This is a genomic window from Vibrio mediterranei, assembly GCF_013364395.1.
Classification (GTDB): domain Bacteria; phylum Pseudomonadota; class Gammaproteobacteria; order Enterobacterales; family Vibrionaceae; genus Vibrio; species Vibrio mediterranei.
Genome location: NZ_JABXGK010000008.1, coordinates 1,268,772 through 1,730,144, shown reverse-complemented (window position 1 = coordinate 1,730,144; position 461,373 = coordinate 1,268,772). Strand labels below are relative to the sequence as shown.

Sequence of the window (461,373 nt, the reverse complement as noted above, 5' to 3'; positions counted from 1 at the left end):
AAAAGGCCCTAGTCATCATTGACTAGGGCCTTTGCTTTTATACTTGATTAGGTGTTTAGCTTAAATAGAGAAACTTCCGACACTAACTCTTCCATTCTTTGTTTCACAATGTGCATTTCTTTGTTCATTTTCTGAATATTACTATCGGTTTCCTCCACCATAGAGAGCAGGTTATCGATATCTGATTCAACCGATTGTGTGGTTTGTGCTTGTTCTTCAGTCGCTGTCGCGATACTGCTGTTGTAGTCTGTGATCTTCTTGGTGGTGCCAATAAGTGTTTCGATCATGGCATTGGTTTCCGATACCATAGATTGTGCCGAATAACTGGCATCACGACTTTGCTGCATGTTCTCAAATGAGGTTTTCGCGTTACTAGAGATATCATCCAGAAGGTTGCGGATGACTTCAGTTGATTCTTTGCTGCGCTGAGCAAGTGAACGAACCTCGTCTGCTACCACGGCAAACCCACGCCCTTGCTCACCCGCTCGTGCTGCCTCAATAGCGGCATTCAGCGCCAGCAAATTGGTCTGCTCAGAGATGGCATTAATGTTGTCGAGAATCTCAGACACGTTCGCCATCTTCACTTCCAACTGTTCTAGACACGTGTAGGTGTCGTCAACACTCGAAATTAACTTGGTCGTGGTCGAGAGTGAATGTTCCCCATGGCTTTGACACTGCATTGCATCATTCTGAGCGCTATCAGCGCTTTGTTGGGCTTCTACGGTAATGCCCGCCATTTCTTGACTGGTTTGGGCCATTTCTGTCATAGCCGTTGCGATATTGTCACAACGCAGATGAGTTTGCTGACTCACGGTTTGAGTCGAGGCGACCAACCTACTCATTTCTGCCATTTCTTGCTCAGTTTTTTGTGCGACATCGAGAGAGGTTTGTAATGCCGATGCAAAGCTGTCCGTTAGCTGATTAAAGTGGTGAGCGATGTTGCCAAGTTCATCTTTTTGCTCACAAGGCAGTTTTAGGCTCAAATCCTTGCTGCGCGCAATGGTATCGATTTGTTCGACAAAACGACTAACACGGCGATGTAGGCGATTGGTTGACATGAATGCGATGATGGAGAGAGGTAGCACCACAAATAATGTTAAAGCGATATACGCATAGACTAGCTGCTGTGCTTGTTGCTGGTTTTGTAACGCCAGTGCTGTCATATCGTTGGCAATGGAATCAGCCATAGACTTAATTTGTCCGATACGCTTAGTAGCAAGTTCAAACCAAAGAGAAGCACTTGGTCCTTGCAAGTTGTCCAGCGTTGTTTTCTGTGACAGGTAATCTTGTTGAATGGCATTCACGTCACGCCAGTTTGAACTGTTAGTCATTGCGGATAGCTGATGAGCTTGCTCGGCGGAAAACAGAAGTGTTGCTTGACGAAGGGCATAGGCTTCGGTTGCGATATAACTGGTGATGTTGGCGTATGCATCCAGTGTTGAACGTTGTCCGGCAAATGCACCATTGAGAGCGCCACGAGCTTTACCGGCTTCCTCTTTCATAGCTAGTAAGGCATGTAGACCACGTAACTGCTGTTCAAGCTTTGGTGCGTCAACCTGAGTTAAAATTACCGATAGATTATCAAGCGCCATGCGGTTGATATTGGAGTAAAACGCAAAGGGTGAATCCTTGATATTCAGAGTATCAACTTGCTGGCGAATGCTATTGCGTTGTTCCAACTGTTGTCGAACATCCTGGCTTAAACGGTCTATCAGTTGTTTGTCCAACACTTGTGGTGCAAAGGCCAATAGACTTTGATACGCCTGATCGGCTTTCACCCTTTGCTGTTTAAGTGCTGTGACTTGCGGCCCTTGTCCTTTGGATGCTACCACACCTGCCGTTAATCCTCGTTCAACAGCAAATTGATGAGCAATGTTATCGAACAGATGGAACAGCTCGACCGCTTCTTGTGATGCTTGGGCATGGTCGGCACGTTCTTGGGCTTTGAAGATCTGGGTAGCGATGAGTCCCATCAAAAGTGTTGTTGGAATTAGAAAAACCAAGAGAATGGTGTTTTTAATATTAAGTAACTTAAGAAGGTTAGGCATTGTATAAACCGTGTATAAAAAACTGGATGCGTAACCTAAAGATTTTACAGAGTTCAATACACGTATTACACGTCAGGGTATTAGAACTTTGATACGATACGAGAAGCGTCAATGGTTTGATGAGTGTCAATTTTTTGGCTACCACTTTGTGGTTATAAAGCAAAGTGGTAGCCAATAAAATTGAGAGATTCTTCCGAGCTTCAACAAGGAGGAGATCATTTCTTGGCCATGTTAGGCTGCCTGGTGAGTACTAAAGTTACCTAACAATGCGTCATAAAATTCGCTGTCATCGAGAATGCCAACGACTCTACCAGACTCAACCAACAAAATCGGTAACCCACTACGCTGCTTAAGTTCTATTGCTTCTCTCATACCGATGTCTGGACTGGCGACCACGACGGTACTTTGATCAATATGGGTCAGATCACCTCGATTTGCATCCCAATGGACGAGCTTTAGTTCCTCGTCTTTAACAATGCTGAGTTTGCCATTCGCTTGATTGACCCAAACCGATTGATCGGAACAGATCTGCAAACGATCATGTTCTTGCTTTAACTCACTTGCTGGTTGCATTAATGAGCGGCCTTTAAGTACGTTAAGTGGGTTAGTGTGAGCAACAAAGTCACGGACGTAGTCGTTTTCTGGTGTGAGGATAATTTCTTCTGGCTTCGCATGTTGAATTAGTTTGCCAGATTCCATAATGGCAATATTGTTGCCTATTTTTAGAGCCTCATCCAAATCGTGACTGACGAATAGAATCGTCTTATTGAGTTTCTCTTGGAGAAGAATCAGCTCATCTTGAAGCTGGGTTCGAATCAATGGATCTAGGGCAGAAAAGGGTTCGTCCATCAATAAGATGTCAGTATCCATGGCAAATGCACGAGCGAGTCCAACACGCTGCTGCATACCACCTGATAGCTCATGCGGGTACTTATCTTCCCACTCAGAGAGACCAACAAGCTCTAGCTGCTCGCGTGCTTTGTTTCGCCTTGTCGACTTCGACATGCCTTGCAGTTCAAGTCCAAAAGCTACATTGTCCAACACGGTTAGCCAAGGCATCAAAGCAAATTTCTGAAAGACCATAGAAACACGATGAGTACGTAGGTGACGTAACGTTTCGTCATCACAAGTGGCTAAATCAACATAATCGTCACCATTTTTCAGCGCTAATGAGCCTCGGGAGATGGTGTTTAAGCCGTTGACTGCACGGAGTAAGCTGGACTTACCTGAGCCTGAAAGTCCCATCAGGACGCAAATCTCACCTTCTTTTACGCTCATCGACACATTGTCGACCCCGACGACTTGCGAGGTTTGGTCGATGATTTCTTGACGAGTTTTGCCTTGGTCAAGTTGCTCAAGCGCTAATTGCGGCTTATCACCGAAGACAACGTCTAGGTTTTTAATCGTAATGGCATCCATGACTAGGCTTCCTTTTGATTCGGCGATTTACAGAGTCGGTCTAAGATAATAGCAACTAGGACAATCGCTAATCCGGCTTCAAATCCTTGAGAAATATTGACCGTATTTAGGGCTCGAACGACGGGTTTACCCAGTCCATCCGCACCGACGAGAGCGGCGATGACCACCATGGATAAAGACAGCATGATGCATTGGGTCACGCCAGCCATGATGCTGGGCATGGCCGCTGGCAGTTCTACTTTAAACAACAGCTTCATTCGTGTGGCACCAAATGCCTTGCCTGCTTCCACCAACTCTTCCGGTACTTTGGTGATGCCAAGGTAAGTTAGTCTAATTGGCGCGGCGATGGCGAAAATAATGGTGGAGATCAATCCAGGAACAATACCCAGCCCAAACAGAACCAAAGTTGGAATCAGATAGACGAAAGTGGGGACGGTTTGCATTAAGTCGAGAATGGGGCGCAGCAACGTATACAGCCAAGGGCGGTGTGCTGCCATGATGCCAAGAGGTACGCCAATTAATACAGAAATCGTTGTCGCGGCAAACACCAAAACAAAGGTTTCTAGCATTTCTTGCCAGTAGCCAAGGTTCAAAATCGTCAGCAAAGCACCAATGACAAATAGTACCAAAGGGATACTACGGTGCAGATACCAAGCAATGGCTGCGGTCATAATGATCGGCATTGCAGGTGGCATCCATTTAAACACATCAACGACGAACAAAATGATGGTTTCAAGGAAGATAGAAATTGCGTCGAACAGGCCTGCGGCATTGAATGTCAGCCAGTCGACACCTGCTTCCATCCATTGACCCAGAGGGATTTTGTTGTCAGTAATAAAATTCACAATACAACCTTAGTGTTTTCGAGTGGACAGTTATGCCCACTCATTTTGAATTACGCTTTTGAGTCGATGTAGCTTTGTACTGCTGCGTTTGCGTCTTCACCCGATAGAGTTGTTACGCCAGATAGCCAAGCTTCTACTTGCTTTGGATTTGCCTTCATCCATTGCTGTGCCGCTTTTGACGGTTGTACATTTTGATTTAAGATGGCTTCCATCAATTGGTTTTCCATCTCAAGGCTGAACTCTAGATTTTTCAGCAGTTGACCCACGTTTTGGCATTCAGATAGATAGTTGGCACGCACGTTGGTGTAAACGTTGGCACCGCCGTAGTTAGGACCGAAGTAATCGTCGCCGCCAGAGAGATACTCCATTTCGATATTGCTGTTCATTGGGTGTGGTGCCCAACCCAAATACACAATCCATTGGTTGCGGCGTGCAGCGCGAGAAACCTGAGATACCATGCCAGCTTCACTAGATTCGACTAAGTTAAAGCCCTTGAGGCCGAAAGCATCACTGTCGATCATGGATTGAATAAGGCGGTTACCATCGTTGCCTGGTTCTATGCCGTAGATACGATCGCGGAATTTGTCGGCATGTTTGGCTAGATCAGCAAAGCTTTTTACGCCAGCGTCATAGACATATTTAGGCACGGCTAGGGTGTACTTAGCACCTTCTAGATTGGCACGAACGGTTTCTACGGTTTTGGCTTCACGATATTTAGCGATATCTCCCTCCATCGTAGGCATCCAGTTGCCAAGGAAGATATCGATATCACCGTTCGCCATTGAAGAGTAAGTGACAGGTACTGACAGAAGATCGGTTTTGGTTTTATAACCCATCCCTTTTAGTAGTTCCGTAGTGACCGCAGTGGTTGCAGTGATGTCTGTCCAACCAACATCGGCAAAACGTACCGTTTCACATTGGTTGGCATAGGCGTTCATCGCCAGACTACTAAGAGCGAGTGCTGAGAGTGTTTTTGTCATCGTTGACATGCTATTTCCTTTTTATTTTTGGCTGACTTTGGTGGACTTAGTCCAGCTCTCTCAATGGAGAGCCAATTCGTTGTGTTTGTTCCCAGTTCGGGGCGAGCCAAACGGGTTGCTTGTCTTGTTGAAGAGGTTTACCCAAGATGATGTCGGCAGCGCGCTCGGCAACCATGATGGTTGGACCGTTAAGATTGCCGTTTGGAATCGTTGGGAAAATGGAAGAATCGACCACGCGTAGTGCTTTGATACCGCGAACGCGGCACTGCTCGTCGAGTACGGCTAGTGGGTCATTATCGGCTCCCATTTTGCAGCTGCAAGAAGGGTGATATGCGCTTTCTACGTTCTGCTTTACCCACTCATCGATAGCGTCGTCGCTTTGAATATGGAGCCCAGGTTGAATCTCATCACCGCGGTAGGCATCCATTGCGGGTTGATTTAGAATCTCACGAGTCAGGCGAATGCAGTCTCGCCAATCTTGGCGATCTTGCTCGGTCGAGATGTAATTGAACTCAATTAATGGCTTGTCATGTGGATTTGCCGAACGAATCTCTACGGTGCCACGGCTCTCGGGTTTATTAGGCCCCACATGCACTTGGAAACCATGCCCATCAAAAGCCGCTTGCCCGTCATAGCGCATAGCAGCTGGAAGAAAGTGGTATTGAATGTTGGGCCACTTAAGCCCTTTACGAGAACGAATAAACGCGCAAGATTCAAAGTGGTTGGTCGCACCTAAGCCTTTACGAGTAAGAATCCATTCTGCGCCAATAAGCCCTTTGCTCACCAAACCGAGTTTGCTGTTTAGCGTGATTGGCTGAGAGCAGTGGTATTGGAAATACACTTCAAGGTGGTCTTGAAGATTAGCACCTACACCAGCGAGGTCATGTTCTACCGTCACGCCTGCGCGCTCCAACACCTTCTTAGGACCGATTCCGGAAAGCTGCAAGAGCTGCACTGAGCCGATAGAACCAGCGCTAGAAATGACTTCCTTGTTCACTTTGGCATCGACGACAATACCAGACTTTTCATACTGGACGCCGACAGCTTGCTTTGCTTCCAATAAGACTTTATGAACCACGACACCTTTAATCAGCGTGAGGTTAGGGCGCTTGAGGGCACGTTTTAGATAGGCATTGGATGTAGAAGCTCGGACCCCACCATCAACGGTCATATGCATCGGACCAAAGCCTTCTTGCTGATAACCGTTATAGTCTTGAGTTTCAGGGTAACCGGCTTCTTTGCCTGCATCGATAAAGGCTTGATAGAGTGGGTTACGAGTCATGTTATTGCCATTGCAAGTGCCAACTGGGCCGTCCCCACCACGATACTCATCGCTGCCACCATCCCAAGACTCTGCGCGGCGGAAATAGGGTAAACAAGACTGGTAGTTCCAACCTTTTGCACCTTGTTGTTCCCATTGGTCGAAATCACAAGCATGCCCGCGAGCATACACCATTCCGTTAATGGATGAGCTACCGCCAAGCACTTTACCGCGAGGACAATGTAGCTTGCGCCCATCTAGACCCGCCTCTTCAGTGGTTTCAAATTGCCAAGCGTATTTTTCGGTGTTCATTGGGTAAGAGAGGGCTGTTGGCATCTGAATAAAAATACTTTTATCGCTGCCACCTGCTTCTAACAGTAATACAGAGTGCTCACCGCTTTCCGTTAGTCGGTCTGCCAACACACAGCCAGCCGATCCCGCGCCGACGATAATATAATCGTAGCGTTGTTCCATAATCTGTCTCCGTAAACTCATCGTTAGGCGTAAGGGCTGACGTATTCGCCAAGCTCGATTAAAACACTCTTAGTTTGGGTGTAATGCCTTAAGGTCTCAGGTCCATTTTCACGGCCAATACCAGAATGCTTATATCCGCCTACGGGCATTTCTGCTGGAGAATCACCCCATGTGTTCACCCAGCAAATACCAGCTTGCATTTGATGAATAACGCGATGTGCTCGTGCTAAATCTTGAGTGAAAAGTCCAGCGGCCAATCCATAATCGGTGTCGTTAGCGCGTGCAATAACGTCTTGTTCGTCATTGAAAGTAAGTACTGACATTACAGGTCCGAAGATCTCCTGCTGTACATGCGGCATGTTGTCGTCACAATCGACGAAGACAGTTGGCACGACGAAGTTACCTTTGTCTAACCCATTTTCAGTCACCTGATAACCGCCAGTCAGTAGGGTTGCGCCACTTTTCTTAGCACTTTCAATGGCGTCTAAAACTTTAGATAAATGCGTTTTTGAAATGAGGGCACCAACTTGAGTTTTGCTGTCCATCGGGTTACCAACGATCAGTTTTTCAGTGCGGGATTTCAGCTGCTCAATAAAGGCTGAGTATATAGATTGATGTACAAAGACGCGGGTGCCGTTAGTGCAGACCTCGCCTTGGGTATAGAAATTAGCGACCATAGCGGCAGATACTGCGTCATCCAGTTTAGCGTCTTCAAAGATGATCATTGGAGACTTACCGCCAAGCTCCATGGTGACGTGTTTAAGGGTTCGAGCACTATCAGCCATGACTTTCTTCCCTGTACCTGATTCACCGGTAAAGGAAACTTTGGCAATATCAGGATGTGCTGTCAGCATCTGACCAACCCGATGATCACCTTGAATCACATTGAAAACACCATCTGGTACTCCCGCTTCACTATAGACTTCCGCAAGCTTTAGTGCGCTTAGAGGCGTTTCTTCCGAAGGCTTGAAAATCATGGCATTACCCGCAGCAAGTGCCGGTGCAGACTTCCACATAGCAATTTGAATCGGGTAGTTCCAGGCGCCAATTCCCGCGCAGATGCCTAAAGGTTCACGTCTGGTGTAGAAAAACTGATTCTCGCTAAGTGGTTGTTGCTCACCTTGTAATGCTGGAGCGAGACCAGCGTAGTATTCGATGACGTCGGCACCAGTGGCAATATCCACTTCAAGGGCTTCTTGTAGTGGTTTTCCGGTGTCAGTAACTTCGAGAGCAGCGAGTTCAGAATTGCGTTCGCGCAGCAATGCCACTGCCTTGAGAAGAATTCGACTGCGTTTAATGGGGCTCATCGCAGACCAAATGGCGAAGCCTTTTTTAGCAGATTCAATAGCAAACGCTAAGTCCTCAGAATTTGCTTGGACGATTTCAGCTAAGGGCTCACCGTTAGCAGGATTATAGGTAGTAAAGTATTCGTCGGATGAGCCTTGTTGAAGTTGTCCGTCGATGTAGAGTGTTTTCATATCCATTTGAAAGTCTGACTTATGATTATTTTAATGAGTAAAAAGTGAGTTGCTTATCTAGATAATCGTTGATGATGAAACGGGCTTTTTCAGCGTCAATACCTTCTGGGGTCAAGGTGCCTCTTAGCCAAATTCCATCGATAAGCGCAGCGATACCGTTAGCAACGACATCGGCTTGTTCCGGTGTGAGCAAAGTGTTGAGTTCAATCTTAAGGTGCGATAACAGGCGTTTTTCATTGACACGTTGTAGGCGCTTCAACTGGACGTCGTGCATTGAATAAGACCAAAACGCTAACCAAGTTTTCGCCACTTTATTTTCTGCCTGAAATCCTACGAAATTGGCGTCAATAATGGCATTGATACGTTTGACATGTTCTGTTTTGGGGATTCGACTCAGGTGAGATGTCACGGTTCTAGAAAGCTGCCTTAGGATCTCTCGCATGGTCTCTTCGAGAAGGCCGTGCTTACCACCAAAATAGTGATTGATGATACCTGTAGAGACGCCTGCTTCCTTGGCAATTAAAGAGATACTCGCGGCGTGCAAGCCCACACGATCTATAACAGACATGGCTGCTTGAACTAGCTGTGGTTTCCTGACTAATGGCATGCCAACTTTCGGCATTTGAACTCCCTTTTATTTTTAATTGAACGTTCAGTTAAATATAAAATGCCTGAAAAAAGATTTGAGTTCAAATTAAATCTCTCTTTTTTCGTAACCAGTAAGTAAACATTTTTTAACACAACCAAAGAGTGGGTCTATCATTCGACACCAAAGAAACAGGTCAATAAAAGTGCTAAACCAAGCTGTGTAGTTGATTTGTTGGCATCTAATTCATTGATTTAAAATGATTGCTTTGGCTTTTAATTTGTCTGGGAGTGAAAGGTTTGGAATTTCGGTTCAGCGGAAAAACCATATTGAGTAGGCTGACTTGGCTCAATAAATATTTAGAGTACGAACTATTAAGAAATAACAACGCAAGAGAGTCACTAAGAAGGGGCATTTGGAGAAGCGCAATGGGCAGTTAAGAGAGTCTCTACTGCCCATTGCGTTAGCGTTTAAATGAAGTCTTTACGCATTGGGGTAAAGTTATCAATTAAGATACCGGCTTTTAAGCACTTACAGCCGTGCATAATGTTTGGCACTTTATAAACAGTATCTCCCGCTTTGACGATTTTTGTCTCTTCACCTACTGTGAATTCAAATTCACCAGAGACAACATAGGTAATTTGCTCGTGAGGGTGGTTGTGCATTGGTGCAACCGTTCCATCTTCGAAGTGTACTTCGACGGTCATCATGTTTTCACAATGCGCCAACACTTTGCGGCGTAGGCCGCCACCTTGATCTTCTAATGCTACATCTTTGTTGTATACGAACATTGCTGTTTCCTCTAAATCAGGTTTAAACTGCCTCTAATAGGGCAAGTCTTTGGTTGTGATCATCTAATAATTGGCGTGATGCGACTTTTGCAGAGTCTGCATCGCCAGTCATAATTGCGTCGTAAATATCCCCATGCTCTTCAATACAGAATCGCCCGCCCACGGCAGCTTCATCGATAAAAGTCTTAAAAAGCGATTCAAGAATATTGGCAAAAGGGACGTAAAACGGATTAGCTGTCGCTAAGAATATCGTTTTGTGAAAGGCATGATCGTTATGTGTCCACGCTGTGTAGTCGTGATTAAACGCGGCCTGTTTCATGTTTTGAAAACAGACAGACAGTGCCTTGCGATGCTCGATAGAGGCATTTCTCGCTGCCATGGAGCAGGCTTCTGGTTCAATCGCTTTTCGAAGTCCCAAAAATTGGGTGAGGAAGCGTTGGACATTATCAGTGTCTTTTACCCAGTCAAGAAATTGAGGGTCGAGAAAGTGCCAATGGTGACGAGCTGTCACATTGGTCCCGACTTTAGGTTTTGACTCGATTAAGCCTTTGGCAGAAAGCAGTTTAGTGGACTCACGAAGTGCAGTACGGCTGATGCCAAACTTCTCGCAAAGTTCTAACTCGCTCGGCAACTTTTCACCTTCTTCTAATTCACCGGTAAGGATTTTGCTGGCGATTTCTTTTGCCACTTGAACGTGAATTCTTCTGCTAGAGTCTGCCACGGTATGGAACGTAGCCATAGTTCTGACCTTGTTGGTTGTTAGGTTCACACGTCAATTAAGTTCACGTGTGTTTGTGTAATAACTATATAATCATACAATATCACTTAATGGCGTCAATGGACAAAATAGTAAAAAAACAATTCTAGGTCGCAAACTGAGCATGAGACTCGGATTATGTGATGGGTAACACGTAAATTAGCCGGTTATTGGGTAATAGGGTGGTTAATTGGGGCAAAACGTAAGACATTTACACTGAATAAATGCGATGTATCACATCTATTATGGAAAGTTTAGTGATAGAATAGCTGCTAAAATAATACATAAACACTTTAAGTAAGCGATAAAGATATGTCAGGTAAGTTTAATTCTATTACGGGTTCAAAGCGCAGTATCCACGTCCAGGTCGCTCGTGAAATTGCTCGAGGTATTCTCTCTGGTGATTTGCCGGAAGGTTCAATTATTCCAGGCGAAATGGCGTTGTGTGAACAATTTGGTATAAGCCGTACTGCACTTCGTGAAGCAGTTAAGCTATTGACGTCGAAAGGCTTGCTTGAATCTAGACCTAAAATTGGTACACGTGTTGTCGATCGCGCGTACTGGAACTTTCTCGATCCACAGTTGATCGAGTGGATGGATGGTCTTAACGATGTAGAACAGTTCTGCGGTCAGTTCCTTGGACTGCGCCGTGCTATTGAACCAGAAGCATGTGCGTTAGCGGCCAAATTCGCGTCTGCAGAGCAACGAATTGAGTTGTCTGCGACCTTCCAAGAAATGGTCGAAGTGTCTAAAGAAGAAAACTTTGAACAGTCTAAATGGTTAGATGTTGATACTCGTTTCCACAGTTTGATTTTTAATGCGACGGGCAATGACTTTTATCTCCCGTTTGGCAATATTCTTACCACTATGTTCGTTAACTTTATCCAGTTCTCTTCAGACGGCGGCTCGACGTGTATCAACGAACACCGAGCTATTTACGAAGCGATCATGGCAGGGGATAGTGACAAAGCTCGTGAGGCGTCAGCAAACCATCTACGCGAAGAAAACCACAGGCTTCCTGTAGCAAGTTAACACCAAGAGATGAGCGCGCTTGTTAACAATTTGAAGAAAAAGGCAGCATATAAGCTGCCTTTTTTGTATCCAAAGTGCACCATTGTGAAATTTCTATTGATATAATAATACAAAATGTCAGTTGGAGACTTCACATGCCTCACGCGCTTCTACCCAATATCACGCAATTTCTATGTAGCGTTGATCCGTTCGATAAACTTCCCAAAGAGCTGGTTCGTAAGGTCGCTGCGGAAATAAAAATCACCTATTTGGGTAAGGGTGAGGTGATTGACCCTTGTAACGGGCAGTCTGGGCTTAGTGGAGAAGGGGATAATTTGCCGAAAAGCCAACAGAAGTTTCTATATGTCATTCGAACTGGTTCTATGGAGCAACGCAAACCCGATGGCGTTCTTCGCGCAAGACTGGGAAGTGAAGATTTGTTTGGCTTTACTTTTCTCGATGATCAAGTTTCTAAAGAGGCGGGTTATCAAGCGGTTGCCATCGAAAATACGCTTCTATATTTAATCCCTCATTCTACGCTTGAAACCATCTTTAAACGTAATCCAGAGTACGCGGAACACTTTGCTTCTCAAGCGCAAGTTCGCCTTAAATCTGCACTAGATGTTGTTTGGTCCAATAAAGAAAAAGGTCTGTTTATTAAAAAGGTGTCTGATGTGGCGAGTGGAGTCATTGCGATTGTTGATGCCTCTATGTCGATTAAAGATGTCGCACACGAAATGCGAGTTGTTAAACGATCTTCAACTGCGGTGGTGTGCGACAACGGCAAGTTAGTTGGCCTAATGACGGATCGTGATATGACCAAACGAGTCATCGCAGAAGGCCATGATAACAGCGCTCCGATTAGGGATGTGATGACGCCTAATCCACTAACAGTCAGCCCAAACGATCTGGTTTTGCATGCCGCATCATTGATGATGCAACATAATGTTCGGGGTTTACCCGTTGTTTCTGAGGGTAAAGTGGTGGGCCTGCTGACCACTTCGCACTTGGTGCAGAATCATCGCATGCAAGCGATATTTCTTATCGAAAAAATCAAATACGCTACCAGTGTTCGTAACATGGCGAGTTTCACCACGGAACGTCAGGCCATATTTGAAGCCCTAGTAGAAGGAAATGTCGCACCTGAGACCATAGGTCGGGTAATGTCGATGATTATGGATGCGTACAATCGTCGAATTATTCAGATTGCGATTGATAAACTGGGGGAGCCACCATGTCAGTTTTCGTGGATAGTTGCAGGCTCTCACGCTCGAAATGAAGTTCACATGCTTTCAGATCAAGACAATGCAATCATTCTTAGTGATGAGGCGACCGAGAATGACAAAGTCTACTTCCGGCACTTATCACAGTATGTCTCAAATGGGCTTGCTGCTTGCGGATATCCCTTGTGTCCGGGTAAATATATGGCAGCTACGCCCAAATGGTGTCAGCCATTGTCGACATGGAAACACTATTATAAAAAATGGGTATCGAACCCTGAGTACGAAAGACTCTTGAATATCAGCGTGTTCTTGGAAATTCGCTGTGTTTATGGTGAAGCGAGCTATGCCGATATATTACGCGATGAACTTCACTCCAACATTCGTAGCAACCGTGAGTTTTTAGGGATTTTGACTCGAGATGCTATTAATACGTCACCCCCTCTTGGTGTTTTTAACAGCCTAGTGCTGGAAAAAACAGGCGAGAACAAGAAAACTCTGAATATAAAAAAATACGCGATAAACCTCGTTATTGATTTAGCGCGTATTTACGGTCTTGCCGTAGAATGCGACTCGTCGAATACCGACGAACGATTCACTCAAGCCAATGAGCAAGGCATGTTAAGTGATGACTCATATAAAAACATTATCAATGCTTACCATTACATTCTTATGTTTAGACAGCATCATCAGCTACAAGCGCTAAAACGAGGTGAGCAGCCGGATAATCACATCAATCCCGATTCATTTGGCAGTTTTGAACGTGGCAACTTGAAAGATGCATTTAGAATCATTTCTACGTTGCAAGATGCGGTTAAACTCCGGTTTGGTGGGAGGTTGTAACTAGTGGCTGGTGTTTTGAAAAGCGTGATGAATCAATTTCACGTTTATAACCATTATCTCAAGCAAAGGCAGCGATATCTCGCCAATCAAAAGATACCCAATGAGTTGAGAAACTTGTTAAGTGAGCAACCGCCGAGAATGGAGGTATTAGCAACAGAAGTCGAGTACCTAGTGTTGGATTTTGAAACGACTGGGTTAGATGCCAATACCAACACCATTCTTAGTTTAGGTTGGGTAGAAATTGCCAACTTTACGGTCAATGTTGCTAGTGCAAAACAGCTGTTTATTGAGTCGCCAAATGAGGTTAAGGCGGAAACCGCGGTCATAAACCATATCATGCCTGAAATGTTGCAAGATGGAATTTCATTAGATTCTGCGATGACACAGTTATTTCAAGCAGCAAAAAACAAAATACTGATTGCACACGGTTCGATGATTGAAGCGGCATTTGTTGATGAATATTTAACTCAGAAGTATGGAGTGTCAGATCTGCCAGTGATGTGGCTGGATACACTAGCTATTGAAAAGTCGATGGCGTTAGCGGTGAATAAAGATGCTGAGATCGATGTTCGTCTGTCTGAGACTAGGAAGCGATACGGACTACCTGAGTATAATGGGCATGAGGCCTTAATTGATGCCATTGCAACTGCAGAGTTGTTTTTGGCTCAGTCGACTCGACTTTTTAACAAACAGCACCCTTGTATTGGAAAATTGTACCGACTGAGCCAATAAGGGGGTAAAAAAGGGGTGCCTATCCAGACACCTCTTTTTACTGATTCTTGAATTACGCCTTAGAAACTGTATGTGACACCCAGTCGGCTACGTAGTTCGCGGCGATCTGTAACAGAATCGACGTTCACATCACCAAACTCAACGTACGGTGCCCATTGGCCGAAGCTACGACGTGCTGTGGCGTTTAGCTCGTAGTTTGTGTCTTTGCCGTTGTACAAGATATAACCATCTGTTGCTGCTTTATAGTAGTTACCTTCAAGTCCAAAGCGCCACTCGTTTACTGAATAATTGATGTTAGCTGTTAGACGATGACGGCGTTCATTTTGTGCGTCTTCACCGTTGTTTTGACGAATGTCATAACGATAACGACCACTTAAGCTGAGTCCTTCAACACTATCCAGTGCGTAAGTCACGCGAAGCTGTGGTTTGTAAGTCATACCCGCCGAACGAGCTTCGATAGGCATACCTGGTTGGATAGTCCAGTTGTCGTTAATCTTAAAACGATAACCTAAATCCAGCTCCCAACCATTATTTTGCAAGTCTTTAAGAAACGCACCATCTTCTCCTTTGAACTTTAACTCACCGCTATAGTAGAAGTTACCGATGCTGTCTCCCATTTTGATGCGCGTCGCATGTTGCTCCGTTGTGTGCTTGTACTCAGTACGTATATCTAAAGAAGCTGCGCTTACCGCTGCTGTCGCGAACACAGAAACTAATGCCACTGTTACTTTGTTTAAAGTGCTCATCTTATTTAACCCTTAAGATTTTTAGTTTGTGGTAATGTATTACAAATATGATAAGGGGTTTTATATGTTTTTAATGTGATACGGATCGAGATTGGCCGTCCTTTGGCAATGCCTTTCATACGGCTTACTGCAGGAAATTGACTTATATTATTGATATATAAGTTTTTATATGTTGTTGTGTAGTTGTGCCTCTATCGAATTTAACAATAAGATACGTGATGTAGGTAAAGTAATTTTTATATATATTTATACTATAAAATCACAATAACGATGTGATGCGGTTGATTTTTATCCAATTAAAGCCTTCGAATTATCCTATTGAGGGAGGTTTCTACTTCCAACTCAAATACCATTAAAGTTGGAATGTTGTCGAATAGATTTGCTCTCAGACCACAGCAACAAACTGTTGGTGATTTAGTTTGTTGTTAATGATGGGATAGAGACAGAGTATGCACAAAAATACACTCATGACTTTTATAAATACTACAAATATGCAAATTTTGACGTGTTGAAAGAGAGGCGACAGTATTGAAAATACTTGGAAGGGAGTCTTATATCGAGACTTAGGTTGCGAGATTTGAGAATTAAATTGCTTTATTTCAGTATGTTAATGTGGTTTTAGTGGTGTGGTAGTCGCGAGAGAGTTCTACACCTTTCCAAAATATGATCTATGTCGCATTAATTTTATTTGTAATACATTAATATTAATTTGCTTTTGGTAGAGCACGACACGAAGTGTCAGAATTAGCTTGGATGTTGCAAAGCAGCCAAGCGTTCAGATTATTCCATACGACCCCAAGCGAATGGGATGATTCTCCAAAACCTACTTGATAAGTATAAGAGTGTTGTTTACCACCTCACTCAAACACCCCCGGAGTTAATGTCGACGTCACTCTACATTGACAATGGATCTCCTAATGTCGTTTTAACCCTCGCATTATTACAGGTGATGCGAGGGTGTTTTTTATGTCTTACAATAAATTGTCTCACTTACTTATGCTTTCCTTAATTTATAAATCATTAGTTTCGATTATGGTTTCATTTAACTGATTGTTTTTGCTTTTAAATTGTGGATTTGTCTCTCGGTTGTGATGTAGATCTCGATATTCTTTAAAACATGATACGGATCATATGTAATACAATAATGATGGTTAAATAAACGATCTTGTTCACGTAATAATTATATTGTACTACAAATTGTAAGGTATGGACGTATAGTTAACGTAACCGAATAACATATCAAAAGGTTTCAAGATGGATCTCAATACCCTAATTGTAGGCATCTATTTCCTATTTCTTATAGCAATAGGCTGGATGTTTCGAACATTTACTAGCACTACAAGTGACTACTTCCGTGGGGGCGGTAGCATGCTTTGGTGGATGGTTGGTGCAACGGCATTTATGACGCAGTTTAGCGCTTGGACATTTACCGGAGCTGCGGGCAAAGCGTTTACCGATGGTTTTGCCGTTGCCATCATTTTTATTGCCAACGCATTTGGCTATTTAATGAACTACCTATACTTTGCTCCTAAATTCCGTCAGTTGCGTGTCGTCACTGTCATCGAAGCGATACGTATGCGTTTTGGCAAAGTAAATGAACAGGTATTTACGTGGTCAGGGATGCCTAACAGTGTTATCTCGGCAGGTATTTGGCTGAATGGTCTCGCCATCATCGCTTCTGGTATTTTTGGATTCGATATGACCACAACCATTATTCTTACCGGCCTTGTGGTTCTTGTCATGTCTGTGACCGGTGGTTCCTGGGCCGTCATTGCCTCTGACTTCATGCAAATGGTCATTATCATGGCCGTAACGGTAACGTGTGCAATTGTTGCGGTTTATCATGGTGGTGGTGTTTCAAATATCGTTGAGAACTTCCCAACCGAGTCATTTGTTACCGGTGATAACCTCAACTATTTAAGTATCTTCAGTATCTGGGCTGTATTTATTTTCCTAAAGCAGTTTAGCATTACTAACAACATGTTGAATTCATATCGCTATTTGGCTGCAAAAGACTCAAATAACGCTCGTAAAGCTGCACTTTTGGCATGTGTGTTGATGACGCTTGGGCCAATCATTTGGTTTATGCCTTCATGGTTTATTGCAGGTCAAGGTGTGGACTTGGCGGCACAATACCCAGAAGCTGGTTCTAAAGCGAGCGACTTTGCGTACCTTTACTTCGTTCAAGAGTATATGCCAGTGGGCATGGTTGGTCTTTTGATTGCAGCGATGTTCGCAGCGACCATGTCTTCCATGGACTCTGGTCTGAACCGTAACTCAGGGATTTTTGTTAAGAACTTTTATGAGCCGATTCTGCGTCCAAATGCCAATGAAAAAGAGCTAGTCGTGGTTTCTAAGCTGACGTCTACTTTCTTCGGCATTGCTATTATTCTAGTCGCTCTGTTTATTAACTCCCTTAAAGGTTTAAGCCTTTTCGACACTATGATGTACGTGGGCGCTTTGATCGGCTTCCCAATGACTATTCCTGCATTCTGTGGTTTCTTCATTCGTAAAACGCCGGATTGGGCGGGTTGGGGAACGCTAGTCGTCGGTGGCTTTGTCTCTTATTTCGTCGGTTTTGTCATTACGGCAGACATGATTCAAAACTGGTTCGGTCTTAATGAGTTGACTGGTCGTGAATGGGCTGATTTAAAAGTCGCTATTGGCTTGATTGGTCACATGATTTTCACCGCAGGTTTCTTTGTACTCTCAACGTTGTTCTATAAGCCTTTACCTGAGCATCGTGAAAAAGACGTCGACAAGTTCTTCAACAATCTAGCGACACCTCTTGTGGCAGAAAGTACTGAACAGAAGAAGCTTGATAATAGACAACGTCGTATGTTGGGTTCATTGATCGCCGTTGCTGGTGTTGGTGTAATGGCGATGTTCGTCTTGCCAAATCCATTGTGGGGGCGTTTCGTGTTTGTTCTGTGCGGCAGCATCGTCTTTGCAGTCGGCTTACTGCTCGTCAAAGCAGTGGATGACAAAGTGGAAAGTGCGGCTGAAGCCAACGTAGCTACCGAAAACTAGAGTGCTTTATTCATAAATATTGAGCGGCTGATTCCAGCCGCTTTCAACCTTTCTAATGCTTGCAACGTTCAAGCAAGTCCATTGTTAAATCTAATCCAACAAGAGTTCATAAAGAGAATCACATGAAAAAAAATGTCCTCGCTTTATCTTTAACGGCAGTATTCGCCTCAGTTGCGCTGGTTGGTTGCGGTAACACGAATGCTGACACTACTCACGCTAATAAAACGATGCTTCAAGCGTCTGTGTCGATGGCGTTTAATGAAGTGACACGCGATTACCTTTTGTCGAGTGACAGATTGGTTGATGTTGATGGTGCGATGCTTGAGTCCAAGTCAGACCAACAGGTTAACGCACTTAAATCTCAACTTGAGAATGCAAAAGATGGTGAGGTGATTACGATTCCAGATGGAAAATATACCAATTTGGGGCATGTAACAATTGCGGCAAATGGTGTGACGATTAAGGCCGAAACTGCAGGAGCGGTTTGGTTTACTGGTCTGGTTCAATTTGAACTAACAGGTAACAACGTGACGCTAGATAGTTTGGTGTTCACTGAAGGCGGCCCGGCGGAACGTTTCGGCGGAGTTCGCATGATGGGTAACGGAAACACACTGCAAAATTCCACATTCTATTACTTCAATCATGATTATGCGTACGAACCTGATGAGCGTCGTTCTGAATATCCTAAATACCTGTGGGTGTCCTTATGGGGTAAAGATGGAAAAGTCATCAATAATCGATTTGAAGGAAAGCAAAAACGTGGCACTTTGATTGGTGTTCAGAAAGATGAGACGCCAGATAACCACCTTATTGCTCATAATATTTTTGTTGACCAAAAACAGAACCAGTTTAATGAGTTAGATATAAAAGAAGCCGTTCGTTACAACGGTAACAGCTGGGAAGCGATTCGAATTGGTGACTCGAAATCTTCGCAATGGGATTCTAGTTCTAAGTTTGTCGATAATTTGCTCGTAGATATGGATGGAGAACGTGAACTTATCTCGATCAAGTCGGGTGATAACGAGATTTCGGGTAACACAATATTCGAAAGTGCAGCGTTGATTTCATTGAGACATGGTAAAGGTAATAAGGTAGAGAACAACGTTATTCTTGGAAACAAGAAATTGCTAACAGGTGGTGTGCGCATCTACGATGAAGATCATGTGATTCGCAATAACTACTTTGCTAACACACGTGGGCGTGATGGACTAATTGAAGGTAACGCTGATCTTCGAGGTGGTATTGTCATTAATACAGGGATTATCGACGTAAAAAACGGCGAGCAGCTTGACCAGTCTGTAAAAGGAAAAGAGCTAAACAAGCAATGGACACCAAAGAACATCGACATAGAGAACAACACGTTTGTTGATACCGAGTGGGGCATTGTCTACGGTAATCAATCTCACCGTGTTAGCTTGTTCAATAATGCCGAAGTAGACAATATTTTTGCTGGTGTTGATATTCGATTTAACAACAATGTCGTCGACAATTCACAAAACCCAGAGTTTGTGAGTGTACGAGCTACAGAGCAGTTTCCTCTGGTTGATGCTAGTTACCATAATGAGTTTTACACCCCAACTATAGTAGGGCAAGAGCAGTTAGAAAATTACTCACTAACACTTCCAAACATGTCATTGGAAAACGGGTTTAATCAATACCAAGGAGCAGGGGCAAACACCTCTGAGTTGCAATTGATTACCGCTGATAGTGCGGGGCCGACTTACGTATTAGTGAATAGCAACAAGTAACCTGTCAGGAAATTTCGTAAGGTAAAGTCAAAGCGGTCAAGTGGCCGCTTTTTTAGTGGCCGAGTACTCTGTGCTGATCGGCTAACTTAATACCATACTTTGATTTCTACCTCGGCTCTTTGCAATGTACAACGCGTCATCCGCTCTTGAAAAAATATGATTATTTCGCTCTTGATAGCGAGCTTGGGTTATGCCAACGCTCAATGTTATCGAAAAGGTCTGCTGTTCATAGTGGAAAGGAGTATCGGCTATGGTACAGCGAATGCGTTCCGCAATCTCGTAAGCCGTGTGCTCTTCAATATCAGGTAGAAGCAGTGCGAACTCTTCGCCACCTACTCGGGCGAAAGTATCATCAGGCCGAATGATATCTTGTATTCGAGCAACCACTTCTTTTAGCGTGTTATCCCCTGCTAGGTGTCCATAGGTATCGTTGACCTTTTTGAAGTAATCAATATCCATCAACAATAAACAGTGTGGGGTCGTGCTTTTAGTTATGGTTGCTAATGTGGAGAAAAAATAGCGGCGATTAGCTATTTGTGTGAGTGGATCGGATTCACTCTGTTTACGGAGCTTTAGTTCAAGGCGATGGCGCTTCGATATGTTTCGAGTGAGCCAACAAACTACCCTTTGATTTTTACAGGTAAAAGAAAGCGGAAAGATCTTGCCCTCAAACCTTAATGTGCCTGCTGGACCCGATTTGGGGTCAATGCCGTTAAGATCTTCAACGCATAGATCATATTCGACAGTCATGACCTGATTATTATCGAGTGATGTGATGATTTGACTGATATACCAGTCGGCTTGCTCGGAAGGCATTACCGAGTGCAGAGTTTGCCCAATCAGTACACTGCCGTCATGATACGACTGAGTATCAGTCCCGCCAAGAAAATCAACATATTCTCCTTGTTCACTTATTATGAAGACAGGGTCAGGTAAACAAGAAAGCACCTCATATACTTCGTCTAATTCAGTAAGCATGCTCTTCCACGAATATTTTTATAATTTACTTTATTAACAATAGAGTATATAAGCAAAAAATAAATAACAAAGGTGATAGAAAAAGCTGAGGTTGAGATCGAGAAATAGGTTTAAAAGCTATATGTGACAGCTAGTTGTGTAAGCTATCACATATATTTACGACAAGCTGGAGAGCCTTGGTTTCCCTGTAAAACTAGTTGTCAGAATCTATATTCTCATCAGTTATGTCATCACTGAGCACATCTGAATCGTCATAGTCCACATCTTCATTGATTGTCTCTGGCTCAGATTTCTTACCATTTAATGCATGAAACCTTTTCCTATCGCGTGCAAGGTGTATGTATTTCAACCATGTTTTTTCTAGTTTGCTCTCTGCATGACTTTCGTCTTGGAGCACTTCTAGAAAGTGTTTTTCTGAATCCGATTCCGGAGATAGCTCGCCACTTTCTAGCAAACTCATCGTATCTCCAAAGCGAATCAAGATATCTTCTTCAGCTAAAGTAAAATCGCCAGATTTAGCAAATCCACGTCGAAACCGCTTGTTATCGTAAAAAGGTCTCTTTCCAAGACGAAAATCTACATTTGACATAGCCACCCTCATAAAATGACGTTAATCATCGAACTCAGCCTCAGTATAGACAGAGGATGTAAGGTTTTTGAAATTCTACCCATCGATTTTTTCAACGTTTTTTGGTTTGTTCATTAACTCATTGGTTAGACGCTACTTTTACTTGGGTTTTTTAATATTGTGTGATGGTTTGATGAAGATTTCATGTCGCCCTTGAGTTCCGAAAGTGGCTAGTAAGATGCAAAATGTGCGTTACACTGGCGATAGAGTAGGCAAGGTTAGAGGCAGGTATGGAGTCACTTAGTAGAGAGCAATGTTCTGTTGCCCGATTATCAAGGGATCCAAGGTTTGATGGCGTATTTTTTGTGGCAGTGAAGACAACGGGCATTTTTTGCCGCCCTATTTGTCCAGCAAACTTGCCACGAGAGGAGAATGTTGAGTATTTCTCTACGGCGCCTGTAGCGTTGCAGGCAGGATATCGACCTTGTTTGCGCTGTCGTCCGGATAGTGCGCCTAATTCGTGGGCCTGGCTTGGTAAAGAAACCAGTTTTCGACGAGCATTAAGTTTGATCGAGCAGGGGGCATTACAGCACTCCAATTTGGAAACGTTGTCAGATAGGCTCGGCGTTACCAGTCGATACTTAAGACAACTATTTCAAAACCACCTGGGTATGTCACCCAAGGTGTATGCTCAATATCATCAATTAATGTTTGCCAAACAACTGCTTCACAACAGTTCACTATCAATAACTGATGTTGGTTTTGCCAGCGGTTTTAATAGTACTCGACGATTCAATGATGCCTTTAAGAAGTATCTTAAATTGACGCCTTCAGAAATGAGGCGTCACCATGCAAGGCAAGATGACAGCGGTCGCAATGTGATTCATTTGGCTTACCGAGGTCAATATCACTGGGAGTCGTTACTCGATTTCTATCGTTTAAGAGCAATAGAAGGCGTAGAAGAAGTGACGCAATACAGCTACGCTCGTTATGTGGAGATTGATGGTAGTTTAGCTTGGTTCAAGTTACACGCTGATGTGGAGGGCAAGCAAACAATCAAAGTGGAATTTGAATTGGAAGATGTCACAAAACTGTCTTGGTTGATGAGCAATATAAAAAGAGTCTTCGATTTAAACACCGATGTGGCTTTGATTGAAGAGTTGCTATCGAAGTACGACGACCAATTAGTTATTAAATCAGGGCTGCGGCTTCCTGGTGTGTGGTCGACTTGGGAAGCGGGTGTTCGAGCTGTAGTTGGGCAGCAGGTTTCGGTAAAAGCAGCTATAGGGCAGCTTAACTTGCTGACTGACACTTTGGATCATACGGTATCTGGGCAGCGAGTTTTTCCTAGTGCGGATATCGTCGCCCGTTCCGACCTTAGTTTTCTTAAAATGCCAAACAGTCGAAAAGAGACATTAGCTCGGTTGGCCCATCATATTACCAATTCGCCCGAGGACACACCAAATAACTGGCTGGCTCTAAAAGGCATAGGTCCATGGACCATTAGTTATGCAAAGATGAGGGGAGCCTCCGAGCCCAACTTGTTTCTTGATACAGATTTGATCGTTAAAAAATACCTTGCTGAGCACCCACAATTGAACGCTGCGAATGTGTCACCCTGGGGAAGCTACGCTACATTACATTGTTGGAGTCATTTTTCATGAACTACTACCTAATAACACCAAGCCCACTTGGGGATGTCACTATTCAAGCGAACGATGATGGTCTGCTAGGGCTTTGGTTTGAAGAGCATACTACATTGCCCGATGTTCTGGGCTCACTAGCTCCCGAGCATCCAATTTTGGCTGAAGCTTCTAAACAGCTCTCTTGTTACTTTGAAGGCAAGGTACAGTCATTTGATCTCCCCTTAGCAGCTGAAGGAACTGATTTTCAAAAGCTTGTTTGGCGAGCATTGTGTGATATCCCTTTCGGAGAGTCGATAAGTTACCAAGAGTTAGCGAATCGAATAGGCAAACCTAAAGCCGTAAGAGCCGTTGGAGCTGCAAATGGAAAAAACCCCATCTCAGTTATCGTTCCTTGTCATCGCGTAATTGGGAAAAGTGGTACATTGACAGGCTATGCTGGCGGAGTTGAACGAAAAAGAAAGCTGCTGGAGCTTGAAGGAATTAAGCTCTAACACAACAGAGAACCTAAAATGTTGGAGCATTGTAGGGTATTTAGTCTGTTATCTATTGGTGCTGTTTTATAAATAGCAGGTTGCTTAGATACTGATTTCATATTGCTATGGTTTTTTTATTGCGTTTTTGCAAATATAGAGAAGGACTAATTGCAAAATGCATCTGTTTTTGCAAAATGAAAATACTATATGAGTATGGTTTACATGAAATCGATACTTATCTGACCAGAATTATCTGAAAACAACGATTTAAAAAGTTGGCACGCTTGATGCATTATTTAGAACGACCCTTTTTAAGCCGAGGGTCACCTAGCCAACTGACGTTGTTAGTGAACCTCTATTGTTCACACTTGTATATAGCCAGTCACACTATTTGGTGGCTGGCTTTTTTTATTTTTAGGCTAAGAGCTAAATCACTAAGGCTTACACAATATCGCCTAGTTCAACTCCCTTACTTTCAGCACAGCCTTCATAACAGCTTGGTTTTCTCGGACATGCTGCTCCTCTCGAACAAATTAACCGTGCATCGCCTTCAATACCTCGTTCAACCCAATTGATATTGAGGATTTTAGCCACTGTTTGCAGATCCTTTTTGATAGAACGAGGAATGCTGACACTGCCACCCCCTTCGACACATGATCGTTTTAGTTCACTGGCTATCTCCAATGCGTTGCCGCCTTGAGCATCTATCGCAGGATTTAGATCAATACCCGCACAGAGTACTCGATTATTTCCAGCCGGGTCGGTCATGTTGATGGATTCACAGCAATAAATACGAGGTTCATCACCCACATTAAGAATAGAGATTTGTGCAGAAGAGCCGTTTTGAGGTTCAGATAAGCGCCTAAATACCGCCCAGTGTTGACACGGGTCGTTCACCATCCGCATGTTTCCCCATGGCAGCGGAATACCGTTTCCTCGGTAGACGGCTTTGAGCTTTCCAGGCCCGTAGGCGTCGAAATAGTGCCAATGTGGATAGGGAGATACCACAGTCATACGACGCATGGCGACAGACGGAGATACGCCTGCACGTTTGTGAACGTCGATTTCATACCCACTTCTGTCTAGTAGTTGTCTAAATGGGACTTTAGGGCAAAGTAGGGCTCCCGCAAAAAAGCTGGATTCAAAATCTCTCCATGCTTGCAAAATATCTTGTGAGTTGAGAGCAGATGTGGACTGGTTGGCTGCAGAGTCTTCCCAGCTATTGTGATGACCAACACTGAGTACGCTTTTCAGCCCTTCTTCACTGTGCAAAATTCGGTGTCCGATATAAACCGCTAGATCATATTTGAGTCTTGTTGGGTATGCTTTGAGTATTTCGTTTAGGTAGATGGTACCTGGAGGCTCAAAAAACGAGGTAACGAGTTGCTTGGCATTAATTCCTAACTCATCCACCACATCTTTCGGTGTGCGATTGACCCATTGAACTCGCAAACCTAAATCGCCAGCAATATCGATCAGATCTTCTACAGATAGATTCAATCGCTTCAGTCCCACTTCTTCTGCAGCCCGTTCTAGATCGGGAAAGTGGTTTTGCAAACTTTCTTGGTGAGCGCGGATCAAAAGATGGGCGAATTGTCTTCCGGTGATTCCGGTTTGCGACAACATTTCCGGAATGGCAATTTGCAGTATGTCGTTTGAAAATAAAAAGCTTGGCTCTAAAGCCATGCCACTGATGCCTCCGCGATTGCCTTTAACCGGAGTAATTTCTTCTTGCTCAGGCTCATTATCTAAAAACCATGCTGGATCTTTTTGGAAAACTTCGGCGATAACTTCAAGCATATCGATGCTTGGGACGCGTTTTCCTCGTTCAATCATCGATAGATACGAAACAGAAGGAGCGTACTCTGGGTTGATGCGAATACAACGCGCAGAGAGGTCTTCCATTGTTAAATGGTTGCGTTTTCTAAGGTTTCTTACCTTAGTGCCCAAAAAATGGGACTGACGGATTAGACTTTTTGACAGAGGCATTTTGTAAAATTCACATTGTAAAATTTTTGTTGTGAAATTGTAGTCAAAAACAGGCTAGTCTACAAAGTATACAAATCACAAAACGAATATAAATTTAAACACTTGTTTAGGATATTTGCTCTAAATAGAACAAAAGGCCGTATGAGGGAAAGACTATGAACATGCTGACATTCGATAAAACAGAACTACATAAAAACCACTCAACGTTTATCGCAGAAGCTGTCTTTGCCGTGGAAATGGTGAAAGCCGACGAGCAAATAGAGAAACAAAAGATGGCGAAACAGCTGCTTGATACATTGTTTCCACTAGAAAATGGCTCACACGAAGACGTGGTAAGTTACGAAATAGATTATCGTCACGTGCAAGCTTATTTTAAGAATGGTGAGCATACGGGGTTGAAGCGCGCAAAACACTTTGTGGCTTACGCCGGTGATAAATGTGCTCCTGAAGCAATTCTATTCCGTGATGAGAGTGGGACACACGTAGAAGTGATGATGGGTAAGCGCAAAGGAACCGGTAATCTAGAGCTTGTGGAAATTGAAGATATCCAACTAGAAACGTGCACAACCTTCGGCCAAACAGAGCAATGCCATGCGTCTGGTATTCGCCACTGGGTTAGTCTAGTTCAAGGTGATGATCAAGGCCGCCCTAGAGCTTGTAGTGAAGACAAAGAATTTACGGCGAAAAACGGTGACGATTATAACCTCGGATTTAGTTTCGCCTTTTAATACCCGCTAGCACTTTTACTTAAACACCGTTTTCCTTTGGTAGTGAAGCCCCACTTACGAGCAGTGGGGTATTTTTTTATATTATTTTTCTATATTTAACTTCTCGTCAATAGCTAACTCGACTAGTCTTATATTGTGTCAATTCAAAGTGTTAGTCGATATGCCAACCAGCTCGCAATCCAGTAAAAAGTTCACTCTGCCTTTGCATATTCATATCTCCGCAATTTTCGTCATTTTGGTGTTGGTGATAAGTGGTGTTCAGATATGGATTACTCAAACGAGCATGAATAAAGTTCTATTGAATGCGAATGAAAACTTATTTGAACGTATCGCCGGTGAGACACGCAGTAATATGTCCTATCACTTCGGCCCAGCATTTAGCATTGTCGATGCCTACTCAGCTGGAGAACTGGTTCGGGAAGTAGACCCAGAGCAGCGTTTTGCATTTGTCCCGGAGTTAGTGTCGCTCTTAAGAGCAAATAGACATATCTTCTCGCTAAAAGCAGCGTTTCCTGATGGTGAGTGGTTAGCGGTTGTTCGTTTAGCGGATGATCGGATGCGGACTCATTTAGGGATTGACCACAGTGCAGAGTATGCGGCGTTAAACTTTAATACAGATACAAATAAGCTAGAGGTCAGAACTTACAGTGCTCACCTTGCCTTGCTGCAATCTCGTGAAATGAGTAGTCCGCTTCGCGACCCACGAAAATTAGATTGGTTTCGCACAGCATCGCTGGTACACGCTCACGTATCTAAACCATATTTTATGCCGGTACTGTCGCGAACCGGTATCACTATTCATCGAAAAGCAGCTAATGGAGCTGTGTTTGGAGCGGATATTTTATTGGATCAAGTATCTGAAGTATTAAGGGACAGTGATGAAAACCGCGATGCACTTAGAGTGTTGTATGACGACGACTTTAATGTATTTGCTTACAGCCGACCTGAATTATTTGAAGTAAGAGATGCTTTAAGACAGTCGGCACCTCTCAAGTTGGGAGAAATTAACCACCCCTTAATCTCAGGAACAACAAACATCGTTGAGTTCGGTCCGCAAGCCAAAGAAATCAACTATCAAGGAGAAAAGTGGGTCGTTAAAGTCGATAAGCTGCGCGGCACTCGTGACCAGCTATTTAACCTAGTGATGGCAGTAAAGTCAGAGCAGCTCTTGAAAGATGCCAATATTGTAGCGAAACGCTCGCTGATAGGTTCGTTCTTCGCATTATTAATCGCATTACCCTGCATTTACTATCTTTCGCAGTGGCTAGCACGGCCAATTCGTCAGGCTACTCAGAAAGCACGAGCCATACAACATTTCAACTTTGATGATGGTGGTCAGGAGCACTCTAGAGTCACTGAAATCAAAGCTATGTCGGATTCATTGACGGTGATGCAGGCGACAATAAAGCGTTTTCTTTCTCTGACCAATTCAATGGCAAAAGAGAATGACCTAGAGCGGATACTTGAATTGGTTTGTGTCGAAACCGCAGATGCAACGAGCGCAAACAGTACATATTTGTATTTATTGAGTAAAGATGAGAAATATCTCGAACCTAAGTTTATCAAGCTCAAAACCAAAGGCATTATTGATATCACTACACAGCCGCGATTACCTCTAGATGAACCTAGGCTTGCTCAAGATGTAGAGGTATTTTTTAATCAAAAGCAACCGGTTTATTCTAAGTATTACGAGGCTAGGCCTTTTGTTGTTAAGGAAAATGAAACCGACAACTTACTGTTTATTCCTTTGATAGACCGCAACAAAAAAGTAATTGGTGGGCTGGGTTTAGGCTTTGATGAAGAGCATGAATCTCAAGTATTAATGGATAACAAAGAGTATCTAGAGACGTTGGTCGCATATGCCTCTGTTACCATTGAAACTCAAACAATGTTGGCTGACCAGAGAGCGCTATTGGACTCATTCATTCAAGTGATGGCAGGAGCTATTGATACCAAATCACCCTATACCGGCAACCATTGCCAGCGTGTTCCAGTGTTGACTGAAATGCTGACTCAAGCAGCTCAGGACTCTACTAAAGGGTCTTTCGCCGATTTTTCAATGAGTAAAGAACAGTGGGAAGAGCTGCATATTGCCTCTTGGCTACATGACTGCGGGAAAGTGACCACACCTGAGCATATTATCGATAAGTCCACCAAACTGGAGACCATCTACAATCGAATTCATGAAGTCAGGACTCGCTTTGAGGTATTAAAGCGCGATGTAGAACTAACCACTTATCGAGCTAAATTTAGTGGTCAAATAGATAATCAGGACTTGGAAGCGATTCGCTTGGCTCAGGAAGAGTTAGATAAGGAATTTGCACTGATTGCTGAAATCAATTTGGGCTCTGAGTTTTTAGATGACGACAAAGTAAAACGTTTAGAAACTATTGCTCAAAGAACATGGCAGAGCACGATTGATCCTAGATTAGGTCTTTCATGGGAGGAGCTCGCACGTTATTCGGACAATCCTTTTGTTGAAGGTAAACATGTTCCCGTGTTGGCAGATAATGAATCGCACTTGGTTGCGTGGGAAAAAGCGCCTCTTCGGGAAGAACGTTTTGTTTTAAAGGCTGGTGAGCATCAAAATAACCAAGGTGAGATGTACAACTTATCCATTCGCAAAGGCACGTTGAACCCTGAAGAACGCTACATCATAAATAGCCATATGATAGAGACACTGCGAATGCTAGAGAGCTTGCCATTCCCAAGACATATGAAAAATGTGCCTCTTTTAGCTGGTAGTCATCATGAGAAAGTGGACGGAACCGGGTATCCATTAGGTTTGAAAGCCAGCGAACTTCCCCTCCCTGCTCGTGCCATGGCTATCGCTGATGTTTTTGAGGCACTAACAAGTTGTGACCGACCATACAAGAAGTCAAAGATGCTTTCTGAAGCCATCAAAATCATGAGTTTTATGGTAAAGGACGGACATTTGGACCCAGCTTTGTTCAAACTGTTTTTAACCTCTGGTGTCTATCGTGATTATGCGCAGGCGCACATTGATAGTAAGCAAATAGATGACGTGGATATTTCTCAGTATGTGGATGAGTTAAGCTACTAAAATTGGTGGCGTAACCTATTATTAATTATCAGTTAATTAGTTTTAGGTACGTGAAATGGATTTCAAAAGGGCGGGCAAAAGCTGGTTCCGTTACCCACTGCACATCCACATATCGAGTTTGTTTATCATCATTGTGATGTTGGTGTGCGGTGTGCAGTTATGGCTTACGTATTCAAGCTTAAATAAAGTATTGGTTGACGCTAATGACCATCTATTTGACCGAATCTCTGGTGAAGCGAGAGCCAATTTGCTTCACCATTATAGTCCTGCATTTTCAACCGTTACTGCATTTTCCAAAGGGCAGTTGAGTCGTTTTTCAACGCATGACGAACGTCTCGGTTACGTTCCCGAAATCAGCTATTTATTATCCGCTAGCCCTTCTATTTTTTCCTATACCTTAACGCTACCTAATGGTGACCATTTCAGTGTCTATCGAGTATTTGACCGTAAGATCCAAAAGGGGTTTGAGGTTTCTCCCGAGGCACATTATGTGGTGTTTAGTTACTATGCTGACCAGCAACAATTACATAGATACGAGTACGATGAAGAGCACGAATTGGTTAACTTTACCTCACAAGATGGATATCAGACCGACTTAAGAGAGCGAGAGTGGTTTGGTATTGCTAACTCCGACTCCGTATCTATGTCTGCACCCTACTATTTCCAAAAGTTAGGAAAGATTGGTGTCACAGTGTCAAGGCGTTCCGAGAGTGGCGCAGTGGTCGCCGCGGACATCACCTTGGATCAAATTTCTCAGGTGCTTGCTGAAACCATCAGTCGTAAATCTTCATTTCGGGTGCTCTATGATGAAAGTGGGCGCTTGTACGCCTACAGCAACCCAAAACAAGTAATTATTCAAGAAGGCGCCTTGGATAGTGCCACCATTCTTATTGAAGATATTGATAACCCTGTTGTTCACGAAGCCGTTCTATTATTTGGCAATACGGTAGATACCGTACATGAATTTTATGTCGACGGTGAAAAATGGATAGGTAAAGTAACCAAGTCGGTCAATAACTCCGGTCATGACTTGTATTTGATGATGGTGGTGAAATCCACAGAGTTGTTGGATAAGTCTCAAGTTATCGCCAAGCGATCAATCCTGACCTCACTCATCGTTTTATTGATTGCCCTTCCTTTTGTGTATATTGCAGCGCAGCGTGTTTCTGCGCCAATTCGAAGGGCAACGCTACGAGCACAGAAAATAGAGAGCTTTGACTTTTCTAGAAAGACACCGCAAAAGTCACATATCAAAGAGATTCATGATTTATCTCAAGCTCTGTTTGGGATGCAGCAGACACTATCTAGATTCTTGCTATTGACCAATGCGATTGCAAGGCAAGACGAGTTGAAACCTTTGTTGGATTTAGTGGCTAACGGAGCACTAGATGCGACCAGTGCGAAGCGTGCTTTGTTGTATCTAAGTGATGATGACAACGTGTTGATTCCGCACAGTGTGGTTTCAAAAACGGACGATAAGTTTGATCTCTCTGAACTGTCACCACTTGATGCAAAGAACCGCGATGTAGCGTATTTATTCGAATCTTTAAATGGCACCCGACCAAAAGCGTTAGCGGTCGAATATCAGGACATCAAGCATGCTATTCCGCAAATAGGAACCCATGACGTGTTCTTGTTTTTACCGTTGTTAGACAGAGGTGGTCAGGTGTTAGGTGGCTTCGGTTTGATTATTGAAAGTGAACAGCTTGATACGTTGTCGACCACACGTTTGCCATTTATTGAATCATTAAGCGAATACGCTTCTGTTGCCATTGAGTCTCAGCAAATTCTTGCTAATCAAAAAGCGTTGCTTAACTCGTTTATTGAGGTCATGGCGGGCGCGATTGATACGAAATCTCCATACACGGGGAATCACTGTCAACGTGTTCCAGTACTAACAGAAATGTTGACCAAAGCCGCCGAGCAGTCTGAAACTGAGCCATTTAAAGGCTTTAAGCTGTCATCTGAAGAGTGGCAAGAGTTGCAGTTGGCAGCTTGGCTACATGACTGTGGCAAGGTAACGACGCCAGAACATGTGGTTGATAAAGCAGTGAAGCTAGAGACAATCTATAACCGCATTCACGAAATAAGAACACGATTCGAGGTGCTTAAACGTGACGCACATATCTTGATATTACAGCAGGCCCTAGGTGAACCTTTATCGTTTGAATTACAACAACAGCTAGACGCTAAATGGCAGCGGATTGATGACGACTTTGCCTTTATTGCCGCCACGAATGTAGGCGGTGAGTTTATGACGGATGATGCGGTGACACGTCTTCATTCTATCGCTCAGCGGCAATGGACTAAAACTATTGATGAAGGCCAAGGGTTGTCTTGGGAAGAGCGTCGACGTTATGAGCAAGCTGAAACAAAACCTGGTGAAAGTGAGTCGGTGTTGGCCGATCAGCCATATCATGCCATTCCATGGGCAGTTGAAACAGAGCCTTCGACTCGATTTACGCTTAAAAAACCGATGTATCAGAATAATTTGGGAGAGCTGTATAACTTATCGATTCGCAAAGGCACGTTAAACGATGAGGAGCGTTATGTGATTAACAACCATATCGTTGAAACCATTAAGATGCTGGAGAGTCTGCCATTTCCAAAAGGAATGCGTAATGTTCCTGCTATAGCTGGCGGTCATCATGAAAAAGTGGATGGAACGGGATACCCTATGGGGCTCAAAGCCGATGAAATGCCGCTTACTGCCAGAGTGATGGCGTTAGCCGATGTCTTTGAAGCGTTGACCAGTGCAGATAGACCTTATAAAGAACCCAAGACGTTATCAGAGTCGATTAAGATCATGTCTTTTATGGTCAAAGACCAACACCTTGATGCAGAGTTATTTAAGCTATTCTTGACGTCTGGGGTTTACCAAACATTTGCCATGAAGTTCTTAAACCCTGAACAGATTGATGAAGTAGATATAGAGCAGTATTTATCGTGACGTAATAAAAGGGGCAGAGAGAGAATTATCTGCCCTTGTTATTCTAATTTATGACTAGGGTTTTTACTGAGCGATTAAAAAGGCATAACTCGGTTGCGGCCTGCTCGTTTGGCATCATAAAGCATCTTATCTGCGCGATCGACCAGTGAGGTGTAGGTATCACCTGCTGTAAATTCAGCGACACCAAAGGAAGCGGTAATATTGCCGACCTTTGAACCATTTTTTCGATCTTTAATCGTCATTTTTTCAATGGCCAGACGCAGTGCATCCGCCATTTGTCTTGCCACTCTCAAGGACTTATTAGGAATGATCAATGCGAATTCCTCTCCGCCAAAACGGTAGGCAGTTATCCCACCTCGACAAGCTTGTTTTAGACGTTGTGAAATACCTTTTAAGATCGTATCACCAAATAGGTGCCCGAATTCGTCATTGAATTTCTTAAAGTGGTCAATATCCAAAAAAATGAGGCTCATTGGCTGCTTAGCATCGCAGAACATGTTGAGGTCGGCGTCAAACGCTCCGCGATTATACAATGACGTCAAACTATCGAATAACGCATTGCATTGAACCTTAGCCAACTGTGATTTTAGGCGCGCTATCTCATCGCTGGCGTTTTTTAGTTGGTTATGAATAAAGTCGGTTGAATGGCGAATGTCGTTTGCTTCGTCAACCAACTGTTGAATCAAAGGCATTACTTCATCAAGTGTCGGATCGCGCTGCGATTCTATTTGCGTGCTTAATCCGTCAAAACTTTGCTCAAGTACTTTGGAGAACTGTGATGTATCGGCGATGGCATCCGTCATTGAACTTGAAACTTCAGTAACTAGGGCTTCCATATTGTGCTTGAGATCTTGCAAATTGACTTCGGCTTTGCCGGCAATATGGTCGCGATAAAGTAGATTGGTGTTTGCTGGCGGTAAAATGTCGAAATCTTTGAGAATAGCGTCAACTTCAGCGTTCAGTTCTGGAATGGTCTGATCGACATAAGTATACCAAAGTGCATAATTGGCAGGCGTCGCGGGAACGTGGTGTTTTACCATCAATGGTACTGCTTTTTTTAAATTAGCCGCCGATTTCTGAAAATCGTTCTTTTTCATGATCTAACTATTGTCCTTGGCTCATTCTGATTGGCGAGGCTTGCACTTAATTTGAACTCAGACTCTTCTGGTCCGATTATTTATAATTATCCAACGAGTTCAGTAGTTTGTCACTTTAGAAAGTTCAGTTTTTGAAAACGGACTCAAATATTAACGTGATTTTGGTTCAATAATGGCGCTATTTATAAAATGCATTAAAATTAACGCCATTATTTGTTGGCTGTGTAAATTTGTAGCGCCTAATTGCTAATGCGTCTCTCTCGCCGTCTAACTACGGCCTCTTTCACGAAGTGGTCGAATAGCGGTGCGAATAAATTAGCAAATAATATGGCGAGCATAATACCTTCCGGATAGGCTGGGTTGAGCACTCTGATACCAATAGTCATAACTCCTATCAGTAAACCATAAGCCCATTTCCCTGTATCAGTAAACGCAGCGGACACTGGGTCGGTTGCCATAAAAAAGGTACCAAAAGCGACACCACCAATGACGAAATGCCAATAAACGGGCATCGAAAACATAGGGTTGGAATCCGAACCAATGGCATTCAGTAAAGTGGCGGTTACGGTGAGGCCAATTAAGACTCCCGTCACAATTCGCCAAGAGGCGATTCCGATTGCTATCAAGAATATACCCGCCAACATAATCAGTAATGTTGATACTTCGCCCATAGACCCAGGCAGGTTGCCAAAGAAAGCATCCCACCACGTTAATGGCTGCCCGGTTAGGGGACTATAAAGGGCACTCTCCCCACCTTCATACCATTGGCTTAGCGGTGTAGCGCCCGAATAACCATCTGCGGCGACCCATACGGCCCCTCCAGACATTTGAGCGGGGTAGGCGAAGTAAAGAAATGCCCGTCCAGCGAGAGCCGGATTTAGAAAATTGCGCCCTGTACCGCCGAAAACCTCCTTAGCGACCACAATACCAAAGGTTATCCCCAATGCTGCTTGCCAAAGCGGGATAGTTGGCGGGAGGATGAGAGCAAACAAGATTGAGCTGACAAAGAAACCTTCGTTAACTTCGTGCTTGCGGACGATAGCAAACAGGACTTCCCAAAAACCGCCCACAATAAATACGGTGAGGTAGACAGGTAAGAAGTAGCTAGCGCCAAACAACATTTTACTTGCCCAGCCCGCCGCAATCAGATCATTGGCAGAGCCAAATGCCAATGATAGGCGCCAGCTTTCGGCGATCATTTGATTGATTTCTTCTGGGGAATAGGTGACCGATAGCGCTGCGACAGTCTGGTTGCCAATATTAAACATCCCCCAGAACATTGCGGGGAATACAGCGATCCAAACCATTATCATGATGCGTTTGAGGTCAATACTATCCCGCAGATGTGTCTGTCCTCGAGTGACGTGCCCAGGCGTGTAAAACAACGTGGCGACTGCCTCATAAAGTGGATAAAAAGTTTGGTATTTGCCTCCAGCTTCAAAATGAGGAGCGAGTTTATCGAGGTTTTTTTTCAATGACATCCCAAAGCCCTCCTTGAGGTGTTGTTTATAGCTTCAACAAAGTTTCTACGTGATGGAATCACAGAATGACCAACTCTCTTCTAAGCTATCAAGGGTGTTACTGCGTATCAGATGTCTGGGAAAAGATGACGTTGGGAAATGGTATGTCAAAAAGAAGAGGAATTTATTGGTTCAACCATGATCTCCGGTTGCACGACAATAAGTTATTGCAAAAGGCCAGTGAGCACGTCGACAGACTGCATTGCGTGTACTTTGATGAGCTGAAAACCATGTATGACAGACGCTTTCTGCCGGTAGAGATAGACGATTCAGCGAAGCGAGAGTTTAAGATGCAGGCGCTGGGTGAGCTGAACCAATCTCTGATGCAACTCGGGCAAGTACTACATCAAGTTTCAGTCACCAGCCTTGATGAGGCCGTGAGCCAGCTAGAACAGATGTTCGACTATTATTCGATTACTGACCTGTATGTAGCGAACAGTGCAAGTTGGTACATTGACTATGTGGTCACTAAAGCGCTCCTCAAGCGCACCGATATCGTTTTGCATCGTGATGATACCGAGTCCTTATTTCACCAAACGATACTGCCTTTTGACTTAGAAGACTTGCCACACTCTTTCACTCGTTTTAAGAATAAAATGGAAAGCATTGTAGTGCCGTCCCCATCTCAAACTACGACCCAGCTACCACGTCCAATGAATAATCGAGATGGCCTCCCTGCCAGCTATGGGTGCGAACCTTCTTCTTTGAAGCTTCATAGCAGCGTTCGTGGAGGTGAACTGGCGGGCTTAGGGCATGTGCGAGACTACTTTGCTACTCAGGCGGCGCTTAGTTACAAATCCACACGCAATGAACTCGATAACTGGAGCAGCTCGACCAAATTTTCTCTCTGGTTAGCCAACGGCAATGTGTCGCCCAGAGCAGTGGTGAATCAACTACACCGTTTCGAGCAAAAGCATGGTAGTAACGAGTCCACTTACTGGATTCTGTTTGAGCTACTCTGGCGCGAGTACTTTCATTGGTACAGCCACAAATATGGCGCCAAGCTGTTTGCATTTGGTGGGATACAAGACAAGCGTCCCCTGACCACTTTTTATGCCTCAAGATTACGTCAGTGGGTCGAAGGCAATACGCCGTTTCCCATTGTGAATGCTTGTATGAACCAACTCCGTGAGACAGGCTACATGTCTAACCGAGGGAGGCAACTGGTCGCGAGCTGTTTGGTGAACGAGTTGTCACTCGACTGGCGCTATGGTGCGTGCTATTTCCAGCACATGCTTATTGATTATGATGTCGGGTCGAACTGGGGGAATTGGCAATATTTGGCTGGGGTGGGTGCTGACCCTAGGGGGAACAGAAAGTTTGATTTAGATAAACAGAGCCAACTCTATGATCCTGAAAGTGTTTTCATCCGTAAGTGGAAGGGTGACCGGCCAAATTCCCGTTTGAACGCGGTAGATATGACGGATTGGCCAATTCAGGACTGATAGGAATGAAAATGGGATACAAAACGCTGAGACTCGTCTTGGGTGACCAATTGGATAGCCAACATTCATGGTTCTCTCAACTGGACAATGATGTCCTCTATCTAATCGCCGAACTAAAGCAAGAATCTGAATATGTGACGCATCATATTCAAAAGCAAGTGGCGTTCTTCCTATCCATGGAAAGTTTTGCGCAAAGCTTAATGCAGCAAGGGCATCACGTTCACTATCTCACTCTAGATGACACTTGCGACTTTGACTCTTTAACGGAGCTGATTGCCTCAGTCGGTGAGCAACACAACATCGTTAGATTTGAGTATCAAAGACCAGACGAATATCGTCTGCTTGACCAGTTGTCTCGCTTTTCTCACCCACAATTTTCAGCCACCTTGGTGGAGTCTGAACACTTTTTACTGACTTTTTCAGAATTAGAAACCTATTTCGTTAGAGGTAAAGCATTAGTCATGGACCACTTTTATCGCAAGATGCGCAAGAAACATGGCATGTTGATGGAAAGTGAAACCAAACCACTTGGCGGTAAATGGAGTTATGATGCTAATAATCGCAACAAACTAAAAAAATCCGACATAGAAGCTCTACCCACACCGTTATTGTTTGCGTCACCGACGAAGGAGACGGTGTCTCGGATAGAGCGTCACAACCTAACTTCGATAGGACGAATTGGTGAACAACTCATTTGGCCGATTAATCGTTCTCAATCTCTCACTCTACTGGCACACTTTTGCCAAGTTTGTTTGCCCAATTTTGGCCGTTTTCAAGATGCGATGACGGAACAGCATGAGAGTCAGTGGAGTCTGTACCATAGCCGCCTTTCATTCTCGCTTAACTGTAAGATGCTTTCCCCTTTAGAGGTGCTGTATGCAGCCATTGAACAGTATGCTCACTCTGATGGGCAGATCACACTTGCGCAGATTGAAGGCTTTGTCCGACAGATACTCGGTTGGCGTGAGTATATTCGAGGCATGTATTGGAGCAATATGCCAGACTACTCGACGACCAATGCGCTAAAAGCTTCTAGGGCGCTACCTCAATATTTTTGGAACGGCGAGACAAAGATGAGTTGTATGAAGCGAGCCATCACTCAGTCTCTTGATTTCGCTTACGCTCATCATATTCAGCGTTTAATGGTGACTGGTAATTTCGCGTTGCTCACAGAGTTGGACCCAGACCAAGTAGAACAATGGTACCTTGGCATTTATGTTGATGCGATTGAGTGGGTAGAAATGCCCAATACTCGAGGTATGGCTTTGTACGCAGATGGAGGACTTATTGCGACCAAACCTTATGGTTCCAGTGGTGGTTATATCAACAAAATGAGTGATTATTGTAGTGGGTGTTTTTATAACGTCAAAGAGCGTTCAGGTCGACAGGCCTGTCCTTTTAACGGATTCTACTGGCGGTTTATGCATAAGCATCGTGAGTGGTTGAGTAAGAACCCCCGCACAGCGATGATTTATCGGACTTGGGACAGATTGGCTCCCGAAGTACAGGATGAACATCTTACAACGGCCGAAGCAAATATAGCTCGAATAGAGCGCCTGTGAGGTATAGATGCAGCCATTGAATGTTTTGATCGTTGGTGCTTCTGGAGGGATAGGGAGTGCGTTAAGCCAACATATTCTGACTCATACCAATGCCAATGTTTTTGCTACTTATCGCCGTGCTCAGCCTAGAGTGCAGCACGCGCGATTGCGCTGGTATGCTTTAGATGTCACCGTAGAAGATGACTATAGCTCGTTAACGACGTCACTCGATGCTGAGGCTGACCATCTAGACTGGGTCATCAATTGTGTTGGTGTCTTGTCGATAAATGAGCTTACTCCTGAAAAGAGTTTAAAGGCAGTTACCTCAAACAACCTTATGACCAGCATTCAAGTCAATACTCTGCCTACTTTGCTGTTAGCAAAGCACATTTTACCTTTTATCAGAAGGTCGGATGCCCCCCGCTTCGCTACTATCTCCGCAAGAGTAGGTAGCATTGACGATAATGAATTAGGTGGCTGGTACAGCTATCGCTGCTCGAAAGCCGCGTTGAACATGGCAGTGAAGAACATAAGTATTGAATGGGGTCGCTTAATCAAACGTTCCTGCACGATAGCTTTACATCCTGGAACGACGGACACCGAACTTTCTCTGCCTTTTCAAGCCAATGTGCCAGAAAAACAGCTATTCGCGCCAGATAAAACTGCAGGATTACTGTTCCACGTTTTGGAAAAACTTAGACCAGAAGACAACGGTCGATTCATTGCTTACGATGGCAGTGATATTCGGTGGTGACAATGTTTAACACTCTGACGTTTTCTTAGCTCCGCGCGCTTTACTTGAGCATCGCTTTGAGCAATAGCGAACTTGCTCCCAGCAGCGTTGCCATTTTTTTCGCCAAGTGAAAGGCTTGTCACAATGACCACAGATTTTTCTCGGAAGATGTGATTTTCGATGCATATTGACCGCGTCTTGGTTCTTTTTGATATCTACGAGTTGATAACAGACGAGATCATCACCCATAACATTTAAACTCTTCTCGCGATTATTTTATCTATCCTTTAAAGTAGTAACGGTCCATAAGGAGTCGTCATGCAGTTAGATATTTATCAGGTAAATGCATTTTCCAGTGAGCCCTTCAAGGGCAACCCTGCTGGTGTGTGTATTACTCAAGAACCGTTACCCGCATCGTTAATGTTGTCTATCGCTAAGGAAATGGCGATCTCAGAAACCGCATTTCTATCATTATCCGATAACCGCTTGCGTTGGTTTACACCTCAACTGGAAGTGGCGCTTTGTGGCCATGGCACACTAGCTACTGTTAATGTACTAGATGAAATAGGGCTGTTAGAAAAAGATGGAAAATGCAGTTTTCATACGCTTTCTGGGGAGCTTCATGCGCAGAAAGTTGGTGAACGAATTTCCTTAGATTTTCCACTTTATCCTGCCAATGAGGCTAACATGTCGCTTGCGAAATTGGAGGCTCTGGGTCTGAAAGAAGAGGATATCGAGTTCTGGGGTGAGTTCGAAGGTGGTAAAGACTTACTGGTGATGAAAAGTGAAGAACGCCTGCATCATCTAACTCCAAATTTTCACGCTCTTAACCAATGTGAAGGTCGAGCATTGGCGGTAACGGCTAAATCTGAGCGTAGTGATGTGGATTTCATCGTTCGCTATTTTGCTCCTTGGGTTGGAGTCAATGAGGATCCTGTTACGGGGTCTGCCTATTGTGCATTGGCTCCTTATTGGGCCGATAAACTCAATAAGTGTTCATTAATTGGCTTCCAAGATTCTGAGCGCGGAGGCTACGTTGGTATGATGTTGAAACAAGACCGTATTGAGCTTAGTGGTCAAGCGATTACGCTTATCAAAGGTACTATCAGTGTTTAATGAGAAATGGGTTCCTCAGTTTCTGGACTTTATTCGAGCGGAAATGATCACTGATGCGGCGCATGATCTTAACCATGTATTACGGGTCGTTAATTGTGCTAAACGCTTATCAGTGACAGAAAATGCTAATTTGGATGTGGTTATTCCAGCGGCCTATTTGCATGATTGCTTTACTTATCCTAAAGATCATCCAGAACGTGCGAGCAGTTCAACTATCGCGGCACACAAGGCGTGTCAGTTTTTGAGATCAATAGGTTACCCAGAGTTGCATATTGATGCCATCCACCATGCGATTGTCGCGCACAGTTTTTCCGCTAATATCGCAACCGATTCTATTGAAGCTAAAGTAGTACAAGATGCTGACAGATTAGATGCATTGGGTGCTATAGGTGTTACACGTTGTATTCAGGTTGCGACCAGTCTAGGTCGAACTTTGTATAGTACTGATGACCCTTTTTGCATTGAGCGTTCTGCTGACGATGCCAAGTTCACCATTGACCATTTTTACATCAAGCTATTTTCCATTGCAGACACAATGAAAACCGAAGCGGGTAAACAGGAAGCAATCAGTAGAGTGGCGTTTATGAAACAATATCTAGCGCAATTAGGGCACGAAATATCATGATTGAACATCAACAAGATAGACAGAGATTTGTACTCTCTTCGAACGGGCAAGACTCGGTATTGGATTACAAGCTTTCGGGTAATACGGTTAATTTTACTCACACCTTTGTACCAGAATCACTGCGTGGAAAGGGCGCTGCAAAACAGTTAGTCGATCAGGGTCTTGCGTGGGCTAGAGAGCAAGGCTATCAGATTGAAGCCGACTGTTGGTATGTGGCTAGATTCTTGAGTAGATAACCGTACCTTGGGTTAGCTTAGCGACGGTTTTCACACCGTCGCTGCAAGAGTGACGAAGGCTAACGTTCTGTGTCAAATGGATACGGGTCTAAGCCATTACTTTTACCGTCATCGTCACTGTCATTATAGATACCATCCACGGGGGAGCGTCCCCAAGCATCCAACTCTCTATTAATGGCTTTAGAGACAGAAACGTTGTCGAAATAGATTGTCCTAGGACTGCGAATTTCTGTATACATTCCGATCTTGGTGTAGCCATTATTGCTAATCAGCATGTTTTTACCTTTCCGGTCGAGCTTCAGCTCACCATTGACCCAGACTTTTACTCGTCCATCGTCGGCCAAAGACTTTTTAAAGTAGATACGAATATCAGTCCATTGGTCTTGTGGTGCAACGCCTAAATCGATCACCGGATAGTTAGGTGCGTGGAAGCTGAGTCTGAAAAGCCCATCATTGCTTAGACGCACTGCGGCGTGAGGACCAGAACTGAATGACTTCCACTGTGCCAAGATAATGGAGTACTTTGTGATGGTCTGCCAAGATGCATCGGGGCGAATACTGGCACTAAAATAGAAGTCATCTCCCGGTGCGTACTGATAGCGGCCATCCATAAAGGCTGTCTCGCTTCGATAAGCTGGTGGCTCGCCGTAAAACTTCATCACATGATTACCTGTGCGAGCCCAGTCTACTTGAGCTACCTCGTAATAGTGATAGCTGGCGGGTATTTTGGTGAGTGAGTCGTAACTACTAGAAAAAGAGGGGGTGAGTTCCCCAGGTAAGCCGGAATCTGCTAGACCGTTTTCCCAACCAGCAGTGTATATGGTGGCTGGATTTTCGATTGTCGTGGTTCGGTCGATTTGAATGTCGACCCAAGCTGGTTGCGATCGGTTAAATCCGTCTTCTACATGGTAGAAGAAGCTATCTAAGCCGACAAAGTCAGCATTTGGCTGATATAGTATTTGTCCTTCGACAACGGTAACTGTTCCATAGTTTGGTTCAGATGCAATGACGATGGTTAGTTCATCACCTTCAGGGTCTAGGTCGTTTGTTAACACATTGCATAGTAGTGCTTGGTTCTCTAAACCATTGCAGCTATCTGGGGAGATAATGGTGACCTCATTTTTCCACCTTTCTGGGTCAAGTGGATAATCATCGTCTATATCGGCAACACCATCTCCATCATCATCAATGTCCTTGTTATTTCCAATGCCATCGCTGTCCGTATCGACAGATTCGTTAGGGTCATAGGGAAAGGCATCTTCGGCATCAACGACACCGTCGTTATCAGAGTCTTTGGAAAGGGGCGATAAGTCAAACTGCAAGCGATCAATACGGATTGAACCTTCTACTGCTGCGAGCGTAAACGTATGTTCCCCTTTAGTTAACCAAATGGTTTGAGGTGAGGTTTGCTCAAATTCGCGAGTAATCTGGGTAGAGGAAAGGAACGGAATCCGGAACAACACCTCTGTGCCCTTACGCAGTTCTACATGTTTGGTTTTGTCGGCAGAAGAACCCAACCAAGCAGAGAATTCATAGTAGGCATCCTCTTCGATTTGTACGGTGTAGTTGATCCATTCGTCGCGCGCAAACCAGCCAACGTGTACCTGCCCATCACTGTGAGTAGAGAAGTCCACACCATCGTTACGGTATTGCTTTCCCCCTCGGTTCTCTGGTTCTTTGTCGAAGTAGGCGATGCCTTGTCCACCAAGGTCATAATCTTCCGCTTCCACAATGGAAGGTAATCGGTGAATAGGTAAGGCAGACTTGGTGTCGTCCCAAGGATAAATATCTTCAAGGTCGGGAACTCCGTCGCCATCAGAATCGACATTGGCGAAGGTCAGTGAGGTATTCAGCAGCATCCCCAACATCAATGCGGGGAGAATCATTGTAGGGTAACTTAATCTTGTTCTCATAATATATTCCTTAGTTATTTACGCCTGTTACGAGCTCTGGTCGCAACATGTAATAGGCGGAGCAAATTGGAATTAAATGAGTGCACTCTTCAACACCTTAGAAAGTTTGGAATGCATATCAAACAGGTTTTATATTGATGGGGTGAATGTATGTTGGGAAAGAAAGGCTATTTCTACGCATTAGATAGAAAAATAGCGACTAAGGCTCAAAATTTACGAATAAGTCCTTTAGCCAATATATACGTGATACCAAGGGTTAATACGGCAGTAATTTTGTTAGTGATGGACACATAAAAACAGTGAATATAATAAGATTTCTTTGCGTTCGGCGAGTAATGAGCGCATAAGTTTTAAATTGTTAGCTTTCACACTGCAGCATATTGAATAGCCGATTAAAAACTCGGCGGTACAGTGGTTTTTGGTTTTTTGTAAATTTACTTAGAATTGGAATGAAAGTCTTACAGAGATGGTGTAGAAGTGGTTAAACCACTTTGATATTCTGGGGGTGGTATCGAGGTTAGGAGGCGTGGAATGAAGTGGAAAGTCAGTATGGCAATATTGACCGCTCTTGCTCTAGTGGGTTGCAGTAAGCCGGAGATAGAAACCGTCGATAATGAACTAAATGCACACCACTTAGATCAAGTTGTTGTAGTGCACGGCTTGGCGAGAAGCGCTTGGTCGATGCAGAATATGTCAAAAGGTATTGCCAAACAAGGCTATCAAGTCTGTGTCGTGGATTATCCAACGCTTCGCCAGCCTATTGAAAACACGCTTGCCGAGAGTGCCAAGGAGCTCTCTCGATGTATTGACGAATTTAATCACTCAAAAAACCTTGTCACTAATCAGTCGAAAATTCACTTTGTTGGGCATTCATTAGGTGGATTGGTGATCCGCTCGTACTTGGCACAGCACCCTGATTTTGTCGACTCATCGGAGATGGGAAAAGTGGTGTTTGTTGGTACTCCCAACCATGGTAGTGATGTTGCTGATTTCTTTTCGGACACTTGGATGCTATCTCTAGTGGGTGGTACCGCTGAATCGCTAACAACCAGTCCTAATTCATTCCCAAACAGTTTGCCAATTCCAAACTACGATTTCGGTGTCATAGCAGGTACGCAAAGCTACCCGGTTTTTAGTGGCATGTTTAGCAAGAGCAACGATGGGCTAGTCTCGGTGGAATCGACAAAACTTGATGGCATGCGAGACTTTATTGAAGTAGATATCAAACACGATAGGCTACGTCGTGATCCTTATGTAACCTCATTGGTACTGAACTTTATTGAGACCGATAAGTTCGAATCGAAATAACGTAGCATTATAGAACGATACGATAGTGTTAGTTCTTTAGTGCTGCGGCATTTTGTCTCGTGACTTCGTTAGCTAATAGCATTTTGAGTGACATTCTTCAAAAAATAGAAAATTCATTTCATTAGATATTTATAATTATATATCTGAATAAATATCCAAATTCAAAAGTAATTATCATTTATGATTGTTTTGTTTGCGAATATTCTTCAAAAATATCTAATTATTAATCCAGACAAATAATTCTATTTCAGCGGCCATTTAACTATTGCAAGAATAAGTGTGAACAAGGCACAAGAATAACAGTAAATAAAGGCGTATATTTTCTTTGAAATTATGATTAGTAATTCTTATGGCTTCAATGTGGTGATTGAATGTAAAACATACAGCTAAAGTAGCAGGATAGCCCTTCTACTAAGGAGAATACTATGACTACCCACGTCGTTCACGAGCCGAAAAAGTCGGGAGGCTTTTTTGCAAATTTCAAGTTTCCCTCAGCCTATACCATTTTATTTGTGTTGATTGCTATCGTTGCAGTCATGACCTGGATTATTCCTGCGGGTCAATATGAGAGAGTGATGAATGAAGATCTGGGCAGAGAAGTTCCAGTGGCTGGAACTTATTCTAGCGTAGAAAGTAATCCACAAACTCCAATCGACGTCTTAATGGCTCCTATTGATGGCTTCTATGATCACAATAGTTATGAAGCAGGTGCAATTGATGTCTCGTTATTTGTATTAGTCATTGGTGGCTTCTTGGGATTAGTGACTAAGACCGGAGCGATAGATGCTGGAATTGAGCGTGTAACTCACAAGTTAGAGGGTAGAGAAGAGTTGATGATTCCCATCCTTATGGCCTTGTTTGCCGCGGGTGGCACTGTCTATGGGATGGCAGAAGAATCTCTACCATTCTACACACTTCTCGTCCCAGTAATGATGGCAGCTCGATTTGACCCACTTGTAGCGGCCGCTACCATCTTATTGGGAGCTGGGATTGGAGTTCTGGGTTCCACAATTAATCCATTTGCTACAGTGATTGCTGCGAATGCATCCGGTATTCCTTTTACCGATGGTATTTTATTGCGTCTAGCCATGTTAGTGCTTGGGTGGATCATCTGTGTTGCTTATGTCATGAGATATGCTCGAATGGTCAAGGCCGACCCGTCTAAATCCATTGTTTATGATAAACACGAGGAGAACAAGGCTCATTTCCTCGGTAATAAAGGAGAGGAAAAACTCGATTTCACTACAACGAGAAAAGTGATTTTAGCGATCTTTGGTGGTTCATTTGCTGTAATGATATACGGTGTTTCGGTTGCTGGCTGGTGGATGGCAGAGATCTCTGCGATGTTCCTAGCCTCGTCGATCTTGGTTGGGCTTGTCGCTAGAATGAGTGAAGAATCTTTCATCAATAGCTTTATTGAAGGTGCGAGAGACTTACTCGGAGTAGCTTTGATTATTGGTATTGCTCGAGGCATCGTTGTTGTGATGGACCGAGGGATGATCACTGATACCATATTGAATTCTGCGGAACATATTGTCACTGGTCTTTCTTCGATCGTGTTTGTTAATGTTATGTTTTTCCTAGAAATATTATTGTCTTTCTTGGTGCCTTCGACTTCTGGTCTGGCTGTGTTGACGATGCCGATAATGGCTCCTTTAGGTGATTTTGCCGGTGTTGGTCGAGAGTTGGTTATTACAGCGTATCAATCCGCTTCAGGGCTGGTGAATTTGATAACTCCAACCTCTGCTGTTGTGATGGGAGGTCTTGCTATAGCTCGGGTTCCTTACGTGAGATGGCTGAAATGGGTGGCTCCACTAATGGCTATTCTGACCGTATTCTGCGTGGTAATGCTTAGTATTGGTACGCTTGTCGGTTAAATGTTCGTTTGCCTAGTCTTTATACTGGCCCATTGCTATTAGCAGTGGGCTTTTTTGTTGCAGTTTCTGAGTTAGCTGCGAAGAGAGTCGTCACTTCTATGCCTTTGTGACGAAATACCAATTTTTCTCCTTTTTGTTTGAATATGAGCTGCGTTCTATCGCTTATGTCCGACGGTCTCTTGAATGTGATGTTTGTCACGAAAATAGACTAAAAATTGTTAATGGATACAGAGGAGGTGAGCTAGGAATAGGTAACTAACAAAAGCCAATGCATATTTCTTCCAAGTAATCATATCCATTAGAATTAATAATGCGAATCAAGTTTCTTAAAAGAACGTAACTATGACTGCTTCACGAATAATCCATGCATACTATTTCATTTAATATGCCAGATTAATTCTCGGTAATTATATTTATCAAGGAATAAATATTGTTAACAGCCACTTTTATGGCGCCTTTGTTTACATATATATTTGTGTGATCGGTGTCCAATATTATTTTGAATGATTGGTACATATTAATTACACCACAACGAAGCTATTAATATATTCCATAAAGAACGATTTTGGTTCTTATAATATTAGAGAGACATGATTATGAATAAACTATATGTTGGTTCTGAAGTTGGTCAGTTACGCCGTGTCTTAATACATCGTCCACGACGTGCTCTCACTCACTTAACGCCTTCTAACTGCCATCAACTGTTGTTTGACGATGTACTAGCGGTAGAGAAGGCTGGCGAAGAGCATGATGTTTTTGCCAAAACACTAGAATCACAAGGTGTTGAGGTTTTACTTCTAACAAATTTACTTGCTGAAACTCTCGCTATTTCAGAAGCAAAAGATTGGCTGCTAAATATTCAGGTTTCAGATTTTCGTTATGGCAATACCTTTGCCAACGATGTGAGATGTTATTTGAGTGATATGCCAAACATCGAATTAGCTAAAGTACTTACTGGGGGCTTGTCATTTGGTGAAATGCCGCTTGAGTCTTCGTCAATGTTGCAATCTTTATATAAAGCTAACGATTTCATTATCGACCCGTTGCCAAATCACTTATTTACTCGTGATACATCATGCTGGGTTTATGGTGGTGTCTCTATCAACCCGATGGCGAAGGTCGCTCGTCAAAGGGAAACAAATCATTTACGTGCAATATATCGCTGGCATCCGACCTTTGCTGGACAAGACTTCATTAAATACTTTGGTGATGAGCAGCAATCGTATGATCACTCGACTATCGAAGGTGGAGATGTACTGGTCATAGGTAAAGGCTCTGTGTTGATCGGCATGTCTGAGCGTACCACGCCACAGGGCGTAGAGCATTTAGCATCGAGCTTATTTAAGAACAACCAAGCTAAGCAGGTTATTGCTTTAGAACTACCGAAAGATCGCTCATGCATGCACCTAGATACGGTTATGACACACATGCGTGAGGATACGTTCTCCATCTACCCTAATGTTATTCCTGATGACGTGAAATGTTGGAGTCTTACTGGTGATGAATCCGGTCGAGTAACGGCTACGCAGCAGAGTTCGTACATTACGACGATTGAAAAAGCGTTACAGGTCGACAAGTTAAATCTTATCACTACTGGAGGCGACAACTTCGAAGCTGAACGTGAACAATGGAATGATGCAAATAACGTCCTGACGGTCAAACCCGGTGTTGTTATTGGTTACGAACGCAATACCTATACCAACGAGAAGTACGATAAAGCCGGCATTACCGTACTACCAATCCCTGGTGATGAGCTTGGCCGCGGCCGCGGTGGTGCGCGTTGTATGAGCTGCCCAATTGAACGTGATGGTATTTAGTCACTTCGCTTTTCATTACCTGTATTGGATAAAAGATTATGAAGAAACAAACTATCGTTGTTGCTTTGGGTGGTAATGCCTTACTAAAGCGCGGAGAGCCACTCGAAGCAGAAGTACAACGCCACAATATTGAAATCGCGGTTAAAACCATTTCGGAAATTGCCCTGCAATATAACGTCGTATTGGTGCACGGAAATGGCCCTCAAGTCGGGCTATTGGCATTGCAAGGACTGGAATATAAGAAAGTGAGTCCTTACCCACTTGATGTATTGGGTAGCGAGACACAGGGCATGATTGGCTACATGTTGATGCAAGAGTTCAAGAATCAAATGCCCAGCAAGAATATCACCTGCATGTTGACACAAATGACTGTGGACCCAGCCGATCCGGCATTCAAAGATCCTACCAAGTTTATTGGCCCTGTCTATGACAAGCAGGAGGCATGTGAACTGGCTGAGAAATATAATTGGACTGTGAAACCTGATGGTGATTATTTCCGCCGTGTGGTCCCAAGTCCATTACCAACTGGCATTGTTGAGCACGAAGCTATCACCTCCCTTATTGATGAGGGGCACCTTGTTATTTGCACTGGTGGGGGTGGTATTCCGGTCACGCATAAAGATGGCAAGCTGGTTGGAGTTGAGGCGGTGATTGATAAAGACATGTCGGCAGCTTTCCTTGCCAAACAACTTCACGCAGACCGATTACTGATATTAACTGATGCCGACGCCGTTTACCTAGATTGGGGTAAACCAACTCAACATGCGTTGAGAGCCACGACACCATCAGAACTGTCACGTTACCAGTTCGATGAAGGTTCAATGGGGCCTAAAATTGATGCCTCGTGTGAGTTTATTAATCAAGGTGGGCAAATGGTGGGGATCGGCGCACTACAAGATGGTCTTCGCATTCTTGAAGGGACCGCAGGTACCACGATTTCAAAAAACTAATTTTGTCGTCGAATACGTATTTAAATTAAAGCACGAGCGTGTCAGTAGCAGAGTGATGTCGTGACTGACACGCATAGATAGAAAAGGAACACAATATGGCTTTCAATCTTCGCAATCGCAACTTCCTTAAACTTCTAGATTTGACTCCTCGTGAGATTCAGCACTTGCTTGAGCTGTCCATTGAACTTAAAAAAGCCAAGTACAACGGATACGAACAACCTCGTTTAAAAGGCAAAAATATTGCGCTCATCTTTGAAAAAACATCGACCCGCACTCGTTGCGCTTTTGAGGTGGCGGCATTCGATCAAGGAGCACAAGTTTCTTATCTTGGGCCTACGGGATCGCAGATCGGCCATAAAGAATCAATGAAAGATACCGCTCGGGTACTTGGGCGTATGTACGACGGGATTGAGTATCGCGGCTATGGTCAATCTATCGTTGAAGAGCTTGGTGCTTATGCAGGTGTACCGGTTTGGAACGGCTTAACAGACGAATTCCACCCAACTCAAATTCTTGCAGACTTTATGACCATGATGGAGCATGCTCCAGGTCGTCCATTGCAAGATATTCGCTTTGCCTACTTAGGGGATGCTCGTAATAACATGGGTAATTCGTTAATGGTAGGCGCGGCAAAAATGGGTATGGAAATCCATTTAGTTGCGCCAAAACAGTTCTGGCCTGAAGAAGCACTTGTTGCGGAATGTCAATCCATTGCTAAACACACCGGAGCGAAAATTATACTCACGGAAGACGTACGTGAAGGTGTTCAAGGGTGTGACTTCCTATATACAGACGTTTGGGTTTCTATGGGTGAAGCAAAAGAAGCCTGGGCTGAACGTATCAAGTTGATGCTGCCTTATCAGGTCAATATGGAAATGCTCAAAGCGACAGGCAATCCAAACGTGAAATTCATGCACTGCTTGCCTGCTTTTCATGGTGAAGATACGACGGTGGGTAAGTCTTTATCAGCAGAATATCCAATGTTAGCTGATGGCTGCGAAGTGACCGACGAAGTGATTGAATCCGAGCATTCTATTGTCTTTGATGAAGCGGAAAACCGTATGCACACGATTAAAGCGGTAATGGTCGCGACCTTAGGTAGCTAAAGGGCTAGCATATTGCATGAGAGGAACAGGAATGTCCTCTCATCTTAACTAAAGTAGCAATAAGTTGCTGTAACAATGCGATTGGATCGGGATTTTTCAGAACGATTAATTGTTACGTTATACCAGCGAAACAAATACAAGATCACGAACCCACTCATGGATGAGTTTCAATATTTTACAGGTGATAACATGTATGAAACTCCAACTTGTAACGACATGCTCGATGTTGATCAAAAACTGACAGATGTATGTAAGAAGCTTCTTCAGCAGCAGAGCTTTACTACACAGAATAAGCTCCGCGAAGCACTGGTAGACCTTGGTTATGATGGGATTAGTCAATCGACGGTCTCTCGCCTATTGACCAACCTGGGAGTAGTCAAAGTTCAAAATGCCTGCGGTAAAAAGGCGTATTGTCTAACGTCGGAGAACAGCCCTGTTCGTGTTGACTCTTCTATTTCGTCACAGATCGAGCTGATCACTAACAATCAGTCTCTCGTTGTCGTGAAAACTCACCCTGGAAGTGCCCAGCTTATTGCTCGCTTGATTGATATTGACCCGCACGCTGATATTTTGGCGACTATTGGTGGCAATGATACGATTCTAGTGATCCCGAAACAGGCTTCTGAAGTGAGTCGATGTGAGCGTGTCGTTAGAGCCAGGCTTGGTGCACTGTAGCCATATTGATACAACACGATAACTGTTGTACCCCAACAAAAAAGCAGCGATGTTGTTAATCGCTGCTTTTGCTAAATTTGCCTTAGTTATTCAATATCAATGATCATGGCTTGATAAGGCTTCAATACTAGCTCGTGTAGTGAGCTTGGTGCATCATCGTAGTTATTTAGTACGACTTGTTTCACACCGTATTGGTAGGTTCTCTCTAAGGTACTATCAGTAAAGTTAGCAATGATAAGCAAAGATTTTTCGCCGCTCGAGCGAATATATGCGTAGACTTCACTGTCTTGTGGGTCGAGTAACGTATGATTGCCATAAACCACAACATCCCCATATTCTTCACCTTGGCGCAGTTGGATAAGCTGGCGATAATGATGATAAATGGAATCCTCGTCGTTAACCGCTTGTTCTGCATTGATCTCCACATAGTTTTCATTCACTGGGAGCCAAGGCGTGCCTGTAGTGAAACCTGCATGAGCTTTTGTATCCCACTGCACTGGGACACGGGCATGGTCACGAGAGAAGTAGTTTAAAAACTCAATGGCATCATCATTGGAAACGCCACGTTCAATCATTTTCTGGTAATGGAACTTCGCCATGAGGTCATTAAACTCTTCGATGTTATTGAAGTGCTTATTGGTCATGCCGATTTCTTCACCTTGATAAATATACGGGGTGCCGCTCATCATATGTAAAACCGTGCCGAGCATTTTTGCACTGATGATGCGATATTCAGGAGAGTCAGAGCCATAACGCGATACCGTACGAGGTTGGTCGTGATTACTCCAATACACACTATTCCAACCTTTCTGGTATAAATCTTCCTGCCAGCGCGACATGATTTCTTTGTACTGAACTAAGTCAAAATCTTTTTTCACTGCATTGTGTTCTTCGCGGTCGATGCTGACATGTTCGAATTGGAAGATCATACTAATTTCATTGCGATCAGGGTGAGAGTAGTAACGGCCATCCAGTGTTGTGGTGAAGGGAGTTTCACCGACGGTGAGCACATCGTAATGCTTCAGAACTTTATCGTGCATTTCACGCAGATATTGGTGCACAAGTAGGTTATTTGACCAATGCTCCCAACCAGCGACTCCTGCGTCAAAAATGGTTGCATCTGGATAGTCTGACGGTTTGCCGATCATATTAATGACGTCCATTCGGAAACCACCTAAGCCCTTTTTCAGCCAAAAGTGCATCATGTCGTAGACCGCTTCACGTACCTCTGGATTTGCCCAGTTTAGGTCAGGTTGTTTATTGCTAAACAGGTGCAGATAGTATTGGCCGGTCGCTTCATCAAGTGTCCACGCTTTAGGCTTGAAGAAAGATTCCCAATTATTGGGTTCACTGCCATCTTCTTTGGGATCTTTCCAAATATACCAATCGCGTTTTGGATTATCCTTACTGCTTTTGGATTCGATAAACCAAGGGTGTTCATCTGAGGTGTGGTTTACCACGAGATCCATGACAATTTTGATACCGCGTTTATCCGCTTCGAATAGCAGCTTTTCCATATCGGACATGGTGCCAAATTCTGGTGCAATTTCACGATAGCCAGAAATATCATAGCCGTTGTCATCCATCGGAGATTTATACACAGGACTGAGCCAAATGACGTTCGCGCCAAGGGCTTTGATGTAATCCAATTTTTCTATAATACCTGGGATATCACCAATGCCATCTCCGTTAGAGTCGTTGAAACTTCTTGGATAGATTTGATAAACGACAGCGTCATGCCACCAACGCTTTTCCAGTTGTTCCGTACTCATGGATCAATTCTCCTTAGCAAGTGAGGTAATGTCTAACTGCTGGTACGAATAATAAGCTCCGTATCCAGTTGGATAGATTCGTAGGGTAGTTGGCCGAGCGCCATCTTTGCAGCGATTCGGCCTTTATTCTCAATAGGCTGCTGAATAGTCGTTAAGCCGGCTTCTGCAGCTTTGGGTATTCCGTCAAAGCCAACAATTCGAATATCGATGTTGATTTCTCTAGCCACTTCCAGAGCGGCCAAAGCGATTTTATCGCTCATACAAAGAAGCACATCCACGCGCTTAGGGGCCGTTAGTGTGCCACGCAACATGGTTTTTAACGTTGTTTCGTCAAGATCGTGAATTTGCCAGACATTTTCGAATGACAATGGTATGCCGTTTTCCTCGAGAGCTTTTTTGTAACCTTCAAAACGACAACGAGAAACGGATTCTTCGCTGGTATAAAGATTGTCGAGGTTGGCAAGCGATAACGATGTTGATGGCTCAAGACGCAGCCCCAAGATAAGCACATTGTCGTCGGATGAATGAATGGCATGCATGGCTATGTCGTAGCTTGCTTTGCGGTTGTCGACATTGATGGATGGAATGTCAGGCAAGGCGAAATCGACTGCCACGACAGGCTTATGCTGGCGTAGTATCAGGTTGATTATGCTTGAGTCCACAGGTTTGCCATAAACTATGAAACTATCGGGGATAGTTTCAACCTGGGTATTCTGATAGTTATCACTGCTTGATGGCAGCAACAGCATGTTGACATGAGACTCGTCTAAAGTCTTTGATATTCCAGCTAAAAATTGAGTAGCTACTGGGTCGGTAAAGTTATAGGCGAGGTTGTCTGCGAGCAAAACTCCGATTACGCCGGTCTTTCCGGTGCGTAAGCTTCGTGCAGTGATACTTGGGCCGGTGTAACCGAGTTTTTCACATTCAAGCAGAATGTTCTCTCTCAGCGCCTTCGAAAGTTGGTTTGGACGGTTGAAAGCGTTTGATACGGTAGCCGTTGATACACCTAGGTGAGCGGCGACGGTTTTCAATGTAGGTTTCTTCCGTTCCATATCAGTCATTGTCCATATTTATATTATCTGCGATCTAGAATAGCGAAATTTATCAGTTGAGTCTAAATCGATTAAGAAGGAATGCGAAATTAAAATTTCATAGCCATTATAATTTGTTTGATGCTTGTCACTTAATTGTAATCAAGGTATTTCAAAACATGATCAAAGGCACAAGATTTGGCAAGAAAGTGGTCGAATTGTCAATAAGGTTTTATGGTATTCATTAACGGCTTAACCGATTAAGTAATTAAGTAAGAAGTTAAGTCGAGGACATAAGAACTGACTATAAAAACGAAACAAAGTATCTGAATACATGGAGTCTTACTGATGAAAACCTCTCTACTTGCTAGCGCAGTAGCTCTTGCTGTTTCTGCATCCTCCGCATTCGCCGCTGATTTAAAATTCGCACCTGGCGAAGACGCACGCTTTAACTGGCAAAGCTACGAAGAGCTGAAAAATATGGATCTGAAAGGTGAAACGGTCACCATTTTTGGTCCTTGGTTAACAGAAGATAAAGAGCTTGTTGAAAGTGTCATTGCGTATTTTGAAGAGGCAACTGGTGCCGATGTGAAATATTCAGGCTCTGACTCATTTGAACAGCAAATTGCGATTGATGTGCAAGCAGGTAGTGCACCTAACATTGCGATTTTCCCGCAGCCTGGTTTAGCGGCAGACTTAGCCTCTAAAGGTTTCCTAACTCCACTTGATCCTGAAATGGGTGATTGGATCAATGACAACTACGCCGCTGGTTCTTCATGGGTTGACCTAGGTACATTTGCTGGTAAAGACGGTAAAGATCATCTGTATGGTTTCTTCTATAAAGTCGATTTGAAGTCACTAGTATGGTATGTGCCTGAAAACTTCGAAGATGCCGGTTATGAAGTACCTCAATCAATGGAAGAGCTAAAAGCACTGACTGAACAGATTGTTGAAGATGGCGAAACACCGTGGTGTGTTGGGCTAGGTTCTGGTGGTGCAACGGGCTGGCCTGCAACGGACTGGGTGGAAGATATGATGCTTCGTACTCAATCGCCAGCTGATTACGATAAGTGGACTACAAACGAACTCAAGTTCAATGATGAGAAAGTTGTTGGTGCTATTGAAGAGTTTGGATGGTTTGTACGTAACGATAAGTTCGTCGACGGCGGTGCACGTGCAGTAGCTGCAACGGACTTCCGTGATTCACCAAAAGGTTTGTTTACATCGCCAGCTAAGTGTTACATGCACCGTCAGGCATCATTCATTCCAAGCTTCTTCCCAGAAGGTACAGAGCTAGGTGCTGACGTTGATTTCTTCTACTTCCCAGCGTATGAATCAAAAGACTTAGGTAAGCCAGTACTTGGCGCAGGTACTATGTGGAGCATTACCAAAGATTCTAAAGCCGCACGCGCATTTATGGAGTTCTTACAGTCGCCAATCGCACATGAAATCTGGATGGCTCAATCGGGCTTCCTGACTCCGCATAAAGGTGCCAACGTTAATGCTTATGGCAACGACACTCTGAAGAAACAAGGTGAAATCTTGTTGGATGCGACGACGTTCCGTTTCGATGGTTCAGACTTGATGCCAGGTAAGATCGGTGCCGGCGCATTCTGGACAGGTATGGTCGACTACAGTGGCGGCAAACCTGCGAAAGAGGTCGCTGATGACATCCAAAAAACTTGGGATGCACTTAAGTAACCAAGGAAGTAAGTAACTTGGCGAAGTAACGCGATGCCGGTAGACGTAATTTCATTGGGTCGTCTATCGGCTTTCGCAATCTTGATATTCGTTAAGTCTCTCTATAAAGCGAGGTAATGATGGAACAGCTTTATTCCTCTTTATTTATCATGGCACTAGGCGTCGCTGGATGTGTGGTCTACTTCGTAGGCAGCAACTGGCTTCTCACTATCCTATTTCCTACCAGAAATGTCTCAAACCAAAAGATGGCACAAAACCTTAGACGAGCGGCAGCGATTCGTCCTTGGTTATTCCTTGGGCCTGCCTTGGCGTTTTTAGGCCTCTATCTTGTCTATCCAGTATTTGAGTCATTCTATCTGTCAATGCACGACAGAAATGCTGACAAATTTGTAGGATTAGGGAATTACATATGGCTCTTCAACGATCCTGAGTTTAGAGAGTCACTATTTAACAATCTATTGTGGTTATTGGTTGTGCCTGCCGCCTCCACATTTTTTGGCTTGGTTATCGCAGCACTGACTGACAAAGTGAGCTGGGGGAATATTGCTAAGAGTTTAATCTTTATGCCAATGGCTATTTCATTCATTGGTGCATCGATCATTTGGAAATTTGTCTACGACTATCGTGCGCCGGGGTCGGAGCAGATAGGTATTTTGAATGCCGTGGTTGAGTTCTTTGGAGGTACTGCACAGGCTTGGATAACCATCCCGTTTTGGAATAACTTCTTTTTGATGGTCATTCTTATTTGGATTCAAACCGGCTTTGCAATGGTTATTTTGTCTGCGGCTCTGCGCGGTATTCCAGAAGAAACGGTGGAAGCGGCGGTACTGGATGGAGCTAATGGAGTACAAATATTCTTTAAAATTCTCATTCCACAGATATGGGGAACGATTGCAGTAGTATGGACCACAATCACCATTCTGGTTCTGAAGGTCTTCGATATCGTGTTAGCGATGACGAACGGCCAGTGGAGTACTCAGGTTCTGGCAAATATGATGTTTGACTGGATGTTCCGTGGTGGCGGTGACTTTGGCCGTGGCGCAGCGATTGCGGTCGTGATCATGGTGGCGGTAATTCCTGTCATGGTATGGAACATGCGCCAAGCTAGCGCTCAAATGGAGGGGCGATAATGACTGAAAAAGCCCAAACAGCGCCAAATCTTGAAGAGAGTAACGCACGCTTTAGCTTAAGCAAATTACGACGTTCGCCACTGACTATTTTGGTTCACGCTTCGGTGTTGCTGATTGTGATTCTATGGACTCTACCAACAGCAGGTCTTTTTATCTCATCGTTTAGGGACAAAGATCAGCTTGCGTTATCAGGCTGGTGGACGTCATTAACCGCTTCCGAGCAGAACCTTGTAGACCGCACTGGAGCGCCCGATACCCAAGTTCAGGAAGGTGACGTTTATGTTCTCAAGGGGCAATTACTCGTCGATGGTAAGCCTGCTGAAGTCCATGCCTTTGGTTTCTCTTCTCGCGAACCGACAAAATTCGTCCCTGGTGATGTTGCTGAAATGAGAAAGGGTGGCACGCTAACGGTAACGGAAGATGGCCACTACAAAATGACAGCACTCGAACCGTTCAAAGGCAAACGAGGGAAACGAATTTTCTTTACCGCTGTGGTGCCACCGAAGTTTGGTTTAGACAACTATCGTGAAGTACTTACGGCAGAAGGTATTGGTCGTTCGTTTATTAATTCTTTGACCGTTACTATTCCCGCAACAATCATCCCAATTCTTATTGCGGCGTACGCGGCTTATGCGTTGTCTTGGATGAGAATGCCGGGTAGAAACCTACTTATTGCAGTTGTGGTTGGTTTGTTGGTTGTACCTCTGCAAATGTCTTTGATTCCTCTTTTAAGACTTTATAACGACATTGGGGCTTTCTTCGGTGTCGGGGCGAAAACCTATTTGGGAATATGGTTAGCGCATACTGGGTTTGGATTGCCATTGGCGATTTATTTGCTGCGAAACTACATCTCCAGTTTGCCTAGAGAGATTATCGAGTCGGCGAAAGTGGACGGTGCGACTGACTTCGAAATATTCATGAGAATCGTTCTGCCGCTGTCGTTCCCGGCACTAGCATCATTCGGGATATTCCAGTTCTTATGGGTATGGAATGACCTTCTTGTTGCAACGGTATTCTTGGGCACTGGCGAAGAGCACATGGTACTCACAGCACGATTACGTGAACTATTAGGCTCTCGTGGTGGTAACTGGGAGATTTTGACAGCATCTGCATTTGTTTCGATTGCTGTGCCTTTGGGCGTGTTCTTTACGCTGCAACGTTATCTAGTTCGTGGCCTACTTTCTGGTTCTGTTAAGTAAGCAGTTCCTGATTCAACGATGAGAAGAAAGAAATGACAGGATTATCTCTAACAAACGTTAAAAAATCATACGGTGAAACTCAGGTACTGCACGGCATCGATCTGGACATCGACCAAGGCGAATTCATCGTATTCGTTGGGCCTTCAGGTTGCGGTAAGTCTACTCTGCTTCGAATGATTGCGGGCCTTGAGGACATCACTTCAGGTGAGCTTTGTATTGAAGGGGCTCGAGTGAATGAGTTGCCAGCCGCGATGCGGGGCATTGCCATGGTGTTCCAGACTTATGCTCTCTATCCGCATATGACCGTATACGACAATATGGCTTTTGCGATGCGCATAGCGAAGGAGCCGAAAGACGCTATACATGAGCGCGTTATGGAAGCCGCTCGTATGTTGCAACTTGAACCGTATCTTGATCGTCTGCCTAAGGCGCTCTCCGGTGGTCAGCGACAAAGGGTAGCGATTGGTCGAGCGATTGTTCGCCAACCTAAGGTGTTCTTATTCGATGAACCGCTTTCCAATTTAGATGCAGCGTTACGTGTTCAAACGCGAATCGAAATTGCCAACTTGAAGGAAGAGTTAACGGAAACCACGATGATTTACGTGACTCACGATCAAGTAGAAGCAATGACGCTCGCTGACAGAATCGTTGTCTTATCAGCAGGTAAGATTGAGCAAGTAGGCACGCCACTTGAGCTTTATACCAATCCGGCGAATGTGTTTGTGGCTCAGTTTATTGGCTCTCCGGCGATGAACATTAGTAAAGCGCGTATGGAGAAGGCAGGTGAGCACTCCTTGGTTACTGCAGAGAGTGGCCACAACGTAGAAATACCAATTGCAGCAGCACAAGAGCTCAATGGCTGTACGTTACAATTGGGAATCAGACCGGAAGACTTTTTAGTCGCTGAAGAGTCCGATGCACTTATGTCTGGGAAAGTGTTATTTGTCGAATCCTTGGGTGAAGTGACTCTCCTACATATTAATGTTGAAGGACATGATGAAACGGTCGTGGCAAAGTTACCAGGTATCCTTGATTTCCACAAAGGTGAAACCATTCACTTAAAAGCGCAACCAGAGAAAATTCACTTATTTAATGAAGAGGGTATTTCCTTGAAATGTCTTTAAATAGAGGTTGTTAGCAATTATTCAAAGAGCTCCTTTCAGGGGCTCTTTAACTTTTAAGAGGTGAACCTAAACCGTTTCTTAACGCAAATTGAATGAGCTCCGCCTTGCTATCCAAACCAAGACCAATCTGCATACGGTACTTGTGTGATTCAATGGTCCTTGGGCTTAGATGAAGTAATTCTCCACATTCTTTAGCGGATTTACCTTGAGCAAGTAACGATAAGATGGTCGTTTGCTTTAGCGTCAGTTTAATGAGTCGTTCATTGTCGGACTCTTGAGCAATACTGCCAGCATTGCCATGTAAACTTAAACGTAAATCAGCATGCTGCCAATAACACAACCACATTTCGGCGACCATTTTTATCTGTCGAGCTAGAGTCTCTGTGAACTCATCATAACCTCGTTCAAAGTTGGTTAACGATATTGCTCCCCACGGTTTGGCAAAGAAACTTAGGGGAATAATGGCGTGCCAACGTCCGCCTTGACGAAAAATACGTTTTAAAACGTATTGACTGGATGTCGCTAATTCTACTTCATCAAATACTCGATAAAGTGATTTCGTTTTGAGCAAGCGCAAGTAGTGTAAATGACTATCATCATCCGACAGATAATCGAACTTATGCAGAGGGGGAATAGTTTCACGAGCACTGGAGAGAGTTTTTTGATCTCGGAGTAGTATTGGAGAGTTTGGATAAACCGTTAGTCTATCCAAACCATAAAACTCAAGTAGTTCTGAGGCGCAGGCATTCCATGTGCCAACAAATTGCTCGATTTCTCCAGCATGCAGTTTTTGGGACTGAGATAAAATCAAAGACTCAAAATTCATTTTCGACATAAAGACTTATTAGCTTTTCAACATACACTAAAAATAATTATAGGCACGTAGATGAAATTAGTGATCGTAACTTTGTTCTAAACAGAAAACTTCTTGAATCGTTTTTGTATTAGCTTGTACAGCGCGCTGAATAATCTCTTCATTTTCATAGCTTACTTGATTGAATGACCCATTCAGTAGACTGAATAGTGACTCAATATCAATCATCTGTTTATAGCTTCTGGTTTTCAGGTAATACAGACGGCGATATCGGGATAGTACACCAAGTATTGTCTTAAGCAGTTGGTGAGAAATAGTTTTTGATTTTTCTTCAGTGAGAGTCAGCAGAAATCGCTGATAAAGTTGCTCTATTCTATCGATATGGTTGAGTGTTAATGGTGATTCTAATAATGCGTGAGATAACTCAGTAACCAAGGTCTTCGCTTTTTTCAGCTGTGCAGGTGCTAGGGGGTATTCTCGTTGAGATAAAAGCTGTGACAAGATGAAGTTTGCAGTGGAAGTGGATTCGATGAACTCTTTCCATGTTAGGTTTGAAACAAAACCTCCCAAATGCGTTTTATATTCGACGAAACCTTCGCTACTTAATGCAATTATGGCTTCTCGCATTGGAGAAAGGCCTACATCATAAAGTTCTGCTAATTCGTTTACTCTGAGTTTTTGACCGGGTGGAAATTGATAATTAATGATATCGGATTTTAAGCGAAGTTTGGCTCGCTCTTTTGCTAGTGACATTCAGTACTCCTTAACCTGAACTACTTTGTAACTAATAATTGCCCGACTGAGTACCGTAAAACTACTGCATTATCGTTGAAAAACGATTAATTATATAAGTGAGATGTATGGTGGTCGATTAACCACTCCGTCAGTTGAATGTTCACTCGAAATTTAGACTACTAGTTAATCGCCATATTCGACGTGCTATTGAGGTTTTGAAATCTTCTTTACGCCGTAAGGGAGTTCAGAGAACAGCTTTGGAACTGTGACTGTGCTTGGTCCCTCTTTGGGCGGTTGCCAATCGAGCAGCATAATAGCAAGGACATTTCGATGTTCCCCATAAGCAAAATCAAAGTCGCCGGAAACTGATGGGATCATGCCTTTATCTTTGTCGATGGCTTTTTGTATCGCCACTCTTGTTTTCGCTACAACAGGATCTTCATCTAACCCAGCAAGCAAGAAACTTAACCCGACTTCTGCTACGACGTCTTCTTTAGTATGCAAAATGATGTCATCGATGTTTTTTCTAAAGTAGTCGAAGATCCACTGGTGCTCTTTTTCGTCGACCAATCGTTGGTAATAACCCGAGTCTGCGAGGATAATATGCGTCATGCCGTAAAGTTTATTACCGAATTGCTGATTGCTTAATCGGTAGTCCTCACCATCAGGGTAAGTTTTTCTAAATGCAGCGATAAATTCATCAACAAGATCTTGTTCACCGATTTGCTTCAGCCAATAGGCTTGATTTGCTAGTTGAGCAGCCCAAGCTGTAATCATTTCTGGGTCAGTTAATACAGTTTCAAAATCGTATTGCTGTAAAATCGACCTTAGTTTTTTATCGTCTTTATGAACTACACCGTATTCATTCAGTCGTGCCAAATAGCGCAACAAGTCCAGTCCCATATAGAAATATTCAGGTTGCTCTTTAGTTGCTTCGTAGCGACGTTGGCTGCGTTCATCTTTGCCTTTTTTATAGTCGTTAAGTCTTTGCAGAGAATACGCTCGAATGGCTTTAGGCGTGGTTACATCAGCCGCAATTTCATTCACTCTAGAAGTTACGTTGGCAAGATCACCTAAAACGACAGCATTGTATCTAGGGTCTTGTGTTTGCCTATACATACGCAGTCCGAAGTGACCTTGTTTGTAGGCAGACAGAGTAAATAATTGTGACTCGTAGGTGTCTTTAACCACGTTTGCTGACGCCTGAAAATGTTGCTTGGTTGGTGGGGTATCAAGAGTGATGATACTAGCACCGGTTAGCAAAAATACGCTAACAATTATTGCAACGATCGCCTTGTTCATTTTCATAACGTGCAGCCTAAATGGTAAGTGAAAGGTGGATTGTAAAAAGTTATTAATAAACGTGTGTGATTTTGAGGTTAATTTTTATTCAGAATATTTATGAACACTTGATTTTAGATCCCTCACTTTTTCATTTAGCTTGGTTGTAGAAGCGCATAATTTGAAATCGAATTGTTTTTTCCTAGTCTATGTTATGCAGAGGCAGGGAGGCGGCGCTTCTGTCTAATTCTAGTACAGAAGGAGTGACAAAATGAGAACATTATTAGTGACACTTAGTTTGATATTCGCATCATTCTCAAGCTTTGCTGAAAATGGTGGTGCGCCAGGTACCATCTGTCAGATGGAGTCAGGACAAGTGATTACGACTCATCTGGAGCGTTGTCCTAAAAACACAACCAAACTCTGATCATATGTATGATTGAGAAGCTAACACGAACCAGCGATATATTGCTGGTTCGTTTGGTTTTAAAGTGGAGAAACGGTTTATACGGTAAAACGGGATACCAGTTGCTCTAATTGCGTTGCGCGTTGATTTAGATTGTCACTCCCGCTCTTATTTAGACCTGCAAGTTGTGCGGATTCACCACTTTGGTCTGAAATCACCACGATACGTTGAGCTATATCTTTACCGACAATCGCTTGTTCCTCCGTTGCCGTTGCGATTAGCGCGTTCATATCGTGAATATTAGCGATTGCTCGTTGTATTTCTTCGATGGCGGTAGCGGCATCATTGGTTTGACGTACCGTTTCATCTCCTCTAGTTCGGCTGGAGTCCATCGCTCTGACGGCTTCATCGGAAGCGCTTTTGAGTTGCTCGATCATCTGATGGATTTCGCCTGTGCTGTCTTGTGTGCGGCTAGCTAACTGTCGAACTTCATCCGCTACGACGGCGAAACCTCGTCCTTGTTCACCCGCTCGAGCTGCTTCAATAGCTGCATTTAATGCCAGTAAATTAGTTTGCTCGGCAATATCTTGAATAACGGTCAAAGAGGTGGAGATGTTTTTGACATCTTCTTCTAACTTACTGATAACTGAACTTGCTTGGAGGACTTCATCAGCTAGCGCTTGTACAGACGTTGCAGCTGTATTCACCGTTTGTTGGGCATCTCGGGCATTCTCGTCTGCTTGCTGTGCTGATGTTGCAGCGCTAGTGGCGTTAGATGAAATTTCAGAGGATGTTGTCGTCATTTCAGTCATAGCTGTGGCTACTTGTTCGGTCTCTTCTCGCTGATTGGTAGCAAGGCTATCCACCTGCATTGCTCTTCCTTTCATCGCGCGAGTTTCTTCCACAACAATATGGCTGGTCTCCGAGACGTTGGTAATGATCTCCTGGAGACTGCTCACAAACGCATTGAAGTTCTCTCCAAGACGTTTAAATTCAGGTGCATCGAAGCTCTCCATTCTTGCAGTCAAGTCGGCATCGCCTGTCGCAAACGTTTTTAGCGAAGCATCGAATTTATCAAGTGGCTTCATAATGCTTCGGTTGATGAAGGTAGCCATACCAAATACCACAACCAGTGTCAGTCCAGATAATAAAATGATAGTGATAATTTTCGCATTAAGCGCTTCTGTTGCTTGCTGCTCCATAGCAGAAATAGTGGTGTCTATGTCGTCTATGTAAAAACCAGTACCGAGTATCAAATCCCACTCAGGTATATATATCGAGTAGCTTAATTTAGCTTCAGGATTGGTTTGTCCTGGTTTAGGGAAATAGTAGGTAGTAAATGCATTAGATTTGGCGTTATTAATAAGATCTTTAATAAACAAGTTGCCTTTACTGTCTTTAGCATCGATAAAGTTTTGGCCTAGACCTGAACCATTTTTACCTACAAGCAGACGATTTCCTTTCGAGTCATAGCCAAATAGATAGCCATTTTCTCCATATTCAAGATTTTTAAGTAGCTGAAGCACCTCTTCTCTCTGGCTTTTTTTCTCAATTAGAGGGAGAAGTGAGGACTTAGCAAGTTGTAAGTAGTTGCGCAGTTCTTGTTTCTTATTAACCAGCAAGCTTTCTCGGGTATCATCAAATTGTTGTTGGTTGAGTTCAGAAACCTTTGAGTAAGTGACTCCTAAAATTCCTAATGTAACGAGTAGTAAAGGAAGTATCGTTAAGACATACAACCGCTTTCGAATAGACAAATTCATAACATTCGTATCCTAATTATTATAATAAATACGCAATTATTGAGTTGCGTATCAATAACAAAGCAAGTGGTGTGCCTAAAATTTATTCAGGGAATGGTGTTTGGAAAATAGTTCTTCTACCTGAATGGTTTATAAAGGTTGTGCCCTCAAGTCAGCTAATTTGAAGAAGTGCTTGTCAAATTTTCTATAACGGCTTTTGTTCCGTAACCGGAGAACGATTGCCGCTGAAATTACCGATTATATGATTCAGCGGATAAATCTTGCCATTTAACATATTGATGTGGTTTATCTATTTGAAAAATAAAGATAAAAATCAGTTTGCGAGTTGATTTCTTCGACTAAGCTATAAATGACGAAGTAAAGGAAATCGTCATTTTTGAACGTAATGACATGGAGAATAATATGAAAGCAGTCTTTATTTTTATGCTAGGCGTTATGTGTTCGTTCGCTTCTATAGCTGAGGAAGGAGGCGCACCAGGTAATATTTGTCTAACGGAAGCGGGTTTAGTTGTCACTACCCACCTCGATACCTGTCCGAAAACGATGACGAAGCTTTAATAACTTGAGGCAAAGTGTTGAACCAGCATTTATGCTGGTTCGTGTTTTTTCATGCACAAGCGATATATCGTGGTGGTATTAGCTATCAGAAATGTACCTTCGACTAGTGAACCGCCGATAGAGCCAATCCATATATTATGGGTAAACCAACATGCGGAGTTGAATAAAATTAAACTCCGCATTTTGATACCAGATGCGGAGAATAATGCCCATGTACCCACTGCGGAACCAATAATTGGTAAGAGCTCTACAGGAGAGGAGACATTGGGGAGTGTCATGCCAAGTAGAATAACAATGAAGAACCACATAGCGCGCTTAGAGCGAGTTTTAATGGAGACGAAAGCACGAATACCATTGATAGCGACACCTATTGCACCAACCACGGCCCCCATCATGGCAAAATGTATCATCATGATGAAGCAAAATGCGACCATACAGTAACGGAACCGAAGGTCGTCTTTTTGTAAAAATGCCATGATCCCAAAGACAAAAGCAATACCACCAACAAGTTGGGCGAATAGCATTAACGTCATTCTAATTGCTTCTCCAGATAGTTCAGGCAACTTTGTGGGCTGGATAAAACGGTAATGTCAAACTGACACTCCGCTAATGCATATGCCATCGACGCTTGCGCTAACACGATAGCATCATAACGGTTTGTAGAATGTATACGATGCTCAGTGATAGTGTTTGCAATGCTTGAATTGAAAGCCAGCATTGAGCCCGCGACATAATGTTCCCACGCCGCTGGAATAAATAAAAACTCGAATTGAGAATGGTTGTTGGAGCTTTCTAGTAAAGATCGAGTGGGTTCTATCGTACTTTCAAGCGTAACAGCAACAAGTATCCGACTGTAGCCAATGGTTTGTTCTGCCATCGGTCGGTCGACTCGAAAAACACGGTTATCAGGGTAAGCATCCACAATTGGGCCCAGGGTTGAACAAGTGCAGACAATAAAGTCATAGCCTTGAGTAAGCTGATGGTTTAAATAACCTTGAATCTGCTTGACGATAGAGGGAGTTGGCCCTGTTTTGCGTATGTTGCTTAGAAATGATTCTTGGACATCGTGGAATATGTCATGTTTAGGGAGCGATGTTGCGGCTAGAGGTTTAAAGAGGGTGATGTTGCTCGCTAAAGTGTGCAGGAACAAAATCTTCATAAAAATCCTTTTCGTTATTGCTTGGGAGGCTCCTTCTGGAGCCTCAACAATACAGATTAATTATTCACTAATGCAACCGCTTCACGGGTAAGTCGAGCAAGTTCTTCCCATTCCCCAGCTTCGATTAGCTTTTTATCAACCATCCATGTCCCACCACAAGCGAGTACACGAGGGATCGCTAGGTAGTCTTTGATATTCTTAGGATTGATTCCGCCAGTTGGCATTAAGCAAACATCACCGTAGGGTGCCAACAGTGATTTCACCATACTAACGCCACCAGATGCTTCCGCTGGGAAGAATTTTAAAGTAGTGAGCCCCATTTCTAGCGCCGCCTCAACCGTACTTGGGTTGTTGACTCCGGGTACAATGTCGATCTCAAGCTCTTGACACGCTTTAACGGTATTTGGGTTGAAACCAGGTGAAACAATAAATGTCGCTCCTGCTTCTTTTGCTGCAATCACTTGCTCGCGATTTAAAACCGTACCAGCTCCAATCAACATGTCTGGTTGCGCTTCTCTTAGCAAACGAATCGCTTCGACTGCAGCCTCAGAACGGAAAGTGATCTCTGCAGCAGGTAGGCCGTTTTCAGCCAGCACTTTGCCTAAAGGGATGATATCTTCCGCTTTGTCGATAGCGATAACAGGGATGACTTTAAGCGCCTGTAGTTGTTCGTTGATAGTCGACATGTAAATTCCTTAATTTTTTTTGGTCACGACATCAGTCGCAGTCTTGGGGATTATTGCCCCTTTATGTTGAATTACGATTCCCGCGAGGCGATTGCCTCTCTGACAAGAGTGCTCCATTGAGCCGCCAGCGAGATAACAAGAGAGGAAGCCGCCGTTAAATGAGTCGCCCGCCGATGTTGTATCTACAACATTTTTCACGGGCTGCGTGGGAACGGTTAGGGATTGCTTGCCAAAGTTTTCTGAAACTAAGCAACCCTCTGAGCCCAGTTTTAGCACAACATTTTTGATGCCCTCACTATGAAGTCGTTCTATGGTTACTTGAGGGTTGAGGTCTCCCCAAATTAGCTTTTCATCATCAAAGGTGACTAATGCTATATCAGTAAGTTGATACATCTGGCGGTAGTTTTCTTTGACGGTAATAAGTTCATCTGAAGGCCACAAAGCTGGACGATAGTTGCTATCAAAGCTTATTTCGACATCATTTCGTTTTAGCTCGTTAAGTAAGCCGAAAAGTTTGACTCGATCCTCAGTGGGTAAAATAGCTAAGCTGATGCCGCTGAGAAAGACCATATTTGTCGACTTTAGAGCGTGAGCAATGGTGTCAAAATTAGGGTGTTGTAACAGGTATTTTGCGGCTGACTGGTTACGCCAATAGAGAAACGTCCGTTCCCCTTGTTCGTCTAGCTGAATAAGATAGAGACCGGGCGTTCGATCCCCGTCACGCAACACGAACTGCGTATCGATATTTTCATCTTGCCAACGCGCAATCATTCCTTCGCTGATCGCGTCGGTTCCCAAAGCGCTGACAAAGGAGGTTCTTATTAAGGTGTCCTCAGAGTTAAGCTGACAGCCACGGTTCAAATAAACCGCGGCATTAAGCGTATCTCCACCAAACGTCTGATGCATCTCACCAAATGGTTTCCCATTTAGTTCAATCATACATTCACCAATGATGGCGATATGTTTCATCGTAAGTCTCCCAATTACTTGATGGAAAAATAACGCTTGGCGTTGTTAAAACAGATATCTTCAACCATAGGACCTAACAGTGATAGGTCGTTTGGTACTTCGCCATTTTCCGCCCAGCGACCAATCATGTCACACAAGATACGACGGAAATACTCGTGGCGAGTGTAAGAAAGGAAGCTGCGAGAGTCTGTCAACATACCAACAAACTGGCTTAGTAAACCCAGTTGAGACAACTGTTCCATTTGTCGCTGCATTCCATCTTTTTGGTCGTTAAACCACCAACCAGAGCCAAATTGAACTTTGCCCGCAATGCCGCCACCTTGGAAGTTTCCAATCATTGTCGCCATCATTTCGTTATCACGAGGATTTAGGCAGTAAAGAATGGTTTTAGGTAGTTCATTACTTTGATCCATTTCATCAAGAAGATGAGCTAATTCGAATGCGAAGGTACGGTCACTGATGGAGTCGAAGCCGGCATCTGCACCAAGCATTTGGAACATGCGCGTATTGTTGTTTCGCTGTGCGCCAATGTGCAGTTGCATTACCCAACCTAGCTTGGCATAGCGTTTACCTAACCAGACTTGTACCGCAGTCGAAAACTGTGCGCACTCTTCTTCTGTGAGTTTTTCTCCGCTTAAGCGGCGTTTTATCAGGTGGTCTAATGCTTGCTCTGATGGAACTTGTGCGTAACGAACGATTTCAATGCCATGATCGGCTGCACGACAGCCGTGAGCATCGAAGTGAGAAAGACGTCGATCAAGTGCGTCAAGCAGGGTTGCGAAACTGTTAATCTCAACATCTGCTGCGCGGCCTAGTAACGTCATATAGTCTGCAAAACCATCCAACTCAATTTTGAAGGCTTTATCAGGACGCCAACTAGGCAGTACTTCAATATCGAAACTTTCATCATCAGCAATCGCTTTATGATGTTCAAGCGTATCGACTGGGTCATCAGTTGTCCCGGCCATGACAACATTCATTTGCTTCATAATACCGCGTGCTGAAAACTCAGGCGTTTGTAGCAGCTCGTTACAATGGTTCCAAATGGTGTCAGCCGTCTCGGGACTAAGTCGCTTCCCTGTAATACCAAATGGTCGACGCAACTCTAAATGCGTCCAGTGATAGAGCGGGTTACCTAACGTCATAGGCACTGTCTTTGCCCACGCTTGAAATTTGTCGTAATCAGAGGCAGAACCTGTGATCAATTGCTCTTGAATACCAGCTGAGCGCATACCGCGCCATTTGTAGTGGTCGCCTTCAAGCCAAATTTGACCGAGGTTATCGAACTTACGATTGCTTGCAACTTCGGCTGGATTTAAGTGGCAGTGATAATCGTAAATTGGCTGGTCCGCCGCATGCTCATGATAAAGGCGGCGAGCAGTTTCATTACTCAGTAAAAAATCTTCACATAGAAAGTCTTTCATCATTAATTCCTTAACTCACCCTTAAAGTGCCGCGACGGTCGCTTTTGCACCATTGTCGATTAGTGATTGATAAGCGCTCGAAACGGCGTCTATAACCTGAAGGTCACGGCCAATATCAGCTGGGAAAATTGCTTCGATGCCAAGTAATGCTGGGACGACAGTGACATTCAGACCGTGCTGTTCGCAGACACTACGAAGCATCGTCGCCATTGGGTCGCGGACGTCGATTTCGTTACCTTGCTCATCAACACCAGACACATAGCGCATCCAGCCAGCGATACCTGCGGCAAGCCATTTAAATTCAGAACCTTGGTCTAGATGGAATTTTAGGCTTCCCCCCATACGTTGAGGGATCTTTTGGCTACCGTCCATCGCGATCTGCCAAGTCTTATGTTTTAAGCTAGGGTTAGTGAAACGATCAATGAGCAGCTTGGCGTAAGCTTCTAAATCTGTCCCTTCGGGCATCTTAAGCGATGGGGCTTGCGCTAACATCATCATATCGAAAGCGGCTTTGCGATAACCGGCATCTGTCATCGTGTCTGAGATATGAGTGTAACCACCGAGGTAACCTAAGTAAGCTAAGAATGAGTGACTACCGTTGAGCATTCTTAGCTTCATCTCTTCATAAGGCACAACGTCTGCGACAAACTCTGCACCAGCAATGTTCCAATCTGGACGACCAGCTACGAAGTTGTCTTCAATTACCCATTGACGGAAAGGTTCACAAGCAATACCACATGGGTCTTCAACGCCGAGTAGTTCAGTAATCTCACGTAGCGTTTCTTCCGTTGCTGCCGGAACGATACGGTCTACCATAGTGCAAGGGAAAGTTACGTTTGCTTCAATCCAGGCACCTAGCTCAGCATCTAGTAACTTGGCGAATTCTAAAATAGCCGCTTTCGCCACGTGACCGTTTTCTTGTACATTGTCGCAAGACATAACGGTAAATGGCGATAGACCACGTTCGCGACGAACTTTCAAAGCTTGAACTATGTAGCCTAGTGCTGATTTTGGAGAAGATGGGTTTTCTAAGTCGGCAATGACTAAAGGATTGTTCTTATCTAATCGACCAGTAGCAGGGTCTGCGCAGTAGCCTTTTTCAGTGATAGTCATTGAAACAATGGCGACCTGTGGTTCGGCCATTTTCTCAATAACAGCATCGATGCCGTCTAAACTTGGGTGTAGAGATTCTGTTACTGAACCAATGACCTTGACGTCTGTCGATAGAGCGCCTTTTTCAGCGACACTATATAAATGATCTTGCGCACGTAGCGAAGTAATTAATTCTTCTCCACCGAAAAGGTTGATTTCACAAATACCCCAGTCGCTTTGTGATTTTCGCGCAACTTCATCAGTAAAGAGTCCTTGGTGTGCGCGGTGGAATGCACCGAAGCCTAGATGAACGATTCGTGATTTCAGCTCAGAACGCGGGTAGTTAGGTTGGCTTACAGATGCGTTCAGTGTGTGGTTACTGATATTTGTCATTGAATCGGTTCCTTATTTAGCCGCTGAAAGTGGAAACGCATCACCGTTTTGATATGTGTTTCCGTTAACGATGAGTTGACGTTTTTCGCTGTTTGGAAGGTTCAGCGTTAATGTGTCATATGCCGGTAGGAAGTCACCGGTACGAGTAATATTCAAAGTAATGGTGTTGTTGTCGCAAACCATTTCGATATTCAGAGTAATATGGTTGCCTGTTAGATAACCGTTAGACTCACCGTCATCATCAAAAATGCTACATTGACTCTGTCCTACCCCTTGAAGTGGGTAAATATTTAGGCCACGACTGTCATCTTTTTGGGCGTTGGCATTAGCGATTCTCGCACTTGTCGGGATCACTGCACCTGCACGAGCAAGCAGAGGGATGCGCTCTAGTGGTGCGGCGACGGAAATGGTGTTACCAGCGCTATACCATTGACCTGTGTAGAAGTCGTACCAACCATCCTTGTTATTTGGAAGATAGATGTCACGTTCACGTTGTCCTTCTTCTACAACGGAAGCGACGAGTAGATCTTTGCCTAGTAGGTAGTCGTCATTTTCGATAAACGTATTTTCATCATGCTCATGGTCCAGGAACGTAGGGCGAAGCATTGGTTCATCATGAGTATGAGCTTGATACAACGAATCATAGATGTACGGAAGAAGCTGGTAACGAATCTTCATTGCGTCACGAATAATAGGAGTGACAGTTGGATGCATCCAAGGTTCGTTAACGCTGCCATCGTCATTCCAAGAGTGGATGGTGAAACGTGGGTGCATAACACCGTTCTGTACCCAACGAGCGAAGAGTTCAGGATCAGGCTTGTCACCCGAGAAACCACCAACATCATGACCAAGGTTATACAAGCCAGACAAGCTCATACCTAAACCCATTTTGATATTGTATTTTAAGCTGGTCCAGTTGGTTCTGTTGTCACCACTCCAAGTTTGAACGTAGCGGTTCATCCCAGGGCACCCTGAGCGTGAAATCAAGTATGGGCGAAGTTCTGGAGCAAACTCGGTTTGCGCTTCGTAAGAAGCACGCATCATGAGTAATGGTTGCAGCGGGCGAATCAAGCCAACAGGAATCTCTTTGCCGAACCCGAAGCAACGTGCACTCTTGTCCCATATCTCGTATTCGTTGTTGTCATTCCAAGTAGAATCGATGCCTTTCTCTAATAACTGCTCTTTAACATTGTCCTGCCACCACTTGATAGTTTCTGGATTGGTAAAATCAAGGTGTGAGCCGTCCGCGTCCCAGAACACCGAGTTTTCTGGTACGTCATACTCGGAATCTTTAATGAACAAGCCTTTCTCTTTGACTTCATCGAAACGAGGGTGATCATGTAGCAAACAAGGCTTAATATTTGCGGCTAGCTTCAGCCCATGAGCATGGAAATGGTCTGACATTGCATTTGGATTAGGAACTTTTTCGTAGTTCCAGTTGAAGACATAGCGTTTGTCCCCGATAGACGTATAACCCGAAGAAAGTTGGAACGAGTCACAAGGAATACCGTGCTCTGCACATTGGTCTACAAAACCTTCTAGTAGCTCCTGAGAATTAGGTGCGTCTGTGTATTGCATGGTTGAGCCGCTGTAACCCAAGCTCCATTTTGGACCAAAGGCAGTGCCACCAGTTAAACGGACAAACTGTTGAGTCACATTTTTGATGCTTTCGCCGTACATGAAATACAGATCTAGGTCACCGTCTTCGGCACGATAGCTACGGTATTTGATGTGGTAGTTATCCAGCTCATTTCCTAAATCAAACCAGCAACTTGCTAAGTTGTCATAAAAGACACCAAACGATGCGCCACTTTCATCAGAGGTCGTTTTAGTTATATAGAAAGGAACATGTTTGTACAGAGGATCGGTCTTGCTTGCGTCATAACCCATTGCATCGAGGTTGCGCATCTCAAAACGACGACCTTCACGATTGAGGTTGCCAGTCTTCTCTCCAAGACCGTAGTATAGTTCGTTGTCACCACGATTCATAAAGTGGGCAATACCTGGTTCACTAACACCCAATTGGTATGCACCTGTTTTGCGATCTTTAGTTAATGGTTTCCACTCACCGTTTACTTTATGTTCCCACTCCATCCATAGAGGCTGGTGGACGGTTAAACGCAACTGCTCTGTCTCGATGTGTAGAGTATCTTGGTTTTCATAGAGTTCGAAAGTAGGTAAGGTGAACCCCTCTAGTGACATTCTGTCGCGACCTTCCCATGGTACATCGTTACCATCGGGTGCCACCATCCAAGTTCTGTCAAGGCGAAGAGTATTGTGACGTTGGAATAACACACGAATTAGATGGTTCTCTAGCACGAATAAATGAAGAGTGTGTTTGTCGTCGCAGCTTAGAATGATTTCGTTATTATTTTGCTGCTTAAATTGCCAGTTTCTAATGGTCTTCACTTTAGAATTCCTTTCAATAGAGAGAGCCCAAACGGGCTCTCAGAATGATATTTGGTGAGATTAGTAGCCTAGGAATAGTTGAGGTAGTATCAGGCTTACTTGAGGTACGAAAGTCACTAGCATTAGTGCTAGTACCAATACAGCGTAGAAAGGCAGTAATGGTTTGATAACTTTGTCGATCTTCACATCGCCTACAGAACAACCGATAAACAGTGCACTACCTACAGGTGGAGTACAGATACCGATACATAGGTTGAAGGTCATCATGATACCGAAGTGAACTGGATCCATACCTAGGTCCATCGCGATTGGAAGGAAAATAGGTGTAAAGATCAGTAGCGCTGGCGTCATATCCATGAAGATACCGACAATAAGCAGAATCAAGTTGATGATCAGTAGAATGATCAATGGGTTTTCCGATACGGCTAATAAGGCATCACTTATCATATAAGGGATATCAGCGTTCGCCATTGCCCACGACATGCCCATTGACGCACCGATAAGTAGTAAAACAATGGATGTCGTAACGACAGATTCAAGAATGATGCCCGGAAGCTGTTTGATCGATACTTCACGATAGAAAACTACAGCCAGCAATAGCGTATAAACAACAGCAATGGCAGATGCTTCAGTTGCTGTGAAAATACCGCCGATGATACCGCCCATGATGACGATGATTAAGCTCAGCGCTGGTAAAGCATCAAGTGTTTTCTTAATGACGACAGAGGTAGATGGCTTAGCGGCAACAGGATAGCCTCGTTTCTTCGCAATAATAGCGGCAACGATCATAAGGCCAAGGCCCATAATCATTCCTGGGATGTAACCCGCTAGGAAAAGTGCGCCGATTGATGTGCCACCGGAAATAAGAGAGTAAACAATGAATGTGTTACTTGGTGGAATCAATAGGCCTGTTGGACACGAAGTAATGTTAACAGCTGCAGAGTAGGCTGGGTCATAGCCTTCCTTCTTTTGTAGCGGTGCCATAGTGCCACCAACAGCTGCGCCAGAGGCCACGGCTGAACCTGAAATAGCACCAAACATCATGTTAGCAAGTACGTTTACGTGAGCTAATGACCCTGGGAGGCGGCCACCAAGTACTTTTGCGAATTCAATAAGGCGAAGTGCAATACCGCCTTGGTTCATGATATTACCCGCTAGGATAAAGAATGGTATTGCTAGTAGAGCAAAGCTATCAAGGCCGGATGCCATTTTCTGAGAAATAACGGCGATAGCGGCATCAAAAGGTAGTGTCATCATTACCGTTAATAATGACGCAATACCAATAGCGAACGAAATAGGAACCCCTAATCCTAGGAAAAGGAAAAAGCTACCAAATAAAACAATAATTATTTGCCATTCCACAGTAATATTCCTTATTAATTATTGGTTTGAAAGAGTGGAAGAGTTGGTATTTTTTGAGGTCATAAAAGCGATATTCTCAAGAATATCTTGGACCAAATAAATCACCATAAATAAGCCCGCAAGAGGAATTGCGGCATACACTAAACCCATCTCTATACCTAGAGCGGGAGATACTTGACCTGTCGCTAGAGTTTTTAACATTAATCTACCGCCACCATAGACCATAATGATGGAGGCGAAAGACATGCTGATCATATTAATCAGTAACTTCAACTTGTTATGTTTAGCTTCGTCGTGTTCGATTTTCATTGCCAATAAGTCAATAGCAAGGTGGCGTTTTTGTCCTAGCGTATAAGCTGCACCCATCAAACCGACCCAGATAAAGAGAAAACGGGCAACTTCATCAGTGAATGTACTTGGCGCGTTTAATACATAGCGAGAGAACACCTGCCAAGACACGCAAACAACTAAAACACTACTCAGCGAAATACAGAATAAGGATAAAACCTTATTCATTATCGTAATGAGCTTATTCATAACATCTCCTAGTTGACGAAATCCTTCGTCTTATAATTTGGAAAAAGAGCAAGAGGTAAGGTTGAGCAGATTTAAACACAGTAAATTGAAACCGCTTGTGACAAATCTCACAATAAAATTGGTCCAACCAATTTTAGCGATGAAAGTATGACATTGGTCAACCAATTCGATTTTTTACGTTGATTATTGGTTGGTGATGGTTCAGATTGATAGCGTAGTTAATAAGAAACGGAATTTAGCCATAATTGGTTAACCGAATTGTAATAATTAATCCTATAACTGAACATAAATTGAATGGAGACTCCCCTATGCGTTGGAACAAAACAGCACTAACAACTTTCGTTACTTGTGCTCTCGCTGCATCGACTTCTTTTACCGCTTCTGCAGTAACCACGCTAAAACTTAGCCACAACCAAGACCGTAATCACCCTGTGCATAAATCAATGCAGTACATGGCGGATGAAGTGAAAGAGCTGACAGATGGTGAAGTTCGTATCCGTATTTATCCGAATGGACAGCTTGGCACTCAACGTGAATCGATGGAATTGCTACAGAATGGTGCTTTAGACATTGCGAAATCAAATGCGAGTGAAATGGAAGCGTTTGAACCAGCTTATGGTGCGTTTAACATTCCTTATATCTTCCGTGACCGTGACCACTACTACCGTGTAATGCAAGGTGAAGTAGGTGAAAAAATCCTAGATTCCTCTCACGATAAAGGTTTTGTTGGTTTAACTTATTATGATGCTGGTGCTCGCAGCTTCTACGCCTCAAAAGCCATTAAAACACCTGCTGATCTTAGTGGTATGAAAATCCGCGTTCAGCCAAGTCCAACTGCTGTTGAAATGATTAAACTGATGGGTGGTTCGCCAACTCCACTATCTTACGGTGAGCTATACACAGCAATGCAACAAGGCGTTGTTGATGGTGCAGAAAACAACCCTACAGCGCTAACAACCGCTCGTCACGGTGAAGTTGCTAAAGTATTTAGCCAAGATGAGCATACGATGATTCCAGATGTTCTAGTAATCAGCTCTAAAGTTTGGGACAAGCTGCCGAAAGACCAGCAAGAAGCTCTTAAGAAAGCGGCTAAAGATTCCATGATGTATCACAAAGATCTATGGACCAAAATGACGAACGAAGCTATCGAGAAAGCAAAAGATAGCATGGGCGTAGAGTTTGTAACTGTAGAAAAACAACCATTTGTTGATGCAGTGAAACCAATGCACGATGCGGCGTTGAATAACCCTGCAATTGCAGACTACGTACGCGATATCGATGCGTTAGCAGTTCAATAATTAATGAGTTTTTGGGAGCACGATTTGTGCTCCCGCTTTCGGAGTTTAAGTAAGATGCTAGAACGTTCTGAACTTGCTGAGAATGCGATTAATTGTTTGCATGACGAACAATACGATGTGCCTTTCAATCTACAGAATTTAAACCATAGCAATATGTTGTTTATGGGGGGACGCAACACTGAGTCTCTTAATGGACATTGGAACTTTGCGGTTGATCTTTTAGATACAGGCCTTCGTCAACGTTGGTATGACATGAAGCCGATGCCAGCAGAGCAAAGAATTGAACCTTGGGACTATGACCCATACGTGGGCGAAACCATTCCAGTACCTTCGTGTTGGCAAATGCAAAAGGAGAAGTGGTATTTCTTCGAAGGCAGTGCTTGGTATACCAAATCTTGGGACTATGAAGAGTCTAATAAGGATGAGCGTGTATTCTTACGTGTTGGTGCTGCACAATATGATTGTAAGGTATTCTTAAATGGCGAGTTTCTAGGTAATCACTATGGTGGTTCCACGCCATTTTTCGCTGAGTTTACGGGTAAATTAAACCAGGGCCGTAACTGGATAATGTGTTGTGTAAACAATACTCGCACCCTAGACCGAGTACCAATGCGCAATACCGATTGGTTCAACTACGGTGGTATATACCGTGATATCGAGATTGTAAGAACCCCAAAAGAGATCATTCGAGATTTACATGTCTACTTAGTACCAAATGGTCAATATAACTTGGTGCATGTTGACGTAGAAGTTGAAGGTTCACAGTCTGAAATAACCTTTGCAATTGAAGAGCTGGGTATCAATGAGAGACTGTCAATTGTAGATGGAAAAGCAACAATAGAATTAAGCGTTGAGCCTGAGCTTTGGTCTCCAGAAAGTCCGAAGCTGTATGATGTTTCAGCAACCTACGGGAGTGATGTCGTCACAGATCGTATCGGTTTTAGACAGGTCGAAGTTAAAGGTACTGAAATCTTTGTTAATGGTGTGAATACTTTCTTACGTGGTATCAGTGTCCATGAAGATGACAAAGAGATAGGCAAGGTTGTTACACCGGAAGACCTAAAGCGTCGATTCCAGCATGCGAAAGAGCTGAACTGCAATTACATGCGATTTGCGCACTATACGCACCACGAAATGGCGACCAAAATGGCTGATGAGCTTGGTTTCCTTATCTGGGCTGAAATACCAGTATATTGGGCGATAGATTTCGAAAATCCAGCAACTTACCGAGACGCTGAAAACCAACTACTAGAGATGATTAAGCGTGACCGTAACCGCGCAAGTATCATTATGTGGTCAGTGGGCAATGAGAACGCTGATACGGATGCGCGCTTAGAGTTTATGTCTGGTCTAGTTCGTACCGCGCGTGACAATGATCCTTGTCGTCTAGTTTCTGCTGCTTGTTTGGTTAACCATGCGAAGAACAAGATTGAGGACCGTTTAGCTGAGCATCTAGATATTATTGGTATCAACGAGTACTACGGTTGGTATGAAGAAGTGTTTGATGACCTTATCGAAATCGGTGAAAACTCTAATCCAGGTAAACCGGTTGTTATTTCGGAGACTGGTGCTGATGGCTTCATTGGTGAGGGTGCGCCGAAAACCGGCTTCTTCAGCGAGTCATACATGACAGATGTATACAAAAAGCAAATCGAATATCTGGAAAAACTGGATTACATTAAAGGCATTTCGCCATGGATTCTTTATGAGTTCCGTGTGGAACGTCGCCAGAACATGTTCCAGAAAGGTTGGAACCGTAAAGGTCTCATCTCGAATGACAAATTTACGAAAAAAGAGTCATTTACGCTACTTGCTGACTTCTATGGCAAGTTGAAACAAGAAAGCTTGAAATGACATATAATTGGTCAACCAATTGGTTGACCAATTTAAACCAAGTGATATTATTAACCTAAGACCAATTTATAAGACGATGCTATGAATATCGCTATTACTGCACCTAAAAGACTGTATCAAGAAATCGGACTTGCGCTTCAAGAGCGTATTCAATCAGATGAATTCAAAATAGGGGACAGACTGCCTCCTGAACGTGATATCGCTGAAGGGATGGAAGTGAGCCGATCTGTGGTGCGTGAAGCGATTATCATGCTAGAGCTGCAAGGATTAGTTGAAGTTCGCAAAGGCTCAGGCGTTTACGTCAACGCAAAGCCCTCTGCTGATGCTCAGCAATCTCAATTGGCAACGCTTAGGGCAAATTCTGATATTGGTCCTTTTGAATTACTTCAAGCTCGACAAGTACTCGAAAGCCAAATCGCCAGTTTTGCAGCGATGCATGTGACGAAAAACGATATCAGTCGCCTCAGAGAGGCATTAGATACTGAGCGTCAACAGTTGGAAACAGGTCATGGGGATTACGATGGTGATGAACTATTCCATTTAACCATTGCAGAAGCGTCTCAAAACAGTGTTCTTAGTGATATTGTTAAAGATCTTTGGATGCGCCGCGATGAGAGTTCAATGTGGAGACAGTTGCACTCACGTATCACTAACATGAATTATCGTACCGCTTGGTTAGACGATCACGAAAAAGTGTTGCTTGCCCTTCAACGTAGAGATCCTGAAGGTGCAAGAGAAGCAATGTGGCAACACTTGGAAAACGTAAAACAAACGTTATTTGAATTATCTGACGTAGATGATCCGCAATTTGACGGCTTCCTTTTCCGTTAGTTAAAAATAACAATTTAGCTCTTCAATAATAATAACGACTAGTGAGTATGAAATTATTCGCTACGCACTAGTCTTGTCCAAAGATAGGTAATTAATATGGAACAAACATGGCGTTGGTATGGCCCTAATGACCCTGTATCACTAGATGATATTAAACAGGCGGGAGCAACTGGTATTGTAAATGCTCTGCACCATATTCCAAATGGTGAAATTTGGACAAAAGAAGAAATACTAAAGCGTAAAGAAATAATTGAAGCAAAAGGCTTTGTTTGGTCGGTTGTAGAAAGTGTACCAGTACATGAAGAAATTAAGACTCGCTCTGGTAATTATCAACAGTGGATTGATAACTACAAGCAATCGCTAATCAATCTTGCTGAATGCGGTATTGATACGGTGTGTTATAACTTCATGCCGGTATTAGATTGGACGCGTACAGATTTGGAATATGAATTAGCTGATGGCTCAAAAGCACTGCGTTTCGACCAAATCGAGTTTGCAGCGTTTGAACTATTTATTCTAAAACGTCCAGGCGCGAACGCTGAATATACCGAACAGGAGCAAGCGGATGCCAAGGCGTGTTTTGACGCTATGTCTCAAGCTCAGATCGATAAGCTAACGTCTAACATCATTGCTGGACTGCCTGGTGCCGAAGAAGGGTACACACTTGAAGAGTTTCAAGCGCGCCTAGATACCTATAAAGGCATCGATAAAGAGAAACTGCGCGAACACATGGTGCTGTTCTTACAAGACCTGATTCCAGTTTGTGAGCAGTATGGACTTAAGTTGGCGGTTCACCCTGATGATCCACCGCGTCCGATTCTTGGCCTACCACGCATTGTGTCGACGATTGAAGATATTGAAGCGTTAACAACGGCGGTGCCGAGTAAAATGAACGGTATCACGATGTGCACAGGTTCGTATGGTGTTCGTGGTGACAATGACTTGGTGAAAATGATCGAATCATACGGAGAGCGAATTTACTTTACGCACTTACGCTCTACTCAGCGTGAAGATAATCCGATGAGTTTCCATGAGGCAGCTCATCTGGAGGGCGATGTCGATATGTACAATGTGATCAATGCGTTGTTGAAAGAAGAGAACCGTCGACTAAGCACCGGCGAGACTCGCATGATTCCAATGAGACCAGACCATGGTCATCAAATGATCGACGATCTGAAGAAACAAACCAACCCAGGTTATTCTTGTATCGGTCGTTTGAAAGGGCTGGCTGAGATCCGTGGTGTGGAACTCGCTTTGAAGCGCGCATTTTATATGTAATGGCTCCACCATTCGTATACTAAAAAAGAAGGAGGCGTTTGCCTCCTTTTTTGTTTTGTTGTTAATGAATTAGACCTTGAACAATAGCGGTAACACCACTGAGTGAACATAATGCAAGTGCGCCAATACGGATTTTCTCTTTTGGTAGAGAATGAGTAGTCATTAAAGCCAACTTATAGCCTAACCATGCTGCTGGGATAAGCGGTACTGTGATATACAAATGATGTAGTGTTAGGAAGCCTATCGGCGCTTGCACGACTAATGACATGATCGAACTGAATACAAAGAAAGCGGACAAATTGCCTCTTAATTGGTTTGCCTCTTGGTGCTGGAGTAACAAAGCCATCGGTGGCCCTCCAATGGCACTGCTGGTACCAAAAAAGCCGGAGAAGAAGCCAGCGACCCCCATTCTGGTAGGTGTTGGTTCTATTCTGAATGGTAGCAGGCTAACTACAACTGCGAATACTACTAATACCCCTAACCACAGAGATAGAACCTGTGTGGAAACGTACAGAAGCAGCGCAGCTCCTGCAATCGAGCCCGGTACACGGCCAATCATGGCCATTTTTAATCCGCCGATTGCAATATTAGAGCGATGTTTCGCAGCATTAAGTAAAGAGATAAATAATGCAACCAAGCAGATAGGGGCCGGTACATAGTCAGGAGATACTTGGAACAGCAGTGGTGCAGCAACGATCGCTAACCCAAATCCAATGGCAGTTTGTACAAACGAACCCAAAAAGATCAGCAACATCGCGATAAGTGCCGTGTGACTAAACCAGTCAGCGAGCATGGGACTTCCTTTATAAAGAACAACAATACAACAGCGGTGCTGCTATTGTATACAATTGTCATCGCGCAGACACGCTAAAAGTAACAAAATATTTAAAATAGATGATGTTAAGAATTATTATATGAAGTGATATAGATAATAAAAAAGGGAGCAGTAATGCTCCCTGAAATATTAAGCAACTAAAAGAAGTTAAAAATGAATGCCGCTAATATTCCCTCATTCCTTGCGAAGTATTATTATGTCCTATTCAGAGCTTTCTAACCCAGTGCAGAGCAGTAATTCTGTCGCTAAAGCACCAGTACTGAAAGTAATACCAGCTACAAGTAGTACAATGGCATATTTGCTTGCTATGATGCAGAGGCCAATGGTATTAATTATCTTCTCCATATCGCTTCTCCTTTGAAACGTGAACAGTATTTATCTGCTATTTATTTTATGTCATTGGTAGAATATTAATTGCGACGTCAAGCTATATATTGAACTTTATCTTTGAACTAATTGTATAAAAAGCGAATAGGTCATAAATTTACAACTGCTTACAATGACAAGTCTGGGAATGTAATTTGATATATTGAAATGTTTGTACGTGTTTTGAAACAAATATCTTATAATTAAATCATCAATCAACAAGGGATACGTTGTATGTTGAATATGGATTTCTCCCAAAGAGTTGTTATCGATACATTGACTATGGAATGGATCGCCTCTCCCGCAAATGGTGTGAATCGGAAGCCTTTAGAACGAGAAGCCGCTGAGTCAGGTCATGTTACTAGCATCGTTGAATACCTCCCAGGAACTCGGTTTAGTCAACACTCGCATCCTCTGGGTGAAGAGATATTGGTATTAGAAGGTGTGTTTTCTGATGAAACGGGAGATTACCCAGCAGGCACATACCTTCGAAACCCTCCGGGTAGTTCACACGCGCCATTTAGTAAGCAAGGGTGTGTCATCTTGGTGAAACTCAATCAGTTTGATGAGAATGATCTCAAGTCTGTTAGAGTTGATACGACCCAAGCAGAATGGCTACCGGGGATAGGTCAAATGGAAATTCTGCCTTTGCACTCCTTCAATCAGGAGAATGTTGTGCTACTGCGTTGGAATGGTCCGGATAACTACCATCCACATGGTCATTTTGGTGGTGAAGAATTGTTCGTTATAGAAGGGACCTTGATAGACGAGCACGGAGAATACCCCAAAGGAACATGGACGCGAAGCCCTTACGAAAGCCAACATACACCTTATGTAAAACAACCGACAACTATTTGGTTTAAGACCGGTCATTTACCAATCAAAAAATAAGGCGACAATAGATTGTCGCCTTACGCTTTTCAACAGCAAGTCTTATTAAGGCTGTTGACGTGTTGGTGCTAATACGATTTCACGAATACAGACGTTTTGAGGTTGTGAGTAAGCAAACTCAACCGCACGAGCCACATCATCTGCAGCTAACACGCCACCCATCACTTCTTTCCACTCATCGTAACCGTCTTTAATTTCTTGAGAAGTAGTATGTGAAAGAAGCTCAGTTTCTACAGCGCCGGGTGCAATAGTAACAACACGTACGTCTGATTCTGCTACTTCTTCACGTACGTTTTCTGATATTGCGTGAACGGCAAATTTAGTACCACAATAAGCAGCGTGATTGCCGAACGTCTTGCGACCTGCAATGGAACTGATGTTGATAATAGTGCCAGAGTTACGAGCTTTCATTGGTGCTAGCACCGCTTGCATGCCGTTTAGTAGACCTAGTACATTAACATCAAACATGGTTTTCCATTCTGCAGAGTCTTGCGTATCGATCTGGCCAAGTAGCATCATGCCGGCATTGTTGATAAGAGCATCGGCAGGACCAAACTGCGCTTCAGCTTTAGCGATTGCAGCTTCAAACGTAGCTTTGTCAGTGATGTCGACTTTTTCACACAGTGTGTTAGGAAGTTGCAGTGCTTCAAGTTTTTCTACACGACGAGCCAAAAGCAATAGTGGGTGACCAGCGTCACTTAAACGACGAGCAATCGCTTCACCAATACCAGAACTCGCACCTGTAATTACAATCAGCTTTTTCATTTGTTCACCCTCTAAGTGTTATTTGTGATTAGACTTCTTTTTCGAAGATGTGTGTATTGTAGTAGATGAATTATTGTTGATATATGGGGATTTAATTGAAACTGTGTTGTCATATAGCAACAATGAAAACTAACCTTCTGTTCCTATACTAAAAAAGATATGCACCTAAACACCTCGTTGGATCGTGTGTCAGAAAGGGTTAAAATTCCTGTCAGTTGTTAGGGGACGAACTGATGTATAAGTGGTTATTAGTTGTATTGGTTATAGTGGGGCTGCCATTTCGATCTTTTGGTCTGGAGATCTCTCCAGATGTCAAAATTGATAGAGTAGAGGTAAAGAAATCAGCAAGGCGAATGTACTTGATGGATGGCGATACTGTTATCCGTGAATATAGGATCGCGCTTGGTAAGAATCCGAGAGGACATAAAATCCAAGAGGGTGATAATCGAACGCCGGAAGGAAAGTACTATCTCGATTTTGTTATGGACGATTCCGCTTTTTATCGCTCTATGCACATTAGTTATCCTAACCTAAGAGACAAAAATCGTGCAAAGAGTTTGGGTGTCGCGCCTGGCGGCAACATTAAAATTCATGGGTTGAAGAACAACAATACCAAGCCACCTCAATTCGTACAAAGTTTTGATTGGACTAATGGTTGTATTGCCATTACTAACGATGAGATGGATGAGCTTGTTTCTTTAGTGAAAATAGGCACGCCTATTTATATTCGATGGTAATGAAGTTAGTCGGAATAGCGACAGCAAGCTTATGGTTGCGGGGGTGGAGCATAAACATAATGGATCTTACCGTCGCTAAATTCTTGGTTACATGTAGTTGCAGGTTTGGGCCAGTCGAATCAACGTTTCTGATTTGAATTTGGATTTACTGCCGGCAAGTTGAGCCAAGTAGTAGTCTCGCAATGGACGTTTTGCATCTTGTTTTGCTTTAGGCTTAGTGTGTTTCATCATGTTCCTCCAGCCTGAGTTTGCTTCAGAATCTGAACTCATTGTCGGTTAAAATGCGGCAGTTAAAAACAGAGTTATTTTTGTCTCAAATGTTCCTTATAAGTAAAGCTTTGGCGATTAATCTATGAATGCGGGTTTAAATTGCTAAAATAAGGAACATTACTAAGACGAACTGGTACCTGTTTTTGGAAAGTATTAACCTTTACCGTTACTTTAAGCGCCTAGAGGCTTTTGAAGTCGGTCATCAGCATGCAGTGACACTTTCTGACGTCGCAGAGCGTTTCTTTTCTAGCCCAAGGCACACGCGTTCGATCCTAAAACACCTAAGCCAAGCGGAATGGATTACTTGGGTGCCCAGAGCGGGCCGAAACCAGCGCTCTACACTCATTCGATTATTGTCTGAAGGGGAGGTTAAACGTCGTATTGCTTCTCAATGGGTTAAAGAGGGTAAGTATGATCGGGCTCTGGAATTTTTAGATAATGATCAAGTGGCGTTTGGTCAACTGCTACAACAAACCTCAGGTGCAAAAATCACTGAAGGACGTGTCAATGTCCAACTGACCTATAACCGACCATTAACTCGATTGGTTCCTCATATTCCACATCGAAATAGCGAACGATTCTTGAATCGCCAGCTCTATAGTTGTCTGGTTTCAATGGATAAAGCTGGCGAGCTCAAACCAGATGTGGCGCATCATTGGGAAGTGGACCCGTCGTTTCAAGTTTGGACGTTCTACATTCGACCTTCCGTGTTTTTTGACAACGGTGACCGGGTTGATGCTAAGACGATTAAAAGCTTATTGTTGCAACTTCAGCAACATCGCTACTATGCGAATGAGCTCGACCATTTGGAATCCATAGACGTTAAGCCCCCCTATGTGATGACCATCAATCTTAGCCGCCCTGACAGAGGGTTTGCCGCGCTGCTCACCGATCTTAAGTATTCGATACAGCCACCAGAGCAATTGGCACAAAATGATCGAAACATAGTCGGTAGTGGTGTCTTTTCACTTAATAACCATTCAGAACAAGTACTCTCCCTCGTTGCTAATGAACAGTATTTTGGGCTAAGAGCCTTAACCGATAATGTTACAATTTGGTCTTTGGATGGCAGTATAGAGAAAGTGACTGAGCGTGATGCAGCATGTGCGCACCGTGTTTCACCCACCATTAAGCGTATCGAGCCCTCATCTAGGTCGACTATATCCCATCCCGCCATCGACTTTGATCAGAATGAATTGCTCAGTGCCACATCACGAGCAAGAATTGAAGATGGTTGCCTGTTTCTCCTCTTTAATCAGTATGGTAGAGCACTTACTTACCCTCAACGACGTTGGTTTAGTGAAACCTTATGCGGTGAAAATGTTTGGCACCAGTTAACGCTGGATCAGCGTACCTTCGGTGCGGAAATAGCGAGTAATTTCTTTCCTTTCTGGCACAACGTTAAGCGAATTCATACCGCTCAGCCCGTTGACCTACCTGAAACTATTCAGATAGCTTTCTATGCTCATCCCGGTGTTTTACGAAGCGCTGATGCCGCGAAGAAGATTCTTGAGCGACAAGGGGTGAAAGTAGAACTCAACTTGTACAAGTTTCATGAGTTTATTGAAAAAGCTATGGCAGAAGGGTTTGAAGAAGAGCTTATTATGAGCAGCTTAAACTTAGATGATAATAGGCAGGTATCGGCTTTATTGTTTTTCCTTAGTGACCCCGTACTTCATTCTGCAATTGGTAAACAAGCCAGTGATTGCCTTATTTCGGAGATTGACAAGATTAGGGCGAGCTCAAAGCCAAGTGATTATTTAAAACAGTTAGAACAGCTAGGTTCGCTTTTGATACATGAAGGGTTAGCCAGCCCAATGTTTCATCATCGTCAAACATTGAGCTTTCATGGCATCTTGAAAGGTGTGGAAATCACGACTTGGGGCTGGCCTCAATTACGTGATGTTTGGTCTGTAGATTGAACCTCGTGCGTTGCTAAGCGTTCGGTTAGCACCTTTTGATTGGCTGTGGTCGTTTCTAACGATTCTGCCGTTTGATGGATCGCACTGGCCATTTTGGACACGTTTCGTGTGGCGTGAATAATGGTGCCTTGCATTGGACGAAGAATTAACCAGTACGCTGCAATTAGAGCCAGAACAATGGCGAAGACAAGTAGAGCAAGCAATAACAACACATTAAATCGAACGTCGTAGGCAAATTTTTTGGTGCTGGTGGCGATGGAGTTTTGTGATTGTTCTAAAGCGCCCGGTAAGGCAATAAGTGATTGTTTGGACATCTCAGTGAGTTCGTTGATGTTATCCATGGTATCAACGAGCACTTGTCGTTGTTCCTCATTCAAGCTTTCATTTTTTGACAGTAAAGTTAACGATGTCGCCAAATTATCGATGGCAACTGCAGAGCGTTCAATGGACTGTTCGATTCCCTTAAGATCTAGCATCATTTTAATATTGACTAATGGCTCCTCTAGCTCGCTCGGCTCTGTAGTTTCTGAGGTCGCGGCAAAGACGCTTTGCAATGGTAATAGAAGGGTCAGGGCGATAGTTAATAACGTTTTCATGGGTATCCCAAGCAGAATAAGTGACTATTTTAATGCTACTAACTTAGTTCAACTTTAAGGTAGATACCAATTAACGTTTTGTATCCTATCTGTATTTTCTATTTACGTTGCAACTTAAACCAAGACACTAAACCTATTCCGCCCAATATAAGAAAGGTTGATAGGAGCGACATGGCAGACACGGTTTCACCGATAAATAGCCAACCAAGAACCATAGCAATAACAGGGACTGTTAGCTGCAGTAATGACGCATCAAGCACATCGATCTTCGGAAGCAGTGAGTACCATAAAAAGTAACCTACAGCAGAGGCGAGCGAACCCGATAACACGGCGTAAAGAGCACCGGATGCATTGAATAGAATCGACTCTGAGCTAACAAATAGGCTCAAAATAAAATAGAGAATCATGAATCCACTGGCCACGAGAAAACCTTGTTTAGTGGCTAAGATAGGAGATGGGACGCTTTTCCCTAATATTGTGAAGATACTCCAGCAAACCCCAGATAAGACCATCAGCACAGTGCCGACAACAGAAGGTTGAGATGCGGACGGTAATAGTAATGAAGCAAAACCGGTTAACGCGATGGCAATACCCACCATCTCTAACTTGGATATTTCATGGCCACTGATTCGGTGATAAGCGATCAGTGCCAATTGTACGGTGCCAAACAAGATTAAGGCGCCAGTCCCAGTATCAAGCGTGATGTAAGCAAAAGAAAATAGCAATGCATAGCCAAAAAGTGACAAGCCTAGGGAGAGTGATTGACATTGACTGAGCTTAAGTGAGCTTTGGTTTTGTCGTTGGTCGTCCAATAGATAGCTAAGGGCAACCAAGGTGACGGCTCCACTGACTAAGCGAATTAAAGTAAACCCTACTGGATCGATGACCTCGGTTCCCAAAGCGAATCGACAGAATAGAGAGTTAAGCGCAAATGCCGTCATGGCGGTGAGCGCCAAAGAGAAGTTTTTGTTCATCGGGCTTCAATCAGTTACAACCGAGTCATTATCCTAACGGTCAGAGTCCTTTCACGGAATAACCAATAACTTATATATTATGTTCTTCACTTCCATCTAATCAGAGTTACTCTGCATAATTGTATAGCTATCACTTTTTATCATGATTAACTAAACTAAATATCACTTTTATAGAGCTTTAAAGCGGAATACATTAAAAGGGCATTTAATAGAAGTAGAGAGCATTATGAAAGTCGAAATAGTAAATGCGATGCCAAAGTACGATGAGGCGTTGTGTACCGTGATTCAGTCCGTGGGAGCTGAGTTTGGCGCAGTGGGCGAAGGGTTTGGTCCTTCGGATCCAGAAGTGTTAGCAATGAGCGAAAACTACAGTGAAGTAAATCGCAGTTTGTATCTTGTTGCGTTAGTGGATGGCAAGGTAGTTGGAGGTTGCGGATTAGCACCATTTGGTGATCATCAAGACGTATGCGAGCTAAAGAAACTTTTCTTGCTACCTGAAACTCGCGGGCTTGGATTAGGTAAGGAGTTAGTGCAGCAATGTTTAGCGTTCGCGACTGAACAAGGCTACGCATCTTGCTACTTGGACACACTCACTTCCATGTCGGCAGCAGTGAGATTGTACGAGAACTTTGGTTTCACACATTTAAACGCACCCTATGAAGGTACGCTGCATAACGGTTGCGATGTTTGGATGCTTAAGTCTCTACCGTAAAAAAGGAAATCGCGTTACGGATGATAGGACACAACTACAAGTTATTGCGACCACTGCAAGCTCTACTTGAAACACGTAGCCTCACTGAAGCTGCAGAACGGTTGCGAGTAACTCAGTCGGCGATGAGTAGAAATCTCACTCAACTAAGAGCGGAGTTTTCTGACCCTCTGTTAATTCGAGAGGGAAAAACATTCGTGCTCACGGCGCGTGGGGAGTCGCTTAAACGAGCGCTACCTCATGTTCTTAGCGCCATTGAAGGCTTATATTCAGACAGTTCGATTGAGTCCAGTGAAATAAAGCGCACCTATCGAATAGCGTATTCAAGTTTTAGTTCATTATCGCTGGTAAAAGACTTGAGTTTGGCGTTGATGAGTCAAGCGCCGAATGCCTCCTTCAGAATGGAATTGTGGCAACATCGGGATATTGATGAGTTGTCCACGGAGGATGTCGATATACTGATCACCCCAGCACACCGGATCCCGAACAACATCTATGGGAAGCGCATTGCTGACAACGACTATGTTGTTGTTAAGTTTAAAGAGCACCACAAGTCTCAACAGACGCTTTGTCTTGAGCGATATCTTGAGTCTCGGCATGTCTTACTGCATTTGGTGGCGAATATTGATCTTGAGGTGAACGAGTTTTTTGCCAACTTATCGGTAAAAAGAAATGTAGCGTTAACGTTGTCGAGCGCTCGCGAAGCTCTGGACGTTGTACGAGAAAGTGATTTATTGGTAACGCTGCCTAAGTATCTTGTAGAAAGATTGCCAGACAAATCCGACTTTGACATTCACCCGCTGCCATTTTCATTGCCGTCACACAGTTACTATTTACTGTGGCATGCTAAATGGCAAAATGATGTGGCTCACCGTTGGTTACGCGACACAGTGTTTTCGCTGTTGTAGACGCTGCCTGTCTTCTGTGATTTGGTTATCCTTTTGCTTGCTCACATAGTAGATGCAACCATTGTTGGTGATGAGCCGCCACTTGTTTGGTCACGAATCTACCGGTTAGCCAACGGAGTCCACCTCGCTGAGTTGATTCAGTGACAATGCGGCAACCGTTGTCGCAAGGACTTAATAGCCAAGCGTGGTACATAACAACGTCTCCACATTTCCCTTTCCAGGCAATACGCTCGTGAGGGATATATTCCACTACCGTACATTCAAAGCTCATGGTCTTGGTGATCCAGTTAAACATCGTTCCTTTGTGAAGCTCACGCGTGTCACCTTTTGTTATCTGAACCGCAGTTTTTCTATGGTGCCAATTAGGCCAACAAGGCGCTTGAACGATACAAGCCCATATCCGTTCACATTCTGAAGGTACGACAATCTCTTCCTTAACGTGTACGGATGAGTTTTTAGGATGGTAATAGTCAGGCCAATGAATCTCTGTTAACTCGCTCATGCCTATCTGTTTTCCCGTGTTAATGAGCCTTTGTTAACTATAGTCACGATATACAGGCCGTCATAGAAATTGGCTAACGTTGAACGGAGTCTTCATAAAGATTCTGTTATCAGAACGTAATGAAAAACTGCTTTTGTATGATTATATGCTCAATTTTCGAGTGGTAGATCTCATTATCTAGCATTGATCACAAAATCTCACCGGAGATTGATTGCTTAACCCAAACAGAGCATATATGATTAACTCAAATAGTCATACAATAGTATTTTAGGAGTCACACATGACAAAACCAGTCATTGGTTTCATCGGCCTAGGCCTTATGGGCGGTAACATGGTTGAGAACCTTCAAAACCGTGGTTACGAGCTAAACGTAATGGACCTAAACAAAGACGCTGTTGCTGCTTGTGTAGCTCGTGGCGCTAAAGAAGCAACAACGGCAAAAGAGCTGGCTGAAAACAGCGACATTGTAATGCTGTGTCTAACCACTTCTGCAGTAGTAGAGAAAGTCGTTTATGGTGACGAAGGCATCCTAGCTGGTATTAAAGAAGGTTCAACACTTATCGACTTTGGTACCTCTATCCCTGCTTCCACTCGCAAGATTGGCGAAGAGCTTGCAGCTCGCGGCGCTGGTATGATCGATGCGCCACTGGGTCGTACTCCTGCTCACGCGAAAGATGGTTTACTAAACATCATGGCTGCCGGTGATATTGACACGTTTAATAAGGTAAAGCCTGTTCTTGATGAACAAGGCGAAAATGTATTCCACCTTGGTGCGTTAGGCTCAGGTCACGTGACTAAGCTAGTGAATAACTTTATGGGTATGACCACTGTAGCAACGATGTCGCAGGCATTCGCTGTTGCGAAACTAGCCGGTGTTGATGGCCAACAGCTATTCGACATTATGTCAGCAGGCCCATCTAATTCTCCATTTATGCAGTTCTGTAAGTTCTACGCCGTAGACGGCGAAGAGAAATTAGGTTTTTCCATTGCTAATGCAAACAAAGATCTAGGCTACTTCCTAGAAATGGTATCTGACCTAGGTACTGAGTCTTTGATTGCTGAAGGGACTTCTAAGAGCCTACAAGCAGCGGTTGACGCAGGTCTAGCTCAAAACGACGTGCCAGTAATCTTCGACTACTTTACTCAACTTAAGAAGTAACGGTTTGCTACTAAGTTAATTGAGCCCCGCTATCAAGCGGGGCTTTGTCATTTTTACTTGGGAAATAATACAGACTCCACCTCTAGCAATTGTTTCAGTTTGGTCAATTTAACGACATATAATGTTCGTCTATTTTGCATCTCGATGTCATTTTGGCAGGCAACACTGAATGAACATAATCAGCTACAAGAAAAGTCATGTATGCCAGTGTTGTTATCTCGCAGTGTAAAAGCGCTGCCATTTACCCGCAAAGCTAAGCTTCAACCATTCACCAATACCGAACTCATCTACAATCCCTCTTTCAAAGATACGCTAGCGACACTGCGTTCATATTTAAATGTGGATAAGCTAATCTACTCTCAGGTTCCTAGCATTCCGGTTGAAACGATTAGACGTGACAGTATTGAGTCAGATACAGGCGATTGTGTATTTCGCTTAGGACACTCTGCGGTGTTAATGAAAATAGACGGTAAAGTGTTGCTCACTGATCCTGTATTCAGCGACAGAGCATCGCCTTTGTCTTGGGTTGGTCCTAAGCGTTTTCACCCCTTACCTATCTCTTTAGAAGATCTTCCTCGCATTGATATCTGTTTAATCAGTCATGATCATTATGATCACCTTGATAAACAAACCATTAAACAACTTCATGAACGAGTTGATCAATTTCTTGTACCGAAGCGTGTCGGACACTATTTACTTGGCTGGGGGGTGGCGCGAAATAAAATCCAAGAATTGGATTGGTGGCAGTCGGAGAGAATTGGGACATTGACGTTTGTTTTCACTCCAACTCAACATTTCTCTGGTCGTTCCTACAAAGAGCGTGATTTGTCGTTGTGGGGAAGCTGGGTGATACAGGGTAGTGAATCAAATATTTACTTTAGTGGTGACTCTGGTTATTTCAGTGGTTTTCGCGATATTGGTGAACGTTATGGTCCCTTTGATTTAACGTTGATGGAAACGGGGGCTTATGATGATAGGTGGGCCGGTATTCACATGTTTCCAGAGCAAAGTGTTCAAGCGCATATCGATGTAAAAGGGAGTGTCATGTTGCCCATTCATAACAGCACGTTCGACCTCTCTTTCCATGCTTGGAATGAGCCGTTAAAACGCCTAGTTCGAGAAGCTAGTGAACACAATGTAAATGTCGTATGTCCGAAAATTGGAGAAAAGGTACTCATACGAGAGTTGAGTGCAACTGAGAATCAACAGGTTTGGTGGGATTAACCAATGGTATCTAGGTTGACACCATTGGTTTGCGTAATCACCGACGTTGTTTAAGAACTCGTTTGGCTACGAATGAGGTCGGTGACCTGTTCCAATGACTCGAATAAATAGTCAGCTATTTCAGCGATGTCTTTTTGGGGTGGTGTGATGTCTGGAATCATCGCTGCCTGGCATCCAGCATCTTTTCCTGCGCGCATGCCATTATTCGAATCTTCCAGTACCAAGCATTCACTTGGAATCAGGTTAAGGCGTTGGCATGCCATGATGTAGCAATCTGGCCTAGGTTTACCATTTTGTACATCTTCTGCGGTAATTATGGTATCGAATTGCTCAAGGTAGTCTGAGTTTTGAAAGTTATGTTTTACTTCAGGCAAATGAGAGGAGGTGACGAGTGCAGTGATAAGATTGAGTTCCTTAGCCGTTTTGAAAAGCTGGTGGAACCCATGTTTGTAGCCTATTCCTTGTTCTCTTGTTTCATGAAAATGTTGGTCGCGAATGACCTTGTATGCGGCTAAGTCAAATCCTTCACCAAAGTGCTCACACAACATTCGTTCACAGTCAGGGTCTTGCACGCCAATAAAACCTTGATAGTAGTCGTCGGTTAATTCATACCCCATCTGGGTAGCCGCGTATTGCCAACTCTTTTTGTAGACCGTTTCCGTATCGAATATCAATCCGTCCATATCAAATAAAAGTGCGGAGATCATTTAGGTAATCCTCTTAGGTTTCACGTTTTGTTTTTATAGCGCTACTTTGTCAGAGATTAAATGAAAGTCAAAAAACATATCTGTAATAAAATTACATTATGGCGGTTTTCGACTATTTATTGAGCTATATTGGTCGGCTTTAAGTAGGGTTAGATGAGCATTCTGAGTGGTAATTTAACCAAAGTGTGACTTGAGTCTCTAATTATTTTATGTGTCACGGGCTAATAAATGTGATGTAGATCAACAATAAATGAGATTTATTATCAATAAAGTTGCTGTGTAATTTATCAACGCTGCAATTACGTGATCTGTATCACTTATTATTGTTGTTTGTGGTTTTTGTGTGGTGATTCGGATCACAAAAATGCCGTCATGCTGACTTTTGGAAATCTTGTGTTACTTTTTAATGGACTTTTGAATAACAACTTTTGGTCCAAAGGGACTACTTTTTCTGATAACGAGGATGACCTTATGCTATCTCCTGAAGCGAAAATCAAAGTACAGAACTTTGGTCGTTTCCTCTCCAACATGGTGATGCCAAACATTGGCGCATTCATCGCTTGGGGTTTGATTACGGCACTATTTATTCCAACCGGATGGATTCCAAACGAAACTTTGGGTTCGATGGTCGGTCCGATGATTACTTACCTTTTACCGCTATTGATTGGTTATACCGGCGGTAAAATGGTTGCTGGCGACCGAGGTGCGGTTGTTGGTGCTATCACAACAATGGGTGTGATTGTTGGTACAGATATTCCAATGTTTATGGGTGCAATGATTGTAGGTCCACTTGGCGGTCTAGCGATTAAGAAGTTTGACCAAGCAGTTGAAGGTAAAGTTAAGAGTGGCTTTGAGATGTTGGTTAACAACTTCTCGGCTGGTATCGTTGGTATGCTTTGTGCCATCCTTGCTTTCCTAGTTATTGGCCCAGCAGTTAAGGTACTCTCTACTGCACTTGCTGCGGGTGTAGGCGTAATGGTTAACGCAGGTCTTCTGCCTCTAACCTCTATCTTTGTTGAACCTGCGAAGATCCTGTTCCTAAACAACGCGATCAACCACGGTATCTTCTCGCCACTTGGTATCCAACAAGCCGAAGAAATGGGTCAATCAATCTTCTTCCTGATTGAAGCGAACCCAGGTCCAGGTCTAGGTCTACTACTTGCTTACATGTTCTTTGGACGCGGTAATGCTAAAGAGTCAGCACCAGGTGCGGCGATCATCCACTTCTTTGGTGGTATCCACGAAATCTATTTCCCATACGTGCTAATGAACCCACGTCTGATCATCGCAGTGATTGCTGGTGGTATGACGGGTGTGTTCACACTAACGATGTTCGACGCAGGCCTAGTATCTCCAGCGTCTCCAGGTTCAATCTTTGCTGTACTTCTGATGACTCCTAAGTCTTCATTTGTTGGCGTGATTCTATCTGTAATTGCCTCAGCAACAGTGACATTCTTCATCGCATCGCTACTAATGAAAACATCTAAACAAGATGACGAAGAAGAATCTCTAGAAAAAGCTGCAAGCCAAATGGCAAGCATGAAAGCGTCTTCAAAAGGTCAAACTGGTGCAGCTCTAGACTTAGCAAAAGTTCGCAAAATCATCGTAGCGTGTGACGCGGGTATGGGTTCAAGTGCGATGGGCGCAAGCATGCTTCGTAAGAAGGTAGATGCTGCTAACTTAGACATTTCGGTAACTAACTTAGCGATCAACAGCCTACCGGATGACGCTGACATCGTCATTACTCATAAAGATCTGACTGACCGTGCACGTAAACATGCCGCAAACTCACATCACATTTCTCTAAGCAACTTCCTAGATGGTGCTTTGTATGATGGTCTGGTTTCTGACCTTGTGAATGCACAACAAGCGGGTGCTGAGCCAAAAAAGCCTGAAGCACCAGCAGACACTAGCTCAAGCGAAGAAGGAACGCTTAAGCTTTCGAATGAAAATATCTTCTTAGGTATGGAAGCAAAAACCAAAGAAGAAGTTATCAAGTTTGCTGGTGAGCAACTCGTAAAACTTGGTTATGTAGAACCGCAGTATGTTGAAGGCATGTTGGCTCGCGAAGAGTTGGTTTCTACGTACCTTGGTGAGTCGATTGCAGTACCTCACGGCACTATTGAAGCAAAACAGTTCGTCAACAAAACCGGTATCGTGTTCTGCCAATTCCCTGAAGGTGTTCAATGGGGTGAGGACGAAGATGATGTTGCGAAGATGGTCATTGGTATCGCAGCGCAAGGTGATGAACATATTCAAGTTATCACAGCGATTACGAATTCACTTGATGACGACGAAGCTGTTGAATGTTTGAAGTCTACCACTGACGTTGAGGATGTACTTCGCATCCTAAGTGGTAAGTAGCATAAATGGTGATGATCACCATGGCTTTAAGTCATAGCTCCTAAGTGAAACGAGACCAACGCTCCCCCTGTTGGTCTCATTTTTGATTTTGTTTTTTTCTTTTTTTAATGAGTTATTTAGGAAGACGTCTTATGAAAGCACTACATTTTGGCGCAGGTAATATCGGTCGTGGGTTTATTGGTAAACTATTGGCAGATGCGGGTATTCACGTAACATTTGCCGATGTAAACGAAACAGTGGTTAATGCCCTAATCGAACGTCAATCCTACCCAGTAAAAATCGTTGGCGAAGATTGTATTGTAGAGCAAGTTAACAATGTGACTGCCGTAAACTCTACGAGCACAGACATCATTGAGCTCATCGCGACTGTTGATATGGTAACAACCGCTGTTGGCCCTACGGTTTTAAAAATTATCTCTAAATCTGTTGCTCAAGGTATCGAAAAACGTCTAGAAAGTGGCAATACTGCACCTCTTAATATTATCGCATGTGAGAACATGGTTCGTGGCACTAGCCAGCTCAAAGAGATGGTGTTTGAGCATCTATCAGCAGATGCCAAAGCGTTTGCGCAAGAGCACATTGGCTTTGTAGATTCTGCGGTAGACCGTATCGTTCCTCCTGCTGAGGAAGGCGAAACCGATCCTTTGGCAGTAACTGTAGAAACGTTCAGCGAATGGATTGTTGATGAAACTCAGTTTGTTGGCGACATCCCTGCTATTAAAGGCATGGAATGCACGGACAACTTAATGGCGTTCGTAGAGCGTAAACTGTTTACATTGAATACTGGTCATCTAATTACGGCTTACTTGGGCGTGCTTGCAGGCCATGAGACAATTAAAGATTCTATTGAAGACCCTGCGATCTTTGCAGATGTTCAAGCAGCTATGCAGGAAAGTGGTGAAGTATTAATTCGTCGTTACGGCTTTGATGCAGAAGCGCACGCGGCGTACATTCAAAAAATACTTAACCGTTTTGCCAACCCATACCTACGTGATGAAGTAGATCGTGTTGGTCGTCAACCAATTCGTAAGCTAAGCCCACAAGATCGTTTGATCAAACCACTAAACGGTACGATTGAATACGGTTTACCTAACTCTCACTTAATCAAAGGTATTGCGGCAGCATTTCTTTATAAGAATGACGATGATCCACAAGCAGTAGAGCTTCAAGCTATGTTTGCTGAACAAGGCTTTGCTAAAACACTCGCTCATTATTCAGAGCTGAATGTTGATTCAGAAGTTGTTACACTAGCGCACGAAGCGTATCTAGCGCTCAAATGATTCAAGCTGTTGGTGCCACGCAAGTGGCACCCTTTGTATTAAGAGATGTTATGCCACTGCACCCACCTAATGAAACTGAACTTTTAGAGGCGCTGTCTGAAGCGAAAGACGCGAGTGAGTGCCTTATGGCGGCTTATGATGCGATTGATGATACGTTAGATACGCTGATCAATAGTATTTTTCATAAAGACGACTATGCAGTGAAGTACGTGGTGGATCCTCTTCTGACCAACGATGGTCCGCTGGGGGATATTCTCGTTCGGGCTAAGCTACTTTTAGGTCTAGGTGTTATCTCTAAGGAAGTATTCGATGATATCGATATCTTCGTAACACTGCGTGAATGGACCAAGCATCAAGAAAATGATGTGAGCTTTACCGAAAGAGACGTGTTGTTTGAGTTGAACAAAATCAGTGCTATCCAAAAAATGATGCCGATCGAATACGATGAAAGCATGACAGATGGCCTAGATGCGGTGATGCTGGAAATGTTTTTAGAACGCCACTATCAACGCGTTAAATCCACCATTATTCTGGCGATTACCGAGTTGGTTGAAACACTGTGTCGAGATAACCCGCTGGTTTAAATAGTGACGAACTTCGGCACTATCCTGTGCCGAAGTTATATTTCTATCTCTCCTTCTTTTCTTCTTAGTTTATTCTCAATTTTCCCTCGGCTGTTTTTCAAAATACTACCCATTCTTCGTGATATTATGTTTCGAAACGAAAGTTTTATGCGTGTTTTTTCATCAGATGAACCCTGTCTTAGATTTAATACAGCGGATTTCTTGCGTGATAACTTACGTTGTGAAATAATTTTGCTATCAGTTAAGTTTTGAATCGAAATTAAAATGCGAAAGCGAAATACTCAAGTCAGACGTCATTCCATTGCTCAACTTGTTAAAGAGCGTGGAGAGGTGAGCGTAGAAGAGCTATCCGCTCTATTCGACACCTCTGAAGTGACGATTCGTAAAGATCTTACTTCTTTAGAAAAGAACGGCCAGTTACTAAGACGCTATGGTGGTGCTGTAGCACTACCTCAAGAAGCCGTAGATGAGGTGCTGAATGAGTCGAGTTTGACGTCCGCCTCGAAAGAGAGCATCGCAGAGGCAGCAGTTGGTCTAATCAATGATCATTATCGAATTGTTATCGATTGTGGTAGCACAACAGGCGCTTTGGTCTCAAGGCTTGGCAGTAAGAAAGGACTAGTGGTAATGACAAACTCGTTGTCACTCGCGAATGCCATCAATGACTTGGAAAATGAACCAACGCTATTAATGACAGGCGGTACTTGGGATAGTCATTCAGAATCATTTCAAGGGCAGGTTGCTGAGTCGGTACTTCGTTCTTACGACTTTGACCAGTTATTTATCGGTGCCGATGGTGTCGATTTAGCGCGCGGCACCACCACATTTAATGAACTAATCGGTCTTAGTAATGTTATGGCAGAAGTCGCACGCGAAGTCGTGGTAATGATTGAATCCGAGAAAATAGGCCGAAAAATTCCTAATCTAGAATTAGCGTGGGATGCCATTGATGTCGTCGTTACAGACAAAGGTTTAACTAACGAGCAGAAAGCTCAAATTGAATCGAACGGCGTAAAGGTGATTTGCGCTTAACAAAATTACTCCCTCCATCATTGATTTGCTTGCACTCAGAGAGGGAGACAGAAATAAGAAACGGAGAATTGATATGTGTGGAATCGTAGGTGCGGTAGCACAACGAGACGTAGCGGAAATTTTGGTAGAGGGTTTACGCCGTCTGGAGTACCGTGGATATGATTCAGCGGGTGTAGCCGTTGTTGATGCAGATTCAGAACTGAAACGCGTTCGTCGTTTAGGTAAAGTTCAAGAGCTCGCGGATGCGGTTGACTCTCAGGATGTGACTGGTGGTACAGGTATTGCTCATACTCGCTGGGCAACACACGGCGAGCCTTCAGAGGCGAACGCTCATCCACACGTATCTGGTGATATTGCTGTGGTTCACAATGGCATCATTGAGAACCATGAAGAGCTACGTGCAACGCTTCAAGAGCGTGGCTATGTATTCCAATCTCAAACCGATACGGAAGTTATCGCACACTTAGTTGAATGGGAACTGCGTACTTCTGCAACCCTAGTGGAAGCACTGCAAAAAACGGCGGCTCAACTTGACGGTGCTTACGGTACGGTTGTGGTTGACCGTAAAGACCCAAGCCGCATTGTGGCAGCTCGCTCTGGTAGTCCAATCGTTATTGGTTTTGGTGTTGGTGAGAATTTCTTGGCTTCAGACCAATTGGCTCTATTGAGTGTGACACGCCGTTTTATGTATCTTGAAGAAGGCGATGTGGCAGAAATTACTCGTCGAGAGGTTACTGTTATCGATGTAGACGGCAACCCAGTTGAGCGTGAAATCACTGAGTCTAATGCGGAACATGATGCTGGCGACAAAGGTCAATACCGTCACTTTATGCAAAAAGAGATCTTCGAGCAGCCTCGTGCGTTGATCAACACCATGGAAGGTCGTATTACCGACAAAGCGGTAGTCACTGAAGCAATTGGTGTCAACGCGGTAGATATTCTTAAGAAGGTCGATCACGTTCAAATCATCGCTTGTGGTACGTCTTATAACTCAGGTATGGCAGCTCGCTATTGGTTTGAGTCGATTGCAGGCGTAAGCTGTGATGTGGAAATTGCTTCTGAGTTCCGCTACCGTGATTTTGTGGTTCGCCCTAATAGCTTGCTAGTGACGTTATCTCAGTCTGGTGAGACGGCTGATACTTTGGCTGCTCTTCGTTTAGCGAAAGAAAAAGGCTACATGTCGGCAATGACTATCTGTAACGTTGCTGGTTCATCGTTGGTTCGTGAGTCTGACTTTGCCTTTATGACTCGCGCAGGGACTGAGATTGGTGTGGCATCGACGAAAGCCTTTACGACTCAACTAGCAGCAATGTTAATGATGGTAGTGTCTATCGCTCGTCTGCAAGGTCGTATGACCGAAGAACGTGAAGCTGAAATCGTAAAATCTCTACATGAACTTCCTACAAATATTGAAAAAGCGCTAGCATTCGACAAAGAAATCGAGGCATTAGCAACTGACTTTGCAGATAAGCATCACACACTATTCCTTGGCCGCGGTGAGTACTACCCAATTGCTATGGAAGCGTCGCTGAAACTCAAAGAGATCTCATACATTCACGCAGAAGCTTATGCAGCAGGTGAACTGAAACACGGTCCTCTAGCACTTATTGATGCAGACATGCCAGTTGTCGTTGTTGCGCCAACTAACGACCTCCTAGAGAAGCTGAAATCGAACATTGAAGAAGTACGTGCGCGTGGCGGTCTACTGTATGTATTTGCTGATGAGAAAGCAGGCTTTGAAGGTGATGAAAACATGAAGATCATCCAAATGCCAAACGTTGATGACATCATTGCTCCAATCTACTACACTGTACCAATGCAGCTACTGTCTTACCATGTTGCATTAATCAAAGGTACCGATGTGGACCAGCCACGTAACTTAGCGAAAGCGGTAACGGTTGAGTAACTGTAATTTGTAAAAACAAAATATGAAGTAATTTAAGCGGCCAATAGGAATATTGGCCGCTTTTCTTTTCGTATGTAGACGACAGAGTATTTCTCTTTAGAGTTAGGGTTTCTATGTGGGCTGTTTAAAGAATCAACAGTTATGTCGCCAAATGGCAATTCACTAACCTTTGCTTTGTCTATGATGCCTCCATCAACTTAATTGTGTTCTAGAGGAAGCCATCATGAAAAAAGTGATTATCAATACAAATGTATTTAACGGTGTCGATGACAAGCTGATAGAGAATGTATCGATTCTCATTGAAGACAATTTGATAGTGGAGATTGGTGATATTGATCTCTCAGTTGCTGATGAAGTTATTGATGCGAAGGGTGGCACAGTTATGCCTGGTCTGATTGATGCCCATGTACATATTACTCTCTCTGCGCCGTTTAATGTTATTGATACCATGACACGTGAGGAAGTGGCGATTCGTTCGGCCAAGATTTCCGAAGAGATGCTAATGCGTGGGTTCACCACCATTCGTGACGTGGCTGGTAATACGCTTGGACTCAAAACCAGTATCGATAATGGTTACGCATTAGGACCTCGCATTTTGCCGTCTATGGCGGCTATTTCTCAAACGAGTGGTCATTCTGACTACCGCCAAAACCGAGCTCAAGAACGCAAAGGTGACCACGAAGATTCACCGATGATGAAGCTGGGAGCGATGAAAGTCGCGGATGGCCGTGCTGAAGTATTAAAAGCAGTACGCGAGCAGTTGTTTATGGGCGCCTCTCAAATCAAGATTATGGCCGGTGGTGGTGCTTCCTCAACATTCGATCCACTAGATACATTGCAGTACACGTTGGATGAAATGAAAGCGGCTGTTGAGGCGGCCTCTGATTATGGAACCTACGTAGCGGCGCACATTCATACCGCAGATGCGATGCGCCGAGCTGCTGAAGCGGGAGTCATGTCTTTTGAACATGCGACAATCATGGATGACGATATCGCACAAACTATCAAAGAAAAGGGGATTTGGGTTATCCCATCATACTTCACGTCGTCCTTAATTGCAGAGCGAAAAATACCGCTGCCAAATGAAGAAACTTATCGCAAAACTGAGCGAGTTGGCAAAGCGATGTTCCACTCCGCTGAGCTTATTAAGAAGTATGATATTCAAAACTTAGCATTCGGTACTGATTGTGTGGGCGAGAAAGACGTGCATGCGACTCAACTTAATGAGTTGGCGGCTATCGAGCAAACGTTCGATACGATAACAGCGCTGCGTATGGCAACTTCAAACTGTGGGCGCTTGTTTGAGATGTCAACGTACCAGCACCCATACCCGCAAGGGAAACTGGGTCAGATTGTTGAAGGGGCTTACGCGGATCTATTGATTATCGATGGTAACCCGCTCAATGGCGTAGATTGTGTAATGAATTGCGATAGACAAAAAATCATCATGAAGGATGGTGTCGTTTACAAAAACACTCTTTAGCCTCATGAAAGCGGCACTTAAGCGGCACTTTCTTCAATGTAAAAGAACGAGCAACAAAAAAGGGCAGTGAAGTCATCATTCATTGCCCTTTTTATTATTGATAACTTGCAGTCAGGCTTTCTTCTTCACTTTTCCTTGAACCGCTTTAAATCTTGGGTTGGATTTGCATATTACATAAATACGACCGCGGCGCTTAACGACTTGGCAATCATGGTGGCGCTGTTTAGCACTTTTGAGTGAGCTAAGTACCTTCATTTGTGTTCCTTACTTGTTGGTGGCGACATGGCCGAAGCGGCGATTGAAATTAGCTACTCGTCCTTCTTTATGAATAACTCTTTGTTTTCCTGTGTAATAAGGATGTGATTCCGATGACACTTCAATAGTCATATACGGATAGGTTTTACCATCCTTCCACTCGATAGTTCGGTCTGTTTCCAGCGTTGAGCCAACGATAAAGTACTTGTCTACGCTCGTATCGTGAAAAATAACCTGACGATAATTTGGATGAATATTCGGTTTCATAATACCTCTAATTGTTATGTTATAACATTGCAAATGATAATCGTTATCGAATGAAGAATGCAACAGAAATTTCAATGGTGGTCTGTGTGATGACTAATCCATAACAAAGTTACGGTTGATATTTAAATGATAATCAATATCATCTAATTTCTTGGTAAGGAGAGTTGAAGGTTAGACCGATGGATATGAAAAAATGGGAAAGACATACACTGTTAGCCGACGAAGCGGAGAAACAAGGGGAGTTGATGGCAGCGGTCGCCCATTACCAAATCGCGCTGTCTGAATCACAGCAGATGAAATTTGATACATCAGACCTTGAAGAGTTGGAAGATCTGCTGGCAGTTAAAGTGATGTCCTGCCATAACCTTGCTGACTTTTGGCGTGCACAAGGAGACAGTGAGTATGAACTGAAGTACTTACAACTAGCTTCAGAAGAAGTGATGACCTTGTTACCCCAATGCCCGCGCACTAGTTGTGATCGTTTTATCTCTTCGTTGGGGTGTTGTAAGTCTGCATTGGTCGAATTTCTTAAACGTCATCCGAATCCAAAGGTTGCAAATCATATAGCTAACATGCAAACGACAAATGATTGTGAGTTGATCGTGAAGTTTAAAATTCACTGAACGGTTTAAGTTGTCTCTCCTATATGCAATTCTCTTTTAATCTTTGACTACATATGAGATGTGATGATAGTTCGTTGTTCTCAATGCAAAGAAACAACGACTTATGAAAATGTATCAGTTTGCCTGATGGTACGTGTTTTTTATTGGTCAAAAAAACACCTTATAGTATTCGACATGAGCAGAGTAAAGGAGTATTCGGCTATTCGCTAACGATTAACGTCAAGGGGAATTACCATGAGCAAACTTACTCAAATCATATTGGCTTCGGTCCTTCTTTCACTTTCATCATTCTCATTTGCTAACGAGCAAACGCCGCGACATGGTGAGTATGTTGGTGAAGCGGAAGTATTGGTTAGGAATGTGGTCAGCACAAAAGTAAAAACCTGCCTTTATAAAGGCAGTACCGAAGAGCCCGTAGAGCTTAAATGGGGCAAAACGTTGACCTGTCCAGACTCGATAACCATCAATGGCAATGTGATTCATGAAGGTGATGGGCTTAATACATCAGGCCACAAGCGAATGTAAGGCGAAATCTATGTTCGTTAAATGAAAGAAACCGAGATTTGATATCTCGGTTTCGAAATCTTGGGGGAAAACTAGCAGACGTTATGTTTCAGAAACAACGCTAACACAAGCAAGGCTGACGTCTTGATCGATATAGGCCATGCCGAGCTTATTTAAGTAATCCATTCTATCCGCGGTTCGCAGGTCAATATCGGGACCTTCAATATTGTTGCTTTGATAAATCTGCGCTAAGTGAGCCATAAACCGCTCACCTACGCTCATCATTAGTAGGCTCATCGCCCCCACATCGGGCTTTATTTTGGCACGTTGTTTTTCTGATAAATTCACCGCAAGGACAATAGGTTCTTCTTCACCTTCAAAACGAACGCTGCGGTCTCGAACGGTTTGCTGCGCCCAATAATAAGCCAATTCTTTACTTTGAGTCAGAAAAACAGGCTCGACAGATTCGGTGTAATTGTTACCTATCGTTGCCATGGTCTTTTTCGCGGCTTGGTTAAGAGCTTTGTCGCCGGAGCGCTTAATCCCTTGTCCTTGGATTGAACTTAGTAGCGCCGATGAGGTGCCGTGGTACCAAACATCACTGGTTGCAAAGCCATCTTGGGATAGCAACTCTTTAGCATCTTGAAGATAGGAAGGAACTGTAGTCATAGGCATTCTCAACAAACATGAATGAATTTAGTCTAACAGAAGTGGAGAGTGAGACTGCGTCTTGGGGCGCAATTCTCACTCTCTAGGTGTGTTATCTATTTACTCTCATGAGTGTGTAGAGAGCAAATCGCCACCTTAATTAGTCGAACTGGTGAGAAGTATTCAGTTCACCGGCTGCTTTCAACGCATTTTCACCTGCAAAGTATTCTTTGTGGTCGTCACCGATGTCTGAACCAGACATGCTTTGGTGTTTCACACAGGCAATACCTTGACGGATTTCTTTACGTTGAACATTGGCTACGTAGCCCAACATGCCTTGCTCACCGAAGTACTCTTTCGCTAGGTTGTCAGTTGACAATGCAGCAGTGTGGTATGTTGGTAGCGTGATTAGGTGGTGGAAGATCCCCGCTTCACGAGAGGCATCCGCTTGGAAAGTGCGAATCTTTTCATCAGCACGCTTAGACAGTTCAGTTTCGTCGTACTCAGCGCTCATTAGGTTAGCGCGCTCGTATGCTGATACATCTTCACCTGCTTCAACCATTGCATCATAAGCTTGCTGACGGAAGTTAAGTGTCCAGTTGAATGATGGTGAGTTGTTATAAACTAGCTTAGCGTTCGGGTGAACTTCACGTACGCCGTCCATCATCTCTTTGATTTGACCAATATGTGGTTTCTCAGTTTCAATCCACAGTAGGTCGGCACCAGCATTAATCGCCTCGATACAGTCAAATACGCAACGGTCTTCACCAGTGCCTTGACGGAATTGATATAGACCTGAAGGTAGACGCTTAGGACGTACCAGCTTACCTTCACGGTTGAAACAAACGTCGCCTTGCTTCATATCTGCTACATCGATCTCTTCCACGTCTAGGTAAGAGTTGTAGATGTCGCCTTGGTCGCCTGGCTCTTTAACTACTGCGATTTCTTTTGTTAGGCCAGCACCTTGTGAGTCAGTACGTGCAACGATAACACCGTTATCGATACCTAGCTCAAGGAAAGCGTAACGTAGTGCACGAAGTTTGGCATGGAAATCAGCGTGAGGTACCGTTACTTTACCGTCTTGGTGACCACATTGTTTCTCATCCGCTACTTGGTTTTCGATTTGAAGACAACAAGCACCAGCTTCGATCATCTGTTTAGCCATTAGGTAAGTTGCTTCTGCGTTACCAAAGCCAGCATCGATATCCGCGATGATAGGTACAACGTGCGTTACGTGATTATCGATTTGGTCTTGAATAGAATCTTGTAGATCCACATCACCCGCTTCACGAGCAGCATCTAGAGCACGGAATAAACCACCCAGCTCACGAGCATCGGCTTGACGTAGGAATGTGTATAGCTCTTCTACTAAACCAGCAACCGACGTTTTCTCGTGCATTGATTGGTCAGGCAGTGGACCAAACTCTGAACGAAGTGCTGCAACCATCCAACCTGAAAGATAAAGGTAGCGACGGTCGGTTTTACCACCGAAGTGCTTTTTAATAGAAATCAGTTTTTGTTGGCCGATGAAACCATGCCAGCAACCCAATGATTGAGTGTACTTAGAGCTGTCTTCATCGTAGGCCGCCATATCAGCACGCATAATATCTGCTGTGTATTGCGCGATATCTAGACCCGTTTTGAATTTGTTTTGAGCACGCATGCGAGCAGCAGATTCTGGATTAATAGCATCCCATGGAGCACCGGCAGCGCGTTTTGCAACTTCTATCATTTCGATATCTTGAGTGATTTGCGACATAACTATTCCTTAGTTTCACGTTGGATATTATTGGCCAAATGGCTTAGTCATCTTTCTCCGAGGGCTTCATGTTTCAGATGGGACGACCCGTTTAATTTGTTGTTATGGACAAATCGTAGCCGCATGTGTGATAATTTTGTTAATTTATAGTTATTATATTCGGTATTTTTTATATGAATATTGCTCGTATAGACCTTAATTTGCTTGTGTATTTAGACATGTTGCTACGGGAAAGAAATGTCACCAGAGCAGCAAATCAGTTGGGCATTACCCAACCCGCCATGAGTAATGGTTTGCGCCGATTACGTGATCTGTTTGAAGATCCGTTGTTGGTTAGAACGAGCGAGGGAATGATACCGACAGAGCGTGCACAAAAGCTGCAACCAGTGATTCGCAATATCTTGGCAAACGTAGAAAAGACACTACAGCCGACCACTGAATTTCATGCCGATGACAGTGAGCGGGTGTTTCGCATAATGGCTAGTGACTATGCGGAATCCACCATTATTCAACCTTTGCTTAAACGGCTAAGTGAAATAGCGCCAAAAATCCGCTTAGACATCATGACCCCCAGTGATGTGAGCTACCAAGATGTAGAACAAGGAACGGTGGATATCATCATCAACCGCTTTGATGATATTCCTCAGTCTTTCCACCAAATGAGCTTATGGCATGACGGGTTCTCATGCTTATTCAGTTGCGATAACCCGATTGCAGATAATTTTGACTTGTTGTCGTATTTGAAAGCACAGCATATTTGGGTAAGTAAAACCGGGATGGGGACTGGGGTTGGGATTAATCCCAGTGAGGCACAAAAGCTTGGTTGGATTGACGAAGCGCTGATGCGTATTGGTAAGACCCGCAACATTACGGTGTTCACTCGACACTATTTGTCGGCCATCCTATTTGCCCAGCAGAAAAACTTGATCCTTACCATTCCAACCAAAGCGGCGCAGCTTCAGCGTCATAATCCTAAGCTTCTGATAAAGCCAGCACCATTTGCGATTGAGCCTTTTGAAGTGAAGATGGCATGGAGCCCACTTTTGCAAAGTAATCCGGATCACCAATGGATGAGACGCTTGATTAAGAGTGTGGCAAACGAGTTAGAAAGTGGTGTAACAGAGTAGTGAATTTGGATATTTATTATGTGAATGTTCACTATAAATGGCATAAATTAGCTAAATTTTCGTCTGTTACGTAAATTTATTGAATAGTCATCGATTAATTCGAGAGAGATTTTATGAGCAATCGTATTCAACAGGGAAGCTTGAACATTGATAGCACCCTCTACCAATTAGTTAATGAACAGGTGATGCCAGGCACTGGCATTAATGCTGACGACTTTTGGCAATCTTTTGAGTCCATTCTTAAAGACTTAGCGCCTAAAAACCGCGCGCTGTTAATTAAGCGTGATGATCTACAGCATCAGATTGACGCTTGGCACCAAGAGCGGACAGGGCATGCAATAGATGCAGCAGAATACAAACAGTTCCTACAAGAGATTGGTTACCTAGTACCAGAAGGCAATGACTTCCAAGTCACCACTGCCAGTGTTGAACCTGAGATTGCAACGCAAGCAGGTCCTCAGTTGGTTGTTCCTATTATGAATGCTCGCTTTGCCTTGAATGCTGCTAATGCTCGTTGGGGAAGTCTTTACGACGCGCTTTATGGAACAGACGTCATCAGTGAAAATGATGGTGCAGAGAAAGGTGGAAGCTTTAATCCGGTTCGTGGAGCAAAAGTGGTGGCTTATGCCCGAGAGTTTCTTGATGAAGCAGCACCGCTAAATGGTGTTTCTCATAAAGACGTGACTAAATACAGTATCAGCAACGTCAGTATCGGCAATACGTTAACCGCAACGTTGGAAAACGGTGAGGAAGTTACGTTGATCGACAGTGATCAGTTCATTGGATACCAAGGGGATGCAAGCGCACCATCTTGCATCTTGTTGAAGCATAATAATCTGCATATTGAGATTCAAATCGATCCGACAGCTCCTATTGGAAGTGTTGATGCTGCGGGTATTAAGGACGTGCTGGTAGAAGCGGCACTTACTACGATTATGGATTGTGAAGATTCAGTAGCTGCAGTGGATGGTGAAGACAAAGCGCTTGCCTATCGAAACTGGTTAGGGCTGATGAAAGGCGATCTACAAGAATCGCTTGAGAAAAATGGTAAAACCATTGTTCGTAGTCTTAATCCTGACCGCCATTATACTAGCGTGTCTGGCGGAGAAATTTCGCTCAAAGGCCGCAGTATGTTGTTTATACGAAATGTGGGTCATTTGATGACGAACCCGGCCATTATTGATGCGCAAGGTAATGAAGTGCCTGAAGGTATTATGGATGGCATGATTACATCGTTAATTGCAATGCATGACTTAAAAGGTAACAGCAAGTATCAAAACTCAACCGCTAACAGTATTAATATCGTTAAGCCTAAGATGCACGGCCCTGAAGAGGTAGCATTTACCAATGAGCTGTTTGGTCGTATTGAAGATGCCCTCGGTTTAGAGAGATACACCATCAAAGTTGGCATCATGGATGAAGAACGCCGTACATCGGTTAACTTGAAAGAGTGTATCCGCGCTGCGAAAGATCGTGTGGTGTTTATTAACACTGGGTTCTTAGACCGAACTGGTGATGAAATTCATACCAGTATGGAAGCTGGTCCCTTCGCTCCTAAAACACAGCTGAAGAGTATGACTTGGATTGGTGCATACGAAGATCAAAACGTCGACCTTGGTCTTGCCTGTGGGTTGCAAGGTAAAGCGCAAATTGGTAAAGGGATGTGGCCTGAGCCTGATAATATGGCCAAGATGATGGAAGCTAAAATTGGTCACCCGCTAGCTGGTGCTAATACCGCTTGGGTTCCGTCACCAACAGCAGCAACACTCCATGCGCTGCACTACCATAAAGTGAGTGTGCCTAGCCGCCAAAAAGAATTACGCGAGCGGGTTCGAGCGAATGTAGATGATATCTTGACGATTCCATTACTAGGCAATCAAAAGTTGACGGCGAAAGACATTCAAAGCGAGTTAGATAACAATACGCAAGGTATCTTAGGTTATGTTGTACGCTGGATTGACCAAGGTGTTGGTTGCTCTAAAGTACCTGATATCAATGATATTGGCCTGATGGAAGATAGAGCGACACTACGTATCTCTAGTCAACATATCGCCAACTGGCTACGTCACGGCATCTGTGATGAGGCGCAGGTTATGAAAACCATGAAGCGTATGGCGGCGGTTGTTGATGAGCAAAATGCAGGTGACCCTAACTACAAAAATATGGCGCCTGATTTTGAACGTAGCATTGCGTTTTCAGCCGCATGCCAGCTTGTATTTGAAGGCTGTGCACAACCTAATGGTTACACGGAACCTGTTCTTCATGCGATGCGTTTGAAGCTAAAAGCAACCCAACACTAAACAATCAACTATAAAAGATACACCCACAATTAAACCGAGCCCAAGGTGCCGCGCTTTATCGCGCGGTTTTTTTTATCTTGCGATAAAGGGTTTTGAACGTCGGGTGGAAAAATGACAGATAAAAAAACACCGAGAACATAGTCTCGGTGTGAAAGATAGTAATAGTAAACTCGGGAGGGCTGAGTCTCCCAATACAAAAATCTTAAGGATCGTTGGCTACATAGTGATGTAGAAACAGTTTGATCATATATTCACCACTCCTATTGGAACATTAGACTAAAGTGGTAAAGCGAATAGCAAACTTGAAAACTGATTTTTCATTTTTATTTCACAGAATTTTTTGCGTTTGATGAGATTTTTGCTACTACACACTTCAAAACCGCATAGTCGTAGTTCTGATCGAAGTGCTCATAGAGCGGCTTGAGTTTGAAATCTTGTAATGTATTTAAGCTAATTGCCGCTGTTGTGATGGTATCAAACTCTGCCTCACTAATATCGACGACCTGTTCGAGTTGGCAGGCATTGATTTCTATCGCTTTGGCTAAATGAGCCAATACCGTTGCTAGTTTTATATTCCGCTCAGTCGCAATCTGGTCAGGCGTTAATCCTTGTTGAAGTCGTGTCAGTGACTCAAGCTCAGTCTCATTTAAGATGATTTCTTGCTCTGTTTTGGGTTCGATAGCATCAATAAAGCGCTGACCATATTTACTGATTTTAGTCTCGCCAAAACCTGAGATTTGATGCAGCTCGTCAAGTTGTTGAGGTCTCTCAATCGATAGCGCTTCTAGTGTCGCGTCGCTACAAATGATATAGGCCGGAACTTGTTGCTCTGTCGCTAAGGATGAGCGCACCTGTTTTAATACATCAAACTGTTTGATGTCTCCTGTTGAAAGTCCAGTACGGCGACCTTTAGTACTAGAGCGAGCTTTTGAACTAGAACTACGAAGCTTTCGTAATTGGATGGGGGCTTCACCTTTCAAGTATGGTCGACAATGTTCGGTCAAGCGGAGACTGCCATGATCGCCGTGTACTTCCAGCAGGTTCATGGCAAGCAACTGACGAAACACGCCTTGCCACTGCTTCGCATTTAGTTCGGTGCCGATACCGAACGTAGAGACGTTATGGTGCTGGTTCTGTTCAATTCTTTGGTCTGACTTGCCAAGTAGAATATTAATTAAATAGCTAGCACCAAAGCGTTGATCGGTACGAAACACGGTAGAAAGTGCTTTTTGTGTAGCTTCTAGTCCATCCCAAGTCTCGGGTGGTGTAAGGCAGTTATCACAGTTACCGCATGGCTGTTCCAGTGATTCTCCAAAATAAGCCAAGAGTGCTTGGCGACGACAAGTGGCAAGGTCGCAGTAGCCTAGCAGTGCATTGAGTTTTTGAATGGAAGTAAATTTGAATTGCTCCGAAGCGTCGGAGTTTTGCACCATTTGGCGTTGTAATACCATGTCTTGCATTCCAAATGCCATCCAGGCATTGGCTGGCTGACCATCACGTCCGGCACGTCCTGTTTCTTGATAATAGGCTTCGATGCTCTTCGGCAGACTTAAGTGTCCAACAAAACGTACATTAGGCTTATCAATCCCCATACCAAACGCAATCGTGGCAACGATGATGATGCCATCTTCTCGTAAGAACCTTTGTTGATTCAACGCCCGCTGATCCGCAGACATACCCGCATGATAAGGGAGTGCAACCTTACCTAACTCGTTGAGCCATTGAGCTGTTTCTTCCACTTTTTTTCGAGACAGGCAATAGATAATACCTGCATCTTCTGGATGATGAGCTTGGATAAATGACCAGAGTTCTTGTTTGGCATTGCTAAGGTCTGAGACGTGATATTGAATGTTTGGTCTATCAAAACTGTGAACAAAGACCTCGGCGTTCTCCAAGGCCAGCTGCTCGATAATTTCTTGCTGTGTTCGACTATCCGCAGTCGCGGTAAGTGCTATTCGTGGAACAGAAGGAAAGCGCTGCTTTAGGACATCTAGCTTTTGGTATTCAGGACGAAAGTCGTGTCCCCATTGGCTAACGCAGTGTGCTTCATCAATGGCAAATAACGATAAATGGCACTGCTCTAGTAGACCAAGCGTTCGCTCCAGCATCAGTCGCTCTGGAGCTACATACAAAATATCGATATCGCCAGATATTAGTTGTTGTTCGACAACCTGTTGATCATAAGTCGTTAATGTTGAGTTTAAATAAGCGGCTTTCACACCTATCTGATGAAGGGCATCGACTTGGTCTTGCATCAAAGCAATGAGTGGTGACACAACAATCCCAACCCCTTGCCGCAAAATGGCCGGGATCTGATAACAGATCGATTTACCGCCCCCAGTAGGCATTAAGGTCAGTACATCGTTTCCTGATATAAGAGTGTTGATGATGGACTCTTGCTGATGACGAAACTCATCATAACCAAAAAGGGATTTGAGTAATTGTTGTGGAGTCATTGGTTTGGCTATATTCGGATAGGTCGAGACAGTTTCTCAATCGTGACGATCGTTTTCAAGCACAGTCTGTTGTCACTTGAGGTTACTCGGGTTAACTCAATGAAAGGATGCAATAAAAGTTGTAGTCGATAGTTTAGAAATCAAAAAACGGATTACGTAAGGAAGAAGGGTAAGGAGAGATAGTCGGGCTTAGCTTGGCATATAAGCCCGACTTATACGGAGCTTTGGAATACGTTAGCACTCCATTGCTAGTCACTTTTTGTTGCAAGTGACGTCTTTTTAGAACAAAGGGTAACAAAAAAGTTCCATTACCCTTGTTCAAAAAGTTGGTTTATAGACCTTTGATGTTCTCAACTTCAAGTTCGTTGAAGTAGCGAACAGTCTTCACTTTAAGCTCTTGCTGAGCTGCATCGTCAGCAACGATGATCGCTTTGCGGTGCATTTGAAGTGCTGTCACTGTCCACATGTGATTTACAGAACCTTCAACTGCCATTTGTAGAGCAAGTGCTTTGTTGTGACCTAGAGTTAGGATCATTACTTCTTCAGCATCTAGAAGAGTCGCCACACCGATAGTTAGTGCGTACTTAGGTACTTGATTGATATCGTTATCGAAGAAACGAGAGTTAGCGATACGAGTATCTTCTGTCAGAGTTTTGATACGAGTACGAGATGCTAGAGAAGAACCTGGCTCATTGAATGCGATATGACCATCAATACCCACACCACCCATGAATAGGTTGATCTTGCCGTATGAACGAATCTTTTCTTCGTACGCAGCACAGTGAGCATCGATGTCATCAGCAAGACCGTCAAGAAGGTTGATGTTCTCTTCTTGGATGTCTACATGATTGAAGAAGTTGTTGTACATGAACGAACGGTAAGATTCTGGGTGCTCAGGGTCGATACCAACGTACTCATCCATGTTGAAAGTAACAACGTTTTTGAAGCTTACTTCACCAGCGTTGTATAGTGCGATCAGCTCTTTGTATGTAGAAAGAGGTGTTCCACCAGTTGGCAAACCTAGAACAAATGGTTTTTCAGCAGTTGGTTGGAATGCATTGATACGCTCTGCGATATGGCGTGCTGCCCACTTACCTACTTGTTCTGCGTTTTGTAATGGAATAAGTCTCATGTTGATCCCCTAATAATAGAATTTAGTTTGTTCTGAAACATTAATTCGCATTATAAAATAAGTTTTTCGAGTCGGCTATTACTTTTCTGTGAATTTTGCGATTTTTCTTGATCGGGATCGCTTTTCATTAGCTTTATGTCGACAAAATCGACAAAGTGAAAGGGATGAAAGTTAAAAATTTCGATAGGTAAATAAAGTGGTTACAACACGTAAGCTAGGTCATTTTTGAGGGGAAAAGCGAAGAGGGCGCGATGCACCCTCTAGAATTTTTTAGATAGCTTGACCGTTTGCAGTAACAGCAATATCGACATTGCCTCGTAGAGCGTTTGAATATGGGCATACTTGGTGTGCAACACGAACCAGTTCAATAGCTGCAGCGTCTTCCATATCTAATGTCACATCAAGCGCAACATCTAAAACAAATCCGCCTTGTTCGTTTGCTTTTAATGCAACCGTTGCCTTTGTTGGCGCTGCTTTTAGGCCAAGCTTCTGCTGCTGAGCAACATGAAGGATTGCGTTCGAAAAACACGCTGAATAACCAGCAGCAAAAAGCTGTTCTGGGTTAGTCGCCGTTCCCGTGCCGCCGAGTGCTTTAGGATATGACAATGCAAGATCTAATAGACCGTCATCTGTAGTCACTTGACCGTTACGTCCAGCAAGAGCAGTAGCAGAAGTTGTATAAAGTGCAGACATGATTCATTCCTTATGTATTAATAATGATTGTGCATAATTAGATTGTGCACAAATCATATTGCCAAATAAGAGTGATTGCAAGTATATTGTGCGCAATATAAATAAATGGTTTGGAAAGATATGAAGTTCGACCAGCTAGAGTCATTAGATATCGATAAGCAAGTTTGCTTTGCACTTTACAGCGCTAGCAATGCGCTGACGCGTGCTTATCGACCAATTTTGGAACAGATTGACCTGACATATCTGCAATACATGACCATGCTTGTATTGTGGAAGAAAGCCCCGATGAACGTTAAAGACATTGGTGCAGACTTGAAGTTGGATTCTGGAACGCTCACTCCTTTACTCAAAAGACTTGAACAGAAAGGGCTTGTGGAGAGAAAACGCAGTGAAACCGACGAGCGTGCGAGAATGATTACTGTCACAGAACAGGGCTTTGCTCTGCGTGACAAAGCCATGTCAGTCCCAAACTCCATTGCATGTAAGGCTCAATTGGACCTGGAAGACGCGCTGACATTGAAACGAATCTGTGAGCAATTAACCAATAACCTAATGGATTAGTACTTGATGGATATCGAAGGATTATCAAAAGTAGGCTTTAAGCACCTTCTGGCGCTTCATGTCATGCTTGACACAAGCAGTGTCACCAAATCAGCAGAAGTACTGTCGGTTACGCCATCCAGTGTGAGCAAAACCATCACTCAGTTACGTGAAATATTAGACGATGAATTGTTCTACCGTGATGGTTCTCAACTCACGCCAACCCCTTATGCCGTAAAAATCGCGCCATTGATTCACTCTATGCTGGCAAGTATGAACGGTTTATTGAACCAAACACGATTTGAACCAAACTCATTTGAAGGCCGATTCAGCCTATCGATGAGAGAAAGCACTTTTGAGTTGTTCGCGCATTCCTTGGCGCGGCTGACCATAGAGTGCACGCCAAAGGCCAAACTCCAAATCATGACAAAGGCTCGATTTGGCTTCGACGCTTTGCACAGTGGCCAAGTAGATTTCATTATTCTCCCTCACGATGTGAGCCAAGCCCCAACCAATACCAAAGAGTTGATTTGGGAAGTGATTCTGGAAGATGAATTGGTTTGCCTAATGTCTTCTGACAACCCGTTAGCAGGACGTGAACTGACAATTGATGATTACCTAAATAGTCAGCATATCGGTATTTCAGATGCCGAACTTAATCGCCCTTATTTTGAGCAGACTCTACGCCAGAAATATCGCGCTAGAGATGTAAAAGTGAATGTTTCAGACTTTGGTGCGGCAGCTGTACTGTGTCATCAATCCAATTTGCTGTTTACTTGCTCTAAAAAATGGGCCGATATTGCGCTTCAAGCAAAAGGATTGGTAGCAAAACCCTTGCCTTTTGAATACGGTAAGGTGGCATACAGTTTGGTGTGGAACCGAGCTAGCATTAATGATCATGCCATCGCATGGCTATGTAATTATCTTCGAAATCTCGCTTAACCCTTAGCTGCTTGTTTATGAAAACCGTATTGGCAGTTGCATATTGATAGGTGGTGAAATAGTCTGTTATTTCATCACTAAGGAAATTCATATGTTTGCACAGTCTAACTACCTCTGGCTTCTACTCGATATACCAGTAGCTCGGTAGGTTTTTCTGTGCCTGGCTACGAGTAAAGCGTAGCCAGTCCACACCGCTTATTCTCGTAGCCTTTATTGAAAGGGAGTAAGAATGAGCAACGCGATAGAATCATCCCAAACGTCATCGAAGCCCCAATATGTTAAAGGGTTAATGTTCGCTTTATCTGGAGCGGCGCTTTTCTCACTCAAGCCGATATTGATTAAAATCGCTTTTCAATATGGTGGCGATGCTACAACCATCATGTCGTTGCGCGCATTTAGCTCGCTGCCTTTTTATTTATTGGTGCTTTGTATTCTTTGTCGCTCAGCGGAAAAGCGCCAGCACGTTAGACGTCATGGCTGGCAAGCTGCATTAGTAGGCGTTTTAGGTTACTACGTTGCCAGTTATCTAGATATAGCCGCATTGGAGTACATCAGTGCTCAACTCGAACGGTTACTTATATTCCTATTCCCCAGCTTCGTGGTGCTATTTTCTTGGGTATTTTTGGGACAAGCGCCGTCCAAGCTTGTGCTTAAAGCCGTTGGTATAGGGTATTTAGGTATTGGTTTTATTATCGCTCACGACTTACAGTCTTTTGGCGGAGAAGTATGGAAGGGGAGTGGCTTGGCTATAGCATCGGCCATCGTGTTTGCCGCTTACTTAATGTTAAGTAAAAACATCATAAGTAAGATAGGAAGCGAGCTGTTTACCAGTATTGGTATGGGTAGCGCCGGATTAGCGATCCTAGTGCATTTGTCCTTATCAGGGATTAGTCCGAGTGACTGGTCGTTTCCTCTAATTTTGCTGGGTATTATATTAGGAATCTTCTGCACAGTGCTTCCCTCTTACCTCATCGCAGCTGGAATGGCACGACTAACCGCGACCGAATTGAGTGTCACCTCAAATATAGGTCCCGGCATTACGGCATTAACGGCGGTGTTTGTTCTAGGTGAGGCATTTACTGTCTATCACGCCGTTGGGTTATGCTTAGTACTGTACTCGGTATACAGTATGAAACAGGCAAACTAAGATATCACTGTGGCTAGATTGGTTACCCAACTAGCCACATCTAGCCACATTAGACATAGCGGAGGAAAGGTTTATTTCCATGCGCTACCGAACTGAATATAGGTTGTCCACTCTTCAGGTCCTTTTGCGACGTCGATACCCATACGCAAACCAAGCTGACGGGCAAGCAAGTATCGAAAACCGGCACCTTGAGTATAATATACTTTGCTTCTAGAGATGCTTTCATCATGATTGAATGCAGTACCTGCACCAGCAAATCCAAGAATCGTCCAGCGATTATCAATGTCATAGCTCAGTTCGATTTCACCCAAGGCCGTATTGTCGCCACGATAACGCATGGCTGCTATGCCTCTCATTTCAATAAATGGTTTGGCGTACACTTCTGCTCGTGGGTCAACGTTGTCCGAAATAGATTTTACATCTGCGCGCAGGCCTAGCCCCCATTGTGATGAAAGTCTCGAGTAGTTGAGGAAATAAGCATTGTATTTTTGGTAGTCAAATTGACCCCCGAAGGCTTTTCTATGGTAATCCAGTTTGATACCCGCTTTAGTCCCTTCTCTTGGGGAAAACTGGTTGTTGCGACTATCGTACATCGCTCGAATGCCCACTCGTCCATCTCTAGAGTTTAATGCTAGCTCATTCAATTGGTCGAAGGTCGATGTCGAAGACATATAGCTGTAAGCGCCACCAAGGAAGAAGTTTGACTCTCCTAATCGAAAATCAATCTCCTGAAAGAAATACAATCCTTTTAAACTTAGATCGAGAGGGGTATCTTGTTCGTACATTTTCAAGTTGAACTGTGCGCCAAACAAACCGCCAAGATAACGGATTTTGTCGTTACGCCAGTTGCCAGAATGAAAACCACCATAAAGATGGGAGCCGTTGCTTGTTCCAAGCGCCATCAACCCGGAAGCACTGGCTGGAATATCTTCAACTTTTTCACCGGCCAAGCGTTTCGCTTTACGTTCGTCTGATTCGTGGAAGAAAAGCAACGCTGCACCACCACCGACGCCAACTGCTGGGTCAGTGACTGTAAGGGGAACTGGCAAAAAGCCAGCGGCGTTATCCAAGATAAATTGGCTGCCATCCAGTCTGCCGTCCGTAGGGTCGATAAAACTGTCCATCATTCCCGCACTGGTGTTTTTTGAAATGAAAACAAGTGGTAGTGACAGTAAAGCGAATAGGTAGGTTCTATTAGGTATTTGCATGCTTTGCTACTTAGTTAGGCCTATTAGGTGAAAGTTGACTCCCTATTTTTCCTTTATTCTATAAAGGATTCTGGTCTTCCTAAGTCAGATTTGTGTAGTTTAACGATGAATGAGTAAATACTCCAACTGCCATCTATTCGAATGCTTTATGAGTCTTAGTTGGACATTAGAAGGTTTACTCTAGTGGCCTTGAGACTGTGCTCTAATTGAATCAATAAATTCTGGTGGGCTGAGTAGAGCAAGAAAGGAAGCAAAAGATACAAAGTAGTGATAATTATCACAGCAAACAGTGCATAAAAAGTGAATCAGACATCGAAAAATCCTATATAAAATAGGCTCAAAATGCGGTAATGTCCGCGTGTTATTCCTAACAAATAAAAAGCGTCCAATGATTAATAAGTTCTTAAGCTTGTCCGACACAGCGAAGGGGATTAGCGCGTCGATTTTAGCCTCATGCTTGTTTGGCTTATTGCCTCTTTATGTTCAATTTCAGCCCGAGTTAGAAGCATTTAATGTTGCGGGAGGCGAAGGGCATTGGATCGCGGCACAGCGTATTATCTGGAGCGTGCTTGTTGTGCTCTTGTTTCTTACACTGAGCCGAAGAATTGGTATGCTTTTTAGCGCGCTAAAGCAAGTCAACCGCTGGCATCGGTATTTGTTCTCTGCGTTACTCGTTGGACCGCAATACTGGATTTTTGTTTGGGCACCTCTATATGGGGAGACCTTGTCAGTCGCCTTAGGCTACTTCTCTCTACCTTTAGTGCTGGTGGTGGTTGGGCGATTTGTTTATGGCGATAGACTGACACCGCTACAAACTCTGGCTTGCTGTGTGGCTGGTGCCGGGGTGATATACGCTTATATGATGGCTGAAGGGTTATCGTGGATAGTGCTTTTGATTGCGCTTGGCTATCCAGTTTATTTCGTTCATAGGAGGACTTTGGGTGTCAAAAGCGATGTTGGTTTTGCGCTCGATAATTTATTCCTGTTGCCATTTGCGTTAGGGGCCACACTCTATCTTCAACCGTGGAGTTATATCCAGCAATTGGATGCATCGGTTTGGATTTACTATGTTGGCTTGGCGGTAGCTGGCTCAGTTCCTATGTTGCTCTTTTTGTTTGCGTCACAGTCTTTATCTATGTCGCTCTTTGGCTTGTTAGGGTATGTTGAACCTGTTTTAGTATTCTGTGTAGGACTACTGTTAGGGGAGCGTGTGGCTGCGAGTGATATGCCGACGTATTTATTGGTGATGGTTGCTTTACTAATATTAGCCATAGATGGATTAAAACGCGCCCGTTCTCACGGCGCCGTGAAATAATCAGTTTACCAAGTATTAGCATAGAGAATTGATGATGTTAGAAAAGATTTGGTCAGAATATCAATCAGGCTTGCGAAACTTCTTGAGAAGTAAGATTTCCAACGAATCGGATGCGGAAGATGTGCTGCAGGAAATTTTGATAAAAACGTATCAGAATCTCGATAAGCTACAGAACCCAGACAGCATCAAATCTTGGCTATTCCAAATCGCTAATCGTTCCGTAATCGATTTCTATCGAGCAAATGGTAAAGCCTCTTTGGCAGAGGGAGAAACCTTGTGGCACGAAAGCTCAGAAGAAGATGCCAAGCAACAACTCGCGAGTTGTATTCAGCCATTGATGAGCTCATTGTCTGATTCTTCGGCCGAGCTTTTACAGTCGATAGATATTGAGGGTAAGTCGCAGAAAGAAGTCGCTGAGGAACTAGGTGTTAGTTACTCAACACTGAAGTCGCGAGTGCAAAAAAGTCGCACAGAATTGAAAACTGTGTATGAGCAATGCTGCCGTTTCTCCTTTGACTCGCAAGGCGCTGTCATGGATTACGAAGCGAAACAATCGAAATGTAATAAGTGTTAGGTATTCAGTCTCAATTGAATTCAGTGCAGTGCCGATTGCGTGGCACTGCACCCTACTTTATTCGCGAGATATTACATTACCGAGCTAAAACTTCCCAAGGGCACTTCTAAAGTGTTTTCACCCACTCTAATCGGGCTTCCAATCATTTCGTCATACGCATTATCTTGTCTTAGAACCACTTCTTTTGCCTCAATGTTGTGGCACAATCTGCGCATATCAACGATATTGTGGCTGCGTATCAGTCGCCCATTTTCTTCAGTAATGTAGTGTTCGTCACCATCAATAATCACCGATGCTTGATATAGCGACATTTCAAGTGAGTGTATGACCAACTTATCAAACTGAGCAAACTGTTCCAAAGCGCTTAATTTTGTGTTCATGCTAACTCCTCCTTGCTAGACAAATCTCATACGATGCTAGTTGGTAAATTGTTCAAATAATGGTCTAGTAGGCTTTGGGTACATCAGGTTGAGAAGGTGTTTGTTAGTGATTTTTAATTTGGTTTACAATGTAAATGCAAGGCGTAGCAGGGATGCTATGCCTTGTATCTATGGTTTGTGACTACTTCAATTCTCCTACCATGCCGCTTGGAATATTTCCGCGATTTCTTGTTTAGTCGCCTGACGAGGATTGGTTAAACAGCAAACATCATTCAGTGTACTTTCTGATAGTTTATCAATATCACCTTGGTTAACGCCTAGTTCTGCTAACGTCGCAGGAATGTTAACCTTTCTTGCAAGCTCATCCATCGCTTCAATTGCCAGCTCAGCTGCCTCCTCTGTCGTTAATCCATGAACCTCTTTGCCCATTGCTTGCGCAATATCGACGAATTTTTCAGGGTTAGCCGTGAGATTAAAACGTTGAACATGAGGAAGGAGTACGGCATTACAAATACCATGTGGAAGGTGATAAGTTGCCCCTAACTGATGAGCCATCGCATGTACGTAGCCAAGAAGCGCGTTGTTAAATGCGATACCTGCCATAAACTGAGCGTAAGCCATCAGCTCCCGAGCTTTGAGGTTACTTCCGTTGCTGACACACGTTGGCAAATGTTTGTTAATCAGCTCAATTGCTTTTAATGCAACCGTGTCTGTGATCGGGTTCGCGGCAACTGAGACGTAAGCTTCAATAGCGTGAGTAAGTGCATCCATGCCTGTTGCAGCGCTCAGTGAGCTCGGCATGGCAAGCATTAACTCAGGGTCGTTGACCGAAATCAATGGGGTTACCTTTTGATCAACGATCGCCATTTTGATTTGTCTGCTTTCATCCGTGATGACACTAAACATCGTCATCTCAGAAGCGGTACCAGCTGTGGTATTAATCGCAACTAAGGGGAAGGGTGATTTGCGTGCTTTGTTAATTCCCTCATAGTCGGTGATTTTGCCACCATTAGTTGCGACCAAGGCGATACCTTTCGCACAATCATGAGGTGAGCCACCACCAACAGAAATAATAAGATCACAATCATTGTCTACTAACGTAACTAGACCTTGTTCTACATTGTCGATGGTAGGGTTAGGCTGTGTTCCATCGTAAATGGTAAAAGATATGCCTTTGGCGGCGAGTTGATCAGTAATCGTTGCCACTAGGCCAATTTGAGTTAAAACGGTATCCGTCACTATCAGTGCTTTATTGAAGCCTTGCTGGTGAATGGTATCAACGGCTTGAGACAAACAACCGCTGCCTAACAAATTGGTAGAGGGAAGGATAATAGAACTGCTCATTTGGATGCTCCTTGCTATTCGACCTGATGTATATGATGGCGAGAAGCTAACATGGGTAAGAGTAAGTTCTTATGATGTAAATCAATGGGTTAGTATGAAGTAAAATTAGTGCGAATAATGTACTAAACCTTTTAAAACAATTGGTTAAGACTTTTTGGTGAAGTGATTTATCGCTATTTGTGGTAATGAGCACCTTGAGCTATTAACAATACAGATGGTTAGATGTGACCAAGTTCACCAAGTGTTACTTTAGATAAGGCTCTATCAGCTTCAAGAGTGTGAGCAACTAACTTTCGTGCATCATCAAGTTCAAAGCCCTGATCTAATGATCGGTCCGCTTCTTTAGTGACCATTTTTAGGAGCTCAATAGAGGAAGAAATATCGTCAATTGACCCTTTTAGCTCGCTCAGTATCTGAAGACTAAAAAGCTGCTCAGTGAGCTTTTTAATCGCAGATTCGAGATCATAGGCGTCCTCTCTCAAATACATCGTAGTTTTGTATTTTTCCAGTCGCCGAAGTGTGTCGATTAAGCACTCTTGAAGAGTTAACTGATCCATAGTCATTCCTCAATCAGGGTCGTATTCTCCTAGCTTGGGATATAATTACCTAATATCGAACTTTATAAGTACTTTTGTGACCAGTTTCCGATTTTCTAAGGTATCAAGCCTTTCATTTTGGTCAGTCCCCATGCGCCCGTGGTAACGATATCCTGGATCTTTCCTTCGATGATCATGGTTTCAAACTCTTTGATCGTGAAGGCTTGAGTGATGAGATCTTCTTCTTCACTATCAAGGCATTGTTGCTTTTGAGTCAGTTCAGTGGCGAAGTAAATGTGGCAAGTTTGATTGAGGAAACCGTACGCGATGAGTTGCTTGCCTACATATGTCATATTTTGAGCTTCAAGTCCGGTTTCTTCTAATAACTCACCCTTGGCGAGATCCAGATGATCGGCGTCGGGATTAGACTCCCAGGCCCCCTGAGGAAGCTCCCAAAAGCGATCGCCCACCGAATATCGGAACTGTTGAACTAAGTGAATGTTCTGACCGTCAAGAGCAATAATAACCGCGCAATCTGGTTTATCTACTACGCCATAGATTCCTTCTTTGCCACTGGGTCGCTCTATTCTATCTTCGCGAACGGTCATCCAATTGTTCTTATAAACGACTTTTGAATCTAGCGTTTTTATGGTCATGCAATTCCGGCCTTTAAATTGTTCTAGGAGAGATAAATCACATTACCTCTATCTCTTACAATTTCAATAAGAAAAAACGAGAATTCAAAGAATTAGATCCTATTCTTATAGAAAATCATACTGTTAATGGATGACCAAATGAAACAGTGGCTGATAGTATTTTTGAGTTATTGTGTCGTCATGACTTCTTGGGCAGAGAGTGCTTTTCCATTAGCCCCCCCGGATACCAGTACGCCAAAAGCAACTTATGAAAGCTATCTTAAGCGAGTGACTGAGGCGAATTTGGCTCTGGGAGAAGTATATGGCGATATTGCTAATGTAAGTGTGGAGCAAAAGCAGAATATCTTCGCGCTGTTCGATAAAGCCTCACAAACTTTCGATCTTTCTGCCATTTCCGATCTCAATCGTCATAGAGTTGCGATGGAATCGGTAATGTTAATGAAAGAGGTTCTGGATCGTATCCCAAGCTTTGACCCGGCAATGATACCCGATTCTAAAGACGTTCAAAGTTGGACGATTCCGAACACCAATATACAAATAGTAAAACAAGAGTCTGGTAATTATCTGTTCGCAAGACAGACGGTAGCGAATCTTCATTATTATTACTCGTTAGTGAAACACTTACCTTCGAAGTTGGAATCCACGCCTGATTATTATCAATATTATTCATTGAGTGCAGGACGATTGATTCCGCCAACGTGGTTTTCACTCATTGACTCGTTACCTCCCTCGATGATGTCTGAGATCGCCGATCAAGCTGTATGGCAATGGGTTGCGTTCCTATTATTAACCGCTCTTCTTACAGGTTACGCGTATTTGGTCTATCGACAGGTGCACCATGCGCTGTTGAAGCCCTCTTTGATGGCACTAGGATTGTTTGGCTATACATGGATTGCTGATTATCAGCTCAATCTAACTGGTGGTCTGATGAACCTTCTTAATGTGGCAGGGGAGTTATTGTTCTGGCCTTTGATTGCACAAGTCGCATACATCGTCGCATCTTCAAGTTGTAAAGTGTTATTCGCAGGCAATGGCCAGGTTAGCGGCTTGAAAAAGAGTTTGAGTCAAATCACGGGAACCATTGTTGGGACCTTATGTGGGGTGGCCATTCTTGGGTTCGGTTTACATCGCTTGGGTGTTCCAGTTTATGGGATTGTTACCGGGCTAAGTCTAGGTGGTATGGCAATTGCTCTGGCGATAAAACCTACAATGGAAAACCTGATAGGCGGGGTCATTCTATTTATGGACAAGTCTTTGTCTGTTGGCGACTTTTGTAAAGTAGGTAGTGTTTCTGGAGTAGTTGAGCAAATTGGTGTTCGTTCTACATTGATTCGCGCTAAAGACCGAACGCAAGTCACTATCGCTAACGGCGATCTAGTGAAAATGCAAATCATCAATTTCAGCCGCAGGGACCGTTATCCACTTTTGGTGACTCTCAATCTTCGCTATGAAACTCCAATGGAAACGATGGTGAGCTTGACCCGCGATATTCGTTCAATGTTGGAAGCGCATGAGTTGATTTTGGCATCACCACTCAGAGTACACTTTTCTTCGTTCAGCGATTACAGTCTGGATATTGATGTATTCGCCCACATTGATACCCAAGAGCGGGAAGCGTTTTTGACCATCCAGCAAGAGTTATTGATGAAGATAAATCAGATAGTCGCTGAGCATGAAGCCAAATTTGCCTTACCATCGAATACCACGTATCTAAAGTCCGACTTCCAGTTTAACAATCCCGATCAGCTCAAAGTCGCGGGCGATAGAGACTGAATTCTTCGCAGATTATTCAATAGGGGCGATTCTCCGTCCCTTGCTTACATAATTTGTCCTTCAAATTGTTAATCAGCGCTAGCACCCTAGCGCTGATTTTGTTACAACAGTGCCAGAAAATTACCAACCTTAATTGATACAAAAAGGACATGAACGTGGCACAACCTATTCAGTTTGAAAAGTTCGTCGATCTAGATTTTGATTTGGCGGAATGTCCACGCTGGGACTGGCGTAATGAGTCTTGGATGTGGGTCAACATCTGTGACGGAGAGCTCTGGCGTCAAAAAGATGGTGTGAACGAAAAACTTGAGTTTGGCGAACCTATTGGTTGTTTCGCTATGCATGGTGAGCAAGGGTTCATCGTAGCGCTTAAGTCAGGTATGTATCACATTAGCAATTGGGGTGCAGAAAAAACGTCTTTGGCACCGTTAGTCTCTGAGTTTCCTCGCATGCGTTACAACGATGGTCGCACTGCACCTGGCGGACGCTTTATAGCAGGTACGCGCAATGGCGCCAAGGTTGGTGACCAAGGGCAATTCCATCAGTTACATCTTGATGGCACGATTGAAGCGCTACCAATGTTCGCTTGGACATGTAATGGCCTAGCGTTTTCACCAGATGGTCAATGGTTGTACTGGGCAGATACAGGTTCAAGTAAAGTGTATAAACACAGCTACAACGCTGAAACAGGTCAATATGGTGAGCAACTAGTGCACTGTGACCTTACTGAACACAATGGTCGTCCTGATGGTGCAAGTGTAGATGCTGAAGGGAACTACTGGGTAGCTATGTATGCAGGTCAATCCGTGGTTAAAATCTCACCTGATGGCGACGTTATTGACGTGATTGCTGTGCCATCAGAAAACCCTACAATGGTTGGTTTTGGTGGTGAAGAGTTAACGGATCTTATTGTGACTTCAGCAGAAGGCAGTAATGAGAAAGGCAAGCTTCTGATTGCTAAAAACGTAGCACAAGGTTTAAAAGAAACACTAGCAGCCGTGGTGGTATAAGCTCGCTACGGCGCCTACCGAATGTAGTCATAGCGGTGCATCTGAGTGCACCGCTGTTAACAACTCATCGACATCTGCTGTTGGCGATACGCTGCTCGGTTCATGTCACTTAAGTCATCTTCTGTAATATACTTTTTGGCGACCACGTTGCCAGACACCACCAGGTGAGAAATGTAATCTCGGCAACTCGTTGTGGGCATATTGCTCCACATAAAGTCTGCTTTGGTGGTATCGCTAAAGCCGATATTGAGCACGATAAACCGCTGCTTATTCCTCATATCGTATACGTTGATCTCACACTGTTGCATACTGCACCCCCTTGTTTTGCCCACCGCTATTCAAGGCTAACCTACTATTCTCAGTAAGGAATGCTTTTGAACATCGTGTTATTCAAAATCTCATCATTGCAACATATTCTAAATTTTGTTTAACAGTTAAGTTACACGCTACGCGTACGGTAAACTTTGAAGCAGTTCAAAGAGTTAATTTTCGAAAGGTTGGGATTCGTATTTCTGGAAGGTTGATCAAAAAAATCTACCACTAATGTAATGATTTTGTTAATAAAAAAAGAGTGCAGAGTGCACCCTTGTCAATTTAGAGCTGAGTTACTTTAGAATGAGGCGGGCGTTATGTGGTTGTATAGGACGTGCATTATTCCCCATGGTATCAGATAAGTTATCCAGAGGTGCTTGTTCAATAAATTGTGGGTCAGTTAAGACAATCCAACGCACTCCTTCGCTACATGGTGGGGTGGTTAGTGAACCGTTGTAACGATAATAGCTATGAACTCTAGGAAGCAGGGATTTAAGTTTTACATCGGATTCCACTTTTATCGACTGGCTATTTGCTGGCAGTGTATTCAGAAGAGCCGATAGGGCGGAGTCTTCTCGTTTTCCTATGTCGTACATAACGGCAACAACCGCGAGTTCACCATTGTCATTGGCGTGGACGAAATGCGCTTCAAGTGGGGCGTGTTTACCGTTAATGGTATTCTCAGACGGCGTATGAAAGTGGAACTGTTTTAACGTGAACGTTTGTTCGTCCAGTTTCAAGGTGTTGCTACCAGTGACATTGATTTGAATGGTATGCCCATTATTAACAACGTTGCCAATGCTACCTGAATAGTCAAACTCAAGTGGCGTCATCTCTGCTGCGGTAAGCGATTGTGTTTCTATATCGATGGGGCTTTGATTTTTACCTTGGCTGCATGTGCTACTGAATGAGCCCCAGTGTGCGGGGCCGTTATCCGCGCTGTATCCCCAACTTTGCGCGACTACCGCTTGAGAGAATGGCAGTAGTGACGTGAGAGTTAGAGCGAGTGTTATCTTATTTTTCATCTGATGATTATCCTTGTCTGACGTAGAGAGTGTGAATACTCTGGCGCTAGAATAATGGATAATTTCAAAATGAAATTATTTGCATATTTAGTTTGCGATTCTGCTCCAATCTTAACCAAAAAGACTATGTCTTGAGCTGTCGAAATGTAAGTAAAATCATCAAACCAGCAAGCAAGATGCTAAACCCTATTGGAGCAACGTCTAAGTAGGCGCTCAATGACATGATAAGGCCTGCCAATCCAAACCCAATAGTGTGTCCTGTTGCAATAAGCCCACTGATCTGTCCCTGATTTTCACTATGATGTTGCATTGCTTTTGCTGTGTAGGCTGGAGCCATTACAGCATTACCTGAAGAAAGAACGATGATAGCAATTAGGTACGTGGTAATGCTAGGTACCAGAAACAGTCCGTAGCCAATGAGTGTGAGAGTGGCACCCAGAGTCAGCATCTGATTGACTGAGAACAGCTTTTTCTTTACTACAAATAGCTGCGTCAATAACGTTGCCACTGCACTGGTTGTCAGCAAATAGCCAACCCAATCTGACCATTGTTCGGGTGTTAATTCAGGTATGCTTTGCAGCAACGGCGTCAACGAGTAATGCAGTACGCCAACGGCTGCACAGAGACAAAGCCCAATGGTGATATAACTTTTAATACTACCGAGAAGCGCACGACTTTTTATCTTCTTGGGGCTTACTGTCGATGGTATGGAAGGTTGCAATAGACACAGTGTCACCAGAAATAACGCGGAGGAACCGACGAAAGCGAAAGGAAGTAGCGGATTTAACTTAACTAAGGCAACGGATAGCAATGGCCCACCAATTCGGCCAACGCTAAGTGCGGCGCTGACAGAGGTAATTGCGTTCAAGCGATTTTCTTTCCCAACAGTTTGTATTGCCCAGTGTTGACTGGCTGGCACTAATCCCGACACTGTCAAACCATAGATTATTCTCAATGTGCCCAATAACAAAATACTTGTCGCCGTTGAAATCCAACTCTGTTCTAGGGCATGGATGATCAGGGCAAAACCGATAAAGGTAACAGCAAGACCTAGCAATCCGATAGAGACCACTTTCCTAGGTCCGGATTTATCGCTCTGCTTTCCCCAGAATGGAGCGCTAGGTAGAAATAGAACACTTCCAATGGCAATTAGTATCGACCATGTGCCTAAGTCAATATCTGTAGTCATTACTAGTATCGGTAGGGAGACAAGTAGCGCATTTTGTCCGAAACCGATCAGTGAAGCGAATGTGCCAATTAGCCATAGAGTGCGGGTCGGACGTTGTTGCGCTTGAATGGTACGAGTATCGAGCATAGCAATGAGATTTTATAGAGTGGTGACAGAACACTCTAAAGTAATTACAATGCGCATACAAATCTTTCTCATTTGCAATTATATTAATTGCTTTAATAATAAGATGCTCAATTTATTATGTTTTCATTAAAGCAAGCAAGCTTCCAAATAGGCTCACTTGAAATCTTAGTCCCTTTTGATTTGGACTTTGTCGCAGGGGAAGTCACATCACTGTTAGGTCACAATGGTAGTGGCAAATCAAGCTTGATTAAAATGCTTAGCCGCCAGAATCAAACTGCATCAGGAAAGGTGACCTTAGAAGGCAAAATCATTGATGATTACTCACCAAAAGAGTTTGCTAAGAAAGTGGCTTACCTTCCTCAACATCCACCTATCACCGATGGTGTGACAGTTCGTGAACTAGTGATGTTTGGCCGTTATCCGTGGAAAGGAGTGTTAGGCCGATATACCGCTGAAGATTATCAGCTTGTCGAAGATGCAATTAAACGTGTTGGCTTGGAACCATTCGCTGAGCGTTTTGTGAGTACGTTATCCGGAGGTGAGAGGCAGCGTGCTTGGGTTGCTATGCTATTGGCTCAACAAAGCGAATGTATCTTGCTTGATGAACCAACTTCCGCACTCGATGTTACCCATCAATATGAGTTACTGAAACTGATTCGAGAATTAAACCAGAGCCTAGGTTTGACGGTGATTATGGTAATCCATGACGTCAATATGGCTGCGAGGTTTAGTGATCGTCTGGTGGCTCTTAAACGAGGACGAATTGTTGTTGATGGCTCGCCAGAAGCGGTGATGAATGAAACGTCACTATCAGAAATCTACGGGATGCCTCTCTCTACCTTTACTGATCCACAAACTCAGAACGTCATCAGCTACGTTCGTTAATCCAATCAAGGAAAGCTCACAGTGTTAAACCGAACTCAATCAAAATTCATCATTACTACGCTCATGGCATTTATGCTGAGTGTGGTGTCAACGTTGTCTATGGCAAAAACAGTTCAGCATGAATTGGGAACCGTGACATTCGAGCAAACTCCGAAGCGTGTCGTGGTGCTAGATTGGGCATTAGCTGAGTCGGTGCTAGCGCTTGGTGTGCAGCCGATTGCTGCGGCTGATGTCAAAGGCTATCAAGATTGGGTAGGGTCGCCGGCATTACCCTCAGACACGATCGATGTTGGTTCACGCCGTGAACCAAACTTAGAACTTATCGCTAGCTTAAAACCTGACCTTATTCTGATGAGCGGTCATTTAGCGCCTGCTTATGAAAAACTGAATGCTATTGCTCCAACCATTGCGATGAGTATATACAACGACAAGCAACAACCTTACGAGAATGCTAAATCATTAGTGACTATGTTGGGAGAGGTATTTAATAAACAAGAACAAGCCAAGTCGGTGATTGCACAGACAGAGAAAAAGCTGGCAGATAATGGCGCTAAGGTCGCGCAGTTGAACAACGGTAAACCATTCCTAATGGTGCGCTTTATTGGCGATAAACATGTTCGAGTCCACAGTACAGGTTCTCTGATGAATGACACTATCTCGGCTATGTCGCTTAAAAATAGCTGGAATGGTCCAACTAACAGTTGGGGGTTTTCTTCTGCAAGTGTTGAACAGCTTGCCAAGTATCAAGACAGTAACGTACTTATTTTTGGTCCGCTTACCCAGCAAGAGCAAACGCAACTTAACGCGTCTCCATTGTGGGGAGCCATGGCATTTTCACGAGAACATCGCGTGAAGATTATTCCTAAAGTTTGGACATTTGGCAGTTTGATAGCGATGCAGAGACTCAGTGATGAAGTCGTCAATCAAGTATCAACACTTGGTCATTAACAGGTTTGCAGATGCAGTTAACAGCAACACAGCGCACTTCCTATAACATTAAAGCTCTTGTTTTAGTGCTCCTTGGATTAGTGGCGTTGATCTGGCTAGTAGATAACGCGCTACCCTACCAATTATCGGTGACAGAGTGGCAGACCTACTTTTTTCATCGAGATGATAGTGACTACCGCCAACTGATCCTCCATTTTACCTTTTTCCCTCGCTTATCGATGGCGCTGCTATGTGGCGCCGCGTTGGCAGTTGCGGGATGCTTGATGCAGCATCTTTTGCAAAATCCGTTGGCCTCTCCAACAACACTTGGCGTGGCTGCTGGAGCAGAACTTGGCATGACGACCAGTCTGCTGTTTGGTATCGCTGGTGGCAGTATTGTTCAGTACTCCTTTGCTTTTGGTGGCGGTATGGTTGCCGCCGCGTTAGTGTTCTTGTTGACCGCTAAAAAAGGGTTCGCTCCTTTGCAAATGGTGCTGGCTGGTATGGTGGTGACTTTGTTTTTGGGGGCGACCAACATGATGTTGGTTATGCTTAATGAGCAGCAGCTAACTAGTCTGTTTGTATGGGGAGCTGGCGCGCTCGCCCAGCAAGGTTGGGACAATAGCATCACCATTTTAACTGTGTTGAGTGTGATTCTAGTGGTGGTCATGGCAATGCTACGGCCGCTTTCTGCCTTAGAACTAGGTAGTGAAGTTGCTGAGTCGGCTGGCGTGAATGTCGCTAGAGTTCGAGCCATCGGCCTGACGCTCGCGGTTATCGTGACATCGGTTGTTGTGGCGACAGTGGGAGTGATTGGCTTTGTCGGTCTTGTCGCTCCCACTATTGCAAAAATGCTTGGTGCTAGACGGTTCGTGCATCGAGTGTTTGTTAGCGGTGGTGTTGGCGCATTGCTGCTGTTAACCGCTGATCTGATCATTCAGCCATTCTCAGGTGTCTCAAGTGAACTATTGCCAACCGGTGCCATGACGGCGTTGTTTGGGGCGCCATGCCTTCTTTGGTTGCTGACTAAACACAAATTTGCTTCCAGTTTTAAGGCAGAAGAAGTTGCTAGCAAAGCTTACAATCCAAAACCTTTTGTTCTAGTTTCTTTGATTCTTGCTGCGATATTACTCACGATAGCAAGCTGTGCGCTGTTCTTGGGGCGAACTCATTTAGGTTGGAGTGTTACAGCGGACCTTAATATTCTCAACCTTCGTCTTCCTCGTGTTTTAGGCGCAATATTTGCGGGCTGTGGACTGGCTTTAGCGGGGACCATGGTACAACGAATCACAGTTAACCCAATGGCGAGTCCAGAGGTAATGGGTATTAGCTCTGGTGCGGCATTGGCTTTGGTGCTTTGCGCGTGGTTTGGCTTCACACCAACAAGAGGCGAACAAATCCTTTATGGGGGAGTGGGTGCGGCACTAGTAATGATGGTGATCTTGCAATTTAGTAAACGCTCGAACTATGCCCCATCGCAGTTACTTCTCACGGGTATTGCTGTGAGCGCGGCGCTAGATGCTATCCTTCGAGTGGCGTTATCATCTGGTCAAGATAATGTACAAGCACTATTAACCTGGTTGTCTGGCTCAACTTATTTGGCGAGTTATAGTGATGTGTCGGCATTGGCTATTGGTGTTGTGGTATTGGGAGGCGGGACGTTTATCGCGAGTCGTTGGTTGGATATTCTAAATCTAGGGCAGGTATCTGCTGTCTCGGTTGGAGTGAATACCAAGCGCACTCGATTGTTCTTGCTAGTGATGGCGTCTCTGCTGACGGCTCTGTCGACACTGGTTATTGGTCCACTCAGTTTTGTCGGACTGCTTGCCCCTCACATCGCTCGTGCATTAGGCCAGTATAAAGCGAAGAACCAACTTATCGTTGCTTGTTTTGTAGGGGCGATATTGATGGTATCTGCTGACTGGCTTGGTCGAACTCTTTGGTTTCCATGGCAATTTCCTGCGGGCTTAATGGCTTCTGTTGTTGGTGGTGGTTACTTCCTCCTTCTACTACGAAAGGCTTAAAAATACACAGTGAAATGTGACTGGTATCATAAAAATGGCACATTTTAGTGCCATTTTTCATTTCTGCTTTCTGATGATTCTATCATCCTGTTCCACGTCATTTCCCCGATCTTATCTGCACACTTATTCCTTTTCACGTTCGCCCTTTGTTAGGTGATGGCTATTTCTCTATTTGATGCCGTTTCAGTAAAAATTCAATATATTGATGTTGATTGTGATAATCATTAGCATTCTCATTTAATTGTCAGAGTTACGGAAGAGGTAAGAAAAATGACAACCCATCATGCCCATTTTACTGATGTGGCGGCGAACTGTTTTTGGAATGGACTGTATCGTGAGTCTGCTCTGGTTGAGATTGTGAGTAAGGAAGGTACCAAGTACCTTTGCACTCCAATTCGTGACAGCAAGTTAATTCTTGTTGAGGTGTTGAGTGAGTCTAATACCGGTATTAACCGTTATTCGCCATCAATTAAGCTGCGCAATTCACGTGGAGATTATGCAGAGACATTAAGCTTCCAGCAGGCCTGTGAACTCATCATTGCCAATGATGACATTGTAGGTAGCATCGACACTACGCAGCGCAAGCATTTCCTCGGAGCTGTATCGGAGAGTCACCGCAATACTTGGGTGGCACTTGAGCAGTATGGTCAAAGCCTAGGAGAGCAGCAAACGTCGTTTGAGGAATCTGAGCAGAGTTTGTATGTCGGGCATTCATTGCACCCAGCGCCAAAAAGTCGCTCCAATCTTAGCCTTGAAATCAGTAAACAATTATCTCCAGAGTTAAAAGCCAATTTTGCTTTGCATTGGTTTGCAGTGCGCAATGAGTGTGTATTTGGTGGCTCGGCAACAGGTAGTGATTGGCGAGAGTATGTTAAGCAACTTCAGGTGAGCGAAACGACATTACCCGACACCGCCAAACCGTATTTAAATAGTACCAGTTGGCAGGTTCTCCCGATGCATCCTTGGCAAGCGACACAGCTATTAACGCTTCCTCAAGTTCAGGAGCTGACAAACTCAGGAAAGCTAATTGATCTTGGACTAGGACACTCTACATGGTTTGCAACGTCATCCACTCGCGCTATTTATAATCCGGCTGCACCATTTATGCTCAAGTTCTCGCTGAGTGTGAAATTGACCAATTCGATTCGCTTGTTATCTGAGAAGGAATTGAAGAGAGGGACAGCACTTGCAGATATTTGCCAATCACTCTCTGATGATACGAAGAAATATTTTACCAATGGATTGTCTATCATCCATGAGCCAAGTTATTTTGGTTTAAAGGACTGCAAGGGAGAGATTATCGACGAGTCCTTGGCGACCGTACGCGACAACCCGTTTATGGTTTATGACCGACAGCCGATGAAATCTCATGGCGTGCTTGCAACCCTTTGCCAGCAGACTCCTTACAAGCAAAGCGGCTATGCATTATCCAACGAACTTCTCATGTTGGCACAGCAAAATCAAACAGATGCCGAAACATTGGCAACACAGTGGTTTGAAGCGTTCTGTGACAATGTTGTAGTACCGATTTTCGAGTTGCAAAGCCAGTTGGGTATTGTGTTACTTGCTCATCAACAGAATATCGTTGTAGAGCTAGAGCAAGGTATGCCAACCAAAGGTTACTTTAGAGACTGCCAAGGTGTCGGGTTTACTAAACTCGCATTTGAGCACTTCCCGCAATTGGGGAACCCAGAAACGACAGAGAACTATTGGGATAGAGCAAAAGTAAACCGCTATTTCCCTTACTATCTGATTTTGAATTCATGTTACGGCGTCATAGCAAGCTTATCGCCATTAGTTGAAGAAGCGATTCTATTTGACCTGTTGAAGCAGCGTCTAACTCAACTATACCAATCTGCCCCAGCCGATACAGACTGCCTGCATTATGTGCTCAACTCTGACACTTTGTGCTGCAAAGGCAACTTCTATTGTTACCTGCAAGGTTTCAACGAGAACTCCATTCCCGATCCTTCGGTTATCTATTTTGAACTTCCTAACTATTTATCACGTTGATTAAAGGATTACGTCGTGAATACAGAACAACTTGTGCGTGACGTTGAGACGCAGTTTACTCATCACCCCGACTTAGGGACAGTTTCGCTAACAGAACAAGAATGCCAGCTTTTAGGTTTTCCGATGCAGTGGTTAGATAAAACGGGAATTGATAGAGCTTGTTTCTTCCAAATTAACCTCACCGGCCTTTGCCATCAGCCCTCTGATCGTTTTCCTTATAGTAAGCAGCAAGACGACCCTACGAGAGGCTATTTGGCTACACGTCCACCTAAGCCCGAAGGTGAAGTTTACCGTCGATTTGATGTGGCGTTAGAGAAAGTTATATCGTTTCGAACGTTTGATTTCGACAAAGATCTAGCTCGCTTTACCCAATGGATGAACAACCCTCGAGTCGCTGAATTCTGGGAGCAAGCTTGGACGGAAGACAAGCTCAAAGAGTTTGTTGAAAACCGATTCTCTGATGGTTTTACGTTGCCCTTGATTGGCGAAATTGACGACCAACCATTTGGCTATTTTGAAGTGTATTGGGCTGCCCAAGATAGGTTAGCGCCTTATTATGATTATCAGGAGTTTGATCGAGGAATCCATCTGCTTGTTGGTGACGAAAATCATCGAGGCAAGCAGTACTTCGATGCATGGTTGCGTGCCTTGTGCCATTACGCTTTCTTAGACGATGTTCGAACGCAACGTATTGTCATGGAACCTAGGTTCGACAACGTGAAGCTATTCAAACGTCTTGCGAGTAGTGCGTTCGAAAAGCAGTTTGAGTTCAACTTTCCACACAAACGTTCGGCATTAATGATGATGAAACGAGAATTGTTTTTCGATCTCGCTTGGTCGATGGATAGTGAGAGGGCATAAGGTATGGATGCTAGTCAGGCTATTTCTCAGTATTGGTCGCGCGCCAATCGGAATTTGGTGGCAAAAATCATCAGTGAGTTTCACTACGAGGGTGCGTTTGAGATAGGCGAGACCTCAGATTCAAACCTCTGTGCCGCTCGTATCGGTAATGCGCAGTATCACTTCCAGGGACGTAAGCAGATATGGGGCAGCTATCGCATTGATACCGACTCATTAGTGCGTGTTTGTGAAGAGCAAAATAAGACCGCTATCGAGGCAAACTTATTATTGGCTGACCTCAAGCTTCATCTCTCAATGAGTGATCATCGAGTCGCTGAGCACGTCGAAGATATGAACGCTACGCTGTATTCCGATTGCTTGATGATGGCTGCGAATGCAAAGCGAACTGCGAGTGACATGTGTTCGATGAGCCTAATTGAACAGCAGGCGGCGATTGCAGGGCACCCTAAGTTCGCCTTCAACAAAGGAAGAAGAGGCTGGGGTGTGAGTGACTTAGAACATTACGCACCGGAATTTAGTGGTCACTTCCAGCTCGTTTGGTTGGCGATTCGTCGCACTAGTTTACAAGTTGGTATTGCCAACAATTTAAACTGGAATCACGATCTTGTAGCAAGCATGCTATCTCCATCTGAAATGGTTCTATTTGAGAACAAACTTGCTGCAGATTTTCTGGATCCAGAAGACTATCTGTTGATACCTGTTCACCCATGGCAATGGGAGAATAAGTTGGCGATGGCCTACATAAAAGAGATAAGTGATAAGACACTGGTTTATCTTGGCGGAGCAGGTAAGCAGGTCTCGCCGCAGCTATCCATTCGAACTTTGAGTGTCATTGATGATTCGAGCGGTATTCCAGCGTTTGATATCAAACTTCCTCTTACTATTATGAACACCTCGTGTTATCGAGGCATTCCAAGTCGATATATCCAAGCGGGACCTTATGCTTCGAGCTGGATAAAGCAGAAATGCGAAACAGATGCTGAGCTGCAACAGCTAGGCACTCAAGCGTTGGAAGAGCCAGCAAGTGCGTATTTAGCGTCCATTGCCTATTCACAGTTACAAGACGCTCCCTATCGATTTCACGAGTTACTCGGCGTTATTTGGCGAGAGTCGGCGGAGAGTAAACTAGAGCAAGGTGAACACGCCTATTTGATGGCATTGCTGTTTGAGATGGACAGTCATGGTCAACCTATGGTGTTAGAACTGATCAAGCAGTCTGGTCTGACGGCGACCCTATGGCTGGAAAAACTGTTTACCGCGGTTGTGATTCCTTACTATCACTTGTTGGTGAAGTATGGAATATCGCTAATCGCTCATGGGCAGAACGTCACTGTTGTATGTCGAGACGGCATTCCTGAGCGAATTCTATTAAAAGATTTTCAAGGTGATATGCGATTAGTTCAAACGGACATTCCTGAGCTAGATGCACTACCAGATATCGTCAAGCAAGTCACCACACGCCTACCGGAAGACCTGATTATTCATGATTTGCAAACCGGTCATTTCGTTACAGTACTCAGGTTTTTATCTCCGCTGCTTGAGAAAATTGAGGTGACAGAGCTGGAGTTTTACTCCGTATTAGCGAGAACCATCCGACAATATCAAGGCCGACATCCAGAGCTTGCTTCACGTTATGAAGCACTGAACCTATTCAAACCACAGATCCTAAAACTGGGCCTCAATCTGTCTAAATTCAGACACGATACCGACAACAGCAGCGACCGTATGCTTCCGGATATGGATCTTTATATGGACAACCCACTTTATTTTTCAGAGCGATAAGGACGACTACTATGGCAAATTCAAAGCAACACGAAATATACGATCTTGTAGGGATAGGCGCAGGTCCTTTCAATTTGAGCATTGCTGCGCTGTCTAATGAAGTTAATACACTAAAAACCTTATTCTTAGAGGCACGAAGTGAGTTTTCATGGCATCCGGGTTTATTACTGGATGGTGCTAATATGCAAACTCATTTCTTAAAAGATCTTGTTAGCGCTGTTTGTCCGAGGAGTGAATATTCATTCTTAAATTACCTCGTATCTAATAAAAAGTATTATCGTTTTTTGAGTACAGAACAGAGTTGTATTAGTCGACAAGAATTTTCTGATTACCTTTCTTGGGCAAGTAAAAATATGCCTAACGTTGTGTTTGATAGTGCGGTACAGAATATTGAGAAGCACGATGGCTTATATCATATTCACACTAAAGATTCGGTTTATCGTGCCCGACATATTTGTCTTGGAACAGGCAAAACCCCGTATTTTCCTGAATGTACTAAGCCTTCTCTGGGCGCCAATGTATTTCATGCGGCCGAAATTGGTTTGAGAGAGCGGAACTTAACAGGAAGAAGAGTCACCATTATTGGAGGAGGGCAGTCTGGTGCCGATATATTCCTAAATGTTTTAAGGGAGAAATGGGGTAAACCAAGTCATTTAAACTGGGTGACAAGAAGAGCGAACTATCAACCTTTAGATGAAGCTGCCTTTACCAATGAATACTTTACCCCAGAATACGTTGATACGTTTATTGGATTAAACGATAAGGTAAAACAACGTGAAATCGCCCATCAAAAACTGACATCTGACGGTGTTACTCAGAAATGCCTATTGGAGATTTATCAAGAGTTATATCAACGATTTGACGTTATGAAGGAAAAGCGTTGGATAGAGCTTCTCCCCCATCGCACTTTGACGGCACTGGAAGAAACATCACAAGGGCTGAAGCTCAAATACGCTAACGCAATCACCGAAACAGACGAGGAAGACAATGCCGACATAGTCATTCTGGCAACGGGGTATCAAGGGCAATTACCTTCCTGTGCTAAAGCACTTGAAAGTAGTTTTAAGCGTGACCAAAACAGACAGATTCGACTCAATGGAGCATTTTCTATTGAAATGAGTGACAGCGATGAAATAGGTAATGTATTTGTGGTGAATGCAGGTTTACATTCACACGGAATTGCTGAGCCACAATTAAGTTTGGCAGCATGGCGTGCGGCGAAAATAATAAATCAAGTTGCCGATCAAGCAGCATTTGATATCGAGGCTGTTAATGGCCTTATGAATTGGGGAAACATTAACATGGAACGTTATGAAGATAGAGCATTAAAAGAATTAGCCACCTCTTAAATAACAAAAATATCAATTATATAAATGGGTTATTAACGACTAATTATTGCAAAACGTGACAAATTAATAATAGAAATAGTAATAATTATCATTTATCATTCGTTTCGCTTGTGGCGCGGACGTGCTACATCAATAGCGCAGTCGATAATTAGAGTTAATAACCAAAAATGTAAAAGAGTCATAAAATGAAAATCAGCTCAAGGAAGTTCCCCCTTAACGCCATTTTGGCGACCATGATAGTGTCAGGTGTTTCAGCTTCAGCAGTGGCGGAAACTGAATCGTCAAATACCGCTACGAATACCGATGAAAAAATGGTGGTGGTAGCGAGCCGCACTCCAAAGAGTATCAGTGAAATTCCAGGTACGGTTTGGTATGTGGGTACAGAGGAAATTGAAGAACAATATCGCGCAGGCAAGAGCTTAGATGAAATCCTTGCGGCGACAGTGCCTTCTCTTGATGTAAATAGTGGTGGTCGAACGCATTCGGGACAGAACCTGCGTGGTCGAAGCATAATGGTAATGATTGACGGCGTGTCACTGCAGTCAGTACGTTCTATTAGTCGTCAGTTAGACTCCATTGACCCGTTTAATATCGAACGCATTGAAGTACTATCCGGTGCGACGTCGGTATATGGCGCTGGTTCGAGTGGTGGTGTCATCAATATTGTGACAAAAAAAGCACAAAGCAACGATCTTCAATTTGAATCATTTGTCGGTGGTACTTCAGGCTTTAACTCTAGTGAAGACGGTGATTATAAGCTCGCTCAGTCTGTTTCTGGTGGTAACGATAAAGTGCGAGGTCGTGCGTCGGTTGCCTACAATAAGACACAAGCTTACTACGATGCGAATGGTAAAATGGTGACGCCAGATATCACTCAAGGCTCGACTCAGTTCAACGAGACAGTCGACTTATTGGGTAATATGCAAATTAGCCTTACCGATACTCAAGACCTTAACCTGTTAGCTCAGTACTACAATAGTCAACAAGATTCGCCTTACGGTTTGTACTTTGAGAAGGACAACAGTGGTGTCTATAAGTTTGTTGATGTACGCAAAGGTTATGAAGCTGATCGTCAGCAAGGTACTGAGCGCTATATGCTAAGTGCACAGTACACCAATCAAAGCTTTCTGAATCATTTGCTCATCGCCGAGCTGTCGTATCGTAAGGAAGACCATACGTTCTCGCCATACACCCAAGATGGTGGAACATCACTTAAGTTAAGTTCATCTAACCAAAATACCGATATCTTCGCGCTAAAAACGGCGTTAAGTAAGTCGTTTGATAAACTGCAATTAACCTATGGTGTTGATGGATTTATTGACCGATTCTCTAGCGATCAGGCGCTTTACAATCAAACCATCACGGAAAATACTGGTGGCTTGGTTAACAAAATTGATTCTATTCAAGGACGTTATCCAGGAATTGATACCTATGCCTTAGCGGGTTTTGTTCAAGCTGAATACGCACTGACCACCGACTGGACGCTTCAGGGTGGCTATCGTTATCAGTACATGAACACCAAAGTAGATGACTTCAAGAAAAATGCGAGTACAGCGCTCGTTCCGGGTGGTGAAACGGACTACTCTGCAAACTTGTTCAACTTGGGCACTATTTACCATCTAGATCAAACCTCGCAAGTTTGGGCTAACTTCTCTCAGGGCTTTGACCTAGCAAACCCAGCGAAGTACTACGGCAAAGATCCGTCGGTCAATGTTAACGATACTAAACTAGATGGAATTCGTACCAATAGCTACGAAGTGGGGTATCGTAGCGATTGGGATAAAGTGTCACTGCAAACGGCTGCATACTACTCATACTCTGATGGTTCGGTTGAATACTCGGCTGATCAAAGTATTAAAGGTATATCCAACCCAATCCGTATCTACGGTGCGGAAGCTCAGTTAACATATTGGGCAACCAACAATCTTCAACTAGGTGCTACAGGCCATTATGTGGTTTCTGAAGAGAAAGCAGACTCTGGTTGGGAAGCGTATAAAGCGATGGAAGCTAGCGTTCCAAAAGCAAGTGCTTGGCTAGGCTGGTATGAAGACAACTACAACGTGAAGCTACAAAGTCTGTCAACGTTTGACTATAAAGATGCGGATGATCGTAAACTTGAAGGTTATACCGTTGTTGATCTAATGGGTAGCTACAAGCTGCCAGTAGGTAGCCTTGGGTTTGGTATCAAGAACCTGTTCAATGCTGACTACCAAACCACTTGGAGCCAGCGTGCAACATACTGGTATAGCGGTACTCCAGCACTGTATGACTACAAAGGTCGCGGACGTACGTTTACTTTGAACTATCAAGTTAAGTACTAATTGTTGTGATAAATAAAAGGTCTAGCACAGTCTAGACCTTTTTACTTTCTATCAGCCGGCGATATTAGTTACGTTTTGGGCCTGTTCTTACTAAGTCTTTGCCGTTTTCATACACATCTTGAGATACCCAACGACCTAGCAGGAGCTCGTGTTTGTCGCTTAATACAGCCACAAATGGACGACCATCAGAATTAGAGGTTGCTAACGCGATGCCAGCGACATCTTTTAGTCCCAATGCACCACTTTCTACTTGAATGAGAAAGTTCTCTAGCTGCTCAAGCGTTTCAATTACATCATTTTCAATATTCATCAGATTCTATCTCTTGCAGATAATGACTGGTGGCGTACTCTACCTAAGTTAAACCAAGAAACCAATAATAGGCTGGGTAGTAAATGAAAAAAGTGTTGATAGCGGGCTTTGATGTGTTTGGAGACAACACGATTAATCCTGCGTTGGAAGCGATCAAGCGATTATCCAATCAGCAGCTCCAGGGTGCAGAAATACAGGTATGCAAAGTACCCGTCACACGATATAAATCTATCGACACAGTGATTGCCGCTATTGAGACCCACCAACCAGACGTAGTTCTAACGGTTGGCTTAGGGGCTGGGCGAGCTGCGATTACACCTGAGCGAGTTGCAATTAATGTCGATGATTTCCGTATCGCTGATAATAACGGTAATCAACCGATTGATGTTCCTATTGTGCGCGATGGGCCTGATGCGTATTTCAGTACGCTGCCTATTAAGGCGATAACACTAAAACTCCAACAACAGGGTATTCCTTGTCAGGTATCTAATACGGCGGGGACGTTTGTGTGCAATCACCTATTTTACGGTGTGCAACATTACTTACGGGGTAGTGGTATTAAACATGGCTTCATTCACGTTCCATTGTTACCTGAGCAAGATATTGACGGCAGTCAGCCGACTATGTCGTTGGATAAGATTGTCGAGGGGCTGAGACTTGCCGCTCAGGTTGCGCTTAATTGTGATAAAGACAGTAAAGTGGGTGCAGGACAGATTTGCTGACAGAAGAGAAGCGAGTACCAAGAACACGGTGAACTCGTGTTCTTGGTAAAGTTGACACTACAATTGATCTTTCAGTCGAGCCATATAATACGTCGAGATAAATTCACCGTCTCGAAAGACTGAGCATAGCGCCTCACCTTCAATCTCAAAACCGAATTTAGAGTAGAGGGCGATAGCTGCTTTATTATCGGCGTTTACTTCGATCTGTACCCTTTGAACATTGAGCCAATTATCTGTTAGGTCTAACACGGTTTCCACCAATCGACTACCAATGCCTAAACCATGATATTCATCATGAACTCCAATCCCAAAGCTTGCACAGTGTGCCGTTCTTGGGCGCTGAGAGTGTTCCAGTCCAATATTACCGACAATTTTTCCGTCTAATTCGGCTACGTAGCTATACACCCCGACAGGCATATTACTTAGTCTTTCTTGCCACATTGCGACCGAAGGTAAAGGCAGTTGCAGGGTTTCTCGTTGTGCTTTTGGTTGCGAATAGAGCTGACTCAGACCCTCTGCGTCTCGTAGTTCTGTTGGTCGAATAATAACGTTCATGTCAGCCTCCTCGCTTGTGATGTTGTTAACCCCTATAACTAATTGAATTTTTTATCATAAGCAAGCGCTTTATCTTATTGGATTGAGATTAGGCACGCGTTTCAAACGAGACAGAAACCAAAGCATGGTCGGTACTGAGGTCATCAATGCCAAATATGGGGTCAATAATATGCTTGTTAGTAAGCTGATAGTCAGTCACTTCAAACATTGAGCGTTCATAGTTAGGGCAAAACTCACTTGATAGAAGAATATGGTCTAATCGACTGCCATATTCACCATAGTAATGAGTGATAGGTGGCTTAATCTCATCCACAGGGCGAACCGGCTTACCTTTTGGCACTAAATCCCAACTGTCGTGAAAATGATAAGCTTTGATGTCTGCGCGGGTATCTTTCCTTCGATGACGGTATTGGCTTCGAAACGGTTCGAACTCGTTGCTGCCAATACTGTTGTTGAAATCACCAAGCAGTAGAAAAGGTCGTTGGTAGCATCGTTTATTTTGCACTATTGCTTGGTGCAACGCGCCTGCCTCTTGAATTCGCATCAGCGATGAAAGTGTCTGACCTTGCGTTTCAACGAGCCAAGCATCGACAGTAGACTTGTTGTCTAGATTCTCGTCAGGCAGCGTTGGTCTTTTTGACTTGAGATGAACGTTGTACATGTCTAACTCCCCGATCCCCTCAATATTCAAGGAAATGTGTAATGCTGGACGGCTGAACTCGCCTTCAAAAGGCGTAAGGGAGGTGAGATTTGAATGTCGGACGATTGGGTAACGAGAGGCAAAAGCTAAAGCTGGGTGAGAATATATATATCCGGATTCTAACCGTGGCTCAGTATTGTAAGTAAAATAACCATAACCCAATGATTTAACTAAAGCCCGCAGCGCTTCAACCGAAAACACTTCCTGAAAAGCAACGACATCGGAGTTGAGTTCGCTCAGCGTTTGCTTTAGCCACAGTGTTTTTTGTTGCCATTGCTTTGCCGTGTAGATGTTCTCCATCTCATAATAGGCAAACGGTGGCTCAACAAAATTACATAAGTTGCAGGTGGTGACTTTTAATTTATTTATCTGTGTCAACGTATTAGACTCCACTAAAACTCATGTCTAATCGTGAGCATACATTTCCCAAATTAAAAATAACAGCTCCTTAGGAATTGATAATGTCTTCAACGCAAAGCGCTAGCGGATGGCGAACCCCAAAAAACTTTCTCATCATTATCTCGATTATAGTGCCAATTGCGTTTTCGAGTTGGATGGCATTGCTGAACAACTTCGTAATTGAGAAAGCTAATTTTGATGGTTCCGATATTGGTCTATTGCAAAGTGTTCGTGAGATCCCTGGATTTCTAGCCTTCACTACCGTCTTTGTTTTGCTGTTCATTCGAGAACAGAAGTTCATGATTGTTTCTTTGTTACTACTGACCTTTGGCACGGCGATTACGGGTATGTTTCCCTCTGTTGCCGGTTTGTTAATTACGACATTAATTATGTCGACGGGTTTTCACTACTTTGAAACACTAAAGCAATCCCTATCACTGCAATGGTTAAGCAAAGAAGAGGCGCCTGAAGTGCTGGGTAAACTCATCTCTGTAGGAGCATTAGCTTCGCTCTTAACCTATGGCGCGCTATGGGTGATGGTTGAGGTGTTCAAGCTAGACTACGTATGGGTTTATGGAATCAGTGGCGGTATCGGTTTTGTCTTAGTGCTGTTTATTGCCTTGGCTTTCCCACAGTTCAAAACGGAAACCCCTCAGACTAAAAAGCTGGTGCTGCGTAAGCGTTACTGGCTGTATTACGCCCTAACGTTTATGAGTGGAGCAAGAAGGCAGATCTTTACCGTCTTTGCCGGCTTCTTAATGGTGGAAAAGTTTGGTTATAGCGTCTCTGATATCACACTCCTTTTCTTGATTAACTACTTGTTTAACTTCCTATTTGCTAAAAAAATCGGTCGGTTTATTGGTGTTGTTGGTGAACGTAAGGCTCTTATGTTTGAGTATGTTGGACTGATCTTTGTTTTTGTGGGTTATGGACTGGTTCAAACGGCAGAATGGGCCGCGGCGCTTTACGTTATTGACCATCTTTTCTTTGCGCTAGCGTTAGCTATCAAAACCTATTTCCAAAAAATCGCAGACCCAGCGGATATGGCGTCTACGGCGGGAGTATCCTTTACCATTAACCATATTGCAGCTGTTGTCATTCCTGTTACCTTTGGATTCATTTGGCTGATTTCACCTTCAAGTGTGTTCTATATTGGCGCAGGAATGGCCGCGATTTCACTATTGTTGTCACTTAACATTCCTCGAAAGCCCGAAGAAGGCAATGAGGTAAGAGTACTTAACTGGAATTAGGTTAATGCCGAACCGATCCTAGAAACAAAAAAGCCACTTGGTAACAAGTGGCTTTTGCTTATGGGTTTATCGTAATTAGATGTCGAAACGGTCCGCGTTCATCACTTTGACCCAGGCGGAGACAAAGTCGCAAATAAAGGTCTCTTTGGCATCATCACAAGCATATACTTCTGCCAACGCACGCAGTTGCGAGTTTGAACCAAACACCAAGTCAGAGCGTGTGGCTTTCCACTTGGTTGCACCTGTTGCTCTCTCTAGACCGACAAACTCCGTAGCCTCTTCGTTACTCGGACGCCACTCGACATTCATATCGGTTAGGTTGATGAAGAAATCATTGCTAAGAACACCTTTACGCTCTGTAAGAACGCCATGCTCACTATTGCCGAAGTTTGCGCCTAGAACACGCAAACCACCAATCAAAACAGTCATTTCTGGCGCTGTTAGTGTTAGCAGTTGAGCTTTATCTAGCAGTAAATCTTCTTCAGACACTGAGTAGGCTTTTTGTGCGTAGTTGCGGAATCCATCGACTACGGGTTCGAGAACATTAAAGGATGCTTCATCGGTTTGAGAAGCCATTGCGTCCACGCGACCAGCAGTAAATGGAACCTCAACGTTAGTACCTGCTTCTAGGGCTGCTTTTTCAATCGCAGCGTTACCGCCAAGGACAATCAGGTCAGCAATGGAAACCACTTTGTTACCATGAGCTTGATTGAACTCCTCTTGAATTGCTTCAAGGGTTGCTAGAACACGTTCAAGTTGCGCTGGCTGGTTTACTTCCCAGCTGCGTTGAGGCGCAAGGCGAATACGTGCTCCGTTAGCGCCCCCGCGGAAATCAGAGCCTCTGAAGGTCGATGCGGATGACCACGCGGTGTAAACCAGTTCAGAAATGGTTAAGCCTGAAGTAAGGAGCTTGTGCTTCAATTCTTTAATGTCTGTGTCATCGATCATGTCACCAGAAACTGCAGGTAATGGGTCTTGCCAAATGAGATCTTCACTCGGAGCTTCTTCGCCTAGATAGCGAGATTTTGGTCCCATATCACGATGAGTCAATTTGAACCAAGCGCGTGCAAAAGCATCTGCGAATTGGTCAGGGTTATTATGGAAACGTTTAGAAATTTCCCCGTAGATAGGGTCCATACGCATTGCCATATCGGCAGTGGTCATGATAGTGGTGACTTTCTGTGATGCATCATGAGCTTTTGGGGCCATATGGTCTTCTGGAACCCCTACAGGTACCCATTGCCAAGCGCCAGCTGGACTTTTAACAAGATCCCAATCGTAGCCAAACAACATATCAAAGTAGCCGTTGTCCCATTGGATTGGGTTTGGAGTCCAAGCTCCTTCGATACCACTGGTTGTTGTGTCATCTCCCAAGCCGCTGCCAAAGTGGTTACGCCAACCGAAGCCCATTTCTTCCATTGGTGCCGCTTCCGGTTCTGGGCCCATCAGTTCAGGATCGCCTGCACCATGCGTTTTACCGAATGTATGGCCACCGGCAACAAGTGCAACGGTCTCTTCGTCATCCATGCCCATTCGAGCGAATGTGTCTCGGATATCACGGCCAGAAGCAAGGACGCTTGGCTCCCCGTTTGGTCCTTCAGGGTTAACGTAGATAAGTCCCATCTGTACCGCAGCGAGTGGATTCTCTAGTTGACGATCGCCGGAGTAACGCTCATCGCCTAACCAATCACTTTCCATGCCCCAATAAACGTCTTCCTCAGGTTCCCAAATATCTTCACGGCCACCCGCGAAACCAAAGGTTTTTAGCCCCATTGATTCTATGGAAACATTACCTGCAAGAATAAATAGATCTGCCCATGAAAGAGCTTTGCCATATTTTTGTTTTACTGGCCATAACAGGCGACGAGCTTTATCTAAATTACCATTATCTGGCCAGCTGTTTAGTGGTGCAAAACGTTGGTTGCCTGAGTTAGCACCGCCACGTCCATCCGCCGTACGGTAAGTTCCAGCCGAGTGCCAAGCCATACGAATCATAAAGGGACCATAGTGCCCATAGTCAGCGGGCCACCAGTCTTTTGAATCGGTAAGAACCGTTTCGATAGCTTGCTTAACTTCTTTTAGATCAAGTGTTAGAAATGCCTTCTTGTAATCGAAGGAAGGATCGTACGGGTTACCTTTTTTATCATTCTGATGAAGAATTCTGAGGTTGAGTTGATTAGGCCACCATTGTCGGTTTTGTGTACCTTTACCACCAACTCGAGTATGACTGCCATGCATCACTGGGCATTGCCCTTTTCCTGCGCCACTATGGTGTTTCATTTTCATCTCCATAATTTGAAATGTCCTTAAAAGCGAATGCGAATAAGGAAAATAACTAACACTGTGCACGTCCATTCCACTGTAATACATCCGATCTTTGTAGTTACAGTATGGTCGTTTGTATCACAATAAAACAACAAAAATGATTGAGTAAAATTGATTTAAATCAAGCAATTAAATAAGAATGATACTCTTTACAATAACTTACAAAATGTAAGGCTATTATGTTTAAATGCTTCAAGAGTGTAAGACACATATTTGTAGGAAAGTGAGAACAGGTGCTATTTTTTCGAAATCAAAAAGCTAGAGAACGGAACAAAAAAAGGGATACCCGCTGAGTAGGTATCCCTTTGGCATTCTTAGATCGCTGTTATGCAACGACTATGAAGAATAGGGTGGTCGCGACAATACCAATCAACGCATATGGGAACTGCGTTACGGCATGTTGCATTGATGTACATCCAGATCCTTGAGCCGATAGCACCGTGGAGTCACTGAAGAAACATGAATGACTACCTGCTGCTGATGCTGACAGCATAGCGGCGATGGTTAAGTGCAGTGGAACACCAATTTGCTCCGCGAGAGGAAGAATAATTGGCATTGCGACCGCAAAGGTCCCCCAGGATGATGCTGATGCAAAGACAAGGCCGCCTGTTACTAGGAAGATCAGGGCAGGGAAGTACTGTGCTGACAAGTATGGGCTTACAGTCTCAATTACGTACTGTGTTAGCCCCAATGAGTCGTTAACACTCTTAAGCATAAAGCCGCCAATCACTGTAGCTAGAGGCAGTAACATGACCTTAATGCCATCGTACACTGCATCGAACAGTTCATTCATGGTGACTAGTTTTTGAATGCCGTAGAAACAGATAGTAAAGATAATGGCAACAAACACACCTGCTAATAGGTCAATACCGAAGTACCAAGAGGCTCCGACCAGAACAACCATTGGCAATAGGAAGTTAATTAGTCCCATAGTCGGGTTTGAGTGTGCTTTGATGTCAGCACCAAAGTCGATATCTGTTGCGCCATCTGGTTTAACTTGACCGTTGCGAGCGCGCTCTTCTGCTTTTTTCATTGCGCCTAGGTCTGGCATTTTGCCAATAGCTACGAAGAAAACAATCGCCAACGTTACCCAGCCATAAGCCATATACGGAATGGCTTGAATGTACGCAGCAATACCTTGTCCCGGTTCAGCAACTTCATTGGCTTCCAATAGAGAACTGAAGAAGATAGCCCAAGTAGAAATTGGGACCAGAATACAGATAGGTGCTGCCGTTGAGTCAACAAGATAAGCGAGCTTCTCGCGTGAAACCTGATAGCCATCAGTAATTTTCTTCATTGATGACGAAATCGCAATGGCGTTCAAGTAGTCATCAATGAAAATCAGAATACCTAGAAAAAATGTCATCAATAGCGATTGATTGCGGCTCTTAACTTTGTTCACCAGCATGTCACTGAAGCTAAGGATACTGCCACCTTTTTCTAGAATCGCAATCAGGCCACCCATTAGACCGCAGACGAGAATGATCCATGCGATGGTTTCATTCATCATCACATCCATCGAAATGCCAACGATCTGTTCTACTGCTTGAGTAGGGTCAAGCAGTAGAACACCGGCAATGGTGCCACTGAATAGTGCTTCAACGGTGCGGTGTGTGGTTAATGCAAAGACAAGTACTAACGATGTCGGTAACAGTGCCAACCAGCCGTAGCTTTCGCCTTCGACATGATTGAGTCCAATCGAGGTAAAGGTTATAAACAGGAAGACTATTGTAAGGCTAACCGCCAAATGTTTACTGCTTATTTTGAGCGGCGCCTCCAGCGCCTTTGTCTGCGTAGTCATAAAACTCATTCCTTTCGTTATGCAGAGTGAAGCATCCAATCAATTTCTAACGGTGTAATAATGCGTTCGAATTCGGCCAGTTCACTTCGTTTGCAAGCGAGATACATATCAATAAAGTCTTGAGAGAAAAAGGCACCTAATTCACTGGCTTCAAGCTGTGTCAGTGCATCAGACATACGCGTTGGTAGGTCTACGGCGTTTTCACTAAGAGCTGGTGGACATTGTTCTTGGGTATAGTTATCACTCGCTAATACGGCTGAGAGTACTACTGCAGCGAGAATGTATGGATTGACATCCGCACCTGCGATGCGATGTTCAATACGACGGTTTTTACCATCGCTAATTGGAACGCGAAGGGCTACGCCTCGGTGGTTCTCACCCCAATCCGCTTTTGTTGGTACGTAAGCACCAGGCACAAAACGGCGGTAAGAGTTCACGTTAGGACATAGGAGGGCCATCGCATCCGAAATCTGCGATAACATTGCAGCCATAGTTTGGTAGAACAGTGGGCTTGCAGAGTCATCGTCTTTATTGGTAAACAGGTTATCGCCTTGCTCATCGATAAGGCTGATGTGCATGTGCTGTCCATTTCCTGCTTCTTCAAGGAAAGGTTTTGCCATGAATGTGGCATCAAAACCGTGTTTGTGGGCGATTTGTTTAATAAGACGCTTAGAGAAAATGATTTCGTCACATACGCGAAGTACGTCTTGCGAGTGATTAAAGTTAATTTCAAACTGACCCGGTGCAGATTCTGATAGCGCACCAGCCGTATTTAAACCTTGATCAGCAGCTGCAGCGTTAAGCTCAGCTAGGAAGTCAGCATAATCATCAAGCCCATCGACATCATAAACTTCGGTATCTCTTTCTCGTCGGTTCTTCGTCGGATTAATAGCGGTTTGCAGTTCACCATTTTCACCGCGTTCCTTATCAATGAGGTAAAACTCGAGCTCTAAAGCAACAACTGGAAACATGCCTTTTGAATGCAGAGTATTCAACATACGGTCGATGATGTTGCGGATGAACAAACGGTGAGGGGTTTTTCCGTCATCTTCCATCATGCTGAGTAGCAGTTGTCCGGTACCTTCCTTTGCAGTTGGTAGTAAAGTGCCAGCGACAGGAAAGCAAAGGTTATCAGGTTCGCCAAGATCTTCACCTAATCCTGCTGATTCAACAACAGCACCTTTGGTATCGAGCGTAATAGTAGAAAGAGGAAGAGCAACACCTTTCACTAACTTGTCTAAGGAATCTACTGGTATGCGTTTACCGCGTGGTGTTGCGTTGACATCCGTGAAAATGAGGTCAACGTACTTAATTTCTGGCCAACTTTGTCGAAAATTTTTAACTTCCTGTAAATAGGTATCCATCTTTACTACTCCTAGTGGCCCCACTCTTTGACGAAAAATTAGCTTGGTGTTTAACAAAAAGAACACAAAAGCCATGTCTTAAATGGGGTTTTTGGCTGTTTTATAAACTTATGTAATTGTTTTTATTGTGATTTGTTTAATTTGGTGATTATTTCGACCTTGTTAAACGTTAACTAATTTGTAACAGTTGATCGCCTTTTGCTCAATATATCGAGCGAAATTAGTGCTTTTTTTGAACAAAATAGAGATCGAAGTCACGATTTGGAACCTATTTTGAACACTTGTGTTGATAATTTTGTACATGGGTTGTACGGTTTTTGTTAAATAAATCGAACGTGAGTGTGACAATGTCTGAGATAAGAAAACCGATAATAGGACTCGTAAGCTGTAAGAAAGAGCTCGCTGGATATCAGATACAGGCATTGAATGAGTTCTACCTTCAAGCAGTGAAAGACTTCGGTGGCACACCAATCATTCTTCCATCTGTAATAGAAGACAGTGAGTTAGATAGAGTGTTGGCGGTTTGTGATGGACTGTTATTCCCTGGCAGTCATTCCAATGTGGCGCCTCATCGATACAACGGTTCACATGAAGAATTAAAGAAAGATGAAGCACGAGATGAATTAGCTATTCAGCTTATACGTCGTGCTATAGATATGAACATTCCGTGCCTTGGTATTTGTCGTGGTTTCCAAGAGATGAACGTGGCGTTAGGGGGAAGCCTAAACCCTGCAGTTCACGAAGCGGGGTTCGATGACCATCGTGAAAGCGAATCAAAAGATTTCAATGAGAAGTATGCGCCCGCTCATCCTGTTTATGTTGAAAATGACGGCGTCTTTCAGCAATGGTTAGTGAAAGCAGAGTGGAATCAAACGGAGAAGTTTGAAGTAAATACGCTTCATAATCAGGGGGTTGATAAGCTGGCTACAACCTTAAAAGTAGAAGCTAAAGCACCTGATGGACTTGTAGAAGCTTTTAGTCTGCCTGGTCAAAAATATTTTGTTGGCGTGCAGTGGCACCCAGAATGGCAAGCAAAACACAATCATTTCTCACAAATTTTATTTAAAGAATTTATTATGTCAGCTTCACAGTAATTTAGAGGCTGAATGCATGGATAACCACCAGATTGGTAAAAATATCGCTCAACTAAGAAAAGAGCGAGGACTTTCACAACGAGAACTGGCAGAAAAAGCGGGCATCACCCACAGCGCTATTTCTTCAATTGAGAATGCCAAAGTGAGTCCTTCGGTGAGTTCTCTGCAAAAAATAGTGAACGTTTTTTCGTTGTCTCTTTCAGAGTTTTTTACTCTTGAGCAACAAGAAAATAAAGAGATTAAGGTCGTGGTTAAACCAGAAGACCTCATTGAAATTGGCAGTGAAAATGTCTCAATGAAGTTGGTTAACAATGGCAGCAATAAACAAGAAATCGGCTTTCTTATTGAAGAATATGGGCCTAACAGTACAACGGGCGCATCCAATATCAAGCATGAAGGTGAAGAAGTCGGCACCGTATTAAGTGGTGAAGTTGAACTTGAATATAACGGGGAGACCTACCTAATAAAGGCAGGGGAGTCTTACGTTATTGATACAACGATTCCACATAAATTTACTAATCACTCCGATAAGGCTTGCAGAATGATAAGTGCACACACGCCAAAAGCATTCTAGCGCCTTGAGGTAACCAAGGAGAGCGTATGAAAACGCAGCAACAATGGATTGAACAACGAAATGCTCTAAATATCGAGCAAAGAGCGTTTCTAAATGGTGAGTATACCGCAGCAGCAGATGGCAAGACGCTAGAGGTCGTAAACCCAGCTACCGATGAAATCATTGCTAATATTGCACGTTGCCAAACTGCCGATGTTGATTGTGCTGTAGATTACGCAAGACAAGCATTTAAACAAGGTGAGTGGAGTCAAATTGCTCCAGCGGCGCGTAAAGACGTACTGTTGAAGTTTGCTGCTCTTATTGATGAAAATGTTGAAGAATTAGCGCTATTAGAAACACTTGATACTGGTAAGCCGATTGCACACAGTGTATCGACGGATATTCCCGGCGCAGCGAAATCTATTCGCTGGTATGCGGAAGCCATCGACAAAGTTTATGGTGAAGTTGCACCTACAGAAAAAGATGTTCACGCCTTTATCTCTCATCAAGCGATCGGTGTTGTCGCTGCTGTTGTTCCGTGGAACTTCCCGCTATGGATTGGTTGTTGGAAGTTAGGTCCAGCCTTGGCTGCGGGTAACAGTGTCATCCTAAAACCATCAGAAAAGTCTTCATTAACGGCAATCTTCTTAGGCAAACTGGCGAATCAAGCAGGTATTCCAGCGGGTGCATTTCAAGTTATTACTGGTTATGGCCATGAAGCGGGAGAAGCGTTGGCACGTCACGAAGATGTAGATTGTATCGCTTTTACAGGCTCAACTCGTGTGGCTGGTCATCTTATGATTGCTTCCGGTGAAACTAACCTAAAACGTGTCTGGGCTGAGGCTGGTGGTAAGAACGCAAATATAGTCTTTGATGATTATGCCGATCTTGACCGCGCAGCTGCAGAAACAGCCGCAGGTTGTTTCTATAACCAAGGTGAAGTATGCGTAGCAGCAACACGCCTTTTGGTTCACGAAAGCATTAAAGATGTATTTATCGATAAAGTGATTAGCGCAGCTCAGGGTTTCATGCCTAAAGATCCAATGGATCCCACGTCTTCTATGGGGGCGCTTATTGACCGTGAACACAAAGAAAAAGTGCTCGATTACGTTAAGTTAGGTCAAGATGCAGGGGCTACGCTGCGCTGTGGTGGTGACGCAGGCGGTAAAGGCGCCTTTGTTGAACCAGTGATTCTCGATAATGTGGACAACAGTATGCGTGTGGCTCAAGAAGAGATCTTTGGCCCAGTGTTATGCGTCATTCCATTTAAAACAGAGCAAGAAGCTATCGCTATTGCTAATGACTCCAAATATGGCTTAGGCGCTGCACTTTGGAGTGACAATATTAATCGCGTACATCGAGTCGCAAAGCAGTTAGAAGCTGGCTCTGTGTGGGTGAACAACTACAACGAGGGCGATATGACCGTCCCATTTGGTGGATTCAAAATGAGTGGTAATGGACGTGACAAGTCGATTCATGCCATCGAAAAATTCACTGAAACCAAGACGACATGGATTCGTCTCCAACCTTAAGCCTGAAGCTGTAATCGAAAGGAATATAACCATGAACAAACATACTGATTCATATTATGCTCACTCAATCCCGAATGTAAGTGAGTACCCACAACTGCAAGACAATATTGAGTGTGATGTGTGTGTCGTAGGCGCGGGTTTCTCGGGTCTTTCCTCAGCTCTTCATTTAGCAGAAAAAGGCTTTAAGGTTGTAGTGCTGGAGAATGCGAAAGTAGGGTTCGGCGCGACAGGTCGTAATGGCGGCCAGATTGTTAACAGTTATAGCCGCGACGTAGACGTTATTGAGAGTCGCTATGGTGAAAAGCAAGCTAAGGCACTGTGTGACATGATTTTTGAAGGTGGTGATATCATTCGCGGCCTTATCGACAAACATAACATTGATTGTGATTTCAAGCAGGGGGGAATGTTTACTGCTCTGAATAATAAGCAATTAAAAGGTCTAGAAGAGCACAAAAAGCACTGGGAACGTTATGGTAACGATCAGCTTCGTATGATGGATGCGAGCGAAGTGGAAGCCGCAGTAGGTACCACAGCTTATAAAGGCGCTCTACTGGATATGCGTGGTGGCCATATTCACCCACTCAAACTGGCGTTGGGCGAAGCTGCAGCTGTAACGGCACTTGGCGGACAAATTTTCGAACAGTCCGGTGTGACTCGCCTAGAAAAAGGCGCCAATCCTGTTGCGCATACAGAAAAAGGCAGCGTAAAAGCGAAATACATCGTTCTTGCAGGCAATGCTTACCTTGGTGGGCTTGCTCCAAACATCAGCAATAAAGCGATCCCGTGTGGTACTCAGGTCGTAGCCACTGAGCCTCTTTCCGAGGCGCAACTTAAAGAGATCTTGCCATCAGATTACTGTGTTGAAGACTGCAACTATCTATTGGACTACTTCCGTCTTAGCGCGGACAAGCGCTTACTATTTGGTGGCGGTGTAGTTTACGGTGCTCGTGACCCAGAAAATATCGAAGGCATCATTCGTCCTAAGATGGAGAAGATCTTCCCACAATTAAAAGGTATCGGTATTGATTATAAGTGGACGGGTAACTTCCTACTGACTTATTCCCGCATGCCGCAATTTGGTGCTTTTGCAGACAACATTTATTACCTACAGGGCTACAGTGGTCACGGTGTTACTTGTACTCACCTTGCTGGCAAACTGTTGGCTGAAGCACTAACCGGACACGCAGAACGTTTTGACGCGTTCGCTGATTTAACCCACATCGCGTTCCCTGGCGGTCGTCATTTTGCTATCCCGATGACAGCGATGGGGGCAGCTTATTACAACTTACGCGACAAACTAGCAATCTAATTCAGAAAATAACAAGAAGTGCCTGCTATGACAGGCACTCAGTCAGCCTCAAACAAAGAATAGATAAAGGAAGATCCGATGAGTAGAGTAGTTAAATTTGCTGCGATGCAGTTAACCAAAACTTGGGATTTAGAAGCGAATCTAGAAAAAATCAAAGGTGCGATTCGCGAAGCTGCGGCAAATGGTGCGAATGTTGTACTACCTCAAGAGCTCATGGCAGCGCCTTACTTTTGTAAGAAGCAAGAAGCCAAGTATTTTGAACTTGCTGAAGAAACGGATAATTCTCGTCTGATCAAAGAGCTTAGCGCGCTAGCTAAAGAACTGAATGTGGTTATACCTGTGAGCTATTTTGAGAAAGCGGGAAACACCTTTTTCAACTCTTTAGTGATGATCGATGCAGATGGTACGGTACTAGAAAACTACCGCAAATCCCATATTCCAGATGGTCCTGGCTATAGCGAGAAATACTATTTCAGCCCTGGTGATACAGGATTTAAAGTATGGAAAACCAAGTTCGGTACTTTCGGTGCAGGTATTTGTTGGGATCAATGGTTCCCTGAGCTGGCACGTTGCTTAGTGCTTAACGGTGCAGAAGCTATTTTCTACCCAACAGCAATTGGTTCAGAGCCACAAGACCTATCTCTGGATTCACGTGACCATTGGCAGCGTACTATGCAAGGCCACTCGGCTGCCAACCTTGTACCTGTTATCGCGTCTAACCGTGTAGGAGTAGAAGTGGATGATGGCATTGAAACTACCTTCTATGGTTCATCATTCATCACTGATCATACTGGCGGTAAGCTGGCAGAAGCTCCAAGAGAAGGTGAAACTATCATCTACGCGGAAATTGACCTACAGGCTACTGCGCAAGCGCGTCACGCGTGGGGACTGTTCCGTGACCGTCGTCCGGACTTATATCAAGACATAATGAGCTTAGCTAAGTAACGAGGTGGACGATGAAACTCGATACGACCCCAAAGCAAGACGGTTTCTATTTTCCTGCTGAATATGAACCAGTAAGAGAGGTCTGGTTGGCATGGCCTGAGCGTCGTGATAATTGGCGCGCTAGTGCAAAACCTGCGCAACAAACCTTTGCCAACGTGGCGAATGCGATTGCGGACGTAGTGTGTGTTTCTGTTGCAGTAAGCTCTTCGCAATATGAAACCGCAAGAAGCATGCTGCACTCGTCCGTCAAACTGGTTGAAATGGCATTCAACGATTCTTGGATGCGCGATATCGGTCCTACTGTTGTAGTGAACTCATCGGGAGAGAGACGCGGCGTCAGTTGGAAGTTCAATGCTTGGGGAGGCGAGTTTAACGGCCTTTACGAAGACTGGAGTGATGACGATAAAGTTGCCGCATCCGTCTGTGATGTGTTGGGAATCGATCATTATCGCGCTCCATTTGTTCTGGAGGGTGGCGCGATTCATACAGATGGCGAAGGCACGTTATACACAACTGAAGAATGCTTATTGAGTCCGGGACGTAACCCTGAACTAAGTAAACAACAGATAGAAGCGCTACTAGCCGAGTATCTTGGTATCGAAAAGGTCGTCTGGCTTCCAAACGGTTTGTTTAATGATGAAACGGATGGGCATGTCGACAACTTACTTCACGTTGTCGCTCCAGCAAAAGTGGTACTCAGCTGGACGGATGATCCCTTCGATCCGCAATTTAAGTTATCACGTGAAGCGCATGCGGCGCTTAGTGCACAAACCGATGCACAAGGTCGAGCCATTGAGATTGTCAAAATCCCAGTTCCGGGTCCTCTTTACTATTCGCAAGAAGAAGCGAATGGAATTGAATCAAGCGATGGTATGAATCGTCACGAAGGGGAGCGACTGAGTGCTTCCTATGCTAACTTTCTGATGGTGAACGGACATATATTTTTGCCATTACTTGATGACCAATATGACGATATTGCTATCGAGATTTTAACAAAAGCGCTTCCCGATTATGAGATTGTTGGCATACCAACACGAGAAGTTTTACTAGGCGGTGGCAATATTCACTGCATTACCCAGCAGATTCCCGCTTAGGATTCATCTGCTTTTTATCCACAGCATTCCTAGCGAAAGCTAGGAGTAGGAACAAAAGGAATTACCATGCAGCAAATAAATAATAAGAGCTTACTCTCCTTTATGGTAACGGCAGCGGACAACGCTGTAGCCGTGACAAACCCAGCAACAGGCGAACTTGTGGGTCATGCTCCTATTTCATCTGAACCTGAGCTGATGGATGCTATTGAGCGAGCTCATGTGGCGCAGAAAGAGTGGGCCAAAGTGCCGGCTAAGTCGCGCGCAGTATTATTAAACCGCTGGTATCAATTAATTCTTGAGAACAAAGACGACCTTGCTCGTATTATGACTGTTGAACAGGGTAAGCCATTGGCAGAAGCTGCGGGTGAGGTTCTGTATGGTGCCAGCTTTATTGAATGGTTTGCTGAAGAAGCCAAACGCACCTACGGTGACTCCATTCCTGGACCAACGGCAGACAAGCGCTTGGTAACCATCAAGCAACCTATTGGTGTCGCATGTGCGATTACGCCATGGAACTTCCCTATCGCTATGATCACACGTAAAGCAGGTCCTGCATTGGCTGCCGGTTGTAGTTTCGTCGTTAAGCCATCGGATTCAACACCGCTGTCTGCATTTGCAATTGTGGAACTCGCGTACCAAGCGGGCATTCCGAAAGACGCGCTGCAAGTGGTTCTAGGTGAAAGTTCACGCAAAATCGGTGCGATCTTCACTTCTCACCCACTGATTCGCAAGCTGTCTTTCACTGGTTCTACTCAAGTGGGCAGTGTGTTAATGCAACAAGCCGCAAAAGACATCAAACGCACGTCAATGGAACTGGGTGGTAATGCGCCATTCATCGTCTTCGATGATGCTGATATTGATGCAGCCGTGCAGGGCGCTATGGCCTCTAAGTTCCGTAATGCGGGTCAAACTTGCGTCTGTGCGAACCGATTCTATGTGCATAGTAAAGTGTACGATGAGTTCGTAACGAAATTTGATGCAGCAGTACAGCAGCTAAAAGTCGGAAACGGCTTAGATGAAGGTGTCAACATTGGACCAGTTATCAATGAAAGTGCAAAACAGGGCATCCAAGCACTGATTGACCGTGCGGTAGAGCAAGGTGCAGTGCCTGTCACCCCTCTTAAACAACTAGACGGTTTGTTTATGCAGCCAGTCGTCCTCAAAGACGTGAAACACAGCATGGATATCGTTCAAGAAGAGATATTTGGTCCGGTGGCTCCAGTAATTCGTTTTGATACGGATGAAGAACTTATCGAAATGGCGAACGACACGATTTACGGTTTGGCGTCGTACTTCTACAGCCAGAACATCCACCGTGTTTGGAAAGTAGCAGAAGCACTGGAATACGGCATGGTCGGCATTAATGAAGGTATTATCTCGACAGAAGTAGCGCCGTTTGGCGGTGTGAAGCAGTCGGGTATTGGACGTGAAGGTGCGAAGCAGGGCATCGACGAATATATGGATGTGAAATACCTGTGCTTTGGTGGCAACTAAACGTCTAGCGGTAACAAATAAAGGATTAAAGAATGAAAAACCAACAACTACACGAAAGAAGAAGCAAAGTTATCGCTCAGGGTATGGGCGCGCTGTACCCACTTTATGTTGAGAAGGCTGACAACGCTCATGTATGGGATGTCGATGGTAACAAATACATTGATTTTGCAGCGGGCATCGCGGTGACAAATACTGGTCACTCAAACTCGCGCATCACTGACGCTGTAAAAGCCCAGATCGACAACTTCTCTCATACTTGCGCTATGGTGACACCGTATGAATCTTTTGTTGAGCTGGCAGAAAAGCTGACTGACATTGCTCCGGGCGACTCGGAAAAGAAAGCTATTTTCCTAACAACGGGTGCCGAAGCGGTTGAAAACGCGGTGAAAGTAGCACGTGCTCATACTGGGCGTAGCGGCGTCATTGCCTTTAAAGGTGGTTTTCACGGTCGTACCAATATGACCATGGGATTGACTGGAAAAATCGCACCATACAAAGCGGGCTTCGGTCCTTTCCCGAACGAAATCTACCATGCACCTTATCCAAATGCGTTCCACGGCATCAGCACAGAAGATAGCTTACAGGCATTACAAGATTTGTTTGCTTGCGATATTGAACCTAGTCGCGTTGCTGCGATCATTTTTGAGCCTGTACAGGGCGAGGGTGGTTTTTACCAAGCGCCAGCGGAATTTGCTCAGGCACTACGCAGCCTTTGTGACCAGCACGGTATTATGCTAATAGCAGATGAAATCCAAACAGGCTTTGCCCGCACCGGTAAAATGTTCGCAACAGAGTATTTGGATATTGAACCAGATATGATGACGATGGCGAAAGGCATTGCTGGTGGTTTTCCAATCTCTGCTGTTGTAGGTAAAGCGGAAGTTATGGATTCTGCGTTACCAGGTGGTTTAGGCGGTACTTATGCTGGTTCTCCATTAGGCTGTGTTGCCGGTTTGGAAGTGCTTAAGATAATTGAAGAAGAGCAGCTATGCGCTAAAGCCCAAGGTATTGGTGAAGTGGTTAATGCACGTATGGCTGAGCTTCAAAAAACGGTGCCTGCGATTGGTGAGATTCGCACCATTGGTGCAATGATGGCGATTGAGTTTACCGATCCACAATCGGGGCAACCACTTCAAGATGTTACCAAAGCGGTGATTAGCAAAGCACAAGAAAATGGTTTAATTCTGTTGTCTTGTGGCGTTAAAGCCAATGTTATTCGCTTGCTCCCGCCACTAACGATTGAATCAGATGTATTGGCAGAAGGTTTAGACAAACTGGAAGCCATCATCGCAGAAGTAGCGAAATAGAACGACGTTACGTAGGATAATATAAGCCCTCTCGATTCGAGCCCGAGGGGGCTTTTTTAATGTTCATGGCAATATGTCTAGGAGTGATAAACCAAATTGTATCTTGGGTCTATCACAGTTTTTGCCTGTTCACTTCAGCGGTTAATAATCTCTAACCGCTTAAGCTATGAAATAAAATGTATTGATTACAGCGGGTTAATGGATTGGTTTCTTCCCGAAGATACCATTTCTGCGTTGAATATCTTTTTTCAATCTCTTACTTAAAAACTATACAGTTTTACTCTAAAGTCTGCTAATTTGTGCTGACAAAATGAGAGTGATCAAAATCTCGACACCATGATTAAGATACATTGCTGCTCAGAAGAATTTAATAATCGCTTGGACTGAAAAATGAAACATCAACATTTCTTACCTATGCAGAACGTAATCCAAGATTATGCTTGGGGTAGCGTGACGTCTATTAACACTCTGTTTGGCATTGCCAACCCAGATAACAAACCACAAGCTGAGATCTGGATGGGTGCACACCCAGGCGGCTGCTCTGAAGTGGTCACCGCAGATAAGACTTTGCGTCTGGATCAGTTTGTTACTGATAACCTAAGTGATGTTTTGAGTGAAGCCATTAGCCAGAAATTTGGTGAGCTGCCTTACCTGTTCAAAGTCCTTGCTGCAGCGAGCGCTTTGTCTATTCAGGTTCACCCGAGCAAAGCTCAAGCAGAACAAGGGTTTGCCAAAGAAGAAGCCGCTGGTATCGCCCGTAACGCAGCAAACCGCAATTATAAAGATCCAAACCATAAACCAGAGTTGGTTTACGCATTGACACGTTACCAAGCAATGAATGGCTTCCGCTCTTATGAAGAGATCTTAAACAACTTCGAACAGCTTAATATTGAGGAGTTAGCGCCTCTTATTAATGCTTATAAAACATCTCTGGACGCAACAGGTCTTGAGGCGTTGTTTGTTAGTATGCTGAAGCTTGACGGCCAAGCAAAAGATACGGCATTGAATAAGTTGCTTGCTTTCGCTGAGACCAAACAAGGCGACGAAACCTTTGAACTCATCTTATGGCTAAAAGATCTCTACCCTGGTGATATCGGTCTTTTCTCTCCATTATTCTTACACGTATTGACGCTTGAGCCGGGAGAAGCGATGTTCCTTCACGCTTGTACTCCACACGCATACTGTCGTGGTACTGGACTTGAAATTATGGCGAGCTCAGACAACGTCCTTCGTGCAGGCCTAACGCCAAAACACATTGATGTTGAAGAGCTGGCTTCTTGTACCATTTTTGAACCTAAGCTGCGTGAGGAGTTGTTAACTCAACCAGAAATGGATAATGGTGCAGAGCACTATCCAATTCCGGTAGAAGACTTTAAATTTAGCGTCTTCGTTGACCAGCAAGACCGATTTGTCAACGTCACAACACCAGAGATTCTATTTGCATTGGATGAGCCAATCGTATTGACGCATCTAGATGGCGAAACCATTACGGTTGAACGCGGTCATTCAGTGTTCATCCCTGCTTCTGCTGGTAACTACAGCGTGACTTGTGCTGGCAAGTTCGCAAGAGCTTATTGCTAGCGTAATATGCTGCCAGTAGGGCAGTAATCCTACTTATAAAGGGAGATCGTGAAAGATCTCCCTTTTTTTGTGCAACTTGCCCATTACTTATGCAGCATGGATTGCATTTTAGTTGCAGATAATTAGTATGTAATGAAAGGATATGTAAAAACTTAAGCAGTAGGTACTATAAAATGGAATTTAGAGTAGCAGAATATTCTGACTACCAAAGTGTGGCGGAACTACACGCGGTAAGTTGGCAAAAAGCCTATAAAGGCATCATGCGCCAGTCCTATTTAGACGAGTCGGTTCTTGAAGACAAGCAACTGATTTGGCAAACCCGACTATTAAACCCTCCTTTCAGCCAACATGTCATTATTGCCGAGCACCAAGGCGAATTAGCGGGTTTTATCTGCCTGTTTGGTAATCACAATGTCGAGTTCGGTACTATCATTGATAACCTTCACGTTAGGGCAAGTGCGCAAGGCAAAGGTGTGGCAAAGAAACTGATTGCGTTGGCGATGGAATGGGCAAGTAAGTACTATCCAGACAATGGTGTGTTTTTGGAAGTACTGGCGGATAATTCGAACGCTATTAAGTTCTATGAATCCATAGGTGCGAACAGAGCGTTGAAACAGCGTGGCGAATCGCCATGTGGGCGCCACGTCGATGAGTTTATCTATGTATGGAAAAATCCAGAAGCGTTGATGGAACAGTGTGTTGTGTCGGTGTAGTTTGCCTTTTCAAACAATAGAATTAAAAAAACGCCTAACATGAATCATGTTAGGCGTTTTTGTATTGTGTCAGGAACTACTTGATGTATTCCAAAAGTGCTTTTTCATTAGGCAGTGCGGTCATTGCGCCTTTTTGCGTGGTTGCCAATGCCCCACAACCGTTAGCCCATCGTACAGCGTCATGAATGGTTTCATCATTTACCCAGCTTTCTGTTTTCGACAGGCGAGTTAACAGACCACCAACAAAGGCATCGCCTGCACCTGTAGTATCGACGGGTTTTACTGGAGTGCCAGCGATCAACTCTTGTTGTGCGCCACGAATAACCAGTGCTCCTTTCGCTCCTTGAGTAATCAAGACCAATGTATTGCTAAAGGATTCAAGTGCTTCAATACCTGCTTCTAAGGTGTTGGTGTCTGTGAGCAACATGAGTTCGTCATCTGAAAACTTAACTACATCGGCCAGCGCAATAGCTTCTCGGCAAACAGGTTTGATCAAGTTTTGATCGCCCCAGACCTCATCACGCAGGTTGGGGTCGAAGCTAACAAAGCCTCCAGCAGCCTTAATTTGTTTCATTGCGTCAATCGTAGAACTGCGGCTAGGTTCATTGGCAAGGGCGATTGAACAAACGTGCAGCCAATCGCCTTTTTCGAAAGCAGGAATGTCACTTTTTTGCATAAATTGGTCGGCACTAGGCTTAACCATAAAGGTAAAGCTGCGCTCACCGCTGTCATCTAAGTCAACAATAACGGTAGAAGTGCGCTGTTGCTCATCAAGCAGCATATAGTCGGTATTGACGTTTTCGTCGCTCAAAGTCTGCTTCATAAAGCGACCTAGCGGGTCTTGTCCGACGCGACCGAAAAATCCAGTTTTACCACCTAAACGTGCGATAGCCACAGCTACGTTTGCAGGCGCACCACCTGGACATTTCAAATAGGTAGTTGCCGTATCTGGTATTAAATCTACGACAGCATCTCCGGTTACCCACACTTTGCTCATGAGAAAAATCCTGTATTAACTAAGTTGTTTTTAGTTTACTAAATCGATTTAGCAAAGAAAATGTGTTTTAATAGACGTCTAATGGATTGAAAATGAATTTGTGATCTCACACACGATCTTTTAGAAAAATAAGATCAAACTGAACGAGTGGATGAGTAGGAAGGAATGAGCAAAAAATTAAAACTTGCTGACATAGCAAAACTCGCTGGTGTATCGAAATCAACGGTGAGTTTTGTATTGAATGGGCATGCAGAAAAGCATCGAATCACGAAAGAAACCGTGGAGAGAGTACTGCATGTTGTGCAAGAGAATAACTATTCGCCTAGTGTTTATGCCCGAGCGTTAAAATCAAAAAAGAGCTCTACTTTTGGACTTGTGATCCCCGACCTACTCAACCTTGGTTTTGCGTCTATTGCTAAAGAATTGGAACGTCTTTGCTTAGCATCAGGCTATCAGTTATTACTGGCTTCAACCGATGATGACCCTGAAACAGAAATGCGCGCAGTAGACAATCTAATATCACGTCAAGTCGACGGCATCATGATTGCGTCTTGTCTCACCAGTGATGCTTTCTATAGCGGATTACCTGACGATCTTCCGCTTGTTTTCTTTGACCGTTCGTTCGAATCTTCAGATTTTAATATGGTGACCACTGACGCTTACGATGCAACGAGACTGTTATTAACGGAACATACGAAAAACGTGGCAGAGTGTGTTTTTATTGGTGGACAATTAGAGCTTTCACCAAGTAAAGAACGTTATCAAGGTTATGTAGATGCGTTAGCTGCAAACCAAATTCCATTGAATCAGAACTTGGTGTTCAATCGTGATTATCAGCCTTCAAGTGGTTACGACATGATGGCAGCGTGTGTTGATGAACTTGGTCGATTGCCACACTGTTTATTTACGGCATCTTATTCATTGTTAGAAGGGGTGCTGCGCTATCTTAACGAACATGATCTGTTTGCAACAGCAACCAATGCTCGGATGCGAATTGCTACGTTTGATAATTACGCCATATTGGACTGCTTACCGTTACCAATAAACTCTATAGAGCAAAATTGTGTCGAATTAGCGTCGGAGATTTTTGACTGTCTACAAAAGACCTTGTCTAATTCTCAATATCAAAGCAAGATTAGTGTTAAAGCGCACCTTCATCAGCGGAGTTACTAGCCGGACATGGAATCAAAATCTCTACAGCCTTTATATATTCAAGTGGCCGATACGCTAAAACAGCGGATTGATGAAGGGCTATATCCGCAAGGCTCGAAGTTGCCTTCCGAGAATCAGTTAGTAGAGAGTTTAGGTGTAAGTCGTGTCACGGTCAGAAAGGCGTTAGGTCAACTTGCCGATATTGGCTATACCACCTCCGAAAAAGGTAAAGGTACTTTTGTTGCTCATCAAAAACTTAAGCATGATTTCTTAGGGATGGCGGGCTTTGCTCAAGAGTTGCAGGGAGCGGGGCTTGAGGCTCACAACCAAGTGATTCACTTTGAGAAGGTGGAAGCAGATGAATCATTAGCCTCCAAGCTGTCTATAACAGTGGGCGATCTCGTCTATCATTGCGGTCGACTGCGCGTTGTAAATCAACAGGTTGTTTCTTACGAAGATTTCTATATACCATGGGCGTTACTTCCAGATTTAGATGCCCAGTCTCTTTCGGGCTCCAAATTTGCTTATCTTAAGCAACGTGATATTGAAATGGTGAAAACACAACAAAAGATAAAACCAGCGTTGCCAAGCCTATTCATTCAAAAGCAGCTGTCTGTAGATAAGTTAGAGCCGATACTGATCAATGAATCGATCAATTTTCGCACTGAATCTCAGCCTTATGAGTACTCCATTGTCTATTATAAGTCCAGTGTCTATGACTTTGAGATAACTGCCAGACTTTAATAATCTTATCAATTAGTTACCAAGCCACCTCTTAATGAGGTGGTTTTTTTGTATCTGAGCTAACTATTATTGAATGTGATGATAAGCACGTTTCTAAAGTTCAAAAGCACAAATAGATATAACTTGTATTTATCCTGTATTACATTAATACATGTTGAATACAGGTTGTTATCTTGTGCTCTTGGGAGAGAACGAAAAAATGGCAAGAAATGCTCAAATCGTTGCAACAGAAGTGATGGCGCTGCTTGGTGGAGAAACCAATATCGAGCAGTTGACACATTGTGCAACGCGGTTGCGGGTCGTGACGAAAGACGACTCTAAAGTCGATGCGGAAAAACTAGGCGAAACAGAAGGCGTTCACGGTTACTTTTTTAAAAATGGCCAACACCAAGTCATACTAGGTACGGGCTTTGTTGGTAAGGTGTTTGCGGTATTAACAGGCAATGGTGATGTTGAAACCAGTGCTGCACCGAAAAAAGAGCAAGCGGGTAGTGCTTTCCAACGAGTGACTCGTACGTTTTCAGATATCTTTGTTGCCATTATTCCTGCGCTAGTTGCGACGGGTTTATTGATGGGATTGCGCGGACTGATCGTTAATGGCTTTGGGGTGGAATTGTCACCTCAATTGACGACGCTGTCTCAAGTGCTTACTGATACCGCGTTTATCTTTATTCCAGTCTTAGTGACATGGTCAGCGATGAGAGTGTTCGGTGGCAATCCAGTACTCGGTATTGTACTCGGATTGATGCTGGTTGCTCCTCAATTAGCAAGCAAATGGGATGTCGCTTTTGGTAATGCAGAAGCACTGATGATTCCATTCTTCGGCTTTAATATTGCCGTCACTGGCTTGCAAAGTTCTATCTTACCTGCCGTGTTTATGGGTTGGTTTGCTGCAACTGTTGAGAAAACATCACGCAAGTACGTGCCGGAGGTGTTGGATCTTATCCTTACTCCATTCATTACACTGTTGGTGTCGCTGATTGCAGGATTAGTTTTCGTTGGACCATTACTATTAGGTATCGAAAAGCTAATTACCGATGTAGTGGTGTATTTTTTACAAATTCCATACGGTATTGGCGGTTTGATTTACGGTGGCGCGATTCAGTTCATGGCCGTTACGGGTATGCACCATACTATCGTGCCAATTACCATTGCCATGGTGACAGAAACTGGTTTTGACTATATCAACCCACTGGGTACCGCTGCGATTGCAGGTCAATTTGGTGCGGCGATTGCGGTGATGACTATGCAAACCAGCAAGGTGAAAAAGTCAGGCATGTTTGGGGCAGCGCTACCTGCGTTATTTGGTATTACTGAACCAGCAATGTTTGCAGTGACCTTACCTCGCGTTAAGCCATTCCTTTATGGATGCGTTGGCGGTGCAATCGGTGGCTGCCTAGGTGCTATCGCAGGAATTGGTTCAGCGGGTACGGGGGCGACGATGCTTCCTGGAATGCTGCTGTACCTCGGTGGTGGTCTTGGTATGTATATCGTGGTCATGTTGGTTGCTGCTTTGGTAGCTTTTGTCATGACTAAGTTGTTCTACAAAGAACCTCAATAACTTATTTCCTTTTTATCCCTTCATGGACGCCACTAGGAGACATGAAGGGATTTTGCGTTTTAAAGCTACAGTGAGTCGTTATGGATTTTTCTAATCGTCAAAACCGCTTCGTGCGGTTAGACGAAGTGTCAGCAGAGTATCTGGAACATATTGAGTCATTGACTCAAAATGACCCCTATTATCCGAGTTACCATATAGCACCCAAACATGGGTTGGTTAATGACCCAAATGGGCTTAGTTACTTTAATGGTGAACATCATATTTTCTATCAATGGTTTCCATTAGGGCCCGTTCATGGACTTAAGCACTGGTATCACGTATCAACGAAGGATTTCGTGCACTTCAAAGATAGAGGAGTCGCACTGTATCCTGATCAGGATTACGACCAACACGGGTGTCATACTGGTGTGGCAGTCGTTGAGGGTGAGCAGCTTAACCTACTGTATACCGGACATTTGGTATATGAACCAAACAGCGGTCACCCGACTCAAGTTCTCGCTGTTATGGATAAAGAAGGGAAGATAGAGAAGAAAGGAGTCGTTGTTGACTACAACTCTCAACACTACACACATAACATGCGTGACCCTGTCACAATAAAGAGAGAAGATGACTATTATATGTTGATTGGTGCTGAGAGCCATCAACAGCAAGGTAAGTTGGCGCTTTATCACGGGAGACAAATCGATGCCTACCAATACAAGGGGAATGTTGATATAGGCATTGGTGAGTTTGGTTATATGTGGGAGTGCCCTAACTACTATGAGGAGGCTGGTAGTGGCGTCTTTATTTTCTCTCCTCAAGGCGTCACTTCTGATAGTAAGTACGATTTTAATAATGTGTTTTCTGTGGTCTATATCGTTGGTAAACCGTTAGATACTGAGAATCTTAAGCTCGAACATCAGGGCTACTTTGAACTCGATAAAGGCTTTGATTTCTATGCCCCTCAGACTTATTTAGACAACAAAGGACGCCGCATTCTGATTGGTTGGTTAGGTAATTCGAAAAGCGAGTATCCAACGGATAAGAATTACTGGGCGCATATGCTGACATTGCCAAGAGAGATAAGCATAGAAGGTAATAAACTGCGTCAAACACCGCTCGTGGAACTTACTGACCTGCGCGAAAGTAGTGAAGTATTAAGGCCACAGCATGAACTAATTAGTCGAGCTTTTGAACTTGAAATGAGTGTGGAGCAAGACTTCGTTATAGAGTTTGCTAATCAGAGTGGCGACAAAATGACGTTTTCTGGCAATGAAACGGAGTGGTGCTTAGACAGGACACACGTGACGGAAACACATGCTGAGCAGTTTGGCACAGTTCGATACGCTATGCGGCAAAGTAATGACAGCCTAGTGCGTGTGTTTGTCGACCATTCCAGTATTGAAATATTCTGTGACTTCGGAGAGACGGTATTCACATCACGTATTTTCGTTAGCGATTTGAACCAACTTCATTTGTCCAAAGCAACCGGACAGATACATTACTTAAGTGGTATTCATTACGAATAGATGAAAACAAAAACGACCAGCCGAGGCTGGTCGTTTTTGTTAGGTATGGTCACTCGTCTAGATTAGCGGTAGCTTCGCTTGGATGTGCTTAGTTCCATAATCATGGCTAATTCTTCTTCCGTAACCAAATCGCTGGGCTGTTGGCGTGTTGATAAACGCTCAACAAATCGCTTCACGTCGCGAAGCTGCTCAGTATTTAAATGATGCATAGCGTCGACAATGTCTTTTTCTAGCGCATGGTTCATATCAGCATCACTCCTTTGTTTTTCCTTATCTCTAACTTAGACCATATGAGTCTAATAGCAAGGCTTTTTATGCATATTGTTACACTTGATATCTATAACACTGCATGGATAACGAGAACTAGATTAATAGAAAGGCAATACAAATAGTGTGGAAAAAATAAACATGAGCATTAGAGGTGATATAGAAAATACATTCACACCATTGTTACATTTTGGAAACTGATAATTAATAATTTAAATAGTAGTTAAGAATTACTATGTGTGTGAGCAAGATCACTGAAAGTAATTTATCTGCCAAAAAGTTCCCCTAAATTACCTCAATAAATGTTTTTAAAGCTAAATGTATATTTATTTATATATAATCTATTGATAAATAAGGCTATTTGCATTTTTATAAAAACGTGATTTAGATAGGCATTTTCAAATTCTTAGGATTGCTGCATGTCGGGATATTAGTGAAAATTTGTCTCGTTCATTCGGTACATGATTTTCAAACTTTTGAGTGATGTGACTGGTGAATGAGTTTTCAAAGTTTAACGACGCTTATTCACGACAACTCAATAGCTTTTAAAAAATAACAAAAATAGTTAATTACAATCCTTGGGGTTAATAATGAAAAATACTTTCAAACTATCGCTAGCTGCAGTACTTGTTTCTTCTGCAATGGCGGCAAACGCTGGTATCGCGATCACTGATACTGAAACTGGTAAGTTCTCTATCGGTGGCGACGTTGAATTTGACTTCAACTTCCAAGACCGTGAAGGCCAAGAAAACAACGAATTCAACCAATCTGGTCGTATTCTTCTTGAGTTTGCTGGCGAGCGTTACACTGATACTGGTCACATTTTCCAAGTAAACGTTCAACCTCTGATGGAGAGTAGCGGTAACGTTGCACTGGATGACGCATGGTTTGCATTCGGTAAACAAGACGGTTGGAACCTACGTATGGGTCGTTTCGAAGCGTTCGATATGTTCCCAGTTGGTCAAGATACGTTCCTAGAGTATTCAGGTGATACTGCTAACGATCTATACCAAGACGGCGCTGCTTATGTTTATCAAATGAAAGAAGGTCGTGGTCGTGGTTCTGATGGTCAAATCATGTACAGCCAATCTTTCGACAACCTATATGTAGAACTTGCTTCTATGATCGGTGACCGTTCAGTATTGTTTGGAACAAGCACAATCTCTGCAAATACGACTTACCACGGTAAAGAAGTAGTTAACAATAAAGATTCAGTTCTATTGCGTCCAGTAGTTGGCTACCAAGCTGGTAACTTTGGAATTGCAGCATCTATGGAAGCAAACCTAGTTAAGGATGCAGTAATTGTTAAAAATGGTACTGAAGAAATCGATATCTCAGACCGTATCGGTTACGGTGTGACTGCAAACTACACAACAGCAGATTGGAACTTAATCGCTAACTTCGCATACATGGATGCGGTTGATGAAACCAACATGACTGCTGGTGTGAACGCATTGTACAAAGGCTTTGGTCTAGGTTATATCCACGCTAACAACGACTATGAGAACAAGAAGATCACTGGTTGGGCTGAAGGTAAAGCGAAAGTTGACACAGTATACGCGTCTTACGAGTTCGCTGATGTTCTACAAGTTGATGACTTCTCTATCTACCTAGGTGCTTACTACACGACTGTTGACAACCAAACAGACCGTGCTGACCTATTTGCAGAAGACACAGACAAAGGTGTTCGTGTACGCTTCAAGTACTTCTTCTAAGCGCTTAGCCGTATAGAACAGAAACACTGCCTTATATAAACGGAGCCCATCGGCTCCGTTTTCTTGTTTAGACTACTAGCTTCAATCGTCGTACAACTGCCTGAGATTACGCCGAAACACTCCGCCTGCATCTTGTCTTCGGTGAACGCTTACCATGTCCCACCGTTACCATGATGTTCTCATTGATTTCCTCATAACCTATCTCTTCAAAAAGCCTCTACGTTACGCGATGTTGGCTCGTATCGAATGGCAGTAGGAATCGTCTAACAATCAAAGACAACACTACTGTGTTGCCATATGAGGGCTAAAATTAGCGAGTTTGTTATTGACTACAACAACTAGTTAGGGGAAGGGTAGAATTATGGTCGATACGATGTCTTGAATGGAAAAGCAAAAGATGAGTCATACAAAAAAAGGCCCACCAAAGTGAGCCTTTTAACTGAGCAATATGTTTTACTAGAAAATCAAATGCGCGACACCAGCGATAACAGGTAACGTAATCAAAGTACGCAGGATGAAGATAGCAAACAGTTCGAAGATGTTTACTGGGATACGGCTACCAAGTAGTAGAGCACCCACTTCAGACATATAGATAAGCTGAGTAACGGACATCGCAGCGATAACAAAACGTGTCATTTCACTATTGATTGATGCTGCTAGGATTGACGGAATAAACATATCTGCAAAGCCAACAACCATAGTCTTGGATGCCGCAACTGCTTCAGGCACACCCAGTAATTCTAGGTAAGGAATAAACGGTGTACCGAGCGTTTCAAACACTGAAGTGTATTCAGCGATAACAAGCGCGACTGTACCTAGGCCCATAACCACAGGAAGAACCCCAAACACCATATCTACGGCATTCTTAATACCTTCGCCAAATACCGATTTTGCAGAGGTGACAGTGCCTGCTCGTTTAAGTGCTAAATCAAGACCCCAAGAGAAAGTAGAATGGCCTTCAGGAATCACTTCAGCATCTTTAGCTGGTTTAGTACCGTCAATGAACACGTCTTTTTTGTTACGTAGTGGCGGCAAACGAGGAATGATAATCGCTGCAACAACACCGGCTAAACAGATAGCGCCATAAAACGGTAAAAACAGATGCTCAAGCTCAACCTGAGCGATAACCACTAAGCTGAACGTAATTGATACTGCTGAGAAAGTAGTACCAATAACGGCTGCTTCACGCATGGTGTAGAATTTGTTTTCGTACTGCTTGCTCGTTAGAAGAATGCCAACACTACCGTCACCTAACCAAGATGCCATACAGTCGATAGCGCCACGACCTGGTAGGTTGAATACAGGGCGCATGATTTTACTTAGTAACGCACCAAATAGTTCTAACAAACCAAAGTTAAGTAAAAGAGGTAGCAATAAACCTGCAAAGATAAATACAGCAAATAGAGTAGGTAGCAGACCTTCGAGTACTAGGCCACCGGTATTTTCTTCCCAAATCGCTTGAGGACCAACTTGGAAGTACGTCATTACTACCGCTAAGCCACCGATCAAACGAACTGCTAACCACATTGGGCTTGGATTAAATAGACCGTTTAAAAATTCATTGTTATTAATGAATGCAGGCTTAGCAATGCGGGTGATGACTGACGCGATAGCCATAAATGCGATGATAGCTGTAACTAGAGGTACGATGAAATCGCCAACCGCCGCTTGTAGTGATTTAGCTAAGACAGCTACAGGTATAGTTAAACCGCCGTCAAAGGTGATTGGAGCCATGAACAGGAACAGGCCAATTAAAGACGGGATGAAGAACATCCAGAAGTTGCCTTTCTTTCCAGACTCAGGAACAGATTGAGCGCTATTTTGCATTTTTCTCTCGTGTTACAACTAGTTAATAATGGACAATTCCATTGCCTATTTATTCACTAAACATCCATATTTGCTCATTGCGCGCAAGATTACTGCTTTTTATCAATCAAGGCAATACTATTCATCAACAAAGACTAAATATTCACAATTTAGTACTGATGTCGCAAATGATATGCAAAACAATGTTCGGTGCTAAGGTTGTGTAGATCTGTCTAAGTATAGTGGGTTGTTACTCTTTGAGCTTAGTAATCGAAAGCGCTACACTGAACGAAGAACTTAACTTATTGAGAATCATCACAATGCCTCGCAAGAAACTTCCAGTGCCACTGATTTTACTGATCCCACTTTGTCTTCTCGTCGTTGTCATTGTGGCTGGAGTCTATCGATTTTCGATGAGTGATGAGGAGATACTGGCCAAATTCCCATCTCATCAAGCAGAAAAGGCTGATGTCGTCGTAGAGACTATTCTAGGCGTGAAGGTGGCTAATCCATGGACAATTCAGGTACCAGAAACCAGTGCGTTCTCTCTACTCACTGACATCGATATTGATAAACAAGTGGCTGCAGGTAGTTATGATGATGGTATGGAGCGTGGCAACGTATACCTACTGTATCAATTTAAGCAACTCATGTTTGAAAACAATAAGCTTCATTTCGCTGTTGTACCATTTGCCGTGAGTAACCAAGGCTCGGGAGTCTTCTATTACCTTGGCTTGTTTAATTGGGACGAATCAAGACAGCGAGTAATCCTTATTAACGCTAAACTAGCAGGGGATCGCGTGGATATTGAATCTTTAGACTTATCTGGACAGGATGTAACAATGAAGTTCAAAAGCCATGGCCCTGAACAGTCAATGGCGGAGACGCCAACAAAGGAAAACTCACTGGTTTGCACACTGAAAAATGGCAAATTGACAGGATGTTAATTGGAATTTGTTTCCAGCCGTAAATGATATGCATCTTTGTCACTTATTATGTTGAGAATGTGAGCTTGATTACATAATATGACACTTTGATGTTGTTATTTTTTAGACAAACGGAGCTTGCAAATGATCAATAAGCGTTTTTTTAAAACTAAAGATGAAGTGGAAGTCACATTCGAACTGGATGCGACCAATATTGAAAGTGCGGTACTAGTAGCAGAGTTTCACGATTGGCAACCTATGCCAATGAAAAAAGTTGCGAAAACCAAGTCTTTCAAATATAAAACTCGTCTGCCAAAAAACGCGGAATTTCAATTCCGCTACCTTGTGAATGAGAATGACTGGGTTAATGATGCTGAAGCGGATAACTATGTACCAAATGGCTTCGGTGCTGATAACTGTATCGTAAAAACAGAACAAGCATGTGAAGCCTAGCTCTCAGTAATGCTGATTTTGTAGAAAGCGAAGCGACAAGCTTCGCTTTTTTACATTCTTATCACAGGTTTTACCTTAATTTTCCTCTCAATCGGATGCAATTCGCCGAAGAAACGATTAATCTGTTGGCTCTTTTTAATGGAATGCATTGGAACCATTGTGCAATCGAATCAACCTATAGACGGCGTATGCACGGCAAAAGCGCCGTCACGAAAACTAAAACGCGGCCTAGCTTTTACCGTGCCTCTTATCGCGGCGTTTCTGTTTCTTCATAGTCTGCCTAGTTCAAACCTCAACGGGACGGTAGAGCTAGACCTCAATGATTCACCAATCGCCAAAGCCATCACTCCTGAGCCAACCAAAGCTGAACTACCACCTAAATTCGCCTATACCGTAAAGTCAGGTGACAGCTTGAGCCAAATTTTCGACCAACTTGGTTTTCCGTACTCAGACATGATGTCAGTAATGGAAACCGATTTGGATTACTTAGTGCTCGACACGCTGCGTCCCGGTGACAAGATGCGATTTTGGCAAGATGAAGCCACTGGCGCACTCGGTCAATTGGAAGTTCAACGTAGTGTGGCCGAGAAAGCCGTTTATACTCGGCTAGACGACGGTAGCTTTGAATTTAAGGATGTCTCTATTCCCGGCGTGTGGGAAAGCGTGGCTTTGGTCGGTGAAATTCACGGCAGCTTCTCTTCTTCAGCGAACAAATTGGGTTTAAACCCTCGTGAGATTGACCAAGTTGTTACACTGCTTAAAGACAAACTGAGTTTCACTCGTGACCTTCGTGCTGGTGACCGTTTTGAAGTTGTTAAAAACAGCCAGTTTGTTGATGGTACCGCGACAGGTAACTCTGAAATACAAGCGATTAAGATCTTTAATCGTGGCGCGATGTACTCAGCTTACCTTCATACTAATGGCCAGTACTATGATGCCAAAGGTGACAGTTTACAGCGTGCATTTATGCGCTATCCGGTGAAAAATCATCGAATTACCTCAGGCTTTAACCCTAATCGTCGTCATCCTGTAACAGGCAGGATTGCACCGCATAACGGTACTGATTTCGGTGTTCGTACTGGTACGAATGTTTATACCACTGGTGATGGCGTTGTTGCTATGGTGCGCAACCACCCATATGCAGGTAAGTATATCGTTATCGACCATGGTGGTCCGTACAAGACTCGTTATCTTCATTTAAGTAAGATTCTAGTGAAGAAAGGGCAAAAGGTGACTCGTGGTACTCGTATCGGCTTGTCTGGAGCGACTGGGCGAGTGACTGGGCCTCACTTGCATTACGAATTGATTTCTCGTGGGCGACCAGTTAATGCTATGCGAGCGAACATTCCTATGGCAGACTCTGTGCCCAAGAACGAGCTCAAGCAGTTTATTGCTCGTCGCGATGAGTTAGACTCTATGCTTGAGAAACAAGAAACTAAACTGGCGAGCTTGTAGTTCGCTAGGTTAATAACGGTATTGATAATGCAACAACTAGAATTTCAACTACTTGTCATGCAGCTTTGCGAGTTCAAAACACTCCCAGATGCATTGAATAAGCTTAAAAGCGTCGAGAACCAAGAGATTGTCGAGGCAGCAAACAGTTTAAGCGGTCAATTTGCATTAGCGGATGTCGATGGTGAACAGCGTATTTATCATGTATTCACCGATATCGATGATAACGGTGACGAGCAAGAATACGTAGAGCACATTATGAACGAAGGTGACGATATCATTAAGTTTGTCGCTTGGTTCTTCGACGCTATGTTCGAAATGAAGCAAAGTGACACGTATAAGGCGGCAGGTAAGACTTACAAGCAACCTAAACGTTCTTAATCCTATCCGGATAAAGTCAAAACGGCGCTCAAATGAGCGCCGTTTGTTATTTTATCGTCAGGGCAGGTGTGCAATTTTTGCTTAGTGTGTAATGCTTTAGGTATCGCATACTTACAGAGGTTGCCATGGAGAACAAGGACACTGCTCAATACATTGTTTCGCAGCGATTTGGTTTTGGGCCAAGAGTTGGTGATGCTAAGCTTGAACCCAGTTTAAATGAGCAACTCAAAGCTCAGGCTTATACTCATAAGGCGATTTCATCGCTTCCATCTACCGATGAAATGTTGGCACATTTTGGTGACCTGAATCGAAGACGAAAGGCAGCAAAAAGCGCAGAAGAGAAAAAACAGTTTACCAAAACCAATAATGCGTTTTTTCAAGAAAACTTCCGCAATCTTGTTCATGTGAGAAACATACAAACCCTATACACTCCACTAAGCTTTCAAGAACGTTTAATCCAATTTTGGAGCAACCATTTTGCGATCTCCGCGGATACACGTAGAGTCCGTCCAATTGCTTCTGGTGTTGAAAATGAAGTAATCAGAGAGCTTTGGTCTATCGATTTTCCGAGTATGCTGGTAGGCGTGATTCAACACCCCAGTATGCTGATCTTCCTTGATAACCACCAGTCAGTTGGGCCTAATTCCAAAGCAGGGCAAAAGCGCAATAAAGGACTCAATGAAAACTTAGCTCGAGAGATTTTAGAGTTGCATACTTTAGGCGTGGATGGTGGCTATACACAAAACGATGTTGTTGAGCTCGCTCAGGGTATCACTGGTTGGACGGTGAGCTTTAAACCGGACAGTCCAGGTTATCGCTTTTCATCGACCATGCATGAACCTGGTGCGATTAACGTATTGGGTAAAGTGTACGATCAGCAAGGTGAAGAACAGGGCATGAGCTGTCTTCGCGATCTTGCAAATCATGAAAATACCGCAAGACATCTATGTGGCAAATTGGTCGAGCATTTCTACGGTGTAGGACATGCTTCATTGGTAGATAAACTCACCAAAGTCTGGATAGATAACGAAGGCATGTTAATTCCGGTATATCTGACATTGATTAATAGCAGCCTCAAAAATAAGGATGAGCGCCTGCGTTTTCGTACACCTCAGGAATGGTATTTTGCCGTGCTCCGCAGCGCCGATTTTGAACCCAACCAGAAGCAGATGCATTCAATGTTGAGACAATTAGGGCAAGAACCGTTTATGTCAGGGTCGCCCGCAGGATGGTCTGATAACGATGCTGATTATAATAGCTCGGCCGCATTGACTCAGCGTTGGCAAGTCGCCAACCAAGTGGCTAAGCTTTTGATTACCCAGATTGAGCGCAGTAAACAGAACCCAGATGACAGGGTGACACAGATTGCACAACGCCTTTATGGTAATGAAGTCGATGAACACCTACTGACTGCGTTAGAAAAGGCACAAGATGCCAGTTCCAAGTTTGTTGCGCTTTGGATGAGCCCACAGTTTCAATATAGGTAAACGGTTATGACGACACGACGACATTTTTTGAAAGGCGTAGGAGCGGCGTCTCTGGTTACCTTGCTACCCAATTTCTCCTTTGCGTCAACGCAAAGCCCAAATGTACTGATTTGGATAACACTTCGTGGCGCGATGGATGGCCTCAACGTGGTAGTACCAAGTTTTGATGAGCATTACCAAAAGTTGCGGCCAACAATAGCACTCACCAAAGATCAGCTTAACCCGTTAGAGAAAGGGTTTGGCTTACATCCAGCATTAAAAAGTGTTCATCAGATGTATCAAGACAAGCAAGCCATGTTTGTTCATGCTTGTGCCACTGGTTATCGAAGTCGTTCTCACTTTGATGGTCAGAAGATTCTAGAAAATGGCTCCACGGATCCATTTGATCCTGTGGGGTGGTTGAATCGCTTTTTGTCGACAAAACAGAACAACCAAGCGATTGCTATTGATGCCGGGCTACCATTGATTGCTCAAGGTGATGTCAAAGTCAGCAGTTGGTTTCCTCACAAGCTAAAAGCTAAAGAAGAACAAGCCAATTTACTTGCCGAAATGTTCCAATCTGATGCCAAACTCTCTGCAAACTTTGAAGAAGCAATGAAGTTAGAGTCAATGTCCAGGGGCGGCAATCAAAATAAACAATTTACCAACTTAGCCAAGCAGGCTGGCAAGTTTGTGAGCTCGCCCAATGGGCCTAATATCGTAGTGCTAGAGCTGGGCGGGTGGGACACACACTCGTCGCAAGGGGCGGACAAAGGAAGACTTGCCAATCAGCTCAATAAGTTTGATCAAGGTATGGCAGCGTTAAAATCCGCATTAGGCGAAAAATGGCAGTCTACTGTGGTCATTGCAGCAAGTGAGTTTGGACGAACTGCCGCCGAGAATGGGACCAAAGGGACCGATCACGGCACAGGCAATGCGATGTTGGTAATGGGAGGAGCAGTACAACGCTCTAGGGTTTTATCCGATTGGCCAGGATTAGCTAGCAATCAGCTCTATCAGGGGCGTGACTTACAACCAACGTTGGATGTTCGTGCAGTCATCAAAGGTGTATTAGAGCAGCATATGGGGGCGGATCAAACGACGCTCAACAACACTTTCCCAGAGACGCAAGATATTCAGCCTATTCGTGTTTTATCATGACCTTAATGCATCGGCAGAAAAGTTGCGTCTTTTATGGGGTTGCTTCGTCTTAAAGAGATTAACTAAGGCAATGTGGGGTTAGGAGCCTGGGTTTATGCTTGCAGAATGGCAAAATCACAAAACAAAACTAAGAAATTACATCGCGAAACAAGTGGATGATGAGCATTTTATTGACGACATTTTGCAGGATGTTTACATCAAAGCGAGTGATAATTTACATCAGCTCAAGTCCCAAGGAAGTTTGAGTAGTTGGCTATTTCGCATTGCCCATAATACGATTATGGATCACTACCGTCAGCGTCGTGATTTCGACCAGTTACCGCAAGATCTCGTTCATGAAGAGCCGGATACGGCAGAGCAGGCTCATCAAGAGGTGGCACAATGTTTAAGACCGCTCATAGATGAATTACCAGAGCAGTATCGTACACCTTTAATACTGGCAGAACTTGAGGGAATATCTCAAAAAGAGATAGCGGAGCGAATGGGGATATCGTTATCTGGTGCTAAGAGTCGAATTCAACGAAGCCGAATCAAGCTGAGGGAGCATATCATGCGATGTTGTGATATCGAAATCGGTCACGGCGGTGTGACCGATTATGCTCCAAAGGAAGCGTGGTTAAATCGGCAGTGAATCTCCCCTTAGCCAGTAAGGGGAGTGGGATTTAGAGAGATTTAATTGCGGTGTGCAACCTAGCAAATGACGCTTGGATCTGTGCTCTGTCCACTGCGATATTCATGCGATAGTAATTAGGGTTGGTTTCGCCAAACCATGCACCCGGAGTCAGCCCCATTTTTGCCTCGTTAACCAGCAAAGACTTCAGCGCATCCGGCGCTAGTTGTAACTTGGAAAAATCGAACCAGATTTGGTTGGTACCCTCAGGTTTATACATGGTGATTTCTGGCAAAGATGAGGCAACAAACTCGGCGATCCAATGAACAGTGGTTTGAGTGTATTGCAAGTAGCCTTCAAACCATTCTCTACCTTTCTCGTAAGCAGCGATGGTGGCATAAGTTGTTAGCGCATTCCCATGGTCGATAGCCAATGAACTCACGGTTGATTTGATTTGTTGATACAAAGTGTCGTTATCGGTGTATATATATCCGTTCGCTATGCTGTTAAGTCCAAAGTTTTTAGCGGGTGAGCCGATAATGGAGATCGCTTTTTCGTATCCCAAAGAGACAATTGATGTGAATGTATGAGCGTCGAAAACGATATCGGCATGGATTTCGTCACTAACGATAATCACATCGTAACGGCGGGCAATATCGACCATCGTTTGAAGTTCAGAGCGAGTCCAAACACGACCAACAGGGTTATGAGGGTTACACAAAAGAACCATTTTGGCATTGCCCTGTTTGAGTTGCTGCTCAAAATCGTCAAAGTCGATGGTGTAGTGTCCATCTTCGATCTTGAGAGAATTACCTGCAACCACTCTGCCTGCCGATTCAATCAATCTGCGGAACTGATGATAAACCGGTGTTTGAATCAATACGCCGTCGCCTTGCTGGGTAAATTGGCGAATCAACAGGGCAATAGCACTCAAGACGCCCGGTACTTGCACGAAGTGATTTGGGTCTAATGACAGGTTATGTGCTGTTTCATTCCAGCGCGCAATGGCTGAAAAAACTCGAGAAGAGTCGAACTCGTAAGCGTAAACTTCGCGATCAACAAGACGTTGTAATTCCTGCGTAATTGGATTTGCAATGGGAAAGTCCATATCAGCGACCCAATAGGGTACGACATCGTTTGTTCCGTAAAACTGGTTCAACATGGCAGAATCATGTTTGATAAAGTTGTTCTGCGTAGCGGACGTTGATGAGGTTACTTTAAACATAGGTTTCTCTTATCATAAATAAGTGGTCATTAAATTAGACGGTGCTAATTCAAAAAAGACGCAGAGAATTTTGCTTTTTTAAGCAGAACAGTAGTTTTCTCATGCCGCTTGAGTTATAAATTCACTATCACTTTCCTAGGAGTACACGCCTACATGAACAACTAACTCAATTTCGATCGTTTTATACAAGTAACTTTTGAAATCGCAGAGTTAGTGGGCGTTGGCTCGTTCTATCTACACATCTCTATCATCAGCATATAGCTGACTTGAAATAGTACTATCTGCCAAGCGTCACATGCTCTGTAAAGGAGGATGTATGACTGCATTTCATGCAATTTCAATCTCAAAGCAGTTTCCTGATGGAGACCGACTATTTTCATCGATTAGCTTCTCAACTGAAGAAGGCATCACAGCGTTAGTAGGAAAAAATGGCAGTGGCAAGAGTCATTTGGCGCAGATCCTCGCTAAATTAACCCCACCGTCTGAAGGGCGAGTGGAGTGGGGAAATCAGATCAAATCTGTTGGCTTTTATAGCCAATTAGAAAGTAAATCAGACTTGTCTCAAAGCATTGCTCAACAATTAGGTGTGGAAAAGAAGTTGCTCGCCCTTGAGCACATTCAGCAAGGTGACAGCTCTTGTCATTGGTTTGACATGATTGCCGATGGTGAATGGGATCTTGCTGAACAATTAGCAAGGCTACTCACGCAACTACGTTTGCCTACCGATCTCAATATCAAACTGGCGCAATTAAGTGGTGGGCAACGCGCTGTATTAAGGCTTTATGTACTACTGCAGCAAGATTATGACGCATTCGTTCTTGATGAGCCTACTAACCATTTAGATTCAGAGCATGTTGATTGGTTAGTGAAGCAATTAAAAACAATAGACAAACCGGTGCTGGTGGTAAGCCACAATATTGCGTTCCTCAATCACGTTGACAAAATACTCGAGCTGAACTCGTTAGGTATTACCTGTTATGGAGGCAACTACCAAACATTCGTTGCTCACAAAAATGAGCATCTGCAAGCGTTGCAGGACAAAGCAAAATCACTGATTAAGGAGAGAAAGGTAAAAGCGGAGAAAGCGCACCAACGGCTAATCACAGCTCAAAAGCTCGCGACAAGGGGTAAAGCGCAAAGGACGAGTGGTAGCCAGCCAAAAATACTGATGGATGGTAAAAAGCAAGGCGCACAGAATGCTAACGCCGCGATTGCCGCTCAAAGTGAACGCCAGTTCGCGGTTTTGGATCAAAAACTTCAGCAAGTGACGGATCAAATAGAACAGAATAAACCGCAGAAATGGTACACCGGAGTGGTTCAAACGAAGGGTAAGACAGCCATCGCGTTTGACGCATTTCAGCATGCTAATGTGCTTGGTGTACCGATTCGTGCGACGGTGCTTACCAGCGAGCATGCGTGGCTAAAAGGTCGTAATGGCTCGGGTAAGTCGACCATTTTAAAGCGAGTACTCGCTGTTAGCCAAAACTCAAGTGGTGTGACTGATGGGCTTCGAGTCAATACGCAGTGTTTTTACTTAGATCAACACTTTTCTATACTTAACGGTGATTTAGCGCTGATTGACGCTGTGTGTGAAGGGTGTAATGAGATGACAATTCCTGTTGCTCGTACTCTATTAGCTGGCATCGGTTTTAGGCGAGATAAAGTCTATGACAAAGTCGAGCAACTCAGTGGTGGCGAGAAAATGAAGCTAGCCATGTTGATTGCTTCGCACCAAAAACAGGTAGCTACCCTGTTATTGGATGAACCGGATAATCACTTGGATCTCGAAGCAAAACAACAGTTGATTGTTGCTATTAACGGCTACGCAGGGACTGTGTTAGTTGTCAGTCATGATATGGGATTCATAGAGCAGTTAAGGATAGACAAAGTCATTGCCCTAACTGACTGACGAAAAAGAGAGGCTCAATCGAGCCTCTCTTTTTTAGTTGTAACCTTGATTGTCGAGCACCCTAACGAGTCCTTTCACACAGCGATAGATGACCCAAACGGATGTCCCGACAAGTATTAAGTAGCCAATGCCAAACAGCGGCATGGAGAAGATACCCACGACCGTCAAAATAATGGAGACCCAAAATGTCTGTACTGCGTTTTCGAGGTGATCAGCCAACGGACTACCTGCTGAGGAACTGCGCTTAAGCATGGCCCAGATACCGCCAACGAGATAGAAAATGCCAGTGAAACTTCCTAAAAGTAAACAGGCGTAAGCGACAATGGCGTTAGTTTTAGTTTGTTGGTCTTGTTCGGATAGCATAATCGTTCCCCTGTAATGACTTGATTTAACTATAGTACTTAAAACATGAACCAGAGATGAAACTGAAGGTTTCAAAGTAACAAAGCGGCCTTGAAAGCCGCTTTGTTGTTTACGCTGTACGTGAACTTAAAGTGTGATGTTACTTGCCAGCCACCAAGTGTTTCTTGGTACGAATACTGGCAATGAACATATAGATAGCGGTTGCCATCATGGTTGCAAGTAAATAAGCCATCAAACCTTGCGTACCGTCCATAAACCAATCCGCAAGTACCGGACCAGCGACTGAGCCGATGCTGTAGCAAAACAGCATAACTTGCGTTGCAGAGACAATAAAACTCTCGTCCAATTTGTCACAGCCTAAGTTAATAGCAATCGGGTACAGGGCGAACGTCGCCATCCCAATTAAGAATAAGCTGATCGCCAGTACACTCAGGTCATCGCTGAGAATAACTAGGCCGACACCAAATACACCCAATAAACAGAACATGCCCATTAGAGGAGTGCGACCCGCTACTTTAAGTAGTGGAGGTACTAGTGTTTGTACTGCCATACCGCCAAGGATTACTAAGGCCATTAATGCACTTAAACTGCTTTGTGACACGTCGCGGTGCGTTAACTCTACAGGCATCAGACCATAGATAGATCCAAGGGTTAAGCCTGAAACAATACAGCCGATGATTGCAGCATGGTTCAGTTTTGCAATTTGTTTGAACGATAGTGTCGCCGAGTGAGCACTCTGTGGTTGCTGTGTTGGAACGAACATCAGAACCAGAATAGCTGCGCTTAGCATAGAGAGAATCGCCACAAATGGCAGACTACCCTGAACACCGATAAAACCAATCCCAAGCTGACCTAGTGCAGAGCCGCCATATAGCGAACCCATATAGAGGCCAAGACGTTTGGCACGGCTTGATTCATCACCTACAAGTAGCCATGACTCAACGATAACGAAGACACCCGCGACAGCAATACCTGCGACAAAGCGTGCAATCAGCCAAGCCCATGCGACAGGCATCAGTGGCAGCGCAACGATCGTAGCGATAAATAGCGCTAGACAGGCGATAAATGCGACACGGTGACCGATATGCTTTACAGCCGGTTCAATAACAACAGCACCAACTAAAAGACCCGCGTAGAACACACTTGCTAGCCAACTTGCGTTGCTTGCATCAATACCGTATTCACCCAGCATAAGCGGGATTAAGCTCATCAAATAACCTGATGCGACGGCATAAAGTGATAGCGCAATAACAGGTACTTTAAAGCCAGTTTTTACTGCGAAATCAGGTGTGTTTTCCACTAGCAGAGCCTCCTAAATAGTCGTTGGAAAATCGAAACAGAATTGAGAAATTGATTAGGTTTTCGCCGCGACTATGAGGCTTGAAAGAGGAGGAGTAAAACTAAAAAAAATGACCATAACGACAACAAATATTTATCGATATATTGGCATTAGTTATCGTTGAAGCGAAGTATAAATGTAGCTAATGTTTAATAAGCTAACGTACTGTTTTTATTAAGTAGTATAGGAAAAATCTCATTGTGAATGTTTGGCGGAAATATCAGTGCTTTATCAAAAAATTAAGTCATGGAATATTATTTTCCGACACTAAAAGAGCTGTTTGGGGGTGATCCCCATATGTTGTTTAAAGAAAGCGATAAAAGCACTGTCACTTGAAAATTCCAAAGTATAAGAAACATCTAGAACACTTTGCCCCAGTGCCAATAGCTCTGTGGCTCGCTGCAACCGCCATTGTTGTCGCCAAGCTTGAAAGCTCATACCGGTTTCTTTAGCGAAAATTCGACTGACGGTTTTGCTGCTGGCCCCCACATGACGGGAAAATTCCTCTAGTGAAGGGAGGCTTTGCTCTCCGGTCAAAAAATGATTCAAGATGCCCGTGACTCTCGGATCGCTGGGGATAGGTAAGAGGTGCACCTCTGCTAACGCTAATTGAAACTCTTCCCAAAACAGCGCTGTGGTGTTGCGGGTTTGTTCGATACTAATGTCCCAAGACCAAAAGCTCATTCTATCAATCAAGGCTTTCAACAGCTCGTTTACGTTAAGGTACTGTATGGTGTCTGGGGCACTAATAAACAGGTTGGTATCAAAGTATAGCGAGCGATACTCGACGACATTATTCATGCTCGCTCGATGTTCTGTGTTTGGTGGTATCCAAGCGGCTTGAGTTGGCGGCAAAACCGAACGACATCCTTGAAGTTCGATAGTCATGCAACCTTGAGGTGCGTAGAGCAGTTGTCCTTTCTGATGCTGGTGCATGCCTGAATCATGTTTGCCCACTCTTGCTGCAATACCAATAACAGGTGCACTCAATGCGTCAGCATCGAAACGTGTCTGGTGATCAATTAGCGCCATTTGTCTTATTTTCGATGTTTTTTGTTCTTATGATGATATTAGTACAAAACCCATTAAGGCTAAACTCCTCACCATCAAATTAAGAGGAGGAATCACAATGATTCAACAAACGAAATATGGGGAAACAGCGAAACCCCCTTTGTGGTTAATGGTACTACTTATTATGTTTCCTCAAATTGTTGAAACTATCTACAGCCCGGCGCTAGGAGATATTGGGCAACATTTTGGGGTGAGTGATAGTCTTGCGGCAGCAACCATTGCAACGTATTTTTATGCATTTGCGATAGGAGTCGTGGCTTGGGGTATTCTGTCTGATGTATTAGGACGTCGAGCAAGTATGCTATTGGGTTTAACAACCTACGCTATCGGTGTTTTTACGGCCGTATTCGTGACATCGTTCGAGATGCTGTTGGTCGCTCGTGCTATTAGTGCTTTTGGCGCAGCAGCAGGCTCAGTGGTCACACAAACCATGCTGCGTGATAAATTCTCCGGTGAGGAATTAGGGAAAGTATTTTCTTTAATGGGGATGGGCATCGCCATTAGTCCGGTTGTTGGCATGCTCGTAGGCGGACAGCTCACCCAGTTAGGCGGACACACCTACGTATTTTGGGCGCTATGCCTACTGGCAGTGATACTGCTTGGTAAAAGTGCGTTGCGATTGCCAGAAACAGGCTGCCAAGAGTCACGCAAAACGTCCTTAACCCAGACGGCTAAACAGATGCTGCTTGATAAACATATCTGGGTGTCGGCACTATTGGTCGCTGGTTTTAATATCGTAGTATTCAACTATTACCAGATTGGCCCGTTTTTATTTCGTGAACTGGGTTTTGACGCTCAACAGTTCGGATACTCAGGTGTGGTATTGGCACTTGGAACGTTTTTAGGCAGCTCTATAAACAAACGGCTTCTCACCAAAGGTAGAACCTCGGCATCGTTAATCAAATTGGCTGTTACTTTATCTGCCTTGGGCTCTTTAGGTGTTTACATGACGCAAGACAGCCTATGGTTCTTACTGCCTATGATGGTCGTGGTTATGGCGTTTGGTGTTGGTATTCCTAACGTACTAAGTCAAGCGTTAGTGAACTACAAACAAGCGGTTGGTAGTGCGAGTGCGATTTTAGGTCTGCTGTACTACATACTGATTGCTGTTGGATTATCGGCATCAAGTGCAGTGGCTAACTTAGGGTTATCACTTGTTGCGGTCTCAATGCTTATGATCGTCACTCTATGCTTCAAAGTCCATCGTCAACTTTAATCTAGAATAAGGCCGTTATCTTTCAACATATCGAGAAAGCGGTCTTTTACCGGATTGATAACATCGGGGTTCCAAATAACGCCAATATCCCAATGATTATCTGTCGAGGGGATCGGGAGGAAACGTATCGTGTCATCAACCAATGAGCGTGCACTTTCTGGAACAATGACAAATCCTATATTGGCTTTAACCAATGACAGCAGGGTCAAGATATCATCGGCAAATTGGCTTGGTGTGAACTGCCAATTTAGCTCTCCAGCAACCTTTGAGATCTGTTGGTGTAACCCCATTCCTCGCTCTGGTCTCAATGCTAAGTAGGGAAGAGAAGTAAGTATAGACGTCAGTGACGACTCACTATGGCTGCGGTTGACCGCTACGCAAAGTCGATCACTGGAGAGTGTGATTGAAGATAGACTGCTTTCACATGGGAGGCGTGAGTAGGCGATATGCAACTCGCCTGACAGGAGTTGCTCTGTCTGTGTCTGAGATGGGAGATCGTTAAGCGTGACATGGACATCGCTGAAACGCTGCTTGAACTCGGAGATATGTCGAGGTGCAATGTCAAAACTCGAAATACCGAAGCCAACATTAAGATAACCGGATTGCCCAGCTGCAACTTGGTTGGATAACTGATCAAACTTCTCAGCGCTCGCAATGACGCGCTTCGCTTCGGGGAGCAGGCACTCGCCAACAATGGATAATTTCGTCCCGCCTCGATTACGGTCAAATAAGGTCGCGCCAATATCACTCTCTAGCCGATATATTTTTTTCGTCAATGCTGACTGAGTGATAAACAGTGCCTCAGCAGCACTGCGATAGGTATCGCTGCGAGCCAAGGTCACGAACGCTTTTAGAAGGTCGATATTCATGATTCCAAATGGTAATCAATTTGTGATTTAAATTCATTATACGGAATCAACAGTACTTTTTACACTGTGACTTCACTGTTAAGCTCTCATAAGGAGAAAGTATGAAGTCGGTAAAAGTAGCCTCAGTTCAGTTCAATCATAAGTCGGGAGATAAATCTGCCAATTTAGCGATAATAGAGCAATTTGTGACTCGAGCCGCTGCTAACAAGGTAGATATCATCAGCTTTCCCGAAATGTGCGTTACTGGTTACTGGCATGTTTCAGCGCTTACTCGTGATGAGATTTCTGAACTCTCAGAACCTGTGCCATCGGGCGACACGAGCCAAGCACTGTTGGCACTCTCACAACGTCATAATATGAGTATTGGCGCGGGGCTGATTGAAGAGGGTGAGTGCGGTCAGTTATACAACACCTACGTGTTTGTGATGCCGAACGGTGTGGTTCAAAAGCACAGAAAGCTGCATACATTTGTCAGCCCCCATATGAGTAGTGGCGATGAGTATACGGTGTTTGACACCCCTCACGGCTGTAAGGTTGGAATCCTGATTTGTTGGGATAACAACTTGGTTGAAAACGTGAGAATCACGGCGTTAAGAGGAGCGGATATCTTAATTGCGCCACATCAAACAGGCGGTTGCGACTCTCGAAGCCCAAATGCTATGGGGCTGATTGATCCTCAGCTTTGGCATAATCGACATCAAGATCCACAGACTATCTACAATGAAATGCAAGGTAGGAAAGGCCGTGCTTGGTTAATGCGCTGGTTGCCTGCTAGAGCTCATGATAATGGACTATTTGTAGTATTTAGTAATGGGGTTGGTGTGGACATGAATGAAGTGCGCACGGGACACGCGATGATTCTTAACCCTTATGGTGAAGTGATTACTGAGTCAAAGAGTCTTGATGACGACATGGTTGTCGCTGTACTGGACGGTCAGGAACTAGAAATGTGTACTGGCCGTCGCTGGATTCGCGGTCGCAGGCCAGAGCTATACCAAGAGCTAACCGAAAAGCAGGGAAATGAGCTCGACCCTTATCATGCGAGATTCTCGCGAGATAAGATCTGAACTTGTTCTAAACACTAAATTGAATAATATTTCGAGAATTGGTCGTCTTTTTTGATTTTGCTTCGTCTTATTAAGAGAGTTAAAACAGAACAGTTGAGAAATATGTTTCAGATTAAACCTGCCACCTTGACTATTGATGGTCAAACGACAGTTATTGGTGCTTCAGAAAAGAACTTAGTCGAATTAGCGAGCAGAGTAGGGGTAAGGATCCCCGCTCCATGTTTGAAAAATAAACGCAAGCATGGTTGCTGTAAAGCGTGTTTGGTTGAAGTGGATGGCCAGCAAACTTATGCTTGTTCAAGTAAGCCTAAGTCGAATACAGAAGTGATAGTTAAGCGTCGAGACCTCGACCAAATCCGAAAAGCGTCGCTGCAAAATTTCAAGCAGCAAGTGAAGTCGGGTGATACGTCATCATGCGGTTGTAGCTGTTAGTCAGCTACAATCTCAGTTAATTGTTAAGAAGCGGCGGCTTTAAGTTTGCCGATTACGCTAAATACAGCCACAACAATGAGGCCTGCGATGATACCGATAACGCCGTTGAGCAGAGCTGGGATAATGGCTTGAGCAACGGATAGGTTGGGAATATCCATGATGATAGGTTCAATAAGATGGTGAATGGCGGGTACGTTATGGACAACAATACCTCCGCCCACTAAGAACATAGCCGCAGTACCAACGATAGTGAGCGTGCGCATCAGTTTAGGGGCAAAGGCAATCAATCCTCTACCAATGCTGGATAATAGTCCTTTTCCTTGAGACTTTCGTTCTAAGTAAAAACCTAAATCGTCGAGTTTAACAATACCCGCAACCAGTCCATATACTCCAATAGTCATTACAACGGCAATCAGACTAACCACCATGATTTGGATACTGGTGGACTGTCCTTGGACCGTCCCTAAAGCAATAACTATAATCTCCGCTGATAGGATAAAGTCAGTGCGAATCGCGCCGGCAATTTTCTTTTTCTCGTATTCCTCAACGGAGTCACCACCAAGATCCGGTGTAGTTTGATCATCAGTGTGTTCTTTGCTGTGGAACAGCTTTTCCAGAATCTTCTCAGCACCTTCGTAGCAGAGAAACAGCCCCCCAAGCAGCAATAATGGATTGATCAGCCAAGGAGCAATAAAACTGATAATGAGCGCGGCGGGTACAAGAATGCATTTGTTCTTAAAGGATCCTTTCGCGACGGACCACACAACAGGGATTTCACGTTCGGCGGAAACGCCAGAAACTTGATGGGCATTAAGGGCGAGATCGTCACCCAATACCCCAGCGGTTTTCTTTGCTGCTACTTTTGAGAGCAGCGCAACATCGTCCAATACCGCAGTAATATCATCGAGAAGAGTTAATAGACTCAAACCAGCCATAAGCGTTACCTGTTTGCGAAAAAGTCGTCATACCTGTAAGCAAATGTAACACTAATTAGGACTTTAACAAGCCAGCAAGCAAATGTCGGTGTTCAACCAGATAAGTCTTACAGTTTCACAAAGTTAGTGGCGAACTTGTAACCTTCCCATCGATGCTTCACATTGGAGTACTCGAAAATTTCGCCATTATCGAGGTAAACAATCTGTTCTACATTGACTAAAGGTTCGCCTAGTTTTATGTCTAACTCAGTGGCATAAAACTCATTCGCTTTGACGACCGTGATTTCCATCGTTGAACTGTGGATCTTGAGACCTAGTGTGTCTGTGATATAGCTATAAATAGAATCTTGGGCATGTTCACGCTTTAAACCTTGAATGACATTAATAGGCATATAAGTCTCCTCAACCGCACCCGGTATGTCATCAATGATGCGTACCCGTGTTGTTTTGTACAACATATCTTCAATGTCGCAGTTCAATCTCTCTGCTAAGAAGGTGTCTGCAGGGACGACGGAGAACTCCAGTACTTTTGTGGTTAGGGTTTGACCACTGTCTTGCACATTGGCTTTGGTGCCGTAAAGATGCTTATAACCGGAGTTACCAAGAGGACGTTTCACATACGAGCCAGACCCTCGTTTTCTCACCACTAAACCGTCGGTGACAAGAATATCGAGTGCTTTCTTTATGGTGAGCTCGCTGCATCCGAATTCTACTGCTAACTCACTACCACCAGGTAATTTTTGGTTAGTTGTGTACTGTCCAGAGAGAATCCTCTCCTTGATCGCCTGATAGATATCAGAATACTTAGCTTTGGTGGTGGACATAGTGAATAGATTCTCGCAACATGATAAACATTCTTCATACTAAGCCAAAAAAACCACCAGTTAAAACAATATGGTTATATTTATTAAATTATATTGTTATTGATCGAGTTTTCTTCTTGCCTCTTATTTGTTTGTCTTTCCGCCAATGATTATCACTGGTTACACCATTGAGCTAAAAATCCGTATTTCTTTGCGTTATAACAATAAAAATGCAATTAGCTATGAAAATGATATTGATTCCCATTTGATCGTAAGTGATAATGATTCTGTTTAATATAACCATAAAATATATAAGGAAAACGGAATGAGTCAGTCTATGAGTTTCATCAAGCGTGTCGCGCTGACACTAACGGCCAGCTTCGCCATGGTTGCGAACGCAAGTGCAGTGACTATTCAGCACTTCAAAGGCACTGCAGAGTTTGATGAAACCCCTAAGCGAGTAGTGGTGTTAGGTAATGGTAGCTTAGATGTTCTAGACCGTTTAGGTGTACAACCAGTTGGTGCTCCACATTCATTGCTTCCAGACTATTTAGCGCAGTACAAAGCGTCGACGGGGAATACAGGTTCAGTAAGCGAGCCTGATTTTGAAGCTATCTTCACGTTGAAACCTGATGTGATTATCGCTGAAAACCGCATGCTTCGCGTTTACGATGACTTAAATAAAATTGCGCCAACAGTGATGTTTTATGTTGATAACGGTGAGTATTGGCAAGATACGCAAGCAAACTGGCGTATGCTTGGCAAACTGTTTGATAAAGAAGCGGAAGCAGAAAAGTTAATCGCAGAGACTCAAGCTCAATTTGATAAAGCAGCTGAGGCGGTTTCCAAGCAAGATTTGGACGCACTTATGTTGATGAACAATGGCAACAACGTGGCGATGTTCAACAAAGGTAGCCGTTTTTCTATCGTATTTGATGATTTTGGTTTTGGTGAATCGACTAGTCAAAATGTTGCGCCGATCCAAGGGTCTCACGGTAACTTGATCTCATTTGAATATGTGGCTGATGCAAAGCCTGAAGTTATTTTCATTTTAGACCGTGAACAAGCCATTGGTCGCAGTGTGGGTAAGGCGAAAGAGTTATTTAACAACCCTCTAGTGAACTCAACGCCTGCGGCGCAAAATAAAAAAATCGTCTATATCAATCCAAATGCTTGGTATATCTCAGGTGGTGGTGTAACCGCTACACAGACCATGATTGCTGATATCGATAAAGCTCTGAACTAATTAAAGTATTCAAAAAGTCTCTCTTAGTTCTCTAGGAGAGACTTTTCTAATTCTTGTTGTTAATTACTGGCCATCACATTCTCAATGACCATCCATAAATACATTCTTGCATGCACATTACTGGTCGCATTAGCGGTTAGTTCCCTCGTACTCGGTGCTGCTCACGTGTCCATTGCGGACTTGTTCCGTGGCGATGAACATGCTTATTCCATCTATGTTGTCAGTCGAGTTCCGCGACTACTAGCAATAATTCTGGCTGGTGCTGGTCTTAGCGTTGCGGGTCTTATCATGCAACAGATCGTGCAAAACCGCTTCGCTTCTCCATCAACGACAGGCACTATCGATTGCGCTCTTTTAGGCTACGTTGCTGGGCTTATCTTTTTGGGTGGTGCCAGTCAGTGGATGCATCTTGGTGTTATCTTCTTTTTTGCCGTTGCAGGCACATTGATCTTTGTGAAATTCTTGCAACGATTGCAATTCAAGAATGCGGTTCTTGTACCTCTTATCGGTATTATGTATGGCAATGTGATATCCGCACTGACAACCTTTATTGCCTATAAGCACGACCTAGTGCAGACCATGTCTTCTTGGACGGTGGCTAACTTTGCGAGTGTGTTGCAAGGGAATTACGAAATCCTGTATCTTGCGGTTCCAGCATGCGTACTTGCGTATTTATATGCACGTCAGTTTAGCGCGGCTAGTGTCGGTGAGAGCTTCGCTAAGAATATAGGTCTCGATTACCAAAAAATCGTTTTCATTGGCGTTATTTTGGTGGCGGTGAGCTCATCAACAGTGGTAATGATTGTTGGTGTGATTCCATTCTTAGGGCTGATCGTACCGAACATTGTCTCTCTATTTATGGGGGACAATATGAAGCGCATTCTACCTTGGACGGCGTATTGGGGCGTTATTCTGGTTCTCGCCTGTGACATCTTAGGTCGCTTAATTATTTTCCCTTACGAAATGCCAATCTCGATGATCATCAGTATTTTCGGTGGTGCTGTGTTTATTTATCTGGTGTTGAGAGATAAAGCCAATGCGTGATTCGTTGAAAGTAACTCTACTTATCGCAGGTTGTTTGGCGATCATTGCGTGGTTTATTGGACAGGGGCTGACAGCGGATAACTACCAGTTTTTCTTGTCTCGTCGTATTCCTAAAGTATTGGCCATTATTCTGGCGGCCGTTGCGATTTCAGCATCGTCTTTGGTATTCCAAACCATTACCAATAACCGCATTTTAACGCCATCCATACTCGGGTTTGATAGCTTGTATCTTATGGTACAGGTGCTAATGGTGGTGATTCTAGGCAGTACAAGCTTTTGGGTTATCCATGCGATGAGCAACTTTATGTTGTCCACTGCAGTGATGATTGGTTTTTCACTGTTGTTGTTCCATTTCTATTTCAAACGCCAGGATAGCAATGTGTTTACCTTATTGCTCATTGGTATTGTCTGCGGAAGTTTGTTCAGCAGCGTCACAGGTTTCTTGACGATGTTGGTTGATCCAAATGAGTTTGCTTCCATCCAGAGTTCTATGTTCGCGAGCTTTAATAACGTCAACGCTAAGCTGGTGTACTGGAGTTTGATTCCACTGTCTCTCTGTTTGGCGATTCTGTTCTACTATGCTCCGAAATTGGATGTGTTGTGGTTAGGCATTGATAATGCGACCAGTTTGGGTGTTAACACCAAACAGCTTACTCAGCGGATTATGATCTTGATTACTATTATGATCGCGATTTCAACGGCGCTGGTGGGTCCTGTCCTGTTCTTCGGACTTATTACAGTGAGTCTGACCCGAGAAATGTTCAATCACTACCAGCATCGCTTTCTTATAATCGCGAGCAGTTTACTCGCGGTATTACTGTTAGTTAGCGGTCAATGGTTCGTAGAAAAAGTTCTCGCATTCGAAACCACGATCAGCGTGATTATTAACCTCGTAGGTGGTTCTTACTTCCTGTTCTTACTACTAAGAAACAGAATTAATTAAGGGTAATGAAGTGATTAAGTTAACAGGTCTAAGTAAAAAGTACGGGAAGACATTTGTTGTTAAGGATGCCGATGCACTATTTCCTAAAGGTGAAGTGACGTCAATTATTGGCCCAAATGGTGCCGGTAAAAGTACTCTATTGTCTATGGCAAGTCGCCTCACGGAGAGTGATGCGGGTGAAGTTGTGATTGGAAACAAGTTGCTCGCTCAGTGGGACACCAAAGAACTGGCTAAACACTTAGCGGTACTGCGCCAATCAAACAACATCAACATGCGCTTCACGATCCGAGAGTTGGTCTCTTTTGGTCGCTTTCCACATTCTCAAGGTCGACTAACCGATGAAGATAATAAAATTATCGATAAAGCACTAGGGCATCTAGGTATTGAAGAGATCCAAAATAAATACCTCGACCAACTCAGTGGCGGTCAGCGTCAAATGGCGTTCATCGCTATGGTTGTCGCTCAGGACACTGACTACGTGTTCCTTGATGAACCGTTAAACAATTTGGATATTAAACACTCTGTAGAGATCATGCATACGCTGCGTAGACTGGCTCATGAATTCAACAAAGCTGTAGTAATTGTGATTCATGATATCAACTTTGCATCTTGTTACTCGGACAACATTGTGGCGATGAAAAAAGGGCAGGTGGTTAAATCGGGTAAAGTCGAAGAAGTAGTGCAGCAAGAGATCATGGAATCCATCTACGAGATCCCATTTGATATCCGTGACGTAGATGGTCGTCGAGTGTGTTTGTACTTCAATAGTTGATCGAGCACGATGTAAAGTCTTACCGTGTTAACGAAATATAAGAATTCAAAGCGTCCCATTTGGGGCGCTTTTTTAGTATTCACAATATGGACTGCCTAGTGCATTGACGCGGAATTATGCAGCGCTCACAAAATTACCACGATGATAGTAATTAAATTAACTAGGTTAATTTAATTACTATAGAATGTGTCAATAGAAACAATTTGGAGAGAACCCTATGAATTATGCTCCGTCTGTCGGTGTCAAATTTAATGAGGACGGCACCGTTCGCCGATTCCCCGGCAACACCTTCCTTTGTCACGTTGATAAAACCAGCCCGGTATACCAAGAAGTGTTATGGGCACAGCAGCAGTTAAAAGCGATGAAGTGCGCAACTAACTATGCCTTCTTGCCAGAAGCTAGTATGCATATGACGGTTATTGAAGGTCTGTGCGATCAGATTCGAGAGACGACACACTGGAGCTCAAAGTTGGCCGAAGATGTGAATATTGAATCGGCAACAGAAAGTTTCCAAGCTTGGTTACAAGAGGCTGCAGCGACACCTAACTTCCAAATGAAGTTTGATTACGTGTACAACAGTCGCGCGGGTGGAACCGTATTAAGGCTTAAGCCTGCGAACGACGAAACTAAGTCTGCACTTAAAGTATGTCGTGATAATTTGAGTGAACTGACAGGTATTCGTCACCCAACGCATGATGAGTACCACTTCCATATTACGCTAAGTTACAAGGTTATTAATCTTGACGAAAAGCAACAAGCCGAATTGGAGCAAACTTGCCAGCGTATTGAAGAAAGGCTCAATCAGTCTTTTGGAGTGCTTACTCATGGCGCGGTGGAGTTCTGTGTCTTTGAAGACATGTTTGAGTTCAAACCAGTAAAACTGTTGTCGTTGAAAAAGTAACTTACTGACATATAATAAAAAACGGAGTCTATCGACTCCGTTTTTTCATCCCACCTTAACTCAATTAAAGACCTTGCCTAGAATTTCGCCAAGTGCTCGATAAGACAAATGCGTTTGCCCAATGACAAAGTTGTCATTCATCGCTTTCTGGCGGTACTCAGCATCAAATAGATATTGTTTGGTTTGCTCAGCAGCCAGTGACAATTGTTCATCAGATATCGTGGCTAAGCCTTGTGAATCCCACGAATGGTTCTCTCCAAGATCGATGATATTGAAGTTGAACTGCGCAATATCGGTTTCATAAACAGGATAGCGATAAACGACTTGTGGTACTTTAGCCACTAACCCTTCTAAGAACTGATTACCCCAACCTTCAAGCCAGCTCGGGTAGGTAACAATATCCGCATGAACATAAGCGTCCCAGAGGGAATAGCATTTTTCGCCATTTATTTCACAGCGACTGTGTTCGATATAATCATTGATAAACAGCATCTGCACATTGTTTTGATCTGCTTTTTGCTTCAGCTTATCAAAGTACTCTTGTTCTTCGTTCATACCTGCTAGAACAAGGACAATTCGACTCTCTTTAGTGATGGTTTTGCCGTTGTAAAGTGCTTGTCCAACCCAGTTTGGCAGTTGCTGATTGAGCTTCGCAATAAGGTCAATCGCCAGTTCAATACCTTTGCGTGCAACGATTCGAGTGGCTTGTAGAAAGACGATGTCGTTATCGGTTAGTCCGATTTTCTGTTTCAAGTCTCGGTTATAGTCGTCAAGGCACCAATGACTGTTGTCGAAATCAAACACATTGGGGACGACGGTGGCATGCTTGCCAGTTTTGTTCTTGAGTGACTCAAAAGCAATCTGATTGATTACGCAGTGTTGGTCGGCGTCGCGACGTGGAGGAAAGTATTCGTCTAATATGTCTTGGATTTCTGGGTACACGGGTTTAGCGAATTTCTCGCGTTCCCAGTGGAAATCGTGATGGTGATTGACAACTTTAACATGAGTGTTGCGAATGGCTTTCTCCAATCCAATTGCGGCAGCGAGGCTGTGCCCGACTGCGAAGATATTATTAGGAACGATAATATCTATTTCTAGGTCTCGAATGATAGCCGTTACTGCGTGCTCAATATCATCAGCTTGAGTGTGGATGGCAGTGAGTAGGTCATCTGAGCTAGTGAAAAACTTAGGCTCAATAAAAGCGTCGTGAGTAATTTTAGCGTTCAATTCATCTTCATAACGAAGTGCTTCGACACAAGAAGCATTAACATTTCCAGCACTGCCTGCCAGATAGAAAACCTGGTGACCCTGCTGCTCTAATGCCCACTTCCATTTATCCATTTCTAGCGAAACACCGTCGGTTTCGCCAACACGATAGTGCGTTAGTAGTATTCTCATGCGTTATTGAGTTCCAAGATGACCGTTGAATACAAGTTGAGGCCTTGAGGATCGTTTCCTGGAGCGTTCCTACCTCCGGCCGCAACGCGGTTAAGTAAATCCATTGTTGGTGCTTCAGTGGTGCTTGTTTTTGCGGCGTATACCTTCATCGCTGAACCACCGTCGATGGAAATCGCGTTAATGACAGATTCGCCATCGAAGAAGTCGATATCGGGTTGTGATAAACGCTGAACAAGGTTGGCAACGTCAACAATGTTGGCGCCAATACTCATCTCGTGTCGACCATCAAACAGCAGGTAACCGATGTGGTTTTCAGTTTCGATAAATAGACCAGAAGGTTCTCGGATGAGCGCATCAAAATTGTTGGTTTCTTTTCCTGAACGCGATAGAGGAGAATCGGTGTTGGCGACAGCATCTAGTGCGGCTTCTGCTTGCATTGCGGATACTGTAGGACCAGTTGGAACCAACGATTGTCCGTTAATAACAGAAGGAACTAGGCCACCTAAAATCTGTTTATAGTCGCAAAGGTCAATCTCGTTTGCGACAGGGATAACCTTAACCGCTTGCCCGACTTGAGGTGTCTCAGAGAACAGCGATTCAAAATACTTCTCCTCAATGGATATGAGTGTTCCGAAAGAAGGAAGAGGGCATTTGCCATTCCATATCGCGACAACCTCTTCGAATGGCTTAGTGCCGTCGCCCTGATTAGCTAGAAACAGGTTCACTCTTCCTTCTAATTCAAGCATTGGAGAGAACTCAACTAGGTCGCCTTGGTGCTTCATCGGAAACTTCACATTAAACAGAGCGACATCGTGCTGTGAAAGTGACTCTAGCGACGGGTTAAAGCAATCAACGTCAAAGTTTGTTCCGCCAATAGTGACGTTAAATTGGCGAAAAGTCAGAGATGGAACGATCTGCACATTGCCTGCACGATCTATGGCAACAGCTGCATCATGGGCGCTTGGGAAACCGGCAGTTTCAACCTTGCCATTTTCATCTGAGAAATAGTAGAAACCTAGGTATGACAGCACTTCTGGCAGTTGATGGTCTGGGTTTGGAAAGCGGCGTCTGTGTGACCAAATATGGTCTCCGATATTAAGCTCTTTAGTCATAAAGTAGCCAAGGTTACCAATCAACCCATCCAGATTGTTTTCTGATTCAAGTCGATCTCTCAGGTTCTCTAGCTTATTGCCCTTGAAGTGATAGCCGATGCGCGCTTTATCGATGTCTGCTTGTGGTGCTAACACTATAGAAACGGATGTAGAACACAGTGAACGAGGCTCGCTAATTAGCTCGTAATCCGAGGCGCTAGGAAGTTGCGCAGCGTCAAGCTGCGGCATTGCAAAATGCGCTCTTTTTACCTTTAAAGATGGCTTTTCATGTTTCAACTGTTGGTATCGTTGTGCCAGTCCTTGTTCAAAGGCGGGCTCAACACAACCATGTAAAGGGTTGCCTTTCGGGCCATGTTTAATTTCGTAGCCAGGCACCACTGATGGGTTGAAGTAACGATTTGGCTCGATATCAATAGGCTCCCAACATTGGGAATTCATGCTTGTGACGTTGTTAGAGACTCGCTCTGGAAAACATTTGGTGTTCATGGTTGTTGTTCTTATTTCGTGCTAGTTGTTTTAGTAAGCGAGGTTGTATAGAGGTAGCATAGCCGCACCTGTGGCTGCAATTTTGTCACCGGAAATGGCCGCCGGAACAATGTTAGGCATGGCTTCATCAGGTTCGAGATACTGTTGAATGGATGCAATGGCAGCAAGGTGTAGTTCTTCGACTAATTGTGGTGGTAACAAACCGCCAATGATGATCTCGTTTGGATCGCAAATAGAGCGAATAGCTTGCAGCGCAGACGTTAGTTGCAACTGAGCATTACTTTTCCATTCGACCACTTTTTCCGGTTTCTTTTCTAACAAAGTCGCAAGCGTATCGGCTCGGTGAGCGCTAGGCTCCGATAGCCCTAGTTTTTCATACAGACAAGACAGAGAAGGACGATTGTCACGCTCAGGAAACAGCTTACCAATGCGACCCGCATTGCCTCGTGCACCGCGATAGACTTCGCCTTCAAAGAAGTGACCGCCACCAATACCATAACCAAGATATAGATAGAAAAAGTTCGCACCAGTACTTCGGCGGGAGCGCACAGATTCACCCAATGCTGCGGCTATACCGTCGTTCTCAATCCAGCATGGCAAATTGAATTTAGCTTCTACCGCGGCTTTGATGTCGATCTGCTCCCAGGCTTTTAAGTGAGGAGGCATGGTGAGGGTGTTAGACTCTTTGTTGAAGTTGCAACTGGTCGTAACGCCAACTCCAATTAGCTTAGAAAACTCGCTACCAAAGGCAACAGAAGTGACATCGATAAGACTAGATAGTTCTTCAAGTGCGCTTTGAGGGTCTGAATAGATGCCTTGAATGGCTTTAGAGAAAATAGCTTCTCCTTCAAGGTCTACCAATTCAATACTGATTTTTTCCAGCTCTATGTTTACCCCTAAGCTATAGGCTGCTTGAGGGTTAATACCTAGCTCAATACCAGGTTGACCTCTGCCCCCCTGTTGCTTACCAGTGACGACAATAAGACCTTCATCAAGCATCTTCTTGGTGATCTTTGTAATGGCCGCAGGCGTTAAACCACTGGTCTCAGCAAGGGCTGCTCGTGTGGTTGGTGCTTGTTGACGGATCAATGCAAGAATTGAACGCTGTGTGTCTGTTCCGAAATCTATCAATGGTGTTTCCTTAACTGAAAATCTCTTTCTATTTGATTTGAAAGCTAAATCAATGACATACATTGACACATTTAACCTTCAAACCAAATAGGCCCGGCCAAAGACCGGGCAAAAATGTTACATAAGTACGTTTTGAACAAATGCTTTCTTGGCTTCCGTTGCGTACTCTGATGTAAAGAACTCAGAGCTGTACTTACGCTGTGCGTTGTCGATAAGTGCGTTGGAGTCATCAGCATCTGGGTGCTGCGGTGCTGCACCAAACGTTGCGTTTAAGCCCGTTTGTGCTTGTGCCGACGTAATCCAGTGGATGAATACCGCAGCCGCTGCTTTGTTCTTAGCATTTTTCGGCATTAGGATGATGTTACCGCCACCTGGCATACCAAACTCTGGAATATAGAACTTGATACGTTTAGTGATCGCCCCTTTTTTCTGTAGACCTGCTAGATGATCTTCCCAAGCTGGTGCCATAGAGATTTCGCCATCATTGATGCGCGTTAAGCTGTCTGCATTTGAAGCGGTAATAACGATGTTGTCTTGATTACCTTCAAACCACTCCCACGTTTTTGACCAAGTAGGAATTACAGACTTGTCCATTTCATTTTGGAAGTAGACATCGTTGTTGCCTGATGCGTAGTAAATTGCACGTTGAATGAAGGCATTACCTGCACCGCCTTTGTTTGGATCGTTCACACCAAACTGTTGTTTGTGTTCTTTGATCCAAGTTGTCAGGTCATCAAAAGACTGAGGCAGGTTGTTTTCATCGACTCGAGTTGGGTCATAAGCAAAACCTGTTTGGTTGCCCCAGAACGCATAGGCATAACCTTGAGTGTCGACGCCAACAAGATTAGTTCTTAACTTTTCGCTACCCGGAATAATATCGGTCAGTGGACCATAAACGACGTTGCTTTGCAGTAGCATCGGCAGTTTCACAGTATCGAGTGCCATCACATCGATGCTGCCTTGGTCGCGGCGTGCTTCAGCAAGTAGCTTATTGCGGTTACCTGATTCATTACCTTCTGGCACGCGAACTTTAATGCCGTACTCTTTCTCAAATTCTTTAAAGAATTTTCTGAATTCAGGCTGTAGATACCAGATGTAAGCGTTCACCATTTTTTCTTGTTTCGCTTGCTCGACAATTTCATCCCATGTCATGTCGTTTAGGTCATAAGCCAATGCATTGGTAGAAAGACCTGCAAGTGCAGTCATGGCTGCGGTTAGAACTAATTTTTTCATAAATCCATTCTCTTAATATCTTTATAGTTGTAGGTACAGTTAGGCTTTACCGGTAGAGTCCGCCAGATAGTTGCCTTTAAGCAAACGCTCGATAATGAGCATCAAAATTACGTTTGGAATCACAAGGATGAGTGATACCACCGCCGCGTTTGGACGGATGAAAGAGTAACCTAAGTAGGAATACAGGATGGTCGGTACGGTGACATAATCCGGTGATCCAAGAACAAAGGCGATGTTGAATTCTTCAATACTGATCACCAGACAGAAGATCAACGATGCCAATAAGCCAGGTTTTAGCATTGGCAGATACGCGTGTTTAAATGTTGTCCAAGGGCTGCCACCTAAGTCACGGCTTGCCTCAATAAGATCTTGAGGAACGCTTTTGAAACTGGCTGACAAAATACGGATAGCATAAGGCAAAGCCAGTACCGTATGGCCAATCACAATGCCAAGGTAGGCGTTAGACAAATTAAGGTTGATCAGCATCGAGCTAAAGAAGACACCGATGATCATACCCGGCATAACAAGCGGTAGAAGTGTGACAACTTCGGCCACTTTCTTGCCCGGAAAATCCTTGCGGCCTAGTGCGTAAGCCGTTGGAAGTGCGAGCAATACTGTCAAAAGAGCGACTGCTGGAGCAATCGAGTAACTGTTAGTTAGTGCTTCCACTAGACCTGAGTTTTCCCACATGTCTGTCCAACGTCCGAATGACATCACCGGTGGAAGAACATCTGGATAGCTCCATGGGTGTTCCGGGTCTACGAGTGACCAGATGAGCGCCATAATAAATGGCACACCTAACCAGAAGAAGTTGACCGCAAGAAACAGTCCAATAGCGATTTTGTTGATCAGTTTGCCATTTGCCGTTCTTATTTTCGGCAGTTTGCGGCGTGGTGCTTTTGCTGTTGAGGCGAGTGCAGTCATTATTTCAGCTTCCCTTTCTTAGTGGCTAGTGGGGCAGTCAGTAGAGAGATAGCCAGTGAGGCGATTACAGCGGTCACCATGATGATGACGGCCACAACAGCACCTTTGTTCCATTCCATAAACTCTGTTGAGGTAATGTGCATTAACATAGATAGCGAGTAAGTGTTCTTAGGACCCGCAATCGAGTAGAACGAGTAGTCACCTAGAGCACCGATGAAAATTAGAATCAAAGAGACTTGCAGGGCTGGTATAGATAGTGGGAACACGATGCCAGTGAAGCGACGCCATGCGTTTGCGCCAAGATCTGAGGCGGCATCGAGAACATCATTTCGAATTGAGTTCACCGCACCCGCAAGTAGAATCATTGCAAACGGCAACTGTTTCCAGATTTGAAGAATGATAACGCCCCAACCGAAGTTGTCGTTTTGCATACGAATCGGTTTTTCAGTAATGCCAAGCCACATCAAGCCTTGGTTAACCACACCATGGTACGAAATCACGTTAACCAACAAGAATGCGGCAACCAAGCCTGGAATGAACATAGGAGCGCGCAATAGACCTGTAATCGTGGTTGAACCGGTGAAGGGCTTACGTAGCCAAAGCACAAGCGGGTAGGCCAGAGACACCGCGCCAAGAGCGCCAATGACTGATACTTTAATAGAGTAAATCAGTGACTTGTGAAGTGTTGGGTCAGCAAGTGCATCACGCCAAAATTCAGTGGAGAAGCCACTCTCTCCCATCATGTTATGAAAACCAAAGCTCTGGGCAACCACCATGTAAAACGTTGAACCCATCAAAAGTAAGATGGTGCCTACGCCAGGCAATAGCATGAGCCAGGTTTTCCAGTGGGTGCGTAGACTAGTCATGCGGCACCTCTTCAAGGAACCTAATACCAGTCTTAGGCAAACTGAATGTTAACTGGTTATCTTGGAACTTAGGCTGTTTTGGTAATTGAATACGCATTTCTAGTGGAACTTCATTAAGTGATTCCACTAGAAGGTCGGTGACATTACCCATGAAAGCCATTTGATTGACGCGCACTTGGAAGCGGTTGATATCGCTATCTTCAGCTAAGCGAGCGTCTTCTGGTCGCCAACAAACAAAAATATTGTCTGACTTTGGTGGTTCATCAGATTCAACGATGAAATCACCAATTTCTGTTGTGACCGAGTAAGTGTTGGCTTGCTCTGTCTTGTTTACTTGTGCAGGTAGAATGTTAGCGGCACCAATAAAGTCAGCAACAAAGCGGTTTGCTGGACGATAGTAGATGTCTTCCGGGGTACCAATCTGTTCGATACGGCCACGATTAAGCACAACGATCTTGTCTGACATGGCTAGTGCTTCTGCCTGATCGTGTGTCACGTAGATAGCAGTAAGATTGTAGCGTTTTTGAAGTTCGCGGATCTCAAAACGAACCGACTCTCTTAATTTCGCATCTAGGTTAGATAATGGCTCGTCGAATAAGATTACAGCAGGTCGAGTTACCATCGCGCGAGCAAGTGCGACGCGTTGTTGTTGTCCACCTGACAATTCGCTTGGCATTTTATGAGAATGTTCACCCAGATCGACCTGTGCGACGGCTTCTTGAACGCGCTCAATCTGTTCTGCTTTTGCTACGCCTTTTTGGTTCAAACCGAAGGCAATGTTGTGCTCAACGCTCAAGTGAGGGAAAAGCGCGTAAGATTGAAAACACATAGAGGTATTGCGCTTTTCTGGAGAAACATTAGTGATGTTTTCATCGCCAATTAGAATCTCACCAGAATCGGGAGTGTGGAAACCACCGATCATTTTTAACAACGTTGTTTTGCCGCAGCCAGAAGGCCCAAGAAGAGTAACCATCTCTCCCTCTTCCGCCACAAAGCTAATGTCTTTAGATGCGACAAAATCATCAAAATTTTTACAGATATTTTTTAGTTCTAATCGGGACATTGAGTTGCATTCCGTTTCAGTAGAAGTTTGCACAGATTTGGAGTCTAGCGCTTCATTATTGCAATTATATTAACTAAGTTAATTTAATTGATCTGTGAAAGTGGTCACGTGATAAGCGTTATTAACGGATTTACTGATGAAAAAGGTTAGATAGTGTGATCTTACGCATGTAAATAGTTGGCTTACATTAATCTAGTTAATTTAATTGAGGTGTTTTTGAGGAAGAGAAAAGAGAGAGGGAGTGGTCACTCCCTCTCTGAAGGCTAGCTAAGCAGATCGAGAATCTGCTGAGTTTTTGAGGACATTAATTCGGTATTGTGTCGTGACTCTACGTTCAGTCGCACCACTGGTTCAGTATTAGAGGTACGTAAGTTGAATCGCCAGTCATTAAACTCCATGCTGAGACCATCGGTATAATCGACAACAAGGGCATCGTGTTCAAAAGTTTGTTGAACGCGCTTGATGGCAGCTTTTGGATCTTGCAGTTTGGCGTTGATTTCGCCCGAAGATGGGAACGCGACAATACGATCGGCAACCAACTTAGAGAGCGGCTGCTGCTTCACACAAAGAAGCTCACTGACAAGCAGCCAAGGAATCATTCCACTGTCACAGTAGGCAAAGTCTTTGAAGTAATGGTGCGCACTCATTTCGCCGCCATACACTGCATCTTCCAAACGCATACGCTCTTTGATGAAAGCATGTCCCGTTTTAGACATTATCGGAGTACCGCGATTCTCTGTGACGATGTCGATGGTATTCCAAGTTAAACGAGGATCGTGGATGATTCGAGCATTTGGATTCTTCTGCAAGAACGCTTCTGCTAATAGACCCACAATGTAGTAGCCCTCAATGAACTCACCTTGCTCGTCAAACAAGAAGCAACGGTCAAAGTCACCATCCCATGCAATACCCATATCAGCACCGTGTTTTACAACTGCTTCAGAAGTGGCGGCACGGTTTTCCGGTAGTAGTGGATTAGGAATACCATTTGGGAAACTAGAGTCAGGTTGGTGATGAACTTTGATAAATTCGATGGCAATGCCCAACTTGGCGAATTTTGCTTCCAGATCGTCAATAACATGACCTGCAGCACCATTGCCTGAATTTACTACCAGCTTAAGTGGCTTGATGTTGTTCGGCGTAATGTAGCTAAGCAAATGCTCGGTGTATTCATCAAGGTTAGACAATTTTTTGTATTGTCCAACTTGAGCAATTGACTCAAAGTCATTTTGTTCAGCGAGCTGTTTAATGTCGTTCAAACCAGTATCACCACTGATTGGCTTACCGTTATCTCGAACCAGTTTCATCCCATTGTAGTTAATAGGATTGTGGCTTGCGGTGACTTCGATTCCGCCATCTACGTCCAGTGACTGGGTCGCAAAGTAAATCTCTTCTGTACCTGTCATACCGATATCAACAACATCGGAACCTGCATCCATAATGCCACGCGCCAAGGCAAGTTTAAGACTTTCTGATGTCTCACGAACATCGCCACCCACAACTACGGTTTTAGGTTTTAGAAATTGCGAATATGCTCTGCCAATGCGGTAGGCAATATCCTCGTTGAGTTCGTCTCCCAACTTGCCGCGAATGTCATAAGCTTTAAAACAGCTAAGTGCTTTCATGACTAGACCTTATCCTTGAAAAATGTCCGAAAGCATCGCTTTTAATGCGCCATAAGACAAGTGCTTTTCGCCAATGTCATAGTTTTGTTGCATACCGGATGATCTCAATTCAGCATCAAACAGATACTCAAGTGTTGAATTGACGGCGCCGTTTAACGTTTCTGGAGCGATGACAGCGAGTCCAGATTCATCCACTTGATGGTCATTGCCAAGGTCGATAATGTTAAATTGGTAATCGGCGATATCTAAGTCAAATACAGGATAGCGATACACTACCATAGGGACTTTAGCGACAAGTCCTTCTAGAAATTGATTTCCCCAACCTTCTAGCAAACTAGGGTAGGTGATGATGTCTGCGTGTGAGTAGACGTCCCACAAAGAATAGACTTTTTGCCCTTCTTTCTCACCGCGAGAATGACCTACCCAATCATTGATAAACAGTAATTCCACGTTGCAGGCCTTGGCTTTATTCTTCAATAAGTCAAGATAACTGTCTTCTTCACACATTCCTGCAAACATAAGGATTAAGCGACTGTCTGCACTAAATATTTCTCCGTTATAGAGCGTTTTTCCAACGAGCTCTTCACGCTGTCTGTTCATTGCATCAATCAAGTCGATTGCCAGTTCGATGCCTTTTCTTGCAACAATACGTGTTGCTTGCAGAAACAGGATATCATTTGCGCCGACACCGAATCGTGCTCGCAGATCTTGATTGTATTCATCAACTTTCCAATCACTGCCCTGAAAATCGAACACATTAGGCACCACCGTAGATTCGATGTCGCGGCGTTTTTGAAGTTCTGTTTGCGCGATACGGTTGATCACACAGTGCTCAACCAGTGGGTGTTTAGGAGGAAAGAGGGTGTTGAGCAGTTGCTGAATGCCTGGAGACGTTGGGTTTGAGTATTTAACACGTTCCCAATGAAAATCATGATGATGGCAAATAACACGAGTCTGCGTGGCTTCGACCGCTTTCATAATACCGAGTGCGGCTGGTAGGTGATAGCCAAGTGACAGCATGTTATTTGGGACAATAATGTCAATATCTCGTTGGTCGATAACCTTGATGATACCTGCGGCAATGTCATTGGCTCGATGTTCAATGGCGTCTAACAAAACCGATTCTGATGCGTAATCATCGCGGCTCACATAAGCGTTGTGAATGATTTTTTCGTTGAATGGCTCTAAATAATGTAACTCTGGCACGAGATCAGCGTCTGTACTGCCTGAACTCCCTGCTAGATAGAAAACCTTATGTCCCAAGCTCTCCAGAGCCCATTTCCATTTGTCCATCTCAAGAGATACGCCATCAGTTTCGCCTACACGAAAGTGTGCAAGGAGGATATTCATGTTTCACTTTCCCTATAATTTCTGAATGTGGTTGGACGTAATTTAGAGGATTATATAAACGGATATAATGATAGTTTTACAAATTAGTGATCGAATTCACGATAATCCAAAACCGGTTTTGGTTATCTGAAAAAATGAGACTTGGCTCAATTAATAATCAATAAAGCCTGTTTAGACTAGGTGCAAGTCGCAATTATCAAGTGGTTAAATTAAAAGCCACTATTTTTTGGAAAAGTATCAAAACCGGTTTTGGTTGTTTGATTTGTAATAATGGATATCAACATGGCTCAGGAACAGACGGCTAACTCTCAAGTTAAAAAAGACCTGCAACAAATCTTGGCAGGTGTGTATTCGCCAGCTCAACTTAATGAACTCATCCCCAACCTTCTCAATGTTATTGCGAATCAGCCTGAGTATGTGGGTAAAAAGCAATGGGTAGATCAAAACGACATCATGCTGATTACGTATGGTGATTCAATCAAAAAACAAGGAGAAGCACCTCTTCATACCCTAAGAGAGTTCTTAAACGATAATGCTGCTGATGTGCTCTCTGCGGTGCATATTCTCCCGTGTTATCCCTATACCTCAGACGACGGATTTTCTGTCGTTGACTATTGGAAAATCAACCCAGAATTGGGTGATTGGCAAGATGTTCAATCATTGTCGAACAACTATGACCTAATGTTTGATGGGGTGATCAACCATATTTCAAAATCCAGTGATTGGTTTCAAGGGTATTTAAAAGGGGAAACGCAGTATCGAGAGTTTTTCACCGAAGCTAATCCAAACCGAGACTACAGTTCAGTTACACGCCCTAGAGCATTACCATTACTGACGACCTTTGAAACCGCAAACGGTACAAAACATATCTGGACTACGTTCAGCGAAGATCAAATTGACCTTAATTTCCGTTGTCCTGAAGTGTTTCAGAAAATTGCCGAGCTACTGCTGTTTTATGCTCAGCAAGGAGCCTCTTTTATTCGTCTTGATGCGATTGGCTTTATGTGGAAAGAGTTGGATACCCCTTGTATTCATCAGCCCCAGACTCATGCCATTGTTCAGGCGCTGCGAGCATTAATGAGTGCCGTGGCTCCTCACGTTAAATTGATCACTGAAACCAATGTACCGCATAACGACAATATTAGTTATTTCGGCAATGGTGAGAATGAAGCTCATTTGGTGTACCAGTTCCCGCTACCGCCATTAACACTGCATACATTGCAAACTGGCAACAGTGAAAAGATTGTTGAATGGATGTCGAGCTTAGAGCCGTGTTCGGAACAGACCACATTCTTCAACTTTTTAGCCTCTCATGATGGCATTGGTGTGCGTCCTGTAGAAGGTATCTTAAACAAAGAGCAAGTCGACCATTTACTATCGGTAGTGCAGACCAATGGTGGCCGCGTTTCATACAAAGATAACGGTGACGGTACACAAAGCCCTTATGAGCTGAATATCAACTATTTCGATGCCATCCGTGATGCGAATTCGGATGACCAAACTAACCTAGATCGCTTTATGGCGGCCCAGTCCATTCTCATTTCGATGGCGGGGGTTCCTGGAATATATGTACACAGTCTATTGGGGTCGGGAAACGATATAGAAGGATTGGAACGCCTAGGGTATAACCGCGCGATTAACCGTGAAAAGCTCGAACGTACTGAAGTAGAAACTGAGTTGGCTAATCCAGAATCTCGTCGTGCCCAAGTGCTATCTCGCTTTAAACATATTCTGGGTATTCGTAAGCAACAGAGAGCATTTGCTCCTAGCGCAAGTCAGCGTGTAGTGGCAACCAGTGAGCAATTGGTCACTTTTGTGCGTGATGAGCAAGTATTGGTGGCTATTAATATTTCAAATCAAGCGGTTGAGCTAGATACCAATTCAGTGCTTAAAGGAGTCTCTCACGATTTGATTTCTGGTAACGACTTAAGTGGTGTTGTTACTGTACAACCATATCAAGTGATGTGGTTAGCTAAGTAGAAAATAGAGCCAGCCTGGCTGGCGACTCATAAATTACATGAATCCTAAATCGTAAAGGATATAACGATGAAACTAAAAACTCTGACCCTTGGACTTGCCGTAGCTGGTTTAGGCTTATCCAGCCTTGCACAAGCGACTACAGTTGAGTATTGGACAACACAAACCCAATCAGACCGCCTTCAGACGATAGAAGTGATGGCTGATGTGTTCGAAGCATTGAACCCAGGTATCGATGTAAAAGTGGTGGCAGTAGATGAAAATGACATGCCAAAGCAGATTGCTGCAGCTGCCGCATCGAATACGCTCCCAGATATGATTGAAGTAGGCTCTAACCTGTCATTAGCGTTTGCTGAGCAAGGCATTGTTGATTTAGACGCCACGACCGCAACCATAGAAGCAGTAGGTAAAGACCGTTTTTATAAAGGTTCATTGAAGTTGGTAGAAGACCCAGACAACAATAAATTTGTTGCTCTACCATATCGTGGTTGGGTTCAAGGTATTTGGTATCGTGCTGACTGGTTTGAAGAAGCGGGTTTAGAGCCACCGACAACATGGGAAAACATTCAAAAAGCGGCGAAGTACTTTAATAAGCCTCAGGAAAACCAATACGGCATCTTAATTGGCACTAAAGCGGATAGCTATGCTGAGCAAGTTTATACGCAGTTTGCCCTATCAAACGATGCAGGTCAGTTTGATAAAGACGGCAACCTAATATTCAACTCTGAAGCGCAAAAAGAAGTTTTAGACTTTTATAAAGATCTTTCAAAGTACACACCTCCGGGTCCACAAACATGGCGCGCACGTGACTACTATTTGCAAGGCAAGCTAGCGATGTTCTTCTACTCCACGTATATCATGGATGACATTGCACTCGCCGAAGCTGCGGCAAGTTCATTGAGTAACGAGAACTTCAAAGATCTTAAAGGCGCGACATTCGATCCTAATCTAGCGAAGAACACGCGTTTAGCTCCAGCAATCACTCATACTTCAGCTTCTACATTTGGTACCTTGGTTGGTTTCTCTATCATGAAGAACGATAACAAGGATGAAGTGGAAGCGACTAAAGCGTTCATTGAATACATGAACGAGAAAGATCAGGTTGTTGCATACTCTCATATGGCACCTGGTGGCCACCTTCCTATGCTTCGAGACATCGCTGAAACTGATGAATTCCTTAATGATCCAAAAGGCATTTTTGCTAACTATGGTAAAGAGTCCATTAAGGAGATCATTGCCGGTTTTGAGAACATCAAGAACTTCTCCATTGTAGACGGTAAGGCGTTCCCTGAATCTGGTGAAATCTTCTCGAAACAAATCATTCCACGCATGATCTATAGCTCTGTGATTGAAGGACAAGACACGCAAAAATCGTTGGATTGGGCTGAAAACGAGATGCAGCAGCTTATCAAAAACTAACTCTGCATAGCGAAAGACGTCGCTGGCTAACCAGCGGCGCACCTTCACTAAGAACCTTTACGGGGCAGCATGGTGCGCTGCCTCAGATTAACAAGGAATTACCATGACACCATTAGAGAGAGCAGAAGCGCGGTTCGGGTGGAAGCTTGTCGCTCCGACCATTGGCATTATTGGGCTTTTGATACTCTATCCAATCGTTTTTAATGTTTACCTAAGCTTCTTTGATGTAAAGCTGAACGGTGACAAAACTTTTGTCGGGATTGCCAACTACGCTCGCTTACTGGCAAATCCAGACTATTACTCATCAATTGCAACAACCGGTATCTACCTATTTGGTACTGTTGCTGGCACTACGCTGTTAGGACTCGCAGTCGCATTATTGATGCGTAATCCGTTCCGAGGTCGTGGCCTAGTGAGTGCCGCTATTCTTATGCCATATTTTGCGCCGGTTATTTCCGTTGTGTTTGGTTGGCAATTTCTTTTTGATCCAGTTAATGGTGTCTTCAACTGGTTAATGGTTGATGTACTGCATATCTGGAATCAACGAACCAACCTCATTGGTGAGCCGGGTTCGGCTGTTTGGGTCGTTATTATCTTTGATGTTTGGAAGCATTTCCCAATTGCATATCTATTGATCCTATCCAAGTTGACGTCGATTCCTAAAGACCAATACGAAGCGGCGGCGATTGACGGTTATGGACCAATTGGACGTTTCTTCCATGTGACGCTGCCAGAGATTTATTTCGTATTGGCAACGGTAGTGATTCTACGTTTGATTTGGAACCTGAACCGCTTTGAAGACGTGTTCCTTTTAGCGCCCAATGTTCAAACTCTTCCAGTATTTACGTACTACCAAGCCTTCACCGGGGTCATTGATCAAGGGCTTGCTGCTGCAACCTCCGTGATTCAGTTCAGCGTCTTGTGTGTGCTGATTTGGTTCTATGTTAAGAAAATTCTTAAGTGGTAATTCATTATGTTAGGAAAACCAACAATTAAAGGACGTATTGGATTTGCGTTAGCAATTTTCTTACTGGTGAGCTTCTGCTTACTTCCATTTGCGCAAATTCTGTCGACTTCACTAAAACATCAGTTTGACTGGGGCAACCCGTCATTGATTCCGCAGGTCGTTAATCTCGACGCCTATAAGGAATTATTAGGTTTAACTGAGCAAAAACAGGTAGAGATACCGGCAGCAATACAAAAGATTCTTGAGAACCCTAAGCTGCCTCAAGATAAGAAAGACGCCATTATGGCGAAATACGCCAGTAACTCTGATGTGTTTCCCTTTGGCCGGTTTATGCTGAATAGTTTCGCCATATCTGCGGGAGCGGCTACGGTGTCACTCATATTCGCAGTCATGGGGGCTTATTCCATTTCGCGCCTGCGATTTACTGGGCAGGTAATTGTTCAGCGCTCGGTGCTCTTCGTTTATATGGTGGGCGGCGTACTGTTGATGGTACCGCTGTATCAAATGGCGGTAAACGTCGGGTTAGCGACCAGTATGTGGGGTAGTCTGTTCTGTCTCTTCGCCATCTATATTGTGCAAACATTGCCAGTCGCGCTGTATATGCTGGGTAACTACTTCCGCACGATTCCTTTTGCGTTAGAAGAGGCGGCGATGATGGATGGTTACTCGCGCAAAGAAGCAATATGGAAGGTGGTATTGCCGCTATCGGTACCTATGCTCGCAACCGTATTTATGTACTGCTTTATTATCGGCTGGAATGAATACCTGTTTGCGTCTGTATTCTTAAAACAATTCAAAGAGTTCTACACATTGCCACTCGCGCTACAAGAGCTATTTGTATCGAAAAATGCGATTTGGGATCGAATCATGGCAGCGTCCATGTTAACTCTGGCTCCAGTCGTAGTGTGTTTCTTGTTTGCTATGCGTCATATGGATGGTGGCAAAACTGATGGTGGTGTGAAAGGTTAATAATTATGGCTTCTATTTCATTAAAAAATATTGTTAAAAACTACGGTGACACCAAGGTTGTAAAAAGCATCAGTCTTGATATCGAAGATGGCGAATTCGTGGTGCTAGTTGGCCCATCGGGTTGTGGTAAATCGACGACGTTACGCATGATCGCAGGCCTTGAGCAGGCGACATCAGGTGAGATCACTATTGGTGACCGAGTGGTTAACGATGTCGAACCACAACATCGTAATATCGCAATGGTGTTCCAAAACTACGCACTGTATCCGCACAAAACCGTTGAAGAGAACATCGTGTTTGCTCTACGCCGCTTAAAGATGGAAGAGTCGGAGATCCAGCGCCGGTTGGAAGATGTTGCCAAAATGCTCAAGCTGGAAGATTATCTCAAGAGAAAGCCTGCTGATCTTTCTGGTGGCCAGCGCCAACGTGTTGCTATGGGGCGTGCAATTGTGCGTGATGCTGACTGTTTCTTGTTTGATGAACCTTTGTCAAATCTGGATGCTAAACTGCGTAACCACATGCGCACCGAGATTGCGCAAATCCATAACCGATTTGGCCGCACCAGTGTTTATGTTACCCACGACCAAGTCGAGGCAATGACGCTAGCGGATAAAGTGGTGGTATTGCGCGATGGTATTATTGAGCAAGTCGGCTCTCCGATGGAGATTTTCCTCAATCCAGTCAATATTTTCGTTGCGACCTTTATTGGCTCTCCGTCAATGAACATCATGGACGGTACGCTCTACAACGAGTACCTGGAACTAGGGGGATATCAACTGCCTAGAAACCTGCTGACCGGAGTTCATTTTGATGAGTCTGTGCCGGCGGAAGGACTTGCCGTAAAAGTGGGCATTCGTCCAGACTTTTTTAATGACAAGGAGTTCTTTGGAGAGAGTGAAACAACCTTTAACTTCGATAACATCAACATCGACCTAGTTGAACCGATGGGGTTTGATAAAGAAGTGTTGTTTAAGTTGGGAGAAGAGAACGTGAAAGCACGCTTGGACCTTCGTTCAGAAGTAACACGCGGCCAAAAAATGGACTTGCTCGTCGACTTATCTCGTGTCCTTCTGTTTGATGTGAAAACAGAGCAACGCCTTTAATTGCTAATCCCCTTCATAGGTTTGTGAAGGGGATTTTTATGGATGCCAATATGTCTCTATTGCCGAAAATTTGTGAATATCTCAACGTAAACAATCAGTTTTCCCTATTAAAAGGCTCTGATCTTTCAAGTCAGCTTTGTCACGCGTGGTTCATTAGCCAGCAGTCTGACCATGTTGAATATCATGTTGCCTGTGAACTTCTTACCATAAATAAACACCATCCTGTCTTGGAGTTTTTAGATGCGTTTGTACCGGACGCTGAAGCCGAGCTTTCACATAACTATGATGAGTTACCCAAAGGCGATAATCCTCTGTGGCAACTATTCAGCCCCGAAGCTATAGTGGCTAAATCGACACCCGAAAAGGTAAGAGAGGATATTCACCGCAATCGAACTCTGCATAATATGACCAAGTCGTCACAGGCGATTACAGATGTCGCTGAACAGGTCTTGTTCACGAGCAATGTGTTATTGGGTGTGCCACTCCGAGGGGATGATGTTAGCCACTTAACTTTGGGGGAGTGCTTCCATCAAACCTTACAGCAGGCTCAAAATCAGCAGCAACAGTATTGGTACGATCATCCAATTCCTGTTGGTATCTCTGCCGAAGAGAATGAGATCCTTTACGGTTTAAAGCACCTTGATAAAGCGTTGTCTGGGGAAGTAGACCGAGGCAACCTTGCACCAGACGCTAAGGCAACTATCGTGCTGTCATGCTCGGTGACACACCCTGCGCTGGCCGACATTGCGAAGCAGTATGTCGAGTTTGAGATCAACACGCACCTTAACCTCAAACACCTCAATGTAGCCGTTTTTGGTGAAAGTGAATGTCTTGAGGTGCTGCGTCATGCATTTCCAGAGGCGAGTGATGATCTTAAAGGTGTATTTGGAGTAAACGGGGCATATGGAAGACACTATAGCTTCCTTAAAGCTGTTGCGCCTTTGTGGCAAAAAGCAGTGAACCCAGAGCTCAAAGCCACATTCAAAATTGACCTTGACCAAGTGTTCGACCAAACCATGCTCATCAACGAAACGGGCAAATCTGCGTTTGAACACTTTTTGGATTCTAATTGGGGTGCTAGCGCTGTTGATAACAATGGTCACAAAGTCAAACTGGGCATGATTGCTGGTGGACTGGTCAATGAAAGCGATGCTCACGTGGGTCTGTTTACCCCTGATGTGACGCTGCCGACGGGCAGTGATTATGCCATGTTTGAGCAGCTGTTCTGTGCTCGTTGGGGGCAGGCTCTATCCACTCAAGAAGAAGTCATCAGCCAGAGATATGACATCCAGCGTGTGCACGTCACAGGTGGAACCAATGGAATCTTGATTGACGCGCTGTATGAGTTCCAACCTTATACGCCAACGTTTATCCATCGAGCTGAAGATCAGGCATTTATATTGTCAGCCTTAGCTAACCCAATCGATGATCATTACCTTGCGTACAGTCATCAACCTGGGTTGATTATGCGTCACGATAAAGAAGCGTTTGCGGGGCGAGTCATGGAAGTATCGGAGGCTGGAAAGGTGCTCGGTGATATTGAACGAGTGCTGCTGTTTAGTGGCTACGCTAAACAGCATCCATTAGGAATTGAAGCGCTAAAGGAAAAACTGTATCCCTTTACCGGTACGTTTGTCTCGAAAACACCAATCGCACTTGCACTGTTGAGGTTTATGTTAGAAGGTTGCTATCGAAACAAAGATTACTTAGATGATGGTGCACACCGCTTGGTTAACTGCTTGAATTATTGTAAAAATGATTTAGAGAATGAGGTCATCTCCAATCAAAAAGGTTGGCAAGAATACTATTCACAATTGAAGGACGGAGTGTTGACGCCACAAGCGGTTACCTCTATCGGTCGTTGTCAGCTATTGGTCAGTGAGTGCTAAGGATATTATGTCGATAAAAAAACTAGCAGAACATTTAGGGCTCTCTAAATCTACCGTTTCGCGGGCGTTAAATGGATACAACGATGTAAACCCAGAGACTCGACAAAAGGTTTTGGCTGCGGCAAAAGAGATAGGCTATAAACCTAACCCAACAGCGAAGCGTCTCGCATCTGGTAAATCAAGAAACGTTGGTATCATTCTACCGGCAAACTCGCGGATGTTCGTTTCACCCGCCTTCTCAAAAGTATTGGCGGGAGCTTCAGCATTTCTTGCTCGTCATGATTACCAACTGATCGTAACAACGATTGCTGATTGCCAAGATGAGAATAAGGTCTACTCAGATTTCATTGAAAGTGGCCTGATCGATGGGCTTTTTATTGTTCGTACACGCAGCAATGATGAACGTATTGCCATGCTAAAACAGAAGCAGTTTCCTTATATCTGTCATGGTTACGATATCGGCTTTGAGGAAGATTGCTTTGTCGACGTTGACAATGAACATGCCTTTTATCAAATGACAAAACGTCAGCTAGAGCATGGACATACGCGTATTGCTTTCCTAGACGCGCCTATTGAATTGACGCTCTCTCAAGCTCGTAAGCGAGGGTATGTTAAGGCTATGGAAGAGGCCGGTCTATGTGCAGATGACCGTTTATTGCTCAACGGTGAACTGAACGAAGAAGACGCGATCAAGATGGCAAAAGAGGTATTGTCATTAGCTCATCGCCCAACGGCGATCTTGTGTGCTGATGACACCATGGCGTTAGGTACTATAGCTGCTTGTGAGGAGCTTGGTTATCAGCCTGGTGTCGATATTGCGATTGCCGGCTATGGTGACTATGAGCACAGTCGTTACAGTAAACCTTCCATCACAACCTTGCATTACGATACGCATAGTGTGGGCGAAGAAATGGCCAAACTGATGCTTAATCGTTTGGAGAACAAGGGTTTTGAGATTCAAAACTGGTTCGAAGCGGAAATTGTGTCTCGTCAATCTGACAAAATCACAAACAAGTCATTAACCTAATCCAAACTGGGCAGCCTACAGCTTAAACAATGGTAGGCTGCCTCATTAATGCTACGATTGTTTGCATGTTTTACCATCGGCTGAGAATTCACCTCTACCTATTCCTCGCTAGTCTTTACCATCCGCTCTAACCTGATGCTTGTTATGACCGACAATCATGGATCGCAAGCAATGAACTTAATCGTCAACGTGCACAAAGGTGTTCGCAAACTCGGCTTTGAGTGGGCTACTCGTCAAGCATGGAAGTGTGGAATGAAAGCCAACTTGGTGAATCGAGTGATTGGTGTTGCTCGTGGGCAAGTGGTGTGCGTGATAGATGGCGCACGAGCCGAACTCTCTACCGAGTTGAATAACCCTCACCACCATGAAGAGAAGCAAGGGCGATATGTGTTTGTTGGTGGAGTAGTGTGGGAGCCAAACGACCTGCTAGCTCCAGCTTTCCCGGAATTTATGTTTATGCATGTTCGCAACTTAGGCAGTAAGCATAAATACATGACCGACGACGAGCTATTCTTCAATTTGGCTTAACCAATGATCGCCTTGTTTATTAAGTGCTTGATTGGATCTCTAGCGGTTTTGCTTATTGCGATTCTTTCGAAAAGTAAAAGTTTCTATATCGCTGGGTTAGTGCCACTATTTCCTAGCTTTGCGCTTATCGCTCATTACATCGTGGGTACTGAGCGCAATATGGAAGCGCTTCGTATGACGGCACTGTTTGGAATCTATTCATTACTCCCGTATGCCGCCTATCTATTGGCTGTGTACTATTTCAGCTACTTCTTAACTCTAAGTGGGACCTTAGTTTCCGCTGTTATGGTATGGGTTCTTTTCGCAACCATTTTATTGGGAGTGTGGAACAGAACCATGGTGATTGCGACTTAATTCAGGTGGTCTTTAGTCATAGGGGTAGTGTACGCTTTAGACAGCTTTTTTCCTCAGATTGGTAGATGGTTGAATAATTCGTAGGAGGAGTGTTGAAGATATGCACCCATGGAATCAAACAGTAAAAGCAGTATTAGAACCATTGGCAAACGCTGAAAACGCCAGCTTTATGAAAGCCTACATGCGTGACCAGTATACCTTCTACGGTATTCAGTCTACGCCGCGAAGAGCAGCTTTAAAGACGTTATTTACCAAGAGCCAACTTCCTTCTTTGGATGAGCTTTCAGGTGTGATTGATGAGCTATGGTTGCAGCCCGAGCGAGAGTTCCAAATGGTCGCAGTTGACTTGCTTATCAAACTCAAAACTCAATTACCGTTAGCGATGTTAAAGGACTTAGAGCACTGGTTAACCACGAAGTCATGGTGGGACACTGTCGATATGCTAGCAACACATATTTTGGCGAGTTATTTTGTTCGCTTTCCCGAAGAAACTGCGCAAGTCATAGGGAATTGGCGGCAGTCGGAAAATATCTGGTTGCGACGTTCAACGCTCCTCTATCAGTTAAAATTCAAGCAAAACACCGATAGAGCTTTGCTTTTTGAATTGATCCGAGAAAACCAATCAGATAAAGAGTTCTTCATCCAAAAGGCAATAGGTTGGGCATTACGAGAATATTCAAAAACCGATGCAGAATCTGTCGTGCGATTTATAGAAACAGAACGAATTGAAGGGATAGCGAAGCGAGAAGGGTTGAAGTGGTTAAAGAGTAAGCAGATTATTCGAACACTTTAACCACTCCATATGCTACAGAAACGTTTAGGTACGTTTTAAGTACTGTTGTTTCGTCATGCCATAAAACAACTTAGAGTCAAAACCTTGCGTGGTTTTGTAGTAATCAGCATGCTCGCCCTCTCTGACATAGCCACACTTTTCTAACGTTTTGTATGAGCCAACATTTGAACCATAACAGTCAGCACAGACTTTATGACTGTTAAGTTCATTGAATGCCAATTCCGTCATTAGTTGGCATGCACGGGTAGCAATACCCTGTCCCCAAGCGAGCCTTGGAAGCTGATAACCTACCTCGTGGTTACCCTCTAAGAACATAACTTGGGTGATGGCAGTCATCCCCATGTATTGCCCTTGATGGTCTCGAATGACAAACGTTGGGTTATCGGGCCAGCGCTGCTCTTCGAGCGCTTTTTCAGTATCTTCAACAATGGGAGCAAAAAATCCCTGGTATAAGGCTTGGTCTGCTGGGGCAAAAAATAGGTATTGATTTACTTCTTCGTCGTCAAACATCTTGAAGATATCGACGAGATCCTTTTGTTGGATCAATTGTATAGATAGCATTTCATTAAACGGTACTGACTCGCCGTGTTTTAGTTTTGAATATGACATTGTTTACCTCGTTATTTGCAGGCCATGTTAATGAACTCTTCCAAAGATGAATTGTACTTTTGCGACAAATTACGTCTCAAAGTCGCCATAGATGTCTATAGTAAGGTCGCGTTGATTCAGGTAGCGATTCGGTGTTCGTTTAATCTGCTGTTTGAGTTGTTTTATGAGGTGCGATTGGTCGCTAAAACCAAATCGTTGAGAGAATGCAGCCCAATCCACAGGCCCTAGTTCTTGGTATAATGCGAGCACCATCTGTTCCAGCTTTAGCATTGATTGATATTTCTTAATACTGAGCCCCATAACTTGGCGAAAGTGCCGCTCAAGCGTGCGCCGAGTGCTATTGCAATCTTGCGCCAGTTGTTCAACATTTAGCTCGCTGGCTTCATCACTATTTAGTTGGTTAGCGATAACGGAGAGAGCCTTAGAAACTAATGAATGGGCTTTGTCTTGTTGATAGCTTAATCCTAAATATTCAAGCTGCTTTTCTATGCAACCGACGACTTCTTGTTGAGATATACAGTCGAGTAACGAAGCCTGAAATGACTTGTCAAAGCGTGAGGTTAACCAATCGTACCAGCCACATTGATTTAGTATTTCAGAGGATTGTGGATTGAGTAAATAAAGTGCGTTAGGTTGAAAGGTGATGCCAATGCGCCTTAAAGGAGCAACATCATCCATTAGCAACAAGTGTTCGGAGGCCGAGAGTAAATGACTACCTTGCCCACTCATTACCTGTTCGCCATTGTCATAATGGTACCGCTGCTCCGGTGGCGTAAATAGCAGATGAGCCCTCGGGTTTGGGATCAATTGTGGAGGCGAACTAATTACCTCGTTAGGTTTAACCTCTAGATACCAAACTTGATGAATTAACCATTCGTACCCTTCAAGGGACTGCTTCCAAGTGATCATTGATACCGTATTGTTGATTTAGGGGCTTTGGGTTAATTGTAATTTAATTTGTGGGTAGCTGGTATGGGTATGTGTTGTACTGCCGCTAGTGGCACTCTCATTAGTGATAAAGCTCGCTAATACTTAAATTGGTTGGTTCAAGCTTGTTTTTGAACAAAAGTCTGTCGTTGAACTTTCTAATCTCGTAAATCTTGGTTGACTTCAGATAATGAAAAGCGCCAAGGTCGAGTAGAATGAAGTGTTGTCTGAACGCGCATACTTGATATCACCATAACTGGTTACGTAACACTGATCTGAGAATCCTGCGCTACGTGCTATACGGGGACTGTTGACTTTCAGCGTCTTCACTCCCAATCAGATACTTCTTCTAATTCCAAATCCTATTTGCTATATCAGAGAACTGTTAATTTTTTAAGTACTAGCACGTATTAATGGTTTGTATCTGTTATCATCATACGATAGCAGTAACAAACAAGTATTCTATATGGCCAAGATATCCGCTGAAGAAAAAGCAAAAAAGAAACAAAGCATGGATGATAAGATTTTCTCAATCTTTATTAATGAAGGCTGGGGATCAGTCACTTATGATCGATTAGCAAAAGAGTTTAGTGTACGAAAGAGTAGTATCCAAGCCTACTACCCAAGCAACATTATGTTCGCTACGGCTCTCCAAGGAAAAGTGTTTCCATTAGTTATCCCTCTTTTAGATTTTTCTACAAAGCAAGGGTTCATCGATTCATGGCTAAAAGCTTACAAAGATGAAGAGCAGCATTTATTCAAAGAAGTCGTGGAGATGCTATTCGACAATATCTTGAAAGATGGGACAAGCCCTCACTCTAGAGGTTCAGTACTTCGACTACAGCAAATACTGGCACAAAATATCGGTGAAGATGATGCAAAGATGGCAATAAAAATAGTCTTTGGTGAAATAATTTACCTAAAAATGCAGATATAAAACAAAACGTTAAGAATAAAAGCACATGTCCACTGATTATTTTTATAAAAAATCGCTTGCAATGCGTACTAGTACCAATTAAGATTGGCCTCATCAATACGGAGCAGGCATGTCCTTCTTCGTTTTTTTTAAAACTTAATGCGTACTAGTACGTTTATGGGTGTGTGTATGAAACAAGTAATTCTAACTTCAGTATTCATGGTAGCGACTTCTTTCGGTACAAGTGCTACTGAATTAACAAAAGAAAAAGGTACTGAGCTATGTCCTGTTGCTACATACGCTTCAGGAGGCATCTGTTTGATGGAAGAAGGCGGTTCTACATATGTCTACACTAAAGACATTGAACCTATTATCGTTCCTGAACCAGTAGTTCCTCCTCGTGAACCAAAGCTAACTGATGAGCAGAAGTTCAAGGTATTGGCTGTCGCTTATATTGCTAACAACAATGGTGATACTGGTACTGACCCAATAGAGGAACCAATTGTAGTTAATCCTCTTCCACCTGAAGATATAATAATCGAACCTATTGATGTGGTGATTACTCCCATTGACCCTGGTTTCGGTGTAGACCCAATTGAAGTTATGCCTGGTGAGCCAGTGGATGAGCCTATCAAGGTTAATCCAATCAAGGATGAGCATGACTTGGATATGAGTTGGAAGAGTCCTCTTAAGATCTTAGACCCTCGCGACCAAGCTGGTTGGAACAAACTTTATGCATTGGCTCAGAATGATGAGACTCGCTCTTCTATCCAGACAATGATGCAGTATATGGAGCGTTGGGCTACCTGTAAGGATTGTACCGAGACTACTCCAGAAGAGTTCGATAAAGCTGTAAAAGATTTGTTCACTAACATTGATGCTCTTCAACCTGTCCAAAAAGTACTCGCTATGGCAGCAATTAACAACATCAATGTTAACCATACTGACTATGTTTCACTGCTTGACCAGTTAGTTAATGGTTTCGGTAAAGGAACTCCTGAACAGAAGACTATGTACAATAAGTTCCAATCTCTACGTTATAGTAAAGGTATCCGTGACGCTGCACGAAACAATGCCGATGGGTCTCGTAGTGACATTCGCCAAGAGCGTCGAACTAAGAATGGTTGGACGCGTGAGAAAGCTAAAGCAGCTTACGCATCACGCTAATAACTAAATTTGAATAACCATATATAATACAATTGATTACAAACAAAAAGAGCCTCATGATGAGGCTCTTTTTGATTTATGATACTTCCTGTATCCGTAGACAATTCCTATCTGCAGTATCTTTACAGATATCCAGATCATCAAAATCTCCAGTAACGATGTATCAAAGTAAATCTAGCAGGAACAGTCCGCAGACTCAATTTTTCTCACTATCTAACTCAAGGGATTTATAACCCCTCAGTCAATACTGGCCATAACGAGAAAAATATACACCTAGCACCAATTGAAAAACGTCGAATCTGCGTACTTCAGTTGTCATATGGTCAACTATAAATATCAAAATTCGCTGCATTTCCAATAAGATCCAAGGAGTGAAGTTCGAATGGTGGTGCGAGTATTGCTTAGAGTATTAGCTTTATAAAGTGTTTTTATTTGGATATTTAATATGAAGTCGGTCTCATATCAAGTAATATAAATATTATTTGATTCTGCGCACATTGATGGGTGAGTAATATGTAATCGAGTTCATAATGAAGGCAGGTCGATAATGTGATGGGTTTAATCATTGGAAGTGGGCTAGCGCTTGCTTATCAAAGTGCACACTATGCGCTTTGGTTTGTACTGACAGCCTGGTGCGCTCTCATACTCGCAAACCATCATTGCACCTCATTATGGGGGCGTCTTAAGTTGTGGTTTACCGCAGGGGTTAGCTTTTACGGTACGTCCTTATGGTGGGTAAGAGGCTACCTCCGTAGTGAATACCCAGAAGCGACGTGGATACAGTATGGATTGTGGCCTTTCTTAATTTCTATATTGGCGGTGAGTTTCCTACTGCCTCCATTAATCACCCATCTCCTGTCGGCCAAGCGAACGCTTTTTGTCCTCCCTTTCGTTCTGGCCTTGCTTGATATGGCAAGAGAGCATACAGACTTTTCCTTCGCATGGCTCAACCCTGGGCTGCTTCTGTTGGATGTTGGGTTCTCAGGTTGGCTCAGCACCATTGGCACGTTTGGCGGCGCTTTTCTGGTTTACAGCATCGCTAGTCTTAGTGCTTTTGCAATCATGCGATTACAGCAATCTGATATTATTCTGCTTCTTATCCCTCCTGTTGTGTCATTCACTCTGTGGGTGGGAAACTCATTGTTGACGGCTTCAGGCACAGAGTCTGAGACGATATCAGTGCGCCTCATTCACGGCGACTTTTCCGATGAAGAGAAGCGCTCTAAAGGGCGAGTAATTGCTCGAGTGGAGCAGTTTACGGCCTTATCACAGGGCACTGACGCACCATCGTTGGTGATTTGGCCAGAGTCGACGTTGTCGGTTGCCTACCAAGATGTAGATAAGTGGATAGCGCCATCTTTTGAAACACTCTCAAGTTCGGGTACAACAGCACTCTACGGCGGTCTGTATCGAAATGGCCAGCATCTTCACAATGTCATTTTTCAAAGCCGCGATGCAAAACCTATCTATTATAAGCGATATCCAGTGCCTTTTGGCGAAGCTCGTCCACCATGGTTTCGCCAACTCTTTCAATCCGTCCCGTTATCTCGAGGCCAAGATGTAGTGTCAGGGTTTAACTCATCGGCTCTCTTCTCTATTGGGGACAGCGCAATCGCCCTTGCGATATGTTATGACGCCTTTCAGTCCAATGTGTTTTTACGTTCCTTACGCGATAAACCAAGCGGTGTTTTGGTGCTGCTTGGTGATGTGGCTTGGACACATGCCCTATGGGTAAAACGATTTTTACTGAGGCTTGCCCAAGTACGCGCAGCCGAAATGGGTAAACCTCTCCTTTATTCCACGAATCAGGGGTTTACGGCATTCATTGATTCTCAAGGACGAGTGGTCGCGAACAAGACGCCTAAGGCGCACACTGCTTCACTCGATGTTGATGTTCCTATTTCGTTATCTCAGACGAGATACACCACTTGGGGTAGCGAATGGTTAGGGTGGCTTTTCCTTGGCGTCATCATGATGACGCTATTGGTCCCTCGCCAATGTTTTACGCAAACGCGCTTTATTTTTAAATCAGAATGAAGGAAATCAATTATGAACCCTCGTTGGTTAGGTGCTGGCATCGGACTCGGTGTGGCCCTCGTCGTGGGAGTGGGGCTTTTTCAAGACTCTACTCCGCTATCGCAACAAAGAATTGGCAAACCGGTTAATACGGTCTCTTCTCATATGTCACAGCCACCACTTGATTGGCATGATACGCCAAATAACGACAATTCTCAGGCTCAAACTCAGCGTTATGACTCTGAGAACGAGCGTCGACAAGCGTTGGCCATCGCAGAGCTAAATGCCTTTAATGATAACATTGCACAAAGCCTTGCTGAGCTCAATAGAGAAACTCAGGAAGCGTTGTCACAAGGTGAGTCACCTTCACTGATGTTGGCCAGAGCCAGCCAAATTCTAACCGACTTGGAAGAAGAAGGTGTCCTATTGGCGTACGACCCAACGTTGCAAATCCCAGAAAAACGCAGTGACGCACAAGTGGCATTAGAGCAAAAGGTGGAGCGTATCGAGACCAACTTAATTGACATTGAGCAGCGGTTTGACCGCCTAAGTCAATAAGGAGGATGCCATGAAAGGATTATTGCTAGGAATGGCTTTAACTGGGCTTGGCACACCGGCAATGGTGTTAGGCGATGCCGTTGGTGAGCTCACTGGCGAGGCCAGCGCGACTCAAGGGCGAGCCAGTTATCAGATGCACTTTCCTGTCCCAGAAGGCGTGAATGATATGACGCCACATTTGGGGCTTCGCTACACCCAAGGCTCTGGAAATGGACCGCTTGGACTCGGTGTACAGCTCACTGGACTGTCGAGCATCACCCGCTGTGCACAAACCCAAAAAGACGATGGGCAACAAGGTGGAGTGCATCTCGATAATACGGATGTCTATTGCTTGGATGGTGAACGGCTGTTCCTGACTTCTGGACAACGTGGTCGTGCGGGAAGTGAATATCGGCTGTCGACGACCCCACAAACCAAAGTTGTCGCAGTGGGCAGTGAATCGTCTGGGCCGTCTTCTTGGCGAGTCTATTCGGCCGATGGGCTTATCTCTGATTATGGCGAACAAACGAGTGCTCGCACACAAGCCCAAGGTCATACTCTAGAGTGGAAACTCTCCAAGCAATCGGACCGCTTTACTAACGCGATCACGTACCACTATCGTCAAGACCAAGGCTTTACTTATCTGGTGTCGATTCGTTATGCCGATGTCGCTATCGAGATGGACTATGGTACTCGCCCTGACGTCCTGACATCCTATCAGTTTGGTCACTCTCGAACTTTAGCCCAAAAACTCAATACCATCCGTATTGAGCGTAAGGGTCAATCGGTTCGCTCCATACCGCTTCGTTATGAGACTATCGACTCTGCCGCGCAACCTTATACCAGGCTTGTTTCGGTGAAAACCTGTGGAAGTGATGGCGATTGTTTACCGGCTCACAGTTTTGAGTGGGAGAGCAACCCGTATGCGCATGTCGAGCCGCTGCAAAGCACACTGGTTAGCAACACCGATTTTAAAGGATTCATTGCCGGAGATATCAATCAAAATGGTCGTCAAGATATGTGTTATCTCGACAATGGACTATGGTGTAAAGAAAACACCGGCCTAGGGCAATTTGGCGCAGCTAGGTTATGGAGCTCAGACTTCCAAGGGAGTGAGTGGAGTGAGCCTCAGCATCATGCGTCGCTCTCTTTCATCGACATCAACAATAGTGGCCGTTTGGATGTGTGCGCTTTTAACGAACAAGGCTTCTTCTGCGCACTGAACCAAAACAATCAACGTTTTGAACCTGGACGTTATTGGAGCAGGAATTTCACCATTGATGAGGCGGTGCGCCTTTTGGATGTCAACAAAGATGGGCTACCGGACGTGTGCCGTATTGAAGCGTCACAAGTGGTTTGCGCGAGAAATACCAGTAACGGTCTCTCAAATGAATCTACGCTGACCACTCAAGGCTTTCCTTTAGAAAAAACTTACAAACCTCGCTCACCCTACACGAATTATGAACCCGTTAACCTGCCTTCCCCTCAATTTTTGGACATCAATGGCAATGGGTTTGTCGACCTGTGTGGCATGAAGCTAGATGGGGTATGGTATTGTGCACAAGGCACAGGAATGTCGAATGGCCTGCTGGCGTTCGGTCCGGCCGTTAAATGGGCGAGCGGGTTCCCAATGGGGCTTAACCACACGGCAAGCACGTCACTCAGTCAGTCTCAGTATGACCGTGATGTCGACCAAGTGGAGCAACTCGCTCGCACTTTCACACTCAGTGATCTCAATAGTGATGGCCTGCCAGAACTCTGTTATCGACACGGCAATCGTTATGTGTGTCATCAGAATACCGGTACTACATTACAGACCGCCACAGAACGCGTAACTCTCGATGAGAATGATTGGGCCAACAGTGTGGATGGTCGAATTCTAGAAACCTCGGTCACCTGGCATGACCGTAACCTCGATGGTTTAGCTGACATGTGTTACATCCTGGGTGAGCGGTTGATGTGTGCGTATGGCAACGGGACGACTTTCTCAGAGCCAGAGGTGATGGCCAACATTCACCCTAATTTGGAGTTTATTACAGAAAGTAGCTCTCACGGTAACTGGGTGCGCCGATTTTTTGGTCTCACCATGACGGTTCGTTCCACCGCGGTAAATCATGCCTATGGTCCCTTTAAAGCAGGTATTGATGCCAATGGTGATGGTTTAACTGGCGATTGCTACCGCTCCATGGACGGTCTAGCGTGTTTGTCGTATGAGTACGAACCTTTAGCAAAACTGAAATCCGTCACATCGGGTCTTGGTGTCACTACCACATTTAAGTACGGCATGACGGGTGATGTTACGGTATTTACGCCTCGAAGCTCGAAAGCCGGTCTCGTGGGCCTTGCACCTAACCGTACAGTGGTGAGCCATATCACTCAAGACGATGGGCTGGGTGGCATTAACAGCACAAGCTATCACTACTCTGGTTATTACGCTGATATCGATGATGGTATTTTAGGTTTTGGGGCCATTAGTTCTGATGATGGACGTCAAACAACGCTGACGACGTTTGATTTTCATGAGGACAAGACGCCGTTTATATCGAGCATCGCTATCACAACGAGTCAGCAACGTACCTCCTACACGCACTATCAATACCAAACTCTACCATCACCCATATCAGGAAAAACATGGCCAGTGCTGCGTGAGCAGCAAAACACAACCTGGGACTTGAATGGCAATCTGCTCACACAAACCACAACCTCGTATCAAGGGTATGATGCTTATGGGTACCCAAGTGATACAACAGTGGTGACACGAGGCAGTATTGGCCCCGAGTTTCAAGAGCAGACCGCCACCACGTATCAGCACGATGCAGTGCGCTGGCTTATCGGCAAGCCGACAAGCATCGTGGTCACTAAGTCTAATGGCAGTGACACACAATCCCGGCGCAGTGAGTTCCACTACGATACACAAACTGGCGCGCTCATTGAGCAAATCAAAGCCCCTGACCATGCTTTGGCGCTTACCCAAGCGTTTACCTACAATGCTAATGGCTTTCGTACCAGTGAACGTGTATCAGGCAGTGGCGAGTCACGCTCAAGTCAAACTCAATATGATGCCTTTGGCCGCGTAACGAAGCACACCAATGCATTAGGCCACAGTGTGACCACTGAATACGACGTACGGTGTGCACTGCCCTCAAGAATCACGGATGCCAACGGCTTAAGTGCCACCTTTGAGTACGATGCATTTTGTCGTGAAGCCAAGCGCACGGATGCGAATGGGCAGTGGGTAAAGACGGCTTACCATTGGAGTGATGGCGCCGATGCTGGCTTAGACCAATTTAACATGGTGCTTGGTGACCGAAGTGTGTTTATGGTGACCACAGAGACTTCTCAAGGGGCCAAAGGCGTGACCTACTTTGATCGATTTGGTCGAGAGGTTCGCACCAAGCAGCTTAATGCCAACAATAAATGGGTGATGGTCGACATCGCTTACGATAAGTGGGGGCAACGCATTGGTGAAACCGTTCCTTACTTTGAGGGACTGTTTGCCGGAGATGCGACCTACTGGAGGCGTAGCGAGTTTGACGTTTTGGGACGCGTAACCTTGCAGCGTAAACCGACTGAAGATGGACAAATGCTGGACGCCACAACCCATTTCTCAGGGCTCACGGTGACGACCACCTTGCCAGGGGGTAGTGATAAAGTCGACACAATGAACGCGAAGGGGCAAACGGTGAGCGTCCAAGAAAATGGCACCTCGACACTGTATTACTATTATGATGCCCAAGGGCAGCTCATTAGCGCGGATGCAAACGGCCTTATCACCACACTGGCGTACGATGAACTGGGGAACAAAATACAGCTCAACGACCCTGCAACGGGTAATTGGACCTATGGTTACAATGCATTTGGTGAACTCATCTGGCAACAAGACGCCAAAGGCCAAAAAGTCCACTTTGAGTACGATAAACTGGGGCGAAAAGTCGCAGAAGTCCGACCTGAGGGACGTACTGAATGGAGGTATGACACACAAAGTAAAGGACAGCTGGATAACACCAACAACCCAAACAGTCAGCGCCGCTATACCTATGACAGTCAGGGCCGTAAAACGTCCATGACCTTAACGCTCGATAGTAAAGATTACCTCACCCAATATCATTACGATAATCAGGGTCGTCTTGACCGTGTGACCTACCCATCAGGGCTTAATATCGACCGACGTTATGATATTAATGGAGCATTGAAACGGCTCAGTATTCCTTACTCCGATATTTGGGATGCGCAGTACATTCAGTTAGAGGAAGCGCTTCAGGCTACCGCTGAGCGTATCATTGAGCTTGAAGTGAAAGCGCATGAGCTTGAGCAAAGTGCGCTCTTCTACATTGAAGAGTCTGAGCGCTTGCGACAAGCCTCGATGCAATTGTTGTCGCAGTACTCCGGTTATCAAGCGCAAGCAAACGCACTCAGCAGCGAAGCGAGTGGTCTATTTCATGCGGCGCATGTGAATGCTGTTCAAGCCCAACATTACCGAAATAAAGCTAACGCGTATTGGCACCGGTTTGGTAATACAGTTTTCACCCACTACAAGACTGAAAATGGGTACGCATACTATAAGTTCAGTCGTTGCACTAACAAGAACTGGAAAGGCAATTGCACCAGTTGGGAAAATAAAGTGGATAGAATCCCAGCTTGGATGGTACATCAAAACTTCTGTGTTCCACCGGGTGGTAAATTAGGCGGATTCTGCTATTCAGGTCCTAGCTCGTCAATTAACTTTACACAAATCTACAATCAGTGGGCGGCACACTACCAAGCGATTGCTAATAACTACTCCGCGCAAGCGCATCAAAAGCAGTCGCAGGCCAATCATTACCAGCACCACGCAAATCAAGCGAAAGCTCAGGCAGATAAACTGTTGGCACAAGCTAACCACTATGCGTCGTTAGCTCGAAGCCAAACCGACACACTGGCTGCCATGACCGCTGAACTCGAAGACTTGGTGGAAGCGGAGAAAGCGATTCAAGCCGCGCTCGATGCCAGATTGGACGATGAAACCGACGAAATAGTATGGCTGGCGACCAGTCGCGATGTGTTCGGACGCGTATCAGGTGAACTCTTCGGTAACGGCCTTTTGACTCGTAGAGAGCTTGATCGTGCACGTGGCACCATCAAACGCATTACTACAGGTATGGGCAATCAATATCTTCGCGACCTCCGTTATACGTTTGATGCGCGCAATAATGTGATTGAGAAGATAAGCGAGGTTCGTCGTCAAGAGGAGCGCTACCAATACGATGAGTTCGACCGTCTGATAGGTTGGCAGTACAGCGACAATAACACCGCCAGTTATGCTACTCGAGATTATCGCTACGATGTCTACGGTAACCTGACTTACAAGTCATCACAAGGCCAGTTTGATGTAAAAGAGAACGGTCAGCTTAACGGCAGTTATACGTATGATGCCAACGGCAATATGACCACTGGACGTGGTCGAACTTTATCCTGGAACTCGTTTAATAAAGCGACCCGTGTTAACGATAATGGTGTGGTGACACACTACGAGTACGGCAGTGAGAAGGAGCAAATCAAACGCACCACCCATGGTATCACCACCTATGTGATAAGCCCGGAGTATGAGTTGGACGTGAGTACAGACGCCAGTGGTATTAAAACCACCACCATGCGTCATCGCTTGTTCGCCGATGGTGTCGCCGTCGCTGAACACATCAAAACGCTCAAAGGCAGTGAAAAGCAAATTGATCGTACTGCGTATTTGCATCGTGATGCGCTAGGCAGTGCTGATCTTATCACTGACCCCAATGGTCAAGTTCAACTAGAACGTAGGTATACGCCGTTTGGTGAATTAATTGCAGCGGCTGAGCTTGACGCTAACCCACTCTTTACCAATGCTGAGATGCGCGGGTTTACGGGACACCAGAGTGTGGGAGGTCAAAGTACTCTCATCAACATGAATGCCCGTTTGTATGATCCAGTGATTGGGCGCTTCTTGAGCGCCGACAGCATGGTGCCAGCCCCAGGATTATCACAAAGCTACAACCGTTACGCCTATGTGTTAAACAATCCAGTGAAATACAACGACCCTACCGGCCATTACTGGCAATTTGTGGTAGGCGCAGCTATTGCACTGTTTGCGTCGACGTTTGACAACCCCATGATACGAACAGTGGGCATGGTTATTGGGTCGATTATGATGGGCTTTGGGGCTGGAGAAATATTCTCTGGTATGGCGAGCATGGAAGCGGCCATGGCCAGTGGTGCAACGGTGTCCTTTACCTCCAATGTGATTGCTACCGGGGATATGGGGTCCGCCCTTCAAGCAGGTGTGTTAGGCGGTTTTTCGGCCATGGCGACCTGGCAAGTGGGCCATGGTATAGGTAAGGACTGGGGTAAGGGGACTCAAGCGTTAGGTCATGGTGTGGTTCAAGGTGGTTTCAATGAACTGCGAGGTGGCTCCTTCCGTCAGGGCTTTATCAGTGGCACCATTGGTAAGCTGGGTGGTTCGGTGGTTCATAAGAACTTCCAACAAAGCCAAGTCGCTCAAGTAGGTGGCATCGTTGCGGTGTCAGGGATCGCAGCTGTGGCCAGTGGGGCGAGTAGTCGTGATGCAATACAGGGTTCTGCTATAAGTGTTATCACAGTGTACCTATACAATGATATCGCTCGTATGAAAGAAATGAATAGGCGCTCTGGACCAACAACTTTAAGGGAAATTAGAGGGGGAATTTCAAATATCAGTAACACTACAGATGGTATAGCTACGGCTTGTCTTATGGCAGCAAATATACCTTGTGCTACAGTGTTTGGTGCAACGTCGTTAGTCTCATCGGGCACTGCATTGCTCATAGATGTAGAACTTGATGATGCGAATTTGGTCGAGGGTGTGAGTTACATGAATAGTGTGGTTTCCGGGGTACTTTTGCCTAAATATGCAGTCGAAGCGTTACCTAATAAGTTTGAATTACCAACTCTAATAATCATGGATTCTTATGGTAAGTTTACAGGATTTATGTTCTCTGAAGCGGCAAACAATTATGAGGGAACTAATGATTAAAGTTAAGGCGATATACCAGAAAGCAGCTTTACAAGCAGTAAGCGTAATGTCTATCCCATTTGGGATCCTATATTACGAAAAAAGAGAATTGTACTTATTGATAATTGCAGTGCTTTTATCAATAGGATTATTTCAGGCGCATGTATTAAGTTTGGCTAAAAGAAATTTAGTTTATCTAGGCCGATTAATCTCAATCTTGATTGTGACGTTTATTTTTGGATGGATGGTATCTCCTTCTGTCGTAGCGATACCATCCAGTTTAATGATGGGGTGGCTATCATGGAATGGATTAAAAGAGTTAGAAGCTAATAATTGATTTAGAAAAACTCCGGTACAATTAAAATACATTAGCACCGATGCTCAAAAACTATAGTTAGAGATAAAGGAGCCAAATCATCTATTTTGGCTCTATTTCAAGGAAGTTAAATGAAAACTATCATTGTTTTGATAACCACCACCTTTGCTCTGTTCGGTTGAGGTGGTGGGGATAGTGGTGGCATTACATCGCCAGCACTTAGACTTGAAAGCTTACTGGTAGGTAATATCAAAGAAGCAGAAACGATTTAGAACCACTGAACTAAACCGTTTCTATCAGGTTAGAAAAACTATTATCTCGTATAATGGGATTGTCTAAAGGTTAACGAAAACTTGGGATAATCGCTGGTATCCCTGGTAGAAGACCAACCAACGCCATCACACTACTTAGCACGATAAACATAACTCCAGGCAATACCCATCTGCTCATTTTACTCAGCTCACCGCTACGTTCTTTACAACCGACTAAGCCTAAGTTATCTAACAACATGGTTAGAGACCAGCCAAATGCTGGGTTAACTAGTGCGGAAGAAAAGACAACGATAGCCGCTGATTGTGTGGTTTTCCCTTCGCGCGTCATTTCCATTCCTGCTTCTAGCAATGGAACAAATACCCCAACAACTAACGCAACACAAAGTACAGGTTGCCAAATAGCTAAGTCCATAGGGTAGCCCCAAACAGCCGCTATGATACAGAACAGTGCTGTCAGCAAGGCGCCGGCAGGAATAGGGCGTTTAGCTATAGCGGCTGGCACGATATAAGTGCCCCATGAAGAAGTAAAATTTGTACCACCAAGCAAAGAGCCGAATGTTTGACGAATTGAAGCTGTGGTCATGGTATCGTCAATGTTCATATGTACTTTTTCTGTACGTTCTGGATAGCTGATTTTTTGAAACACTTGATGCCCTAAAAAATCTGGCGACCACATGGCCACTGCTAAAATAGCAAAGGGCAGTACCACCATGAAATGTTCAATTGTGGGTAAGCCGAGCATCCAGCCAGTATCTTCTCCCCACCAATACATAGGGTTCATATTGGGTAACCCAGGCTCGGTTTGAAAAGAAAACGGAGCGCCCATGGCAAAAGCTAACGAACCACCTAACAAGCAACTAAGAGGGACGGCTAGCCAACGCTTGCGAAAATGTTCCAGCAAAGCATACAAAATAATTGTGCAAAAGATCACGACAAACGCAATATGACTCATGCCTATTCCTTCAGCCCAAGCGAACAGTTTTTTAACTTGAGAAACGGTTCCCACAAAGCCAAGGTAGAGTAATAGACCGCCACACACGCCTTTACTCGTGAGACTTGCCAACATGCTGCCGCCTTTACTGATGGCTAAGATTAAGCCAAAAGCGCCAATCAGCAACCCAAAAGCCATAGGGTGCCCGCCTGCAGCGACGACAATAGGAATTAAAGGGATTAGCGGGCCGTGTGTGCCTGCGAGATTAGCAGTCGGTAATAAGAACCCTGAGAAAAGAATAATGAAAACAGATGCAATGAGTAGTTCATAACGAACATTTTCCAAAACAAAGCCTTCATTTAGCCCAAGTGCTCCAGCAAAGGTGGCTGCAATGGCTCCTACCATAACTACTTTACCAATAGTAGCGGCCATAGCTGGGATAGTATCTTCGAGCTCAAATCGATAATCTTTAAACGGCAGATTGGCACGCCAGCGTTTGGGTGCCATGATTTGTAATTCATGCTCTAAATATTGTTCTCGGCTATCAAATTTCGATCTTGGTTTATGCTGTTGTTCATAAGTTAGTTCATCCTCGTTGACCTGAGGCTTATCTGTTCGTATATGCACGGACTCTATAGTACTGCTCATTTTGATTCCTTTCGCTCACACTCTAAGGTGTGTTTTTCCAACCAACGTTATTTATTCACTGTACGAAGACTACGCGAGTAGTTGTCTATATATTTTCTGCGGCAAAGACTCGAGGACTCTTTTTGTGACGCCTGAAAATCAGTTGTTAGTACCTTATACCAATCGAAAAAAAACAAATAGTCTCAGACAGTTAGACATTAGTCGTAGAGTGCGGCTGCCAATGTTAGCTTTGGTGTGGAGTTCTATGGAACTGAATCAGGAAATTACGAACTGGTTGATTACATTAGGTAAGCACCGTAATACCATGCCGGAATCTTGCTTAAAAACTAACTGAGGTGGAGCATATGGTTCAGCGGGGGCTTGTAGTTAGATTCCTGCCTCTACAGGAATGACTTAACCCTAAAGAAGTTGTGTAGCTGCGTTCTTAAGGGAACACAGGTTTTGGTATGAACATTGAGCTCGAAATAGGACAAGAGATTTACAGAAATCTTATGCCCCACTTGAAGCGTTTCGAGTGACTTCGAAGGAGTATGAGTTTGTTGTAGATTCCCTGCACATTAAAAGACATTCGTAAAACTCTTAACAGGCATTTGTTGAGACACAACAAGCACTTTGCCATCGGTATAATAATCGTGACTGTCGTTTTTTGCTGTCACAGTAGCAAGCTTAAGATTCTCAGCATTCCACTGAGCGTTTAGTCGAAATACATTTTGCTTGAGCTTGTCACGCTCGGAGTCGACGTCAGGAGCCACGCTGTGCAAGATGGTGATAATACCGCTATATGGTGTGATTGTTAGGCCGTTATCATAGCTAAGTGCTCCTACCCATACAGTTTCTCTGGTTTGCTTGTCTATACCTGCATTCCACCATCGAATGTGCGAGCGTTTAGTTAGCGTTCCCGGTAATTGAAACGCAAGATCTTGTGGCTGCCCGTTCCACATCAAATCGGAGACCGGTGGTGTTTTAGTTTTCAGCAAATTGACGTAGTCGGAGAATTCAAGTTCGCTGCGCGAGAATGTTTTATTTTCAATCCACCCTAGCTGCTTCATTAGGTTCTTAGGAGTTTCACCCAAATAGACCACGTTTACTGCTTGAGCTGAGTAAATCGACGACTGCCCCGCGAAAACCTTAAAGTTGAGTCCTTTGACATCAACCACTTTATTTTGAGTGTCGGTAGTGGTGGTGACGACGGTATCGTCGCTGAACCAAAAAAAGTGCGAGTAGTTGAGTGCTAACATGCCTACTAGCAGAAAGCTGCTCGCTTTTAGCCAAGCATAACGCCACTGCTTTTTAAGACCAAAATAGAATAGAGCTAAGGACGCTATGCTTAGTCCTAACGTGTATTTGTGTTCTGAGATGAAGGTCGCCATCTCACCTAACACTGGCACATTGTCCACACCAGCGGCTAACAGGTAGCCCCAAACAACAAATTGCCCCACACCCAACAATAAACCTATCAAGGCATACAGAGAAAATTTAAGCCAACGAATATGGTTGGTCCCTGCCATAAATGGCACAACCCAAGCGATAGGGCCTAGTAGCCTTGCAAAGGCAATCACCCAGAATGAATTGCGGTTCATAAGAAGGCGACATCGAGCTAGCGGTCTGCGTATTTTTGGCTGCCAGCGAAGGAGCTTCTTTTGTGCGCCAAAACCGTAATGACGACCAATGAAGAAGCTAAGTTGATCACCGAGCAAGCCGCCAATTAGTACCGCGATAACAGCGAGATATCCACCGCTATAAAGTTGATATCCCGCGGCAATCATAAAGGGTTCTCCCGGAACCACGAGGTTAGGGCCAATGACTGCGTCAAAGAAAGAGCCGAGAAACAGTCCCAATGTCTCAAACATAACGATTCCTTACGTCCTTAGTTTTTGTCGTTTTGATTGGATTTGTATGATTGGTTACTGCTGTTGGTAGTGACCGAACTTGTATTCCATTTCGTTGTTGCGCATTTCGCCAAAGAAAAATCGGCGAACATTGGCTTTGAAATAAGTGAATCCCATTTTGAAGAAACCATCTTGCTCAAGGCGGCGTGGGTCAAACTGGAAGCTCAGCGGTAAGAATCTAAAGCGCCATGTCTTAGCGGCTTTTTTGACGTAGTTACAGTCTTCGCATAGCACGATACTTTCATCAAATCCGCCAATTTCCTCATGAGCACGTTTGGTAGAGAAAATACATGCACCCACGGCGGTTGGGAAAAAGAACTGTGTGGTAAATAACCCTGCATTGAAGAGTCCGTAACCTGCTTTGTAGGCGGGAGCAAGCTTACGCGAACCCATATAAATGCCCGCAACTTCAAGCTTCTCTTCTTCAAGCTTGGTCATTGCTTTCTCTATAAAGTCTTTGTCTAAGCGGACATCAGCATCTAAGAATAATAGTCGTTCATGTTTGGCTAACTTAGCGCCGGTATTGCGTCCTAAGCTGACACCACGTGTTTCCATTGTGTGAACAGTCAGTTCAGGAAGGGCTGGACGATATTTTTCGGCCACTTCACAAGTGCGGTCATCACTGTTGGAGTCAACGACAATCACCTCGAAGTTTTGGTAGGTTTGACAGCTTAAGTCACTGAGTAGACGAGCGATTCTTTTCTCTTCGTTAAGAGTGATAATAACAATGCTTAGTGGTTTCATAATCCAGTCCCTTTGTTCATTAGGTGTTTGTTGATGATTGGATTATGAAGTGGCTGTGCTTAACCTTTGATGAGAAGGCAATTCATATTCGGTTAATTTTCAGAGGATTAGTTGGAATTTTCCTGTTATCTGTCCTTTTTTTCTTTTTTATGTTTCGTTTGGGTTCGTTGTAAAAAATGGAAGAACTCATAAAAAAGGGCTTTTATAAGACCTAAGGAAGTGAGAGAGATTTTACCTCATCCAACACCCATGGGTTTGCTATCGCCCCTTTGTTTTTCACGTGCTGCCCATGAAGTGTTTGTTTCACCGCCAGCTCCACCAATTTGCCTGATTTGGTGCGTGGTACTTCACTAATGGTATAAATTTCAGAAGGAACATGGCGAGGGGAGCAATGTGCTTTTAAACGTTGTTTAATCTGTTGTTTAAGGTTGTCGTCTAATGTCTCAGTATCTTTGAGTTGCACAAACAACACCACGGTTTCGTTCCCATCTCGGTTTCTACCAACGGCAATTGAATCGATCACCTGCGCAAGTTGATTCACTTGCTGATAGATTTCAGCTGTGCCGATCCTTACGCCCCCTGGATTAAGAGTAGCGTCACTTCGACCAAAAAAGGTCATACCGCCAGTAGGACTTTGCATTACATCGTCGCCATGATTCCAAGCACCTGGGAATTCAGCCCAATACGCATTGTGATAGCGTTCGCCCTTATCGCTCCAAAAACCGATAGGCTGATTGGGAAAACTGTTGCGACATACCAGTTCTCCACGCTGTTCAATTACGCTCTTACCTTGTTCATTGAATACTTTTACATCCAGCCCTAGTCCCGGTGCTTGGCATTCTCCTCTGTAGACTGGGGACACAGGGTTACCCAAGACAAAACAGCCACAAATATCGGTTCCCCCTGATATAGAAGCCAGATGCAAGTCTGGTTTTATCGCGTCATAGACGAAATCAAACTGTTGCGGATAAAGTACGGAGCCTGTTGAACACAGCGTTTTGAGTCGTGGTAAAGCGAAGTGTTCGTTGGGTTGATAATGGAGCTTTTGTAAAGTCTCGAGGTACTTTGCAGATGTACCAAACAGAGTGACCTCAGCTTTATGAGCGAGTTGCCAAAGGGTGTTTACTTTGGGATAGACAGGGCTGCCATCAAATATCACCAATGTTGCCCCCGATGCCAAGGCAGAGACTTGCCAGTTCCACATCATCCAACCACAAGTGGTGTAATAGAACACGCGGTCTTGGGGCTTGATATCACAATGGAGTTGATGTTCTTTCAAGTGGTTGATAGTAGTGCCACCGACAGAATGCACAATACATTTTGGTTTGCCTGTTGTCCCCGAAGAGTAGAGAACGAATAAAGGTGCATTAAACTTAACGCGATGGAAGGCGACTGGCATAGGCGAAAAACGCCGTGCTAGGGAGTCCCAATCCACGGCATTTTCCATTTGAGTATCGTGCTGGTCAGAATAGCGAATCAGGCAAGCTTGGGTAATCGAAGGCAGAGCGTCGATAAGGCTTTGGTTTTTCTCAATTATTCCGAAAGCCTTGCCATTGAAATGGTAACCGTCGCAGCAGAATAGGATTTTAGGTTCAACTTGCCCAAACCGTTCGATGACACTGTCCACGCCGAAATCGGGAGAGGTGGAAGTCCATATCGCACCTAAACTAGTTGCTGCGAGCATGGCGATAACTGTATGAGGAATATGTGGCAAATAGCCCGCTACGACATCGCCTTCAGCAATACCCAACTCAATAAGCCATTGTTGGACGATGGAGACCTGCTCAATTAACTGCTGCCAAGTAAGGTGAGACGACTGATGATTTTCGTTCTGAAAGTAAATAGCAAGTTCAGAAGGGTGAGCCTTGCCGTAAGCTAGGAGATTTTCGGCATAATTTAATGTCGCATTGGGGAACCAGAGCGTGTCTCTAGCGACGACAGGTTTGTCCCATTTTGGCGAACCTAACTGGCAACTCGGTGCATGCCTGTCTCCAACTACACCACAATAATCCCATACTTCATTCCAAAAGGACTCTGGCTGGCTGATGGACCACTGATGCAAATGAGCATAATCACTAAAGCTGAGCCCTTGTTGTTCCAGTACTTGCATAAAGGCTTTGAGATGAGAACCCTCGACTCGCTCGGGAGAAGGCGACCAGAGTGGGATGTGATCCATGTCGTTATTTGGCATGCGCTTCCTTTGTACTTAATGCGATGAATTGTGATTAAGTTTTAGTGCGAATCCTCAATACGTCAAATTGAGGGAGCTGAAAACAATATATTGATAAGTCGAAAGAATTCGTTCAAATGTAAATAAATTGTTACACCGCGATGCGCATTAGAGTCTGATTGAATTATTGTCAGCAAATTTCTCCGCACATAGGCTTAATGTAACAAAGTTGTTAATGGTGACGAGATGACTCAGTACGTATCAAAACCTGTGAACGAGCTCGGTTTTGTGGAGTGGAGCAGCGAGGAAGATCAGATATGGCATGACTTGGTTGTTCGACAGCTCGGTTTGGTGAAAGAGAGAGCGTGTAAGGAGTATTTGCACGGCCTAGACTTGTTAGATCTACCCCTTGATCGTGTTCCGCAGCTACCTGAAATTAACCGAGTGCTACATAGAGAAACGGGGTGGCAAGTGGAGCCAGTACCGGCGCTTATTGATTTTGACCGATTTTTCGCGTTATTGGCCGACCGCAAGTTTCCTGTTGCGACGTTTTTGCGGTCGAGAGAAGAGTTTGACTACTTACAAGAGCCCGACTTCTTTCATGAGGTATTTGGTCATTGTGCCATGTTGACCAATCCGCAATTTGCCGAATTTACTCGAATCTACGGCAAGCTAGGCAGTGATGCTGACGCCAAACAGCGAGTATATTTGGCTCGACTGTACTGGTTTACCGTTGAGTTTGGTTTAGTGGAACAAAACGGTCTAACTAAAATTTACGGCGGTGGAATTCTCTCTTCACCGGGAGAAACTCTCTATGCGTTAGATGATGAACGAGCACTGCGCCAAGCTTTCGACTTGGATACCGTGTTAAGAACTCCGTACCGCATTGATATCATGCAGCCGACCTACTTTGTACTGGACGATATTGACCAACTATACCAACTACGATCGGGCGGTCTCACCGAATACGTTAATCGAGCGATGAACGCTGGATTGTTGCCACCACTATTTGAACCAAAGGATAAGACTCATGCTTAATGAACTGCGCTGTGAAGCGTGTAGTAGCGATGCACTGGCATTAACGAAGGAAGAACAGCAACAACTACTGACAGAACTGAACGGCTGGAGCATTATCGAGAGAGATGGGATTCCTCAGTTAGAAAAACAGTTTAGTTTTAAGAATTTTAAATTGGCTTGGGCCTTTTCTAATAAGATTGCTGAGCTAGCAGAAGATGAGTTTCATCACCCTGCAATTCTTTTGGAGTGGGGGAAGGTAACCGTGACTTGGTGGAGCCACTCAATAAAAGGATTACACCAAAACGATTTTATCTGCGCGGCTAAATGTGATTCGCTGTCGCACTCATAATCCCATCGAATGAATCTAGTGTAGAAGGTATGTTGTGATGCATACCTTCTTGTTCTTATTGCTGCTCTTCACACAAACACAGAAAAAGATGAGGTTTCCTTACAGTTTCTCTAGCTGAAATTACGTACAATAATCAAAGCAGAAGAATATAAATCAAGGGAAGCTATGTTCAAGCGCAGTATTAAATGGATTCTACCATTCGCGATTTTAGGTGTGGCCGCTGGTGGCTTTATGCTAGTGGAGCAAACGGCTCCAGAAATTGAAGACCAAAAACAAGTCGATACCGTCCCAAGAGTTAAAACCCAAATCCTAAAAGCCGAAAATCATCAGGTGCAAATCTCAAGTTTTGGTGAGGTAGTGCCACTTGAGCGCACTGCGTTATCAACACAAGTTTCCGGTGAAGTTACCAGTTGGCATCCGAACTTTGTGGCAGGCGGCGTGGTAAAACGCGGCGAAATTCTTTTCACCATCGAAAAAGATAACTATCAAGCAGCGGTGCTGCAAGCCCAAGCACAACTCGCGCAGGCGCAAGCGGCCTTAATTGAAGAGCGTGCTAAGGCGAAAGTTGCCGAAAGACAGGCAAAGAAAATCAAAGATACCCAAGTCTCGGACCTCTATCTGCGTATTCCTCAAGTGCTAAGCGCTGAGGCCAGCGTTAAATCGGCGCAGGCTGCATTGCGCAGAGCCAATCGTGATCTTGCCAACTGTGAAGTTGAAGCGCCTTATGATGCGTTGGTGGTCTCCAGAAGCATCGGTGTTGGTCAGTACATTACTTCAGGCGCACAAGTTGCGGAGCTGAATAACATTGAATCAGCAGAGGTGATGGTACCCATTGCAGGCTTCGACGCGCCTTTCTTACCTGACAATATTGTAGGAGTGAAAGCCGACGTCATTTCTAAAGGTCGCACTAACTCGGTTCGAGATGGTGTGATTATGCGAGATCTAGGAGTGGTAGACAGTGCTACGCGTATGGCAAACCTAGTAATTCGAATCAAGGACCCTTATGCGCTGACAACGGATGCCAAACCATTACCTTTTGGTTCATATGTTGAAGTGGTCTTCAACGGTAAACAGATCCCAAACCTGTTTAAAGTGCCGCAAGAATTGGTCACTGATGAGCGAGTCTGGGTTGTCGATCAAGAAGACAAGCTCGTCCCTAAAAGTGTCCATGTTTTGCGTGAAGAGCAGGCAAACTTCTTTATCGATTCTGGTGTGAAAACAGGCGATGAACTGGTATTAACTGTGCCCGAGTTCCCGCAAATTGGAATGTCGGTGATTCGCTCGAATAGTAATTCAGAGGTATTGGTGAACCAAGGAGAAGCCAGTGAGTAAGTCCACTCAACGCGGCATTATCGCCCTTTTTGCCAATAACTCGGTAGCCGCCAACCTTTTGATGGCGTTTATCTTGATCATGGGAACCGTCAGCTACTTTCTGATTCAGCGCCAGATGTTCCCAAATTTTGAAATCAACTACATTAATGTGACAGCGTCTTACCCAGGGGTTTCTGCTCAGGAAATAGAAGAGACGATCCTAATCAAAGTGGAAGAGTCTCTGAAAGATGTCACCGAGATTAAAAAAGCGGTGACTGACGCTTATCGAGGTGGCGGTGCGGTAACTTTGGAAATTGATACCAAGGCAAACCTTATGGAAGTACTGGATAAGGTAAAGCAGCGAGTCGATGCCATAGCTAGTTTCCCCAAGGCGATGGAGCCGATTAAGGTCACGCAGATAGAGTTTAAGCAAGACGTTATTGGTATGGTGCTGTCAGGCAATACGTCGTTATCAGAGCTGAAAACCATTGCGAAGCAGGTAGAGAAAGAACTATTACAGCTTAATGACGTTTCTTTGGTTGAAGTCAGCTCTCCACCCGATGAAATCGGTATTGAAATTCACCCAGATGAGCTACGAACCTATGATCTAACGCTTGACGATGTAGTCGCGGCGATTCAAAAATACTCGGCAAATTTCTCCGCAGGACAAGTCAGGACTAGTACGGGTTTAGTGTCGATTCGAATTGAGAACCAGTACTACGATGGTTTTGAATTTCGGCAGATACCCGTCAAAGTTGGCGCCAATGGCTCCAAGGTCTTATTGGGTGATATTGCCAAAATAAAAGACGAGTTTACTGAAGGGCAACACTACTTTAAGTATTCAGGTGAGAACGGTATCTATTTGACGGTTAAGGCAACCAAAACCCAAAATATGGTGCCTGTGGCCGAGACGGTGAAGCGCTTTATTGACGCAAGAAATCAAACGTTACCTCATGGTATTCAACTCAACACTTTGATGGATATGACGTTCTATTTGAATGCTCGACTGGATATGATGCTTAAGAACCTGTTGCAAGGTGCGGTTCTGGTAGCGGTTTTGCTGACCATTTTCCTGCGATTCCGCTTAGCTATGTGGGTTATGGTTGGTTTACCGGTCTGTTTCTTAGGAGCGGTTATGCTGATGCCGCTGTTTGATGTCAGTATCAATATCATCACACTGTTCGCGTTTATTATGGTGCTCGGTATTGTGGTAGATGACGCCATCGTCATAGGAGAAAGTGTCTACACCGAGGTTGAAAAAGAAGGTGGAGGGGTCACTAATGTCGTGCGTGGCGCTCAGCGTGTCGCAACCCCTGCAACATTTGGGGTACTGACAACTATTGCTGTGTTTGTTCCGTTCTTATTCTCGACAGGACCAGAGAAGGCTTTTTTCTATGGTCTTTCTATCGTTGTTATTTTCTGTCTGATTTTCAGCTTGATAGAGTCGAAACTCATCCTGCCAGCGCATTTGGCTCATACCAAATTTACCCCAGTCAAAGAGAACAGTTATCGTGCCCGTTTCAATCGCTCATTTTTCCGCTTTGTTAATGGGCCATACAAGCGCACCGTGTCGTGGTGTGTGGAGTGGCGTTGGTCTGTGATGGCTGGCTTTATCGCAATTTTGGTTATCAGTGCGGCAATGCTGACGTCAGGGCATGTACGTATGATCCCTAGCCCTAAAGTTCCGTCTGACTTTCCAATGATCAAAATTGAGATGAACAGCAATGCGTCCGATGAACAAACGATTGATGCCTTACTCACTCTTGAAAAAGTGGTGAGTGAGGTCGACAAGGATATAGAGCAAGAGTACGGGCAGCCTGTTATTCGCGACATGATGACGATTAACACTAGTCGCACCGAAGGCATGATCATCCTTCCTCTTGTTGATGAAGACGTGCGTCCAGTTGATGCGTTTGAGCTGTCTCGTCGTTGGCGCGAAAAAATGCCGACGATTGTTGGTCTGAAATCCATTGTTATTAACGATAATGTGGCTGGTGGCGAAGAGGGCGACGAGTTTGGTTATTTGCTGTATGGCCCTGATATGGAAGTGCTGAATGCCGCTGGACGTGAGCTGATTTCAAAGCTTCAGCTCCAGACGGGGTTGTTTGATATCAGTTCTTCGATGGATACGGGCAGTCGCGAAGTACAACTTTCGCTGAAACCTGTGGCTTATGATCTCGGACTGGATCTAGCTAATGTAGCGTCGCAGGTTGGAGGCAGCTTTTATGGGGGAGAGGCGCAGCGAGTACTTCGGAATACTGAAGAAGTCAGGGTAATGGTTCGCTACCCTAAGTTGACCCGAGAAGCGTTCTCTTCACTGCGCTATGCCTTGATTAATACCCCATCAGGCAAAAAAGTGATGTTGGGCGATGTGGTTAATATCACCAGTAAGCCGGGCATCAACCAAATACGACGAGAGAATGGTTTTAGAACGGTTTATATCTATGGTTCTATTGACGAAGCGGTGATTGAACCCGATAGAGCAGTGAAGAATATTGAAAATAATGTGCTTCCGGAACTACGCGCTCAATTCCCTGAAGTGAAAACTGAGTTAGGTGGCACCATTGAGGAACAGCAAAAGCAAAAAGCAGAGCAGATAGTGTTCTTTATCGCAGGGATGATAACGGTTTACATTCTATTGGCTGTGCCATTAAAAAGTTATGCCCAGCCGTTTATCATTATGTCTGTTATTCCGTTTAGCCTAACAGGTGCGATATGGGGGCACTATTTCTATGGCCTTGATATGAGCATGATGTCCACATTTGGTTTGATTGCGGCGGCGGGGGTTGTGATTAATGACTCGTTAGTGATGACTGATTACGTCAACCAAATCAAAGCGCGGTGTGATTGTGCGAAGCAAGCCGTGGTTGAAGCTGGCTGTGCGAGGTTTAGGGCGATAACGCTGACCTCTATCACTACGTTCTTTGGGGTGTTGCCCATCATGTTCGAGACCAGTCTTCAGGCGGCGTTTGTTAAACCTATGGCAGTTGCTTTAGGCTTTGCTGTGATGTACGCCACCGTCGTAACTCTCATTGCCGTTCCGTGCTTATATGTGATTCTTGAGGATATAGGCAAAGCTTTTAGCAAACTGAAACGAGTGTACTTTCCAGTTAAAGATAATCAAAACACAACAGCAGTATGATTGTTGTGATGGTTTTCGATTTTAATTCATTGTAATCATTAAAACTAACCTTTCCCTTTGGTGCTGTATGCCAGAGGGAAAGGGTTGATATTCCTACCTTACTACTTCCTCTTTCTGATTGACCTATTCGATATTTATATACTAATCACTTTGATGTACTTCTAGTCAGCGATTAAAGTTTGCTCTATCAACAGGTGACAAAACACGGTTTTGCTACCGTGAACATATTAGAGGGTTGAAAATGAAGAAGACAATTATCGCGCTTACATTAGCTGCTACAGCATCAAGTGTACTCGTTGGAACCGCCAACGCATGTTCTCGCATCACACTTGATACGCCATATGGTGTATCTCAAGTTAGAACACTTGATTGGGGACAGAAACTTGGTACGTATGCGATTATGTCACCAGCGGGTGTTGAGGTGGCAACTAAAGCGGTTCCATCGTACAAAACTGCGGCGAAATGGACGGTGAAGTATCCGACATTGAACTTAGAAGAACGTGCCGTGTTTGTTGATACATCGGGTGAGGCTATCAACAATCAAGGTTTATCTGCTTCAACTTTATATATGTACGATTCGCAAGCATTCATCAAGGATTACAAGGACACCGGTGCACCGGCAGTTAACTGGGGTGATGCCGCAGCTTTTATGGCGCAAAACTTTAAAACGGTAGAAGAAGCGGTCACTGCGTTTGAAGCAAATGAATTCCAGTTTGCTTGGGCCGATGGTATTCATGGTACCCAGCATGGCTTGCATATTTCAGTACAGGACAAATCTGGTGACATTGCTTTGTTTGAGCTCAATGAAGGCGGCAAAATGATGGTGCATCGCGGTTCTGTGAACGACAAACTGCGAGTAATGGCTAACGCCCCTTTGCAGCAATATCACGATGAGAATGCAACAAAAGTAGGTGACTTTAATTATGTCGAAAATGGCCATAACATCGGCTCTACCATCTCATCCCCAGAAAGAATGCTACGAGGCTTGTACAACTCTGCTCATGTTAAGTTTGACCCACAGGCTTCATGGGCACAGACAGAGGGTAAGCTCCAATCCACATTCGATTCAGGGAATCTAGTGCCCCAAGACATTATTGACCCAGCAAACGGTGAAACATATGCCAGCTGGATTCAATATACCTACAACTTCGAAAATGGCTCATTCAAGATGCGCAACTTTGATACGTACAGTGAGATTCGCATCGACCTCAGTCAGCTTAACGACATCAAAACCGTATCATGTGCTGATTTAGTAGAACAAGCTGAGCTATCAAATGTCGCTACCTTCTCTACGTGTAGTTAACCCTTCTTATCACTCTGGCAATGCCTTGTGAAATCCACGGATGACCTAATTAAAGGGATTTTTGTTTAATTAGGTATAAATATGAAAAACACTATAACTGCCATGGCTCTAAGTTTGATTACTGCGGGCGTTTGGGCAAATGAAGTGACATCGACTCACCAAAAAGATGTCGCTCCAGAAGCTTCGGTTCAAGATATTAATTATGGCGATCCGACGGCTCTATTCTCAATGGTTGGACTGTCTAGATCAAACGATCGTACTCAACTCAACAGTGTGTTTGGTTGGGGGCAAGGGCATATGGTCTTCGCTGATTTAGGTATCGGTGACAAGAAAGATATTGAAGGCAAGACAGATATAGATTACCGCGTTCGCTATTTTAAGGTTAACGACGGCCTAGGTTATTCCCTGGATGTCATCGGAAATCGAAATACCACGACGACGCTAGCGGGTGCTATCTACAAGATCGAACTTACCCCTAATATCTCTGTGTTTCCAATGCTCTACGGCGGCTATATGGATAGCAAACACGACATCGCGGTAGAAGGTAAATCGTCCTTTAAAAACTCGGCGTTAGTTCAAGGCGGTCTTTATGCGATGTATGGGTTTGATGCTGGTCACTGGCTCTATGCCAACCCTAAAGCGACATACATTACTCGCGCCAAAGAGTTTGTTCCACAAATAGAAATTGGCGGCGGCTATATGGTGACTGATTATGCGTCCATTGGTTTCAAAGTTGAACATACCGCGGACAATAAAGTGAGCAAGAAAGACACGGTCAGTTGGCTACAAGCCAGCTATTACTTTTAGTTGAGGTGAACCTGTGGAAGACACACTAGACATTGTTGCCATGTGTGTCATGGATGACCGCAGTTTTATTTTGGCGTTTCTAATCGGTGCGGCCTTTATGATGTTTTGGTTTGAACTTCGTCGCTGAAGTTCAGGCAAGAATAACGCTGAATAGTGTTCTAGCGACGATTAGAACAGGAGGTGCCTTTTAATTAAGGCACCATTTTTAATGACTGCCATGAATTAGCGAACGTTGGTATTGCTTTGGAGTTAGGCCGTAAGCATTCTTAAACAGTCTTATGTAGTGAGAAATATTGTCATATCCGGCTTCATAGGCAGCATCAGTAACACTCAATTTGTTGAGACTTTGTTTTGAGGACTGCAGTCTAAGTTGAGTTAGGTATTGTTTAGGGCTTAGCTGTGTTGCTGCTTTAAATTTCTGAGAAAAACTCGACTGAGACAATCCCACTTCTTCTGCTACCTGAGCTAACGTCATCTTTAGTCCCATAGGTGAATTCATAATCCTAATCGCTTTACTGATGGGGTGAGAGCGATGGTTCGAGATGATACTTTGGCAAGTATTATTGCGCAGCAACTCAAACACCAATTCTTGTCCGGTCAGGTCGATCAGAAAGTCCATGCAGGCTTCTTGCTCTCGAAGGATCTCTTGCATTCGAGTGTGTAGTTTGTCGATTCTTTTGTCGATGGAATTGACCGCGAAACTTTGTGACTCTAATGCTGTTGGTGAATCGACTTCTAGAGTATCAGCAACACGTTGACTGACGCCTTCAATCATTTGTTCATCGAATTCATACACCAGTGCTTTGGTGTACTCAGGCATCTTCATGTAGATGTTCGAATTAGGTGGTAACAGAACAAATTGGTCACGGTTGTATTGGAAGCTCTGCGACTGATTGACACTCACCGATTTGGTGCCTTTTAAAATGGTACACAGGCGAGGAGCATCGTAAGAGCGGTACTCATCGTGAAAGTCTTTTGGAAGATCGTAATAGAGTAAGTTTAAGCTACCGGTAGATAGTGCGTACTCACGTTCTGCCACTCGACTAAAGCTGTTTAGTTTATGCATAAATAATGCGTCTTTCTGTTTTCATCGCCTGAAAGCTAATAGTAGGGAGATGGCAAGAAGGTAACATTGATCTGAGTTAGGAAAGGCGGGAGCTTTTTAAACGCAAAAATGCAGGCAATCGGTTGGCCTGCATTTTTGTGATGTTGCACGTTAAACGTGTCGAATAATTACAGCGCTGAATCTAAGATGGCTACGATTTCTTCGTGGTTTGCTTGTTTAGGGTTGGTGAAACCACAAGCGTCTTTTAACGCGTTCTCTGCAAGTACATCGAAGTCGTCGCGTTTTACACCAAGCTGTTCAAGACCAGCCGGAATGTTCACATCTTTAGATAGTTGACGAATAGCATCAAGACCTGCATTCGCGGCTTGCTCATCAGTCATGCCATTAGTATCAACACCCATGGCGCGCGCGACGTCAGCTAAGCGTGCAGGTACTACCTTAGCGTTATACTGCTGAACGTGTGGTAGCAAGATTGCGTTACATACACCATGAGGAAGATCGTAGAAGCCACCAAGTTGGTGAGCGATAGCGTGAACATAGCCCAGTGAAGCATTGTTAAACGCCATACCTGCCATAAACTGCGCATAAGCCATGTTGTCACGTGCAGTTAGATTGTCACCGTTTTGCACCGCCTCACGAAGGTTTGCTTGCACCATTTCGATAGCTTTGATCGCAACAGCATCCGTGACTGGTGTAGCTGCGATAGACACATAAGCTTCAATCGCGTGCGTAAGTGCGTCCATCCCAGTTGCCGCTGTAAGAGACGCAGGCTTAGCCAGCATCAACTCAGGGTCGTTTACAGAGATAATTGGCGTCACATTCTTGTCTACAATTGCCATTTTGATGTGGCGAGCCTCATCTGTGATGATGCAGAAACGTGTCATTTCAGAAGCAGTTCCTGCCGTTGTATTGATTGAGATCAGCGGTAACTGAGGCTTCGCTGATACATCAACACCTTCGTAGTCTTTGATTTCTCCGCCGTTAGTCGCAAGCAATGCGATACCTTTTGCGCAATCATGAGGGGAGCCGCCACCGAATGAAATCACACAATCACACTGATTGCCTTTTAGTAGCGCTAAGCCATCGTTCACGTTCTCGATAGTTGGGTTTGGTTTAGTCTCGTCAAACACAACCGCTGCTACGTTTGCACTATCAAGCAAAGTAGTGAGTTTACTTACTGCGCCCAGCTCGTTTAAAACCTTGTCGGTAACGATAAGAGCTTTAGTAAAGCCATGTGATTTGATAGCGTTTACCGCTTCTTCAAGACAGCCGACACCCATTAGGTTTAATGATGGAATATAGAAAGCGTTAGACATGCTCTACCTCGTTCAATGTTTAATAATATTTTTGACCGCACATCTCAAGAAACAGTGGCATTACCGCGGGGGCAGTAATGCACTCGTACTACCACTTTAGAGGTGCTTTTTATCGTTGATTGAAGAGTAACAGTAGGTTTGAATAGCAAACTAGCGCAGATTTTATAGAAATAGTCGAAATTTGATTAGCCTGAATGTTATGAGAATATTTATATTATAAATTAGTAGGTTAGCGGATTAAAAAGAAGTGCAAAGTCGGTGACTAAGCGACTCTGCACTTCGAGGGGGAGGCGGTAAGGTGATACCGCCGATTTTTCTCTGTTGAAGGTGATTCAACAAATTGAGAAAGGGTTTACATCACGAGTCCGTTATCATTGCGCTAAAGCGACTTTCATCTGTTCGGCGACTTTGTCGACCTTTCCTAGTCCTATGATGACTTGAATACCGTTCTTACCAACTGGAACAACGCCTGCGGCACCAAGTTGTTTGAGTTTTTCTTTGTCTACAATGCCAGAGTCTTTTACTGATAGGCGTAGGCGAGTAATACAATTGTCTACTTCAGTAATATTGTCACTACCACCTAGGGCTTCAATATACTGGTGAGTTAAGCCTTCGATACCTTGATCACCGTCTACCGCTGTTTCTGGCTCTGGAGCCATGTCTTCACCACGACCTGGCGTTTTTAAGTTGAATTTCAAAATAGCGAAACGGAACACGCAGTAGTAAATGGCGAAGAAAACTAAGCCTTGCACAATAAGCATATACCACTGAACAGCAAGCGGGTTTTGACTAGACAGGACTAGGTCGACAAAACCGGCGGAGAAACCAAATCCTGCGATCCACTGCATACTTGCAGCAATATATAGTGAAATACCAGTCAGTACGGCGTGAAGTAAGTACAGACCTGGAGCTAAGAACATAAAGCTAAACTCTAGTGGCTCAGTAATTCCTGTAAAGAAAGAGGCCATCGCAGCAGCAAGCATGATAGAAAACACGGCTGATTTGTTCTTTTTATCTGCACAGTGGTAAATCGCCAATGCTGCACCAGGAAGACCAAACATCATGATTGGGAAGAAGCCTGCTTGATACATGCCAGTCACACCAACCGTAGCTGTTCCGTTAGCAATAGACTGAGCACCGCCTAAGAAGTTAGGAATGTCATTAATGCCAACGACATCAAACCAGAAAACAGGGTACAGGGCGTGGTGCATGCCAACGGTCAACATTAATCGGTTAAAGAAGCCAAATAGACCTGCTCCTAATGCACCCATAGATTGAAGTTTAACGCCGAACACGATAAGAGCGTCATACACTACAGGCCAGACATATAGAAGCACGAAGGCTAACAGCATACCCGCAATAGAAGTCAGAATAGGGACTAGGCGCTTTCCACTGAAGAATGCCAGCGCTTTAGGTAGCGTTACACCTGAGTAGCGATTGTAGATTTCAGCAGAGACTATACCGACAATAATACCAACAAATTGGTTGGAGATTTTGCCAAAGGCTGCCGGAACTTCGTCAGCACTAATACCTTTAAGTTGCTGCACGGTTTCTGGAGAAAGAAGAGTTGTCAGTACTAAGAAGCAGATAAAACCAGACAATGCAGCAGAGCCATTTTTGTCCTTGCTTAAACCAAATGCAACACCAACGGCAAACAACACTGCCATGTTATCGATGATTGCACCGCCGGACTTAATTAAAAACGCAGCAAGGGTACTGTCTGCTCCCCAACCTGTTGGATCCAACCAATATCCAACCCCCATTAAAATCGCAGCGGCAGGCAGGGTGGCCACTGGAACCATTAATGCCTTACCTACTTTTTGCATATAGCCGAGTATGTTCATTCAAACCTCTTTGTGTTTATTATCCACGGAACTTGCGCCCTGTACTTACTTGCAACGACAGGGTGTTTATTCGTTTTCTAGTTGCTATTTGAAACTTATTTATCGATGCGAACAAACTAATTTTCGGGTACTATGGATTAAAATTTTTAATAAGTAGAGGCCGTGTTATGGCGAATGAACAAACCTTATTGAGGAATCTGCATACCTTCCATGTCGCAGCAAAAGTACTGAGTTTTACCCTTGCAGCGAAGGAATTGCACTTGACTCAGGGTGCGGTGAGCCATCGAATTAAGGTGCTTGAGAAGTCGCTTGGTTTTAATCTATTTACCCGAGGCACAAGGAAACTGGGGCTTACAGAGGAGGGCGAACGGTTTCATCAAACGCTTTCAAAATCGTTGTACTCCATTTTTGGTGAGATCGAAGAAATTAAATCGACGGATATGAGTGGGGAGATCACGATAGCCAGTTCGCCAAATTTTGCCTCGTCTTGGTTAGTACCAAGACTCAAAGATTTTAATCAGCGCTACCCCAACTTTAATGTAAATATTCTTGTCCACGAAGAGCAACAGAACTTCGAGAATGACCAAGTTGATATCGCGTTTTATTATGGCGATGACAAACCAAAGGACTGCTTCGTTAAACCTCTCTTTGGTGAGCGCTATATTCCTATTTGTTCGCCTGAATACGCTCAACGATTTAAGCTCTTTGAACGTGGCCTAGATGGACTGAAAGAGGTCAATCTTATACATGCATTAGGGTCAAATGTCTGGGAGCGCTGGATTAAATATCACGACTATGATCTCAATATCTTTAGACACTTTTATTGTGTTGGGCATCGAGGGTTAGATCTGACCGGAGCCCTGAACTCACTTGGCTTAGCGATGGGGAGGTATTATTTTGTTAAAGACTATATTGAGAGAGGCGAGTTGGTTTGCCCTTACCCTTCAATGAGCACTAGCCAAACTTATGATTTGGTATGTCTAAATGGTCATGAAGAAAGACCAAAAATCCGGACATTTATTCATTGGATCGATAGCCAACTATAGTGTTGGCTATCGGAACGAAAATTTAGAATGGATGATCAACCATAATCCAGAAGTTAGTGCTTTCTGGAGACTTAGCTAAATCGGCACGAACGACCAATCCGGCCATCAATGCACGAACTGATGCGCCGCCATCGTACTTGAGATCGGTAAGAAGTTCGTTCGCCGTGTAGGCAGAACCTACGCGACCTACCTCAACAAAGCCTACAAGTTGGATCCAGTCTACTCTCAAGAAATTCAACCAAGAGATATCTTTAATAGGGTTATAGGCCAACGTATAACGATATTCTGCAGAGCCATAAATCACGGCTTTGTCGTGGAATCGGTTATTGTCGTAGCCACGCATACGAGTAAAGCCACCTAAAGTTGCCCCCTCATTATAAGGTGCATTTCCGTTTATAGACTGAGTGCCATTAGGGTTATCCGTTACTTCCCAAGTAGGTGAATAACCGGTCCAGAAGTTCATCGCGATAATTCGTTGTGATGCCCAATCCGACTTGCCGAGCGAAAAGTATTTGCTCATATCAAGTTCGTTGAACGACCACTGCTTTTTAGACTCAAACCAGCCCCAATCGTGAGAAGTTGCGATGTATTGTCGGCTACCGTAGGAAGGGTTGGGGGCAAAGTCGGTATTATCGTAGAGTATGCCAAACTCCATCGCATGAATCGCGCCGTCGACGTCCCCTTGTTGAAACTCAAAAGATTGGTATCGATTAAATTGGCGAGCTACAAAGATAGTTGAGCCGCTGGTCAACGGATTCCACTCTTTACCTCCGGAAGGCTCTGAGACTAACAAACCGTTGCGGATCTGATAGTCAACGAGTCCTTTGTCTCTGGTTACACCAATAGGAAGTACATACTCCATCTTGATATCAAACCAGTTAGATGCGCCATCCGCTTCCAAATAATCTAGATTAGATGAGCCATTGCTACCGGGACGAGGTGGGGTGTAATAGGCATTACCTGAAGTATAAGCACGTTGTTTTGGGTAATACCCAAACATGCCGTATGCACTCAAGAACACGCGTTCGGTTCCTGGAATCATGTAGTTCCAAACACCTCCAGCTAGTGCATAACTGGTTTCACCTCCAAAGACAGTGCCACCTATGGTCATCTGGTCTTGGTAGATACCTTTTATCATGCCGCCAACACCGACATTAAGCCCCATGGTCTCTGTACTAAATAGGTAAGGCAGTACCATGGATTCTCTAATTCTGTCTGGCGTTTCCTGTCGGTCAATACGCGACTTGACGTTAGTTGGTGTCGCTCCTTGCGCCACCACTGCAGTGAGTGAGCACGATATAGCAGCGATGACACTTATAATACGGCGATATGTCATACGAGTTAGACTTCCTTGTGAGATTTTTCATTCTTATTATGGTGTAACGATAAATAGCCTAACGTTATTTTAGGAGATAGAAAACACTAAGTGGTTATTTTGGCGGCTTTTTAACAATGGTTTTGTAAATTTAGTGGTTATACGTGCAAATATAGAAAACCCAAGCCGTGGCTTGGGTTATAGAGTCGCGAGTGAAGATTACTACATACGCGCCTTTAAATATTCCAAAGCCCCAACCACAGACGCTACTTGAGCATCGTTACACTCTTGTGAGGTGACTTTTGGACTGTCTGGATAAACTTCAGTTGTGGTTGAGTACTCACAATCCGTCATGCCGGTGCAAAGGCTGAGCTTTTTCAGTGGGTAATTGATGACGCCATTCTGAACGACTTTAGAACCGATAATATTGCCATTTTGGTCTGGCGGGGCAATATGAGTCACTTTTTCTACATGTTGGATAATCGTCGCTTGAAATTCATCTGCGGGATTCTCGGTATTGCCGACAAGATAGAAACCGTCAGGAACATTGTCCTCGATGTAGTCGAGACCATCGCGTGCCGCTAGTGCTGGTCGAAACTCGCTTTCATCTGTATCCGTTGTTTCATGTAAATCGATATGTGCCAAAACAGTGGTATCTAACGATGCAACCATCGCCATGAGGTTCGCAGACTCTTCTGCTGGTGAATCTGTATAGAAAGAGCGATTAGGGTCGACAGCATTCGGGTTCCAACGATTGATCGTTTCATAACCCCAAGGACTGACACATGGTGCGATAACGATGTTGAACAGAGACTCGTAGTGAGAGGCGTTTTCTCTGGCGAACTGAAGCGCACCGTGGACGCCAGAAGTCTCATAACCATGAACACCACCAGTAACAAGAACCGTTGGCTTCTGTGAATCCCAAGATTTGGTTTTTAATACGAAGAGTGGGAATCGATCAACATCATATGAAAGCGCACCATATTGCTCAATATTGAAGGTATCTTTTAGCGCTGCGATCTTTGGGAGTACATCTTCGCTGTACAGACGCTTAACAGTAGTCGATTCGCGCCATTGGATAACGTTTTCCTCAGTCCATTTCTGTCCTGGGGTACCGATAGGGTAGTGAAACTGGTTTTTCATGGTTTCCATTCTCGATATTGTTTGTGCTGCAAGAATAGCTTTGCAAGGTTTAACGTGCAACGAGCATGGTGTGAAGATTGTGACAAATCATTTTCGGACCACTGAGCTAGCGGTCCAAACGGCTCGTTTGATCGCGTTTGATCGCGTTTAATCGCGGTTTGCTTGTTCAATCGCTGACATGAGTTTGTCAGAAATCAGGGCTTTTTGATTGGTGGTGAAATCAAACATGACGATCGTCGCTGTCCCCGTCGTGGTGACTTTGCCAAGCTTCTTGCTGACCACTTGATATTCCATCTTAAAGCGGTCTTCTTGTACCTCAGTAATTCGAGAGCCGACAAGTAATGTATCGGGGTAGGTGACAGGCAGTTTATAGCGGCAATAGGTTTCCCCAAGTACTGGGCCTATATTCGTGACTGCCATGTCTTCCATTAGATTAATGTGACTGAAGTAGTCGAGTCGCGCGGTTTCAAAGTATCGAAAATACACTGCGTTATTGACGTGATTAAGTGCATCCATTTCGCCCCAAGCGACAGGGATCTCTGTAACGACAGAGTAGTCCTTAAGTAACGATTCCATATTGTTATCCCTTATTAAGTTTGTGCATTTACTCTATTTTGGAATTAACAATAATGCAACATCAACGGTGCAAAGTTGAGTACCCCGTTTGGGGGTTTATTCAATAGGTAGGGTTGAGAGGCATTTTCGGCACAAACACAGATCGGATTTTTCGATAGAAGACGTATCGCGCTTGTCCAGTTCAAAACACCAACAGGTATCGTGGCCCGCAGAGATGTCACAATAGGCGGCTTCTCCACATTTGGGGCAAACGTGTGTAGTTGCAGAACCTGCTAACTGCTCCATTTTGTCATCGCGTTCTTCTTCTTCCATTAAACGCCATGCAGACAATTCGTCCATGGTACGAAAGCAACCAGAACAAATGCCACCTTCGTTTTTACAGGCGGCTTTACAGGGAGTGGCGATAGCAATAGTTTTAGTCATAGATTTAAATCAATAGGTTGCACAGTTTGTTCTAGAGCGTTAGAATTAAATGGTAATAATTATCATTTGCAAAAATAAATGACGACACTCTTTTTAATTATTGGCGTGATGTTTATTCTCGCCTTAGCTCGCAAGCTTGCATTCTCCAACATAGCGCTCGCTTTGTTAAGTGGATATTTAGTGTTGTGGCTCTATTTGGATAACTCCACCCTAACGGCAATCTGTTTGCTGCTGTTTGCACTGTCGCCAATTTTGGTGCGAGTAAAAAGCCGCAATATTAGTTTTATCTTGTTCATTCAAGCTTTAATTTTGCCAGTTGCGATTCATTTTGGGATGACGTCGCTGCCGATTCAGTAACGTTCCCTAATCAATAAAAAAGGCTCCCATTGAGAATGGGAGCCTTGACGATAAGTACATCAGTAAAAATTACTTCACTTGCCAGTTGACCGTTTCTCCCCCACGGATAGGTACAACAATGTCATTACCGAATGGCATGGTTTCTGGCACGTTCCATTCAGATTTCTCTAGCGTGATAGTATCTGTGTTACGTGGTAGTCCATAGAAGTCTGGGCCGTTGTGGCTTGCGAATGCCTCTAAATTCTCTAGCTTGCCTTCTTGCTCGAATACTTCTGCGTATAACTCTACTGCTGCGTGAGCAGTGTATGAGCCAGCACAGCCACAAGCGGCTTCTTTTTTGCCTTTAGCGTGTGGTGCAGAGTCAGTACCTATGAAGAACTTCTTACTTCCGCTAGTTGCCGCTTCTACTAATGCTTGTTGATGCGTACCGCGTTTTAGAATTGGTAGGCAGTAGAAGTGTGGCTTGATACCGCCAACGAGCATATGGTTGCGGTTATACATCAAGTGGTGTGCGGTAATTGTTGCTGCTACGTTGTCGTTGGCATTTTTAACAAACTGAGCTGCATCGGCTGTCGTAATATGCTCAAGAACAATCTTAAGGTTAGGGAAGTCGTTAACGATTGGAGCCAGTACCGTATCGAGGAACTCTTTTTCACGGTCGAAGATGTCAACGTCGTGAGTAGTCACTTCACCGTGAACCAAAAGTAGCATTCCAACTTCTTCCATTGTCTCTAATACAGAGTAGATGTTCTTTGCTGAAGTCACGCCAGAATCTGAGTTCGTTGTTGCACCTGCTGGGTACAGTTTTGCCGCTACCACACCTGCCGATTTGGCTTTACGAATTTCTTCTTGAGAGGTGTTGTCGGTTAGGTACAGCGCCATAAGAGGCTCAAACTGCTCAGATGGTTTTTCGGCCATGATGCGCGCTTTATACGCAAGTGCCATTTCAGTGTCAGTGACAGGTGGGATAGTGTTAGGCATGATCAATGCGCGGCCGTTGTAGCGACTGATGTCCCGAACGGTATCTTTTAGTACTTCGCCATCGCGAAGGTGAACGTGCCAGTCGTCAGGACGAGTAATAGTCAATGTAGTCATTTGGGCTCCCACCAAGTTAGATTCTTCTTGAAACGGAGCCTAAACGGCCGCGAAAAATGTGAATGCAATCGCTTACGTTTAGGCGACAGGATGATAGAGGAAAACGACTTAGATTTCACTATGTTTCTGGGACAATGTGCAAAAAGGCGTTAACATTGTGCTCTGCAAATGGACATAACAAGAAAAAGGGCTCAGTCGTGGCAAAATCTACTCTGCTTTCCCAAATCAATATCTATCCAGTTAAGTCAGTTGGAGGTATTTCTCTTTCCTCTTCATGGGTTGAAAAACAAGGGCTTTGTTTTGACCGTCGTTTTATGGTGGCATTGGCCGATGGTTCAATGGTGACCGCACGCAAATACCCTAACATGGTAAAAGTGTCATCCAGCCTTCTACCGACAGGTATTATCTTCACTTACCCTGGACTGCCTCCTTTAAAGCTGCAATACAGTACATTTAAAATGCAGGATACGACCGCTACAGTATGGGCAGACAGTTTTTCTGCTTACACGACAACAGATGAAGCGGATGATTGGTTCAGTGAAGTATTGAATCAAAGGGTTGAGCTACTTTTCACTGGCGAGCAATCAAACCGGGTAAGAGAAAAACTGGGTCATAATGTGAGCTTTGCAGACGGCTATCCTTTACTTATCATTAGCTCCGGTTCACTAGCGGAATTGAATAAGCGAAGCAGTGAAGTACATAGTATGGAGCAATTCAGAACCAACTTAGTGGTTGACTCGGACGAGCCATTTATCGAGGACTCATGGAAGAGAATTAAGATCGGTGATGTAGAGTTTGAAGCTGTAAAGCCATGTGAGCGTTGCATTCTGACAACAGTTGATGTCGAAAAAGCGGAATTCAGAGCCAGCAAAGAACCGCTAACGACCTTCTCACGCTTCCGTGCCAATGAACGCGGTGGCGTGTTCTTTGGTCAAAACCTTGTGGCAAAGAATGAGGGTATGATTCGCACTGGTGATGCTATCGAAGTACTGGAATACAAAGACAAAGAGCACTACGAGGATCTGGATGCGAATAAACAAGAATTTGTTTGTGTCGAGCGAGAGCATGTCGCGAGGAATTTTGAAACTTTTTGGTTAGAACCTCAGAAAGGTGCAATGCCAAGCTACAAAGCAGGCCAGCATTTACCGATAGAACTCAATATGGATGGTAAAGCGGTCAAGCGCTTGTATACCTTATCATCAAGTCCAAGTCGTCCTGGGCGCTTAGCGATATCGGTGAAACGAGTTGATGGTGGAGAAGTATCGAATTGGCTGTTTGATCATTTTCAAGTAGGTGACACCTTGATTGCCGATAAGCCTAACGGTTCATTCCATATTGCCAACTCTGAACATGAGCCGCTGTTATTATTATCTGCAGGAAGTGGCGTAACTCCGATGATGTCGATGCTGCGCGACCTTACCGACCAAAACGATATACGAGATGTGGTGTTCTACCATCAATGTTCGACTTACGCTGATATCCCATTTGCGAATGAGTTGAAAAACCTAGAGAAGCAAAATAAAAATCTCACGGTGATATTGGCACTGACGCAACCATCAGAGGATTGGCAGGGATTAAAAGGACGTTTTAGTTTGTCCCATCTAAAACAAATTGCCGACCTTACTGAGAGACAAGTCTTCGTTTGTGGACCTGACGGCTTTATGCAAAAAGCAAAGAACTTGATGTTGAAGAAAGGACTACCTGAAGATCACTACCACCAAGAGGCTTTTGGGGTCGCTACTGCAACGGAACAAGTGGTCAAAACCGTACAAATTAGTTTAGATGGTACGGTGTTTGAGGGGGACAATCAGCAAACGATTCTAGAGCAAGCAGAAAAAGCCGGTCTTGCAGTTGCTCACAGTTGCCGCGCGGGGTTTTGTGGCGCGTGTAAGGTTACGGTAGAGTCGGGCTTAGTTCATCAGCCTGATGTACCGGCGATTCAAGACAGTGAAATTGCAGAAGGAAAGGTTTTAGCTTGTTGTGCAGTACCACAGACAGATGTGGATATTGTCAGTTAAATAGGGAATTGCGAGGCTGTTTGGTGCCAGTGTCCAACTGGCACCGACTTTCTATTTATTGCCTACTTTGAAGCACTCACTATACGTTGATGCAACGAATCTTTTAGTACCGCTCTATTGTGTTTCAGTTGATGCATTTCGGTATCTTCGATAGGAGAACCGTTCAGTTCTAACACACGAATTTCTTTATCCAGCGCGTTGTAGTTTTTCGTGTCAGCTGCAAAGCCTTCATCGCTTGCCGCAAGGGCATGAATAACGTCTTGATGCTCTGGAAATTCCTTCAGAAGAGAGTGATCTTCGCCTAACATAGCAACCCCTTTTATTGGTGAACAATAGTTTTCGCTTGGGCATTCGCACAAGTGACTCTGGGTGCCAACGGCACTTGTGATCACTAGTGCTGTTATAACAATGGCACATCTTTAAGCTGATTAAAAGTTGAGCGATGGCAAGATCTGATTTCAGAGAGGTAAATCACAGGGTTAAAAAAAGCCAGCAAATAATTGCTGGCTCTATGAAGGAAATCAACTTAGTCGTAGATCGTTGGGATTGGCTCGCGTTTATGTTGTGTTGCTTTATAAATGGCAACGAGGCGATCACTGACTTCTTGAGATACAGGCTTACCTTCGAGGAAATCGTCAATCTGATCATAAGTCAGGTTGAGCGCATCTTCGTCCGCTTTTTGAGGTGCGAGTTCTTCCAGATCTGCAGTCGGTGTTTTCTTAACGAGTTGCTCTGGCGCGCCAAGGGTATCTGCTACTTCACGAACTTGGCGTTTGCTCAGGCCAAATAACGGGGCAAGGTCACAAGCACCGTCACCAAATTTGGTGTAGAAACCAGTAATGTTTTCTGCCGAGTGGTCCGTACCTAGCACTAACCCTCCCACGTATCCCGCGATTTCATACTGAGCAACCATGCGAGCACGAGCTTTTACGTTACCTTTTACAAAGTCGACCTTTGCGCTGTCTTCTGGTAGTAGACCTGTGCCTTCTAGAGCTATATGTGAAGCGGCGTGCAAACCGTCAACGCCCGCTTTAATGTTCACAGAAACAGAATGAGTTGGTTCAATGAAAGACAAGGCTAGTTGTGCTTCGTCTTCATCTTTTTGTTCACCATAAGGTAGGCGAACAGCGATAAACTGATAGTCGCTAGAATTACTTTCTTCATTCAGTTCATTCACTGCAAGTTGAGCAAGGCGACCACAAGTTGTTGAGTCAACACCACCACTGATACCCAGGACGATAGATTTGCAGCCAGATTGCTGAAGTTTTGACTTGATAAAAGCAACGCGGCGTTCAATCTCAAAGCGTGGGTCAATAGACGGAAGCACGCGCATTTCGTCTCGAATTAGTTGTTCCATGTGGGATCCCTTTTCCTGCAAGCAAAAAATATTTTCTCGTATGATACCTACGAAAATCGCTGAAAAAAAGTTACAGTTAGGGTCAATCTATGCAGAGAGACGATTTATTGAGATACATATGACAAAAATAGCGATATTTGGTAGCGCTTTTAATCCTCCTAGCTTTGGGCATAAGAGTGTTATTCAATCTCTGAATCATTTTGACAAAGTACTATTAGTTCCTAGTATCTCTCATGCATGGGGGAAAAGTATGCTCGATTACAGCATACGTTGTCAGTTAGTGGACATGTTTATCTCTGACATTGGACAAGCCAATGTTGAACGTTCCAACATTGAAGAGTCTCTTTACGAACCAGGAACCTCTGTGACAACTTTTGCTGTATTGGAGGCGTTAGAAAAAAGATACCCAGAAGCTGAACTAACTTTTGTTGTTGGTCCCGACAATTTCTTCAGCTTTAGCAAGTTTTATAAAGCGCAAGATATTGTTGAGCGGTGGTCCATTCTCGCTTGCCCTGAAAAAGTGAAGATCCGCTCGACGACGATACGATATAGTTTGTCACAAGGTTTGAATGTAGATCACTTAACGACGCTTAGCGTCGCTCAACATTTGGTCGCACATAAGCTATATTGATAAAGATTATAACAAGGACGAAAAATAAAAATGAAAGCAAGGTGGAGTTGTATTGCTTTAGTAGTAGTGGTGAATAGTCCTCTCGCATTCGCATTTTGTGAGAGCAATACGAACAAATCTGTTGTTTTAAAAGCGACGGAGGAAGAGTCGTTTTGCTCGCTTATTTCTAAACCCTTCAACTATATTGGCAACCAAGTTATTACGCTTGGTGGTTTAATAGAAGACGAACCTCCTATCAACTCTCTACAAGATTCTTATTGGGATCAATGGCTTCTTACGCAAGAATCCGAACCTGTGCTAACAGGTAACATAGAAAATAGTTTTGTTGGTATTGGTTTATGGGTACCTGAGGAAATCGCTCGTCATAAAGACGAAATGTCGATGCAAGAATGGCTGATGGCACAAGGGCTTCATTTCGGCGTTGGCTTTGGTGAAAAAGGTAAAGAACCACGTTTACGCTTGGACTACCGTTGGCATCAAGACTACCAAGGCGATATGATGATGCAGGTGGAAGTGCCGTTTTAGTATCTAAGAAGGTAACTCTCTTCATTACTATCCAATCTCTTTAAAGCAGATTACTTCAGTAATCTGCTTCCTACATAAGTACTAATTCTCTCTAAAAAATACCCATATTAAATAATCACTTATTGAATCGTGAGAAAAATAATATTTATTAATCTATTTATATGTAAGAAATAACTTGCTTACGTGAGAATATTTGCTAAATAATAGATGTAGGAAAAATATAAGGTGTGTAAGAAATGAAGTATTTGTCATTATTTTTGCTTTTAACCTCTACATCTGTACTATCAGAAAGTATGTTAAATAAGCCAGTTAACGAGGCTTCGAAGGTGAACAGCAACCCTGTTAGTGGCCAAATTACCTTTAAAGGAAAGATCATGCAGGAACCTTGTGCGTTAAATGTAAGGGATTTCTCAACCAAGATACAAAAGAAAACAAATAACTGTGTTGAGTATACAGCCGAAAAAATCGAAGTATTTAATGAGAGAACAGTCGAAAGTGCTTCTGTTCTAATCGTCAGCTACATCTGATAAATAGAGCTACTACTTAAATATTGAAGTCAATTGAGTGATGTTGATCTCTGTTTTGGATTAATAATAATTAACACCGAATAATAGGATGGTTTGTTATTTTCTTGTGTTTAAGCTTGGATATGTAAGTCGTTTCGATTTACATTGAATCTTAAATATGAGGTAAGTATGAAAAACTACATATTAGTATTTGGTAGTTTAGTAAGTTCGTCTTTAGTTTATGGGCTTGAAATTGAATCAGTAACAAGAGGGGATGAGTTTACTACTGTAGGATTTCCTATTATTGCGTCAGATAATTCAGACTTAATCTATCATTATAAAGAAGATGGTAGTATTAATGACTATGTTTGGATGGTCGATGATAAAATCATATCGAAGGGAGTGGCTTATACTCCAAGTGAGAGTGATACAAATAAAGACATAAAACTCTGTTTGATTGAAAAAGGTGATTTTAACTGTTCAAATACATTAAAGATAATTACTAAATTTGGTAATAACGATGCTCAGCTTCGAAACAGCAGAGCACCTAATACTGACATTAATGATTACTGGGAGGTGAATAATACGATAACCAATGAAGAGATTATCAACGACGAAGATACCTCTGTAAAAATAAAATTAAGTGTGGATTACATTGGAGCAGAAAGTATAGATGAATTACCATCTGGCTCTCCATATGTCACAGATCTATTTTATACACTGAAGTCTGATACTACAGTACTTCAGTCAACCTCTCGTTTGCCAGGTTTTACTCATAATACCTCCAATCAATCCACAAGTTATAACACAACAATCTCACAGTTGAACCTTTCATCGGTACCTTTGGTTAGTCTTTGCACTTTTGGCTTATCCTCACATGGGGCGAGTCCTACAATCGAACCTTCGTCTTGCAGCACTAGACTCGTAACAGAAAGACCGGAAAACCTTGGTAATTGGGTACAGCCGCCAACAAAAGAGCAATTCACTCTGTTGTTCCCTGGCCAGAGCTATCTGCAGGAAACCGTCGGCAGTAAAACGTATGTAGCATCACCACGTTTGACCAATACAGGTATCAACCTTGTTGAAAGCTACTGTAAATACATTTCGCCACGCGCCACTCCACCAACAAGTAGTGAGCTTAAGTCTTTAGCTCAAAACACATCGATATTTGATGATAGCTGGCCTGGAATGACCAACTATTGGACCAATACTACAACGACTAATGGTCCGTTTACCTTTGCTGGAATTACTTGGGCTGAAACAGTATCTATCTCAGGCACGAATACAACCCAAATTGCCCCAAGCGAAGTCTATAACGGATATCTAAGTTGTATTGTTAAAGATGAGTCTAAATAAAAGCTTTATGTCTCATTTAAAAGAGCTTTGGAAATAATAAAACCAAAATTGGAGTTAATGATGAATAAAACATCGTTATTGTTCCTCTTGGGTGCAATTGGCCCTTTAGGAAGCGCTTACGCAATGTCAGTTGATATTGAAAGTAAAGTTGAAGACAGTGAAATATTGTTAGGTAGAATAAATAATGAGCTTGCAACAAACTATGTCGGCGATAAGCTCATTGAACTTAAATGGGTGACGAAAGAAGGAAAAACGATTTCCACTAAACCTTATTTAATTCCCAACAGTTCGATGAAAGATATACGTTTTTGTGTGTCAAGTGAACAGACAGCAACCTGTTCGACATCATGGTCGACTAGCCATGCGTTAAGGTCAGCTTCGTCGCCTAAGTTCACAGCGGGAAATACCGCTAATCTAACAGTGCGCGTACTCGATAATGATTCGTTAAAATATGAGGAACCTGCTACCTCGATTAGTAACTTCGACATTATTAGTGGAAGGTTTGGTTTTCACTATACCGAACAACTCGATCAACATGGTCATGTGGTAATGAATATGATCAGCTACAGCCAACCTTCAATTTTCCTCACGCTGCCGTCTATTGAGTCTAATATGAAGACCATTAAAGCGTGTTCGGTCGGTGGTTTCTATTTAGATGAGCCGACTTACATTGAATCATGCACACCAAGTTATGAAATTGATAGTTCTCCAGTAGAACCGGAGCCTGAAGAATCTGTTCTATGCTTGTATCAGCACCCCAACTATAAGGGCAACAAGAAGTGCTTTGATGAAGAAGAGATAAACCACTCTAAGGACATGACCTCGCCGAAGTTTCCACACTTAATGGCAAATTATGGATTGGTAGATTCGAGCAGCCTTACTATCAAATCAGGGTACCGAGCAACGGTCGGTAATTTTTCTGGCCATAACTCAACGATTAACGACACATGGAATAAATCCGCTACTTACCTAGGTAATACAGTTGGGGATAAGGGTAAACACGTTTTTCTTGAGAGAGATGACACTTATGGTTGTTTCTTTCAGCACCATGCATTGCATTATGGTGAATTCGAACGGGCAATCAGCCAGTGTGTAGAAGTTGGAGAGAAAATCGAGCAACTTACCCCGCTGAAATCTGGACTTCAGCGTACGCTCTCTACCATCACAATGCATCCGGGTCTTACCATTACTTTATATTCTGACCTTGGTGGTAACAGTAAGCTCGGAACTTACAACCAAGCACGATTTTGGACTGGCTCTGGCTATCCAAATGATCGCGCGAAGTCGTTTAGTATTTCCGTAGATAAAAACTACAGTTTTTACCTAGTCAACGGTAATACGCTGTTACGCAGTCTCGAAAACAGTAGCCTGGCTTTAAAAAACCTCATCACTGAGAAGGGCGATCTACACCTGGTCACGTCTGATGGGCATTGGACTAGAAACTTTGTACTTCCTGAGGGCGTTCCAGAATTCACCCGTTTGAAGTTTGAGCGTAAATCTACATACCACTTTAATGTGGTTAATGGTGATACAACTTACACACCTAAACGTGGTGAAACCTTAGTCGTTACCTATATCAATAATCAGTGGGTGTTAAGTGGTGATAAAAGCGGTAGCGAGGTTACTTGGAGTTCGGTTTTAGGCGTAAAAAGTAACAACGCAGCTACGCAGTCAGTTTCCTCTTCGAAAGTGCTATATATTCGAGCGGGAGCTGCCATTGATGCCATAGGAACCTCTCGTAGTAACCTTCATGGTGGCTCAGGTGGCGGCTTGTATCAAGTTAGCCTAACGGGTCTAAAATCGGTTACGGCGACAAGAGGTGATTTTCGATGGGGTGGCCGTCAGTTAGTTGCTCTAACATTTCACTATCAGAATGGTAGTCAAAAGTTGATCGGTTCTAAGCGCTATGCGACTAATCGTACAGAGCAAAGTGCGGCTGTGCCTGCGGGGCAGGAGGTCAAAGGTTTGAACGTTTGGTCCAATGGTTGGTTGGTAAGTGGTTTACAACTCAAGTTTGGGGATTGATTCAAGATTTACCTAGCTTAAACATTTAAAAGGTTCCTATTAAGGAGCCTTTTATTTAGTAATACTAAGCGTACGATATGATTTAGTGAAGGAAAATGCCGGCATTCAGGTGGGAAAAATCTTACTTAAATATAATTGCACAGAATATATAATAGACATGTATTCTTAGACCAGAAGCGATTGACAATCAATGAAATTAATTAAATTCGTACTATTTTCGTTGTCGTTATTTTTTTCTTACTATACTTATGCACTAAATAGTGGTGAATGTACATACTCTAATCAAAAACTAACATACTCAGGGGTTAACCTTCCTAGTTCAAATGACGTGTATAAAGATGGTGAGGTTTTGGGGCAACTTATATTGTCAACCAACTATTCTTGTAAGACAAACTCGATAACAAATAATAGTGTGGTACTCCAAGTTGGAACTAGAGGAGCAGGAAACAGTCACATAAGTGCTAAGCGGTATAACAGTAATGTTGCTGGGATTGTTCTTGAGGCAAAATTCACAGTAGCACAGGCGGCAAGCTTTAGTAATGAGGTTATATTCAAACAGTTCAAAAAGCCGCAATATTCTAACAATCAAAATGTAAGTGGAACGTTCAACCAACCATTATTTGATGTCATTAAATCTGGTGAAATAAGCAGTGCTACATCGGTAACACTAAATCTTCAAAATCCATTTAGGTTAGTCAGTTTTATCTACAATACGGCGACAACTGGTGGCGTCTACTTTAGTCCAACCAATGTTCCAGATACCGCTCCCATTCCAGTTTATAATGCATCATGCAGTGTGACACATCCTACAAACGTTCAAGTCCCCGCTCTGGTTAAAGGTATTAGAGATGAAGTAAGCAGTTACTTTAACATAGTCCTCAATTGTGTCGATAAATCCGTCATGCAAAATAACGTGCAGCTAACTGTCACTCCAGTAAATATGACGAACGTAACAATGACTGGAGACAAGACGACATTGGTTTTTAATGACCGCAATCAGATGGTTTTAATGAACATCTTTAATAGTGTTAATAGTACAGAAGCGATGATGCAATTTTCAACTATGTACCCATTCAGTAACAGTAGTCAGGGAAGTAGCTTTACAATCCCTATGCGAGCAAAGTTCCAATTAGGTTCTTCATCAGGTTATGGAAATTTTTGTTTTCAGACTCAGGTTGCTGTTAGGTATAACTAATTATCCTTCTGCCTACATTGAAGTAAGAATAATCGTACTTTGAAGTGTTGATTTCGAATATATAATGGCATGCGTTTTATAGAACTGAGCATGACATTTAATGAACCTATCTAGATTTTTAATTCTACTGTTGGTCTTCGCTAGCAAAGCAGTCTTAGCCTTAAATAGCGGCGAGTGCACTTTTACAAATCAAAAGCTAACATACTCCGGTGTTAACCTACCTAGTTCGAATGAAGTCTATAAAGATGGCGAGGTGTTAGGTCAATTAATCCTTTCGACGAATTACTCCTGCAAAACTCAAAGTTTTACTAACAATGGCGTGGTACTACAGGTTGGTACCCGAGGGGCAGCTGGAAGCTATATTGGAGAAAAGAAGTTTCGAAGTAATGTAGAAGGTATCGTATTAGAAGGCACTTTTATGGTTGGAGGTGTTGCAGGTGTTAATAACGAAATAATCTTTAATCAGTTCAAAAAACCAACATATGGAAACAACCAAAATATCAGTGGCACGTTCAATCAACCAATGTTCAACGTCATTAAGTCTGGTGAGATTCAGAACGCCAGTTCAGTAACACTAAATCTTGCTACTCAATATAACCTAGCAAGTTTTATTTATAATACCGGTGGTAGTGCATATGTTAGCCCATCTAGTGTCCCTAACTCTCAACAAATCCCGGTATATAATGCTTCTTGCAATGTTACCCATCCAACTAACGTCGAACTCCCTGCGTTAGTAAAAGGTGTGAGGGATGAAGTTAGTAGCTACTTCAACATAGCGTTAAACTGTGCAGATAAGTCTGTGATGCAAAATAACGTTCAGTTAACTGTTACTCCAGTCAATATGACTAATGTGTCTTTAAGCTTGGACAAAAGTTCACTTCTATATAATGGTAACGGTCAGATCGTATTAATGAACATTTTCAATAATCTGGGTTCGGAGTCGCAGATGTTGTTCTCTACAATGTACGAGTTTAGTAACGATGCTCAAGGAAACAGCTTCACTATTCCAATGCGTGCTAAATTCCAATTGGGATCGTCATCGGGATACGGGAATTTTAGCTTTCAAACGCAAATTACGGTTAGATATAACTAGTTTCTTCTTTCTTACATCAACAGTCACGGATAGTGATTGTTGATGGTCTTTAGAGCTTCAATCATCACATCTTCTGTCATTATGATCCTTAGGCTACATCGAATTTAATTCTCATATTACGTCTGGCTTATACTATCCTCTAAAACAATCAACGATATTATTGGCTGATAGCGGTAATTGACGTGAAGACATTTGGAATCCAACATCATAGGAGAAATTAAAAGCCTACTATCAAGTAGGCTTTTAACGTTACGTATGAATAGAGGTAGTGAAGAGTGTACTAATTATCTTTGGTTGTTTCGAAATACGAGAACTGTACCAATGGTTGGCCAAGTTTATCTTGATCTTTAAATGAAGACTTAATATCCATCCTTTGTTTATCAATACCATTTTCGGTATAAAAAACACGCAATCTTTCTACTCTTCTTTGCCCCAACCATTTATTATAAGCCGCGGTTCCGCCTATCGAGTGCTTGTTGACAATTCGAATACTCATATCTGGATGTTGGTGAAGATACTGGATACTTTCTTTAAGCACTTTTTCATTGCTTATATAGCTTGAGTTTACTTTGAACACATGTGTTGCTTCGACAATGGCTCTTTCTGGTGGGAGCGTTGATTGTACTGCCACTTTCTCAGATGTTTGCTGTATTACAGCAGGTCGGGGATCTAGAGGTCTAGCGCGAGTTGGCTCTGGTCCAGGAATTGCCCAAGTAATGCCCAATATAAATTCTGGAAGAACTTTGACATCCGATTCTTTTTTGATAACCGCAGATACACCGCCAAACAGTGCCACATCGCTGTCTAAATGATGTTTAATAACACTGGAAAAGCCGGTTCTAAATGGATGCGTTTCATCTTCATATTGAATGAATGGTCCGTATAGTAGGGCAGTGCCAGAATCGAGTTGAGAGCGACCAAACAAGGAGATTCGAGCTAACAGGTGTTTGTTATCGAGTTGTGTGTTGTTATAACCAAGACGTGATTCAACTACCAAGTCTGGTGTTATGTTTACTCCATATATGATGTTAGGAGAAAAATAATCATTAGTAGGCTGATAGCCCGCGGCAAACCCAAGATAGTCGTTCTCGTCATTGATGGGAGAAACGGTATCGGGAGCAGTCCATGCTCCCGCAGAGAGTGTTAAACAGATACTAAAAGTTAACAGTTTGAATTTCACTTAAACCACCATAATCATTGATAATGCCGTATTCCAAGGACATATTTTTAATGTCCATTCCCTTAGGTACCGCATACTTTTGTTGGCCAAAAGGTGGCGTCATTTTGAACCTATCATCGAGTATTTTAGATACACTGCCATTAATGACCTTTAGGTGACCAAGGCTTAGGTAATAAGGGGTATTGTTCGTTGATTGAAGGTATTTTTTCCCGTCTTCTTGAATGATGTTCCAAGACAGCTGTTTAGCTGCATCAAGAAGCCCGGTCATATCCAATTGGTCGGGACGAACGATGACCTTGATCCGAGTTCTGACGGCAATATTTAGCTGGTTCTGGTCAGTTTCCGCTTTCTTAGGGATCTCTTGTACCGAAAGGAAGAAAATGCTCTCTCTATCTTTGGCTAGTTTGTTTTCAATTGGTAGAATTCTCACAAAACCTTGTTCATTAGCGCCTAGCTTAAAGATAGGTGGCGTAAGTACTAGCGGCAGGTCCCGAGTGTTGCCATCGCTATCCTCAATCCAAGATTGCACCAGATATTCACTTGCAGAATCATTGATGATGTCAACTTGATGTTCTTTGGTTGTTGTAATTATCTCCCTAGTATTAATAGGGCGCACTCCCGCGTGCGCTTCAATAATTGGAAATAGACTAACAACAATGACTAATAACGATCTCAATAACATATTTGTACCTAATTACAGCTTCGCTCAACGATGTCCTGCAAACTTTTAGAGTCAGGACTTACACTGATTGAAAATTCACAAAGACCAGAACCAACAACAAAAGTTGCTGATTGGTCAGGTTTAATCCCTGACAGATAAACAATATTGTCAGTACCAACAAATGACATCTCATCTGATTGGTTATCGAGTGAAACGACAGGTTCTCCAAATAGGTTTGCGTCTGTATTAAGTTTCACCAGTACACGTTTACCTACACGAGCTTTCAGATCTATAAGGACCGTAGAGCCTCGTCTTGGAACGTAGTTTTTGCTGAACTCCACTAATTGAACGTCAGAGTTCTCTTCTGCATTGATGTAGACTTTATTAGAGCCGTAATCATTTGAGTAAGGAATAACAGCAATACCGTCCTTGTTTGTCCTGAGTGTTGGGTTGTGATTAACAATCAGATTCTCCGCATCATCCACCTTTACAACTGCGGTGGTTTCCCCTAGATACTGAGCTGCAACAATTCCCCCTTCATAGATGAGTAAACCACCGTTGGCGCTGAGACTCCCTGACGTTGTCTCTCCATTAGATTCGACATTTGCAGAAAACTGACCGTAAGGTGTCGAGTTTCTTACCATAGCCGAGACGGAAGTATTGCCAGTTTTTGTATCATTTGAGGTTTGACTGACAGTCGTGCTGTAGTCGTAATTTCCGGTTCTACCGTTGTACGACAACTGATTATTAAGTGCACCAGTGTTTTGCTCGTGTGTTGATGAGAACACCACACTAGAGTCGTTGTTTTCTCCAAATGGTAACGATAGAGATAAACCAATTCTCTTATCACTACTCACACCATAATTGGTTTGCACAGTGTCACTAATCGTGTAATTCATACCAACGGAAACACGACCAAGATTAAAATTCAAAGATGAGTACAGTGATGTGCCACTCAAGGATGAATTGTGGTAGGTGTCATACTTATATGATAAGTACAATGTTGCTTCACTAATGGGTTGGTTCACCGATACCTCAAATCGGTTACGCAGTCCAAGTCGAGTCTGTTCATTACTGTCCATGTCACTTGCTGTAGAGACAAACTCTTCGAAGCTTAGAAAATCGGGTGATCGGTATTGATAACCAACCAACTGTAAACTGGTTGCTGAACGGTAGAATTGTTTCGCATACAAGCTCTTTAAGATAAATCCGCTGTGTTGTTGGTTATCCTCAAAACTCGTATAACGTGTTGCGCCACTTTCAAAAGACATAGCTCCAAATTGACCTAAGTCATAGGTCACGCCCAGTTCGCCGTAATAATATTGCTCGGAAAGTAATGATGAGAATTTAGGCGTAATCACGCCCAGTCCATACTCTAGACCGCCTGTTAATACCGCTGGCTGAACAGAAGAGTTCGAATTACGGTATTGACCTGCTGAGACGGAGTAATTAAAGCTGCCCTCACGAAGTAGGGATGGTAGCTTAGTAAATGGAATAGTTCTGCGTCGAATTTGACCGTTACTTTCTTCGATGACGAGCTCTAAATCGGCACCTGTACTTGAAACGTCAAGATCATCAATTTCAAACTCACCAGGTGGCACAACGCGACTGTATAGTACGAGTCCGTTTTGGAGCACGGTAACTTTGGCCGAACTTAAGGCGACATCTTTAAGAACGGGAACGTAATTATTCCAGTGAGATTTATACATTCCGGTTGCTTTAGCAAGACTAAGGCCCGTTAGTGGTAGTGAGCCGTTAATTGCGGAGATGTTGCTTGAACGAATTTCACCGAAATTGGCTCTAGAAGTAATGCTATCTATATCTCTATATACAAAGAAATCACTCAAGTTCGAGCTAAATGCATCGCCATTCTTATAGAGGTTACCGCCGCCTTTGAGTCGCCACATGCCAAATGTTGCCAACCCTTGAACACCGAGGTAGCCATTAACGGCGGATGAATTGCTTGTTCCGCTAATATAAGAGTTGTAATTCAGCTTAACGCTGTTGACACCCTGATCCCATTTAGATGGAGGTGTCTTCAATTTACCGTCTTTCTTCTCGATGTTAATGTCGGGTACAGTAAGCACGAGCAGCGATTGTGAAGAAATATAGTTAGCCGTCGCCATCGGGCTGATGTCTGTGACGGTATAGCAGCTTTTTCCAACTTCCGGCAGTTTAATATTTAAATCCAGCAGTTGAATTTTCGAAAGACAAGGTTGAATATCGTTGGCAGCAGACTGTTTGAACTCGACAAGCATACGTTGAGAACTAAGCCCATTGAGCTCAACATCGATCATGTGCTCACCAGGTGCAATAGCTTGTTCAAACCAGCGTGTATCAAGTTTTTCACCAGAAATATCGCTATTCATAAAGCTCAAGTCGAAGTCTGAACCGAATACTTGATATGAAAACAATAGTGGGACGAAGCTTAAAAATTGATGATTCTTCATGCTGTACCGACAGAAATCAGGGAGTCAGCTCCGAAGAGGAACTGACTCCGGGTGGTATGCGAACGCGTAAGCTTTAGTTATATTCGATGGTGTAGTTTGCGACTGAAGTTACGGTACCTGCAGTAGGTGCAGAGCCACTTACATTGACATAAGCTGCGTTGAAATTGAGGATGTAAGATTCTGCAGTTTCTGCACTTGTTGGAAGCGTTGTTTCGTCAGCTTTATTGCTACCACCGTTAATGTCGATGATGCTAACGCCATCTTCCTTGAGTAGTTGGATACCCACACCACCAGCAGGAGTAGTGCTAGCTGTGTTTTTTAGTACGTATTGGTTTGCTGGATCACCAACACCGGAAAAAGCAACACGCATTTTTTCAGCAGTGGTTGATTGGCTCTTACAATCGGTTAGCGTGATGGTAAATGCTGTCATACCAGCTAAGTCACCTTTAGTTGTGCCAATACTTCCTGTAGTAATGCTCGGTAGTGTCACGTTTAGATTAGTAGATGCGCTACCACCACCGGTTGCACCACCAGTAACGGTACATGAAGCAGCAGTTACTTTACCGTTGAAAGTAATAGTGCCATCAGCGGCGTAAGAACCTGCACTAACTAGTAATATGCTGCTAGTTAAAACACTTTTAATCAGAACACTTTTTTTCATTCGATATATCCTTTTGGAATTTGAAATTTACAATAATACCTAATAACACTGATATAGTTTTCTGCCTCCCATAACAAAGGCATGTTCTATTTTACTTAACGGTTTAAAGATATTAATGAGAATTGACGTGTCTGGGTGTAGTATTATTCTCACACAGGTGTCAGATAACTGTGTGCAGTGTTTTTTGGGGATGTATAATTGATTGAAACTCGGAGAGTTTACTTTAGAATAGATAAGAAATAGTTTGGTTTATATCAGAGAGTTTTTTACCAATAGCTTCCTTTTGGACACACGCTAAAGAAAATTCAATGACGTTACTCTTATACTACTCATAAATACTATCAAACAAGCTACAAGTGGCAGGAGGAGACTTAAGAATCTGTGATATGCTGTCATAAAAAATATTGGTTAACATTTCATTCTGTTGAGCATGATGGTAGAGGCCAATGATTATACCTCTTGTAGGAAGTTGCCATAATATATGTGGTGAACGGTAATAGTCGGCGATGATTTTTGGTACTATAAAACACAGCTTCTGTTGGTTAACTAATTTCATCGCAGTACTTAAATTATCTACGACGAAAGAATGTTTTATTGGAATACCATTCTTTTCTGCTATATCGAAAAAGTTGGACTCAACATCATTCCAGTCTTTGAGTCGAAGAAACATAAATTCACGTTCTTGTGATAGTTGCTCCAAAGGTTTGTTAGTATCTTCTTGAGGGCAAATCACAACCAGTTTAGTTGCAGTAATGCGCTTGTATCGGATTTTTCCCGGGTGGTAAACAAGATTCAAGTGAATGCCAAAATCTATTTTCTCATCTTGAAGGTGTTGATTTGTTTGAGAATCCCATGTCATTAGTTCGATTTTTGCACTGGGGAATTGTTTTGACAACTGCAGTGATATCTCGTCACCATATAGCTCCATTAGTATGTGTGTAATAGCTACTTTTATAGGTTTACGATAATTTTCATTTGAAATAGTATTTCTAGACGTTAAAGTGTGACGTATGTCACTTAGCATTTGCTCTATCTCGGGAGCAATATTTTTGACATATTCGGTAGGAAGCATCCGATTATTCGAGCGTACAAAAAGAGGATCATCTAATTGCTCTCTGAGCTTAGAAATATCCTTACTCACAGAACTCGTCGTTTTACCAAGCTTTCGCCCCGCCTCGGATAAACTCTGCGTGTAATATACTTCAAGTAGCGTATATAGTAACTGAAGGTTTTCCACCTGTTTCATAGGTTAAGAGTTCTCAAATAATAAAACATAGTGTTATGTAGTATATTTCGTACTTGACGAGTCATCCAGTCTTACATCGAAATTTAGCACAACAAGATAAGATTAAGGAATATTATTTCTTGTAGGCGTTATGTAATGCGAAAGCCATGCGGTTCATTTAAGACTATAGCTTTTATAGCTGTCTGTCTTATCCCATCATTAGGATATGCATTTGGTGATTTTTCTTTAACTATAGATGATAAACCTAGTGATAGCGGACTCAGCCAATCAAATTACATTCGCTTCTTGGGGCAAGACTTTCTTAGTCTAAGGTCCTCACTCCGGGAGGAAGTAAGAATGTACCTACTTATTACACTGGGTTTAGCAATTTCGGCACTATCAGTATTGGTATTCTCGGTAAGAAATCGTTCGAAATTAGACACTGGCCGTAATGAAATACCGTCTTGGACGGAAAATATTATTTCCCAGCTTCCTAGCTTAATATTCCTAGAAAGTGACAAAGGTTTAGAGGGGTGTAACTGCCCTTACTATGATTCATGTCTAAAGTCTGGTGGTTGTGGCATTCACCAACAGATAGATGGACAGGAAGACAGTATTCACAATCTTAAAAATGCCCAATATAAAAAACGATGTGAATTTGGTTTTATCGACAAAATCCGAGTGACTAAGCGGACGATACCAAACAGTGAAAAAATGCTGACGGTAGTTGACGATGTTACCTCTGAGTACCAGCAGCGCTCGGCACTTGAAAAAGCACACTGGCTTGCAGAGCAAGCTGTGCAAAGTCGTGAGCGTTTTCTGGCGACAATGAGTCATGAGCTAAGAACGCCAATAGCATCAATGATTGGTTTATTGGAATTGTTGTCTTATGAAAATCGAAACATTGCTGATGACTATAAGCTCAAAAGCCTTATGTCCTCGGCAAAGAACTTACAATTATTGGTTAACGATATTCTTGACTACAGTAAGTTAGATAGCCAAGGCATTTCTTTAGTCGAGGAGTTTGTTTCATATACTGATCTTCTTGGGGACTTGGTTCGATTGCATGAAGCTTCAGCGAGAGAAAGGGGTCTTGTATTTGAAACTCAATGGGATAGTAGTGAGATCGAATTTATCCTAACGGATGCCTTAAGGCTTAGCCAGATAGTCAACAACGTCCTTTCTAATGCAGTTAAATTTACAGAACAAGGAAAGATAAAAGTAACGGTACGAGCTACTAAACAGAACATCAGTATTATCGTTGATGATACGGGTATCGGGATCAGTCCAGATAAATTGGAATCGATATTCGACCCATTTCGTCAGGCCGATGATTCAATTGAGCGAAAATATGGCGGCACAGGTCTTGGTTTAGCGATCGTTAAAAAGCTCACCACGTTGATGTCAGGCTATATCTCGATTAATTCAACAGAGGGTGAGGGCACGAGTGTCATGATCTCTTTGCCACTGAAAAGTTACGAGTATAAGAAAACGAAAATATGCTTTAACTACACAGGACAAAATACCCATATTAGTAACTGGTTCTCTTCATGCGAAGAAAAAGATAAATGCATAAAAATAATCGACTCTATCGATGAATTGAAGAGTAAAGATGACAGAGACAGCTACATCCTGATCAATGACAAACGTTTAGGAATGGGATTCAACGAAAAGTATGGAATCTGGGAAATTAGTACTGAACCTTTCTATCCAGATCTGTTTTACAAGTGTAAAGAGAAAATCGGTACCAAAAATCGAGGCTTTACTAGTGGTGGGGTCAACAACTTGGCAGGGCTAAAGGTATTAATAGCGGAAGATAATCCTATTAACCAATATATGTTGAGTGAGCAAATGGATCTGTTGGGCATTAATGCGGTGATTGTGTCAGATGGCCTTGAGGCAAAAAAGGAGTTGCAAGTAAATGGAGAGCACTACGATATGTTGATTACGGATGTCCACATGCCGAAGATGGATGGAATATCGTTAGTTAGATGGGTGAGAGAGAATTTATCGTCATTCAAGTACAAGCCTATCGTCGGCTGTACTGCGGAGCATTCGAAGTCATTGCGCAGAAAAATGCTCGATTTTGATGACATTATTTTAAAGCCTTTCGAAGTTAAAAGGCTATTCGAAGTAATATCAAGTAACAAGGCGAAGTACAAAACTTCATCTGGGAAAAACCAGAAAATATCCAGTTATATGTCCACGTTATCTGATGATAAAAGAAAACGATTGGTCCAAGTATTTAGAGAAACAATGACCAACGACTTATATCTTCTAAAGTCGGCAGTTGATGAAGAGATAATTAGAAAAATCGCTCATAAAATAAAGGGTGGAGCTAACTCAATAGGGGAGTTTGAAGTGGGCGATGTGGCAGGGCAATTAGAGAGTCAGTGTTTAGAATCGAGAAATATTGAGGAGATTCTTGAGGGTAAAAAGGTCTTGATCGAGGTTCTATCAAATAAATTGAGAGAAGTTGGAAGTAGTAATGTATAACAGCGTTTTGTTGATTGACGATAGTAACATCGATAGAGAAGTAACCAGCGTTTATTTAAACGATCTAGGAGCCGACACGATACAGCACGCAGCAAATGGAGAAGTTGCGTCTAGAATCTTAGCAACCGAGACATTTGAACTGATCATTTGTGATGTCGATATGCCTGTTTGTGATGGCCTAGACTTCATAAAAAGACTGGCTTCGATTGATAAATCTGTCCCGATTTTGATGATCAGCTCTATTGCTCAAGGTTTTTCTCAATCGGTGGTACTAATGGCGAATCAGTTAGGGTTTAAGCACGTAAACTTTCTACAGAAGCCATTTTGTATTGATACGTTAGAAGAGACTTTGCAGTCACTTATGTTGAGCGAAAGTATCCGGCCTAATGGACTCGATGACGACTTTCAACTGCATGAGTTACTTACGGCGTTATACCGAAACCAGATAGTGAATTACTACCAAAAAAAGGTTGCGCTGGATTCACAACAAGTCGTTGGTTATGAGGTGCTTTCTCGTTTCGAGCATCCTATACAAGGCACGATACCCGCGGCACGATTCTTAACGGATGACCTACCAACAAGTTTCTATTGCCAACTCTTTTTACTCAGTTTGGAGAAGGCGATTCGTTACTGGAAATCAAATAATGTCGATGTGACGTTTTCTATTAATGCACCGCCGGATATTTTCTCTAATCCAGGAATGGTGAGCTCCATCATTGATTTAGTCGAATCGTTTGGTTTTGATTTTAACAAAATCATTATCGAAATTACGGAAGGGAGAAGTTACTTGTTAGATAGTGCATTTCTATACGCATTCAACAAGTTATCTCTAGTGGGTGTGAAGTTCTCAATCGATGATTTTGGTGACGACCATGCGACTTTTAGAAAGCTAGCGAATCTTTCGTTTCATGAGCTAAAGATATCTAGGCAGCTTTTGTTGGCAGGAAATGAAAATGAAAAAACGTACGCGTTGATAAAAAATATAGTCTCAGTTTGTCGAGAACTGAATATCCAAACGGTGGCAGAAGGAGTAGAAAATCATGACCTGCTTCAATTAGCCCAAGAGCTAAGGTTTGATATATGTCAGGGTTTTTTGTTGGGTAAACCAAGCCCAAAAGTATAGAGGTTTAATGAATGAATATTTTGATCGTTGATGATCATCCGCTAGTGTGTGCGGCGCTCGAAAATGTAATTGAAGAGAACTTTGAAAATGTTGTTGTTGAACAAGCGTTTAATGCCAAAAAAGCGTTGTCTTTTTTGGCTGAGAATAAGATTGATATCCTCGTATTAGATATTGAGTTGGGTGATGATGATGGTTTCGATTTACTTCACAAAGCAAAACGGTTTGGCTTTGATGGTAAAGTCATTGTTATTTCGAGTAAGGATGAAAAATTGTGTTCTGATTTAGCAGTCAGTGCAGGAGCTTCCGGTTACTTGGACAAAAAAGAAAGTGTTTCTAGAGTTGCTGATGCGATTAAAGCAGTAAATAGTGGTTACACCTATTTTCGCCAAATTAATACGGCCACTTCTCACGGCAACGGAACAATCAAGCTATCTACTCGTGAGAGTGCTGTGCTTCGACTGTTATTGGATGGACATACAAACAAAGAAATTGCTCGAAGGATGAACATTAGTGAGAAGACGGTTAGTACATACAAACGTCGAATTCTGGACAAATACGATGTGCGTTCTGTGTTTATGCTAGTCAAAAACTCGAGCTATATCTTAAAGTGATTTCTTTTTAGGAAAACTAGCTTTTCCCCGCAGTGAAACAAATTTAAATACTATGGCGCCTCGGTAATGGATTACTCAAGTTAATTAATCTACGAGGTAGTCATGTTACAAGAAAATTCTATCAACTTTATTGTTGTCGAACCCCAACCATTATTACGTCAGTCATTAACCGAGCTTATTACCAATCAGTCATTCGCAGGTAACATCTATAGTCTTCGAGATTATTCTGATGTTCATACCATCACTCAAACTAAATCGGTGCACTGTATCCTGTTTGATCCAATGAGTGACCTATCTGCTGCGTCTGAGTTGATGACCTTTCTGTCAGAATCACGACCTCATATTTATACCATTGCTTATAGTATGAATACGTCTATGTCTTACATGCGACTATTTAACACTATGGGGATTATGGGCGTCGTATCTCGTCTAGATTCAATCGAAACCCTAGAAGCTTGTCTAATGGCTGCGGCCAATGGCTATGCATTTAAAAAACATCAGAACCATGAGCAAGTTAATGAAGTTCAACTCTCAGACCGAGAATTAACAGTACTTAAATTACTTACTGAAGGCCATAGAAATAAAGAGGTAGCTCGTCGACTGAATATCAGTGATAAAACTGTCTCAACCTATAAAAAGCGAGTGTTAGAGAAATTTGACGTGTCCAATATCATGGATCTTGTACCGAAAGTGAATGCTTGTGAGAGCTTTCTTACAGCGAGGTAGCATAACTCCTATGATATGCATATCGACTATTAGCTATCATAAAAACAAGATAAAAATGGTAGCTAATAGTCAGCTTAAGGTTATATTTCGGTGAAATGTGAACATGTGTGTGATTTGAGTTCTTGCACTGGGTGTGAGCAACTAAATAAGCTTCAAATGTATTTAGGGCTGAAACTAAAAATTGATGAGGAAAAAGTCGTTGAGATGAACTCCCTCACCAATATGTCGATGCTTACAGTTCGTACTTTATGTGTTTTTTCTCGTTATGGAGAAAACCACATAGTTTCGAAATACAACATCAAAGACTATGTTTGGCAACGTCCGGTGACGGATAATAACTTAACGCATACGATTCACAAATGCCGTAATGTTCTAAGGGAGTCCAAAACCGAGTTTGACGTCGTTAATATTCGCGGTTTTGGTTACTGTCTTATGAACATAAATTTTGTGGGTGGTAATATCGGTTAGTCTAGTTCGGTATTGCCTAGTAGACTTAGAGAAAGCAGCTGCAATTGTTCTCTATTTCCTGCAAAAAGATTGTCACAGATGACGTCTAACTTTGTACCTGACAATCGTTGTTTGCGACCTTCTCTCACCAATAGCACAAGTGATAACTCACCAGAAATACTATCGGTCTTAGGCTGCCATTTGCTTATCGCCAAGCATTCTGGCGTTTGAGCGAGCTTAGGTTGCAGTTCAATAATCTCACGTCGCACGACTTGCAGTAAGTCTTTAACGGTCGCTAAATCGCTTTCATGAAGTAGTTTATCTAGCAGTGCTTTAGAAAGTGGGCTCAAATGAACCTTGCCAGCTTTCTTAGGAAACTGATCTGCAAGTCTTACCGATAATTTAACCAAGCTTAGCTGACTGTTTGGAAGGATGGTTAAGCTCATCAAACACTCGATAGGTAGCCAAAAAGCATCACCGGCGTTAAAGACATATTCATTTTTTCCAAGCTTCAACAATACCTTTCCACTTTCAACTCTGAACAGCTGATTATGTAGTGTCTTTTTACGAGATGTAATGGTCAGCAAGTCGTAGCTGATGGATTGAAAGTCTATGGTGTGGTTCATGATGATCTTTGGTAGTTAAACTGCGCGTAGATTACCGTGAGTGAATCCCAAATCCAACCAAAGATCGCACTTTTATGTGCGCTGTGCTGAACAATCATGCAAAAGTGTGGTCTGACCTTAACAAAAATAGACTTAAGTTAGCTGCGGTCTTTATACACTAAGCGTAGAATAGTGCAGCTTTTAATTTGATGTAACAAACATGACAACACAAAACGACCCATATATTGATATTCGTCCGTACAACGACGAAGAGATTCCTGCAGCGATTGATCGTTTGATTAATGATGCAGAGTTTATAGATGCAATTTTGCAACATCGCTTTTCAAATCATGCCCCTTGGTTCAAAGCTCTTATGAGCCCAATGGTAAAAGTGTACTTAAAGTTCAAGTGGGCGAAACTGGATAGCGTTGAAGCTATTCAACTAGAGGTAAAAAAATACCTAGAGCAAACCTTGGATACGACGACGAAAGGCGTGGTGTACAAAGGTCTCGACAAACTAGACAAAAATACGTCGTATCTATTTGTCTCCAATCACCGAGACATTGCGATGGATCCGGCTCTAGTCAACTATGGTCTGCATGAAGGGAACCATAGAACAGTTCGTATCGCGATTGGTGACAACCTGTTGAAGAAGCCTTGCGCTACAGAACTGATGCGTCTAAACAAGAGCTTCATTGTAAAGCGCTCCTTGAAAGGCCCTCGTGAAATGATGAAGGCGTTGGGTACTTTGTCGTCATACATTAAGCACTCACTGGACACAGGCAATTCCATTTGGATCGCCCAAAAAGAAGGCCGAGCAAAAGATGGTAACGATTTTACTGAACCGGCTATTCTTAAAATGTTCCACGTAGAAGGGCGTAAGCAAAAGATACCTTTTGCTGAGTACATCCGTTCTTTAAAGATTGTTCCTGTTTCGATTTCGTATGAAAACGATCCATGTGACATCGCGAAAGCTAACGAGCTTTACGAGAAAGCGACGCATGGTAACTACGAGAAAGGAGAATTTGAAGATATCGAGAGTATCGTTCAAGGTATTGTAGGCCGTAAAGATAGTGTTCACGTTGTGTTTGGTGACGTAATCGATCAAGATTTTGATACGCCAGAAGCGCTTGCAGAAGAGATTGATCGTCAGATTCACGAAAACTACACACTGTTTCCAATCAATAAGTTGGCTGCAGGTTTGGAAGATGAGTTTATCACTGGAACGACTCGCGCGACGCTTCAAGATAAATTGGATGCTTTACCAGAGGGTGCTCACCCGTTCTTAATTGATAGCTATGCGAACCCGGTAAAAAACATCATTAAAGAGCGCGAGAAACTCTCCGCTTAATTTTTGTTGTAGGGCACGAGCTCAAAGTTAAAAAAAACCAGTCGTATTGACTGGTTTTTTATTTTTAGAAAAGGCAAGCGGCTAATTGACGCTTAGTGTCTTGAATAGATCGATAAAATTGGAAATTTGTTCCAACCAAAGTTAATAGTGAGAGAAGTGGTTTTGTTCGGACTAACTGATTCATGGAAGTCTTCAGCAAATATACGTTCGCCATTAGCCAAGATAGCAACTAACTGTGTTTGATTGATAGTACGTTTAGCTGAGGAATTATTGGTAACAGTAATGACCGCCCACCGCTCACCTGACTCGCTGCTCATGAGAACATAGTTATTGACAGAGAAGTCACTGCGATTAGGTTGGATGTTATCGTTATTTGGAAACGCCAACTCGGAATAGTGTATCGCTGGCTGATCGATACTTAATGTTTCATACTCCATCGACCTAACTGGTGAGGTTAAGGCGATGCCTAATAGTAGGAGTAGGGGTCGAAACATACAACAAATGTCCTTTCACTTTAGATATTGTTTTCTTAGGGAATCGATCATTAAGAGTACAGACTGCTCTCACCTTCTGGACGAGTCTTAAACCGTTTGTGCAGCCACATCCAGCCGGGAATATCGCGCTCAATCATTCCTTCTAGTTCCTTGTTTAGTACCTTGGCTGCAGTTTCAGGGTCACGTCTTGGAATTTGCTCACTCAAATCCTCGCCAATATGCAACGTATAATGATTGTCTTGTACGACAGTAACCCCTGAAATTACGGCACAGTTTGTGGCATCAATGAGGACGCTAGGGCCAGCGGTTACAGCTGCTTGCTTCACGGCGAAAAACGGTGCAAATACTGAGTTGTGATGACCATAATCATGGTCTGGTAAATACCAGAGTCGGCATCCCTTTTTAAGCGCTCTAAGCATGGTTCTAACATCTGTTCGGTCAATCATTTGATGGCCACTTCGGGTGCGACCTCGATGTTGGACGAACTCGTAAACTAGGTTTGAATGAGGTCGATAAACGCCAAAACCTTGAGCAAACTGACCGAATATTGAAGCGGTCATTTCTAGATTTAGGTGATGGCTGCACACTACCAAGGTTCCTCGCCCCGCCGCCTCTTGTTCTAAAAGGACTTCCCTGTCGACAACGGAAGAGATTCTGCGTAGTCGCCATTCAGGCCAAAACCAAGCCATACCAGTTTCAAACAGTGCGATGCCAGTGCGTTTAAAGGTGTTTCTCAGTATTAAATCGCGTTGTTGAGCTGTGTAATGAGGAAAACAAAGTGCTAGATTTTGGGCGGCAACTTGGGACCGTTTCTTGAGTATTTTCATCGCCAATAATCCAGTTCCAGTGCCTAATCCGCGCAAAAAGGAGTAAGGAAGGACGTTGACGATGAAAGCGAGAAATCCAAAGGCGCACCAGATTCCCCAGTATTTAGGGGCTAGCATTCGCACTGAAAATAACGGTCTTGGTACAATATTCATAGTTTGAGTATTCGCGTTTAGTTGCCAATGATCCCTATTGGTAATTTGGGCAATCTATAATGAATATAAAATCGAGCAGTTCAGTGAAGAAATGACTCGGAGAAGCATTGAATACCGTCAGTACTACTAATATTTCTTGATGAGAGCGCGTTCCATTGATTGGTAGTTACTATTCTCTATATTGAATGTTTAATACTGACTGGTTATGAAATTATAAAGATCTATCGATTGACTTGATGTCACGTAACGTAGTGATTTGTCGGAGGTTGTCTATAATCAAATCAAGTTTGTACATTTAGGTGACCTAATGAACTACCCAGAAGCGTTACCCCATGGTGAATTGACTCAGGTACTAGAAAATATTTATTTAGTCACAGGGTCTGTTTCCATGAAAGCGCCACACCCTAAATGGGGACCGTTTAATCTCGTCTTTAGTCGAAATATGATTGTGATTAGACAAGGAGGAGACCTTATTTTAATAAACTCGGTGAGATTGAGTGACAAAGGCATCGCTGAGTTAGATGAGTTAGGCGACGTCAAACACGTTATTCGATTGGCGGCCTTCCATGGTTTTGATGACCCTTTTTACAAAGAAACGTTTGGAGCAACCTTATGGTCAGTGGATGCGCCTTATATACGAGGGTTTTCAAGTGAAGAAAGTGCAGAATACTATCGTGCTGATCGAATTCTAAAATCGATTGATGATCTTCCTATCAATGGTGCGTCCTACCATGAGTTTTCCACCAGTACCCCAAAGGAAGGCTTGATTTTGCTGCAAAGGGGGAAAGGCATTTTGGTATCTGGCGACAGTATGCAGAATTGGTCCCGACCTGATGAATATTTCAATTGGCTTGCAAAGTGGATGATGCCCAAAATGGGTTTCATTTCTTCAAGTAACTTTGGCCCTGGATGGCTGAAAATGGCTAAACCAACGACCAAAGAGCTAATGGAGAAGGCGATGTTGAACTATGATGCTTTGCTACCAGCACATGGCTTTCCAATTATAGAAGACGCTCGAGAAGGATTTGTTTCAGCCGCTAAACGGCTACAGGATTGAATCAAAGCTATTAATAAATGCTAACAATTGATTGAATCGGTGTCTTATGATGAGACGTAGCGCACAATAAAGTAGGCTGCCCTCCTTTTGAATTGGGGTCCGCTATGCACAGCAAACATCCATACATTGTTGCATTGAGTATATTGACACTGGCAGGTTGCAGTTCTTCCATTCCTCCAGAAGAGCGCCAAGCGGTCCGCGAAGAGATTAATGCCACATCAGATACGCTGATCAACCAGCTCAGTGAACGTTACCCTGACTTACCTGAGCAACTTGCTTATGCTGATGGTTATGCTGCTGTCTCTATGTCTAACGTAAAGATCCCAGTTTTAGGTGGTGGTACAGGAATTGGTGCAATCTATGATCAACGAGATGGCTCAGCCACCTATATCGACGTTAATCGATACGAGGTGGGGGCAGGCCTTTCACTGGGCACGACTCAAGCGTTGGCCATCTTCAATGATGCTTCAACATTAAAGGAATATCGTAGTGGATCTTGGGAACCTTCAGTCGGAGCAGAGTGGTTTTTAGGTGAAGATGGCCAGTTTAGCAGTATGAGTTTAGCTGGTAGAGACGAAGACGTACCTATCTATCTTATTTCTAGTTCAGGTGGCGGCGCTGTCGGTAGTGCCAAAGTTGTGTCGGTTTCGGTCAACTATGACCTAACAGAGACAGGACTTGGAGAAAATCGAGTACCAAATAAAGAGCCTATTCCTGCCAGCGATGTGCCACCTAAAAAGTGGGACCGAGCGCTACCTTTCTATGCTCAGAATGTTATTGATAAAGGATTTAGCTTGCCTAAGCCATTTGGTATTAGTGTGATTTATGCCGATACATTCCAACAAATGCAGCTTAATGATTTAGAAGTAGGCTTTCGAGGTTCTAACAAAGTACCGATTGACTTCGTGTCGTTTGATAACAATACCAGCCATACACAAACTCCACAGTTAAAGTTAGATGCTTGGGTATTCCCGTTTATGAATGTCTTCGCAACAGTTGGTAAAATCAGTGGTGAAGCCGATATTCAATTTACTATCGATGGGAACGACTTTCTCAATCAAATCGGTGAGGATTGCTCAAGAATAATTAATAAACCTGTTTGTATTCTCCAAGAGCGCTCACTAACGGTACCAGTAGTGGCTGACTTGAGTGGTACCAACTATACCGTTGGTACTATCCTAGCTTCAGGATGGAAAGACTACTTCTTTACGGTGCCAATTTCGGCCTCTTATGCGGATATGCGTCGTAGTGATGCTGAAGGATTTGTTCTTAATATTTCCCCTCGTGTTGGTAAGCAAATTCCACTTAAAGGCACTCAATCCATTGCCATTTATGCTGGGGCAACTTATCTGGATAGCCGTTTGACCATTTCAGGCTCACAACCTATCCCAGGAACCAGTGAGTCTATTGATTACAAGGTCGAGCAAGAGAATATTGATAAGTGGTTAGGGCTAGTGGGTGCCAACTATAACTTCAATCGAGATTGGTCTATTTCTATGGAGTATGGACAGAATGGAAGTAAAAAGCGTCAGTTTGTTTCGAGTCTAACCCGACGCTTTTAATTGAGGTCTGCCCATCCAATGAGATGGCGATGATTGAGCCGGATAGGATTAGATAAACTAATCGACAATCCATAAAATTATTTGTAATTAAATTACTTAAAACATTTGACCTTCGTCACGAAATGAGTAAAATTCGCTCTGTCTTTTGAAATGTTATTACATAAGGTAGAGAAAATGAACGCAGCACTTCTATCAACATTGGACACTGAGAAAACTACAGAAGTAGAAAAAGCATCAAAATCTTCAACTTCTACTCTAGGTGAGATCGCAACTATCCTAACTATGTACCTTGCGACTTCAGCTGTAGTTTTGTTACTTAGCCTAACTTGGGTTATGTAACCAGCCTTTCAAGGATTTGAAAAGTAAGCGATACTCCCTAAAGCAGTTCATGTGAGTATCGCCTAAGTCCCCCCTTCTTTAAGAGCTACGGCTCAACCACAACGTACTTACCATTGCTCACCGCAAGAAACCAATTTCCTCTCGAAACAAAGTACTGTTGTCCTCTTTTATTTACTGCTGTCGCCCCTTCAGGGAGCTTTTTCACCATTTGTCCTAGTCGATAACGTCTCTTTGGTGGCTTCTCTACGATAATGTATTTGTGATTCTCTTTTTTGTAGTAGTGACCATCAATCAACGCATAGGTAACGCCTGCGATGGCTAGCATAACGGCGGAGTCCGGCAATCTATGTGGCTCATAGTGGTGTACAATGTGAACTTCTTTCTTATGATGTTTGTGCTTTTTCCACGGTTTGTCGAAGTGTTTATGCCAAGGATCAGCAAAGGTAGGGGAGGACAAAACGCTCAAGAATAAGATGAGTAATAGCGCTTTTTGGGAGAATTTTTTGTTCATGAATGACCTAAGAGATGTGTGTTCTCAGGTCATTGTCTATGTATTCACGATTGTCGAGTTAACGGCCTGTCAGCAGCTGGTAGGTTTTACATGAAGCGACAATAAGTTAGCTTACTTAAATAGTTATCATGAATGCGTTAAGTCTGGATGTGATTGGTAGTATTGATACAACGCATCAATATCAGGGCTACACATTACGGACATAACTTGCTTTAGCGTATCTAGAGGCCAGTTCCACCACTGCATCTCAAGCAATTTATTGATCTGATCTTCGCTGAAACGTTTTTTGATCACCGTATTATGTCCAACCACAATGGCATAGGGCTCTACGTCTTTGGTGATAACCGAACGAGCGCCAATGACAGCGCCATCGCCGATTTTGACACCAGGCATAATCATCGCTTCACTGCCAATCCACACATCGTTGCCAATGACGGTATCGCCCGCTTTCTGAAAGCCATCTTTGACATCTGCACCGAAGGTTTCTTGTGAGAATGGGAAGGTAGAAATCCAATCAAGTCGATGCCCTTGGTTGCCCGCGAGCATAAACGTTGCCCCTGACGCAAAAGAGCAAAACTTACCGATGATCAGTTTATCAATATCGGTATAAGCACCGCTTTCCCAAAATTCTCTCGTGGGTTTATCGCCCAGTAGGTAGCGCACGGCAATGTCTTCGAAGCTCTTGCCGTGGTAAAAGCCAGAGTAATAGGAGTAGTCGCCAACCTGAATATTAGGGTTAGTAACCTTGTCTTTGATGACTTCACCTTGAAGCCAGTTAGGAAATGTATTCATGTCTTTCGTTCTTTTTGGTAATGACTCACAAAATCTAGCACGACCTTTAGTCGCTTCCAATGAGCTTGTTGTCGAAGTTTGTATTGCCCACTAAGTTACTTATAACAGTAGACGTAATGAAAGGTGAAAATATGAAGGGATTTCATATTAGACAAATGAATTTGGAAGAGGTGCAGTTAGCGGTGGATTGGGCGGCGAAAGAAGGCTGGAACCCAGGGCTCAATGATGCGCAGCAGTACTTCCTTGCTGATCCGTCCGGCTTCTTGTTAGGGAGTTTAGACGGTGAGCCGATAGCGTGTATCTCTGTGATCAAATATGACCATAGCTTTGGGTTCTTGGGGTTTTATATCGTCAAACCAGAGTATCGGGGGAAAGGATATGGAATACAAATTTGGCGTAAAGGTATGGCTTATTTAGAGGGTTGCAATGTTGCTTTGGATGGCGTCGTAGACCAACAGGACAACTACAAGCGCTCTGGATTTGTCTTGTCACACCGTAATATTCGCTATCAAAGCCTGACCGCATCATCGCCATATAATCAAGAGACTATCAAGCCTTTGCGTAGTGTAAGTTTGGATTTAGCTCAACAGTACTTGCTCCCATTTTTCCCGTCACATCGAGAGGCGTTCTATCAATCATGGCTGTTTCAACCAAACAGTGTGGCTTTGTATGCTGGTACACCTTCTGATATTAAAGGTATTGGGGTTATTCGGCCTTGCAAAGACGGGTATAAAATAGGACCGTTATTTGCTGACTCAATGAGTATTGCAAACATGCTCTATACTGGACTTACTTCAAGTGTTAATCCAGATCAGCCGGTTTTTCTAGATGTCCCTGAAACCAATAAAGCAGCGCTAGAGTTGGCATCAAATCATCAAATGACCGCCTGTTTTGAGACGGCGCGCATGTATACCAAGGGCAGTCCTGATATTGCACTTGGTAGAACCTTTGGTGTGACTTCTTTTGAAATTGGTTAGTTGCCTGAAAGCTCATGTTAAGCGGTGGGTCGTACTTCGCTATCAGTCAGATTGTTGACCCATCGATGGCTGAAAACACGCCAAGTAGCGGGGAAAGCTTTGACGATCTCTTCTGATGTCATCATTAACAATACTACCGGAAACGACCAGTCAAAGAACATCGCACCCAATGCAGTGAGTGGAACCGCCCAGACCCACTGGCAAACAAAGTCCATATTCATACAGAATTTGTTGTCTCCGCCGCTACGCAAAATCCCCACAATCAAGGTGATGTTGATGCTGCGTATCAAGATACTCAACGCGACAACTGGGAAGCTTAGTGTCATCAAGTCGATAACGTCTAACGATAGCGCTCCATAGAGTTGCAATATGGCAGTTTGCATTATCAGTAATAGTGCGCCGAGTACAGCGCCCAGAAGAATGGCGGATTTGAATGCCCAGCGTGCGTAAATGGTGCTGAGTCCAAACTGATTCGCACCCAAACTGTTGCCAATCATAATACCCACAGCGCTAGACAAACCATGAGCCACAGAAAGTCCAATAGACTCTAACGGCGTAATCACAGCCATAGTCGCCAGTTCGGTTTCGCCCATGCGGCCAAGAATCAAGTGGAAGGTAAAGATCCCCGCGCACCAAATAAAGGTTCCGACAACAATAGGGTAGGTAATCGCGAAAAACTTACCAACCAGCACCGGTTTAAAGGCATTGGATATATGCTCAAGGCGAATGGCAAGCACTGGGTATCGATAATAGATAATCGTGATGACGGCAATAAGACGAATACTACGCGCGATCACACTGCCAATGCCTGCGCCAAGTAAACCAAGTTCTGGGGCACCAAAGTGGCCGAAGATGAGTACGTAGTTCAACGTAACGTTCAGGCCAATCTCCATGATGGACAAATAAAGATTGATGTGCGTTTGTCCAATGGAGCGCAGTGCCGTATCCGTGGCAATGGCTAATCCTGATAGCAGGGTTGCGATGCCCAGTAGCTGTATATATTGGCTAGAGAGTGTAAGTACTTCGCGACTTGGATTAAACAGTTGAGGCAGTAACTGCGGCGTAAAAAAGCAGATAGAGAAGCAAAGAAAGGCAAATATTTGGGTCACAATAGTGCCTAATGCAAGGTTGTTCTTTAGGCCATGCTCATCTTGTGCGCCCCAATATTGAGCAAGTAAAATCCCCATTCCGGAGCTTAATCCCCAGATAAAAACGATAGAAACCCAAAATATCCTCGCACCAATACCTGCAGCAGCGACTTCCTGAGTACCTAATTGACTGATCATTAAACTATCAACAAACCCCAAGCTGCTCATCAGTAAGCTTTGCAAAGCGATAGGCACGCCGAGCACCAAAACACGTTTGATAAATTCGCTAAAGGTTTGTTGTTGCATCGCTTTCTCCCTGCTGTCTGTCTTATTAAATTAATAAGAATCAACATGGTATGCAATCAGTTACCTTAGATGAGATGTCGAGTTAGTCGCAATTTTTCTTATATGGAAGCGTTAACCAAGGAGGCTTTTTCTAGCTTGAGGCTAAAGAACAAAGACAGGTGATAAATATTGCGAGAGATATCGCTAACTTGGTGAAATTCTACCTATGATTGCACCAATATGCAGCGCACCAGAATGAGTATTAAGCTTCAATCTGGAGTTGGTTGAGATAAAAGCTTTAATATTCAGTTGGTTGAGGTTATGTAATTATTCTTATCATATCTGGCATTCTTCTTGAAATATGAAAGTTAGACATAACTATTCATAATAAGGAGATATCCAACATGAACATGACGTTCAAACTTAAACTTGCTGCAGTGAGTGCTTCAATGGCGCTTGTATCGGGTATAGCAGTGGCTGAGGAAGAAACGATTAAAGTCGGAGTATTGCACTCCTTATCTGGCACCATGGCCATCAGTGAAACCACGCTAAAAGATACCATCTTAATGCTGGTGGAAGAGCAAAATAAAAAGGGCGGTTTACTCGGGAAGCAGCTAGAAGCTGTGGTTGTCGATCCAGCTTCCAACTGGCCATTGTTTGCGGAGAAAGCTCGCGAATTAGTGGAAAAAGAAAAAGTAGATGTGGTGTTTGGTGGGTGGACATCGGTCTCTCGTAAGTCGATGTTGCCCGTTTTTGAAGAGTTAAACAGCATCTTATTTTATCCAGTGCAGTACGAAGGCGAAGAGTCTTCGAAGAATGTGTTCTACACTGGTGCCGCGCCGAACCAGCAAGCCGTTCCTGCCGTTGACTATCTGATGACCGAACTGGACGTCGAGCGTTGGGTGCTGGCAGGGACGGACTATGTTTATCCGCGCACGACGAATAAGATCTTAGAAGCTTACTTAAAAGACAAAGGCGTCAGTGAGAAAGACATCATGATCAGTTACACGCCATTTGGTCATTCTGATTGGCAGTCGATTGTTTCAGACATTAAGAAGTTTGGCTCTGAGGGTAAAAAAACGGCGGTGGTTTCTACGATTAATGGCGATGCGAATGTCCCCTTTTATAAAGAGTTAGGCGCGCAAGGTGTCTCTTCGGAGGACATTCCCGTAGTCGCATTCTCAGTGGGTGAAGAAGAGCTATCTGGGATGGATACGTCGGCGTTAGTCGGGCATCTGGCAGCCTGGAACTACTTTATGAGTGTCGACACGCAGGCAAATGAAGAATTTGTAGAAACTTGGCAGAAGTTTATCGCGAGTGACAAACGAGTGACGAATGACCCAATGGAAGCACACTACATTGGTTTCAATATGTGGACTCAAGCGGTAACCAATGCGGGTACGACGGATGCAGAACAAGTTCAAGATGCGCTAATTGGTGTTTCGGTGCCGAATCTGTCTGGGGGCTACTCGACTATGCTACCTAATCACCACATTACCAAACCTGTTTTGATCGGTGAGATTCAAGACGACGGGCAGTTTGATATCGTTTGGGAAACTACGGGCTTAGTGGCTGGTGATGCATGGTCAAACTTCTTGCCAGAATCTGCAAAGCTCTATTCTAGTTGGTCTAAACCATTTTCTTGTGGTGCGTTCAACGTCGAAACTGGTAAGTGCTCAGGAAGCGCAAACTAGTTGCTAGACAGTATGGTGCTTTCACGGTTTCTCGTGAAAGCACCTTTTAGATCTTGTCCTCAATGTATTTCAAGAGAGGGCAACGCAAAGGACGCATTTCATGAAAAACATAACTCAATTATTGAAAGTGGTCGTGTTCTTAATTTTGAGTACGAATGTCGCGTTGGCAAACGTAAGTGACCGAGAGTCTTTCTCAAAAGTGCTCATAGGAAAAAGCACCCCTCAAAAACAAGCGGCGATGTCTTGGCTCGTGGACCACGAACCCAGCGACGTCGCTAAATCTGTGTTAACCGCTTGGCTACATGGCAATCTGTATTATTTCAATGACAAATCGAGTGACCAATACCAACAATTATTTCTATCAAGCGATATCCGCAATGCGGCTCAAGTCGTCAGTGCATGGAGCGATACTACTCTCGATGTCGAGTCTTCTCGTCAGTTCAAAAAAATTCGAGTAAACAACAAGCTACGAAGTTTAATTCGTCTAGAAATTGCCTCGCTCGGATTGGATCATGCCGATGCGACGATTCGTTTAAATGCAGTAACGGCATTAGTGGGGCAAACCGACGATGCAGTTATCTCCCGTCTTAAACAAAGAGCCAGTATTGAAACGGAGCAAGAGATTGCAAGCCTGTTGCGTCTCGCACTATCCATTGATGACGCGCTAACAGGTAACACCACTGAGCAGCGGATTGCCGCCATTGATGTTCTATCTGACTACAAACAATCGGTAGTGTTATCAACGCTTAATCAAGTGCTGAAAACGGAAACTGACGAACTCGTGCTTACTGAAGCAGAGCGCGCATTAGACCGCTATCAACAGAGTCAAAAATTCTACTCAGGGGTTGAGACGGTATTTTTCGGGCTCAGCTTAGGCTCAGTTTTGGTACTCGCAGGGATCGGGTTAGCTATCACCTTTGGTGTGATGGGTGTGATTAATATGGCCCATGGTGAGCTGATTATGATCGGTGCTTACACCACCTATGTCATGCAGCAGTTAATGCCAAACCAAATTGGTCTAGCGCTGATTCTTTCTATCCCTATGGCGTTTATTGTCTCTGGACTAGTAGGTATTGCCATTGAGCGAAGCGTCATTCGTCATCTTTACGGTCGACCACTAGAAACCTTGCTAGCGACTTTCGGGATCAGTTTGATCCTGCAGCAAGCTGTGCGCTCCATTTTCTCTCCACTTAATCGCTCAGTGAGCACACCTGATTGGATGTCAGGTGCGCTGCAAGTCAACCCAATGTTGTCACTTACCTATAACCGTCTTTACATCATTTTGTTCTGCATCATGGTGTTTATCGGCTTGGTGATGGTGCTTAAGAAAACCCCACTGGGTTTGCAGGTTCGGGCCGTATCGCAAAATAGAGCTATGGCGAGAGCAATGGGCATTCGCTCCGAGAGAGTGGATGCCTTGACGTTCGGGCTAGGGTCTGGAGTAGCAGGAGTGGCAGGAGTGGCGTTATCCCAGCTCACCAATGTGGGCCCGAATATGGGACAAGCCTACATCATAGACTCGTTTATGGTGGTGGTGTTCGGTGGCGTTGGTAACTTGTGGGGAACGCTCGTTGCGGGATTAAGCCTTGGCCTATTCAATAAGATCCTTGAACCTTGGGCTGGGGCGGTATTGGCCAAAATCTTGGTATTGGTATTCATCATTTTGTTCATTCAAAAACGTCCACGTGGTTTATTTCCACAGCGCGGGCGAGCGGCTGAAGGTTAAGGATAACTGACACTATGCAATCTAAATCTTTTGTTCTATCGGCATTAAGGGGAGATAGGGGTGGTCAGCTTACCATTCTGGCTCTCCTAGTTGCTGTTGTTGTCGTGCCACTGGCGAACACCTTGTTGCCAGTAGGTCACCCACTTCATGTTGAAACCTTCACCATTTCACTTATGGGCAAGTATCTCAGTTACGCCATGTTGGCACTCGCTGTGGATTTAGTCTGGGGTTATCTAGGGATTTTGAGTCTTGGGCACGGGGCTTTTTTTGCTTTAGGTGGTTATGCCATGGGCATGTACTTGATGCGTCAAATTGGTGATCGGGGTGTCTATGGTAATCCTATTTTACCGGACTTTATGGTGTTTCTAGACTGGCAAGCTCTCCCTTGGTTTTGGCAGGGCTTTGACCAATTCTGGTTTGCTTGTTTGATGGTAGTGTTGGTGCCTAGTGCTTTGGCTTACGTATTTGGATATCTCGCTTTCCGCTCTCGTGTGTCGGGCGTGTATTTATCCATAATGACTCAGGCTTTGACCTACGCATTAATGCTGGCTTTTTTCCGTAACGAGATGGGGTTTGGTGGCAACAATGGTCTCACTGACTTTAAAGACATCTTGGGCTTTAGCTTACAGCAGGATGCCACCAAAATTGCGCTATTTATGATTACTGGCATCGCTTTGGTGGTGAGTTATGTGGTCTGTCGAACCATCATTAGTAGCCGATTAGGGCGTGTTTCGATGGCGATTCGTGATACTGAGTCACGAACCCGATTTATGGGCTATGACGTTGATGGTATCAAGCTTTGGATCTTTGTGTTATCGGCAGTCATAGCAGGTGTTGCGGGCGCTTTATATGTCCCACAGGTGGGCATCATTAACCCTGGTGAGTTTGCACCTCTCAACTCCATTGAAGTGGTTGTCTGGGTTGCCCTTGGCGGTCGCGCTACCTTGTTCGGTGCCATTGTAGGGGCATTGGTGATCAACTATGCAAAGAGTTGGTTTACGGTCGAGTTTCCAGAAGTGTGGTTGTTTGCGTTGGGTGGGTTGTTTGTCCTCTCAACGATGTATTTCCCTAAAGGTTTGATTGGCTTCTTCTCCGACAAAGTTCAACAAATCCGCAAAAAGGCATCTAACCCGAAAACTAAGGCAGAGGAGGTCACAGTATGACGACGCTGCATCGAGCCCAACAACTGAAAAGCTCAGTTCAAGAATTGACTCGTCGAGACGAAGTGTTCTCTTTTTTAACACCGGATCATCACCCCCTAATTGATACTCGTCATAACGTCCTTCTGTACGTGGAAGGGGTCAACAAAAGCTTTGACGGGTTTAAGGCCATCAACGATCTCAACCTATATATCAAAGAGGGGGAGTTACGTTGCATCATTGGTCCCAATGGTGCGGGAAAAACCACCATGATGGACATCATCACGGGCAAAACGAAGCCAGACACAGGGCAAGTCTGGTTGGGCTCTAATATTAACTTGTTAAAAATGAACGAGTCTGAAATTGCCAATGCAGGCGTTGGTAGAAAGTTCCAAAAACCGACCGTTATTGAATGTCTAACCGTCTGGCAGAACTTAGAGTTGGCTATGTCCGGCGTTCGCGGGGTTTGGGGGACGTTTGTTGCCAAACTGTCTGGCGAGCAAAAGGACAAGTTAGAGTCAGTTTTGACGCTGATTCATTTGCAAGCTCATTCCACGCTGACGGCTGGCAACTTATCGCATGGACAAAAGCAATGGTTAGAGATCGGCATGTTGCTGATGCAAAACCCCAAGTTGTTACTGGTGGATGAGCCTGTAGCAGGCATGACTCATCAAGAAATGGATCGCACCTCGGAGCTATTGAACTCGCTGGCGGGTAAACACTCGGTGGTCGTGGTAGAGCATGATATGGATTTTGTTCGTTCTATTGCCAGTCACGTAACTGTGCTCCATCAAGGACATGTCTTGGCTGAAGGAACCATGGATCAAGTGCAATCTCATCCAGAAGTAAAACAAGTGTATTTAGGGGAATAATATGTTGCAGATCCAGTCATTGAACCAGTTTTATGGTGAAAGTCATACCTTGTGGGATTTGGACATGTCGATTCCGAAGGGTAAGTGCACCGTACTGATGGGACGAAATGGCGTGGGCAAAACCACGCTACTTCAGTGTGTTATGGGGCTTGTGAAAGTCTCAAGCGGAGATATTCAATTAAACGGAGAGTCGCTACTTAAGCATGACGCAGAATCTCGACCTCGTATGGGTATTGGTTACGTTCCTCAAGGTCGACAGATATTTCCCATGTTGACCGTTCAAGAAAACCTCGAAGTTGGTCTGCCGATTCGTGACAAAGGCGATAGACGCATTCCTGAATTTATCTTCGATTTATTCCCAGTCTTGAAAGAGATGTTACATCGTCGCGGTGGCGATTTGTCGGGCGGTCAGCAGCAACAGCTAGCTATTGGTAGAGCTTTGGTCGTTAATCCAAAACTGTTGATTCTCGATGAACCTACCGAAGGCATACAGCCCAATATCGTCCAGGAGATTGGTGACATCATTAGAATGTTGAATGAAAAGCTTGGCCTAACAGTATTGCTGGTGGAGCAAAAACTGCCTTTTGCCAGAAAAGTAGGAGACCAATTCTGCATTCTGGATCGTGGCAGGCAAGTTGCGGCGGGTGAGATGTCGACCCTAGACGATGCGTTAATTAAGGAGTACCTCACAGTATGAGTTCACCAGCGACAAATCAGAAAGAAATGGACGTCAATTCAAGTACGGCACTTCAGGGTTTGCTTGGACAAGTAATAGACGCTCACACTCAATTTGGTTGGAAAGCGAGTCTCGACTTAACCTTTATTGATCGCGGCGATAAAACGGTATTAAAACACCGCTCTCAACAAGGTCCACTCGCCATTCAGCGCCCTCTGTATCCAGAGGGCAACCCTTGTCATACCTACTTGCTCCATCCTCCCGGAGGAGTCGTTGGTGGAGACACTCTACAGATCAGTGTGCATGCCATTCAAGGAGCCAAATCACTTATTACCACCCCAGGAGCGACCAAATTTTATCGTTCGGAATCTAAATACGCCAAGCAAAAGCAGACATTGCATGTTGCTAGCGGCTCTCGCTTGGAGTGGCTACCGCAAGAGAACATCTTTTTTCCTGATGCACATGTTCGCCTTGATACCGAAATCCATTTGGAGCGTGGTGCACAGTTTTTGGGCTGGGAAATGCACTGTTTTGGGCGGCCTGCACTAAATGAGGGATTTAGCTCAGGTCATTTGCTTGGAAAAACAGAGGTTTATCTTGATAAGCAGTTGCTACTGACTGAAGGTTTGAATGTTCGTGGTAATGATAAATTATTGAAAAGTAGAGGCTTATTGAATTATCAAATGATGGGGACGGTTTACGTTTCAGTTGATGATGAGGATTTTTACCAATTGGTACAGACCTTGCTCAATAACATGCAACAAGAACACAAAGAAGGCGCAGTGTTGATTGCTGCGAGCCAGTTAGAAAATTTACTGGTTATTCGTGCCTTAGGAAACTGGAGCGAAGTGATCTTGGCGTGCTTCGAAAAGATCTGGCAGTTGGTTCGCGAGCATTGGACTGGTGACTGTCCTGAGCCTCCAAGAATCTGGGCAACTTGATCGAAATTCAATATTCACAACATAAGGTTATTAAATGGAATTAACCCCAAGAGAGAAGGACAAACTGCTGATTTTTTGCGCCGGGATGTTGGCAAAACAGCGTAAAGAGAAAGGGCTAAAGCTTAATTATCCTGAATCGGTAGCGTTTATTTCAAGTGCCATTTTAGAAGGGGCACGTGAAGGAAAAACGGTCTCAGAACTAATGGATTTCGGACGCACTTTACTCACATCTGACCAAGTTATGGAAGGGGTACCTTCGATGATTCCTGATGTGCAAGTTGAAGCCACGTTCCCCGATGGGACCAAGCTCGTCACCGTCCACGAACCCATTGTTTAGCGGGGGAGTTATGGCAGCATCGACAGCAAATTACTCGGGCTTTGTCCCGGGACAAATTGAAACCGCAAAAGGCGATATTAAGCTCAATGCGGGGCGAGACACAGTAACGGTGACCGTTGAAAACCTTGGTGACCGTCCGATTCAGATAGGTTCTCACTACCATTTCTACGAAGTGAACAATGCACTCAGCTTTGATCGTGAAGCGACGCGAGGATTTCGTTTAAACATTGCCGCCGGTACAGCAACGCGTTTTGAACCCGGACAATCACGCACAGTGGAGCTAGTTGCTTTTGCGGGTAAACGCGAAGTCTACGGATTTCAAGGTAAGGTCATGGGCAGTTTATAAGACGCCTAACTCAAAACAACAAGGAAGAATAATGGCGAGTATTTCTAGGCAAGCCTATGCAGAGATGTTTGGTCCTACGGTGGGTGACCGAGTTCGTTTAGCGGATACTGAGCTCTGGTTAGAAGTAGAAAAAGATCTCACGGTATACGGTGATGAAGTTAAGTTTGGCGGTGGCAAAGTCATTCGTGATGGCATGGGGCAAAGCCAGTTGCCTAGCAGTCAAACACCAGACCTCGTTATCACAAACGCGCTGATCCTCGACTATTGGGGGATCGTTAAAGCCGATGTGGCGGTGAAAAACGGCCGTATCGCAGCGATTGGTAAGGCAGGGAATCCCGACATTCAGCCCGGTGTCGATATTATTGTTGGCCCCGGAACCGAAGTGTTAGCAGGAGAAGGCTCAATCCTTACCGCTGGAGGCATTGATTCACATATCCACTTTATCTGTCCGCAACAAATCGAAGAAGCGCTTGCGTCTGGTGTTACTACCATGATCGGTGGTGGTACCGGGCCGAATACTGGTACTAACGCGACAACTTGTACTCCGGGCCCTTGGAATATGCATCGTATGTTGGAGTCCCTCGACCAATTCCCAATGAATTTTGGTTTGCTAGGGAAAGGCAATGCCAGTCAGCCAGAGGCATTACGTGAGCAGGTAGCCGCAGGTGCGGTTGGTTTAAAATTGCATGAAGACTGGGGAACCACACCTGCTTCTATTGATACTTGTTTGACCGTCGCGGATGAGATGGACGTGCAAGTGGCGATTCACACCGACACATTGAATGAATCGGGCTTTGTTGAATCGACGTTGGGGGCAATTGGTGACCGAGTTATTCATACCTATCACACAGAAGGGGCGGGTGGTGGTCATGCGCCAGATATCATTAAGGCGGCAGGGGAGTCTAACGTGTTGCCTTCTTCTACCAATCCAACCAGACCTTATACCGTAAATACGGTGGATGAACATCTGGACATGTTGATGGTGTGCCATCACCTTTCCCCTTCGATCGCAGAAGATGTTGCTTTCGCTGAGTCGCGTATCCGACGTGAGACGATCGCCGCGGAAGACATTCTTCACGATCTTGGGGCGTTTTCTATGATCGCCTCAGATTCACAAGCGATGGGACGAGTTGGCGAGGTGATTACTCGCACATGGCAGACCGCGCATAAGATGAAAGTACAACGTGGAAGTCTGCCGCAAGATTCAAACTATAGCGATAACTTCCGACTGAAACGTTATATCGCTAAATACACCATTAACCCTGCTATTACCCATGGCATGGCTCATGAAATTGGCTCAATTGAAGTGGGTAAGTTGGCTGATTTGGTGCTTTGGAAACCGGCTTTCTTTGGCGTAAAACCAAGTGTCATTCTCAAAGGTGGCATGATTGCTATGGCGCCAATGGGAGACCCTAACGCCTCGATTCCTACCCCTCAACCTGTTCACTATCGTTCGATGTTTGGTAGCTACGGAAAGGCTTCTCAGCACACATCGATGTTGTTTGTATCTCAAGCGGCACAAAACGCTGGAATAGCTGAGGAACTCGGATTGGACAGCCTCATCGGTGTTGCTAAACAGTGTCGCACCATCAGTAAGGCGGACATGAAGCTGAATGATTGGCAGCCAAATATTGAAGTGGACTCCCAGACCTATCAAGTCCGAGCGGATGGCGAATTGTTGGTATGTGAACCAGCGGATGTACTGCCAATGGCGCAGCGCTACTTCTTATTTTAATAAAAACACACAGTTAAGCATTGAGGACAACACAGTGATAGAGCTAGTAGAAATTACCCAACAACCCACGACTCGGCCTCATGCCTTCTTGAGTTTGCCGATTGACAGTCGAATCAAGAGCCGTTTGAAAGTGATTCTCGATGATGGTCGCGACGCAGGGCTGTTTTTGCCCAGAGGTCATATTCTGCGCGGTGGTGAGCAATTAAAAAGCCGCTGCGGCTTAGTAATAGAAGTGAAAGCTGCGCCGGAAAAGGTCTCTTCCATCTATTGTAGTGACCTACATCTGCTAACCCGCGTTGCTTATCACCTAGGCAACCGACATGTACCGCTACAAGTCGAGTTTGGTTGGGTTCGTTACCAACATGATCATGTACTGGATGAAATGGTCGAAGGGTTAGGTGCCACCGTTTCAGTAGAGCTCGCTCCGTTCGAGCCAGAAGGTGGGGCATATGGCGGCAAGAGTGGCGGTCATCACCATCATCATTAATTAATACCTATTAAGCCCAATAACAAGAAAAGGAATATTCAATGAAATCAAAGTTCGCCAAATTAGTGTTCAAGACAACAACTGCGCTGTCATTTTTAACCCCAGCGTTTGCTTTTGCTCATCCGGGGCACGACTCAATGGCATTCACCAGCGGTTTGCTGCACCCCATCACAGGTGTTGATCACCTTATTATGCTTGTTGCTTTCGGTTTGTTGGTAGGCTGTTTAACGGTAAGCAAAGCTCAGAAGATAGGCTTACTTGTGGGAGCGCTGATAACTCTTATGGCTGGTTTACTCGCCGGGAAATGGTTTGGTCTAGTCTCTGGTGTGGAGATGGCCATTGTCGCCTCTCTGTTTGTCGTTAGTGCGGCCATCTGGCAAGTATTTAGCGCATCGCAGCAAATGGTGAAGCTGGCTGTTGGTTTGTGTATCGGCATGATGTTCTTTCACGGTTACGCTCACGGCGTTGAAGCGCAAGGCACACTTGGTCAGTTTTCTATGGGAATGGCGATGGGTGCGATGGTGTTAATGGCTGTCGGAATTCAAATTGGCCATTTAGTCGCTTCACGTTGGATGGCGGTTGGTGTTGCGGCGCTGAGTTCTGCATTCTTAATGGCATCTTAATGTATGGCCTCAAACGCAGCAGAAGATGACGCGATGGTGTCAAACAAAGGCACATCAAATGCAGAGGTTGTTAGCGGTGATGTTGCTAGTTACCGACTTTTTCAGCTGATAAGCCCATCACTGCCGATTGGCGGGTTTACATACTCGCAAGGATTAGAGTGGGCGGTAGAGGCGTGCTGGGTAACAAATCGCGAATCAATGGAAACCTGGTTAGCGAATATGCTGTTTAATAGTGTTGCGACGTTGGAACTGCCCATCATTGAACGTTTGTATGCGGCGGTAGAGTCAAAAGATAGCGAACAAATACAGCGGCTTACGGAACGCCTCTACAGCAGTCGAGAAACCAAAGAGTTACGGGCAGAAGAGAAGCAGCGTGGCCTTGCTTTGAATACGCTACTCAAGCGTCTGGAAGTTGAACTACCAGACATTGAACTCAGTGACTACCCAGCGACACAGCTTCTCGGACTATGCGTCGCTGCAGTGTACTGGAATATCGAGTTAACCGACTTAAAAAAAGGCTACCTATGGAGCTGGGCCGAAAACTTGGTGATGGCTGGCGTTAAACTGGTGCCACTAGGTCAGACTGATGGACAGTTGGCACTTATCAATTTATCAAACCATTTTGCTGAAACATTAGCAATTGCACAGGCGACCGAAGAGTGGATGATTGGCAGCTTCACTCCTGCGGTTTCCATCGCCAGCAGCCTACACGAAACACAATATACCAGACTGTTTCGTTCTTAGAGGAAACAGCGGAGGAGATAGGAAAGACTATGGAAAGTTACAAACAACCATTACGAATTGGCATTGGCGGTCCTGTTGGCTCGGGCAAAACAGCACTACTAGAAGTACTTTGTAAGGCGATTCGCGATAAGTTACATATCGCCGTAGTAACCAATGACATTTATACCCAAGAAGATGCCAAAATCCTGACACGAGCAGAAGCATTGGAACCCGATAGAATTATTGGTGTAGAGACTGGTGGTTGCCCCCATACGGCAATTCGTGAAGATGCGTCGATGAATCTAGCGGCGGTGGAGGAGTTGGCAAAACGCCACAAAAATCTTGATGTGGTCTTTGTTGAAAGTGGTGGCGACAACTTGAGTGCGACCTTTAGCCCAGAGCTTGCAGACCTTACCATCTACGTTATTGATGTGGCGGAGGGTGAAAAAATTCCCCGTAAAGGTGGCCCCGGTATTACCCGTTCAGATCTATTGGTTATCAATAAGATTGACCTTGCCCCTTATGTTGGAGCTTCACTTGAAGTGATGGAACAAGATACGCAAAGAATGCGTCCTGTGAAGCCTTATGTGTTCACTAACCTTAAAGAGAGCAAGGGGCTAGATACCATCATCGATTTCATTTTGACACAAGGTATGCTTGAGTTTCATAGTTAAGAATCCGCTCTCTTAATAACCAAGAGCAAAACGAAAATCCCGCATTATTGAGAGTTGTGACTTACACTTCTGATAGTTAGCTTCTCTAGCGGGACTTTTATGATACAAGCAAAATTGATGGTCTGGATTACGGCTCTGATTTTTTTCGGTTACGGTGTCTTGTTTACACTCTCTCCCAATACTCTATTCGAACGCGTCACCGATAGCGCTCTATTTTCTTATTCTGCCAGCATTGATGTTCGCGCAACATACGGAGGTATGTCTGTCGCAGTCGGTATCATTCTCATTCTGCTCGTCATAAAAAATGAAACACTGAAAGTGTCGGTGGTCGCATCCACGCTGTTGGCGGGCTTTATGGCACTAGCTCGCACGGTTGGTATCGCAATCGAGTCTCAACCCAACGATACCATGCTACTTTACCTACTTGCAGAAGCCTTTTTCACAGTTTGGGGGCTATTTATTCTTTGGAAGCTGCCAAAGCGGAGGTTTTACTTTAAGTAAGCGTATCTAGAGGATGTTTCAAAATGGAATTATCAAACAAGAGGTGTGTTTCAATCTGAAACGGATGGGGGCGGAAGTGCGCAATTTAGTGATCGTCTTGGTAGTTTCCAAAAGAGGTAACCCGATTGTTGGGTAAATTGACATAACCATCAAACTTTAGCTGTAAATAGTCGATAGTTTCTTTTTTTATAGAGCTTTCATGAATAGGATAGCTCTCGATTAGAATTATTCGCGGGTAGATGGTTCATAATATGAACGTAATATTGGACGTAGTTTAGGCACAGCTAGACAATATTATAAATCACAACATATAAACCAAGATTCATATTGGTTTCCTGCTTTAAAAATCAACGAATAGTTAATTTAAAGGGTTTCTCGCTCGATATGCCAGGTTATGTCACGCCTTTATTCATGAGGGGTAGAGAGCGTGATTAATTATAGAATTGCAATTGCATTTATTATTAATCGCCTGCAGCGAAGATCCTAAAATAAAGGATTGATTCATGAGCAACATATTAAGGCTTAAGATCTTTTTGCCGCCACTCTTTTTTCTTATCGTTGCGGTACTTGTTAGTCTTGTTGACCTACCGGCTTTTCTAGAAATCACAACCAGAATCAACGCTTGGATTTTAAACACATTTGATTGGCTGTTTTCAGCTGGGGCATTTGTGATGGTCTTGACGTGTATTGTGGTGTTCTTTTCTCCTTTAGGTCGTGTCACTATAGGTGGCGAGGGTGCAAAACCGATACTAAGTAAATGGCGTTGGGGAGCGATTACGATTTGTACCACCACTGCGGCAGGTATGTTGTTTTGGGCTACGGCAGAGCCGTTGTACCACCTCTATGCTCCTCCGAAGTCACTTTCCCTACTTCCAGGTTCAGCGCAAGCCGCGGATTTTGCTCTTTCTACCATGTATATGCATTGGTCATTTACACCATTTGCAATCTATGCAATTCCAGCTCTGGCGTTTGCATTGGCGTTCTATAACCTAAGCAGTCGATTTTCCATTAGTGCGGCACTGCAACCAATATTAGGTAAGCGATATTCGGTCAAAGTAGGTGGCGTTGTTGATTCAATATCCATGTTTGCTCTGGTAGCTGGAATGGCTTCTTCTTTGGGAACAGGAGCTTTAGTGCTTTCTAGTGGTATTGAAAAGGTCACCGGTTGGGAAAATAGCGCATTGCTATTGGGCTTTGTTATTGCAACCATTGTGGTGTGTTTTGTTGCCTCTTCTGTTTCAGGGTTACACAAAGGAATCGCACGCCTATCTTCTGTGAATACTTGCATCTTCGTAGTGATAGCTTTAACCGCGTTTTTCTTTGGACCAACTGACGTCATTTTTCACAATGGCAGCCAAGCGTTAGCCAATTATCTGTCTGAGTTTGTAAGCCGAAGCTTCTCACTAAACCTTCAAGATGGAGATAACTGGGCTAAGAGCTGGACGGTATTTTATTGGGCAAATTGGTTAGCGTGGGCTCCGGTCGTGGCATTATTCCTAGGCAAAATAGCCAGGGGACATTCGGTTCGCACATTTTTGATTGTGAACCTGGTTATTCCCGCAACGTTCTCAATGATGTGGATGGCGATATTCTCAGGAATGATTCTAGAGCTCGATATGAGCAGCAATGGCGCTTACTTTGCTCTGCTGAACGAGAATGGACCCGGGGCAGTAATTTACGGCTTGCTTGACCAGTTACCTCTGCCGATGTTGTTTATCTGCCTATTTATCTTTATTTCTTTCCTAGCTTATGTGACGGCTGCGGATTCGAATACAGAGGCAATCTCTTCTTTATGTATCGAATCGAATGATGAAGACAATGAACGAGCTAAGAAAGCGAAGGCTCAACTAAAGGTGCTATGGGGAAGTGTGATTGCTTTAGTTGCTTGGTCAATGACGGCATTTTCTGGCGTAGATGGCATAAAAATGATGTCTAATTTAGGAGGTTTGCCGGCTTTATTTGTTGTGATTGGGATGAATGCGTCTTTGTTAGTGTGGCTGTGGAAGAGCTACAAAGACCATTTTTCGACATCAAGCTCCATGAATCCTCAAAGGTCGACCAGTCCCTGATATCGTAGATTGTTAATGTATGAATCTAGCGACATAGTACCTTTTGCATAAATTCTGAGCATTAGGAAATAGGGTATCTTAACTGTGATTGAGACACCTAAAAACAGAACACTAACCTTATATACTGTCGGCAATACGGTCTTTCTCCTATGACATCTCATTCAATGCAGTCTATTGAAAATTGCAAAAAGCGCTGGGAATTTTTCCAGAAGCATTTATGGGTCTCCCCTGAGTTTGCTACATCACCTATCCTCCTATCATGGGAGAAGTGCGTAAAGCAGATGAGCGCCTATAAATGGTCTCGTCCTCACATTGCTTCGGGCTATACCTTAGCTTCTTTGAAACGACGTACCGAGCGCATTATTAACTGTGCAGCGACGGTAGTTGAAGATACTTATGATCTATTGCGCGAAGAAAAATTGCTATTGCTAGTGACCGATGACAACGGCTGCGTAATGTTCACGATTGGGCATGAAGAGCTTGAAGCGAAGATGGAGGCGCTCGGCATTAAGGTCGGCTGTTTTTTAAGTGAAGATAAAATTGGTACCAATGCGGTTAGTTTTGTTATGGAAACAAATATGCCAAGCGAGGTCTTTGCAAGCGAGCACTTTAAACGAGATTTGCACGAAATAGGCACCGCAGCAGCACCCATCATAGACGCATATGGCAAGCTTTGTGGAACCATAATGTTGGTGAGAAATGCGCAAGACTATAATAAGGAGAATCTGGTCATTGCATCCTCATGTGCTAGAGAGGTGAGTCTTCAACTGCATATTCAGAATGAACAGGAAAGCATGAATCGGCTCCAGTCTGCTCATAGTGCTGCATTGGATTATATTGATGACGGAATCTTATCTTGGGATGGTGATAACTTAATTTCTTACACTAGCCAGCAAGCAGAGAAGCTGCTGAGTATCAATAACAACGACTTACTTGAGCGAGATGTATTTGACGTTATTCGTTTTGCTCCAAACATCATGTCTTCAATCGAGAAAGGCGAAACAGTACTGCGTAAGAAAACCACTTTTGAAGTCGATGGGCGCTTTATTGAAGCGATTGTTACTTTTCGCTGCATGTCGGATGGGACCAATTTACTCTTTATCCACCCCATAGATAAGTTCAAAGATATGATTCAGCAGCAGGTAGGCGATAATGCTAAATATTCATTTAGCAGTTTGCCATTTGTCTCCAAAAAGATGAAACATGTGCTGAGAGTGGCTAAGCGCGCTATCAACTCTGATATGCCGATACTGATATCTGGTGAAGAAGGTGTAGGGAAGATTGATCTTGCCAAAGCCATTCATAACGAAAGTGATTATAGAGAAGGACCATTCATTACGTTTAATTGCCGTTCGACGAACGCACATCAGCAATTAAGAGATGTTCTTGGATTCGATGAAGGAGAAGGACAACTTTCGAAATTCGAATTGGCTCAAAACGGCACTTTGTATGTAGAGAACATCGAATACCTTGGAAGTGAATTGCAAGCAGCATTCCTGAAGCTATTAAAAACGGGACTGACCAGCCGTAGTGATAGCCAACGACTTATCACGGCAAAGTTCCAGCTAATCACCAGTACAACATCAAACGTGGCTGAATATGTGTCTCAAGGCGGTTTCTTGAGACAGCTTTTCTATGATATTTCTGCAAATGAATTGACGATACCTCCTTTAAGAAAACGAAAAGACGATCTAGAGCATATGATCTTAAAGTTGGTCAGCACTTACGAGCAGCGCCATAACATAGCGGTCAATATCGACAAAAATGTCATGCCCGTGCTCCTAGATTTTCCTTGGCCTGGCAACAATTCGCAGTTACGCAATCAGATAGAGCGAATACTGCTGAATCGAAGTTCAAATCTGGTAAAACTAATCGACATTCCGGATGAGATTAAGGTGCGTTCTATTACTTATGAAGAGGTCGCTGCGCCAATTCTTACTCTCGAAGAAGTAGAAAAACAGACGATCATTCAAGCTTGGAAAGCATATGAAGGATGCATGCAAGACATCGCCAAAGCGCTAAACATTGGCCGTACCACCTTGTGGCGCAAAGTGAAAAAGTATGAGATCAGCAGTATGATGGAACGAGGTTGAGTGCTTAGCCAACCTCGTTTGTGGTTGGTTAACCCTCTTTTATAGCTTGAACCAGAGCCTGAATCATCATCAGTGATGATGTGGCACCGGGATCTTGGTGACCGACACTAGCTTGCCCTAAGTGGCTGGCAAGTCCCTTTTGGGCTTGCATTTCTATCGTCGATACAGCACTTTTTTCCGCGGTAGACAGCATATCATCCAGCAACTCATCTATCGATACCCCTTTAGCCAAGTGCATTTGAGCGCGCTCTATCGTTGGTACCCAAACATCGCATAATGTCTTGTCTCCTAAACGGGCTTTCCCTCTGCTAAGCATCCCATCTACGCCTTTGGTTAGGCCATTGAGGAGCTCTTGAAAGGATAGTTGCTCACGGCTGCCAATGGTTGCAGCAGCACGAACGAACAGCGTGCCATACAATGGGCCACTGGCACCACCTACATTAGACATTAGAGCCATTCCCGTATTCTTCAATATCGTAGCTATGTTCTGTTTCTCAACCGAAGGTAGGTTTTCAGCGACCACTCGAAAGCCTCTATTGAGGTGTTTGCCATGATCAGCATCACCAATATCACGATCTAAGTTGTTGAGAAATAATTGATGTTCGCTATAAGCTTCCGCACATAAAGCAAGCCAATTAACAATGTGCTGTTTTTCGATTTGCATGAGTTGTGTATCCTTACTGCTGCTCGTTACCATCTAAGAGCTGGCGTATCTACGGGCGCGTCAAATAGTTCGATCATCTCTTTGTCGGCTTTCAGAAGCGTAATGGAGAGACCTTCCATATCGAGAGCGGTACAGTAGCTTCCGACCATATTTCTTACAATGTTGAAATTTTCCTGCTGACAACACTTGGCAAGCTGTTGATACGCCACGTATAGTTGCGAAACTGGAGTACCGCCAAAGCCATTAACGATAACGATATAGTCATGGTCTGGTTCAAATTGTTCAGTGGTGAACTCGATTTCGTTCCAGTGACTCTCTTCACGATCCCAGACGTTGATGAAGCGCGAATAGGGAGCGTCTTGTACCAAAGTCGTGAACATTTCACTGACTAGCTCATTCGCATTGGTGTATTCGATGCGTCTCATACCAGGTTCACCATGAATACCAACTCCAAACTCGACTTCGTTGTCAGCAAGTTCGAAGCATGGATTATCTGCTTCAGGCACGATAGGAGCATTGAGTGCGATCCCCAAAGTTCGACAGTTATTGATCACTCGACGGCCTAGTGTTTCGCACTGTTCCAGCGAATAGCCACGCTCGGCTGCTGCACCAACTATTTTTTCAAGTAAAACGGTGCCAGCACCTCCACGGCGTCCCGTGGTATATAAGCTATTTTGCACTGCAATATCATCATCAATTAAAACTGACCCGACTTTAATGCCATCTGCTTGCAGCAGTTCTACGGCCAGTTTGAAATTAAGTACATCTCCGGTGTAGTTCTTAATCAAAAACAGCACACCTTTGTCAGTACTGACGCGACTTGCACATTCGTAAATTTGATCAGGTGTTGCTCGAGTGAAAATCTCGCCGGGACATGCTCCTGTTACCATACCTTTACCTACAAACCCAACGTGCATGGGTTCATGTCCAGAAGCGCCGCCTGATAATAAAGCAACCTGGTTTGGTGAGAGGTCATGCCAAACGTAAAGAGGACTCTCATTAACTTTGATTTCTGGGCGAGAGGCAGTGAGTCCAGCCACTTGATCGAGCACCACTTGTTCGACGTCATTTATTAGTTGTTTCATGTTTTTATCTAAACGCTCTATTTGTAGGGACTGAGACCATCTTATGTCTAGCTAGGAATAGTGGCAATGATTTTGATTTGTTCCCAAATGAAACAGCTGTTTTTTTACTTGAGTTTCAAGTTGAAACAACAGGGTGGCGGCCATTAAAAAAACGTGACGAAATTAAAAGTCACTCCAATAAGAAAATAGTAATGAGTGGATAATTGAAACAACAATCAAAATTCAAAACCAATCTCAACGCTATTACTTCTTAATTTCCAATCTGGCTATTTATTATGACTCCAACGCTAAACGGCACTTGGAAATTTACCAATAAGTAACGCCGTCAATTAACCAAGGGATTAAAATGTCAGATCTTATTTTGAACACGAAGCAATCATTTGTTTTAGATTCTATTTCTGGTTCGCTTTACGCGGCGAAAAACAATAACTTGACCTTATTAGATTTCAATAACGATATTAAAGTCGTTGCTCGTAGCGATTGGCAAAAAGACAAGGTTGCTATTATCTGTGGCGGTGGTTCTGGGCATGAGCCTGCGCATGCGGGGTTTGTTGGCAAAGGTATGCTTACGGCTGCGGTATGTGGTGATTTGTTTGCAGCACCAAGTGTCGACGCTGTGCTTAATGCCATCCTTCATGTAACAGGAGACTCGGGCTGCCTTGTCATTATCAAGAATTATACTGGTGACCGTTTAAATTTCGGGCTTGCTGTAGAGAAAGCAAAAGAGATGGGGTACAAGGTTGACCTAATTGTCGTTGGTGATGATATCTCTATTCCAGAAAACCCTCAGCCACGTGGCATCGCTGGAACCCTATTTGTACAGAAAGTCGCGGGATTCGTTGCGGAGAGTGGTGGTTCGTTAGAGCAGGTGAAGCAAGCGGCAATGGACGCGCATGAGAACACGGCATCGATTGGAGTCGCTCTGACGAGTTGCTCGCTTCCAGGAGAAAGCAAAGACAGGATTGAGCTCGGTAAAGCAGAGTTAGGTCTGGGTATTCACGGCGAGTCGGGTATTGAAACGATTGAGCTACCGACAGCAAATGAGCTTGTTGCTTTGATGGCTAACAAGTTAAATCAAGCGAAACCTACGACGGAAAATGCCCTGATTCTTAATAACTTAGGTGGATTGTCGCCGATAGAAATGAATGTTGTTGCGAAAGCGCTGATGGAGTCTGAAGTCGGTCAGAAAGCCAAGTTTATTGTAAGTGGTGCGCTAATGACTGCGGTTGATATGAAAGGTTTTTCGATTTCAACGATTCAACTTTCAGAAACTATTGAGCCAGCACTCATTGCTGATGTAGAGACAGAGTCCTGGCCAGGTATGGTTGCACATCGTGAGTTGCCAACTTTGGCTTGCGAAAACAGAGTGACTAAGAAGGAATATACCGCTTCCTACGATGAAGAAACTGCGTTGGTGCTGAGAAAAGTCTGCCATTCTATTATCAACATTGAGTCACAGTTGAATCATCTAGACTCTATCGTTGGTGATGGCGATACAGGTTCCACCTTCTCTGCTGGTGCGAGCAAAGTGCTGGCTAAACTGGAGGCCAATGAGCTACCTCTTCAAGACATCGCTAAATTGATGGCAGCGATTGCCGATTGCTTAACGTCTGTGATGGGCGGTTCTTCTGGCGTGTTGCTTTCTATTCTGTTTACTTCAGCTGGTCGTGACTACGACCTTAATGGTTCATTACCAAAAGCTTTGCAAGCGGGTCTTGAGCAGATGATGAAATATGGCGGAGCCAAACCAGGCGACCGCACAATGATTGATGCTCTTTACCCCGCTTTAAATCAGTGGGTAGCGCAAGGGTTCGATGCAGCAATTAAAGCAGCAAAAGCAGGCGCAGAAGCGACCGCTAATATGACAAATGCTAACGCTGGCCGTTCTTCATATCTGAATAGCGACAGCTTATCAGGAACCAAAGATCCTGGCGCATTTGCGGTCGAAACAGTATTTAACCAATTCTAATAATAAGTTAACTCCAATCCAATAATAAACGCGTCAATTAGTGCTGACTAATTGACGCTCATAACCGATGAATAAAAGGTAATAATATGAACAAGTCCAATTTGGCGCGATATTTCCAATTCGCGCTCGTAATATTAGCCGCCGGGGCAGTATTCCCCTTGGTTTATTTAAAAGCGCAATATCAAGAAACAATTCTTGAAGTGTTCCAAATGAGTGTTACCGACCTAAACAATATTTACTCCATTCTTGGTTTGGTATTTATCGCAGGTTATTTCCCTAGTGGGGTATTGAGCGATAAGTTCAGTGCTAAATCATTATTGGTCGTAAGTTGCTTAGGTACTGCGGCAGGTGGTTTTTGGTTTGCTCAAACACCTGAATTTGGCGGCGTAGTAGGGTGCTTTATTGTTTGGGGTATCTTCGCGGTACTTACTTTTTGGTCAGCTCATATGAAGCTCACCAAAATGCTGTCAACACCTGAAGAAGAAGGTCGTTTCTTTGGCTTCTTAGATGGAGGACGCGGCCTAGTCGAGGCAGCTCTGGGCAGTATCGCTCTAGCTCTGTTCACGACAACACTTGGTGAAAGTGTTGCACTGGCAGATAAAGAGACCGCTCTGAAGTCTGTTATCTACATGTATGTGATTGCGCTAGTCGCTATTGCAGTGCTGGTGGCTTTGTTTGTAAAGCCAGCGGAAGAGCGCAATGTAGAAACTGGGGAAGACGAAAAATTCCGTATGGCTGATGTATCTAAAATCATCCGCAATAAGTTCGTCTGGCTCCAAGGTTTGATTATTTTCTGTGGCTATACGGTTTTCTGGTCAACCTATTACTACGGTGGTCACCTTCAGACAAACCTCGGAATGAGTGCCGTTACGGTAGGTTCGATGATGGTAGGTGTGCTTTGGATGCGTCCAATTGGCGGCTTCTTAGGCGGTTACCTAGCAGATAAAATTGGCAAAGCTACAACGGTTGCGTCTGGCTCAATTCTAGCCTGTATATGTTTATTTTCGCTAGCCATGGTTCCCAACTCTGCGGGCACTACAGTTATCGGCGGCCTAGTGCTTCTAACGGCGGTGTTTGTCTATGTTATTCGCGGCACATACTGGTCTTTACTTGGTCAGGCAAAAATCCCTACAGCACTTACTGGTACCGCAATCGGTGTTATCAGCCTAATTGGCTATCTACCAGACATTTTTATTCCTCAAATGAACAGTGTCCTATGGAGCATGTTCGGCAACGAAGGCGGCTATCGCGCTTACTTTGTGGTCACTGTGATCTTTGGCGTTATTGGCGCTGTCATCGCAATTGCGTTCAATAACATGACTAAGAAAGCAGAAGTCCAATCCAAAACTACACAAGCTCGCAGCGTTGAGCTGCCATCATCATGATTAGAGAGAAAACACATGAAAGTTAATTTACATATCAATAAAGACAAGAATCGTTTTGAAGTTAAAGAAGGCGACAAAACAATGAAGGCAGTGGTCACTATGGGCAATGGTGGCTACGAGATGCTGGAATACAAAGATGTTCCTATGCCGGTTATCAGTGAAGGCGAAGTGCTTATTAAAGTACTTGCAGCTGGCGTGAATAATACCGAAATCAACACGCGACTGGGTTGGTATTCACAGAAGGTGACACAAGGCACGAACAACCTATCTGACGATGAGCATGAGATTGGTGATGCGGCTGAAGAGAAAGACGGTGGCTGGAACGCAGAAACGCCATTCCCATTTATTCAAGGCACGGACTGCGCAGGTCTGGTCGTAGAAGCCAAGGATGAAGCTGACCAACACTTGGTCGGGAAACGTGTACTTATTCGCGCATGTATTCGTCACGAAGGCTTCGATTCTAAAGAAAATATCTGGATGGCTTCTGATTTTGATGGCGCGTTTGCTCAGTACGTGAAAATAACGGCAACGGAAGTCTTCCCTGTGGAATGCGACTGGAGTGATGCTGAGTTAGGCACAATTCCGTGTGCGTATGGCACGTCTGAAAACATGGTGCAACGTTCTGGTGTGAAAGCAGGTGACCGCGTTTATGTGGCGGGCGCTTCAGGTGGTGTTGGTTCTGCTGTAGTGCAACTTGCGAAACGTCGTGGTGCGTATGTCATTGGTGCTGCAGAAGGCGAAGATAAAATTGAACGTGTACGTTCATATGGTGCGGATGAAGTGATTGATTTTGGCCGACATGCACTTGAGGTTCTTGGTGAAATGTCGGTAGACATCATCATAGATAACGTTGCAGGCGAAAACTTCGCAAACAATCTAAAAATGCTGAAACGTGGTGGCCGCTATGCATCTTCAGGTGCGATTGCTGGACCTTTAGTAGAACTTGATTTTCGCACCATGTATCTACGAGATCTAACGCTTATCGGTTGTACTGGTTGGGATGAACCAGTGTTCCCAAGTTTGATTGAAGCGATTGAAAAAGGCGAGATCAAACCTGCGCTCTCTAAAACATTCCCGCTTTCTCACATCGTTGAAGCTCAAGAGGAACTTCAGAGTCGCAAACATGTAGGTAAGCTTGTCCTTATCCCTGACCACGAAGATTAATTTATTCTGGCCGGGGCTCTCAATGCTTCGGCCTTTTTGAGAGGAAATTAAGATGTCTATTTTTGAGAAAGTTCACGAGCTCAAACACCCAACTTTGACTAAGGAGAACTGGGGGGAAGAGCAGCCGCTTGTGCGATTCAATTTTCTTGGTAAAGAGCTGGATATTAGTCAGCCTTCATCAACATTCTGGGTATATTTACTTGGTGTGATCGTTACGCTAGTTGGTGTTCAATTCCTTGTTATGCAAGATGGTCAAATGTCCCGTATTTGGTGGGGGATTTCGATGATCCTTTGGGGTGTTGGCGCGATCATCGCTGGTACCAGTTATCAGGCATTCGGTTATGAGCTTAAGGCCAAACACAGAGAAGAGTGTTCATGGACGACATGGTGGGAAGTGATCTATCTTATCTTCCAACAAGTTAGTATGAATGCAATGACAGTTGCGATTGCCTACTCCTCAATACCTCCCGAGTCAATTTGGTTTGATATCTTCATTTGGTATGCCGCATTAATGACAGTTGGCTACACCATTATTACGTTCTGGGGAGCGTTTACGGCAACTAAGTCGGTCATCACGTTTGAGTTTATGATGTTCGCATCTTTGCCAAGCTTCATCGCTTTCATTTTCATCAATACTGTTAGCTACATCAAAACGGGCGCGACTTACGATTTGTTATGCATGATTTCATGGGCACTCATTTATGCCTCTTACTACTTCTATGATAAGTACTGGAAAATGGGTATCGGTGAGGTTCTTTGGAAACAGAAGAAAATCTGGTTCTCTGAGAATGATGTGCTTCATGTCATCCTTGTCGTCTGGTCGTTGGTTATGATTGCTGTTCCGTTTTATACATTGGATTACGTTAACTTGATTCAATAATCAGCTTGGCATACGACTAAACTAAAAACGCCTGATGAACGTCATCAGGCGTTTTTGCCAACTATGTTTATTTGAGCATTCAATTTCGAGCCAAGTTACTGACGCTCAGCTGCAACAAACGCAATCTCAACCAGCAAGTTAGGGTCTGCGAGCTCAACTTTCACACATGCTCGACTTGGGGCAGTGCCTTCAGCAAACCATTCATCCCATACTTCGTTAAATGCATCAAAATTGGCAAAGTCAGTAAGAAAGATAGTAGCAGATAGAATGCGTGATTTATCGCTGTTCATCTGCGTCAACATCTGTTCTGCTTGTTCGAAAATCTGTTGTGTCTGACCTTTAACGTCGGCAGAGGTGTCCGCTTCTGCGACTTCCACAAAGTGACCGATTCCATTAAATACAGTGATATCAGACCAACGTTTACTTGGGTTTATTCTATTGATTGTCATGGTTTTTTCTCATATCAAAAAGACGTTGTATTGTACTTTAAAGTTACAAGTAGGCTAAGCTAATTTCCTGCCACTTATCATTTCCTATAATACCGATGACATGGTTTACAAAGGCATCGGGAAGGTTGAAGTCGTTGCCTGTTTGTAACAATGGGACGAGTGTATCGAGAGAGCTTTGATTCGCTTGTAGTTGCTCGTCGAGCGTCTGCCAGAACGCGGGACCTTTAACATAAAACAACGGGTAATATTGCATGTCGTTCTCGATGGATACTTTTTTACCCGCTTCTATCAATCCTACATTTCCAAGGTGCTGAAACTCTTTCGATGCCTTTTCCCAATTTTCGACGGGCGAAGGTTTGTTGCTCAAGTCGGTAAATTGTAGGGGTTTGATAGCGTAATATTCAGCTAATCCCTCTTCTGCCCATACGGGTAATGAGCGAGACCCCATGAAATGAATGGACTCATGGGCTGTCACTTTTGCAAGATGAAACATACTGTCCTTGGCAAAAGCTCCCTTGTCAGTGAGCACATTGCTTAAGAGGATATTGTATCCAGCCGCACCTGAAACATTGCGTTGGCTTTTATCTTTAGAGAAATAGATGAGCTGCCACTGATGCGGTTGTTTGTCGTTAAAGACGGAGCTCAGATAATCTAATTGTTGCGTCAAGTTTTGAAACCATGAACTGTTAGATTTAAGCAGTGGCAAGGCATTACTTTTCACTACGACGGTAGAAGAACCGATATTCATACGCTCATAAGGCATACCCCAAACCACAAAAAGAGGCGGCTGATCTGAGTTAGGCATTGCGCTGCAGACGTTGTTTGGGTCGCAAACTTCAATGTCTTGCCCTTGAATGGTGGGCAGTGAGTTCCATTCGCTCAAAAAGTGCCAGCCTTCATTTGGCTCATAGGTATTAACTTGTTGTGCAGGTTCAAATTCGTCCGATGTTTTTACTTCAAATCTGACAATCCAGGATATTTGGCGACAGGAAATAGGAGAGTCAAAACTGACGGTTGTACTTTGTCCACTGTTTGAGAGGCACTGGATGTCAGGGACATCTGACGAGCTGGTGGTTCGTGGCTTGGAAAGTTGGAATGTTCCAATGTCAGAGGTATCCGCCTGAATCGTAACTTGCTTTGAGTCGGCGTCGTGAGTAGTTATTTGATACTTAACTGCGGCATGAGTAGAGAAGGAGAGCCACGCTAAGGTGACAATAAGTGAGCGTATCATTTTGAAGTCCCATTGTTTTTTAAATGGGACTATCTAAGGCTATTTTGGTTCAGTCAGATTGACTAAAAGATACAATGTTTAGCGTAATCACTCGCTTCGTTCGCTGTCCAGTCGCCTTTGGGTTTCTCTTTCATGTCTTTACACCACGCTTCGCTGCCGACTTCAGTACAAGCCATCAGTGGTAAAGTGAGCAAAAACATCAATACAATTTTCTTCATCATTCCCTCGTTTTTCTGAAGATGTCAGATTGAAAGGGATTGTAACTCAAAAAACAAAGGTAAGTCATGCTTGGGTCACTGTGGTTGCAGTAACAATTCGTTTGTACCGAACTGTGGAAGATGAAGATATTACAAATTACTAGACGACTGGTCTAATTGTTTGTATGGTAGCGGCATGAATGCAAAAACAAACGAAACAAGACAGCATATCCTTGATGTGGGGTATCAGTTAATACTATCGAAAGGCTTTACTGCGGTGGGTTTGTCGGAGTTATTGAGAGCAGCAGATGTACCGAAAGGGTCGTTTTATCATTACTTTAAGTCTAAAGAGCACTTCGGAGAAGTTTTGATTGCCTGTTATTTTGAAGGCTATATGGAACGTATTGAAGCTCTGTTCTGTAGTGAAAACGGCACCGGTTATGAACGTTTAATGAGCTATTTCAATCGCTGGCTTGATGTTGAATCGGGACGCTGCAATGCACATAAATGCTTAGTAGTTAAGTTAGGTGCTGAAGTCTCTGATTTGTCTGAAACCATGCGTTCGGAGCTACTGACTGGAGCGGAGCGAATCGTTGCAGCAATTGCAAAGTGTATTGAGTTAGGTATCGAGGATGGCTCTATTACTGTTCAAGATAGCTTAAGCACTGCCAGTACCGTCTACCAACAATGGTTAGGTGCAAGTCTGCTGAGTAAGCTCAGCCAAGACACGGCACAGTTAAGGGTAGCTCTATCAATGACCGAGCACCTGTTAAAGCATAAATAATTAATTTATAACCTGTTTATACAACAGGTTTTTTTATCAAACAAAACTAGACGACTGGTCTAATATTAAAAGCAAAGGAACAAAAGGGAATCAAGATGTCACAAGAAAATAACCGAAGAATTGTCTTAGCTTCACGCCCTGTGGGTGCACCGGTAAATGAGAACTTCCGTTTGGAGTCGGCGGTAATTCCTGAGCCAAAAGATGGGGAAATGCTGTTAAGAGCGATTTATCTGTCTCTTGACCCTTACATGCGAGGTCGAATGAGTGCTGCAGAGTCATATGCGGATCCGGTTGCCTTGGATGAGGTCATGGTCGGCGCAACGGTTTGTCAGGTTGAGCAATCAAACAATGAAAACTTTGATCAAGGCGATTGGGTTCTGGCTTATACAGGATGGCAAGATTACGCCATCTCTAATGGTGAAGGGCTAGTGAAACTGGGTAAGAACCCAAGTCATCCTTCATTTGCACTTGGTATAATGGGTATGCCTGGTTTTACCGCTTACATGGGCCTTTTGGATATTGGTCAACCTAAGGCGGGCGATACTGTGGTTGTGGCTGCCGCAACTGGGCCAGTTGGTGCAACGGTAGGTCAAATCGCGAAACTTAAAGGTTGCAAAGTCGTCGGTATTGCGGGCGGTGCCGAGAAGTGTCAGCACGCAAAAGAGGTACTAGGTTTTGATGAGTGTTTAGACCATAAATCAGATGACCTGGCGCAGCAACTTGCTGAAGCTTGCGGTGATGGCATCGATGTCTACTTCGAAAACGTTGGTGGTAAAGTATTCGATGCGGTGTTGCCATTGTTAAATACGGGTGCGCGCATCCCTGTATGTGGTTTGATTTCTCAATACAATGCAACGTCACTACCTGAAGGGCCTGATCGTATGTCAATGTTGGTAGCAACTTTGCTTATTAAGCGGATCAAGATGCAAGGCTTCATCATTTTTGATGACTACGCACACCGTTATGATGAGTTTGCAACTCAGATGGGACAATGGCTTGCAGAAGGTAAAATCAAGTACAAAGAACACCTAGTTGATGGTTTTGAAAATACACCAGAAGCTTTCATGGGCCTATTGGAAGGTAAGAACTTCGGTAAGCTGGTTATCAAGATGAATGAGCCGAAATAATCGACCTGAATTCAGATAAATAATCTAGCGCCTCTCATTTGAGAGGCGCTATTTCATTGGAGCAAGACAAGGTAAACTAGGCCTAATCAGTAACAGCCACGTTTACGGTATTTTCAATGCACATTGATGCTTCTCGCTCCAGTCGATATTCCACTCTACTATTCAAAGCCTTACTGAAAAGGATCGATGTCGATGCTATTACTTGTATTGGGCCGCTATCGCTAACCAATTCAAATTTCCATTTTGATACAGAAAAGCTTCAGCGTTATAAGGACTATTTCGGCTTTAGCAAAGGCTCCGTACCATTACCGTTTCTATTTGTTGCCACTCAAAATGAGCAATTGCAACTGTTCACTCATCCAAATGCCTCTATTCGCCCTCTAGGGTTAGTTCATACCTCTATAGAGTTTGAGCAGTTTGATGAGCTTGACGGCGAACAAAGTTACGAGTTTCAATTGGAGTTACAGGCAGAGCAAAAAATTGACCGTGGATTGAGTTTTGAAGTACATGGAGCTTTTTACCGCTCAGGGCAGATGGTTGCGAGGTATCGATCTGGATATTTGATGCCGACTAAACGCAAAAACGTGAGATTCAAGAATAGTAACCCTGCGCTGTCGACCTCGTTGCCTGAACTAGCCACGTTTACTGTTAGCGTCAGCCAAGCACGAGAGTACGCAAAATTATCGGGAGACTATAATCCAATCCATCTGGCTCGTTGGTCAGCTAAATTGTTTGGATTTAACAAGCCTATTATTCATGGGATGTATATGGTGGCAAAACTTTTGAAATTTGAATCTGACTCAACTGCTATTCATCATGTGGGCTTTGTATTTAAGAAGCCTATCTTAATGCCGACAGACGTAAAAGTGGTTCAAGATAAAGCACAAATCCTATGTATTAACAGCGAAGGAAAATGCTTTATTGAGATGGTGCCTAACAAAACATGTAAATAGTCTGTGTCAGTACTGAGAATGGCGACATTAACATACAATAACGGACAATAAATCGAGCAGACTTTTTGTAGCATAGCACCCCTCCACATAGTATTCGGAAAAACTGGTATGGTAAGCCGCATCGCTTTACTCATTGTTCTTATCGCAACTAGCTCTACTGTGTTTGCGACAGAAGACTCTGTCAAAGAAGAGAATCATCAGGTTGATGAATGGAAAGGCAATGTTGACGTCACGTTTGCAGGGTGGACTGAGCACTTAACCTCAACGGGCAGAAACCAGGATAACTATATCGTTGGTGTTCGTTACAAGAGATGGGAAGCATTTACGCTACTAAACAGTTTTGATACGCGTTCGTACATCTTGTCTTACCATCCTCAGTTCGACTGGACCCCTTGGGCAAAAGTTGGCTTAAGAATAGGGGGAATTACCGGATACACAAAAGAGCAGAACAGCGTACAACTTGGTGGTATCACTCCAGTGTTTGCTCCGACTCTAACATTACATTATAAACATCTGGGGTTTGAGACAGCCCTGTTTACTGATGTGTTGGTATTCTCAATGAAAGTAATGATTTAAAGTGGAGCGCTTGCTCCACTTTTTTAGCTGCTAATCTTTTTCAGCGCCAGTGGATTTAGCGTGCTGCTTCAAAAGCCAGAGCTTTTTTCTCAACTTGTCTGAATATCAAAGTAAGAATGCCATTGACCCCAAGATAGAAAAGCCCTGCCACGCTGAAGACGACGAGTGTGTCGTAAGTTTGAGCATTGATACGCTGTGCGTAGCCCATAATATCCATAATGGTGATGGTACTGGCCAGCGATGTGCCTTTAAATACTAAGATCACTTCATTAGAGTAAGCTGGTATTGCTCTGCGAATCGCAAACGGAAGCAAGACACGCAGCGTTGCTTTCATATCCATCCCTAGCGCACGACATGCCTGCCATTGACCTGATGGAATAGCATTGAACGCACCTTTAAATAGCTGAGTACTATACGCCGCTGTATTAAGTGCAAGGGCAAGCATGGCACAGAACCAAGGTTGGCTTAGCCATGTCCACAAAAAACTTTCTCTAATGACTTCAAACTGCCCTGGCCCGTAGTAGACCAGAAAGATCTGAACCAATAATGGTGTACCAGTAAAAAGAGTGATGATTCCACGCGTTAGCCAGTGAACTACTGGTGTTCGAAGGATCAAGCTAAGCGTCATCAGCAACGCAAGTAGGCAGCCTACGATCAGTGCTACTACAGTGAGCTGTAGGCTTGTTTGCAAGCCATCGACCATTTGCCAAACATGTTGTTGATTCATGCTGTGACTCCTTTGCTACCGACGGCCATTTCTTTTGAGGAGAACTTTTTATCTAGTACTTTTACTGCTTTTTGAGTAATCAATGTGATGACAAGATAAATCGCCGCTGCGGTCGCATACCAAGTAAACGCTTCATGTGTCGCCGCAGAGGTTAATTGTGCTTGTTTCATTAAGTCTGTAACGCCAATTAGTGAGACTAAAGCAGTATCTTTTAAGAGTACGAGCCATTGGTTGGTAAGTCCGGGTAGGGCATGCTTAACCGCTTGTGGCAGTACTATTCTAAAGAAAACACGTGCACGACTTAGGCCTAATGCACTGCCAGCTTCACGCTGACCACTGGGTACCGCTTTTAGTGCTCCACGAATGGTTTGTGCTGCATAAGAGGCAAAAATTAACGAGAGTGCGATGACACCAGCTAAGAACGGGCTAACCTCAATGAAATCTCCCGTAATCAGAAACAAGACTTGTGTAGAACCAAAGAAGATAAACAGAACGACTAGAAGTTCTGGCAAGCCACGAATAATGGTGACGATTGCAGTGGTTGGCCAAGAGATGATTTTGTGGCGAGACATCTCGCCACCAGCAAAAATGATCGCCAGTACTAAGCCAACCAAAAGGCTGACGAAAGCAAGTTGGATGGTTACCCAACTTGCTTGTACGAGTGACGCCGAGTAACCCGTTAAACCCATATTAATTACCGAAGTACTTATCGAAAATAGCTTGGTATTCGCCGTTTTCTTTTACTGTTTTAAGTGCTGTATTTAGCTGGTCAACCAATGCTTGGTTGTCTTTGTTTACGGCGATGCCGAAGCCGTTACCAAAGTATTTTTGGTTAGTAATTTGGTCACCAACGTAAGCCAGTTTATCGTCTTTCTTAAACCACTCTGCGACAACTGCCGTGTCACCGAATACAGAGTCAATACGACCATTTTGCATATCGATAAACGCATCTTGGTAACTGCCATAAGGTACGGCTGTTACGCCTGGCATTTGCTCTAATAGGTAGCTTTGGTGCGTTGAACCGTTTTGAACACCTACACGCTTACCTTCTAGTGCTGCTTGTGACGCAACCTTACCTGTCATCGCTACGAAAGCCGCTGAGTTGTCGTAATAAGCATTGGTAAAGCTAACCTGTTGCTGACGGGCCTCAGTAATATCGATACCAGAAATCGCTGCGTCGTAGCGTTTGAACTTAAGTGCAGGAATTAAGCTATCAAATGCTTGGTTATGGAAGCTACATTTGGCTTCAATCTGTTTACATAGCGCGTTAGCAAGGTCGACATCAAAACCTTGGATCTGGTTATTTTCATCGACATATTCGAATGGTGCGTAAGTCGCTTCCATGGCAAATTTAATTTCTTGTTGTGCCATTGCGCCGTAAGAAGCCAGACCAATCAGTGAAGCAAGTAACATCTTTTTCATAATAATTCTCCTTGTCAGATTGCGATGAAGGCAATCTCCATTGTTATTTAGTGTGTTAAGTAGTCAGCAAAAGCTTGAGTAGTTGGGTTTTTAAATGCGTCTTTTGTGCCATGTTCGATGACTCGGCCTTTTTCGAGATAAAGAACATGACTGGCAATTTTCTTCGCAAAATCAACTTCATGTGTAACAACCACTTGAGTGATGCCCGTTTCACTCAATTCGTTGATAATATTGACGATCTGAGTTGTGATTTCAGGATCAAGCGCTGCTGTTGGTTCGTCAAAGAGCAAGACTTCAGGTTTCATCATCAATGCTCTTGCAATAGCAACGCGCTGTTGCTGACCACCTGATAGTTGTAGTGGCCACGCATCGGCTTTATCAGCGAGTTGAAGTGTAGAAAGCATTTTTAAGGCTTCTTGTGTAGCTTGCTCTTTCGAGACGCCTGCTACCTTAGTGGGCGCTTCAATTAAGTTCTCCATTACCGTCATATGAGGCCAAAGGTTATACTGTTGGAAAACCATCCCGACTTGCTTACGAAGCGCTAAACCTTGTTTTTCAGATACTTGTTGATCGAAGTCGTAGTCATTATTCGCAATACTGAGCGCCCCGCCATCTGCCATTTCCAGCAAATTTAACAAGCGAAGTAGAGAGCTTTTACCAGCACCACTCGGACCTAAGAGAACCAAGGTTTCACCCTTGCCGCAATGAAAGCTGACATCGTGCAAAACTTGAGTCGTGCCGTAGAACTTATTGAGGTTGTTTGCTTGAATACCCATGCTGATTTACTGCATTAAAAATCATTGTGTGAACTATACTATCAGAAGTGTTATTTATGCAATAAAAATGTATAAAAATTTTAATTGTTAAAATTATGTATCGATTTATGGTTGAAAAGTAGACATCTCTATTGTGTGGGTCAGGGTGGATCTTAGGGCTAGTGGGTATAAGAAAAGCGCTTGGCTTTCAACCAAACGCCTAGTAATCAAAAGAATATTACTTCAGTTTCAATTGCTGAGTTAACCAGTCAGCACTTGTAGTTTGTTTACCTTGGCAGATAACGTAGTAGGGTGTTCCGGTGAACCAACTTTTCGACGCTACTTTTTCAACAAACACCTGAATGGAGGCTACATCATCCTTAGCGTAGTTCCATTTTCGGGTTAAGTGTTCTGCTGCTTCTTTACCATTATGGCTATCACCGTTACGTATGAAGTCGCAATCAGATTGTCGCATTTGATTAATCAGATATCGTACATCTTCCTCAGTATTGGCGAAGGCGTTGGAGCCTATCAGTAGTCCACCTATCAGAAGTGAATGAATTAGCTTCATTGATTCCACCATTGCTTAACTGGCGTTGGGTTGTGAATTTCCAAACGCTGTCCAATCTCTGGCGAGACCATAGTTACACCACGTTCCTGACTTATCTCTAGAGCTCTGTTCATCGGTTCATGCCAATCGTGCATGGACAAATCAAAAGTGCTGTTGTGAATAGGCATCATGACCTTACCTTTGACGTCGATATGGGCTTGCACGCTTTCTTCAGGGAACATGTGGATTTGTGACCACAACTTGTTGTAGGCGCCAGTTTCAATCATAGTAAAATCAAAAGGCCCATATTTCTCGCCAATTTCAGCAAATCCTCCAAAGTAACCAGAGTCTCCAGAAAAGAACACGTTGGCTTGTTGACTGTTAATGACCCAGCTACCCCAAAGGGTAGAATCACGGTCCGTTAAGCCACGACCAGAGAAATGCTGAGTCGGTGTCAGGGTATATGTGATACCGTTGACCTCATGCGATTCCCACCATGCAAGTTCGGTAATCTTGTTTTTAGGTACTCCCCATTTGACAAGATAATCACCTACTTTTAGTGGCACAACAAAGTGATTAACTTTATCTACTAGTGCTTTGACTGAGGCTTTGTCTAAGTGGTCGTAATGGTCGTGACTGATGATAACCACATCTATCTGCGGTAAATCTTCTAGGGATATTGGTGTCTTATGAAAGCGTTTAGGCCCAGCCCATTGCACCGGAGATGCTCTATCGCTGAAAACTGGATCTGCCATGACCAACTGGCCATCTAGCTTCATAATAACGCTAGAATGTCCAAGCCGATAAACCACATCTTGTTGCTCACTCAACAATTGTTCTGATGTCATCACATGTACAGGTAAGTCGAAGGTCGGAGTTGGGGTATCGCGCTCAGTGGTGAAATAAGACTTCATGATCTTAACGATGTCGCTAAAGCTCGATTGGTATTCCAACTCAGTATTGACGTATTTATCTGGATAACGCTCGGGGTCTTTCTCTGTGTTGCTGCAAGCGGTTAAGGCAGTGGTACTCATTGCTAGAACTCCTATTGAGGCGATTAGTGACTTTCTCATGATATTTCCTATCGCGATTAAAAGACGGGCTGTAATGAGATCGATAGCTGAAGTCTTTTGTAAACTATACAGTGTAGTTTACTTTTAAAATGTGAAAAGTAAACTGATTAGTGTAAAATACGGGAAGAAAAATTCGAGTTGTCGAGTAACCCAATGACAGAAAAGAAAAAAACGCGAAGCGAAATGAAGCGCGAGGCTATTATTGAAGCGGCTAAACACGCGTTTCACGAGTTTGGTGTACATAATACTAGTATGGATAAACTCGCGGCGATGGCCGGTGTGTCGAAACGAACGGTATATAATCATTTCGAGTCAAAAGAAGTATTAGTTATGAGTTTGCTATCGGATTTGTGGCGACAATCTATGATGGATGTTGACTTGCAACCTTTGGCGTCGATGGATCTCAAACAGCAGCTAGTCTATTTACTGTCGCATGAGATAGGCATCTTGAACAATCCTGCTTATATTGATTTGTCGAAGGTTGCGTTTGGACATTACTTTTATCGACCAGAGGAGCTGAAAGCTCAAGCGGACAAAATGTCGAAGCAAGAAACTGCCTTATACAAATGGTTAGAGCACAAGAATGATCAACAACAACTGACTATTCCAGATATTAGTGTGGCAAGCGTTCAGTTGCATAGCCTAATTAAAGGTAGTTGCTTTTGGCCACAATTGATGGGAATGACGGATACATTGGCCGACGAAGTTGCTCAGCAACTTGCGTTGTCTACTGCCGAGCTCTTCTTGGCTCGCTATCAGGTGTAACGATTGATTTATCTAGGAAAAGAACAGCCCTGTTTCTTGGACAAGAAGCTGGGTTGGTTTAGAGTAAATGTGTTGTTCCTTAGCACCCACAAGCTGAACTAATAGCACCTTATCTGAAGCTAAACACTGACGTAGCACTCGCAATACCATAGCCACATCGAGCTTGTGCTTCTCTAGGTTTGAGTTGTGTCTCGAAATAGAAGGTAGATCGATGGTTACAACCAGTCTGTCGCAGTGACTGATAAATCGCGCAAGCTGCTCTTTGATCATTGCTCGATTTCTGTACACCACCTCATTTGAAAGAAGCCAATCACATCCCATATCTTCCGCGTACTCTAACTGTTTTTTGTTGCAGCGATTATTGTCGATGCCGATATGAAAGGCGCGGCACTCATTATATCTGTTAAGTGCGAAATGCAGCATTGAACCGACTGTGACATCAAGACATTGATCGAGTAGCAATTCTGCGTTGATGTTTACAATACCAATTTCATCTTTGTCGATCAGTAGATTGGGAATAATGTCGAGCAAGGTTTCGTGGCAATTGGTAATGACGAGCGGCATTGCACCAACCGCAAGTTGTTGGTTGAGCTGACCGGTGAAGTCGCGTTTTGCAACTGGGCTTTCGAAGTAAGGTCTTTCGGAGCAGTAACTACCTAGAATTGGATAATGGCCAATTTTTCTCATTGAATGAGAATTTTGTTGTGAGCTTAGCCAGTCGTAGGCGGTTTCTAGGAGGGAGTCAGCGTCTTCAAACTGGGCATTATTCATAGGCTTGATTGCTTCCGATACCGTGAATACGGAAAGTTGGCTCTCTAAAGCAGGATGATAACGACGTTTCCAGATTTGTTTGAAGACGTTGAGCATGATGAATTACCTTTCTGGTGGCAGCGCCCTTGCTGCCTGCAATACATGTAGAATGAATCTGTCCTTGTTGGCTTCTACACGATAGGCAGGAGCCATAATGGAAACAGCACCAATTAATTTCGAGCCTTTCATTACTGGCGCACTGATGCCCGTTACACCCGGGTCGAACTCAGACGTACTGATGGCAAATCCCTGACGACGAATCTGCTCCAGCTCCTTATTCCAATCAGTGACGTTTTCGTGTTCACCGAAATGACGCAGTATTTTTTCGCAACGAGATTCTGGTAAATAAGCCAGCATCACTTTAGATGAAGCCCCGCGAAGCAAAGGTTGGCTCTGTCCTCTTACATAGCTGCAGCGAAGTGCTTGCGCACTCTCTTGCAAGCTTACACATAGAGCACGATAGCCAACTGGTACCATGTAAGCTGACATCTCACCAGTCTGCTTTTGTAGTCGGAACAATATGCTCTCTATTGCTTCCAGGTTGTGTGTACTCGATTGATAGCTGTGCATCAACATCAGAGCAGCTGGACCAACAATCAGTGTTTTGTCGTGTGGACTCTCTTCAATAAGGTTCCACTCTTTAAGCAGCTTTATATGACGATAAAGACTGCTGAGAGGAACGCCGAGTTGAATGCTTAAATCTTTTGCTGAAACAGGCGTATCAGACACGGCAACTTGCATTAAAAGTTGCAGTGGCTTTTCATTAACCTGAGTAGTGGGTTGCTGTGTATTTCCCATATCTGTGTTATCTATTATCAAAACCAATTACGCAATTTATATTCCTACTGAATAAGAAAGGAAACAAAAATCTTGCGGCTCATTCTCATTAGATGATAAGTACAGGTTTTGGAAATGAACGAGCGAAGAAAGACCTAGGTGAGCTCAGAATGAGCACACTACATTAATGGCTTGTTTATCAATAGGGAGCTGTGACTGCTTCTTCTTCACAAATACTCGGTCTCGCTACATAGGCACGACTCCCTACGTCTATTTTGTTGCCGAAAATGAAGGTTGAATGGAGAGTGTTGTCGTTAGTTAGATTCTTTTGTTTGGCGACCGTGAGACAGCATTTATCTATAAAGCAGGTTGGTCTTTTTAGGTCGATATAAAAAAAAGCCACTTCGGAGAAGTGGCTTTGTTAAGCGAACTGACGTGCTTGAGATAGCTTAGAATTTGTACGATGCGCCTAGGTAAAGAGAACCTGCGTTAATCGTATCACTGTCATTACCACGAGCACTTTCAATTCGGAATGCGTCTGCTTCATATGCTAAGCGAATACCTAAGCCCTCAACTTGTGCTGGCATGTACTCTACACCAACACCGTAACGGAATGCTGTACCCGAATCGCTACTAAAAACTTTAGCGCCTGATTCGTTTAGATCTAGGTAAGATAGACCAACAGTAGCAAATGGGCGGAAACCGCTATCAAATGTGTAACCTAGGTTCGCGGTGAGTGCAAGTGCACTTGGATCCCAAGAATACTGTGGGCTTAAATCTGTTTTTCCGTATTTAGTGTATGAACCTTCTAAAGAAACGATACGGTTAAATGCGTAGCCGCCGTAAACTCTTAGTGAGTGACCTGCGTCTAAAGTTTCGCTGCTATCATTGTCGAGGTTTTTAAGCTTGCTTTTAACTAGGCCATAACCACCACCCACGTAAAAACCTGGATCTGCCGCGCCTGCAAATGCGCTAGTTGCGAATAGACCTGTTAAAACGAGTGCCACTGCTTTTTTCATTCTGATACCTATTAAATAGTCTTGTAAATTGTTTCGGGGCGTACTCTAAAGAGTTTCGAATCTGATGTCTGTGAGGAAATGTCGTGAATTGTGTGGGAACTGTCTGGATGTGTGTGGAGTTAATATCTGTGAACTCCACTTTTCAAAAGCAAACGTTTAACCGAAAAAAAGTGAACTATCTCACTAAAAAATAGGCAGTTGAGGTGGCTTTATATTAGATTAATCAGTATAAATGCTCTCCATTTCCTTGAGCTCTTCGACGTGGGTCATGTATGTTTATGTAACAAGTGCATACACTTGTCGCCTTTCTGCATGGAGCCGGAGTGAGTAAATGGAAGAATGAGGCTTATCAACTATTCCAAGAGAGGTAACGATGAACTATAAACAACTACCAAAAATCGACCTTCACTGTCACTTAGATGGCAGCGTGCGACCTGAAACCATCATCGAACTTGCCTCTATCCAAGGTGTTGATATTCCCTCTCAGGATATTGAAGTTATTCGTGACTTGATGATTGCCCCTGAGACGTGCTCAAACCTACTCGAGTATTTAAAGCGTTTTGATCTACCTTTATCTGTGATGCAGACCAAAGAAGCCTTGGAACGTATCGCCTTTGAAGTCTATGAAGATGCGGCACTTGAAAATGTTAAGTATATGGAAGTTCGTTTTGGCCCTCTCTTACACAGAGAGCAAGGTCTGAATATTGAAGAAATCATCAGCTCAGTAGTGGCTGGCATGAAACGAGCAGAAGAAGTACACGGCATTAAAGGCAACATTATTCTGTCTTTGCTACGCCATATGCCAACCGATGAGATTAATGATGTTATTGATGTTGGTGCTGCCTACCTAGGTAAAGGTGTAGCAGCATTTGACCTCGCGGGTGGAGAAGAGCTGGGATTTTGTGAGAAATTTGTTCCGTTTGCGAAATATGCAAAAGAGCAGGGTTTGAACGTCACGATTCACGCTGGTGAACAAGGCGAAGGGCAGAACGTTTACGATGCCATTACCATGTTAGGTGCAGAGCGTGTGGGACATGGCATTCATATCGCCACTCATCAACAAGCGTTTGACTTAGTGCATGAAAAACAAGTGGCGTTAGAAACGTGTCCGAGCAGTAATGTACAGACAAAAGCGGTGGAAAGCATGACTGTACACCCGATTGAGGATTTCCGTCAGCGTGGTATTCCAGTTACCATCAATACTGATAATCGCACTGTATCGAATACGACAATGACGAAAGAAGTTCAGTTGGTGATTGAGCAGTTTGGATTATCCGAAGAAGACTATATGCATATCTATCGCAATAGCGTTAATGCTGCTTTTACTGACGATGCGATTAAGCAACAGCTATTAGCTGTATAGCAGTTGCTGGTTCGAATGTAAAAAGCCCGCTTCATTGAAGCGGGCTTTTTTATTGTTCAGTGTTGTCAGCAATCAAAAATCGATTTCGTAACCGAGACTGAATGTTCGACCACGGCCAGAGAAGTAATACGCATTGTGGTGGCGTATCTGGCTAAAGTAGTTGATGTACTGCTCGTTCAATAGGTTTTCAATACCGACACTGATACGACCGTAACGCTGCATATCGTAGAACATAGATACATCCATTAAGCCATAGCCGTCAAACTGCTGTGCACTACCGGCATCGTTTTTCTCTTTACTGCGAGAAAACATATGGTTGTATTGTAGACGACCATTCCAACGGTCAGAGAAGCTGTGGTTGACTGCCATCAATAGGCGATCAGGAGATAGGTTCTTAAGATCCATATCACTATCCACCGAGCCATCTTGATTGGTATCTACTTGACCTTCTACGTGAGCATATAGTGCCTGAATCTGTGTAGTAGGCAAAATATTGTAGGTCGCGGTGAACTCGTAACCTTTAATATCGGTGCGTTGGCGTACAACATCATAAGTACCGCCGCTGTTAAGGCTTAGGTTCGCACCATCTTTAGCGATGGACATGTAAGTACTACCACTGACAAACCATTTGTCATCGCTGTAGCTAAGCCCCACTTCGTAGTTATCCGTTACAACAGGTTTCACCGCCGGCATGGTGTTGAAGTCGATAGGTGCACCGCCTACAGGAGCAACGACGGCTGGACCACCGATCCAGTTACCACGCAGCACACGTCCAATGTCTGGCAAACCGAAGCCTTGGCTAAAGCCAACGAATGAACTGATACTTGGGGTAAAGTCATAAACAGCACCAGCATTAAAGACGGCCTGAGAAAAGTTTTGTTCGCCGCCAATAATATCAACCTGACGATGCCCTGCGTTACCATAGCCCCACAAGGTTTGACCATCTGCAACCGTTACTTTGGTATTTTCAAAGCGAACACCACCTGAAAGGCGTAGAGAATTGGTGACTAGCATATCGCCCTGAATAAAGGGGGCTAAGCTCTGGTACATCATATCTGGTGTTACATCTTTACCAGATTGAGTGAGAGTTTGCTTTGTGGTGTCTTCCAGACCGTCTAGACCAATGACCCAGCTATCATCCCAGCCAAGAAGATCGGTTTTGACATAACTTAGCTTAAAGCCTTTTTTGGTCGATACGATAGCGCCTTGATCATATTGTTTGTTTGCTGTTGGCCACCATGATGCTTCACCAAATACCGCTTCAAAGTCTTGGTAAAAGGCTTGGAATTTCAGCTCGCCACCAAAGAAGTCATAATGGTCATAACCAAAGTTATACAGTTCCGCATAGTTTGACGTAGGATCGCCAGAAGGTGTGCCCGGAACTACGGTTCCCGGAACGCCATTTTGCCAGTCGCCAGGAACACTAACGTAGTTCTGGTTGCCTTTTAGTTGGTAGCGACTAGCACTGAAGCTGACGCGTTGATTGCCGCCATCAAAGTTATAGCCGCCTTTAGCGAGAAAGTTTGTGGCATTGGAATCTTGCGTTTCACCTTGGATGGAGTTCATGCCGATCGGGTTGCCATTACCATCGTAATACAGCCCTTGTTGCTCCCACGCACCGCCAATAAAGAGATCGTAATCTTCGTCATACTGACTCAGATTGTAATAGACTTTACCACCTGTACCATCTTCCTTTAGGTTTGAGGTTACGCGTGTTCCAACGGTCTGCTTCCAATGGTCGCCTGGTTTAGCACTTTTTGTCACGTAGTTAATGATACCGCCAGTGGCGCCGTTACCTTGTACGGCACTTGCCCCTTGAACCACTTCCACACGCTCTAGCATTGAAGAATCTACGGTGTAACCGTTACGGTTACCATTGCGAAGTGGGTTATTTTGCGGAACACCGTCGACCATGATAAGTGCGGTACGTCCACGAAGGTTTTCGCCTTGGGTAGAGAGCTTTTGTCGACTTGGCGTCATGCCCGGAACTAGGTTGGCGATAACACTGGTTAGGTCATCGGATACCGCAGTTTGTTGTTCCAGTTCTTTTTCTGAAATGACATGAACTGAGCCCGGAATTTTATCTGTATCTTGACTGTAGCGGGTCGCAGTAACGACCATATTTTCGTCAGTTTTCTGTTTGTTTGTTGGCTGTGATTCGTTTACTTCTTCTGTCGCAAATGCTTGTCCGATTGACAGAGCGAGAAGCGAAAGGGAGACGACTTTCTTCCCAGTTTGATTTGCCATGTGTCCTGATTACCACTGTGTTTCTCATTAAGGTGGCGATATTAATGCTTTTGATAATAGTTATCAATAACGTTATTATTATTAACGAAAGGCGATCTATAACCTATTGATATAATTATCGTGCTACACACATAGGTGAACCAGAAATAGGGTCTTCAATCACCAACGCATCAAGGTCAAAGACTTCTTTTAATAACGATTGGGTAAACACGTCTTTTGGAGTGCCATGGGTTACGAGTTGCCCTTGCTTTAGCACCACCAAATGGTCGCAGTAACGACAGGCTTGATTTAAATCGTGCAGTACCACAATCACCGTTTTTCCTTGTGTATGCATCGCTTGCATCATCCGCATGAGCTCAATTTGATGAGATAGATCCAAATAAGTCGTTGGCTCATCAAGCATCACAATTTCGGTATCCTGAGCGACGATCATTGCGATCCAAGCACGTTGTCTTTGACCTCCAGAGAGCGCATCAATTGGGCTTTGTGCAAGTGTATCTACACCAGTTGCTTGCATTGCATTCGCTACAATCGCTTTATCTTCAGGGGACAATTTGCCCCAGTGAGAGGTATAAGGCGCGCGACCATACTCCACCAGTTTTTGAATCGTGATTCCTTCCGGGCTGGTATGGGTTTGTGGGAGCATAGAAAGGCGTCTGGCCAACGACTTGGAGCCGTACTCATCTAAGGGCGTAGAATCAAGTAGGACTCTTCCAGATTTAGGCTTGTTTATCCGAGCTAACGTTTTCAATAACGTGGACTTTCCACATCCATTGGGACCAATTAACGCAGTAATTTTGCCTTTCGGAATCGTCAAATTCAGATTTTCAATAATGGTGTTATTGCCATAGGCAACGTTCAATTTCTCGACAGACAGCATTACCAGCCCTTGTAACGTTTGAGTAGGAAGATGAAATAGGGTGCGCCAATAACAGAGGTTAGAACGCCGGCAGGAAGTTCGATCGGCGGCGAGATCCCTCGAGCGATGGTATCGGCAGTAAGGACAAGAAGAGCACCAATCACAGCGGAGCCCGTCAGCAAAGCTTTATGATTATGTCCGAACAGTAGCCTAGCGAGATGCGGTGCGAGAAGACCAACAAAGCTTATCGTTCCGGCGATAGACACACTCAAACTGGCAAGCATGACGGCGCAAATCAGTGCCATGGCTTGCACTTTATCAAGCTCTACACCAAGGGAGATGGCAGATTCATCGCCGAGACCAACAATGTCTAGTCGCCATGCGAGCCACAATGAAAGAGGCAGTAAGATAGCAAGCCCCATCCAGATATAAGGCATCTGCTCCCAGCCTCGTCCCCATAGACTGCCGGTGAGCCAAATCATTGCAGTATTGATCTCGATTGGGTGTACCACTAGCAAATAATCGATGCCGCTAGCAAGAAAGGCACTGATAGCAATTCCAGTGAGTGCCATTCTGGCTGGTGGTAGTTGAACTGAGCGCGCGATGATGATCAGCAATAACCCCACAGATACGCCACCAATCATTGCGGCAACTGGCAGCATCCAAACTGGTGCATTGGGGAATACTGTCAACAAAAGTGTGGCAACAAACCCAGCACCAGCACTTACGCCGATTAAATCTGGTGAGGCGAGAGGGTTGCGGATCACGCCTTGGACCAACGCTCCGGAGATTCCTAATCCAGCGCCAACACCAATGGCGAGGAAGAGGCGTGGAAGTCGATAGTGATTGACAACGAAATCGTACTCGCCACCTTTGAAGGCTGTTACGGTTATTTGCGACAACGATAAGTCAGCAACTCCTACTACCAAACTGAAAACAGACAGGGCTAGGGTAGTCGAGATAAGGATTAGCCAAGTTCTACTCATGAGCTCAACCGACTTTTTATAGAAAGAAAAATGAAAAAGGGTGTACCTATCAGCGCAGTGACGATACCAACCGGCGTTTCCGTGGGAAAGGCTATACCCCTGGCAAGTACGTCTGAACACATGACTAAGATTGCTCCCAATAATGCGCTAGCGGGAATGAGAGCGAAGAAACTGTGTCCGACAAGTTTGCGTGCAATATGAGGAATTAAAAGACCGACAAAGCCAATAGGGCCTGCAATGGAAACACTGATACTGGTTAGTAAAATAATAGCCACGAAAGCCAGTAATCGAATCATGCTGGTGTTTACGCCTAAGCCTGTAGCGACATCGTTACCAAGAACTAGCAGGTTGAGAGGATGAGCAAGCGCCCACGCTAACGCTAACCCCACAACACTAATTGGCAATAACTGGTGCAGGGCAGACCAATCTAAATTACTAATTGAGCCAATGAGCCAAGATTGCACGCTATAGGCTTGATCGTCAGCAAGAATAATCGTTGCGCGTGTGAGTCCTAGCAACAAAGCGTTGATAGCGATGCCCGCTAGTACCAGTTTCACAGGATGTGGACGATCATCAAAAGCGCCACCAAGAAACATAACCAACAGACCACTTAACGCGCTGCCTACCGCACCCATTACCGCGGTTGGCAAGGATAAAGATAGGAAGCCAAAGCTACTCAACACGATAAATAGTGCTGCTCCAGAATTGATAGCAAGCACGGATGGTGAAGCGAGGGGGTTACGAGTTAATCCTTGCATGAGAGCGCCTGCAACAGCGAGGTTAGCTCCAATTAATGCACCGCTGAGTACACGAGGCATTCTTAGCGTTGCGATGATTTGATGCTCCATGCTAGCTGAGTCAAAGTGTAGCCAGAAGCCCTGCAATGATTGAAAAGATAGGTCAAAGCTAGACCATGCCACTAAAGAGATATTTAGGCTCAGCAACGTACCAGCAATAAGTGCAAGCCAGAGCTTGCACTGTGTTGATTGAAGCATATTGAATTAGTGCTGTTGATTAATAATATCAGAGAGGTTTTTGGCGATGCCTTCAGCTGCCAAAATACCTCGGTTTAATGACCAGAGCTGTGGAGAAACCTTAACGGCGTGCTCTGTTTTCTCTACCTTCAGCATTTTGCTTAATGGATTTGATTGCCAGTCATCATAAACAGTGTGGGGCTTATAGGGACCAAGCAATAACCAATCAGGGTTAATCTTGAGTAGTTGCTCAAAGCTGACTTCAATGTAGGCTTTGTCGGTTTTAGGCACCGCTGGACCATGTAATCCAAGCGCAGTAATCACACCCCCAGCATATGAGTTTGGACCATGAAGCCACATACCTTTATCGGTTACCACAGCAAACTGAAACGACTCGTTCGAAGAAAGCTTGGCTTTGTATTGATCCATGATTTTATGGTGTTTTTCGATACGTGCTGCCATTTCATCGGCTTTATTGACCGCAACACCAATTTTCATTGCAGACTGTAAGTTCTCTTCGTAAGTTTCGCCGCGACTTTTCAACAATATCGTCGGTGCGATGGCCATAAGATCGTTGTAAATCGTGCTATGGCGCTCAGCATCGGCAATGATGAGATCTGGCTTTAACTGTGAGATTGCTTCTAGGCTTGGTTGAGGCCTAACTCCTACCGATTGCCAAGGTTTAATCAGTTCGCGTATCTCTGGAAGAATTCGCTCGATGTTCTTGTCGTCAGCGACGCCCACCGGTGAAACACCAACAGCAGCTAAAGCGTCCACAAACGAGTATTCAAGAGCGATGACTCGGGTTGGCGTGCCTTTGATGGTGATACTGCCTTGTTGGTCGGTTATGACGCGTTGGCTCTGTGCATGTGCAGATGCACCCATAAGAGCGAACGAAAGTAGAAAAACCGTGCTTAATCCTTTAGCGAGTAGTGATTTCATTGATTGGCTCATTCTGAAAGGGAGAAACAAAAGAGCGCAATCGTATCTCAAACAATAATGGTTATCAATACTATTATCGATAGCTGGTGGTGATGAATGAAGTGTTAAACCAAACCAAACGTTATATGGGCTCAGAAATTCAGCTGAGCCCAATACAAGCCTAGTCAAAAAGCGAGATGGTAAGCGTTCTGGGTTTGGTTCAAGTCAATAGTCCAGGTTTGCTCTTGTTCATTACTTGTCATTGGCACCCATTGAGCGTAAATCTTGGTCCAGTTGTTGTTAACTTGCAGTGTGACTTCATCGGTTTCTGCTGGATAGATGGTCGTTACTCGTGAAGTTGGATCCGCAGCGATATCTCCATTTTCAAAAGTGTGTGCGGCTTGACTATAGACATGCAACGCGCCTTTTCCTGCATTACCTTTATCAATTGACAGTGTGATTAGCTGACCAACATCGAATGAAAATGTTCTATCTGCAACAAGATCTGCAGTTCGTTCAATTGGTGTTTCAGTTGGGGCTTCAACGGGTTTTGCTGGAGTTGTGTTCGCAGTATCTTGACCGCCACCGCCACCGCCACCGCCTCCACAAGCAACAACTGAGGCTAGGGCAGCAAAAAGAGTGAGAGGTTTTATTGGGTTTATCATGGGGTACTCCTTACTGTTCCGAACTTGAGATTACTTGGTTTGCGCTAGCGTAGTTGTACCAATCGCTATCTTGTTCTCCAGCACTCGTGACCCAGTTAGGAAAGTTAGGGTAGGCGACGGTAATATCAACCAGCTCTTTTGGGTGTTCCCACTGGTCACGAATATTAATCACCCAAGGCATATTGTTTTCTGATAGAAACGATTGTGCTCCGCCAGAGCGGTCATCATGAAGTCCGAATAATGCATTATCCATAAAACTTGTACCACCGAATGCCTTCATGTGTGTTTGCCAAGACATACCTGGTGGTGTCTGAACAAAATCACCATGATATTCTCCTTCAGAGGCAAATATGAAAGGATCATAGGGCGGGTAACCAATTAGGTCGCGCGATACAGGATTGGTTAATTCAACAGTAAGTTGATAAGACAAACTGATGCCCTGTTGCATCGCCAGGCACGTGTCATCCGTTTTGTAGAAATGACAACCGAGAGGCAATCCCCCTAACGCGGATAACTCTGCTCGCAAGTCTTCGGCTATGATGAAGATAGTTTCGTCGTTGGACGCTTGTTGAACAGTATGGGTGACGCTTTGTCCATTTTTTGTCAAGGCAACCGAAGCAAGGTTATTTGGATCGACGTTAGGTAATTGGAGCGCAAACCCATTAGAGTACCCGGCACCCATAGCTTGCAGTGTGTAGTCGATGGTGATGTTGGTCAGCTCGCGCTGTCCATTGATTTGCTCGGTAATCTTATAACTCCATACTACGTCATTGAAATCGTAATCCCCCATTAATGGCCAGCGATCTTCAAAAGCGATAGTGGCCATAGAGTCTGAGCTAGGGTAGACAGAAGTGACAGAGATGTCAGGATCGTTTTCTTGAACAAGAGTTTCATATTTGGAGTCGGTTGTACCATCACTGTTTACGCCATCAATGGCTTCAAAAGGAGTGACCGCAACGGTAAAAATGAGATCGTTGAAGTCGTTATCGCCAGATGGACGTTTTATATCTTCAAAACTCAATACCAAAAACTCATTTTGAACATCAAGGAAAGCAACGTTATGCCTTCTATGTTCCATGGTAGTTTCTGGATTCAAAGCTGGGTAACTATAAAAAGGTGTTCCCCAATTCCCAAAGTTCGCAATATTGTTGTAGCTTCCCTCCCAGCCCCAGCCGTTCGGAATCAAGAAGAAGGCGAGTGTTTGATTGGCAGTCAGTTGTACGTCGAGGTCAATCGTATCCCCTTCTTGCATTTCTCCTTCTCCAGGTTTTGAGACATTGGGAAAGACAATAATGTGGGCATCAATATCGTCTTTATCGGTAGGAGGGTTGTCAGTGTCGAAAACAAAATAGCCAAGGCTGTTTCGATATCCAGCACCTTCGTTAAGGAAGGTAATACGGGCGGTTGCATATTCTGCCCCGTTTAGTTCATCGTCAATATCGATGCTTGAGTATTTATCTGGTGCAATGAAAGCACTGTTGACGACACTACCCTCTGGAAGCATGGAGTAGACATTGGTCAATACGTCTTGAGGTAACGTGTCTGCAACAGAATATAAATTACTCGGCTTTCCCTTAGCTGAATAATTTGATGCCTCCGCGCCAGACTCGAAGGTTAAATCTGCTACAGAAAGCGCATAAACTTGCCATGGTAGGAGTAAACTGGCTAGTGTAATGACGTTCCTTGTTCTCATCGCTTATTCCTCTATTTTTATGTTTAAAGGCGAATTATTCAGAGGTAAGCAAATTCGATGCCTAGTAATAATTCTATATATTTCAATGCAATAGAATTAATTCTTACGATGTTCGCAATGTGAGAACCATCATGGGAATAGTGAAAGAGATGGGACAATGACAGATTGTGTCGATTATCTAGGCTAGCGGTGAGCAAAATGGCGTTTTTTGGTAGGTTAGACTAAACCTAACTAGGTCAGTGATCAGTTAGGAGAAAAAAATGATAGTCAGAATGGTAACCATATTGTTGGCCTTCATAGTCGTGCTTCCCGCTCAGGCAGAATGGATGTTGGATGGTAATAACTCGTCATTAAAATTTGTGTCGACTAAGAAAAACAGTGTAAGTGAAGTGCATCACTTTTCCTCAATGATGGGGACAATCAGCGATGATGGTAAAGCTACGGTAGTCATTGACCTATCCAGTGTTGAGACCAATATTCCTATTCGTAACGAACGCATGCAAACGATGTTGTTTAATGTCGCAGAGTTTGCCAAAGCGACGATCACCACTGTGGTCGATATGAGTCAACTGGACAATAGCCAAATTGGTGGAGTGTACTCAGTTGTTAATGATCTTACTTTGGATCTACATGGCGTGCAGAAAACTTACGCAGCCAAACTAACGGTGATGCGATTGACTGAAAACAAGATCGCCATTGTCTCGACGGATCCTGTGATTGTGCAAGCATCAGATTTTGGACTAGAAGCTGGCATTGAAAAGTTACGTGAGGTGGCAGGATTGCCGTCAATAGCCACGTCAGTGCCCATCACTTTTATCATGGTGTATAACCAAAAATAACCGAGCTTAACAATTGATAATGAAAAACGCTCCATCTTAGATGGAGCGTTTTTTGGGTTTTAGACCCGGAAGTAAGAGAGTTTGTGATTCAGCTCGTCAGATGCTGCTGCCATAGATTGAGATTGCTCCGCAAGGCTCTGACTCGCCTGACGTATTTCGCTAATCGACATATGCACGATGCTGACATTTTCATTCACTTCATTTGCAACCGTTCCTTGCTGTTCTGCTGCTGCCGCAATTTGTGCCACCATGTCATAAGTATCGTTGAGCTTAGCGACAGCAGTATCAAGTTTGTCTTGAGTTTGCGAAGCAAGATCCACGCTCTCTGTCACTTTAGTTTGGTTTGAAGCCATAACAGACAGCACGCTTTCGGTACTTTCATTGAGTTTGTCGATGGTAGTTTGTACTTGAGCTGTTGACTCTTGGGTTCTGCTTGCCAAGTTTCTGACTTCGTCTGCCACCACAGCAAAGCCGCGCCCTTGTTCACCAGCTCGTGCTGCTTCAATCGCTGCGTTAAGCGCGAGTAAGTTGGTTTGCTCCGAGACCTCATGAATAACATTGACGACATTGCTAATATCATTGACGCCTTGTTTCAACGCTTCCATTAACTGGTAGGTACTGGAGATGTCATCGGAGATCCCAGCTATGTTGTTAAGTGTATATCCCATGCTTCGGCTACCTTGAGCAGCAAAGTCTTTGCTTTCCTCTGTGGTCGCTGATGTTCTTTCAGAGTTACCCGCGATATCTTGAATGGTTGATGACATTTCATTCATCGCGGTAGCAAGTTGCTCAAGTTGTTGGCTTTGTGAGTCTATACTCGTTGACGTCTCTTCACTTGCTGCTGCAATGCTACTGGATAATTGACCAGAGTAGTCCGCTGAACGTTTGGCAGCACTAATGGTCTCTTTGAGTTTGTCCATCATTCGACTCAGTTCGTTACTCAAATAACCAATTTCGTCGCGTCGTTCTGTTTTCATATCGACCGTGAGATCGCCATCTGCGACTTTATGAACCTGCGTTACAAGTGATTCAATGGGTTTGATGATATTGCGTGCAACAACCAAACAAATGACGATAAGTACAAGTGCTGCTACGGAGTCTACGATAAGCTCTTTTATAAGTTGGCTCTGAAACGCTTTATCAATATCAGAGGTTTGGACGCCTGAACCAATAATCCAGTCCCATTCCGGGATATAGTTTACGAATGAAATCTTTTCGGACTCCTCACCATCCGGACCTAGCCAGTAGTAGGTAAGAAAACCACTGCCTGTGGTTTTAGCAATGGATGACATTTCTTGCCAAAAATGATTTCCTCTGGAATCTGTCAAGGTGTTTGTACTAGTGCCGTTAAGCTGTGGCTGAGTAGGGTGCATTACAATTGTATTAGAAGCACTCGCTATCCAGAAATAGTTACTGCCGTCGTATCTAATTTGGCTAATTGCATCTATCGCAGCTTGTTGTGCAGCTTGTTTGCCAAGCGTAGATTCGAGTTTTTGATAATGTTTCGCAATCTCGTAGGTGATTTGCACATTTGAACGGACTTGCTCTTTTCTTTGCTCGTAGCTCGCATCTTTTTGTATTAATAGATTAAATGTACCAAGAGAAAATAGAATTAAAACTGCGAAGATGACAATAGCTTGCAGCTTAGTACGAATAGACAGATTGTTCAGTTTCACTGAAGGTTTCCTCTCCAACTTATAATTAGACCAAATTCCATGTGGCTGACGAATGAAAGCAGGTTATTAATATTATTTAGATGCATCTTAACGAACTAATAGATATATTTCTCATTAAATATAATGCCTTACGTGCTAGTTGCGTTATTTTTAGCCAATGGTGAGTTATATTTGTGATGCAAATTAAATTTTCTATAGGTGAATATAACCACATGATTTGAGAGGTAAATGCACCTGTTGATAATATTGTTTTTATATTGAAAGGTAATAAATAGGACAGAATGTCATGCTATATGTGGATTATTGATATAATGAGTCCTTTGCTATTAGCCTATATCAATGAATATCTGGCGTTACATAACATTCAGACTCGTCCAATTTACAATCTGTCGCGGTTATTCTTTATAGCGATTATGCTCTTGAGTATCAGAAAATTGCATAATGGCATCAAACAGTTCGTCTTTCTTAAGTGGTTTGTGCAGAACACAATTAGCACCAGCGTCGATAAACGCCTGTTTTGAATCAGCGAAAACATCAGCAGTCCATCCAAAGATTAGTAAATCAGTTCCAAATTGTCTTCGAATACGTGAACAGGCTTCTACACCGTCCATAACTGGCATATGGTTGTCCATCAATACAAGGTCATATTTGTTTTCACTTAGCGCCTCCAATGCCATCGCACCATTGGTGACGGTGCTGGTTGTATGTCCTTCTGACTCTAACAACTTACGGGCGACAAGAGCATTAACATGATTGTCTTCAACAATGAGAATATTTTGCGTTGTGAGAGGGGGGCTTTGGTGTGCCTTGTGGCCTACTAATGTAATGCGCTCACCATACGTTATTGGAAGTTCAAACTGGAAGTCAAACCGCGTTCCTTGACCAACTTTGCTGGTCGCATGGATCGTGCCGCCCATCTTCTCTATAAGTTGTTTAACAATCGCTAGGCCGAGTCCTGTACCACCATATCGTCGAGTCGTGGAAGCATCAGCTTGGACAAAGGGTTCGAAAATTCTCTCTAGCGCATTTGGCTCAATTCCGATGCCGCTATCTTGCACGGAAAAGTGTAATAGTGAAGGGTGGGAAACATTGTGAGTGACTTTGACAGTTACTCCTCCTTGCTCGGTAAATTTGATGGCATTGTTAAGTAAATTGTATAAAACCTGTCTTACGCGACTACGGTCTCCAAGATACGTTATCTTAGAGTCAACATGGCAATCAATATTGAGGTCAATTCCTTTCTCCTGGCATACGGCTTTATAAGTAGAACGTAATGGGGCAATTATTTGTTCGATAGTGAAAGGACGGTTTTCTAGCTCGATTTTGTTTTGTTCCACTTTGGTGAGATCTAGAATATCGTTAAGTATGGATATCAAGTGATTGCCGGACTCCAGAATAAGTGACAAATTTTCCTTTTGTTGCTGATCATTTGTCTCTGACAGCATAACTTGCACCATGCCTAGTACTCCATTCATTGGCGTACGAATTTCATGACTCATTGTGGCGAGAAACTGCGTTTTGGCGATATTTGCCGAGTCAGCGGCCACGACGGCATTTTCGAGCTTTTCTTGCAGCTGTTTGGTGGCGGTGATGTCGCGTTCGACCGCAATAAACTTATCTAGCTCTCCTTGAGAGTCAAATACTGGCGAAAGCTCTATATCGACCCAGTAAGGTTGCTTTGTTCTTGAGAAATTAAGGATCTCCACTCTAGTCGGTCGGTGAGTTTGCACCGCTTTTCTTAATTGCTCGATGGCTTCTGTATTTGAACCTTCACCTTGTAAAAGAGTGCCGGGTTTTATGCCTATAATTTCTTCCTTTATGAACCCCGTCATGGTTTCAAAAGCTTGGTTAACCCATTCGATACGACCTTGCTTATCGGTAATCAACACCGCGTCACGTGTGTGTTTAACAACGTTGGCTAAACGTCTTGCCTCGCGTTCTTTTATTGCTAGTAATTCAGTCTGCTGTGTTAACTTCGCTCGAGATTGCTCAAGCTTTTGGAACGGATTAATTATCATCTTACGTCCGAACATGTAGACAATAATTGAACTGGTAAAAAGGGCTATGACTAATGCAATAGCAAGGCTACTAAGTAGTTCGTCTCGCTGTAAATCTGATGCTGCATTATTAATCCCAAAGACTAACGAGATATTGGACTTCGCTAACCGAATACTCTCCGTTTTCCAATTCCCCTCTGGTGGTGTCTCTAGCCAATTAGAACCGAGTTGTGTCAAAGAAAACCAACGGGAGTTATTACTACTTAGCTTACTGAAAAAGCTTTCGTTGAAGTACGGAAACGCCCCTACTACAACGCCTCGAAGTTGGGTGTCAACGTAAATAGGCTTATAGAACTTAATGATTTTCTGATTGTTGTGTTCTTTCAGCAGGTAAACCGTTTCTCTAGTTGCATTAGACTTGATAACCTCTAGCAGTTTTAGTCGCTGTTCAATCGGTCCTTCTTGAGGAAGTGTGTTAAAAACAACACTTCCTGATGAGTTAAACAAACAGAATTTTACTTCAACATTGGAGAGATGAAATTGATGGAGGTGCTTGAATACATCTGGTCCAGTCGGAGTCGTGTTAGTGCCATGAGAATGGCCATTATGAGAGTGATGCTGGTGGTCACCTAGATATTCGTCACCGCTAACTGCAGCGATAATGGCAGGTTCTTCAACTAGGTGAGATATATGCATATCGGTCGCGATAAAAAACTGATCCATAAAGTTCTTAGCCGCTTGGATTTCAGTCTTTGCACTATTGGACTGAAGTTTAGCAATGGTTTTCTCTGCTTCATGATCGACCACTAATAACACAGCAATCGCAGTGATACTGAACGTTATCACCATAAACAGAATAAGAAGTGTTCGACCGGAATAATCGGCCACTTTTGAGGCTCGCATGGACACATCTCCCTGTGGTAGTAGTAAAACTCTACGAACCTAAGGGGATTACCGCTAAGTAAAGTCAGGACTAATGATGCGAAGTCTTAATTATAAGAAGAAAGGCCTTACGTAAACGTAAGGCCTTGAGTTAGGGTTTAGCAAGATTCGTCGATACAACATTCATCTTGTAAGAAGCTAATCACACCTTCTAAGTGTTCATAGTTGGCAACGCAATATAACGTTCTTCCTTCTCGGCGCTGTTGAATAAGGTTTGCCGATGCTAGGCTTGAGATATGGTGTGACAACGTAGACCCTGGGATATTCAATCGATCTTGAATCTCACCGACAGGCGTCCCTTTGTGTCCAGCTCTCACAACCTGTCTGTATATCGCCAAGCGAGTAACATGGCCAAGTTCTTTTAGGGCTTTCGCAGCGACTTCTATTTGCATACAACACTCTCCAAAATCAGTATTTCGATAATAATGGAAATTTATTGCAGTCTCTAGCGATTTTTGATCTTGAACAGCACCTTGTCGAGTATGGGGTAGTGAGAAGGTATGATGATATAGAGGATAAGCCCAAAGAACATCGAAGCAAAAAGGTCGACAGGTCTATGCATGCCTAACCACAAACGGCTTGCTGCCACGCCTACGCCCCATACTATGACCAATGAAGCGAGTACATAACGGCCTTGGCTTGCGAAAAGCCCCCCAAAAAACAGCACACATATAGAAACGAAAATAGTATGACCTGATGGAAACGAATAGTCAGTCTCTCCAATCCAGTGCTTAGTACGCCATTCACTAACCTGTTCTTCCACTTGATGAATCCTGTCATTTTTCTCATCAACGGTGAGATTGTAGAAGCTCTGTGGTGAGTTGATGACATGAAGCTCAGTGAGTGTCTCCGTGTAAGGTCGCGGGCTTTGAGTAAATTCTTTAAGGAAGGTTTTTGCTCCGAAACTCAGAACAAGCAGTAATCCCAACTGAATCAATAGGTGTAGATTGTTAGTCGCTTGACGACGATGCCACGCAATAAGCCCCATGAGGATAGCTAATGAAATCAGAAAACCTTGATGCCCGGCAGAATAGGTAAGGTTTTGCATCAGCGCTCCAATTGCCTCTGTAACAACGGATGTTAGATGACTAGGAAAAAACACCAGCGAAATGATGAATGTTAGGGAAGCAAATGCTGCAAGACAGAGCATGCCTGCAATCTTAGATTCTTTTATGGATGTGAACTTCATATTATAGGCTGGGTCAATTGTAAATAGCGCTATCATAGTAAACTATCAAGCGTTGTAATTCAGGGTTCTGTCATAATGTAATGCAAAGACATTGTTTTTCACAGGCTTAGGTAGTTTAGGAGAAAAAGGTTTACCGAACCTGCTGCCAAAGGGCTATTTAGTGGAGAAATGTTCCCTAAGCGCTGAACGTCGATTTTGCCCTGGGTTATAGCCATCCATCGGTACTGTGTGTTCATAGCCTTCAAAAATGAATCGTTGTGGGGGTAGAGCAGGGGAGATTCTGCGTAACTGCGGTGACCTAGGAGTGCCCACTCGTTCATAAACCCATAAACCACTGCCTGTTTTCAACTTGACGACTCGACCATCAAATTCGAAAGAAGTTGCTATCAATCTGTGGTTACGCAAAGCTCCATAATCCGTAAAGGTCAAAATTTCGGTGCTTTGTTTGGGAGCTCCGATTTCTATCCAGTTACCATACACGCGGCTAGGCGAGATATGATTTTGATGGCTAGTGTAGAAAGCATACCCCAAAGCAGATGCCAGCATAATCGAAATCACCAAAATGACAATTAATACTAACGAGTCATTGTTGCTGGATGTTCTGCCTAGTTTTGTCATTCAAGCACTTCCTTGTGGGCTTTCAAATGGTATCGGCAATTGTGACGATTACTTAAGAATAAAACGTGCCGTTTTATAAATGTATCGATTGTTTGTAACACATTGTTGTTTGTGAGTTGGCACTTTAAGGCTGGGTGAGAATGTAAGGCGTAAACAAGTCTTGCACGTCTACCTTTGCTTTTAATCTGGCCGCTAACAGATAGAGTCCACCAATTTTACGGTGCAAAAATAGAGCATCAGCAGGCGGTGTGTGCCAGTAGTCTTTTTCCATGCTAAGCACTGTACCTGCTTGACTCAAGCGCTGCGCTAAATTACTAGAACCAAAATCATAGAGGCCAGATGTCATTAACGGTTCACAAGCTAAGGTGACGAGGTCAAAGATTGCACTTTTCTGCTCTGGAAGAATGTCTTGATTGAAGAAACCAATCTGCTGCAACGCAGCGTCCAGTCGTTTTGTATCAGCATCTAAAATCGCACTGAACGCATGGCGATATCCGTTGCTGATATTGTCGCTGTAGCTTCGAGTAGCTCCAAAATCGAGTAATACGATTTTTTGTTGCTCCGAGTTAAACAGAAAGTTGGCAAAGTTTGGGTCAGTTTGGACCAATTTAAATTCAAATATCTCTTTGAAAAGCAATTGCAACAGTAGCCGCATTGCTCGGTCTCGAGTGTTTTGGTTTGCATTGATAAGAGACTCGATGGGCATGCCTGATACATGAGTCATCGCCAGTACATTATCAGTGGTGAGGTTTCTTTGCACTGTGGGTAAGATAAAATCTGGGTCGTCACCTAGATAGTCGCGATAGCGCTCTAGAAGCTCAGCTTCCAGAAGATAGTCTGCTTCAGCATGAAGCTGCTTTTTTGCTTCTTCAAGTAAGCCACGATAATCGACGCCTTTCGGGATCAAACCGACGACATTGAGCAGAGTACCTACGTTGTCGACATCACTATCGATGCTCTTTTTGATGCCTGGATATTGAACCTTGATAGCCAATTTAGTGCCATCATCAGAGTGAGCCTGATGAACTTGGCCTATAGAGGCACTGGCTATAGGTTTAAAATTAAACTCAACAAAATTATGTTTCCAGTCGCTCCCTAGCTCTTGAGTTAGCACAGCTGCGAGTTGCTTGGCGGGCATCGGGGAAGCGTCGGATCGTAAGCGAGCAAGAATTTCTGCAAGCTCAGGGCTAATGAGGTCGCCTGCGTCCATAGACATGAGCTGTCCTACTTTCATTGCTGCTCCTCGCAAATGCGCTAGTTGGTCGGCCACTCGCTTGATATTGCCAGGGGTGAGCAATAAATCCTTTGCGACAGGGCGCTTGCCTTGAGCTAATTGTTTTGCGCCTTCCGTCACCATTGCTCCCGTCACACGTGTGGCCAAAGACGCCAACTTGCCTAAACGACTTATGCGATGAGTGGGTACTCGAGTTGCTTTGTCCGACATATCAAAACCTTGTTAAATCATGTTACTCGTTTATACCAATTGATCTTAGCAATTGATCATTCTCTTGTTTTACGGCAATTTGTGAGGTAAAACCATGCTTTTACGATGATTAACTAACAAGGAAGTCAAAAAAGATGATTAAAGAAAACACCTATTTCGAAGGCTCTGTGAAATCACTGGGTTTTACCCAAGCAGATGGCGACAGCAGTGTTGGTGTGATGGCTGCAGGTGAATACACGTTTGGGACGGCTGCCCCTGAAAAAATGACGGTAGTGAAAGGAGCGTTAACAGTGCGCCTTGCTGGAGAAGAAGAATGGAAGACGTATTCGTCGGGTGAACATTTTAATGTGGCTGGTGACTCTAGCTTTGATCTAAAAGTGGAACAAGCGACTGCATACCTGTGTGAATATCTATAGAAATTTACAATGTAAAGCACCAGTATCGCTGCGTCTGGCTCGATATTAAAATGCGTCAGAAAAAAGAACGCATCGACGATCTCGTCGATGCGTGACACACAGGCAGTGGATTGGGGTGTCAAATTAAAATCTTCAACTCGGATTGGTTAGTAAGTATCGAATACGCCTGAATTATAATCATTAATCGCCTGTTGAATCTCTTGCATGCTATTCATGACAAAAGGTCCGTAGTGAACGACGGGTTCATTTATTGGCTCACCAACAAAGACTAATACCCCGGACTCGGAACTCGCTGTCATCTCCATTGCTTCTCCTTTTGAAACTAGTGCAAGTTCGCCTTCTTTCAAACTTTTATCCGCAACACTCACTGCTCCTTTGTAAACGTAAAGCATCATATTGTGTTCTGAAGGGACGTTTAGTCTTACCGAATCTCCTCGATTGCTGCGCCAGTCCGCCACTGTTGCAGGGACTCCAGTTTTCGTCAGTGGCCCAGCGAGTAGGGAGCCATTTACCCTGATTTCACCGGAGAGTAGACGAATTAAGCCACTCCCTTGTTGTTCATATTCAGTAATAGTCTCTGGTTGAAAGTCATGGTATTGCGCCGGTGTCATTTTGTTTTTGGCTGGCTGATTGATCCAAATTTGAAATCCGTGTAGGTCACCTTCCTCCATGATTGGCATTTCACTATGGATAACACCTCGACCTGCTGCCATCCATTGTGCTCCACCTGAGCGTAATTCGCCTACGTTGCCCATGTGATCTTTATGCTGAAAGTGACCTTTCATCATATAGGTTAGCGTTTCTATACCTCTATGTGGATGCGGAGGAAAGCCGCCCACATAGTCTTTTTTGTCATCGGACTTAAGCTCATCGATCATTAAAAACGGTGAAAATGCCGCATTATCGAAGCCGTGTACTCGGCGAATTTTCACACCATCACCATCTGATGTGGCATGAGATGGAATGACTTGTTCAATTGTTCTAACCAGTGTCATCGCTGACCTCCTTTGTTGATATCAACTATAGGCGGGTAATGAAACAATCTAGAGGGGGAAAAAATGAAAGAGTCGTTCAATAACTTCGAATGAGTATGTCTTGGTAATATCTATATAGTTTTAAAAATGAAAAGTATATAGTTTTTGTGACGACGCCGAGGTTTTAACAGACACGTGCTTTAGATCCGCAATGAAATTTGATTAAGTAAAGTAAATCGCTGGGTTTAATTCGGCGCAATCTACTTTAGAGAGAATCCATCATGATCGTAGGACTGGACATTGGCGGCACTAAAATTGAAGGTGTTGCACTCGATTCTGCTAGTTATCAAACCATTGTGAAGCATCGCGAACCGACAGAGACTGGTTCGTATGAAGGCTTTCTCGCGTCTGTGATGTCAGTAATTAACACAGTATCAGAGAAGGGTGAAATAGAATCTATTGGTATTGGATGTTGTGGCTCAGTCGGTAATGACGGGCTAATGCAAGGCGCGAATGTCACTGTGCTAAACGGCCATGACTTTATCGGTGACATTCAAAGACAAATCGATGTACCAGTTGCCATTGCTAATGACGCTGACTGTTTGGCGCTATCGGAGTTTAAGGATGGGGCTGCCAAGGAGGCCAAGCACTCTTGTGTTGCCGTAATCATAGGTACTGGCTGCGGTTCAGGCGTTATTATCAATAACGGCATTGTCACGGGGCTAAATCGATTAGGTGGCGAAATCGGCCATAATCCACTGCCTAACTACAGTCCAGAAATTGATGGTCAACCGGTTAAATGTTATTGCGGGTCGATGAACTGTGCTGAGTCGTTTGTTTCCGGTACTGGGTTTGGTCGCACCTTCTCAGAAAAGCATTCGCCAGCAGATTCGAAGCAAATCATGGCGTTACATGCATCGGGTGATAGCAGAGCCATTGCGCACTTGGAGCTCTACTGTGACCAGTTAGCAAGGACACTCGCTAACGTGGTGAATTTTGTTGATCCCGAGGTAATAGTACTAGGCGGTGGAATGTCTAATGTCGATGAAATCTATCCTCTGGTCCAAGATAAGCTATCTCAGTATACGTTTACTAAATCGGTAAAAACCAAGGTAGTGAAGAGTGTTCATGGTGACTCTTCCGGTGTACGCGGCGCTGCGTTCTTACACTCTTTATCATAGTCTGACAGGAAAAATACGTCGATGACTGAACGTTACTATCTGGTCTTAGATTTTGGAGGCACATCGGTAAAGTGTGCGGTAATGAATCAGGAAGCAAAGATTTTCGAACGCTTCTCTTTGCCAAGCCGAGTAGCGTCTTATAACGCTTGGTTAGACTCTTTAGCTCCGAAGTTGGAACTGCTGAAACACGATTACGCGATAGCAGGTATAGCTGTTAGCACTTGTGGCGCTGTGAACGTTGAAACGGGTGTGATCGAAGGCTCAAGTGCACTCGATTACATCCATGGTTTTGATGTTAAGTCGCTATACCAAGAACGCTTTGGGCTACCGACAGAGCTTGAGAATGATGGTTGTTGCGCTGCACTAGCAGAAGATTGGTTAGGCGCAGCCAGTGAGTCAAACGACTTTTGTTTGTTGGTACTAGGGTCTGGTGTCGGCGGCGCCATTGTCAAATCAGGTCATATCCTAAAAGGACATCATCTTCATGGTGGAGAGTTCGGCTATAGCATTTTGCGTTTTGAACAAGGGAAACCATTAACATACTCTGATTTGGCCTCAACGCGGGGCATCATTGAACAAACCGCTCGCGCTAAAGAGATATCACCAAAAGAGTTAGATGGCCTTAAAGTTTTTGAGTTTTACGAACAAGGTGATGAGGCAGTTATCGCTGCCGTTGAGCAATGGTATTTTGACTTGGCAACCGTACTTGTCAATGTCCAATACTCAGTAGATCCGCAATACATCCTTTTAGGTGGTGCTATCAGTCGCAGTTCGGGTTTGATCGACAAGCTTAATCAAAAGCTGGATGCCATATTGGCGCAACACCCTATAGCGAAAGTCCGTCCAAATCCAAAACTGACCCAATTTGGCAACGATGCCAATTTGATTGGGGCATTGAAACATTTTTTGAATACACAAGGTTAGCAACATGACTAAGTACACTTTTCCACAGAACTTTATGTGGGGCGCAGCTGCGTCTGGCATTCAGACAGAAGGCTCTACCAATAAAGCAAACGACTCTATTTGGGATCTTTGGCATCAAAAGAGCCCTGAGCGTTTTTACCGTGGAATTAGCTCAGAGACTGTGACGGATACGTATCACAGATACCAAGAAGATGTTCAGAACATGAAGAAGGTTGGTTTTAACTCGTTCCGAACTTCAATTCAGTGGTCTCGACTGATCAAAGATTATGAAACGGGCGAAGTATGTCAGGACGCAGTGGCATTTTATAACAACTACTTAGATGAAATGATCGCTAATGGCATCGAGCCAATGATGAACCTATATCACTTCGATATGCCTGCTGAGCTGCAAGAGAAATTCGGTGGTTTTGAATCGAAAAAAGTGGTCGATATGTTTGCCGATTATGCCGAGACAGCGTTCAAACTGTTCGGTCATAAAGTGAAGTACTGGATCACGTTTAATGAGCCTATTGTTCCGGTAGAAGGCGGCTATCTGTATGACTTCCATTATCCATGTAAGAAAGATGGCAAGTTGGCGGTGCAAGTCGCGTTTAATATCATTCTTGCTCATGCAAAAGCAGTTCATCGCTTCAATGCGCTGGAACTTGAGAACTCAAAGATTGGTATCGTGCTTAACCTGACGCCGTCCTATACGCGCAATGACAGCGAAGAAGACAAGAAAGCGGCATGGTATGCCGACCTACTGTTTAACCGCAGTTTCCTTGATCCTATGGTTAAAAATGAGATTCCGAAAGAGCTTTGTGAAGTTCTGGCGGAACAGGGCGTCACGCCGGAAACGACGCCGGAAGAGATAGAACAGATCACGTCAGCAAAAGTTGAGTTCTTAGGTGTGAACTACTACGTTCCACGTCGCGTGAAAGCACGTGAAGCGAGCTATGACTTGGATTACTTTACGCCAGAAGTTTATTTTGAGAACTATGTGAATCCAGAAGGCCGATTTAATCCTTATCGTGATAATAACGAGATTTTACCAACTGCCGTTTATGATATTGCTAAAAATGTTCAGGAAAACTACGGTAATATCCCATGGTATTTAGCTGAAATCGGCATTGCTATGGACGTCGAGTCAGAAGGTGAACCGGGTGAGGATGGACTGATTGACGATTCATTCCGCACAGGGTTGATGAAAGAGCACTTAGTTCAGCTGCACAGAGCAATCCAAGAAGGTTCAAACTGTTTTGGTGTTCATCAGTGGACATTCATCGATAACTGGTCTTGGTTAAACTCGTTTAAGCGCCGATATGGCTTCTATCGTTTGGATTTAGAAACGGGTGACCGAATTCCGAAAAAACACGGTTTGTGGTTCAAAGAACTGGCAACAACGGGCAGCTTTGAAGACTAAGCTCAATGGTAACAAGTTGATGAAAAACGGTGTCCAATGTGACACCGTTTTTGTTTGTCCGTCGCGACTATTGAACGTAAGTGACGGTCGTGTACAATACCAATCGTTTGCTTCGTATAACCCCAATGATATGGTTTGGGGGTCTCTACCAGCTCCCGCAAAGTGCTGATTACGAAGAGCCAAGATCACATTAGTGTCTTGCTCTTTGTATTGGCGTTCGAAAATTACCTCAAATTATTCCTATACTTAGAGTAAGTGCACCCACAACAATCATAATAGGTGGAATATGAACGCATTTATTCAAGATCTTCCCAAAGTAGAGTTGCACCTCCATATCGAAGGGTCATTAGAGCCAGAGCTTCTGTTTAAACTAGCACAACGAAATGGTATCTCACTTCCTTATGCCTCACCTGAAGCACTGCGCACGGCCTACGACTTTGAAGATTTGCAGTCGTTTCTCGATATCTATTATCAAGGTGCGAATGCTCTTATTAGCGAGCAAGATTTTTACGACTTAACATGGGCCTATTTGGAGCGCTGTAAAGCAGATAATGTTATTCATACCGAGATCTTCTTTGATCCTCAAACACATACAGAGAGAGGGATAGCCTTTGAGACGGTGATTAAAGGTATTCACCGTGCACTGCAAGACGGTGAAACGACACTGGGTATTACCTCACAAATCATTATGTGCTTTTTAAGGCATCTTTCTGAAGATTCTGCGATCGAGACGCTCAAACAAGCTTTGCCACACAAAGATCTGATTGTAGGGGTGGGGTTGGATTCTTCTGAGCAAGGCCATCCACCAGAGAAGTTCGCACGTGTGTTTAAAATGGCTAAAGAACATGGCTTTTTGACTGTTGCGCATGCTGGAGAAGAGGGGCCTGCTCAGAACATCGTTGATGCCATAGAGCTATTAGGCGTAAGCCGGGTTGACCATGGTGTTCGCTGTGTGGAAAGTGACGAACTCGTTGCGCGTCTTATTGAGACGAAAATGCCGTTAACCGTCTGCCCACTATCAAACATCAAGCTGTGTGTATTTGATGATATGTCGCAGCACAATATTGTGAGTCTACTTCGCAAAGGTGTCGCGGTTACTATTAACTCAGACGACCCAGCTTATTTTGGTGGTTATATGACAGACAATTTCAAAGCGGTAAGTGAAGCGCACGATATGACCCACCAAGAGCTGGCGCAATTGACAATTAACGCCATTGACGCAAGTTTTATTGATGAGTCCATGAAGCGAGAGTATCGCAGCAGAGTTATTGATTATGTGGCGCGTTTTAGTTAAAGGGATTCACCGGTAGGAAGAGCAAAGTCGTCACTCCCGAAAAAGGTGGCAGCCTCAAAAAAGGAATGACGACTTATACAGTTACTCAATTGTCATTAGGGCAATTGAGTTCCTTATTTTTAGCGTGTTACTCTTTTGGCTTCAATAATAACCAGCACAATAAAGCTGTTTTTCTTTACATTTGTGAAACATTTCAACTTCTGTATATCAAATTCGCTCCACTACTCGGATTGAGATCACGAGCCAGGTCTTTTCTCTCATTTACTTTATTCTCGAATGTGAGCAGGCAATCGTATCGGGTTCACACTATGCTTTTAGTGGTCTGTTCTAGTTTCATATGGAATGCAGGGGAACATGATGATGAAATATGGACTGTTGCTGTCGTTACTAATACCAATCAGCAGTTATGCGCTTGACCGTTCTTGGGATGAAATTACGGTTCCTAGTAAAGGCGCTTCCTCATCAATTGGCAGCTACGCCAACGGATGTTTAGCTGGGGGAGAAGAGCTCTCTCTAGATGGCACTGGATATCAGGTCATTCGTGCTCAGCGTAACCGTTATTACGGGCATCAAGATATGATCCGCTACCTAACCGATCTAGCTAGCAAGGTCGATCGGCTGGGCATGGGGCAACTTCTGGTGGGTGATATTGCCATGCCACGAGGGGGGCGATTCACATCAGGACATGCCAGTCATCAAACTGGGCTGGACGCCGATATCTGGTTACGACTACCTAATGAGCCACTTTCAAAGCAAGAATTGCAAGACCCAGAACCCTATCCGGTGGTCGACATCGACAAGTATCGTTTCAAAAAGGACAAATGGACCAGTAATCATTCATTATTGATTCAGGTTGCGGCGGTTGACGATCGTGTCGCGAGAATTTTCGTTCACCCTCTAATCAAAAAGCAGTTGTGCGAAGTGTCATGGAAAGAACGAGACTGGCTGCGAAAGGTACGGCCATGGTGGGGGCACTATTACCATTTTCACGTAAGGTTGCATTGTCCAGAAGGGGATGAGCAATGCGTAGCGCAAAATGCGCCTCCACCCGGAGATGGCTGTGGTGCGGAGCTAGCTTCTTGGAAACCGTATATTCCCGCGAAAAAAGCTTCGAAGCCCGAGAAAGTAGTAGTGAAGAAAAAGAAAACACCTCGACCCAAATACAACGAATGTGTAGCGCTGCTTAGTGAGCCATAATGCTAATTCAGGTTTCTAACTAAGCAGGTTGAAGGGGAGTGATCCCCTTCGGTGCTTGTTCCAGCCAGAAGACGGCTGGACATTAGTGTAGTGGAAACAATGAAATAACAGTTAGATACGGTACTCTATCGTTACTTGATTTCCATCGACACGAATGTTAGTGATGTCGCCATCTACTGTGAGGCGCGTATTATAAAGGCGATCAGTGCTAGACACTGCCTCAACTGAGCCGCGAAGAGATGGCAAGTGGTAAGTTGGATCAATGTGCAGTAGCTTACAAAATCGGTCTATAAAAGTGGTATCTAGTGGCACATTTCCGTTAAGGCGGTTGGATAGTTCAAGTTGACTCAAATTCAAACGTTTAGCCACTTCCATTTGCGTGATATGCATCTTTGCCTTTTGAGACATCCAGACCCGATAAAGTGCTTCGGTATCCTGTTGTGTAAAGTTCATTATTTGTTTAACCCCTGCAATATCGAGAAGGTAGGTTCCCTCTTCATTTAATCGCCGCCTATTCAACCCTAGATGCCTAAAACGGTTGTCAATAACGTGCAAGCCAAGTAAATACTGCGTGCGAATAGTGAAAGGATTCTGCAATTTCGGCTGAAAGTGGATACCGTGTCGAAAGTCGAAGCGATAATTTGATCAATCTAATGACATCTTTATTAGTGAGGTGGATCTCATTTCCTATGAGTCACAGACAAAACCGGCCTATTTATTCTAGTATCCCTGAGTATATTCAATTTGTTTGATGAATGAATTGTTGTTAATTGATAAGGAATAGTACTTCGGGCGGTGGTTATGGATGCGTTTTCTCTCGATATGAGGACGCTTAATTTTATCATTATACTTTTTAGTTGCGTCTACTGTATCGGGCTTCTGCTCTATCAACGTTCTCAGCAAAAGGTTGCGGGTTTGACTATGTTTTCATTGGCTTTGTTGGTAATGGGAACGGGACCGCTTTTGATAAGCTTTCGCGGGCTTTTGCCCGAGTTTCTCACGGTCATTACGGCTAACATGCTGATTGCCTGTGCATTTCAAATGATACTGCATAGCCTATGTGAGTTTAGGCAATCCAAGCTGCAATACTCTTATTGGTGTATGACGACGATTCCCTTGGTGTTTTTGTCTTTTGTTTATTTTACCTATTACCAAGCATCTATTGAGAACCGAATTGTGGCTATAACGAGCTATTTAGCTTTAGTTACTCTGGTGTCGGCGAGAGTTATGTCAGTCGGAAAGCAACAAGACTTACCTCTTGCAGTAAGAACCATGGTGTTGACGTTTGTGCTGTATGGCAGCTTCATGGTTTATCGAAGTTACTACGCCATTTCGGGGGAGGCAATCGTGCAGTTTATGGACGCTGGGTTTGTACACTCGATGGCTTTCTTACTTAGCATTTTTCTCATTGTTTCTATTAGCTTCAGTATGTTGTGGATGATCAATGGCAGACAAGTGAAAGCTATTAACGCGCTTTCTTATTTTGACCCCTTAACTCAGCTCGGTAATAGACGAGCTCTTGAAGTTTACATTGAAGAAGATTTACCAAAACAGCTTGCTCGGGGAACCAATGTGAGTGTCATTATGCTTGATATTGATTTCTTCAAGATGATCAATGACAGATACGGACATATCGCAGGAGACAAAGTAATTCGCAAAGTATCAGATATCATTCAAGATTCGTTAAATGGTGGCAATACGACGTTTCGATTTGGTGGGGATGAAATTATGGTGGTGCTTTACGACATGGATTTGCATCAAGCTCGAGCATTAGCTGAACAACTACGCCTTCGAGTCGAAAAGTACGGCAACATTAAGGGTGAAGAATTTTCTATTAGTTGCAGTTTTGGTGTTGCTCAGCTTGTCGATGATGAATCATGGGATTCATTGGTTGGGCGAGCGGATAAAGCGCTTTATGAAGCTAAAGAGTCAGGGCGAAACAAGGTGTGCTCATGCACTTTGACGTCTTTGGACATGCGCTATGCATAGTTGGCGTGTGGAATATAATTAAAAAAACGCCCCTCATTAGTGAGGGGCGTTTTGCTATTTAGTTTGGGCAACTTCATCCACCAAATAGAGGATGGATTGGTAAGGAATACCGCTGTGATGAGACAGGCCTATTTCACAAGTAATACTGTTGCTAAAGCCTCGTGTACATCCACTTGGAACTTGCTGCTTAAGCGGAGCAACCGCTGCTTCATTTAGCTCTGGAGTGGTAAAACCTTTGTCTCCTGCCCAGCCACAGCATTGAATGTGTTCGGGTAAAACCACATCGCTGGCGCAAGCCTTAGCGAGATTCAACATTGGCTGCTCTAAACCCATACGTCTAGAACTGCAGGTAACATGAAGCATCACAGTTTCGTCTATCGGTGCCAATGCCAAAGTATCTAACAAGTAATCGTGGGTAAACTTGACTGGCTCAACAATGGTCATGGGTTTGGTGAATTGCTCAATACTGCGTTTTGCGCATGGACTGGTGTCCATGAGAATAGGGTATGTACCGTTTTCGCTGGCTTCCCATAATGCGTCTTCAAGTTGAAGACTCTTTTGTATTGCTATATCCACCATGCCTTTACTGTCGTAGGGCATACCACAACATTGGTCACTCAGCTTTTTAGGCGTAACCAATTCAAATCCAGCCTTTGAAATAAGTGACAATGTCACCTCTTCTAGGGAGCGTTGATCCCTTGCTGCGGGTTGAGTTTGCATATTGCGACTTGCACACGATGGGAGATACACGACTTTCTTTATTGTTGAGTTTGCAGCTGGCTTGTCATCGAGCGCTTTTTCAATATCGAAGTTACTTCCGTTTGGTGTCTCTGCGAGCCATGCAGGTGTGGCGTTTTTAGTGATTGAGCGCATTCCTTTGGCGATATTCGCCACTCGTTGCGCCCCAAGGAGATTAGAGGCTACGTGACCGCTCTTGAGGCCAAACCTTGCGATAGTGGTTGTCGCACTAAAATGATCAGCTGTCCATTTTGCGATGGGTCGAAACTTCTCATACTTAGGAGCACGCAGCTTCTTCACCAATTCCCCTGTATTGATACCGACAGGACAACGATCAGCACATAAACCAGTTGCTGCACAGGTATCCAAGCCTTGATACTCAAATACCTTTTCTAGCTCGCTAGCTTGAGTTGATTCGCCATTGGCTCGGCGACGTTGCAGCTCCCGGAATAGAACAATACGTTGTCTAGGAGAAAGGGTGAGGGTACGTGATGGGCATACGGGTTCGCAGAAGCCACACTCGATGCAACGATCAACAATATCGTCGGCCGCGGGCATAGGTTTGAGGTTTTCGATGTGCGAATGTGGGTTGTCATTGATGATGACGCCCGGATTCAATAATCCTTGAGGATCGAACAAGGTCTTGATGCGTTGCATTAAGGCATAGCCTTCTTGTCCCCATTCAAGCTCGACGTAAGGCGCCATGTTTCGCCCTGTACCGTGCTCGGCCTTTAATGAACCTTGATACTTTACTGCGACTAAATCAGCTACATCATCCATAAAGCCACCGTAGCGTTCGATTTCCGATTGGCTATCGAAACCTTGAGTGAAGACAAAGTGCAAGTTGCCTTCAAGCGCATGGCCAAAGATGATGGCTTCATCGTACTGATATTTGTCAAACAGTTGCTGTAGATCTCGAACTCCAGCAGCCAAATTTTCTACTGGGAATGCAACGTCCTCAATAATGACGGTGGTGCCCACTTCACGCACAGCACCAACAGCAGGGAACATGCCTTTGCGAATACCCCAGAGCGTTGCGACAGTACTCGGGTCAAGGGTAAATGGCACCGACTCAATAATGGTGTAATCCGAAAGTGATGCCATCACTTTCGTAGTGTGAGCATCCAGTGTGGTTTTGTCTGAGGCGTGGACTTCGATAAGCAGAGCGGTTGCTTCTAGGTCGAGTTGCTGAATAAAGCTTGGCATACCCGGTTTGTCGGCTACTGAGCGCAGCGCTCGACCATCCATCATCTCCACGGCAGCGACTGGGGTACTCGATAGCGTTGTCACTGCTTGGCTTGCTTCTTCAATGTTAGAGAAAACCAGCAAAGTAGAGGCTTTGAACTCATGTTCTACAACAGTGTTGTAAGTAATTTCAGCAATGAAACCTAATGTACCTTCTGAACCAATCATAAGGTGCTCAAGGACTTCGATAGGATCAGAATAATCGACGAGTGCGTTTAAAGCGTATCCAGTGGTGTTTTTTAATCGGTACTTGTGGGCAATTTTACTAGCCAGTTCGTTATTGGCTTGCGTTTCTTCGGCTAATGTTTTGAGTCCTTCAATCAAACTCGGGTTGGTCTGTTTAAAACTCTCAATACTTTGTTGACTCCCCGTATCCAAAATTGAGCCATCTGCGAACACTAATTTCATGCTCTCAACAGTACGATATGAGTTTTGTGCAGTACCACAACACATGCCGCTGGCATTATTAGCTGCAATTCCGCCGATTTTACACGTATTGATCGACGCTGGATCTGGCCCGATTTTTCGTTGGAAAGGCAGTAGATATTTATTCGCATCAGCGCCAATGACACCAGGTTGCAGTTTTATTTGTGCGCCATCATTGATAATGGTATGACCGCGCCAGTCGTCAGTAAGAGCAATCAATATGGAGTCTGATACCGCTTGCCCTGAAAGGCTAGTCCCTGCCGCACGAAACGTGAAAGGGACGTTGTGTTCTTTGCAGCATTGGATAGCGAACACCACCTCATCGAGATCTTTGAGTCTTAGAACGATCTGAGGAATGAGTCGATAGAAACTGGCATCGGTACCATAAGCCAGACGTTGTGCATCGTCTGTGATGATGCGTTCGCTATCAATTTTGGTGGCGAGTTGCTGTTTTACTACTGAGTAGCGTTGTTCTTTGCTATTGAGTTCTTGTTGTGTCTTAGCGTCTACATGGCTCATTCCAGTGTCCTTTATTCTTATTCGTCTTCCAGCAGTAACACGATCAGCTGGCTTGGTCCGTGTGCGCCATAGGCGAGCGTTTGTTGGATATCTGCAGTTTTCGAAGGGCCAGATATTAATAGCGCGTTTGTCGGCATGTAATGATTCCAGTTGTTCTCTTGCATCACCTGCAAGAAATGACCATACAATGCTGATTTCTTAACGACAGCAATGTGGCTCGGAGGCACTAGCGATAGTGTTCTAGGCTCATGCTCTGTAGGCCAAAGTATCAAAGCACCAGTATCAGCGATACCTCCAAGGGTGTGTGTGATACCTACATCAATATCGTTAAACAGTTCAGATTTCCATTGCTCAATTTCTTTATTGAATGTGGTAACGTTTCGTGTGCTGGTGGCGACTTCAAAATCGTTGATGTATTCACCAGCCGTGCCAATTGCGATGTTCTGAAATTGATATTGCTCCATAACGGATTGTAAAGTAGGGCTTAATTCCGCTCTTGTGGTGACTCGAACATCGGCGTGGTTTGCTGTCATCATGTCAAAGAAGCGTTGGGCTTTATCATCTGCCGTAATATCTGGGTGACTACCCCAAGGAAAAAACGCCATCTCTTCGGCTGTTTTGGGGGTTCGCTTTGCCTGTTTTAGGCGCCCAAGAATGTTATCTTTCGCAAGTCTTGTATTCATGCTCATTTCCTCTGTCACTTCTTAGGCTCGGCCTTATTTTTCTCAACCATAATTTGATGCAGTGTTTTCTTAGCTGGTTTAGGACTGGTTCGACATTGTGTCCAGGCACCCAGTTTATTTGGAATTAAGCTCTGCATTTTTGTCGCCATAAATGTCCCTGCATGGTAGAGATGGGATGAACTTGCGGCTAAAGCAAACCCTTTCATCGCCGCAGACTCCATTTTGCTGTGTGCTGCGTTCTGTCCGTTGAGTTCTAGGTTATCTTTACTCGCTTTGTTCTTCGCTTCTTTACGCAGGCGTAATAGCATTTCTGGAATAGGGATGCGTACTGGACACACTTCACCACACGCGCCACATAGACTTGAAGCCGTCACGAGATCTTTAGTTTTATCGATTCCCAATAGGTGAGGAGAAATGATCTTGCCAATTGGGCCGGGATAAACGGTGCCATAGGCGTGGCCACCAATCTTGGTATAAACAGGGCAGTGATTCATGCATGCTCCACAGCGAATACATTGCAACGTTTTGCGTAGCTCTTCGTCTTGGAAGGCTTGGCTACGGCCGTTGTCGAGCAAAATTAAGTGGACTTCCTGAGGTCCGTCTTTCTCTCCTGCTTTACGAGGAGAGCTGATCATATTGAAGTAGGTCGTAATTGCCTGCCCAGTGGCAGAACGAGTCAACGCGCTATACAAAGGCGGCACGTCTGCGAGGTATTCAACGACTTTTTCGATACCGGTAATCGCGATGTGGACGTTAGGTACTGTGGTAGACATCCTGCCATTGCCTTCATTTTCTACCAAACACAGCGTTCCCGTTTCAGCTACGGCAAAGTTCACGCCCGATAAGCCGATGTCGGCTTCAAAGAACTTTTGTCTCAAGCGAGTACGTCCGGTCTGAATCAAGCTATCAACGTCGGTGGTAGGACTAAACCCCTCAAGATTTGCTTCGAATGTGTCACTGACTTCTTGCTTATTCTTGTGGATAGCCGGCATGATGATGTGCGATGGTTTGTCACCATCAAGTTGCACTATGTACTCGCCCATGTCGCTTTCAAGACATTCGATACCCAGTTTTGCCATCTCATGGTTCATCTCAATCTCTTCACTGACCATAGACTTACCTTTGATGATGCTTTTGGCGTCATGCTCGGAAGCAATAGAGGCGATAATCGCATTAGCTTGCTCTGGATTTTCTGCCCAATGGACTTGGATACCGTTTCGATAACAGTTGAATTCCAGTTGTTCGAGCAGCTCCGGTAACTTACTAAGACAGCGCTGACGAATGGCTTCGGCCAGGTCGCGGGTCTGCTTCTCTTCATCCAAATCAGAGAAAGCTGTTTTACGTTTATCGCGCAGGTAGTCCATTGCGCCACGGAAATTAGCTCTAAGCTGCTTATCGGCTAGAGCGTCTTTTGCTAGGGCGTGAAACTGTTCAGGAGTCTGGCTCATTAGGATTCTCCTTGGGTACGTTCTAGCAAAAATGAGGCTATATGGCGGCCTTTGATGGCTTTGCCTTGATATTCAAAAGCGCCGTTAATATTGAGTAAGCAACCCCAGTCAGCACTTACTAAAGTATCTGATGCTGTTGCTTCGATGTGTCGAGTTTTGTCTTCAACCATCGCTTGGGAAATATTTGGATGTCTGACCGAAAAGCTGCCACCAAAGCCGCAACACTCACTCTCGTAATCTTGCATTCTCAGTTCGACATTGGACAGTTGGCTGAGCAAGTCTGTGGCGGTAACGTGGACGTTCATTTCTCTCCTAGCAGCGCAAGAAGTATGCATGACAACACTCGTTGGTTGACCTTTATCATCTAGCCTCACACGGCAAACATTTACTAAGAATTCAGTGAGTTCAAAGACACGGTCACAAAAGCTATCCACTTGGGCTTGGTTCTTATCGCCTTTGAATAATCGACGATAATGATGGTGCATCATTCCTCCACAGGAACCGGATAATACGATCACAGGAATTTCTTCTGTGAACAGGTCCATTTGGCTTTGCGCGACTTGCTTAGCTTCATTTTCATAACCTGAGGTATAAGCTGGCTGACCGCAGCACGTTTGTTTTTCAACAAACTCTACATCGATACCTTGTTGCTTCAGCAATGTCATCGCATCAAGACCCGCTTCAGGGTCAAATACATCGACGAGGCAAGTGGCATAAAAATAAACTTTGCTCGGTTTTGAGGGATAGATTCGCATTGCTTTGCTCCAGCACCAGACCCATTTTTATGGGTTTATATTCTTATATAGACTAGATGTAACATTCTGAAAAATAAGCGCACTTACCTTCTTGAGATAATTCACAACTTCACTCAACAAACGAGGTAAGTGCGTGGTTAATTGAACCTAAATCAGTTCATCAAGGCATCGGTGAAATGGAAGCCGTAAACCAGAGCCAATCCAATGAGACCGGTAACGACTAAGTAATAGAATGTGGGTATAACCGTCCTGCGTAACGTTAAGCCTTCACGTCCAAGTAGTCCTACGGTGGCAGAGGCAGCGACGACGTTATGAATAGCGATCATGTTACCGGCTGCTGCTCCTACCGCTTGCAATGCAATCACAGCAGTGGTTGAAATAGTAAGAGTCTGTGCAACTTCGAACTGGAACTGGCTGAACATCATGTTAGACACCGTATTTGAGCCCGCAATGAATGCTCCTAAAGCACCGATTGTGGCACTTAGCGCAGGAAAAGCTTCACCAACCATGGCAGAGGCTAAATTAGCCGTGGTTACTGGCATGCTCGCTAGATCGGCACCGTTTACCCCAGAGTTAATGAAGATACGAACCATCGGGATGGTAAACACAAGAACAAAGCCCGCCCCTATAAGCGTTTTGCTCGATTCACCAAAAGCGGCGACCAGTGGTTTCGCACTGCGTGATTGAATAATGACTGCCAACAAGGCAACGAACACTAGGATTCCGCCCGGCAAATATAGAGGCTGAATAGTTGTGCTAATACCAGTCTCTCCAAGAATATTGCTGAACGATAGACTCACACTGGTCAGGAAGCCTTTAAACTCAGAGCTGACTCGGCTAGCCACCAAGATGACGGCTAACAGTACATAAGGTAGCCAGGCGACGGCCATCGACATTGGCTTTCCGTTTGATTCGGAAAGATCCATTTTCAACGAACCTAGCCACTCAGTTGGCCATTTATCTTCGCTTTCAAAATCCCATTTTGATTTCGGTACTAGGAAGCCCTTTTTTGCCGCACTGACGACGATGGCTAGGCCGAAAAGCCCGCCAATGAGTGATGGGAACTCAGGGCCGAGAAGAATGCCTGTAAGCGCATATGGAATAGTAAACGCAACACCAGCAAATAGTGCAAATGGCAGGATGTCTAGACCTTCTGTCCAGCTGCGATTCTTACCAAAGAAACGGGTTAACATCATTGCCATGAGAACTGGCATGAGGGTTCCAACACAGGCATGAATAATGGCAACGTTAGCCGTAATTTGCTGCAAATACATGTCCCATGAAGCGCCGTGAGAAACCAAAGACTCGGTGATATTGTGGGTATCAAGACCTTTGTTTACACCGACTATGATAGGGGTACCTACCGCGCCAAAAGAGACGGGTGTAGATTGAATCATCATACCCATTAATACCGCAGCTAGCGCAGGGAAGCCAATGGCGACAAGCAGCGGTGCTGCAATTGCTGCAGGGGTTCCAAACCCAGATGCGCCCTCAATGAAGGAGCCAAAACACCACGCGATGATGATAGCTTGCACTCGACGGTCGGGGGAAATGTCGGTGAAACCGTTACGAATTGTGGTGATGGCTCCTGTATGTTTGAGGGTGTTGAGCAAGAAAATTGCACCAAACACTATCCAGAGTACGGAGACGGTAATTCCAAAGCCTTGAAATACCGACGCGAGAACGCGAGTGACCGACATATCCCAAGCAAATAGGGCAATAATTACGGTAAGTCCAAATGCAACAGGCATAGCTTTTTTTGCGGGCCAATTGAGACCGACCAGTAAGATGGCCGCGACAACGATAGGCGAAAATGCCACGAGGGCTAATAGAGTTTCAGACATGGGTTACTTCCTTTTGTCTTAGCTCATCCACTCCAACTATGTGAATGGGCGAAGTTGTCTTTATTATTTTTGTAATAGGGTTGTTAAGGTGGGGTGAATTTATCCCTTTATTTTTTGTTGATATAGAGAAATAATGAAAATGATTATTTCCAAAATTGGCATAATGTGATGCGAGCAGATGACTTAATTCTGTTCTACCAGGTGGTAGAAACAGGTGCTTTTAGCCGAGTGGCAGAGCAAAATAACCTTACAAATTCAGTAGTTAGTAAAAGAATTGCGCGTTTAGAAGAAGAATTGGGTGTCCAATTATTATATCGAACAACGCGTAAATTAACGCTCACTGAGGCTGGTAAAGCACTTGTTCATGGTGCGAAAAATGTGAAGCAAGCCACCCAAGAGGCTATGGAATCAGTTTCAGGGTATGGTGAGAATATTAGTGGTCACATCAAAATGTCCGTGCCATCTATCTCCGGTGATTTGATCTTAGCCGATGCTGTGGCCGAATTTTGTAACATGCACCCCGGTCTCACCGTTGATATGTCGTTAGATAATCGATTTGTAGACTTGGTGGATGGAGGGTTTGATCTTGTTATTCGTACAGGATATCTAGAGGACTCAAGCCTGATAGCGCGTCATATCTTGGATTCTCAGTGGGTAGTTTGTGCTTCTCCTTCCTACATTGCGAAAAACAGCAAACCTCTCAAGCCTGAAGATCTTACGCAACACAATTGTTTGCAATACGCTTATCAGACCACCGGAGCTTCAGAGTGGGAGTTTAAGGCAAATAAAGGTAACTATATCGTGCGCGTTTCAGGCTCATTTTCTACAGATAATGCCACTGCACTGCGAAAGGCGGCGTTAGGTGGGCATGGTATCGCGTATGTCCCGCGCTGCTTGGTATACCATGACATACGCAATGGTCAGCTGGTGGATATTTTTCCTGACCAAGTGGGTAAGCGTTTGGGAATCTATGCCGTTTACCCTTTTACTCGACAACCGCCAAACAAAGTGAGGCTGTTGATAGAACATATCCGAACCCGTTATTTAGCGATATCTCACTACTTCTGATATCTCACTATTTCTGAGTAAGAGCGAGTATTGACTTAGTGAGAATGTATCATTCTCTGTTTGATCCACAGTTTGGAAAAGTCGCACCAGCCAATGGAGTTGATTTCCACGCCCCGAATACGAGAAGGGATACTCAAACAAAGATCTTCTGACTTAATAATCGTCAGTACATGGTTTTTGTGTAACCAGGTAAGCAACGCGTCGAGAATCTGCTTTTGCTTTGATGTGTCTGCCTCCGAGCGTGCGGCCGATAGAGTGTGCTTCAAGTGGTCTTGTTGTTTCCAGGTTAGGTTTGCTTGCCAATATGGGTAGAGCTTAAAAAAAGCGATTAGGCTAGTGGTTCTATCTCCCTCTAAGCGAATGCCACCAATAGCTAGGTCTTGTTTAGGTGCTGGATGACCATAGACGACTTGAGTACCGGTTGCGGTAACGTTTTGTTGCTTGAGTGCACTAATGAGTTTGCGCGAAAACCAACGGTTTTCGTTGTTGTTTTCAAAACAAAAGTCGACATGTGTATCACAGGGGATCGGTGAGTCTAGTCGACCGTTAAATAACCTCTCCAAACTGTGTTGAAACGACGAATTCTGTAGGGCTTTATTATTGATGAGTAGGAAAAAGTAGCCAATATCGGATGTTGACGCCGTGTATTGAACTTGCTCATCACTAAGGAAGAAGAAATTTTCAGCGCATTTCTTATCTTCTGCCCACTCCTTGTGAATCCAAAGTTCGATATGTTCGACCAGAGCCGATTGACCACAAAAGTTCGGATTGCGTTTCAAGCGAAGCAGTTTTTCGGAACTCACATCCACCATAAATGGGCCTGAGCCTATCGGTTTGAAATGACTCTCGGCACGATAGATAAAATGCTTAGGCATAATGGATGCCTCGGCTCTGCTCAGAAGCTTAGGTAGATGAGGGTCAGGGTACTTAAGTGTTATCTGGATTTGGTTAGCAGTATGACTAGTAATATCAGCGATATGATCGTAAAGCGCACACCAGTAAGGTGAGAGAGTTAGTGACTTTAGGCTCTCTACTACGTCATTGGTGGTGACTGGAGACTGATCGTGAAAGACGACGCCACTACGCAGATAAAAGACCCAGCTAATTTTCTCATCATCGCTTTCCCATGCATGGGCGAGGTTACCACTGAATTCAGTCCCTTTAACATTGACTAGGGTCTGGAAAACCTCGTGAATGAGGTGGCGTTCAGTACGCTCCATAGTGTGATGAGGGTGGAGCCAACTGAGTCTGCGATGAAATGGAGCAAAAATGGTATCTTCACTGGCTGTTGTTGCATGCGTCAGGTAATGTTTTAGGCCACTAGCGACATTACGATTGTTAAAGCCAATCAGTTTATGCGCCAAATCGTAGTTGCCTTCTACAGTAGCCTGTTCAACCTCTTTGTAGCAGGCCTCAATAGGTTCTTGTAGGCAGACGAGTTTGCCCTTCATTCCTCTGCCACGGAGAGGAGTCCAGGATAACCATTGCTTAGTTTCCATTTGATTAAGTAACGTTCGCGCATGTCGCTCGCTGCATTGAAAATGTTCTGCAATCGAGCCGATAGTAATACGGTGATCTCCCGGCCCTAATTGCTTAAAAAGGTTTTCGTAGAGCTCAAGTTTACGCCTGTCTGCTGCCATTGATTATTTAATCTCGTTGTTCCGGTTTTTCTGTGATGGAGTCTTTATGTCGCTCTGAATATGTGGATATCCCCCAAAATGCATCAGTACCAAACAGCTCATTAAGTCGCTCGGCACGCTCTGCTGGAGAGACGTAAAACAGCTTTCCAAGTAAGCTATTGTTGTCCTCATATTTATAGGTGGCTTGAAAGTAATTAGCAACGAAATTGAAAAATGTCATAGTGTAAAGCCTCTGTCGTTTCGGTAGTAAAAGCTTACACTTGGTAGAATTTGAAAAACCGGAACAGATTTTTACACTGTTCCGGTTTTATAAATGAGTGGTTAAGTTAATGCATTAACGAGCGACGGCACCACCCAAGGTTAAGTCGTCTGGCCATTGAGTAATGGTGTTACCGCCTAGATAGATATTTCCTTTGACCGTGAGTTTTTTGGGAAAAGTAGTTATTTGCGAACCACCCAGATAAAGGTTGCCTTCTACGACCAAACCATTGGGCAGTTCAGTTAATTTAGTGCGAATGACGCTTAGGTCGCCTTTGACATACATACCATTTGGTAATTTGGTTACCGGCGTATCCGTGAGGTTGATATAGCCACCGGGAACAACACCAGCTGGCCACGCTTTCAATTGGCTTCCGAGAAAGTTAGCGTATCCTGTGATTTTGGTTCCTCTTGGCATGAATTCCACTAAACTATCTGAGGCATCTAAGCTACCTTTGATTTCAAGATTATTAGGTAGCATCTTAATAGGTGTCTTTGCGATATTGAGGTTGCCTTTTACGATTAATCCCTCGGGGAGTGTCGTGTACGGCTTATTTCTCAGGTCAAGGTTGCCATAATTATCAAGATGGTTAAGTAGCTTATAATGATCGAGGTCTTGCGCCACTGAGCATGTGGTGAACAAAAGGGCTGCAACTATTGCAGCAAAAAAACGAATCATAATAACGAGATACCATACAATCAGAGCGACGTAGGTAGTTTGCAATGGAAATTAAGAGAAAACAATGGAAATCACTGGGCCTTGTGACGGCGATAATGTGTGCTTTCGCCTCGCCCTTATCGGCTAAAACCATCACCACGCCTGGGGCAGATGTTGGAGCTGCGGTATTGTTATCGGATTCCAAGCTCGGTAAGCGAGTCTGTTATTACAACGACAAAGCGTACTCATTAGGATCGGTGATTAATGTCGAAGGTGTAGTATTGCAATGTGTGGCGGAGCAGGACTTTGAAATGAATGGTCAACTTAAGTGGAAGCAATTAAAAAGCGAGCAATAATGCTCGCTTGATGTTACGTAAGCTCTAGTTATCTTGCCAGAGAACGTGTTTTCAGTTCGAAGATCAGTTTTTCAGCACTGACTTCAAACTTGAATCGAGCAGTGAGCTCTTTTGAGCTTTCTTCAAGTGGTGAAACTTCAAACTCAACGTTCTTACAGACAGCCTGAGCAAGTTCAACATACTTTTGAAGTTCAACTTCTAACTGTGCTTTTGAATCACTGAATAGCTGTACCTCGGCGACGTCGTCGCCTTCTTTGATGATAAAGCCCATTTCACCAGCTACACCACATGCATCGCATACGGTTGGCTCTTCATATGTATTTGACATAACGATACCTCTTACAAAATCTGTGTTTATTCTATATCTGTGGAAATAAGGTATCCAGTAATAAATACATGCTCAAAGGATTAGGTCATTGCGTTAAGATATGGTTTTGTAACAGAAATTTTCTAACTGTTAACTATTTTTATCTAATTAAGTGACAAGTGATATATCGAATTACTATAAGTCATTGCTTTTTAATATTTTTTTATTATGCAAGTAATAGTGCATCTTTGTGATCGAGTTCTCATAAATGAGACTTGCGCACTAGTGATGTAGTACAGACTAGTTTATCAATATCAGAGAAGTGTTAGACTTTATAACTTATTAATCAATGGTTTGTTTTTTATAATATTCTCAATGAAACGTATAATGTTCATGAGTTTAGCTAATAATTCGCCTCAGATGCCGTAAACTGAGTTTTAACAAATCGATACGTTAATGAATAGAAAACTATACCGAGTACTGCTTTAATTATGGTATAGCATACAGTGAACGCACATAACGATAAGAGAAGAGCTTTAAAATGCCAAAGCGTAGTAAAGAAGATACTGAGATTACGATCCAGAAAATTATGGAAGCGGTCGTTGATCAGATCATCCGACTAGGATACGACAAGATGTCGTACACCACTTTGAGCCAACAGACAGGTATTTCGCGAACCGGTATTAGTCACCATTTTCCAAAGAAAACGGACTTTACGGCAGCGCTTGATGGTCGAATTTTCAAGATGTTCGTGGAACATTTAGAATTTGAAAAAGGAATCAACGGTTTTACAGGCAGTTGGATTGAGTCGTTGAAGAATCCAGAATTCTTGGCGATCTTGAAGCTACTTTTCCATCATATTGTTACTTCTGAAAACTCGCATGAGTTTGCGTCGAAAGGTATAGATAGGCTTTACAAACTAGTAGAGTCTCAATACGGCGAAGGCAGTGATAAAGAACTAGAATGGTTGATTGGTCGTTCATTGATTCAGTTGTCAAAGTAACCAACGCTCGCATAAAAAAACCGCTTGTTCACAAGCGGTTTTTTTATTGCTGATGAAAACCAATAGTTGTCAGTCTAATCAACTTGCTAATACGACCGGAAAGCCAAGTTGCGGATGTCGGGAAATAATGGTTTTGTAGCCATATACTCGCTCAATCATCTCACTATTGATGGCATCTTTTGGAGCACCATCGGCAACCAATTTGCCGTTGTGTAAAATAACAATTCTATCGGAATACTGAGAGGCGAGATTCAAGTCGTGTAAAACGACCACTACCGCAGTGTTGTGGTTGTCAGCTAGCTCACGAGCGATAGCTAAAGTGTTGTGTTGATGCGCAAGGTCAAGTGCAGATGTTGGTTCATCAAGCATTAGGATCTTCTTGTCGCCAGAAAGATGCAATTGAGTTAGAACACGAGCTAGGTGAACTCGCTGCTTTTCGCCACCTGACAGTGAAGGGTAGAGGCGATTCGCCAAATGTGCTACGTCGGCCTGTTGCATGTACTGTAAAGCAAGTTTTTTGGTGTCCTTATTAGCCATATCAAGCGGAATGGCTCCAAGTTCGACTACTTCCGAAGCAAGAAAAGGAAAAGATAACGTACTGTGTTGAGGCAATAAACCCAAATGCTTTGATAATGTTTTGGGGTTCCATTGTTTTCTTGACTGGCCAAAGTAAGCGACATCGGCCTCAGATTCTGTTTCACCACAAAGCAGCTTTAACAAGGTGCTTTTTCCGGCACCATTCGGGCCTAGCAAAGTGGTAACTTCTCCCGAGTTCAACTCAATACTTACGTTGTCCAAAATCACCCGCTCACCAAATCTAACACTGACATCATTAGCAGATATGGCAGGGGATTTTTCTTTGGTTAACATTGAAGGCTGTGATATTGCTATCGTATCTACCGTAGTAACACTCATAAGATTTTCCCTTTCTGCTGGAATAGTAAGTAGAGAAAGAAGGGGGCGCCGATAATGGCGGTCACGATCCCTACGGGTAGTTCTGCTGGAGCAACCGCAACCCGAGCAAACATGTCAGCAGCGGTCATCAGTAACGCTCCCAACAAAGCAGACAGTGGTAGTAAAGTGCGATGATCTGGGCCACACAACATGCGTCCTAGATGTGGAATGACTAGCCCGATAAACCCAATCATGCCCGAGACACTCACGGTGACGCCCACCCCAACAGCAGTAAGCAAAATCAATTGACGTTTGAGCTTTTGGACTGGGATACCAAGGTGTTTTGCTTCTGATTCCCCAAGAAGTAGAGCATTTAACGACATTGCTTTTTTATAGAAAAAGTAAAATAACCCGATAAGTGTAACGGCTGATAAAGCAATTTTGCCCCAAGTTGCTCCTGCTAATGAGCCCATTGACCATAAGGAAAGATCGCGCAACATTTGATCGTCGGCAACGAAGTTAAGAAAACCGATACCAGCGCCAGAAAGTGCGCTAATAGCCACCCCAGCAAGCAACATAATAGTTACCGACGTTCCAAATTTGCTAGTGCCAAGTTTGTATACGAGTAGAGTTGTCAATGCGCCACCAAAAAACGCGAAAACAGGCACGATAGCTAAAGCCATAAACTGAGGAAACTCAACACCGATTATTGAAAAACCTACAATCGCAATCGCTCCGCCAAGAGAAGCTCCGGCGGAAACGCCTATAATACCTGGCTCCGCAAGTGGGTTGCGAAACAAACCCTGCATGACCGTCCCACATACCGCTAAAATAGCTCCAACAAACATACAAAGCATAGTTCGAGGTAATCGGATATCGTGAATAATCAAATTGATATGCGGGGCTAGTGTATTGCTTCGACTAGTGAGCGCAATAACGCTGTCCATAATAGTAATATTCATTGGACCAACTGTTATCGAGTAAACAGCAGAAAAGAAGAGTAAAACTGCGAAGCCGCCGAAAACGTAGGTATTAGAGAACCGTCTTAACATAAAAGTTGAATATCTCTTTCAAAGGCCACAGCGTGGCGGCAAACACCACGCTGTTATGGTGATTATGGATAAAGTAGTTCATTAATGCGTTTGGCTTCCGCCAAGCTCTTGAGACCTAATCCACCAACAAGGGCATGGCCATCAATCGTCACGATGTCACCATTTTTCCCAGCTGGAGTTGCGGCTAGCAGAGGGAGCGCTTTTAATACCGCATCACTTCCGCCCATTTTCTCGTAGCTTCTACCGCTCACAAGAATCACATCAGGTTGCATTTCTACCATGGCTTCATTAGATAGCGGTTTGTACGAATCAATTTGGCTAGCCGCTGGATTGATACCTCCTGCAAGCTTAATGATGGCGTCTGGAGTAGTACCATTACCTGCAACGTTAGCCGGGCGTCCTTCGTGAATCAGAAGGAATAGCACTTTTTTCATGTTGGATTGACTAGGCTGGTTACTGTTGAGTGCCTCTACTTGCTGAGCTACTGTTTCTTTTAGTTCACCAACCTTTGCTTCGCTGTTAGTTAGCTTGGCTATCTGGTCGATACGATGATTCAGCCCTTCGATGGTTGAAGACGTATCGACCACCTCAACGTCAACACCTACACGACTTAGCTGGTCGAGGGCTGGTTTTGGTCCCATCTCATCGGAACCAATAACCAGAGTCGGTTCTAGTGCCAATAGTCCTTCCGCAGAAAGGGCACGATGGTAGCCGACCTTAGGAATAGTGGTTCCCTCTGGCGTAACACTTGTTACATCAACCCCCACGAGTTTAGATTGAGCATCTAGCGCGTAAATCAGCTCAGTTACGGATGCGCCAGCGCTGACGATTTTTTCTGCTGCAGTTGCGCTAGAGAAAACCGCAGGAATAGTGGAAAGTGCGCCAACCAACATCAGGTTTTTAAGCGTTTTGTTCATTGAATAGTCCTTGTTAATTGGTGTGATTCTTAACTTGAGTCATTATTAGTCTGTTGGTTCGTCGGTGAGCAGTTGGGTCGCTGGTATACCGTTCTCTTGCATAAAAGCGAGTAGTTGCACGAGATGTTGAACGTCTGCCGTTTTCTCTGCTCCAATAATGATTGGGCTTTTGCTTGAACTGGATTGTTCGAGTAAAGCCAATTTGAAGTTTTCCCAGTCGATATAGTGTTTACCATCTATAGCCCAATAGGGCTCTTGAGCCAGAATGTTGACCGTAATGGACTGCGTATCTACCTCAGAAACGGCAGAGGACTCGGTAGTGGGTAAGTCGACTTGCAGTGACTCTAAACGAACAGATGCCGTCAACATCAGAAACACCATAACGATGAAGATGATGTCGAGAAGTGGGGTCAAATCTGGATAGAGCGAACTCTGCTGGTGGTTTTGGCTGACTTTAATCATGTGCCGCTCTCGCTGGCAGTTTATCGATATTGTCTACAACGAGTGGATCTTTATCAGAGTGCTGCATTTCCACGCCTTCTAACCATAAGTTAACGTAGTTAAGAGTGTGCTCAAGTTTGGCAACAATTCTGTCAGCCCACAGGCTAATGAGTTGTGAACCTGCGATAGCAGGTAGTGCAATGATGAGACCTGCCGCAGTGGTTCTCATGGCCAGCCCAAGACCGTCAGCCAGATCATTCGGGGTGACGTTGCCTGAGGCAGCCGCAATACCTTTGAACATCTCAATCAGACCTAGCACAGTACCAAGAAGGCCAATAAGCGGGCTGATAACACCGATCAATCCTAAAATGCGTAGTCCTGAGTGGAGTTGGTGACGTTTATCTTGCAACCAAATGGAAGCCGCGTCTTCTCGAAGTGATTTGGCAAATGAGTGGTGTGCGAGGAGCATTGCCACCCCTTTGTAAAGAAGCGGGCGTTTCTGAACTAAATCTTTCGCCAGTGCTTCGATCTCTTTTTCGTTTACCGGAGATGCTTGATTGAGCTCTTGTCGAATAGCACTCTTTCCTACACCGCTACTAATTGCGATTTGAAATAGACGCTCGATGATGATCATTGCGGTTAAGGCAGAGCAGATGATAAGTGGCCATGCCATCAAGCCAAGTTGCTCTTCGAGATAATGCAGTTGTTCCATGATTAATCCAATTTAAAACGAACGGGTATTTGAATTCGATGTGCCATCGCCACACCGTTGACAGTATGTGTAGAGAATTGCCATTGTTTGATAGCGTCGAGCGCAGATTTATCTAAGATAGTCGCGCCAGAAGAGGAGATAAGCACCTGTTTTACTTGTCGACCCTTTTCATCTAGCCAAATTTCGTACGTTGCAACACCTTCAATGCCACGTTTACGGGCAATACGCGGGTAGCGCGGTTGCACTGGTTTTGATAGGAACGCTGGTTCAGTCACCAAAATGGGTTCGCTGCTGACACCACTGTTTACGACCGCTTTAGGCGCACTGTCAGAGCTAGATGGTGTTTTATCTACTTTTTTCTCTTCGGTTTTCTCTGGCTTTAGTGGTTTGGTTTCTTCTTGCTTCACCACCTTTTCGACAGGCTTTTTCTTAGGAGCTGGTTTAGGTTGAGGCTTCTTAACCACTTTCTTCGGTTCAGGTTTCTTAACGGGTTGCGGCTTCTTTTTCACCACCTCTTTCTTAACCGCTTCGGGAGCGGTTTCCTTAACTACCGGTTTTTCTTGCGGTGTAGGGTCTGTTTTTTGCTGTTCGGATGGCTTCTCTGTTGGAGATGCTTTTGGAGCGACAAAGTTAAGAGAGACAGATTGAGAAGTGCTTCCAGAAGGCATTGCGAAGACTTGTTGTTCTTTATGAGCCAGCATTAAGCTCATGTGTAAGGCAACAGAAACAACGCCAGCAACAACATAGCGGGTAATATTCACAACAACTCCAGCCTATCCCTCAAATCAATTCACAAGTGAGATTATGTATTACAATGAAAATAAGATCAATTATCAATTGCATTATCATTTAAGTCTATTTATGATCATTTGAGTTTTGGATTAGCCCTTTGTTTAAAGGGCTTTGAACTCTTTTGAGACTAGCTATGAAAATTGACTTGAATCAATTAAATGATTCTCATTTTGGTATATCGACGCCGGATCCACTCCGTTTTGCATTCAATAAAAAGTCATCTCCTCATGCAGGAGGAATGTCGATGCCAATCGCTGCTGAGCAGCAATCTCAGATTTTTGAGAACATCACGTCTACTTCTGTGTCTAAAGCAAATAAGCGGTGTCTCTATATCCATATCCCGTTTTGTCGGGTTAGGTGTACATTCTGTAATTTTTTTCAAAACGCAGCGAGTCGCCAGCTTGTTGATGACTATTTCGAGGCTCTATTAAAGGAGATTGAAATAAAGTCCCGTTTGGCGTGGACGCAATCAGGATTATTTCACGCTGTGTATATCGGCGGTGGAACGCCAACGGATTTGTCACCAGATCAGGTAGAGATACTTGGCAAAACTATTCGTTCTTCATTTCCATTGTCTACTGATTGCGAAATAACGCTTGAAGGTCGAACCAACCGCTTCACCGATGAGATGTTTGATAAAGCACTTGAAGGAGGCTTCAACCGTTTTTCGTTCGGAATTCAGAGCTTTGACACTAAAGTTCGCCGCAGCGCCAAGCGATTGGATGACCGTGAAGTCGTGCTGGAGCGAGTTGCCGCGTTAAGTGCGAGGGACGAGGCTCCGATAATCATTGACTTGCTTTACGGACTTCCATACCAAACGTTGGATGTGTTTGAGCAAGACTTACAAGACTTTTTGGATACGGGAGCTCATGGTGCGGATCTTTACCAGTTGGTGGTTGGTGGTAGTGCACCGATGCTAAACATGGTCGAGAAAGGAAGAATACCCGCGCCGGCAACAACCCCGGACAAAGCCAGTATGTACGAACGTGGTGTTGCCTTTATGGATAAGCATCATATTAAACAACTGAGTGTTAACCATTGGGCTCGCGACAATCGTGAACGTAGTCAATATAACAGCTTGGCGAAAACTTATGCTGAGGTATTACCTATTGGTTGCGGTGCGGGTGGCAACATTGGTGGCTATGGGTTGATGCATCATCGCTCACTTGATGCGTATATGGATGCAATGAAGAGTGGTCGTTCTACGATTGCGATGATGGTGAAGCAAGGGCCGACTGAGTCCATTAATGCGGCACTCAAAGCGGGCTTCGATAGTGGTGTTGTACGTCGCAGTGCACTACCAAGTTTCAAAGGGCAGGATACGTTCGAGCTGCTTAAACCATTATTCGCTATTTGGAGTAAAAATGGATTGGTGGAGCTAGAACAAGATTATCTGGTGCTGACTCTAGCTGGCAGTTTCTGGGCTGTGACGCTCGCACAGGGCGCCATTGAAGCGATTAATACGTTGAGCCCTCGTAAAAGTATGAACACACATCCGCATGGTCACGGCCATGGTCAAAGTGGCAAAGGACATCCATCGAAGATGGCCTCCTAGCTTGTAAATATTGGAAACCTATCACGGAAAATAAAATGTCAAAAAGTTTAAAACAGCAAGTTGCTGAGATACTGGAACAAGAACCGTCACTATTGCCAGCTGCTATTGCTGAGAAGCTACAAGTGACCGAATGTGATGTTGTTTGTGCACTGCCAGGCGAGATGGTTGCCATTGCAGACGGCAGCGTTGCACAGGAGTTACTCGAATCATTAACAACTTGGGGTCCTGTGACGACAATAGTTCATTCGTTTGGCTCAATCTTTGAAGTAAAAGCACCGTTTCCTAAAGGTAAAGTTGCTCGAGGTTATTACAACCTGATGGGCAAGGAAGGGGAACTTCATGGACATTTGAAGCTCGACCTAATTACTAAAGTGGCTTTGGTAAGCAAACCTTTTATGGGCAGCGAAAGCCACTATTTTGGTTTCTTCGATGAAACAGGTCATAACGTGTTTAAGATTTACCTAGGGCGTGACAAGAAGCGAGTCCTATTCCCTGAGCAGGTAGAGCAATTTAACGCTCTTAAGCAAAGGTTATCTAGCCAGTAAACGCGCAACCAAAATTCAAATTTAGAATTATAATTATTAGAGAAAGTGAGGAATTCATAATGGATCAACAAGTTAAGCAAGAACGCTTACAAGGTCGACTTGGCCCAGAAATCAAAGAGTTTCGTCAAGAACGTAAAACCATTCAATTGGCAACGGTAGATGAAGAGGGACGACCAAACGTTAGTTATGCGCCTTACGTCCAAAATCAGGATGGATACTTTGTTCTGATCTCTCAGATTGCTCGTCATGCTCGCAACCTTGAGAAAAATCCTAATGTATCTTTAATGATGATTGAAGATGAAAGCGACAGTAAACAGCTTTTTGCACGCAAGCGACTGACGTTTGACGCTGTAGCGTCCATTGTTGAGCGCGATACTGAGCAATGGCAAGCTGTTATTGCTCAAATGCAAGATCGCTTTGGTGAAATCATTGATGGTCTAAGTCAACTACAAGACTTCATTCTATTTAACTTGAAAGCAGAACAAGGTCTTTTCGTTAAAGGCTTTGGGCAAGCATATCAAGTATCTGGCGATGACCTTGTTGATTTTGTACATCTTCAAGAAGGTCATCGTAAAGTCGAAAAATCTGAAGCTTAAGCGACGATACAGTCACTAAGAGTAATATCAGATACACCAAGTGCTCTAAATGAACGTTTGGTGTGAAACAACAGGATGATAGAGGGGCTGAATGACATGCCCCTCGGGATCTTTACAATGAAAGCTCCGCGCGCCATCGCTATGGTCGTGGGGCTCGTCTAATAGCGTGACGCCCCGCGCCTGCATAAATTCGTACCATTCTTGAAGCTCTTCCTTGCTGTTGACGATAAATCCAAAATGGTCGACGCTAGTGGGTGAGCAGACTCGCTGAGCTTTTGCTCTTCCTAATGATAGGTTATCGTTGCCACACGTTAAGTACACCAAGTTTTCATTGGCTCTTCTTAACACTTCCATACCCATGATATCGGTATAAAACGCTTCACACTCTTCAAACTTTTCCACTACTAACGCGATGTGTCTCATACCATTAAATGGAGAAGGTCTTTTCATTCTTTACATCCCTTGTATTCTATTTTCAATCAAATTGTATACAATAAATATATGTGATTTCAAATTCATACCAAGGAGAGGGTAAGATGTATTGCATTATTGTTCGAAATCGGGTGAAACCAGGTAGCGAAGAGCACTACAAATCAGTAATGATGGAAAATGCTAAAGCCTCAGTGACAAACGAGCCTGAGTGTTACCGGTTTGACGTTATTCAAGATAAGGAAGCACCCCAAGATTTCTACCTATACGAAATCTACCAAGACCTGCACGCACTGCAGGTACATAAACAGACATCGCACTATTTAGACAGTCGTAAATTGCTTGCAGATTTGGTGCTCGACACCATGGTGATAAGAGCTGATGTGATTGCGACAAACCCATAAAACAAGGAAATAAAATGAGTTGGAAAGTGTATTTGAGCGGAGAGATTCATACAGATTGGCGTGAGCAAATCATCGCAGGTGCTGCAGAGCTTAAGTTAGATATCGAGTTTTATTCCGCGAATACGGATCATGAATCTAGCGATGCAGCGGGCGATCACCTTAGATCTAACGACGTCCAGTTTTGGCGCGATCATCAATCATCGAAAGTGAATGCGATTCGCACTAAAAACCTAATTAAACAATGCGATATTGGTGTAGTTAGGTTTGGAGACAAGTACCGTCAATGGAATGCTGCGTTTGATGCTGGTATGTTGGCCGCGTTAGATAAACCATTTATCACTTTGCACGACGAAGGGATTATTCATCCTCTTAAAGAGGTAGATGCCGCGGCAATGGCATGGGCTGAGACACCACAACAGATCGTGGGGATTCTGCAGTACGTGACTAACAACTAATGTCAGACAACAAAAAACGCACATTTTTTATTTATATAGTGAAAAAATATGTGCGTTTTTATTGGTCAATCTAGAAGACTGCTGGCTTGTCAGCTGTAATGGCGCGGGCTAGGCTTTTTTAACGAACTTTGCCGTCACCATCATTTCACCAACACCATCCACCTTGCAATCAAGCTGATGGTCTTTACCATCATTGATATTGCGAACAACAGCTTTCGTGCCAATCTTGATGACTAGAGAGCTGCCTTTAACTTTAAGGTCTTTGATCATCGTCACCTTGTCACCAGCTTCCAATACTGCACCATTCGAGTCTTTAACAATGATGGCATCTTCCGGCACTTCATTAGGATTCCATTCGTGAGCACACTCAGGGCAGATGAGTTGGCTTTGGTCCTGATACACATACTCAGATTGACAGTTTGGGCAAGGAGGAAGAGACATAGTTAAATCCTGATTTCAGTATAGTTTGTGAGTATGGTAATAACTCTGCCAGTATGATGCGAGCAGTTTATTAGCCAACGCCAACCACGTTGTCTCTTAGCGTCTTTGAAGGACGCAGTTCGACAATAAGTTGCGCCAGTAACAATAACCCAGTTACCGCTAAACCCACCAATATACCGCCCCAGATACCAGCAAGCTCATAGCGTTCCATTAACCACCATGCGGCTGGTAGACCAAATGCCCAGTATCCTATGGCGGTCATTAGAGTTGGAAGCTTGACGATCTTCATGCCACGAAGCAGGTTAATGGCTAACAACTGCCAAGCATCTACTACGAAGCACAGTGCGACAACCCAAATCAATGAAGATAACATGTCCGTTAATGCATGTTCACCTTCTCCATCCAGTTGGAACAAACTGGCAATCGCGTCCGGCCAAGCAATGAAGACTACCGCTAGTACAGCACTTAGTATCGTCACTAGTGCGAAGCTTCGCTTCGCAACGGCTTTGACTCCAATGAGGTTATCATTGCCGAACTCTTTGCCCACAAGAATGGCCGCAGCCTGAGAAAAACCAAAATTAATATTCCAAGTGAAACTTAAGCATTGCAATAGGATTTGATGCAGGGCAAGAGCAGTTACGCCAATAAACCCTGCCATCAAGGTGCCACCGTATATCAGCCCCATTTCTAGAGCTCCTGCAATAGCAATAGGGATACCCATCGACAATAACGGTAGCATCAAACGCCAGTTGTATTCCTCAAGATGGAGCCAAGGTGCAAACCGATAGTACACTGGACGTTTGAATACCCAAGTCGCATAACCAATTAAGACCAGTGTTGCGGCAAGAGCGGTACCTATACCGAGCCCGGCAATTCCCCAATCCAAAGTAAATGCTAACCAATAGCTGAAAGGGACGTTCAAAATGACGGTAACCAGAGACATAATCATCACAGATTTGGCATCGCCATAGTTACTCGTCAGGCCACGCAAGATAAGCAGCAATAGCGTCGGCAACATGGCCCACTTTAAAGTATCAAGGTAGACCATGGCGACCGTAATCACTTCTTCAGGCTGTTGAGCAACTCTCAGAAAATCTGGGGCGAAAACAAACGCTGTCGTTAGGATGATAGTCAGAAGCACGGCTAACATCAGAGCGCCTTTTACTGCCAATCGGACTTGTTTTAACCCATACTCAGGGCGAGCTACACTTTGTCCATAAGCAATGGCGATGAGGTTAGCGACACATCCTACGGTTGAACCTGCGATGAGGAAAACGAACGTATAGACTGAGGCTCCAAGACCACCACCCGCAAGATCACTCACACTCAATTGTGCCATCATCCAAACATCAGTAAGGACCAGCGCCATTGAAATTAGCTGAGAAACAATAAGTGGTGCAGCAAGGGATAGAATTTTCTTCATGATAGCCTCAGGTTATGATGAGGTCATTTTATATGCATAACTATGGTGTTCAATTAACATTTGTGTCACTCTGGCATGACTTCAGATCATGTGAGCAATTATGAATCTATATTCGAATATTCCCTATTCACACAATGCACTAAAAGTCTTTGAAACCGTAGCAAGGCATATGAGCTTTACCTCTGCAGCGCAAGAGCTTCACGTTACTCAAAGTGCAGTGAGCCGCCAAGTTAAGCAACTTGAAGATGATCTCAATGCATCATTGGTTATTCGTGGTCATCGCTCAATTCAGCTGACGTTGAAAGGGCAAGCACTGTTTGAAGTTTTGGGACGTAATTATCAGGCCCTTCAGTCGTTGCTTGAGTCTTGGAAAGAAGTCCAGAGTAACAAGATAGTGATTCGCGCAGCGTTAAGTTATGCCACTCGAGCGCTATTACCGAAAATACAGAAGCTAAACGAGCGTTTCCCTGATTATGAAATTGCCGTTATTCCGGTAATTGATGAAGAGGAAAGTTTAAGGAAAGGCGATTATGACCTATTCGTTTTTACCACTCGTGAAAGTGAAGCTTATCAAAACGATCCGGAAATATCCTTTATGCGAGAAGAGTACATGGCACCTGTTTGTACTCAGCAGTTACTCGGTGAAAACCGCGATATTGAACACCTTCTGACGCTACCAAGACTGCATCCAACACTTGATCATATTGATTGGCGAGTGTGGTTGGATAAAATCCAATACAAGAGTAATCAACCGGTGCGAAATTCAACATTCTTTACCTTGGATTTAACCTTGAGTGCTTGCTTGTCAGGCCATGGTGTTGCCGTTACCGATTTACTGCTTGCTTTACCGGAACTGGAACGAGAGTATCTTGTGTGCCCCAAAAATGCGCAGATCCATTTTAGTAGTTGGCGCTATTTCTGCCATAAGAGGACGGGCTCACCGATTGTTGAGGAGTTAGCGCAATGGCTAATGACCGAAACGAAAGAAGAGCTCAGAAAGCTCAATCAGCTTTCTGAGCATTATGGTTGGGGGCCAATTAGCTAGCGTTTTCAGCCATGTTCTTTTTGATGACCTGTTCCAGTTTGTCGTAAGGGACATAGCCTGGAATCAGCTCATCGCCAATGAACATAGCGGGTGTCCCACGTAAGCCCAAGGCAACAAATGTTTTGTAGTTTTTCACTAAAGACTCGTTAATTTTCGTATCACCTGTTAGATACTGTGTTGTATCTGTCTTTTTCGCGATGGCTTCGATAGAGTCTTTGGTATGTATACCAGGTTTCGCGACAAGTAGACGATTCACTTCTACAAACTTTTCGGGTGCTTGCTGCCAAACCTTAATGGCAAATGCTGCGGAGTTAGTATCGAGCCCTTCAATGACTTGCTGCTTGAGCGGGACATAGATATTGATGACTTTTAAATCCTTATAGTTAGCAACTAACTTCGTCAGTTCGCCATCCAAGCGCTTGCAATATGGGCAGTTATAGTCGGTAAAATTGACGATGACTGTCGATCCATCTGTATTTCCCAGAACAGTGTGAATTGTCGTATCGTTTAGCCATGATTCACTCTGCTTTTTTGCATTCTCAAGCTGTTTTTGACCTTCGACATACTGTTGAAGACTTAGCTGTAGATCGCCGATGATCTCTGGGTTTTCGGTCAATAGCTGATGAATACTGTCTAACTGTTGTTGTTGCTCAGCGGTTAAAGCAGCATGAGACAGAGTTGGAAGTAGCGCAGCGATACTGATCGCCATTGAAATAAGTGTTTTTTTCATTGTTTTTCCTTATGCCCAGTGAACACTAGGCAAATAAAATCCGTAACCACAGCCCAATCGGCGTGATGATGCCAGTCGAGATACTCTCAATCTGCCCCTTGTTTATGATGACAACGGTCGGTGTGACACTGATGTTCCATTGTCGACTAATTAGTCCGGTTGTATCGTTAATCACCGGAAAATCGTATTCCTTAGCTGTCATATACTGTTGGACGCGTTCATTTGTACCCGACGATAGGGCAATAGATAGCACCTGATGGTCGCTTGCAAACCAATTGATCGTTGGGCTGACAAATTTACAAGCACCACACCACGTCGCCCAAAAATACAGTACAACCGGTTTTTCCTGGCTTTGTTGAATGATATCGACAGGCAAGCCTTGGGTGGTCATCGCTTTTAACGAAGGCGCTTTACCACTGGGCATTGATGTACTGCGATACCAATCCAGAGCCATTGAAACCAATGTCATCAAAATAACAATGCTGATGAGCTCTTTTGACCATTTTTTAAGACGGCTGGACCAAGGTTTTTCTTCGGTCGATTTAGCCTTCATGTGTCTCTCCGCTGGCCATATCGATAGACTGCATAACCACCTCTGACGTCAGAATAACGGGCATTGGGATGCCTTGCGGATATTCTGGACCGTAGACAATATTAAATGGCACTCCAAAGCGTCCATAGCTCTGTAGGTATTGAGTCACGCTGTCGCTTGGCGTTGTCCAGTCTCCACGCATCAGTACGATGTCTGATTGCTGAAGTTTTTCATAAACTGGGTTTTGTAGAATGACGCCAATTTTGTTGGCTTTACAGGTAATGCACCAGTCAGCAGTAACGTCAACAAATACGGTTTTTCCTTGAGCCACGAGCTCTGGTATTTGATCACGATCCAGTTTCTGCCAGTGAAGATCATCAACGATAGGCGTGGACCATTTATCTGCGGTCACACTGCCGATGATCAGTCCACCACCAACGACAAAAATCGATAGCGCAGAGAGAACAGCTACTGCCTTGCGCCCGTATTGTTTGCCAATGAGTATCAGGGTAGCAATGATAATAATGGCTACCAACGCTGCGGTTAAAGCAAAACCAATAAAGGTTGACAGTAGTGTTACTAACCAAAGACTGGTCAATAACATCATTGCACCAAATGCTAGCTTCACTTTGTTCATCCAAGGACCTGGTTTAGGGAAGACATTAACCAAGGATGGGAACAGCGTAAACAACAGCCACGGTAAGCTCATTCCGATGCCGAGTGCCACAAAAATCAACCAAAGCTCGGTATAGCTTGCTCCCAGTGCATACGCAACTGCAGTACCAAGGAAGGGAGCACTACATGGTGTCGCTAGTAACGTTGCAAACATCCCTTGAACGAAATGCCCCCCATAGCTATGGTCACCTTTAGATGCCATCCAGGTGTTGAGGCTGCTTGGGAGTTGTATGTTGAATAAACCAAGCAAATTCGCTGAAAACAATAGGGTAACTATCGCCATAAAGGCAATAAACCAATAATTCTGGAATTGAATACCCCAACCAACCATATGCCCAGCCATCTTCAGAGATGTTAAGGCACCAGCAAGTAGTAGGAATGAGCTGATGATGCCGAACGAGGAAGCGAGAAATGACAATCGAACTTGCTTTGGCGATTGATTCACGCCCGAGATGATACTGTTAAGCTTCATGCCAAGCACTGGAAGTACACAAGGCATGATATTGAGAATCAGACCGCCTATAAGAGCGAATCCTATCATCCAAATGAGGCTTCCACTCTCAGGATAGGCCATTGGTATCGTGGATACTTGTGTTGACGTTTCCGTTAATATCAGCTCATCTGACACGGTAATTTGAATGTTTTTGTCACTGATATCTGCTTCACCAAGCCAATTGCTAACATCAAATTTGGCATACAGAGTATTGCCTTCGATGGTTATTTTGGGTTGTGCGAAGAACTCATCACTGACTTCGTCTCCATCGACCAAAATCTGTGGTTTTTTCCAAGCCGTTTTGCTGGTTAGCTTAAGTTGAAGCTCTTGTGCTTGCTGATTCCAGTAGCTTGCCTCTACGGAGATTTGGTTGTCCTTTTTGGGCGTCAAGCTCATGCCTTGACCAAACAGATACGCGGCATCGGAATCTAGTGAGAGAACATTGGGATCAATCTCTAAATCAATTGGGTAATCCGCTATCACACAGATATTGGTGCAGCTTGGCAATCGCAAGTTGGCTTTGAGCGAGATTGGTTTGGACGTATCTGTCACGGTGACAATAATCGGGAAGCTGACTTCGTGTTTGTACCCTAATGTCATCACCCCTAGCTGCTCATAATAAGCAGGTACGGGCCATTGCCAATCTACCGCTTCGACATTCGTCGAAGCACTCCAATCAAATTCTGGTGCGACACCGCCTTCACCGGGACTACGCCAATAGGTTTTCCACTCTCCATCGAGTTCGACATTAAGAACCATCTCCATCTGTTTAGTTTGTGGATCGAGGTGGCCGGTAGATAGCAGCCGAACCTTCACCGGTGGATGCATTGGATCTTGAATCCATCCTGTAGATTGCGCATTTGACATTGCACTGTAAAGTGCAACGAAGACGATCGCGAACGTTAGCACTAGAGTGCTAAATGTTTGTCGACAAAGCGACATTAAAAGACGGCTACGCGTAGTGCGAGTCGTTAACATTGTGTTTGTATAAGACACAGTAATCTCCAATAAGTAATAAATAGACCTAAGTTGGAGGCGTTTTATTCCCGGAAAGTACAGTGAGTTACGTGAAGCCTGAGCTTAGGAGGATAGGTATCGCTTCGGCGAGTATGGGCTGGCTTAACTTTGCGCTCAGAAAGCAGTGCTAACAAAGCGACCAAAAACAGAAGCGGAGTAAAGGTTTCTAAATGAGCAAAAGATTGTCCAAGCAACTTTTGTGTCAATCGACATGGTTCATCAACTGGGGTGATGTTATGGACGATTTTCTCGATGGAATTGGAGTTGAACAGGGCCGCCTCGCTCATATAAGGTGCGGGTATTGGTGCGACTTCTACCAGTTGGCTGTGGTATGCAACGTTCGTTTTTAGCGCACAAAACATCACTACCAAAATGGCAGTGAGTAGGAAGAGTGTGCGAAAAATAGATTGCCTAAATGTATGCAAACCAAAGCCGTCGTGTTCAAAATGAGTGCTTACGTTATCTTGTTAGTCATAAACGTCAAGTGAAATCATGTCCAAAAATGTAAAGTAATCTAGATTAATTTTAACGGGAGTGAAAATTAACGGGTATGAATCACTGATTTTGTTTATCTTCACTGATAGTCTTGTCAGATTACTCGCTCTCACCCACGTCCAATAAGTGGCTAAGGTAAGAGAGTCAATGAATGGAGCACGTGTAGTAAATGAGAAATTTGGTATTCATGGGTGTCTGTCTGGCGGTGACCGTCTGGATGATTTTTGATTCGGGTAAGTCGGAACAGGTATTTACATTTTGGGAGCACGTGAATCTACCGAACAAAGATGAAATTGGTATGTATGTTAGCCAGTTTTTTTACTACATCGCATTATTAGTCGGTGTGGTTTATCTTGGCCGCAAATTCAAACGTCGCAATGACAAGTAACCGTTTTGATTAAGCACTTGTTGAACTGTATTGCAACAAATCGATAAGTGCTTCTAACTGTTCTTCTATCGCATTGTCCGCTGAAATGGCAGGAAATTCGAGCGTGATACAAGGCAGTCCTTTCTCGTCACACCAACTCCCAAACGAACCAGGCGTGTCATACCCGACATCGTCAATCAAAGGCAGTGAGAAACGCTTTGCAAGCCACTTACCTAATTCAGAATGTTCCGGATCATCGATACAGGCTAATGGTTCATGAAGTGATACGACAAACTGTGGTCTTCGAGCCTCGATCAAGTCAACAAGGGCACTAATCTCTGGTTCAAGAGTAGTCACATTACCAGTTTTTACTTTGACGTCACGTTCACTTGCTGAGGTACTCCAGCGATATACTGTTCCTTTGTCCGTCCATGTCTTCGTCGGGAAAGCTCTATTTAGATCGACTTGATTGGCATTGGCGCGAGTCCCCAGCTGATTGCCATCAGGGTTCATTGATAAGATAACATCGTGTTTCAGGTATTCAGCAGGCAGGGTACGAAGGGCACACGACAACGCGGTAATGGATGCGGTCTCATCTCCGTGGGTACCTGCCAGTATGAGTCCTCGCTCCGGTGAGTTGATTTGGGCCGGAAAGTACAATAATGGTGCGCCTAAAACAGAGTGACCATACGTTTCTGGTTTGTTTTGAAATTCTGCCCTTAGTGCCCTTGGGCGTAATTGCGGCTTTGTTTGATTTGCATTATCCATTTTCTACATCCCAACTTCTTGCCTTTCCTCACGGCATTCTGTGGTTATATATGCCATAAATAGTGATGTAATGCTATTGAAAGCCTTTTTGTTGTAAAGAAACCAATGTGTTATCGATGACCAAAGGGCAAATTTATAATAACGACACCAATCAGGCGGTTTAGGATGAAACACACTACTTCATGGAAAGTATCGATTCTCTCAGCGCTCATTGCAGCGACGTTTTCAGTACAGGGTGCGACGGTGCCCGATGGCACACAACTGGCTGAGACTCAAAAAATCGTACGTGGCAACGATGCGGAAGTAGCAACGCTGGACCCGGCTAATGCTGAGGGATTACCAGAAATGCATGTTCTAAGGGACTTATTTGAAGGTCTAGTGATTCAAGACAAAGAAGGAAATGTCATTCCCGGTGTTGCCGAGTCTTGGGAAACTAGTGACAACAAAACCTTTGTCTTTCACTTAAGAAAAGATGCGAAGTGGTCAAATGGCGATCCGGTTACCGCGCAAGATTTCGTTTATAGCCTTAAAAGAGCCGCCGATCCTAACTTTGCCTCGGCTAATGGTTGGTATTTAAAGCTGACCAAAATTAAGAATATTCAAGCCATCATTAATGGAGAAGCGCCGCTAGATTCGTTAGGGGTGAAAGCTGTGGATGATTACACCTTAAAGTATGAGCTGGACAGTCAGGTGCCGTATTTTGTCGCTATGACTGCACATTCATCAATGATGCCGGTCCATAAGTCAAACCTAGAGCAATTTGGAGATAAGTGGACTAGGCCAGGGAATATGGTTTCTAACGGCGCGTTTGTGCTAAAGAACTGGGTCATTAACGAACGTATTGAACTGGCGAGAAACAATCAGTACTGGGATAACGATCATACGGTACTCAATCAAGTCACTTATATTCCGTTTGAAAGTCAAACAGCAGCGATGAACCGCTACGCCTCTGGAGAAGTGGACATTACCTCGGATGTACCAACTGCAATGGCACCAAAGCTCAAGAAAGAACAGCCGGATGCCTATACCGTTGTTCCGTTGCTGTGTACCTACTATTACGCTTTCAATACGACCAAAGCGCCATTTAATGATCCAAAAGTGCGTCAAGCGGTTTCCTACACCATTATGCGTGATGTGATTACAGATGGTGTAACACAAGTTGGAAATCTTCCTGCTTATACGTTTGCTCACAAATATGTAGCGGGCTTTGACGCGACGCAACCTGATTACAGCAAGTGGACACAAAAACAACGTGATGAGAAGGCTAAGAAGTTACTCGCTGAAGCAGGGTACAACGATGCCAACCCACTGGACATTAAACTTCTATACAATACAAGCGAAAGCAATAAATCAATTGCTGTAGCGATTGCGTCAATGCTGAATAAAAACTTGGGGGCAAAAGTAGAGTTAGAGAATCAAGAGTGGAAATCATACTTGGTGGCTCGTCGTGAAGGTAACTTTGACGTACTTCGTACTTCTTGGTGCGGAGACTACAATGAAGCATCTACGTTCTTAAGTCTGATGACGTCTGATAATGCGGGCAACCGAGCGTTTTACAAGAGCAAGGCTTACGACAAGATTATTGATGGAGCACTCGCTGCAACTACAGACGAAGAGCGAGCGCGTTTTTACGATCAGGCAGAATCCTTGTTAGCCCAGGATATGCCGATTGCGCCAATCTATTATTACATGCAAGCTCGCTTAGTAAGGCCGACGGTCGGCGGGTTTCCAATGAATAATGTTGAAGGGCGAATCTACTCTAAGGACTTATATGTAAAAGCGAAATAAAAGTCCACTTAATACCACCACAATGATTGCCAAGCCAGCTAATTTAAGCTGGCTTTTTTGTGTCGAGTTGAAAAAGCCAGATTGAGCTTTTGGAGCTAAATTCTCTTGATAGCTGCGTCGTTGTAGTTCAGGGACAAAATCGAAAATAGTGTTCATCATAAGGCGACCTAATATAGTGTGGTTGAGTTTTTATGGTCGCATATTGATTCGTTTCCTCAATTGGAAACAAAATTAGGTCTTAATGTGATACTTTAGGTGGCACGATAAGAAACTTGGGACATTTGTACAATGGATGCCATCGCTAAACAGATTTGCGAAGAGTTAAAAAGAGCGCTGAAAAACTCAAAAATGTCTTACTTGGATGTTGCTAAAGCACTTCAGGTGTCGGAAGTCAGTGTAAAACGGATGCTCAACTTACATCAGCCGCTTTCCATTAGTCGGATGAATGACATTGCAGCTCTGATCCAAACACCGTTATCGACCATTGTTTTGAATGCAGAAAACGCTGTCAGTGAAGTGCCAACCTACACAGAACAACAAGATAGCGCGTTTTGTCAATCGCCGGAGCTTTATACACTAATAGCTGGCATTATTGATGAGTACCTTAGTGCAGACGACCTCATGCAGCGTTATGACTTAGATAAACAATCTATGTACCTTTATTTACGTGATTTGGAAAATGTTGGGTTGATTGCACTCTCTGAGGGATTGGAGTTTAAGCTATCGGTACCACGGCACATTGCATTTGGAAAGCATAGCCAGTTCTCAAATTTCTTTAAAAACCAAGTGATTGATGCTCTAAAGGCCGAAGTCCAGGAGATAGATCCTGACGATAATAATGTTTACTTGATTAGCGCAAAGCTGACATTAACCGAAGAAGAGTTTCATCAATATAATCTTGAGTTAGAAGAGCTGATGATTAACGCTCATAAACTAAGCCAGAGTCGCTATGACTGCACCGAGCGTTACAACGAATACACTATTGTGGACATGGGAGCGAAAGGTGAATTTCAACCTAAATTGAAATTACCAGGTCCGCATTCATCAATTAAACGCTAATTAAAAAGGGACAGGTCAACTACCCGTCCCAAAGCACCAGCTAAGCCTTACTAATGAGGCGCAGAATCGCTTTATTGATTCCGATTAAGTCATTAACAGTTGATGCGCTATGAATGGCCTCAATTAGTGACTCTTTGCTGCATCGTGGGATGACATCGATATTCTTCACCTTGCCTTCAAGAGTGTTCTTCATTAACTGAAATGTCTTTTGTTCGAACATGTTTATGTGCCTGTGACGTTGTTTTTATTTATTTGGTTTTGAGTCTATCTGACTTTTATGACAGTTAGCCAAACTGCCAAGAGGTAGACTTTAAAATATGTCGTGTGGTATATCAACCGTATTTGAAAAATGATAAAGGCTTCAATAACTCCAATCAAATGCAAAGACTATATAGAACCAAAGAGGTCATTAGGAAGGAATATTGTTACCTTAGCTCACTAAGATAATAACTTTATTTTCAGTTAGATGCGTGAGGGTGGTTTGCAACTAAATATTAACGACTGCGTAGAATCAGCGATGTAGGTTGACGTTATTGTGATCTGTGCAACAAGTCTTAGATAGAAAAAGCCCTCTATTTCTAGAGGGCTGAAATGTTTTATGACAATTTAGTTTCGGTTATTGTCCAGAAAGCCAAAAAACCGCATCCTTTTCTTTGTCACTTCGAGGCGTTCCTTTTGCGAGGATCTTATATTGTGTATCCTCACGGAATGGCGTGAACTTGATTATGTCAGTTGTTGAGTTACTTCTATCGAGTAACAGGTAATCGTAGTCAGGGTCCACTCCATCTAAAATGGCCTGTGCACGCTCAACACTGACTTGTGGAACTGCCCAGTCATGGTAGAGGAAGAATATCGACGTCATAGTTTCTGAGAAACGCACGCTTGCAATACGGTCTCTTTTTTCTACTGGCACTTGCTCAACAAAAGCTTTTAAGTCCGGCTTCATGTCTTTTGCAATATCAATCGCTGGGAACAAGTAGTTAAAGGCACTTGAGAAGAATAGGGCAGTGATGATTGCCATCTTGCTCCATTGCGGCCATGGCTTACGTTCTACGAGCACCATCAAAACGATAGCCGCGATAGGTAACAATGCTACCAAGTGCCACGTACTCAACCATTCCATTAGTGCTGGTGGAATTTTTCTCGTTGGCAAAAATCCTGACCATAAAGGCACAACAGCAAATGCAATCAGTACTAATGACATTAGCGCAAGCCAGCCTTTGCGGTACCAGTTAAACCATTTGCCAGAGAAGCTTGTTAACGCATCTGCAATAATAAGAGCAAACAGCGGCATTAGCGGCGCTAAGTACATAGAACGCTTTGTCACTGAGTAAGACAGGACAAAGATAGCGATAGCGAACCAAAAAGCGAAGAAGCCATCCGTCCAAGAGAGCTGTTTTGGTTGGCGTAGCTTATAGATAAAGTTGCCTAGCCACAGTAATAATAGTGGTGTCCATGGCGCACTGTATTCCAGTATGCCTTTGACATAATAGAAAGGTTTTCCCGCGTTATTGTGGCCGAGAGTATTTGTTGCAGAGCCTGTCAGTCGGCCTACCTGATTATCCCAAAACCATGCTTTCCAAAGCTCTGGAGAAGCCGTCTTGTAGAAAGGGTAAATCCAACTCGCGGCGACTAAACACATCACACTGATACCAATCACATGCATCAGTACAAACTGGCTGGTTGAGGTCGCTTGTTCAGGAAACTGTTTTCTTAGGGTTAAAGCTCGTAATACTAACGGTACCCATGCTAGACCTATACAAAGCACGATGGCGACTGGCCCTTTACTTAAGAAGGCCAGCCCAGTAAATGCACCTGCCACAATTAAATAGCCTAACTTTTGGCGTAGGTAGGCTTCACTAAAGGCCCAAGTTGCAGCGATTGTAGTAAACATTAATGCAGCATCAACTCGCAACCAATGAAAGTTGAGGATAAAACCTTCAAGTGTCCCAAGTACAGCCAGTGCCATCCATGCGAAATTCTCTCCTTTAAATAGGTAAGCGATTCGATATGTAGCGGCAAGTGATCCCAGACACAACAAGGAAAGAGCAAGTCGCCCAGCCATGATGGCGTCAAGTCCCGTTGCGTGCATTAATACGGTTGAGATGATAAAGAACACAGGCGGCTTTTCTACAAATGAAATGCCAGCAAACTGAGGGATGATGAAGTCACCTGTGATGTACATGCTATGAATAATGGCAGCCACACGAGGTTCGTCGGGCGTCCAGACGTCGTGGTCGAATAACCCACTAAATACCACTGCGATGATGGCAAGCAACAAAACGAACTTCCAACTGTTGTTTTGCTCACTTGAATACGATGTTGACACTACTTTTCTCCGTTGACACTGCGAAGGGATATCGCATTACGATCATTCTGTTAATAAAGGTGGTTAATTAAAGCTCAAAATTCTAGAGAGACTGCTTTGAGACAGCAATGCCTAACAGGCTAAATAAACGGTGTTTTTCAAGATAATTAACGCCAAAATGACACGACTATACCTTGATATTAGAGCCGATTATGTATCGACTTTGTAATAGTTGATATCATTATGCTTATTGCGTTATGAATATAAAACTAAATATTTTTATGAATAATGGTTCTAGACAGAGGTCTTGCACAAAAATGTGATTTAGATCTAAAATTGCAACCAAGGTGATGGGGTTCCACCTACTTAACCGCCAAATCGGCTGATGACTCCTACAGTTTCTGAAAACAGGTGTATCTGTTGGGACGATCCTATTTTGGGATCGACGAACTGTAGTTAGATCATTAGTTCCGTTCTACACCTGTTTTCCTTTATCGAGGAAAACGACATGCAATACGCTCACGAAATTCAATCTATGTGCCCAATTCAAAGGGGCGACCTTCATGCATCCGCGCCAATTCCTGTCGAAGGCCGCTGGATCAATCCCAAAGACGTTATCGCAATCTCTGGCCTGAGTCATGGCGTTGGTGCTTGTGCTCCTCAACAAGGTGCGGCGAAGTTAACGCTTAACGTTAAAGATGGCATCGTAGAAGAAGTGCTTATTGAAACAATTGGTTGCTCAGGCATGACTCATTCCGCGGCGATGGCATCCGAAATTCTTACCGGAAAAACCATTCTAGAAGCGATGAATACTGACTTGGTTTGCGATGCAATTAACGTCGCAATGCGCGAGATTTTTCTTCAATTCGCTTATGGTCGAACTCAATCCGCTTTTTCCGAAGGTGGTCTTGAAGTTGGCGCTGCATTAGAAGACCTAGGTAAAACTCAACGCAGTCAAGTAGGAACGAGTTACTCAACCCGAATCAAGGGTCCTCGCTATATGGAAGTCGCTGAAGGTTATGTTACCCAATTAGCGCTTGATGAAGACGGTGAAATCATCGGTTATGAATACCTTAACCTTGGCAAAATGATGGCTCAAATCAATAGTGGTGTGGCCGCTGACGAAGCACTAGCTAGCGCGAAAGGCACTTATGGCCGCTTTGATGAAGCTGTTAAAACTGTTAATCCACGTCAAGACTAAGTTGAGGAATTTATTATGACTATTACTAAACAAGCACTACTTAATGAAATGAACTTCCTCTCAATTGAAGAGGCTTACAACTACTGTCTTGAAATGGGTATTGACCCAAAACAATTGGTTTTAGACACGCAACCAATCGCCTTTGATAATGCATGTGATGCTTATACTTTAGGTACTGCTTTAGCTCTTCATCGTAAAGCAGCGACAGCGGCGGAAGCGGCTTCAACTATTGGTGAGGGTTTGCAAGCATTCTGTAAACCAGGCAGTGTCGCAGCGCAGCGAGAAGTTGGTTTAGGACATGGTGCGTTAGCAGCTCGATTGCTTAATGAAGAAACACAATGCTTTGCATTCCTTGCTGGTCATGAGTCATTTGCAGCGGCAGAAGGGGCGATTAAAATTGCTCTGAACGCAAACAAATCTAGAAAATCTCCATTAAGAGTTATCCTTAACGGCCTAGGTAAAGATGCCGCTTATCTCATCTCACGCATCAACGGTTTTACTTACGTCCGTACTCAGTATGATTACGCAACTGGTGAACTCAATGAAGTTAGCCGTAAACGCTTTAGTAAAGGCGAGCGCGGAGAAATCTTGTGCTTTGGTGCGGATGATGTCCGTGAAGGTGTGGCCATCATGCATGCCGCTCAAGTTGATGTAAGTATCACAGGTAACTCGACAAACCCAACGCGTTTCCAACATCCGGTAGCGGGTATTTACAAATCAGAAAGACTTAACCAAGGTAAAGCGTACTTCTCTGTGGCTTCTGGTGGTGGTACTGGTCGTACTCTACATCCAGACAATGTTGCGGCGGGTCCTGCGAGCTATGGTATGACAGACACAATGGGCAGAATGCATGCTGATGCCCAATTTGCAGGCAGTTCTTCAGTGCCAGCTCACGTGGCTATGATGGGTTTCATCGGGATGGGTAACAACCCTATGGTGGGAGCGTCAGTGGCGTTAGCAGTAGAAGTGGACCTAAGACTGAATAAATAGCCTTAATCTCAAGAAAACGATATTGGCATTGCAAGATTTTGAAGAGAGTTTGTTTCCTCATAACTATAACAAAACATGTCGTTGAGTATTGCCGCTCCATTGGAGCGGCTTTTTTAGATTTTGAATTCAACCACGTTAGACTCGCTGGCATTGATGAGCCTTTTCACAAAGTCATCCACAGGCATTGGCTTATCGTAGTAATACCCTTGTCCAATCTGGCAGCCGTACTGCGACAGTTTTTCGGCCTGTTCGATTTTCTCAATTCCTTCGGCAACAACAAGTAAGTCGAGGTTTTTGGCCATAGCGACCATGGCCTGTACCAATTGTTGATCCTTAGGGTCAGTGATAATGTCTCTAACAAAGGAACGGTCAATCTTAATTCCGTCTACGGTAAACTTACGCAGGTAACTTAAAGACGAGTAGCCAGTACCAAAGTCATCTAACCATACTTCAATGCCACTCTCGCGGATCGCTTTTAGCGTACGTTCTGCCTCATCTTCGTCCTGAAGTAATAAGCTCTCTGTAATTTCGATTCGAATTGCTTTGGCTGGAACTTGATACTTCTCCATATAAAACGCAAACATTTCCACCAAATTCTGTCTGTAAAGTTGCTTCGACGAGATATTGATAGACGCATGGAAATCAGGTGCGAAGTAAGGCGCCCATTGTTGTAGCTGAATACAAAGTCTTTCAATTAACCATTGCCCTAATGGCAATATCATCGCTGTTTCTTCTGCAATAGAGATGAAGTCAACAGGAGGAACGATACCTAAGGTTGGATGTCTCCAACGAACTAGAGACTCAGCACCAAGTATCCGTCCAGTCTTTATGCAAACCAATGGCTGGAACCAAAGTTCGAATTGTTGCAAATCAGACAGTGAACGTCGTAATTCTCGTTCAATATTGGCACGATGTACGACAGACTTGAACATCTTAGGGGTAAAGACCTTATGAGTGTTTTTGCCATCAGCTTTGGCTCGATACATGGCAATGTCTGCGTTTTTGATTAAATCTTCAGAGGTTTTACCGTTATACGGATATCTGGCGACACCTATACTGCCTCCAACAACGAGCTCTTCATTTTCCATCAAAATAGGGGAGCGCACCGCGACAAAGATCTTTTTGATTACGGCGTCTACATCCTCGGTTGTTTTTAAGTGCGGAATAAGCATTAAAAACTCATCTCCACCGATACGAGAAATCATGGTCAGTGGATGGTCATTGGTAATGTCACGGGCACATAAACTGAGCTTTTCAGCCAGCCTTATCAGTAAAAAGTCACCACTATCATGACCGTAATTGTCATTGACTACCTTGAATTCATCTAAATCGAGAAACAGCACCGAAAATGAAGTCGCTGGATAAGACTTAATTGTGCTCTGCAGATGCTGTATAAAGCGTGTGCGGTTAGGCAGTTCTGTTAACGCATCGTGATAGGCTAGGTGAGTGATCTTTTGCGTGCGCTGCTCGAGTTTGGTTGCCATTGAACGTACGGCAATACTCAAATCACCAATCTCATCCTGTCTATCAACCGCAGTGATGTTCTCCGCGCGAGTAAAATCCCCTCGACCTATGGCGTCAGTTTGCTCGGTAAGCTTAATGAGAGGTTTACTCCAACGGCGAGAAATAATGGTTGCGATGATAGCCGAGATAGTCAGTAGTAATACGGCGGCTAGTGCCACGCCGATGTACAGTTCTTCTTTAGAGCGTCGATCGATGGCCTTTATTAGAGTTGTTACTGAATCAATGTCCTTTTGAACCTTATCGAGTGATAGCTCGATAAAAACACCGCCAATTACTTGGTCCGCTGCTGCGATTGGACGGAATACAGTTAGGCTATCAGGTCCGAAAGACTGAATTGAGCTGCCATAACGTAATACGCTGCTAATCTGGTTGGGGTAAGGGAAAGGCTTACCGATATTTTCCAGTGATTCATCCCCATCATGAAATATTCGCCCTTGTTTATCGAAGATGACCAGACGTTTAACTTCACCTAGTTGGGTGATTGGCTTAATGAGGTAGCTGGCCTCTTCCTGGTTATACATATAAAGAGGATCAAACATCGCATCTGACAGATAGCTTGACATTTGATCAGCGCGTTTACTCAACTCGGCTCGAAAGGTCTTGCTATTTTGAACGGTTAACTCGTTTAGCAGTCGGCTCGATTGCGCGGAGGAAAGCCATATATGAATACCTGCGCTGGTCAACGTCATGACAACGGCTAGTGCAAATGTCACTAGCATGTATTGTCCTTGTAGTCGTAGTCTCAACTTCATTCAATTACCCTAAATCAGTTGAACCATGCTTCTTCGACTTGAAGACGAGCGGCGTTGTATTGTGGAAATAATGTGAGCTGGGATGAAGGTATCTCATCAAACTTTGCCGTTTTCTGAAACTGTGCAAGTGCAGCAGCGCCCGTCGGATCCGAGTCTGCGTTGAGCAATGTATCTTTAACGGTCTGTTTTACCTCTGTTGGTAGGTCGTTTCTGATAACCATGACACTACGAGGAACACTTTCTGTACGATAGAAAATTTTCATGGTCGACTTTATATGTTGAGGCATATCTCCCAAATCGTCCCAATTAGCGTTAGAGAAAGCGGCCGCATCTACTTGAGAACGATAGACCCAGGTTGATAACGAGATTTCATCTGCTTTACGAAGAACGTCCCCTGTCAGTACGACACCAACTTTATCTTTTAGAACTGGAGTAAAGGAGCTCGCGAAACGTGTAGGGGCTAGATGATGTTCACTTAGTGTTTTCATCGGCAAGTAAAACCCGGAGGTCGAGCTTTGGTCTTCTAAAGCAATAGTTTTCCCGGTTAGATCGGACAATGAATTGATATCGCTGTCTTTGCGGGCAAAAAACACGGTGTGGTATTCAAATTCACCTTTTTTCCAACGTCGAAGAATAATTTCACCATTATGTTCGCTTTGTAAAGCGAGTGCAGCAAACAGAGTTTCAGATACCAGATCTATTTCTCCAGAATCTAACCATTGTCCGAGCTCTAATGCCGATTTGGTTACCTTGACCTCGGCTTTCGTATACCCATATTGACGGAGGTTGTCAGCCAAGTACCTGGCAAGTGGCGCAGAGAAACCAATATGCTTTCGGGCTTTGCTACTGAGTACCCCTATAGTGAATGTTTTACCATCCTCTATACTGTTCCCTGCGTTAGTATTGGCACTGACGATAGTAATGCCAAATACAAACTGAGAAATCAGTAGTCCTAATAACAACTTTAAGCGCATTAATAACTAACCCTTACACAATAGTGCTAAACCTATACTAGTCGATTTGATCTTGAAATCGAGTTTAATCACTGACTTAGGTATACCCTAATCGACCAGCTTAGTTGCTCTACATTACATTAAGTAATGGGGAGCGCAAACCAGCGCTCGGTGCTCTATTGATTGAAATATAGTCGTTCTGTTGCAGTAAATACAGACGAAGTAAACATTGCAGAAATACTAGCACATTCATTAACTTAATGAATGTATTTATATGTATTGCTGGATGATTTAAAGCGCGAATTTAGCGAAGTGTGATTATCTGCTAGAATCCTGAGTTAATTATTCGCCCTTGTTGCCGATAACGAATAACAAGCATTAGATAAAATGGGTCAGTTGTGAAAAAGGTAGTGGTTATTGTATTAGCGGTCGTAACGCTAGTATTAGCTGGTCTTGGTATTGCTTATTATCTGGGCTATCTCAATCAAGATGAGACAGAAGCGATTGTGCCTCGAACACATCCTGATATACAGAATACAAGCGATGATTCGCCTTCTGAAATTGTTGTTGAACAACCCAGTCCGCCTCCTTTACCAGAATATTATTTTGTGGCGAGATCATTCGAGAACGTCCTTACTCAACCCGATCTCGCCTCTGCACCTGATGGTGTGGCGTACTATGGTGAAAAGTTGAAAGTTCTTGAGAGAGAGGGTGAGTGGATACGCATCGCGCCTATTTATCAACTCGAAGAAGGGGCAGAAGAAATATCTCAGTGGGTAAATACAAAGCACCTAGTGACTAAAGAGGTTAACCTGAGTGGCGAGCGTTGGTTAAATGTCTTAACGGACTACATCGAAGGCAGTGACGACTTTATGCTCTATCAAGAAAAATTCTTTGATGCTTCCACTAAACTGGTGAAGCAAAAGCGATGTCGATTGTCTGATTTTGAAGAACTAAGTGGTTGGGTAAAATCGATCAATCATCAAGACAGTGTTTATTTTACCTACTGTGGTGGGATTGAATCGGAGAATAAAGTTTATTTGAATGTCGCGACAGGAGAGTTATTTTAATCTGCTGCGATAAGAATATTACCACCAATAGTTTAATAGTCGTCCTGTTCCCGTTCTGCATTACGGGCCATCTCTTTAGCATACTGTTTGAGGCGCTTAAGAGCGGTGAGGTCGCCTCTCTCGATATGCTCTATGGGCGCGTAACCGTTTAAGTTTTTGGCATTGTTTCTGACATTAATGAAGTTGTTGATGAAATGAGAGCTTTCGAACGCGTTACGCAGTAGACCATCAATTTCAACCACTAAGTGAACTCGCTCAAGTGTTGAAGGACCAATAGGGACAGTGGCAGGCGTAACTTTTAAGCGAGCATGCTGCTCAGGCGAAATTTCTAAAATGGCTTCTGTCTGTAAATTAGATGCACCCCATCCATCGAGTACGTTTAATGCGTACTTTACTAAGGTCAATTTTTCATTTTGTGACAGTTCCATTGTCATTCCTTTCTATCGTTACTCTTTGACTATAGTTTGCGACATTTATTACCTCAACATGAAGTAAACGGATTCTAATATTCGATTTAGTATTTTTTATTTGTCTTTGAGGCAACATAGGCAGATAATGCAGATCTTGGTGTCATGAGGCTAGTTTTTTTGTCTAAGTTCTATTTGCAGTTTATCGTTTCTCTGGTTGTTGCGTTTTTCGCTCCGCTAGGTGTTGCTGCGTCTGAATCGGCAAATCCACAGAACTCATCTTCTGGTATTTCTCTATGGGAAGATCAAGCTTCACTTGGTGTTTCAACCAGACTTGGCCAGACAACCAGACAAAACCCAACTCCTCAAAAGCCGAAATCAAAGTCTTTTGGCGACCACGATGCTAAGGCGATACTCACCGTCTGGCGTTGGACTGGCAACAACAATGAGAACCATGAATTAGAAACGCCTACTTATAGTGTGGTGTTCGATTATAGTTGTACTGGCCAACAAGAGTTGCGCAGTGCTGCCGTTAATGAAGCGCTGATAACCCCTTTCTTCCTTAATTATGTCCAAAGCAACCACCGTATCAGTGGTTGGAAAGATGGCAACACGCTCTACGTTTTCCTGAATACCCAATACGCATAGTTCGTTTTTAACCGTAAATCTATCCACCTCTACTCCAATGTAATACATGGAGAATAGTAGGTGTGCTTATCTTTATCTGTATTAAAAGTTCAGCATAACGCTGAGGGAAAACTATGCGTAAAAAGCCTCAACCGAGAGCAGTATTAAACAAATACTCTACTTGGAAATATATCGTTCTTGTCGTGACCTGTGTGGTCTTGACTCTAAGTGCTTTACCGTCTTGGTACGGCGAGAAGCCTGCTATTGAGCTGAAAGTGAGCGAGCACAACGAGCATTTAAACTCGGTATTCAAAATCAATTCCTTACTACATGACGACGGCATCAAACCAGAATCCGTCAGCATGGAAAACAATGTCGCTCAACTTGTATTTGACAATGAAGCGGAGCAAACCAAGGCTCGAAATGCCCTTGGTGAGTGGGTGAGTAAGGATGACAGCATGTCCTACTCTTACACATCAGTCGCACCCGAATGGCTCCAAACGATGGGCTTTACTCCAATTAAACTTGGTTTGGACTTACGCGGTGGCGTTCAATTCTTATTGAACGTTGACGTAGACCAAGCAGTTTCTGAGCAGCGTGATGCAGTGGTCGATGAGATTAAGCAAGACTTGCGTAAAGAACGTATCTTCGGTGTACAAGTACGCCCTGACACTGATACGGGCATTCGTGTTACTTCAAAAGACAGCGAAGGTGAGATTGCTGTTCGTAAGTTTGTGAATGCTAACTACCCAGAATGGCAAGCGAAGGGAGAAGGGGATGAGCTATCTATTAAGATGAAAGCTCAGAACTATGCAGATTTCCAAAATCTAACCATGCAGCAAAACCTTAAAATCATGCGCCAGCGTATTGAAGAATTAGGTATCACGGAAGCAATGGTTCAGCGTCAAGGCGAATCAGGTATTCGTATCGAACTTCCAGGTGTTCAAGACCCATCATTGGCAAAACGCGTGATTGGTGCTACTGCGAGTTTGGCTTTCCATGAAGTCAGCACGTCATCAAACCCGGTGTCTACACTTAAAGTGAAAGACGAACAAGGCAAACCGGTTACTTTGGTGAAGAAGCCAGTATTGACGGGTGAGCACATTGTTAATGCTCGCGTAGGTTTTGACCAAATGCATCGCCCTGAGGTTGATATCTCCCTCGACCATGCTGGTGGCAAAATGATGAGCGATTTCTCTGCAACGCACATCGGTAAGCCAATGGCGACGGTCTATCGCGAGTACGGTGTGGATGCACGAGGTGAAACTCAGCGCAATGAAAAAGTCATCAGTGTGGCAACCATTCAATCCCAATTGGGTAGTCAGTTCCGTATTACAGGTTCGGGTAACTTGGAAGAAGCTCAGCAACTAGCTCTGCTACTTCGTGCCGGCTCTCTGACAGCGCCTGTGACCATTGTTGAAGAGCGTACTATTGGCGCATCTCTCGGTGCGGAAAATATCCAAAATGGCTTTGCAGCTTTAGCATTAGGCATGGGACTAACTCTGACCTTTATGGCGCTTTGGTATCGTCGATTAGGTTGGGTAGCTAATGTGGCGTTGGTGCTAAATATGAGCTGTTTGTTAGGGCTAATAGCACTGGTGCCGGGTGCCATCTTAACGCTTCCGGGTATTGCTGGTTTAGTACTTACAGTCGGTATGGCGGTAGATACCAATGTACTTATTTTTGAACGTATCAGAGATAAATTGGCGGAAGGGCGTAGCTTTGCTCAAGCAATAGACCAGGGTTTCAACTCTGCAGTGGCAACCATTATGGATGCAAATATCACCACCATGATTACGGCGGTTATTCTATATGCCATTGGTAATGGTCCGATTCAAGGGTTCGCATTAACGCTAGGCCTTGGTCTGCTAACAAGCATGTTCACGGGCATTTTCGCATCGCGTGCAATTATTAATTTGAAGTGGGGACGAGACACTCGTCGTGAGGTGAGGGTTTAATCATGAAAAACTTCTTTAAAACTAATATTCGTTCCATTCGATATTTTACTAATGTGCTTTCCATTGCTTTGGTCGTGATTTCGATCATCGCCGTTGGAATGAGAGGATTGAACTTCGGTTTGGATTTTACCGGTGGCGTTGTATCAGAGGTGCAACTGGCATCAAATACCAGCCAAAATGAACTGAAACAGACACTAGAACCCGTTTTAGGCGATGGCATTACAGTTACCCAGTCAGGAGAAGAAGGGCGCTGGACTATTCGTTATGCTGCAGACCAAGGTGCAGCGAAACACAATGAGTTCAAAGAAACGCTGCTAAAGGCATATCCAGGTTCTACCATTGTCAGTGACAGTATTGTTGGTGCTCAGGTTGGTCAAGACCTTTATGACCAAGGCGGTTTGGCGCTGTTAGTTTGTTTGCTTTGTATCTTAGGCTACTTGAGCTTCCGATTCGAATGGCGTTTGGCTAGTGGCGCATTAGCGGCACTTCTGCATGATGTCATTTTAGTGTTGGGCTTTTTTGCGTTGACTCAGATGGAGTTTAACCTCACGGTTTTCGCTGCGATCTTAGCCATCTTGGGCTACTCGCTCAATGACTCGATTATTATTGCCGACCGTATTCGTGAAATCCTGAAGTTGCGTCCAAATGAGCAAACTGCTGATGTGAGTGACCAAGCAGTTATAGCGACGTTTGCGAGAACAATGGTGACTTCTGGTACTACTCTGATTACCGTTGCTGCACTTTGGTTATTGGGCGGTGATGCATTGCAAGGCTTCGCTACGGCAATGTTTATTGGTATTTTCTCCGGCACTTGGTCATCAATCTCAATGGGTACCGTTATCCCAGAATGGTTGCACTTAGAATCGAAACATTACCAACCGATAGAAATAGATACAGCACCTTAGAAAGTTTTTGCAATTGCATACGAAAAACCGCCAGTATTTGGCGGTTTTTTCTTTGGTTCTCAGTTAAGTTTCTTAACTGAGATACTTACTTTCATCCACATCATCAATCTGCGTAGGGGCCAGGAATCGCTTCGAGTACGTCATGTATACGCGACTCTTAATGAATAATTGGAATACTTCCATGTCAACGTGCTCTTCCAGAGCCATCTTATGTAAAATATCCAAAGACTCACTGATGGTTTTAGCTTTCTTGTAAGGTCTATCTGCAGCTGTAAGTGCCTCAAAAATATCCGCAACGGCTAAGATACGCTCTGGGATTGACAACTTGTCTCCGGTTAAACGTCTAGGGTAGCCATCTCCTCTCATTGTTTCATGGTGAGTGGTAGCAATTCGTTCCACGTTTTTGAGATCTTCAGGAAAAGGGATACTGCTCAGCATCTTGATACCAGCAATCATATGTTCGTTAATTTTAAAGCGCTCTTCTTGCGTCAATGTTCCTCTTGAAATGGAGAGATTATAGATCTCGCCAAGATTATATAGGTGTTCAGGAACGTTCATATTGATGCCTAGCTTTTCATCTAGCTCGTAGTCTGCAGAGCGAGTGATGATATGCTCTGGTCTATCGCTAAGTAGTGGCTCGCAAGCAGGCGACCTCGTTTCTGCAGATAGACGTTGTTCTTCTAACGGTGACAAACCAAGGTAACGGTCAAAGTGGCTGGTCCAGGTTTGTTTGCCTATTTCGACAATGCGAACTTTGTCTTGCTCATTAATAAACTCGTTTCCAACATTTAATTGTGCAATGAAGCTAAACTGCTCTAGGAGTTCTTCTTGACGTTGCTTTAGGTTTTGTTTCGCATCAGTGGCCAAGTTTGGCTGCTCTAACTGAATGTTTAGCGCTGTAATTTCAGCATCGCGCCATAACACTTCAAATCGAGTTCGAATTTCATGAATTCGGTTATAGTTAGTTTCCAATTTGGTTCCTTTATCGACCACATACTCTGGTGTGGTGATTTTTCCGCAATCGTGCAACCAAGCAGCAATGCGAAATTCTCTGCGTTTGGCTTCGTTTTCAAACTCAAATGATTCAAAGATGCCGTCGTTCGATTGCTCTGCAGCGTCGCTAAGGAGGAACGCAAGCTCAGGGACTCGTAAACAGTGTGCGCCTGTGTAAGGCGATTTCTCATCGACGGCACGCGCGATAAGCTGAATGATTGCCTCAATAAATGCATCCTGCGAGCGCTGAAATGCATCTAAAGACTGCGACATATCATAGATAGCATGAGATAACTCATTCACCTCCCGCACAGAACTGTTGAACGCCTTCACTTTATTATATTGGCGGTGTTTAATTCGCTTGGTTTGCAGTAGTAATTTCTTAATCGGACTGGACATCGGAGTGCTGATACGCCACACAAGAGGAATCATGATAACGAGTGCAGCTAAGGTCCAGAGAGAGCTATTGATAATGTACTGGTAGGCACTACCTAGAAGTTTCTTTTCCGGTATGGTGAGTACGAAATATTCTTGGGGTGTGTCGTTAACTTCAGTGATATAAACAAAGTGCTTTTGTCCCTTCATATCGACAGAGGAGATCTTTTCATGGAAGCTTGGATCTTCCAGCATAGATAGCAGCCGATTTGAAGGAATATGGCTAGTGTGGTGTTGGTCGCTATTCAGCCATTTGTCTGCTAACACGGTACGCACTTTCTCCTGATCAAGATAGGTTAGCGCTTGATTAATCAGTTCTATGTACGGCTTAAGTTGCTCATTAGCAATAAAAACGAAGTCAGTTGGAAACGCTGGATGTTTTTTTAACGACTGAGTCTTCAAGTCATAGCTAATTAGTTTTTCGACTTTACTTTTGATTACAGGTGCGACATCAACAATACCTACAATTTTCTGGGTCTGTACATCTTCGAACGCTTCATCATAAGTATCGTAGGCATAAACGGTAATACTTGGGTAATCTTTTCTCAACTGCTCGACAATAGACCAACCACCAAGGAAGCCGACTGTTCTGCCTTTGAGGTCATCCCACGATGCTATATGTGGTGCGCTTTTATGTGTAGCAATGGCGTACTCAAGAGAATATAGGATGTCACTTTCGATACTGTGGTCAGAGACATTACTATCACTAGCAATAGATTGCAGAATATCAATTTTGCCCAGACGAAAGTCGTTAACGAGTTCCTGCCAACTTCGACCATTGATGTACTCAAACTGTAGTCCGGTGGCATCAGAGATTAGCGTGAATAAGTCGATGGCAAGTCCGTCCGGATTGCCAACCACAGTAAAATCGATAGGCTCCCAATCTAATTGATTTGATACTTTGAGCACCGGTGAGTTGATAACAAGATCAAGCTGTGTATTTGTTAGTGGCATTTTATCGATGAAGGGCAGGCTATTTGCCGTGTCTAATATAGTATTGGTGCCAATAATCCGACCCTCACCATCCGTTATGTAAGCATCTGCTCCCTCCAGCGCGACATTATCAGACAAGCTATCTTCAAAGTGTTCATTTAGTGAAGCGAGAGCAATATCGACGCCAATGACAGCGTTGAGGCTCGGTATCTTACGAGAAAATGTCTGGCCAGTGACTCGTAGGTTGTGAAAGAGATAAGGTGTGGTTTTATAGACCTCTTCTTCAGAGGCACGTGTGTACCATCCCCTTTGTGTTGGGTAAAAAATACTGACTTCTTCTTGCTCTCTACTGAGTTCAAAATTATCGAAGTAGAATCGTGTGCGCTTGACCCGCTTTCCGTCGATATCATTGGAATGTTCTATAACCATCCAAGATTCGCCTTCAAGTAGGTTCAATTTATCGGAGATGTATTTAGGTTTCAGGTTGATGAGTTGAAGAAAGTCATCATTATCAAATCCGATATAAATGCTATGGATAAATGGGTTACCGAGAAATGTGGCTCCAAACAGCTCAATTAGTTCCGAAGGACTCTTTTCGCTTAACTGGGTACTCAATAGGTATCCCAGTTGAACCGCAGATTGCTCTCCGACTTGATCGATCTGTTCCAATCGCTGTGAGACCAATGACGAAATCAACTGATAGTTTGCTAGGGCATGGTTGACTTCGCGTTCTTTAGTCAGTGAATAAATGACGGTAGCCGAAATTAAGGCTGTAGCTGTGATAGCGAGAGTAAACAGTAACGCTACAACACGGCGTATGGAGAGTTTGCTAGATGTTTTGTTTTTCTTGGACATGACCACTGACACTTTCTACAACAGAAGGATAGCGTGAGCTTTAATAAGCTGATTCTACTCTATTTGTTTCATTTTATTGGAGTAAATTAACTATAGTAGAAATCATGTGGTTAAGAGGGGAAAAATAAAAAGCCCCGCATGAGCGGGGCTAAAAGCTTTATTGCTGTTTGTCTTTACCGAGAGACAACAACCATATCGAAACGGCTGCGACTCCAACGAATCCCGACAAAATGATGACTGGCATTGCAGCATAACCTAGTACGTGCCAAATCACCGATTCTAATGTACTCATTCAGTGCTCCTTATTGCCAGCCTTCCACACCTTTCATATCAGGCAGTTTGTGTGCGATACCTTTGTGGCAATCAACACAAGTTTTATCGCCAGACGCTAATGCAGTAGAGTGCTGCTGCACGCTTCGTGGGCCTTGCTCGGAAAAGTCCATGTAATCAAATTCATGACAGTTACGACACTCAAGGGAGTCATTGGCTTTGAGTCGAGCCCATTCTCTTTCAGCTAGGTGTCCACGTCGTGCTTGGAACTTCTCAGGAGTATCGATGGTTTTCAACACATAATGTGCAAACAACTCTTTCGAAGCTTGAACCTTACGAACAATTTTGTCTGTCCAGTTGTGAGGAACGTGACAGTCAGAGCAGATTGCACGAACACCAGAGCGGTTCGAATAGTGAATTGTCTCTTGGATTTCAGCAACAATTGGTGCGTGACATCCAGAACAGAATTCTTCAGTATTCGTTGCTTCCATACCCGTGTTGAAAGCACCCCAAAATAGCAGACCGCCGGCGAAACCAAGGAATAGCACAACACCAGCTGCTGCTTTACTTGGTGACTTTAAACGAGTCCAAAACGCTTTAAGAAATTTCATATATAGCCTCTCTTAATACTTCGTGGCTATTCAGTACGCAATGAATCTACGCGCTCAAACTCGTTACCTACTAGCGGTTGTGCATCAACCTGAGGAACGTGGCACTGCAAGCAGAAATAACGACGAGGGGAAACGTCCGCTAAAACAGCATCTTCACGGTTCATATAGTGAGTTACGCTGATTTTAGTCGCACCTGCTTCTTTCGCGTTTTTCCAGCTATGGCAAGCCAAGCATTTGTTTGCGTTAAGCGATACTTCATAGTTGCGAATTTGATGAGGGATCAGTGGAGGCTGATACACGTAATCACTCTCAATCACTTGGTCTTTAGGAATATGTTTGAAGTCATCCGCTGGGCGTGTGTCTTCAAGGTTACTACTACCACGAAGTGAATCTAGACCACCAGTTCCACCCGGGTTATTCAATTCTGCTTGCGCAACACCTGCAATCAGTGCACCAACAGAGAGAATAGCGACAATCAGTTTTTTCATTTTGTTATCTCCGCCTTAAGGCTAATTCTTCGGAGGCACTTCTATTGAAGCAGCCACGTTTCAATATTGTCTCTGTTAAGCCACTTTCGTGATTTTCACAGGGCACTTCTTGAAGTCTGTCTGTTTAGACAGAGGGTCAGTCGCATCAAGAATCAACTTGTTGATTAGGATACGAGCATCGAAGAATGGTACGAATACCAAACCTTTTGGCGGACGGTTACGGCCACGAGTCTCAACACGTACACGTACTTCACCACGTTTATTAGCCATCACTACTTCATCACCACGGCGAAGGCCACGAGACTTAGCATCTTCAGGGTGGATATAACACACTGCATCTGGCACGGCTTTGTACAGTTCAGGTACCCGGCGAGTCATTGTACCTGTATGCCAGTGCTCAAGAACACGGCCAGTACATAGCCATAGGTCGAATTCTTCATCTGGCACTTCTGGTGGCGCTTCATACGGTGCTGAAATAATCAGAGCTTTACCGTCTGGTTTACCATAGAAGTCCCAACCAGAACCTGCTTTCGCATATGGATCTGAGCCTTCTTTGTAACGCCACAATGTTTCTTTGCCATCAACAACCGGCCAACGTAGACCACGAACTTGATGATAAACATCGTATGGAGCCAAATCGTGACCATGACCACGACCAAATGCCGCGTACTCTTCGAACAGGCCTTTTTGAACGTAGTATCCGAAGTGGTGAGCATCATCGTTAAGCTCACGAGCTTCTTCGATAGGGTACTTATCAACTTGGCCGTTCTTGAACAGCATGTCGTACATGGTTTTACCGCGGTACTCTGGCGCTTTTGCAAGTAGTTCTTCTGGCCACACTTCTTCCATCTTGAAGCGTTTAGAGAACTCCATTAACTGCCACAAGTCTGACTTAGCTTCACCAACGGTCTCAACTTGTTGATACCAAGCTTGCGTACGACGTTCTGCGTTACCATAAGCGCCTTCTTTTTCAATCCACATCGCTGTAGGAAGAATGAGGTCAGCCGCTTGTGCAGTCGCTGTTGGGTATGGGTCAGAACATACGATGAAGTTTTCAGGGTTACGGTAACCTGGAAGACGTTCAGTATTGATGTTTGGACCAGCTTGTAGGTTGTTGTTACATTGAATCCAGTAGCAGTTCAATACTCCATCATGAAGCATTCGGTCTTGTAACACCGCATGGAAGCCTGGTTTTGGTGGAATAGTCCCTTCTGGAAGCTTCCACTCTTTCTCGGCAATCGCACGGTGCTTAGGATTTGCTACAACCATGTCTGCTGGTAGACGGTGCGCAAAGGTACCAACCTCACGGGCTGTACCACATGCTGATGGCTGACCTGTTAGTGAGAATGGGCTGTTACCCGGAGTTGCGATCTTACCGGTTAGTAGGTGGATGTTATAAACTAGACCATTCATCCATACACCACGAGTATGTTGGTTCATACCCATAGTCCAAAGAGACATAACCTTAACGTTTGGATCAGCATATTGCTTAGCAAGCTCAATCAACTTCTCTGGTTCAACACCAGATATTTCAGAAGCTTTTTCTACAGTGTAAGGTGCGACAGAGGCTTTGTATTGTTCAAACGTAATGTCTGACATTTTGCCTGAGTTCGGGTGAGCCGCTGCTTTTTGCAGTGGATCATCGTCACGCAGACCGTAACCGATATCAGTTTCAGCTTGCTTGAAGTTGGTGTGCTTGTTAACAAAGTCCCAGTTCACTGCATCGTTTTGAATGATGTAGTTCGCGATAAAGTTTGCAATAGCAAGGTCAGACTGAGGGTTGAAAATGTAACCGTGGTCAGCAAGCTCAAACGAACGATGGTAGTACGTAGAAAGTACGTTTACACGAACATGTGGGTGGCTTAAGCGACGGTCAGTGATACGAGTCCAAAGAACTGGGTGCATCTCTGCCATGTTAGAACCCCAAAGTACGAACGCGTCCGCATTTTCGAAGTCGTCGTAACAACCCATTGGTTCATCGATACCAAAAGCACGCATGAAACCAACTACCGCTGACGCCATACAGTGACGTGCGTTAGGGTCAATGTTGTTTGAACGGAAGCCCGCTTTCATCATCTTAGCTGCAGCATAACCTTCCATAACGGTCCATTGGCCTGAGCCAAACATACCGATACTTGTTGGGCCTTTCGCTTTTAGTGAAGCTTTCCACTTCTCAGCCATAATATCGAACGCTTGGTCCCAAGAAATTGGAGTGAAGTCGCCGTCTTTATCAAATTTGCCATCTTTCATACGAAGTAGTGGCTGAGTTAGACGGTCATTTCCGTACATAATCTTAGAGAGGAAGTAACCCTTGATACAGTTTAGACCCTTGTTTACTGGCGCCTCTGGGTCACCTTGGGTTGCAACAACTTTACCGTTTTGCGTCCCTACCAGTACAGAACAGCCTGTACCACAGAAACGACAAGGAGCTTTATCCCAGGTAATTTTTGTTTGGTCGGAGCTAGCAATCAGGTTGGTAGCCGATGCAGGAAGGGTAATACCCGCTACCGCTGCCGCTGATGCCGCTGCGTTTGCTTTCACAAACGCACGTCTTGTCATTTTCATACTTCACCCTCTAATTGGGAATGGTTACTTCCAGTGTTATTTTCATCGTCATCTAACCCGTGCTCGATTTGGTGATAAACCAAGGCCGCGTTAAGGACATTCGGTAGGTTGTTGATAGCGTCAATTGTGTCGGTGACGAAACCCTGATTCTCGGTTTCCAGAACAACAATAATCTTGCCGTCCTCGCTGTCTCCGTAGATCTCCGCGTTATCGAATTGTTCGATTTGCGCTTTGATTTCTGCAAGGTGCTCAGCCTTGCAATGTACTACCAAACTAGAAATGTGCACTTCGTTTAGTGACATAAATCTTTTTCTCTTGTTTTATTTTAATTTTGCTTCGAACTAGACATTACTCACCGAGATAGAAGAACTCGGACATACAGAAACACATGCTCCACATCCGTTACAGTTCCCTAACTCTAATTGGGGTAAAGCGACACCGCCCACTCTTAACTTGAAAGTGATAGCCATAGTTTCACAACTATCACCACAACTACGGCACTCGATGTTGTTTTGCGCTAAACATTGAGTGTCGATCTCTGCTTTTGCGTTCCAAGGTGTGGCGTCCCTATCATTAAATATAGGCTCTGGACAGATTTCTGCACACTTGTAACAAAACGTACATTCATCAATTGAGAAGTTGACCGCAGGATAGCCACCATCACCGCTCTTGATAATTTGCGTTTCACACACGTTAATGCATTTACCACAACGAGTGCATTGGTCGGTGAACGTTGCTAAATCCTTTACCCAAGGGAGCCTAGCTTGCTTAGTATTGATCTGCTTTCTTGTGAAAAAGCGACGCTTGGAAATATCAACCATTCATCTCACCAATAAAAACTGTCTACAGAAAGTCTAGTTCAAAAAATCTGTTAACAATCTTTAATTTACATTCATATAAATTGTAAGTTTGGACATAATTGGATAAATACCTCTTAGGGGTTAAATAGGGGCCATCCTTGTTTTGGATCAATAAATTACCGACAATAGATAGCGATAGTGTGAGTCCGGTTTTCGGTACTTATGAATAGATTGAAACAAGTGAAGTGAGATTAGTGAGTCATGAAGAAGCCGAATAAATCTGTAACCGGCACAATAGCGAAAGCAATGATACTCATCTTGTTGCTTTCCTTAGCAACAACGAACTTTGCTATTTTGACGTTAGCATCTAGTTTAAACGATGCTGAAGCCGTCAACGTTTCCGGTTCGATGCGAATGCAGAGTTATCGATTAGCCTATGATATGCAATCAGATTCGCCACTCTATTATTTACATGTCGAGCAGTTTGAGCGTTCCCTTTATTCTCCTTCAATGAAAGCCCTGCAGTCATGGGATGTACCTGAGAAAATCACGCAGGATTATTACAATCTCATTATCCGTTGGCATGAACTCAAATCTGTACTGTCCAGTGATGATAGAGAACAGTATCTATTGCTAGTCGCTGATTTTGTGGACCGTATAGACTTGTTTGTATTGGAGCTTCAAGAGCATTCCGAAAACAAGTTAATCCGTTTGGCATGGGCTGGCGGAGTTGGTTTAGGCGGAATTCTACTGGTGGCCGTGTATGTTGTACTGTTTGTAAGAAAGCAAATTGTTCGACCTTTGGGGCAGCTAATTTCTGCCAGTGAACAGATTCAGAACCGTTCGTTTGATGTCGAGGTTGATGTTCGTTCTGACAATGAACTCGGGATCTTAGGTAACGCATTTAGAAATATGGCCAAAGATCTTGGCAAGTTATATCGTGGATTAGAACAAGCGGTAAATGAAAAAACCCATAAGCTTCAACATGCACACCAATCACTGCAAGTGCTTTATCAATCGTCACAAGAACTAACAGCAACGAGAATTTCCCATGAGAACTTCCGAGCCATATTAACTTATATCTACAGTGTTGAAGGAATTTCAGCGGTAGAAATCAAAGTTTCTGAGGTGGAAGGTAATCCTTGGATTGCTACGGAAGGTACTTTCAATGGGAAAGCGGAACGGGTAAGGCCATTGCACTTGGATGGTGAAGAACTGGGCCAACTCAGATATCAAGTAGGCTTGCCTTGCCCAGATGAAAAATTAATAGATAACTTCGTTCAAATTTTATCGCGAGCGATTTACTACAACAAAGCTCAACGTCAAACCGAACAGATTATATTAATGGAAGAGCGGGCGACGATTGCCAGAGAGCTTCACGATTCACTCGCTCAGTCACTGTCTTACTTAAAAATTCAGGTTACACTACTAAACCGTTCTATTTCTAAGGAATTAACTGACTCGTCATCAAGTCGCTCTCAACTAGTGTTGAATGACATACGTGAGGGATTGGATAACGCCTACGTTCAGTTGCGAGAATTGCTGACGACTTTCCGACTATCGATTAAAGAAGGGACGTTTGGTGAAGCAATTACTGAGATGCTTCATCAATTGGATGAACAAACTGAGGCTGAGATAGAACTCGATAATCAAATGTCGTCTTTGGAGTTAGGAGCAAACGAACAAGTCCATATCTTACAACTTATTCGTGAGGCCGTACTTAACGCGATGAAGCACGCACAGGCCTCATTTATAAAAGTGACTTGTTTCGAAGATGAAAATGCCCTTGTTACTGTTAAAATAAAAGACGATGGTGTAGGGTTCGACCAAAATATACAGAAATTAGACCATTATGGTATGAGCATTATGAAAGAGCGTGCAGCTCGACTTAATGCAGAACTTGCTATAAATTCCGCCGAAAACGATGGTTGTGAGGTGGTATTAACGTTTCAAAGAAGTAAGGAGCCACTAAGTGAGCGAATGTAAAGTCATGTTAGTCGACGACCACCCTTTAATGAGGCGTGGTATTGGACAGTTACTCAGCTTTGAAGACGATTTTGGGATTGTTGCGGAAGCCAGCAATGGCTCGGATGCAATTGCGTTGGCAAAAGAACATGAACCTGACTTGATCTTACTCGATCTAAATATGAAGGGTATGTCAGGTTTGGATACGCTCAAAGCACTAAGAGAAGATGACTTTCAGGGACACATTGTCATTCTTACCGTCTCTGATATTCCAGCGGATATCGATGCTTTAGTAAAAGCGGGTGCTGATGGGTATCTACTTAAAGATACCGAGCCAGATGAAATCATTGAACTGCTTCGTGGGCTGACATCAGGCAATAAAGCTTTCAGTTCTGCCATCGAGAAGTACCTTGAAGAGAGAGCCAATACCAGTGATGTTTTCGCGACACTGACTGAGCGTGAAATGCAGATTCTTCAAGAGGTAGCGAAAGGGTTTAGAAACAAGCAAATTGCCGACCGACTGTTCATTTCTGAGTCAACGGTTAAAGTGCACATGAAGAGTTTGCTGAGAAAGTTGCAAGTCCCTTCAAGAACTGCAGCCACCATTCTTTACTTAGAGCGCTTTGGTGAAATTAAGTAGTCATGGCGTAGCTAAATTCTTGGTTGTAATGATAAAAAGGTCTAGCTCAAGCTAGACCTTTTTCGTGAAAACTAAAGAGTTTCACCGTTAGATTCAATGACTTTTTGATACCAGTAGAAGCTGTCTTTTTTGTAGCGTTTCAGTTCTTTTTCGCTTTCTTCATCACGGTCAACATACACGAACCCATAACGCTTCGCATAGCCGTTTAACCAACTGAACAAGTCCTGATAAGACCAAGTACAGTAACCAATAACTTCACAACCATCGTCAATCGCATCTCCAATTGCTTCTACGTGCGCTTTTAGAAAGTCAATGCGGTAGTCATCATGAACTTTGCCATCTTCCGTTAGTGTGTCATAAGCACCAAGACCGTTTTCGCTAATAAGAATTGGAAGGTTATAGCGTGATGTAATGCGGCGAAGGGCGACGCGCAGTCCCTCAGGATCAATGGCCCAGTTCCAATCAGTCATTTTTAGATGTTCGTTATCAGCGCGTACGTAGTATTTGTCTGTTGGGATAGCCGCAACATCGGAAACCACAGAGACTTGAGCAGCATTACCTGTTTGAGCGGTCTCAGCCTTATTTTCTGGAGCAACAAACGTAGCGGACTGATAGTAGTTTAGTCCCATGAAGTCGCAGATACCGGCTTTTAGCAGCTCTTTGTCACCATCTTGAAAGTCGATATGAATACCAAGTTGCTCTAGAAGCTTAAGGCCAATCTTTGGATATGTGCCCTTTGCGTAGACATCCATCCAAAGCAAATCTTGGATTTCTTGTGCGTTTTCAGCTGCGATGACATCTTCTGGAGAAGCAGTTTTAGAGTAGGTCGGACTATAAGCGAAGCTCGCTCCGATCTGACCCGGCAGGCCCATTTCCTTAAATCGTTTTACCGCATTAGCATTTGCAAGACTTGCAATGTGGTTAGCATTAATAAAACGCTGATAATCGGAAACCTTTGGCGGATGGATTTTTTGAACATAGCCAAGACTAGTAAAGATGTTTTGCTCGTTCATACAAACCCAGTACGGTACTTTTTCACCGTACTCGGTAAACAGGACTTCACAATATTTGGTAAAGTCAGCCAGAATCTTACGGCTTTCCCAACCTTGGTATTCATCTTGTAGGGCTTGAGGAAGATCCCAATGGTAGATTGTTAGGATCGGTGTGATACCACATTCGATAAGTTTATCAATAACGTTGTGATAGAACTCGATGCCTTTAGGATTAATAGTACGGCCATCAGGCATGATGCGAGTCCAAGCGACTGAAAAGCGATAAGCTTTTAATCCCATTTCGCGCATCAACTCAATATCTTCTTCGTACTTATGGTAGAAGTCGATCGCTACTTCCCCCGTGGTGTCTTTGAATGTGTTGCCAGGTACACGAGAGTAGACGTCCCAAATGGAGTCACCTTTACCGTCTAAGTTAGCTGCGCCTTCAATCTGATACGCCGCAGACGCACTGCCCCATAGGAAATTCTCTTGAAATGCCATTATTACTCCAGTTTTAAATACTAATCTCTTTAACGTGATATTATTAAAACCATATGGTTTTACAAATATGTCTGCTCAATATGGTGATTCTGATCACTTTTATTGGCGATTTGTGATGGAGTTTAGACTAAATTAAATATGGTTTTGTATCGTTGCTTGTTTCTTGATACAGAAGGAAGTACCCTTGGGGCAAAGAGTAAAGGCAGGTTATTTGCCGATGTATATTGGATAGCATAGGCATTGATAAATGATTAAATATCAGGGCATTTATAGTGAAATGAAGACACGTATTCTTTCTGGAGAGTACTCGTCGGAGGAAAAACTCCCAGATGGCAGATCGTTGGCCGCGGAGTTTGAATGCAGTGAAATAACCATCAAAAAAGCCATGGACTTCTTAGTGAAAGAAGGGCTGGTAGTACGTAAGCGCGGAGCTGGCTCATTCGTCAAACAAAAGCCTGATGCTGTATCTGACTCTCATTTACTTGGAACCAAAAAACGAGCCCAAGATAAGGGTAAAACTGTTCACACTCGCGTTGTTAAGTTCAGTTCGGTGCCCGCAAACGCGTTGATAGCGGAAAAACTAAAATGCAACGTTGGTGATCCAGTTTATGACATAGCGCGAATCAGAGTATTAGATGGCGTGCCATCAATCGTTGAGTATATCTATCTGTCAGCAAAAATTGTCCCTAGCTTAGCTATCGAACATGTCAAAGACTCGATATATGGCTACATATCTGACAAACTGAAGCTCACTATTCATAGCGCTAATTTACGCATCACGATTGTCAACGCTAACGTTGAAGAGGCGGACTACCTCAGTGTTCCTATAGGGGAACATCTAGTGAATGTGGCCCAAAATGCCTATCTAGATAACGGACAAATCTTCGAATATTCAGTGGCTAGGCACATTTGCGATAGTTATGAGTTCTCTACGACATATGTAAAGAGTGATACTCAGCTCTAACGTTTCCAACGTGATGCTCTGTCGATTCTTTGGACGTATCTTATCGTTGGTTTTTTGACCTATGCTTATCGTTACCCCTTCATAGAAAGTGTGGATAACAAGGATAAGCATTATGAGCAAACCAATAATTGCCGATAACAAGCCGATAAAGGTTGAGCTAGAAGGTGGACAAGAGCATTACTTTTGCACTTGTGGACGTTCAAAAAACCAACCTTACTGCGACGGTTCACATGCAGGAACGGAGTTTAAACCACAAAGCTTCAGTGCTGATAAATCGGGCGATGCGTATTTGTGTCGTTGCAAGCACTCAGCAAACCTTCCATATTGCGATGGCTCCCACAAACAGTTTAGTGATGAGCAAGTTGGTCAAGAAGGGCCTGGTGTGAGCCAAAAGGCGAGTGATGGGCCCGTGGCGGTTAAAACGAAAGAAGAACCAACAGTCGAACTCATACATCAACTTGCCCGTGAAGGGCTGTCTAAGCTTGGACATCATGGCCCAATGACGTCAATGGGCGTGCCTAGGCATTTGTTACCCCACTGGGATGACATACAAGTTATGGTTGCTCAAATGGCTACGAAACCTCTACTTGAAGACGTTGCCGTTGGGACTGAATTGGTCATTGGACCTAAGGCCAAGAAGCCGCTGAAGCTTAACATTCCTTTATTTGTTTCGGACATGAGTTTTGGTGCTCTGTCAGAAGAAGCAAAGGTATCATTAGCAACGGGGGCGGAGTTAGCCGGTACAGGTATTTGTTCGGGTGAAGGGGGGATGCTGCCAGAGGAGCAAGCGGCAAACTCGCGTTATTTCTATGAGTTGGCGAGCGCAGGGTTTGGCTACGATGAAAGTAAACTCAAATCGGTGCAAGCGTTTCATTTCAAAGGCGGACAAGGGGCGAAAACTGGCACCGGAGGCCATCTTCCCGGTAACAAGAATATCGGCAAAATTTCTCAAGTTAGAGGTATTCCTGAAGGAGAACCCGCTATCTCTCCTCCTACATTTAAAGACCTGAATACGGCTGAAGACTTTAGACGATTCGCTGACAGAGTGAGAGAAGTTACAGGAGGTATTCCTATCGGGTTTAAATTGAGTGCAAACCATATTGAAGAGGACATTCAGTTTGCGCTTGATGCCAGTGCGGATTACATCATTCTCGACGGTCGAGGTGGGGGGACGGGTGCGGCTCCGGAAATGTTCCGGGATCATATCAGTGTGCCAACTATTCCAGCCCTAGCCAGAGCGCGGCGTTATTTGGATCAGCAAGGTGCGAGTGGCAGGGTTACGCTAATTATCACTGGTGGTCTTCGTGTACCGATGGATTTCGTTAAAGCACTCGCATTAGGTGCTGATGGGGTCGCGATATCAAATAGTGCAATGCAATCTATTGGTTGTGTCGCTGCGAGAATGTGTAACACCAATAATTGCCCTGCGGGCATCGCAACGCAAAAAGCCGATTTGAGGCAACGACTCAATGTTGAAAAAGCATCCCATCAACTAAAAAACTTCTTTGAGGCGTCGGTGGAACTCATGCAAGTGATGGCGAGAGCCTGTGGTCATGATGATTTGAGTAAGTTCAACAAATACGACCTTGCTACTTGGAATCATAATATGGCACGGCTTTCCGGCATTGCCTATGCTGGATATGAAGAGGGTTCAACCTAGTATCTAACGCCTTATTATTCAGCTGGACGAACTCACCATTTGTCCAGTTGAGTACCACACAGATCGCATACTTATACTTTTACTGTATATAAAAACAGTATTCATGCTAATCTTATACTGTCCAAGATAGTTAGATGAGCACACCATGGCACAACCCATCACTCTTAATCACCAACAACAGCTCGCCGTCGATTTTGGTATGCCAAAATCAGGCAATACGAGTAACCACTCCCCGCTACTTATTATTGCTGGCGCGGGAACGGGCAAGACCAATACCTTAGCTCACAAAACGGCTCAGCTATTAGTTCAAGGTGTACCGCCAGAGAAAATCTTGTTGGTGACGTTTGCTCGCAGGGCGTCTGCTGAGCTCGCTACTCGCGCGAATCGAATTGCAGAGCAGCAGGTTAATGAGCAGCGTAAACAATATCACCCAGTCAAGCTTGATTGGATGGGGACTTTTCATTCTATCGCCGCAAGATTGTTGCGTGAACATGCTGCCCTTATCGGCCTCGAAAGTGATTTCACCATTATGGATAGAAATGACGCAGCGGATATGTTGGATGTGCTGCGGTTTGAGCTTGGCTTTACCAATACCGATAGACGTTTTCCAAAAAAGAAAACCTGTTTAGAAATATATTCTTGTTGCGTGAATAGCCAAACTGCTGTCGAAGAGGTTGTCGCGCAATATTTCCCATATTGTGCAGAGTGGAGCTCTGAACTCAAGATATTGTTTGCTCAGTATGCGGAGCAGAAAGCGGAACAATTCTGTTTAGATTACGATGATTTGTTACTTTACTGCTTCCATATGGCTCAAGTGCCAGAGATAGCAAATAAAGTGCGAGCTCAATTCGATTTCATATTGGTCGATGAATACCAAGATACCAACTTACTTCAGGCGGGCATGCTCAAAGCCTTCTTTCCTGATGGAAGAGGGTTAACCGTGGTCGGTGATGATGCGCAATCCATCTACGGCTTCCGAGCGGCGAGTGTCGACAACATTCTGGAATTTCCACAACAGTTTTCTCCGCCTGCAAAAGTCATTACGCTCACAACCAACTATCGCTCACATCAAGGTATTTTGGATTTATCCAATCAACTACTTAATGAAGGACAAGAAGGTTATAAAGTTGAGCTACATTCGGAGCGAAAACAAGGGCCTAAACCTCAACTTGTCACAGTGGAAGATGACGCTAAGCAAGCGGAATATATCGTTGAATCTATTCTAAGAGCGAGGGAAGAGGGCATTGAGCTGAAACGACAAGCTGTGCTATTTCGCTCTAGCTATCATAGCGACAGATTGGAACTTGAGTTAACGCGCCGTGATCTTCCTTATGTTAAACATGGTGGCCTGAAGTTTCTTGAAGCCGCTCATGTTAAAGATCTTCTTTCTATTCTTCGCTGGGCTGATAATCCAAAACACACCATATCTGCTTTTCGAGTGTTGAAATTGCTTGCTGGTATTGGACCTAAAACCGCTAACAATATCATCGAGCATTTAAAGGCGCATCAATATCAGTTCAGTGCGCTGTCTGATTGTAAAGTCCCGATGTCGGCAAGAGTGGAGTTTAAAACGTTAGTCGAATCTCTACTCACGATAAACAGTAACGCTGTACCGTGGGCAGAACAATTGAGCCTTCTTGCAACTCTCTATAGCCCATTATTAGAACTGAATTACGATGACCATTTTGTTCGTTGGGGTGATGTCGAGCAGCTTGTAATGATTTCCGGTCAATACAGTACGCGTGAACGGTTCTTGACTGAGTTGACTCTTGACCCACCGCAGTCGACTGGTGATTTAGCAAGCAACCCTAAAATCGATGATGACTTTTTAATTCTCTCCACGGTACACAGTGCGAAAGGGCAAGAGTGGCAAAATGTTTATGTTCTCAATGTCGCTGATGGCAACTTCCCTAATGAATATGCAGTGGGCGACAAACGAGCGTTAGAAGAAGAAAGACGCTTACTGTATGTAGCCATGACGCGTGCTAAGCAAGAACTGCATCTCATGCAGCCGATGAAATATTGGGTACCGGAGCAACAGAGTTGGGGTGATAAGCATGTGTATGGAGGCAAGAGCCGTTTTATGACGGACTCGTTGTGTGAACACTTAAACCGAGTGCACTATCCGAAAATAGCACCGGATGCTCAGGATAAAAAAATCGCTGCGAAAGCGATTACCGATATCCGTAAAACCGTACTTGGAATGTGGAAGGACTAGGCGATGAAGACTGACTACCACAAACGACTACGACCGGTAATTCGTTATCTAGAAAGTCACTATGACAATCCTACAAATTTGGTACAGGTAGCAGAGAAAGCACATTTGTCACCGTACCATTTCCATCGAATATTCAAAGCAGTGGTAGGAGAGACGCTGAACGACTTTATTCGTCGATTGAGACTAGAACAAGCCGCTAACGAGCTGTTCTATAACAAACCAGACATCACCACGGTGGCATTAGATAGTGGCTTCGCGAGCTCTCAAAGCTTGGCAAAAGCCTTTAAAAAGTACTTTGGAATCACGCCAACGGACATTCGCAATTGCCGTGATATGGAGGAGTACGGCTGCTTGATGCGAAACAGCAAGATTGGACACAAGCTTCGCAATAATGGACACGAGAATGGCGAAGCCGACCTCTATACTGAAGCCGAATCAAAAACATGGAGCACAATGATGGATATTAAAACTTTTGAATCTGGTCAATTAGCTTACGTGCGAGTGACTGGCCCATACGGAGAAAACTATGAACCTGCAATCGATACACTTTACACATGGGCAGGCCCAAAAGGTCTAGCTGGGAACACCAGTATCTTCGTTTATCATGATAACCCAGAGATCACCCCAGCAGATAAATGCCGAACCGATATTTGTTTGTTGGTTGAGTCAACTGTAGACGTATCTAACGGTGTCGAGTTGATGTCATTTGATGGCGGTAAATACGCTTGTATTCGCAAAACGATTACTGAAAAGTCGCAATATGGACCTGCGTGGGAAGAGCTGATGGGGCAAGTTGTTGAACAGCAGCTTGATAGTGACGATAGGCCCTGTTTCGAACTTTACCATTCCTATAATCTGGAAACGAATACAGCAGATGTGAGTTTCTGTACTGCAATCAAAGCATAACGTCATTTGTAAAAAGGCACGGACAGCAGTATGAACAGTTCGTGTCTCCCGTCTTTTTTCTTCACTTTCCTCATTGACCTGTCTATAACTTTATAGTTTAAAGTGGTTAATCATCTAGACAGATAGAGGCATTGGATTTGTATCGAATCTCAGAGTTAGCAGTAATGGTCGGCTTGTCACGAACGGCTTTACTTTACTATGAAAAGCAAAAGCTGATTTCAGGTAGACGACTAGAAAACGGCTATCGTGTTTACAGCGATAAAGATGTACAGCGAGTCCGTTTGATTCAGAAGTTGCAGGCAGGTGGATTGACACTTAAAGAGTGTAAGGCCTGCTTAGAAGCTAAGGTGGATCGAGAGCTACTCAAGAACCGACTGCAAGTCCTACAACAAGAAATTGAGCAAAAACAGCAGTCGTTGCAATTACTCGCGGCGTTACTTGGGGAAGGTGACCTTAAAGCTTGGCATGGTGATTTGGACAAACTGGCTCCTGATGCTCACTTGGATTGGTTAATTAAGCAAGGGTTTAGCGAAAAAGACGCCTTGCACTTGAAATGGTTATCAAAAGATATGAACGAACACGACGAATACATGTCCGATTTTATGAAGGTTTTCCAGACATTAGAACGCTGGGGGCCAGGTAGTGAAGAGGACACAGCAAAGGCACTGAGTTTACTACCGACGACGCCACGAAATATCCTTGAAATTGGTTGTGGTAAAGGTCTAGCCACAAAAGTACTGGCAGAGCAAAGTAATGCAGTTATCACTGCTGTTGATAATGAGTCGACAGCGCTCGAACGTCTTTCTGAACGTTTTGCTGAGCAAGGGTGGCAAGACAGGCTCAAGACAGTTACTGCGAGCATGACCGAGCTACCATTCGACAAACAGAGCTTTGAATTGATCTGGGCAGAAGGAAGCGCTTACATCATGGGAATCGAAAAGGCTTTAATGGATTGGAAACCTTTGTTGAAACAAGAGGGCTATCTGATGGTGAGCGACATGGTATGGAAAACGACATCACCGAGTGACGAATCGAAACAGTTTTGGAGCCATGAATACCCAGACATTCAACTTGTTGAGACACGGTTAGCGCAAATGAAAAAGGCAGGTTATGAAGTGATCGATAACTTCGCGCTGAGTCAATCTGGGTGGATGAACTATTATGGTCCATTGGGTGAACGAGTGGTTGAAATGACGTCCGAAATGTCCAATAAACCCGCATGGAAAGATATTCAACACGAAGTCCATATTTGTACTCAATATTCTGATGAGTTTGGCTACCATTTATTCCTTCTAAAAAAGAGTAATTAATCTTTATTAGCAATAAGCTAATAGCGTATTTTAGTTATCTTCACCACTCTCCCAATAATCTTGCATGTTTTGCTTTAAAACGTGCAAGATTCTTATCTGCCTTTTTATATTTCATTTTTAAAAAATCTACTTATATTGAATCTAACTTTAGTAGTTAACGCATCGATAGGTTTTCCCTATCCTAGAAATAGGATAAGCCCAATGGTGTAAACCGCTGGAGCGCACTATAGTTTGCTTAGTAACGGCAAAGGAGGTGTTTCATGAAAGCGAACCCTTATAGTGATATGGTTTTTAGCTCATTTGGAGTTAAGAGTGTTGTTCGGTCGGAGAACTACAACCAAGGCACGTTCGAGCATAACAATCGAAAAAGCGTTGGACGTTTAACTGACGATAACAACGAACGGAAGAGATTTGAAACGGAAGTCTATGGTCACTGGGATTATGATAGTGACTATATTATAGCGGTGTAACTCAAACCTCTACTAATAAATGGATGGTCACATTGTTTATATTTAGGTAGTTAATATTTGATTGAATTCGGTGTAATGAAATATTAATTACTAATAAATCCACAGTTGAAGCTGGGTAAATTCTTGGCTTCGCTTATTTAAAAATAGTGTGCTTGTCGTAATCGTTAAAAGTTATAAATAAAATCGGTGAAATATTATGAAGCAAGAAAATACAACTACTGGTAAATGTCCAGTTATGCATGGAGCAGTTACCTCTTCAGAAGGTTCTAATGTTGCATGGTGGCCCAACGCACTTAACTTAGATATTTTGCATCAGCACGATGCTAAAACGAATCCTCTAGGACAAGCGTTTGATTATCGTGAAGCGGTAAAAACGCTGGATTTTGACGCATTGAAGCAAGACGTAACAGCATTAATGACCGATAGCCAAGAATGGTGGCCGGCTGACTGGGGCCATTACGGCGGTTTAATGATTCGCATGGCATGGCATTCAGCCGGTTCTTATCGAATTGGCGATGGCCGAGGTGGTGCGAGTACGGGTAACCAAAGATTTGCCCCCCTAAACTCTTGGCCAGATAACGCAAACTTAGATAAAGCACGTCGCCTTCTTTGGCCAATTAAGCAAAAGTATGGCAACAAAATTAGCTGGGCTGATCTTATCGTTTATGCGGGTAATATTGCTTACGAATCGATGGGGCTAAAAACCTACGGTTTCGCATTTGGTCGTGAAGATATCTGGTCGCCAGAGAAAGATATTTACTGGGGCGCTGAAAAAGAATGGCTTCAAGACAGTAAAGGTGAAAACAGTCGATATTCTGGTGATAGAGATTTAGAAAACCCATTAGCTGCGGTCATGATGGGCCTTATCTACGTGAACCCTGAAGGTGTTGATGGTCAACCAGATCCACTCAAAACCGCTCAGGATATGCGAGTCACTTTTGCTCGAATGGGAATGAATGACGAAGAAACCGTGGCCCTGACGGCTGGTGGTCATACAGTTGGTAAAGCACACGGTAACGGTAACGCTGCCGAACTTGGTGAATCTCCAGAAGGAGCGGATATCTCTGAGCAAGGTTTAGGTTGGAACAACCATCAGTCTCGTGGTATCGGTCGTAACACTGTAACTAGTGGCATTGAGGGCGCTTGGACTACACATCCAACTCAGTGGGATAACGGTTTCTTCGAAATGTTGTTATCACATGAGTGGCAATTGACTAAGAGCCCAGCAGGCGCATGGCAATGGGAACCTGTTGCGATTGATGAGGTAAATAAGCCGGTAGACGTAGAAGATGCAAGCATCCGATACAATCCTATGATGACTGATGCCGATATGGCGCTAAAAGTGGACCCAGAATATCGTAAGATCTCTGAACGCTTTTACAATAATCCAGAGCAGTTCTCCGAGGTGTTTGCTCGCGCTTGGTTTAAGTTACTCCACCGTGATATGGGACCATCATCAGTTTACATTGGTCCAGAAGCGCCAACTGAAGCGCTAATTTGGCAAGATCCTGTTCCTGCGGGCTCAACGGATTATGATATTGAAGACGTAAAAGAAAAAATCTTAGCGTCAGACTTAAGCGCAACGGAAATGATTACAACGGCTTGGGATAGTGCACGTACATATCGCCAGTCAGATAAACGTGGCGGGGCTAATGGGGCTCGAATCCGTCTAGAGCCACAGCGTGGCTGGTTAGGAAATGAACCAGAGAAACTGAATAAGGTTCTGCCAGTTCTTGAGCGTATCGCAACCGATACTGGCGCAAGTGTTGCTGATGTGATTGTGTTAGCGGGTAATGTGGGTGTGGAGCAAGCAGCAAAACTTGCTGGGTTCAATGTGAACGTACCATTCGCTCCTGGTCGAGGTGACGCAACCATAGAGCAAACTGACGTCGAATCTTTTGAAGTTCTAGAACCTCTTGCAGATGGTTTCCGAAACTGGCAAAAACAGCATTATGCTGCAACACCGGAAGAGATGTTGTTAGACCGTGCTCAATTGATGGGTCTAACCGCACCAGAGATGACGGTTCTCATCGGTGGGATGCGTGTGTTAGGGACTAACTATAACGGCAGTGCTCACGGTGTCTTCACTGAGCGTGTTGGAGTGTTGAGCAACGACTTCTTCGTTAATCTTACAGACATGAACTATCAGTGGAAGCCAACAGGCCGAAACTCCTTTGATATCGTGCATCGTTCTAATGGTGTCAAGAAATGGACTGCGACGCGTGCTGACCTTGTATTCGGTTCTAACTCGATACTAAGAGCGTATGCTGAGGTCTATGCGCAAGATGATAACAAAGAAAAGTTTGTGACTGACTTTGTTGCTGCGTGGACTAAGGTAATGAATGCTGACCGTTTTGATTTGAAATAACCAAGATAATGTGGCCTTGCTAATGTGCAAGGCCACTTTCTTTTTTCACTTGTTCTCTACCCTTAATCATTCCAAAAAATTATCAAAATTATAATATTAGATAATTTCACCTACTTTCCCATTTGCCTTACTCTAGCGTCAGTTGGAAATAACCATATAACGTTGTTGGCTTGTTTTACTGCGCTAACAAGAGTTCTGCCGAGGGGTTACATGAAAGTTTTACACACCATGATTCGAGTAGTGGACTTAGAAAAGTCCATCAAGTTTTATTCTGAAGTGCTTGGCATGAAAATGTTGGATCGTTTCGAAAATGAAGAGTATCGCTATACGCTAGTCTTCGTGGGCTACGAAGGTCAAGATGCAGGTTCGACTATTGAGTTAACTTACAACTGGGATACAGACAACTATGACCAAGGTAACGCTTGGGGACATATTGCGATTGGTTGTGAGGACATTTATGCAGCGTGTGAGCGCATTGAGCAACTTGGTGGCAACATTACTCGCGCTCCGGGTCCTATGAAAGGTGGCGAAACGCACATCGCTTTTGTTAAAGATCCAGACGGCTATTCAATTGAGCTTATTCAAACGAGCAAATAGGGGTATCACAATGACAGATTCAATGTTTCAACCAATTCAGCTTGGTTCATTAACACTAAAAAACCGCATCGTAATGCCACCTATGACTCGCTCTCGTGCGACTCAACCTGGTAACTCTGCTAACGATATGATGGCCGAATACTACGCACAGCGCGCGTCTGCTGGTTTAATCGTTGCCGAAGGCACACAAATTTCACCAATGGGACAAGGTTATGCTTGGACTCCTGGTATTTATTCAGACGAGCAAATCGCGGGTTGGAAAAAAGTCACTGATGCCGTACACGCAAAAGACGGAGCTATCTTTGCTCAGCTTTGGCACGTTGGTCGTGTCACACATCCAGACAATATTGGTGGCAAGCAGCCTATCTCATCTTCGGCTCTAAAAGCTGAAAACGTAAAAGTATTTGTGGATAATGGCTCGAACGAACCTGGCTTTGTTGATGTGGTCGAGCCTCGTGCGATGACAAAAGAAGATATTCAAGAAGTCGTTGGTCAATACCGTCAAGCAGCACTAAATGCGATCGAGGCTGGTTTTGATGGTATCGAATTGCATGGTGCAAACGGCTATTTAATCAACCAATTTATTGACTCTGAAGCAAACAACCGTGATGACGAATACGGTGGTCCAATCGAAAATCGTCTTCGCTTTTTAGATGAAGTCGTCGCAGCTGTCGTAGATGCGATTGGTGCCGACAAAGTAGGTGTTCGTCTTGCGCCATTTACTTCACTTAACGGCACAGTCGATAAAACGCCAATTGATACTTACACTGCTGCGGCTCGCGTATTGGAAAAACACCACGTAGTCTATATGCACATTGCAGAAGTCGATTGGGATGATGCCCCAGACACACCAGCGGAATTTAAAACCGCAGTAAGAGAAGCGTACCAAGGTACGATCATTTACGCTGGTCGCTACAACCAAGAGAAAGCCGAAAAAGCACTGTCTGACGGTATTACTGATATGGTAGGTTTTGGTCGTCCGTTTATCGCCAACCCTGACTTACCGAGTCGCCTAGAACACGGTTATCCGCTAGCAGAGCATAATCCAAATACTTTGTTTGGTGGTAACGAAGTGGGCCTATTAGATTACCCAGAGTACCACGCGTAATTGTTATTTGTTGTATTTAAGCCCAAAGCGCCGAGATGTGCTTTGGGCTTTTTTACTTTTGTGACAACCAAACGCAGCTTTAGTACAATCCTTTGCCTGTTCATTTGTATTAATTTTTGTAGACCTAGGACCGATGAGTTTCACTGACATTCAAAGCAAGCTTACCGAATTTACCTCTATCGAGCAGGTGTTCGAGTACTTTGAGGTTGAGTTTGACAGTAAATTTGTCGAAGAGTATCGCTTACCTTTATTAAAACGGTTCAATGGCTACTTGATTATGCAAAAGCCAGAAGACTGGTTTGCCGCAAGACGAGTCCTTCGCAATGCCTACTGCAAAGTTCAAAGGGGACGACTCGATCCACATACTCGTTCAGCTTGTCGTGGATGTACTTCCTGCATCAGACGATAATAATCATTTGTAATCCTTCCGAATGTTACAAAGCTAAAGTGCTGATAGTAAAGTGTTTTAGTTGATTTTAATATTGATTAAACCAGACTAAATCCACTATTAAACTCTCCTCCATCGATCATATATCGGCTAATCCTTAAGATTCTCATCAACAGTTAATCACTACGAGAATTTATCCGATGAAATCAAAAAACCTTCTTTCCACCCTTGTTATGACAACGCTAATGTCTGGCTTTGTTTCAAACGCGGTCGCTGCTAACGCAAGCGATGGTGTACAAGACATGTCTGACCCTTTAGCAGTGTACACACAAGCGGGAGCAGGGCTGACGGATAAAGGCTTAAACGTAAAAATCGGTCGAGCTTATGACACCGGGAATGACGACACGATGGCTATGAACGTATTGGAGATTAAAGGCTTTGCCGGTAGCTCATTAGGTTGGTCTGGTACTTCAGAACGCGATGATTCTGTCGACTCAGTTCGTTTCCGTAATTTCACCATTAACACGACAAACGGTCTTGGTCGACAAATTGATTTGAATTACAACGTCGAACAAGAAGCATTGAACACCTCTTATAGTTTTATCCAAGCGCTACCTAAATGGGGTGGGTTACAACTTTATCCATTAGCTGGTGTCGGCGTTCAGGTCAAAAACGGCAAGTTTACTGGTGATAAAGTTGAACAGGTATCTTCAGGCCAAGTGAACCCAGACGATCAATACATCGGATATACCTTACCTGGCGTCTATGCCGTTGTTGGTGGCTATAGCAAATATTCAATTACAGACAAGTTGTGGGTTAACTATAACCCAATGTGGGTCACGCCTTTAGCGGGCTCGCAAGCTTGGACGGATGCAGGTTCTGTTTTTACTAATGAGTTTGTAGTTTCTTACCAGTTCACTCCACGTTTTAACGTTCGTTACTTTGCTAACTGGACGCACGATCAATCCTATTTCGATGGTGATCAACGTGTCGAGTTCAACTATCAGTTTTAGTCGAGTCGTTTTGAGAACGTCCACTAAGTAAGTTAAGAAGATTGTTTAAGTAGGCTCCAATGAAACTCGCTAATTCTTTATTTTTACTCTCACTAACGCTAATTGGGACTAGTGCTCAAGCTACATCTTTCACAGACCCAATTGATGGTCAGTTGGACATGGGAGACTACTTAGCGGAAAACGCGTATGGCTTCCTCCCTGTGCCCATTCTGATCACTGAACCTGCGGTGGGGTATGGCGGTGGAATGATGGGAGTATTCTTGCATGAATCTGATGCTCAAAAAAAGAAGCGTAAAGAATTAGCCCTAAAGTCACTTGATGGTGGAGCCAAGCTCCTTACTCCAGCGATTACCGTTGCAGGGGCGTTTGGTACTCAAAATGGCACGTGGGCGGGTTTTATCGGTCATAGGCATACCTGGAACAAAGACAGCATTCGCTATTTAGGCGGCGCCTTTTATGGTGACATTCATATGAATTTCTATGCTCCGTTTGCGAAAGATGACGCATCAGGTTTTGAAATGGGCATGAATGGATATGGTGTTATCCAGAAGTTGCAGTTTCGAGTGGGTAAATCACCCGTCTTACTTGGTGTGAGTCAAAAGTTCGTTTCCCCAGAACTGAGTATTGTGGAGCCAAGCAAAGCGAATCAGGTGGCTAATCGGTGGTTGAATATGACGCCGACGGTATCAGGTCTGGGGGCGATTGCTGAATATGACACCAAAAACAACTTCTTATATCCAACGGCAGGTGGAGATTATAAAGCGGAATACATGGTATTCAGTGAGCACCTTGGTAGTGACTACGACTTTCAAACATTTGCCGCAGAAGGCACACAATATTTCCCCGTTAGTAAAAAATGGAATGTGGCATTGAAGGGTAAGTACAACACTTTATCGACGGATGAGAGGTTGCTGCCTCCTCCGGCGTACCCTGATATCGAGCTTAGAGGTATTGCTAGAAATCGATATCAAGGCACTTCAACAGCTTCAATCGAATCACAGGTCACTTATAGCTTCACAAACCGCTGGTCGAGTTCGGTATTTGCCGGGGTTGGTTCTGCTACCGATGCGACTAATGAGCTATTTAGTGACGGAAATCACTACGCCTACGGAGTGGGCTTTCGTTATTTGATCGCTCGTCGTTACGGCTTAAAAGTAGGAATAGATGTCGCGAAAAGTGAAGAAGACAATGCGCTCTATTTTCAAGTGGGTACCGGACTTTAGGATCCAAATAACACCGTAATTATTATTAAACCAAAGCTTAAAAGGTAAGTATCATGAACATTCATTTTAACACACAAAGCATTGTTTTATCGGAAAGCATGCGTTCACATTGTGTCACCAAAGCGGACCATTTATTCGCAGTGCACCCACAGGCAACGGAGATTTTCGTCTCGATAATCCACCACCGCTCTTATGGGCAATATGATGTTGAGCTTAAAGTTCACGCTGAGCATCAATGGTGTTTCGTTAAACACTCTGGTGATGAGTTCTACCATGTCGCGGCTGAAGCATTTTCTGCTATGACGCATAAACTTCAGAAACAAAAAACGAAAGCAAAAAGAGAGCTTAGAGATCATTCATTGGAGGTGGAGCACGATGAGTAGCCATAACTTAACCTATGACCTATTGGAGTGTGGTCGTTGTCGTCAACGTGTCATGCTTACCAGCAAAAGTCGCGGAGAGCTACAATGTTGTGGTTTCCCTATGCGCAATGTCACTTATGATCGACTTGGGCATTACTTGGATTTGTCACTAGCACAAAAATCATCATTGGCTCAATGCTTGAGTACCATCGAAAGTAAACTAGTGCAAAGTGATTCTTCCAATAAAGAACTGACTCATTTGAAAGAGCTAATTAACCGCCAACAGGCTGTAGCAGGCAAGTTCGCGCAACTATTAATGGGTATATCAGATGAGCCGACAAGTTTGTCGAAGTCTTTCATGAACGTCATTGATGACCTCTACCTTTCTTCGTTAAACCTTTATCCTAGCTTTTCTTTGGAAGCAAAAAGTGAAGCAAATATGGAATACGTAAGGCTTTTTGATGAGGCGATAGAGCTCGATAAGGAAACCATCGCGTTGTTAGAAGACACCTTGTATAGAGTAGAAAAAAGCCCTCAGTCCACACCATAATGCTGACTTCAAATAAACAGAAATCATTGACTCACCACGTGTAAAGACAGCTATAACTAATAGCTGTCTTTTTGTTTCCGCAATTAGTCATTCGTAATTTGATTTGAATGGACTATGTTTAATTTAGGCGAATCAGACAGATAGAGCGGAAATAATGGATCTAAATCTCCTTAAAACCTTTGACGCGGTTATTAAGTCGAAAAGTGTGAACGAAGCGGCCGAAGTTCTCAACATCACTGCTCCAGCGGTCAGTCATGCGCTAAATAGGCTTAGAGATGAATATCAAGACCCGCTATTTATTCGTCAGGGAAGAGGCATCGTACCTACTAATTTTGCTATTGAGCTTCACAACGAGATTCAAGAGCCGCTTAGCCTGTTGCTGAATGGGTCCAAATCACGTCAAGACTTTGATCCTGAGTTAAGCCAACGTACCTTTCGCATTTCTAGCCATAAAGACATCGACCTAATCGTTGTCCCCCCTTTGGTTCGCTATAAAAATGTGCATGCACCGAATGTCACCATACAGGCAGACATTGAACATTTGAATGAGCAAGACCGACACGACGACCTGAGGCGTCGTCGTGTGGATGTAATATTAGCGACGGTGCCATTAGAGGATAGGGGCTACCACAATGAGGTACTCTTTGAGCAAGAGTTGGTGGTTACCGTTAGTAAAGATCATCCAAGGATACAAAGTGAATTGACGATGGAGGATTTTCTTAGAGAAAGCCACATTACTTGGAAAACTCAACGTCTTAATACCAATACACTGGACTCTGTAGCGATTGACGTCGCGCTTCCGCCACGACAAGTCGCATATTCCACGGGCTCTGGTGCGACGGCGTTGGTTATGGCTGCACAAACAGATTGGCTTGCTGTCAGTGGTCAATGGCAAGCGGAACAGCTTGCAGAGTCTCTCGGACTAAATGTCTTTCCAATACCATTTGAAACTCAGAAAGTTCCGGTTTACATGACGTGGCATCAGTCCCAAAAAAACGACAAAGGACATGAGTGGTTTCGGCAAGCGATAGTGTCATCGCTTGACCTGTAGACAGTAAAGCGACTTTACAAGATCTCAATTAGATAGCGACCTAACAGTGGTCGCTTTTTGGTGTGAATGCTGACGAAAAGTAGTTAGAAAATGACGGCAGTGAGTAAGGCTAGCAATAACACTGCTGACGAATAAAAGGTTAGTGCGAAGCCAAATGAGCGTGCTGGTGCTCCGTGCTTATAGCCAATTGCAAACAGGATTCGGCCTAAAAGGAAAAGAGCTGAGCATATTGGAACCGCAGAAAGCCAAAGGCAGGGCGCCAGTGTACTCCATGCAAAGTAGATGGGCAGTGCTATGACAAGCTGTTCAAGAGTGTTCTGTATGATGCTCTGTAAGATACGTGCTTGTTGTGAGCCTTGAGTGAGGCCACTACCATCAATATCTTCTGCGCTAAAAAAACGATGTTTAGCTAGTCGCCCAATGGATATGAGTAGAAATAACGTTGGTAGAATAAACGAGTAAGACAGAACTTCGAAGCGATTTGTATTGTCATCAAAACTCAATGGGTTTGAATAAATCGCATAGCCTATGGATGCCAATGAAAGGAACAAAGCCAACCCCATGCCTTTGGCTACGCCTTGCTGTTTGGTTGAAAGTGCCATTAAGTCGCCCTTCTATGTAATTATGAAGGGCTGAAAACAGCCCTCTCTTTGTGATTGAAGTCGTGTTGGGTATATATGTCCCTGAATAATAAAGTTAACCTTCAAATAACCAGTTCTGCCAACTTTGCATTCTTAAAATCACTTTACGGACAATACTGAACATCTCCCATTTAGGTGAATAAACCGCAACATGAGCATCAGTGCCTGAAGGTATTGGCATACCTTGTAAAAGTGACGGGTTGTCCAATTCAACTTTTACTAAGATCCTACCGTTATGAGGTATCTGTTCTGGATATTTCATGATGCCAGATGGAGTGATCGCACCTTGAGCAAATATATCGTTCACCTGTACCACATGGGCTTTATACGCGTGACCTGGAATAGTATTAAAGGTCACTTCTGCCGGATAACCAGCTTTAATATAGCGCGCAGGCGCTTGTTTAAACGCAGCAAATAGTTGTTTGTCTTCTTTATGTACGAACGTTAGATTACCTTGAAATGGAACAATACGGCTTTTCATGCCTGGGCGAAGTGCCACTTGAGTTACGTAGCCATCAGTAGGCGCTTTTACAGTAGTTTTCGCTAAGTTAAATTTCGCTAACTCTAACTGAGATTGATATTTGCTTTGGTTGGCTTTTTGTTCCAACAATTGAGTTTCGATATTGTCGATATTCTCTTGCGATGAAAACCCTTTCTTACCGAGTTTCTGGTAACGAACCAATTCTGATTCATAAAATTCAATGGCAGAAGATGTTCGTTGAATGTCGCTTTCTATACGGCTCACTTTATCTTGGAAAGGCGTTTTATCGATTTGATAAAGTGGATCACCAGCTTTCACCTGTTGGTTGCCTTTCACATAGACATCGGTAATTAACCCCTCAACTTGTGATGTGATAGGAGTCGTGACGCTGTATAAACGAGCCATACGAGAAACCGGTTGATACATCGCCATATAGAGAAAGATCCAACCTACGATAAATAACCCAATAACGCTGGCCGTTGTTAGCGTCCATTTATTTTTAGGCACTTTAAAAGCTTTAAATACAATAACGCAAAGTGCTGCGTAACTCAGGATGATGAGCGTTTCCATTTCGTTACTCCTTGATTGATTTTTCAAGAGCATCAATGCGTTCAACTAATGCTTGATATTGTTTATCGGAATGGGCTGAACGAGCCCCTAACCACTGTTGTTTATCACCGTCATACATGGTTGCCCATACCCAAAGCACAGGCCACATAACATGGAGGAAAAACAAACTAATCCAACCAGCAACATGAATCGCATCGGCATGTGGATGATTACGTTTTTTGGCAATCTCATAAGGAATATCGTGCAAAATGATCAATCCATAGATCAGGATTAGAAGCACAACAAACAAAATCGCCAGTGATGCATAATCTAGAGTGAGGTTCATAGTCTCCCCCTTAGTTTAAAACGTTGTAGCCGCGGCCAACCATGCACTGTTTCATGACACTATCGACATCGTGTTGATATTTGGCTTCACTGTATTGTGCTTCAGCACGGTGGTGGAGTAAGCCACCTACCAGACCAACCCCTGCACCAACTTTGGCGCCTTTAGAACCGTGGCCGCCGGCAATGGCTGTACCTGCTGCGCCTAATGCTGCAGTGCGGGCTGTGCTTCCCACAACGTCGCGACCTAAACTATCGACTTGATTGCTTTGAACCTGGGTCGATAGTTGTTGGCATTCGTACATATCAGCGTTGTATTTTTCCATATCGACACCTTTGGTATCGACAATAACGTTAGCGAACGACGTCGCTGAATAGATGGCAGTAAATAAAATGAAAAGGCTGCTTTTGATGTTCATAATGGTCTCTCTAACTGTTTTTTCTAATAGTATTTCTGTCGTTAGAGTTGAACAAATAGCGTTCGTTAATAGTGGATTAAGTGTTATTCAACTAAGAAAAAGGTATTTGATAACATAAGGTTATGTTACCTAGTTTAGAGGTGGAGATGATGAGATGATGAGATGATTATATAAATTAGCGTAATGAATTTTGACGCCACCTACGTTTAACAAAGTAGATGGCGCTTTAGGGGACTAATTGTCTACTGTGACGTTTAGTCGTTTGAGCTGAATGTAAGTGATAACACTCAAAACCAAAAAGAACAGTGGATCACTCCATCCCAAGCCAACGAATATTCCCGTGATACCTGCATAGGTCGTAATGACAACACCGAGTAAGTTGGTAATGAGCAACGCTTTGATCAATTGAAACTGGGCATATAAGTCTGACACTCCGCGCATCATAAAGCTAACCGCTGCAATTCCTCCTAAGAAAATGCTCGTATGCTGTGAAAGAAACAATGCATATTGATCATTGATCTGTACTCCGTATACAGGCCACATTATCGAAGGGATAACGAATAAAGCAATGGCAAACAGTGAGTAGATAACACCGTGTATGGTCAGGAATAGTCGAGAATGCATTACGTGCTCCTATACCGGTGTAACCGGGCCATGGTTGATTGATGTAAGAGGGGTATTAATATCGAAAATAATGCCTCTAACTTCTTCAACACCAAGTTGCTTTAGTCGGGCAGTATGCATGGTTAAGTATGATTGAGCGGTTGTTTCGTCTTGGAACAAGTAAACACCTCCGCCTATACCCATTTCCGCATTTTCTGTCCATATTTTCCAAACCATACCTGGCTCTTGATTAATGGATTGAGCGAGGTCTTTTAGTGTGTTGGCCATGTCATTACCAAACGGTCCTGAAAACGCAAAGTCGACTTGTAGTAGTTTCATGAAGATTCTCCATTAGTTGAATAGGTGAATATGTCCGATTACGTACGGTGATTATTGCTTGCAAAAAACAAACAGAAAAGTTCATAATTTTGCCAACTAATGTCGAAAAAACTGACATTTTAAGTGAGGGCGAGATGAGATTTAGGACGACCTTGGAGCAATGGGTGACGTTGCGCGAAATTGATAGAGCCGGAAGCATTCAAGCTGCAGCGTTGTCATTAAACAAAAGTCACACAACAGTGATTTATGGTATCCGAAAATTAGAGAAACAATTAGGCATTGAGTTGCTTGAAGTGAAAGGACGCAAAGCCGTGTTGACATTAGATGGTCGGGATCTATTGCGTCGCGCAAATACAATGCTTGATCAGGTGAAAGAGTTAGAGCTGTTGAGTGGTCAGTTATCGGCGGGAATGGAACAAGAAATTACGGTGGCCATGGATCACCTATGTGATCCTTCGCTGTTATATGACGCAATGAGTCGCTTCATTACCAACAATAGTGCAACCTCAGTACAGGTCATCGAAACTTCACTCTCCAAGACAGAAGAGGTGGTGAAACAAGAAGTTGCAGATATTGCGATTATCACACTGCCGATCACTAATTATCCCGCAGAAGCTTTTTCTGTCACCACTATGCTACCAGTAGTGTCGAAGTCACACCCATTAGCAACATCGGTTAAAGTGTCGCTTTCAGAGCTAGCAAATGTGACTCAAATTGTTATTCGCGACCTAGGTGAAAGTGCTCTCAGGAAGACAAAGCAAGATGTGGGATGGTTAAAAGGGCAGCAGCGAATTACGGTTGATAACTTTGACCATGCTTTCAAAGCAGTAGAAAGTGGCGTAGGTTTTTGTCGGCTTCCTAGACATATTATTGAAAGCCGTAATCAAGGACAATTAGTTGTACTTAATGTGACACTGTCAGATCAATATCAGGTGCCACTGCACCTAACCTTACCAAAAGGCGTACGAACGGGCCCTGCGGCATTAGCTATGTATGAAGCGCTTAAACAATTAAGGAAAGCATGATTTGGCTATGTTTAGATAAAGAAAAAGGCTCATAGCATAACTACTATGAGCCTTTTGATTAATAAGTCGTTTTATTTGTCATCAACGTTGACAAACATAAACGTCAACGCAAATGCCAATGCAAACACACCAATCACGCCAAGAACCGCTTGAATGAAGTTTTGAGTACCGCTTGCTAGGTATGCAGGCAAACTAAATACTGAAGACAAAATGTAGCTCGTTAGATGCGTGTCGATAGTTACTGAGATCGCACCAACAATACCTGCTGCTAGGCTCGCCATGAACAGTGCTTTAGTGTACTTAGTCAACACACCAAAGAGTGCAGGCTCAGTGATACCAAGAATTGCAGTGATACCAGAACCTACGGTAACAGAAGACTGTTCTTTTGAAACGTTCTTACGCTGTTTATACCACACCGCCATCGTAGCACCCGCGATAGCGAGGTTACCCAAGCACATTATTGGCATAAGCAAGTCTTTTCCATACAGCGCGAAGTTATTCAAGCTGATTGGCGTCATGCTGTGGTGAATACCAAATACGATGGTGATTGGGCGAGTTAAACCAAATACAAAGCCAGTCAGTGTTGGAGAGATTTCTAATAGCGAGCTTACCACCCAACCTGCGCCATTACTTAACCACATGCCAGCTGGGGCAACCAGGGACAATACGATAGTTGAAGTGACCGTGAAGGCGAGTAGGGGAGTGAATACTGGCTTGGCGGATGAAGGGACGAATCGATCAACAAATGGTGTCACTTTTGAAAGTACCCAAACCGCTAAGATAGCAGGTACGATTGCGCCGCCATAGTTAAGCAGTTCGATTGGTACCACACCAAGTACAGTCAGCTCCGGAACGCTACCAGCGTCTTTGAGTAACGCCGCTTTTTCTACTAGTTTAGGCGCAAGCATGGCGGAAGACACAGCCAATGCAATGTATTCGTTCACTTTAAATACTTTAGCGGCAGAAAAAGACACTAACATTGGTAGGAAGAAGAATACAGCGGTAGAAATCGAACGGAAGAAGTACACTGTATCTGAAGATTCTGAAATAACGTTGGTCGCAATTAAGCCAGAAAGAAGGCCCATCAACATACCCGCACCAGCAATTGCAGGAACCACAGGGCCAAAAATGCCCGCAACGATGCGCATTGCATTTTGGAACAGCTTACCTTTTTCAGCTTCAATCACTGGTTCATCACTGCTTTTGCTAACACCGGATAGCGCGTTGTACCACTTTTCTACATCTACACCGATGACGACTTGAGTCTGACCTTGAGCAAGAACCACCCCTTTGACCCCAGAAATGGCTTCTAGCTGCTCTTTCTTGGCAAGTGTCTCATCTGCTAACTTGAATCGAAGACGAGTCATGCAGTGAGTAATGTTGATGATGTTATCTTGGCCGCCAAGTGATTGAACCAATATTTGTAGGTTGTCGCTAAAGCTATTCTTGTTACTCGATGCTTGAGCATTCAAGTTCACTTCATTATTAGTTTCAGTAAGTTGCATCTAAGGAGTCCCTATGTGCTTGCGTTATTTGTTGGGGACATAATATCCATCACTCATATTTACCCCAATCGGAAAAACAGAGACTTCCGTCACATTAAGTGCGGCAAATTGTTAATTTTCAGCAAAATTCGTCGATTGGTTCGTTTTTTTTAGCGAATGTTTAGCAATAACGAACCAGTTACTTTTTGCCGAAAATTAGCGCTTGAAATAAGGTTTTTTTCGCTGTTATATAGAATAAAACCACTGACATAGAGCTATTACGCCGTGAAAGAAAATATCATATCCAACATTGAATGTATAATTACTAAGCCAGACCGACACAATCTAATTACTGTGATTGTAGAAACCGAGAGCGGCGTAACAGGCTATGGATGTGCGACATTCCAACAGCGTCCACTTGCTGTTAAAACTATGGTTGATGAATATATTAAGCCTTTGTTATTAGGTAAGAATGCGAATAATATTGAAGACCTTTGGCAAATGATGATGGTCAATGCCTATTGGCGTAATGGTCCGGTTATTAATAATGCTATTTCTGGTGTTGATATGGCTCTTTGGGATATTAAAGCCAAATTAGCTAATATGCCGTTACATCAATTATTTGGTGGTAAATCTAGAGATGCCATTCAAGTGTATACGCATGCAACGAGTGACACAATGGAAGGGCTTTATGAGCAAGTTGAGCAGTTCCTAGAGCAGGGTTATAAACACATTCGTTGCCAATTGGGCTTTTATGGCGGTGTACCAGAGAATATGCACACCACAGAAAATCCAACTGAAGGCTCGTACTACGACCAAGACCAGTATATGGATAACACATTAGAGATGTTCCGTTTACTGCGTGAAAAGTACGGTCGTAAATTCCACATTCTTCATGATGTACATGAACGGCTGTTCCCTAATCAAGCGTTGCAATTTGCCAAGCAAGTTGAACAATATCAACCGTATTTCATTGAAGATATTCTGCCGCCAAATCAAACCGAATGGTTGGATAACCTACGCAGCCAAACCTCAGTATCGCTAGCGTTAGGGGAGCTTTTTAATAACCCAGAAGAGTGGAAGTCAGTCGTTGTTAATCGTCGTATTGATTTCATTCGTTGCCATGTTTCACAGATCGGTGGTATCACTCCTGCATTGAAATTAGGCCATCTATGCGAAAGCTTCGGTGTTCGTATTGCATGGCACTGTCCGCCAGATATGACACCAATTGGAGCAGCGGTGAATACTCACCTAAATGTGCACCTTCACAACGCGGCAATTCAAGAGCATGTGCATTACAAAGAAAACACAAGAAAAGTGTTCCCTAATGCAGCTGAACCTAGAAATGGTTTTCTTTATGCTTCAGAGGACATAGGCATCGGAGTAGAAATCAACCGCGCTGCGGCACTTGATTTCCCAGTAGAATATCGTCCTCATGAGTGGACTCAAAGCCGACTTCCAGATGGCAGTATTCATACACCATAAGGTTTAAATACTATTTAATAAATCGACCGCTATAATTAGCGGTCGTTTTGATCTCGATATTGCAAACTCTCATTATTGAATTTTGTGTGATAAGTGCATTGATAATTTATATCAATAACATCGCTAACAATAAAAGCCTCACCTGATGTTAAAAAACCGCGATTAGTAATATTCATAGCAGCGGTGGTACGTTTACATTGTAAAATGTTGGCATCCTCCGTTGATAAGTTAATTGCTTTATAGTTGGTTAGATAACTGTCAATCTTCAAACCTAACGACAACGCATATTTTTGCAGTGAACTCTCAATAATACTGTCGTTCATTTTCGGAAAAAGATGTACCGGAACGATCGTTTCTTCTATCTGTGTGATTTTATTTTGGATTAAACGTAACCTTTTGATATGCCATAAATAGTCATCTTCTCCAATAGTAAAGACTTGCATCTCATGAATAGTCGGTACCCGTTTATTCAATTGCACTTTCTTATAGGAAATTTGCTCGAAGCTGTTTTCCGTAATTGAATTGTAGATTAAGGGAGAGCCGATAATAGAAGTGTTAACATAATAACCAGAACCCGTTTTTGGTTTAACAATGCCAATGGCTTCCAATTTTGACAGGGCTTTTCTGACAGAAAAACGTGATAGTTGGTACTTATCTACAAGCTCTCTCTCAGATGGCAGCTTATAAGTGATAACGTTATTGCAGATCTTACTTATTAAATCTTGTACCAGTTCTTCGTGTTTTTTCATCTTTATCTAATTCGATAAACCAAAATAATAAAGTTAATAATAGCGGTTATGTTGTCTTACTAGCAACACCTTTACGGTTAACAGATAAGCAAACACTCACAAGTCGCAAAACTGGCATTTCTTTCATAAGAGAATGCCAGTTCGTGTCGAAGTTGTAAGCATGGTGGCCTATAGAAAAAGTAGTGTAGGTTATTCAAAAATTGCTTTTTTTCTATCCTTTAAATGAAACCATACACTTATCAAGATAAACAAAAACGCGAAATAGTAGACGAACGAGGAGAGTGAAGCGATAAAGTCGACACCTTGCTCAACTTGCTCTTGGCTGTAGCCTTGAGAAACCAGTTTGTAGTAGTACGCGTATAGCACGCCAATAGAACCATATCCCAAGTTAAACATCAGTCCTTTGAAGCTTAGAACGGTTGCGCGGTTGTGTGATTCAGTTTTTCTATTGAGGTGGTAACTAATAAAGATGTTCATCGTCATGATGATAAAGATCAGTACTAGTGCCGGAATTACGCCGTAAATCGACCAACCTAAACTGATAAAGTAGTAGGTCGCGATAGTCGCTATCCCCATGATTGTGATGAACTTTTTAGGGGCTAGACTTTCGGCAAAGCGACGACTTTGTCCTGCAAAGAGTATCTTAAAAATACTCACGCCAGCGCCAATGAATCCAATGTAGATAATAGGAATGTCGATAGCGCGATAATATTGACTATTCATAGTGAGAAACATGCGTGAGGTGTGCTCGAAAAGACTGTAGTAGAGCAATATGAACAACACATAAGGTGTAGACATAACCCACTTACCGGTACTGAGCGTCAAGTTTAAGCTTGCTAACGTTGTTGCTAGCTTATCGCCGCTTTTGGGCATCGGTTTTTTATCTTCTTGCATATTGATTGCTGCGTAAATGGCGACCATGGCTACGATCAAAGTGGCGTAAACCGGAATACGCATAATGTCTTGAGTGCTCTCTGGTGCTGTCCATCCAAACAATTGGTACACAGACCCCATGACATCGACATCATACATAGCGGCCCCGATCAGCGTAACGAAGATACCCACTGCAGAGGCCACTCGTATTTGAATCTGCAATACATGAGGCCACGCCTCTTCCTTACCTTGTTCTTTCAAGGTGTCGTATGCCAAAGCTTCGTCGGCACCGCTAGCAAGGGCCATAGCTAAGCCACTTAATATCCGGTTAACCAAAAATACCGCGAATACCAAACTCGGATTACCTGTCGGGACAAAGGCTATCATGGCGATCTCAACGAACATGATAATCGAGGATAAGACGACAAGTTTCTTACGACCTAAAGTGTCGGCAAAGGCTCCTGATGGTACTTCCGCAAGAACGATGGTAGCAGCCCAAATCACATTGAGCATTGCAAACTGCGACAGTGTTAACCCGTAATCCAGATAGAGCAGGGTGAAAACAGGATAATAAAAACGCGCAAAATAGCTGCTTCGAAACATTAAGAAGTAGCGCACATTGCGAACTTGGAGGATTTCCTTAAGTGTCATGACTTTTTCATTTATTAGTCTTATATAAGGTTATGTATAACCCTTTTTGGCCGAGATGGTAAGGTTTCAGCCGAAAAATCATAGGTTTGTTGCAAAGCGATTTAGCTTTGAATATTTAGAGCAGATTAATTATGGTGGCTTCCGCATCAAAAGGACTCTTCTCAGTGTCCTCGTTAGTGACAATAAAATAAAAAACCACTAGTCACTCGATTTTCTAGCTAATCAGCATCTATGCTGTATACATGAGCTGAATGCAATCAATGAGTTAATCATGGATCCATTATCCCAAGGAGTGCTAGGTGCCTCTTTGTCTCAATCATTAAGTAGAAAAAAACAAATAGTCGTTGCTGGTATATTGGGTCTGCTCGCGGGAATGTCCCCTGACTTAGATGTGCTTATTCGTTCGCATGATGATCCTTTGTTGTTCTTAGAGTTTCATCGCCAATTCACACATTCATTGTTTTTCATCCCTATTGGTAGCTTAATTTGTGCGTGGGTGCTACATCCTTTGATTGCGAAAAGACATGGACTTTCCTTTAAACAAAGTTGGCTTTACTGCACGTTAGGTTATAGCACTCATGCATTATTAGACTCTTGCACTAGTTATGGAACTCAATTGTTGTGGCCGTTTACTAATGAGCGTTATGCATGGAGCACGGTTTCGGTCATTGATCCTATCTATACGCTACCTATTTTGATACTGGTCGTTTTGGCAACGTTTAAGCGTAAAACATGGTTAGCCCGATTGGCTTTTTTGTGGGCTGTTATGTACCCAACGATAGGCATGATTCAAAGAGACCGAGCGGAAGCAACTGGTTGGCAATTGGCTAACGAAAGACAGCATACCCCGATTAAACTAGAGGCCAAGCCGAGCTTTGCTAACATATTACTGTGGAAAGTAGTCTACGAAACCAGCGATCGATATTATGTCGATGCAGTTAGAGTAGGAAGTACAGTGAAAACATACCCTGGACAATCCGTACCTAAACTTGATGTGAATAGAGATTTTCCTTGGCTCGATCCTAACTCACAACAAGCTATCGATATCGAACGCTTTCGATGGTTTTCTAACGGATATGTTGCACAAGATCCTGATGACAAGACACGAGTCATCGACGTTCGATATTCTATAATTCCGAATCAAGTTAAATCACTTTGGAGCATCAAGCTTTCTCCTTCCGCGGACATAAAATCTCACGTTGAATATCATACTCATAGAGACAGCAGTCCTGAGTCCCGCGAAGTGTTCTTTGGAATGTTGTTCGATTCATACTAAGAACACTCAATCGAAGCGCCTAGGTACAGCTCGGAGATTCTAGAGTCTGTCCATGGTTATTCCTATACAGGTAGGAATCTAATAACAGCATTTAGGATAACCTAGTTAGTTTATCAATAAACCTTTCAGTTGCAGTCTGTAGGTTTTCTTGTCACATCACTCCAACTATCATTACAGGATCCTGGAACGTTCGCCCAAGTGACGCTTTGATCACAAAAATACCACCTTGGTATTGTATTGGTATTATTTTGAATAGTACCATTGTTTTGTACCCTACAGTACCTAAGGATTAGAAATGAAAACGACAAACATCAAACTATCTTCAATGATGTTCATTGAATGGTTTATATGGGGCGCATGGTTCGTCCCGTTATGGCAAATACTAAGTACCAACGGTTTTACCCCAACAGAGATTGCATGGTCATACGCTTGTACTGCAATTGCAGCGATCTTATCGCCAATCTTGGTAGGTTCTATCACCGACCGATTTTTCCCAGCGCAGAAAGTACTCTCTGTGATGTTGTTGGCAGGCGCGGTACTCATGTATTTAGCGGCACAACAAACTGAATTCGCCACCTTTTTCCCGCTTTTACTTGGCTATTCACTGACCTACATGCCAACGATTGCACTGACAAACAGCATTGCTTTTTCTAATGTAGAAGATGTCGAACGTGATTTTCCACGCATTCGTGTGATGGGGACGATTGGTTGGATTGCCTCGGGTGTTGCGATTGGCTTTTTGCCTTCTTGGTTAGGTTACGGTGACATTTCTTCAAGCAATATTCCGCTTATTATTACGGCTGCAAGTTCGGCGTTATTAGGCATATTCGCTTTAACTTTGCCTAATACACCGCCAAAGAGTACCGGAAAACTAGACTTAAAAGTCATGCTTGGTCTTGATGCGATGGTGCTATTGAAAGATCGAAACTTCTTGGCGTTCTTTGTATGTTCATTCATGTTTAGTATGCCACTCGCGTTTTATTACATCTTTGCAAACGGCTTCCTAACAGAAGTAGGTATGAGTAACGCAACAGGTTGGATGACGCTGGGTCAGTTCTCTGAAATCTTCTTTATGTTAGCACTACCATTCTTTACTAAACGATTTGGTATTAAAAAGGTATTGCTTCTTGGTCTTGCTACGGCCGCCATCCGTTATGGATTCTTTGTCTACGGCAGCGCAGACACATGGTATCTGTACTCACTATTGTTCTTGGGCATTTTGCTACACGGCGTAAGCTACGACTTCTACTTTGTAACCGCTTATATTTATGTTGATAAGAAAGCGCCAGCACACATGCGTACTGCTGCTCAAGGTTTGATTACGCTAGGTTGTCAGGGTATTGGTAGCTTGCTTGGTTATCGCCTTGGTGGTGTCTTAATGGAAAAAATGTTTGCATACGACACACCACAAAACGGCTTAACGTTTGACTGGGCAGGTATGTGGGGATTTGGTGGCGTCATGATCGCGATCATCCTAGCCATCTTTATGTACTTCTTCCGTGAGCCTAATGGTGAGATAAAACCAATCCAAATGGCTGATCAGCAAGATTCCTCTAGTGCAGAACAAAAAGCACAAGCTTAAATTTCAGCCCTGCCCGATGTGTTTAATTCATGTTGGGCAGGACGTTTAACCCTTTTTTTGGTAAGTAAGATGACGATTACAAAACAAGACAGAATCCTTGGCACTTTTTATGGTCAAGCACTCGGTGACTCAATGGGGATGCCATCTGAACTTTGGCCTCGCAGTCGAGTAAAAGCCCATTTTGGTTGGATTGACCGTTTTCTTGATGGTCCTGAAGATAACAATGCTGCGTGTTACTTTAAAGCATGTCAATTTACCGATGATACATCAATGGCACTTGCGTTGGCTGACGCAATTATTGAATGTGATGGTCAAATTGTTCCTGAAGTCATCGCTCGTAATGTACTAACGTGGGCAGAAGGATTTGATGCGTTTAATAAAAATATTTTTGGCCCAAGTTCAAAAGCGGCAATGCGCTCGATTAAAGAAGGAGTAGCGATTAGTGAGTTGGAGAACAATGGAGTAACTAATGGCGCTGCGATGCGTGTGTCGCCTATGGGTTGCCTGTTACCAACAAATAACCATGACGACTTCATCGAGCAAGTTGCATTAGCTTCAAGTCCTACTCACAAGTCGGATGTTGCTATTTCAGGAGCTGTCATTATTGCTTGGGCAATATCGAAAGCAATTGAAGGGCACTCTTGGACAGAGATTAAAGATCAACTACCAGCGATTGCTCATACTGCACAAACAAAGAATGTCACGACGTTCAGTGCATCTATGGCATCACGTGTCGGACTAGCTCTGCAGGTGGCAGAAGAGAGATGTGGTATCGAAGAGCGAATGGAGAAAATCTATAACCTAGTGGGCGCTGGTGTAAGTACGATTGAGTCTGTACCGGCAGCGATTGCGATGGTTGAACTGGCCGAAACTGATCCAAACCGCTGTGCAATTTTGTGTGCAAACCTAGGTGGTGATACTGATACCATTGGCGCAATGGCAACAGCAATTTGCGGTGCATTGAATGGTATTCAAGCAATTGACGCTGCGCTCAAGCAGCAGTTAGATAATGAAAACCAGCTAAACTTTGAAGAATACGCGTGCAAATTCCTTTCTCTTCGGGAAGCTAAGGAGCAGGGCCATGCCTCATAATGCACTAATTGAATTAATTCCGACACTTAACAACAAACGTCAATTATGCTTAATCGGCGCTGCTGTCGTCGACATTGTGACCGAAACCCCTTGCTTACCTGAGCGAGGCGGTGACTTGGAAATGCAAGAAAAGGGCATTCATATTGGTGGTTGTGCGCTTAATATCGCGATTGCAGTTAAACGTCTAGGCCTGCAGTCGACCAATGCTTTACCCATCGGAAGTGGAAAATGGGCAGACTTAATTCGTCACTCAATGGAGGAGAAAGGACTACAAAGCAACCTAACCGATCCAAGTGGAGACAATGGCTGGTGCTTAGCCCTTGTTGAACCAGATGGCGAAAGAACGTTTCTTTCTGTCAGTGGTGTGGAAAACAACTGGAATAAAGAAAATCTAAGTCAGCTATCGATCAATGATGACGCGATTATCTATTTATCTGGTTACCAGCTAGCTTCAGATTGTGGCGTAGAAATTATCAATTGGTTAGAAACGCTACCAAATTCTATTCAATTGTTTATCGATTTTGGTCCGCGTATCGCTGACATCGAACCGGTTTTACTTGAGCGGTTGTTGCTCTTGAAGCCAATCATTTCGCTTAACCGTCAAGAAGCAGAGCACCTAGGGATGAAAGACAGTCAACGCTTTGTGGAACAATGGTATTCACGTTATCACTGCCCGTTGATTTTACGAATTGATAGTGACGGTGCGCTATTTAGCAATGGAGAGTCTCATGGAGTCGTTGCACCATTTGCGGCGCAGGTTGTTGATACGATTGGGGCCGGTGATACTCATGCTGGTGGTGTGCTTGCTGGTTTGAGTTCTGGGTGGGAACTGGCCGATGCTGTCCTTCTCGGTAATGCAGTTGCATCATACGTAGTTAGTCATGAAGGCGGCGACTGTGCTCCAAATGTTGTCAAAATCTCAGATTATCTTCGACAATATTAAAATATTGTAATTATAAAAGGGGCTTAACACTCGGTTAAGCCTCATCACTTTCACCATCAATCTAATCGAAGGTCGTTCGGCTCCGAGCGATGCTCATAAGTAATTATCATGAATAACAAAGCTATAAGGATCCTAGCCACAGGTTGCGGGATTAATCTGTGCATCGGTGTGCTTTATACATGGAGTGTGTTTAAAAATGCCCTTATTGAATTAGGCTGGAGCCACACGCAAGCGTCTTTGCCATATACCATTACTATCGTCACATTATCATTAGCGCTTCTGGTGGCAGGGCGTATTCAAGATCAAATTGGCCCGAAGAAGGTACTGATGCTTGGTACATTAATGGCTGGTGGAGGGATGGCATTATCGAGTCTATCTATTACTCCCATGAACTTATGTTTGAGCTTTGGAATGTTGACAGGTTCCGGTATTGGTTTTTCTTATGCGTGTCTTAATCCGACTGCAATGAAATGGTTTCACGCTTCCAGAAAAGGAATGGTCAATGGCGCGCTGGCTACAGCCTTTGGCTTGGCGGCACTGTATCTTGCACCTCTAACTAGTGTGCTGTTTTCTGTACTCGGGTTAGAAGTGAGTTTGCAGATCCTTGGGCTTGGTTTGTTGCTGATTGCGTTTCCTTTGGCGTGCTCTTTCACCAATCCACCTTCAGATTTCAAACCTAAACCTGCAAACATGAAACGTGAATCGAAAGCTAAAGCTCAAAGTACCGACGTGCTATGGCGAGATATGCTATCGACGCGTCCTTTTTATCTACTATGGTTTGCTTATGCATTTGGGGCATCTGCAGGGCTAATGATCATCGCAAACATTACCTCGATCGCATCAGAACAAGGGAACATTATAGATGGTGCATATTTGGTAGTAGCGTTAGCAATTTTCAACTCAGGCGGTCGATTAGCCACTGGCTTATTGAGTGATAAGATCGGTTCGATCAAAACCCTTGCTCTAGCTATGTTACTACAATTAGTAAATATGCTGCTGTTTGCTCAATTTGATTCGTCTTTCACCTTAATTCTTGGTGCAGGTTTAGCCGGTATTGGCTATGGCGCTTTACTTGCAGTTTTCCCTTCTGTTATGGCGGAGCTATATGGGTTGAAAAACTTCGGCACCAACTACGGTATTTTATACACGGCGTGGGGCGTTGGAGGATTTATTGGCCCAGTGCTCGCGGGCTGGTCGGTCGATACATTTGGAACTTACGATCTCGCTTACTCTACGTGCGCTGTTTTAGTTTTTGTTGCTACGATATTGTTGCTTGTGGTCAAACCAAAAGAGGATGCGAAGCAAGTCGTTGCTGTCACGTGAGATAAATAAAAAGTTGAAACTTGCCTGTTTCAGCTTTTTTCGTCGCCCTATCTAATCCTTTCCAATATCAGGTATAATGCAAAAATTGCTGATAAAAATAAGAACGTTATGACAACCTACCAGCCTCTTATCGAACTGATACTGACTCGTATTGAACAAAAAGATAAATCACCGCTGTATATGAAGATATCTGAATCAGTAAAGGTCGCCACTGAACAGAAAATCTTAAAAAGTGGAGATTTTATTCCCACGGAGCGTGAGTTCAGCGATTTGTTAGGAGTCTCAAGGATAACGATTCGAAAAGCGCTAGACGTGCTCGATAAAGATGGCGTCATTGTTCGCTCTCGTGGTTTGGGGACCATGATTAGCGACACGGTAGAGTATTCAGGTAAAGCTGCGACAGGTTTTTCTCAACAAGTCGTGTTAAAAGGGAAAAAGCCAGATACGCTTTGGATCAAGAAAGACACTGTATCTTGTGTGGCGGAAATCGCCCAAACCCTAAACCTTAAAGAGGGGGAGGAAGTGTTTCTTTTAAAGCGCGTTCGTTATATTGATGAGCAAGCGGTATCAATTGAAGAATCTTACGTTCCATCTGATTTGATTCAAGATCCAGATGACATCCAGTTATCTTTGTACGATTACTTCCACAGTCAAAACATAACACCTTCAAGAACGCAAAGTCGTGTGTCGGCAAAAATGCCAACAGAAGAGTCACTTGAGAAGCTTAATATAGACTCGACAACTCCCGTATTGCTCATTGAACAAACCGCGTTTGACAATTCAGGGCGTCCAATCGAATACAGTATCAATCATTGTCGAGGTGACCTGTACGTGTTTGTCAGCGAGTAAAGTAGTAATACAGTTTGCAAAGAAACCACACCGCTTGCTGGCGGCGTGGTTGTGGTATTTCATAGCTAGAAAACTAGCGGAGCTGATTTAACAATTTTGAATTAATCGCACTCTAGCCCCACTGTTTTAGCCTTCTCAGACTCAAGCTCAGCCATATTTTTCGTTTGCTTGAACGATTCATCAAACAGCACTTTCTTTTCTTCTGCACTTTCAATTTCGTCGGTCACGTCAACCTTCAATATTAAGTTCAAACCAAGTGCAACGAGAGAACCTGTGGTAATTCCCGAACCTAGAATAACTCTTAAGGAATCTGGGAAGTAGGTCAATGTTTCAGGACGAATCGTCACTGTCATTCCGGCGGCGACACCCAGAGCAACAATCAACATATCGCGCTTGGTAAAGTTCAGACGAGACAGAATGTTGATACCGGATGAGATGATCATTGAGAACATAACGATGCCAGCACCACCTAACACGCTGCTAGGAATAGTAACGACTAGGCCACCTATCTTAGGAATCAACCCTGCACAAACCATAATGACGCCAGTAAAGGCGACCACATGGCGACTTGCAACACCAGTAATCGAGACAATACCAACGTTTTGGCTGAATGAAGAAAACGGTGTAGTACCGACAACGGACGCTAAAGCACTACCCACACCATCACATAAGATACCACTGGAAAGTTTTTTACCCGTGAGCTTCGTTTTGGTGGCATCGCTTAGGGCTAAGAAATCCCCAGTAGATTCCATAATAGTGACCAAGTAAGCGATGGACATACCAATAATGCCAGCTACAGTGAATTCAATGCCAAACGGCAATAGGTCTGGAGTAGCAAAAATGGTCGCCTCTTTTACAGGTGTGAAGTCCACCATGCCCAATGCCAACGCAATCAGATATCCAACAGCAATACCAATAACGATAGATGCCGCACCGAAGATCCCCTTGCCAAAGTTAGAAATTGCGATAATCAATAAAAGAACGAAAGTGCCGAGAGCAAGATTTTCTAACCGTCCGTATCCTTCTTGGCCTACAAAGCCTCCCGCGATCCAGTCGATACCGACAGGGAGTATGGTAAGACCGATCAATACAACGACCGTTCCGGATACGACGGGCGGGAACAACTTGCGTATTTGAGGCATAAATTTGGAGCCAATGATCATGACCAAGGAGCCAACCAATGCCGCTCCAAAGATGGCAGCAACACCAGATTCAATGCCAATAGAGATAGAGATAGCAACAAACGTAAAGCTTGTGCCCATAACAACCGGAAGTCTAATGCCTATTACTCCAACGCCTTTACATTGGATGATAGTAACGACTCCCGATACCAGTAACGCCGCATTAACTAAGACAATCATTTCATTAGTCGGAAGGCCAATGGCACTTCCCACAACTAAAGGTACCGCAATGATTGCCCCCATAGCCGCCAGCATATGTTGAAATGCTAATAGTAACGATGTTCCAAATGGCGGTTTATCCTCAACTTCATATGTTAACTTCATACTACGTCCTTCTATTCACCACTTAATAAATTCGTCAGCAATAGAGCAAGTTATGTTCCAAGAGCTTTGACAACCAATTATTACGTTTAGCTTTTTAGAGACTCGTTGGAGTTTTGCGATGGTAATAATTAATTTTTGATTGATGGATTTGTGAGCATGCAGATCTCCGAGTTTAGTGGTGATTAACCGTGAACCTCGAAAGGGTAAGAAGGTGTCAAGTTGATAGTTAGTGGCGATAACGAGGTTATCATTTTGATAGCTAAGCTTTGAGCAGATGGTTAAAACGACGGGTTTGTTTCATTTTTACTAACGTCAACGTCGTAAATAGACTAAGATACACGGCCTTTATCTAGCCCAGAGCCAAGAGAGTAATGACTGACAAAACATCTCCAACAACATTCGCTGACCTAGGTCTGATTCCAACCCTAGTTGAGCGACTAGAGGAGTTGGAATACAGCCAACCGACTCCAATCCAATCTCACACCATTCCTTACCTACTTGAAGGGCGTGATCTTGTTGGTGGTGCGAATACGGGTTCTGGTAAAACTGCCGCGTTTTCGCTGCCGATTCTGCAAAAAATCTGTCAACAGGACAAACCTAACAGTCGTCGTGGCAACACGGTTTCTCACCTAATTCTTGTTCCTACGCGCGAACTAGCGTCACAGGTGGCGTATAACGTTAAATCGTACTCATATCATCTACGAAATGAGATAAAAACGGTTGCTGTATTCGGTGGTGTCTCAGCAAACCCTCAAATGCTAGCGCTTCGAGGTGGTAGCGACATTGTTGTGGCAACACCTGGACGATTACTTGATCTGGTATCAAGTAATGCTATTAAGCTAGACCAAGTGCAAACACTAGTACTAGATGAAGCGGACCGTATGTTGAGCTTGGGCTTTACAGAAGAGCTCAACAAAATTCTTGCTTTGCTACCAGAGAAAAAACAGACGTTACTATTTTCAGCAACTTTTCCTGAGAAAGTAACAAGTCTGGCGCAGCATTTACTTAGCGACCCTGTTGAAGTGCAATTGCAAAGTGCTGAAACCAGTACTCTCGTGCAACGTGTGTTTAGCGTGAATAAAGGTCAAAAGACGGCGGTACTTGCGCACTTAATCAAACAGCATCAATGGCGACAAGCGTTAATCTTTGTTAATGCCAAGAATAGCTGCAACCATTTAGCACAAAAGCTATCAAAACGCGGTATCACTGCAGAGGTTTTCCATGGTGATAAAGGGCAGGGTGCTCGTACACGTGTGCTAGAAGGGTTTAAATCTGGCGACATTCAAGTCCTGATCGCAACCGACATCGCAGCTCGTGGCCTTGACATTGAAAAGCTACCGGTCGTGATCAACTTTGACCTGCCACGCAGTCCCGCCGATTATATGCACCGTATCGGGCGCAGTGGCCGCGCAGGAGAAGTTGGTCTTGGTTTATCTCTTATCGATTACGACGACTACCATCACTTTAAAGTGATAGAAAAGAAAAATAAGTTCCGTCTTGAACGCGAACAAGTTGCAGGATTTGAAGTGGATGATGACCAGAGTGAAGCTTATTTCGCACCCATGAAACCACGAGCAAAACCGGCTGGAACGGGTAAGAAAAAGAAGAATCGAAATCAATAGAGCAACGCTGATTAAGATTAGATAGAAATCATTGCGGACTAGTTTTGGCCGCAATGATAATTCATTATAGTTGTGCTTAATGATTTGCTATTAACACAACAATGTTCAAAACACTAAACACAGTTAGCCACTCAACGTTCACTTACAAAGACTGAAGATGACGATAGAGACTAAATAAGTTTAATTGTTCCATCTTATCGTTTTATCCCTATATCCACGTATTCTAACGTCTCATTACCCCTTAGCGATTCAGCTATTGCCAACAAAACCGATGACATAAACCATACCAAGCATGACAAATTTCATGCACTAAAGTCGCTATCATCCTAGAACTTTATATTCACGAGCTGGTCACAAGCTCGTGTATCAATAATTGGTGTGAATGATGGCAAAAACTTGGATGGTCTCGGCTGTGTGTATGGCGCTGCTCGGCGGTGGTGCGTATTTCTATCTACAATCTTCGGAGCAGCCGTTAGCTTTTCCTACTCTGGCGGTAGAAAAAGGAACCATTGAGAAACAGGCGGTGGCCGTTGGTAATATCGTGCCTGCTCACTCAGTATCCATCAAATCTCAGATTGATGGCATTGTAGGTGAGATTTATGTCAGCGTCGGTGAAAAAGTCAAACAAGGTCAACCGCTTATCAAGGTTCGCCCAAATCCAACACCTCAAGCGTTAACCGATGCTTCAACCGATTTGATGCGCAGTGAAGCAGAGCTTGAATCAGCCAAGCAAAAGCTTGCCAACTTAAAGAGCTTAGTTGAGCAGGACATTATTCCTAAGAACTACGATGAGTACGTAAGCGCTCGTTCGTCGGTGAAATCTGCTCAAGCCAATGTGTTGCAAAAGCGTCAGAACCTTGAGCTTATTCGTAGCGGTGAAGCCTCCATCGGTAATGCTCGTCTGACATCCACTATCTACGCGCCGATTGATGGTACGGTTCTTAATCGCAAAGTTGAAGTTGGTGAACCAATAATCTCCACCCAATCCAACCAAGAAGCCACCGCCATGATGTCGCTAGCGGACATGAATAGTTTAATTTTCAAAGGCAGTGTCAGTGAACATGACGCCGCTCAATTATCTCCAGGAATGCCTGTTGTGTTGACCGTTGCACCGTACCCTGATGTGGAAATTACCGGAGTACTGTCCAAGGTTGCTATTCAGTCTGAAAACTTAAATTCACCAGCAAGTAACTCATCGGCAAAGAGTTTCGACAATGGATTTGGCGTTGAGGTGGGTGAGCTGTCGATCCCTAAAGGGGTTGTGTTGCGTTCAGGCTTTTCCTCGACAGCTAAAATTACCCTGAAGAAGTCAGAAAATGTCTTAACCCTGCCTGAGCGGGCACTGCAATTTAATGGCGACACACCCAATGTATTGATCCCCGATGCTTCTGAGCAGGGCTTCCACACACAACCAGTGAAACTTGGTCTATCGGATGGCATCAATGTCGAGGTGCTCGATGGAGTTGAGTTGAACGAAGAGATTATCGACAACAGCATGATGGCAGGAGTCACACATGGCTAAGTTATCTTTGTCGAAATTAGGGTGTGCGGTATTAATAACTACCTTGAGCTTACCAAGTTATGCGATTTCTATAGAGCAAGCTTGGCAACAGGCAAAACAAAATGACCCGAATTATGAAAAAGCTAAAATTGGCGTGCAACTGGGTGAAGTGGGAGTTGAGGCACGGCGCAGTTCTCTACTCCCAGGCTTAAGTGCCAATGCCTCTGCTAATTGGAGTGAGTCGACAGACAATTCGAATAGCTACGGGGCAACACTGTCTCAAACCATTTGGGATAGCAGTTTATGGTCAGATTTAGATCTGGCGAATGCGAACTACATCAAAGCACAACTAGAGCTATCTCGCTCACACAACGAATTGGCGCAAAGACTGTTGTCTTCATACTTGGACGTAGCAAGTGCGCAGGGAGATCTTCAACTGGCTAAGTCTAAGCTAGAAGAAGGCAATAAGCTGCTGAAGATTATCGAGAAGCGCTACCGTGCCGGTAAAGTAAAATCTGTGGACGTAGAAGAGATTCGCGCGACTCAAGTATCTGAACAAGCGGGTATTTTGAGCGCGCAAGCTGACTTAGAAGTAAAAAGAGCAACACTTGCCGAACTTATCAATCAAACGCCAAAAAACGTTGACCAAATTCGTACCGACTCCGTTGCGGAGCCACCTATGTTGGTGAACTCACAACAACAATGGCTAAAGCTTGCGAAAGACAGCAGTCCAGAACTGCTGGTGGCAGCGCAGAATGTTAAAGCGAGCGAATTTGCGAGAGATTCTGCTAAAGGTGGCTATTACCCTACATTAAAGGGAGATGTGGGTTACAACGGTGGTGACCAACGCAAAGACGGTGAGTTCAGTGCCGGTATTACCCTAAGTGTCCCCATTGACCTCAATGGCTCGACGCGTGCCAAAGTAGATGAAGCATCACTTAATATTCTCAGCGCCAAGCAGGACTTTCGTAAAGTAGAAATCGATATCCATAAACGAGTGGTGCAGCAATTTACTCAAGTGGAGATCAATTGGAATCAAGTTCTGATGGCAGACAAACTGGTGATATCTCGAGAGAAAGTTCTGCGCAGTAAAGAGAAACTATACGATGCTGGATTGCTGGAAGTGTCAGAGGTAATCAACGCCCACAACAGCCTGTTTGAAGCAAAAAACAGTCTACAAACCAATCTGTACAATTATTGGCGCCAGCGCATAGGCTTATTGCAAACGGCAGGAAAGCTGGATGATGACACGATCGCATTGATATCTCGAGCTCTTAACTCATGACCAATCTGTTGCAGCAAACATGGCAAACTCTGCTGGCGCACCGCATGAAAAGTGCGCTCGCAATTATTGCCATTGCTTGGGGTGTCATCTCCGTGGTGGTGTTGATTGCACTTGGAGAGGGCTTTTATCGTCACCAAACTCAACAGCTATCTTTCTTGATGAATAATGTACAGGTTGCATTTCCTTCTAGTACCAGCAAGGCCTGGCAAGGCTTACCTTCTAGACGCCAGATCACCATTTCCCAAGAACAAGTTGAAAGAATAAAAAACACCGGCTTCGTCGACGCTGTGTCCAGTGTTTACGCCAAATGGGATGCCAGCGTTACCAATGAAAAAGGGCAAAACTTATCGAGCAGTGTAAACGGTATCGACTCTAGCTATTTCTCCCTTATGCAAAGTAAGTTCGAACCCACCTCGCGCCATATCTCGCCTAGTGATATTGCTAATCACACTCGTGTAGCAGTGTTAGGCGACCAAATTGCTAAGATGGGAGGCCTCTCCATTGGTCATACCGTCAAAGTGAACGGCATTCCTTTTCTGGTGATTGGCGTGCTCAAAGATGAAGATTCCGCCAGCTTTTTCAGTGATAGTCGCACTGTGTACATTCCTCAAACTACTTATCGTGACTTATGGAACGTTAAACCATGGATGCTGTTAATGAAGCCTATTGAGGGCATGGATGCGCATTCGTTTAGAAAAAGTGTTGCCGATTTTTATTCGAAGCTGCTTCATTTTGATCCCACAGATAGAGACGCTATTGATATGCCAGACTTTAGCGAGGGTGCTTCCATGATTAAGGGGATCTTCAGAGGTATCCAGATATTCTTGGGCGCAAGTGGCGCCATGACCATGGCAGTTGGTGCGCTTGGTGTTGCTAATATTATGTTCCTGTCTGTTACCGAAAGAACCAGAGAAATTGGTGTGCGCCTAGCAGTGGGAGCAACGCAGAAATCGATTCTGAATCAGTTTATCCTTGAAGGGCTTATTCTTGTCGCCGTTGGAACGGCGCTAGGGTTGGCGTTTGCCTTTGCTACTGTGATGTTACTTAACTCCATCGCTCTTCCCGAGTGGTTAGGCACACCCGTGATAACTGGAGGCTCCATTACTTGGTCGCTACTGGTTACTCTGATTTTAGCGTTGATGGCCTCTTATTTTCCTGCGAGACGAGGTTCACGCCTTACTCCGGTTATTGCCTCAAGTGCGAGGGCGTAGCGATGTTGTTACCAATAAGACAAATCTTTCAGGAAATGTCAGCAGAAAAGTTGCGTTTGGGTTTAACCATATTGGCGGTGGCTTGGGCAACGCTATGTATTGCTGCCATGCTTGCTGTCGGTGAGGGTATTCGTCAAGGAGTACTGAAAACGGCGCAAAATGGCAATGGCAACTTGATCTACTTAACTGGCGGCATCGCCAGTATCGACCATGGCGCTTTCCACCAAGGTAAGTTTCTTAAGCTAAAAAAAGAGGATGTCCAAGTTATCAAGGCGTTACCTGAAGTAGCCAGTGTCGCTCCTACTGCTCAATGGAACGAAAACATCACGGTTGGCGATAGAGGTTCATGGAAACAACCGATAGCTGTTCCGACCGATTTTGCGTCGATGACTAACCTAATCCCGTTGCCGGGAGGGCGATGGTTGAACCCGCTAGACCAAAAGCAGATGCGCAAAGTGGTTGTGCTTGGCTATTCATTGGCTGCAGATCTGTTTAATCCAACTGACGACTATAACTGGTTTGCGACGGTGACTTTACAAGCGGATCCTGTTGGAAAAAAGGTGAAAATTGGCAGTGAGGAATTTACGGTTGTTGGGGTTTTGGCGAAGAATAGCGGACGAGTTGAGCAAGGGGATGGCATTAACTATTCGAGCTTTGTACCGCTGGCTACTTGGCAACGGTTTCACACCAATGGAGACATTGGCGGTATAAACGTCGAACCTAAAGCCGATGTGGACCGCAAAAGGTTGGCGCAAATCATTCGCCAAGTCATCGCTCGTAAACACGGAGCAAGCGTCCATGATGAGCAAGTAATTCAAGTGGAAGACATGTTCCTACGACAAAAAAGTATGCAGCAGTTTCTTATTGGCTTACAAAGCTTCCTCGGCATTATTGGTTTTGTCACTCTTGCGGTGGCAGGTGTTGGGATTGCCAATGTCATGTATGCGACGGTAAAGCGTTCAACTCGCGACATTGGCGTTCGTATGGCGGTGGGGGCAACGCCTACGGCTATCCGTGTTCATTATTTAGTTCAATCTCTTATGACCATGATGATGGGTGGTGCGTTAGGGTTAGGTGTCACTTACGCTCTGATCTCTGCGATTAGCACCATCAGCCTTGAGGGCAATGCGTTCTATGAACAACTCGGAAAGCCTGTGCCTGAATTATCTTGGATTGTGGTCGCGATTGTGATCGTTACCCTAATGATTATCGGTGTCGCATCAGCTTGGTTACCCGCCAACAGAGCGGCCAAAGTCAGCCCGCTGGAGGCATTACAAAGTGAGTAACCATAACGCGAAACAAAACTTGGCAAATATGCCTCTTGTTGAGCTGACTAATATTTGCAAATACTACGCCAGTGGTGAAATGGAAGTACGGGCATTAGATGGCGTTGACTTAACCATTAACCAAGGTGAATTCCTGTCGATTCTTGGTCCTTCGGGTTCTGGAAAGTCGACCCTAATGAACATGCTTGGCTGCCTAGATAAACCTAGCGATGGGGACTATTTATTAGCAGGCCAGAACGTCGCGAGTTTAACCGCTAATGCTCTAGCTGCAATTCGAAACCAGAAGATTGGCTTTGTGTTCCAAAGCTTCAATTTACTTGAATACGCTACCGCACTCGACAATGTAGCGTTACCTCTGGTGTACGGCGGAATTAAAGCCAAAGAGCGTCGCCAGCGTGCGGCAAAACTTCTAGAGCAGGTAGGCTTAGGGGACCGCCTTGACCATAAACCGAACCAACTATCTGGTGGTCAAAAGCAGCGAGTTGCCATTGCTAGAGCCTTGGTAAATGACCCTCAAATTATCCTAGCTGATGAACCCACAGGCGCATTGGACTCGAAGTCAGGCGCTGAGATTGAAGCATTGTTTAATCAACTTCATGAGGAAGGCAGAACACTCATTATTGTTACTCACGACAATGCATTAGCAGAGCGTACTAAACGTATTATTACTATTAAAGATGGTAAGGTGATTTCAGATAGAGCGCCGACTTAGAGCTTCTGCGTAAGATTCATTCAATGAGTTAACATGCCGACTACTATCTTCGTGAGGGAATATAATTAGTGGCGGCATGCATTCTATTAAGTTAGCGCTGTGCTTAGTTCGTTACTTGATAGCATACGTCTGGAAAATCAGCCCACCAATTTCGTTGATGATTTGGTTACGTTCAGACATCGATAGGTCGGTTTGTGTTAGATAAATGCTGATGACCAATGGTTTGCGATTGTCAGCCCAAATAGCACCAGTAAAACCACGTGAACCATTAGCGCCTGCACCAGAGCGGTCTGCGATAGACCATCCTTGCGGTAGAACCGATCGTAGCAATGAATCTGAAACCGTGTTCCCTTGCATCCAAGCCATTAACTGATTTTTCGAGCCTTGATTCAGGGCCCCTTCAAATAGAAGACGATGCAGTGTGGTATTCATCGCATTTGGTGTTGTTGTATCCCGTTTATCGCCTGAAAGTGCCTGATTTAACTCTGGTTCAATGCGGTCTAATCGAGTCACGTCATCTTGGTTCAAACGTAGAAACTCAGTGAGTCCTTGAGGTCCCCCTATGGAATGCAGAACGATATTGGCTGCAGTGTTGTCGCTCGTTTCCATTGTCGCTTCACAAGCTTTGCTGACGGTAATGGAACTGCCCACCATTTTCTCTGTAACCGGTGACCAAGGAATAAGTTTGTCAGACGTTATGGGAGCCAAAGCGTTCTTGTCTAGCTCTCCTGAGTCAGCGTCATGTAACATCTTTGCGCATGCCAGAGTTTTAAACGTGCTCATCATAGGAAAGCGTTCATTGCCTCGATAGTGCCATTGCTGTTGATTTCTGGAATCCAAAACGGAGACGCCGATGCGTCCCGAGATTCGTTGCTCAATTGATGCTATAGACTCATCGAGCGTTGAGGCAGATGAAAAGAAAGATATAAGTATGAGGCTCAAGAGCAAAACAGGTTTTTTCATGGTTTCAGTTTTTTACAGGAAAGCGAGTTTACGGTGCGGAGTATTACTAGGGAAACAGTATTATTCAACCGTCAAAATGCGCACAGTGCTTAATATGTTCAATGAACAACGGTATCTTGTTGGCTACATGCCTTCTTGACGCGTAAAATGCATATAGCACCAAGTCATCAGGTTGATGTTCCATTTCTATCACTTTCAAAGCACCAGAACTCAGTTCACCTTGGCATATGTCTCTAGGGAGAATTGCCAGCCCTATACCAGAGAGCGCGCCTGTTTTAGCGAGATGTCCGCTATTGACCTTAAAAGAAGACTTAACTTTTTGGGTAATTCGTTCACCGCTGTCCGTTTTGAAAACCCACGGTTCGCCATTGATCGCGGTCAGACTGCTAATGCAAGGAATGTGTTGTAAGTCAGTGGTCTTAAAGGGTATAGGGTAACGATCAAGAAGTTCCGGAGCACCGACTACAATACTAGGCCAGCGTTTAATTTCCCTCGCTACCAAATTGGTATCGTCAAGATTCCCACGATGGAATTTTAAAATTACATCGAACCCGTTGAATAAGTCCTCCTTGGGGCTGACGCTGGTATCACAACTAAGCGATATTGAGGGGTGTTTTTCGCAGAAACTTACCACGGCATTAGCCAACACAGGGGAGTCGGGCATCAGTATTCTCAACTGTCCAACGGCCTCTTGAGAATGATACGTAACCTCTTCAAGTGCATCATTAAGCTTATTTAGCAGTGGCTGTGTGAGTAGATATAGGTGCTCCCCAGCACTTGTCGGCGCAATTCTTCTAGTCGTTCTATCGAAGAGTCGGGTATCAAGTCGCTCTTCAAGCAAGCTGATATGGCGACTGAGATTGGAGGTTGGAAGTTGGAGAAACTCCGCGGCACGTTTAAAGCTCATGTTTTCGTACACACAATGAAAGCTCTTTAGCCATTGTTGGTCAATTCTCTCAAGCACGACTCATTGTCCCAAAATGTTGGATTAAGTAACTCAATATCGACACTTTATTGCTAATTATGAGTTTATACAATGATGAAATCAATTAAATCACGAAGGTATAAACGCGCATGAGTTGGCTTGAAAAGCTATTACATAGAAAAAAACTGGTTAGTAATCGCAAAGCAAACATACCCGAAGGTTTGTGGATAAAGTGCTCTCAATGCGGCCACATTCTTTACAACAAAGCGTTGCAACTGAGTTTGGAGGTATGCCCCAAATGTAGTCACCATATGCGAATAACAGCACGTCGGCGTCTCGCTAGTTTCTTAGATACCGAGGGACAGGTTGAAATTGCAAGTCACTATCAACCAGAAGATATCTTGGGTTTTAAAGATAAAAAGCATTACACCGACCGCTTAGCTTCAGCACAAAAAGAAACTGGGGAGAAAGATGCCCTCGTCGCAATGAAGGGACAGCTTATGGGGTTGCCTGTTGTTGCCTGCGCGTTTGAGTTTTCGTTTATGGCTGGTTCTTTGGGGGTGGTAGCAGGCGCTCGGTTTGTTCACGCTGTTAACGTCGCGAGAGATAGCAATTGTGGCCTAGTGTGTTTTTCAGCTTGTGGTGGTGCACGGATGCAAGAATCTTTAATGGCATTGATGCAAATGGCCAAAACCAGTGCCGCTTTGAATCAACTATCAATGGCTGGATTACCTTATATTTCCGTCCTCACTGACCAAACATATGGCGGTGTGTCTGCTAGCATCGCTATGCTAGGTGACATTAATATTGGTGAACCCCAAGCAAGAATTGGCTTCGCTGGGCGCAGAGTCATTGAGCAAACCGTACGTGAAGAATTGCCAGAAGACTTTCAGCAAAGTGAGTTTCTTTTGGAGCATGGGGCGTTAGATATGATTGTGGATAGGCGCGATATGAGAAATCGAATCGCTGAGCTTTTATCTAAGATGACCAATAGTCAGTTGGTGGAAGAGAGTGATTAAGCATTTACACTGATTTACTCTCCCTGACGTAGGGTTACATTAGAAGGAGTAGAGTTAAAGCTCAACAGGAGCGTTATTATGAACAAACTCTATTCAATGGTGCTCGCCCTCATCCTGGCTATCATCTTTATCTGGCTTCAAGCGGAGCCTTCATTGGTCGCCAATGAAACCTTCATGCAGTGGCGAAGCGCCTTAATCCAAATCACGGGTATCGTTTCAGTACTTCTATTAACTCTAGTGATGTTGCTCGCTTTGAGATTACCACTGATTGAGAATTTTACCCGAGGCTTAGATAAGTCTTATCGCCTACATAAATGGGTAGCAATTTATGCTGTTATCATAGGCGTTATTCACTGGCTACTTGCTATCGTACCAAAGCAACTGGTGCGTGCGGGGTATCTTGAACGACCTCAGCGTGGTGCTTCGTCCATCGACCCTGACTCTTTCTATGCTTTAATTCGTCCTTTGCGTGGCAGTGCGGAAACAATGGGCGAGTGGACGTTGTACCTATTTGTCGGTTTAACGGTATTGGCGTTATTTGCTCCTGTTCGCTATAAGTTTTTTAGATGGACTCATAAACTGATGGCGATTGCCTTTATCGCTATCGGCTATCACTCGCTGATTCTTCTCAAACACTTATATTGGGATAACATTATCACACCAATCACTGTGTTCGTTGTTCTTGCGGGCATTACGGCTGCCATTTTGAGTGTGATTGGGTGGATTGGCAAAGACAACAAACATGCTGGCACTATCAGTGAGGTGGTTTATAGCAAAGAAAATCATACGACGCGACTTTCCGTCCATCTTCCAAGTTGGAGAGGTCATTTAGCTGGTCAGTTTGCGTTTGTAAGGATCGGCAGCGAAGAACCTCACCCGTTCACTATCGCTTCAGTAGATAGTAAACAGCGCAATGTAAGCTTTTTAATTAAGGCTCTTGGCGACTTTACTGGCAACATTCATAAGCAAGTTCAAATAGGACAACAGATAGAAGTTGAAGGTCCGTATGGCAAGTTCGATTTTGACGATAGTAAAAAGCAAGTATGGATTGCTGGGGGGATTGGTTGCGCGGCGTTTAAAGCCCGATTGGATGAACTCGCCCAACAACCAGATAGAGGTGGAGTTGTTTTCTATTATTGTACCGAGAGCCCATCGCCTTCTTTGATCATAGAGATGGAAAGTGCAGCCAGAAAAGCAAACGTTGAGTTTCATGTGATCGATAATCGGCTAAAACCTTTTTTGTCTATTGAGCAGATACGCCAAAAACATCCTGATATTGCGCAGCGAAGCATTTGGTTTTGCGGTCCTGTTGGATTTAGGAAGGCGTTGCTGGGTCAACTTAAGGCAATCAGATTCGACACAAAGAATTTTCATTCAGAGTTGTTCAACTTTCGTTGATCTTGTTTAGTTCGGATTCTCTCACAAGGTTCAAAGGTGCTGTTTGATGTGTTCAACCAAAAATAAACTAATGGTTGGTAATTGAACTGGCACAGAAAGACTGCAATATTGAACGACGAAACCCACGAACAATCAGCCAACAAGCACTAGATCGCTTGGGTCAGTGAATAGGATCAGACAGATGGAAGTTAAATATTGGGACACTCCATTCAGCGAAGGAACGATATATATCGTTGATTTATCATGGAATGGAAGGCATTTTGCAGTGACGTATTCAGATGGTAGTGGTTACGAGCTTGAAGGAAGTGAGCGGCATAAAGATTACGCATTGATAGTAAGCGTCTTCCATGAAGAAACTGAAAGTCTATACGATGTCATGTTTGATACGGTAAGTGGGTTTCGCCTGTTAGATGAAGGTGGTTTACTCGAACTTTGGGCGGCAGGGGATAGATTCCCAAATTGTACTCTTATTAAAGGGCATCTATGGAGTAAAGAAAGTCCAATAACGTTTATTTCTGGCTATGAAGATGAATGGTCCCACTTAATTGCAACCTCCGATGAGTGTGTAGAAATTGTTTCTCATAAGCATCCAGACATCAAGCTAGTAGGGAAATCTAATAAACGGGAAACAGCTAAGTAACCATAAAGCTCATGAAAACGTACGGTAGTGAGCATCTAACGCATATTTTAATAAGCTACTGACCCACTTATGTGCTGCTATCAACGTCGCTTTGGTACAAAAAGATACCGTTATTCCCTTGATAAAGAGAATCTCCTACAGCGTGTCGTATATCTAGTTAACATGAGCTGGTTTACATATTCAGTAATCTACACGCTATAGAACACCATCTTCGTTTTCACGAAGATGGTGTTCTATTTGAGATTGAAGGTGGGTATTGGATAGTAAATAACTTTTTACTTCCCGATATGCTATCTCAACGCCCTTTGGAACTTGAATCTCTTTGGTTTAGTGACATTGGGACGGTGTACTTCGTAGCTTCTGAATTACCTAATAGCGCTTCTATGGTGGTTACGGCTATTTGGCTAAAGTCGACACCAACAGAGCTAAGTGATGGTCTTTGATATTGATTGAAAGGGCTGTTATCGAATCCTACGACGCCAATTTGATTCAAATAATCAGGGTCGAGTTCTCTAAGTGTTTGAATGAAACCATAAGCGATAACATCAGCAGCACATACAAAAGCGTCTGGACGAGAGGTCATTCCAAGCACTTTGTGGGCTGCTTCCTTTCCTGATTTTTCCGAGAAAAGTGCATCAAATACAACTTGCTTCGCATTGGCTTCAAGTACAGCGCTTCGATAACCTTCTAGTCGACTATGAGCAGAGTGTTTGTTGTCCAAACCACCGATAAAAGCGATAGAGTTGAAATCTTGTTCGTATAAATGTTCAACGGCGAGTCTAGCGCCACCGAAATCGTCGGTGAAAATATTAATACTCTTCTTAGCCTCTTTGATCTCTCGATCTATCACTGCGATTCGATAGTCATCCTCTATCAAGTTATCTATAAACTTGACGTCGTTAGAAAGCCCGAGAAAAACCGCAGCCGCAATGGTTTTTGAATCAAAGTCTTTACGTATTTGTGCTTCAACTTCTTGTTCGTTATCTCCGAACTCTATGAGTTCCACAACAAGTTTATGGTTGTGGTTTTTTGCAGCTTTAATGAAGTTAGAAATTATTCCCATGACATAGGGTGATTCTAATGAGCTCAAAGAATCAGTTTCCATATCCACCTCGTAAGCGTACGCATAAAGAGCGATAACGGTCTGTGGCACCCCCTTAAGTACTTGAGCAAAGGCATTTGGTTGATACTTATGCTTCTCAATTACCGATAGAACCTTGGCTTTTGTGTCCTCTGGGATATCAGGGTAGTTGTTGATGACTTTTGATACGGTACTTCGAGAGACTCCCGCGAGCTTAGCGATCTGCGTTGCATTGATTGGTTTTTGAGACATGGCAACCTCTAATGAATGGCTGCGAAAATAATACCAGCAAAAGAGTTTCTCTCACGAACAAATATCATACGCTCAAGTAGTCAGTTTGTAGATCTAAATCACGTTTTTTGACTAGAGCATACTGAATGTGCGGTGGATCACTTACACGCAAGGCAAATTCTTATAAGTTTACGAACAGCTGTTCGTAAACTTATAATTTTTGATTCGTGTAGATAGAGATAAATAATGAAGCTAGTAGATTATTTGACGTTTGAAGCAACTTGTCTCGATACAAATGCTGTAGAGGTAACTGCAACTCCTCGTTTTGATGAGGAGGTTGTGTTTTTAGATATTGAGGTTTCAGCAAAAGAACCCACTAGGTTCCCTGAAGTAACCGTAGACGTCCATTTTCCCTTTATTGACATGCACAGCCTCTGGACGCCGTGCCCTCACGGTAACCCCAAAGCATTGCGTAACAAGGGTATCCCAGAATGGTGGCCATACTACTCAAGTCATATTAGCCATGTCGCTCCGGTAGGGTGTTTTTACTCTCAACGTAGCCAAAGCCGCTTGGCTTTTGCATTTTCGGATTGCAAAAACATCGTTAACGTTCATGCGGGAGCATACGAGGAAGAAAATGTTGGCAGAATTAGACTTCGTCTGTTTAGTCAATCGAATGAAGAGCTAACCTCTTACCGAGGAACGCTTCGCTTAGACACAAGAGACATACCAGTATTTGACGCGATTGAATCTATGGCTTTGTGGCACGAAAAGCTACTTGGTGGCGAGCAAATGCAAGTTCCTGAAGCAGCCTTGGAACCAGTTTATTCAACATGGTATGCATTCCATCAAGATCTTTCTCAGCAGGAAATTGAAGCGCAGTGCGAGATGGCCGTATCGGCAGGGTGTAAAACAATTATCCTCGACGATGGTTGGCAGACGGATGACAACAATCGAGGTTATAAATACTGCGGTGATTGGCAGGTAGCAACATCGAGATTTCCAGATTTTGCCCAGCATGTACGCAATGTTCAGGGTATGGGCATGAAATATATGTTGTGGCTCAGCGTACCGTTTATGGGGAAGGGGTGCGAGAGATGGAACGAATTTGAAGACTATTTATTGTTCTATAGTGAACAGAATGAAACTGGGACGCTTGATCCGCGCTACCCACAGGTTCGAGATTATCTAGTGGAAACATTCAGTCGAGTAGTACGTGAATACAATCTTGACGGTTTAAAGCTGGATTTCATTGACGAGTTTGACATGACAAATGCGCAAGGTAGTGCTTTGTCGCCAGACCCAAAAAGAGACACAGAATCTCTTCCAGAAGCAGTAGACATGCTGATGGTCGATGTTCGCCGAACTCTGGAAGCTCTAAACCCTAATATAATGATTGAGTTTAGGCAGAGATATATCGGTTCGATGATCCGAAAGTATGGCAACTTGTTTAGGGTTCATGATTGTCCAAATGATCCTATTGGGAATCGAATGGGCATTGTTGATTTGAGAGCTTTTTCGGGTAGTACTTCCGTTCACTCCGATATGTTTACTTGGTCACCTGAGGACACAGTCGAAAGTGCTAGCTTACACTTTATTAACTCCCTATTTGCGGTGCCTCAAATCTCTCCCAACATGCGAAAACTATCAGACTCTCACTTAACGATGGTTAAGCACTGGCTTGGTTTTTGGGTAAGACATAAAGATATTTTAATGAAAGGCAAGATTAAAACTTGCAACCCAGAAATGCAGTATCCGATCGTCGAGTCTTCATTGGATCATCAAAAGGTAGTCGCTGTCTTCTCTGATACACCTGTTGAGGTCCTTCATGATGGTATTACCGATATTACCATCGTCAATGGCTCTATGAACGAAAGAGTCATTCTTAGAAGCTTGAGCGAGAAATCAGTATCCGTTAGTACTTTTGATTGCCTGGGGAAACAATTAGAACACAAGACAATGGAGCTGAAAGTGGGTCTTACTGAGCTCGCGCAGCCAATCTCAGGTTATATGAAAATTAGCGTCTAATCGATTTAAAGCCTGATAACCCTACAGTCAGGCTTAGTCCAAATTGCAAGCATTTCTAAGGAGTGATAATGAATAACGTGATTACAGGTAAGGTGAGTAATCAAACCAAATGGTCGTTTGGTTTAGGTGGCTTTGGAAAGGATTTTGGTTTGGTGTTAGTAAACATCTTTATCATGATTTACTACACAGACGTCGCCGGTCTCTCCCCGATATTCCTAGCAGGTATGTTTCTACTTGCTAGGGTATGGGACACCATCAACGACCCAATACTGGGTTATATAGTTGCTAAGACAAATACTCGATGGGGTAAATACAAGCCTTGGATTCTTGTCGGGAACGTATTGAATGCCGTCTTCTTAGTGGGCATTTTCGCCGCTCATCTTTTTGAAGGAAACGCGCAACTGTGGTGGGTAGTGTTTACCTATGTAGGTTGGGGTATGACCTACACGATGTTAGATGCACCTTTCTGGTCATTAGTCCCTAAGATCACTCTGAATAAAGATGAAAGAGAAGGGTTAATGCCTTATCCAAGAGTATTCGCGACTGCTGCAAGTTATACTGTGCAGGGGGTAGCTGTTTATGCGGTGATGTTTTTTGGTGCGGGTGATGATGGGCGCGGCTATATGCTGTTCGCCGTGTGTGCTGGAGTGTTGGCTATCATTAGCGCTTTGATTACCTGCAAATGGGTAGAAGAATCCTTTGAAGAGGATGAAGCTGCTTCAAAGAACTTCAACTTAAAGCAAGCTTTCTCGTTGATACTTAAAAATAAACAGTTTCTTTGGCTATTAGCTATTGCGCTTTGTTACAACGTCGGTACTGCTCTTATGGGCGGCTACACATTGTACTTTTATACGTATGTGCTAGGTGATGCGACAAAGCTAGCTGTCGCCTCTGCCTGTGGCGGTATTGCAGGAGTTGGTACTCTACTTTTCTTCAAACCTATCGTCAAAGCCGTTGGTCGCCAAGCTCTGTTCTCTGCTTCATTGGTTTTTCCAGTACTCGCCGCTGTTTCTCTATGGTTTGCTGGGAATTACGCACCAGAGTCGAATCTGCTTATCGGGCTTTCTGGTGTATTCGGAGGTGTCTCTGGAGCGGTCTATTGGCTAATCATTCTGATAATGGTTGCGGATACAGTCGATTATGGAGATAAAACCATTGGTATTCGTGCTGAAAGTGTATCGTACTCTGCTCATACATTAATTTCTAAATGCTCTGGTGCTCTTACGGGCTCTCTTATCGGGTTGGGGCTAGCCGCAATTAACTTTGTCCCTAACGAAGTTCAAACGACTGAGGCGTTAACGGGTTTACAATTCCTATATTTATCTCCTGCGGTACTATGTGCCCTTGGCTTCTTCATCTATTCAAAGTTCTATAAGCTAAACGGTGAAAACCTCGATAAATTGCAAGATGACCTCAGAGCTAAATACGCGTAAAGACTATACTGAGTAAAAGTGCCGCCTTATGCCGATAGGACGGGTGGCACTACTGACCGATAAATGCTCCAGCCCAAATACTGTCATTCCTGCGAAGGCAGGAACCTACTGACAACGCCCACTGAATCATATGAACGCCCCCCTCCTAAGTGTTTGACTATGTGGCCGAATTCAGCGTACCACTGCAAACTCCCAATAATGTGCCAAATTAGCATTATGAAGTCAGTCGCGTCTTACACTCCCTTTAAAATCTGAACATGGATTTCACTCCAATTAAATACACAACGCTAAGCGAGAACGTTTTTAAATGCTCGATTGCACACTTATCTATTAAAGATTGTTGTCGGCAAGTCATTATATTCCACTATGTGGAAATTGAATCTCACAAAGTGGAATTGAGGTTGTGATCACAACTACAACATTCGTAAAACACTATATTAGCTTTACTGACAATTTGATTAGAAGAGTAGTAATGAGCCAGAATCAGTCTATCGTCAAAGCGATTAGTATTATTGATGCGGTTGCAATGGGGGATCGAAATCTAAAAGCAATCTCTGAAAGAGTGGAGATACCGACCACTACTGTTCATAGAATGCTTCAAACACTGATTTCTCAGCATCTCATTCGTGATGTTAAAGGTATTGGATTCACTTTAGGCACGAAGCTCATCACTTTAGGCAATATTGCAACGCAATCAATGCCTTTGAAACATATAGCGAGACCGTTTCTAGAAGAGTTAAAAAACCTAACGAATGATACGGTTCACTTAGGTATAAAAGATGAAGATCAGATATTTTATCTAGACAAAATCCCTGGGAATAGAACTATTCAATTACGCTCTAAAATTGGAGATCGACTTCCAATTGCAGTCACGGGAATTGGTAAGTCATTAATGATAGACATGCCTAAAACGGAATGTCATCGTTTGATTAGCGAACAAATTCCCGATAAAAAGGAAGAGATGATTCGTCGAATGGAATCTTATTCTCACGGTGGTTATAGCTTCGACTTAGAAGACAATGAAGATTTCGTTCGTTGTGTTGCTGCACCTATTAGGAATAAAACCGGTAATATTATTGCAGCAATCTCAGTGACAAGTATTAAAGACTATATGGATGATCAGAGAATGAATGAACTTATCCCTATAATTCAAAGTTACAGTGAAAAAATTTCAGAGCAAATAAATTAAGAATTAATTAACACTATTCGTGTTAATTACATAATGGGCCGTTTAATTAATTTGAATGAATATTTAATGTCATAAACTAATTAAGCACCTCAATATAAATTACTCATGAAGCCAAAGAAGCTTCCCCCCTACCATAATAAGGTTATGATAATGAATAAACTCTTCAAAAATGTATTGATGTCTGCTGTTATTGCGAGCGCATCAATTGCAACTACTGTAGGCGCGACTTCAACGTATCCAGATTCACCGGTAAAAGTGATTGTTCCATATTCAGCGGGTGGAGGTTCAGATAGTGTAAGCCGTGCCCTTGTAGAAGCGCTTAAAGATAAGTTTCCAGAAGGTATTGCAGCAGAAAACCGTACAGGTGGCGCTGGCGCTATTGGTATGTCTTATGCTCAAAATAGTAAACCTGATGGCAAAACGATCGGCATGGTTGCGCCTGAGCTTGTGATGCTTCCGCACCAAGGCTACGGGTCAAACCTGGACTACACGAAATTAACCCCTCTTGCAATTGTAAACTCTGGCTACGCAGCGATTACGGTACCTGCTGATTCTCCGTATGAAACGCTGGAAGACCTTATCAAAGACTCGAAGGACAACAATCTACTGTTTGGCAACTCTGGAACAGGCAGTATTTGGCATCTCGCTGGTGCGGGCTTAGAGGTAAAAGCAGGTACACAATTTACGCATATCCCTTATAAAGGCTCCTCTGCAGCAATCACTGCTTTACTTGGTAAACACTTAGACGCGGTGTCAGTATCTTATGCAGAAGTGGCATCACAAGTAGAAGCGGGCGCATTGCGGTCACTCGCTGTTCTAGCACCTAATCGTTTAAAAGATGCACCAAATGTTCCTACTGCAAAAGAATTGGGTTACGACGTAGAGATTGGTACTTGGCGCGGTTTCATGGTTCCTAAAGGTACGCCACAATCAACGGTTGATTTCTTAACGGATGCCATTTTAGAAGCAGTTGAAACAGACACGTTCAAAACCTTTATGGCAAACACAAACAATGATATTGAAATCATTAAATCTGACGAGTTTGCGAAAAAACTAGAACGTGAAGACATTTTCTTCAAAGAACTCATTACTAAACTAGAGCTTAACTAAGCAATACCTGTGAAGCTTATTTTATAACGAATAAGCTTCACAAATCTTGGGGCGATAATTATGCGTAAAGCTCATTTAATTTCAGCTTTAATTTTTGTTTTATTCTCTATTGTGGCTTTATATCTATCGAACGAATTACCAGGCTCTCGTAGAGGTGTCCCTGGCCCTGCGGTATGGCCAGTTATTATTTCCTGTGCAATATTGATATCAGGTTGTATTTTGTTTTTTAAAACACTTAGAAAATCAGAGAGTGAACCATTAGAGATACTTAATAGCGATAATATAAGAGTATATATAACAATGGGTATTCTTGTTGGCTATTTAGTTCTTATGAATGTGATTGGTTTTGTAGTGACGTCGTTAGTTTTGATGTTCGGATTATTTACTTGGTTTAGCAATATGCCACTAATTAAGCGAATGTTATTTTCAATTGCCATCGTTGGCATGGTGTACGGCGTGTTTAACTACGCACTCAATGTCCCATTCCGGTTTGGAATACTGTTTTAAGGAATATATAACGTGTTAATTGAAGCATTAGATTTGGTGTTACAGCCAAATGTCATTTTATATCTTCTAGTAGGCGTTGCAGGTGGCATGTGTATTGGTTGCTTACCGGGACTAACAACTACAATGGGTGTTGCACTTGTACTGCCGTTAACGTTTGGAATGGACGCTGTTCCAAGTATTCTTTTGTTGATTGGTGTGTATGTTGGTGCA

At 43.9% G+C, this 461,373-nt stretch carries 416 protein-coding genes and 2 riboswitches (1 of these 418 cut by a window edge); of the genes, 230 read left to right on the top strand and 186 right to left on the bottom strand.

The window, feature by feature from the left end; genetic code table 11:
• Positions 1-47: 47 nt before the first annotated feature.
• From HOP38_RS24840 to HOP38_RS24800, 9 genes are all read right to left on the bottom strand, one after another.
• Positions 48-2,048 carry a methyl-accepting chemotaxis protein gene (locus HOP38_RS24840; RefSeq protein WP_006070263.1) on the bottom strand — a complete coding sequence of 667 codons (2,001 nt, stop codon included), beginning with the start codon at positions 2,046-2,048 and terminating at the stop codon, positions 48-50.
• 231 nt (positions 2,049-2,279) lie between these two features.
• Positions 2,280-3,467, bottom strand: coding sequence for a choline ABC transporter ATP-binding protein (gene choV / locus HOP38_RS24835; RefSeq protein ID WP_038227515.1), 1,188 nt, complete (start codon positions 3,465-3,467; stop codon positions 2,280-2,282).
• 2 nt (positions 3,468-3,469) lie between these two features.
• Positions 3,470-4,312, bottom strand: a complete 843-nt coding sequence (gene choW, locus HOP38_RS24830) for a choline ABC transporter permease subunit (protein ID WP_006070265.1) — start codon at positions 4,310-4,312, stop codon at positions 3,470-3,472.
• A gap of 50 nt (positions 4,313-4,362) precedes the next feature.
• Positions 4,363-5,301, bottom strand: a complete 939-nt coding sequence (locus tag HOP38_RS24825) for a choline ABC transporter substrate-binding protein (protein WP_198559242.1) — start codon at positions 5,299-5,301, stop codon at positions 4,363-4,365.
• Between the two features lie 37 nt (positions 5,302-5,338).
• On the bottom strand, positions 5,339-7,027 hold the full coding sequence (betA, locus tag HOP38_RS24820; RefSeq protein ID WP_198559241.1) for a choline dehydrogenase: 1,689 nt from the start codon (positions 7,025-7,027) through the stop codon (positions 5,339-5,341).
• Between the two features lie 23 nt (positions 7,028-7,050).
• Positions 7,051-8,511, bottom strand: a complete 1,461-nt coding sequence (gene betB, locus HOP38_RS24815; RefSeq protein ID WP_198559240.1) for a betaine-aldehyde dehydrogenase — start codon at positions 8,509-8,511, stop codon at positions 7,051-7,053.
• Between the two features lie 19 nt (positions 8,512-8,530).
• On the bottom strand, positions 8,531-9,127 hold the full coding sequence (gene betI, locus HOP38_RS24810; protein ID WP_038227511.1) for a transcriptional regulator BetI: 597 nt from the start codon (positions 9,125-9,127) through the stop codon (positions 8,531-8,533).
• A 434-nt stretch (positions 9,128-9,561) separates the two neighbouring features.
• The gene (locus HOP38_RS24805; RefSeq protein WP_006070270.1) at positions 9,562-9,882 is read right to left on the bottom strand and encodes a cupin domain-containing protein; all 321 of its coding nucleotides are present in this window, start codon (positions 9,880-9,882) and stop codon (positions 9,562-9,564) included.
• A 22-nt stretch (positions 9,883-9,904) separates the two neighbouring features.
• Positions 9,905-10,621 (bottom strand): FadR/GntR family transcriptional regulator, encoded by a 717-nt coding sequence (locus HOP38_RS24800; RefSeq protein ID WP_006070271.1) that lies wholly within the window; start codon positions 10,619-10,621, stop codon positions 9,905-9,907.
• A 330-nt stretch (positions 10,622-10,951) separates the two neighbouring features.
• Between HOP38_RS24800 and HOP38_RS24795 the strand changes: the two genes are divergently transcribed.
• From HOP38_RS24795 to HOP38_RS24785, 3 genes are all read left to right on the top strand, one after another.
• Positions 10,952-11,671: a FadR/GntR family transcriptional regulator gene (locus tag HOP38_RS24795; RefSeq protein WP_006070272.1), complete on the top strand. Its 720-nt coding sequence runs from the start codon at positions 10,952-10,954 to the stop codon at positions 11,669-11,671.
• A 134-nt stretch (positions 11,672-11,805) separates the two neighbouring features.
• Positions 11,806-13,713, top strand: coding sequence for a DUF294 nucleotidyltransferase-like domain-containing protein (locus HOP38_RS24790; RefSeq protein ID WP_198559239.1), 1,908 nt, complete (start codon positions 11,806-11,808; stop codon positions 13,711-13,713).
• A 27-nt stretch (positions 13,714-13,740) separates the two neighbouring features.
• Positions 13,741-14,445: a 3'-5' exonuclease gene (locus HOP38_RS24785; RefSeq protein ID WP_110165266.1), complete on the top strand. Its 705-nt coding sequence runs from the start codon at positions 13,741-13,743 to the stop codon at positions 14,443-14,445.
• 59 nt (positions 14,446-14,504) lie between these two features.
• Here the strand turns inward: HOP38_RS24785 and HOP38_RS24780 are convergent, their stop codons facing one another.
• Positions 14,505-15,191, bottom strand: a complete 687-nt coding sequence (locus tag HOP38_RS24780; protein ID WP_006070275.1) for an oligogalacturonate-specific porin KdgM family protein — start codon at positions 15,189-15,191, stop codon at positions 14,505-14,507.
• Between the two features lie 1,254 nt (positions 15,192-16,445).
• Between HOP38_RS24780 and HOP38_RS24775 the strand changes: the two genes are divergently transcribed.
• Positions 16,446-18,221 carry a sodium:solute symporter family transporter gene (locus HOP38_RS24775; protein ID WP_038222000.1) on the top strand — a complete coding sequence of 592 codons (1,776 nt, stop codon included), beginning with the start codon at positions 16,446-16,448 and terminating at the stop codon, positions 18,219-18,221.
• Between the two features lie 122 nt (positions 18,222-18,343).
• On the top strand, positions 18,344-19,969 hold the full coding sequence (locus HOP38_RS24770) for a polysaccharide lyase 6 family protein (RefSeq protein WP_198559238.1): 1,626 nt from the start codon (positions 18,344-18,346) through the stop codon (positions 19,967-19,969).
• An 81-nt stretch (positions 19,970-20,050) separates the two neighbouring features.
• Here HOP38_RS24770 and HOP38_RS24765 read toward each other — a convergent pair whose 3' ends face one another.
• Together HOP38_RS24765 and HOP38_RS24760 are read right to left on the bottom strand one after the other, a co-directional pair.
• Positions 20,051-20,947, bottom strand: coding sequence for a GGDEF domain-containing protein (locus HOP38_RS24765; protein ID WP_198559237.1), 897 nt, complete (start codon positions 20,945-20,947; stop codon positions 20,051-20,053).
• A gap of 193 nt (positions 20,948-21,140) precedes the next feature.
• A complete protein-coding gene (locus HOP38_RS24760) occupies positions 21,141-21,536 on the bottom strand; it encodes a MaoP family protein (RefSeq protein WP_031493109.1) in 396 nt (131 codons plus the stop codon).
• Between the two features lie 269 nt (positions 21,537-21,805).
• On the opposite strand from HOP38_RS24760, the gene HOP38_RS24755 reads away from it, so the two are divergent.
• Positions 21,806-23,179, top strand: a complete 1,374-nt coding sequence (locus HOP38_RS24755) for a DNA-3-methyladenine glycosylase 2 family protein (RefSeq protein WP_038222003.1) — start codon at positions 21,806-21,808, stop codon at positions 23,177-23,179.
• On the top strand, positions 23,176-23,652 hold the full coding sequence (locus tag HOP38_RS24750) for a methylated-DNA--[protein]-cysteine S-methyltransferase (protein ID WP_063602988.1): 477 nt from the start codon (positions 23,176-23,178) through the stop codon (positions 23,650-23,652). Before HOP38_RS24755 ends, HOP38_RS24750 begins: the two co-directional genes overlap by 4 nt.
• 423 nt (positions 23,653-24,075) lie before the next feature.
• On the opposite strand, the gene HOP38_RS24745 is transcribed toward HOP38_RS24750, so the two are convergent.
• A complete protein-coding gene (locus HOP38_RS24745) occupies positions 24,076-25,623 on the bottom strand; it encodes a DUF3612 domain-containing protein (RefSeq protein WP_081411533.1) in 1,548 nt (515 codons plus the stop codon).
• 155 nt (positions 25,624-25,778) lie between these two features.
• Between HOP38_RS24745 and HOP38_RS24740 the strand changes: the two genes are divergently transcribed.
• The 3 genes from HOP38_RS24740 to HOP38_RS24730 all read left to right on the top strand — a co-directional run bounded on the left by HOP38_RS24740 (position 25,779) and on the right by HOP38_RS24730 (position 32,365).
• Positions 25,779-26,351, top strand: a complete 573-nt coding sequence (locus HOP38_RS24740; RefSeq protein WP_006070283.1) for an aldolase/citrate lyase/malate synthase family protein — start codon at positions 25,779-25,781, stop codon at positions 26,349-26,351.
• A gap of 160 nt (positions 26,352-26,511) precedes the next feature.
• Positions 26,512-29,415: an HD domain-containing phosphohydrolase gene (locus HOP38_RS24735; protein WP_006070284.1), complete on the top strand. Its 2,904-nt coding sequence runs from the start codon at positions 26,512-26,514 to the stop codon at positions 29,413-29,415.
• Between the two features lie 55 nt (positions 29,416-29,470).
• Positions 29,471-32,365, top strand: coding sequence for an HD domain-containing phosphohydrolase (locus tag HOP38_RS24730; RefSeq protein ID WP_198559236.1), 2,895 nt, complete (start codon positions 29,471-29,473; stop codon positions 32,363-32,365).
• 74 nt (positions 32,366-32,439) lie between these two features.
• On the opposite strand, the gene HOP38_RS24725 is transcribed toward HOP38_RS24730, so the two are convergent.
• Positions 32,440-33,462, bottom strand: coding sequence for a GGDEF domain-containing protein (locus HOP38_RS24725; protein WP_063602991.1), 1,023 nt, complete (start codon positions 33,460-33,462; stop codon positions 32,440-32,442).
• A 239-nt stretch (positions 33,463-33,701) separates the two neighbouring features.
• A complete protein-coding gene (locus HOP38_RS24720; RefSeq protein ID WP_198559235.1) occupies positions 33,702-34,943 on the bottom strand; it encodes an NADH:ubiquinone reductase (Na(+)-transporting) subunit B in 1,242 nt (413 codons plus the stop codon).
• A 143-nt stretch (positions 34,944-35,086) separates the two neighbouring features.
• On the opposite strand from HOP38_RS24720, the gene HOP38_RS24715 reads away from it, so the two are divergent.
• Genes HOP38_RS24715 through HOP38_RS24705 form a run of 3 tightly spaced genes read left to right on the top strand, consistent with a single transcriptional unit; the run spans position 35,087 to position 38,722 of the window.
• Positions 35,087-36,427 carry a DASH family cryptochrome gene (locus tag HOP38_RS24715; RefSeq protein WP_198559386.1) on the top strand — a complete coding sequence of 447 codons (1,341 nt, stop codon included), beginning with the start codon at positions 35,087-35,089 and terminating at the stop codon, positions 36,425-36,427.
• Positions 36,428-36,438: 11 nt separating this feature from the next.
• On the top strand, positions 36,439-37,989 hold the full coding sequence (locus HOP38_RS24710) for a cryptochrome/photolyase family protein (RefSeq protein WP_198559234.1): 1,551 nt from the start codon (positions 36,439-36,441) through the stop codon (positions 37,987-37,989).
• A gap of 7 nt (positions 37,990-37,996) precedes the next feature.
• A complete protein-coding gene (locus HOP38_RS24705; RefSeq protein WP_242456581.1) occupies positions 37,997-38,722 on the top strand; it encodes an SDR family NAD(P)-dependent oxidoreductase in 726 nt (241 codons plus the stop codon).
• A gap of 6 nt (positions 38,723-38,728) precedes the next feature.
• On the opposite strand, the gene HOP38_RS24700 is transcribed toward HOP38_RS24705, so the two are convergent.
• Positions 38,729-38,887, bottom strand: a complete 159-nt coding sequence (locus tag HOP38_RS24700) for a DUF2256 domain-containing protein (protein WP_006070291.1) — start codon at positions 38,885-38,887, stop codon at positions 38,729-38,731.
• A 132-nt stretch (positions 38,888-39,019) separates the two neighbouring features.
• Here HOP38_RS24700 and HOP38_RS24695 point away from each other — a divergent pair, with 132 nt between their 5' ends.
• The 3 genes from HOP38_RS24695 to HOP38_RS24685 are packed head-to-tail and all read left to right on the top strand — an operon-like array spanning position 39,020 to position 40,678.
• Positions 39,020-39,817 (top strand): PhzF family phenazine biosynthesis protein, encoded by a 798-nt coding sequence (locus HOP38_RS24695; RefSeq protein ID WP_006070292.1) that lies wholly within the window; start codon positions 39,020-39,022, stop codon positions 39,815-39,817.
• Between the two features lie 43 nt (positions 39,818-39,860).
• Entirely contained in the window at positions 39,861-40,442 is a 582-nt protein-coding gene (locus tag HOP38_RS24690; protein WP_050798594.1) for an HD domain-containing protein, read from the top strand.
• Positions 40,439-40,678, top strand: a complete 240-nt coding sequence (locus HOP38_RS24685) for a GNAT family N-acetyltransferase (protein WP_006070294.1) — start codon at positions 40,439-40,441, stop codon at positions 40,676-40,678. The genes HOP38_RS24690 and HOP38_RS24685 overlap by 4 nt, the downstream gene beginning before the upstream one ends.
• A gap of 59 nt (positions 40,679-40,737) precedes the next feature.
• Here HOP38_RS24685 and HOP38_RS24680 read toward each other — a convergent pair whose 3' ends face one another.
• Positions 40,738-42,591 (bottom strand): heparin lyase I family protein, encoded by a 1,854-nt coding sequence (locus HOP38_RS24680; RefSeq protein WP_198559233.1) that lies wholly within the window; start codon positions 42,589-42,591, stop codon positions 40,738-40,740.
• Between the two features lie 531 nt (positions 42,592-43,122).
• Between HOP38_RS24680 and HOP38_RS24675 the strand changes: the two genes are divergently transcribed.
• The 6 genes from HOP38_RS24675 to HOP38_RS24650 all read left to right on the top strand — a co-directional run bounded on the left by HOP38_RS24675 (position 43,123) and on the right by HOP38_RS24650 (position 50,324).
• Positions 43,123-43,899, top strand: a complete 777-nt coding sequence (locus HOP38_RS24675) for an alpha/beta fold hydrolase (protein WP_031494072.1) — start codon at positions 43,123-43,125, stop codon at positions 43,897-43,899.
• A 425-nt stretch (positions 43,900-44,324) separates the two neighbouring features.
• A complete protein-coding gene (locus HOP38_RS24670; RefSeq protein ID WP_171389933.1) occupies positions 44,325-45,776 on the top strand; it encodes a YfcC family protein in 1,452 nt (483 codons plus the stop codon).
• Between the two features lie 596 nt (positions 45,777-46,372).
• Positions 46,373-47,593: an arginine deiminase gene (gene arcA, locus HOP38_RS24665; RefSeq protein WP_038227808.1), complete on the top strand. Its 1,221-nt coding sequence runs from the start codon at positions 46,373-46,375 to the stop codon at positions 47,591-47,593.
• A 38-nt stretch (positions 47,594-47,631) separates the two neighbouring features.
• Entirely contained in the window at positions 47,632-48,543 is a 912-nt protein-coding gene (gene arcC / locus HOP38_RS24660; protein ID WP_198559232.1) for a carbamate kinase, read from the top strand.
• A 95-nt stretch (positions 48,544-48,638) separates the two neighbouring features.
• On the top strand, positions 48,639-49,649 hold the full coding sequence (gene argF / locus HOP38_RS24655) for an ornithine carbamoyltransferase (protein ID WP_198559231.1): 1,011 nt from the start codon (positions 48,639-48,641) through the stop codon (positions 49,647-49,649).
• A 189-nt stretch (positions 49,650-49,838) separates the two neighbouring features.
• Entirely contained in the window at positions 49,839-50,324 is a 486-nt protein-coding gene (locus HOP38_RS24650; RefSeq protein ID WP_050798595.1) for an arginine repressor, read from the top strand.
• An 86-nt stretch (positions 50,325-50,410) separates the two neighbouring features.
• On the opposite strand, the gene HOP38_RS24645 is transcribed toward HOP38_RS24650, so the two are convergent.
• Both HOP38_RS24645 and HOP38_RS24640 read right to left on the bottom strand, forming a co-directional pair.
• Positions 50,411-52,096 carry a glycoside hydrolase family 13 protein gene (locus HOP38_RS24645; protein ID WP_006070302.1) on the bottom strand — a complete coding sequence of 562 codons (1,686 nt, stop codon included), beginning with the start codon at positions 52,094-52,096 and terminating at the stop codon, positions 50,411-50,413.
• 32 nt (positions 52,097-52,128) lie between these two features.
• The gene (locus tag HOP38_RS24640) at positions 52,129-53,148 is read right to left on the bottom strand and encodes a LacI family DNA-binding transcriptional regulator (RefSeq protein ID WP_006070303.1); all 1,020 of its coding nucleotides are present in this window, start codon (positions 53,146-53,148) and stop codon (positions 52,129-52,131) included.
• Positions 53,149-53,475: 327 nt separating this feature from the next.
• Here HOP38_RS24640 and HOP38_RS24635 point away from each other — a divergent pair, with 327 nt between their 5' ends.
• The 4 genes from HOP38_RS24635 (at position 53,476) to HOP38_RS24620 (ending at position 58,281) form a co-directional block, all read left to right on the top strand.
• Positions 53,476-54,828 carry an ABC transporter substrate-binding protein gene (locus tag HOP38_RS24635; RefSeq protein ID WP_198559230.1) on the top strand — a complete coding sequence of 451 codons (1,353 nt, stop codon included), beginning with the start codon at positions 53,476-53,478 and terminating at the stop codon, positions 54,826-54,828.
• Positions 54,829-54,944: 116 nt separating this feature from the next.
• Entirely contained in the window at positions 54,945-55,958 is a 1,014-nt protein-coding gene (locus tag HOP38_RS24630) for a carbohydrate ABC transporter permease (protein WP_235225472.1), read from the top strand.
• Entirely contained in the window at positions 55,958-57,157 is a 1,200-nt protein-coding gene (locus HOP38_RS24625) for a carbohydrate ABC transporter permease (RefSeq protein WP_198559229.1), read from the top strand. Before HOP38_RS24630 ends, HOP38_RS24625 begins: the two co-directional genes overlap by 1 nt.
• Before the next feature lie 32 nt (positions 57,158-57,189).
• Entirely contained in the window at positions 57,190-58,281 is a 1,092-nt protein-coding gene (locus HOP38_RS24620) for an ABC transporter ATP-binding protein (RefSeq protein ID WP_198559228.1), read from the top strand.
• A gap of 46 nt (positions 58,282-58,327) precedes the next feature.
• On the opposite strand, the gene HOP38_RS24615 is transcribed toward HOP38_RS24620, so the two are convergent.
• The 3 genes from HOP38_RS24615 to HOP38_RS24605 all read right to left on the bottom strand — a co-directional run bounded on the left by HOP38_RS24615 (position 58,328) and on the right by HOP38_RS24605 (position 61,138).
• Positions 58,328-59,116, bottom strand: coding sequence for a helix-turn-helix transcriptional regulator (locus HOP38_RS24615; RefSeq protein WP_006070308.1), 789 nt, complete (start codon positions 59,114-59,116; stop codon positions 58,328-58,330).
• A gap of 57 nt (positions 59,117-59,173) precedes the next feature.
• A complete protein-coding gene (locus tag HOP38_RS24610; RefSeq protein WP_006070309.1) occupies positions 59,174-59,848 on the bottom strand; it encodes a GntR family transcriptional regulator in 675 nt (224 codons plus the stop codon).
• A gap of 186 nt (positions 59,849-60,034) precedes the next feature.
• The gene (locus HOP38_RS24605; protein WP_198559227.1) at positions 60,035-61,138 is read right to left on the bottom strand and encodes a DUF3541 domain-containing protein; all 1,104 of its coding nucleotides are present in this window, start codon (positions 61,136-61,138) and stop codon (positions 60,035-60,037) included.
• A 244-nt stretch (positions 61,139-61,382) separates the two neighbouring features.
• On the opposite strand from HOP38_RS24605, the gene HOP38_RS24600 reads away from it, so the two are divergent.
• A complete protein-coding gene (locus tag HOP38_RS24600) occupies positions 61,383-61,538 on the top strand; it encodes a hypothetical protein (protein ID WP_198559226.1) in 156 nt (51 codons plus the stop codon).
• A gap of 77 nt (positions 61,539-61,615) precedes the next feature.
• Here the strand turns inward: HOP38_RS24600 and HOP38_RS24595 are convergent, their stop codons facing one another.
• Positions 61,616-63,277 carry a methyl-accepting chemotaxis protein gene (locus tag HOP38_RS24595; protein WP_031493454.1) on the bottom strand — a complete coding sequence of 554 codons (1,662 nt, stop codon included), beginning with the start codon at positions 63,275-63,277 and terminating at the stop codon, positions 61,616-61,618.
• 402 nt (positions 63,278-63,679) lie between these two features.
• On the opposite strand from HOP38_RS24595, the gene HOP38_RS24590 reads away from it, so the two are divergent.
• Positions 63,680-63,835: a hypothetical protein gene (locus HOP38_RS24590; protein ID WP_006070313.1), complete on the top strand. Its 156-nt coding sequence runs from the start codon at positions 63,680-63,682 to the stop codon at positions 63,833-63,835.
• Between the two features lie 29 nt (positions 63,836-63,864).
• Here HOP38_RS24590 and HOP38_RS24585 read toward each other — a convergent pair whose 3' ends face one another.
• The 9 genes from HOP38_RS24585 to HOP38_RS24545 are packed head-to-tail and all read right to left on the bottom strand — an operon-like array spanning position 63,865 to position 73,866.
• Entirely contained in the window at positions 63,865-64,368 is a 504-nt protein-coding gene (locus HOP38_RS24585) for a YgjV family protein (protein ID WP_006070314.1), read from the bottom strand.
• On the bottom strand, positions 64,365-64,994 hold the full coding sequence (locus HOP38_RS24580; protein WP_198559225.1) for a hypothetical protein: 630 nt from the start codon (positions 64,992-64,994) through the stop codon (positions 64,365-64,367). The genes HOP38_RS24585 and HOP38_RS24580 overlap by 4 nt, the downstream gene beginning before the upstream one ends.
• A gap of 56 nt (positions 64,995-65,050) precedes the next feature.
• The gene (locus HOP38_RS24575) at positions 65,051-65,680 is read right to left on the bottom strand and encodes a bifunctional 4-hydroxy-2-oxoglutarate aldolase/2-dehydro-3-deoxy-phosphogluconate aldolase (RefSeq protein ID WP_006070316.1); all 630 of its coding nucleotides are present in this window, start codon (positions 65,678-65,680) and stop codon (positions 65,051-65,053) included.
• A 9-nt stretch (positions 65,681-65,689) separates the two neighbouring features.
• Positions 65,690-66,649, bottom strand: coding sequence for a sugar kinase (locus tag HOP38_RS24570; protein ID WP_198559224.1), 960 nt, complete (start codon positions 66,647-66,649; stop codon positions 65,690-65,692).
• A gap of 14 nt (positions 66,650-66,663) precedes the next feature.
• Positions 66,664-68,073 (bottom strand): glucuronate isomerase, encoded by a 1,410-nt coding sequence (gene uxaC, locus HOP38_RS24565; RefSeq protein WP_038227453.1) that lies wholly within the window; start codon positions 68,071-68,073, stop codon positions 66,664-66,666.
• 21 nt (positions 68,074-68,094) lie between these two features.
• Complete coding sequence (locus HOP38_RS24560) at positions 68,095-69,558, bottom strand: fructuronate reductase (protein WP_198559223.1); 1,464 nt, start codon at positions 69,556-69,558, stop codon at positions 68,095-68,097.
• A 12-nt stretch (positions 69,559-69,570) separates the two neighbouring features.
• A complete protein-coding gene (locus tag HOP38_RS24555; RefSeq protein ID WP_198559222.1) occupies positions 69,571-71,967 on the bottom strand; it encodes a glycoside hydrolase family 31 protein in 2,397 nt (798 codons plus the stop codon).
• Between the two features lie 60 nt (positions 71,968-72,027).
• The gene (locus HOP38_RS24550; protein ID WP_006070321.1) at positions 72,028-73,329 is read right to left on the bottom strand and encodes a TRAP transporter large permease; all 1,302 of its coding nucleotides are present in this window, start codon (positions 73,327-73,329) and stop codon (positions 72,028-72,030) included.
• An 18-nt stretch (positions 73,330-73,347) separates the two neighbouring features.
• Positions 73,348-73,866: a TRAP transporter small permease gene (locus HOP38_RS24545; protein WP_006070322.1), complete on the bottom strand. Its 519-nt coding sequence runs from the start codon at positions 73,864-73,866 to the stop codon at positions 73,348-73,350.
• A 308-nt stretch (positions 73,867-74,174) separates the two neighbouring features.
• On the opposite strand from HOP38_RS24545, the gene HOP38_RS24540 reads away from it, so the two are divergent.
• From HOP38_RS24540 to uxuA, 4 genes are all read left to right on the top strand, one after another.
• Positions 74,175-75,164, top strand: a complete 990-nt coding sequence (locus HOP38_RS24540) for a TRAP transporter substrate-binding protein (protein ID WP_006070323.1) — start codon at positions 74,175-74,177, stop codon at positions 75,162-75,164.
• Between the two features lie 54 nt (positions 75,165-75,218).
• Complete coding sequence (locus tag HOP38_RS24535) at positions 75,219-77,018, top strand: glycoside hydrolase family 2 protein (RefSeq protein WP_198559221.1); 1,800 nt, start codon at positions 75,219-75,221, stop codon at positions 77,016-77,018.
• A gap of 81 nt (positions 77,019-77,099) precedes the next feature.
• Positions 77,100-77,849, top strand: a complete 750-nt coding sequence (locus tag HOP38_RS24530; protein ID WP_198559220.1) for an FCD domain-containing protein — start codon at positions 77,100-77,102, stop codon at positions 77,847-77,849.
• Positions 77,850-77,945: 96 nt separating this feature from the next.
• On the top strand, positions 77,946-79,127 hold the full coding sequence (gene uxuA, locus HOP38_RS24525) for a mannonate dehydratase (RefSeq protein WP_198559219.1): 1,182 nt from the start codon (positions 77,946-77,948) through the stop codon (positions 79,125-79,127).
• A gap of 61 nt (positions 79,128-79,188) precedes the next feature.
• Here the strand turns inward: uxuA and HOP38_RS24520 are convergent, their stop codons facing one another.
• Both HOP38_RS24520 and HOP38_RS24515 read right to left on the bottom strand, forming a co-directional pair.
• Positions 79,189-79,920, bottom strand: a complete 732-nt coding sequence (locus tag HOP38_RS24520) for a sulfite exporter TauE/SafE family protein (protein WP_006070327.1) — start codon at positions 79,918-79,920, stop codon at positions 79,189-79,191.
• Positions 79,921-80,163: 243 nt separating this feature from the next.
• Positions 80,164-80,307, bottom strand: coding sequence for a hypothetical protein (locus tag HOP38_RS24515; protein ID WP_006070328.1), 144 nt, complete (start codon positions 80,305-80,307; stop codon positions 80,164-80,166).
• A 255-nt stretch (positions 80,308-80,562) separates the two neighbouring features.
• On the opposite strand from HOP38_RS24515, the gene HOP38_RS24510 reads away from it, so the two are divergent.
• A complete protein-coding gene (locus tag HOP38_RS24510) occupies positions 80,563-81,219 on the top strand; it encodes a cupin domain-containing protein (protein ID WP_198559218.1) in 657 nt (218 codons plus the stop codon).
• 45 nt (positions 81,220-81,264) lie between these two features.
• On the opposite strand, the gene HOP38_RS24505 is transcribed toward HOP38_RS24510, so the two are convergent.
• On the bottom strand, positions 81,265-81,984 hold the full coding sequence (locus HOP38_RS24505; RefSeq protein ID WP_062456181.1) for an SDR family oxidoreductase: 720 nt from the start codon (positions 81,982-81,984) through the stop codon (positions 81,265-81,267).
• 233 nt (positions 81,985-82,217) lie between these two features.
• Between HOP38_RS24505 and HOP38_RS24500 the strand changes: the two genes are divergently transcribed.
• Positions 82,218-82,721 carry a L,D-transpeptidase family protein gene (locus tag HOP38_RS24500; protein ID WP_006070331.1) on the top strand — a complete coding sequence of 168 codons (504 nt, stop codon included), beginning with the start codon at positions 82,218-82,220 and terminating at the stop codon, positions 82,719-82,721.
• An 87-nt stretch (positions 82,722-82,808) separates the two neighbouring features.
• Here HOP38_RS24500 and HOP38_RS24495 read toward each other — a convergent pair whose 3' ends face one another.
• Positions 82,809-82,952: a hypothetical protein gene (locus tag HOP38_RS24495; RefSeq protein WP_006070332.1), complete on the bottom strand. Its 144-nt coding sequence runs from the start codon at positions 82,950-82,952 to the stop codon at positions 82,809-82,811.
• A 182-nt stretch (positions 82,953-83,134) separates the two neighbouring features.
• Here HOP38_RS24495 and HOP38_RS24490 point away from each other — a divergent pair, with 182 nt between their 5' ends.
• The gene (locus HOP38_RS24490) at positions 83,135-84,913 is read left to right on the top strand and encodes an SgrR family transcriptional regulator (protein ID WP_124941486.1); all 1,779 of its coding nucleotides are present in this window, start codon (positions 83,135-83,137) and stop codon (positions 84,911-84,913) included.
• Here the strand turns inward: HOP38_RS24490 and HOP38_RS24485 are convergent.
• Both HOP38_RS24485 and HOP38_RS24480 read right to left on the bottom strand, forming a co-directional pair.
• Positions 84,883-85,509, bottom strand: coding sequence for a hypothetical protein (locus HOP38_RS24485; RefSeq protein ID WP_198559217.1), 627 nt, complete (start codon positions 85,507-85,509; stop codon positions 84,883-84,885). The two genes, HOP38_RS24490 and HOP38_RS24485, sit on opposite strands and share 31 nt — an antisense overlap.
• Before the next feature lie 98 nt (positions 85,510-85,607).
• Complete coding sequence (locus HOP38_RS24480; protein ID WP_124941485.1) at positions 85,608-86,483, bottom strand: DMT family transporter; 876 nt, start codon at positions 86,481-86,483, stop codon at positions 85,608-85,610.
• A 226-nt stretch (positions 86,484-86,709) separates the two neighbouring features.
• Between HOP38_RS24480 and HOP38_RS24475 the strand changes: the two genes are divergently transcribed.
• Both HOP38_RS24475 and HOP38_RS24470 read left to right on the top strand, forming a co-directional pair.
• Entirely contained in the window at positions 86,710-87,195 is a 486-nt protein-coding gene (locus HOP38_RS24475) for a GNAT family N-acetyltransferase (protein WP_198559216.1), read from the top strand.
• Between the two features lie 20 nt (positions 87,196-87,215).
• Complete coding sequence (locus tag HOP38_RS24470) at positions 87,216-88,100, top strand: LysR family transcriptional regulator (protein ID WP_198559215.1); 885 nt, start codon at positions 87,216-87,218, stop codon at positions 88,098-88,100.
• 25 nt (positions 88,101-88,125) lie between these two features.
• Here HOP38_RS24470 and HOP38_RS24465 read toward each other — a convergent pair whose 3' ends face one another.
• Positions 88,126-88,602 carry an SRPBCC domain-containing protein gene (locus tag HOP38_RS24465; RefSeq protein WP_006070338.1) on the bottom strand — a complete coding sequence of 159 codons (477 nt, stop codon included), beginning with the start codon at positions 88,600-88,602 and terminating at the stop codon, positions 88,126-88,128.
• Between the two features lie 280 nt (positions 88,603-88,882).
• Between HOP38_RS24465 and HOP38_RS24460 the strand changes: the two genes are divergently transcribed.
• Both HOP38_RS24460 and HOP38_RS24455 read left to right on the top strand, forming a co-directional pair.
• Positions 88,883-89,761 carry an NAD(P)-dependent oxidoreductase gene (locus HOP38_RS24460; RefSeq protein WP_006070339.1) on the top strand — a complete coding sequence of 293 codons (879 nt, stop codon included), beginning with the start codon at positions 88,883-88,885 and terminating at the stop codon, positions 89,759-89,761.
• Positions 89,762-89,962: 201 nt separating this feature from the next.
• Positions 89,963-90,985, top strand: a complete 1,023-nt coding sequence (locus tag HOP38_RS24455) for an MBL fold metallo-hydrolase (RefSeq protein WP_198559384.1) — start codon at positions 89,963-89,965, stop codon at positions 90,983-90,985.
• Between the two features lie 50 nt (positions 90,986-91,035).
• Here the strand turns inward: HOP38_RS24455 and HOP38_RS24450 are convergent, their stop codons facing one another.
• Positions 91,036-91,692 carry an HAD family hydrolase gene (locus HOP38_RS24450; protein ID WP_198559214.1) on the bottom strand — a complete coding sequence of 219 codons (657 nt, stop codon included), beginning with the start codon at positions 91,690-91,692 and terminating at the stop codon, positions 91,036-91,038.
• A 471-nt stretch (positions 91,693-92,163) separates the two neighbouring features.
• Between HOP38_RS24450 and HOP38_RS24445 the strand changes: the two genes are divergently transcribed.
• From HOP38_RS24445 to HOP38_RS24420, 6 genes are all read left to right on the top strand, one after another.
• Positions 92,164-94,056 carry a PTS mannitol transporter subunit IICBA gene (locus tag HOP38_RS24445; protein ID WP_006070342.1) on the top strand — a complete coding sequence of 631 codons (1,893 nt, stop codon included), beginning with the start codon at positions 92,164-92,166 and terminating at the stop codon, positions 94,054-94,056.
• 131 nt (positions 94,057-94,187) lie between these two features.
• Positions 94,188-95,336, top strand: a complete 1,149-nt coding sequence (locus HOP38_RS24440; RefSeq protein ID WP_198559213.1) for a mannitol-1-phosphate 5-dehydrogenase — start codon at positions 94,188-94,190, stop codon at positions 95,334-95,336.
• A gap of 50 nt (positions 95,337-95,386) precedes the next feature.
• Positions 95,387-95,920 (top strand): MltR family transcriptional regulator, encoded by a 534-nt coding sequence (locus tag HOP38_RS24435; protein WP_088879014.1) that lies wholly within the window; start codon positions 95,387-95,389, stop codon positions 95,918-95,920.
• A 264-nt stretch (positions 95,921-96,184) separates the two neighbouring features.
• Positions 96,185-96,952, top strand: coding sequence for a DeoR/GlpR family DNA-binding transcription regulator (locus HOP38_RS24430; protein ID WP_006070345.1), 768 nt, complete (start codon positions 96,185-96,187; stop codon positions 96,950-96,952).
• Between the two features lie 73 nt (positions 96,953-97,025).
• The gene (gene glmS / locus HOP38_RS24425; RefSeq protein WP_031493813.1) at positions 97,026-98,858 is read left to right on the top strand and encodes a glutamine--fructose-6-phosphate transaminase (isomerizing); all 1,833 of its coding nucleotides are present in this window, start codon (positions 97,026-97,028) and stop codon (positions 98,856-98,858) included.
• 223 nt (positions 98,859-99,081) lie between these two features.
• Positions 99,082-100,341 carry a metal-dependent hydrolase family protein gene (locus HOP38_RS24420; RefSeq protein ID WP_006070347.1) on the top strand — a complete coding sequence of 420 codons (1,260 nt, stop codon included), beginning with the start codon at positions 99,082-99,084 and terminating at the stop codon, positions 100,339-100,341.
• Between the two features lie 111 nt (positions 100,342-100,452).
• Here HOP38_RS24420 and ykgO read toward each other — a convergent pair whose 3' ends face one another.
• Both ykgO and HOP38_RS24410 read right to left on the bottom strand, forming a co-directional pair.
• Positions 100,453-100,596 carry a type B 50S ribosomal protein L36 gene (gene ykgO / locus HOP38_RS24415; RefSeq protein WP_006070348.1) on the bottom strand — a complete coding sequence of 48 codons (144 nt, stop codon included), beginning with the start codon at positions 100,594-100,596 and terminating at the stop codon, positions 100,453-100,455.
• A gap of 9 nt (positions 100,597-100,605) precedes the next feature.
• Positions 100,606-100,863 carry a type B 50S ribosomal protein L31 gene (locus tag HOP38_RS24410; RefSeq protein ID WP_006070349.1) on the bottom strand — a complete coding sequence of 86 codons (258 nt, stop codon included), beginning with the start codon at positions 100,861-100,863 and terminating at the stop codon, positions 100,606-100,608.
• A gap of 179 nt (positions 100,864-101,042) precedes the next feature.
• Between HOP38_RS24410 and HOP38_RS24405 the strand changes: the two genes are divergently transcribed.
• A complete protein-coding gene (locus HOP38_RS24405) occupies positions 101,043-101,486 on the top strand; it encodes a DUF2753 family protein (RefSeq protein WP_124941471.1) in 444 nt (147 codons plus the stop codon).
• A gap of 234 nt (positions 101,487-101,720) precedes the next feature.
• Complete coding sequence (locus tag HOP38_RS24400) at positions 101,721-102,011, top strand: hypothetical protein (RefSeq protein WP_006070351.1); 291 nt, start codon at positions 101,721-101,723, stop codon at positions 102,009-102,011.
• Positions 102,012-102,092: 81 nt separating this feature from the next.
• On the opposite strand, the gene HOP38_RS24395 is transcribed toward HOP38_RS24400, so the two are convergent.
• Together HOP38_RS24395 and HOP38_RS24390 are read right to left on the bottom strand one after the other, a co-directional pair.
• Positions 102,093-102,659 (bottom strand): hypothetical protein, encoded by a 567-nt coding sequence (locus tag HOP38_RS24395; RefSeq protein ID WP_198559212.1) that lies wholly within the window; start codon positions 102,657-102,659, stop codon positions 102,093-102,095.
• A gap of 139 nt (positions 102,660-102,798) precedes the next feature.
• Complete coding sequence (locus HOP38_RS24390) at positions 102,799-104,397, bottom strand: isocitrate lyase (RefSeq protein WP_198559211.1); 1,599 nt, start codon at positions 104,395-104,397, stop codon at positions 102,799-102,801.
• 173 nt (positions 104,398-104,570) lie between these two features.
• Here HOP38_RS24390 and HOP38_RS24385 point away from each other — a divergent pair, with 173 nt between their 5' ends.
• Together HOP38_RS24385 and HOP38_RS24380 are read left to right on the top strand one after the other, a co-directional pair.
• On the top strand, positions 104,571-105,524 hold the full coding sequence (locus HOP38_RS24385; RefSeq protein ID WP_038222008.1) for a LysR family transcriptional regulator: 954 nt from the start codon (positions 104,571-104,573) through the stop codon (positions 105,522-105,524).
• A 113-nt stretch (positions 105,525-105,637) separates the two neighbouring features.
• Entirely contained in the window at positions 105,638-107,824 is a 2,187-nt protein-coding gene (locus HOP38_RS24380) for a malate synthase G (RefSeq protein WP_198559210.1), read from the top strand.
• A gap of 323 nt (positions 107,825-108,147) precedes the next feature.
• Here the strand turns inward: HOP38_RS24380 and recQ are convergent, their stop codons facing one another.
• From recQ to ohr, 3 genes are all read right to left on the bottom strand, one after another.
• Positions 108,148-110,280, bottom strand: coding sequence for a DNA helicase RecQ (gene recQ, locus HOP38_RS24375; protein ID WP_198559209.1), 2,133 nt, complete (start codon positions 110,278-110,280; stop codon positions 108,148-108,150).
• A gap of 331 nt (positions 110,281-110,611) precedes the next feature.
• Positions 110,612-111,412, bottom strand: a complete 801-nt coding sequence (gene nagB, locus HOP38_RS24370; RefSeq protein ID WP_031493925.1) for a glucosamine-6-phosphate deaminase — start codon at positions 111,410-111,412, stop codon at positions 110,612-110,614.
• A 270-nt stretch (positions 111,413-111,682) separates the two neighbouring features.
• On the bottom strand, positions 111,683-112,105 hold the full coding sequence (gene ohr / locus HOP38_RS24365; protein WP_198559208.1) for an organic hydroperoxide reductase Ohr: 423 nt from the start codon (positions 112,103-112,105) through the stop codon (positions 111,683-111,685).
• Positions 112,106-112,210: 105 nt separating this feature from the next.
• On the opposite strand from ohr, the gene ohrR reads away from it, so the two are divergent.
• From ohrR to HOP38_RS24350, 3 genes are all read left to right on the top strand, one after another.
• On the top strand, positions 112,211-112,666 hold the full coding sequence (ohrR, locus tag HOP38_RS24360; RefSeq protein WP_031493923.1) for a transcriptional regulator OhrR: 456 nt from the start codon (positions 112,211-112,213) through the stop codon (positions 112,664-112,666).
• A 6-nt stretch (positions 112,667-112,672) separates the two neighbouring features.
• Entirely contained in the window at positions 112,673-113,587 is a 915-nt protein-coding gene (locus HOP38_RS24355; protein WP_006070360.1) for a LysR family transcriptional regulator, read from the top strand.
• A 229-nt stretch (positions 113,588-113,816) separates the two neighbouring features.
• Complete coding sequence (locus HOP38_RS24350; RefSeq protein ID WP_198559207.1) at positions 113,817-114,734, top strand: DMT family transporter; 918 nt, start codon at positions 113,817-113,819, stop codon at positions 114,732-114,734.
• Between the two features lie 71 nt (positions 114,735-114,805).
• On the opposite strand, the gene HOP38_RS24345 is transcribed toward HOP38_RS24350, so the two are convergent.
• Positions 114,806-115,942 carry a BamA/TamA family outer membrane protein gene (locus HOP38_RS24345; protein ID WP_198559206.1) on the bottom strand — a complete coding sequence of 379 codons (1,137 nt, stop codon included), beginning with the start codon at positions 115,940-115,942 and terminating at the stop codon, positions 114,806-114,808.
• 388 nt (positions 115,943-116,330) lie between these two features.
• Between HOP38_RS24345 and rarD the strand changes: the two genes are divergently transcribed.
• Together rarD and sigZ (HOP38_RS24335) are read left to right on the top strand one after the other, a co-directional pair.
• Positions 116,331-117,257, top strand: a complete 927-nt coding sequence (gene rarD, locus HOP38_RS24340) for an EamA family transporter RarD (RefSeq protein ID WP_006070363.1) — start codon at positions 116,331-116,333, stop codon at positions 117,255-117,257.
• Positions 117,258-117,291: 34 nt separating this feature from the next.
• Positions 117,292-117,831 carry an RNA polymerase sigma factor SigZ gene (gene sigZ, locus HOP38_RS24335; RefSeq protein WP_198559383.1) on the top strand — a complete coding sequence of 180 codons (540 nt, stop codon included), beginning with the start codon at positions 117,292-117,294 and terminating at the stop codon, positions 117,829-117,831.
• Between the two features lie 71 nt (positions 117,832-117,902).
• Here the strand turns inward: sigZ (HOP38_RS24335) and HOP38_RS24330 are convergent, their stop codons facing one another.
• The 4 genes from HOP38_RS24330 to HOP38_RS24315 all read right to left on the bottom strand — a co-directional run bounded on the left by HOP38_RS24330 (position 117,903) and on the right by HOP38_RS24315 (position 120,747).
• Entirely contained in the window at positions 117,903-118,211 is a 309-nt protein-coding gene (locus HOP38_RS24330; protein ID WP_006070365.1) for a DUF6482 family protein, read from the bottom strand.
• Between the two features lie 195 nt (positions 118,212-118,406).
• Positions 118,407-119,555 carry an iron-containing alcohol dehydrogenase gene (locus HOP38_RS24325; protein WP_198559205.1) on the bottom strand — a complete coding sequence of 383 codons (1,149 nt, stop codon included), beginning with the start codon at positions 119,553-119,555 and terminating at the stop codon, positions 118,407-118,409.
• A gap of 218 nt (positions 119,556-119,773) precedes the next feature.
• Positions 119,774-120,112, bottom strand: coding sequence for a hypothetical protein (locus HOP38_RS24320; protein ID WP_198559204.1), 339 nt, complete (start codon positions 120,110-120,112; stop codon positions 119,774-119,776).
• 95 nt (positions 120,113-120,207) lie between these two features.
• On the bottom strand, positions 120,208-120,747 hold the full coding sequence (locus tag HOP38_RS24315) for an NUDIX domain-containing protein (RefSeq protein ID WP_198559203.1): 540 nt from the start codon (positions 120,745-120,747) through the stop codon (positions 120,208-120,210).
• 138 nt (positions 120,748-120,885) lie between these two features.
• Between HOP38_RS24315 and HOP38_RS24310 the strand changes: the two genes are divergently transcribed.
• Positions 120,886-122,520, top strand: a complete 1,635-nt coding sequence (locus HOP38_RS24310; protein ID WP_242456579.1) for a mechanosensitive ion channel family protein — start codon at positions 120,886-120,888, stop codon at positions 122,518-122,520.
• Between the two features lie 155 nt (positions 122,521-122,675).
• Positions 122,676-123,530, top strand: a complete 855-nt coding sequence (locus HOP38_RS24305) for an SMP-30/gluconolactonase/LRE family protein (RefSeq protein ID WP_081836327.1) — start codon at positions 122,676-122,678, stop codon at positions 123,528-123,530.
• 56 nt (positions 123,531-123,586) lie between these two features.
• On the opposite strand, the gene HOP38_RS24300 is transcribed toward HOP38_RS24305, so the two are convergent.
• From HOP38_RS24300 to HOP38_RS24290, 3 genes are all read right to left on the bottom strand, one after another.
• Positions 123,587-123,838 carry a hypothetical protein gene (locus tag HOP38_RS24300; protein WP_006070371.1) on the bottom strand — a complete coding sequence of 84 codons (252 nt, stop codon included), beginning with the start codon at positions 123,836-123,838 and terminating at the stop codon, positions 123,587-123,589.
• Positions 123,839-124,135: 297 nt separating this feature from the next.
• Complete coding sequence (locus HOP38_RS24295; protein ID WP_198559201.1) at positions 124,136-124,867, bottom strand: carbonic anhydrase; 732 nt, start codon at positions 124,865-124,867, stop codon at positions 124,136-124,138.
• A gap of 124 nt (positions 124,868-124,991) precedes the next feature.
• Positions 124,992-126,182, bottom strand: a complete 1,191-nt coding sequence (locus tag HOP38_RS24290) for an MFS transporter (protein ID WP_198559200.1) — start codon at positions 126,180-126,182, stop codon at positions 124,992-124,994.
• Between the two features lie 117 nt (positions 126,183-126,299).
• On the opposite strand from HOP38_RS24290, the gene HOP38_RS24285 reads away from it, so the two are divergent.
• From HOP38_RS24285 to HOP38_RS24250, 8 genes are all read left to right on the top strand, one after another.
• The gene (locus tag HOP38_RS24285) at positions 126,300-127,067 is read left to right on the top strand and encodes an ABC transporter ATP-binding protein (protein ID WP_198559199.1); all 768 of its coding nucleotides are present in this window, start codon (positions 126,300-126,302) and stop codon (positions 127,065-127,067) included.
• Between the two features lie 21 nt (positions 127,068-127,088).
• The gene (locus HOP38_RS24280) at positions 127,089-128,015 is read left to right on the top strand and encodes an ABC transporter substrate-binding protein (protein WP_099046304.1); all 927 of its coding nucleotides are present in this window, start codon (positions 127,089-127,091) and stop codon (positions 128,013-128,015) included.
• Positions 128,016-128,026: 11 nt separating this feature from the next.
• Positions 128,027-130,018: a Fe(3+)-hydroxamate ABC transporter permease FhuB gene (gene fhuB / locus HOP38_RS24275; protein WP_198559198.1), complete on the top strand. Its 1,992-nt coding sequence runs from the start codon at positions 128,027-128,029 to the stop codon at positions 130,016-130,018.
• Positions 130,019-130,288: 270 nt separating this feature from the next.
• On the top strand, positions 130,289-132,031 hold the full coding sequence (locus HOP38_RS24270; protein WP_006070377.1) for an IucA/IucC family protein: 1,743 nt from the start codon (positions 130,289-130,291) through the stop codon (positions 132,029-132,031).
• Positions 132,032-132,046: 15 nt separating this feature from the next.
• Positions 132,047-132,892, top strand: coding sequence for a GNAT family N-acetyltransferase (locus HOP38_RS24265; protein WP_006070378.1), 846 nt, complete (start codon positions 132,047-132,049; stop codon positions 132,890-132,892).
• A 3-nt stretch (positions 132,893-132,895) separates the two neighbouring features.
• A complete protein-coding gene (locus HOP38_RS24260) occupies positions 132,896-134,674 on the top strand; it encodes an IucA/IucC family protein (RefSeq protein ID WP_198559197.1) in 1,779 nt (592 codons plus the stop codon).
• 11 nt (positions 134,675-134,685) lie between these two features.
• Positions 134,686-136,023 (top strand): lysine N(6)-hydroxylase/L-ornithine N(5)-oxygenase family protein, encoded by a 1,338-nt coding sequence (locus HOP38_RS24255; RefSeq protein WP_198559196.1) that lies wholly within the window; start codon positions 134,686-134,688, stop codon positions 136,021-136,023.
• 185 nt (positions 136,024-136,208) lie between these two features.
• The gene (locus HOP38_RS24250; RefSeq protein WP_124941456.1) at positions 136,209-138,344 is read left to right on the top strand and encodes a TonB-dependent receptor; all 2,136 of its coding nucleotides are present in this window, start codon (positions 136,209-136,211) and stop codon (positions 138,342-138,344) included.
• A 64-nt stretch (positions 138,345-138,408) separates the two neighbouring features.
• On the opposite strand, the gene HOP38_RS24245 is transcribed toward HOP38_RS24250, so the two are convergent.
• Positions 138,409-138,654, bottom strand: a complete 246-nt coding sequence (locus tag HOP38_RS24245; protein WP_006070382.1) for a hypothetical protein — start codon at positions 138,652-138,654, stop codon at positions 138,409-138,411.
• Positions 138,655-138,737: 83 nt separating this feature from the next.
• On the opposite strand from HOP38_RS24245, the gene pcp reads away from it, so the two are divergent.
• Positions 138,738-139,376 (top strand): pyroglutamyl-peptidase I, encoded by a 639-nt coding sequence (gene pcp, locus HOP38_RS24240; RefSeq protein ID WP_198559195.1) that lies wholly within the window; start codon positions 138,738-138,740, stop codon positions 139,374-139,376.
• 57 nt (positions 139,377-139,433) lie between these two features.
• Here the strand turns inward: pcp and HOP38_RS24235 are convergent, their stop codons facing one another.
• Positions 139,434-139,931, bottom strand: a complete 498-nt coding sequence (locus tag HOP38_RS24235; RefSeq protein WP_031494714.1) for a GNAT family N-acetyltransferase — start codon at positions 139,929-139,931, stop codon at positions 139,434-139,436.
• Positions 139,932-140,019: 88 nt separating this feature from the next.
• Positions 140,020-141,009 carry an endonuclease/exonuclease/phosphatase family protein gene (locus HOP38_RS24230; RefSeq protein WP_198559194.1) on the bottom strand — a complete coding sequence of 330 codons (990 nt, stop codon included), beginning with the start codon at positions 141,007-141,009 and terminating at the stop codon, positions 140,020-140,022.
• Positions 141,010-141,092: 83 nt separating this feature from the next.
• On the opposite strand from HOP38_RS24230, the gene HOP38_RS24225 reads away from it, so the two are divergent.
• Positions 141,093-142,280 carry an MFS transporter gene (locus HOP38_RS24225; protein WP_006070386.1) on the top strand — a complete coding sequence of 396 codons (1,188 nt, stop codon included), beginning with the start codon at positions 141,093-141,095 and terminating at the stop codon, positions 142,278-142,280.
• 75 nt (positions 142,281-142,355) lie between these two features.
• Here the strand turns inward: HOP38_RS24225 and katG (HOP38_RS24220) are convergent, their stop codons facing one another.
• The 3 genes from katG (HOP38_RS24220) to HOP38_RS24210 all read right to left on the bottom strand — a co-directional run bounded on the left by katG (HOP38_RS24220) (position 142,356) and on the right by HOP38_RS24210 (position 147,770).
• Positions 142,356-144,560 (bottom strand): catalase/peroxidase HPI, encoded by a 2,205-nt coding sequence (katG, locus tag HOP38_RS24220; protein ID WP_242456578.1) that lies wholly within the window; start codon positions 144,558-144,560, stop codon positions 142,356-142,358.
• 370 nt (positions 144,561-144,930) lie between these two features.
• The gene (locus HOP38_RS24215; RefSeq protein WP_006070388.1) at positions 144,931-146,406 is read right to left on the bottom strand and encodes a Na+/H+ antiporter NhaC family protein; all 1,476 of its coding nucleotides are present in this window, start codon (positions 146,404-146,406) and stop codon (positions 144,931-144,933) included.
• Positions 146,407-146,423: 17 nt separating this feature from the next.
• Positions 146,424-147,770, bottom strand: coding sequence for a glutamine synthetase family protein (locus HOP38_RS24210; RefSeq protein ID WP_006070389.1), 1,347 nt, complete (start codon positions 147,768-147,770; stop codon positions 146,424-146,426).
• 347 nt (positions 147,771-148,117) lie between these two features.
• Here HOP38_RS24210 and HOP38_RS24205 point away from each other — a divergent pair, with 347 nt between their 5' ends.
• The 10 genes from HOP38_RS24205 (at position 148,118) to HOP38_RS24160 (ending at position 159,392) form a co-directional block, all read left to right on the top strand.
• Positions 148,118-148,864: a gamma-glutamyl-gamma-aminobutyrate hydrolase family protein gene (locus tag HOP38_RS24205; protein WP_038222015.1), complete on the top strand. Its 747-nt coding sequence runs from the start codon at positions 148,118-148,120 to the stop codon at positions 148,862-148,864.
• A gap of 16 nt (positions 148,865-148,880) precedes the next feature.
• A complete protein-coding gene (gene puuR, locus HOP38_RS24200; protein ID WP_006070391.1) occupies positions 148,881-149,438 on the top strand; it encodes an HTH-type transcriptional regulator PuuR in 558 nt (185 codons plus the stop codon).
• A gap of 26 nt (positions 149,439-149,464) precedes the next feature.
• Complete coding sequence (locus HOP38_RS24195; protein WP_198559193.1) at positions 149,465-150,949, top strand: aldehyde dehydrogenase; 1,485 nt, start codon at positions 149,465-149,467, stop codon at positions 150,947-150,949.
• A gap of 31 nt (positions 150,950-150,980) precedes the next feature.
• On the top strand, positions 150,981-152,258 hold the full coding sequence (locus tag HOP38_RS24190; protein ID WP_088877992.1) for an NAD(P)/FAD-dependent oxidoreductase: 1,278 nt from the start codon (positions 150,981-150,983) through the stop codon (positions 152,256-152,258).
• Positions 152,259-152,336: 78 nt separating this feature from the next.
• The gene (gene aguB / locus HOP38_RS24185; protein ID WP_031493990.1) at positions 152,337-153,203 is read left to right on the top strand and encodes an N-carbamoylputrescine amidase; all 867 of its coding nucleotides are present in this window, start codon (positions 152,337-152,339) and stop codon (positions 153,201-153,203) included.
• Between the two features lie 11 nt (positions 153,204-153,214).
• Complete coding sequence (aguA, locus tag HOP38_RS24180; protein WP_006070395.1) at positions 153,215-154,297, top strand: agmatine deiminase; 1,083 nt, start codon at positions 153,215-153,217, stop codon at positions 154,295-154,297.
• A 66-nt stretch (positions 154,298-154,363) separates the two neighbouring features.
• Positions 154,364-155,791, top strand: coding sequence for an NAD-dependent succinate-semialdehyde dehydrogenase (locus HOP38_RS24175; RefSeq protein ID WP_006070396.1), 1,428 nt, complete (start codon positions 154,364-154,366; stop codon positions 155,789-155,791).
• A 32-nt stretch (positions 155,792-155,823) separates the two neighbouring features.
• Entirely contained in the window at positions 155,824-157,098 is a 1,275-nt protein-coding gene (gene gabT, locus HOP38_RS24170; RefSeq protein ID WP_006070397.1) for a 4-aminobutyrate--2-oxoglutarate transaminase, read from the top strand.
• Between the two features lie 390 nt (positions 157,099-157,488).
• Positions 157,489-158,679, top strand: coding sequence for a mannose-6-phosphate isomerase, class I (manA, locus tag HOP38_RS24165; RefSeq protein ID WP_198559192.1), 1,191 nt, complete (start codon positions 157,489-157,491; stop codon positions 158,677-158,679).
• A 173-nt stretch (positions 158,680-158,852) separates the two neighbouring features.
• A complete protein-coding gene (locus tag HOP38_RS24160; protein ID WP_096442148.1) occupies positions 158,853-159,392 on the top strand; it encodes a GNAT family N-acetyltransferase in 540 nt (179 codons plus the stop codon).
• Positions 159,393-159,468: 76 nt separating this feature from the next.
• Here the strand turns inward: HOP38_RS24160 and HOP38_RS24155 are convergent, their stop codons facing one another.
• Positions 159,469-160,389, bottom strand: coding sequence for an aminoimidazole riboside kinase (locus tag HOP38_RS24155; protein WP_198559191.1), 921 nt, complete (start codon positions 160,387-160,389; stop codon positions 159,469-159,471).
• A gap of 165 nt (positions 160,390-160,554) precedes the next feature.
• Here HOP38_RS24155 and HOP38_RS24150 point away from each other — a divergent pair, with 165 nt between their 5' ends.
• From HOP38_RS24150 to HOP38_RS24135, 4 genes are all read left to right on the top strand, one after another.
• On the top strand, positions 160,555-161,562 hold the full coding sequence (locus HOP38_RS24150; RefSeq protein ID WP_198559190.1) for a LacI family DNA-binding transcriptional regulator: 1,008 nt from the start codon (positions 160,555-160,557) through the stop codon (positions 161,560-161,562).
• Positions 161,563-161,568: 6 nt separating this feature from the next.
• Positions 161,569-162,285 (top strand): GntR family transcriptional regulator, encoded by a 717-nt coding sequence (locus tag HOP38_RS24145; protein WP_124941447.1) that lies wholly within the window; start codon positions 161,569-161,571, stop codon positions 162,283-162,285.
• 199 nt (positions 162,286-162,484) lie between these two features.
• On the top strand, positions 162,485-163,846 hold the full coding sequence (locus HOP38_RS24140) for a PTS transporter subunit EIIC (protein ID WP_006070403.1): 1,362 nt from the start codon (positions 162,485-162,487) through the stop codon (positions 163,844-163,846).
• Positions 163,847-163,926: 80 nt separating this feature from the next.
• Positions 163,927-165,354 (top strand): sucrose-6-phosphate hydrolase, encoded by a 1,428-nt coding sequence (locus HOP38_RS24135; RefSeq protein ID WP_198559189.1) that lies wholly within the window; start codon positions 163,927-163,929, stop codon positions 165,352-165,354.
• A 62-nt stretch (positions 165,355-165,416) separates the two neighbouring features.
• Here HOP38_RS24135 and HOP38_RS24130 read toward each other — a convergent pair whose 3' ends face one another.
• Positions 165,417-165,599 carry a hypothetical protein gene (locus tag HOP38_RS24130; RefSeq protein WP_038227355.1) on the bottom strand — a complete coding sequence of 61 codons (183 nt, stop codon included), beginning with the start codon at positions 165,597-165,599 and terminating at the stop codon, positions 165,417-165,419.
• 612 nt (positions 165,600-166,211) lie between these two features.
• On the opposite strand from HOP38_RS24130, the gene HOP38_RS24125 reads away from it, so the two are divergent.
• Entirely contained in the window at positions 166,212-167,336 is a 1,125-nt protein-coding gene (locus tag HOP38_RS24125) for a carbohydrate porin (protein ID WP_198559188.1), read from the top strand.
• Between the two features lie 456 nt (positions 167,337-167,792).
• Here HOP38_RS24125 and HOP38_RS24120 read toward each other — a convergent pair whose 3' ends face one another.
• Complete coding sequence (locus HOP38_RS24120) at positions 167,793-169,163, bottom strand: YjiH family protein (RefSeq protein ID WP_062456048.1); 1,371 nt, start codon at positions 169,161-169,163, stop codon at positions 167,793-167,795.
• A 236-nt stretch (positions 169,164-169,399) separates the two neighbouring features.
• Between HOP38_RS24120 and HOP38_RS24115 the strand changes: the two genes are divergently transcribed.
• The 7 genes from HOP38_RS24115 to sigZ (HOP38_RS24085) all read left to right on the top strand — a co-directional run bounded on the left by HOP38_RS24115 (position 169,400) and on the right by sigZ (HOP38_RS24085) (position 175,612).
• On the top strand, positions 169,400-170,089 hold the full coding sequence (locus HOP38_RS24115) for a hypothetical protein (RefSeq protein ID WP_131451021.1): 690 nt from the start codon (positions 169,400-169,402) through the stop codon (positions 170,087-170,089).
• A gap of 123 nt (positions 170,090-170,212) precedes the next feature.
• The gene (locus HOP38_RS24110; RefSeq protein WP_006070410.1) at positions 170,213-170,521 is read left to right on the top strand and encodes an isoamylase early set domain-containing protein; all 309 of its coding nucleotides are present in this window, start codon (positions 170,213-170,215) and stop codon (positions 170,519-170,521) included.
• A 138-nt stretch (positions 170,522-170,659) separates the two neighbouring features.
• Positions 170,660-171,976 carry a peptidoglycan DD-metalloendopeptidase family protein gene (locus HOP38_RS24105; protein WP_006070411.1) on the top strand — a complete coding sequence of 439 codons (1,317 nt, stop codon included), beginning with the start codon at positions 170,660-170,662 and terminating at the stop codon, positions 171,974-171,976.
• A 27-nt stretch (positions 171,977-172,003) separates the two neighbouring features.
• Positions 172,004-172,354 (top strand): hypothetical protein, encoded by a 351-nt coding sequence (locus tag HOP38_RS24100; RefSeq protein ID WP_006070412.1) that lies wholly within the window; start codon positions 172,004-172,006, stop codon positions 172,352-172,354.
• Between the two features lie 125 nt (positions 172,355-172,479).
• Complete coding sequence (locus tag HOP38_RS24095) at positions 172,480-173,841, top strand: DUF1800 domain-containing protein (protein ID WP_198559187.1); 1,362 nt, start codon at positions 172,480-172,482, stop codon at positions 173,839-173,841.
• 6 nt (positions 173,842-173,847) lie between these two features.
• Positions 173,848-174,981 (top strand): DUF1501 domain-containing protein, encoded by a 1,134-nt coding sequence (locus HOP38_RS24090; RefSeq protein WP_198559186.1) that lies wholly within the window; start codon positions 173,848-173,850, stop codon positions 174,979-174,981.
• Positions 174,982-175,075: 94 nt separating this feature from the next.
• The gene (sigZ, locus tag HOP38_RS24085; RefSeq protein ID WP_198559185.1) at positions 175,076-175,612 is read left to right on the top strand and encodes an RNA polymerase sigma factor SigZ; all 537 of its coding nucleotides are present in this window, start codon (positions 175,076-175,078) and stop codon (positions 175,610-175,612) included.
• A 31-nt stretch (positions 175,613-175,643) separates the two neighbouring features.
• Here the strand turns inward: sigZ (HOP38_RS24085) and HOP38_RS24080 are convergent, their stop codons facing one another.
• Positions 175,644-176,816, bottom strand: a complete 1,173-nt coding sequence (locus HOP38_RS24080) for a MalY/PatB family protein (protein WP_198559184.1) — start codon at positions 176,814-176,816, stop codon at positions 175,644-175,646.
• 316 nt (positions 176,817-177,132) lie between these two features.
• Between HOP38_RS24080 and HOP38_RS24075 the strand changes: the two genes are divergently transcribed.
• Positions 177,133-178,725, top strand: a complete 1,593-nt coding sequence (locus HOP38_RS24075; RefSeq protein ID WP_198559183.1) for an ATP-binding cassette domain-containing protein — start codon at positions 177,133-177,135, stop codon at positions 178,723-178,725.
• Between the two features lie 33 nt (positions 178,726-178,758).
• Here HOP38_RS24075 and HOP38_RS24070 read toward each other — a convergent pair whose 3' ends face one another.
• From HOP38_RS24070 to HOP38_RS24060, 3 genes are all read right to left on the bottom strand, one after another.
• Positions 178,759-179,088, bottom strand: coding sequence for a DUF4870 family protein (locus HOP38_RS24070; protein WP_062456033.1), 330 nt, complete (start codon positions 179,086-179,088; stop codon positions 178,759-178,761).
• 139 nt (positions 179,089-179,227) lie between these two features.
• On the bottom strand, positions 179,228-180,388 hold the full coding sequence (locus HOP38_RS24065; protein WP_198559182.1) for an MFS transporter: 1,161 nt from the start codon (positions 180,386-180,388) through the stop codon (positions 179,228-179,230).
• Positions 180,389-180,694: 306 nt separating this feature from the next.
• A complete protein-coding gene (locus tag HOP38_RS24060) occupies positions 180,695-181,459 on the bottom strand; it encodes an AraC family transcriptional regulator (protein WP_198559181.1) in 765 nt (254 codons plus the stop codon).
• A 97-nt stretch (positions 181,460-181,556) separates the two neighbouring features.
• On the opposite strand from HOP38_RS24060, the gene HOP38_RS24055 reads away from it, so the two are divergent.
• Positions 181,557-182,714 (top strand): multidrug effflux MFS transporter, encoded by a 1,158-nt coding sequence (locus HOP38_RS24055; protein ID WP_198559180.1) that lies wholly within the window; start codon positions 181,557-181,559, stop codon positions 182,712-182,714.
• Here the strand turns inward: HOP38_RS24055 and HOP38_RS24050 are convergent.
• Positions 182,711-183,583: a LysR family transcriptional regulator gene (locus HOP38_RS24050; RefSeq protein WP_198559179.1), complete on the bottom strand. Its 873-nt coding sequence runs from the start codon at positions 183,581-183,583 to the stop codon at positions 182,711-182,713. The genes HOP38_RS24055 and HOP38_RS24050 overlap by 4 nt on opposite strands.
• Before the next feature lie 101 nt (positions 183,584-183,684).
• On the opposite strand from HOP38_RS24050, the gene HOP38_RS24045 reads away from it, so the two are divergent.
• Together HOP38_RS24045 and HOP38_RS24040 are read left to right on the top strand one after the other, a co-directional pair.
• Entirely contained in the window at positions 183,685-184,650 is a 966-nt protein-coding gene (locus HOP38_RS24045) for a nitrilase family protein (RefSeq protein WP_198559178.1), read from the top strand.
• Between the two features lie 102 nt (positions 184,651-184,752).
• Entirely contained in the window at positions 184,753-185,082 is a 330-nt protein-coding gene (locus HOP38_RS24040) for a 2Fe-2S iron-sulfur cluster-binding protein (protein ID WP_062456014.1), read from the top strand.
• 23 nt (positions 185,083-185,105) lie between these two features.
• Here HOP38_RS24040 and HOP38_RS24035 read toward each other — a convergent pair whose 3' ends face one another.
• Positions 185,106-186,017: a DUF808 domain-containing protein gene (locus HOP38_RS24035; protein WP_006070427.1), complete on the bottom strand. Its 912-nt coding sequence runs from the start codon at positions 186,015-186,017 to the stop codon at positions 185,106-185,108.
• Between the two features lie 107 nt (positions 186,018-186,124).
• Positions 186,125-186,841, bottom strand: coding sequence for a GntR family transcriptional regulator (locus HOP38_RS24030; RefSeq protein WP_006070428.1), 717 nt, complete (start codon positions 186,839-186,841; stop codon positions 186,125-186,127).
• A 304-nt stretch (positions 186,842-187,145) separates the two neighbouring features.
• Between HOP38_RS24030 and HOP38_RS24025 the strand changes: the two genes are divergently transcribed.
• The 5 genes from HOP38_RS24025 (at position 187,146) to HOP38_RS24005 (ending at position 191,726) form a co-directional block, all read left to right on the top strand.
• A complete protein-coding gene (locus HOP38_RS24025; protein WP_006070429.1) occupies positions 187,146-188,066 on the top strand; it encodes a siderophore ABC transporter substrate-binding protein in 921 nt (306 codons plus the stop codon).
• Between the two features lie 84 nt (positions 188,067-188,150).
• Positions 188,151-189,110 (top strand): ABC transporter permease, encoded by a 960-nt coding sequence (locus tag HOP38_RS24020; protein WP_006070430.1) that lies wholly within the window; start codon positions 188,151-188,153, stop codon positions 189,108-189,110.
• Positions 189,103-190,053: an iron chelate uptake ABC transporter family permease subunit gene (locus HOP38_RS24015; RefSeq protein WP_038227327.1), complete on the top strand. Its 951-nt coding sequence runs from the start codon at positions 189,103-189,105 to the stop codon at positions 190,051-190,053. Before HOP38_RS24020 ends, HOP38_RS24015 begins: the two co-directional genes overlap by 8 nt.
• 10 nt (positions 190,054-190,063) lie before the next feature.
• Complete coding sequence (locus HOP38_RS24010; protein ID WP_006070432.1) at positions 190,064-190,825, top strand: iron ABC transporter ATP-binding protein; 762 nt, start codon at positions 190,064-190,066, stop codon at positions 190,823-190,825.
• 217 nt (positions 190,826-191,042) lie between these two features.
• Positions 191,043-191,726: a DUF1868 domain-containing protein gene (locus tag HOP38_RS24005; protein ID WP_198559177.1), complete on the top strand. Its 684-nt coding sequence runs from the start codon at positions 191,043-191,045 to the stop codon at positions 191,724-191,726.
• Positions 191,727-191,786: 60 nt separating this feature from the next.
• Here HOP38_RS24005 and HOP38_RS24000 read toward each other — a convergent pair whose 3' ends face one another.
• From HOP38_RS24000 to HOP38_RS23960, 9 genes are all read right to left on the bottom strand, one after another.
• On the bottom strand, positions 191,787-193,124 hold the full coding sequence (locus HOP38_RS24000; RefSeq protein WP_198559176.1) for a glycosyltransferase family 4 protein: 1,338 nt from the start codon (positions 193,122-193,124) through the stop codon (positions 191,787-191,789).
• A complete protein-coding gene (locus HOP38_RS23995; protein WP_242456577.1) occupies positions 193,121-194,722 on the bottom strand; it encodes a hypothetical protein in 1,602 nt (533 codons plus the stop codon). The genes HOP38_RS24000 and HOP38_RS23995 overlap by 4 nt, the downstream gene beginning before the upstream one ends.
• 30 nt (positions 194,723-194,752) lie before the next feature.
• Positions 194,753-195,853 (bottom strand): ROK family transcriptional regulator, encoded by a 1,101-nt coding sequence (locus tag HOP38_RS23990; RefSeq protein ID WP_124941431.1) that lies wholly within the window; start codon positions 195,851-195,853, stop codon positions 194,753-194,755.
• Between the two features lie 117 nt (positions 195,854-195,970).
• On the bottom strand, positions 195,971-197,086 hold the full coding sequence (locus HOP38_RS23985; RefSeq protein ID WP_006070807.1) for an extracellular solute-binding protein: 1,116 nt from the start codon (positions 197,084-197,086) through the stop codon (positions 195,971-195,973).
• Between the two features lie 39 nt (positions 197,087-197,125).
• Positions 197,126-198,010: an ABC transporter permease gene (locus HOP38_RS23980; protein ID WP_006070810.1), complete on the bottom strand. Its 885-nt coding sequence runs from the start codon at positions 198,008-198,010 to the stop codon at positions 197,126-197,128.
• Positions 198,010-198,876, bottom strand: coding sequence for an ABC transporter permease (locus tag HOP38_RS23975; RefSeq protein ID WP_038227318.1), 867 nt, complete (start codon positions 198,874-198,876; stop codon positions 198,010-198,012). Before HOP38_RS23975 ends, HOP38_RS23980 begins: the two co-directional genes overlap by 1 nt.
• Positions 198,869-199,939: an ABC transporter ATP-binding protein gene (locus tag HOP38_RS23970; RefSeq protein WP_006070814.1), complete on the bottom strand. Its 1,071-nt coding sequence runs from the start codon at positions 199,937-199,939 to the stop codon at positions 198,869-198,871. Before HOP38_RS23970 ends, HOP38_RS23975 begins: the two co-directional genes overlap by 8 nt.
• A gap of 263 nt (positions 199,940-200,202) precedes the next feature.
• Positions 200,203-201,564, bottom strand: a complete 1,362-nt coding sequence (gene cpsG / locus HOP38_RS23965) for a phosphomannomutase CpsG (RefSeq protein WP_198559175.1) — start codon at positions 201,562-201,564, stop codon at positions 200,203-200,205.
• Between the two features lie 9 nt (positions 201,565-201,573).
• A complete protein-coding gene (locus HOP38_RS23960; RefSeq protein ID WP_198559174.1) occupies positions 201,574-202,914 on the bottom strand; it encodes a glycosyltransferase family 4 protein in 1,341 nt (446 codons plus the stop codon).
• Positions 202,915-203,196: 282 nt separating this feature from the next.
• Here HOP38_RS23960 and HOP38_RS23955 point away from each other — a divergent pair, with 282 nt between their 5' ends.
• From HOP38_RS23955 to HOP38_RS23910, 10 genes are all read left to right on the top strand, one after another.
• Positions 203,197-204,894, top strand: a complete 1,698-nt coding sequence (locus HOP38_RS23955) for an alpha-amylase family glycosyl hydrolase (protein WP_198559173.1) — start codon at positions 203,197-203,199, stop codon at positions 204,892-204,894.
• Positions 204,895-204,960: 66 nt separating this feature from the next.
• Positions 204,961-206,310 (top strand): ABC transporter substrate-binding protein, encoded by a 1,350-nt coding sequence (locus tag HOP38_RS23950; RefSeq protein ID WP_006070820.1) that lies wholly within the window; start codon positions 204,961-204,963, stop codon positions 206,308-206,310.
• A 103-nt stretch (positions 206,311-206,413) separates the two neighbouring features.
• Entirely contained in the window at positions 206,414-207,277 is an 864-nt protein-coding gene (locus tag HOP38_RS23945) for a carbohydrate ABC transporter permease (protein ID WP_006070822.1), read from the top strand.
• 6 nt (positions 207,278-207,283) lie between these two features.
• Positions 207,284-208,246, top strand: coding sequence for a carbohydrate ABC transporter permease (locus HOP38_RS23940; RefSeq protein WP_006070823.1), 963 nt, complete (start codon positions 207,284-207,286; stop codon positions 208,244-208,246).
• 5 nt (positions 208,247-208,251) lie between these two features.
• Positions 208,252-209,349 (top strand): ABC transporter ATP-binding protein, encoded by a 1,098-nt coding sequence (locus HOP38_RS23935; protein WP_124941426.1) that lies wholly within the window; start codon positions 208,252-208,254, stop codon positions 209,347-209,349.
• A gap of 38 nt (positions 209,350-209,387) precedes the next feature.
• Entirely contained in the window at positions 209,388-211,238 is a 1,851-nt protein-coding gene (locus HOP38_RS23930) for a hypothetical protein (RefSeq protein ID WP_198559172.1), read from the top strand.
• A 7-nt stretch (positions 211,239-211,245) separates the two neighbouring features.
• Complete coding sequence (locus HOP38_RS23925; RefSeq protein WP_006070828.1) at positions 211,246-212,265, top strand: LacI family DNA-binding transcriptional regulator; 1,020 nt, start codon at positions 211,246-211,248, stop codon at positions 212,263-212,265.
• A 171-nt stretch (positions 212,266-212,436) separates the two neighbouring features.
• Positions 212,437-212,793: a hypothetical protein gene (locus HOP38_RS23920; protein WP_006070829.1), complete on the top strand. Its 357-nt coding sequence runs from the start codon at positions 212,437-212,439 to the stop codon at positions 212,791-212,793.
• Positions 212,794-212,796: 3 nt separating this feature from the next.
• A complete protein-coding gene (locus tag HOP38_RS23915; protein ID WP_006070831.1) occupies positions 212,797-213,147 on the top strand; it encodes a GlpM family protein in 351 nt (116 codons plus the stop codon).
• A gap of 100 nt (positions 213,148-213,247) precedes the next feature.
• Positions 213,248-213,940, top strand: a complete 693-nt coding sequence (locus HOP38_RS23910; protein WP_124941424.1) for a DNA alkylation repair protein — start codon at positions 213,248-213,250, stop codon at positions 213,938-213,940.
• A 24-nt stretch (positions 213,941-213,964) separates the two neighbouring features.
• Here HOP38_RS23910 and HOP38_RS23905 read toward each other — a convergent pair whose 3' ends face one another.
• The gene (locus HOP38_RS23905) at positions 213,965-214,549 is read right to left on the bottom strand and encodes a GNAT family N-acetyltransferase (protein ID WP_198559171.1); all 585 of its coding nucleotides are present in this window, start codon (positions 214,547-214,549) and stop codon (positions 213,965-213,967) included.
• Between the two features lie 69 nt (positions 214,550-214,618).
• Positions 214,619-215,458 carry a helix-turn-helix domain-containing protein gene (locus HOP38_RS23900; protein ID WP_198559170.1) on the bottom strand — a complete coding sequence of 280 codons (840 nt, stop codon included), beginning with the start codon at positions 215,456-215,458 and terminating at the stop codon, positions 214,619-214,621.
• Positions 215,459-215,942: 484 nt separating this feature from the next.
• On the opposite strand from HOP38_RS23900, the gene HOP38_RS23895 reads away from it, so the two are divergent.
• From HOP38_RS23895 to HOP38_RS23870, 6 genes are all read left to right on the top strand, one after another.
• Positions 215,943-216,413 carry a TetR/AcrR family transcriptional regulator gene (locus HOP38_RS23895; RefSeq protein WP_198559169.1) on the top strand — a complete coding sequence of 157 codons (471 nt, stop codon included), beginning with the start codon at positions 215,943-215,945 and terminating at the stop codon, positions 216,411-216,413.
• Positions 216,414-216,581: 168 nt separating this feature from the next.
• Entirely contained in the window at positions 216,582-217,559 is a 978-nt protein-coding gene (locus tag HOP38_RS23890; protein WP_124941416.1) for a hypothetical protein, read from the top strand.
• A gap of 552 nt (positions 217,560-218,111) precedes the next feature.
• The gene (lnt, locus tag HOP38_RS23885; RefSeq protein WP_198559168.1) at positions 218,112-219,596 is read left to right on the top strand and encodes an apolipoprotein N-acyltransferase; all 1,485 of its coding nucleotides are present in this window, start codon (positions 218,112-218,114) and stop codon (positions 219,594-219,596) included.
• 12 nt (positions 219,597-219,608) lie between these two features.
• Positions 219,609-220,133: a hypothetical protein gene (locus HOP38_RS23880; RefSeq protein ID WP_198559167.1), complete on the top strand. Its 525-nt coding sequence runs from the start codon at positions 219,609-219,611 to the stop codon at positions 220,131-220,133.
• Positions 220,134-220,143: 10 nt separating this feature from the next.
• Positions 220,144-227,133, top strand: coding sequence for an RHS repeat-associated core domain-containing protein (locus HOP38_RS23875; RefSeq protein ID WP_198559166.1), 6,990 nt, complete (start codon positions 220,144-220,146; stop codon positions 227,131-227,133).
• Positions 227,126-227,449, top strand: a complete 324-nt coding sequence (locus HOP38_RS23870; protein ID WP_198559165.1) for a hypothetical protein — start codon at positions 227,126-227,128, stop codon at positions 227,447-227,449. Before HOP38_RS23875 ends, HOP38_RS23870 begins: the two co-directional genes overlap by 8 nt.
• A 321-nt stretch (positions 227,450-227,770) precedes the next feature.
• Here the strand turns inward: HOP38_RS23870 and HOP38_RS23865 are convergent, their stop codons facing one another.
• The 4 genes from HOP38_RS23865 to HOP38_RS23850 all read right to left on the bottom strand — a co-directional run bounded on the left by HOP38_RS23865 (position 227,771) and on the right by HOP38_RS23850 (position 234,103).
• On the bottom strand, positions 227,771-229,279 hold the full coding sequence (locus HOP38_RS23865) for a DUF3360 domain-containing protein (protein WP_006070865.1): 1,509 nt from the start codon (positions 229,277-229,279) through the stop codon (positions 227,771-227,773).
• 557 nt (positions 229,280-229,836) lie between these two features.
• A complete protein-coding gene (locus HOP38_RS23860; protein WP_198559164.1) occupies positions 229,837-231,129 on the bottom strand; it encodes an LssY C-terminal domain-containing protein in 1,293 nt (430 codons plus the stop codon).
• A 54-nt stretch (positions 231,130-231,183) separates the two neighbouring features.
• Positions 231,184-231,912: a glycosyltransferase family 2 protein gene (locus HOP38_RS23855; RefSeq protein ID WP_038227235.1), complete on the bottom strand. Its 729-nt coding sequence runs from the start codon at positions 231,910-231,912 to the stop codon at positions 231,184-231,186.
• Between the two features lie 211 nt (positions 231,913-232,123).
• Complete coding sequence (locus tag HOP38_RS23850; protein WP_198559163.1) at positions 232,124-234,103, bottom strand: acetoacetate--CoA ligase; 1,980 nt, start codon at positions 234,101-234,103, stop codon at positions 232,124-232,126.
• A gap of 225 nt (positions 234,104-234,328) precedes the next feature.
• On the opposite strand from HOP38_RS23850, the gene phhA reads away from it, so the two are divergent.
• From phhA to HOP38_RS23820, 6 genes are all read left to right on the top strand, one after another.
• The gene (gene phhA / locus HOP38_RS23845; RefSeq protein WP_198559162.1) at positions 234,329-235,120 is read left to right on the top strand and encodes a phenylalanine 4-monooxygenase; all 792 of its coding nucleotides are present in this window, start codon (positions 234,329-234,331) and stop codon (positions 235,118-235,120) included.
• The gene (locus HOP38_RS23840) at positions 235,113-235,448 is read left to right on the top strand and encodes a 4a-hydroxytetrahydrobiopterin dehydratase (protein WP_006070894.1); all 336 of its coding nucleotides are present in this window, start codon (positions 235,113-235,115) and stop codon (positions 235,446-235,448) included. Before phhA ends, HOP38_RS23840 begins: the two co-directional genes overlap by 8 nt.
• A 165-nt stretch (positions 235,449-235,613) precedes the next feature.
• Positions 235,614-236,780: an efflux RND transporter periplasmic adaptor subunit gene (locus HOP38_RS23835; protein ID WP_038227226.1), complete on the top strand. Its 1,167-nt coding sequence runs from the start codon at positions 235,614-235,616 to the stop codon at positions 236,778-236,780.
• Positions 236,773-239,901, top strand: a complete 3,129-nt coding sequence (locus HOP38_RS23830) for an efflux RND transporter permease subunit (protein WP_198559161.1) — start codon at positions 236,773-236,775, stop codon at positions 239,899-239,901. Before HOP38_RS23835 ends, HOP38_RS23830 begins: the two co-directional genes overlap by 8 nt.
• A gap of 241 nt (positions 239,902-240,142) precedes the next feature.
• Positions 240,143-241,204, top strand: a complete 1,062-nt coding sequence (locus tag HOP38_RS23825) for a linear amide C-N hydrolase (protein ID WP_198559160.1) — start codon at positions 240,143-240,145, stop codon at positions 241,202-241,204.
• Between the two features lie 81 nt (positions 241,205-241,285).
• Positions 241,286-242,011 (top strand): hypothetical protein, encoded by a 726-nt coding sequence (locus HOP38_RS23820; RefSeq protein ID WP_031494586.1) that lies wholly within the window; start codon positions 241,286-241,288, stop codon positions 242,009-242,011.
• 205 nt (positions 242,012-242,216) lie between these two features.
• Here the strand turns inward: HOP38_RS23820 and HOP38_RS23815 are convergent, their stop codons facing one another.
• From HOP38_RS23815 to nagE, 3 genes are all read right to left on the bottom strand, one after another.
• Complete coding sequence (locus tag HOP38_RS23815) at positions 242,217-243,077, bottom strand: helix-turn-helix transcriptional regulator (RefSeq protein WP_006070902.1); 861 nt, start codon at positions 243,075-243,077, stop codon at positions 242,217-242,219.
• Between the two features lie 167 nt (positions 243,078-243,244).
• Positions 243,245-244,393 carry an L-threonine dehydrogenase gene (yiaY, locus tag HOP38_RS23810; RefSeq protein ID WP_006070903.1) on the bottom strand — a complete coding sequence of 383 codons (1,149 nt, stop codon included), beginning with the start codon at positions 244,391-244,393 and terminating at the stop codon, positions 243,245-243,247.
• 371 nt (positions 244,394-244,764) lie between these two features.
• A complete protein-coding gene (nagE, locus tag HOP38_RS23805; RefSeq protein ID WP_198559159.1) occupies positions 244,765-246,237 on the bottom strand; it encodes an N-acetylglucosamine-specific PTS transporter subunit IIBC in 1,473 nt (490 codons plus the stop codon).
• A gap of 167 nt (positions 246,238-246,404) precedes the next feature.
• Between nagE and HOP38_RS23800 the strand changes: the two genes are divergently transcribed.
• Positions 246,405-247,283 carry a LysR substrate-binding domain-containing protein gene (locus tag HOP38_RS23800; RefSeq protein ID WP_006070908.1) on the top strand — a complete coding sequence of 293 codons (879 nt, stop codon included), beginning with the start codon at positions 246,405-246,407 and terminating at the stop codon, positions 247,281-247,283.
• A gap of 22 nt (positions 247,284-247,305) precedes the next feature.
• On the opposite strand, the gene HOP38_RS23795 is transcribed toward HOP38_RS23800, so the two are convergent.
• The 4 genes from HOP38_RS23795 to HOP38_RS23780 form a co-directional block, all read right to left on the bottom strand.
• Positions 247,306-248,619 (bottom strand): BamA/TamA family outer membrane protein, encoded by a 1,314-nt coding sequence (locus tag HOP38_RS23795; RefSeq protein ID WP_006070910.1) that lies wholly within the window; start codon positions 248,617-248,619, stop codon positions 247,306-247,308.
• Between the two features lie 201 nt (positions 248,620-248,820).
• A complete protein-coding gene (locus HOP38_RS23790; RefSeq protein ID WP_198559158.1) occupies positions 248,821-249,741 on the bottom strand; it encodes a M14 family metallopeptidase in 921 nt (306 codons plus the stop codon).
• Positions 249,742-249,888: 147 nt separating this feature from the next.
• Complete coding sequence (locus HOP38_RS23785) at positions 249,889-250,317, bottom strand: acyl-CoA thioesterase (protein WP_038227218.1); 429 nt, start codon at positions 250,315-250,317, stop codon at positions 249,889-249,891.
• 96 nt (positions 250,318-250,413) lie between these two features.
• On the bottom strand, positions 250,414-250,722 hold the full coding sequence (locus tag HOP38_RS23780; RefSeq protein ID WP_031495200.1) for a DUF1289 domain-containing protein: 309 nt from the start codon (positions 250,720-250,722) through the stop codon (positions 250,414-250,416).
• Between the two features lie 96 nt (positions 250,723-250,818).
• Between HOP38_RS23780 and HOP38_RS23775 the strand changes: the two genes are divergently transcribed.
• Positions 250,819-251,097 carry a hypothetical protein gene (locus HOP38_RS23775; protein ID WP_006070915.1) on the top strand — a complete coding sequence of 93 codons (279 nt, stop codon included), beginning with the start codon at positions 250,819-250,821 and terminating at the stop codon, positions 251,095-251,097.
• Between the two features lie 69 nt (positions 251,098-251,166).
• On the opposite strand, the gene pyrC is transcribed toward HOP38_RS23775, so the two are convergent.
• Entirely contained in the window at positions 251,167-252,192 is a 1,026-nt protein-coding gene (gene pyrC, locus HOP38_RS23770) for a dihydroorotase (protein WP_006070917.1), read from the bottom strand.
• A gap of 134 nt (positions 252,193-252,326) precedes the next feature.
• On the opposite strand from pyrC, the gene HOP38_RS23765 reads away from it, so the two are divergent.
• Positions 252,327-254,210, top strand: a complete 1,884-nt coding sequence (locus tag HOP38_RS23765; RefSeq protein WP_423250106.1) for an MOSC N-terminal beta barrel domain-containing protein — start codon at positions 252,327-252,329, stop codon at positions 254,208-254,210.
• 62 nt (positions 254,211-254,272) lie between these two features.
• Here the strand turns inward: HOP38_RS23765 and HOP38_RS23760 are convergent, their stop codons facing one another.
• Positions 254,273-254,518, bottom strand: a complete 246-nt coding sequence (locus tag HOP38_RS23760) for an HP1242/YdcH family protein (protein ID WP_006070919.1) — start codon at positions 254,516-254,518, stop codon at positions 254,273-254,275.
• 218 nt (positions 254,519-254,736) lie between these two features.
• On the bottom strand, positions 254,737-255,567 hold the full coding sequence (nadE, locus tag HOP38_RS23755) for an ammonia-dependent NAD(+) synthetase (protein WP_006070921.1): 831 nt from the start codon (positions 255,565-255,567) through the stop codon (positions 254,737-254,739).
• 118 nt (positions 255,568-255,685) lie between these two features.
• Between nadE and HOP38_RS23750 the strand changes: the two genes are divergently transcribed.
• From HOP38_RS23750 to HOP38_RS23725, 6 genes are all read left to right on the top strand, one after another.
• A complete protein-coding gene (locus HOP38_RS23750; protein ID WP_038222203.1) occupies positions 255,686-256,198 on the top strand; it encodes a nicotinate-nicotinamide nucleotide adenylyltransferase in 513 nt (170 codons plus the stop codon).
• Between the two features lie 30 nt (positions 256,199-256,228).
• A complete protein-coding gene (locus HOP38_RS23745; protein ID WP_006070923.1) occupies positions 256,229-256,723 on the top strand; it encodes a hypothetical protein in 495 nt (164 codons plus the stop codon).
• Between the two features lie 695 nt (positions 256,724-257,418).
• Positions 257,419-258,585 carry a hypothetical protein gene (locus tag HOP38_RS23740; RefSeq protein WP_198559156.1) on the top strand — a complete coding sequence of 389 codons (1,167 nt, stop codon included), beginning with the start codon at positions 257,419-257,421 and terminating at the stop codon, positions 258,583-258,585.
• 60 nt (positions 258,586-258,645) lie between these two features.
• Complete coding sequence (locus HOP38_RS23735; RefSeq protein WP_198559155.1) at positions 258,646-260,610, top strand: beta-prism lectin domain-containing protein; 1,965 nt, start codon at positions 258,646-258,648, stop codon at positions 260,608-260,610.
• A gap of 190 nt (positions 260,611-260,800) precedes the next feature.
• Complete coding sequence (locus tag HOP38_RS23730; RefSeq protein ID WP_198559154.1) at positions 260,801-261,805, top strand: hypothetical protein; 1,005 nt, start codon at positions 260,801-260,803, stop codon at positions 261,803-261,805.
• A 253-nt stretch (positions 261,806-262,058) separates the two neighbouring features.
• Entirely contained in the window at positions 262,059-262,898 is an 840-nt protein-coding gene (locus HOP38_RS23725; protein WP_242456576.1) for a hypothetical protein, read from the top strand.
• 280 nt (positions 262,899-263,178) lie between these two features.
• Here the strand turns inward: HOP38_RS23725 and HOP38_RS23720 are convergent, their stop codons facing one another.
• The 5 genes from HOP38_RS23720 to HOP38_RS23700 form a co-directional block, all read right to left on the bottom strand.
• Positions 263,179-264,078, bottom strand: coding sequence for an OmpA family protein (locus HOP38_RS23720; protein ID WP_124941391.1), 900 nt, complete (start codon positions 264,076-264,078; stop codon positions 263,179-263,181).
• Positions 264,053-264,760 (bottom strand): fimbrial biogenesis chaperone, encoded by a 708-nt coding sequence (locus tag HOP38_RS23715; RefSeq protein WP_006070933.1) that lies wholly within the window; start codon positions 264,758-264,760, stop codon positions 264,053-264,055. Before HOP38_RS23715 ends, HOP38_RS23720 begins: the two co-directional genes overlap by 26 nt.
• An 8-nt stretch (positions 264,761-264,768) precedes the next feature.
• Positions 264,769-267,189 carry a fimbria/pilus outer membrane usher protein gene (locus HOP38_RS23710; protein ID WP_198559152.1) on the bottom strand — a complete coding sequence of 807 codons (2,421 nt, stop codon included), beginning with the start codon at positions 267,187-267,189 and terminating at the stop codon, positions 264,769-264,771.
• 73 nt (positions 267,190-267,262) lie between these two features.
• Positions 267,263-267,850 (bottom strand): fimbrial protein, encoded by a 588-nt coding sequence (locus HOP38_RS23705; RefSeq protein WP_198559151.1) that lies wholly within the window; start codon positions 267,848-267,850, stop codon positions 267,263-267,265.
• Positions 267,851-268,175: 325 nt separating this feature from the next.
• On the bottom strand, positions 268,176-269,096 hold the full coding sequence (locus HOP38_RS23700) for a LysR family transcriptional regulator (protein ID WP_006070938.1): 921 nt from the start codon (positions 269,094-269,096) through the stop codon (positions 268,176-268,178).
• Positions 269,097-269,231: 135 nt separating this feature from the next.
• Here HOP38_RS23700 and HOP38_RS23695 point away from each other — a divergent pair, with 135 nt between their 5' ends.
• The 5 genes from HOP38_RS23695 to HOP38_RS23675 all read left to right on the top strand — a co-directional run bounded on the left by HOP38_RS23695 (position 269,232) and on the right by HOP38_RS23675 (position 274,499).
• Complete coding sequence (locus HOP38_RS23695) at positions 269,232-271,571, top strand: ATP-binding protein (RefSeq protein ID WP_006070939.1); 2,340 nt, start codon at positions 269,232-269,234, stop codon at positions 271,569-271,571.
• Positions 271,564-272,694, top strand: coding sequence for an EAL domain-containing response regulator (locus HOP38_RS23690; protein WP_006070941.1), 1,131 nt, complete (start codon positions 271,564-271,566; stop codon positions 272,692-272,694). The genes HOP38_RS23695 and HOP38_RS23690 overlap by 8 nt, the downstream gene beginning before the upstream one ends.
• An 11-nt stretch (positions 272,695-272,705) precedes the next feature.
• Positions 272,706-273,305 (top strand): response regulator transcription factor, encoded by a 600-nt coding sequence (locus HOP38_RS23685; RefSeq protein WP_006070942.1) that lies wholly within the window; start codon positions 272,706-272,708, stop codon positions 273,303-273,305.
• A 102-nt stretch (positions 273,306-273,407) separates the two neighbouring features.
• Entirely contained in the window at positions 273,408-274,031 is a 624-nt protein-coding gene (locus HOP38_RS23680) for a response regulator transcription factor (RefSeq protein WP_006070943.1), read from the top strand.
• Between the two features lie 90 nt (positions 274,032-274,121).
• Positions 274,122-274,499 carry a helix-turn-helix domain-containing protein gene (locus tag HOP38_RS23675; RefSeq protein WP_236111727.1) on the top strand — a complete coding sequence of 126 codons (378 nt, stop codon included), beginning with the start codon at positions 274,122-274,124 and terminating at the stop codon, positions 274,497-274,499.
• Here the strand turns inward: HOP38_RS23675 and HOP38_RS23670 are convergent.
• The gene (locus HOP38_RS23670) at positions 274,496-275,104 is read right to left on the bottom strand and encodes an AraC family transcriptional regulator (protein ID WP_198559150.1); all 609 of its coding nucleotides are present in this window, start codon (positions 275,102-275,104) and stop codon (positions 274,496-274,498) included. The genes HOP38_RS23675 and HOP38_RS23670 overlap by 4 nt on opposite strands.
• A gap of 199 nt (positions 275,105-275,303) precedes the next feature.
• Here HOP38_RS23670 and HOP38_RS23665 point away from each other — a divergent pair, with 199 nt between their 5' ends.
• Positions 275,304-276,434, top strand: a complete 1,131-nt coding sequence (locus HOP38_RS23665) for a 1-acyl-sn-glycerol-3-phosphate acyltransferase (protein WP_198559149.1) — start codon at positions 275,304-275,306, stop codon at positions 276,432-276,434.
• Between the two features lie 92 nt (positions 276,435-276,526).
• Here the strand turns inward: HOP38_RS23665 and HOP38_RS23660 are convergent, their stop codons facing one another.
• Both HOP38_RS23660 and lpxL read right to left on the bottom strand, forming a co-directional pair.
• Entirely contained in the window at positions 276,527-276,928 is a 402-nt protein-coding gene (locus tag HOP38_RS23660; RefSeq protein WP_242456575.1) for a hypothetical protein, read from the bottom strand.
• A 50-nt stretch (positions 276,929-276,978) separates the two neighbouring features.
• Complete coding sequence (gene lpxL, locus HOP38_RS23655; protein WP_171392340.1) at positions 276,979-277,908, bottom strand: LpxL/LpxP family Kdo(2)-lipid IV(A) lauroyl/palmitoleoyl acyltransferase; 930 nt, start codon at positions 277,906-277,908, stop codon at positions 276,979-276,981.
• 307 nt (positions 277,909-278,215) lie between these two features.
• On the opposite strand from lpxL, the gene HOP38_RS23650 reads away from it, so the two are divergent.
• The 3 genes from HOP38_RS23650 to HOP38_RS23640 all read left to right on the top strand — a co-directional run bounded on the left by HOP38_RS23650 (position 278,216) and on the right by HOP38_RS23640 (position 280,866).
• Positions 278,216-278,965 carry a hypothetical protein gene (locus tag HOP38_RS23650; RefSeq protein ID WP_198559148.1) on the top strand — a complete coding sequence of 250 codons (750 nt, stop codon included), beginning with the start codon at positions 278,216-278,218 and terminating at the stop codon, positions 278,963-278,965.
• Positions 278,966-279,069: 104 nt separating this feature from the next.
• A complete protein-coding gene (locus tag HOP38_RS23645; RefSeq protein WP_198559147.1) occupies positions 279,070-280,527 on the top strand; it encodes a hypothetical protein in 1,458 nt (485 codons plus the stop codon).
• Positions 280,528-280,701: 174 nt separating this feature from the next.
• Positions 280,702-280,866: a hypothetical protein gene (locus HOP38_RS23640; protein WP_156020246.1), complete on the top strand. Its 165-nt coding sequence runs from the start codon at positions 280,702-280,704 to the stop codon at positions 280,864-280,866.
• 85 nt (positions 280,867-280,951) lie between these two features.
• Here HOP38_RS23640 and HOP38_RS23635 read toward each other — a convergent pair whose 3' ends face one another.
• Positions 280,952-281,377 carry a DUF6515 family protein gene (locus HOP38_RS23635; RefSeq protein WP_198559146.1) on the bottom strand — a complete coding sequence of 142 codons (426 nt, stop codon included), beginning with the start codon at positions 281,375-281,377 and terminating at the stop codon, positions 280,952-280,954.
• Between the two features lie 126 nt (positions 281,378-281,503).
• The gene (locus HOP38_RS23630) at positions 281,504-282,169 is read right to left on the bottom strand and encodes a CatB-related O-acetyltransferase (RefSeq protein ID WP_006074648.1); all 666 of its coding nucleotides are present in this window, start codon (positions 282,167-282,169) and stop codon (positions 281,504-281,506) included.
• Positions 282,170-282,300: 131 nt separating this feature from the next.
• Between HOP38_RS23630 and HOP38_RS23625 the strand changes: the two genes are divergently transcribed.
• Positions 282,301-283,146 carry a GNAT family N-acetyltransferase gene (locus tag HOP38_RS23625; protein ID WP_242456574.1) on the top strand — a complete coding sequence of 282 codons (846 nt, stop codon included), beginning with the start codon at positions 282,301-282,303 and terminating at the stop codon, positions 283,144-283,146.
• Between the two features lie 17 nt (positions 283,147-283,163).
• Here the strand turns inward: HOP38_RS23625 and HOP38_RS23620 are convergent, their stop codons facing one another.
• A complete protein-coding gene (locus HOP38_RS23620) occupies positions 283,164-284,540 on the bottom strand; it encodes an MATE family efflux transporter (RefSeq protein ID WP_198559144.1) in 1,377 nt (458 codons plus the stop codon).
• 383 nt (positions 284,541-284,923) lie between these two features.
• Between HOP38_RS23620 and urtA the strand changes: the two genes are divergently transcribed.
• The 16 genes from urtA (at position 284,924) to dhaR (ending at position 301,155) form a co-directional block, all read left to right on the top strand.
• The gene (gene urtA, locus HOP38_RS23615) at positions 284,924-286,213 is read left to right on the top strand and encodes an urea ABC transporter substrate-binding protein (RefSeq protein WP_088878837.1); all 1,290 of its coding nucleotides are present in this window, start codon (positions 284,924-284,926) and stop codon (positions 286,211-286,213) included.
• 100 nt (positions 286,214-286,313) lie between these two features.
• Positions 286,314-287,939: an urea ABC transporter permease subunit UrtB gene (gene urtB / locus HOP38_RS23610; RefSeq protein WP_198559143.1), complete on the top strand. Its 1,626-nt coding sequence runs from the start codon at positions 286,314-286,316 to the stop codon at positions 287,937-287,939.
• A 14-nt stretch (positions 287,940-287,953) separates the two neighbouring features.
• A complete protein-coding gene (urtC, locus tag HOP38_RS23605) occupies positions 287,954-289,102 on the top strand; it encodes an urea ABC transporter permease subunit UrtC (protein ID WP_198559142.1) in 1,149 nt (382 codons plus the stop codon).
• Positions 289,099-289,950, top strand: a complete 852-nt coding sequence (gene urtD, locus HOP38_RS23600; RefSeq protein WP_198559141.1) for an urea ABC transporter ATP-binding protein UrtD — start codon at positions 289,099-289,101, stop codon at positions 289,948-289,950. The genes urtC and urtD overlap by 4 nt, the downstream gene beginning before the upstream one ends.
• Position 289,951: 1 nt before the next feature.
• Positions 289,952-290,647: an urea ABC transporter ATP-binding subunit UrtE gene (urtE, locus tag HOP38_RS23595; RefSeq protein ID WP_006074656.1), complete on the top strand. Its 696-nt coding sequence runs from the start codon at positions 289,952-289,954 to the stop codon at positions 290,645-290,647.
• The gene (locus HOP38_RS23590; RefSeq protein WP_198559140.1) at positions 290,644-291,567 is read left to right on the top strand and encodes an urease accessory protein UreD; all 924 of its coding nucleotides are present in this window, start codon (positions 290,644-290,646) and stop codon (positions 291,565-291,567) included. Before urtE ends, HOP38_RS23590 begins: the two co-directional genes overlap by 4 nt.
• Positions 291,568-291,601: 34 nt before the next feature.
• Complete coding sequence (gene ureA, locus HOP38_RS23585) at positions 291,602-291,904, top strand: urease subunit gamma (protein WP_006074658.1); 303 nt, start codon at positions 291,602-291,604, stop codon at positions 291,902-291,904.
• Between the two features lie 10 nt (positions 291,905-291,914).
• The gene (locus HOP38_RS23580) at positions 291,915-292,250 is read left to right on the top strand and encodes an urease subunit beta (RefSeq protein WP_198559139.1); all 336 of its coding nucleotides are present in this window, start codon (positions 291,915-291,917) and stop codon (positions 292,248-292,250) included.
• Positions 292,251-292,281: 31 nt separating this feature from the next.
• Positions 292,282-293,985 carry an urease subunit alpha gene (ureC, locus tag HOP38_RS23575; protein WP_198559138.1) on the top strand — a complete coding sequence of 568 codons (1,704 nt, stop codon included), beginning with the start codon at positions 292,282-292,284 and terminating at the stop codon, positions 293,983-293,985.
• 34 nt (positions 293,986-294,019) lie between these two features.
• The gene (ureE, locus tag HOP38_RS23570) at positions 294,020-294,472 is read left to right on the top strand and encodes an urease accessory protein UreE (protein ID WP_006074661.1); all 453 of its coding nucleotides are present in this window, start codon (positions 294,020-294,022) and stop codon (positions 294,470-294,472) included.
• Between the two features lie 41 nt (positions 294,473-294,513).
• A complete protein-coding gene (locus HOP38_RS23565) occupies positions 294,514-295,095 on the top strand; it encodes a HupE/UreJ family protein (RefSeq protein WP_198559136.1) in 582 nt (193 codons plus the stop codon).
• Between the two features lie 33 nt (positions 295,096-295,128).
• Complete coding sequence (locus tag HOP38_RS23560; protein ID WP_198559379.1) at positions 295,129-295,839, top strand: urease accessory protein UreF; 711 nt, start codon at positions 295,129-295,131, stop codon at positions 295,837-295,839.
• Between the two features lie 29 nt (positions 295,840-295,868).
• Positions 295,869-296,492 (top strand): urease accessory protein UreG, encoded by a 624-nt coding sequence (gene ureG / locus HOP38_RS23555; protein ID WP_063604960.1) that lies wholly within the window; start codon positions 295,869-295,871, stop codon positions 296,490-296,492.
• 99 nt (positions 296,493-296,591) lie between these two features.
• The gene (locus HOP38_RS23550; RefSeq protein ID WP_038227197.1) at positions 296,592-296,993 is read left to right on the top strand and encodes a DUF4345 domain-containing protein; all 402 of its coding nucleotides are present in this window, start codon (positions 296,592-296,594) and stop codon (positions 296,991-296,993) included.
• Positions 296,994-297,496: 503 nt separating this feature from the next.
• Complete coding sequence (locus HOP38_RS23545; RefSeq protein ID WP_088878828.1) at positions 297,497-299,062, top strand: BCCT family transporter; 1,566 nt, start codon at positions 297,497-297,499, stop codon at positions 299,060-299,062.
• Positions 299,063-299,226: 164 nt separating this feature from the next.
• The gene (gene dhaR, locus HOP38_RS23540) at positions 299,227-301,155 is read left to right on the top strand and encodes a dihydroxyacetone kinase operon transcriptional regulator DhaR (protein ID WP_198559378.1); all 1,929 of its coding nucleotides are present in this window, start codon (positions 299,227-299,229) and stop codon (positions 301,153-301,155) included.
• A gap of 28 nt (positions 301,156-301,183) precedes the next feature.
• Here the strand turns inward: dhaR and dhaL are convergent, their stop codons facing one another.
• Positions 301,184-301,819: a dihydroxyacetone kinase subunit DhaL gene (gene dhaL / locus HOP38_RS23535; RefSeq protein ID WP_124941370.1), complete on the bottom strand. Its 636-nt coding sequence runs from the start codon at positions 301,817-301,819 to the stop codon at positions 301,184-301,186.
• Positions 301,820-301,845: 26 nt separating this feature from the next.
• Positions 301,846-302,904, bottom strand: coding sequence for a dihydroxyacetone kinase subunit DhaK (gene dhaK, locus HOP38_RS23530; RefSeq protein WP_198559135.1), 1,059 nt, complete (start codon positions 302,902-302,904; stop codon positions 301,846-301,848).
• Between the two features lie 346 nt (positions 302,905-303,250).
• Here dhaK and HOP38_RS23525 point away from each other — a divergent pair, with 346 nt between their 5' ends.
• The 4 genes from HOP38_RS23525 to HOP38_RS23510 all read left to right on the top strand — a co-directional run bounded on the left by HOP38_RS23525 (position 303,251) and on the right by HOP38_RS23510 (position 308,302).
• Entirely contained in the window at positions 303,251-304,873 is a 1,623-nt protein-coding gene (locus HOP38_RS23525; RefSeq protein WP_198559134.1) for a dihydroxyacetone kinase subunit DhaK, read from the top strand.
• An 86-nt stretch (positions 304,874-304,959) separates the two neighbouring features.
• A complete protein-coding gene (locus tag HOP38_RS23520) occupies positions 304,960-306,258 on the top strand; it encodes an MFS transporter (RefSeq protein WP_198559133.1) in 1,299 nt (432 codons plus the stop codon).
• A gap of 15 nt (positions 306,259-306,273) precedes the next feature.
• Positions 306,274-307,422, top strand: coding sequence for a zinc-binding dehydrogenase (locus tag HOP38_RS23515; protein WP_198559132.1), 1,149 nt, complete (start codon positions 306,274-306,276; stop codon positions 307,420-307,422).
• Between the two features lie 52 nt (positions 307,423-307,474).
• Positions 307,475-308,302, top strand: a complete 828-nt coding sequence (locus tag HOP38_RS23510) for a hypothetical protein (RefSeq protein WP_088878822.1) — start codon at positions 307,475-307,477, stop codon at positions 308,300-308,302.
• A gap of 95 nt (positions 308,303-308,397) precedes the next feature.
• On the opposite strand, the gene HOP38_RS23505 is transcribed toward HOP38_RS23510, so the two are convergent.
• From HOP38_RS23505 to HOP38_RS23495, 3 genes are all read right to left on the bottom strand, one after another.
• Positions 308,398-308,751 (bottom strand): RidA family protein, encoded by a 354-nt coding sequence (locus HOP38_RS23505; RefSeq protein ID WP_006074666.1) that lies wholly within the window; start codon positions 308,749-308,751, stop codon positions 308,398-308,400.
• A 43-nt stretch (positions 308,752-308,794) separates the two neighbouring features.
• A complete protein-coding gene (locus HOP38_RS23500) occupies positions 308,795-309,982 on the bottom strand; it encodes a hypothetical protein (RefSeq protein ID WP_198559131.1) in 1,188 nt (395 codons plus the stop codon).
• Positions 309,983-310,044: 62 nt separating this feature from the next.
• Positions 310,045-310,200 carry a DUF3012 domain-containing protein gene (locus HOP38_RS23495; protein WP_006074668.1) on the bottom strand — a complete coding sequence of 52 codons (156 nt, stop codon included), beginning with the start codon at positions 310,198-310,200 and terminating at the stop codon, positions 310,045-310,047.
• Between the two features lie 175 nt (positions 310,201-310,375).
• Between HOP38_RS23495 and HOP38_RS23490 the strand changes: the two genes are divergently transcribed.
• The 4 genes from HOP38_RS23490 (at position 310,376) to HOP38_RS23475 (ending at position 313,619) form a co-directional block, all read left to right on the top strand.
• On the top strand, positions 310,376-310,963 hold the full coding sequence (locus tag HOP38_RS23490) for a TetR/AcrR family transcriptional regulator (protein ID WP_124941365.1): 588 nt from the start codon (positions 310,376-310,378) through the stop codon (positions 310,961-310,963).
• 95 nt (positions 310,964-311,058) lie between these two features.
• Positions 311,059-312,090: an NADP-dependent oxidoreductase gene (locus HOP38_RS23485; RefSeq protein WP_198559130.1), complete on the top strand. Its 1,032-nt coding sequence runs from the start codon at positions 311,059-311,061 to the stop codon at positions 312,088-312,090.
• A 116-nt stretch (positions 312,091-312,206) separates the two neighbouring features.
• Positions 312,207-313,043, top strand: coding sequence for a MaoC/PaaZ C-terminal domain-containing protein (locus tag HOP38_RS23480; RefSeq protein WP_198559129.1), 837 nt, complete (start codon positions 312,207-312,209; stop codon positions 313,041-313,043).
• 108 nt (positions 313,044-313,151) lie between these two features.
• Positions 313,152-313,619 (top strand): hypothetical protein, encoded by a 468-nt coding sequence (locus tag HOP38_RS23475; protein WP_006074673.1) that lies wholly within the window; start codon positions 313,152-313,154, stop codon positions 313,617-313,619.
• 55 nt (positions 313,620-313,674) lie between these two features.
• Here HOP38_RS23475 and artM read toward each other — a convergent pair whose 3' ends face one another.
• From artM to HOP38_RS23445, 6 genes are all read right to left on the bottom strand, one after another.
• Complete coding sequence (gene artM, locus HOP38_RS23470; protein WP_006074674.1) at positions 313,675-314,346, bottom strand: arginine ABC transporter permease ArtM; 672 nt, start codon at positions 314,344-314,346, stop codon at positions 313,675-313,677.
• Positions 314,343-315,035 (bottom strand): arginine ABC transporter permease ArtQ, encoded by a 693-nt coding sequence (gene artQ / locus HOP38_RS23465; RefSeq protein WP_038227185.1) that lies wholly within the window; start codon positions 315,033-315,035, stop codon positions 314,343-314,345. The genes artM and artQ overlap by 4 nt, the downstream gene beginning before the upstream one ends.
• 1 nt (position 315,036) lies before the next feature.
• Entirely contained in the window at positions 315,037-315,768 is a 732-nt protein-coding gene (locus HOP38_RS23460) for an arginine ABC transporter substrate-binding protein (protein ID WP_006074676.1), read from the bottom strand.
• A 47-nt stretch (positions 315,769-315,815) separates the two neighbouring features.
• Positions 315,816-316,544 (bottom strand): arginine ABC transporter ATP-binding protein ArtP, encoded by a 729-nt coding sequence (gene artP / locus HOP38_RS23455; protein ID WP_006074677.1) that lies wholly within the window; start codon positions 316,542-316,544, stop codon positions 315,816-315,818.
• A gap of 217 nt (positions 316,545-316,761) precedes the next feature.
• A complete protein-coding gene (locus tag HOP38_RS23450) occupies positions 316,762-317,094 on the bottom strand; it encodes a DUF5329 family protein (RefSeq protein WP_198559128.1) in 333 nt (110 codons plus the stop codon).
• Positions 317,091-318,146, bottom strand: coding sequence for an MBL fold metallo-hydrolase (locus HOP38_RS23445; RefSeq protein WP_198559127.1), 1,056 nt, complete (start codon positions 318,144-318,146; stop codon positions 317,091-317,093). Before HOP38_RS23445 ends, HOP38_RS23450 begins: the two co-directional genes overlap by 4 nt.
• 153 nt (positions 318,147-318,299) lie before the next feature.
• Between HOP38_RS23445 and HOP38_RS23440 the strand changes: the two genes are divergently transcribed.
• Complete coding sequence (locus tag HOP38_RS23440) at positions 318,300-318,911, top strand: TetR/AcrR family transcriptional regulator (protein ID WP_198559126.1); 612 nt, start codon at positions 318,300-318,302, stop codon at positions 318,909-318,911.
• A gap of 12 nt (positions 318,912-318,923) precedes the next feature.
• Here the strand turns inward: HOP38_RS23440 and HOP38_RS23435 are convergent, their stop codons facing one another.
• The 3 genes from HOP38_RS23435 to HOP38_RS23425 all read right to left on the bottom strand — a co-directional run bounded on the left by HOP38_RS23435 (position 318,924) and on the right by HOP38_RS23425 (position 321,517).
• Positions 318,924-319,778 (bottom strand): arginase, encoded by an 855-nt coding sequence (locus HOP38_RS23435; RefSeq protein WP_088878816.1) that lies wholly within the window; start codon positions 319,776-319,778, stop codon positions 318,924-318,926.
• 6 nt (positions 319,779-319,784) lie between these two features.
• Positions 319,785-320,519, bottom strand: a complete 735-nt coding sequence (locus tag HOP38_RS23430) for an IclR family transcriptional regulator (RefSeq protein ID WP_006074682.1) — start codon at positions 320,517-320,519, stop codon at positions 319,785-319,787.
• A gap of 428 nt (positions 320,520-320,947) precedes the next feature.
• Positions 320,948-321,517, bottom strand: coding sequence for a porin family protein (locus HOP38_RS23425; RefSeq protein WP_124941357.1), 570 nt, complete (start codon positions 321,515-321,517; stop codon positions 320,948-320,950).
• Positions 321,518-321,890: 373 nt separating this feature from the next.
• Between HOP38_RS23425 and add the strand changes: the two genes are divergently transcribed.
• The gene (add, locus tag HOP38_RS23420) at positions 321,891-322,880 is read left to right on the top strand and encodes an adenosine deaminase (RefSeq protein ID WP_198559125.1); all 990 of its coding nucleotides are present in this window, start codon (positions 321,891-321,893) and stop codon (positions 322,878-322,880) included.
• 72 nt (positions 322,881-322,952) lie between these two features.
• Here add and HOP38_RS23415 read toward each other — a convergent pair whose 3' ends face one another.
• From HOP38_RS23415 to HOP38_RS23385, 7 genes are all read right to left on the bottom strand, one after another.
• On the bottom strand, positions 322,953-325,127 hold the full coding sequence (locus HOP38_RS23415; protein WP_124941355.1) for a TonB-dependent receptor: 2,175 nt from the start codon (positions 325,125-325,127) through the stop codon (positions 322,953-322,955).
• Between the two features lie 115 nt (positions 325,128-325,242).
• A complete protein-coding gene (gene fecE / locus HOP38_RS23410; protein ID WP_198559124.1) occupies positions 325,243-326,007 on the bottom strand; it encodes a Fe(3+) dicitrate ABC transporter ATP-binding protein FecE in 765 nt (254 codons plus the stop codon).
• The gene (locus HOP38_RS23405) at positions 326,007-326,972 is read right to left on the bottom strand and encodes an iron chelate uptake ABC transporter family permease subunit (protein WP_198559123.1); all 966 of its coding nucleotides are present in this window, start codon (positions 326,970-326,972) and stop codon (positions 326,007-326,009) included. Before HOP38_RS23405 ends, fecE begins: the two co-directional genes overlap by 1 nt.
• Positions 326,969-327,967 carry a FecCD family ABC transporter permease gene (locus tag HOP38_RS23400; protein ID WP_198559122.1) on the bottom strand — a complete coding sequence of 333 codons (999 nt, stop codon included), beginning with the start codon at positions 327,965-327,967 and terminating at the stop codon, positions 326,969-326,971. Before HOP38_RS23400 ends, HOP38_RS23405 begins: the two co-directional genes overlap by 4 nt.
• A gap of 6 nt (positions 327,968-327,973) precedes the next feature.
• On the bottom strand, positions 327,974-328,957 hold the full coding sequence (locus HOP38_RS23395; protein ID WP_412104940.1) for a Fe(3+) dicitrate ABC transporter substrate-binding protein: 984 nt from the start codon (positions 328,955-328,957) through the stop codon (positions 327,974-327,976).
• A gap of 95 nt (positions 328,958-329,052) precedes the next feature.
• The gene (locus tag HOP38_RS23390) at positions 329,053-329,532 is read right to left on the bottom strand and encodes a hypothetical protein (protein WP_198559120.1); all 480 of its coding nucleotides are present in this window, start codon (positions 329,530-329,532) and stop codon (positions 329,053-329,055) included.
• Between the two features lie 10 nt (positions 329,533-329,542).
• A complete protein-coding gene (locus tag HOP38_RS23385) occupies positions 329,543-331,225 on the bottom strand; it encodes an LruC domain-containing protein (RefSeq protein ID WP_198559119.1) in 1,683 nt (560 codons plus the stop codon).
• A 260-nt stretch (positions 331,226-331,485) separates the two neighbouring features.
• Between HOP38_RS23385 and HOP38_RS23380 the strand changes: the two genes are divergently transcribed.
• A complete protein-coding gene (locus HOP38_RS23380) occupies positions 331,486-332,064 on the top strand; it encodes a YceI family protein (RefSeq protein ID WP_198559118.1) in 579 nt (192 codons plus the stop codon).
• Positions 332,065-332,123: 59 nt separating this feature from the next.
• Here the strand turns inward: HOP38_RS23380 and HOP38_RS23375 are convergent, their stop codons facing one another.
• The 6 genes from HOP38_RS23375 to HOP38_RS23350 form a co-directional block, all read right to left on the bottom strand.
• Positions 332,124-333,740: a methyl-accepting chemotaxis protein gene (locus HOP38_RS23375; protein ID WP_198559117.1), complete on the bottom strand. Its 1,617-nt coding sequence runs from the start codon at positions 333,738-333,740 to the stop codon at positions 332,124-332,126.
• A 395-nt stretch (positions 333,741-334,135) separates the two neighbouring features.
• Positions 334,136-336,640, bottom strand: coding sequence for a PAS domain-containing hybrid sensor histidine kinase/response regulator (locus tag HOP38_RS23370; RefSeq protein WP_198559116.1), 2,505 nt, complete (start codon positions 336,638-336,640; stop codon positions 334,136-334,138).
• Positions 336,641-336,777: 137 nt separating this feature from the next.
• Entirely contained in the window at positions 336,778-337,071 is a 294-nt protein-coding gene (locus HOP38_RS23365; protein WP_006074618.1) for an ArsR/SmtB family transcription factor, read from the bottom strand.
• 53 nt (positions 337,072-337,124) lie between these two features.
• Positions 337,125-337,868, bottom strand: a complete 744-nt coding sequence (locus HOP38_RS23360) for a phosphatase PAP2 family protein (RefSeq protein ID WP_423250102.1) — start codon at positions 337,866-337,868, stop codon at positions 337,125-337,127.
• 153 nt (positions 337,869-338,021) lie between these two features.
• Positions 338,022-338,414: a DUF2850 domain-containing protein gene (locus tag HOP38_RS23355; RefSeq protein ID WP_050798655.1), complete on the bottom strand. Its 393-nt coding sequence runs from the start codon at positions 338,412-338,414 to the stop codon at positions 338,022-338,024.
• Positions 338,415-338,610: 196 nt separating this feature from the next.
• Positions 338,611-339,930, bottom strand: a complete 1,320-nt coding sequence (locus tag HOP38_RS23350) for an ABC1 kinase family protein (RefSeq protein ID WP_006074621.1) — start codon at positions 339,928-339,930, stop codon at positions 338,611-338,613.
• Between the two features lie 134 nt (positions 339,931-340,064).
• Here HOP38_RS23350 and ppnP point away from each other — a divergent pair, with 134 nt between their 5' ends.
• Positions 340,065-340,346 (top strand): pyrimidine/purine nucleoside phosphorylase, encoded by a 282-nt coding sequence (gene ppnP / locus HOP38_RS23345; protein WP_006074622.1) that lies wholly within the window; start codon positions 340,065-340,067, stop codon positions 340,344-340,346.
• Between the two features lie 146 nt (positions 340,347-340,492).
• Here ppnP and HOP38_RS23340 read toward each other — a convergent pair whose 3' ends face one another.
• On the bottom strand, positions 340,493-341,341 hold the full coding sequence (locus HOP38_RS23340; RefSeq protein ID WP_006074623.1) for a pirin family protein: 849 nt from the start codon (positions 341,339-341,341) through the stop codon (positions 340,493-340,495).
• 260 nt (positions 341,342-341,601) lie between these two features.
• Between HOP38_RS23340 and HOP38_RS23335 the strand changes: the two genes are divergently transcribed.
• The 5 genes from HOP38_RS23335 to mepA all read left to right on the top strand — a co-directional run bounded on the left by HOP38_RS23335 (position 341,602) and on the right by mepA (position 347,318).
• Positions 341,602-342,501 (top strand): ROK family protein, encoded by a 900-nt coding sequence (locus HOP38_RS23335; RefSeq protein ID WP_124941344.1) that lies wholly within the window; start codon positions 341,602-341,604, stop codon positions 342,499-342,501.
• A 21-nt stretch (positions 342,502-342,522) separates the two neighbouring features.
• The gene (locus HOP38_RS23330) at positions 342,523-343,425 is read left to right on the top strand and encodes an ROK family protein (protein ID WP_198559114.1); all 903 of its coding nucleotides are present in this window, start codon (positions 342,523-342,525) and stop codon (positions 343,423-343,425) included.
• Positions 343,426-343,429: 4 nt separating this feature from the next.
• A complete protein-coding gene (locus HOP38_RS23325) occupies positions 343,430-344,827 on the top strand; it encodes a glycoside hydrolase family 1 protein (protein ID WP_124941342.1) in 1,398 nt (465 codons plus the stop codon).
• Between the two features lie 92 nt (positions 344,828-344,919).
• Positions 344,920-345,019: riboswitch (purine riboswitch) on the top strand.
• Between the two features lie 94 nt (positions 345,020-345,113).
• Entirely contained in the window at positions 345,114-346,121 is a 1,008-nt protein-coding gene (locus tag HOP38_RS23320; protein WP_031493983.1) for an adenosine deaminase, read from the top strand.
• Positions 346,122-346,481: 360 nt separating this feature from the next.
• Positions 346,482-347,318, top strand: coding sequence for a penicillin-insensitive murein endopeptidase (gene mepA / locus HOP38_RS23315; protein ID WP_088879063.1), 837 nt, complete (start codon positions 346,482-346,484; stop codon positions 347,316-347,318).
• A gap of 111 nt (positions 347,319-347,429) precedes the next feature.
• On the opposite strand, the gene HOP38_RS23310 is transcribed toward mepA, so the two are convergent.
• A complete protein-coding gene (locus HOP38_RS23310; RefSeq protein WP_124941341.1) occupies positions 347,430-347,771 on the bottom strand; it encodes a helix-turn-helix domain-containing protein in 342 nt (113 codons plus the stop codon).
• Between the two features lie 468 nt (positions 347,772-348,239).
• On the opposite strand from HOP38_RS23310, the gene HOP38_RS23305 reads away from it, so the two are divergent.
• On the top strand, positions 348,240-349,307 hold the full coding sequence (locus tag HOP38_RS23305) for a GGDEF domain-containing protein (RefSeq protein ID WP_242456592.1): 1,068 nt from the start codon (positions 348,240-348,242) through the stop codon (positions 349,305-349,307).
• 54 nt (positions 349,308-349,361) lie between these two features.
• On the opposite strand, the gene HOP38_RS23300 is transcribed toward HOP38_RS23305, so the two are convergent.
• The 5 genes from HOP38_RS23300 to HOP38_RS23280 form a co-directional block, all read right to left on the bottom strand.
• Complete coding sequence (locus HOP38_RS23300; protein ID WP_198559113.1) at positions 349,362-352,235, bottom strand: FAD-binding and (Fe-S)-binding domain-containing protein; 2,874 nt, start codon at positions 352,233-352,235, stop codon at positions 349,362-349,364.
• 17 nt (positions 352,236-352,252) lie between these two features.
• Positions 352,253-352,918, bottom strand: coding sequence for a LutC/YkgG family protein (locus HOP38_RS23295; protein ID WP_038227161.1), 666 nt, complete (start codon positions 352,916-352,918; stop codon positions 352,253-352,255).
• A gap of 14 nt (positions 352,919-352,932) precedes the next feature.
• Positions 352,933-354,366, bottom strand: a complete 1,434-nt coding sequence (locus HOP38_RS23290; protein WP_198559112.1) for a LutB/LldF family L-lactate oxidation iron-sulfur protein — start codon at positions 354,364-354,366, stop codon at positions 352,933-352,935.
• A complete protein-coding gene (locus HOP38_RS23285; RefSeq protein ID WP_198559111.1) occupies positions 354,366-355,121 on the bottom strand; it encodes a (Fe-S)-binding protein in 756 nt (251 codons plus the stop codon). The genes HOP38_RS23290 and HOP38_RS23285 overlap by 1 nt, the downstream gene beginning before the upstream one ends.
• A 152-nt stretch (positions 355,122-355,273) precedes the next feature.
• Positions 355,274-356,965, bottom strand: coding sequence for an L-lactate permease (locus HOP38_RS23280; RefSeq protein ID WP_198559110.1), 1,692 nt, complete (start codon positions 356,963-356,965; stop codon positions 355,274-355,276).
• Between the two features lie 168 nt (positions 356,966-357,133).
• Here HOP38_RS23280 and HOP38_RS23275 point away from each other — a divergent pair, with 168 nt between their 5' ends.
• On the top strand, positions 357,134-358,033 hold the full coding sequence (locus HOP38_RS23275; protein WP_006074638.1) for a LysR family transcriptional regulator: 900 nt from the start codon (positions 357,134-357,136) through the stop codon (positions 358,031-358,033).
• A 35-nt stretch (positions 358,034-358,068) separates the two neighbouring features.
• Here HOP38_RS23275 and HOP38_RS23270 read toward each other — a convergent pair whose 3' ends face one another.
• From HOP38_RS23270 to HOP38_RS23260, 3 genes are all read right to left on the bottom strand, one after another.
• Positions 358,069-359,673 carry an SgrR family transcriptional regulator gene (locus tag HOP38_RS23270; RefSeq protein WP_198559109.1) on the bottom strand — a complete coding sequence of 535 codons (1,605 nt, stop codon included), beginning with the start codon at positions 359,671-359,673 and terminating at the stop codon, positions 358,069-358,071.
• Positions 359,674-359,680: 7 nt separating this feature from the next.
• Positions 359,681-359,893 carry a hypothetical protein gene (locus HOP38_RS23265; protein ID WP_198559108.1) on the bottom strand — a complete coding sequence of 71 codons (213 nt, stop codon included), beginning with the start codon at positions 359,891-359,893 and terminating at the stop codon, positions 359,681-359,683.
• 114 nt (positions 359,894-360,007) lie between these two features.
• Positions 360,008-360,610 carry a hypothetical protein gene (locus tag HOP38_RS23260; protein WP_031493535.1) on the bottom strand — a complete coding sequence of 201 codons (603 nt, stop codon included), beginning with the start codon at positions 360,608-360,610 and terminating at the stop codon, positions 360,008-360,010.
• A 44-nt stretch (positions 360,611-360,654) separates the two neighbouring features.
• Here HOP38_RS23260 and HOP38_RS23255 point away from each other — a divergent pair, with 44 nt between their 5' ends.
• Positions 360,655-360,945, top strand: a complete 291-nt coding sequence (locus HOP38_RS23255) for a YnjH family protein (RefSeq protein ID WP_124941334.1) — start codon at positions 360,655-360,657, stop codon at positions 360,943-360,945.
• 28 nt (positions 360,946-360,973) lie between these two features.
• On the opposite strand, the gene HOP38_RS23250 is transcribed toward HOP38_RS23255, so the two are convergent.
• The gene (locus HOP38_RS23250; protein ID WP_006074643.1) at positions 360,974-361,273 is read right to left on the bottom strand and encodes a YfcZ/YiiS family protein; all 300 of its coding nucleotides are present in this window, start codon (positions 361,271-361,273) and stop codon (positions 360,974-360,976) included.
• 520 nt (positions 361,274-361,793) lie between these two features.
• Here HOP38_RS23250 and HOP38_RS23245 point away from each other — a divergent pair.
• Entirely contained in the window at positions 361,794-362,255 is a 462-nt protein-coding gene (locus HOP38_RS23245; protein WP_006074644.1) for a TetR/AcrR family transcriptional regulator, read from the top strand.
• Positions 362,256-362,333: 78 nt separating this feature from the next.
• Here the strand turns inward: HOP38_RS23245 and HOP38_RS23240 are convergent, their stop codons facing one another.
• The 6 genes from HOP38_RS23240 to HOP38_RS23215 all read right to left on the bottom strand — a co-directional run bounded on the left by HOP38_RS23240 (position 362,334) and on the right by HOP38_RS23215 (position 367,032).
• Positions 362,334-363,125, bottom strand: a complete 792-nt coding sequence (locus HOP38_RS23240) for a heme ABC transporter ATP-binding protein (RefSeq protein ID WP_198559377.1) — start codon at positions 363,123-363,125, stop codon at positions 362,334-362,336.
• A 41-nt stretch (positions 363,126-363,166) separates the two neighbouring features.
• Positions 363,167-364,201 carry a FecCD family ABC transporter permease gene (locus HOP38_RS23235; RefSeq protein WP_198559107.1) on the bottom strand — a complete coding sequence of 345 codons (1,035 nt, stop codon included), beginning with the start codon at positions 364,199-364,201 and terminating at the stop codon, positions 363,167-363,169.
• Between the two features lie 62 nt (positions 364,202-364,263).
• Positions 364,264-365,118, bottom strand: a complete 855-nt coding sequence (locus HOP38_RS23230) for a heme/hemin ABC transporter substrate-binding protein (RefSeq protein ID WP_198559106.1) — start codon at positions 365,116-365,118, stop codon at positions 364,264-364,266.
• Positions 365,119-365,163: 45 nt separating this feature from the next.
• Positions 365,164-365,580 (bottom strand): ExbD/TolR family protein, encoded by a 417-nt coding sequence (locus HOP38_RS23225; protein WP_006075200.1) that lies wholly within the window; start codon positions 365,578-365,580, stop codon positions 365,164-365,166.
• Entirely contained in the window at positions 365,573-366,271 is a 699-nt protein-coding gene (locus tag HOP38_RS23220; RefSeq protein WP_171389788.1) for a MotA/TolQ/ExbB proton channel family protein, read from the bottom strand. The genes HOP38_RS23225 and HOP38_RS23220 overlap by 8 nt, the downstream gene beginning before the upstream one ends.
• Before the next feature lie 2 nt (positions 366,272-366,273).
• Positions 366,274-367,032, bottom strand: coding sequence for an energy transducer TonB (locus HOP38_RS23215; RefSeq protein ID WP_198559105.1), 759 nt, complete (start codon positions 367,030-367,032; stop codon positions 366,274-366,276).
• A gap of 164 nt (positions 367,033-367,196) precedes the next feature.
• Between HOP38_RS23215 and hutW the strand changes: the two genes are divergently transcribed.
• Genes hutW through hutZ form a run of 3 tightly spaced genes read left to right on the top strand, consistent with a single transcriptional unit; the run spans position 367,197 to position 369,759 of the window.
• Positions 367,197-368,618, top strand: a complete 1,422-nt coding sequence (hutW, locus tag HOP38_RS23210) for a heme anaerobic degradation radical SAM methyltransferase ChuW/HutW (protein ID WP_006075204.1) — start codon at positions 367,197-367,199, stop codon at positions 368,616-368,618.
• Positions 368,619-368,653: 35 nt separating this feature from the next.
• The gene (hutX, locus tag HOP38_RS23205; RefSeq protein ID WP_006075205.1) at positions 368,654-369,163 is read left to right on the top strand and encodes a heme utilization cystosolic carrier protein HutX; all 510 of its coding nucleotides are present in this window, start codon (positions 368,654-368,656) and stop codon (positions 369,161-369,163) included.
• A gap of 59 nt (positions 369,164-369,222) precedes the next feature.
• Positions 369,223-369,759: a heme utilization protein HutZ gene (hutZ, locus tag HOP38_RS23200; protein WP_006075206.1), complete on the top strand. Its 537-nt coding sequence runs from the start codon at positions 369,223-369,225 to the stop codon at positions 369,757-369,759.
• A 45-nt stretch (positions 369,760-369,804) separates the two neighbouring features.
• Here the strand turns inward: hutZ and HOP38_RS23195 are convergent, their stop codons facing one another.
• Complete coding sequence (locus HOP38_RS23195) at positions 369,805-370,209, bottom strand: VOC family protein (protein WP_006075207.1); 405 nt, start codon at positions 370,207-370,209, stop codon at positions 369,805-369,807.
• An 86-nt stretch (positions 370,210-370,295) separates the two neighbouring features.
• On the opposite strand from HOP38_RS23195, the gene HOP38_RS23190 reads away from it, so the two are divergent.
• Together HOP38_RS23190 and HOP38_RS23185 are read left to right on the top strand one after the other, a co-directional pair.
• Entirely contained in the window at positions 370,296-370,592 is a 297-nt protein-coding gene (locus HOP38_RS23190; protein ID WP_031495897.1) for a putative quinol monooxygenase, read from the top strand.
• Positions 370,593-370,606: 14 nt separating this feature from the next.
• The gene (locus HOP38_RS23185; RefSeq protein ID WP_198559104.1) at positions 370,607-371,047 is read left to right on the top strand and encodes a YtoQ family protein; all 441 of its coding nucleotides are present in this window, start codon (positions 370,607-370,609) and stop codon (positions 371,045-371,047) included.
• 108 nt (positions 371,048-371,155) lie between these two features.
• Here the strand turns inward: HOP38_RS23185 and HOP38_RS23180 are convergent, their stop codons facing one another.
• Positions 371,156-371,488 carry a zinc ribbon domain-containing protein YjdM gene (locus tag HOP38_RS23180; protein WP_006075210.1) on the bottom strand — a complete coding sequence of 111 codons (333 nt, stop codon included), beginning with the start codon at positions 371,486-371,488 and terminating at the stop codon, positions 371,156-371,158.
• A gap of 70 nt (positions 371,489-371,558) precedes the next feature.
• Positions 371,559-372,911 carry an MATE family efflux transporter gene (locus HOP38_RS23175; protein WP_038227144.1) on the bottom strand — a complete coding sequence of 451 codons (1,353 nt, stop codon included), beginning with the start codon at positions 372,909-372,911 and terminating at the stop codon, positions 371,559-371,561.
• Positions 372,912-373,011: 100 nt separating this feature from the next.
• On the opposite strand from HOP38_RS23175, the gene HOP38_RS23170 reads away from it, so the two are divergent.
• Complete coding sequence (locus tag HOP38_RS23170) at positions 373,012-373,956, top strand: LysR family transcriptional regulator (protein ID WP_062462021.1); 945 nt, start codon at positions 373,012-373,014, stop codon at positions 373,954-373,956.
• Here HOP38_RS23170 and HOP38_RS23165 read toward each other — a convergent pair.
• From HOP38_RS23165 to HOP38_RS23150, 4 genes are all read right to left on the bottom strand, one after another.
• A complete protein-coding gene (locus HOP38_RS23165; RefSeq protein WP_038227142.1) occupies positions 373,949-374,686 on the bottom strand; it encodes a DsbA family protein in 738 nt (245 codons plus the stop codon). The two genes, HOP38_RS23170 and HOP38_RS23165, sit on opposite strands and share 8 nt — an antisense overlap.
• A 25-nt stretch (positions 374,687-374,711) precedes the next feature.
• Positions 374,712-375,239: a protein disulfide oxidoreductase gene (locus tag HOP38_RS23160; protein WP_198559103.1), complete on the bottom strand. Its 528-nt coding sequence runs from the start codon at positions 375,237-375,239 to the stop codon at positions 374,712-374,714.
• Positions 375,229-377,328, bottom strand: a complete 2,100-nt coding sequence (locus HOP38_RS23155) for a protein-disulfide reductase DsbD family protein (protein ID WP_198559376.1) — start codon at positions 377,326-377,328, stop codon at positions 375,229-375,231. The genes HOP38_RS23160 and HOP38_RS23155 overlap by 11 nt, the downstream gene beginning before the upstream one ends.
• Before the next feature lie 98 nt (positions 377,329-377,426).
• Positions 377,427-377,828, bottom strand: a complete 402-nt coding sequence (locus HOP38_RS23150; RefSeq protein WP_198559102.1) for a hypothetical protein — start codon at positions 377,826-377,828, stop codon at positions 377,427-377,429.
• A 239-nt stretch (positions 377,829-378,067) separates the two neighbouring features.
• On the opposite strand from HOP38_RS23150, the gene HOP38_RS23145 reads away from it, so the two are divergent.
• The gene (locus tag HOP38_RS23145) at positions 378,068-378,286 is read left to right on the top strand and encodes a hypothetical protein (protein ID WP_124941326.1); all 219 of its coding nucleotides are present in this window, start codon (positions 378,068-378,070) and stop codon (positions 378,284-378,286) included.
• A 9-nt stretch (positions 378,287-378,295) separates the two neighbouring features.
• Here the strand turns inward: HOP38_RS23145 and mpaA are convergent, their stop codons facing one another.
• Positions 378,296-379,033, bottom strand: a complete 738-nt coding sequence (gene mpaA / locus HOP38_RS23140) for a murein tripeptide amidase MpaA (protein ID WP_198559101.1) — start codon at positions 379,031-379,033, stop codon at positions 378,296-378,298.
• Between the two features lie 165 nt (positions 379,034-379,198).
• On the opposite strand from mpaA, the gene HOP38_RS23135 reads away from it, so the two are divergent.
• Entirely contained in the window at positions 379,199-380,821 is a 1,623-nt protein-coding gene (locus HOP38_RS23135) for an ABC transporter substrate-binding protein (RefSeq protein WP_198559100.1), read from the top strand.
• Here HOP38_RS23135 and HOP38_RS23130 read toward each other — a convergent pair.
• The gene (locus HOP38_RS23130; protein WP_031493968.1) at positions 380,801-380,980 is read right to left on the bottom strand and encodes a hypothetical protein; all 180 of its coding nucleotides are present in this window, start codon (positions 380,978-380,980) and stop codon (positions 380,801-380,803) included. The two genes, HOP38_RS23135 and HOP38_RS23130, sit on opposite strands and share 21 nt — an antisense overlap.
• Positions 380,981-381,109: 129 nt before the next feature.
• Here HOP38_RS23130 and HOP38_RS23125 point away from each other — a divergent pair, with 129 nt between their 5' ends.
• Complete coding sequence (locus HOP38_RS23125; RefSeq protein ID WP_031493969.1) at positions 381,110-381,880, top strand: helix-turn-helix domain-containing protein; 771 nt, start codon at positions 381,110-381,112, stop codon at positions 381,878-381,880.
• Positions 381,881-381,920: 40 nt separating this feature from the next.
• Here the strand turns inward: HOP38_RS23125 and HOP38_RS23120 are convergent, their stop codons facing one another.
• Positions 381,921-382,100, bottom strand: coding sequence for a hypothetical protein (locus HOP38_RS23120; RefSeq protein WP_006069383.1), 180 nt, complete (start codon positions 382,098-382,100; stop codon positions 381,921-381,923).
• A gap of 396 nt (positions 382,101-382,496) precedes the next feature.
• Positions 382,497-384,209 (bottom strand): ArnT family glycosyltransferase, encoded by a 1,713-nt coding sequence (locus HOP38_RS23115; protein WP_124941323.1) that lies wholly within the window; start codon positions 384,207-384,209, stop codon positions 382,497-382,499.
• Positions 384,210-384,525: 316 nt separating this feature from the next.
• Positions 384,526-384,590: riboswitch (Fluoride riboswitch) on the top strand.
• A gap of 106 nt (positions 384,591-384,696) precedes the next feature.
• Between HOP38_RS23115 and HOP38_RS23110 the strand changes: the two genes are divergently transcribed.
• Positions 384,697-385,389, top strand: a complete 693-nt coding sequence (locus HOP38_RS23110; protein WP_006069385.1) for an iron-sulfur cluster assembly scaffold protein — start codon at positions 384,697-384,699, stop codon at positions 385,387-385,389.
• Between the two features lie 15 nt (positions 385,390-385,404).
• Positions 385,405-386,379, top strand: coding sequence for a GGGtGRT protein (locus HOP38_RS23105; protein ID WP_006069386.1), 975 nt, complete (start codon positions 385,405-385,407; stop codon positions 386,377-386,379).
• A 113-nt stretch (positions 386,380-386,492) separates the two neighbouring features.
• Here the strand turns inward: HOP38_RS23105 and HOP38_RS23100 are convergent, their stop codons facing one another.
• Together HOP38_RS23100 and HOP38_RS23095 are read right to left on the bottom strand one after the other, a co-directional pair.
• Positions 386,493-388,655, bottom strand: a complete 2,163-nt coding sequence (locus tag HOP38_RS23100) for an EAL domain-containing protein (RefSeq protein ID WP_081411515.1) — start codon at positions 388,653-388,655, stop codon at positions 386,493-386,495.
• A gap of 14 nt (positions 388,656-388,669) precedes the next feature.
• Positions 388,670-389,629 (bottom strand): phosphate/phosphite/phosphonate ABC transporter substrate-binding protein, encoded by a 960-nt coding sequence (locus tag HOP38_RS23095; protein WP_198559099.1) that lies wholly within the window; start codon positions 389,627-389,629, stop codon positions 388,670-388,672.
• Between the two features lie 377 nt (positions 389,630-390,006).
• Here HOP38_RS23095 and HOP38_RS23090 point away from each other — a divergent pair, with 377 nt between their 5' ends.
• A complete protein-coding gene (locus HOP38_RS23090; protein ID WP_006069389.1) occupies positions 390,007-390,678 on the top strand; it encodes an SH3 domain-containing protein in 672 nt (223 codons plus the stop codon).
• Positions 390,679-390,710: 32 nt separating this feature from the next.
• Here the strand turns inward: HOP38_RS23090 and HOP38_RS23085 are convergent, their stop codons facing one another.
• Positions 390,711-391,106: a hypothetical protein gene (locus tag HOP38_RS23085; protein ID WP_006069390.1), complete on the bottom strand. Its 396-nt coding sequence runs from the start codon at positions 391,104-391,106 to the stop codon at positions 390,711-390,713.
• Positions 391,107-391,265: 159 nt separating this feature from the next.
• On the opposite strand from HOP38_RS23085, the gene HOP38_RS23080 reads away from it, so the two are divergent.
• The 3 genes from HOP38_RS23080 to secF all read left to right on the top strand — a co-directional run bounded on the left by HOP38_RS23080 (position 391,266) and on the right by secF (position 394,575).
• Complete coding sequence (locus HOP38_RS23080) at positions 391,266-391,733, top strand: hypothetical protein (RefSeq protein WP_006069391.1); 468 nt, start codon at positions 391,266-391,268, stop codon at positions 391,731-391,733.
• A 113-nt stretch (positions 391,734-391,846) separates the two neighbouring features.
• Entirely contained in the window at positions 391,847-393,670 is a 1,824-nt protein-coding gene (gene secD, locus HOP38_RS23075; protein ID WP_006069392.1) for a protein translocase subunit SecD, read from the top strand.
• 2 nt (positions 393,671-393,672) lie between these two features.
• Positions 393,673-394,575: a protein translocase subunit SecF gene (secF, locus tag HOP38_RS23070; protein ID WP_006069393.1), complete on the top strand. Its 903-nt coding sequence runs from the start codon at positions 393,673-393,675 to the stop codon at positions 394,573-394,575.
• A 72-nt stretch (positions 394,576-394,647) separates the two neighbouring features.
• On the opposite strand, the gene HOP38_RS23065 is transcribed toward secF, so the two are convergent.
• The 7 genes from HOP38_RS23065 to napF form a co-directional block, all read right to left on the bottom strand.
• Positions 394,648-397,791, bottom strand: a complete 3,144-nt coding sequence (locus HOP38_RS23065) for an HD domain-containing phosphohydrolase (RefSeq protein ID WP_198559098.1) — start codon at positions 397,789-397,791, stop codon at positions 394,648-394,650.
• A 157-nt stretch (positions 397,792-397,948) separates the two neighbouring features.
• On the bottom strand, positions 397,949-398,083 hold the full coding sequence (locus tag HOP38_RS23060) for a TIGR02808 family protein (RefSeq protein ID WP_006069395.1): 135 nt from the start codon (positions 398,081-398,083) through the stop codon (positions 397,949-397,951).
• A 10-nt stretch (positions 398,084-398,093) separates the two neighbouring features.
• A complete protein-coding gene (locus HOP38_RS23055) occupies positions 398,094-398,672 on the bottom strand; it encodes a NapC/NirT family cytochrome c (RefSeq protein WP_006069396.1) in 579 nt (192 codons plus the stop codon).
• Between the two features lie 26 nt (positions 398,673-398,698).
• Positions 398,699-399,160 (bottom strand): nitrate reductase cytochrome c-type subunit, encoded by a 462-nt coding sequence (locus tag HOP38_RS23050; RefSeq protein ID WP_006069397.1) that lies wholly within the window; start codon positions 399,158-399,160, stop codon positions 398,699-398,701.
• A 75-nt stretch (positions 399,161-399,235) separates the two neighbouring features.
• Positions 399,236-401,725: a periplasmic nitrate reductase subunit alpha gene (napA, locus tag HOP38_RS23045; RefSeq protein ID WP_124941316.1), complete on the bottom strand. Its 2,490-nt coding sequence runs from the start codon at positions 401,723-401,725 to the stop codon at positions 399,236-399,238.
• On the bottom strand, positions 401,722-402,027 hold the full coding sequence (locus HOP38_RS23040; RefSeq protein ID WP_006069399.1) for a chaperone NapD: 306 nt from the start codon (positions 402,025-402,027) through the stop codon (positions 401,722-401,724). The genes napA and HOP38_RS23040 overlap by 4 nt, the downstream gene beginning before the upstream one ends.
• Positions 402,028-402,066: 39 nt before the next feature.
• Positions 402,067-402,546 carry a ferredoxin-type protein NapF gene (napF, locus tag HOP38_RS23035; protein ID WP_198559097.1) on the bottom strand — a complete coding sequence of 160 codons (480 nt, stop codon included), beginning with the start codon at positions 402,544-402,546 and terminating at the stop codon, positions 402,067-402,069.
• A 240-nt stretch (positions 402,547-402,786) separates the two neighbouring features.
• Here napF and narQ point away from each other — a divergent pair, with 240 nt between their 5' ends.
• Both narQ and HOP38_RS23025 read left to right on the top strand, forming a co-directional pair.
• Positions 402,787-404,511: a nitrate/nitrite two-component system sensor histidine kinase NarQ gene (gene narQ / locus HOP38_RS23030; RefSeq protein ID WP_006069401.1), complete on the top strand. Its 1,725-nt coding sequence runs from the start codon at positions 402,787-402,789 to the stop codon at positions 404,509-404,511.
• On the top strand, positions 404,498-405,130 hold the full coding sequence (locus tag HOP38_RS23025) for a response regulator (protein WP_006069402.1): 633 nt from the start codon (positions 404,498-404,500) through the stop codon (positions 405,128-405,130). Before narQ ends, HOP38_RS23025 begins: the two co-directional genes overlap by 14 nt.
• A 71-nt stretch (positions 405,131-405,201) precedes the next feature.
• On the opposite strand, the gene HOP38_RS23020 is transcribed toward HOP38_RS23025, so the two are convergent.
• Positions 405,202-406,623, bottom strand: a complete 1,422-nt coding sequence (locus HOP38_RS23020) for a glycoside hydrolase family 1 protein (protein ID WP_124941314.1) — start codon at positions 406,621-406,623, stop codon at positions 405,202-405,204.
• 247 nt (positions 406,624-406,870) lie between these two features.
• Here HOP38_RS23020 and HOP38_RS23015 point away from each other — a divergent pair, with 247 nt between their 5' ends.
• From HOP38_RS23015 to HOP38_RS22945, 15 genes are all read left to right on the top strand, one after another.
• Positions 406,871-407,587: a GntR family transcriptional regulator gene (locus HOP38_RS23015; RefSeq protein ID WP_198559096.1), complete on the top strand. Its 717-nt coding sequence runs from the start codon at positions 406,871-406,873 to the stop codon at positions 407,585-407,587.
• A gap of 112 nt (positions 407,588-407,699) precedes the next feature.
• Positions 407,700-409,247 (top strand): glutamate synthase-related protein, encoded by a 1,548-nt coding sequence (locus tag HOP38_RS23010; RefSeq protein WP_124941313.1) that lies wholly within the window; start codon positions 407,700-407,702, stop codon positions 409,245-409,247.
• Positions 409,248-409,392: 145 nt separating this feature from the next.
• Complete coding sequence (locus HOP38_RS23005) at positions 409,393-411,465, top strand: ATP-dependent helicase (protein WP_198559095.1); 2,073 nt, start codon at positions 409,393-409,395, stop codon at positions 411,463-411,465.
• Between the two features lie 3 nt (positions 411,466-411,468).
• Complete coding sequence (locus HOP38_RS23000) at positions 411,469-412,371, top strand: AraC family transcriptional regulator (RefSeq protein ID WP_198559094.1); 903 nt, start codon at positions 411,469-411,471, stop codon at positions 412,369-412,371.
• 137 nt (positions 412,372-412,508) lie between these two features.
• The gene (locus HOP38_RS22995; protein ID WP_198559093.1) at positions 412,509-413,681 is read left to right on the top strand and encodes a MerR family transcriptional regulator; all 1,173 of its coding nucleotides are present in this window, start codon (positions 412,509-412,511) and stop codon (positions 413,679-413,681) included.
• 260 nt (positions 413,682-413,941) lie between these two features.
• Positions 413,942-414,151 (top strand): hypothetical protein, encoded by a 210-nt coding sequence (locus HOP38_RS22990; RefSeq protein WP_198559092.1) that lies wholly within the window; start codon positions 413,942-413,944, stop codon positions 414,149-414,151.
• 196 nt (positions 414,152-414,347) lie between these two features.
• Positions 414,348-416,519 carry a catalase/peroxidase HPI gene (gene katG, locus HOP38_RS22985; RefSeq protein WP_198559091.1) on the top strand — a complete coding sequence of 724 codons (2,172 nt, stop codon included), beginning with the start codon at positions 414,348-414,350 and terminating at the stop codon, positions 416,517-416,519.
• Between the two features lie 210 nt (positions 416,520-416,729).
• Positions 416,730-417,116, top strand: a complete 387-nt coding sequence (gloA, locus tag HOP38_RS22980) for a lactoylglutathione lyase (protein WP_006069411.1) — start codon at positions 416,730-416,732, stop codon at positions 417,114-417,116.
• Between the two features lie 10 nt (positions 417,117-417,126).
• Complete coding sequence (locus HOP38_RS22975; protein ID WP_006069412.1) at positions 417,127-418,224, top strand: alkene reductase; 1,098 nt, start codon at positions 417,127-417,129, stop codon at positions 418,222-418,224.
• A gap of 133 nt (positions 418,225-418,357) precedes the next feature.
• Entirely contained in the window at positions 418,358-418,633 is a 276-nt protein-coding gene (locus HOP38_RS22970; RefSeq protein ID WP_031493892.1) for a nitrogenase-stabilizing/protective protein NifW, read from the top strand.
• Positions 418,634-418,812: 179 nt separating this feature from the next.
• A complete protein-coding gene (locus HOP38_RS22965) occupies positions 418,813-419,625 on the top strand; it encodes a hypothetical protein (protein ID WP_031493891.1) in 813 nt (270 codons plus the stop codon).
• A gap of 59 nt (positions 419,626-419,684) precedes the next feature.
• Positions 419,685-420,848, top strand: a complete 1,164-nt coding sequence (locus HOP38_RS22960) for a BamA/TamA family outer membrane protein (protein WP_006069415.1) — start codon at positions 419,685-419,687, stop codon at positions 420,846-420,848.
• A 53-nt stretch (positions 420,849-420,901) separates the two neighbouring features.
• Complete coding sequence (locus tag HOP38_RS22955; RefSeq protein ID WP_031495720.1) at positions 420,902-421,231, top strand: HPF/RaiA family ribosome-associated protein; 330 nt, start codon at positions 420,902-420,904, stop codon at positions 421,229-421,231.
• Positions 421,224-421,760, top strand: coding sequence for a hypothetical protein (locus tag HOP38_RS22950; RefSeq protein ID WP_198559090.1), 537 nt, complete (start codon positions 421,224-421,226; stop codon positions 421,758-421,760). Before HOP38_RS22955 ends, HOP38_RS22950 begins: the two co-directional genes overlap by 8 nt.
• A gap of 154 nt (positions 421,761-421,914) precedes the next feature.
• Positions 421,915-422,811: a LysR family transcriptional regulator gene (locus tag HOP38_RS22945; protein WP_198559089.1), complete on the top strand. Its 897-nt coding sequence runs from the start codon at positions 421,915-421,917 to the stop codon at positions 422,809-422,811.
• Positions 422,812-422,894: 83 nt separating this feature from the next.
• On the opposite strand, the gene HOP38_RS22940 is transcribed toward HOP38_RS22945, so the two are convergent.
• The 6 genes from HOP38_RS22940 to HOP38_RS22915 all read right to left on the bottom strand — a co-directional run bounded on the left by HOP38_RS22940 (position 422,895) and on the right by HOP38_RS22915 (position 426,185).
• Positions 422,895-423,413: an MAPEG family protein gene (locus HOP38_RS22940; protein ID WP_198559088.1), complete on the bottom strand. Its 519-nt coding sequence runs from the start codon at positions 423,411-423,413 to the stop codon at positions 422,895-422,897.
• 94 nt (positions 423,414-423,507) lie between these two features.
• Positions 423,508-424,503: an HlyD family secretion protein gene (locus HOP38_RS22935; protein WP_006069420.1), complete on the bottom strand. Its 996-nt coding sequence runs from the start codon at positions 424,501-424,503 to the stop codon at positions 423,508-423,510.
• A gap of 4 nt (positions 424,504-424,507) precedes the next feature.
• Positions 424,508-424,828, bottom strand: a complete 321-nt coding sequence (locus tag HOP38_RS22930) for a DUF3302 domain-containing protein (protein ID WP_038227107.1) — start codon at positions 424,826-424,828, stop codon at positions 424,508-424,510.
• Positions 424,829-424,838: 10 nt separating this feature from the next.
• The gene (locus HOP38_RS22925) at positions 424,839-425,243 is read right to left on the bottom strand and encodes a glycine zipper family protein (protein ID WP_006069422.1); all 405 of its coding nucleotides are present in this window, start codon (positions 425,241-425,243) and stop codon (positions 424,839-424,841) included.
• 234 nt (positions 425,244-425,477) lie between these two features.
• On the bottom strand, positions 425,478-425,867 hold the full coding sequence (locus HOP38_RS22920) for a hypothetical protein (RefSeq protein ID WP_006069423.1): 390 nt from the start codon (positions 425,865-425,867) through the stop codon (positions 425,478-425,480).
• 9 nt (positions 425,868-425,876) lie between these two features.
• Positions 425,877-426,185 carry a monooxygenase gene (locus tag HOP38_RS22915; protein ID WP_198559087.1) on the bottom strand — a complete coding sequence of 103 codons (309 nt, stop codon included), beginning with the start codon at positions 426,183-426,185 and terminating at the stop codon, positions 425,877-425,879.
• Positions 426,186-426,319: 134 nt separating this feature from the next.
• Here HOP38_RS22915 and HOP38_RS22910 point away from each other — a divergent pair, with 134 nt between their 5' ends.
• Complete coding sequence (locus tag HOP38_RS22910; protein WP_198559086.1) at positions 426,320-427,210, top strand: LysR family transcriptional regulator; 891 nt, start codon at positions 426,320-426,322, stop codon at positions 427,208-427,210.
• A gap of 71 nt (positions 427,211-427,281) precedes the next feature.
• Here the strand turns inward: HOP38_RS22910 and HOP38_RS22905 are convergent, their stop codons facing one another.
• On the bottom strand, positions 427,282-428,715 hold the full coding sequence (locus HOP38_RS22905; protein WP_198559085.1) for a PTS transporter subunit EIIC: 1,434 nt from the start codon (positions 428,713-428,715) through the stop codon (positions 427,282-427,284).
• Positions 428,716-428,979: 264 nt separating this feature from the next.
• On the opposite strand from HOP38_RS22905, the gene HOP38_RS22900 reads away from it, so the two are divergent.
• Positions 428,980-430,179 (top strand): enolase C-terminal domain-like protein, encoded by a 1,200-nt coding sequence (locus HOP38_RS22900; RefSeq protein ID WP_006069427.1) that lies wholly within the window; start codon positions 428,980-428,982, stop codon positions 430,177-430,179.
• A gap of 35 nt (positions 430,180-430,214) precedes the next feature.
• On the opposite strand, the gene HOP38_RS22895 is transcribed toward HOP38_RS22900, so the two are convergent.
• Positions 430,215-430,928, bottom strand: a complete 714-nt coding sequence (locus tag HOP38_RS22895) for a GntR family transcriptional regulator (RefSeq protein WP_006069428.1) — start codon at positions 430,926-430,928, stop codon at positions 430,215-430,217.
• Between the two features lie 189 nt (positions 430,929-431,117).
• The gene (locus HOP38_RS22890) at positions 431,118-432,452 is read right to left on the bottom strand and encodes an MFS transporter (RefSeq protein ID WP_198559084.1); all 1,335 of its coding nucleotides are present in this window, start codon (positions 432,450-432,452) and stop codon (positions 431,118-431,120) included.
• Positions 432,453-432,723: 271 nt separating this feature from the next.
• Between HOP38_RS22890 and HOP38_RS22885 the strand changes: the two genes are divergently transcribed.
• The 6 genes from HOP38_RS22885 (at position 432,724) to HOP38_RS22860 (ending at position 439,517) form a co-directional block, all read left to right on the top strand.
• A complete protein-coding gene (locus tag HOP38_RS22885) occupies positions 432,724-433,728 on the top strand; it encodes a metal-dependent hydrolase (protein ID WP_198559083.1) in 1,005 nt (334 codons plus the stop codon).
• Positions 433,729-434,023: 295 nt separating this feature from the next.
• Positions 434,024-435,310, top strand: a complete 1,287-nt coding sequence (locus tag HOP38_RS22880) for a nucleoside permease (protein WP_006069431.1) — start codon at positions 434,024-434,026, stop codon at positions 435,308-435,310.
• Between the two features lie 69 nt (positions 435,311-435,379).
• A complete protein-coding gene (locus HOP38_RS22875) occupies positions 435,380-436,402 on the top strand; it encodes an ADP-ribosylglycohydrolase family protein (protein ID WP_198559082.1) in 1,023 nt (340 codons plus the stop codon).
• Positions 436,392-437,345: a PfkB family carbohydrate kinase gene (locus HOP38_RS22870; RefSeq protein ID WP_198559081.1), complete on the top strand. Its 954-nt coding sequence runs from the start codon at positions 436,392-436,394 to the stop codon at positions 437,343-437,345. The genes HOP38_RS22875 and HOP38_RS22870 overlap by 11 nt, the downstream gene beginning before the upstream one ends.
• A gap of 108 nt (positions 437,346-437,453) precedes the next feature.
• Positions 437,454-438,668, top strand: coding sequence for an L-lactate MFS transporter (locus tag HOP38_RS22865; RefSeq protein ID WP_198559080.1), 1,215 nt, complete (start codon positions 437,454-437,456; stop codon positions 438,666-438,668).
• 108 nt (positions 438,669-438,776) lie between these two features.
• Positions 438,777-439,517 (top strand): GntR family transcriptional regulator, encoded by a 741-nt coding sequence (locus tag HOP38_RS22860; RefSeq protein WP_006069435.1) that lies wholly within the window; start codon positions 438,777-438,779, stop codon positions 439,515-439,517.
• A 101-nt stretch (positions 439,518-439,618) separates the two neighbouring features.
• Here the strand turns inward: HOP38_RS22860 and HOP38_RS22855 are convergent, their stop codons facing one another.
• Entirely contained in the window at positions 439,619-441,022 is a 1,404-nt protein-coding gene (locus HOP38_RS22855; protein ID WP_198559079.1) for a uracil-xanthine permease family protein, read from the bottom strand.
• A 371-nt stretch (positions 441,023-441,393) separates the two neighbouring features.
• Between HOP38_RS22855 and HOP38_RS22850 the strand changes: the two genes are divergently transcribed.
• The 6 genes from HOP38_RS22850 (at position 441,394) to HOP38_RS22825 (ending at position 448,639) form a co-directional block, all read left to right on the top strand.
• Positions 441,394-442,644: a DEAD/DEAH box helicase gene (locus HOP38_RS22850; RefSeq protein WP_124941298.1), complete on the top strand. Its 1,251-nt coding sequence runs from the start codon at positions 441,394-441,396 to the stop codon at positions 442,642-442,644.
• 385 nt (positions 442,645-443,029) lie between these two features.
• A complete protein-coding gene (locus HOP38_RS22845) occupies positions 443,030-444,166 on the top strand; it encodes an efflux RND transporter periplasmic adaptor subunit (protein ID WP_006069444.1) in 1,137 nt (378 codons plus the stop codon).
• Positions 444,159-445,430, top strand: coding sequence for a TolC family protein (locus HOP38_RS22840; RefSeq protein ID WP_198559078.1), 1,272 nt, complete (start codon positions 444,159-444,161; stop codon positions 445,428-445,430). The genes HOP38_RS22845 and HOP38_RS22840 overlap by 8 nt, the downstream gene beginning before the upstream one ends.
• Positions 445,427-446,641 (top strand): ABC transporter permease, encoded by a 1,215-nt coding sequence (locus HOP38_RS22835; RefSeq protein ID WP_198559077.1) that lies wholly within the window; start codon positions 445,427-445,429, stop codon positions 446,639-446,641. Before HOP38_RS22840 ends, HOP38_RS22835 begins: the two co-directional genes overlap by 4 nt.
• Before the next feature lie 2 nt (positions 446,642-446,643).
• Positions 446,644-447,927, top strand: a complete 1,284-nt coding sequence (locus tag HOP38_RS22830; protein WP_198559076.1) for an ABC transporter permease — start codon at positions 446,644-446,646, stop codon at positions 447,925-447,927.
• A gap of 19 nt (positions 447,928-447,946) precedes the next feature.
• On the top strand, positions 447,947-448,639 hold the full coding sequence (locus HOP38_RS22825) for an ABC transporter ATP-binding protein (RefSeq protein ID WP_277950910.1): 693 nt from the start codon (positions 447,947-447,949) through the stop codon (positions 448,637-448,639).
• 111 nt (positions 448,640-448,750) lie between these two features.
• Here the strand turns inward: HOP38_RS22825 and bla are convergent, their stop codons facing one another.
• On the bottom strand, positions 448,751-449,602 hold the full coding sequence (bla, locus tag HOP38_RS22820; protein WP_031493826.1) for a class A beta-lactamase: 852 nt from the start codon (positions 449,600-449,602) through the stop codon (positions 448,751-448,753).
• Between the two features lie 64 nt (positions 449,603-449,666).
• Positions 449,667-450,566, bottom strand: a complete 900-nt coding sequence (locus tag HOP38_RS22815; protein WP_062462132.1) for a LysR family transcriptional regulator — start codon at positions 450,564-450,566, stop codon at positions 449,667-449,669.
• 110 nt (positions 450,567-450,676) lie between these two features.
• Between HOP38_RS22815 and accD the strand changes: the two genes are divergently transcribed.
• The 3 genes from accD (at position 450,677) to HOP38_RS22800 (ending at position 453,584) form a co-directional block, all read left to right on the top strand.
• The gene (gene accD / locus HOP38_RS22810; protein ID WP_198559075.1) at positions 450,677-451,546 is read left to right on the top strand and encodes an acetyl-CoA carboxylase, carboxyltransferase subunit beta; all 870 of its coding nucleotides are present in this window, start codon (positions 450,677-450,679) and stop codon (positions 451,544-451,546) included.
• A 78-nt stretch (positions 451,547-451,624) separates the two neighbouring features.
• Positions 451,625-452,944 carry a ferredoxin reductase family protein gene (locus tag HOP38_RS22805; RefSeq protein ID WP_198559074.1) on the top strand — a complete coding sequence of 440 codons (1,320 nt, stop codon included), beginning with the start codon at positions 451,625-451,627 and terminating at the stop codon, positions 452,942-452,944.
• Between the two features lie 181 nt (positions 452,945-453,125).
• Positions 453,126-453,584: a hypothetical protein gene (locus HOP38_RS22800; RefSeq protein ID WP_198559073.1), complete on the top strand. Its 459-nt coding sequence runs from the start codon at positions 453,126-453,128 to the stop codon at positions 453,582-453,584.
• Between the two features lie 295 nt (positions 453,585-453,879).
• On the opposite strand, the gene HOP38_RS22795 is transcribed toward HOP38_RS22800, so the two are convergent.
• Positions 453,880-454,917 (bottom strand): LacI family DNA-binding transcriptional regulator, encoded by a 1,038-nt coding sequence (locus HOP38_RS22795; protein WP_006069454.1) that lies wholly within the window; start codon positions 454,915-454,917, stop codon positions 453,880-453,882.
• Positions 454,918-455,142: 225 nt separating this feature from the next.
• Here HOP38_RS22795 and HOP38_RS22790 point away from each other — a divergent pair, with 225 nt between their 5' ends.
• The 6 genes from HOP38_RS22790 to HOP38_RS22765 form a co-directional block, all read left to right on the top strand.
• A complete protein-coding gene (locus HOP38_RS22790) occupies positions 455,143-456,924 on the top strand; it encodes a glycoside hydrolase family 36 protein (protein WP_198559072.1) in 1,782 nt (593 codons plus the stop codon).
• 68 nt (positions 456,925-456,992) lie between these two features.
• A complete protein-coding gene (gene melB / locus HOP38_RS22785) occupies positions 456,993-458,357 on the top strand; it encodes a melibiose:sodium transporter MelB (protein ID WP_198559071.1) in 1,365 nt (454 codons plus the stop codon).
• 472 nt (positions 458,358-458,829) lie between these two features.
• Positions 458,830-459,546: an IclR family transcriptional regulator gene (locus HOP38_RS22780; protein ID WP_198559070.1), complete on the top strand. Its 717-nt coding sequence runs from the start codon at positions 458,830-458,832 to the stop codon at positions 459,544-459,546.
• A gap of 150 nt (positions 459,547-459,696) precedes the next feature.
• Positions 459,697-460,656: a Bug family tripartite tricarboxylate transporter substrate binding protein gene (locus HOP38_RS22775; protein WP_031493089.1), complete on the top strand. Its 960-nt coding sequence runs from the start codon at positions 459,697-459,699 to the stop codon at positions 460,654-460,656.
• A gap of 60 nt (positions 460,657-460,716) precedes the next feature.
• Positions 460,717-461,163: a tripartite tricarboxylate transporter TctB family protein gene (locus HOP38_RS22770; protein WP_198559069.1), complete on the top strand. Its 447-nt coding sequence runs from the start codon at positions 460,717-460,719 to the stop codon at positions 461,161-461,163.
• A gap of 3 nt (positions 461,164-461,166) precedes the next feature.
• A protein-coding gene (locus HOP38_RS22765; RefSeq protein ID WP_423250105.1) for a tripartite tricarboxylate transporter permease crosses the window boundary here: on the top strand, positions 461,167-461,373 show its 5' end (the start). It continues 1,308 nt past the right edge of the window; 207 of the gene's 1,515 nt are visible here — the first part of the coding sequence; it begins with the start codon at positions 461,167-461,169; its stop codon lies beyond the right edge, outside the window.

Coding starts and splice junctions, on each gene's coding strand:
- dhaR (WP_198559378.1), top strand. CDS start 299,227: ATGCAGTCTATTGAAAATTGCAAAAAGCGCTGGGAATTTTTCCAGAAG.
- HOP38_RS23495 (WP_006074668.1), bottom strand. CDS start 310,200: ATGAAGAAAATTGTATTGATGTTTTTGCTCACTTTACCACTGATGGCT.
- phhA (WP_198559162.1), top strand. CDS start 234,329: ATGACTCAGTACGTATCAAAACCTGTGAACGAGCTCGGTTTTGTGGAG.
- HOP38_RS23020 (WP_124941314.1), bottom strand. CDS start 406,623: ATGGCATTTCAAGAGAATTTCCTATGGGGCAGTGCGTCTGCGGCGTAT.
- HOP38_RS24780 (WP_006070275.1), bottom strand. CDS start 15,191: ATGAGCACTTTAAACAAAGTAACAGTGGCATTAGTTTCTGTGTTCGCG.
- HOP38_RS23300 (WP_198559113.1), bottom strand. CDS start 352,235: ATGAGCCATGTAGACGCTAAGACACAACAAGAACTCAATAGCAAAGAA.
- HOP38_RS23515 (WP_198559132.1), top strand. CDS start 306,274: ATGAAAGTTAATTTACATATCAATAAAGACAAGAATCGTTTTGAAGTT.
- HOP38_RS23440 (WP_198559126.1), top strand. CDS start 318,300: ATGACAGAAAAGAAAAAAACGCGAAGCGAAATGAAGCGCGAGGCTATT.
- HOP38_RS24410 (WP_006070349.1), bottom strand. CDS start 100,863: ATGAAACCGAATATTCATCCAAATTATCGTCAGGTTATTTTTCACGAT.
- glmS (WP_031493813.1), top strand. CDS start 97,026: ATGTGTGGAATCGTAGGTGCGGTAGCACAACGAGACGTAGCGGAAATT.
- HOP38_RS22955 (WP_031495720.1), top strand. CDS start 420,902: ATGAACATTCATTTTAACACACAAAGCATTGTTTTATCGGAAAGCATG.
- HOP38_RS23175 (WP_038227144.1), bottom strand. CDS start 372,911: ATGAAGAAAATTCTATCCCTTGCTGCACCACTTATTGTTTCTCAGCTA.
- urtA (WP_088878837.1), top strand. CDS start 284,924: ATGAACATGACGTTCAAACTTAAACTTGCTGCAGTGAGTGCTTCAATG.
- HOP38_RS24475 (WP_198559216.1), top strand. CDS start 86,710: ATGAAAGTCGAAATAGTAAATGCGATGCCAAAGTACGATGAGGCGTTG.
- yiaY (WP_006070903.1), bottom strand. CDS start 244,393: ATGTCTAACGCTTTCTATATTCCATCATTAAACCTAATGGGTGTCGGC.
- HOP38_RS24485 (WP_198559217.1), bottom strand. CDS start 85,509: ATGAAAACGTTATTAACTATCGCCCTGACCCTTCTATTACCATTGCAA.
- HOP38_RS22835 (WP_198559077.1), top strand. CDS start 445,427: ATGACCAATCTGTTGCAGCAAACATGGCAAACTCTGCTGGCGCACCGC.
- HOP38_RS23000 (WP_198559094.1), top strand. CDS start 411,469: ATGAAGACTGACTACCACAAACGACTACGACCGGTAATTCGTTATCTA.
- HOP38_RS22920 (WP_006069423.1), bottom strand. CDS start 425,867: ATGCATTCTCGACTATTCCTGACCATACACGGTGTTATCTACTCACTG.
- HOP38_RS24500 (WP_006070331.1), top strand. CDS start 82,218: ATGTATAAGTGGTTATTAGTTGTATTGGTTATAGTGGGGCTGCCATTT.
- ppnP (WP_006074622.1), top strand. CDS start 340,065: ATGATTAAAGAAAACACCTATTTCGAAGGCTCTGTGAAATCACTGGGT.
- HOP38_RS23165 (WP_038227142.1), bottom strand. CDS start 374,686: ATGAAAAAAACACTTATTTCAATGGCGATCAGTATCGCTGCGCTACTT.
- HOP38_RS23505 (WP_006074666.1), bottom strand. CDS start 308,751: ATGACAATCAATAGAATAAACCCAAGTAAACGTTGGTCTGATATCACT.
- HOP38_RS24595 (WP_031493454.1), bottom strand. CDS start 63,277: ATGAATTTGTCTATTCGAAAGCGGTTGTATGTCTTAACGATACTTCCT.
- HOP38_RS23155 (WP_198559376.1), bottom strand. CDS start 377,328: ATGTCGCTTTGTCGACAAACATTTAGCACTCTAGTGCTAACGTTCGCG.
- bla (WP_031493826.1), bottom strand. CDS start 449,602: ATGAAAAAACCTGTTTTGCTCTTGAGCCTCATACTTATATCTTTCTTT.
- HOP38_RS23745 (WP_006070923.1), top strand. CDS start 256,229: ATGAAAGCAAGGTGGAGTTGTATTGCTTTAGTAGTAGTGGTGAATAGT.
- HOP38_RS23635 (WP_198559146.1), bottom strand. CDS start 281,377: ATGAACAAAAAATTCTCCCAAAAAGCGCTATTACTCATCTTATTCTTG.
- HOP38_RS24695 (WP_006070292.1), top strand. CDS start 39,020: ATGCAGTTAGATATTTATCAGGTAAATGCATTTTCCAGTGAGCCCTTC.
- HOP38_RS23120 (WP_006069383.1), bottom strand. CDS start 382,100: ATGTTCGAACAAAAGACATTTCAGTTAATGAAGAACACTCTTGAAGGC.
- HOP38_RS23565 (WP_198559136.1), top strand. CDS start 294,514: ATGAAATCAAAGTTCGCCAAATTAGTGTTCAAGACAACAACTGCGCTG.
- HOP38_RS24080 (WP_198559184.1), bottom strand. CDS start 176,816: ATGTTTAAAGTAACCTCATCAACGTCCGCTACGCAGAACAACTTTATC.
- HOP38_RS24345 (WP_198559206.1), bottom strand. CDS start 115,942: ATGCAAATACCTAATAGAACCTACCTATTCGCTTTACTGTCACTACCA.
- HOP38_RS24605 (WP_198559227.1), bottom strand. CDS start 61,138: ATGAAAATGAACAAGGCGATCGTTGCAATAATTGTTAGCGTATTTTTG.
- HOP38_RS24310 (WP_242456579.1), top strand. CDS start 120,886: ATGAAACAGTGGCTGATAGTATTTTTGAGTTATTGTGTCGTCATGACT.
- HOP38_RS23250 (WP_006074643.1), bottom strand. CDS start 361,273: ATGTCAAATACATATGAAGAGCCAACCGTATGCGATGCATGTGGTGTA.
- sigZ (WP_198559383.1), top strand. CDS start 117,292: ATGTTAGAAAAGATTTGGTCAGAATATCAATCAGGCTTGCGAAACTTC.
- HOP38_RS23365 (WP_006074618.1), bottom strand. CDS start 337,071: ATGCAAATAGAAGTCGCTGCGAAAGCCCTAAAAGAACTTGGCCATGTT.
- HOP38_RS24295 (WP_198559201.1), bottom strand. CDS start 124,867: ATGAAAAATAAGATAACACTCGCTCTAACTCTCACGTCACTACTGCCA.
- HOP38_RS23185 (WP_198559104.1), top strand. CDS start 370,607: ATGAGTTGGAAAGTGTATTTGAGCGGAGAGATTCATACAGATTGGCGT.
- hutZ (WP_006075206.1), top strand. CDS start 369,223: ATGGATCAACAAGTTAAGCAAGAACGCTTACAAGGTCGACTTGGCCCA.
- accD (WP_198559075.1), top strand. CDS start 450,677: ATGAGTTGGCTTGAAAAGCTATTACATAGAAAAAAACTGGTTAGTAAT.
- HOP38_RS24570 (WP_198559224.1), bottom strand. CDS start 66,649: ATGAAACATATCGCCATCATTGGTGAATGTATGATTGAACTAAATGGG.
- HOP38_RS22905 (WP_198559085.1), bottom strand. CDS start 428,715: ATGCAACTTACTGAAACTAATAATGAAGTGAACTTGAATGCTCAAGCA.
- HOP38_RS23230 (WP_198559106.1), bottom strand. CDS start 365,118: ATGAACAAAACGCTTAAAAACCTGATGTTGGTTGGCGCACTTTCCACT.
- HOP38_RS24050 (WP_198559179.1), bottom strand. CDS start 183,583: ATGAATATCGACCTTCTAAAAGCGTTCGTGACCTTGGCTCGCAGCGAT.
- HOP38_RS24510 (WP_198559218.1), top strand. CDS start 80,563: ATGTTGAATATGGATTTCTCCCAAAGAGTTGTTATCGATACATTGACT.
- HOP38_RS23970 (WP_006070814.1), bottom strand. CDS start 199,939: ATGTCCCGATTAGAACTAAAAAATATCTGTAAAAATTTTGATGATTTT.
- HOP38_RS24390 (WP_198559211.1), bottom strand. CDS start 104,397: ATGTCGCAAATCACTCAAGATATCGAAATGATAGAAGTTGCAAAACGC.
- HOP38_RS23825 (WP_198559160.1), top strand. CDS start 240,143: ATGAAGAAGACAATTATCGCGCTTACATTAGCTGCTACAGCATCAAGT.
- mepA (WP_088879063.1), top strand. CDS start 346,482: ATGAAATATGGACTGTTGCTGTCGTTACTAATACCAATCAGCAGTTAT.
- HOP38_RS23525 (WP_198559134.1), top strand. CDS start 303,251: ATGTCAGATCTTATTTTGAACACGAAGCAATCATTTGTTTTAGATTCT.
- HOP38_RS23305 (WP_242456592.1), top strand. CDS start 348,240: ATGTTTTCATTGGCTTTGTTGGTAATGGGAACGGGACCGCTTTTGATA.
- HOP38_RS24450 (WP_198559214.1), bottom strand. CDS start 91,692: ATGATCTCCGCACTTTTATTTGATATGGACGGATTGATATTCGATACG.
- HOP38_RS24805 (WP_006070270.1), bottom strand. CDS start 9,882: ATGTTCGTATACAACAAAGATGTAGCATTAGAAGATCAAGGTGGCGGC.
- HOP38_RS22945 (WP_198559089.1), top strand. CDS start 421,915: ATGGATCTAAATCTCCTTAAAACCTTTGACGCGGTTATTAAGTCGAAA.
- HOP38_RS23435 (WP_088878816.1), bottom strand. CDS start 319,778: ATGCTCAACGTCTTCAAACAAATCTGGAAACGTCGTTATCATCCTGCT.
- HOP38_RS22940 (WP_198559088.1), bottom strand. CDS start 423,413: ATGGCACTTTCAACCAAACAGCAAGGCGTAGCCAAAGGCATGGGGTTG.
- HOP38_RS22850 (WP_124941298.1), top strand. CDS start 441,394: ATGACTGACAAAACATCTCCAACAACATTCGCTGACCTAGGTCTGATT.
- HOP38_RS23195 (WP_006075207.1), bottom strand. CDS start 370,209: ATGAAAAGACCTTCTCCATTTAATGGTATGAGACACATCGCGTTAGTA.
- HOP38_RS23485 (WP_198559130.1), top strand. CDS start 311,059: ATGTCACAAGAAAATAACCGAAGAATTGTCTTAGCTTCACGCCCTGTG.
- HOP38_RS22950 (WP_198559090.1), top strand. CDS start 421,224: ATGAGTAGCCATAACTTAACCTATGACCTATTGGAGTGTGGTCGTTGT.
- ohr (WP_198559208.1), bottom strand. CDS start 112,105: ATGTCTGCACTTTATACAACTTCTGCTACTGCTCTTGCTGGACGTAAC.
- HOP38_RS24300 (WP_006070371.1), bottom strand. CDS start 123,838: ATGCAACAGTGTGAGATCAACGTATACGATATGAGGAATAAGCAGCGG.
- HOP38_RS24255 (WP_198559196.1), top strand. CDS start 134,686: ATGGCAAATTCAAAGCAACACGAAATATACGATCTTGTAGGGATAGGC.
- HOP38_RS24000 (WP_198559176.1), bottom strand. CDS start 193,124: ATGAGAATACTACTAACGCACTATCGTGTTGGCGAAACCGACGGTGTT.
- HOP38_RS24120 (WP_062456048.1), bottom strand. CDS start 169,163: ATGCAAAATAGCGCTCAATCTGTTCCTGAGTCTGGAAAGAAAGGCAAC.
- HOP38_RS24755 (WP_038222003.1), top strand. CDS start 21,806: ATGGAGTCACTTAGTAGAGAGCAATGTTCTGTTGCCCGATTATCAAGG.
- uxaC (WP_038227453.1), bottom strand. CDS start 68,073: ATGAAAGACTTTCTATGTGAAGATTTTTTACTGAGTAATGAAACTGCT.
- HOP38_RS23580 (WP_198559139.1), top strand. CDS start 291,915: ATGGCAGCATCGACAGCAAATTACTCGGGCTTTGTCCCGGGACAAATT.
- HOP38_RS23500 (WP_198559131.1), bottom strand. CDS start 309,982: ATGATACGCTCACTTATTGTCACCTTAGCGTGGCTCTCCTTCTCTACT.
- secF (WP_006069393.1), top strand. CDS start 393,673: ATGAAAAACTTCTTTAAAACTAATATTCGTTCCATTCGATATTTTACT.
- HOP38_RS22890 (WP_198559084.1), bottom strand. CDS start 432,452: ATGACACTTAAGGAAATCCTCCAAGTTCGCAATGTGCGCTACTTCTTA.
- HOP38_RS24460 (WP_006070339.1), top strand. CDS start 88,883: ATGACAAAACCAGTCATTGGTTTCATCGGCCTAGGCCTTATGGGCGGT.
- HOP38_RS24405 (WP_124941471.1), top strand. CDS start 101,043: ATGGATATGAAAAAATGGGAAAGACATACACTGTTAGCCGACGAAGCG.
- HOP38_RS23705 (WP_198559151.1), bottom strand. CDS start 267,850: ATGAAAAAAAGTGTTCTGATTAAAAGTGTTTTAACTAGCAGCATATTA.
- HOP38_RS24710 (WP_198559234.1), top strand. CDS start 36,439: ATGGGATACAAAACGCTGAGACTCGTCTTGGGTGACCAATTGGATAGC.
- HOP38_RS23560 (WP_198559379.1), top strand. CDS start 295,129: ATGGTGTCAAACAAAGGCACATCAAATGCAGAGGTTGTTAGCGGTGAT.
- HOP38_RS22775 (WP_031493089.1), top strand. CDS start 459,697: ATGAATAAACTCTTCAAAAATGTATTGATGTCTGCTGTTATTGCGAGC.
- HOP38_RS23415 (WP_124941355.1), bottom strand. CDS start 325,127: ATGGCAAATCAAACTGGGAAGAAAGTCGTCTCCCTTTCGCTTCTCGCT.
- pcp (WP_198559195.1), top strand. CDS start 138,738: ATGAAAAAAGTGTTGATAGCGGGCTTTGATGTGTTTGGAGACAACACG.
- HOP38_RS24030 (WP_006070428.1), bottom strand. CDS start 186,841: ATGTCCACCACCAAAGCTAAGTATTCTGATATCTATCAGGCGATCAAG.
- nadE (WP_006070921.1), bottom strand. CDS start 255,567: ATGGAACAACTAATTCGAGACGAAATGCGCGTGCTTCCGTCTATTGAC.
- HOP38_RS24215 (WP_006070388.1), bottom strand. CDS start 146,406: ATGACTACGCAGACAAAGGCGCTGGAGGCGCCGCTCAAAATAAGCAGT.
- HOP38_RS24195 (WP_198559193.1), top strand. CDS start 149,465: ATGAAAACGCAGCAACAATGGATTGAACAACGAAATGCTCTAAATATC.
- HOP38_RS23260 (WP_031493535.1), bottom strand. CDS start 360,610: ATGATTCGTTTTTTTGCTGCAATAGTTGCAGCCCTTTTGTTCACCACA.
- HOP38_RS23910 (WP_124941424.1), top strand. CDS start 213,248: ATGCACCCATGGAATCAAACAGTAAAAGCAGTATTAGAACCATTGGCA.
- HOP38_RS24435 (WP_088879014.1), top strand. CDS start 95,387: ATGCCACTGCACCCACCTAATGAAACTGAACTTTTAGAGGCGCTGTCT.
- HOP38_RS24630 (WP_235225472.1), top strand. CDS start 54,945: ATGATGGAACAGCTTTATTCCTCTTTATTTATCATGGCACTAGGCGTC.
- HOP38_RS23650 (WP_198559148.1), top strand. CDS start 278,216: ATGAACTACCCAGAAGCGTTACCCCATGGTGAATTGACTCAGGTACTA.
- HOP38_RS23275 (WP_006074638.1), top strand. CDS start 357,134: ATGCGAGCAGATGACTTAATTCTGTTCTACCAGGTGGTAGAAACAGGT.
- HOP38_RS23220 (WP_171389788.1), bottom strand. CDS start 366,271: ATGGAACAACTGCATTATCTCGAAGAGCAACTTGGCTTGATGGCATGG.
- HOP38_RS22930 (WP_038227107.1), bottom strand. CDS start 424,828: ATGAACCTCACTCTAGATTATGCATCACTGGCGATTTTGTTTGTTGTG.
- HOP38_RS24675 (WP_031494072.1), top strand. CDS start 43,123: ATGAAGTGGAAAGTCAGTATGGCAATATTGACCGCTCTTGCTCTAGTG.
- HOP38_RS23895 (WP_198559169.1), top strand. CDS start 215,943: ATGGCCAAGATATCCGCTGAAGAAAAAGCAAAAAAGAAACAAAGCATG.
- HOP38_RS24635 (WP_198559230.1), top strand. CDS start 53,476: ATGAAAACCTCTCTACTTGCTAGCGCAGTAGCTCTTGCTGTTTCTGCA.
- HOP38_RS23645 (WP_198559147.1), top strand. CDS start 279,070: ATGCACAGCAAACATCCATACATTGTTGCATTGAGTATATTGACACTG.
- HOP38_RS23660 (WP_242456575.1), bottom strand. CDS start 276,928: ATGTTTCGACCCCTACTCCTACTATTAGGCATCGCCTTAACCTCACCA.
- aguA (WP_006070395.1), top strand. CDS start 153,215: ATGAAACTCGATACGACCCCAAAGCAAGACGGTTTCTATTTTCCTGCT.
- HOP38_RS24640 (WP_006070303.1), bottom strand. CDS start 53,148: ATGGAACGGAAGAAACCTACATTGAAAACCGTCGCCGCTCACCTAGGT.
- HOP38_RS24745 (WP_081411533.1), bottom strand. CDS start 25,623: ATGCCTCTGTCAAAAAGTCTAATCCGTCAGTCCCATTTTTTGGGCACT.
- HOP38_RS23630 (WP_006074648.1), bottom strand. CDS start 282,169: ATGAATACATTTCCTAACTGGCTTCAAGGTGAAGTCATCAAAGACAAG.
- betI (WP_038227511.1), bottom strand. CDS start 9,127: ATGCCGAAAGTTGGCATGCCATTAGTCAGGAAACCACAGCTAGTTCAA.
- HOP38_RS23380 (WP_198559118.1), top strand. CDS start 331,486: ATGATAGTCAGAATGGTAACCATATTGTTGGCCTTCATAGTCGTGCTT.
- HOP38_RS23900 (WP_198559170.1), bottom strand. CDS start 215,458: ATGATCACTTGGAAGCAGTCCCTTGAAGGGTACGAATGGTTAATTCAT.
- HOP38_RS24160 (WP_096442148.1), top strand. CDS start 158,853: ATGGAATTTAGAGTAGCAGAATATTCTGACTACCAAAGTGTGGCGGAA.
- HOP38_RS23915 (WP_006070831.1), top strand. CDS start 212,797: ATGATCGCCTTGTTTATTAAGTGCTTGATTGGATCTCTAGCGGTTTTG.
- aguB (WP_031493990.1), top strand. CDS start 152,337: ATGAGTAGAGTAGTTAAATTTGCTGCGATGCAGTTAACCAAAACTTGG.
- HOP38_RS22860 (WP_006069435.1), top strand. CDS start 438,777: ATGACAACCTACCAGCCTCTTATCGAACTGATACTGACTCGTATTGAA.
- HOP38_RS23095 (WP_198559099.1), bottom strand. CDS start 389,629: ATGCGCTTAAAGTTGTTATTAGGACTACTGATTTCTCAGTTTGTATTT.
- narQ (WP_006069401.1), top strand. CDS start 402,787: ATGAAGAAGCCGAATAAATCTGTAACCGGCACAATAGCGAAAGCAATG.
- HOP38_RS23840 (WP_006070894.1), top strand. CDS start 235,113: ATGCTTAATGAACTGCGCTGTGAAGCGTGTAGTAGCGATGCACTGGCA.
- HOP38_RS24575 (WP_006070316.1), bottom strand. CDS start 65,680: ATGTCGACTATCAACGAACAACTACAGGCGCTTAAAGTCATCCCTGTT.
- HOP38_RS24430 (WP_006070345.1), top strand. CDS start 96,185: ATGCGAAAGCGAAATACTCAAGTCAGACGTCATTCCATTGCTCAACTT.
- HOP38_RS23055 (WP_006069396.1), bottom strand. CDS start 398,672: ATGAAATTTCTTAAAGCGTTTTGGACTCGTTTAAAGTCACCAAGTAAA.
- HOP38_RS23920 (WP_006070829.1), top strand. CDS start 212,437: ATGAACTTAATCGTCAACGTGCACAAAGGTGTTCGCAAACTCGGCTTT.
- HOP38_RS24245 (WP_006070382.1), bottom strand. CDS start 138,654: ATGAATATTGAAAATGATGTAATTGAAACGCTTGAGCAGCTAGAGAAC.
- HOP38_RS24600 (WP_198559226.1), top strand. CDS start 61,383: ATGAGAACATTATTAGTGACACTTAGTTTGATATTCGCATCATTCTCA.
- HOP38_RS23890 (WP_124941416.1), top strand. CDS start 216,582: ATGAAACAAGTAATTCTAACTTCAGTATTCATGGTAGCGACTTCTTTC.
- HOP38_RS24790 (WP_198559239.1), top strand. CDS start 11,806: ATGCCTCACGCGCTTCTACCCAATATCACGCAATTTCTATGTAGCGTT.
- HOP38_RS24095 (WP_198559187.1), top strand. CDS start 172,480: ATGGAGAACAAGGACACTGCTCAATACATTGTTTCGCAGCGATTTGGT.
- HOP38_RS24155 (WP_198559191.1), bottom strand. CDS start 160,389: ATGAGCAAAGTGTGGGTAACCGGAGATGCTGTCGTAGATTTAATACCA.
- HOP38_RS22840 (WP_198559078.1), top strand. CDS start 444,159: ATGGCTAAGTTATCTTTGTCGAAATTAGGGTGTGCGGTATTAATAACT.
- HOP38_RS24610 (WP_006070309.1), bottom strand. CDS start 59,848: ATGTCACTAGCAAAAGAGCGAGCCAAACTTCGCTTAAAATCCGATATC.
- HOP38_RS23905 (WP_198559171.1), bottom strand. CDS start 214,549: ATGTCATATTCAAAACTAAAACACGGCGAGTCAGTACCGTTTAATGAA.
- hutX (WP_006075205.1), top strand. CDS start 368,654: ATGTCAAAAAGTTTAAAACAGCAAGTTGCTGAGATACTGGAACAAGAA.
- HOP38_RS23450 (WP_198559128.1), bottom strand. CDS start 317,094: ATGAAGCTAATTCATTCACTTCTGATAGGTGGACTACTGATAGGCTCC.
- HOP38_RS23235 (WP_198559107.1), bottom strand. CDS start 364,201: ATGTTAAGACGGTTCTCTAATACCTACGTTTTCGGCGGCTTCGCAGTT.
- HOP38_RS23105 (WP_006069386.1), top strand. CDS start 385,405: ATGACTATTACTAAACAAGCACTACTTAATGAAATGAACTTCCTCTCA.
- HOP38_RS24480 (WP_124941485.1), bottom strand. CDS start 86,483: ATGAACAAAAACTTCTCTTTGGCGCTCACCGCCATGACGGCATTTGCG.
- arcA (WP_038227808.1), top strand. CDS start 46,373: ATGAATAAACTATATGTTGGTTCTGAAGTTGGTCAGTTACGCCGTGTC.
- HOP38_RS23860 (WP_198559164.1), bottom strand. CDS start 231,129: ATGTTTGAGACATTGGGACTGTTTCTCGGCTCTTTCTTTGACGCAGTC.
- katG (WP_242456578.1), bottom strand. CDS start 144,560: ATGAAACACCATAGTGGCGCAGGAAAAGGGCAATGCCCAGTGATGCAT.
- HOP38_RS24735 (WP_006070284.1), top strand. CDS start 26,512: ATGCCAACCAGCTCGCAATCCAGTAAAAAGTTCACTCTGCCTTTGCAT.
- urtB (WP_198559143.1), top strand. CDS start 286,314: ATGAAAAACATAACTCAATTATTGAAAGTGGTCGTGTTCTTAATTTTG.
- HOP38_RS23335 (WP_124941344.1), top strand. CDS start 341,602: ATGATCGTAGGACTGGACATTGGCGGCACTAAAATTGAAGGTGTTGCA.
- HOP38_RS23850 (WP_198559163.1), bottom strand. CDS start 234,103: ATGCCAAATAACGACATGGATCACATCCCACTCTGGTCGCCTTCTCCC.
- HOP38_RS24515 (WP_006070328.1), bottom strand. CDS start 80,307: ATGGAGAAGATAATTAATACCATTGGCCTCTGCATCATAGCAAGCAAA.
- HOP38_RS23715 (WP_006070933.1), bottom strand. CDS start 264,760: ATGTTATTGAGATCGTTATTAGTCATTGTTGTTAGTCTATTTCCAATT.
- HOP38_RS23270 (WP_198559109.1), bottom strand. CDS start 359,673: ATGGCAGCAGACAGGCGTAAACTTGAGCTCTACGAAAACCTTTTTAAG.
- HOP38_RS23385 (WP_198559119.1), bottom strand. CDS start 331,225: ATGAGAACAAGGAACGTCATTACACTAGCCAGTTTACTCCTACCATGG.
- HOP38_RS24680 (WP_198559233.1), bottom strand. CDS start 42,591: ATGAGAACAAGATTAAGTTACCCTACAATGATTCTCCCCGCATTGATG.
- HOP38_RS23960 (WP_198559174.1), bottom strand. CDS start 202,914: ATGAATATCCTCCTTGCACACTTTCGTGTAGGCGAAACTGATGGCGTA.
- HOP38_RS23980 (WP_006070810.1), bottom strand. CDS start 198,010: ATGACTGCACTCGCCTCAACAGCAAAAGCACCACGCCGCAAACTGCCG.
- HOP38_RS22795 (WP_006069454.1), bottom strand. CDS start 454,917: ATGTCTCAAAAACCAATCAATGCAACGCAGATCGCTAAGCTCGCGGGA.
- HOP38_RS23110 (WP_006069385.1), top strand. CDS start 384,697: ATGCAATACGCTCACGAAATTCAATCTATGTGCCCAATTCAAAGGGGC.
- artP (WP_006074677.1), bottom strand. CDS start 316,544: ATGGGTATTCAAGCAAACAACCTCAATAAGTTCTACGGCACGACTCAA.
- HOP38_RS24750 (WP_063602988.1), top strand. CDS start 23,176: ATGAACTACTACCTAATAACACCAAGCCCACTTGGGGATGTCACTATT.
- HOP38_RS24330 (WP_006070365.1), bottom strand. CDS start 118,211: ATGAACACAAAATTAAGCGCTTTGGAACAGTTTGCTCAGTTTGATAAG.
- HOP38_RS23125 (WP_031493969.1), top strand. CDS start 381,110: ATGGATGCCATCGCTAAACAGATTTGCGAAGAGTTAAAAAGAGCGCTG.
- HOP38_RS24400 (WP_006070351.1), top strand. CDS start 101,721: ATGAGCAAACTTACTCAAATCATATTGGCTTCGGTCCTTCTTTCACTT.
- HOP38_RS22925 (WP_006069422.1), bottom strand. CDS start 425,243: ATGAACATCAAAAGCAGCCTTTTCATTTTATTTACTGCCATCTATTCA.
- HOP38_RS23625 (WP_242456574.1), top strand. CDS start 282,301: ATGAAGGGATTTCATATTAGACAAATGAATTTGGAAGAGGTGCAGTTA.
- HOP38_RS24700 (WP_006070291.1), bottom strand. CDS start 38,887: ATGCATCGAAAATCACATCTTCCGAGAAAAATCTGTGGTCATTGTGAC.
- ureA (WP_006074658.1), top strand. CDS start 291,602: ATGGAATTAACCCCAAGAGAGAAGGACAAACTGCTGATTTTTTGCGCC.
- recQ (WP_198559209.1), bottom strand. CDS start 110,280: ATGACTCCACAACAATTACTCAAATCCCTTTTTGGTTATGATGAGTTT.
- HOP38_RS24650 (WP_050798595.1), top strand. CDS start 49,839: ATGTATGAAACTCCAACTTGTAACGACATGCTCGATGTTGATCAAAAA.
- HOP38_RS23050 (WP_006069397.1), bottom strand. CDS start 399,160: ATGAAAAAACTGATTGTCGCTATTCTCTCTGTTGGTGCACTGATTGCA.
- HOP38_RS23855 (WP_038227235.1), bottom strand. CDS start 231,912: ATGAAACCACTAAGCATTGTTATTATCACTCTTAACGAAGAGAAAAGA.
- dhaL (WP_124941370.1), bottom strand. CDS start 301,819: ATGCAAATCGAAAAACAGCACATTGTTAATTGGCTTGCTTTATGTGCG.
- HOP38_RS23775 (WP_006070915.1), top strand. CDS start 250,819: ATGACGACACTCTTTTTAATTATTGGCGTGATGTTTATTCTCGCCTTA.
- HOP38_RS23360 (WP_423250102.1), bottom strand. CDS start 337,868: ATGAAGTTCACATCCATAAAAGAATCTAAGATTGCAGGCATGCTCTGT.
- HOP38_RS24690 (WP_050798594.1), top strand. CDS start 39,861: ATGATCACTGATGCGGCGCATGATCTTAACCATGTATTACGGGTCGTT.
- HOP38_RS24825 (WP_198559242.1), bottom strand. CDS start 5,301: ATGTCAACGATGACAAAAACACTCTCAGCACTCGCTCTTAGTAGTCTG.
- HOP38_RS23935 (WP_124941426.1), top strand. CDS start 208,252: ATGGCTTCTATTTCATTAAAAAATATTGTTAAAAACTACGGTGACACC.
- HOP38_RS24290 (WP_198559200.1), bottom strand. CDS start 126,182: ATGCTCGATACTCGTACCATTCAAGCGCAACAACGTCCGACCCGCACT.
- HOP38_RS24055 (WP_198559180.1), top strand. CDS start 181,557: ATGATTCAACAAACGAAATATGGGGAAACAGCGAAACCCCCTTTGTGG.
- HOP38_RS24840 (WP_006070263.1), bottom strand. CDS start 2,048: ATGCCTAACCTTCTTAAGTTACTTAATATTAAAAACACCATTCTCTTG.
- HOP38_RS23735 (WP_198559155.1), top strand. CDS start 258,646: ATGAATAAAACATCGTTATTGTTCCTCTTGGGTGCAATTGGCCCTTTA.
- HOP38_RS24775 (WP_038222000.1), top strand. CDS start 16,446: ATGGATCTCAATACCCTAATTGTAGGCATCTATTTCCTATTTCTTATA.
- HOP38_RS24725 (WP_063602991.1), bottom strand. CDS start 33,462: ATGAAAAAGAACGATTTTCAGAAATCGGCGGCTAATTTAAAAAAAGCA.
- HOP38_RS22990 (WP_198559092.1), top strand. CDS start 413,942: ATGAAAGCGAACCCTTATAGTGATATGGTTTTTAGCTCATTTGGAGTT.
- HOP38_RS24110 (WP_006070410.1), top strand. CDS start 170,213: ATGATCAATAAGCGTTTTTTTAAAACTAAAGATGAAGTGGAAGTCACA.
- HOP38_RS23280 (WP_198559110.1), bottom strand. CDS start 356,965: ATGTCTGAAACTCTATTAGCCCTCGTGGCATTTTCGCCTATCGTTGTC.
- HOP38_RS24225 (WP_006070386.1), top strand. CDS start 141,093: ATGTCTTCAACGCAAAGCGCTAGCGGATGGCGAACCCCAAAAAACTTT.
- HOP38_RS24530 (WP_198559220.1), top strand. CDS start 77,100: ATGAATATCGCTATTACTGCACCTAAAAGACTGTATCAAGAAATCGGA.
- HOP38_RS24465 (WP_006070338.1), bottom strand. CDS start 88,602: ATGAGCGAGTTAACAGAGATTCATTGGCCTGACTATTACCATCCTAAA.
- HOP38_RS23330 (WP_198559114.1), top strand. CDS start 342,523: ATGACTGAACGTTACTATCTGGTCTTAGATTTTGGAGGCACATCGGTA.
- HOP38_RS23310 (WP_124941341.1), bottom strand. CDS start 347,771: ATGAACTTTACACAACAGGATACCGAAGCACTTTATCGGGTCTGGATG.
- HOP38_RS23040 (WP_006069399.1), bottom strand. CDS start 402,027: ATGTCACTAAACGAAGTGCACATTTCTAGTTTGGTAGTACATTGCAAG.
- HOP38_RS23285 (WP_198559111.1), bottom strand. CDS start 355,121: ATGCGAATCTATCCCTCAAAACCGAGCAAAGTTTATTTTTATGCCACT.
- HOP38_RS23690 (WP_006070941.1), top strand. CDS start 271,564: ATGTATAACAGCGTTTTGTTGATTGACGATAGTAACATCGATAGAGAA.
- HOP38_RS23460 (WP_006074676.1), bottom strand. CDS start 315,768: ATGAAAAAGATGTTACTTGCTTCACTGATTGGTCTGGCTTCTTACGGC.
- HOP38_RS23190 (WP_031495897.1), top strand. CDS start 370,296: ATGTATTGCATTATTGTTCGAAATCGGGTGAAACCAGGTAGCGAAGAG.
- HOP38_RS24210 (WP_006070389.1), bottom strand. CDS start 147,770: ATGGATACCTATTTACAGGAAGTTAAAAATTTTCGACAAAGTTGGCCA.
- HOP38_RS23490 (WP_124941365.1), top strand. CDS start 310,376: ATGAATGCAAAAACAAACGAAACAAGACAGCATATCCTTGATGTGGGG.
- HOP38_RS23320 (WP_031493983.1), top strand. CDS start 345,114: ATGAACGCATTTATTCAAGATCTTCCCAAAGTAGAGTTGCACCTCCAT.
- cpsG (WP_198559175.1), bottom strand. CDS start 201,564: ATGAAAGCACTTAGCTGTTTTAAAGCTTATGACATTCGCGGCAAGTTG.
- HOP38_RS24420 (WP_006070347.1), top strand. CDS start 99,082: ATGAAAAAAGTGATTATCAATACAAATGTATTTAACGGTGTCGATGAC.
- argF (WP_198559231.1), top strand. CDS start 48,639: ATGGCTTTCAATCTTCGCAATCGCAACTTCCTTAAACTTCTAGATTTG.
- HOP38_RS24495 (WP_006070332.1), bottom strand. CDS start 82,952: ATGATGAAACACACTAAGCCTAAAGCAAAACAAGATGCAAAACGTCCA.
- HOP38_RS23130 (WP_031493968.1), bottom strand. CDS start 380,980: ATGATGAACACTATTTTCGATTTTGTCCCTGAACTACAACGACGCAGC.
- ureC (WP_198559138.1), top strand. CDS start 292,282: ATGGCGAGTATTTCTAGGCAAGCCTATGCAGAGATGTTTGGTCCTACG.
- pyrC (WP_006070917.1), bottom strand. CDS start 252,192: ATGACTACATTGACTATTACTCGTCCTGACGACTGGCACGTTCACCTT.
- HOP38_RS24105 (WP_006070411.1), top strand. CDS start 170,660: ATGGAATGCATTGGAACCATTGTGCAATCGAATCAACCTATAGACGGC.
- HOP38_RS24770 (WP_198559238.1), top strand. CDS start 18,344: ATGAAAAAAAATGTCCTCGCTTTATCTTTAACGGCAGTATTCGCCTCA.
- HOP38_RS22845 (WP_006069444.1), top strand. CDS start 443,030: ATGGCAAAAACTTGGATGGTCTCGGCTGTGTGTATGGCGCTGCTCGGC.
- HOP38_RS23930 (WP_198559172.1), top strand. CDS start 209,388: ATGGATGCCAATATGTCTCTATTGCCGAAAATTTGTGAATATCTCAAC.
- HOP38_RS24705 (WP_242456581.1), top strand. CDS start 37,997: ATGCAGCCATTGAATGTTTTGATCGTTGGTGCTTCTGGAGGGATAGGG.
- HOP38_RS23425 (WP_124941357.1), bottom strand. CDS start 321,517: ATGAAAAAAGCAGTGGCACTCGTTTTAACAGGTCTATTCGCAACTAGC.
- HOP38_RS22870 (WP_198559081.1), top strand. CDS start 436,392: ATGCCTCATAATGCACTAATTGAATTAATTCCGACACTTAACAACAAA.
- HOP38_RS23760 (WP_006070919.1), bottom strand. CDS start 254,518: ATGTTAGGCGAAGATCACTCTCTTCTGAAGGAATTTCCAGAGCATCAA.
- HOP38_RS24670 (WP_171389933.1), top strand. CDS start 44,325: ATGACTACCCACGTCGTTCACGAGCCGAAAAAGTCGGGAGGCTTTTTT.
- HOP38_RS24545 (WP_006070322.1), bottom strand. CDS start 73,866: ATGAATAAGCTCATTACGATAATGAATAAGGTTTTATCCTTATTCTGT.
- HOP38_RS23800 (WP_006070908.1), top strand. CDS start 246,405: ATGGCGAATGAACAAACCTTATTGAGGAATCTGCATACCTTCCATGTC.
- HOP38_RS24380 (WP_198559210.1), top strand. CDS start 105,638: ATGAGCAATCGTATTCAACAGGGAAGCTTGAACATTGATAGCACCCTC.
- HOP38_RS24620 (WP_198559228.1), top strand. CDS start 57,190: ATGACAGGATTATCTCTAACAAACGTTAAAAAATCATACGGTGAAACT.
- HOP38_RS23060 (WP_006069395.1), bottom strand. CDS start 398,083: ATGAGTACATTAGAATCGGTGATTTGGCACGTACTAGGTTATGCTGCA.
- HOP38_RS23685 (WP_006070942.1), top strand. CDS start 272,706: ATGAATATTTTGATCGTTGATGATCATCCGCTAGTGTGTGCGGCGCTC.
- HOP38_RS23670 (WP_198559150.1), bottom strand. CDS start 275,104: ATGAACCACACCATAGACTTTCAATCCATCAGCTACGACTTGCTGACC.
- HOP38_RS24070 (WP_062456033.1), bottom strand. CDS start 179,088: ATGCTATCCGAACAAGACCAACAAACTAAAACTAACGCCATTGTCGCT.
- urtD (WP_198559141.1), top strand. CDS start 289,099: ATGACGACGCTGCATCGAGCCCAACAACTGAAAAGCTCAGTTCAAGAA.
- HOP38_RS24060 (WP_198559181.1), bottom strand. CDS start 181,459: ATGGCGCTAATTGATCACCAGACACGTTTCGATGCTGACGCATTGAGT.
- ohrR (WP_031493923.1), top strand. CDS start 112,211: ATGGTTTGGAAAGATATGAAGTTCGACCAGCTAGAGTCATTAGATATC.
- HOP38_RS24645 (WP_006070302.1), bottom strand. CDS start 52,096: ATGAGTACGGAACAACTGGAAAAGCGTTGGTGGCATGACGCTGTCGTT.
- HOP38_RS23545 (WP_088878828.1), top strand. CDS start 297,497: ATGAGCAACATATTAAGGCTTAAGATCTTTTTGCCGCCACTCTTTTTT.
- katG (WP_198559091.1), top strand. CDS start 414,348: ATGAAGCAAGAAAATACAACTACTGGTAAATGTCCAGTTATGCATGGA.
- HOP38_RS23355 (WP_050798655.1), bottom strand. CDS start 338,414: ATGCTGGCATCTGCTTTGGGGTATGCTTTCTACACTAGCCATCAAAAT.
- napA (WP_124941316.1), bottom strand. CDS start 401,725: ATGAAAATGACAAGACGTGCGTTTGTGAAAGCAAACGCAGCGGCATCA.
- HOP38_RS23225 (WP_006075200.1), bottom strand. CDS start 365,580: ATGATTAAAGTCAGCCAAAACCACCAGCAGAGTTCGCTCTATCCAGAT.
- HOP38_RS24205 (WP_038222015.1), top strand. CDS start 148,118: ATGTCTGAGATAAGAAAACCGATAATAGGACTCGTAAGCTGTAAGAAA.
- HOP38_RS24350 (WP_198559207.1), top strand. CDS start 113,817: ATGAGCAACGCGATAGAATCATCCCAAACGTCATCGAAGCCCCAATAT.
- HOP38_RS23350 (WP_006074621.1), bottom strand. CDS start 339,930: ATGTCGGACAAAGCAACTCGAGTACCCACTCATCGCATAAGTCGTTTA.
- HOP38_RS22855 (WP_198559079.1), bottom strand. CDS start 441,022: ATGAAGTTAACATATGAAGTTGAGGATAAACCGCCATTTGGAACATCG.
- HOP38_RS22975 (WP_006069412.1), top strand. CDS start 417,127: ATGACAGATTCAATGTTTCAACCAATTCAGCTTGGTTCATTAACACTA.
- HOP38_RS24150 (WP_198559190.1), top strand. CDS start 160,555: ATGAGCAAAAAATTAAAACTTGCTGACATAGCAAAACTCGCTGGTGTA.
- gloA (WP_006069411.1), top strand. CDS start 416,730: ATGAAAGTTTTACACACCATGATTCGAGTAGTGGACTTAGAAAAGTCC.
- HOP38_RS23700 (WP_006070938.1), bottom strand. CDS start 269,096: ATGAAACAGGTGGAAAACCTTCAGTTACTATATACGCTACTTGAAGTA.
- HOP38_RS23955 (WP_198559173.1), top strand. CDS start 203,197: ATGGCTCAGGAACAGACGGCTAACTCTCAAGTTAAAAAAGACCTGCAA.
- HOP38_RS24315 (WP_198559203.1), bottom strand. CDS start 120,747: ATGACCATAAAAACGCTAGATTCAAAAGTCGTTTATAAGAACAATTGG.
- HOP38_RS23765 (WP_423250106.1), top strand. CDS start 252,327: ATGTGCAAAAAGGCGTTAACATTGTGCTCTGCAAATGGACATAACAAG.
- HOP38_RS22770 (WP_198559069.1), top strand. CDS start 460,717: ATGCGTAAAGCTCATTTAATTTCAGCTTTAATTTTTGTTTTATTCTCT.
- HOP38_RS23245 (WP_006074644.1), top strand. CDS start 361,794: ATGCCAAAGCGTAGTAAAGAAGATACTGAGATTACGATCCAGAAAATT.
- HOP38_RS23370 (WP_198559116.1), bottom strand. CDS start 336,640: ATGCGAGCCTCAAAAGTGGCCGATTATTCCGGTCGAACACTTCTTATT.
- melB (WP_198559071.1), top strand. CDS start 456,993: ATGAATAACGTGATTACAGGTAAGGTGAGTAATCAAACCAAATGGTCG.
- HOP38_RS24015 (WP_038227327.1), top strand. CDS start 189,103: ATGCGTGATTCGTTGAAAGTAACTCTACTTATCGCAGGTTGTTTGGCG.
- betA (WP_198559241.1), bottom strand. CDS start 7,027: ATGGAACAACGCTACGATTATATTATCGTCGGCGCGGGATCGGCTGGC.
- HOP38_RS23995 (WP_242456577.1), bottom strand. CDS start 194,722: ATGAACACCAAATGTTTTCCAGAGCGAGTCTCTAACAACGTCACAAGC.
- HOP38_RS23510 (WP_088878822.1), top strand. CDS start 307,475: ATGTCTATTTTTGAGAAAGTTCACGAGCTCAAACACCCAACTTTGACT.
- HOP38_RS23875 (WP_198559166.1), top strand. CDS start 220,144: ATGAAAGGATTATTGCTAGGAATGGCTTTAACTGGGCTTGGCACACCG.
- HOP38_RS23750 (WP_038222203.1), top strand. CDS start 255,686: ATGACAAAAATAGCGATATTTGGTAGCGCTTTTAATCCTCCTAGCTTT.
- hutW (WP_006075204.1), top strand. CDS start 367,197: ATGAAAATTGACTTGAATCAATTAAATGATTCTCATTTTGGTATATCG.
- HOP38_RS24175 (WP_006070396.1), top strand. CDS start 154,364: ATGCAGCAAATAAATAATAAGAGCTTACTCTCCTTTATGGTAACGGCA.
- HOP38_RS23865 (WP_006070865.1), bottom strand. CDS start 229,279: ATGAGCAGTACTATAGAGTCCGTGCATATACGAACAGATAAGCCTCAG.
- HOP38_RS23255 (WP_124941334.1), top strand. CDS start 360,655: ATGGAAATTAAGAGAAAACAATGGAAATCACTGGGCCTTGTGACGGCG.
- HOP38_RS23160 (WP_198559103.1), bottom strand. CDS start 375,239: ATGAAGGCTAAATCGACCGAAGAAAAACCTTGGTCCAGCCGTCTTAAA.
- HOP38_RS22880 (WP_006069431.1), top strand. CDS start 434,024: ATGAAAACGACAAACATCAAACTATCTTCAATGATGTTCATTGAATGG.
- lnt (WP_198559168.1), top strand. CDS start 218,112: ATGGGTTTAATCATTGGAAGTGGGCTAGCGCTTGCTTATCAAAGTGCA.
- HOP38_RS24800 (WP_006070271.1), bottom strand. CDS start 10,621: ATGGCTACGTTCCATACCGTGGCAGACTCTAGCAGAAGAATTCACGTT.
- HOP38_RS22895 (WP_006069428.1), bottom strand. CDS start 430,928: ATGAAAAAACACGAAGAACTGGTACAAGATTTAATAAGTAAGATCTGC.
- HOP38_RS24235 (WP_031494714.1), bottom strand. CDS start 139,931: ATGAACGTTATTATTCGACCAACAGAACTACGAGACGCAGAGGGTCTG.
- HOP38_RS24035 (WP_006070427.1), bottom strand. CDS start 186,017: ATGGCTGGTTTGAGTCTATTAACTCTTCTCGATGATATTACTGCGGTA.
- HOP38_RS24190 (WP_088877992.1), top strand. CDS start 150,981: ATGAACAAACATACTGATTCATATTATGCTCACTCAATCCCGAATGTA.
- ykgO (WP_006070348.1), bottom strand. CDS start 100,596: ATGAAGGTACTTAGCTCACTCAAAAGTGCTAAACAGCGCCACCATGAT.
- HOP38_RS23870 (WP_198559165.1), top strand. CDS start 227,126: ATGATTAAAGTTAAGGCGATATACCAGAAAGCAGCTTTACAAGCAGTA.
- HOP38_RS23520 (WP_198559133.1), top strand. CDS start 304,960: ATGAACAAGTCCAATTTGGCGCGATATTTCCAATTCGCGCTCGTAATA.
- choV (WP_038227515.1), bottom strand. CDS start 3,467: ATGGATGCCATTACGATTAAAAACCTAGACGTTGTCTTCGGTGATAAG.
- HOP38_RS24355 (WP_006070360.1), top strand. CDS start 112,673: ATGGATATCGAAGGATTATCAAAAGTAGGCTTTAAGCACCTTCTGGCG.
- HOP38_RS24685 (WP_006070294.1), top strand. CDS start 40,439: ATGATTGAACATCAACAAGATAGACAGAGATTTGTACTCTCTTCGAAC.
- HOP38_RS23170 (WP_062462021.1), top strand. CDS start 373,012: ATGAATCTATATTCGAATATTCCCTATTCACACAATGCACTAAAAGTC.
- HOP38_RS22935 (WP_006069420.1), bottom strand. CDS start 424,503: ATGGAAACGCTCATCATCCTGAGTTACGCAGCACTTTGCGTTATTGTA.
- HOP38_RS24440 (WP_198559213.1), top strand. CDS start 94,188: ATGAAAGCACTACATTTTGGCGCAGGTAATATCGGTCGTGGGTTTATT.
- HOP38_RS23975 (WP_038227318.1), bottom strand. CDS start 198,876: ATGACTAGTCTACGCACCCACTGGAAAACCTGGCTCATGCTATTGCCT.
- HOP38_RS23100 (WP_081411515.1), bottom strand. CDS start 388,655: ATGAAGTTGAGACTACGACTACAAGGACAATACATGCTAGTGACATTT.
- HOP38_RS24005 (WP_198559177.1), top strand. CDS start 191,043: ATGAATTATGCTCCGTCTGTCGGTGTCAAATTTAATGAGGACGGCACC.
- HOP38_RS24740 (WP_006070283.1), top strand. CDS start 25,779: ATGAACATGCTGACATTCGATAAAACAGAACTACATAAAAACCACTCA.
- HOP38_RS24285 (WP_198559199.1), top strand. CDS start 126,300: ATGTTTTCATTAAAGCAAGCAAGCTTCCAAATAGGCTCACTTGAAATC.
- urtC (WP_198559142.1), top strand. CDS start 287,954: ATGCAATCTAAATCTTTTGTTCTATCGGCATTAAGGGGAGATAGGGGT.
- HOP38_RS24765 (WP_198559237.1), bottom strand. CDS start 20,947: ATGCTTACTGAATTAGACGAAGTATATGAGGTGCTTTCTTGTTTACCT.
- artM (WP_006074674.1), bottom strand. CDS start 314,346: ATGAATCAACAACATGTTTGGCAAATGGTCGATGGCTTGCAAACAAGC.
- HOP38_RS23620 (WP_198559144.1), bottom strand. CDS start 284,540: ATGCAACAACAAACCTTTAGCGAATTTATCAAACGTGTTTTGGTGCTC.
- HOP38_RS24715 (WP_198559386.1), top strand. CDS start 35,087: ATGTCAAAAAGAAGAGGAATTTATTGGTTCAACCATGATCTCCGGTTG.
- dhaK (WP_198559135.1), bottom strand. CDS start 302,904: ATGAAACAACTAATAAATGACGTCGAACAAGTGGTGCTCGATCAAGTG.
- HOP38_RS23240 (WP_198559377.1), bottom strand. CDS start 363,125: ATGTTAACCAAAGAAAAATCCCCTGCCATATCTGCTAATGATGTCAGT.
- HOP38_RS23390 (WP_198559120.1), bottom strand. CDS start 329,532: ATGATAAACCCAATAAAACCTCTCACTCTTTTTGCTGCCCTAGCCTCA.
- HOP38_RS24760 (WP_031493109.1), bottom strand. CDS start 21,536: ATGTCAAATGTAGATTTTCGTCTTGGAAAGAGACCTTTTTACGATAAC.
- nagB (WP_031493925.1), bottom strand. CDS start 111,412: ATGAGACTTATTCCATTACAAAACGCAGAACAAGTAGGTAAGTGGGCA.
- HOP38_RS23710 (WP_198559152.1), bottom strand. CDS start 267,189: ATGAAGAATCATCAATTTTTAAGCTTCGTCCCACTATTGTTTTCATAT.
- HOP38_RS24455 (WP_198559384.1), top strand. CDS start 89,963: ATGCCAGTGTTGTTATCTCGCAGTGTAAAAGCGCTGCCATTTACCCGC.
- HOP38_RS23445 (WP_198559127.1), bottom strand. CDS start 318,146: ATGAGAAAGTCACTAATCGCCTCAATAGGAGTTCTAGCAATGAGTACC.
- HOP38_RS23950 (WP_006070820.1), top strand. CDS start 204,961: ATGAAACTAAAAACTCTGACCCTTGGACTTGCCGTAGCTGGTTTAGGC.
- HOP38_RS24625 (WP_198559229.1), top strand. CDS start 55,958: ATGACTGAAAAAGCCCAAACAGCGCCAAATCTTGAAGAGAGTAACGCA.
- HOP38_RS24520 (WP_006070327.1), bottom strand. CDS start 79,920: ATGCTCGCTGACTGGTTTAGTCACACGGCACTTATCGCGATGTTGCTG.
- HOP38_RS24325 (WP_198559205.1), bottom strand. CDS start 119,555: ATGAGCAGTTCTATTATCCTTCCCTCTACCAATTTGTTAGGCAGCGGT.
- sigZ (WP_198559185.1), top strand. CDS start 175,076: ATGCTTGCAGAATGGCAAAATCACAAAACAAAACTAAGAAATTACATC.
- add (WP_198559125.1), top strand. CDS start 321,891: ATGAACTATAAACAACTACCAAAAATCGACCTTCACTGTCACTTAGAT.
- HOP38_RS24730 (WP_198559236.1), top strand. CDS start 29,471: ATGGATTTCAAAAGGGCGGGCAAAAGCTGGTTCCGTTACCCACTGCAC.
- HOP38_RS24125 (WP_198559188.1), top strand. CDS start 166,212: ATGAAAAATACTTTCAAACTATCGCTAGCTGCAGTACTTGTTTCTTCT.
- HOP38_RS24445 (WP_006070342.1), top strand. CDS start 92,164: ATGCTATCTCCTGAAGCGAAAATCAAAGTACAGAACTTTGGTCGTTTC.
- HOP38_RS22830 (WP_198559076.1), top strand. CDS start 446,644: ATGTTGTTACCAATAAGACAAATCTTTCAGGAAATGTCAGCAGAAAAG.
- HOP38_RS22915 (WP_198559087.1), bottom strand. CDS start 426,185: ATGAAACTACTACAAGTCGACTTTGCGTTTTCAGGACCGTTTGGTAAT.
- HOP38_RS22800 (WP_198559073.1), top strand. CDS start 453,126: ATGGAAGTTAAATATTGGGACACTCCATTCAGCGAAGGAACGATATAT.
- HOP38_RS24395 (WP_198559212.1), bottom strand. CDS start 102,659: ATGACTACAGTTCCTTCCTATCTTCAAGATGCTAAAGAGTTGCTATCC.
- HOP38_RS24590 (WP_006070313.1), top strand. CDS start 63,680: ATGAAAGCAGTCTTTATTTTTATGCTAGGCGTTATGTGTTCGTTCGCT.
- HOP38_RS23590 (WP_198559140.1), top strand. CDS start 290,644: ATGAGTTCACCAGCGACAAATCAGAAAGAAATGGACGTCAATTCAAGT.
- HOP38_RS24075 (WP_198559183.1), top strand. CDS start 177,133: ATGACTGCATTTCATGCAATTTCAATCTCAAAGCAGTTTCCTGATGGA.
- HOP38_RS23430 (WP_006074682.1), bottom strand. CDS start 320,519: ATGGGAAATACACAGCAACCCACTACTCAGGTTAATGAAAAGCCACTG.
- HOP38_RS23005 (WP_198559095.1), top strand. CDS start 409,393: ATGGCACAACCCATCACTCTTAATCACCAACAACAGCTCGCCGTCGAT.
- HOP38_RS23785 (WP_038227218.1), bottom strand. CDS start 250,317: ATGGAATCGTTACTTAAGGACTACTCTGTCGTTACAGAGATCCCTGTC.
- HOP38_RS24795 (WP_006070272.1), top strand. CDS start 10,952: ATGTCAGGTAAGTTTAATTCTATTACGGGTTCAAAGCGCAGTATCCAC.
- HOP38_RS23665 (WP_198559149.1), top strand. CDS start 275,304: ATGACAACACAAAACGACCCATATATTGATATTCGTCCGTACAACGAC.
- HOP38_RS23695 (WP_006070939.1), top strand. CDS start 269,232: ATGCGAAAGCCATGCGGTTCATTTAAGACTATAGCTTTTATAGCTGTC.
- HOP38_RS24140 (WP_006070403.1), top strand. CDS start 162,485: ATGGCAAGAAATGCTCAAATCGTTGCAACAGAAGTGATGGCGCTGCTT.
- HOP38_RS23940 (WP_006070823.1), top strand. CDS start 207,284: ATGTTAGGAAAACCAACAATTAAAGGACGTATTGGATTTGCGTTAGCA.
- HOP38_RS23135 (WP_198559100.1), top strand. CDS start 379,199: ATGAAACACACTACTTCATGGAAAGTATCGATTCTCTCAGCGCTCATT.
- HOP38_RS24130 (WP_038227355.1), bottom strand. CDS start 165,599: ATGAACCATGCGCTAGAAAAAGACATTGTCGACGCTATGCATCATTTA.
- HOP38_RS24270 (WP_006070377.1), top strand. CDS start 130,289: ATGACAACCCATCATGCCCATTTTACTGATGTGGCGGCGAACTGTTTT.
- HOP38_RS22970 (WP_031493892.1), top strand. CDS start 418,358: ATGAGTTTCACTGACATTCAAAGCAAGCTTACCGAATTTACCTCTATC.
- secD (WP_006069392.1), top strand. CDS start 391,847: ATGCGTAAAAAGCCTCAACCGAGAGCAGTATTAAACAAATACTCTACT.
- HOP38_RS23730 (WP_198559154.1), top strand. CDS start 260,801: ATGAAATTAATTAAATTCGTACTATTTTCGTTGTCGTTATTTTTTTCT.
- HOP38_RS24535 (WP_198559221.1), top strand. CDS start 75,219: ATGCTAGAACGTTCTGAACTTGCTGAGAATGCGATTAATTGTTTGCAT.
- HOP38_RS23795 (WP_006070910.1), bottom strand. CDS start 248,619: ATGACATATCGCCGTATTATAAGTGTCATCGCTGCTATATCGTGCTCA.
- HOP38_RS22780 (WP_198559070.1), top strand. CDS start 458,830: ATGAGCCAGAATCAGTCTATCGTCAAAGCGATTAGTATTATTGATGCG.
- HOP38_RS22790 (WP_198559072.1), top strand. CDS start 455,143: ATGAAGCTAGTAGATTATTTGACGTTTGAAGCAACTTGTCTCGATACA.
- HOP38_RS24320 (WP_198559204.1), bottom strand. CDS start 120,112: ATGGATCAGTTAACTCTTCAAGAGTGCTTAATCGACACACTTCGGCGA.
- HOP38_RS24025 (WP_006070429.1), top strand. CDS start 187,146: ATGAGTCAGTCTATGAGTTTCATCAAGCGTGTCGCGCTGACACTAACG.
- HOP38_RS24135 (WP_198559189.1), top strand. CDS start 163,927: ATGGATTTTTCTAATCGTCAAAACCGCTTCGTGCGGTTAGACGAAGTG.
- HOP38_RS23400 (WP_198559122.1), bottom strand. CDS start 327,967: ATGCTTCAATCAACACAGTGCAAGCTCTGGCTTGCACTTATTGCTGGT.
- HOP38_RS24560 (WP_198559223.1), bottom strand. CDS start 69,558: ATGACAAATATCAGTAACCACACACTGAACGCATCTGTAAGCCAACCT.
- ureG (WP_063604960.1), top strand. CDS start 295,869: ATGGAAAGTTACAAACAACCATTACGAATTGGCATTGGCGGTCCTGTT.
- HOP38_RS23145 (WP_124941326.1), top strand. CDS start 378,068: ATGAGAAATTTGGTATTCATGGGTGTCTGTCTGGCGGTGACCGTCTGG.
- HOP38_RS24580 (WP_198559225.1), bottom strand. CDS start 64,994: ATGAAGATTTTGTTCCTGCACACTTTAGCGAGCAACATCACCCTCTTT.
- fhuB (WP_198559198.1), top strand. CDS start 128,027: ATGCAGTTAACAGCAACACAGCGCACTTCCTATAACATTAAAGCTCTT.
- HOP38_RS23835 (WP_038227226.1), top strand. CDS start 235,614: ATGTTCAAGCGCAGTATTAAATGGATTCTACCATTCGCGATTTTAGGT.
- HOP38_RS23475 (WP_006074673.1), top strand. CDS start 313,152: ATGGTAAGCCGCATCGCTTTACTCATTGTTCTTATCGCAACTAGCTCT.
- HOP38_RS22965 (WP_031493891.1), top strand. CDS start 418,813: ATGAAATCAAAAAACCTTCTTTCCACCCTTGTTATGACAACGCTAATG.
- HOP38_RS22875 (WP_198559082.1), top strand. CDS start 435,380: ATGACGATTACAAAACAAGACAGAATCCTTGGCACTTTTTATGGTCAA.
- HOP38_RS23680 (WP_006070943.1), top strand. CDS start 273,408: ATGTTACAAGAAAATTCTATCAACTTTATTGTTGTCGAACCCCAACCA.
- HOP38_RS24045 (WP_198559178.1), top strand. CDS start 183,685: ATGAAGTCGGTAAAAGTAGCCTCAGTTCAGTTCAATCATAAGTCGGGA.
- HOP38_RS23065 (WP_198559098.1), bottom strand. CDS start 397,791: ATGTCCAAGAAAAACAAAACATCTAGCAAACTCTCCATACGCCGTGTT.
- HOP38_RS23815 (WP_006070902.1), bottom strand. CDS start 243,077: ATGCATAAACTAAACAGCTTTAGTCGAGTGGCAGAACGTGAGTACGCA.
- HOP38_RS23325 (WP_124941342.1), top strand. CDS start 343,430: ATGACTAAGTACACTTTTCCACAGAACTTTATGTGGGGCGCAGCTGCG.
- HOP38_RS24090 (WP_198559186.1), top strand. CDS start 173,848: ATGACGACACGACGACATTTTTTGAAAGGCGTAGGAGCGGCGTCTCTG.
- HOP38_RS23640 (WP_156020246.1), top strand. CDS start 280,702: ATGAACGCAGCACTTCTATCAACATTGGACACTGAGAAAACTACAGAA.
- lpxL (WP_171392340.1), bottom strand. CDS start 277,908: ATGAATATTGTACCAAGACCGTTATTTTCAGTGCGAATGCTAGCCCCT.
- HOP38_RS22960 (WP_006069415.1), top strand. CDS start 419,685: ATGAAACTCGCTAATTCTTTATTTTTACTCTCACTAACGCTAATTGGG.
- betB (WP_198559240.1), bottom strand. CDS start 8,511: ATGGATATGAAAACACTCTACATCGACGGACAACTTCAACAAGGCTCA.
- HOP38_RS24585 (WP_006070314.1), bottom strand. CDS start 64,368: ATGACGTTAATGCTATTCGCCCAACTTGTTGGTGGTATTGCTTTTGTC.
- manA (WP_198559192.1), top strand. CDS start 157,489: ATGAAACATCAACATTTCTTACCTATGCAGAACGTAATCCAAGATTAT.
- HOP38_RS23985 (WP_006070807.1), bottom strand. CDS start 197,086: ATGAAAAAATTAGTTCTAACCGCAGCCATGACTGCACTTGCAGGTCTT.
- artQ (WP_038227185.1), bottom strand. CDS start 315,035: ATGGGTTTAACGGGTTACTCGGCGTCACTCGTACAAGCAAGTTGGGTA.
- HOP38_RS23480 (WP_198559129.1), top strand. CDS start 312,207: ATGCACATTGATGCTTCTCGCTCCAGTCGATATTCCACTCTACTATTC.
- HOP38_RS24470 (WP_198559215.1), top strand. CDS start 87,216: ATGATAGGACACAACTACAAGTTATTGCGACCACTGCAAGCTCTACTT.
- HOP38_RS23550 (WP_038227197.1), top strand. CDS start 296,592: ATGATACAAGCAAAATTGATGGTCTGGATTACGGCTCTGATTTTTTTC.
- HOP38_RS24020 (WP_006070430.1), top strand. CDS start 188,151: ATGACCATCCATAAATACATTCTTGCATGCACATTACTGGTCGCATTA.
- HOP38_RS23085 (WP_006069390.1), bottom strand. CDS start 391,106: ATGGAACTGTCACAAAATGAAAAATTGACCTTAGTAAAGTACGCATTA.
- HOP38_RS24145 (WP_124941447.1), top strand. CDS start 161,569: ATGGAATCAAAATCTCTACAGCCTTTATATATTCAAGTGGCCGATACG.
- HOP38_RS23180 (WP_006075210.1), bottom strand. CDS start 371,488: ATGTCTCTTCCTCCTTGCCCAAACTGTCAATCTGAGTATGTGTATCAG.
- gabT (WP_006070397.1), top strand. CDS start 155,824: ATGAAAAACCAACAACTACACGAAAGAAGAAGCAAAGTTATCGCTCAG.
- HOP38_RS24385 (WP_038222008.1), top strand. CDS start 104,571: ATGAATATTGCTCGTATAGACCTTAATTTGCTTGTGTATTTAGACATG.
- HOP38_RS24615 (WP_006070308.1), bottom strand. CDS start 59,116: ATGTCGAAAATGAATTTTGAGTCTTTGATTTTATCTCAGTCCCAAAAA.
- HOP38_RS24250 (WP_124941456.1), top strand. CDS start 136,209: ATGAAAATCAGCTCAAGGAAGTTCCCCCTTAACGCCATTTTGGCGACC.
- HOP38_RS23290 (WP_198559112.1), bottom strand. CDS start 354,366: ATGAGCCAGACTCCTGAACAGTTTCACGCCCTAGCAAAAGACGCTCTA.
- uxuA (WP_198559219.1), top strand. CDS start 77,946: ATGGAACAAACATGGCGTTGGTATGGCCCTAATGACCCTGTATCACTA.
- HOP38_RS23015 (WP_198559096.1), top strand. CDS start 406,871: ATGATTAAATATCAGGGCATTTATAGTGAAATGAAGACACGTATTCTT.
- HOP38_RS23925 (WP_006070828.1), top strand. CDS start 211,246: ATGTCGATAAAAAAACTAGCAGAACATTTAGGGCTCTCTAAATCTACC.
- fecE (WP_198559124.1), bottom strand. CDS start 326,007: ATGCTGTCTGTCGAGAAATTGAACGTTGCCTATGGCAATAACACCATT.
- HOP38_RS23820 (WP_031494586.1), top strand. CDS start 241,286: ATGAAAAACACTATAACTGCCATGGCTCTAAGTTTGATTACTGCGGGC.
- HOP38_RS24505 (WP_062456181.1), bottom strand. CDS start 81,984: ATGAAAAAGCTGATTGTAATTACAGGTGCGAGTTCTGGTATTGGTGAA.
- napF (WP_198559097.1), bottom strand. CDS start 402,546: ATGGTTGATATTTCCAAGCGTCGCTTTTTCACAAGAAAGCAGATCAAT.
- HOP38_RS23010 (WP_124941313.1), top strand. CDS start 407,700: ATGAGCAAACCAATAATTGCCGATAACAAGCCGATAAAGGTTGAGCTA.
- HOP38_RS23880 (WP_198559167.1), top strand. CDS start 219,609: ATGAACCCTCGTTGGTTAGGTGCTGGCATCGGACTCGGTGTGGCCCTC.
- mpaA (WP_198559101.1), bottom strand. CDS start 379,033: ATGGATAATGCAAATCAAACAAAGCCGCAATTACGCCCAAGGGCACTA.
- HOP38_RS23790 (WP_198559158.1), bottom strand. CDS start 249,741: ATGAAAAACCAGTTTCACTACCCTATCGGTACCCCAGGACAGAAATGG.
- HOP38_RS23740 (WP_198559156.1), top strand. CDS start 257,419: ATGAAAAACTACATATTAGTATTTGGTAGTTTAGTAAGTTCGTCTTTA.
- HOP38_RS22910 (WP_198559086.1), top strand. CDS start 426,320: ATGAGATTTAGGACGACCTTGGAGCAATGGGTGACGTTGCGCGAAATT.
- nagE (WP_198559159.1), bottom strand. CDS start 246,237: ATGAACATACTCGGCTATATGCAAAAAGTAGGTAAGGCATTAATGGTT.
- HOP38_RS23405 (WP_198559123.1), bottom strand. CDS start 326,972: ATGAGTAGAACTTGGCTAATCCTTATCTCGACTACCCTAGCCCTGTCT.
- HOP38_RS24260 (WP_198559197.1), top strand. CDS start 132,896: ATGGATGCTAGTCAGGCTATTTCTCAGTATTGGTCGCGCGCCAATCGG.
- HOP38_RS22805 (WP_198559074.1), top strand. CDS start 451,625: ATGAACAAACTCTATTCAATGGTGCTCGCCCTCATCCTGGCTATCATC.
- urtE (WP_006074656.1), top strand. CDS start 289,952: ATGTTGCAGATCCAGTCATTGAACCAGTTTTATGGTGAAAGTCATACC.
- HOP38_RS23945 (WP_006070822.1), top strand. CDS start 206,414: ATGACACCATTAGAGAGAGCAGAAGCGCGGTTCGGGTGGAAGCTTGTC.
- HOP38_RS24785 (WP_110165266.1), top strand. CDS start 13,741: ATGAATCAATTTCACGTTTATAACCATTATCTCAAGCAAAGGCAGCGA.
- HOP38_RS24040 (WP_062456014.1), top strand. CDS start 184,753: ATGTTTCAGATTAAACCTGCCACCTTGACTATTGATGGTCAAACGACA.
- rarD (WP_006070363.1), top strand. CDS start 116,331: ATGATTAATAAGTTCTTAAGCTTGTCCGACACAGCGAAGGGGATTAGC.
- HOP38_RS24100 (WP_006070412.1), top strand. CDS start 172,004: ATGCAACAACTAGAATTTCAACTACTTGTCATGCAGCTTTGCGAGTTC.
- HOP38_RS23265 (WP_198559108.1), bottom strand. CDS start 359,893: ATGACATTTTTCAATTTCGTTGCTAATTACTTTCAAGCCACCTATAAA.
- HOP38_RS23340 (WP_006074623.1), bottom strand. CDS start 341,341: ATGACACTGGTTAGAACAATTGAACAAGTCATTCCATCTCATGCCACA.
- HOP38_RS24720 (WP_198559235.1), bottom strand. CDS start 34,943: ATGTCATTGAAAAAAAACCTCGATAAACTCGCTCCTCATTTTGAAGCT.
- HOP38_RS24540 (WP_006070323.1), top strand. CDS start 74,175: ATGCGTTGGAACAAAACAGCACTAACAACTTTCGTTACTTGTGCTCTC.
- HOP38_RS22865 (WP_198559080.1), top strand. CDS start 437,454: ATGAATAACAAAGCTATAAGGATCCTAGCCACAGGTTGCGGGATTAAT.
- puuR (WP_006070391.1), top strand. CDS start 148,881: ATGGATAACCACCAGATTGGTAAAAATATCGCTCAACTAAGAAAAGAG.
- arcC (WP_198559232.1), top strand. CDS start 47,632: ATGAAGAAACAAACTATCGTTGTTGCTTTGGGTGGTAATGCCTTACTA.
- HOP38_RS22885 (WP_198559083.1), top strand. CDS start 432,724: ATGGATCCATTATCCCAAGGAGTGCTAGGTGCCTCTTTGTCTCAATCA.
- HOP38_RS23295 (WP_038227161.1), bottom strand. CDS start 352,918: ATGAATACAAGACTTGCGAAAGATAACATTCTTGGGCGCCTAAAACAG.